At 67.6% G+C, this 457,462-nt stretch carries 424 protein-coding genes, 2 tRNA genes and 3 rRNA genes (2 of these 429 running past the window's edge); 152 read left to right on the top strand and 277 right to left on the bottom strand.

Annotated features, from left to right (window positions below; genetic code table 11):
* The 7 genes in view from ACYVDN_RS02905 to ACYVDN_RS02875 are tightly spaced (at most 13 nt apart) and all read right to left on the bottom strand, a layout consistent with a single transcriptional unit that may run on beyond the window.
* Positions 1-1,503, bottom strand: the 5' portion of a protein-coding gene (locus tag ACYVDN_RS02905; protein ID WP_460568266.1) for an alkaline phosphatase family protein. Its footprint begins 135 nt before the window's first position; only the first 1,503 of its 1,638 coding nucleotides appear in the window; the start codon lies at positions 1,501-1,503; the stop codon falls past the left edge of the window.
* A complete protein-coding gene (locus ACYVDN_RS02900) occupies positions 1,500-2,252 on the bottom strand; it encodes a RibD family protein (RefSeq protein WP_460568264.1) in 753 nt (250 codons plus the stop codon). The genes ACYVDN_RS02905 and ACYVDN_RS02900 overlap by 4 nt, the downstream gene beginning before the upstream one ends.
* Positions 2,249-3,307, bottom strand: coding sequence for a lysylphosphatidylglycerol synthase transmembrane domain-containing protein (locus ACYVDN_RS02895; RefSeq protein WP_460568262.1), 1,059 nt, complete (start codon positions 3,305-3,307; stop codon positions 2,249-2,251). The genes ACYVDN_RS02900 and ACYVDN_RS02895 overlap by 4 nt, the downstream gene beginning before the upstream one ends.
* Positions 3,304-4,122 (bottom strand): SAM-dependent methyltransferase, encoded by an 819-nt coding sequence (locus tag ACYVDN_RS02890; RefSeq protein ID WP_460568260.1) that lies wholly within the window; start codon positions 4,120-4,122, stop codon positions 3,304-3,306. The genes ACYVDN_RS02895 and ACYVDN_RS02890 overlap by 4 nt, the downstream gene beginning before the upstream one ends.
* On the bottom strand, positions 4,119-5,231 hold the full coding sequence (locus ACYVDN_RS02885) for a glycosyltransferase family 4 protein (protein ID WP_460568258.1): 1,113 nt from the start codon (positions 5,229-5,231) through the stop codon (positions 4,119-4,121). Before ACYVDN_RS02885 ends, ACYVDN_RS02890 begins: the two co-directional genes overlap by 4 nt.
* A gap of 13 nt (positions 5,232-5,244) precedes the next feature.
* The gene (locus ACYVDN_RS02880; protein WP_460568256.1) at positions 5,245-5,646 is read right to left on the bottom strand and encodes a 6-pyruvoyl trahydropterin synthase family protein; all 402 of its coding nucleotides are present in this window, start codon (positions 5,644-5,646) and stop codon (positions 5,245-5,247) included.
* The gene (locus ACYVDN_RS02875) at positions 5,643-6,653 is read right to left on the bottom strand and encodes a zinc-dependent alcohol dehydrogenase (RefSeq protein ID WP_460568254.1); all 1,011 of its coding nucleotides are present in this window, start codon (positions 6,651-6,653) and stop codon (positions 5,643-5,645) included. The genes ACYVDN_RS02880 and ACYVDN_RS02875 overlap by 4 nt, the downstream gene beginning before the upstream one ends.
* 102 nt (positions 6,654-6,755) lie before the next feature.
* Between ACYVDN_RS02875 and ACYVDN_RS02870 the strand changes: the two genes are divergently transcribed.
* Entirely contained in the window at positions 6,756-7,583 is an 828-nt protein-coding gene (locus ACYVDN_RS02870) for a CDP-alcohol phosphatidyltransferase family protein (protein ID WP_460568252.1), read from the top strand.
* Here ACYVDN_RS02870 and ACYVDN_RS02865 read toward each other — a convergent pair.
* From ACYVDN_RS02865 to ACYVDN_RS02855, 3 genes are all read right to left on the bottom strand, one after another.
* Complete coding sequence (locus ACYVDN_RS02865; protein ID WP_460568250.1) at positions 7,558-8,025, bottom strand: VOC family protein; 468 nt, start codon at positions 8,023-8,025, stop codon at positions 7,558-7,560. The two genes, ACYVDN_RS02870 and ACYVDN_RS02865, sit on opposite strands and share 26 nt — an antisense overlap.
* Before the next feature lie 70 nt (positions 8,026-8,095).
* Complete coding sequence (locus ACYVDN_RS02860; RefSeq protein WP_460568248.1) at positions 8,096-8,593, bottom strand: SRPBCC family protein; 498 nt, start codon at positions 8,591-8,593, stop codon at positions 8,096-8,098.
* Positions 8,590-9,009 (bottom strand): ArsR/SmtB family transcription factor, encoded by a 420-nt coding sequence (locus ACYVDN_RS02855; protein ID WP_460568246.1) that lies wholly within the window; start codon positions 9,007-9,009, stop codon positions 8,590-8,592. The genes ACYVDN_RS02860 and ACYVDN_RS02855 overlap by 4 nt, the downstream gene beginning before the upstream one ends.
* A gap of 126 nt (positions 9,010-9,135) precedes the next feature.
* On the opposite strand from ACYVDN_RS02855, the gene ACYVDN_RS02850 reads away from it, so the two are divergent.
* Positions 9,136-10,329 (top strand): Fic family protein, encoded by a 1,194-nt coding sequence (locus tag ACYVDN_RS02850; RefSeq protein ID WP_460568244.1) that lies wholly within the window; start codon positions 9,136-9,138, stop codon positions 10,327-10,329.
* A 16-nt stretch (positions 10,330-10,345) separates the two neighbouring features.
* Here the strand turns inward: ACYVDN_RS02850 and ACYVDN_RS02845 are convergent, their stop codons facing one another.
* The 3 genes from ACYVDN_RS02845 to ACYVDN_RS02835 form a co-directional block, all read right to left on the bottom strand.
* The gene (locus ACYVDN_RS02845) at positions 10,346-10,765 is read right to left on the bottom strand and encodes an HNH endonuclease signature motif containing protein (RefSeq protein ID WP_460572212.1); all 420 of its coding nucleotides are present in this window, start codon (positions 10,763-10,765) and stop codon (positions 10,346-10,348) included.
* A gap of 39 nt (positions 10,766-10,804) precedes the next feature.
* On the bottom strand, positions 10,805-11,686 hold the full coding sequence (locus ACYVDN_RS02840) for a 13E12 repeat family protein (RefSeq protein ID WP_460568242.1): 882 nt from the start codon (positions 11,684-11,686) through the stop codon (positions 10,805-10,807).
* A gap of 118 nt (positions 11,687-11,804) precedes the next feature.
* The gene (locus tag ACYVDN_RS02835; RefSeq protein ID WP_460568240.1) at positions 11,805-12,476 is read right to left on the bottom strand and encodes a FadR/GntR family transcriptional regulator; all 672 of its coding nucleotides are present in this window, start codon (positions 12,474-12,476) and stop codon (positions 11,805-11,807) included.
* Between the two features lie 180 nt (positions 12,477-12,656).
* Here ACYVDN_RS02835 and ACYVDN_RS02830 point away from each other — a divergent pair, with 180 nt between their 5' ends.
* Positions 12,657-14,459 (top strand): 2-isopropylmalate synthase, encoded by a 1,803-nt coding sequence (locus ACYVDN_RS02830; RefSeq protein WP_460568238.1) that lies wholly within the window; start codon positions 12,657-12,659, stop codon positions 14,457-14,459.
* Here ACYVDN_RS02830 and ACYVDN_RS02825 read toward each other — a convergent pair.
* The 10 genes from ACYVDN_RS02825 to ACYVDN_RS02780 form a co-directional block, all read right to left on the bottom strand.
* The gene (locus ACYVDN_RS02825) at positions 14,426-15,112 is read right to left on the bottom strand and encodes a response regulator transcription factor KdpE (RefSeq protein WP_460568236.1); all 687 of its coding nucleotides are present in this window, start codon (positions 15,110-15,112) and stop codon (positions 14,426-14,428) included. The genes ACYVDN_RS02830 and ACYVDN_RS02825 overlap by 34 nt on opposite strands.
* Complete coding sequence (locus ACYVDN_RS02820) at positions 15,109-17,622, bottom strand: ATP-binding protein (RefSeq protein ID WP_460568234.1); 2,514 nt, start codon at positions 17,620-17,622, stop codon at positions 15,109-15,111. Before ACYVDN_RS02820 ends, ACYVDN_RS02825 begins: the two co-directional genes overlap by 4 nt.
* A 99-nt stretch (positions 17,623-17,721) precedes the next feature.
* Positions 17,722-18,342: a potassium-transporting ATPase subunit C gene (gene kdpC, locus ACYVDN_RS02815; protein ID WP_460568232.1), complete on the bottom strand. Its 621-nt coding sequence runs from the start codon at positions 18,340-18,342 to the stop codon at positions 17,722-17,724.
* A gap of 55 nt (positions 18,343-18,397) precedes the next feature.
* The gene (gene kdpB, locus ACYVDN_RS02810; protein ID WP_460568230.1) at positions 18,398-20,554 is read right to left on the bottom strand and encodes a potassium-transporting ATPase subunit KdpB; all 2,157 of its coding nucleotides are present in this window, start codon (positions 20,552-20,554) and stop codon (positions 18,398-18,400) included.
* 2 nt (positions 20,555-20,556) lie between these two features.
* On the bottom strand, positions 20,557-22,230 hold the full coding sequence (gene kdpA, locus ACYVDN_RS02805) for a potassium-transporting ATPase subunit KdpA (RefSeq protein WP_460568228.1): 1,674 nt from the start codon (positions 22,228-22,230) through the stop codon (positions 20,557-20,559).
* Positions 22,231-22,320, bottom strand: a complete 90-nt coding sequence (gene kdpF / locus ACYVDN_RS02800; protein ID WP_460568226.1) for a K(+)-transporting ATPase subunit F — start codon at positions 22,318-22,320, stop codon at positions 22,231-22,233.
* Positions 22,321-22,605: 285 nt separating this feature from the next.
* Positions 22,606-23,346 (bottom strand): siderophore-interacting protein, encoded by a 741-nt coding sequence (locus tag ACYVDN_RS02795; protein WP_460568224.1) that lies wholly within the window; start codon positions 23,344-23,346, stop codon positions 22,606-22,608.
* Positions 23,347-23,541: 195 nt separating this feature from the next.
* Complete coding sequence (locus ACYVDN_RS02790) at positions 23,542-24,588, bottom strand: LLM class flavin-dependent oxidoreductase (protein WP_460568222.1); 1,047 nt, start codon at positions 24,586-24,588, stop codon at positions 23,542-23,544.
* Entirely contained in the window at positions 24,585-25,919 is a 1,335-nt protein-coding gene (locus ACYVDN_RS02785) for an O-acetylhomoserine aminocarboxypropyltransferase/cysteine synthase family protein (RefSeq protein ID WP_460568220.1), read from the bottom strand. Before ACYVDN_RS02785 ends, ACYVDN_RS02790 begins: the two co-directional genes overlap by 4 nt.
* Entirely contained in the window at positions 25,916-26,674 is a 759-nt protein-coding gene (locus ACYVDN_RS02780; protein WP_460568218.1) for an alpha/beta hydrolase, read from the bottom strand. Before ACYVDN_RS02780 ends, ACYVDN_RS02785 begins: the two co-directional genes overlap by 4 nt.
* 228 nt (positions 26,675-26,902) lie before the next feature.
* Here ACYVDN_RS02780 and ACYVDN_RS02775 point away from each other — a divergent pair, with 228 nt between their 5' ends.
* Positions 26,903-28,273 (top strand): aminotransferase-like domain-containing protein, encoded by a 1,371-nt coding sequence (locus ACYVDN_RS02775; RefSeq protein ID WP_460568216.1) that lies wholly within the window; start codon positions 26,903-26,905, stop codon positions 28,271-28,273.
* A 32-nt stretch (positions 28,274-28,305) separates the two neighbouring features.
* Here the strand turns inward: ACYVDN_RS02775 and ACYVDN_RS02770 are convergent, their stop codons facing one another.
* The gene (locus ACYVDN_RS02770) at positions 28,306-29,664 is read right to left on the bottom strand and encodes an LLM class flavin-dependent oxidoreductase (protein WP_460568214.1); all 1,359 of its coding nucleotides are present in this window, start codon (positions 29,662-29,664) and stop codon (positions 28,306-28,308) included.
* A gap of 196 nt (positions 29,665-29,860) precedes the next feature.
* On the opposite strand from ACYVDN_RS02770, the gene ACYVDN_RS02765 reads away from it, so the two are divergent.
* From ACYVDN_RS02765 to ACYVDN_RS02745, 5 genes are read left to right on the top strand one after another with little or no spacing between them, the layout of a single operon-like run.
* The gene (locus ACYVDN_RS02765) at positions 29,861-31,414 is read left to right on the top strand and encodes a periplasmic substrate-binding domain-containing protein (protein ID WP_460568212.1); all 1,554 of its coding nucleotides are present in this window, start codon (positions 29,861-29,863) and stop codon (positions 31,412-31,414) included.
* A complete protein-coding gene (locus ACYVDN_RS02760) occupies positions 31,411-32,448 on the top strand; it encodes an ABC transporter permease (RefSeq protein WP_460568210.1) in 1,038 nt (345 codons plus the stop codon). Before ACYVDN_RS02765 ends, ACYVDN_RS02760 begins: the two co-directional genes overlap by 4 nt.
* A gap of 1 nt (position 32,449) precedes the next feature.
* Positions 32,450-33,334: an ABC transporter permease gene (locus ACYVDN_RS02755; protein WP_460568208.1), complete on the top strand. Its 885-nt coding sequence runs from the start codon at positions 32,450-32,452 to the stop codon at positions 33,332-33,334.
* 3 nt (positions 33,335-33,337) lie between these two features.
* Complete coding sequence (locus ACYVDN_RS02750) at positions 33,338-34,171, top strand: ABC transporter ATP-binding protein (protein WP_460568206.1); 834 nt, start codon at positions 33,338-33,340, stop codon at positions 34,169-34,171.
* Entirely contained in the window at positions 34,164-35,015 is an 852-nt protein-coding gene (locus ACYVDN_RS02745) for an ABC transporter ATP-binding protein (RefSeq protein WP_460568204.1), read from the top strand. The genes ACYVDN_RS02750 and ACYVDN_RS02745 overlap by 8 nt, the downstream gene beginning before the upstream one ends.
* 1 nt (position 35,016) lies before the next feature.
* Here ACYVDN_RS02745 and ACYVDN_RS02740 read toward each other — a convergent pair whose 3' ends face one another.
* From ACYVDN_RS02740 to ACYVDN_RS02730, 3 genes are all read right to left on the bottom strand, one after another.
* A complete protein-coding gene (locus ACYVDN_RS02740) occupies positions 35,017-37,083 on the bottom strand; it encodes a vWA domain-containing protein (RefSeq protein ID WP_460568202.1) in 2,067 nt (688 codons plus the stop codon).
* The gene (locus ACYVDN_RS02735) at positions 37,076-38,521 is read right to left on the bottom strand and encodes a magnesium chelatase (RefSeq protein ID WP_460568200.1); all 1,446 of its coding nucleotides are present in this window, start codon (positions 38,519-38,521) and stop codon (positions 37,076-37,078) included. The genes ACYVDN_RS02740 and ACYVDN_RS02735 overlap by 8 nt, the downstream gene beginning before the upstream one ends.
* Positions 38,522-38,645: 124 nt before the next feature.
* The gene (locus ACYVDN_RS02730; protein WP_460568198.1) at positions 38,646-39,215 is read right to left on the bottom strand and encodes a YbhB/YbcL family Raf kinase inhibitor-like protein; all 570 of its coding nucleotides are present in this window, start codon (positions 39,213-39,215) and stop codon (positions 38,646-38,648) included.
* Positions 39,216-39,268: 53 nt separating this feature from the next.
* On the opposite strand from ACYVDN_RS02730, the gene ACYVDN_RS02725 reads away from it, so the two are divergent.
* A complete protein-coding gene (locus tag ACYVDN_RS02725) occupies positions 39,269-40,069 on the top strand; it encodes a uracil-DNA glycosylase (protein WP_460568196.1) in 801 nt (266 codons plus the stop codon).
* A complete protein-coding gene (locus ACYVDN_RS02720; RefSeq protein WP_460568194.1) occupies positions 40,066-40,434 on the top strand; it encodes a DUF488 domain-containing protein in 369 nt (122 codons plus the stop codon). The genes ACYVDN_RS02725 and ACYVDN_RS02720 overlap by 4 nt, the downstream gene beginning before the upstream one ends.
* A 3-nt stretch (positions 40,435-40,437) precedes the next feature.
* On the opposite strand, the gene ACYVDN_RS02715 is transcribed toward ACYVDN_RS02720, so the two are convergent.
* Positions 40,438-41,280 carry a helix-turn-helix transcriptional regulator gene (locus ACYVDN_RS02715; protein WP_460568192.1) on the bottom strand — a complete coding sequence of 281 codons (843 nt, stop codon included), beginning with the start codon at positions 41,278-41,280 and terminating at the stop codon, positions 40,438-40,440.
* Positions 41,281-41,381: 101 nt separating this feature from the next.
* Here ACYVDN_RS02715 and ACYVDN_RS02710 point away from each other — a divergent pair, with 101 nt between their 5' ends.
* The 7 genes from ACYVDN_RS02710 (at position 41,382) to ACYVDN_RS02680 (ending at position 47,189) form a co-directional block, all read left to right on the top strand.
* Positions 41,382-42,062, top strand: coding sequence for a Rossmann-fold NAD(P)-binding domain-containing protein (locus tag ACYVDN_RS02710; protein ID WP_460568190.1), 681 nt, complete (start codon positions 41,382-41,384; stop codon positions 42,060-42,062).
* Between the two features lie 51 nt (positions 42,063-42,113).
* On the top strand, positions 42,114-42,680 hold the full coding sequence (locus ACYVDN_RS02705) for a dihydrofolate reductase family protein (RefSeq protein WP_460568188.1): 567 nt from the start codon (positions 42,114-42,116) through the stop codon (positions 42,678-42,680).
* Between the two features lie 78 nt (positions 42,681-42,758).
* On the top strand, positions 42,759-44,072 hold the full coding sequence (locus ACYVDN_RS02700) for an aminotransferase class V-fold PLP-dependent enzyme (protein ID WP_460572210.1): 1,314 nt from the start codon (positions 42,759-42,761) through the stop codon (positions 44,070-44,072).
* Complete coding sequence (gene sufU, locus ACYVDN_RS02695; protein ID WP_460568186.1) at positions 44,069-44,545, top strand: iron-sulfur cluster assembly scaffold protein; 477 nt, start codon at positions 44,069-44,071, stop codon at positions 44,543-44,545. Before ACYVDN_RS02700 ends, sufU begins: the two co-directional genes overlap by 4 nt.
* Positions 44,546-44,714: 169 nt before the next feature.
* On the top strand, positions 44,715-46,013 hold the full coding sequence (locus ACYVDN_RS02690; protein WP_460568184.1) for an MFS transporter: 1,299 nt from the start codon (positions 44,715-44,717) through the stop codon (positions 46,011-46,013).
* Positions 46,010-46,624 (top strand): TMEM175 family protein, encoded by a 615-nt coding sequence (locus tag ACYVDN_RS02685; protein ID WP_460568182.1) that lies wholly within the window; start codon positions 46,010-46,012, stop codon positions 46,622-46,624. Before ACYVDN_RS02690 ends, ACYVDN_RS02685 begins: the two co-directional genes overlap by 4 nt.
* 100 nt (positions 46,625-46,724) lie before the next feature.
* Positions 46,725-47,189, top strand: coding sequence for a phage tail protein (locus ACYVDN_RS02680; RefSeq protein ID WP_460568180.1), 465 nt, complete (start codon positions 46,725-46,727; stop codon positions 47,187-47,189).
* On the opposite strand, the gene rarD is transcribed toward ACYVDN_RS02680, so the two are convergent.
* From rarD to ACYVDN_RS02655, 5 genes are all read right to left on the bottom strand, one after another.
* Positions 47,173-48,126: an EamA family transporter gene (gene rarD, locus ACYVDN_RS02675; RefSeq protein ID WP_460568178.1), complete on the bottom strand. Its 954-nt coding sequence runs from the start codon at positions 48,124-48,126 to the stop codon at positions 47,173-47,175. The two genes, ACYVDN_RS02680 and rarD, sit on opposite strands and share 17 nt — an antisense overlap.
* Before the next feature lie 53 nt (positions 48,127-48,179).
* Positions 48,180-48,776 carry a class I SAM-dependent methyltransferase gene (locus tag ACYVDN_RS02670; protein WP_460568176.1) on the bottom strand — a complete coding sequence of 199 codons (597 nt, stop codon included), beginning with the start codon at positions 48,774-48,776 and terminating at the stop codon, positions 48,180-48,182.
* A complete protein-coding gene (locus tag ACYVDN_RS02665) occupies positions 48,773-49,468 on the bottom strand; it encodes a TetR/AcrR family transcriptional regulator (protein WP_460568174.1) in 696 nt (231 codons plus the stop codon). Before ACYVDN_RS02665 ends, ACYVDN_RS02670 begins: the two co-directional genes overlap by 4 nt.
* A 100-nt stretch (positions 49,469-49,568) precedes the next feature.
* Positions 49,569-50,000 carry a hypothetical protein gene (locus ACYVDN_RS02660; RefSeq protein ID WP_460568172.1) on the bottom strand — a complete coding sequence of 144 codons (432 nt, stop codon included), beginning with the start codon at positions 49,998-50,000 and terminating at the stop codon, positions 49,569-49,571.
* A complete protein-coding gene (locus ACYVDN_RS02655; RefSeq protein ID WP_460568170.1) occupies positions 49,997-50,734 on the bottom strand; it encodes an SDR family oxidoreductase in 738 nt (245 codons plus the stop codon). The genes ACYVDN_RS02660 and ACYVDN_RS02655 overlap by 4 nt, the downstream gene beginning before the upstream one ends.
* 179 nt (positions 50,735-50,913) lie before the next feature.
* Here ACYVDN_RS02655 and sigJ point away from each other — a divergent pair, with 179 nt between their 5' ends.
* Positions 50,914-51,819 carry a sigma-70 family RNA polymerase sigma factor family protein gene (gene sigJ, locus ACYVDN_RS02650; protein WP_460568168.1) on the top strand — a complete coding sequence of 302 codons (906 nt, stop codon included), beginning with the start codon at positions 50,914-50,916 and terminating at the stop codon, positions 51,817-51,819.
* A 29-nt stretch (positions 51,820-51,848) separates the two neighbouring features.
* On the opposite strand, the gene ACYVDN_RS02645 is transcribed toward sigJ, so the two are convergent.
* From ACYVDN_RS02645 to ACYVDN_RS02635, 3 genes are all read right to left on the bottom strand, one after another.
* Positions 51,849-52,073, bottom strand: a complete 225-nt coding sequence (locus ACYVDN_RS02645) for a hypothetical protein (protein ID WP_460568166.1) — start codon at positions 52,071-52,073, stop codon at positions 51,849-51,851.
* A 160-nt stretch (positions 52,074-52,233) separates the two neighbouring features.
* Positions 52,234-52,662 carry a DUF6855 family protein gene (locus ACYVDN_RS02640; RefSeq protein ID WP_460568164.1) on the bottom strand — a complete coding sequence of 143 codons (429 nt, stop codon included), beginning with the start codon at positions 52,660-52,662 and terminating at the stop codon, positions 52,234-52,236.
* Positions 52,663-52,772: 110 nt separating this feature from the next.
* Positions 52,773-53,549, bottom strand: coding sequence for an SDR family oxidoreductase (locus ACYVDN_RS02635; RefSeq protein WP_460568162.1), 777 nt, complete (start codon positions 53,547-53,549; stop codon positions 52,773-52,775).
* A gap of 165 nt (positions 53,550-53,714) precedes the next feature.
* Here ACYVDN_RS02635 and ACYVDN_RS02630 point away from each other — a divergent pair, with 165 nt between their 5' ends.
* Positions 53,715-54,683: a sigma-70 family RNA polymerase sigma factor family protein gene (locus ACYVDN_RS02630; protein ID WP_460568160.1), complete on the top strand. Its 969-nt coding sequence runs from the start codon at positions 53,715-53,717 to the stop codon at positions 54,681-54,683.
* Here the strand turns inward: ACYVDN_RS02630 and ACYVDN_RS02625 are convergent.
* The 5 genes from ACYVDN_RS02625 to ACYVDN_RS02605 form a co-directional block, all read right to left on the bottom strand.
* Positions 54,673-54,999 carry a YciI family protein gene (locus ACYVDN_RS02625; RefSeq protein WP_460568158.1) on the bottom strand — a complete coding sequence of 109 codons (327 nt, stop codon included), beginning with the start codon at positions 54,997-54,999 and terminating at the stop codon, positions 54,673-54,675. The genes ACYVDN_RS02630 and ACYVDN_RS02625 overlap by 11 nt on opposite strands.
* A gap of 2 nt (positions 55,000-55,001) precedes the next feature.
* Positions 55,002-55,610 (bottom strand): dihydrofolate reductase family protein, encoded by a 609-nt coding sequence (locus tag ACYVDN_RS02620; protein WP_460568156.1) that lies wholly within the window; start codon positions 55,608-55,610, stop codon positions 55,002-55,004.
* Between the two features lie 91 nt (positions 55,611-55,701).
* Positions 55,702-56,613, bottom strand: coding sequence for an NADP-dependent oxidoreductase (locus ACYVDN_RS02615; protein ID WP_460568155.1), 912 nt, complete (start codon positions 56,611-56,613; stop codon positions 55,702-55,704).
* A gap of 72 nt (positions 56,614-56,685) precedes the next feature.
* Positions 56,686-57,333: a nitroreductase family protein gene (locus ACYVDN_RS02610; RefSeq protein WP_460568153.1), complete on the bottom strand. Its 648-nt coding sequence runs from the start codon at positions 57,331-57,333 to the stop codon at positions 56,686-56,688.
* A gap of 53 nt (positions 57,334-57,386) precedes the next feature.
* Entirely contained in the window at positions 57,387-57,947 is a 561-nt protein-coding gene (locus ACYVDN_RS02605) for a carboxymuconolactone decarboxylase family protein (protein ID WP_460568151.1), read from the bottom strand.
* 126 nt (positions 57,948-58,073) lie between these two features.
* On the opposite strand from ACYVDN_RS02605, the gene ACYVDN_RS02600 reads away from it, so the two are divergent.
* Positions 58,074-58,721, top strand: coding sequence for a TetR/AcrR family transcriptional regulator (locus ACYVDN_RS02600; RefSeq protein ID WP_460568149.1), 648 nt, complete (start codon positions 58,074-58,076; stop codon positions 58,719-58,721).
* An 80-nt stretch (positions 58,722-58,801) separates the two neighbouring features.
* Complete coding sequence (locus ACYVDN_RS02595) at positions 58,802-59,146, top strand: hypothetical protein (RefSeq protein WP_460568147.1); 345 nt, start codon at positions 58,802-58,804, stop codon at positions 59,144-59,146.
* On the opposite strand, the gene ACYVDN_RS02590 is transcribed toward ACYVDN_RS02595, so the two are convergent.
* The gene (locus ACYVDN_RS02590) at positions 59,131-59,430 is read right to left on the bottom strand and encodes a hypothetical protein (RefSeq protein WP_460568145.1); all 300 of its coding nucleotides are present in this window, start codon (positions 59,428-59,430) and stop codon (positions 59,131-59,133) included. The genes ACYVDN_RS02595 and ACYVDN_RS02590 overlap by 16 nt on opposite strands.
* 229 nt (positions 59,431-59,659) lie before the next feature.
* Between ACYVDN_RS02590 and ACYVDN_RS02585 the strand changes: the two genes are divergently transcribed.
* Positions 59,660-60,538, top strand: coding sequence for a GNAT family N-acetyltransferase (locus tag ACYVDN_RS02585; RefSeq protein WP_460568143.1), 879 nt, complete (start codon positions 59,660-59,662; stop codon positions 60,536-60,538).
* Positions 60,539-60,557: 19 nt separating this feature from the next.
* Positions 60,558-61,100, top strand: coding sequence for an AAA family ATPase (locus ACYVDN_RS02580; protein WP_460568141.1), 543 nt, complete (start codon positions 60,558-60,560; stop codon positions 61,098-61,100).
* A 6-nt stretch (positions 61,101-61,106) separates the two neighbouring features.
* Here ACYVDN_RS02580 and ACYVDN_RS02575 read toward each other — a convergent pair whose 3' ends face one another.
* On the bottom strand, positions 61,107-61,466 hold the full coding sequence (locus ACYVDN_RS02575) for a nuclear transport factor 2 family protein (protein ID WP_460568139.1): 360 nt from the start codon (positions 61,464-61,466) through the stop codon (positions 61,107-61,109).
* Between the two features lie 135 nt (positions 61,467-61,601).
* Between ACYVDN_RS02575 and ACYVDN_RS02570 the strand changes: the two genes are divergently transcribed.
* Positions 61,602-62,432 carry a MerR family transcriptional regulator gene (locus ACYVDN_RS02570; RefSeq protein ID WP_460568137.1) on the top strand — a complete coding sequence of 277 codons (831 nt, stop codon included), beginning with the start codon at positions 61,602-61,604 and terminating at the stop codon, positions 62,430-62,432.
* Here ACYVDN_RS02570 and ACYVDN_RS02565 read toward each other — a convergent pair.
* On the bottom strand, positions 62,404-63,138 hold the full coding sequence (locus tag ACYVDN_RS02565) for a TetR/AcrR family transcriptional regulator (protein ID WP_460568135.1): 735 nt from the start codon (positions 63,136-63,138) through the stop codon (positions 62,404-62,406). The two genes, ACYVDN_RS02570 and ACYVDN_RS02565, sit on opposite strands and share 29 nt — an antisense overlap.
* A 59-nt stretch (positions 63,139-63,197) precedes the next feature.
* Between ACYVDN_RS02565 and ACYVDN_RS02560 the strand changes: the two genes are divergently transcribed.
* The 3 genes from ACYVDN_RS02560 (at position 63,198) to ACYVDN_RS02550 (ending at position 66,029) form a co-directional block, all read left to right on the top strand.
* Positions 63,198-64,079 (top strand): SDR family NAD(P)-dependent oxidoreductase, encoded by an 882-nt coding sequence (locus tag ACYVDN_RS02560; protein ID WP_460568133.1) that lies wholly within the window; start codon positions 63,198-63,200, stop codon positions 64,077-64,079.
* A 78-nt stretch (positions 64,080-64,157) separates the two neighbouring features.
* Complete coding sequence (locus ACYVDN_RS02555) at positions 64,158-64,979, top strand: alpha/beta fold hydrolase (protein WP_460568131.1); 822 nt, start codon at positions 64,158-64,160, stop codon at positions 64,977-64,979.
* Positions 64,980-65,108: 129 nt separating this feature from the next.
* Positions 65,109-66,029: a cyclase family protein gene (locus tag ACYVDN_RS02550; protein WP_460568129.1), complete on the top strand. Its 921-nt coding sequence runs from the start codon at positions 65,109-65,111 to the stop codon at positions 66,027-66,029.
* Positions 66,030-66,053: 24 nt separating this feature from the next.
* On the opposite strand, the gene ACYVDN_RS02545 is transcribed toward ACYVDN_RS02550, so the two are convergent.
* Positions 66,054-67,541, bottom strand: coding sequence for a GH1 family beta-glucosidase (locus ACYVDN_RS02545; RefSeq protein ID WP_460568127.1), 1,488 nt, complete (start codon positions 67,539-67,541; stop codon positions 66,054-66,056).
* Positions 67,542-67,791: 250 nt separating this feature from the next.
* On the opposite strand from ACYVDN_RS02545, the gene ACYVDN_RS02540 reads away from it, so the two are divergent.
* Genes ACYVDN_RS02540 through ACYVDN_RS02530 form a run of 3 tightly spaced genes read left to right on the top strand, consistent with a single transcriptional unit; the run spans position 67,792 to position 71,036 of the window.
* The gene (locus ACYVDN_RS02540; RefSeq protein WP_460568125.1) at positions 67,792-69,399 is read left to right on the top strand and encodes an efflux MFS transporter permease; all 1,608 of its coding nucleotides are present in this window, start codon (positions 67,792-67,794) and stop codon (positions 69,397-69,399) included.
* Complete coding sequence (locus tag ACYVDN_RS02535; protein WP_460568123.1) at positions 69,380-70,012, top strand: TetR/AcrR family transcriptional regulator; 633 nt, start codon at positions 69,380-69,382, stop codon at positions 70,010-70,012. The genes ACYVDN_RS02540 and ACYVDN_RS02535 overlap by 20 nt, the downstream gene beginning before the upstream one ends.
* 37 nt (positions 70,013-70,049) lie before the next feature.
* The gene (locus ACYVDN_RS02530; protein WP_460568121.1) at positions 70,050-71,036 is read left to right on the top strand and encodes a hypothetical protein; all 987 of its coding nucleotides are present in this window, start codon (positions 70,050-70,052) and stop codon (positions 71,034-71,036) included.
* 29 nt (positions 71,037-71,065) lie between these two features.
* On the opposite strand, the gene ACYVDN_RS02525 is transcribed toward ACYVDN_RS02530, so the two are convergent.
* On the bottom strand, positions 71,066-72,016 hold the full coding sequence (locus ACYVDN_RS02525; protein WP_460568119.1) for an NAD(P)/FAD-dependent oxidoreductase: 951 nt from the start codon (positions 72,014-72,016) through the stop codon (positions 71,066-71,068).
* 69 nt (positions 72,017-72,085) lie between these two features.
* On the opposite strand from ACYVDN_RS02525, the gene ACYVDN_RS02520 reads away from it, so the two are divergent.
* Entirely contained in the window at positions 72,086-72,640 is a 555-nt protein-coding gene (locus tag ACYVDN_RS02520) for a helix-turn-helix domain-containing protein (protein ID WP_460568117.1), read from the top strand.
* A 48-nt stretch (positions 72,641-72,688) separates the two neighbouring features.
* Here the strand turns inward: ACYVDN_RS02520 and ACYVDN_RS02515 are convergent.
* Positions 72,689-72,762: transfer RNA gene (locus ACYVDN_RS02515), tRNA-Pro, on the bottom strand.
* A gap of 95 nt (positions 72,763-72,857) precedes the next feature.
* On the opposite strand from ACYVDN_RS02515, the gene ACYVDN_RS02510 reads away from it, so the two are divergent.
* From ACYVDN_RS02510 to ACYVDN_RS02500, 3 genes are all read left to right on the top strand, one after another.
* Positions 72,858-73,448, top strand: a complete 591-nt coding sequence (locus tag ACYVDN_RS02510; protein ID WP_460568115.1) for a GNAT family N-acetyltransferase — start codon at positions 72,858-72,860, stop codon at positions 73,446-73,448.
* Positions 73,449-73,512: 64 nt separating this feature from the next.
* Entirely contained in the window at positions 73,513-74,892 is a 1,380-nt protein-coding gene (locus ACYVDN_RS02505; protein ID WP_460568113.1) for a DUF2252 domain-containing protein, read from the top strand.
* A 14-nt stretch (positions 74,893-74,906) separates the two neighbouring features.
* Positions 74,907-75,521 (top strand): dihydrofolate reductase family protein, encoded by a 615-nt coding sequence (locus tag ACYVDN_RS02500; protein WP_460568111.1) that lies wholly within the window; start codon positions 74,907-74,909, stop codon positions 75,519-75,521.
* Here ACYVDN_RS02500 and ACYVDN_RS02495 read toward each other — a convergent pair.
* From ACYVDN_RS02495 to ACYVDN_RS02460, 8 genes are all read right to left on the bottom strand, one after another.
* Positions 75,518-76,615, bottom strand: coding sequence for an AI-2E family transporter (locus ACYVDN_RS02495; protein ID WP_460568109.1), 1,098 nt, complete (start codon positions 76,613-76,615; stop codon positions 75,518-75,520). The genes ACYVDN_RS02500 and ACYVDN_RS02495 overlap by 4 nt on opposite strands.
* Before the next feature lie 145 nt (positions 76,616-76,760).
* On the bottom strand, positions 76,761-78,275 hold the full coding sequence (gene der / locus ACYVDN_RS02490; RefSeq protein ID WP_460568106.1) for a ribosome-associated GTPase EngA: 1,515 nt from the start codon (positions 78,273-78,275) through the stop codon (positions 76,761-76,763).
* Positions 78,268-79,047: a (d)CMP kinase gene (gene cmk, locus ACYVDN_RS02485; protein WP_460568104.1), complete on the bottom strand. Its 780-nt coding sequence runs from the start codon at positions 79,045-79,047 to the stop codon at positions 78,268-78,270. Before cmk ends, der begins: the two co-directional genes overlap by 8 nt.
* Positions 79,044-80,162 carry a prephenate dehydrogenase gene (locus tag ACYVDN_RS02480; protein WP_460568103.1) on the bottom strand — a complete coding sequence of 373 codons (1,119 nt, stop codon included), beginning with the start codon at positions 80,160-80,162 and terminating at the stop codon, positions 79,044-79,046. Before ACYVDN_RS02480 ends, cmk begins: the two co-directional genes overlap by 4 nt.
* The gene (locus ACYVDN_RS02475) at positions 80,159-80,956 is read right to left on the bottom strand and encodes a pseudouridine synthase (protein WP_460568101.1); all 798 of its coding nucleotides are present in this window, start codon (positions 80,954-80,956) and stop codon (positions 80,159-80,161) included. The genes ACYVDN_RS02480 and ACYVDN_RS02475 overlap by 4 nt, the downstream gene beginning before the upstream one ends.
* A complete protein-coding gene (gene scpB, locus ACYVDN_RS02470) occupies positions 80,946-81,623 on the bottom strand; it encodes an SMC-Scp complex subunit ScpB (RefSeq protein ID WP_460568099.1) in 678 nt (225 codons plus the stop codon). The genes ACYVDN_RS02475 and scpB overlap by 11 nt, the downstream gene beginning before the upstream one ends.
* Positions 81,616-82,515, bottom strand: a complete 900-nt coding sequence (locus tag ACYVDN_RS02465) for a segregation and condensation protein A (RefSeq protein WP_460568097.1) — start codon at positions 82,513-82,515, stop codon at positions 81,616-81,618. Before ACYVDN_RS02465 ends, scpB begins: the two co-directional genes overlap by 8 nt.
* On the bottom strand, positions 82,499-83,395 hold the full coding sequence (locus ACYVDN_RS02460) for a ParA family protein (protein ID WP_460572208.1): 897 nt from the start codon (positions 83,393-83,395) through the stop codon (positions 82,499-82,501). Before ACYVDN_RS02460 ends, ACYVDN_RS02465 begins: the two co-directional genes overlap by 17 nt.
* Before the next feature lie 702 nt (positions 83,396-84,097).
* Here ACYVDN_RS02460 and ACYVDN_RS02455 point away from each other — a divergent pair.
* Positions 84,098-85,189, top strand: a complete 1,092-nt coding sequence (locus ACYVDN_RS02455; RefSeq protein WP_460568095.1) for a BPSS1187 family protein — start codon at positions 84,098-84,100, stop codon at positions 85,187-85,189.
* Between the two features lie 165 nt (positions 85,190-85,354).
* Positions 85,355-86,134: an SDR family oxidoreductase gene (locus ACYVDN_RS02450; protein ID WP_460568093.1), complete on the top strand. Its 780-nt coding sequence runs from the start codon at positions 85,355-85,357 to the stop codon at positions 86,132-86,134.
* A gap of 39 nt (positions 86,135-86,173) precedes the next feature.
* Here ACYVDN_RS02450 and xerD read toward each other — a convergent pair whose 3' ends face one another.
* From xerD to tyrS, 13 genes are all read right to left on the bottom strand, one after another.
* Complete coding sequence (gene xerD / locus ACYVDN_RS02445) at positions 86,174-87,091, bottom strand: site-specific tyrosine recombinase XerD (protein WP_460568091.1); 918 nt, start codon at positions 87,089-87,091, stop codon at positions 86,174-86,176.
* A complete protein-coding gene (locus ACYVDN_RS02440; protein ID WP_460568089.1) occupies positions 87,088-87,759 on the bottom strand; it encodes an NUDIX hydrolase in 672 nt (223 codons plus the stop codon). The genes xerD and ACYVDN_RS02440 overlap by 4 nt, the downstream gene beginning before the upstream one ends.
* 1 nt (position 87,760) lies before the next feature.
* Positions 87,761-89,467 (bottom strand): CTP synthase, encoded by a 1,707-nt coding sequence (locus ACYVDN_RS02435; protein ID WP_460568087.1) that lies wholly within the window; start codon positions 89,465-89,467, stop codon positions 87,761-87,763.
* Between the two features lie 6 nt (positions 89,468-89,473).
* Entirely contained in the window at positions 89,474-91,219 is a 1,746-nt protein-coding gene (gene recN, locus ACYVDN_RS02430; RefSeq protein WP_460568085.1) for a DNA repair protein RecN, read from the bottom strand.
* The gene (locus ACYVDN_RS02425; RefSeq protein WP_460568083.1) at positions 91,212-92,174 is read right to left on the bottom strand and encodes an NAD kinase; all 963 of its coding nucleotides are present in this window, start codon (positions 92,172-92,174) and stop codon (positions 91,212-91,214) included. The genes recN and ACYVDN_RS02425 overlap by 8 nt, the downstream gene beginning before the upstream one ends.
* On the bottom strand, positions 92,138-92,935 hold the full coding sequence (locus tag ACYVDN_RS02420) for a TlyA family RNA methyltransferase (protein WP_460568081.1): 798 nt from the start codon (positions 92,933-92,935) through the stop codon (positions 92,138-92,140). The genes ACYVDN_RS02425 and ACYVDN_RS02420 overlap by 37 nt, the downstream gene beginning before the upstream one ends.
* Positions 92,928-93,080: a hypothetical protein gene (locus tag ACYVDN_RS02415; protein WP_460568079.1), complete on the bottom strand. Its 153-nt coding sequence runs from the start codon at positions 93,078-93,080 to the stop codon at positions 92,928-92,930. Before ACYVDN_RS02415 ends, ACYVDN_RS02420 begins: the two co-directional genes overlap by 8 nt.
* Positions 93,081-93,135: 55 nt before the next feature.
* The gene (locus tag ACYVDN_RS02410; protein WP_460568077.1) at positions 93,136-94,173 is read right to left on the bottom strand and encodes an HAD-IIA family hydrolase; all 1,038 of its coding nucleotides are present in this window, start codon (positions 94,171-94,173) and stop codon (positions 93,136-93,138) included.
* Complete coding sequence (locus tag ACYVDN_RS02405) at positions 94,163-95,071, bottom strand: hypothetical protein (RefSeq protein WP_460568075.1); 909 nt, start codon at positions 95,069-95,071, stop codon at positions 94,163-94,165. The genes ACYVDN_RS02410 and ACYVDN_RS02405 overlap by 11 nt, the downstream gene beginning before the upstream one ends.
* A gap of 1,068 nt (positions 95,072-96,139) precedes the next feature.
* Positions 96,140-96,256: ribosomal RNA gene (gene rrf, locus ACYVDN_RS02400) — 5S ribosomal RNA — on the bottom strand.
* A 188-nt stretch (positions 96,257-96,444) separates the two neighbouring features.
* Positions 96,445-99,559 (bottom strand): 23S ribosomal RNA (locus ACYVDN_RS02395).
* A gap of 433 nt (positions 99,560-99,992) precedes the next feature.
* Positions 99,993-101,519: ribosomal RNA gene (locus ACYVDN_RS02390) — 16S ribosomal RNA — on the bottom strand.
* Together the 16S, 23S and 5S rRNA genes form the textbook arrangement of a ribosomal RNA operon.
* 511 nt (positions 101,520-102,030) lie before the next feature.
* Complete coding sequence (tyrS, locus tag ACYVDN_RS02385; protein ID WP_460568073.1) at positions 102,031-103,329, bottom strand: tyrosine--tRNA ligase; 1,299 nt, start codon at positions 103,327-103,329, stop codon at positions 102,031-102,033.
* 117 nt (positions 103,330-103,446) lie between these two features.
* Between tyrS and ACYVDN_RS02380 the strand changes: the two genes are divergently transcribed.
* Both ACYVDN_RS02380 and ACYVDN_RS02375 read left to right on the top strand, forming a co-directional pair.
* Positions 103,447-104,070, top strand: a complete 624-nt coding sequence (locus tag ACYVDN_RS02380; RefSeq protein ID WP_460568071.1) for a DNA-binding protein — start codon at positions 103,447-103,449, stop codon at positions 104,068-104,070.
* Positions 104,067-104,657 (top strand): hypothetical protein, encoded by a 591-nt coding sequence (locus ACYVDN_RS02375; protein WP_460568069.1) that lies wholly within the window; start codon positions 104,067-104,069, stop codon positions 104,655-104,657. Before ACYVDN_RS02380 ends, ACYVDN_RS02375 begins: the two co-directional genes overlap by 4 nt.
* Before the next feature lie 56 nt (positions 104,658-104,713).
* On the opposite strand, the gene ACYVDN_RS02370 is transcribed toward ACYVDN_RS02375, so the two are convergent.
* From ACYVDN_RS02370 to infC, 14 genes are all read right to left on the bottom strand, one after another.
* A complete protein-coding gene (locus ACYVDN_RS02370) occupies positions 104,714-105,331 on the bottom strand; it encodes a DNA-3-methyladenine glycosylase (RefSeq protein ID WP_460572206.1) in 618 nt (205 codons plus the stop codon).
* Between the two features lie 21 nt (positions 105,332-105,352).
* Positions 105,353-105,556 (bottom strand): hypothetical protein, encoded by a 204-nt coding sequence (locus ACYVDN_RS02365; RefSeq protein ID WP_460568067.1) that lies wholly within the window; start codon positions 105,554-105,556, stop codon positions 105,353-105,355.
* Positions 105,553-107,010 (bottom strand): argininosuccinate lyase, encoded by a 1,458-nt coding sequence (gene argH, locus ACYVDN_RS02360; RefSeq protein ID WP_460568065.1) that lies wholly within the window; start codon positions 107,008-107,010, stop codon positions 105,553-105,555. Before argH ends, ACYVDN_RS02365 begins: the two co-directional genes overlap by 4 nt.
* Positions 107,007-107,936, bottom strand: a complete 930-nt coding sequence (gene argF, locus ACYVDN_RS02355) for an ornithine carbamoyltransferase (RefSeq protein ID WP_460568063.1) — start codon at positions 107,934-107,936, stop codon at positions 107,007-107,009. The genes argH and argF overlap by 4 nt, the downstream gene beginning before the upstream one ends.
* A complete protein-coding gene (locus ACYVDN_RS02350; protein ID WP_460568061.1) occupies positions 107,933-109,177 on the bottom strand; it encodes an aspartate aminotransferase family protein in 1,245 nt (414 codons plus the stop codon). The genes argF and ACYVDN_RS02350 overlap by 4 nt, the downstream gene beginning before the upstream one ends.
* The gene (argB, locus tag ACYVDN_RS02345) at positions 109,174-110,088 is read right to left on the bottom strand and encodes an acetylglutamate kinase (RefSeq protein WP_460568059.1); all 915 of its coding nucleotides are present in this window, start codon (positions 110,086-110,088) and stop codon (positions 109,174-109,176) included. Before argB ends, ACYVDN_RS02350 begins: the two co-directional genes overlap by 4 nt.
* 10 nt (positions 110,089-110,098) lie before the next feature.
* Positions 110,099-111,256, bottom strand: coding sequence for a bifunctional glutamate N-acetyltransferase/amino-acid acetyltransferase (gene argJ, locus ACYVDN_RS02340; RefSeq protein WP_460568057.1), 1,158 nt, complete (start codon positions 111,254-111,256; stop codon positions 110,099-110,101).
* Positions 111,253-112,296, bottom strand: a complete 1,044-nt coding sequence (gene argC / locus ACYVDN_RS02335; RefSeq protein ID WP_460568055.1) for an N-acetyl-gamma-glutamyl-phosphate reductase — start codon at positions 112,294-112,296, stop codon at positions 111,253-111,255. The genes argJ and argC overlap by 4 nt, the downstream gene beginning before the upstream one ends.
* A 215-nt stretch (positions 112,297-112,511) precedes the next feature.
* Positions 112,512-115,028: a phenylalanine--tRNA ligase subunit beta gene (pheT, locus tag ACYVDN_RS02330; protein ID WP_460568053.1), complete on the bottom strand. Its 2,517-nt coding sequence runs from the start codon at positions 115,026-115,028 to the stop codon at positions 112,512-112,514.
* Positions 115,029-115,192: 164 nt separating this feature from the next.
* A complete protein-coding gene (pheS, locus tag ACYVDN_RS02325) occupies positions 115,193-116,236 on the bottom strand; it encodes a phenylalanine--tRNA ligase subunit alpha (RefSeq protein WP_460568051.1) in 1,044 nt (347 codons plus the stop codon).
* Positions 116,237-116,398: 162 nt separating this feature from the next.
* On the bottom strand, positions 116,399-117,199 hold the full coding sequence (locus ACYVDN_RS02320) for a TrmH family RNA methyltransferase (protein WP_460568049.1): 801 nt from the start codon (positions 117,197-117,199) through the stop codon (positions 116,399-116,401).
* A 402-nt stretch (positions 117,200-117,601) separates the two neighbouring features.
* Positions 117,602-117,991, bottom strand: a complete 390-nt coding sequence (gene rplT / locus ACYVDN_RS02315; protein WP_460568047.1) for a 50S ribosomal protein L20 — start codon at positions 117,989-117,991, stop codon at positions 117,602-117,604.
* Positions 117,992-118,022: 31 nt separating this feature from the next.
* Positions 118,023-118,217 (bottom strand): large ribosomal subunit protein bL35, encoded by a 195-nt coding sequence (gene rpmI / locus ACYVDN_RS02310; RefSeq protein ID WP_460568045.1) that lies wholly within the window; start codon positions 118,215-118,217, stop codon positions 118,023-118,025.
* Complete coding sequence (gene infC / locus ACYVDN_RS02305) at positions 118,217-118,810, bottom strand: translation initiation factor IF-3 (protein ID WP_460568043.1); 594 nt, start codon at positions 118,808-118,810, stop codon at positions 118,217-118,219. Before infC ends, rpmI begins: the two co-directional genes overlap by 1 nt.
* A gap of 355 nt (positions 118,811-119,165) precedes the next feature.
* Between infC and ACYVDN_RS02300 the strand changes: the two genes are divergently transcribed.
* Positions 119,166-119,540, top strand: a complete 375-nt coding sequence (locus ACYVDN_RS02300; RefSeq protein WP_460568041.1) for a DUF1844 domain-containing protein — start codon at positions 119,166-119,168, stop codon at positions 119,538-119,540.
* Positions 119,541-119,571: 31 nt separating this feature from the next.
* On the opposite strand, the gene ACYVDN_RS02295 is transcribed toward ACYVDN_RS02300, so the two are convergent.
* The 6 genes from ACYVDN_RS02295 to ACYVDN_RS02270 form a co-directional block, all read right to left on the bottom strand.
* The gene (locus ACYVDN_RS02295; RefSeq protein WP_460568039.1) at positions 119,572-120,366 is read right to left on the bottom strand and encodes an SseB family protein; all 795 of its coding nucleotides are present in this window, start codon (positions 120,364-120,366) and stop codon (positions 119,572-119,574) included.
* The gene (gene priA / locus ACYVDN_RS02290; protein ID WP_460568037.1) at positions 120,350-121,096 is read right to left on the bottom strand and encodes a 1-(5-phosphoribosyl)-5-[(5-phosphoribosylamino)methylideneamino] imidazole-4-carboxamide isomerase; all 747 of its coding nucleotides are present in this window, start codon (positions 121,094-121,096) and stop codon (positions 120,350-120,352) included. The genes ACYVDN_RS02295 and priA overlap by 17 nt, the downstream gene beginning before the upstream one ends.
* Positions 121,097-121,141: 45 nt before the next feature.
* Positions 121,142-121,804, bottom strand: a complete 663-nt coding sequence (gene hisH / locus ACYVDN_RS02285; RefSeq protein ID WP_460572204.1) for an imidazole glycerol phosphate synthase subunit HisH — start codon at positions 121,802-121,804, stop codon at positions 121,142-121,144.
* Positions 121,805-121,842: 38 nt separating this feature from the next.
* The gene (hisB, locus tag ACYVDN_RS02280) at positions 121,843-122,445 is read right to left on the bottom strand and encodes an imidazoleglycerol-phosphate dehydratase (RefSeq protein WP_460568035.1); all 603 of its coding nucleotides are present in this window, start codon (positions 122,443-122,445) and stop codon (positions 121,843-121,845) included.
* 226 nt (positions 122,446-122,671) lie between these two features.
* The gene (locus ACYVDN_RS02275; protein WP_460568033.1) at positions 122,672-123,751 is read right to left on the bottom strand and encodes a histidinol-phosphate transaminase; all 1,080 of its coding nucleotides are present in this window, start codon (positions 123,749-123,751) and stop codon (positions 122,672-122,674) included.
* Positions 123,752-123,886: 135 nt separating this feature from the next.
* Entirely contained in the window at positions 123,887-124,249 is a 363-nt protein-coding gene (locus tag ACYVDN_RS02270) for a LysM peptidoglycan-binding domain-containing protein (protein WP_460568031.1), read from the bottom strand.
* Positions 124,250-124,481: 232 nt separating this feature from the next.
* Here ACYVDN_RS02270 and lexA point away from each other — a divergent pair, with 232 nt between their 5' ends.
* Positions 124,482-125,201 carry a transcriptional repressor LexA gene (lexA, locus tag ACYVDN_RS02265; protein ID WP_460568029.1) on the top strand — a complete coding sequence of 240 codons (720 nt, stop codon included), beginning with the start codon at positions 124,482-124,484 and terminating at the stop codon, positions 125,199-125,201.
* A gap of 14 nt (positions 125,202-125,215) precedes the next feature.
* Positions 125,216-125,737, top strand: coding sequence for an AAA family ATPase (locus ACYVDN_RS02260; RefSeq protein ID WP_460568027.1), 522 nt, complete (start codon positions 125,216-125,218; stop codon positions 125,735-125,737).
* Between the two features lie 85 nt (positions 125,738-125,822).
* Here ACYVDN_RS02260 and metE read toward each other — a convergent pair whose 3' ends face one another.
* From metE to hflX, 3 genes are all read right to left on the bottom strand, one after another.
* Positions 125,823-128,153 (bottom strand): 5-methyltetrahydropteroyltriglutamate--homocysteine S-methyltransferase, encoded by a 2,331-nt coding sequence (gene metE / locus ACYVDN_RS02255; protein WP_460568025.1) that lies wholly within the window; start codon positions 128,151-128,153, stop codon positions 125,823-125,825.
* Positions 128,150-129,169: a methylenetetrahydrofolate reductase gene (locus tag ACYVDN_RS02250; protein WP_460568023.1), complete on the bottom strand. Its 1,020-nt coding sequence runs from the start codon at positions 129,167-129,169 to the stop codon at positions 128,150-128,152. The genes metE and ACYVDN_RS02250 overlap by 4 nt, the downstream gene beginning before the upstream one ends.
* Before the next feature lie 325 nt (positions 129,170-129,494).
* A complete protein-coding gene (gene hflX, locus ACYVDN_RS02245) occupies positions 129,495-131,030 on the bottom strand; it encodes an HflX GTPase family protein (RefSeq protein ID WP_460568021.1) in 1,536 nt (511 codons plus the stop codon).
* Positions 131,031-131,091: 61 nt separating this feature from the next.
* On the opposite strand from hflX, the gene ACYVDN_RS02240 reads away from it, so the two are divergent.
* Positions 131,092-131,718 (top strand): class I SAM-dependent methyltransferase, encoded by a 627-nt coding sequence (locus tag ACYVDN_RS02240; RefSeq protein ID WP_460568019.1) that lies wholly within the window; start codon positions 131,092-131,094, stop codon positions 131,716-131,718.
* Between the two features lie 101 nt (positions 131,719-131,819).
* Here ACYVDN_RS02240 and dapF read toward each other — a convergent pair whose 3' ends face one another.
* From dapF to dapA, 12 genes are all read right to left on the bottom strand, one after another.
* The gene (gene dapF, locus ACYVDN_RS02235) at positions 131,820-132,698 is read right to left on the bottom strand and encodes a diaminopimelate epimerase (RefSeq protein WP_460568017.1); all 879 of its coding nucleotides are present in this window, start codon (positions 132,696-132,698) and stop codon (positions 131,820-131,822) included.
* Positions 132,695-133,651 carry a tRNA (adenosine(37)-N6)-dimethylallyltransferase gene (miaA, locus tag ACYVDN_RS02230; RefSeq protein WP_460568015.1) on the bottom strand — a complete coding sequence of 319 codons (957 nt, stop codon included), beginning with the start codon at positions 133,649-133,651 and terminating at the stop codon, positions 132,695-132,697. The genes dapF and miaA overlap by 4 nt, the downstream gene beginning before the upstream one ends.
* Before the next feature lie 6 nt (positions 133,652-133,657).
* Positions 133,658-135,280, bottom strand: coding sequence for a tRNA (N6-isopentenyl adenosine(37)-C2)-methylthiotransferase MiaB (gene miaB, locus ACYVDN_RS02225; protein WP_460568013.1), 1,623 nt, complete (start codon positions 135,278-135,280; stop codon positions 133,658-133,660).
* A 40-nt stretch (positions 135,281-135,320) separates the two neighbouring features.
* Positions 135,321-135,971, bottom strand: a complete 651-nt coding sequence (locus tag ACYVDN_RS02220) for a regulatory protein RecX (RefSeq protein ID WP_460568011.1) — start codon at positions 135,969-135,971, stop codon at positions 135,321-135,323.
* Between the two features lie 115 nt (positions 135,972-136,086).
* Positions 136,087-137,160: a recombinase RecA gene (gene recA / locus ACYVDN_RS02215; RefSeq protein ID WP_460568009.1), complete on the bottom strand. Its 1,074-nt coding sequence runs from the start codon at positions 137,158-137,160 to the stop codon at positions 136,087-136,089.
* A gap of 239 nt (positions 137,161-137,399) precedes the next feature.
* Complete coding sequence (locus tag ACYVDN_RS02210; protein ID WP_460568007.1) at positions 137,400-137,624, bottom strand: DUF3046 domain-containing protein; 225 nt, start codon at positions 137,622-137,624, stop codon at positions 137,400-137,402.
* Between the two features lie 135 nt (positions 137,625-137,759).
* Positions 137,760-138,071 carry a helix-turn-helix domain-containing protein gene (locus ACYVDN_RS02205; protein WP_170026791.1) on the bottom strand — a complete coding sequence of 104 codons (312 nt, stop codon included), beginning with the start codon at positions 138,069-138,071 and terminating at the stop codon, positions 137,760-137,762.
* A gap of 217 nt (positions 138,072-138,288) precedes the next feature.
* A complete protein-coding gene (locus tag ACYVDN_RS02200; protein WP_460568005.1) occupies positions 138,289-138,789 on the bottom strand; it encodes a CinA family protein in 501 nt (166 codons plus the stop codon).
* Positions 138,786-139,394: a CDP-alcohol phosphatidyltransferase family protein gene (pgsA, locus tag ACYVDN_RS02195; protein WP_460568003.1), complete on the bottom strand. Its 609-nt coding sequence runs from the start codon at positions 139,392-139,394 to the stop codon at positions 138,786-138,788. The genes ACYVDN_RS02200 and pgsA overlap by 4 nt, the downstream gene beginning before the upstream one ends.
* Positions 139,395-139,443: 49 nt before the next feature.
* Entirely contained in the window at positions 139,444-142,254 is a 2,811-nt protein-coding gene (locus ACYVDN_RS02190) for an FtsK/SpoIIIE family DNA translocase (RefSeq protein ID WP_460568001.1), read from the bottom strand.
* An 82-nt stretch (positions 142,255-142,336) separates the two neighbouring features.
* Positions 142,337-144,013 (bottom strand): ribonuclease J, encoded by a 1,677-nt coding sequence (locus ACYVDN_RS02185; RefSeq protein ID WP_460567999.1) that lies wholly within the window; start codon positions 144,011-144,013, stop codon positions 142,337-142,339.
* A 56-nt stretch (positions 144,014-144,069) separates the two neighbouring features.
* Positions 144,070-145,047 (bottom strand): dihydrodipicolinate synthase family protein, encoded by a 978-nt coding sequence (dapA, locus tag ACYVDN_RS02180; protein WP_460567997.1) that lies wholly within the window; start codon positions 145,045-145,047, stop codon positions 144,070-144,072.
* 156 nt (positions 145,048-145,203) lie between these two features.
* Between dapA and ACYVDN_RS02175 the strand changes: the two genes are divergently transcribed.
* The 3 genes from ACYVDN_RS02175 (at position 145,204) to ACYVDN_RS02165 (ending at position 146,716) form a co-directional block, all read left to right on the top strand.
* Positions 145,204-145,647, top strand: coding sequence for a thioredoxin family protein (locus ACYVDN_RS02175; protein WP_460567995.1), 444 nt, complete (start codon positions 145,204-145,206; stop codon positions 145,645-145,647).
* On the top strand, positions 145,634-146,140 hold the full coding sequence (locus ACYVDN_RS02170; protein WP_460567993.1) for a DUF4395 domain-containing protein: 507 nt from the start codon (positions 145,634-145,636) through the stop codon (positions 146,138-146,140). Before ACYVDN_RS02175 ends, ACYVDN_RS02170 begins: the two co-directional genes overlap by 14 nt.
* A gap of 150 nt (positions 146,141-146,290) precedes the next feature.
* A complete protein-coding gene (locus tag ACYVDN_RS02165; RefSeq protein WP_460572202.1) occupies positions 146,291-146,716 on the top strand; it encodes an OsmC family protein in 426 nt (141 codons plus the stop codon).
* On the opposite strand, the gene ACYVDN_RS02160 is transcribed toward ACYVDN_RS02165, so the two are convergent.
* Complete coding sequence (locus ACYVDN_RS02160) at positions 146,691-147,152, bottom strand: hypothetical protein (RefSeq protein ID WP_460567991.1); 462 nt, start codon at positions 147,150-147,152, stop codon at positions 146,691-146,693. The genes ACYVDN_RS02165 and ACYVDN_RS02160 overlap by 26 nt on opposite strands.
* A 55-nt stretch (positions 147,153-147,207) precedes the next feature.
* Positions 147,208-147,951: a 4-hydroxy-tetrahydrodipicolinate reductase gene (dapB, locus tag ACYVDN_RS02155; RefSeq protein WP_460567989.1), complete on the bottom strand. Its 744-nt coding sequence runs from the start codon at positions 147,949-147,951 to the stop codon at positions 147,208-147,210.
* Between the two features lie 98 nt (positions 147,952-148,049).
* Here dapB and ACYVDN_RS02150 point away from each other — a divergent pair, with 98 nt between their 5' ends.
* Complete coding sequence (locus ACYVDN_RS02150; protein WP_460567987.1) at positions 148,050-148,538, top strand: GNAT family N-acetyltransferase; 489 nt, start codon at positions 148,050-148,052, stop codon at positions 148,536-148,538.
* Positions 148,539-148,572: 34 nt separating this feature from the next.
* Here the strand turns inward: ACYVDN_RS02150 and ACYVDN_RS02145 are convergent, their stop codons facing one another.
* Together ACYVDN_RS02145 and ACYVDN_RS02140 are read right to left on the bottom strand one after the other, a co-directional pair.
* Positions 148,573-149,175 (bottom strand): histidine phosphatase family protein, encoded by a 603-nt coding sequence (locus ACYVDN_RS02145; RefSeq protein ID WP_460567985.1) that lies wholly within the window; start codon positions 149,173-149,175, stop codon positions 148,573-148,575.
* Between the two features lie 30 nt (positions 149,176-149,205).
* A complete protein-coding gene (locus ACYVDN_RS02140; RefSeq protein ID WP_460567983.1) occupies positions 149,206-150,570 on the bottom strand; it encodes a M16 family metallopeptidase in 1,365 nt (454 codons plus the stop codon).
* Positions 150,571-150,828: 258 nt separating this feature from the next.
* On the opposite strand from ACYVDN_RS02140, the gene ACYVDN_RS02135 reads away from it, so the two are divergent.
* Entirely contained in the window at positions 150,829-151,407 is a 579-nt protein-coding gene (locus tag ACYVDN_RS02135; protein ID WP_460567981.1) for a TetR/AcrR family transcriptional regulator, read from the top strand.
* A 31-nt stretch (positions 151,408-151,438) separates the two neighbouring features.
* Here the strand turns inward: ACYVDN_RS02135 and ACYVDN_RS02130 are convergent, their stop codons facing one another.
* The 5 genes from ACYVDN_RS02130 to ACYVDN_RS02110 all read right to left on the bottom strand — a co-directional run bounded on the left by ACYVDN_RS02130 (position 151,439) and on the right by ACYVDN_RS02110 (position 158,915).
* On the bottom strand, positions 151,439-152,485 hold the full coding sequence (locus tag ACYVDN_RS02130; RefSeq protein ID WP_460567979.1) for an aldo-keto reductase family protein: 1,047 nt from the start codon (positions 152,483-152,485) through the stop codon (positions 151,439-151,441).
* A gap of 282 nt (positions 152,486-152,767) precedes the next feature.
* Entirely contained in the window at positions 152,768-155,083 is a 2,316-nt protein-coding gene (locus ACYVDN_RS02125; protein WP_460567977.1) for a polyribonucleotide nucleotidyltransferase, read from the bottom strand.
* Between the two features lie 276 nt (positions 155,084-155,359).
* Positions 155,360-155,818 carry a VanZ family protein gene (locus ACYVDN_RS02120; protein WP_460567975.1) on the bottom strand — a complete coding sequence of 153 codons (459 nt, stop codon included), beginning with the start codon at positions 155,816-155,818 and terminating at the stop codon, positions 155,360-155,362.
* 55 nt (positions 155,819-155,873) lie between these two features.
* Positions 155,874-156,485 carry a hypothetical protein gene (locus ACYVDN_RS02115; protein ID WP_460567973.1) on the bottom strand — a complete coding sequence of 204 codons (612 nt, stop codon included), beginning with the start codon at positions 156,483-156,485 and terminating at the stop codon, positions 155,874-155,876.
* 72 nt (positions 156,486-156,557) lie between these two features.
* Positions 156,558-158,915 carry an arylsulfatase gene (locus tag ACYVDN_RS02110; RefSeq protein WP_460567971.1) on the bottom strand — a complete coding sequence of 786 codons (2,358 nt, stop codon included), beginning with the start codon at positions 158,913-158,915 and terminating at the stop codon, positions 156,558-156,560.
* Between the two features lie 182 nt (positions 158,916-159,097).
* Between ACYVDN_RS02110 and ACYVDN_RS02105 the strand changes: the two genes are divergently transcribed.
* Positions 159,098-160,015: a helix-turn-helix domain-containing protein gene (locus ACYVDN_RS02105; protein ID WP_460567969.1), complete on the top strand. Its 918-nt coding sequence runs from the start codon at positions 159,098-159,100 to the stop codon at positions 160,013-160,015.
* Here ACYVDN_RS02105 and ACYVDN_RS02100 read toward each other — a convergent pair.
* Genes ACYVDN_RS02100 through ACYVDN_RS02080 form a run of 5 tightly spaced genes read right to left on the bottom strand, consistent with a single transcriptional unit; the run spans position 160,012 to position 166,377 of the window.
* Positions 160,012-160,863 (bottom strand): HpcH/HpaI aldolase/citrate lyase family protein, encoded by an 852-nt coding sequence (locus ACYVDN_RS02100; protein ID WP_460567967.1) that lies wholly within the window; start codon positions 160,861-160,863, stop codon positions 160,012-160,014. The genes ACYVDN_RS02105 and ACYVDN_RS02100 overlap by 4 nt on opposite strands.
* A complete protein-coding gene (locus tag ACYVDN_RS02095; protein WP_460567965.1) occupies positions 160,860-161,405 on the bottom strand; it encodes a MaoC family dehydratase in 546 nt (181 codons plus the stop codon). Before ACYVDN_RS02095 ends, ACYVDN_RS02100 begins: the two co-directional genes overlap by 4 nt.
* A gap of 10 nt (positions 161,406-161,415) precedes the next feature.
* A complete protein-coding gene (locus tag ACYVDN_RS02090) occupies positions 161,416-162,636 on the bottom strand; it encodes an acyl-CoA dehydrogenase family protein (RefSeq protein ID WP_460567963.1) in 1,221 nt (406 codons plus the stop codon).
* A complete protein-coding gene (locus ACYVDN_RS02085) occupies positions 162,633-164,795 on the bottom strand; it encodes an acetyl/propionyl/methylcrotonyl-CoA carboxylase subunit alpha (protein ID WP_460567961.1) in 2,163 nt (720 codons plus the stop codon). The genes ACYVDN_RS02090 and ACYVDN_RS02085 overlap by 4 nt, the downstream gene beginning before the upstream one ends.
* A gap of 4 nt (positions 164,796-164,799) precedes the next feature.
* The gene (locus ACYVDN_RS02080; RefSeq protein WP_460572200.1) at positions 164,800-166,377 is read right to left on the bottom strand and encodes a carboxyl transferase domain-containing protein; all 1,578 of its coding nucleotides are present in this window, start codon (positions 166,375-166,377) and stop codon (positions 164,800-164,802) included.
* Positions 166,378-166,587: 210 nt separating this feature from the next.
* Here ACYVDN_RS02080 and ACYVDN_RS02075 point away from each other — a divergent pair, with 210 nt between their 5' ends.
* On the top strand, positions 166,588-167,226 hold the full coding sequence (locus tag ACYVDN_RS02075) for a TetR/AcrR family transcriptional regulator (RefSeq protein ID WP_460567959.1): 639 nt from the start codon (positions 166,588-166,590) through the stop codon (positions 167,224-167,226).
* A gap of 188 nt (positions 167,227-167,414) precedes the next feature.
* On the opposite strand, the gene ACYVDN_RS02070 is transcribed toward ACYVDN_RS02075, so the two are convergent.
* The 4 genes from ACYVDN_RS02070 to ACYVDN_RS02055 all read right to left on the bottom strand — a co-directional run bounded on the left by ACYVDN_RS02070 (position 167,415) and on the right by ACYVDN_RS02055 (position 171,479).
* A complete protein-coding gene (locus ACYVDN_RS02070) occupies positions 167,415-168,689 on the bottom strand; it encodes a dihydrolipoamide acetyltransferase family protein (protein ID WP_460567957.1) in 1,275 nt (424 codons plus the stop codon).
* Positions 168,686-169,669: an alpha-ketoacid dehydrogenase subunit beta gene (locus ACYVDN_RS02065; protein ID WP_460567955.1), complete on the bottom strand. Its 984-nt coding sequence runs from the start codon at positions 169,667-169,669 to the stop codon at positions 168,686-168,688. The genes ACYVDN_RS02070 and ACYVDN_RS02065 overlap by 4 nt, the downstream gene beginning before the upstream one ends.
* Positions 169,666-170,793 carry a thiamine pyrophosphate-dependent dehydrogenase E1 component subunit alpha gene (gene pdhA / locus ACYVDN_RS02060; RefSeq protein WP_460567953.1) on the bottom strand — a complete coding sequence of 376 codons (1,128 nt, stop codon included), beginning with the start codon at positions 170,791-170,793 and terminating at the stop codon, positions 169,666-169,668. Before pdhA ends, ACYVDN_RS02065 begins: the two co-directional genes overlap by 4 nt.
* Before the next feature lie 89 nt (positions 170,794-170,882).
* Positions 170,883-171,479, bottom strand: coding sequence for a TetR/AcrR family transcriptional regulator (locus ACYVDN_RS02055; RefSeq protein WP_460567951.1), 597 nt, complete (start codon positions 171,477-171,479; stop codon positions 170,883-170,885).
* Between the two features lie 123 nt (positions 171,480-171,602).
* Here ACYVDN_RS02055 and ACYVDN_RS02050 point away from each other — a divergent pair, with 123 nt between their 5' ends.
* On the top strand, positions 171,603-172,316 hold the full coding sequence (locus ACYVDN_RS02050; RefSeq protein ID WP_460567949.1) for an MBL fold metallo-hydrolase: 714 nt from the start codon (positions 171,603-171,605) through the stop codon (positions 172,314-172,316).
* A gap of 140 nt (positions 172,317-172,456) precedes the next feature.
* On the opposite strand, the gene rpsO is transcribed toward ACYVDN_RS02050, so the two are convergent.
* Complete coding sequence (gene rpsO / locus ACYVDN_RS02045; RefSeq protein WP_146317451.1) at positions 172,457-172,726, bottom strand: 30S ribosomal protein S15; 270 nt, start codon at positions 172,724-172,726, stop codon at positions 172,457-172,459.
* 99 nt (positions 172,727-172,825) lie between these two features.
* A complete protein-coding gene (locus tag ACYVDN_RS02040; protein WP_460567947.1) occupies positions 172,826-173,635 on the bottom strand; it encodes a hypothetical protein in 810 nt (269 codons plus the stop codon).
* Between the two features lie 130 nt (positions 173,636-173,765).
* Between ACYVDN_RS02040 and ACYVDN_RS02035 the strand changes: the two genes are divergently transcribed.
* Positions 173,766-174,587, top strand: coding sequence for an esterase/lipase family protein (locus ACYVDN_RS02035; protein ID WP_460567945.1), 822 nt, complete (start codon positions 173,766-173,768; stop codon positions 174,585-174,587).
* On the opposite strand, the gene ACYVDN_RS02030 is transcribed toward ACYVDN_RS02035, so the two are convergent.
* Together ACYVDN_RS02030 and ACYVDN_RS02025 are read right to left on the bottom strand one after the other, a co-directional pair.
* Positions 174,571-176,103: a carboxylesterase/lipase family protein gene (locus ACYVDN_RS02030; protein WP_460567943.1), complete on the bottom strand. Its 1,533-nt coding sequence runs from the start codon at positions 176,101-176,103 to the stop codon at positions 174,571-174,573. The genes ACYVDN_RS02035 and ACYVDN_RS02030 overlap by 17 nt on opposite strands.
* 114 nt (positions 176,104-176,217) lie before the next feature.
* Positions 176,218-176,745, bottom strand: a complete 528-nt coding sequence (locus tag ACYVDN_RS02025) for an adenine phosphoribosyltransferase (RefSeq protein ID WP_460572198.1) — start codon at positions 176,743-176,745, stop codon at positions 176,218-176,220.
* Between the two features lie 57 nt (positions 176,746-176,802).
* On the opposite strand from ACYVDN_RS02025, the gene ACYVDN_RS02020 reads away from it, so the two are divergent.
* On the top strand, positions 176,803-178,131 hold the full coding sequence (locus ACYVDN_RS02020; RefSeq protein WP_460567941.1) for an MFS transporter: 1,329 nt from the start codon (positions 176,803-176,805) through the stop codon (positions 178,129-178,131).
* Positions 178,132-178,170: 39 nt separating this feature from the next.
* Here ACYVDN_RS02020 and ACYVDN_RS02015 read toward each other — a convergent pair whose 3' ends face one another.
* The 3 genes from ACYVDN_RS02015 to ACYVDN_RS02005 form a co-directional block, all read right to left on the bottom strand.
* Positions 178,171-178,545, bottom strand: a complete 375-nt coding sequence (locus ACYVDN_RS02015; protein ID WP_460567939.1) for an FKBP-type peptidyl-prolyl cis-trans isomerase — start codon at positions 178,543-178,545, stop codon at positions 178,171-178,173.
* Between the two features lie 169 nt (positions 178,546-178,714).
* Complete coding sequence (locus ACYVDN_RS02010; RefSeq protein WP_460567937.1) at positions 178,715-179,836, bottom strand: PrsW family intramembrane metalloprotease; 1,122 nt, start codon at positions 179,834-179,836, stop codon at positions 178,715-178,717.
* Positions 179,833-181,215, bottom strand: a complete 1,383-nt coding sequence (locus ACYVDN_RS02005) for an FAD-binding oxidoreductase (protein WP_460567935.1) — start codon at positions 181,213-181,215, stop codon at positions 179,833-179,835. Before ACYVDN_RS02005 ends, ACYVDN_RS02010 begins: the two co-directional genes overlap by 4 nt.
* Before the next feature lie 127 nt (positions 181,216-181,342).
* Here ACYVDN_RS02005 and ACYVDN_RS02000 point away from each other — a divergent pair, with 127 nt between their 5' ends.
* Positions 181,343-182,113, top strand: a complete 771-nt coding sequence (locus tag ACYVDN_RS02000; protein WP_460567933.1) for a glycosyltransferase family 2 protein — start codon at positions 181,343-181,345, stop codon at positions 182,111-182,113.
* A 155-nt stretch (positions 182,114-182,268) separates the two neighbouring features.
* On the opposite strand, the gene ACYVDN_RS01995 is transcribed toward ACYVDN_RS02000, so the two are convergent.
* Positions 182,269-183,198 (bottom strand): alpha/beta fold hydrolase, encoded by a 930-nt coding sequence (locus ACYVDN_RS01995; protein ID WP_460567931.1) that lies wholly within the window; start codon positions 183,196-183,198, stop codon positions 182,269-182,271.
* A gap of 73 nt (positions 183,199-183,271) precedes the next feature.
* On the opposite strand from ACYVDN_RS01995, the gene ACYVDN_RS01990 reads away from it, so the two are divergent.
* On the top strand, positions 183,272-184,147 hold the full coding sequence (locus ACYVDN_RS01990) for a fumarylacetoacetate hydrolase family protein (RefSeq protein ID WP_460567929.1): 876 nt from the start codon (positions 183,272-183,274) through the stop codon (positions 184,145-184,147).
* A 194-nt stretch (positions 184,148-184,341) separates the two neighbouring features.
* On the opposite strand, the gene ACYVDN_RS01985 is transcribed toward ACYVDN_RS01990, so the two are convergent.
* The 5 genes from ACYVDN_RS01985 to ACYVDN_RS01965 form a co-directional block, all read right to left on the bottom strand.
* Positions 184,342-185,826, bottom strand: a complete 1,485-nt coding sequence (locus ACYVDN_RS01985; RefSeq protein ID WP_460572196.1) for an aspartate ammonia-lyase — start codon at positions 185,824-185,826, stop codon at positions 184,342-184,344.
* A 202-nt stretch (positions 185,827-186,028) separates the two neighbouring features.
* A complete protein-coding gene (locus tag ACYVDN_RS01980) occupies positions 186,029-187,420 on the bottom strand; it encodes an aldehyde dehydrogenase family protein (RefSeq protein ID WP_460567927.1) in 1,392 nt (463 codons plus the stop codon).
* A gap of 67 nt (positions 187,421-187,487) precedes the next feature.
* Entirely contained in the window at positions 187,488-188,927 is a 1,440-nt protein-coding gene (locus tag ACYVDN_RS01975; protein ID WP_460567925.1) for an NCS2 family permease, read from the bottom strand.
* 98 nt (positions 188,928-189,025) lie between these two features.
* A complete protein-coding gene (locus ACYVDN_RS01970) occupies positions 189,026-189,358 on the bottom strand; it encodes a peptidase (protein WP_460567923.1) in 333 nt (110 codons plus the stop codon).
* The gene (locus tag ACYVDN_RS01965) at positions 189,355-190,539 is read right to left on the bottom strand and encodes an inorganic phosphate transporter (RefSeq protein WP_460567921.1); all 1,185 of its coding nucleotides are present in this window, start codon (positions 190,537-190,539) and stop codon (positions 189,355-189,357) included. Before ACYVDN_RS01965 ends, ACYVDN_RS01970 begins: the two co-directional genes overlap by 4 nt.
* 196 nt (positions 190,540-190,735) lie before the next feature.
* Here ACYVDN_RS01965 and ACYVDN_RS01960 point away from each other — a divergent pair, with 196 nt between their 5' ends.
* Positions 190,736-192,616: an APC family permease gene (locus tag ACYVDN_RS01960; RefSeq protein WP_460572194.1), complete on the top strand. Its 1,881-nt coding sequence runs from the start codon at positions 190,736-190,738 to the stop codon at positions 192,614-192,616.
* Between the two features lie 25 nt (positions 192,617-192,641).
* On the opposite strand, the gene ACYVDN_RS01955 is transcribed toward ACYVDN_RS01960, so the two are convergent.
* From ACYVDN_RS01955 to ACYVDN_RS01940, 4 genes are all read right to left on the bottom strand, one after another.
* Complete coding sequence (locus ACYVDN_RS01955) at positions 192,642-193,064, bottom strand: hypothetical protein (protein WP_460567920.1); 423 nt, start codon at positions 193,062-193,064, stop codon at positions 192,642-192,644.
* 53 nt (positions 193,065-193,117) lie between these two features.
* Complete coding sequence (locus ACYVDN_RS01950; RefSeq protein WP_460572192.1) at positions 193,118-193,777, bottom strand: class I SAM-dependent methyltransferase; 660 nt, start codon at positions 193,775-193,777, stop codon at positions 193,118-193,120.
* A 19-nt stretch (positions 193,778-193,796) separates the two neighbouring features.
* Positions 193,797-194,636: an aldo/keto reductase gene (locus ACYVDN_RS01945; protein WP_460567918.1), complete on the bottom strand. Its 840-nt coding sequence runs from the start codon at positions 194,634-194,636 to the stop codon at positions 193,797-193,799.
* 72 nt (positions 194,637-194,708) lie between these two features.
* Positions 194,709-195,623, bottom strand: a complete 915-nt coding sequence (locus ACYVDN_RS01940; RefSeq protein WP_460567916.1) for an NADP-dependent oxidoreductase — start codon at positions 195,621-195,623, stop codon at positions 194,709-194,711.
* 145 nt (positions 195,624-195,768) lie between these two features.
* Between ACYVDN_RS01940 and ACYVDN_RS01935 the strand changes: the two genes are divergently transcribed.
* Positions 195,769-197,946, top strand: a complete 2,178-nt coding sequence (locus tag ACYVDN_RS01935) for a S9 family peptidase (RefSeq protein ID WP_460567914.1) — start codon at positions 195,769-195,771, stop codon at positions 197,944-197,946.
* Between the two features lie 15 nt (positions 197,947-197,961).
* On the opposite strand, the gene ACYVDN_RS01930 is transcribed toward ACYVDN_RS01935, so the two are convergent.
* The 4 genes from ACYVDN_RS01930 to ACYVDN_RS01915 all read right to left on the bottom strand — a co-directional run bounded on the left by ACYVDN_RS01930 (position 197,962) and on the right by ACYVDN_RS01915 (position 202,118).
* Positions 197,962-199,731 carry a VWA domain-containing protein gene (locus ACYVDN_RS01930; RefSeq protein WP_460567912.1) on the bottom strand — a complete coding sequence of 590 codons (1,770 nt, stop codon included), beginning with the start codon at positions 199,729-199,731 and terminating at the stop codon, positions 197,962-197,964.
* Between the two features lie 120 nt (positions 199,732-199,851).
* On the bottom strand, positions 199,852-200,370 hold the full coding sequence (locus tag ACYVDN_RS01925) for a DUF2087 domain-containing protein (protein WP_460567910.1): 519 nt from the start codon (positions 200,368-200,370) through the stop codon (positions 199,852-199,854).
* Positions 200,367-201,398, bottom strand: a complete 1,032-nt coding sequence (locus ACYVDN_RS01920) for a 6-phosphofructokinase (RefSeq protein ID WP_460567908.1) — start codon at positions 201,396-201,398, stop codon at positions 200,367-200,369. Before ACYVDN_RS01920 ends, ACYVDN_RS01925 begins: the two co-directional genes overlap by 4 nt.
* 78 nt (positions 201,399-201,476) lie before the next feature.
* Positions 201,477-202,118, bottom strand: coding sequence for a CYTH domain-containing protein (locus ACYVDN_RS01915; protein ID WP_460567906.1), 642 nt, complete (start codon positions 202,116-202,118; stop codon positions 201,477-201,479).
* A 135-nt stretch (positions 202,119-202,253) separates the two neighbouring features.
* On the opposite strand from ACYVDN_RS01915, the gene ACYVDN_RS01910 reads away from it, so the two are divergent.
* Positions 202,254-202,469 carry a hypothetical protein gene (locus ACYVDN_RS01910; protein ID WP_460567904.1) on the top strand — a complete coding sequence of 72 codons (216 nt, stop codon included), beginning with the start codon at positions 202,254-202,256 and terminating at the stop codon, positions 202,467-202,469.
* Positions 202,470-202,559: 90 nt separating this feature from the next.
* Here the strand turns inward: ACYVDN_RS01910 and ACYVDN_RS01905 are convergent, their stop codons facing one another.
* The 3 genes from ACYVDN_RS01905 to ACYVDN_RS01895 form a co-directional block, all read right to left on the bottom strand.
* A complete protein-coding gene (locus ACYVDN_RS01905) occupies positions 202,560-204,713 on the bottom strand; it encodes a DEAD/DEAH box helicase (protein ID WP_460567902.1) in 2,154 nt (717 codons plus the stop codon).
* Positions 204,714-204,985: 272 nt separating this feature from the next.
* On the bottom strand, positions 204,986-205,375 hold the full coding sequence (locus ACYVDN_RS01900; RefSeq protein ID WP_460567900.1) for a DUF6804 family protein: 390 nt from the start codon (positions 205,373-205,375) through the stop codon (positions 204,986-204,988).
* An 89-nt stretch (positions 205,376-205,464) separates the two neighbouring features.
* Entirely contained in the window at positions 205,465-205,857 is a 393-nt protein-coding gene (locus ACYVDN_RS01895) for a hypothetical protein (RefSeq protein WP_460567898.1), read from the bottom strand.
* A 186-nt stretch (positions 205,858-206,043) separates the two neighbouring features.
* On the opposite strand from ACYVDN_RS01895, the gene ACYVDN_RS01890 reads away from it, so the two are divergent.
* Positions 206,044-206,322, top strand: a complete 279-nt coding sequence (locus ACYVDN_RS01890; protein ID WP_460567896.1) for a metal-sensitive transcriptional regulator — start codon at positions 206,044-206,046, stop codon at positions 206,320-206,322.
* A 1-nt stretch (position 206,323) separates the two neighbouring features.
* On the top strand, positions 206,324-206,869 hold the full coding sequence (locus ACYVDN_RS01885) for a macro domain-containing protein (protein WP_460567894.1): 546 nt from the start codon (positions 206,324-206,326) through the stop codon (positions 206,867-206,869).
* A gap of 22 nt (positions 206,870-206,891) precedes the next feature.
* Here ACYVDN_RS01885 and ACYVDN_RS01880 read toward each other — a convergent pair whose 3' ends face one another.
* From ACYVDN_RS01880 to ACYVDN_RS01855, 6 genes are all read right to left on the bottom strand, one after another.
* Positions 206,892-207,476, bottom strand: coding sequence for an SGNH/GDSL hydrolase family protein (locus ACYVDN_RS01880; RefSeq protein WP_460567892.1), 585 nt, complete (start codon positions 207,474-207,476; stop codon positions 206,892-206,894).
* Positions 207,477-207,583: 107 nt separating this feature from the next.
* Positions 207,584-208,444, bottom strand: coding sequence for an aldehyde dehydrogenase family protein (locus ACYVDN_RS01875; RefSeq protein WP_460567890.1), 861 nt, complete (start codon positions 208,442-208,444; stop codon positions 207,584-207,586).
* Positions 208,441-210,006, bottom strand: a complete 1,566-nt coding sequence (locus tag ACYVDN_RS01870; RefSeq protein ID WP_460567888.1) for an aldehyde dehydrogenase family protein — start codon at positions 210,004-210,006, stop codon at positions 208,441-208,443. The genes ACYVDN_RS01875 and ACYVDN_RS01870 overlap by 4 nt, the downstream gene beginning before the upstream one ends.
* 12 nt (positions 210,007-210,018) lie before the next feature.
* Complete coding sequence (deoC, locus tag ACYVDN_RS01865) at positions 210,019-211,002, bottom strand: 2-deoxyribose-5-phosphate aldolase (RefSeq protein ID WP_460567886.1); 984 nt, start codon at positions 211,000-211,002, stop codon at positions 210,019-210,021.
* Complete coding sequence (locus tag ACYVDN_RS01860) at positions 210,999-212,009, bottom strand: sugar-binding transcriptional regulator (protein WP_460567884.1); 1,011 nt, start codon at positions 212,007-212,009, stop codon at positions 210,999-211,001. Before ACYVDN_RS01860 ends, deoC begins: the two co-directional genes overlap by 4 nt.
* Positions 212,010-212,248: 239 nt before the next feature.
* Entirely contained in the window at positions 212,249-213,094 is an 846-nt protein-coding gene (locus tag ACYVDN_RS01855; RefSeq protein WP_460567882.1) for a LysR substrate-binding domain-containing protein, read from the bottom strand.
* A gap of 121 nt (positions 213,095-213,215) precedes the next feature.
* Between ACYVDN_RS01855 and ACYVDN_RS01850 the strand changes: the two genes are divergently transcribed.
* Positions 213,216-214,559: an MFS transporter gene (locus ACYVDN_RS01850; protein WP_460567880.1), complete on the top strand. Its 1,344-nt coding sequence runs from the start codon at positions 213,216-213,218 to the stop codon at positions 214,557-214,559.
* 47 nt (positions 214,560-214,606) lie between these two features.
* Positions 214,607-215,551, top strand: coding sequence for an ROK family protein (locus ACYVDN_RS01845; protein ID WP_460567878.1), 945 nt, complete (start codon positions 214,607-214,609; stop codon positions 215,549-215,551).
* Between the two features lie 69 nt (positions 215,552-215,620).
* On the opposite strand, the gene ACYVDN_RS01840 is transcribed toward ACYVDN_RS01845, so the two are convergent.
* The 3 genes from ACYVDN_RS01840 to ACYVDN_RS01830 all read right to left on the bottom strand — a co-directional run bounded on the left by ACYVDN_RS01840 (position 215,621) and on the right by ACYVDN_RS01830 (position 219,320).
* Positions 215,621-216,727, bottom strand: a complete 1,107-nt coding sequence (locus ACYVDN_RS01840; RefSeq protein ID WP_460567876.1) for a serine hydrolase domain-containing protein — start codon at positions 216,725-216,727, stop codon at positions 215,621-215,623.
* 78 nt (positions 216,728-216,805) lie between these two features.
* Positions 216,806-218,062 carry a CynX/NimT family MFS transporter gene (locus ACYVDN_RS01835; RefSeq protein ID WP_460567874.1) on the bottom strand — a complete coding sequence of 419 codons (1,257 nt, stop codon included), beginning with the start codon at positions 218,060-218,062 and terminating at the stop codon, positions 216,806-216,808.
* A gap of 160 nt (positions 218,063-218,222) precedes the next feature.
* Positions 218,223-219,320 carry a class I mannose-6-phosphate isomerase gene (locus tag ACYVDN_RS01830; protein WP_460567872.1) on the bottom strand — a complete coding sequence of 366 codons (1,098 nt, stop codon included), beginning with the start codon at positions 219,318-219,320 and terminating at the stop codon, positions 218,223-218,225.
* Between the two features lie 139 nt (positions 219,321-219,459).
* Between ACYVDN_RS01830 and ACYVDN_RS01825 the strand changes: the two genes are divergently transcribed.
* Positions 219,460-220,056, top strand: coding sequence for a maleylpyruvate isomerase family mycothiol-dependent enzyme (locus ACYVDN_RS01825; protein WP_460567870.1), 597 nt, complete (start codon positions 219,460-219,462; stop codon positions 220,054-220,056).
* 28 nt (positions 220,057-220,084) lie between these two features.
* On the opposite strand, the gene ACYVDN_RS01820 is transcribed toward ACYVDN_RS01825, so the two are convergent.
* Both ACYVDN_RS01820 and ACYVDN_RS01815 read right to left on the bottom strand, forming a co-directional pair.
* The gene (locus ACYVDN_RS01820; RefSeq protein ID WP_460567868.1) at positions 220,085-220,591 is read right to left on the bottom strand and encodes a GNAT family N-acetyltransferase; all 507 of its coding nucleotides are present in this window, start codon (positions 220,589-220,591) and stop codon (positions 220,085-220,087) included.
* A 34-nt stretch (positions 220,592-220,625) separates the two neighbouring features.
* Positions 220,626-221,486 carry a hypothetical protein gene (locus ACYVDN_RS01815; protein ID WP_460567866.1) on the bottom strand — a complete coding sequence of 287 codons (861 nt, stop codon included), beginning with the start codon at positions 221,484-221,486 and terminating at the stop codon, positions 220,626-220,628.
* 152 nt (positions 221,487-221,638) lie between these two features.
* Between ACYVDN_RS01815 and ACYVDN_RS01810 the strand changes: the two genes are divergently transcribed.
* A complete protein-coding gene (locus ACYVDN_RS01810; protein WP_460567864.1) occupies positions 221,639-222,055 on the top strand; it encodes a hypothetical protein in 417 nt (138 codons plus the stop codon).
* A gap of 21 nt (positions 222,056-222,076) precedes the next feature.
* Here ACYVDN_RS01810 and ACYVDN_RS01805 read toward each other — a convergent pair whose 3' ends face one another.
* The 5 genes from ACYVDN_RS01805 to ACYVDN_RS01785 all read right to left on the bottom strand — a co-directional run bounded on the left by ACYVDN_RS01805 (position 222,077) and on the right by ACYVDN_RS01785 (position 225,595).
* Complete coding sequence (locus ACYVDN_RS01805) at positions 222,077-223,009, bottom strand: bifunctional riboflavin kinase/FMN adenylyltransferase (RefSeq protein WP_460567862.1); 933 nt, start codon at positions 223,007-223,009, stop codon at positions 222,077-222,079.
* Positions 223,006-223,443, bottom strand: coding sequence for a hypothetical protein (locus ACYVDN_RS01800; RefSeq protein ID WP_460572190.1), 438 nt, complete (start codon positions 223,441-223,443; stop codon positions 223,006-223,008). The genes ACYVDN_RS01805 and ACYVDN_RS01800 overlap by 4 nt, the downstream gene beginning before the upstream one ends.
* A gap of 165 nt (positions 223,444-223,608) precedes the next feature.
* Positions 223,609-223,980 (bottom strand): hypothetical protein, encoded by a 372-nt coding sequence (locus ACYVDN_RS01795; RefSeq protein ID WP_460567860.1) that lies wholly within the window; start codon positions 223,978-223,980, stop codon positions 223,609-223,611.
* Positions 223,977-224,912 carry a tRNA pseudouridine synthase B gene (gene truB / locus ACYVDN_RS01790; protein ID WP_460567858.1) on the bottom strand — a complete coding sequence of 312 codons (936 nt, stop codon included), beginning with the start codon at positions 224,910-224,912 and terminating at the stop codon, positions 223,977-223,979. Before truB ends, ACYVDN_RS01795 begins: the two co-directional genes overlap by 4 nt.
* Positions 224,909-225,595, bottom strand: coding sequence for a TetR/AcrR family transcriptional regulator (locus ACYVDN_RS01785; RefSeq protein WP_460567857.1), 687 nt, complete (start codon positions 225,593-225,595; stop codon positions 224,909-224,911). The genes truB and ACYVDN_RS01785 overlap by 4 nt, the downstream gene beginning before the upstream one ends.
* Positions 225,596-225,678: 83 nt before the next feature.
* Between ACYVDN_RS01785 and ACYVDN_RS01780 the strand changes: the two genes are divergently transcribed.
* Positions 225,679-227,145: an efflux MFS transporter permease gene (locus ACYVDN_RS01780; RefSeq protein WP_460567855.1), complete on the top strand. Its 1,467-nt coding sequence runs from the start codon at positions 225,679-225,681 to the stop codon at positions 227,143-227,145.
* A 50-nt stretch (positions 227,146-227,195) separates the two neighbouring features.
* Positions 227,196-228,191 (top strand): ketopantoate reductase family protein, encoded by a 996-nt coding sequence (locus ACYVDN_RS01775; protein WP_460567853.1) that lies wholly within the window; start codon positions 227,196-227,198, stop codon positions 228,189-228,191.
* A gap of 13 nt (positions 228,192-228,204) precedes the next feature.
* Here the strand turns inward: ACYVDN_RS01775 and ACYVDN_RS01770 are convergent, their stop codons facing one another.
* The gene (locus tag ACYVDN_RS01770; RefSeq protein WP_460567851.1) at positions 228,205-228,891 is read right to left on the bottom strand and encodes a nucleoside/nucleotide kinase family protein; all 687 of its coding nucleotides are present in this window, start codon (positions 228,889-228,891) and stop codon (positions 228,205-228,207) included.
* A 56-nt stretch (positions 228,892-228,947) separates the two neighbouring features.
* Between ACYVDN_RS01770 and ACYVDN_RS01765 the strand changes: the two genes are divergently transcribed.
* Positions 228,948-229,862: an HhH-GPD family protein gene (locus ACYVDN_RS01765; protein ID WP_460567849.1), complete on the top strand. Its 915-nt coding sequence runs from the start codon at positions 228,948-228,950 to the stop codon at positions 229,860-229,862.
* Between the two features lie 27 nt (positions 229,863-229,889).
* On the opposite strand, the gene ACYVDN_RS01760 is transcribed toward ACYVDN_RS01765, so the two are convergent.
* Positions 229,890-230,102: a hypothetical protein gene (locus ACYVDN_RS01760; RefSeq protein ID WP_460567847.1), complete on the bottom strand. Its 213-nt coding sequence runs from the start codon at positions 230,100-230,102 to the stop codon at positions 229,890-229,892.
* Positions 230,103-230,188: 86 nt separating this feature from the next.
* On the opposite strand from ACYVDN_RS01760, the gene ACYVDN_RS01755 reads away from it, so the two are divergent.
* Positions 230,189-231,214 carry a helix-turn-helix domain-containing protein gene (locus ACYVDN_RS01755; protein ID WP_460567845.1) on the top strand — a complete coding sequence of 342 codons (1,026 nt, stop codon included), beginning with the start codon at positions 230,189-230,191 and terminating at the stop codon, positions 231,212-231,214.
* Between the two features lie 12 nt (positions 231,215-231,226).
* Positions 231,227-232,171, top strand: coding sequence for a J domain-containing protein (locus tag ACYVDN_RS01750; protein WP_460567843.1), 945 nt, complete (start codon positions 231,227-231,229; stop codon positions 232,169-232,171).
* 139 nt (positions 232,172-232,310) lie between these two features.
* On the opposite strand, the gene rbfA is transcribed toward ACYVDN_RS01750, so the two are convergent.
* The 5 genes from rbfA to ACYVDN_RS01725 all read right to left on the bottom strand — a co-directional run bounded on the left by rbfA (position 232,311) and on the right by ACYVDN_RS01725 (position 238,680).
* Positions 232,311-232,748 carry a ribosome-binding factor A gene (rbfA, locus tag ACYVDN_RS01745; RefSeq protein ID WP_460567841.1) on the bottom strand — a complete coding sequence of 146 codons (438 nt, stop codon included), beginning with the start codon at positions 232,746-232,748 and terminating at the stop codon, positions 232,311-232,313.
* A 395-nt stretch (positions 232,749-233,143) separates the two neighbouring features.
* Complete coding sequence (gene infB / locus ACYVDN_RS01740; protein WP_460567839.1) at positions 233,144-235,849, bottom strand: translation initiation factor IF-2; 2,706 nt, start codon at positions 235,847-235,849, stop codon at positions 233,144-233,146.
* An 84-nt stretch (positions 235,850-235,933) separates the two neighbouring features.
* Complete coding sequence (locus tag ACYVDN_RS01735; protein WP_460572188.1) at positions 235,934-236,170, bottom strand: YlxR family protein; 237 nt, start codon at positions 236,168-236,170, stop codon at positions 235,934-235,936.
* 280 nt (positions 236,171-236,450) lie between these two features.
* Positions 236,451-237,455: a transcription termination/antitermination protein NusA gene (gene nusA / locus ACYVDN_RS01730; protein ID WP_460567837.1), complete on the bottom strand. Its 1,005-nt coding sequence runs from the start codon at positions 237,453-237,455 to the stop codon at positions 236,451-236,453.
* A gap of 181 nt (positions 237,456-237,636) precedes the next feature.
* Positions 237,637-238,680, bottom strand: coding sequence for an LOG family protein (locus ACYVDN_RS01725; RefSeq protein ID WP_460567835.1), 1,044 nt, complete (start codon positions 238,678-238,680; stop codon positions 237,637-237,639).
* Between the two features lie 132 nt (positions 238,681-238,812).
* Between ACYVDN_RS01725 and ACYVDN_RS01720 the strand changes: the two genes are divergently transcribed.
* A complete protein-coding gene (locus ACYVDN_RS01720; protein WP_460567833.1) occupies positions 238,813-240,144 on the top strand; it encodes a flavin monoamine oxidase family protein in 1,332 nt (443 codons plus the stop codon).
* 50 nt (positions 240,145-240,194) lie between these two features.
* Here the strand turns inward: ACYVDN_RS01720 and ACYVDN_RS01715 are convergent, their stop codons facing one another.
* On the bottom strand, positions 240,195-241,964 hold the full coding sequence (locus ACYVDN_RS01715) for a proline--tRNA ligase (RefSeq protein ID WP_460567831.1): 1,770 nt from the start codon (positions 241,962-241,964) through the stop codon (positions 240,195-240,197).
* 57 nt (positions 241,965-242,021) lie between these two features.
* On the opposite strand from ACYVDN_RS01715, the gene ACYVDN_RS01710 reads away from it, so the two are divergent.
* Positions 242,022-242,675 carry a pyroglutamyl-peptidase I gene (locus ACYVDN_RS01710; protein ID WP_460567829.1) on the top strand — a complete coding sequence of 218 codons (654 nt, stop codon included), beginning with the start codon at positions 242,022-242,024 and terminating at the stop codon, positions 242,673-242,675.
* Between the two features lie 197 nt (positions 242,676-242,872).
* On the opposite strand, the gene ispG is transcribed toward ACYVDN_RS01710, so the two are convergent.
* The 7 genes from ispG to ACYVDN_RS01675 all read right to left on the bottom strand — a co-directional run bounded on the left by ispG (position 242,873) and on the right by ACYVDN_RS01675 (position 250,095).
* Positions 242,873-244,003, bottom strand: a complete 1,131-nt coding sequence (gene ispG / locus ACYVDN_RS01705) for a flavodoxin-dependent (E)-4-hydroxy-3-methylbut-2-enyl-diphosphate synthase (RefSeq protein ID WP_460572186.1) — start codon at positions 244,001-244,003, stop codon at positions 242,873-242,875.
* Positions 244,004-244,196: 193 nt separating this feature from the next.
* Positions 244,197-245,258 (bottom strand): alpha/beta hydrolase, encoded by a 1,062-nt coding sequence (locus ACYVDN_RS01700; RefSeq protein WP_460567827.1) that lies wholly within the window; start codon positions 245,256-245,258, stop codon positions 244,197-244,199.
* Complete coding sequence (locus tag ACYVDN_RS01695) at positions 245,255-245,908, bottom strand: CoA transferase subunit B (RefSeq protein ID WP_460567825.1); 654 nt, start codon at positions 245,906-245,908, stop codon at positions 245,255-245,257. The genes ACYVDN_RS01700 and ACYVDN_RS01695 overlap by 4 nt, the downstream gene beginning before the upstream one ends.
* A 3-nt stretch (positions 245,909-245,911) precedes the next feature.
* Entirely contained in the window at positions 245,912-246,691 is a 780-nt protein-coding gene (locus ACYVDN_RS01690; protein ID WP_460567823.1) for a CoA transferase subunit A, read from the bottom strand.
* Positions 246,688-247,647: an alpha/beta hydrolase gene (locus ACYVDN_RS01685; RefSeq protein ID WP_460567821.1), complete on the bottom strand. Its 960-nt coding sequence runs from the start codon at positions 247,645-247,647 to the stop codon at positions 246,688-246,690. Before ACYVDN_RS01685 ends, ACYVDN_RS01690 begins: the two co-directional genes overlap by 4 nt.
* Positions 247,644-248,411: a 3-hydroxybutyrate dehydrogenase gene (locus ACYVDN_RS01680; RefSeq protein WP_460567819.1), complete on the bottom strand. Its 768-nt coding sequence runs from the start codon at positions 248,409-248,411 to the stop codon at positions 247,644-247,646. Before ACYVDN_RS01680 ends, ACYVDN_RS01685 begins: the two co-directional genes overlap by 4 nt.
* Before the next feature lie 298 nt (positions 248,412-248,709).
* Positions 248,710-250,095, bottom strand: coding sequence for a M50 family metallopeptidase (locus ACYVDN_RS01675; RefSeq protein ID WP_460567817.1), 1,386 nt, complete (start codon positions 250,093-250,095; stop codon positions 248,710-248,712).
* A 130-nt stretch (positions 250,096-250,225) separates the two neighbouring features.
* Between ACYVDN_RS01675 and ACYVDN_RS01670 the strand changes: the two genes are divergently transcribed.
* Both ACYVDN_RS01670 and ACYVDN_RS01665 read left to right on the top strand, forming a co-directional pair.
* On the top strand, positions 250,226-251,134 hold the full coding sequence (locus ACYVDN_RS01670) for a DsbA family protein (RefSeq protein WP_460567815.1): 909 nt from the start codon (positions 250,226-250,228) through the stop codon (positions 251,132-251,134).
* Positions 251,135-251,174: 40 nt separating this feature from the next.
* Entirely contained in the window at positions 251,175-252,098 is a 924-nt protein-coding gene (locus ACYVDN_RS01665; RefSeq protein WP_460567813.1) for a Rossmann-fold NAD(P)-binding domain-containing protein, read from the top strand.
* 167 nt (positions 252,099-252,265) lie between these two features.
* Here ACYVDN_RS01665 and dxr read toward each other — a convergent pair whose 3' ends face one another.
* From dxr to ACYVDN_RS01650, 3 genes are all read right to left on the bottom strand, one after another.
* A complete protein-coding gene (gene dxr, locus ACYVDN_RS01660) occupies positions 252,266-253,348 on the bottom strand; it encodes a 1-deoxy-D-xylulose-5-phosphate reductoisomerase (protein ID WP_460567811.1) in 1,083 nt (360 codons plus the stop codon).
* Between the two features lie 73 nt (positions 253,349-253,421).
* Positions 253,422-254,411: an FKBP-type peptidyl-prolyl cis-trans isomerase gene (locus ACYVDN_RS01655; RefSeq protein ID WP_460567809.1), complete on the bottom strand. Its 990-nt coding sequence runs from the start codon at positions 254,409-254,411 to the stop codon at positions 253,422-253,424.
* 159 nt (positions 254,412-254,570) lie between these two features.
* The gene (locus ACYVDN_RS01650; protein ID WP_460567807.1) at positions 254,571-254,936 is read right to left on the bottom strand and encodes a helix-turn-helix domain-containing protein; all 366 of its coding nucleotides are present in this window, start codon (positions 254,934-254,936) and stop codon (positions 254,571-254,573) included.
* Positions 254,937-255,094: 158 nt separating this feature from the next.
* Between ACYVDN_RS01650 and ACYVDN_RS01645 the strand changes: the two genes are divergently transcribed.
* The 3 genes from ACYVDN_RS01645 to ACYVDN_RS01635 all read left to right on the top strand — a co-directional run bounded on the left by ACYVDN_RS01645 (position 255,095) and on the right by ACYVDN_RS01635 (position 257,558).
* The gene (locus ACYVDN_RS01645; RefSeq protein WP_460567805.1) at positions 255,095-255,709 is read left to right on the top strand and encodes a ClpP family protease; all 615 of its coding nucleotides are present in this window, start codon (positions 255,095-255,097) and stop codon (positions 255,707-255,709) included.
* Positions 255,710-255,754: 45 nt separating this feature from the next.
* Positions 255,755-256,735, top strand: a complete 981-nt coding sequence (locus ACYVDN_RS01640) for a hypothetical protein (RefSeq protein ID WP_460567803.1) — start codon at positions 255,755-255,757, stop codon at positions 256,733-256,735.
* A 97-nt stretch (positions 256,736-256,832) separates the two neighbouring features.
* Entirely contained in the window at positions 256,833-257,558 is a 726-nt protein-coding gene (locus ACYVDN_RS01635) for a lysophospholipid acyltransferase family protein (RefSeq protein WP_460572184.1), read from the top strand.
* 13 nt (positions 257,559-257,571) lie between these two features.
* Here the strand turns inward: ACYVDN_RS01635 and ACYVDN_RS01630 are convergent, their stop codons facing one another.
* Positions 257,572-258,042: an OsmC family protein gene (locus ACYVDN_RS01630; RefSeq protein WP_460567801.1), complete on the bottom strand. Its 471-nt coding sequence runs from the start codon at positions 258,040-258,042 to the stop codon at positions 257,572-257,574.
* Between the two features lie 103 nt (positions 258,043-258,145).
* Here ACYVDN_RS01630 and ACYVDN_RS01625 point away from each other — a divergent pair, with 103 nt between their 5' ends.
* Together ACYVDN_RS01625 and ald are read left to right on the top strand one after the other, a co-directional pair.
* Positions 258,146-259,168 (top strand): asparaginase, encoded by a 1,023-nt coding sequence (locus ACYVDN_RS01625; protein WP_460567799.1) that lies wholly within the window; start codon positions 258,146-258,148, stop codon positions 259,166-259,168.
* A gap of 100 nt (positions 259,169-259,268) precedes the next feature.
* Positions 259,269-260,384: an alanine dehydrogenase gene (gene ald / locus ACYVDN_RS01620; protein WP_460567797.1), complete on the top strand. Its 1,116-nt coding sequence runs from the start codon at positions 259,269-259,271 to the stop codon at positions 260,382-260,384.
* Positions 260,385-260,389: 5 nt separating this feature from the next.
* Here ald and ACYVDN_RS01615 read toward each other — a convergent pair whose 3' ends face one another.
* The 14 genes from ACYVDN_RS01615 to ACYVDN_RS01550 form a co-directional block, all read right to left on the bottom strand.
* Positions 260,390-263,476, bottom strand: a complete 3,087-nt coding sequence (locus ACYVDN_RS01615) for a type VII secretion protein EccC (protein WP_460567795.1) — start codon at positions 263,474-263,476, stop codon at positions 260,390-260,392.
* Positions 263,477-263,589: 113 nt separating this feature from the next.
* The gene (locus ACYVDN_RS01610) at positions 263,590-264,174 is read right to left on the bottom strand and encodes a hypothetical protein (protein ID WP_460567793.1); all 585 of its coding nucleotides are present in this window, start codon (positions 264,172-264,174) and stop codon (positions 263,590-263,592) included.
* Complete coding sequence (locus ACYVDN_RS01605; RefSeq protein ID WP_460567791.1) at positions 264,171-266,483, bottom strand: transglutaminase TgpA family protein; 2,313 nt, start codon at positions 266,481-266,483, stop codon at positions 264,171-264,173. Before ACYVDN_RS01605 ends, ACYVDN_RS01610 begins: the two co-directional genes overlap by 4 nt.
* The gene (locus ACYVDN_RS01600; protein ID WP_460567789.1) at positions 266,480-267,823 is read right to left on the bottom strand and encodes a DUF58 domain-containing protein; all 1,344 of its coding nucleotides are present in this window, start codon (positions 267,821-267,823) and stop codon (positions 266,480-266,482) included. Before ACYVDN_RS01600 ends, ACYVDN_RS01605 begins: the two co-directional genes overlap by 4 nt.
* Entirely contained in the window at positions 267,820-268,830 is a 1,011-nt protein-coding gene (locus ACYVDN_RS01595) for an AAA family ATPase (RefSeq protein WP_460567787.1), read from the bottom strand. Before ACYVDN_RS01595 ends, ACYVDN_RS01600 begins: the two co-directional genes overlap by 4 nt.
* Positions 268,831-268,867: 37 nt before the next feature.
* On the bottom strand, positions 268,868-274,612 hold the full coding sequence (locus ACYVDN_RS01590) for an Ig-like domain-containing protein (protein WP_460567785.1): 5,745 nt from the start codon (positions 274,610-274,612) through the stop codon (positions 268,868-268,870).
* Positions 274,613-274,641: 29 nt separating this feature from the next.
* Positions 274,642-276,060 carry a serine/threonine-protein kinase gene (locus tag ACYVDN_RS01585; protein ID WP_460567783.1) on the bottom strand — a complete coding sequence of 473 codons (1,419 nt, stop codon included), beginning with the start codon at positions 276,058-276,060 and terminating at the stop codon, positions 274,642-274,644.
* A gap of 98 nt (positions 276,061-276,158) precedes the next feature.
* Entirely contained in the window at positions 276,159-276,950 is a 792-nt protein-coding gene (locus ACYVDN_RS01580) for a PP2C family protein-serine/threonine phosphatase (protein ID WP_460567781.1), read from the bottom strand.
* A 104-nt stretch (positions 276,951-277,054) separates the two neighbouring features.
* Positions 277,055-278,428 (bottom strand): FHA domain-containing protein, encoded by a 1,374-nt coding sequence (locus ACYVDN_RS01575; protein WP_460572182.1) that lies wholly within the window; start codon positions 278,426-278,428, stop codon positions 277,055-277,057.
* 82 nt (positions 278,429-278,510) lie between these two features.
* Positions 278,511-279,704 (bottom strand): DUF4192 family protein, encoded by a 1,194-nt coding sequence (locus ACYVDN_RS01570; protein WP_460567779.1) that lies wholly within the window; start codon positions 279,702-279,704, stop codon positions 278,511-278,513.
* Between the two features lie 46 nt (positions 279,705-279,750).
* Positions 279,751-281,721 (bottom strand): ABC transporter ATP-binding protein, encoded by a 1,971-nt coding sequence (locus ACYVDN_RS01565; RefSeq protein ID WP_460567777.1) that lies wholly within the window; start codon positions 281,719-281,721, stop codon positions 279,751-279,753.
* Entirely contained in the window at positions 281,718-283,451 is a 1,734-nt protein-coding gene (locus ACYVDN_RS01560) for an ABC transporter ATP-binding protein (RefSeq protein ID WP_460567776.1), read from the bottom strand. Before ACYVDN_RS01560 ends, ACYVDN_RS01565 begins: the two co-directional genes overlap by 4 nt.
* Positions 283,452-283,466: 15 nt before the next feature.
* Positions 283,467-284,195 (bottom strand): TetR/AcrR family transcriptional regulator, encoded by a 729-nt coding sequence (locus ACYVDN_RS01555; RefSeq protein WP_460567775.1) that lies wholly within the window; start codon positions 284,193-284,195, stop codon positions 283,467-283,469.
* A 39-nt stretch (positions 284,196-284,234) separates the two neighbouring features.
* Positions 284,235-285,014: a hypothetical protein gene (locus ACYVDN_RS01550; protein ID WP_460567773.1), complete on the bottom strand. Its 780-nt coding sequence runs from the start codon at positions 285,012-285,014 to the stop codon at positions 284,235-284,237.
* Between the two features lie 120 nt (positions 285,015-285,134).
* Between ACYVDN_RS01550 and ACYVDN_RS01545 the strand changes: the two genes are divergently transcribed.
* Positions 285,135-285,623: a methylated-DNA--[protein]-cysteine S-methyltransferase gene (locus tag ACYVDN_RS01545; protein ID WP_460567771.1), complete on the top strand. Its 489-nt coding sequence runs from the start codon at positions 285,135-285,137 to the stop codon at positions 285,621-285,623.
* Complete coding sequence (locus ACYVDN_RS01540; protein ID WP_460567769.1) at positions 285,620-286,249, top strand: DNA-3-methyladenine glycosylase I; 630 nt, start codon at positions 285,620-285,622, stop codon at positions 286,247-286,249. The genes ACYVDN_RS01545 and ACYVDN_RS01540 overlap by 4 nt, the downstream gene beginning before the upstream one ends.
* A gap of 335 nt (positions 286,250-286,584) precedes the next feature.
* Here ACYVDN_RS01540 and ACYVDN_RS01535 read toward each other — a convergent pair whose 3' ends face one another.
* The 13 genes from ACYVDN_RS01535 to ACYVDN_RS01475 form a co-directional block, all read right to left on the bottom strand.
* Complete coding sequence (locus ACYVDN_RS01535; protein WP_460567767.1) at positions 286,585-287,340, bottom strand: YaaA family protein; 756 nt, start codon at positions 287,338-287,340, stop codon at positions 286,585-286,587.
* A 25-nt stretch (positions 287,341-287,365) separates the two neighbouring features.
* Positions 287,366-287,941 (bottom strand): P-loop nucleotide/nucleoside kinase family protein, encoded by a 576-nt coding sequence (locus ACYVDN_RS01530; protein WP_460567765.1) that lies wholly within the window; start codon positions 287,939-287,941, stop codon positions 287,366-287,368.
* A 30-nt stretch (positions 287,942-287,971) separates the two neighbouring features.
* Positions 287,972-288,232 carry a F0F1 ATP synthase subunit epsilon gene (locus tag ACYVDN_RS01525; protein WP_460567763.1) on the bottom strand — a complete coding sequence of 87 codons (261 nt, stop codon included), beginning with the start codon at positions 288,230-288,232 and terminating at the stop codon, positions 287,972-287,974.
* 2 nt (positions 288,233-288,234) lie between these two features.
* Positions 288,235-289,713, bottom strand: coding sequence for a F0F1 ATP synthase subunit beta (atpD, locus tag ACYVDN_RS01520; protein ID WP_460567761.1), 1,479 nt, complete (start codon positions 289,711-289,713; stop codon positions 288,235-288,237).
* A gap of 30 nt (positions 289,714-289,743) precedes the next feature.
* A complete protein-coding gene (locus ACYVDN_RS01515) occupies positions 289,744-290,640 on the bottom strand; it encodes a F0F1 ATP synthase subunit gamma (protein ID WP_460567759.1) in 897 nt (298 codons plus the stop codon).
* Positions 290,641-290,679: 39 nt separating this feature from the next.
* Positions 290,680-292,317, bottom strand: a complete 1,638-nt coding sequence (gene atpA, locus ACYVDN_RS01510) for a F0F1 ATP synthase subunit alpha (protein ID WP_460567757.1) — start codon at positions 292,315-292,317, stop codon at positions 290,680-290,682.
* A 35-nt stretch (positions 292,318-292,352) separates the two neighbouring features.
* Entirely contained in the window at positions 292,353-293,144 is a 792-nt protein-coding gene (locus ACYVDN_RS01505; protein ID WP_460567755.1) for a F0F1 ATP synthase subunit delta, read from the bottom strand.
* Entirely contained in the window at positions 293,145-293,696 is a 552-nt protein-coding gene (locus tag ACYVDN_RS01500; RefSeq protein WP_460567753.1) for a F0F1 ATP synthase subunit B, read from the bottom strand.
* Positions 293,697-293,741: 45 nt separating this feature from the next.
* A complete protein-coding gene (atpE, locus tag ACYVDN_RS01495; RefSeq protein WP_460567751.1) occupies positions 293,742-293,963 on the bottom strand; it encodes an ATP synthase subunit c family protein in 222 nt (73 codons plus the stop codon).
* A gap of 64 nt (positions 293,964-294,027) precedes the next feature.
* Positions 294,028-294,825, bottom strand: coding sequence for a F0F1 ATP synthase subunit A (gene atpB, locus ACYVDN_RS01490; protein ID WP_460567749.1), 798 nt, complete (start codon positions 294,823-294,825; stop codon positions 294,028-294,030).
* A 121-nt stretch (positions 294,826-294,946) separates the two neighbouring features.
* Positions 294,947-295,474 (bottom strand): hypothetical protein, encoded by a 528-nt coding sequence (locus tag ACYVDN_RS01485; RefSeq protein WP_460567747.1) that lies wholly within the window; start codon positions 295,472-295,474, stop codon positions 294,947-294,949.
* Positions 295,471-296,757, bottom strand: coding sequence for an MraY family glycosyltransferase (locus ACYVDN_RS01480; protein WP_460567745.1), 1,287 nt, complete (start codon positions 296,755-296,757; stop codon positions 295,471-295,473). Before ACYVDN_RS01480 ends, ACYVDN_RS01485 begins: the two co-directional genes overlap by 4 nt.
* Positions 296,754-297,467, bottom strand: coding sequence for an L-threonylcarbamoyladenylate synthase (locus ACYVDN_RS01475; protein WP_460567743.1), 714 nt, complete (start codon positions 297,465-297,467; stop codon positions 296,754-296,756). The genes ACYVDN_RS01480 and ACYVDN_RS01475 overlap by 4 nt, the downstream gene beginning before the upstream one ends.
* 250 nt (positions 297,468-297,717) lie before the next feature.
* Between ACYVDN_RS01475 and ACYVDN_RS01470 the strand changes: the two genes are divergently transcribed.
* The 3 genes from ACYVDN_RS01470 (at position 297,718) to ACYVDN_RS01460 (ending at position 300,555) form a co-directional block, all read left to right on the top strand.
* Entirely contained in the window at positions 297,718-298,695 is a 978-nt protein-coding gene (locus ACYVDN_RS01470; protein ID WP_460567741.1) for an ABC transporter ATP-binding protein, read from the top strand.
* A complete protein-coding gene (locus ACYVDN_RS01465) occupies positions 298,692-299,498 on the top strand; it encodes an ABC transporter permease (protein ID WP_460567739.1) in 807 nt (268 codons plus the stop codon). Before ACYVDN_RS01470 ends, ACYVDN_RS01465 begins: the two co-directional genes overlap by 4 nt.
* 100 nt (positions 299,499-299,598) lie before the next feature.
* Positions 299,599-300,555, top strand: coding sequence for a TetR/AcrR family transcriptional regulator (locus tag ACYVDN_RS01460; protein WP_460567737.1), 957 nt, complete (start codon positions 299,599-299,601; stop codon positions 300,553-300,555).
* 4 nt (positions 300,556-300,559) lie between these two features.
* On the opposite strand, the gene prmC is transcribed toward ACYVDN_RS01460, so the two are convergent.
* The gene (gene prmC / locus ACYVDN_RS01455) at positions 300,560-301,429 is read right to left on the bottom strand and encodes a N5-glutamine methyltransferase family protein (protein ID WP_460567735.1); all 870 of its coding nucleotides are present in this window, start codon (positions 301,427-301,429) and stop codon (positions 300,560-300,562) included.
* A gap of 146 nt (positions 301,430-301,575) precedes the next feature.
* On the opposite strand from prmC, the gene cysK reads away from it, so the two are divergent.
* The 3 genes from cysK (at position 301,576) to ACYVDN_RS01440 (ending at position 303,573) form a co-directional block, all read left to right on the top strand.
* A complete protein-coding gene (gene cysK / locus ACYVDN_RS01450; protein WP_460567733.1) occupies positions 301,576-302,514 on the top strand; it encodes a PLP-dependent cysteine synthase family protein in 939 nt (312 codons plus the stop codon).
* Positions 302,515-302,669: 155 nt separating this feature from the next.
* Entirely contained in the window at positions 302,670-303,254 is a 585-nt protein-coding gene (gene epsC / locus ACYVDN_RS01445; RefSeq protein ID WP_460567731.1) for a serine O-acetyltransferase, read from the top strand.
* Positions 303,190-303,573 carry a type II toxin-antitoxin system VapC family toxin gene (locus tag ACYVDN_RS01440; protein WP_460567729.1) on the top strand — a complete coding sequence of 128 codons (384 nt, stop codon included), beginning with the start codon at positions 303,190-303,192 and terminating at the stop codon, positions 303,571-303,573. Before epsC ends, ACYVDN_RS01440 begins: the two co-directional genes overlap by 65 nt.
* 30 nt (positions 303,574-303,603) lie before the next feature.
* Here ACYVDN_RS01440 and ACYVDN_RS01435 read toward each other — a convergent pair whose 3' ends face one another.
* The 9 genes from ACYVDN_RS01435 to argS form a co-directional block, all read right to left on the bottom strand.
* Complete coding sequence (locus ACYVDN_RS01435; RefSeq protein WP_460567727.1) at positions 303,604-304,416, bottom strand: Cof-type HAD-IIB family hydrolase; 813 nt, start codon at positions 304,414-304,416, stop codon at positions 303,604-303,606.
* Between the two features lie 8 nt (positions 304,417-304,424).
* Positions 304,425-305,501: a peptide chain release factor 1 gene (gene prfA, locus ACYVDN_RS01430; RefSeq protein ID WP_460567725.1), complete on the bottom strand. Its 1,077-nt coding sequence runs from the start codon at positions 305,499-305,501 to the stop codon at positions 304,425-304,427.
* A 108-nt stretch (positions 305,502-305,609) separates the two neighbouring features.
* The gene (rho, locus tag ACYVDN_RS01425; protein ID WP_460567723.1) at positions 305,610-307,874 is read right to left on the bottom strand and encodes a transcription termination factor Rho; all 2,265 of its coding nucleotides are present in this window, start codon (positions 307,872-307,874) and stop codon (positions 305,610-305,612) included.
* 239 nt (positions 307,875-308,113) lie between these two features.
* Positions 308,114-309,061, bottom strand: a complete 948-nt coding sequence (thrB, locus tag ACYVDN_RS01420; protein WP_460567721.1) for a homoserine kinase — start codon at positions 309,059-309,061, stop codon at positions 308,114-308,116.
* Positions 309,058-310,143, bottom strand: coding sequence for a threonine synthase (gene thrC / locus ACYVDN_RS01415; RefSeq protein WP_460567719.1), 1,086 nt, complete (start codon positions 310,141-310,143; stop codon positions 309,058-309,060). The genes thrB and thrC overlap by 4 nt, the downstream gene beginning before the upstream one ends.
* A gap of 1 nt (position 310,144) precedes the next feature.
* On the bottom strand, positions 310,145-311,515 hold the full coding sequence (locus ACYVDN_RS01410) for a homoserine dehydrogenase (protein ID WP_460567717.1): 1,371 nt from the start codon (positions 311,513-311,515) through the stop codon (positions 310,145-310,147).
* Positions 311,512-313,044, bottom strand: a complete 1,533-nt coding sequence (gene lysA, locus ACYVDN_RS01405) for a diaminopimelate decarboxylase family protein (RefSeq protein ID WP_460567715.1) — start codon at positions 313,042-313,044, stop codon at positions 311,512-311,514. Before lysA ends, ACYVDN_RS01410 begins: the two co-directional genes overlap by 4 nt.
* 156 nt (positions 313,045-313,200) lie before the next feature.
* Positions 313,201-314,142: an LmeA family phospholipid-binding protein gene (locus tag ACYVDN_RS01400; RefSeq protein ID WP_460567713.1), complete on the bottom strand. Its 942-nt coding sequence runs from the start codon at positions 314,140-314,142 to the stop codon at positions 313,201-313,203.
* Between the two features lie 45 nt (positions 314,143-314,187).
* Complete coding sequence (gene argS, locus ACYVDN_RS01395) at positions 314,188-315,867, bottom strand: arginine--tRNA ligase (protein WP_460567711.1); 1,680 nt, start codon at positions 315,865-315,867, stop codon at positions 314,188-314,190.
* A 348-nt stretch (positions 315,868-316,215) separates the two neighbouring features.
* On the opposite strand from argS, the gene ACYVDN_RS01390 reads away from it, so the two are divergent.
* From ACYVDN_RS01390 to ACYVDN_RS01380, 3 genes are all read left to right on the top strand, one after another.
* Positions 316,216-316,638, top strand: a complete 423-nt coding sequence (locus ACYVDN_RS01390) for a hypothetical protein (protein ID WP_460567709.1) — start codon at positions 316,216-316,218, stop codon at positions 316,636-316,638.
* Positions 316,639-316,677: 39 nt separating this feature from the next.
* A tRNA-Arg gene (locus ACYVDN_RS01385) sits at positions 316,678-316,750 on the top strand.
* Positions 316,751-317,001: 251 nt separating this feature from the next.
* The gene (locus ACYVDN_RS01380) at positions 317,002-318,636 is read left to right on the top strand and encodes an FAD-dependent oxidoreductase (RefSeq protein ID WP_460567707.1); all 1,635 of its coding nucleotides are present in this window, start codon (positions 317,002-317,004) and stop codon (positions 318,634-318,636) included.
* A 37-nt stretch (positions 318,637-318,673) separates the two neighbouring features.
* Here ACYVDN_RS01380 and ACYVDN_RS01375 read toward each other — a convergent pair whose 3' ends face one another.
* Positions 318,674-319,585, bottom strand: coding sequence for an NAD(P)-dependent oxidoreductase (locus ACYVDN_RS01375; RefSeq protein WP_460567705.1), 912 nt, complete (start codon positions 319,583-319,585; stop codon positions 318,674-318,676).
* 216 nt (positions 319,586-319,801) lie between these two features.
* Here ACYVDN_RS01375 and ACYVDN_RS01370 point away from each other — a divergent pair, with 216 nt between their 5' ends.
* The gene (locus ACYVDN_RS01370; protein ID WP_460567703.1) at positions 319,802-320,581 is read left to right on the top strand and encodes a hypothetical protein; all 780 of its coding nucleotides are present in this window, start codon (positions 319,802-319,804) and stop codon (positions 320,579-320,581) included.
* A 74-nt stretch (positions 320,582-320,655) separates the two neighbouring features.
* Positions 320,656-322,248: an HD domain-containing phosphohydrolase gene (locus tag ACYVDN_RS01365; RefSeq protein ID WP_460567701.1), complete on the top strand. Its 1,593-nt coding sequence runs from the start codon at positions 320,656-320,658 to the stop codon at positions 322,246-322,248.
* Between the two features lie 7 nt (positions 322,249-322,255).
* Here ACYVDN_RS01365 and ACYVDN_RS01360 read toward each other — a convergent pair whose 3' ends face one another.
* Positions 322,256-323,101 carry a DUF3097 domain-containing protein gene (locus tag ACYVDN_RS01360; protein WP_460567699.1) on the bottom strand — a complete coding sequence of 282 codons (846 nt, stop codon included), beginning with the start codon at positions 323,099-323,101 and terminating at the stop codon, positions 322,256-322,258.
* A gap of 138 nt (positions 323,102-323,239) precedes the next feature.
* On the opposite strand from ACYVDN_RS01360, the gene ACYVDN_RS01355 reads away from it, so the two are divergent.
* The 6 genes from ACYVDN_RS01355 to ACYVDN_RS01330 all read left to right on the top strand — a co-directional run bounded on the left by ACYVDN_RS01355 (position 323,240) and on the right by ACYVDN_RS01330 (position 329,011).
* Positions 323,240-324,229, top strand: coding sequence for an SDR family oxidoreductase (locus ACYVDN_RS01355; protein WP_460567697.1), 990 nt, complete (start codon positions 323,240-323,242; stop codon positions 324,227-324,229).
* A 230-nt stretch (positions 324,230-324,459) separates the two neighbouring features.
* On the top strand, positions 324,460-325,095 hold the full coding sequence (locus ACYVDN_RS01350; RefSeq protein ID WP_460567695.1) for an NADPH-dependent F420 reductase: 636 nt from the start codon (positions 324,460-324,462) through the stop codon (positions 325,093-325,095).
* A 134-nt stretch (positions 325,096-325,229) separates the two neighbouring features.
* Complete coding sequence (locus ACYVDN_RS01345; protein ID WP_460567693.1) at positions 325,230-326,090, top strand: arginase family protein; 861 nt, start codon at positions 325,230-325,232, stop codon at positions 326,088-326,090.
* Between the two features lie 71 nt (positions 326,091-326,161).
* Positions 326,162-327,619 (top strand): dihydrolipoyl dehydrogenase family protein, encoded by a 1,458-nt coding sequence (locus ACYVDN_RS01340; RefSeq protein WP_460567691.1) that lies wholly within the window; start codon positions 326,162-326,164, stop codon positions 327,617-327,619.
* Positions 327,620-327,758: 139 nt separating this feature from the next.
* On the top strand, positions 327,759-328,127 hold the full coding sequence (locus ACYVDN_RS01335) for a Fe-S oxidoreductase (RefSeq protein WP_460572180.1): 369 nt from the start codon (positions 327,759-327,761) through the stop codon (positions 328,125-328,127).
* Positions 328,124-329,011, top strand: a complete 888-nt coding sequence (locus ACYVDN_RS01330) for a Rossmann-fold NAD(P)-binding domain-containing protein (RefSeq protein WP_460567689.1) — start codon at positions 328,124-328,126, stop codon at positions 329,009-329,011. The genes ACYVDN_RS01335 and ACYVDN_RS01330 overlap by 4 nt, the downstream gene beginning before the upstream one ends.
* A 67-nt stretch (positions 329,012-329,078) precedes the next feature.
* On the opposite strand, the gene ACYVDN_RS01325 is transcribed toward ACYVDN_RS01330, so the two are convergent.
* A complete protein-coding gene (locus ACYVDN_RS01325) occupies positions 329,079-329,552 on the bottom strand; it encodes an SIP domain-containing protein (RefSeq protein ID WP_460567687.1) in 474 nt (157 codons plus the stop codon).
* 178 nt (positions 329,553-329,730) lie between these two features.
* Complete coding sequence (locus tag ACYVDN_RS01320; RefSeq protein WP_460567685.1) at positions 329,731-331,158, bottom strand: amidase; 1,428 nt, start codon at positions 331,156-331,158, stop codon at positions 329,731-329,733.
* A 254-nt stretch (positions 331,159-331,412) separates the two neighbouring features.
* On the opposite strand from ACYVDN_RS01320, the gene ACYVDN_RS01315 reads away from it, so the two are divergent.
* The 3 genes from ACYVDN_RS01315 to ACYVDN_RS01305 are packed head-to-tail and all read left to right on the top strand — an operon-like array spanning position 331,413 to position 333,453.
* Positions 331,413-331,775 carry a GntR family transcriptional regulator gene (locus tag ACYVDN_RS01315; RefSeq protein WP_460567683.1) on the top strand — a complete coding sequence of 121 codons (363 nt, stop codon included), beginning with the start codon at positions 331,413-331,415 and terminating at the stop codon, positions 331,773-331,775.
* Positions 331,772-332,689 (top strand): ABC transporter ATP-binding protein, encoded by a 918-nt coding sequence (locus ACYVDN_RS01310; RefSeq protein WP_460567681.1) that lies wholly within the window; start codon positions 331,772-331,774, stop codon positions 332,687-332,689. Before ACYVDN_RS01315 ends, ACYVDN_RS01310 begins: the two co-directional genes overlap by 4 nt.
* A complete protein-coding gene (locus ACYVDN_RS01305; protein WP_460567679.1) occupies positions 332,686-333,453 on the top strand; it encodes a hypothetical protein in 768 nt (255 codons plus the stop codon). The genes ACYVDN_RS01310 and ACYVDN_RS01305 overlap by 4 nt, the downstream gene beginning before the upstream one ends.
* Before the next feature lie 245 nt (positions 333,454-333,698).
* Here the strand turns inward: ACYVDN_RS01305 and ACYVDN_RS01300 are convergent, their stop codons facing one another.
* The 5 genes from ACYVDN_RS01300 to ACYVDN_RS01280 are packed head-to-tail and all read right to left on the bottom strand — an operon-like array spanning position 333,699 to position 337,300.
* Positions 333,699-334,277: a GNAT family N-acetyltransferase gene (locus ACYVDN_RS01300; protein WP_460567677.1), complete on the bottom strand. Its 579-nt coding sequence runs from the start codon at positions 334,275-334,277 to the stop codon at positions 333,699-333,701.
* Positions 334,278-334,311: 34 nt separating this feature from the next.
* On the bottom strand, positions 334,312-335,001 hold the full coding sequence (locus tag ACYVDN_RS01295) for a uracil-DNA glycosylase (protein WP_460567674.1): 690 nt from the start codon (positions 334,999-335,001) through the stop codon (positions 334,312-334,314).
* Between the two features lie 2 nt (positions 335,002-335,003).
* Positions 335,004-335,723, bottom strand: a complete 720-nt coding sequence (locus ACYVDN_RS01290) for a type 1 glutamine amidotransferase family protein (RefSeq protein WP_460567672.1) — start codon at positions 335,721-335,723, stop codon at positions 335,004-335,006.
* A gap of 50 nt (positions 335,724-335,773) precedes the next feature.
* Positions 335,774-336,517, bottom strand: a complete 744-nt coding sequence (locus tag ACYVDN_RS01285) for a potassium channel family protein (protein WP_460567670.1) — start codon at positions 336,515-336,517, stop codon at positions 335,774-335,776.
* 3 nt (positions 336,518-336,520) lie between these two features.
* Positions 336,521-337,300, bottom strand: coding sequence for an SDR family oxidoreductase (locus tag ACYVDN_RS01280; RefSeq protein WP_460567668.1), 780 nt, complete (start codon positions 337,298-337,300; stop codon positions 336,521-336,523).
* 210 nt (positions 337,301-337,510) lie between these two features.
* On the opposite strand from ACYVDN_RS01280, the gene ACYVDN_RS01275 reads away from it, so the two are divergent.
* The 5 genes from ACYVDN_RS01275 (at position 337,511) to ACYVDN_RS01255 (ending at position 343,337) form a co-directional block, all read left to right on the top strand.
* Entirely contained in the window at positions 337,511-338,839 is a 1,329-nt protein-coding gene (locus ACYVDN_RS01275; RefSeq protein WP_460567666.1) for an O-acetylhomoserine aminocarboxypropyltransferase/cysteine synthase family protein, read from the top strand.
* A 123-nt stretch (positions 338,840-338,962) separates the two neighbouring features.
* On the top strand, positions 338,963-340,168 hold the full coding sequence (gene metX / locus ACYVDN_RS01270; RefSeq protein WP_460567664.1) for a homoserine O-acetyltransferase family protein: 1,206 nt from the start codon (positions 338,963-338,965) through the stop codon (positions 340,166-340,168).
* Positions 340,169-340,311: 143 nt separating this feature from the next.
* Entirely contained in the window at positions 340,312-341,478 is a 1,167-nt protein-coding gene (locus ACYVDN_RS01265) for a sensor histidine kinase (protein WP_460567663.1), read from the top strand.
* Complete coding sequence (locus tag ACYVDN_RS01260; protein ID WP_460567661.1) at positions 341,475-342,620, top strand: hypothetical protein; 1,146 nt, start codon at positions 341,475-341,477, stop codon at positions 342,618-342,620. The genes ACYVDN_RS01265 and ACYVDN_RS01260 overlap by 4 nt, the downstream gene beginning before the upstream one ends.
* A 60-nt stretch (positions 342,621-342,680) precedes the next feature.
* Positions 342,681-343,337, top strand: coding sequence for a helix-turn-helix transcriptional regulator (locus tag ACYVDN_RS01255; protein WP_460567659.1), 657 nt, complete (start codon positions 342,681-342,683; stop codon positions 343,335-343,337).
* Between the two features lie 81 nt (positions 343,338-343,418).
* On the opposite strand, the gene ACYVDN_RS01250 is transcribed toward ACYVDN_RS01255, so the two are convergent.
* The 4 genes from ACYVDN_RS01250 to ACYVDN_RS01235 all read right to left on the bottom strand — a co-directional run bounded on the left by ACYVDN_RS01250 (position 343,419) and on the right by ACYVDN_RS01235 (position 347,493).
* On the bottom strand, positions 343,419-344,747 hold the full coding sequence (locus ACYVDN_RS01250) for an MFS transporter (RefSeq protein ID WP_460567657.1): 1,329 nt from the start codon (positions 344,745-344,747) through the stop codon (positions 343,419-343,421).
* 121 nt (positions 344,748-344,868) lie between these two features.
* Positions 344,869-345,180, bottom strand: coding sequence for a thiamine-binding protein (locus ACYVDN_RS01245; RefSeq protein ID WP_460567655.1), 312 nt, complete (start codon positions 345,178-345,180; stop codon positions 344,869-344,871).
* 37 nt (positions 345,181-345,217) lie between these two features.
* A complete protein-coding gene (locus ACYVDN_RS01240; protein WP_460567653.1) occupies positions 345,218-346,570 on the bottom strand; it encodes a glycosyltransferase 87 family protein in 1,353 nt (450 codons plus the stop codon).
* A gap of 62 nt (positions 346,571-346,632) precedes the next feature.
* A complete protein-coding gene (locus ACYVDN_RS01235) occupies positions 346,633-347,493 on the bottom strand; it encodes an ADP-dependent NAD(P)H-hydrate dehydratase (protein WP_460567651.1) in 861 nt (286 codons plus the stop codon).
* 88 nt (positions 347,494-347,581) lie between these two features.
* On the opposite strand from ACYVDN_RS01235, the gene ACYVDN_RS01230 reads away from it, so the two are divergent.
* The 3 genes from ACYVDN_RS01230 to ACYVDN_RS01220 are packed head-to-tail and all read left to right on the top strand — an operon-like array spanning position 347,582 to position 350,666.
* Positions 347,582-348,223, top strand: a complete 642-nt coding sequence (locus tag ACYVDN_RS01230) for an HAD family hydrolase (RefSeq protein WP_460567649.1) — start codon at positions 347,582-347,584, stop codon at positions 348,221-348,223.
* Between the two features lie 32 nt (positions 348,224-348,255).
* The gene (locus tag ACYVDN_RS01225) at positions 348,256-349,332 is read left to right on the top strand and encodes an NADH:flavin oxidoreductase/NADH oxidase (protein WP_460567647.1); all 1,077 of its coding nucleotides are present in this window, start codon (positions 348,256-348,258) and stop codon (positions 349,330-349,332) included.
* A 2-nt stretch (positions 349,333-349,334) separates the two neighbouring features.
* A complete protein-coding gene (locus ACYVDN_RS01220; RefSeq protein WP_460567645.1) occupies positions 349,335-350,666 on the top strand; it encodes a hypothetical protein in 1,332 nt (443 codons plus the stop codon).
* 62 nt (positions 350,667-350,728) lie between these two features.
* On the opposite strand, the gene ACYVDN_RS01215 is transcribed toward ACYVDN_RS01220, so the two are convergent.
* From ACYVDN_RS01215 to guaB1, 3 genes are all read right to left on the bottom strand, one after another.
* The gene (locus ACYVDN_RS01215; RefSeq protein ID WP_460567643.1) at positions 350,729-351,793 is read right to left on the bottom strand and encodes a hemolysin family protein; all 1,065 of its coding nucleotides are present in this window, start codon (positions 351,791-351,793) and stop codon (positions 350,729-350,731) included.
* A complete protein-coding gene (locus ACYVDN_RS01210; protein WP_460572178.1) occupies positions 351,786-353,147 on the bottom strand; it encodes a hemolysin family protein in 1,362 nt (453 codons plus the stop codon). Before ACYVDN_RS01210 ends, ACYVDN_RS01215 begins: the two co-directional genes overlap by 8 nt.
* A 399-nt stretch (positions 353,148-353,546) precedes the next feature.
* The gene (gene guaB1, locus ACYVDN_RS01205) at positions 353,547-354,986 is read right to left on the bottom strand and encodes a GuaB1 family IMP dehydrogenase-related protein (protein ID WP_460567641.1); all 1,440 of its coding nucleotides are present in this window, start codon (positions 354,984-354,986) and stop codon (positions 353,547-353,549) included.
* Between the two features lie 183 nt (positions 354,987-355,169).
* On the opposite strand from guaB1, the gene ACYVDN_RS01200 reads away from it, so the two are divergent.
* A complete protein-coding gene (locus tag ACYVDN_RS01200; protein WP_460567639.1) occupies positions 355,170-359,030 on the top strand; it encodes a multifunctional oxoglutarate decarboxylase/oxoglutarate dehydrogenase thiamine pyrophosphate-binding subunit/dihydrolipoyllysine-residue succinyltransferase subunit in 3,861 nt (1,286 codons plus the stop codon).
* A gap of 220 nt (positions 359,031-359,250) precedes the next feature.
* Here the strand turns inward: ACYVDN_RS01200 and ACYVDN_RS01195 are convergent, their stop codons facing one another.
* Positions 359,251-359,835: a helix-turn-helix domain-containing protein gene (locus tag ACYVDN_RS01195; RefSeq protein WP_460567637.1), complete on the bottom strand. Its 585-nt coding sequence runs from the start codon at positions 359,833-359,835 to the stop codon at positions 359,251-359,253.
* Between the two features lie 129 nt (positions 359,836-359,964).
* Here ACYVDN_RS01195 and speB point away from each other — a divergent pair, with 129 nt between their 5' ends.
* The 4 genes from speB to ACYVDN_RS01175 are packed head-to-tail and all read left to right on the top strand — an operon-like array spanning position 359,965 to position 364,194.
* The gene (gene speB, locus ACYVDN_RS01190) at positions 359,965-360,921 is read left to right on the top strand and encodes an agmatinase (protein WP_460572176.1); all 957 of its coding nucleotides are present in this window, start codon (positions 359,965-359,967) and stop codon (positions 360,919-360,921) included.
* Between the two features lie 23 nt (positions 360,922-360,944).
* Positions 360,945-362,390 carry a purine-cytosine permease family protein gene (locus ACYVDN_RS01185; RefSeq protein ID WP_460567635.1) on the top strand — a complete coding sequence of 482 codons (1,446 nt, stop codon included), beginning with the start codon at positions 360,945-360,947 and terminating at the stop codon, positions 362,388-362,390.
* Positions 362,387-363,232, top strand: coding sequence for a carbon-nitrogen hydrolase family protein (locus tag ACYVDN_RS01180; protein ID WP_460567633.1), 846 nt, complete (start codon positions 362,387-362,389; stop codon positions 363,230-363,232). Before ACYVDN_RS01185 ends, ACYVDN_RS01180 begins: the two co-directional genes overlap by 4 nt.
* The gene (locus tag ACYVDN_RS01175) at positions 363,229-364,194 is read left to right on the top strand and encodes a carbon-nitrogen hydrolase family protein (RefSeq protein WP_460567631.1); all 966 of its coding nucleotides are present in this window, start codon (positions 363,229-363,231) and stop codon (positions 364,192-364,194) included. Before ACYVDN_RS01180 ends, ACYVDN_RS01175 begins: the two co-directional genes overlap by 4 nt.
* A gap of 184 nt (positions 364,195-364,378) precedes the next feature.
* Here the strand turns inward: ACYVDN_RS01175 and rsrA are convergent, their stop codons facing one another.
* Positions 364,379-364,627 carry a mycothiol system anti-sigma-R factor gene (rsrA, locus tag ACYVDN_RS01170; RefSeq protein WP_460567629.1) on the bottom strand — a complete coding sequence of 83 codons (249 nt, stop codon included), beginning with the start codon at positions 364,625-364,627 and terminating at the stop codon, positions 364,379-364,381.
* Complete coding sequence (locus tag ACYVDN_RS01165) at positions 364,624-365,298, bottom strand: sigma-70 family RNA polymerase sigma factor (protein ID WP_460567627.1); 675 nt, start codon at positions 365,296-365,298, stop codon at positions 364,624-364,626. Before ACYVDN_RS01165 ends, rsrA begins: the two co-directional genes overlap by 4 nt.
* A gap of 176 nt (positions 365,299-365,474) precedes the next feature.
* Between ACYVDN_RS01165 and aroA the strand changes: the two genes are divergently transcribed.
* The 3 genes from aroA to bcp are packed head-to-tail and all read left to right on the top strand — an operon-like array spanning position 365,475 to position 368,480.
* A complete protein-coding gene (aroA, locus tag ACYVDN_RS01160) occupies positions 365,475-366,860 on the top strand; it encodes a 3-phosphoshikimate 1-carboxyvinyltransferase (protein ID WP_460567625.1) in 1,386 nt (461 codons plus the stop codon).
* Positions 366,861-366,873: 13 nt separating this feature from the next.
* Entirely contained in the window at positions 366,874-367,944 is a 1,071-nt protein-coding gene (gene rsgA / locus ACYVDN_RS01155; RefSeq protein WP_460567623.1) for a ribosome small subunit-dependent GTPase A, read from the top strand.
* Positions 367,945-367,976: 32 nt separating this feature from the next.
* Positions 367,977-368,480: a peroxiredoxin gene (gene bcp / locus ACYVDN_RS01150; protein WP_460567621.1), complete on the top strand. Its 504-nt coding sequence runs from the start codon at positions 367,977-367,979 to the stop codon at positions 368,478-368,480.
* Positions 368,481-368,489: 9 nt separating this feature from the next.
* On the opposite strand, the gene ACYVDN_RS01145 is transcribed toward bcp, so the two are convergent.
* Entirely contained in the window at positions 368,490-368,942 is a 453-nt protein-coding gene (locus tag ACYVDN_RS01145; protein ID WP_460567619.1) for a hypothetical protein, read from the bottom strand.
* A gap of 230 nt (positions 368,943-369,172) precedes the next feature.
* On the opposite strand from ACYVDN_RS01145, the gene ACYVDN_RS01140 reads away from it, so the two are divergent.
* A complete protein-coding gene (locus ACYVDN_RS01140) occupies positions 369,173-369,421 on the top strand; it encodes a WhiB family transcriptional regulator (protein ID WP_460567617.1) in 249 nt (82 codons plus the stop codon).
* A gap of 28 nt (positions 369,422-369,449) precedes the next feature.
* Here ACYVDN_RS01140 and ACYVDN_RS01135 read toward each other — a convergent pair whose 3' ends face one another.
* From ACYVDN_RS01135 to ACYVDN_RS01125, 3 genes are all read right to left on the bottom strand, one after another.
* The gene (locus ACYVDN_RS01135) at positions 369,450-370,943 is read right to left on the bottom strand and encodes a sensor histidine kinase (RefSeq protein WP_460567615.1); all 1,494 of its coding nucleotides are present in this window, start codon (positions 370,941-370,943) and stop codon (positions 369,450-369,452) included.
* A gap of 110 nt (positions 370,944-371,053) precedes the next feature.
* Positions 371,054-372,298: an AAA family ATPase gene (locus tag ACYVDN_RS01130; RefSeq protein ID WP_460567612.1), complete on the bottom strand. Its 1,245-nt coding sequence runs from the start codon at positions 372,296-372,298 to the stop codon at positions 371,054-371,056.
* The gene (locus ACYVDN_RS01125) at positions 372,295-372,948 is read right to left on the bottom strand and encodes a hypothetical protein (protein ID WP_460567610.1); all 654 of its coding nucleotides are present in this window, start codon (positions 372,946-372,948) and stop codon (positions 372,295-372,297) included. The genes ACYVDN_RS01130 and ACYVDN_RS01125 overlap by 4 nt, the downstream gene beginning before the upstream one ends.
* A 148-nt stretch (positions 372,949-373,096) precedes the next feature.
* Here ACYVDN_RS01125 and ACYVDN_RS01120 point away from each other — a divergent pair, with 148 nt between their 5' ends.
* On the top strand, positions 373,097-373,384 hold the full coding sequence (locus ACYVDN_RS01120; protein WP_460567608.1) for a helix-turn-helix domain-containing protein: 288 nt from the start codon (positions 373,097-373,099) through the stop codon (positions 373,382-373,384).
* Between the two features lie 32 nt (positions 373,385-373,416).
* On the opposite strand, the gene ACYVDN_RS01115 is transcribed toward ACYVDN_RS01120, so the two are convergent.
* The gene (locus ACYVDN_RS01115; RefSeq protein WP_460567606.1) at positions 373,417-374,046 is read right to left on the bottom strand and encodes a hypothetical protein; all 630 of its coding nucleotides are present in this window, start codon (positions 374,044-374,046) and stop codon (positions 373,417-373,419) included.
* Positions 374,047-374,211: 165 nt separating this feature from the next.
* Between ACYVDN_RS01115 and ACYVDN_RS01110 the strand changes: the two genes are divergently transcribed.
* Complete coding sequence (locus ACYVDN_RS01110; RefSeq protein ID WP_460567604.1) at positions 374,212-374,697, top strand: Rv3235 family protein; 486 nt, start codon at positions 374,212-374,214, stop codon at positions 374,695-374,697.
* 282 nt (positions 374,698-374,979) lie between these two features.
* Here ACYVDN_RS01110 and secA read toward each other — a convergent pair whose 3' ends face one another.
* From secA to mtrA, 6 genes are all read right to left on the bottom strand, one after another.
* Positions 374,980-377,796 carry a preprotein translocase subunit SecA gene (gene secA, locus ACYVDN_RS01105; RefSeq protein ID WP_460567602.1) on the bottom strand — a complete coding sequence of 939 codons (2,817 nt, stop codon included), beginning with the start codon at positions 377,794-377,796 and terminating at the stop codon, positions 374,980-374,982.
* Between the two features lie 372 nt (positions 377,797-378,168).
* Positions 378,169-378,873, bottom strand: a complete 705-nt coding sequence (hpf, locus tag ACYVDN_RS01100; protein ID WP_460567600.1) for a ribosome hibernation promotion factor — start codon at positions 378,871-378,873, stop codon at positions 378,169-378,171.
* 113 nt (positions 378,874-378,986) lie between these two features.
* A complete protein-coding gene (locus tag ACYVDN_RS01095) occupies positions 378,987-379,772 on the bottom strand; it encodes a ComF family protein (RefSeq protein ID WP_460567598.1) in 786 nt (261 codons plus the stop codon).
* A gap of 103 nt (positions 379,773-379,875) precedes the next feature.
* On the bottom strand, positions 379,876-381,624 hold the full coding sequence (locus ACYVDN_RS01090; RefSeq protein WP_460567596.1) for a GerMN domain-containing protein: 1,749 nt from the start codon (positions 381,622-381,624) through the stop codon (positions 379,876-379,878).
* A complete protein-coding gene (mtrB, locus tag ACYVDN_RS01085; protein ID WP_460567594.1) occupies positions 381,621-383,462 on the bottom strand; it encodes an MtrAB system histidine kinase MtrB in 1,842 nt (613 codons plus the stop codon). The genes ACYVDN_RS01090 and mtrB overlap by 4 nt, the downstream gene beginning before the upstream one ends.
* Before the next feature lie 17 nt (positions 383,463-383,479).
* Complete coding sequence (mtrA, locus tag ACYVDN_RS01080) at positions 383,480-384,163, bottom strand: MtrAB system response regulator MtrA (RefSeq protein ID WP_460567592.1); 684 nt, start codon at positions 384,161-384,163, stop codon at positions 383,480-383,482.
* A gap of 231 nt (positions 384,164-384,394) precedes the next feature.
* Between mtrA and ACYVDN_RS01075 the strand changes: the two genes are divergently transcribed.
* The 6 genes from ACYVDN_RS01075 to ACYVDN_RS01050 all read left to right on the top strand — a co-directional run bounded on the left by ACYVDN_RS01075 (position 384,395) and on the right by ACYVDN_RS01050 (position 391,278).
* Positions 384,395-385,714: a hypothetical protein gene (locus ACYVDN_RS01075; protein WP_460567590.1), complete on the top strand. Its 1,320-nt coding sequence runs from the start codon at positions 384,395-384,397 to the stop codon at positions 385,712-385,714.
* Between the two features lie 2 nt (positions 385,715-385,716).
* On the top strand, positions 385,717-386,451 hold the full coding sequence (locus ACYVDN_RS01070) for a DUF4129 domain-containing protein (protein WP_460567588.1): 735 nt from the start codon (positions 385,717-385,719) through the stop codon (positions 386,449-386,451).
* On the top strand, positions 386,448-387,746 hold the full coding sequence (locus ACYVDN_RS01065; protein WP_460567586.1) for a DUF4350 domain-containing protein: 1,299 nt from the start codon (positions 386,448-386,450) through the stop codon (positions 387,744-387,746). The genes ACYVDN_RS01070 and ACYVDN_RS01065 overlap by 4 nt, the downstream gene beginning before the upstream one ends.
* Before the next feature lie 56 nt (positions 387,747-387,802).
* Positions 387,803-388,780, top strand: coding sequence for an AAA family ATPase (locus ACYVDN_RS01060; protein ID WP_460572174.1), 978 nt, complete (start codon positions 387,803-387,805; stop codon positions 388,778-388,780).
* A gap of 10 nt (positions 388,781-388,790) precedes the next feature.
* Positions 388,791-390,134 (top strand): DUF58 domain-containing protein, encoded by a 1,344-nt coding sequence (locus ACYVDN_RS01055; RefSeq protein WP_460567584.1) that lies wholly within the window; start codon positions 388,791-388,793, stop codon positions 390,132-390,134.
* A 358-nt stretch (positions 390,135-390,492) separates the two neighbouring features.
* On the top strand, positions 390,493-391,278 hold the full coding sequence (locus ACYVDN_RS01050; protein WP_460567582.1) for an MIP/aquaporin family protein: 786 nt from the start codon (positions 390,493-390,495) through the stop codon (positions 391,276-391,278).
* 111 nt (positions 391,279-391,389) lie between these two features.
* On the opposite strand, the gene ACYVDN_RS01045 is transcribed toward ACYVDN_RS01050, so the two are convergent.
* Positions 391,390-392,385 carry a stage II sporulation protein M gene (locus tag ACYVDN_RS01045; RefSeq protein ID WP_460567580.1) on the bottom strand — a complete coding sequence of 332 codons (996 nt, stop codon included), beginning with the start codon at positions 392,383-392,385 and terminating at the stop codon, positions 391,390-391,392.
* Between the two features lie 18 nt (positions 392,386-392,403).
* Between ACYVDN_RS01045 and ACYVDN_RS01040 the strand changes: the two genes are divergently transcribed.
* Complete coding sequence (locus tag ACYVDN_RS01040) at positions 392,404-393,276, top strand: RDD family protein (protein ID WP_460567578.1); 873 nt, start codon at positions 392,404-392,406, stop codon at positions 393,274-393,276.
* Between the two features lie 142 nt (positions 393,277-393,418).
* Here the strand turns inward: ACYVDN_RS01040 and ahcY are convergent, their stop codons facing one another.
* Both ahcY and ACYVDN_RS01030 read right to left on the bottom strand, forming a co-directional pair.
* Entirely contained in the window at positions 393,419-394,945 is a 1,527-nt protein-coding gene (ahcY, locus tag ACYVDN_RS01035; RefSeq protein ID WP_460567576.1) for an adenosylhomocysteinase, read from the bottom strand.
* A 90-nt stretch (positions 394,946-395,035) separates the two neighbouring features.
* A complete protein-coding gene (locus ACYVDN_RS01030; RefSeq protein ID WP_460567574.1) occupies positions 395,036-395,251 on the bottom strand; it encodes a DUF3499 family protein in 216 nt (71 codons plus the stop codon).
* A gap of 182 nt (positions 395,252-395,433) precedes the next feature.
* On the opposite strand from ACYVDN_RS01030, the gene ACYVDN_RS01025 reads away from it, so the two are divergent.
* Positions 395,434-395,871 carry a metallopeptidase family protein gene (locus tag ACYVDN_RS01025; RefSeq protein ID WP_460567572.1) on the top strand — a complete coding sequence of 146 codons (438 nt, stop codon included), beginning with the start codon at positions 395,434-395,436 and terminating at the stop codon, positions 395,869-395,871.
* A gap of 48 nt (positions 395,872-395,919) precedes the next feature.
* On the opposite strand, the gene ACYVDN_RS01020 is transcribed toward ACYVDN_RS01025, so the two are convergent.
* From ACYVDN_RS01020 to manA, 5 genes are all read right to left on the bottom strand, one after another.
* Positions 395,920-397,380: a DUF5719 family protein gene (locus ACYVDN_RS01020; RefSeq protein ID WP_460567570.1), complete on the bottom strand. Its 1,461-nt coding sequence runs from the start codon at positions 397,378-397,380 to the stop codon at positions 395,920-395,922.
* The gene (locus ACYVDN_RS01015) at positions 397,370-400,567 is read right to left on the bottom strand and encodes a glycosyltransferase family 2 protein (protein ID WP_460567568.1); all 3,198 of its coding nucleotides are present in this window, start codon (positions 400,565-400,567) and stop codon (positions 397,370-397,372) included. Before ACYVDN_RS01015 ends, ACYVDN_RS01020 begins: the two co-directional genes overlap by 11 nt.
* Before the next feature lie 194 nt (positions 400,568-400,761).
* A complete protein-coding gene (locus ACYVDN_RS01010) occupies positions 400,762-401,088 on the bottom strand; it encodes a WhiB family transcriptional regulator (protein WP_460567566.1) in 327 nt (108 codons plus the stop codon).
* Positions 401,089-401,259: 171 nt separating this feature from the next.
* Positions 401,260-402,228 (bottom strand): NAD-dependent epimerase/dehydratase family protein, encoded by a 969-nt coding sequence (gene galE, locus ACYVDN_RS01005; RefSeq protein WP_460567564.1) that lies wholly within the window; start codon positions 402,226-402,228, stop codon positions 401,260-401,262.
* Positions 402,229-402,270: 42 nt separating this feature from the next.
* Complete coding sequence (gene manA / locus ACYVDN_RS01000; protein WP_460567562.1) at positions 402,271-403,557, bottom strand: class I mannose-6-phosphate isomerase; 1,287 nt, start codon at positions 403,555-403,557, stop codon at positions 402,271-402,273.
* A 115-nt stretch (positions 403,558-403,672) separates the two neighbouring features.
* On the opposite strand from manA, the gene ACYVDN_RS00995 reads away from it, so the two are divergent.
* Positions 403,673-404,851 carry an acyl-CoA dehydrogenase family protein gene (locus ACYVDN_RS00995; protein ID WP_460567560.1) on the top strand — a complete coding sequence of 393 codons (1,179 nt, stop codon included), beginning with the start codon at positions 403,673-403,675 and terminating at the stop codon, positions 404,849-404,851.
* 133 nt (positions 404,852-404,984) lie between these two features.
* Here ACYVDN_RS00995 and ACYVDN_RS00990 read toward each other — a convergent pair whose 3' ends face one another.
* Positions 404,985-405,404 carry an OsmC family protein gene (locus tag ACYVDN_RS00990; protein WP_460567558.1) on the bottom strand — a complete coding sequence of 140 codons (420 nt, stop codon included), beginning with the start codon at positions 405,402-405,404 and terminating at the stop codon, positions 404,985-404,987.
* Between the two features lie 86 nt (positions 405,405-405,490).
* On the opposite strand from ACYVDN_RS00990, the gene ACYVDN_RS00985 reads away from it, so the two are divergent.
* The gene (locus ACYVDN_RS00985; RefSeq protein ID WP_460567556.1) at positions 405,491-406,822 is read left to right on the top strand and encodes an O-antigen ligase family protein; all 1,332 of its coding nucleotides are present in this window, start codon (positions 405,491-405,493) and stop codon (positions 406,820-406,822) included.
* Positions 406,823-406,830: 8 nt separating this feature from the next.
* Entirely contained in the window at positions 406,831-408,165 is a 1,335-nt protein-coding gene (locus tag ACYVDN_RS00980; protein ID WP_460567554.1) for an O-antigen ligase family protein, read from the top strand.
* On the opposite strand, the gene ACYVDN_RS00975 is transcribed toward ACYVDN_RS00980, so the two are convergent.
* Together ACYVDN_RS00975 and pseB are read right to left on the bottom strand one after the other, a co-directional pair.
* Positions 408,162-409,286: a DegT/DnrJ/EryC1/StrS family aminotransferase gene (locus ACYVDN_RS00975; protein ID WP_460567552.1), complete on the bottom strand. Its 1,125-nt coding sequence runs from the start codon at positions 409,284-409,286 to the stop codon at positions 408,162-408,164. The genes ACYVDN_RS00980 and ACYVDN_RS00975 overlap by 4 nt on opposite strands.
* Positions 409,286-410,275, bottom strand: a complete 990-nt coding sequence (pseB, locus tag ACYVDN_RS00970) for a UDP-N-acetylglucosamine 4,6-dehydratase (inverting) (protein WP_460567550.1) — start codon at positions 410,273-410,275, stop codon at positions 409,286-409,288. Before pseB ends, ACYVDN_RS00975 begins: the two co-directional genes overlap by 1 nt.
* 177 nt (positions 410,276-410,452) lie before the next feature.
* Between pseB and ACYVDN_RS00965 the strand changes: the two genes are divergently transcribed.
* Together ACYVDN_RS00965 and ACYVDN_RS00960 are read left to right on the top strand one after the other, a co-directional pair.
* Positions 410,453-411,190 (top strand): cytidylyltransferase domain-containing protein, encoded by a 738-nt coding sequence (locus ACYVDN_RS00965; protein ID WP_460567548.1) that lies wholly within the window; start codon positions 410,453-410,455, stop codon positions 411,188-411,190.
* Complete coding sequence (locus ACYVDN_RS00960; protein WP_460567546.1) at positions 411,187-412,206, top strand: hypothetical protein; 1,020 nt, start codon at positions 411,187-411,189, stop codon at positions 412,204-412,206. Before ACYVDN_RS00965 ends, ACYVDN_RS00960 begins: the two co-directional genes overlap by 4 nt.
* A gap of 10 nt (positions 412,207-412,216) precedes the next feature.
* On the opposite strand, the gene ACYVDN_RS00955 is transcribed toward ACYVDN_RS00960, so the two are convergent.
* From ACYVDN_RS00955 to ACYVDN_RS00925, 7 genes are all read right to left on the bottom strand, one after another.
* A complete protein-coding gene (locus ACYVDN_RS00955) occupies positions 412,217-414,754 on the bottom strand; it encodes a hypothetical protein (RefSeq protein ID WP_460567544.1) in 2,538 nt (845 codons plus the stop codon).
* A 214-nt stretch (positions 414,755-414,968) separates the two neighbouring features.
* Positions 414,969-417,158: a glycosyltransferase family 52 gene (locus tag ACYVDN_RS00950; RefSeq protein WP_460567542.1), complete on the bottom strand. Its 2,190-nt coding sequence runs from the start codon at positions 417,156-417,158 to the stop codon at positions 414,969-414,971.
* Between the two features lie 152 nt (positions 417,159-417,310).
* Positions 417,311-418,552 carry a class-III pyridoxal-phosphate-dependent aminotransferase gene (locus ACYVDN_RS00945; protein ID WP_460567540.1) on the bottom strand — a complete coding sequence of 414 codons (1,242 nt, stop codon included), beginning with the start codon at positions 418,550-418,552 and terminating at the stop codon, positions 417,311-417,313.
* Between the two features lie 2 nt (positions 418,553-418,554).
* Positions 418,555-419,724 carry an ATP-grasp domain-containing protein gene (locus ACYVDN_RS00940; RefSeq protein ID WP_460567538.1) on the bottom strand — a complete coding sequence of 390 codons (1,170 nt, stop codon included), beginning with the start codon at positions 419,722-419,724 and terminating at the stop codon, positions 418,555-418,557.
* Positions 419,721-420,782: an MDR/zinc-dependent alcohol dehydrogenase-like family protein gene (locus ACYVDN_RS00935; protein ID WP_460567536.1), complete on the bottom strand. Its 1,062-nt coding sequence runs from the start codon at positions 420,780-420,782 to the stop codon at positions 419,721-419,723. The genes ACYVDN_RS00940 and ACYVDN_RS00935 overlap by 4 nt, the downstream gene beginning before the upstream one ends.
* Positions 420,783-420,786: 4 nt before the next feature.
* Positions 420,787-421,851: an N-acetylneuraminate synthase family protein gene (gene pseI / locus ACYVDN_RS00930; protein WP_460567534.1), complete on the bottom strand. Its 1,065-nt coding sequence runs from the start codon at positions 421,849-421,851 to the stop codon at positions 420,787-420,789.
* A 77-nt stretch (positions 421,852-421,928) separates the two neighbouring features.
* Positions 421,929-422,945, bottom strand: a complete 1,017-nt coding sequence (locus ACYVDN_RS00925; RefSeq protein ID WP_460567532.1) for a hypothetical protein — start codon at positions 422,943-422,945, stop codon at positions 421,929-421,931.
* Between the two features lie 351 nt (positions 422,946-423,296).
* Between ACYVDN_RS00925 and ACYVDN_RS00920 the strand changes: the two genes are divergently transcribed.
* Positions 423,297-425,465: a hypothetical protein gene (locus ACYVDN_RS00920; protein WP_460567530.1), complete on the top strand. Its 2,169-nt coding sequence runs from the start codon at positions 423,297-423,299 to the stop codon at positions 425,463-425,465.
* Here ACYVDN_RS00920 and ACYVDN_RS00915 read toward each other — a convergent pair.
* Positions 425,450-426,397 carry an NAD-dependent epimerase/dehydratase family protein gene (locus ACYVDN_RS00915; RefSeq protein WP_460572172.1) on the bottom strand — a complete coding sequence of 316 codons (948 nt, stop codon included), beginning with the start codon at positions 426,395-426,397 and terminating at the stop codon, positions 425,450-425,452. The two genes, ACYVDN_RS00920 and ACYVDN_RS00915, sit on opposite strands and share 16 nt — an antisense overlap.
* Before the next feature lie 2 nt (positions 426,398-426,399).
* A complete protein-coding gene (locus tag ACYVDN_RS00910; protein ID WP_460567528.1) occupies positions 426,400-427,464 on the bottom strand; it encodes a glycosyltransferase family protein in 1,065 nt (354 codons plus the stop codon).
* A 25-nt stretch (positions 427,465-427,489) separates the two neighbouring features.
* Between ACYVDN_RS00910 and ACYVDN_RS00905 the strand changes: the two genes are divergently transcribed.
* Positions 427,490-427,999, top strand: coding sequence for a GtrA family protein (locus tag ACYVDN_RS00905; protein WP_460567526.1), 510 nt, complete (start codon positions 427,490-427,492; stop codon positions 427,997-427,999).
* A gap of 47 nt (positions 428,000-428,046) precedes the next feature.
* Positions 428,047-428,280 carry a hypothetical protein gene (locus tag ACYVDN_RS00900; protein ID WP_460567524.1) on the top strand — a complete coding sequence of 78 codons (234 nt, stop codon included), beginning with the start codon at positions 428,047-428,049 and terminating at the stop codon, positions 428,278-428,280.
* A gap of 50 nt (positions 428,281-428,330) precedes the next feature.
* On the opposite strand, the gene ACYVDN_RS00895 is transcribed toward ACYVDN_RS00900, so the two are convergent.
* Entirely contained in the window at positions 428,331-429,125 is a 795-nt protein-coding gene (locus ACYVDN_RS00895) for a glycosyltransferase family 2 protein (protein WP_460567522.1), read from the bottom strand.
* 93 nt (positions 429,126-429,218) lie between these two features.
* On the opposite strand from ACYVDN_RS00895, the gene ACYVDN_RS00890 reads away from it, so the two are divergent.
* The 4 genes from ACYVDN_RS00890 to ACYVDN_RS00875 all read left to right on the top strand — a co-directional run bounded on the left by ACYVDN_RS00890 (position 429,219) and on the right by ACYVDN_RS00875 (position 432,203).
* The gene (locus ACYVDN_RS00890; RefSeq protein WP_460567520.1) at positions 429,219-430,148 is read left to right on the top strand and encodes an ABC transporter permease; all 930 of its coding nucleotides are present in this window, start codon (positions 429,219-429,221) and stop codon (positions 430,146-430,148) included.
* Positions 430,141-431,001 (top strand): ABC transporter ATP-binding protein, encoded by an 861-nt coding sequence (locus ACYVDN_RS00885; protein WP_460567518.1) that lies wholly within the window; start codon positions 430,141-430,143, stop codon positions 430,999-431,001. The genes ACYVDN_RS00890 and ACYVDN_RS00885 overlap by 8 nt, the downstream gene beginning before the upstream one ends.
* Positions 431,002-431,092: 91 nt before the next feature.
* Positions 431,093-431,797, top strand: a complete 705-nt coding sequence (locus ACYVDN_RS00880; protein WP_460567516.1) for a glycosyltransferase family 2 protein — start codon at positions 431,093-431,095, stop codon at positions 431,795-431,797.
* Between the two features lie 10 nt (positions 431,798-431,807).
* Positions 431,808-432,203, top strand: a complete 396-nt coding sequence (locus tag ACYVDN_RS00875) for a DUF2304 domain-containing protein (protein WP_460567514.1) — start codon at positions 431,808-431,810, stop codon at positions 432,201-432,203.
* Positions 432,204-432,324: 121 nt separating this feature from the next.
* Here the strand turns inward: ACYVDN_RS00875 and ACYVDN_RS00870 are convergent, their stop codons facing one another.
* Together ACYVDN_RS00870 and galE (ACYVDN_RS00865) are read right to left on the bottom strand one after the other, a co-directional pair.
* The gene (locus ACYVDN_RS00870) at positions 432,325-434,343 is read right to left on the bottom strand and encodes a DUF6541 family protein (protein ID WP_460567512.1); all 2,019 of its coding nucleotides are present in this window, start codon (positions 434,341-434,343) and stop codon (positions 432,325-432,327) included.
* Positions 434,340-435,335, bottom strand: coding sequence for an NAD-dependent epimerase/dehydratase family protein (galE, locus tag ACYVDN_RS00865; protein WP_460567510.1), 996 nt, complete (start codon positions 435,333-435,335; stop codon positions 434,340-434,342). The genes ACYVDN_RS00870 and galE (ACYVDN_RS00865) overlap by 4 nt, the downstream gene beginning before the upstream one ends.
* A 216-nt stretch (positions 435,336-435,551) precedes the next feature.
* On the opposite strand from galE (ACYVDN_RS00865), the gene ACYVDN_RS00860 reads away from it, so the two are divergent.
* Both ACYVDN_RS00860 and ACYVDN_RS00855 read left to right on the top strand, forming a co-directional pair.
* Positions 435,552-436,772, top strand: coding sequence for a polysaccharide biosynthesis protein (locus tag ACYVDN_RS00860; protein ID WP_460567508.1), 1,221 nt, complete (start codon positions 435,552-435,554; stop codon positions 436,770-436,772).
* Complete coding sequence (locus ACYVDN_RS00855) at positions 436,769-437,650, top strand: glycosyltransferase family 2 protein (protein ID WP_460567506.1); 882 nt, start codon at positions 436,769-436,771, stop codon at positions 437,648-437,650. Before ACYVDN_RS00860 ends, ACYVDN_RS00855 begins: the two co-directional genes overlap by 4 nt.
* A gap of 6 nt (positions 437,651-437,656) precedes the next feature.
* On the opposite strand, the gene ACYVDN_RS00850 is transcribed toward ACYVDN_RS00855, so the two are convergent.
* Together ACYVDN_RS00850 and ACYVDN_RS00845 are read right to left on the bottom strand one after the other, a co-directional pair.
* Positions 437,657-438,427 carry a glycosyltransferase family protein gene (locus ACYVDN_RS00850; RefSeq protein WP_460567504.1) on the bottom strand — a complete coding sequence of 257 codons (771 nt, stop codon included), beginning with the start codon at positions 438,425-438,427 and terminating at the stop codon, positions 437,657-437,659.
* Positions 438,417-439,625: a lipopolysaccharide biosynthesis protein gene (locus tag ACYVDN_RS00845; RefSeq protein ID WP_460567502.1), complete on the bottom strand. Its 1,209-nt coding sequence runs from the start codon at positions 439,623-439,625 to the stop codon at positions 438,417-438,419. Before ACYVDN_RS00845 ends, ACYVDN_RS00850 begins: the two co-directional genes overlap by 11 nt.
* Before the next feature lie 144 nt (positions 439,626-439,769).
* Between ACYVDN_RS00845 and ACYVDN_RS00840 the strand changes: the two genes are divergently transcribed.
* Positions 439,770-440,783 carry a glycosyltransferase family protein gene (locus tag ACYVDN_RS00840; protein WP_460567500.1) on the top strand — a complete coding sequence of 338 codons (1,014 nt, stop codon included), beginning with the start codon at positions 439,770-439,772 and terminating at the stop codon, positions 440,781-440,783.
* Positions 440,784-440,792: 9 nt separating this feature from the next.
* Here ACYVDN_RS00840 and ACYVDN_RS00835 read toward each other — a convergent pair whose 3' ends face one another.
* On the bottom strand, positions 440,793-441,755 hold the full coding sequence (locus ACYVDN_RS00835; RefSeq protein WP_460567498.1) for a glycosyltransferase family protein: 963 nt from the start codon (positions 441,753-441,755) through the stop codon (positions 440,793-440,795).
* Between the two features lie 88 nt (positions 441,756-441,843).
* On the opposite strand from ACYVDN_RS00835, the gene ACYVDN_RS00830 reads away from it, so the two are divergent.
* From ACYVDN_RS00830 to ACYVDN_RS00815, 4 genes are all read left to right on the top strand, one after another.
* Complete coding sequence (locus tag ACYVDN_RS00830; protein WP_460567496.1) at positions 441,844-442,575, top strand: glycosyltransferase family 2 protein; 732 nt, start codon at positions 441,844-441,846, stop codon at positions 442,573-442,575.
* Positions 442,572-442,964: a DUF2304 domain-containing protein gene (locus ACYVDN_RS00825; protein WP_460567494.1), complete on the top strand. Its 393-nt coding sequence runs from the start codon at positions 442,572-442,574 to the stop codon at positions 442,962-442,964. Before ACYVDN_RS00830 ends, ACYVDN_RS00825 begins: the two co-directional genes overlap by 4 nt.
* Positions 442,965-443,097: 133 nt before the next feature.
* Positions 443,098-444,039 carry a glycosyltransferase family 2 protein gene (locus ACYVDN_RS00820; protein ID WP_460567492.1) on the top strand — a complete coding sequence of 314 codons (942 nt, stop codon included), beginning with the start codon at positions 443,098-443,100 and terminating at the stop codon, positions 444,037-444,039.
* Positions 444,036-444,902 (top strand): glycosyltransferase family protein, encoded by an 867-nt coding sequence (locus ACYVDN_RS00815; protein WP_460567490.1) that lies wholly within the window; start codon positions 444,036-444,038, stop codon positions 444,900-444,902. Before ACYVDN_RS00820 ends, ACYVDN_RS00815 begins: the two co-directional genes overlap by 4 nt.
* A 10-nt stretch (positions 444,903-444,912) precedes the next feature.
* Here the strand turns inward: ACYVDN_RS00815 and ACYVDN_RS00810 are convergent, their stop codons facing one another.
* Positions 444,913-446,874: a DUF6541 family protein gene (locus ACYVDN_RS00810; RefSeq protein ID WP_460567488.1), complete on the bottom strand. Its 1,962-nt coding sequence runs from the start codon at positions 446,872-446,874 to the stop codon at positions 444,913-444,915.
* A gap of 222 nt (positions 446,875-447,096) precedes the next feature.
* Here ACYVDN_RS00810 and glf point away from each other — a divergent pair, with 222 nt between their 5' ends.
* Positions 447,097-448,257 (top strand): UDP-galactopyranose/dTDP-fucopyranose mutase family protein, encoded by a 1,161-nt coding sequence (gene glf, locus ACYVDN_RS00805; protein ID WP_460567486.1) that lies wholly within the window; start codon positions 447,097-447,099, stop codon positions 448,255-448,257.
* Positions 448,258-448,289: 32 nt separating this feature from the next.
* Entirely contained in the window at positions 448,290-450,308 is a 2,019-nt protein-coding gene (locus ACYVDN_RS00800; RefSeq protein WP_460567484.1) for a glycosyltransferase, read from the top strand.
* Here the strand turns inward: ACYVDN_RS00800 and rfbA are convergent.
* Both rfbA and ACYVDN_RS00790 read right to left on the bottom strand, forming a co-directional pair.
* Complete coding sequence (rfbA, locus tag ACYVDN_RS00795; protein ID WP_460567482.1) at positions 450,305-451,171, bottom strand: sugar nucleotidyltransferase; 867 nt, start codon at positions 451,169-451,171, stop codon at positions 450,305-450,307. The two genes, ACYVDN_RS00800 and rfbA, sit on opposite strands and share 4 nt — an antisense overlap.
* A gap of 1 nt (position 451,172) precedes the next feature.
* On the bottom strand, positions 451,173-451,781 hold the full coding sequence (locus ACYVDN_RS00790) for a dTDP-4-dehydrorhamnose 3,5-epimerase family protein (RefSeq protein ID WP_460567480.1): 609 nt from the start codon (positions 451,779-451,781) through the stop codon (positions 451,173-451,175).
* Positions 451,782-451,852: 71 nt separating this feature from the next.
* On the opposite strand from ACYVDN_RS00790, the gene rfbB reads away from it, so the two are divergent.
* Together rfbB and rfbD are read left to right on the top strand one after the other, a co-directional pair.
* Positions 451,853-452,848 (top strand): dTDP-glucose 4,6-dehydratase, encoded by a 996-nt coding sequence (gene rfbB, locus ACYVDN_RS00785; RefSeq protein ID WP_460567478.1) that lies wholly within the window; start codon positions 451,853-451,855, stop codon positions 452,846-452,848.
* Between the two features lie 2 nt (positions 452,849-452,850).
* On the top strand, positions 452,851-453,711 hold the full coding sequence (gene rfbD / locus ACYVDN_RS00780; RefSeq protein WP_460567476.1) for an SDR family oxidoreductase: 861 nt from the start codon (positions 452,851-452,853) through the stop codon (positions 453,709-453,711).
* A 153-nt stretch (positions 453,712-453,864) separates the two neighbouring features.
* On the opposite strand, the gene ACYVDN_RS00775 is transcribed toward rfbD, so the two are convergent.
* Positions 453,865-455,271, bottom strand: a complete 1,407-nt coding sequence (locus ACYVDN_RS00775; RefSeq protein WP_460567474.1) for an HNH endonuclease — start codon at positions 455,269-455,271, stop codon at positions 453,865-453,867.
* A gap of 333 nt (positions 455,272-455,604) precedes the next feature.
* Between ACYVDN_RS00775 and ACYVDN_RS00770 the strand changes: the two genes are divergently transcribed.
* Positions 455,605-456,741, top strand: coding sequence for a glycosyltransferase family 4 protein (locus ACYVDN_RS00770; protein ID WP_460567472.1), 1,137 nt, complete (start codon positions 455,605-455,607; stop codon positions 456,739-456,741).
* 42 nt (positions 456,742-456,783) lie between these two features.
* Positions 456,784-457,462, top strand: partial view of an HAD family hydrolase gene (locus ACYVDN_RS00765; protein ID WP_460567470.1) — the 5' portion only. It continues 98 nt past the right edge of the window; only the first 679 of its 777 coding nucleotides appear in the window; the start codon lies at positions 456,784-456,786; its stop codon lies off the right edge, out of view.

Below are 457,462 nucleotides of genomic sequence, written 5' to 3'. Positions count from 1 at the left end.
GATGATGCTGATCGGGACCTGGTGGTTCGCCCCTGCGCCGCTCACCTCGGTCGCCGGCTGATGGTCGCCGAGCACGACGAGCACCAGGTTCGGGTCGTTGAAGGTCGTCAGGAACGAGAACAGCGAGTTCATCGTGTACTGCACCGACTCGCCGTACAGCTGCTGAACGTGGCTGCGGTTCTGCCAGACGACGCTCGGCGGCAGGCCCTCGGCCGGCTGCGGGTCGTAGATGGAGCCGTCGCCGATGGATGACCACGGCACGGTGTGCGGCAGCGGGGTCCACGGCGTGTGCGACGAGACGAAGTCGATCTCGGCCATCAGCGGCTTGTGCGGCACAGCGAGCTCGTGCTGCTGGAAGAAGTTCCAGGTGTACTGGTCGGGGATGCGTCCGTAGCTGAACCGAGGTCCTGCGTAGCCGACGTTCTGCGAGTTGAGGAGCGTGTCGTAGTGGTAGAAGGACTTGCCGATCGGCCAGGGAGTGGCGTCCGACGGCACGTCGCTCACCGTGCGCCATCCGGCCTTCTTGAAAGCATCGCTGAGAGTGAAGCGGTCGCTCGACGTTGCGAGGTCGTACTTCTGCTGAGAGTCGATCCACAGGCCGGTCTGCAGGGTCGAGTGGGCAAGCCAGCTGATTCCGCCGAAGGTCGATGAGGTGAGGAACGCGCTGCGCTCCGAGTAGCCTGCCTTCGCGAGTTGGGCGTTCCCGTCGCGCAGCACCTTGTCGACACCGGGCGAGAACGAGGTGTTCTGCACGGCGACCTGACCGTAGCTCTCGATGAAGGCGATGATGACGTCTTTGCCCTTGAGCGAGGTCAGGAGATCAGATGACGGTAGCCCGGCGAACCTGTCGTTCGCCTCTGCGCGCGTGAACGCCGCCTGCTCACGTGCCGTCTCATTCGCCTGCGCGGCCTTGCTGGCGAAGGTGCCGATCGTGTCCGCGGCCGCCACCGGCTCCCCCGGCACCAGCTGCGCGCCGACCAGAGCGGCGATCACCCAGACGGCGGTCACCGTCGTGCCGCCGATCAGCGCGAAACGGCGGTGTGCACGTAACACCCGGTCGAGACGCAGAAGCGCCCACGCCACAGCGAGGAGAAGCCCGACCGCCACTACCAGCAGCAGGATCACGATCAGAGTGGCCACCAGCTGACCGGTCGAATCGCTGAGAACCCCGAACGCCGCCCCCAGCTCGGACCAGTCGGTCACGACGTTGAACGGCCGCGCCAGCGTGGTCTCGAACCCCTGGTCGAGCGCCGCCAACGCGACAGCGCCGACCAAGAACACTGAGATGAGGACGGCGACGATGCGCCGCGCGAACGGCCACGGAAGCAGGGCAAGCACGAGCAGTCCGATCACCGCCTCGATGGGCACGCGAAGGAGCGCGAGGCCGGAGTCGGAGGTGATCACCCCCGGCGCGAGCGTCACGGCGAGAAGCAGCAGTGCTGCAACTGTCGTCGCGACGATGGAGAGCACCCGGCGGGTTCTGGAAGGCGCTGTCGTCGTCATGATCGCACCTCTTTCCAGGCGGACGTGTTCACCGTTCGAGCCCACAGGGAATCGGCCGGAAGACGGTCGGGGCATCGCTCGGACAGCCCATAGCGCAGCAGCACGACGTCCCCGAGCGGCTTGGCCTCGAGCAGGCGCGCCGGGTGGTCGGCCGTCCACGCGAACCTGCCGTCCCCGAGCAGGCGAGGAGCCCGCCCGTCGCCGACGAAGAACGGCGCGACGACGAGCTGCAGCTCATCGGCCAGCCGCGAGGAGAGGAACTGCGTGTGCACCGTGCCGCCGCCCTCGACCATCACGCCGCGCACTCCTCGCTCGCCGAGGTCTCTCAGCAGGTCCTGCATGGCGACGTCATCCCCCAGCCCGATCACCGTCGCGAGCGAACCGAGCCGCCTGGTCAACTCGGGGCGTACGGAGCTCGGGCAGTAGACGAGCTTCTCGGCGTCGCCGACAGTGAAGAACCTGGCGGAGGGATCGAGGTCGCCGGTCGCCGTGACGGTCACTTTCATAGGGAGGCGCGGACGGCCGGCGGTGACCCTCGCCCTGCGACGGCTCTCGCTGCGCACGAGGAGCCGTGGGTCATCCTTGCGAACGGTGCGTGCCCCGACGAGGATCGCGTCGTTCCGCGCACGCAGCTCGTCGACGCGGTCGAAGTCCGCCGCGTTCGAGAGCGCGAGCCGTGGCGGCAGGGCACTGTCGACGTAGCCGTCGATGGACATCGCGCTGCTCAGCGTGACGTAGGGCAAGGTCATGACGACCTACCTCCTCGTGAGTGGGAAGGCGAGGCGAGAGCGGGTACCGGAGCGTTCCGGTGCCCATCACGCGACGAAAGGACGGAAGACGGTGTCGCCGCGGCGGGATGTCGACCTGTACGCATCACGGCGACGAGCGCGACCACCGCACCCGGCACCAGGGCGATCATGGCGAGCACCCCGAACGTCGTCGACGCAGCGACCCCGGCATCCGCGCCGAGGCCCGCCATCGCGAAGACCCATCCGGCGACGCCCTCGCGCGGTCCCCACCCTCCGATGTTCACCGGGATCGCACTGCCGAGCAGCACGACGAGCGCGGCGGCGATCAACTTCACGGGTGGAAGATGCTCTCCCACGGCCGCGACGGCGACCGCCAAGAGCGCAACGTGGCACGCCAGCGCGACGACCGAGGTCGCGATCACCTGCAGCAGCACCTTCGCTGAGCCGATGCCGACCCTCAGCTCAGCGAGCTCTCGGGCCACGATGCGCCGCAACGGCCGGCTCGCGACCACGACCACGATCGCGACGACGAGAACGGCGAGCCCGATCGCCAGCGCGAGGAACGCCCAGCCGGCGAACTCCGATCCCACCAACAGAAGCACGATGACGGTGAGGGTCGACTGCACGAGCTGACCGGCGACACGCTCGATCGCGACGGCTCGGGATGCCTGTGGCAGATCGCCTGCATCGCGGCCGTGCGCGACCGCGCGATGCACGTCGCCGAGCACGCCACCGGGGAGCACGGTGTTGAAGAACTGGGACCGGTAGTACATTCCGATCGCGCGCGGAAAGCTGATGCGCGCGCCGAGGCGGTTCGCGATGATCCGCCAGCGCCAGGCCAACACCGCCGTCGAGATGGCGCAGAGCACGAGTGCGGCTGCCACCGCCCTGAGGTCGATGCTCAGCACCCCCTGCACGAACGGAGCCGCTCCGACCCGCCCGACCACCGCGGCCAGCACCAGCACGCCGGCGACGGGTCGCGCCCACGCGTGGAACCGCCGGGAGCCGACGATGGCACGCAGCCGCCGCGTGACGGCACCGCCCGGCGTGCTCATCGCGGCCACGCCAGCAGATCTCGGTGCCGCACGACGGCGGAGAGGGTGCCATCCCTCAGCTGTGCACGACGAAGGTCGAGGTAGCCGCTCGCCTCGCGTCCAAGCTCGGGGTTCTGTTCGAGTGCGGCATCCACCCAGCCCTCGAACCACTCGGCCAGAAGCTGCGGCTCGTGCTGCCCAAGGCGCCACGGCGTCTCGGTCGGACGCACGTGCCAGCCCGCCTCGAGGAACAGCCCACGCGCGACGGCGACGGCGTGCGGTCCGAGAAGGCGCCTGCCGTCGGCACTGCGACGCTGGTGGGCGTTGAACGCCGCCTGGAATGTCTCGTCGAGCGGATGCCGCGGGTCGAGTCGCACCTCGCCCGTCACACTGAGACTCAGCAGCACAGGCACCCCGGTGGCCACGCACGCCGCGGCGATCGCGTGCACTTCCTCGGAGCTGAGCACGTCGAGCAGTGCGGACGCCGTGACGAGCGAAGCTCCGCGCAGATCGTCGGCACGCACCAGCCCGAGCTCACGCACCCACGTGCGCACCGACACTGGCTGCCCGTCGGCATCGGAGGGAATGCCGTCCTCGCCGGCGCGCTGCACCAGGTCGGCGTTCCAGTCGTGGAGCACCCAGGTCTGCGGGCCGGGAAGCCGAGGCGCGAGCCAGCGCATCATCGACCCGGTGCCGCTCCCGAGGTCGTGCACCAGCAGCGGCCCGTCGCTGACGAGAGATGCAGCGGCCGTGGCGAGTTCGACCGACCGGGCACGGGCATCCTCCGGCTCACGGAGCGCGAGCCACTCGGTGCTGGTCTGGATGACGTCGGTCACGATCTGCTCCCAGTCTCCATCTGTGCCGCGAGCCGTGTTCCGAGCTGCGTCCCGTTGCCGGTCATGGCGTCGCGCGGCGCCGCGAGCACCCCGGAGAGCACCGCTGCGACGGTCTCGGCGGTCTCGCGCCATCCGGGTGCCGAGCGTCGGGTGCGCATCGCCTCGGCCTTCAGCGCCTTGCGCCTCGCGGAATCCCCCCACCACTGCTGCAGCACGACCCTCAGCGCCCATGGGTCGTCGGGCGGCACAAGGATGCCCGCTCCGCTGTCGCCCAGCGCCTCAGGCAGTCCGCCGACACGGCTCGCGAGCACCGGGATGCCCCTGGCCAGCGCATCGGCAACGGCCATGCCGAACCCCTCGGCCCTGGATGGCGCCACGACGAGGTCTGCCGCTGAGTAGGCATCCTCGAGGGCTCGCCCGGTGAGAACGCCGGCGAAGCGCACTCGGTCGGCGAGGCCGGTCGACTCGACGACCGCGTTCAGCGCCTCCGCGAAGTCGGGGTCGACGTCGGGGGAGCCCACGATCGTGCACGTCCAGCTGTGGTCCTCGTCGAGGCCGGCGAGGGCGCGCACCAGCACATCCTGGCCCTTGTGCGGTGCGACGGCGCCGACGCAGAGCAGCCTTCCGCCGTCATCCGAGGCTTCGGTCGCGGGAGCCGGATCGACGCCCGGTCGGGCGATCGCGATGCGGCCGGTGTGCGCGAGGCCCTCGGCCACGAGCTCGTCGCGGATCCAACGGCTCGTCGCGACGACCGCGTCGGCTGCATCGAGCGCTCGACGCTCCCGTTCGGCGACCGCCACGCGCTCGGCCTCTGGCACGATCGACGCGGCGACCATGTGCGCGAGGACCACGAGACGAAGCCGGGCGGATTCACCCACAAGCGTGTGCGGCGACCGGGTGGCGAGCAGTCCGTCGATCAGCGCGAGCGAGCCGTCGCGCAGTCGGGCGAGTGTCGTCGACAGGTCGTCGTCGGCCTGAGGCAGCATCCGCACGTCCCAGCCGAGGCTCCTGAGCGCGTCGCGGAGGGAGACGTCGTACACGTTTCCGCCGCTGACCCGAGTCGGGTCATCCACGCCCTCCGGTACGACGAAGTGCACCGTGCCGGTCATGCACCCACCCCCGTCACAGCGTTCGCTCGTAGCTCGCCCACGCGATGTGCGACTCGTGCAGCGTGACCGCGATGGTGTCGAGCGCGCGCCCGGACTCCCCCAGTCCGCCGGCCGTCGCGCGCGCGGCGAGCTTGTCGGCGATGACTCGGCAGAGCTCCTCGGTCGTACTGTTGCGTGCGGTGAACTCCGGTGCGTCATCCAGGTTGCGATACGTGAACGCGCCGACGATCTCGCGCAGGGCAACGGAGGCGAGCCCGATGTCGACGACGATGCCGTCTTCGCTCAGCGTGCCGGCGCCGAACGATGCGTCGACGACGAAGGTGGCGCCGTGAAGCCGCTGGGCGGGTCCGAAGACCTCGCCGGCCAGACTGTGGGCGACCATCATGTGGTCTCGAACCGTCACCGTGAACGTCATGGAGCGTCCTTCCAATCGATCGTGTGGCAGAGCACAGGGCCGCCGTCCGATTCGCGCGATCCCTCGGCGACGGCGGCCATCACCCGGGGAAGATCTCGCCAGGACGAGCCACCGCTGAGCAGGGCGTCGAATGCGGGATCGCGAAGAACCCGGAGCGCGAGTGCGAGCCGGTCGCGGGTGCTGCGAGTCCCGCGGCGACGAGGGGCGACCATGCCCACCTGGCTCGAGCGGATCGAGAGTCGTCGGGAGTGGAAGTCCGCACCGAGCGTCAGGGTGACCGGCCGATCGCCGAACCACCCCGCCTCGATCACCTCGCCCTCGGTCGCGACGGACTCGAGCGCGAGTTGCAGCCCGGATGACGAGCCGCTCGCATCGATCACGACATCGCACTCCCGCGATGCGTCTGCCGGCTCCGCGAAGGCGACACCGAGCCGCTCGGCGACGGCCCGGCGTGACGGGTCGATGTCGACCAGCGTCACCTCGGTCTGCGGGATGCCGCGCAGCAGTCGTGCCACGCAGCATCCGATCATGCCGGCCCCGATCACCATGATGCGGTCGCCGATGAGCGGGGAGGCGTCCCATGCGATGTTCACCGCTGTCTCGACGGCGCCGGCGAGCACCGCACGTCGTCGCGGAACGCCGTCGGGCACCCGCACCACCGCGTCGACGGGAACCGTGAACACCGACTGATGTGGGAAGAGAGTGAACACGTTCGTGCCGACCAGCGCACTGGGACCGCGTTCCACGACCCCGACGTTCAGATAGCCGTACTTCACGGGTCCGGGGAAGTCGCCCTCCTGGAACGGGGCGCGCATGCGCTCGTGCTCGGCCTCCGGCACCTTGCCCAGGAAGACGGTGGACTCCGTGCCCCTGCTGATGCCGGTGAACGTCGTGCGCACGAGAACGTCGGGGCCGCCATCCAGACCTGCCGAGTCGGTATCGAGCGGCTGGGTGCGCAGAGCGCCCACCCCCGGACGGTCGACCCAGAACGCCGTGGCCTCGAGCACGTGTCTCCCTTCGGCCGAACCGTTCCTGTGCGAAACCTGAACCGTTCGACGGGTTGTCCCGTCTTAATCATTGAGGGCTATGAAGATGACACGAGGAAGACCGTGAGAACGGTTCATTGGATCCCGGCGACGGCCGCAGCGGCGGGTGTGGCCGGCGCCGTGCTGGTCAATACGGCCGAGCCGTTGCCGCCCGTCGGGTGGGCGGCGGCGATCGCGTACGCCATTGTCGCGAACACCCTTCTCATCGTCGGCCTGCATCGTCGGGGCGCGACAGGGTTCGGATGGGCGAATGTCGTCACGACCGTGCGCTCAACGCTTGTGGGGCTCATCACGGCGCTCGTCGCGGCGTCCTTCGTGGAGCCGATCTCCGTTCCGCTGCTCGTCGGGTTGAGCATCCCTGCGCTCGCCCTCGATGCCGTCGACGGATGGGTCGCGCGGCGCACGGCATCCGTATCGGAGCTGGGAGCTCGATACGACATGGAAGTGGATGCCTTCCTGCTGCTCGTGCTCAGCGCGTATGTCGCGCAGACGTTCGGCGGATGGGTGCTCGCCATCGGCCTGATGCGCTACGCGTTCGTTGCCCTCGGTTGGGTGCTCCCCTGGTTCCGCGCCACGCTGCCGCCGCGGTACTGGCGCAAGGTGGTGACCGCTGTGCAGGGCATCGCGCTCACGGTCGCAGCATCTGGCCTGTTGCCCGGTATCGACATCGCGCTCGTGCTCATTGCACTTCTCATGCTCGTCGAGTCGTTCGGGCGCGACGTCGTGTGGCTCGTGGTTCACCGCCCGGCACGCCGTCGCGCGCGGAAGGGCGCCGCCCTCGAAGAAGACGACGCCCTGCACGATGGTGTCGACGACGACGTGGTCGACGACGACCGTGTCGACGACGGCGGTGCAGAAGCTGCGATCAGGCGTCGCGCAGCTCGGCAATGATGACCTTCTTCTGACGCATCATCACCTGTACCTGCTCCGGGGTACGCACCAGCTCGCCCATGTTCGCAGGGATGATCTGCCAGCTGACGCCGAAGCGGTCCTTGCACCATCCGCACTGCTCGGACTCCGGCACGTGCGAGAGCTTGGACCAGTACTCGTCGATCTCATCCTGGTCTGCACACGAGACGACGAATGAGATCGACTCGTTGAACGTGAACAGCGGACCGCCGTCGAGGCACACGAAGTCGACGCCGTTGAGCGTGAACCTGCCGTTGAGCACTCGGCCCGACATCCCTTCGAAGTGCTCGTCGAGCGACTCGTCAGGGTACGTCTCGATCGAGACGATGCGGGAGTCGGGGAAGACGCTGGTGTAGTACTCCATCGCCTCACGTGCCTGGTTGTCGAACCACAGGCACGGCTGGATGGCGGAGACCTCGGACATGATGCAATCCCTTCGTTCTGGTCGTTCGTGTTCTGGTCGTTCGTGTTCTTGTCGGTTGCTGATTCGTCGGTCAGGCGTTCGCCGGCTCGGCCAGGATCGCGTCCATCTGGCCCATGGCGAGCCGCATGCCCTCTTGCATGCCCATCTCGATCAGCTGCTCGAGCTGTTCGAGGGAGGAGAAGCGGCTCAGGGTCGTCATGCGGGTACCGGCTTCGGTGGCCTCGAGGGCGACCTCGGTGCGCGTGACGGGCATCGACGTGTTCGGCTCGCCGTCGTCGCCTGAGAACCCGTCGTCGAACGCGAGGCTGCGAGGCGGATCGATGGCCACGACCGCCCACCAGCCACGTGCCTTCTCGCCGTCTGGTCCCGTCATGTAGTAGCGGGAACGTCCTCCGACGCGCAGCTCGTGCTCGTCGAATGTGGCCGGCCAGGTCGGCGGACCCCACCAGCGCTCCAGCTGACGTGGGTCCTCCCAGAGCTGCCAGACGCGCTCCGGTGAGGCGTCGAACTCCGCCACGAACGTGAGGGTCAGGTTCTCGGCGTCCTTCTCGGCGCTGATCACTGTCACGATGATGCCTTTCCTGTCGGTGTGGGGTTGGATGACGTGTTTGCGGACATTCCGCCGTCTTCGGCGAGAATGCGTTCGATGCTCGCGGTGCGCTCACGCCACAGGGACTCGTATCGCCCCAGCAGCGCGTTCGCGCGTCGCACGGTCTCTGGGATGGCCCGCACGAGCTGCTCCCTTCCCCGCCGCTCCTTGCGCACCAGCCACGCGCTCTCGAGCACGGCCACGTGCTTCTGCACAGCGGCGAAGCTCATCTCGTAGCCTCGCGCCAGTGCCGTGACGGACTGGTCGCCTGCCATCGTGCGCGCCAGGATGTCGCGGCGTGTGGCATCCGCAAGCGCACGGAAGATGCGGTCAACCTCGGCATCCGAGAGGGTGTCGACATCGCCAGTCGGTACGGCATTAATACGTACAACCATTTGGTTGTAGGTTACTGCAGGCGGGCGAGAGGGTCAAGGGGTGCGATGGCCGGCATTCCCGACAATCCTGCCGGGAATCGCTCGCTAAGCAAAGGATAATTATTGATCCTTTGGTTAAATGGAGCCATGGCTATGGATGAGGGCGGATGGCCTGTGACCTCCTACGAGCCCCGACCCTGGGTGCGCGCCGAAAACGAGGTCGGCTCGCGCCGCGAGTTGCGCCGGGCCGCGGGTGATTATCGTGCCGCCGTCCCGCCACTGATCGGACGAGCGGAGGTCGTACTCGAGCCCGAAACGCTCGCGGCCGCGGACGAGGCCAGTCATGCACTCGCTCGGTTCGACGCGGAGGCTGGAGCCTTCGTCGCACCGTTCCCGGCCATGCTGCTGCGGACCGAGTCCTCGTCGAGTTCTGAAGTGGAGAATCTGACCGCCGGCGCGAAACAGGTCGCCCTCGCTGAGATCGGCGCGGCGCGTTCCGAGAACGCACGCCTGATCGTCGCGAACACCCGAGCAATGGATGCCGCGATCGCGCTCAGCGCCGATCTCGACGAAGACGCGCTGATCGCGATGCACGCGGCGCTCCTCGATGAGACCGCACCGCAGTTCGTCGGGCAATGGCGTCAGGAGCAGGTCTGGATCGGAGGCGGCGCACTCTCACCTCATGACGCAGACTTCATCCCTCCACACCACGAGCGTGTGCCCGAACTGATGCGGGACCTGCTCGATTTCGTTGACCGCACGGATGTGCCGCTCCTTGCACAGGCCGCTATCGCGCATGCCCAGTTCGAGACCATCCACCCCTTCCCCGACGGAAACGGCCGTACCGGCCGGGCGTTGATCCACGCGATGCTCCATCGCGGCGGACTTACTCGGAATCTGACGGTGCCCGTGTCAGCGGGCCTTCTCCGTGACCCCAACGCATACTTCGAAGCACTCTCGGACTATCGCGAAGGGGACGTGGATGCCGTCGTGCACGCAATCACATACGCGAGCTTCGAGGCGATCCGCAACGGCCGGCGACTCGTTGCCGACATCAACGACATCCGCGGCGGATGGAATGAGATCATCAGAGCGCGATCGGATTCCTCGGTACATCGATTGCTGGACCTGTTGTTGGAACACCCGGTGATCACCGTCGCCATGGCAGCGAAGTCGCTCGGGATCAGCGAGGTAGCCGCCGGCACGGCGATCAACAGACTCGCCGGAACAGGCATCCTGGCTAAGGCGAGGGGCGGGAGCCGCTATCGCATCTGGCAGGCATCCGAGATCCTCGACGCCCTGGATTCGTTCGCGGCACGCGCCCGCCGCGGCCGCGTGTAGCCGTGCGGAATCGCGATCAGAACGGCGGCGGGTCGCTGTCGTAGCCGGTGGGCGTTCGAACGCGGATGCCTCCGTCGGGCTTCGGATCGAGGCGGATGCGTGTGACGGACTTGAGCCGGTGCAATCGCGGCTTCAGCGGGACCAGGTTGGCGACATCCGTCGTGCCACCGTGTTGCCATTCGACGACGTGGTCGATCTCTGCGCCCGGGGCGATGAACGGCGCGGCCGCGTCATCCAGTCCGTATCGCAGCGTCGACCACCGCCGTTGATCGGGGGAAGGCCGGTACCGCGTCGTGTCCAGCGTCAGCTGCGCCGGTCGCACCGGGTCAGCGAACACCCGGCGGAACGCAGGCGCATCGCGTAGCGCCATGCCGGCCGCACGAGGAGGAATCGGCCCGTAGCCGAGAAGCTCGGCGAATCTGCCGGAGTCGTCCATGAGCACGTAGGGCTGCACCGCGGCGGCAGACGGCGTGCTCTACCCCGACAGCCAGCCGACCAACAAGTCGGCCCTCAGCTGGTCGAGGTTGCGATGCTCGCCGGCCTCGTTCCGCAGCCGCTTCGCGGAGACGGTGAGTTGGGCGTCCACTCGCGCCGCGTCCAGAACAGGCACGTACGCGTGGATCCACGCCATGGCATCTTCGGCGGGCTCGATCACGACGCGCCGACGCTCCCGCCCGATCTCGTGGCGCTCCTGCAGCGTGTCGGCGCAGAGTCGTTCGCGCAGCACCCGACACCGGCGCGCGAACTCCCCCGGCCGCAGGCCCTCCGCAATCGCGGACAGCCGCAAGTCGTACTTCTCGATGGCGGCCTCGGCGGTGATTCCGATCGACGCCTCGACCGCAGCCCTCGCGTGCTGAGGACCGATCCTTCCTGAGACGAAGAGGTCGAGAAGACGCGGTAGCGACGTGAGGAGTACATCGCCCTGATGGGCGAGGCTCCGAACGACGTTCTCACTGAGGTGAAGCTGCTGCGCGAGGTCGAAGGCGACCGATCGCTCGGCGAAGTCGACGTCGGTGACTCCGGGTATCCGGTCAGCGGCGCCGACGGGTACGTAGATCAACGGGTTCTCTCGCGCGATCTCGAACGCCTCGCGCACGGCGAAGACCTGGCGTGCAGCTTGCTGGTTCACCATCGTCTGCGATGCCACCGCGTCATCGAAGGCGAAGCCGATCACCGTCTCCGCCGATACCGTGCTGGTCGGCGACCTCGGTGCATCCAGTGGGAACCGCTCGACGTCGTCGCCCTGTGCCCAGGCGGACTCGTCACTCCACTCGAACGCGTCACTCCACTCGAACTCGTCGCTCCATGCGGGCTCAGCGCGCGACAACGGCTCGTCGTTTCGCGTGACTTCGTCCATGACATCGACGATACGCAATACCACCGACATTCAGTCCGGCGACCGGTTCGAGGTGAACCCCCATTGATCGCCGACAGCGCCGGTAGTCGCAGGCCAGCAGGTTGTCTCCGCGTGGGGCTCAGCCGACCAGCTTTGCCAGCAGGGAGGCCAGATGGTCACGTGTGCTCGAAGCGGCGGCCTCGGAGTCCCCCTCCGAGATGGCGTCGTAGATGCCCTGATGCACGGCGTGGTCGGCGTCGTCTCCGTGGTCGCCTCTCGCGCGGAGCATGGCGATCATGGCGTCACGGCTGCGCGGGGTGAAGCTGTCGAACAGCTCGAGCAGGATCGGATTGTGAGCCGTCGCGACGATGGCGCGGTGAAAGGCGGCATCCGTGTCGACGTGTTCCTCGATCCCCTCGCGGTGCAACCCGCGAACGTCGAGCGCCCTCCCCAACCCGCGGAGCTCTGCCGGCGTTCGGCGCTCGGCAGCGAGGGCGGAAGCTTCGACTTCGATGGCGATACGAGCCTCGATGACCGCGCGGATGTCGACGGCTCGGATCTTCTGCGCCCAGTCCTCCGGAGCATCGAGCGCGATGACGAAGACGCCTGCGCCCTGCCGGGTGATGAGCACGCCGCGACCGGCGAGCTGACGAATCGCCTCGCGAACCGTGGAGCGGCCGACGCCGAGCTGCGGCCCCAGGGTGGTCTCGCCCGGCAGCTTGTCACCCAGCGCCCACTCGCCCGCGCGGATGCGCTCCAGCAGAAGCTCGGCGGCCTGGTCGGCGAGCGGCTCACGGCGAACGATGGTCATCGCCCCATCATCCCAGAATCCTCAACTTCTCTACTTGTCTGAGGAGTTGTGCTAGCCTTCTCGGCATGCGCTCCTTCGAGCTCCTTCTTCGCCGCCACGGCGGGGCTTAGCCGGACTGGCTCCCCGACGTGGAGCCGAAACGTGCGCCGGTCCTCTCCATCTGGACTGAAGAAGGACCCCATGAACACGAGCACGTTCTCCCGCCTGGCAACACCGACCGGCCCCATTCCCGCCGACGCCCCGCACTGGAATCGGCAGCGGCACTCGCAGATGCCCTCGCATCGCTACAGGAACGTGCACGAGCGCGTCGCGGTGCCACTCCTCGAGCGGGACTGGCCGAACGCACGCCTGGCCGCGGCCCCGCTGTGGGTGCCCGTCGATCTGCGAGACGGCAATCAGGCGCTCGCGGAGCCGATGGACCCGGAGCGCAAGCAGCGCTTCTTCGAGCTCATGGTCGCAATGGGCTACAAGGAGATCGAGGTCGGTTACCCCTCCGCCTCCCAGACCGACTACGACTTCGTGCGGCTGATCGCCGAGACCGACATCGCGCCGGATGACGTGACGATCGTCGTCTTCACGCCGGCCCGGCGTGACCTGATCGAGCGGACGGTCGAGTCCATCGGGGGCATCAGCAACGAGGTGGTCATCCACATGTACACCGCGACCGCGCCGACCTGGCGCGACGTGGTCCTCGGTCACGACCGTGTGGGGCTCAAGGAGCTGATCCTCCGCGGCGGGCGCGATGTGCTGGAGCTCGCAGGCGACCTGCCTCACGTGCGTTTCGAGTTCTCGCCGGAGGTGTTCAACCTCACGGAGCCGGACTACGCGCTCGACGTTTGCGATGCGATGACGGAACTGTGGGACGCCACCCCGGAGCGACCCGTGATCCTGAACCTGCCCGCGACGGTCGAGATCGCGACACCGAACGTGTACGCCGACCAGATCGAATACATGCACAGGAACCTCGCCCGGCGCGACGCCGTCATCTTGTCCGTGCATCCGCACAACGACCGTGGCACCGGCATCGCCTGTGCCGAACTCGCGGTCCTCGCCGGAGCCCAGCGCATCGAGGGGTGCGTCTTCGGGAACGGCGAGCGCACCGGCAACGTCGACATCGCGACCCTCGCCCTGAACCTGCACGCCCAGGGCGTCGACCCGATGATCGACTTCTCCGACATCGACGGCATCCGCCGCACGGTCGAGTACTGCAACCGCATCGAGGTGCACCCGCGGCATCCCTACGTCGGAGACCTCGTGCACACCGCCTTCAGCGGCACCCACCAGGACGCCATCAAGAAAGGCTTCGCCGAGCACCGAGCCCGTGCGGCAGCCGAAGGCCGCGACGAGCACGATATCGAGTGGCGGGTGCCGTACCTGCCGATCGACCCGGCCGACCTCGGGCGCAGCTACGACGCCGTGATCCGGGTCAACTCGCAGTCTGGCAAGGGCGGAATCGCGTACCTGCTGGAGAGCGAGTATGGCATCGACCTGCCGCGCCGACTCCAGATCGACTTCGCCCGGCACGTTCAGCGGCACACCGATGCCAGCGGCGGCGAAGCGACGGCCGCCCAGCTCTGGGAGATCTTCTGCGCCGCATACCTCGCGCATCCTGACGATGCAGACACCCCCGAATTACGCGCCTTCGACACGACAGACGCTGCGACGACGATCACCCTCGACATTCACGGTGCTGAGCACCGCACCGTTCACGAAGGCGTCGGCCCGGTGGAAGCCCTCACGGATGCCCTCGCGCGGCACGGTATCCGCATCGAGATCCTCAGCCTGCACCAGAGCAGCATCGGTACGGGCAACGGAACCGACGCCCTCACACTCGTGGAGTTCCGCGATGGCGTCAGCGCGCGGTGGGCAGCGGGAACCGATCGTTCCGTGCTCGCCTCAAGCCTTCTGGCCGTCATGAGGGCGGCGGCTTCCGCCGAACGGCAGCCCGCTCACTCGCCGTCACCCTCCGGCACGAAGCGGTAGCCCATCCCCGCCTCCGTGATGAGGTGCCGCGGGTGCGACGGATCCGGCTCGAGTTTCTTGCGCAGCTGCGCGAGGTACAGCCGCAGGTACCCGGAGTCCGAGGTGTGATGCGGTCCCCACACCTCGGTGAGGATCGTCTCCCGCGTCACCAGCCGGTCGGGGTTGCGCACCAGCAACGCGAGGATGCGCCACTCGGTAGGAGTGAGCCGCACCGCATTGCCATCGCGCGTGACGCGCCGGGTGCTGAGGTCGACGAGCACGTCGGCGAACGCGACGCGCGGCTCTTCGCCGCTGACGGGCAACCGTCTCACGAGCGCCCTGATGCGCGCGAGCAGCTCGTCGGTGGCGAACGGCTTCGTCACGTAGTCGTCGGCTCCGCGGTCGAGTGCGTCGACCTTCTCGGCAGAGTCCGTTCGCCCCGAGATCACCAGGATCGGCACGGTGCTCCAGCCTCTGATCGCGTCGATCACCGCGAGGCCGTCGAGGCCGGGCATGCCGAGGTCGAGCACGACGAGGTCGGGATGACCGTCGATGGCGGCATCCAGTGCTTGCTTGCCGTCCGCCGCCACCAGCACCTCGTACCCCCGTGCCGCAAGGATGATCCGCAATGCCCCGAGCATCTGACGGTCGTCGTCAGCGACCACGATCTTCATCGCGTGCTCCCCTCCTCGTGCGCACGCTGCGCGCGCGAGAACAACCGCAACGACACCACCATGGTCAGTCCGCCTCCCGGGGTGTCCTCCGCCGTGAGCGTTCCGCCCATCCCCTCGACGAAGCCCTTGGACAACGCTAGCCCGAGGCCGATGCCCGTCGAGTTGTCGGTGTCGCCCTCACGCTGGAAGGGCTGGAAGATGAGCGACTTGCGCTCGTCGGGAACGCCGGGCCCGACATCCACGATACGCACGTGCAGTTCGTCGCCGAACTCGCTCACGGCGAGCCTGGGCGGCGAGGACGGCGAGGAGTATCGCAGGGCGTTGACGAGCAGGTTCACCAGAACGCGCTGGAGCAGCCCAGGGTCAGCCAGCACCGCCGGCGTGTGCTCAGGTACGTCGAGCAGCACGCTGCCCGGCGCGGTGCCCAGCTCCTCGAGCGCGGCCTGCAGCACGTCGTCGACGTCGACCCTGCGGAGTGAGACGCCGAGCACGCCGGCCTGCACCCTGCTGACGTCGAGCAGGTTGGTGACGAGGGACTCCAGACCGGCGAGGCTGTCCGACGCGGTCGTCAGGAGGGCATCCCGATCCTTCGCGGAGAGCTTCACCTTCTGCGAGCGAAGGCTCGTCACCGCGGCGGTCGCTGCAGCGAGAGGACGGCGAAGGTCGTGCCCGACGGCGGCCAGCAGTGCGGAGCGCACCCTGTCGGTCTCGGCGAGCGGCCGCAGCTCGCTCGCCGTGTCGCTCAGCTCTGCGTGTTCGAGTGCTGCGTCGAGCTGCGCGACGATCACGGAGAGCACGCGGCGATCGGATGCCGTCAGCTCGTTGCCGTACAGCTCCAGGTGCGCGCGCTCCCCCACCTGCTCGACGGTTCGCGGTTTCTCACGTGATTCCCCGTCGTCGCTGACGATGCTGCCGTCGGCGGCGATGAGGCGCACCCTTCGCAGCCCGAAGGCCTCCCTGGTGCGCTGCACGAGCGCGCCGACCGCGTCGTCTCCGCGGATGACGCCGCCCGCGACGGTCGCCAGCACGTCGGACTCCGCAGCGGAGCGCCTCGCCTCGCGAGACCGTCGCGCCGCCTGGTCGACGACGAAGCTCACGAGCGCCGCACCGACCACATAGAGAAGGAGAGCGAGCAGGTGAACGGGCTCCGCGATGGTGATCGTGTACACCGGGGCCACGAAGAGGAAGTCGAGTGTGAGGCCCGAGAGCACCGCCGCGAAGAGCGCCGGCCAGATGCCGCCGACGAGCGCCACCACGATGACGAGGAGCTGGAAGGCGAGCACATCGCTGGTAAGGGCGTCCGGGCTGCGGAACAGCCAGAGGAACCAGCTGAGCAGCGGTCCGGCGATGATGGCCAGCAGGAATCCGTACGCTCTGCGACGGGCACTGAGCGCTCCGCGCGATCGCGGCAGCACGAGCGGTCGGCTGCCTGCTGCGGCGTGAGAGACGATGTGCACGTCGATGTCGCCTGAGGCCCGGATGACCGTCGCCCCGATTCCGGGGCCGGTGAGGAAGGCGAGGAGGCGCGACCGCCTCGACACCCCGATCACCAGCTGGCTGGCGTTCACCGCTCGCGCGAAGTCGACGAGTGCTCCTGGGATGTCCGACCCGACGATCTCGTGGTAGCTGCCACCCAGCTTGGCGACCAGGTTGCGCTGTTCAGCGAGGGCTCGCGGATGACGCTCGCGCAGCCCGTCGTCGCTCACCACGTGCACGGCCAGCAGCTCGCCACCGGTCGAACGGGCGGCGATGCGGGCGCCCCTGCGCAGCAGCGTCTCACCCTCAGCACCGCCGGTCAGTGCGACGACGACCCGCTCCCGCGCCTCCCATTTGCTGTCGATGCCGTGCTCGCGGCGGTAGGTCTGCAGCGCGCTGTCGACCTCGTCCGCCAGCCAGAGCAGAGCGAGCTCGCGCAGAGCGGTGAGGTTGCCGAGTCTGAAGTAGTTCGAGAGGGCCGCGTCCACCCTCGCCGCCGGATACACGAGGCCCTCCGACAGCCGGTCGCGCAGCGACTGCGGAGCGAGGTCGACGACCTCGATCTGGTCGGCCGCGCGCAGCACCGCGTCGGGGATGGTCTCCTGCTGGCTGATGCCCGTGATCTGCTCGACCACGTCGTTCAACGACTCGATGTGCTGGATGTTCACCGTCGAGATCACCGTGATGCCGGCATCCAACAGCTCCTGCACGTCTTCCCACCGCTTCTCATGACGGCCGCCAGGGGCATCCGTGTGGGCGAGCTCGTCGACGAGGGCGACATCGGGCTTGCGCGCGAGAACCGCATCGAGGTCCATCTCGCTGAGCACGATGCCGCGGTGGGTCACCGTCCTGCGAGGCATCACCTCGAGGCCGCCCAGCATCGCGGCGGTCGCGGCACGGTCGTGCGTCTCGACGAGGGCGACGACGACGTTCTTTCCGGCGTCGGCGAGCCGCTTGCCTTCCTCGAGCATGGCGTAGGTCTTTCCGACCCCGGGCGCCGCCCCGAGGAGGACCCGCAGTTTGCCTCTGGCCATCTGGGGTGCGTCTGCCCTTCAGTCGTCAGGTGCCGTCGTCACCTGTCACGGCGGATGACGAGGGCAGGCGGGCTGCGCCGACCCTCGTCATCCTCGGCCTCAGTCGCCGCTCGGATCCAGCTTCGACAGCGCCAGATTCAGCTGCAGCACGTTGACCGTCTTCTCCCCGAGGTATCCGAGGTCCCGCCCCTGAATCATAGACTTCACGAGCGATTCGACCTTGGACTCCGGAATGCCCCTCGCCTTCGCGACCGCAGGTACCTGCAGGAGCGCGTACTCGGGGCTGATGTGCGGATCGAGGCCGGAACCGGATGCCGTCACGGCGTCTGGCGGTATGTCGGAGGCCGAAACACCGTCGGTCTTCACTATCTCCGCCTTGCGCTGCTCGATGGCCTTGGTGAGGTCAGGATTGTTCGGACCGAGGTTGCTCGGGCTCGACGCGTTCGCGTCATAACCGTTGCCGGCGGCCGATGGACGGGACTGGAACCACTGGGGAAGCGGGTTGCCCTTCTTGTCGGTGAAGGACTGGCCGATCAGGCTCGACCCCACCGTCTTGCCGTCTTGCGTGATGAGCGATCCGTTCGCCTTGCCCGGCATGGTGAGCTCACCGATGCCGACCATCACCAACGGGTAGACGATGCCCAGCACAACGGTCAGCACGATCATGGCTCGCACCGCGACCCAGTACTGTCGTGCGGTTCCTCGAAGCAGGGGGCTCATGGTCTTCTTCTCTCCTCTATTGCGCGCGTTCGTCTCGTGCTGTTCGTGACTGCCATCAGAATCCCGGGATGAGCGCGATGAGCATGTCGATCAGCTTGATGCCGATGAACGGGGCGATGATGCCGCCGAGTCCGAAGATCAGCAGGTTGCGTCCGAGCAGCTGTGATGCCGACGACGGGCGGTAGCGCACGCCGCGGAGGGCGAGCGGGATCAGGATCACGATGATGATCGCGTTGAAGATCACCGCGGACAGGATCGCGGAGGACGGCGAGTGCAGGCCCATGATGTTGAGCACGTGCAGCCCGGGGAAGACCCCGACGAACATCGCGGGGATGATCGCGAAGTACTTCGCCACATCATTGGCGATCGAGAACGTCGTCAACGCGCCGCGGGTGATGAGCAGCTGCTTGCCGATCGAGACGATGTCGATCAGCTTCGTCGGGTCGGAGTCGAGGTCGACCATGTTGCCGGCCTCCTTCGCCGCCGACGTGCCCGTGTTCATCGCAACACCGACATCCGCCTGAGCAAGCGCAGGAGCATCGTTCGTGCCGTCACCCGTCATCGCGACGAGCTTGCCGCCCTCCTGTTCCCTGCGGATCAGCGCCAGCTTGTCCTCCGGCGTCGCCTCGGCGAGGAAGTCGTCGACCCCTGCCTCATCGGCGATCGCCTTGGCGGTCAGCGGGTTGTCGCCCGTCACCATGACAGTGCGGATGCCCATGCGTCGCATGTCGGCGAACCGCTCGACGAGGCCGGTCTTGACGACGTCCTTGAGGTGGATGACGCCCAGCACGTTCGTGCTGCCGTCGGTGGCCTTCGTCGCGACCGCGAGCGGAGTTCCACCCGACTGGGAGATGTGCTCGACGAATCGGTCGAGCTGCGCCACGATGCCGGGAGCGATCGGCCGGTCCTGCTGCACCCATGCGGTGACAGCGCTCGATGCGCCCTTGCGGATCTCCATGCCGTCGACGAGGTCGACACCGCTCATCCGGGTCTGTGCCGTGAACGGAACGGTCTCACCCGGCACGGACTCCGGCGGAGTGCGGTCGAGCGATCGAGCCAGGGCGACAACGGAGGAGCCCTCGGGAGTCGGGTCGGCGAGGGATGCCAACGCCGCGGCATCCACGAGCTCGTTCAGCTCGATGCCGTCGAGCGGCAGGAACTCGCTCGCCTGCCGGTTGCCGTACGTGATCGTGCCGGTCTTGTCGAGAAGCAGGGTGTTCACGTCGCCCGCGGCCTCGACGGCGCGTCCGGACATCGCCAGCACGTTGTGCTGCACGAGCCTGTCCATGCCGGCGATGCCGATCGCCGAGAGAAGCGCACCGATCGTCGTCGGGATGAGGCAGACCAGCAGAGCGACGAGCACGGTCACCGATGGGGCGGCGTTCGCGAAGCCGGCAACGGGGCCGAGCGCGAGCACGACGATCACGAAGATGATCGTGAGGCCGGCGAGCAGGATGTTCAGCGCGATCTCGTTCGGCGTCTTCTGGCGTGCTGCACCCTCGACGAGCCGGATCATCCGGTCCACGAACGTCTCACCGGGCTTCGAGGTGATCTTCACGACGATGCGGTCGGAAAGCACTCGCGTACCGCCCGTGACGGCACTGCGGTCGCCACCGGACTCGCGGACGACCGGCGCAGACTCGCCCGTGATCGCCGACTCGTCGACCGAGGCGATGCCCCAGACGATGTCGCCGTCGCCCGGGATCAGCTCGCCGGCCGTGACCACGACCACGTCACCGAGGCTGAGGTCGGCCGATGCGATGCGAGTCGTTGCGGCGTGCAGCGCACCCGGGTCGTCGTCGCGATAGTCGACGACGCGGTCCGCGTTGGTCGTCGTACGGGTCTTGCGCAGGCTGGCGGCCTGCGCCTTGCCTCTTCCCTCCGCGACGGCTTCCGCGAGGGTGGCGAAGAGCACGGTGAGCCAGAGCCACACCGCGATCCACCAGGTGAAGGCCACAGAGGTCGACGTCCCACCAGAGGTCTGTGTGCCGAGGAACGGCTGCGCGATGGCGAGGATCGTGGTCAGCGCGGCACCGACCTCCACGATGAACATCACGGGGTTGTGCCACATGTCACGCGGGTTCAGCTTGCGGAAGGCGTCGGGCAGGCTTCGCCAGAGCTGCCGCGCGTTGAACGCGCCCTTCGGTGTTTTCGCACCCTTCGGGGTCTTGCCGCCCTGCGGCGTCGACCGTGTGGATTCGACGGTGGTCATGGTCAGTGCAGTCCTTCTGCGAGAGGTCCTAGTGCGAGAACAGGGAAGTAGGTCAGGGCGGTGATGATCAGGATCGTTCCGATCAAGAGCCCGACGAACATCGGTTTGTGGGTGGGCAGCGTGCCGGTCGTGACAGGCAGCCGCTCCTGGGCGGCGAACGACCCGGCGAGCGCCAACACGAACACGATCGGTATGAACCGGGCGAGGAACATCACGGCGCCGAGTGCTGCGTTCATCCATGGCGTGTTGGCCGAGATGCCGCCGAAGGCCGAGCCGTTGTTGTTGCCCGCCGAGGTGAAGGCGTAGAGGATCTCCGAGAAGCCGTGCTGGCCAGGGTTGAAGATCGTCGTGTTCTCGACGCTCTGCGAGACGCCCGGCAGCCCGAAGCTCAGCGCGGTGCCCGCGAGGATCAGCGTCGGCGTCGTCAGGAAGTAGAGGCTGGCGAGCTTGATCTCACGTGCTCCGATGTGCTTGCGCAGGTACTCGGGCGTGCGTCCCACCATCAGACCGGCGAGGAAGACCGCGACGATCGCCATCACGAGGATTCCGTAGAGTCCGGCACCGATACCACCGGGCGCGACCTCACCGGTCATCATGTTGATCATCGCCATCATGCCGCCGAGCGGGGTGAGGCTGTCGTGTGCCGCGTCGACGGCGCCCGTCGAGGTGAGCGTGCTGGTCGTTCCGAAGAGCGTCGTGCCCAGGATGCCGAGCCTTTGCTCCTTGCCCTCCATGGCACCGCCCGCCGCCTGCGTCGCCGTGCCACCGCCTGCCGACTCCGCCCACGTCATGAGCGAGACGGAGACGACGAAGATGACGGCCATCGCGGCGAGAACCGCGTAACCCTGCCTGTTGTCGCCGACGATCTTGCCGAACGCGCGCGGGAGGCTGAATGGAACCAGCAGCATGAGGAAGACCTCGATGACGTTGGTCCACGCCGTCGGGTTCTCGAACGGATGAGCGGAGTTGGCGTTGAAGAAGCCACCACCGTTGTTGCCGAGGAGCTTGATGGTCTCCTGCGATGCGGCCGGGCCGCCAGGGATGTTCTGCGTGGCGCCTGCGATCGTGTGCACGGCGTTCACCGCGTTCAGGTTCTCGATGACGCCACCGGCGATGAGCACGATGGTGAAGATCACCGAGATCGGCAGCAGGATGCGCAGCGTTCCGCGGATCAAGTCGACCCAGAAGTTGCCGATGGTGCCGGAGCGGTGCGCCGCGAACCCGCGAACGAGGGCGATCGCGACTGCGAGGCCGACCGCAGCAGAGACGAAGTTCTGCACCGTCAGTGCAGCCATCTGCACTGTGTAGCCGACAGTCGCCTCGGGAGAATACGACTGCCAGTTCGTGTTGGTCACGAACGAGATCGCCGTGTTGAACGACAGCCCCGCCGGCACGTTCGGAAGACCGAGCGAGTACGGCAGCCACTGCTGCAGGCGCTGCAGCAGGTAGACGATGAGCACCCCGACGATCGAGAACGCGATCACGCTGCGCAGGTAGGCGCGCCAGCTCTGCTCGAAGCCGGGGTCGACGCCGATCAGACGATAGATGCCGCGCTCGAACCGCAGGTTGCGCTTCGAGGTGAAGGTGATCGCGATGTAGTCGCCGAGGGGGCGGTAGCAGATGGCGAGCATGAGCGCGACCGTGGCGAGCTGGGCGAGGAAGAGCCAGAACTCCATCTAGAACTTCTCCGGTTTCACGAGTGCGTACACCAGGTACACGAGGGCAGCGACGGCGAGCGCCGCCGACAGTACGACGAAGAAGGTCACAGCTTCTCCACCGCCCGCGCCACGAGGATCACGACAACACCGAGCGCGATGATGCCGAGAATGCAGAGGACGTCCAACACCGGGATGCTCCGTTTCTTCAGGCACGCCCGCAGGACCGCGGGGCGTGGGCCGCATGTCGCAGCCAAGGGACCATCGAACTCGCCTGCCGCGCAGATGGAGGTCGTCCTCACGGAATCTATGCGCCCCGTGGCAGCGTCCTTACGGAATCCGAACGCCCCTGTTCACCGGGCGACGCGCCCGGTCATCGGAGGACCCTCCGCGTGGTCAGCCGGCGTCGTGCCCGAAGATCCAGTAGTACTGCGTGTGCTGCCTGTTGCGGGGCAGCTCGAGGCGCCCGCGCGCGTGCTCTCGCACGGCCTTCACGAGCCTGCGCTCCCCCGCGCACCACAGGTAGAAGCGGTCGTGGTCGATTGGTTCCGCGAGGGATGCAGCCAGCGCGTCGACGACGCCGCCCCCGTTGGTGTCTGCGCGCGTCCAGGTGACCCGAGTTCGGTCATCCGCGGCAAGGGGCAGTCCGTCGTGGTCGGGGTGCTCGTCCTGAATGACGACGTGCTTGTGCGCGCTCTCCGGAGCTGCGGCCAGCAGCGTGTTGATCGCCGGGAGCGCCGTGGTGTCTCCTGCGAGCACCAGCGTGTGCAGCGAATCGTCGATGGTCAGCCGTTGCGGGGTGTGCGCCACCTCGGCTCGCGTGCCCACCTTCGCGTTCTTCGCCCAGTGCGCCGCGGGCCCGACCGGTTCGTGCAGCACGAAGTCGAGGCTGAACTCCCCCGCCGCCGGGTCGGGGTCGATGATCGTGTAGCCGCGCTGCACCACACCGTCGCGCGTCAGAGAAGGCACCCAGAGCCGAAGCCAGATCGTGGGATGCAGCGCGAGCCCGTCGAGGAACCCGGGTGCGGAGAGCCGCAGCCGCCGGTACCAGGGCGTGAAGTCGGTGATGCCGATGACCTCGACAGCGTGGTTCTTCACGCCCATGGCCCTCAGCACGCCTCGCTGCCAGTTCGCCACCGCTGCTCCTCGAGTGCCGTGCGGTCACTCGGAGCCGCGACGTTCGGGTCGTCGCGGGGCATCCGTCTGATCCGCCGACGCCCGCCCCGAGGTCTGACGGATGCGGATGCCCCGCGGGCACGACACTATCGGCAGAAGTTAGGTAAGGCAACCCTTATTAACCGGCACCCGGCGCGCGGGCACTTCGGATGGGGGTCAGCGCGCTGCCTGCAGCACGTCTCCCACCAGCGGGAACAGGCTCGTCGCGATGCGCTCGAGCTCTTCGTCGAGCGGCGACGCCTGCACGAGCAGCAGGGTGACGCCTGCGCGCTCGAACTCACGAATGCGCTCGGCGACCTGCTCTGGCGTGCCGACGAGGTTCGGCCTCAGCCCACGGGTGCCGACCGAGTACTCGCGCTTCGACACCTCGACGTCGAGCTGCGAGTGCGCGACGAACTCCTCGAAGGAGGCATAGCCGGGCGAATCGGGATCGACTCGGGTAATCCGCTCCAGCTCCGCCTGCGCCTCGGCCTCCGTGTCGCGCACGATGACGTAGGCGGCCATGCCGACCTCGGCGAAGTCCTCGCCCTGAAGCCGTCTGCGCCTGGCGTTCACGTCGTCGATCTTCACCGACACCTCGTCGGGCGTTCCGCCATGGATGACGTACGCGTCCGCGAACCCGGCGATCGCCTCGCGACCGTCTTCGCTCTCTCCTCCGGCGAAGATGCGCGGCGCCACCCGCGGTTTCGGGCTGAGCACGGCATCCTCGACGTCGTAGAAGTCGCCCTTGAGCCGGTAGGGCTGCTCGCTCCACATGCCCCGCAGCACGTCCACGAACTCGCGCGACTGCACGTAGCGCTGGTCGTGCGAGGCGAACTGGCCGCCGTACTGCTTGGCCTCCTCGGCCCACCATGCTGACACCACATTGAGTGAGAACCTGTCGCCGCTGATGTCCTGAAGCGTCGCCGAGGTCTTCGCCGCAACGGTCGGAAGGTGGAACCCCGGCCGTACCGCCGTCATGATGCGAAGGCGCTCCGTGACCGCAGCGATTGCCGAGGAGAGCGACCACGCCTCGAGGCTCGGGGCGTCGACGCCCTTGCGGTCGTTGAGGTAGAGCTCCGGGACGAGGGTGATGTCGTAGCCGAGCCGGTCGGCCAGCTGCGATACCTCCTTGATGTACTCCCAGGTGGCCTCCATGCGGCCCTCCTCGCGCACATTGCGCAGGAAGCCGCCGTAGACGGGTGTCCAGTATCCGATCTTCATAGCAGCACGGGCTCCTTCACTGCGACGAGGGCTTGTTCCAGGTCGGCGACGAGGTCGTCGGGGTCTTCGAGACCGATCGACAGCCGGATGGTCGAGCGCGAGAACCCGGCATCCTGAAGCTGCTGCGGGGTGAACCGGCTGTGGGTAGTGGTCGCCGGGTGGATGACCAGGCTTCTGGCATCCCCGATGTTGGCGGCCAGGGAGAACAGCCGAAGCCGGTCGATGAACGCGCCGACCTCCTGCTCCCCTGCCGCGAGGTCGAACGAGAAGACGGATGACGCCGCCGTGAGCTGCCTCGTCGCCCGATCGTGATCCGGGTGAGACGGCAGCCCCGCATAGTGCACCGCAGAGACCCGCGGGCTCGCGGCCAGCGCGGTGGCGACCGCGAGAGCGCTCGCCGTCTGACGGCCGATGCGCAGGTCGAGGGTCTCGATGCCCTGCAGGATCAGGAACGCACTGTGCGCGGAGAGTGCCGGGCCGAGGTCGTGTGCGTACTTCACCCGCGCATAGGTGATGTACGGGCTGGATCCCGCCGGCAGGTCGGTCGCGAACGTGACGCCGCCGAAGCGGGAGCTCGGGGTGGTGAACTGCGGCCAGCGCTCCGGGCGGGCTGTGAAGTCGAAGATTCCGCCATCCACCACGATGCCGGCGAGAGCCGACCCGTGGCCGCCGAGGAACTTCGTCGCTGAGTACACGACGACGTCTGCACCGAAGTCGAACGGCCGCAGCAGCGAGGGCGTCACCGTGTTGTCGACGACGAAGGGCACGTCGCGCTCGTGTGCGGCATCGGCGAGTGCACGCAGCTCCGGCACGCGACCGGTGGGGTTGTCGACCGACTCCACGAACCAGGCGCGCGTGCGATCGGTGGTGGCGGCGACGCAGGCCGAGACGTCGGAGGGGTCGACGAACGTGGTCGTGATGCCGAAGTCGGCGAACGTGTCGCCGAGCAGGTCGACAGTGCCGCCGTACAGGCGATTGGATGCCACGATGTGGCCTCCGGTGCGCGCCAGCGCCAGCAGGGCGACGGTCGTCGCGGCCTGGCCGGACGCCACCGCGAGAGCCGCGACACCGCCGTCGAGCGCTGCGACGCGCTTCTCGAGCACGGTGTTCGTCGGGTTGGCTGTTCGGCTGTACAGGTTGCCGGTCTTGCGCAGCGCGAAGATGTCGCGCGCCGTCTCGTAGTCGTCGAACTCGTAGGCGGCGGTCTGGTAGATCGGCACCACCGAGGTGTTCTGGGCGGCTCCCGGCACGAAGCCGGCGTGAACCTGCCTCGTGGCGGCCGCCCAGCCATGCTGGTCCGAGCGATGCCTCGGCGAGCTCGGGGCGCTCACGCTGCGACATCCGTGGTCGCGGGCGCGACGGCACGGATGATCGACCGGCCGCCCTTTCGTTCGAGGAACTTCACGAGCTCCGCGCTCACCGTTCGGTGGGTCACATCGTTGAGCGCATCGTGCACACCACCGTCGACAACGACGATCTCGGCATCCTCGGCAACGGCCCGGTAGAGATCGATTGCGGCCTCGACCGGGGTGATGGCATCGTCGGCGCCGTGCACGGCGAGCGTGGGGATGTCGAGAGAGACGTCCTGCAGGCGTCGCACCACCTCGAACCCGAACGTCTGCTCACCGACCGCCCCGAGATCGGCTCCCGCTGCCAGCCGGCCGCGGTGTACTGGACATGACGTGCGAGCGGCGATGCGTTCGTCGTCGGTCTGGTGGTCTGACACATGGTCGATGCCGCCGATCCCGCCAAGCACCAGGGCATCGACCCCCCAACGCGATGCCAGCAGCGCGGCGATCACGGCGCCCGAGTCCGACCCGACGAGCGTGATGCGGGCTTCGTCTGCGGCACTCTGCCCGACCACGTCGGGGGCCACCACGTGATCGAGCCACTCGCCGTCGATCTCATCGATCGCCGGCAGTTGCGCGACGACGACGTCGTAGCCGTCGTAGGAGAGCCGGTCACCCAGCCGTTCGTAGAGCTCGGTCGACTCGCCGCGGCCCGGAAAAACGACGACGACCCCACGTGCCTTCGCGGTGTTCCGGAACGTGTGAACGGCCGAGGCCTGTAGTAGCGCCCTCGTCATGCTGTCTCCGATCTGGAACATTCCACTGGTTGGTGAAACATATTTAGTCATGTCCAACGTTCTGTATCAATTCATCCGTAACAAAACGCAGCCGACAGCCCGGGCTGCCCTCTCGGCAAGGGTGCTCGGCGCACCACGTCCCGTGCTGCCGCGTCGGTTGCTCACCCTCCGGCAGAGGTCGGCCGGTACAATCGCCTGAAGACGTATGACATTCACCCGGGAGAGGCGATGCCGGTCAGCGAGGCCAAATCCGTCGCCGTGACGCCCGAGTGGTTGCTCGAGAGGGTCGACGCGACGAACGCCTCGACCCTCGGATCCGGCTTGGAAGCCCTCATCGCATCGGGCGAGCTGTCGGCCGGAACGCAGCTGCCGACCATCCGCGACCTCGCCCACGCAGCATCGGTCAGCGTCGGAACCGTGCTGTCGGCCTGGAACCATCTGCGCGACCTCGCACTGATCGAGACCCGACGCCGCGGTGGCACTATCGTCCGCTCGGCGGCACCGCCCACGCGCTCCATCTCGGACTGGTCGTCGATCGACTTCCAGCAAGGGGCTCCCGACGTCGCTCTGCAGCCCGAACTCGGCGACGCGCTGCTCGACAGCCTGACGGCACGCAACCTCAACGTCTTCGGCCGCGAGTACATGACGGAGCGCCTGCAGACCGCGGTCGCTCCGAGCTGGCCGTTCCCGGCCGAGGCATGGATGACCGCGGGCGGTGGAACCGAGGCGCTCCTCCTCGCCACGGCAGCGGCAGCCGCACCTGGCTCCACCATCGCCGTTGACGAGCCGGCAGCCCCCGGGTTCCTCGACACACTGCGCGACCTCGACCTGACCCCGGTGGCCGTCGAGTGCGACGAGTCCGGCCCGCTGCCGTCATCCCTCGCCGACGCCGTCGCCGCGGGCGCCACGGCGTTCGTGTTCCAGCCGGGCGCACCGTACGCTGCGGACCACGTCGTCACGAAGGAGCGCGCCCACGAGCTGGCCGCCGCCCTCGCGCATCCAGATCTCGCTCACGTCTGGGTCGTCGAAGACGACTCGATCGGGCCTCTCGCCGCCGACGAGCCGCCGACGCTCGGTCGTGACCTGCAGGGTCGCGTGCTCCGCGTGCGCAGCTACTGCAAGGCCTACGGCATCGACGTGCGCACCTCGGTGCTCGCCGGTCCGACGAGCCTCCTCGACCGTGCCCTCGCCCTCCGGAGCCACGGCGTCGGGTCGAACAGCCGCATCCTTCAGAACACGCTCGCCTATCTGATCCGCGACCGCGACGCGAACGACCGCGTCGCCGACGCCAGGGTCCGCTACGCCGCCCGCGCTCGCCTGCTCGGCGACGCCCTTCGGGCGCACGGACTGACGGTTCACGACGGAGTGCAGAACATCGTGTCGTGGGTAGAGGTGGCCGACGAGACCGCCGCACTCGTGCGACTCGCCGCGGGCGGCATCATCGCCGGCGCCGCCTCGAAGTCGTACGTCGGGCAGCCGCCGCACCACATGATCAGGATGTCTGCGATGCAGCTGCCCGAGAACGACCCCGAACTCTTCGACCGCCTCGCGGTCGCGGTCGCCGACGCCGCACGAAGCGGCCGCGAGGCCTTCGGATAACCCGCTGGTCGAGTAGCGCGGGGGCGACGGGGCTACGCAGCCGGGTCGGCTGCGAAGCGCTCCGCCGTGTGGCGGTTCTGCGGGATGGGGAGACCCAGGTTTCCACGCAGCGTGCTCGCCTCGTACTCGGTGCGGAAGACGCCGCGCTCCTGCAGGATCGGCAGCACCTCGCCCGCGAACAGGTCGAACTCGCTCGGAGTGCGAATGTGCCAGTTGAGGCCATCGAGCGCCCGCGACTCGAACCACTCCTGAATGGCGTTCGCCACCGTCACCGGGCTGCCGACGAAGGGCGACCGGCTGGGCTTCGTGAAGTGCAGCACCGTCTGCCGCAGGCTCAGCCCGTTCTCGGCGGCGTAGCCGCGCACCCTGTCGCTGGAGGTCTTGAAGCTGCGCTGACCGACATCGTCGGGCAGCTCGGGGAACGGAGCATCCAGGTCGTACTGGCTGAAGTCGTGCCAGCCGAACGACCGGCCGAACTGGGCCAGCGACTTGCCGAAGTCCTGGTCGGCGGTGTGGATGGCGTCCTCCTTCTCCTGTGCCTGGGCGTCGGTGTCCGCGACGACGATGGATACACCGGGCACGATGAGCACGTGCTCGGGGTTGCGTCCGAAGCGCACGGCCCGCTTCTTGAGGTCTTCGTAGAACCGCTGGCCGGCCTCGAGCGACGGTGCGTGGGTGAAGATGCCCTCGCCGATCGCCGCGCCGAGATCGCGGCCCTGCTCCGAGTCGCCTGCCTGGAAGATCACCGGCTGGCCCTGAGCCGATCGCTCGATATTCAGCGGTCCCTCGACACGGAAGTACTCGCCCTTGTGGTTCAGCTTGTGCTGACGCGTCGCGTCGAAGAACACGCCGCGGTCCCTGTCACGCGGGAATGCGTCGTCCTCGTACGAGTCCCACAGACCCTGCACGACCCGAACGTGCTCGAGCGCACGGCCGTACCTGGTGTCGTAGTCGAAGTGCTCGTCGCGGGAGTAGTTGCGGGCCGTGCCCTCGTCTCCGCTCGTGACGACGTTCCATCCGGCTCGTCCGTTGCTGATCAGGTCGAGCGACGCGAACCGGCGCGCCACGTTGAACGGCTCGTTGTACGAGGTGGTCAGCGTGCCGACCAGGCCGATGTTCTCGGTCGAGACGGCCACCGCGGAGAGGAGCGTGAGCGGCTCGAGCCGGTTGAGATAGTGCGGGGGCGAATCCGGCGTGATGAATTGGCTGTCGACGATGAAGATGTGGTCGAACTTCGCTGCCTCTGCGCGCTGCGCCTGCTCGATGTACCAGCGGATGTCGACGCTCGCGTCACCCGGAAGCTCCGGCTCCTTCCACGCGCCGTGCGCGCCTGGCCCACCGACACCGGTGAGTACGGCCCCGAGTTTGAGCTGCCTCTTCTGATCTGCCATTGCCTCGCCTCTCTCTACGTCTAAGAACCATTGAGCGGTGGACGCGATCGAAACAAAAGCCGATTACGCAATGTGACAAACGAGACATAGTTTGTAACAGCGCTGGGAACGGATGCCAAGCCTTCCTAGCATCGTGGCCAGACCTGCAGTCGTCGACGACTCCTGACGACGCGACACAACGACCACGGAGACCACCATGAATCTTGCGCCCCCGCGCCGACGGAACCTCCGCCGGCTGCCAGCAGTGATCGCAGCAGCACTGCTCGCGACATCGGCGCTCGCGGCCTGCAGCTCCGCGAACGGATCGACCGGTCAGGCGAGCGCCGCAGACGGCGGCACCCTCAAGTGGGCCTCGTCGTACGCGCCGTCGAGCTGGGACCCGGTGGTCGATGGCAGTGGTGCGGCATTCCGCATCACCGGCCTCGCATACGCGTCGCTGACCAACACGAACACGAAGGGCGAGGCCGTGCCCGGCCTGGCCTCGAGCTGGACCTACAACGCCAACGGCACCGAGGTCACCTTCCACCTTCGCAAGGGCCTCACGTTCGACGACGGCTCACCACTCGACGCGGCGGCGGTCAAGGCGTACTTCGAGCGCGCCAAGACGCAGAAGAACTCGGCGCTCGTCGGCGAAGGACTCATCCCCGTCGCATCCATCGACGCCGCGAACGACCTCGACGTCGTGTTCCACCTCAGCCAGCCCGACTATCAGATACCTCTGGTCGTCGCGCAACGCGTCGGGCAGATCACGAACCCGAAGGACACCCCGGACAAACTGAACTCCTTCCCCGACGGCGCAGGCCCGTTCAAGCCCGTGAAGATCGTTCCGGGCTCGTCGGCGACCTTCGTCAAGAATCCCGCGTACTGGGATGCTGCGAACATCCACATCGCGAAGGTCGAGCTGACCTTCGGCGCCGACCCGGCGACGATCGTCTCTGGCCTGCAGACCGGGGTGTACAACTTCGCCGACATCCCGTCGAGCCAGGTCAAGGCCGCGCAGGCCGCCGACCTCGACGTGGTGTTCCAGCCGGGCTTCAACGCGAACAACCTCAGCGTGAACAGGGCGGTGGCGCCGTTCGACAACCCGAAGGTGCTCGAAGCGGTCAAGTACGCGATCGATCGCGACCAGATCGTCAAGCAGGTGGACTTCGGATACGGCGAATCGACGACCCAGCCGTTCCCGAAGGGCTACATCGCCTACGACGACCAGTCCGCGAACTCCTACCCCTACGATCCGGCGAAAGCCAAGAAGCTGCTCGCGGAGGCCGGCTACGCTTCCGGCCTGACGGTGCCGTTCGTGGTCTCGGCCGACACACCGCAGAACGAGCTGCTGCAGTCGCAGCTGAAGGCGGTCGGCATCAACGCAGTCTTGAAGGTCGACCCGAACTGGGGCGCCTCGTTCTTCGCGAAGAAGGATGCACTGTCGTCCTACGGCACGACGGGCAGGGACTCGCCCATCCAGACGCTCCAAGCGCACTTCGGTGCTCAGGGCGCACTGAACTCCAGCGGCGTCGACGGCGGGACCGCGTTCGAAGCGGCCGTCTCGAAGGCCCTGGCCACGCCGCTCGACTCCCCCGACTACGCGGCGAACATCAAGGCGGCGACCCGCGCAGGCCTCGCGACCACGGGACTCGTGTTCACCGACAGCGTGCCCAACATCGTCGCCAAGGCGAAGTCCGTCTCGACGCTGCCGAAGATCCCCGCCTACTACAGCTGGACCGGAGTGACGATCGGCGGCGGCACGCCGTGACGGCCGAGGCGGAGCTTCTCGCAGGCCCTTCGAGCACCAGGGTTCGCGCGCCGGGCAATCGCGTTGCGCTCCTGGGCGCGAAGCGGGTCGGGCTCGCCATCCTGCGTCCGTTGGCGATCTTCGTGCCCGTCTTCCTGGTTGGCACCTTCATCACCTTCCTGCTCGGAGCGTTGACCGGCCTGAGTCCTGCATACGTGCAACTGGGCGAGGCCGCGACTCCTGCGGCGGTCGCCAGGCTTAACCACCAGTGGGGCCTGGACCAACCGGTGATCGAGCGCTACTTCACGTGGTTCGGCGGTGTACTGCACGGCGACCTCGGCACGAGCTGGCTGAGCGGGGTGCCGGTGAGCGAGCTCATCGGGCAGCGCATGGCCATCAGCCTCTCCGTCGCGGGCCTCGCGCTCCTGATCGGCATCACCTTCGGGGTGCTGCTCGGCGTGATCGCTGCGCTCACCGCCACGTCGCTGCTCGACCGCATCATCACGGCGTTCGTGTCGTTCGCCTCGGTGCTGCCGCCGTTCGCCGTCGGCATCGCGTTGATCGCGGTGTTCGCGGTGAGCCTCAACGTGCTTCCCTCGGCCGGCTACGTGCCGCCGAGCGCCGGGTTCGGGCCGTGGTTCACGCACATCATCCTGCCGGCCATCGCGCTCAGCCTCGACACGGTCGCCGCCATCGCCAGGCAGCTTCGGGCAGGCATCGTGAGCGCGTACCAGGAGAACTATGTTCTGGGCGCCACCCTCAGGGGGCTCGCACCGCGGCGGGTGTTCTTCGTGCACGTCTTCCGGAATGCGGCCGGCCCGTCGCTCGCGTTGATCGGCTTGCACTTGCCGAACCTGCTCGGCGGCGCCGTCGTGACCGAGACGATCTTCGCGCTCTCGGGTTACGGGGTGTTCGCCAGCCAGTCGGCGCTGCACGGCGACGTTCCGTCGGTGCAGGGCGTGCTCGTCGTCTCGATCGTCATCGTCGTCGTGTTCAACCTGATCGTGAACGTGCTGCTGAACCGCATCGTCCCGTCCGCGGCGAGAGGGGTCTGAGGTGGTCGCGCGGTTGGTGCGGATGCCGACGGCATGGGTCTCGGTGGTCATCCTGCTCGGCGTTCTCGTGATCGGCATCGTCGGCCCGCTCGTGGCACCGCACGACCCGCTCGCCGGTAGCGGCAGCGTGCTCGCCGCACCCTCCACGGCTCATCCGCTCGGCACCGACTACCTCGGTCGCGATGTGCTCAGCAGGCTGCTGTCCGGAGCGCCCGTGAGCGTGCTCGGCGCCGTCGAGGTCGCCGGGATCGCCCTCGTGGTCGGGTCAGTTCCCGGGCTGCTGTCCGTGTACCTCGGGCGCACGTTCGAGTGGGTGACCCTGCGCCTCGTCGACACGCTGATCGCGCTGCCGTTCCTGGTCTTCGCGGTCGCCATGACGGCGCTCCTCGGAAACGGGATGACGCAGGCGATGGTGAGCGTCGGCATCCTGCTCTCGCCCATGGTCTACCGCGTCGTGCGTGCCGCGGCCCTGCCGGTCTCGACGTCGCAGTACGTGGAGGCGGCCGCACTCACCGGTGCCTCGGCGACGTGGATCCTGCGCAAGCACGTGCTCCCCAAGGTGATCGCTCCGCTCGGCATCGCCGCGGCGAGCGCCGCAGGGACCGGGCTCGTCATCGTCGCCAGCCTCACGTTCCTCGGCATCGGGGTGCAGCCCCCTGCGCCCACGTGGGGTGGCATGCTCGCCTCCGACGTGGGGTACCTCGCCTACCAGCCCTATGCGCCGATCTTCCCCATCGCGCTGATCGTGCTCACGGTGCTGGCGCTCAACCTGCTCGCGGACGTCATCAGGGACTCCTCGGGCGAAGGCGGCCGTGTCTTGCAGAAGAAGCGCGCACTTCGCAGGCGCTCTCGCCGCCCCGTCGTCCGAACCGTGCAGGAGGGATGAGGGATGTCGGACGCGAGTTCCTTCGTGGTCGAGGTCGAGAACCTGACGATCCACAACCACTACGCCGAGACGAACGCGGTCTCGGGCATCTCGTTCACGCTGGTACCGGGCGAGGTGATCGGAATCGTCGGCGAGTCGGGGAGCGGCAAAACCATCACCTGTCGAGCGCTGCTCGGCGCGCTGCCCGAGCTGTTCGAGATCGTCGGAGGCGACGTTCGCCTCTTCGACCGTGACGTGCGCACCCTCTCCAAACGGGATTGGGTGCGACTGCGCGGCACCGGCATCGCCGCCGTGTTCCAGGACCCGGCGTCGTACCTGAACCCGTCGATCACCGTCGGCAAGCAGGTCGAGGAGGTGCTTCGCGTCAAGAAGGGCATGGGCCGACGCGAAGCCAGGACGCGCTCGATCGAGCTGCTGGCGGCCATGCACATCCGCGATCCCGAATACGTGCACCACCAGTTCCCGCACGAGCTGTCGGGAGGGATGCTCCAGCGTGCGCTCATCGCCGCGGCGGTGGCATCCGAGCCGGCCCTTCTCATCGCCGACGAGGCCACCACGGCGTTGGACGTGACGGTGCAGGCGGAGATCATCGACCTTCTCGCGGACCTGCGGGAGCGCCTGGGTCTCGCGCTCATCGTCGTCTCGCACGACCTCGCCGTCGTCGCACAGCTGTGCTCGAAGATCATCGTCATGCGCGCCGGTGAGGTCGTCGAGCAGGGCACCCGCGACGAGGTGCTCTTCTCTCCCCAACACGAGTACACGCGTCTCCTGCTCGACGAGCACCACCGGTACGGGCTCGAGCGGTTCCTGGGCCAGGAGGAGGCATCTCGTGACTGAACTTCTGCAGGCGGAGCTCCTGCGGGTCGAGGGCATCGACGTCGCGTACGGACGCGGCCCATCACGCCGCCAGGTGCTCTTCGAGGCGCACCTCACCGTGCGGAGGGGCGAGATCGTCGGACTGATCGGCGAGACGGGGTCTGGCAAGTCGACGCTCGCCCGCACCGTGCTCGGCCTCGTCTCCCCCAGCAAGGGCTCGGTGCGGATCGAGGGCAAGGACGTGACGCGCCTCAGCGCCAGGCAACGGCGGGAGTTCCGTCGGGCGGGCGTCGCCAACTACGTCTTCCAAGACCCGCTACGCAGCCTCGACCCCGAGGCGACCCTTCGCCAGTCCGTCTCGGAGCCCCTTCTCGTGCGCGGCGGCCTCTCACGGGCCGAGATCGAGCAGCGGGTGCACACGCAGTTCGATCGGGTACTCCTGGATGCCGACCTGCTCGACCGGCTGCCCGGACAAGTCTCCGGAGGTCAGCGGCAGCGGGCGGCCATCGCGCGTGCGCTCATCACGGAGCCCTCGCTGCTCATCCTCGACGAACCGGTGAGCGCTCTGGACTCCGCGAACCGCGTGCAGATCCTCGAGCTGCTGCAGAGACTCGCGGGCCCCGACGTCGGTCTGCTGTTCATCTCGCACGACCTCGGTTCGGTCGCGGGCATCACCGACCGGGTGGTCGTGCTCTACCGCGGGCGCGTCGTCGACTCCGGCAGCACCCGCGACGTCATCTCGTCCCCCGCCCACCCGTACAGCAGGCTGCTCGTCGGCTCCGCCCCCACGGTGGCCGGCGCGTCGTCGACAAGGGAGTGGCGGTCGTCGCTGCGCGACGAGATCGACCAGCTCGAGACTCAGTGAGTCACTCGTCGACCCAGAACCCCCGCCAGCCGAACTGGGAGCCCGGGTCGCCGAACATGCCATCGCGTCCGACCGATCCCCAGGCATCCGTCGTGCTGCCGGGCCTCGGCGCTCGCGAGCCGAGGTAGCTGTCCACGACGGCGACCCCGAGGTCGTCGAGCTCCGGTGCGACGACGCGACCCCCGACTCGCCGCGCGAGTCCGTCCACGAAGCGTGCAAGGCCCGGGTCGGAACCGAGGCGGAAGATCGTGATCTGCGCGCCGAGTCGTTGCGAGACATCCAACTCGTCGACGGTGTGCGCAACGGTCACCGGATGGGGCGGATAGGCGAAGTGCACGCTGCCGTCCGCTTCGAGGTGCGACGTCGGCTCGCCGTCCGTGACGACCAGCAGCACGGGCTGTGCGTCGGGGTTCTTGCGAAAGTATCTGTTGGCCAGCAGCAGCGCGTGGTGCAGGTTCGTGCCCTTGTCCCACATGGCATCGAGGCCGGTGAGCTCCTCGATCTCCATCACCTGCGCGTGCCGTGAGAATCCGATGAGCTGAAGCCGATCGTCGCGGAACCGCGTGCGGATCAGGGTGTGCAGTGCGAGGGCGGTTCGCTTCATCGGCACCCAGCGGCCATCCATCGCCATCGAGAACGAGGTGTCGACAAGCAGTGCGACGGCGGCCTGTGTTCGCGACTCGGTCTCGCTGACCTCGATGTCGTCGAGCCCGATCGCCCTGCCGTCGCCGCCTGCCGCTCGCCGAAGAACGCCGTTGAGGATGGTGCGCGGAATGTCCCACGGCTCGGTGCTGCCGAACTCCCACGGCTTCGTCGCACCGGATGCCTCGCCCGCGGCGCCTGCCAGCCGCACGTCGCGCTCCCCCGCGCGCCGGGACATCCGCGTCGCGATGTCTTTCAGAAGCGTCTGACCGAGCTGCCGCATCGCCTTGGGCGTGAGCTGGAGGTTTCCGTTCGAGTCGCGCCGGAACGTGTTGTTGGCGCGCAACGCCTGCTCCAGCTCGCGCAGGGTGCGGGCATCCACCGCGGCGTCGTCGCCGAGCTGTCCTGCGAGCTTGTCGAGGTCGATGTCGTCGAGCCGAGCACCGTCGTACGCCTGCGACAGCTGCTCAGAGAGCTCGTCGAGGTCGGCGAGATCCGCCATCACCTGGGCGCCCTCCGCGAGCCCGAGCGGGCCGTCTCCGTCGAAACGCTCGGAGCCCGACCAGTCCTCGCCGGGCCGCAGGGCCCTGAGGTTGTCGTCGAGCTGGGAGAGGGACTGCATGAGCTGCGGGGAGCCGAACGCCTGCTGCGACAGTCCCATCAGCTCCTCGCGCTGCTCCGGAGTCATCGAGTTGAGCATGCGCTGCGCCGCCGCCGACCTCGCGGCGAGCGCGTCGATCAGCTCGTCGACGTTCTGCGGCTGCTCGGGAAAGTAGTCGCCGTGCTTCTGCATGAAGTCGTCGAAGTCCTGCTGCGTGTCCTCGCCCCGACGGTGCTTGTCGAGCAGGTCGTTGAGGTCGGAGAGCATCTCGTTCACGGCCTGGCGGTCGTCGTCCGAGACGTTCTGCAGGGTCTGCTTCATGCCCTCGAACCGCTGACCGAGCAGCTCCTGCCCGAGCAGGTCCTTGATCTTCTGGTAGTCGGCACGGGCCTGCGACGAGCGCCAGTCGTAGTCCGCCAGCTCGTTCACGGCCGCCGAGGTGGAGGTGGGAAGGTTCTCGAGCCTCATCTCGGCGAAGTCGCGATCCAGGTCATCCATGTCCACATCGCGTGCGAGCTGTTTGCGCTCCTCCAGCACCGCGTGGTCGAGGAGCTTCTGGATGTCCTGCAGCGTGCCACCGAGGTTGTGTCTGCGGAGCAGGTCGCGGCGGCGGCCCTGCACCTGGCGTGCGAGGTCGTCCAGGCCCAGCTGGTCGCGTCCGCCTCTGCGGAGGTACTCGTTCAGCGCGCGCTCCGGCGAGTATCCCGCCATCACGTCCTCGCCGATGGCGTCGAGCGCTTCGGCGAGATCGACCGGCGGGGCCAGCGGATCGCCGCCCTCGTACCGATGGAACCGGCTGACCGGTCCGCGTTGGGGCTCAGCCATAGATCGTCTCGCTGCCATCGGTGTCCTTGCCGATCTTGCGCGCCAGGTAGAGACCCTCGAGCGCCAGCTCGATTGCGGCGGCCCTCTCGCCGTCGGTCTTCGCGCCGAGCTGCTCGACGACCTCGTCGTAGAGCGGCGACTCACCGAGCACGGGGAGACCCTCGAGGAACTCCCGCGCCGTGACGCGTTCGCCGGTCGCGACCATCGCACCGTCCTCGATGGCGGTGACCAGCGGCCCGAAGTCGACACCCCGCAGGTGGGCACGCACGGTGTCGGCCGTCGCCGTGCGAAGCAGGTGGGTGAGCACCTCGGACTCGCGACCCTGCTCCCCCGTCTCGAACTCGATCTTGCCGCCGAGCACGTCGACGGCGGTCTCCAGGTCGACGGTGCGCGCCACCGGGTCATCCTCGCCCCGTGACGTCGAGCGGTGAAGGGCGGCGGCCGCGATCGTCTCAGCACCGGCGATCGCGAATCGGGCGCTGACACCGCTGCGCTGGTCCACCGAGCTCGACTCACGCAGGTTGCGGGTGAATCGGGCGAGGATCTCGATCAGGTGATCTGGCACGTCGGCGACGAGATCGGCCTCCTGACGGATGACCGCGATCTCCGCCTCCAGCTGCCGCGGGTAGTGGGTACGGATCTCCGCGCCGAACCTGTCCTTCAGCGGCGTGATGATGCGGCCGCGGTTCGTGTAGTCCTCGGGGTTCGCGCTCGCGACGACGAGAACGTCGAGCGGCAGCCGCAGCACGTAGCCGCGGATCTGGATGTCGCGCTCCTCCATCACGTTGAGCATGGACACTTGGATGCGCTCAGCCAGGTCGGGCAGCTCGTTGATCGCGACGATGCCGCGATGGCTGCGCGGGATGAGCCCGAAGTGGATCGTCTCCGGGTCACCGAGCGATCTTCCCTCAGCCACCTTCATCGGGTCGACGTCGCCGATCAGGTCGGCGACCGAGGTGTCGGGCGTCGCCAGCTTCTCCACATAGCGCTCGCTGCGGTGCCTCCATTCGACGGGAAGCGCGTCGCCCAGCTCGGCCGCCCTGCGCTGCGACGCGTGCGTGATCGGCTGATAGGGGTGCTCACCCAGCTCGGAGCCGGCGATCACCGGGGTCCACTCGTCGAGCAGGCCACCGATCGTGCGCAGCACTCGCGTCTTGCCCTGACCGCGTTCGCCGAGCAGCACGATGTCATGGCCGGCGAGCAGTGCGCGCTCGAGCTGCGGGATGACGGTGCTCTCGAAGCCGTGCACGCCGGGCCAAGGATCTTCACCGGCTCGCAGTTTGGCGAGGAGGTTGTCGCGCACCTCGACTCGCAGCGGCTTCAGCACGTGACCGGATGCCTTCAGCTCACCGAGCGTGCCGATCTGGGGCGCCGGGGCGCTCGTCGATGAAGAAGGGCTCGTTGGGAGGGGGCTCTGCCCGCTGTGCAAAGGGGTCATGCTTCACGATATGCACGGTGACCCCGCGCGTGCGCCCTGGAGCCAAAAGTGAAGCCTCGGTGGGTCTTCATCGCGACGCCAGGGCCGAGGCGGCTGTGCTGCCTCGGTCTCGAAGCGCCTTCGCTTACGCCTTCTGCCAGCCGATCAGCACGCCGGATGCCAGTACATGGCCGTCGACGAGCGGAAGCAGCTGCTCGAGGCCTGCGATGCCGTGCGAGTCCAGCTCGGTGTCGAGCGCATAGACGTGGAAGCCGTAGTGATGTGCACCGTGACCGGGGAAGGGACGCGGCCCCTGGTACGCGAGCCATCCGTGGAACGCGGGGACGTAGTGCACGGCGAGGTTGCCCGGAGTGAGCGCGCCCTCGCGAACGCCGTCATCGCCGGGCTCCAGCAGCGCGATCATATGGACGATCGGCCTGGCGAGAGGCACGTCGACGTCTTCGATGATGAGCAGCAGCTGCCGCGTGCCCTCCGGCGCGCCGGTCCACTCGAGGGCCGGCGACACGTTGTCGCCTCTGCCGACACCGCTGTGCCGCTTCGGGATGCTCTGACCGTCCTCGAACGCCGGGGACGACACCTTCAGCGTGCTGCCGCCAGACAGTTCAGATGCGAACTGCACGCTGAACTCGGGCTTCGCGTGCTTGCCGCGCAGCACCCAGCCGAGAGGGGTGACGAGGAGTTCGGCAAGCGACATCGCGGGACCTTTCGGTGGATGCTGTGGATACGGCACGAGCGTAGCGTGAAGCCATGCCGCCAAGCCCGCCCCTCGATTCGGCACGCGCAGCGGAGACCGCACCGTCCGCGGCCGCTGCGACCCAGAGTCTGCAGGAACTGGACCTGCTCGTGACGACATGCCGCGCGTGCCCGAGGCTCGTCGAATGGCGCGAGGAGGTCGCACGCGTCAAGAGGGCCTCCTTCCGCGACGAGGAGTACTGGGGCAAGCCGGTTTCCGGGTTCGGGCCCGCCGACGCGGGCATCCTGATCGTCGGGCTGGCTCCCGCCGCGAACGGCGCCAACCGCACGGGGCGGATGTTCACGGGTGATCGCAGTGGCGACATCCTGTTCACCGCCTTGCACGCCGTGGGGCTTGCGAGCCAGCCGCACTCGACATATGCCGACGACGGCATGCAGCTGTACGACGTGCGGATGACCGCTCCTGTGCGCTGCGCACCGCCCGCGAACAAGCCGACCCCGCTGGAGCGCGACACCTGCTCGCCGTTCCTCGTGCGGGAGCTCGAGCTGCTCGCGCCGACGCTGCGCTCGATCGTCGTGCTCGGCGCGTTCGGTTGGCAGGCTCTGTTCTCCGTTCTGACGGCGGGCGGATGGCTGGTGCCCCGGCCGCGGCCGCGGTTCGCGCACGGAGCCGTCGTGCGGTTGACCCATCCGGACGGCCGTGCCATCACCGTTCTCGGGAGCTTCCACGTGAGTCAGCAGAACACCTTCACCGGCCGTCTCACGCAGGACATGCTGGAGGATGTGCTGCGGGCAGCGCAGAACGTTGATGCACCGGGCGAAGCGGTGGCGGAAGAGGGGGAGGTGGCCGGATGACCACGTCGAGGGTTCAGGTGCGGCGCATCTACGATGCACCGGAGGCGACGGACGGCAAGCGAGTGCTTGTCGATCGACTCTGGCCCCGGGGCATCAGCAAGGAGCGTGCTGCGCTGTTCGAGTGGTGCAAGGACGTCGCCCCGTCGCCCGAGCTTCGGCAGTGGTACGGACACGATCCGGAGAAGTTCGACGAGTTCGCCGGACGCTATCGCGCCGAGTTGGATGCCCCGGAGCGCGCAGAGGCGCTCGGCTCGCTGCGCTCGCTGGCGGCCGACGGCACCCTGACTTTGCTCACCGCCTCGAAGCGCGACGACATCAGCGAGGCGACAGTGCTGCAGCAGGTCCTGAGCGAGCCGGCCTTCTAGACCTCACTCGACCAGCTCCTGTGTTCCGAGCACCACGGCGAGCGCGAGTCGCTCCGAGTCATCCGTGCCGGGCTCCGCGGTGTAGACCATGATGCGCAGATCGTCGCCGGCGACGGTGAGGGTGTCGCAGTCGAGGGCGATGCGACCGACGGCGGGATGCTGCACGATCTTGTGCCTGGCCTGTTCGCGATGCGGCGCGACCGAGGCGGAGTCCCACAGCTCGACGAAGCGCGGGCTGTCGTTGCGCAGTATGTCGATCAGCCTGCCGAGCTCGCGGTCGGCCGGATAGCGGGACGCCGTCAGCCGCAGGTCGGCCACCATGGCGGCCTCGAACTCGGCCTTCTCCTCTGCGGTCTGCTCCGAACGATTACCGGGCCCGACGAGGTTGCGCCAGACCGCGTTGCGCTCGACGCCACGCGTGGCCTGTTCGCCCATCAGCGCGCGGTACGGCCCATTGCACACGACGAGGTTCCACATGGCGTCGAAGACGGCGACCGGGGTGCCCTGCAACCTGTCGAGCAGTCGCTGCACGCTGGGGGCGATCCGCGACGAGATGACTCCACGCCCCGGTGCGGCGAGTCCGGCGAGGTGGAAGATGAGCTCGCGCTCGGTGTCGGAGAGCCGCAGCCCGCGCGCCAGGGACTCCACCACCTGCGGTGACGGTGACGTTGCGCGCCCCTGTTCCAGCCGGGTCAGGTAGTCGACGGAGATGCCGGCGAGCCCTGCGAGCTCCTCGCGCCTCAGGCCAGGCGCACGACGGCGACCGGAGACGGGGATGCCCACCGTCTCGGGGCCGACCCGCTCCCGCCATCGCCGCAACGCCGGCCCGAACTCGCTGTTCTCCACCGTTCCAGTCTGCGCGGATGACGCGGCCCTGTCGTGGTAACGGCAGTCCTACGACAACGGGACGACTGCCTCCGATCGCGGTGCCGGCCGATGCTCGAGACATGACAACAACACTCATCACCGGGGCCAACAAGGGCCTCGGCAAAGAAACCGCCCGTCAGCTCATCGCAGCAGGGCACACCGTCTACCTCGGATCCCGCGACGAAGGACGCGGCCGAGCGGCAGCCGACGAGCTCGGCGCGAGGTTCGTGCAGCTTGACGTCACAGACGACGACTCCGTCACGGCCGCGCTCGCCTCCATCGAGGCGGATGGCGGGCTCGACGTGCTCGTTAACAATGCAGGCATCGGACTGGTCGGACGGACCGGGCCGGAGGCGCTCGAGGTCTTCGACACGAACGCCGTCGGCATCGTGCGTGTCACGGAGGCAGCGCTCCCCCTGCTGCGCAAGTCGGAGAACCCCGTCGTGGTGAACATCTCCAGCGCGCTGGGCTCGTTCTGGGCCGTGACCAACCCCGAGCGTCCCGCGTTCAACTACCCGTCGATCGTCTATGGCGCCAGCAAGGCCGCCGTCTCGATGCTCACGCTGCAGTACGCGAAGGCGATCCCCGAGGTGAAGTTCAACGCCCTCGAGCCGGGAATCACCGCGACGGAACTGGGCGGCACCGCCCACCCCGGCCGCCCCGTGGAGGTCAGCGCGGAGGTCGTCGTGCGTTGGGCGACGATCGGACCTGACGGCCCGACCGGCACCTACCAGGAGGACGCAGGCGAACTCGGCTGGTGATCGGCTGATGAGTCGCGGCAGCGTGTCGGTGGCCGCTGGCATGCTGGCGCCATGGCGATCATCTTCAACACGGCCACGACGGTGAACGGCTACCTTGCCGATCTGCAGAACTCGCTTCAATGGCTGTTCGACGTCGGCGGCGAGGAGCCGCCCATGGACGCCTTCCTCGACTCGATCGGGTCGTTGGTGATGGGGTCCACCACCTACGAGTGGGTGCTCGACCACGAGAACGTGCTCGCCGAACCCGAGAAGTGGCAGGGTTACTTCGGCTCACGCCCGACGTTCGTCTTCTCGACACGTGAGCTGCCGATCCCTCGCGGAGCGAACGTGCGGGTGGTGAGCGGCCCGGTGCAGGCTCAGCTGCAGGTCATCCGTGACGCGGCCGGCGAGAAGCACGTCTGGGTCGAGGGCGGCGGCGACCTCGTCGGTCAGTTCCTAGATGTCGGGGCTTTGGATCGCATCGTGCTCTCGGTCGCCCCCGTCTTCCTCGCTGCGGGTGCACCCCTGCTGCCCCGCACCGTGCTCAGCGACAGGCTGCGGCTGGAGTCCGTCGAGCAGGTGGGACGGTTCGCCGTGCTCACCTACGACGTGGTGCCCGTAACACCTCTGCGCTTCTGAGCGCCGCTGGGTAGGCTCGCGTGCGACATGGAGATGAACGCGGCGATGGGTACAGGCACGGGAAACACGACGACCGGGATGACCACCGGGCGAACGCCGGTGCTCATCTCCGACTCGTATTTCGAGCGCCTGCGGCAGGACTTTCCGCTGCTCGACGAGTCGGTGAACGGTCATCCGCTCGTCTATCTCGACTCCGGCGCCACCGCGCAGCGTCCCATCACCGTTCTCGAGACCGAGACCGACTTCTTGCTCACGAAGAACGCCGCAGTGCACCGCGGCGCCCACACCCTCGCCGCGGAAGCGACCGAGTTGTTCGAGGATGCCAGGGCTGCCGTCGCCGCCTTCATCGGCGCCCAGCCCGACGAGGTGGTCTGGACCTCGGGCGCCACCGAGGCACTGAACCTCGTCGCCTACGCCATCTCGAACGCGAGCCTCGGCCGAGGCGGCTCGGTGTCTGAGCGCTTCCGCCTCGGCCCCGGCGACGAGATCGTCGTGACCGAGATGGAGCACCACGCCAACCTCATCCCGTGGCAGGAGCTCGCCGCACGTACCGGCGCGATGCTTCGTGTGATCGGGATCACGGATGACGGCCACCTGCGACTCGATCAGGCGGAGGAGCTGATCGGCGAGCGCACGAAGTTGGTGTGCTTCACCCACGTCTCGAACGTTCTCGGCACGGTGAATCCCGTCTCGCATCTCGCGCGGCTCGCCCACGAGGTGGGAGCGCTCGTCGTGCTCGACGCCTGCCAGTCCGTGCCGCACATGCCCGTCGACGTCGTCGCCCTCGGGGTGGACTTCGCCGCCTTCTCCGGCCACAAGATGCTCGGTCCGAACGGCATCGGGGTGCTCTACGGGCGCTCCGAGCTGTTGAACGCCCTTCCCCCGTTCCTCACCGGCGGTTCGATGATCACGACCGTCACTCTCGAGGGTGCCGAGTACCTGCCGTCGCCCCAGCGCTTCGAGGCCGGAACGCAGCAGGTCTCCCAGGCGATCGCGCTCGCCGAGGCGGTGCGCTACCTGCGCGACGTGGGCGTTGCACGTATCCACGAGCACGAGCAGCACCTCACCGGCCACCTGCTGCGCGGACTCGATGAGCTGCCGGGCGTGCACGTTCTCGGACCGAAGAACGCCGACGAGCGCTCTGGCCTCGTCAGCTTCACGGTCGACGGTGTTCACGCCCACGACGTCGGCCAGTATCTGGATGACGTGGGCATCGCCGTGCGCGTCGGCCATCACTGCGCGCAGCCGCTGCACCGCAGGTTCGGCGTCACCGCGACGACGCGCATCAGCACATACCTCTACAACACGACGGCCGAGATCGATCTCGCGATCGACAGGCTGGCGACGGTGCGCGAATTCTTCGGAGCCGACCGCGAGGGGGCGGGCGCATGAGCCAGCCGCAGCGCAGCAGCGACATCCAGCCGACCGGACTGCAAGACCTGTACCGGGAGCTGATCCTCGACCACTCGAAGCACCCGCACGGCCGCCATCTGGTCGAGGGCGCCATCGCGCAGTCGCACCAGGTGAACCCGACGTGCGGCGACGAGGTCACCCTCCAGTTGCAGCCCGGAGCCGATGGACGCATCCGCGAGATCACGTGGGAGGGGCATGGATGCTCCATCTCACAGGCATCAGCGTCGATCCTCGCGAGCGTGGTCGACGACGACACTCCCGAGCACCTCTCCGAGCGCATCGAGTCGTTCCGCACCATGATGCACTCACGCGGTCAGCTCGAGGGCGACGAGGATCTGCTCGGCGACGCGGTGGTGTTCCAGGGTGCGTCGCGGTACGTGGCCCGCGTCAAGTGCGCCATGCTCCCCTGGGTCGCGGCAGAGGCCGCCCTCCGCAGTCTCTCCACGCGCTAACAGGCGGGCTCAGATCGCGGACGCTCCCTTTTCCGCGGGTTGAGGAGCGCGCTGCAGGCGCGCGTCTCGAAACCCCGACGATCCCTCAGCACCGATAGGTTGGTTCCTGACCACTCGCGGGGCCAGGTGCGCGTCGCGCAACCTGATCGAGCAAGGAACACCCGACGCCGTGACCCGCGAAGCCGCGCAGCAGCTTGCTGAGGCGCAGCGTGCGCGGCGAGGTCTCGGAGTGGTGCTCGCCGGACCGTTCTCATCGCTACGCGGCAATCCGCGCTTCCGGCTGCTGTGGTTCTCGAATCTCTTCTTCTTCGGCGGCGTGTGGACCCAGACCCTCGTGATGTCGTGGCTGGCGTTCGAGATGACGCACTCCGATCTGCTCGTCGCCGTCTTCGGAGCGGCTCGCCTGTCGCCGATGTTCCTCGGTCCCGTTGCGGGAGCTCTCGCCGACCGGCACAACCGGGTTCGGCTGCTGCTGATCGCGTGTGGATGGGCCACCGTCGCCGTCTCCGTCGTCGGGGCACTTGCGAGCGCGGGCATCCTGTCGTACTGGATGCTCGTGGTCGGCGGATTCGCCATCGGCCTCGCGCAGTCTCCCTCGCAGCCGGCGCGGGCGTCACTGGTGCTCGACCTCGTCGGCTCCGAGAACCTGTCGAACGCGAACGCGCTGAACGCCCTGGCCATGAACTCCACTCAGGTCATCGGTCCGGCGATCGGCGGGGTGCTGATCGCCGCGATCGGTGCGCCGGCCGCACTCTGGGTCTCTGTCGGCTGGTATCTCATCTCGTTCGCGCTGATGATCCCGCTGCGTGGTGTGCCGAACCCGCCATACGAGGGGCAGCCCGTGCTCCGGATGGTCGTCAGCGGCATGCGGATCATCGGCCGCGACCGCTTGACGATGGCCGTGCTCCTCATCACGTTCGCCGCGAACACTCTGCTCTGGCCGATCTATCAGTCCTTCATGCCGGTTTTCGCGCAGGACTCGTTCCATCTGAACGCCGCAGGCCTCGGCGCCCTGCTCACCGTGTGCGGTCTTGGCGGCCTGATCGGCTCGTTGATCATCGCCGCGCTCGGCGACTTCAGGTTCAAGGGCGCCCTCTTCGTGTTCGGCACTGCCGCCTGGGCGCTGTTCTGGATTCTCTTCGCGTCCATCGCGAACGTCCCCGTCGCCTTCGTGATGCTGGGTCTCGTCGGGCTCGCCAGCGCCGCCTTCAACGTGCTGCAGACCACGCTCCTGCTGCTGACGACGGGACCGGAGCTGCACGGCAGGGTCCTCGGTCTGCAAGAGCTCGCGATCGGCATCCAGCCGGTCTCGACGCTCGTGCTGGGTGCAATCGCCTCCCTGATCGGGGTCGCGCTGACCGCGAGCGCAGCAGGTGCGCTGCTGATCGCGTTCGTCGCCATCCTCGCGTGGCGGGTGCCGCAGCTGGTGAGATTCAGCGGAGTGCAAGACCAGGGAGGCAGCACATGACGTCATCACGACTCGAGGCGTTCAGCGACGGCGTTCTGGCCATCATCATCACTGTCATGGTGCTCGGCCTCGCAGTGCCGGAGGGCAAGACGTTCGCCGACCTGGTGCACACCAGCGGCATCGGGCTGCTGACCTACGTGCTGAGCTTCATCTACATCGGCATCTACTGGAACAACCACCACCACATGTTCCAGCTGCGGCCGTATGTCGACGGCGGGCTCCTCTGGGCGAACCTGCACCTGCTCTTCTGGCTCTCGCTCTACCCGTTCACCACCGCGTGGATGACCCAGACGAACGTCGCCACGGTTCCGACCGTGATCTACGGCGTCAACCTGATCGCCGCCGCGATCGCCTACACCGTGCTGCAGCGCACCATCATGCGTCGGCCAGGCGGAGAGCGTCTCAAAGAAGCCCTCGGTAGGGATGTCAAGGGTTGGCTCTCCATCGTCTTGTACCTACTGGGCATCGCGTTGGCGTTCATCGATCCGTGGATCGGCCTGGTTCCCTACGTCGCCGTCGCCGTGATCTGGCTCGTACCCGATCGGCGCATCGAGCGCTACATGCGTGCGCACGCGGACGACGCGAACCGCGACGAGGACAGCACGGAGTGACGGCCACGCCCGGGCATCCCATCGATCCCGGACATCGTTCCCGCTCCACGGCACGGCTGTCGGATACTGTTGCCTCGTCGCATCATCACCTGGAGGACAAGTGCCATACGTCGTCGACTTCGTGAACGTCTCCACCGTCGGACTCGAATCGTCCCCGGTCGCGGATGCCCTTGCAGGGCTGCGCGCGAACGAGGCGCGCTACTTCACGAACAAGTACGACCACGTCTTCACCGTCGTCCCCGCGGAGGAGGACGCGGAGAGCCTCGACTGGGTGACCGGCATCCTGTCGGATGAGCGTGGCATCGCCATCGCCTCCAAACCCCTCGAGGTGACCGGATTCGAGGTCGAGGGCATCCGCATGGCCTTCGTCTTCTACGAGTCCGGACTCGAGATCAACGTCATGTACACCCTCGCGGACCAGGGCAAGCGCGCCGTCGGCTTCAAGCTCTCCGAGGGCATGGAGGTGCCGGAGGAATTGGCCGACACGTTCAAGTTCGCCCGTCAGAAGTCGAAGCTGGCGGGGGTCATCCGCGGATCGTTCTTCGTGATCAAGGGCGAGCACTGACCGACGGCCGGCGGAACGGCTCGATCGCGAGCAGCACGAGTGCGACCGCGATCGGCCCGTAGACGAATGCGTCCGCGACCGTCAGCTGCTCTCCCAGAAGCAGTGCGGAGACGGCGATCAGCAGCACCGGCTCCAGGTAGGTGAGCAGGCCGAAAAGACCGAAGGGCAGCACGCTGCTCGCGTGCAGGTAAAGGCTCAGAGCTGCCCCGCTGACGATCCCGAGCAATGCGACGCCCAGGATGAGCAATGGTGAGGCGACGAGCGGCGCGAACCCGTGTTGGGTGACGAGGAACCAGACTGCGATCGGGAGCAGGATGACCAACTCGAGGCTGAACGCACCCGTGGTGTCCAGCCGCGCGCGCCGACGCACCACGAAGTACAGCGGATAGCCGAGCGCCACCACCATGGTGACGAGTGCGACTCCCCCGGCGACGACGATCGCCGCGACCACCCCGATCACCGCGCACGCCACCGCGAGCACCCTGAGCAGCGAGAGCCGTTCGCTGTGCAGCGCGACCCCGACCACGACCATCACGAGTGGCATCAGCAGGTAGCCGAGTGCTGCTTCGAGGCCGTGTCCGGTCTGCGGTGCCCAGCCGAAGATCCAGAGCTGTACGCCGAGGAGCAGGGCGTCGACGATGAGCACCAGAACGAGTGCGGGGGCGCGTCGTACTCGTGTGAGGATGGCTCCGACATCCCGCCACCCGCCGAACACCGTGAAGAGCACGGCGACCACGGGAAGCGTCGCGATGACGCGCCACGCGAAGAACACGTCGGCGTCGAGCACCCGCAGCTCTCTGGCCAGGAAGAAGAGCACGCCGAAGAGCACCGAGGCGGCGACGGAGGCGGCCACGCCACGCGCGAGAGCGGATGCCCCGGAGTGGGCCTCGGCGCCTCGGTGGCCCTCGGCCCCGGCTGCGGAGTCACCTGTGGTCATGTCGTGTCGATGGTATCGGCGACATCCCGTGTGAAAGTCACAAGATGCTCTTGCTACCGCCTCCTGGCGCGCACGATCACGTCGCGGAGCGTGACCGGATGCCAGTGCCTTTCGCCCACCTCACAGTCACGCACCTCCGCGGTCTGCACGTCCCACCTGGCCGGATCGAGCACCGAGCGGATGCGCTCGGGATCGGTGACCGCGTCTGCGGAATGGGCGTGACCATGCGCCTGTCCGTGCCCGACGATCAACAAGGTGCCGCCGGGCGCGACCCAGGTCGCGATGCGCTCGTAGAACGCGAGTTGCGGAATCGTGGGGTGCACGTAGAACGTTGTGACGAGGTCGAAGGATGTCGCGGGCTGCCAGGATGTGAGGTCCGCCTCGACCCACGAGATGTGGCCTGATCGCGGCGCCACCGTCCCGGCTGCCCGACGCAGCGCCTCAGCGGAGATGTCGACCGCGGTGACCTCCCATCCGTGTGCGGCGAGCCACCCAGCCTCAGCACCCTCGCCGCTACCCGCGTCGAGGGCTGTTCCCGTATCAAGGGCGGCGATCTCGGTGTCGAGCGCGGGGTGAGGAGGCACGACGGACGCATCGTGCCCATCGCTCCAGTGGGCTTCCCAGAACTCCTTGTCGAACTGCCGGCTCATGCCGCGCCTCCCCCGGCTTCCACGACTCCCCTTCCTGCCCCGCCTGTCATGTCCCCAGCGTCCACCACGCCCGGCTCCCCACGCGCCGCACGGGCGAGAGCCGCGCGCGCCTCGGCGTAGACCTCCCGCAACGAAGGCGCCTCCGCGATCTCGTCGCTACGACGCACCCACTCGTCGAAGGAGACCCGCATGCCCAGCGAGAAGCTCCCCGCGACGGCCGACGCGTCCAGGGCGGCAAGCCCCGCGTGATCGGTCAGCGTCGCGGCGATCCGCACGGTCAGACGAGACTCGCGTTCCAGGCCGGCGGCGAGCAGCTGCGGGTTGGCGATCATCAGGCGACGCACGCGCAGAAAGCGGTCGCGGCCATCCCGGTCCGAATCGAACACGCCGGTCATCTGCTCCCACGCGTCTTCGAGATCACGCAGCGGATGTCGCACAGAGACACCCGCCGCTACGGAGACGAGCTCGGGCTCGAGCCCTGCGTCGTCCACGAGCACCGCAGCCTCCTTCGTCGCACAGTGCCGGAAGAACGTCGTGCGCGAGATGCCCACCGCCGCGGCGATGCCTTCGATGGTCGTCGCGGCGTAACCGTCCCGTTCGAACAGCTCGACCGCGGTGACCGCGATCGTCCTCGTCAGCTCGCGCCGCCGACGCTCCCGGAGGTCGGGCACACGTCGGGTCGCAGGATTCATGCCATGTGAACTCGGAGTCCTGGCCTCAGAGTGGTCCTCCATCCCTACATGGTACTGAGTGCCACGTAGGTTGGTGCCCTTTCATCAGGGGTGCGCCTGGTTATGCCGCATCCGCCGAGCCCGCGACGTCGCGCCGCGCGCGGCGGTCGCGCACCACGGTGACGACGATGACAGCGATGCCCAGGAGCGCGACGACCGCGTTCGCGGCGGTCAGGGCGATCGCCTGCCCGGTCGTCGCCCCCTCGAGGTGTAACGCGTGGTAGAAGAAGTGCGGCACGGCGAACACCGAGTAGGCGAGCGCTGCGGGGATCACGAAGTGCGCCTTCGGCACGAAGAACGCGATGCCGAGGAGCAACGCGATCCCGAGGGTCGCACCGCCGAAATCACGGGCATAGTGCTCGCTGAACGGCGGCGTCAGGTCGACGGTCGGAAAGTAGCGGTAGAAGGTCTCGGGGCTGATGGCGTTCCATCCACCGACGACGAGCTCGTCGAGAAAGAGGATGGCGAGCCCGATCCGGATGAAGACGGTCATGCCGCGAGCCATTCGTCGAAAGTCTGACGTCCGAGCCGCGTGCCCGGCTTCGGCAGCACCGTTCCGTCTCGCAGCGAACGCCCCCAGGCACCCGGAAAGGGGAATTCCACCACGGGCCGACGCTGCCCGGTGGCGGCGAGGTAGCGGCGCACCAGGTCTGCCATCCGTTCCTCGCGAGGTCCGGCGAAGTCGGGCTCCAGCCCGCGCGACGGACCGGTTGCGATCCCGACGAGCTCGGCCGCGACCTCGGAGGCGGCGACCGGCTGCGTGCGCATCGTCGGCACACCCTGTACCGGTCCGATCTTGCCGCCGTGGATGACCTGCCTGACGAACTCGTAGAACTGGGTCGTGCGCAGAATCGACCAGCCGCCCTTCTCCGCCATCAGGATCTCCTCCTGCAGGGCTTTGCCTGCGTAGTAGTTCGCCCTCACCTCGGCGGCGCCGATGATGGAGATCGCGACGTGATGCGGCACCTCGGCCTGGCGCTCGGCCTTCAGCAGGTTGCGGGTGACCGTGCCGAAGAAGGCAACGGAGCCCTTCGTGGAGGTGCTGCTCGTCGCGGAGGCGTCGATGACCGCGGACGCGTCCCGCAACGCCTCGACGAGCCCCGCGCCCGTCACCAGGTCCACCCCGGTGCTGCGGCTGATCGGCACCGGCTGGTGCCCCGCGGCACGCACCGCTTCGACCACGTGCCTTCCGAGCTCCCCCGTGCCGCCCGCGACGACGATCCTCATCGCACGGCCCTCTCTACGTCGATGGATGTCCGGACGGACCGCGCGCTCCAGGCGAGAATGTTGTTCATACCCTTCAGGACCGGATAGCCCGTCCAAATGTGACACTCGGCATCGAACCTCGGGCATGACCACGTTGGCTAGGCTGCCGCCCGATCTCTGAAGAAAGAAGGATGACCGCGATGCCCCTCGATGCGAGCGACCACGACGCACGGTACGACGTGGTGCTCGGCGAGCGGCGTCATCTGATGTCCCTGGCGTTCCGCATGCTCGGCACCGTCGCCGAGGCGGAAGACGCCGTGCAGGAGACATACATCAGGTGGTACAGGCTCAGCGACGAGGAACGAGCTGCGGTCGAGGTGCCGCGAGCTTGGTTGACCAGAGTCGCGGGACGTGTCTGCCTGAACATCCTGGATTCCGCCCGTCATCGGCGGGAGCAGTACGTCGGACAGTGGCTTCCTGAACCGATCCCGGCCAACGCCTACCTCTCGGCGACGGTCGCCGAGGACCCCCTCGAGCGTGTCGCGCTCGACGACTCTGTCAGCACCGCCTTGCTGGTGGTACTGGAGTCGATGACGCCGGCCGAGCGGGTCGCCTTCGTGTTGCACGACGTGTTCGCGGTGCCGTTCGACGAGATCGCCGAGGTCGTGGGTCGCACCCCGGCGGCGTGCCGACGACTGGCGACATCCGCTCGCCGTCGCGTCCAGCAGGACCGCGGCCGCCGTGCGACCCGCGCCCAGCACGACGAGGTCGTCAAGGCGTTCGCGGTCGCAGCTCAGACAGGTGATCTCGCCGGCCTCATCAGGGTGCTCGACCCTGAGGTGGTGCTGCGCTCGGACGGCGGCGGCATCGTCAACGCCGCACGCAATCCTGTTCAGGGCGCCGACAGAGTGGCCCGTTTCGTGCTCGGCACGATGCAGAAGAGCCCGACCATGGAAGCGCTCGACCGCGAGACGCCCGATGGCCTCGGGTTCGCGATTCGAGACGAGGGACGCATCATCGGCGTGGTCACCCTCGACGTGGCCGACGGCGTCGTGACCGACGTGCGCCTCATGATGAACCCGGGCAAGCTCACGCTCTGGAGTTGAGCCAGGCGAGGGCGCCGGAGCGCACGGATTCAGTCGCCGGCGAGCTGCTGCACCAGGGTGCCGACCATTCCGCCCCAGATCAGGGTGGCGACGCCCAACATTGCTGCAGCCACCACGCAGGTGACGACGAGCCCTCCGATGAGAATCAGCAGCATCCGCAGCAGAGTGGATGCCGTGCCTCGCGAACCGCCCGCGTTGCCGTCCCGGCCGGCGTCGGTGTCGAACGGATTTCTGGTGAAGGTGATCGCACGCATGACTCCTCCGGATGCCTCGTATCCCACAGCTGCGGGCGAGCTCCATCGGTCCCCGGGCTCAGTGTGCGCGTCGGCCACCGAACACGGGATCGGAATCCGCTGAGGGCGCTCTAAGACCCCCGTTGCGAATCCGTGATCTGCGCGGTCTGACAGGTTCAGGTCATCCGGCGAGCTCGATCGCACGCACGCGGTTGTTGCGCGCATTGTGCTCGAGCTCGACCAGGCCGAGAGCCTCGAGGAGCGGTGGGATGTACATCCCGAACCGTCCTCGCAACCCCTTCTTCTGGCCGTACCAGCCGCCGACCGGGTTGTCCGCTGAGCGTCCCCACGCTTCGACGGTTCCGGCCGCCGGCTCCTTCTGCTCGTCGGCGGATCCGAGCGGCATCCAGTCGCCGTGGCTCACGAGCATGGCGTGCAGGTCGTCGATCGCGCGCGCGAGATAGGTGAGTCGCGTGCCGCCGACCTGGCAGATCAGCAGTGCGGGTTCGACCGTGTCATCGCGGTAGATCGTGTACGACGACGAGAGCGGCGGCGTCTTCAGGTTCCACGGGTCGTCGGGTGTTCCGGCTCCCGACCAGTTCTCAGCCATGGCGGTCCTCCTTCTGACGTGGATGCCTGTCGATCAGTCTCACCGGATGACCGACCTCTCGTCCAGTACGAAGACGTCGACCCGCAGGCCGACGTCTTCGTACTGACTGGCTACCTCGTGAGAGTCGAGTGGGCGGCGAGCCACTTCTGGCCGGTCATCCACTGCTCGAATGTCAGTCGGGACAACTGGGCGTCGGGTCCGGGAACCAGCTCGTCACCGGTGAGCAGCGTGCCGAAGTACGGGGCATCAGGGTCACCGATCACCGTGCGCTGGTCGCCGTTCGCGACGAACGCGCGACGCACGAACTCGTCCTGCGCGAGCTTCTCCGGTCCGCCGATCTCGATCGTGCCGCCGAGCGGTTCACGTGCCGCCGCCCTGGCGACCGCGTGGGAGACCTCGGCAGCCGCGACGGGCTGCATCAGCCCCGTGCTCAGCCGGGCGACGCCGTCGACTGTCGCCTCGTCGCCGATGCGGCCGGCGAACTCGTAGAACTGGGTGGCGCGCACGATCGTGAACGGCTGCCCTGAGTCGCGGATGATCTCCTCCTGCGCGACCTTCGCACGCAGGTATCCGCTGTCGGGGAGCTGCTCGGCGCCGACGATCGAGAGCGCGACGTGGTGGCGCACGCCTGCAGCCTTCTCGGCCTCCAGCTGGTTGCGGGTCGACGTGGTGAAGAAGCTCAGCACATCGTCGTCGGCGAACGACGGTGAGTTCGTCACGTCGATGACGACGTCGGCGCCCGCGAACGCCTGCTGCAGCCCCTCCCCCGTGATGGTGTTCACGCCGGAGCTCGGCGACGCCGCGACAGCGAAGTGGCCGTGTCCGTTCAGCAGTCCGACGACCCTCGAGCCGATCAGGCCTGTGCCTCCGATGACGACGATGTTCATGACTCTCCCTTTCCTTCGGCGCGGTGCATCCGCTGCCGTCACCAGCTCTGACCGGACAGCCCGCGCGTTCGTGACAACGGGAAGAGGCGGCTAGCATGACCGCCGAGACGACGATGCGTCCCGCACTGCCGCCACCGCCATCGTTGCCGCCGATGAAAGGGTGCCGTGACCAGAAAGATCGACCTCGACGTTCTGCCCGATCCCCGGGAGCCGTTGGGCCTCTGGCGGGGCGCCGACGAGGTCGAGGCCGGGGTCGCTGAAGAGTCCGTCGACGACGGCCTCGCGGCCTTCACCGAGGCGCGGCCGCGTCTGTTCGGCATCGCGTATCGGATGCTCGGGAGCGTGGCCGACGCCGAGGACCTCGTGCAGGAGGTCTGGGTGCGGTGGCAGCAGTACGACCGCGCGAGCGTTCGGGAGCCCGCCGCGTTCCTCGCCACCACCACGACGCGCATGGCCATCAACGAGCTGCAGTCCGCGCGGTCACGCCGTGAGACGTACATCGGGCCGTGGCTGCCCGAGCCGATCGCGACGGGGACCGATCCGGAGCTGTCGGCGGAGGGCGACGAGACGCTGCAGCTCGCCGTGCTGTTCCTGCTGGAGCGGGCCACACCGGCCGAGCGGGCGGCGTATGTGCTGCACGAGGCGTTCGCTTACCCCTACAGCGAGATCGCGACGATCATCGACACCACCGAGGCGAACGCACGGCAGCTTGCCCGCCGCGCCAGACGCCGCCTCGACTCTCCCGGTCGCACGCGCGTCGCGCCGGCCGAGCAGCGCCGCTTCCTCGCCGCCTTCATCGAGGCCGCACGGTCCGGCGAGGTCGAGCGCCTCGAGTCTCTGCTGGCCGAGGACATCGTGCTCTACGCCGATGGCGGCGGTGTCGGCAACGCGTCGAGGATCCCGGTCGAGGGCGCCGCAAGGGTGGCACGGTTCGTCGCGGCGTTCTCGGTGTGGCTGTGGGATCTCGTCGAGGTGCGCTGGGTGGAGGCCAACGGCCTCACCGCCGCCGTTCTCGTCTACGACGGAGTTCCATACGCCATGTTCACGGTCACCGCGACCGGTGACGGCATCGACGGCCAGTACTGGATGATGAACCCGGCCAAGCTCGGAGGCGTGTTCTTCCTCATGGACTGAACGGTCGCACCTCGATCTTGCGATCGCAGACCTTGGACGCCTCCGCGGCGAGCTCGAGCGCGACGTCCAGATCCGGAGCCTCCCAGATCCAGACGCCCGCGAGGTACTCCTTCGACTCGACGAAAGGCCCGTCGGTGAACACCGCCTGCTCGCCACGACTGTCGACGACCGTCGCCGCGTCGGTGTCGGCCAGACCGCCCGCGAAGACCCAATAGCCACCGGCCATCAGCCTTTCGTTGAAGGCGCTGATGGCCGGCCGTCTGTCCGTGCTGCCGGGATCGTCCTTGTCGTCGATCACCGAAACCAAGTACTGCATGTTCACACCGTCGCATACTGCGGTCGTCCGGCGGGCCGGAAAACCTGGATCGTGACGCCCTTCGAGTCGACGCGGGACTCGAGAAGGTCGAGCGCGACATCCGGACCGCGCTCTGCAAACAGCCTCGCACCCAGGCCGACGATCACGGGGATGACGATCAGCGTCATCTCGTCGACCAGATCCTTCTCCAGCAGCCACCGGATCAGGGCGCCGCTCCCGTGCACCTGCAACTCGCCTCCCGGCCGAGCCTTGAGCTCGCGGATGGCCGACTCGAGGTCCCCGCCGAGCACGGTGGTCCCTTCCCAGTCCGGCACGGTGATGGTGGTCGAGGCGACATACTTCGGCGTCGTGTTCAGCGCAACACCGATCGGATGGGAGCGCATCTCGTCGATCGAGCCCCAGGATCCCGCGAACAGCTCGTAGGTGCGCCGACCGAACAGGAACGCCTCGGCGTTCTGGTAGGTCTGCGTGATGAGCGCCCTGGTGTCGTCATCCCCTTTTCCGAATGCCCATCCCCCGCGCTCGAAGCCGTTCGGGTAGTCATCGGTGGGCACACCGTTGTTCTGCATCACACCGTCGATGGAGATCTGAGTCATGGTCGTCAGCTTCATGGTCGCTTCCCTCGCGTTGGTGCCGCCCCTCGCGGGCCGCCTCACCACTGCTACGAACGCCACCGACCCGATCCGACATGCGCCGGGCGAATCAGAACACGAGGACGTGCTTGACCCCTCCCGAGCGACCTGCGCCCACCTGGTCCGCCACGGCCACGCCATCCTTGATCGGCGTGGTCTGCACGTCGAGGTGCAGTTCGCCGGACGCGAGGAGCGCGGCCAGCTCAGCGAGCGCGCGCCCGTCCGGCTGCACGTAGAGGTTGTTCGTGCTGATGCCGCGCACCGAGTCGGGGGCGTCGGAGGTGATGGAGGTGAGTCGTCCCCCATCGATCACGAGCGTGATCGCGGCGTCGGACGATCCGGTGACCGCATTGAGAACGGCATCGAATCGCCCGTCGACCTGTTGCGTCCAGCCGTTGACGTGAGTGTCGATGATCTCGTCGGCACCGAGCTCACGCAGGTGGTCGGCGTGCGACGGGCCGGCCCCTGCGACCACGACTGCGCCGCGAAGGTGGGCGAGCTGCACCGCGAGTGAAGCGGTGGGGCCGGATGCCCCGACGATGAGCAATCGTGTGCCTGTCCCTACCTCCAGCTCATCGAGTGCCTGGAGGGCGGTCAGACCGGCGACCGGAAGTCCCGCAGCGATCGCGGGAGCGAGCTCCTCGGGCAGCCTCGCGACACTCGCCGAGCGCACAAGCACCTTCTGCGCCCACGTGCCGCTACCGCCGGGCAGGGGCGCCTCGTGTACGAGCACGAGGTCTCCCACCTGGAACTCTGGCTCGCCGGGACCGACCTGGGCGACTCGGCCTGCGGCCTCCACTCCCAGCGCGGCGGGCGGAACGAGCCCGACATCCCATCCTCCCGTGTGCAGCAGCGGATCCCACGGGCCGATGCCCGCACCGATGACCTCGAGCACGAGCTCGCCGGTGCCGGGCTCGCGCGGGTCAGGAAGGTCGAGGATCTCCAGGGCGTCGCTTGGGGCGCGCACTCCGAGTCCGAACATGATCTCTCCTTGTGGTGCTGTGGTTGGTCTGCGGGTTGGTTCTGCGTTCTGCGGCTGTTCGGGGCGAGAGGATCAGGCGAACGTGAACAGCTGCTCGGGCTCGAACCGCGAGATCGGCGTCTTGTACTGCTTGGACTCGTCGGGGTAGCCCAGCGCGAGCAGCACTGTCGTGGTGTGACCCGTCTTGCGGATGTCGAAGGCCTTGTCGACCGTGACCGGGTCGAATCCCTCGAGGGGCATGGCCTCGACGCCGAGCTCGGCTGCCGCCATCATCGTCAGGCCCAGCAGCATGTAGGTCTGCTTCTCCATCCAGTGGTTGGTGTCTTTGTACGTATAGTTGCGCAGATTCACGAAGTCCCGGGTCATCTCTTCCCAGTGCGCCTGCTTCGCCTCGGCCGGGAAGCGACCGTCGGTGCGCTCCTTGGCGAACACCGCATTCAGGTGCTCGGCGGGCACGTCTGCACGCGTCGTCATGATGATCGTGTGCGACGCGTTGCGGATCTTCTCGCCGTTGTCGGCGAAGCGCTCGCCGAGGTTCGCCGCGAGCTTCTCCTTGCCCTCGCGGGTCGACAGAACGATGAAGTGATTGGGCTGGATGTTCGTCGAGGTGGGAGCCGAGCGCAGGAACCTCAGCAGCTGCTGGATCGTCTCCTCCGGAATGGTCTTGCTGCCGTCGAAGTAACGGCTGAGGTGCTTGTTCATGAGCTTGTCGAGGTCCATGACGTCTTCTGCTTTCTGGGTCGAGTCGAGGTGGTGAAGGGTGAAGGGATGTCTCAGGCCGTCGCGACCGCTGGGGCGTCCGCGTCGGTGAAGGGCGAGGGGATGTCGACATCGGTGAGGTTGACGTTGTTGAGGTAGTTGGTCAGCAGGGCACGAACGGCCAGCGTGACGATCCCGAGAATCTGGGGATCCGTGTAGCCGGCACCGCGGACGCCGGCGAGGTCGGCGTCGCTGACGTGCCCGCGCGTGTCGATGACCCGGTGGGCGAATCGCGCGACGGCCGCTCGCTTCGGGTCGACCGAGCTGCCCGCCTTCGCCAGTTCGATGTCCTCCGCCGACAGACCGCCCTTCAGCGAGCCCGCGATGTGCAGTGCCAGGCAGTACTCGCAGCCGTCCGCCTCGGAGACCGCCAGCGCGATGGTGTGCCTGGTTCTGGCATCCAGAATCCTGTTCGCCTTCGCCTGCACCGTCGTGACGAGGTCGAGCACGGCGGGGTTCGACGCGAGCATCTGGAACATGTTCGGCACGAAGCCGAACTGCGACTCGACCCGGTCGAGGGTGTCCTGCACGTCGCTCGGGAGTTCGTCGGAGAGGGGAACGTTCAGACGTGACATGACATCAACTCCAGAGCTCAGCAGCCGACGGACGGCCGATCATTTTGTGGTCTAAATCGTCCACTTCTGAGATGTAACACCATTCGATAGTGGGCTGTCAAGCCCATTTTTGGTAGAGTGATCGTCATGACCTCCACGACGGCAGTTTCCGAGCCCCGCCAGCTCACGGCGAAGGGCCAGGCCACGCGCGCGCGAATCCTCGAGCACGCCGCCGAACTCATCTATGCGGAGGGTGTGCACGCGACGAACAATGAGAAGCTGCGCCGGGCGGCCGGAGTCAGCGGGTCGCAGATCAACCACTACTTCCCCACCAAGGAAGCCCTCGTGCTGGCGGTGATCGAGTGGCAGGCCGACCGCGTTCTCGGGTTCCACCAGAGTGAGCAGTTCGACGACTTCCAGGACTTCGACGACTTCCGTAGATGGGCCGCCTACTACGCTCACCAGGATCGCGGACTGGGGTGCAGCCTCGGGTCGCTCGCCAGCGAGATCGTCAAGACCGACCTCGACGTGCACGACGAACTCGCTGCCGCATTCACGAAGTGGCACGCGATCTTCCGTGACGCTCTCAGGCGCTTGCAGGAGCGCGGTCGCCTACGCCCCGAGGCAGACGTCGAACGGCTCGCGACCCTCCTGCTCGCCGCATTCCAAGGCGGGATGCTGCTCGCTCAGATCGCTCAGGATGTCACCCCGCTCAGGGAAGCGCTCGAGGCCGCCCTCGACAGCATCGGCCTGTATGCGGCATCGTCAGATACTGGACTAAATCGACCTCTTTGAGGTAGGAAGAGAACACGCCATTGCAGGCTCGATGAGAAACGCGTCGGGCGGATGCCGGCCATCGCACGAACGGAGCCAGGATGCCTGAGCACGAGACGGAACACGACGTGAGCGGGGTGGCGAACGGCGATCGCATCGCCCCCAACGCCATCGGGGACGCATTGACTCGAGCGCCGCTCGCGTACACCGACGGATCCGTGCAGGTCTTCAGCGGCGACGGACGCACCCGATTCATGGAGAACGGCACGACCACGCTCGGAGACTGGGGAGTCGATGAACACGGTCGCTTCTGGTCGTTCTGGCCACCGTCGTATCGCGCGGAGTACAACGTCTACTGGATCGTCGAGAACGGTCATCCGGTTGGCGTGCGCTTCGTCGATCGTGGCCATGGAAGCGTCTCTGAAGGGCGCTACCCGGGGCTCTGACCGTCATCCGGTTGCGTGCTCGCCGCCTTCCGCAGAAAGGTCATCACCGTCTCGGCCGGAATCTCGCAGGGCTTGAGGATCGCGCCACCGCTGGTGAGCCAGACGTTTGCACCCAGGGCTTCGGCGCTGCCGAGGCGCTCGGCATCGAGGGAGACGACCCTTCCACCGGCCCTCGTGGTGCGCGTCACCGCCCACGTCTGGCCGTCGATCCGCGTGCGCGACCAGCCTTCGGGGATCGCCGCGATCAACGCCTCGAGCTCTGCACCGTCGTTCGGATCGGTCACTGCACCATTCTGTCTCGCCGCTGTTCCGCCAGATGGCGTGATGACCTCCACTTCGCGACTCTTTAAGGACTATTTGGTCCATGATGTGGCGGCAGGCACCCTCGCTCAAGGCCGGGCGAGTGAGGGAGCGGCGGATGTCCACCCTCGACCGTTCAGGACCTTCCAGTCCATTAATTGACTATTGTTATGGGCAGGGGGAGCATGAAACCAGACGACACCAGGAGGCATCATGTCGAATCCTGAAGAGACGTCCGCCGGCTACCACCCGACGACGACGCATGCTGCATGGGGCGCAGGGCATCCGCGCCTGCTGGTCGCCAGCGACGACCGCAGATTCGTTCACGAGATCGATTGCGATCTCACCCTCGTCGGTTCGGCCGACGATTCCGACCTCGTGCTCCGTGCCACCGATCCGCTGCACGCCAAGATCACGCACGACTCCATCGACGAGTACGAGCTGCAGATGGTCGGCCGCGGCGACACCAGCCACGGCCCGGAGGCCACGCTTCGCACCGGGGCGTACTTCACCGCCGGTCCTTGGCGACTCGTGTTCGCCCGTGACGAGTACGCGGACCACGGGCGTCCATACGGCGGCCGCAACGGAGGCGAGGGCGCGTATCAGAGACCTCAGCAGCCCCGCCCCGACTACGCCCACGACCACCCGGCCTCGTCGATCAGGCGATGCGAGCTCAAGAGGCCGGAAGAGACCAGCGGTGCCGCACAGCTTCGAGCGATCGCCGAGTCGGTCCTATCAGCCGCTTCCCTCGATCCTTCTGGCGAGCGGACGGCTGAACTGCGCATCGTCAACGACGAGGTCGCGGGCGTCTACGAGGCGACGGTGGGCGACCGCGAGGCCGGAGGGGTGACGTACAACCTCATCGGCGACGACCGGATCGTCCTGCTTGCCGTGTCGGTCTTCCCCGAGTTCCGCGGGCAGGGCATCGCGACCGACCTGGTCCGGACGGTTCTCGACGACGCTCGGGCGAGCGGAAAGACCATCACGAACTACTGCCCGGTCGTGGCGGACTTCATCGAGCGCAACCCGGAATACCTGGACCTGGTCGACCACGATCATCCCGGCGCGTACAGCATGCACCTCCCCGCGTAGCCCGCGGTATCCTCTGCCCGTGCGCATCGTCGTGTCGGGAACCCATGCCAGCGGCAAGAGCACCCTGATCTCCGACTTCAGGCTGCGACATCCGGAGTTCGAGGTGCTGCCCGACCCGTTCGAGCTCGTGGACGAAGCCGACGACGCGCCGGATGCCGCATTGTTCGCCGTGCAGCTGCGCATCTCTGCTGAGCGGCTGACGAGCGAGGACCACGGCAGCGATCTGATCGCGGAGCGCGGGCCCCTCGACTTTCTGGCCTACCTTCTCGGCCTCGCCGAGCTCACCGGAATGCACCTCGACGACGGATTCCTCGGAGGCGCCATCGCGCGAACCGCGGCGGCCCTGCGCACGATCGATGTGCTGGTCGTGCTCCCTCTCACGGCGAGCGACCCGATCTACCCCGCAACCGACGAATATCTCGAACTGCGCGCCGCCATGAACGATGCGCTTCTCGACCTGCTCGACGATCCGGATATCGTCGGATCGCACCTCAGGGTGGCGGAGCTCACCGGAACACCCGACGAGCGACTCGCCGCACTCGAGGCGTTCGTGCTGCCCTGAGCAGGCTCAGTAAGCAGCGGGCTGATTGAAGACGACGATGAGGCTGACGATCTTTCCGTCGCGCACGCCGAAATAGTTCGACAGGATCAGCTCGTCAGGAAGGTTCGTCTTGTCGAAGTCGCCGTCGTAGCGACCCCGCACGATGGTGTCGCCGTAGTGGTCGATGACCTCGGTGACGTCGATGGTGATCCGATCGCCGACGATCTCGCGTTCGATCCAGGCGCGGATGCGGTCGATGCCGGCGAACTCACGCTTGTTGTCGTTCACGTAAGCGTCATGGGCAAAAGTGGCGACGATCGCGTCGATGTCGGAGGCGTTGACGGCGGCGATGTGCTCGGCGATCACGCCGGAGAGCTCGGTGGTCATGGGATGTCCTTGTCATGAGTGCGTGGAAAGGGATCCGTTGACCCCTGGAACCACCATCCCGGCTTCCATCACGGGAGAGTCAAGACGTCTGCCTGGCTCGACTCTCCCCCACGGGGAGAGCACAGACTGGAGGTCATGGACTCCGTTCTGTCGATCGGCGACTTCGCCCGCGCCACGCATCTGAGCGTGAAGACGTTGCGTCATTACCACCGCATCGGGCTCCTCGTGCCGGCGCGGGTCGACACCGACACCGGCTATCGCTATTACGCGATCGAGCAGATCCCGACCGCGCAGGTCATCCGCCGATTCCGGTCGCTCGACATGCCGCTGCCCGACATCGGCGCCGTCGTCGCGGCACCCGATCTCGAGACCCGTGACCGCCTCATCAACGCCCACCTGCAGCGACTGCAGGACCAGCTTGCGACGACGCAGGCCGCGGTCGCTTCGCTGAGAGACCTGCTCGGAACGCCGGCCGCCGCCGAGATGCCGATTCGCCATCGGACTGTTCCGGCGACCGCGGCGGCGGCGATCAGCGAGATCGTCGACGCGCACGATGCTTCGTCGTGGTGGCAAGGCGCACTCGGCGAACTTGGGGCGACGTTGCGCGCCCAGGGACGCGAGCCCGCTACCGCAGGCGGGGTCTTCGACGGCGAGCTCTTCACCCACGAACGCGGCCGCGCGGTCTTGTTCTTCCCGGTCGAACAACCGATCCGCGAGGTAGGTCGCATCACGGAGATCACCATCCCAGGCATCGAGCTCGCGACCGTCATCCATGAGGGCGCTCCGTCGGAGATCGATCGTGCATACGGCGCGCTTGCCGCGTACGTCACGCGGCACGCGCTGGGCGTCGACGGACCGCTGCGCGAGTACTACCTCGTCGGCCCCGCCGAGACCGACGACGAGGCGAGCTGGCGCACCGAGGTCGGATGGCCGATCTTCAGAACCGACGCGAGCCCTGCGGACTGAGACCGGGCGCCTCAGAGCCATCCGGAAGCCAGCTGCCGGCGGACGCCTCCCCCGCGGCGGCCGTCACCCCTGAGAGGTAGGCGGTCAGGATGCGCCGCAGTCGCGGCTCCAGGTCGATGAGCGCATGGGCCATCCTCGGCTCGGATCGGTAGAGCTCCGCGACCTCTGGCGGTGGGTTGGAGATCTGCCAGAACGTCCCGGCGAGCGACGTCGCGGTGCCCACCAGGTCGACGACGTCCTGCTCGGTCAGAGCGGGGAGCGAGGCTCGGGTCGCTTCACTGAGCTGCTGGAGGTAGTGACCGGTCGTGAGCTTGAAGGTGCGCACGGCGTCGATCGAGACGTTGCGCTCCAGGTTGAGCGGGGCTTGTGCGAGCAGGTCGCAGAACGGGCCACGGGCGGCCAACGTGCCGGCATAGGCAGCGGCAACCTCGGCCGGAGTGTGTGCGGAGTGCAGAGCCTGGACGAGAGCCGGCGCCCACTCGCGCCATCCCTCGGCGGTGAGGCGCAGGAAGATCTCCTCCCTGGTCTCGAAGTACCGCAGCATCGCCGACTTGTGCATCCCGACGGCCTCGGCGATGTCGGTGAGCGTGACCGACCGGATGCTCTCACGCTTTCCCAGCGAGCGGGCGGCATTCAGGATCGCCTCTTCGCGCGCTGCCTTCGCCTCTGGCGACCGGGCGCGCTGGAAGTCAGTGCTCGTGCTCATGCTGCGAGTTTACCGCAACAGGGTTGCGTAAGTTAGTACAACCGTGTTTTATTAATGACATGCAACAGACATGGTTCATCACCGGTTCCTCACGCGGCTTCGGCCGCTCCCTCGTCGTCGCCGCGCTGAAGGCGGGTGACAGCGTCGCTGCGACGGCGCGACGCCCCGAACAGCTCGACGACTTGGTCGCCGAATACGGCGACCGCATCCTGCCGCTGCGCCTCGATGTCACCGACGCGAGCGAGGCCCAGCAAGCGTTGTCGACGGCGCACGAGCACTTCGGCCGCGTCGACGTGATCGTCAACAACGCCGGCTACGCCAACGTCTCCCCCATCGAGACGACCGACGACAACGACTTCCGCACGCAGTTCGAGACCAACTTCTGGGGCGTCTACAACGTGTCGAAGGCGGCGATCCCGCTGCTCCGCGCGCGGGGAGGCGGCCTGGTCATCCAGTTCTCGTCCGTCGGCGGCAGGGTCGGAGGGTCGCCGGGCATCGCCTCGTACCAGGCGGCGAAGTTCGCGATCGATGGCTTCAGCCGGGTGCTGCGAGTCGAGACCGCGCCGTTCGGCGTCAAGGTTCTCGTCGTGGAGCCGAGCGGCTTCCGCACCGACTGGGCGGGGTCGTCGATGGAGATCCGCGAGATCCCGGAGCAGTACGAGCAGACCGTAGGAATGGTCAACCGTCGGTTGCGGCAGAGCACCGAAGGTGCGGCCGGTGACCCGGACAGAGCCGCTGAGATCCTGGTCGCGGTTGCCAAACGGTCGGACATCCCTGAGCACCTGCCGCTCGGCGCAACTGCCACGGAGATGTCGGTCGCCCTCGACCGCAGGCTCCTGGATGACGACGAGCGCTGGAGCGCCGTGTCACGTTCGGCCGACTTCGGGCAGCCGTACCCGGCGGAGTTCCCGCCCGACACGGAGGCCTCCGACGCCGCGTAGCCGGGGTCGCGGAATGTTCATCCATGCCTCGCGCGCGCCGCTGTACTGTGAGTCGCGTTCTCATTGGAAGGGGAAACGATGCCTCGCTTCACGACGCCTGACGGTACGGAGATCTACTACGTCGACTACGGTCAAGGCCGTCCGGTCACGTTCAGTCACGGCTGGCCGCTGAGCTCGGATGCGTGGTCGACCGAGCTCAAGCTTCTGGCCGACAACGGCTTCCGCGCGATCGCTCATGACCGTCGCGGGCACGGCCGTTCGACCGACACCTACTCGGGCAACGACCTCGACACGTACGCGCGCGACCTCAGCGAGCTCTACGCTCACCTCGATCTACAGGATGCCGTCGCCGTCGGTCACTCCACGGGCGGCGGCGAGGCGGTGAAGTTCGCGGCGAACTACGCCGACGGCCGTGTGCGCAAGGTGTTCACCGCTGGTGCGATCAACCCGGTCATGGTGAAGAGCGACAGCAACCCCGACGGTCTGCCGATCGAGGCGTTCGACGACATCCGCGCGAGCGTCGCCGGCGACAAGTCGACCTTCTGGTTCGACCTGGCCCAGCCGTTCTATGGATTCAACCGGGATGGCGTCACCGAGTCGAAGGGACTCGTCTACGACTTCTGGCGCCAGAGTCAGATGGCCGGAATCGCGGGCGCATACGACTGCGTCAAGGCATTCTCGGAGACGGACCTCACCGAGGATCTGAAGGCGCTCGACGTGCCGATCTTCATTGCGCACGGTACCGACGACCAGATCGTGCCGATAGCAGATGCCGCCCGCAAGGCGATCAACCTCGTGAAGCACGGCACCCTGAAGGAGTACGAGGGCCGCTCGCACGGCATCTGGGGCGACTACCAGAAGGAGCTCGACCAGGACCTCCTCGCCTTCGTCGCGGAGTAGCAAGTACGTCGGTGTCCCCGGTGCCGTGTGCGCCGGGGACACCGACATATGGGTCCCGTGGGGCGGGAGCCCACCCGGAATCCGTTTACGCCGGTCCGACCGCGGAAGCACGCCTGACAGAATCGCCCTATGCACGAGTACCGCGCGGTCTTCGACGTCCAGATCGTCTTCGTGAACGGCGGAAGCCTCACCGCAGAGGGGTTCCGGCTCGACATCCCTGATCGGCAGGTCTCCGAAGAGGACGTCGCGCGCCTGCTGGTGCAGCACCTCGGGCTCGCGCTCGTCGGCGAAGTCCGCTTCGACCGGTTCGAGATCGTCGCCGAACCGCACAAGGGCAGTCGCGGCATGGCTGAACAGACGCCGCCGCCCGCAGACGCCGGCTACCGCCTCGTCGACCTCAGCCACACCATTCGTGAAGGACTCATCACACTGCCGGGAATACCGGCGCCGATCATCACGCCCCACCTGACCCGCGAGGAGGCCGTTCAGCGGTATGCGCCGGGGACGACCTTCGCCATCGACGTCATTTCCATGGCCGGGAATACGGGCACCTACCTGGATACACCTTTCCACCGCTACGAAGACGGCTCCGATCTGTCCTCAGTCGAGCTCGACAGCGTCGTTGACGTTCCCGCTGAGGTCTTCCACCTCGCCGATGCGACCGGGCGAGGCATCCCTGCGTCGGTCTTCTACGACCGAGACGTGCGCGGCAAAGCCGTGCTGCTGCACACGGGGTGGGACCGCCACTTCGGCACGCCCGCGTACGAAGATCGCGCGCCGTTCCTCCGGGAGGACGGCGTCGCCTACCTCGCCGAGCAGGGAGTCGGGCTGGTCGGAATCGACTCGATAAACATCGACGACACCTCGGCTGAGGCGCAGGGCGAGCGGCCGGCGCACACGGTCTTGCTCGCCGCCGGCATCCATATCGTCGAACATCTCACGGGTCTGGCGGCCCTGCCTGCCACCGGTGCCACCTTCACGGCCGTCCCGCTCAAGATCGAACGCTTCGGCACCTCACCCGTGCGCGCGTTCGCCAAGGTGCCGAGCTGATCGCCCGCGCCGTGGAGCGAGACCTTACCCCTTCGGTGAGACCGCGTTGGCCTTGACCGTCTTCGCGTACCAATCGAAGCTCTTCTTCGGTGTGCGCTCCAGGGTGTGGAAGTCCACGCGCGTCAGACCGAACTGCAGCGTGTATCCCGACTCCCACTCGAAGTCGTCGAGAAGCGCCCACACGAACTGGCCCTCGAGCGGTACTCCGGCCTCGATGGCCCTCGCCGCCTGCTGCATGTGGCTGCGCAGGTAGTCGACGCGCTGCACGTCGTCGAGGCCTTGCTGGTCTGCGGAGTCGGGGATGCCGTTCTCGGTGAGCAGGATCGGCACTTTGGGATAGTCGTTCGCCACTCGCGTGAGGATGTCGTACAGCCCTGGCGCCCAGATCTGCTGCCACGGCGCCTTGGATGTCGGGTGGATCGTCACCCACTGGCCGTTCAGGTCCACGCCCGCCACACCGTAGTAGTTCACACCGAGCACGCCGATCGGCGACGAGATGGTCTTCAGGTCTCCGTCGTGGATGAGCGCATGGAACGTGTCCGGGTCGGCGGGAAGCTGCCCGTTCGCGGTGCCGATCGCGTCGGTGGGATAGCTGCCCTTCAACACCGGGTCGAGAAAGAGCCGGTTCTGCACCGCATCCATGTTCTTCGTCGGGACTTCCGCACCGTCTCCGCTGGGAGTGAGCGGGGTGAGGTTGAGCACGGGTCCGATCCGACCCTTCGCGCCGCTCGCCTTCCATGCCTGCACGGCGAGGCCGTGACCGAGCAGCTGATGGTGCACTGCTGCGGCGGCCTGATTGGGATCCATCACCCCTGGAGCGTTGGTGCCGTTCCAATAACCGTTGAACGCGGTGGTCTTCGGCTCGTTGATGGTGAGCCAATCGGCCTCGACATCCTTGAACGCGTCGAAGAAGATGCCGGCGTAGTCCGCGAATCGGCTCGCGACGTCGCGGGATGGCCAGCCTCCGGCATCCTGCAGCGGCTGCGGCAGATCCCAGTGGTACATCGTGATGGCCGGGCGGATGCCGCGCTCGGCGAGAGCGTCGATGACTCCCTTGTAGAAGTCAAGGCCCTTCTGGTTGACCGCGCCGGAACCGGTCGGCTGGATGCGCGGCCACGCGATCGAGAACCGGTATGCACCGACGCCGAGCCGAGAGACCAACTCGAGGTCGGACCGCCAGCGGTGGTAGTAGTCGGCGGCGACATCGCCCGTCGCAGCACCCGGAATCGGGTTCGAGGCCGCGTGTGTGTACGTGTCCCAGATCGAGGGTCCGCGACCGTCGACATTCCACGCGCCTTCGACCTGATAGGCGGCAGTTGCGACGCCCCACAGATACCCCTTCGGGAACCGCAGCGGCGTGGCAGGAGGCTTCCATGCCGACGACGTCGGACTCGGAGTCTGGTCGCCGGTCGTGCAGCCGGCCAGGGTCATCGCCGTAAGCCCGCCGACCGCGACGGATCCCGCTGCACCCAGAAAGGACCGTCGGGAGAATGATGCTGCTGAGCTTGTCACGAGCCGCCTTCGCCTCGGGCTCCGAGAGGCGCACACTGTCGTCGATCGGCGCGGTCCAGCGGTGCGTCGATTGGGTACGGCAGCAGTGAACATGCCTCAGAGAGCGCTCTCTGATGGGATGCGCCACAGCTTAGCGAACCCACGGCTCGTGGACAGGTTCGTTTGCGGCCGGACGCACTCAAACAATGTTCGATCAGAATGTGACAGTTACCATCATAAAGTGGTTACCATCTAAATGGAGGTGACCACCATGACCATTCAGCAGAACGCCACCGAACTTCGAGACCAGTCCCGATCACGACGCCGCTGGTGGGCGCTCGGCGCCGTGAGCCTGAGCGTGCTCGCCGTCGGCCTCGACGGCACCGTGCTCTCGATCGCATTGCCGACGCTGGCGGGATCGCTGCACGCCACCGAGTCCGAGCTCGAATGGTTCTCCTCCGGATACCTGCTCATGCTCGCGGCATCCGTTCTGCCTGCCGGCCTGCTCGGGGACCGCTTCGGTCGAAAGAGGGTCCTGCTGATCTCGCTCGCCGCGTTCGGCGCCGGCTCAGCGCTGTGCGCGCTCGCGCACACCCCGGCGGTGTTCCTCGCGGCGCGGCTGATCATGGGCGTGGCCGGTGCGGGCGTCGCCGTCATGGCGCTCTCCGCGCTCACCGTCTTCTTCGACGAGGCGGAGCGACCACGAGCGGTCGGCGTGTTCTCTGCCGCGAACTTCCTTTCGCTGCCGCTGGGCCCGATCCTCGGCGGATGGATGCTCGCCAACCTCTGGTGGGGCTGGGTCTTCCTGCTGAACGTGCCCGTGGTGCTGGTCGGCCTGCTGGCCGCGTGGCTGCTGATTCCTGAGTCACGTGCGACCGACCGCCCGAGAATCGATGTGGTGGGCATCCTCGCCTCCGTCGCCGGGCTCGTCGTCTTCACCTACGGCATCATCGAGGCGGGGCAACACGGCTGGGGTGACGTCACGGCGATCGCCTGCCTGGCCGGCGGGGTGGTCGTGCTCGTCGGCTTCGCCCTCTGGGAGACGCGGATGACCCGCCGAGGCGGAACGCCGCTCATCGACGTCAGGCTGTTCCGATCTCGCGCGTTCACCGGTGGCGCCGTGTTGGCCGGCGTCGCGGGGATGGGCATGGTGGGCCTGCTCTTCGTCATGCCGCAGTTCTTCCAGGCAGTTCAGGGGGTGGACGTCTTCGCCTCCGGTCTGCGGCTGCTTCCGTTCGTCGGCGGAATGCTCGTCGGAGCCCTGCCCGCCGGAAAGGTGGTCGCGGCGCTCGGGTTCAGGGCCGCCGTCACGATCGGGTTCATCATCATCGCCGTCGGGTCGTGGGTCGGCTCGCTGACGACGGCCGATTCGGATGTCTGGTTCATCGCGACCTGGATGGCCGTGGTCTGCGCCGGCGCGGGTCTCGGTCTCACCTCCGCCACCTCGGCGGCGTTGTCGCGGCTCACCGCAGAGCGCAGCGGCGTCGGCTCCGGCGTTGTGCAGGCGCTGCAGAAGACGAGCGCGCCGCTGGGCACCGCGATTCTGGGGAGCGTGGTGGCTGCGGTGTATTCCGCACGGCTCGTCTCGCTGTGGCAAGCAGGTGGTGCGGTGCATCAGACGGATACTCCCGCCTCGCTCCTGGCGGTCGCGAAGTCCAGCGTCTATGCGGGCGCCAAGGTCGCCGCCGAGCTGCACTCCCCTGCTCTCGCCGATGCCGTGCGCACCGCGTTCAGCCAGGGCATGAGCGTGTCGCTGCTGGTGTCCGCCGGCATCGCGGTTGTCGGGGCCATCATGGCAGTGGTGATTCTGCCGCGGCCATCACGGGACGGCCGCGCGACCGCGACGCGAAAGGTGCCGGATGCCGTCGTCGAGTCCTGAGAACGTCGCTGTCAGTGCCGGCGGCGCGGATGCCCGGCCTGGGCTGCGCGAGCGGAAGAAAGCGCGCACACGGGCATCCATTCAGAGCCACGCGCTGAGGTTGTTCACCGAGCAGGGCTACGACGCGACCACGATCGATCAGATCATCGACGCCGCAGAGGTGTCGGAGAGCACGTTCTTCCGCTACTTCCCGACCAAGGAGTCGGTGGTGCTCTTCGACGACTACGACCCGCTGATCGTTGCGGCCTATTACGCCCAGCCGGCGGAGCTCGGAGCCGTCACCGCGATGCGGATGGCTCTGAAGGAGTTCTTCGCGAGCCTCTCTGAGCAGCAGCGCGAGGACCAGCGCGAGCGGCTCGCGTTGGTGGCGGGCGTGCCGGCATTGCGTGGCGCGATGCTCGACCAGCTCGCCCAGGCGATGGAAGTGCTGTCCGTGGCGATAGCGGAGCGCGCGGGACGCGCGGCGGACGACTTCGCCGTGCGCACCGTCTCGGGGGCGCTCATCGGGGCGATGCTCGCCGTGCTGGTGGAGGCGGCCGGTGATCCCGATGCCGAGATGCCGCCGTTGATCGACGAGGCGATCGGGCACCTGGAGAACGGGCTCACGCTCTGACGTGCTCCCCCGTCGAGCGTGTTGAATACTGGTTCCGATGACCGCGACCAAGCTCACCTTCGGTATCTATCCGCTTCATGTCGCAGGCACGCCGTTCGGGGTGGCCGATGGACCTGCCGACGACTTCGACAAGATCAGTGCGGCCTTGGCCGAGCTCCGCGGAGATCGGACCCTCATTCCACGCACCTACCTGATCTACACACCCGAGTGGGAAGACAGGATGTCGGCGAACGCCGACCTGTACGCCCGCAACGGCTTGCTCGGTGATGTCGTCATCGGATGCGGCGACTGGACTGCTGCGGCGGATCAGGAACTTCAGATCGAGAGCTGGCTCGAGTTCATCCGGCGGATCATCCGTACGCACGGCCCCGTGCTCTCGTCCGTGCAGATCACCAACGAGCCCAATCTCACCTTCATGGAGGGATCCAAGACCTACATCTACGAAGCCCTCACCCGCGGAGTGATCGCCGCGAAGGCCGAGATCACCGAGCTCGGCCTCGATGTGGAGGTCGGGTTCGGATCGGTGCCGGAGAGCCCCGTGTCGGTCCCGAGATTCTGGGACACGCTCGCGCAGACGGCTGACGAGGACTTCCGCGGAGCCGTCGACTTCGTCGGCCACAACTTCTACGTCGACGTCTTCGACGAAGTACCGGTCCCGGTCGCCGAACTCCCTGGGGCAGTCGAAGCCAATCTCTCCGCGCTGCACGCGCGGCTGGACGACCTGGGTCTGGCATCCACCGTGGCGATCCGCGTCACGGAGAACGGATGGCCCACCGGCGTCAACCCGATGACGGGGCGCGTGCGCTCACCCGAAGACCAGGGCGAGGTGCTCGAGGCGATCATCGGCGCTATTTCGGAGCTTCGAGGAACCTGCAACGTGTCGCACTACGGTCTGTTCGGCCTCCGCGATGCTGACAGCAGCGACAGCGACCTCTTCCACCAGTACGGCATCCTGCGAGACGACTACACCCCGAAGCCCGCGTACGCGACCTTCAAGCGGCTCATCCGCGAGTCCGGACGCTGAGCAACCTCCCCCGGTCGGATGTTCTCGCATCACGAACCCGTCGCGGCGACCTCAACCTGCATGGCGCGGTCGAAGTCCCAACCGACGAGGGCTCCGTTGACGGCGCCTCCGGTGAGCGCACCCGCACCGATCGACATGGGCACGTTCGCGGTGGGGTTGACGACGTTGCCGACTGCCCAGATGCGATCGTCGCTGGCCCTTCCCGCGAAATCCACCGTGAGGAATGAGCCGAAGGGTCCTTCGGTGCGGTCCAGACCGAGTGGTGCCAGGAAGCCGTCGTGGGGTCGAGGTGCGCCGGCGGTGAAGACCGCATCGATGGCGACGTCGCGTCCGTCATCGAGACGCACGGCCTCGATCGCTGTCCCGTTGCCGACGATCGCCGTGACGGGTGCGGCCTCGAGAACGACGCCGCGCGAGCGTAGCCGCTGCTCGACCTCGGGTGCGATCGGCGTCATTCCTGCGGTGAAGACCGTCACGCGGTCGCTCCACTGGCGGATGAGTTCTGCCTGGTGCAGGCCGCCGGGCGGGAAGGCCAGGACACCCAGGTGTTGATCGCGCACCTCCCAGCCATGGCAGTAAGGACAGTGCAACACGGTGCTGCCCCAGCGCTCGGCCAATCCCGGGATTGCGGGAAGGTCATCGCGGATGCCGGTGGCAACGATCATCGCCCGCGCAGTGCGTTCGGTGCCATCGACGTCGGTGACGCGCAGGATGTCCGCTGTCCGTTCGACGCGCTCGATAGTGCCGCTCGCGAACTCGACACCGTACTCTGCGGCTTCGGCGCGACCGCGGGCGACGAGGTCTGCCGGTCGGATGTCCTCGTTGCCGAGGATGCCGTGCACGTGCGCCGCGAAACGGTTGCGAGGGCTGCCCGCGTCGATCACGAGTACACGTCGGCGTGACCGCCCGAGCAGTAGCGCGGCCGACAGGCCGGCGGGCCCGCCGCCGACGATGATGACATCCCAGGAATCCTGATCCATGCCATCCATCCTGTGCGGCACAATGAGAGAAGTGCAAACGGATTTGCAATATTGGCAAAGAGGCGGACCATGGTCGGTGAGTCGGAACAGGTCGGGGCGCGACTGCGTGCCATCCGTCAATCGCGAGGGTGGACTCTGGACGAGCTGGCATCGGATGCGGGCATGTCGGCGAGCACGCTGTCACGGCTGGAGTCCGGCAAGCGGCAGGCGAGTCTGGAACTGCTTCTGCCACTCACGCGCCGGCTGGGCATCCGGCTCGACGATCTCGTGCCCGACGACCAGGCCGATCCCCGCATTCGCCGGCCCGTGATCCGCCGCGACGGGTTGGTGATCGTCCCGCTCGCGCCCGAACACTCTCCGGTGCTCACCTACAAGATCACCTACCCCGCCGGTGCCGCACTCCCCGCGCTGCGAGTGCACGACGGTTACGAGTGGATGTACGTGCTGCGCGGGCGCCTGCGGCTGCGTCTCGGCGCGCAGGACCTGACGCTCGGCCACGGTGAAGCCGCCGAGTTCGACACCCGCACCCCGCACGCCGTGTCAGCCGCGGGCGGGCGGCCCGCGGAGGTGATCAGCATCTTCAATGAGGCCGGCGCGCGGATGCACACGCACACGACCGACTGAGCCGACAACACAAGCTGGCGAGGCTTGCCGACTCGCCGCACTAATCTGTCGGGCTGACAGGATTTGAACCTGCGACCCCTTGACCCCCAGTCAAGTGCGCTACCAAACTGCGCCACAGCCCGTTGCCGTCCGCCGGACGGCCCTGAACAGCTTACAGGGTCCCGGTGGGCGCCCACGCCACGTTCGCCACGTCGGTGGGCAGGGATAACGTGGGCGCATGAGCAGCGAAGGGGCAGACATCCGCATCGTGCCCGTCGACGAGGTGCCGTGGGGCGACGTGCAGACCGTATTCGGCACGCGCGGCGACCCGGCGGGGTGCTGGTGCCAGTGGTTCAAGCTGAACGGCGACGAGTGGCGTACGAAGGATGCCGCAACGTGCGAATCCGCGCTCCGAGAGCAGACACAGCATCGACCCGTCCCCGGGCTGATCGCCTACCTGAACGACGAGCCGGTCGGTTGGGTCGCGATCGAGCCGCGTCCCGCGTATCCGCGGCTGCGCACCACCAAGGTGGTCGCCAAGGGAAGCTCCGAGCCGCAGGATGACCCCTCGGTGTGGTCTGTCACCTGCTTCGTCGTACGAGTCGGATTCCGCAGACGCGGCGTCTCGACGGCGTTGCTTGCCGCGGCCGTCGACCACGCACGAGGGTCGGGCGCGAGGGTGATCGAGGCGTACCCGGTCGACACCGCCGAGAAGAAGGCGTCCTCGGCCGAGCTCTATCACGGGGCACTGTCCGCGTTCCTCGGCGTCGGGTTCGAGATCGCATCACGACCACAACCGGGGCGCGCCGTCGTGCGGCTTGGAATCTGAACCACCACCACAGCAGCACAGCAACACTGATCACCGCGGTTCCGACCGCAGAAATGGAACCCGAATGACCGCCGAAGGCCGCCTTCGCTTCGACCACGACGCCATCCGCAGCGCCGCCGACCTTGCCGAGGCCGGCAAAGCCGCACGGTCGGCCCTTCCTCGAAGCGCACACGCCGAGTACACCCCGGCCAAGGATCGCGACCCCGTCGGCATCCTCAGGCAACAGCACACGCACCGGGTTCCCGAGTTGATACCCCTACGGCTTGAACGGATGACGGCGAACCCCTTCGCCTTCTACCGTGGATCCGCAGCCATCCAGGCCACCGACCTGCGAGCCGAGCGCCGAACCGGGGTTGACGTGACCATCTGCGGCGACGCGCACGTGGCCAACTTCGGCATCTACGCCTCCCCCGAGCGCTCGCTCGTGTTCGACCTCAACGACTTCGACGAGGCCGCGTACGGCCCGTGGGAATGGGATGTCAAACGCTTCATCACCAGCGTCGTGCTCGCCGCACGCCAGCGCGGCTTCAAGGAGTCGAGGGTGCGTGCGAGCGCCGTCGAAGCCGCCACCAGCTACCGCCTCGGACTGCGCCAGTTCACCCAGCTCGGCGTGCTCGATCGCTTCTACCTTCGCTCGGACGTGCGCAACGGACAACGTGCCGCCAGCTCGCAGAAGGTACTCGACCGCGCCATCGCCGCGGCCTCCCGCCGCACCTCGGCCCGCGTCGTGGGCAAGATCACCCGGCGCGCCGACGACGGCACTCTGACCATCGTCGAGAACCCACCGGTGCTCGCCCACGTCCCAGAGACCACCGAGCGCGGAGTGCTCGACGTCGTGCGCCGCTATCTCGCGACGGTCCCTGCAGACATCGCCGTGCTCCTGTCGCAGTACGTCGCGACGGATGCCGTGCGCCGCGTCGTCGGGGTGGGAAGCGTCGGAACCCGCTGCTACATCGTCGTGCTGACGGGACCCGCCGGCGAGCCCCTCGTGCTGCAGATCAAGGAGGCGGCGCGGTCCGTCGCCGTCGAGTTCGGCGGCGCCACAGCCGGCCGCTCCCCCGCGTTCGACGAGCGTGCAGACCCCGACGAACACGGACACCGGGTTGTCGGCAACCAGCGCGTTCTGCAGTCGGCGAGCGACCCCTTCCTCGGCTGGACCTCGTACGACGGCCACGCCTACTACGTTCGCCAGTTCCGCGACCAGAACGTGTCGATCGACACCGAGACCCTCGATTTCCGCCCGTTCACCGACTACGTGGATGCCTGTGGCACCGTTCTCGCTCGCGCCCACGCCCAGTCCCCGAAAGCACCGTTCATCGCCGGGTACCTCGGCGAAGGGACTTCCTTCGACACCGCGGTCGTCGACTGGGCGTTCGCCTACGCGGATCAGGCTGTCGCGGACTACCAGACGCTGAAGGCAGCGGTCGAGGCCGGAGAAATCTAGAGCAAGGAGAACCGATGAGTGCACGATTCGTGTATTGGATGAACGTCTCGCTCGACCTCTTCATCGAGCACCGGCCGGACGACCACGGCGAGCTGAGCGGGCCCGACTGGATCCGCATCGACGGAGAGTTGCACCGCGAGTTCAACGCCCGAGCGGCAGCCATGTCGATGATGGTCGAGGGCCGTGTCGTCTACGAGATGATGGACCCGTTCTGGCCGGATGCCCGTACCGACGAGTCCCTCCCCGCCTACCTGCGTGAGTACGGCGAGATCTGGACGAACACGCCCAAAGTGCTGGTGTCGAACACGCGCACGGCCTCGCCTGAGCTGGCGTCCCACAACACGCGCATCCTCAGCGGGGACGACGCGATCGAGCAGTTAGCAGCGCTGCGACGTGAGGCGGAGGGCGACATCGGCGTGGGCGGCGCCACGCTGGCCACCCAACTGCTGCGCGCAGGACTGCTGGATGAGCTCCTGTTGTTCACACATCCGGTCATCCTCGGCTCCGGCCGCGGTCTGTTCGACGACCCGCGCCCCCGCGTCGACCTCGACCTCCTGGAACAGCAAACCTACAGCCAGGGCGTCACCCTGCATCGGTACGCCGTGCGCGGCGCCGTCCCGACAGGCTAAGTGCCCTGCGGGGTGGGCGTCGGCGGAGACCCGCCGTCGTCATCCGTGATCGCCCGATTGTCGCCAGACAGCCACCGGAGCCACCGCGTCTCGGAATGACCCTCGAGAAGCAGAGCGCGAACGAGCAAGGTGAGCGGAATGGACAGGATGGCGCCGAGGGGTCCGATGACGAACGTCCAGAAGATGACCGAGAAGAAGCTCAGCGTCAGGCTCAGATCGACGGCATCGCTCACGAACTTGGGCTGAACCAGCTCCTGCAGCACGACGTTGGCGACGCAGTAGATCGCGATCACCGCCAACATCAGCGGCCAGCCGCCGACCACCAGCGCGAGGAGAGCCGGCGGGATCAGGCCGATGACGAACCCGATGTTGGGGATGAAATTGGTGACGAACGCCAGGATGGCCCACGTGACCGGCGCCGGGATGTGCAGAGCCCACAGCGCGATCCCATCGATCACCGCCACGATCGCACCGAAGCTGGCGTTCACGATGTAGTAGCGCCGCACGCCGGTGTTGAACCGGCGCACCCGCTGCAGCGTCGGGCGACGCTCATCGCCGAAGACCCGTTCCGCGTCGCCGTACCGTGCGGCATCCGCGCCCATGAAGATGATGTAGGCGAACACGAAGAACAGCGCGATGGCCACCCCGACGACCGTGCCGCCGACCGAGGTGACCGCGCTGAGCACCGTCGACGGGTCGAGTGCGGATGCCGCACCGGCCGTCATCTGGCTGTCGAGTCCCGTCGACGACAACCAGTCCACGAACTGGGTGCCCGCCTGACGCAGCTCCGCGGAGTCCTCGACGACCAGATTCATGAACTGAGCGCCCGCGATCCAGAGCAGCGCGCCCATGGCGGCCAGGATGGCGTACGCGACGACGATCACCACGGTGGTCGCCGCCCACCGCGGCCAACCGTGTCGTGCAAACGGCCGACGCAGCGGCTCGCAGATGATCACGATCACCGCTGCGAGCACAACCGGCCCGACAATGCTCCGAGCGAAGTACAGTCCGGCGAGAACGATGACGGCAGCGGCCAGCGTGAGGAGGGTGCGCAGCGGGGCGCCGAGCGTCGATGTGCGTGCCGGATCCGTCATGCTCCGACCTTAGTGGGGGGGCTAGCGAACCCTTTTCTCCCTCATCGGCCGGGCGCGGCAGCCGCGCCTTCGTGGCCGAGCGCGGCCGAGACGTCCGCGCCGTGTGAGGCGAAGCGGCCAGAAATGGCCCCTTCGGAAGGCCTCCTTAGCGGAGGCGCTTCTCCCTCACACGCATGTTCAGCACGATCGGGGTCCCCTCGAAGCCGTAGATCTCACGGAGCCGGCGCTGGATGTAACGACGGTATCCGGGGTCGAGAAACCCTGTCGTGAACAGCACGAATGTCGGCGGACGGCTCGACGCCTGGGTGCCGAACAGGATGCGGGGTTGCTTGCCCCCGCGCACCGGGTGCGGATGCGCCGCGGTGAGCTCTGCCAAGAAGGCATTGAACTTGCCGGTCGGAATGCGGGTGTCCCACGACTCGAGGGCGGTCTCGAGCGCCGGGACGAGACGCTCGAGGTGACGTCCGGTACGCGCCGAGATGTTCACGCGCGGCGCCCACGACACGTGCGCCAGGTCTTGCTCGATCTCGCGCTCGAGATAGCGACGACGTTCGTCATCCAGCAGGTCCCACTTGTTGTAGGCGATGACGAGGGCGCGGCCGCTCTCGAGAACGAGGTCGATGATGCGCACGTCCTGCTCGCTGATGGGCTCCGTGACATCCAGCACCACGACGGCGACCTCGGCCTTCTCGAGTGCCGTGCTGGTGCGCAGCGACGCGTAGAAGTCGGCGCCCTGCGCCATGTGCACGCGACGACGGATGCCCGCCGTATCGACGAACCGCCACACGCGCCCGCCGAGCTCGATCTGCTCGTCCACCGGGTCGCGGGTCGTTCCGGCGAGGTCGTTCACGACCACGCGCTCCTCGCCCGCCGCCTTGTTCAGCAGGCTCGACTTGCCCACGTTCGGTCGTCCCACGATCGCGACGCGGCGCGGACCGCCGACCTCGCGCTGTGCATACGCGGACTCCTCGGGCAGCACCTTGAGGATCTCGTCGAGCAGGTCGGCGACGCCGCGGCCGTGCAGCGCGCTCACGGGGTGCGGCTCCCCCAGTCCGAGCGACCACAGCTCGGTCGCCTGAGGCTCCTGCCTGGCGTCATCCACCTTGTTCGCCACGAGGAAGACCGGCTTCTTCGTCTTGCGAAGCAGCTTCACGACGTGCTCGTCCGTCGCAGTCGCACCCACGTTGGCGTCGACGACGAACAGCACGACATCCGCGAGATCGATCGCGATCTCCGCCTGGGCCGCGACCGAGGCGTTGATGCCCTTCGCGTCGGGCTCCCACCCGCCGGTGTCGACGACAGTGAAGCGCTTGGCGATCCACTCCGCCTGGTACGAGACGCGGTCGCGTGTGACACCGGGAACGTCCTCGACGACGGCCTCGCGACGCCCGAGAATACGGTTCACGAGAGCGGACTTGCCGACGTTCGGCCGTCCGACGATCGCCACGACAGGAAGGGCCGGCAGGTACTGGATGGCGTCCGGATCCTCGGTCACCGCCTCCAGCACGTCGAGGTCGGAGTCGTCGAGCTGGTAGTCGTCGAGGCCGGCGCGGAGCACGTTCGCGCGCTGATGCGCGAGGTCCTCGTCGACGTTCGCGAGGCGCTCGGCGAGATCGTCGGGCGAAGCCTCGAAGTCGTCGTCGTTTCTGTTGTCAGGCATCCGTTCCTCCTCGGGACGGGGTGGCTCGATGCTGTGCGGGCCGATGCGGGGCGTGCCCCTTGGCAGCACGCGCCGCGTGGATGACCTCGATGACGGCATCGATGGTCTGCTCGAAATCGAGCTCGGTGGAGTCGACCGTGGTGACGCCGGGAGCGGCTGTCATGAAGTCCACGACCTGGGAGTCCGCGCGATCCCGCGCGTGCAGCTGTGAGGCGACATCGGCCGCCGAATGACCGTCGAGTTCCCCGGCGCGGCGAGCGGCCCGCACCTCGGGGGCTGCGGTGAGCAGGATGCGCGCGGGTGCGTCCGGCACCACGACCGTCGTGATGTCGCGGCCCTCGGCAACGATCCCCTCGTGGTCGGTGCCGGTGAGGATGTCACGGAACAGCTCGTTCAGCCGCAGTCGCACCTCGGGCACGCGGGCAACGGCACTCACCCGCGCCGACACCTCCGGGTCGCGGATGGCCGTGGTCACGTCGGTGTCGCCGACCAGCACACGCTGGCTGTTCGGCTCGGTGTCGACGCGGTAGTCGAAGTCGGCGATCGCGTCGACGACGGCCGCGGAGTCGATCACGTCGATGCCGCGCCTGGTCGCGAACCAGGTGAGGGCTCGGTACGCGGCTCCGGTGTCGAGGAACGCGAAGCCCAGCTTGGCGGCCACCGCCTTGCTCACGCTCGACTTGCCGCTCCCAGCGGGGCCGTCGACCGCCACGACGAAGGGAGCCGGTCGCTTGTCTGCCGGTGTCTCGGCTCGGGTGTCGTCGCCGGTCATCCCGCGATCCTCCATCCTCGGGCGGCGAGGTCATCCATCGCGCGCGTCTTCACCTCGGGCAGCACTGCGATCTCGGCCAGGCCGATCTGCGCACCAGGAGAGTGCTCAAGCCTCAGGTCTTCGATGTTCACGCCGATCTCGCCCAGCTCGGTGAAGAGGCGACCGAGCTCGCCAGGCGTGTCATCCACCATCACGATCACGCTCGCGAAGCGGCGGTCCTGCCCGTGCTTGCCCGGCAGTCCTGCGACACCGGCGTTGCCGTCGGCGAGCTCCTGCGCAATGGTGCGACGGGCCCCGGATGCCGACACATCGCCGAGCGCGACCAGCACGTCGTCGAGGTCGTCCCGGAAAGCCCGCAGAATCTCCACCACCGCCGGCGCGTTCGCCGCCAGGATCTGCACCCACAGCTCCGGGTTGCTCGACGCGATCCGCGTCACATCGCGAACACCCTGGCCCGCGAGCGAGAGCGCGGCCGACGGGGCTCCGTCGAGCCTCTTCGCCATGAGCGACGCGACCACCTGGGGCGCGTGGGAGACGAGGGCGACGGCGGCATCGTGCGCGTCGGCCGACAGGGTGATTGGCGTGGCCTCGAGGTCGAGGATCAGGTGCTCGATGAGGCCGACGCGCTCGCGGGAGAGTCCGGGGCGCGGGCACACGACCCAGGGCCGTCCGATGAAGAGGTCGGCGCGCGCAGAGATGGCGCCGCCGCGCTCGCGTCCGGCGAGCGGGTGCGAACCCAGATATCGCTCGAGGTCTGCTTCGCGGAGCGCGGAGCCGGGCTCGGACGCGAGCTGCTCCAGCTCGGACAACGGCGCGACCTTCACGCTCGCGACATCCGTCACGGTCGCGTCAGGATAGGCGGCGAGTTCGGCCGCAACGACCGACGCCGTGGCATCCGGCGGCACAGCGACGACGATCAGCTGCGGGTCGTCACCCTCTCGCGCGAGGCGCCCGGCACCGTAGTCGACGGCGAGGTGCAGGCCCGCACGCGAGGCATCCGCCAGGATCACGTCGACGCCGCGTGCACGCAGGCCGAGGCCGATGGATGCACCGAGCAGGCCGGCTCCGACGACGCGCACGCTGCCGCCGACGCGCGCGACAGGGTTCTGATTCACGTTCGCTCCGATTGGGGCCTGGCAAGAGTGAGCACCTGGCCGAGCTCGATTTTAGTCAACTCGCGGGTCGCCCCCGACTTGAGCGTTCCCAGGTGCAGAGGGCCGAATTGTCTGCGCACGAGCGCGGTCACCGGATGACCGACCTCGTCGAGCATCCGCCTCACGATGCGGTTGCGCCCGGAGTGCAGGGTGACCTCCACGATGCTCTGCGCCGAGCCCTGCGATCCGGATGCCTGAACGAGCCTCGCCTTGTCTGCCTGAATGGGTCCGTCATCCAGTTCGATGCCGCGCGTGAGTCGTTGCAGCGTCGCCGGCGTGACGGTGCCGCGCACTGTCGCGATGTACGTCTTCGTCACGCCGAATGACGGATGCGCGAGCACGTTCGCGGTGGCCCCGTCGTTCGTGAGCAGCAGCAGCCCGCTGGTGTCGGCGTCGAGGCGACCGACGTTGAAGAGGCGCTCCTCGTACTGCTCGGTAAAGCGGCGCAGGTCGGGCCGTCCTCGGTCGTCGCGCATCGAGCTGACCACACCTGTCGGCTTGTTGAGCATGACGTAGCGCTTGGAGGGGTCCAGTTGGATGACCGTGTCATCGACTTCGAGCAAGTCGCTTTCCGGGTCGATGCGGCGACCCAGCTCGGTGACCACATTGCCGTTGACCTTCACTCGTCCCGCGACGATCAGGTCCTCGCTCACGCGTCGGGATGCCACTCCTGCGGCCGCCATCACCTTCTGCAGCCGCTCGCCATCGGGAAGCGCGTCCTTCGGCCTGGTGCCGGTCGGTCGGTCAGCGCACATCGTCGTCGAACCCGTCTGCTCCGTCCGCCAGGAGCGGAGAGATGAGCGGCAGCTCCTCGATCGAGTTGATGCCCAGCTGCTGCAGCAGCAGGTCGGTGGTGCCGTAGTTGATCGCGCCGGTCTCGGCGTCGGTGAACTGCTCGGTGATCAGGCCGCGGGAGAGCAGCGTGCGCACCACCGAGTCGACGTTGACCGCCCTGATCGATGCGATCGCGCCACGGGTGATGGGCTGCCGGTACGCGATCACCGCGAGGGTCTCGAGCGCCGCCTGCGAGAGCTTGGTCGGCGTCTGCTGGTTCACGAATTCGGTCACCAGGTCGTCGTACTCGTTGCGCACGTAGAGCCGCCAACCGCCGCCGACCTCGCGCAGTTCGAAGCCGCGGCGAGGGCCGCCATCCTCACCGTCGTAGTCCGCCACCAGCGCGTCGATCGCCTGCCGCACGGCGGCCATCGGCGCGCCGACCGCGGTCGCCAGGGTCACGAGTGCGAGGGGCTCGTCCGCGATCATGAGCACGGCCTCGATGGCGCGAGGAACGTCGAGCGGATGACGCGCCGCACGCTCCTGCGCCTGTGCGCGATCCGTCCCCGGCCCCTCCGGCGGCGTCTGCAGCTCGAACGTCTCGACTCCTTGCGGTGCCTCGGCGTCCTGGGTGTTGCGATCATCCATAGTCGGCTCCCAGATTGGCGAGATTCTCGTCGGACCAGGCATCCGCGACCCACCTGATGGTCAGTTCGCCGAGCGGCTCGATCTGCTCGAACGCCACGGCGGCGAACCGGTACAGCTCGAGTACGGCGACGAACCGTGCGACGACGACGCCCTTGCGGTCGGCGCCGGCGATCAGCTCCCGGAACGTGAACGGCGTGCCTCTTCGCAGCTGCGACACCACGAGAGCCGCCTGCTCGCGCACGCTCACCAGCGGCGCGTGCAGGTGGTCGAGCTCGACGACAGGGATCGCCTTAGGCGCGAAGGCCAGCTCGGCGATCGCTGCGAAGTCGTCGGCGCTCAGGGTCCAGGCGAGCTCCGGCACGTGCGAGCGGTACTTCTCGTCGAGGCGCACGATGCGCGGATGCCTGCCCGCCTCGGCATCCAGCTTGCCGGCGAACCACGCCGACGCCTCCTTGAACGCCCGGTACTGCAGCAGACGGGCGAACAGCAGGTCGCGGGCTTCGAGGAGAGCGACGTCTTCGGCATCCACCAGCTCGCCCTGAGGTAGAAGACCTGCGACCTTCAGGTCGAGCAACGTTGCCGCCACCACGAGGAACTCGCTGGCCTGGTCGAGCTCGTCGGCCGTGTCGATGCCCTTGAGGTAGGCGATGAACTCGTCGGTGACGCGACTCAGCGACACCTCGGTGATGTCGAGCTCGTGCCTGCCGATCAGCGAGAGGAGCAGGTCGAACGGACCCTCGAACACCTCGAGCGCCACGCGGAACGACGGCGCGATGCTCTCGCTGTCGGGCGCGCCGGCCGGAGGCGCTTCGCCTTCGATCTCCACGGTGCTCGCAGAAGGCGCCGTGCTGCCGGCGACGTCCTGCGTGTCGTCGTCAGGCGGCGGCGCCACGGAAAACCAGTTCCCGCGCCAGCTGACGGTAGGCCTCGGCGGCCTGGTGCTCGGGCGCGAACTGGGTGATCGGAGTGGCGGCCACCGAGGCATCCGGGAACTTCACCGTGCGCGAGATGACGGTCTCGAGCACCTTGTCGCCGAACGCGTCGACGACCCGCTCGAGCACCTCGCGCGAGTGCAGCGTGCGTGCGTCGTACATGGTCGCGAGGATGCCGTCGAGCTCGAGCGCAGGGTTGAGGCGTTCGCGCACCTTGTCGATGGTCTCGATGAGCAGGGCGACGCCGCGAAGCGCGAAGTACTCGCACTCCAGCGGGATGAGAACGCCGTGGCTGGCGGTCAGGGCGTTGACCGTCAGGATGCCGAGGGACGGCTGGCAGTCGATGAGCACGACGTCGTAGCCGGCGCTCACCTTGCGCAGAACCCTCGCCAGGGCCTGCTCCCGTGCCACCTCGTTGACCAGATGAACCTCCGCAGCAGAGAGGTCGATGTTCGCGGGGATGATGTCGAGTCCGGGCGTCGCGGTGTGCTGGATGGCCTCGCTCGGGTCGTGGGCGCTCGACAGCAGGAGGTCGTAGATCGTCAGCACGTCGTGCGTCTGCACGCCGAGCCCCGCGGAAAGTGCACCCTGGGGGTCGAAGTCGATGGCGAGCACGCGCCTGCCGTATTCGGCCATGGCGGCACCGAGGTTGATGCTCGACGTGGTCTTGCCCACGCCGCCCTTCTGGTTGCACAGTGCGATGACGCGGGCGGGACCGTGGGATGTGAGCTCCGGCGGAAGCGGGAACTCGCGCAACGGTCGTCCTGTCGGTCCCAGTTCCCCGAGCGCGCCGTCGCCGAAGCCCGGCAGCTCTTGCTCGTCGGCCGGGATACGCGTCACGACTCCTCCGCTCTCTTCGGTGCGCACAAGTCTATCGAGCATCGCGTCGCGCCCCCGCAGGATCGCCGCCGCGGGGCATCCCCACCGTTCCCTCACCCCGCCCCACCCGCCTTCGCCCGCCCGCACTAGCAAATCGTCGCCACTTCTTGCCGGATGGGCGGTGACAAACCCACACCAACTGGCGACGACTTCAAGGGTGGGATGACCAACCCAACTCCTCGCCACTTCTTGCGGGTTGGGCGGTGACAAACCCACACCAACTGGCCACCACTTCGCGGGCGGGATAACCAACTGAACTCATCGCCACTTCGTGCGGGTTGGGCGGTGGAGAACCCGCACCAACTGGCGACCACTTCGCGGGTGGGATGACGAACCAAACTCACCACCATGTTCTGCGGGATCCGCAGCAGGGAACCCGCCCCCTCGGGCGACGACTTCGCGGGTGGGGCGACCAGCTCAACTCGTCGCCACTTATTGCGGATTCCGCGGCGGCAAACCCACACCAACTGGCGACGACTTCGTGTGTGGGATCACCAGCTCAACTCGTCGCCACTTCTTGCGGGTTGGGCCGTGGGGAACCCGCACCAAGTGGCGACGACTTGGTGAGGTGGGACGGGTGGAGAGTACGGATGGCGACGACTTCGCGCGCGCGGCGGCGGGTGCGCCCGCTCGCCGACGCACCCCCTTGCTAGCGTGGGCATCATGCTCGCGCGCAGGATCTCGCGGATCACCACCGTCACCGCGGTGGCCCTCGGACTCGCGACGCTGATCGCGGGGGTCGCCCCGCTTCCCGCTGAGGCCGCTGCGGCTACGGCATCCGGCTCGGCCGCAACCACGGCGACATCCGACGCCGCAACGTCCACAGCACCCGAGTCGGCGGCCACCGCGACGACACCGGACTCGACATACGTCGCGTCGACGTCACTCCCCACCACCAACGGCCCCGTGCTGAGCTTCAAGCTGCCGTACCTCGAGCACAAGATCGACGACCCCAACGCGCAGGAGGTTGCGCAGCATGCCGCCGGCGACGCTCCACTGCTGATCTTCCTGCCCGCCACGGGCGAGGTGCCAGAGGACTACCGCGCCTTCCTGGCGACGGCCGTCTCGGTCGGCTACAGCGTGCTCGGCCTCGACTACTGGAACACCGGCAAGTCGGTCACCCGCACCTGCAAGGCGGACCCGCGGTGCTACACGCTGCTGCAGCAGAACCGACTCAACGGCACAGACCCGTCCCGCTTCAGCCGGGTCGGCACGGCGAACTCGATCCTTCGCAGGTTCACCGCGGCGATCGAGTACCTGCAGATCCTCGACCCGCAGGGCGACTGGGGCCGGTATCTCGTGGACGGGCATCCAGTCTGGAAGAACGTCGTGTTCGCCGGTCACTCCCAGGGCGGCGGCGAGTCCGCGTACATCTCGCACCTGCACAAGCTGCGTGGCGTGCTGATGTTCTCCTCCCCCGTCGAGACCTTCAACGACGTCGCCGCTGCATGGATGTCGAAGCCCGGCGCAACCCCGCCGGAGCGCATGTACGGGTTCGACGACATCCACGACATCTACTTCACGCGCATCATCGGCTCGTGGCGCAAGCTGCGGATGGGCGACCCGGATCCCGAGACGGCCACCGCGGTTCCGACCGGCAGCCATGTGATGCTGAGCGACCTCGACATCGGCGACCCACTCGAAACACACGGACGATCGGTCGACGACGACGGCCCACGCACCCCCGGCGGCGGCATGAGATTCCAACCGACCTGGACCTGGATGCTGGAGCAGGTGCTCGACCAGCCCAGCTGACCCAGCTGACCCGGCTGGCCCGGTGACCCACCTAGCCCGGCTCGCGGGGCGTGCACCGCTGGTACCATCGCGCCCAGGCAGACCTGACTGTGACCGATCACAATTCTGCCCCGACGACAAGCCTTGCCCGGCTACAGGCTCGGCCCGACGACAGGATGGACACCGATGACATCGAACAGCTCAGCACCCGACTTCAGGCTCGAGGGCAAGACAGCACTCGTCACCGGGGCCGGCAGCGGCATCGGACGCGCTGTCGCGCTCGCCGTCGCGGCGTCTGGGGCGGCGGTCGCGTGCGTCGACCTGTCGGAAGCCTCGGCGAGCGAGACCGCGCAGACCATCGTGGATGCCGGAGGCCGGGCGATCTCGATCGTGGCAGAGGTGACCATCCCCGGCGACCTGGTGCGAGCTGTGGAGCGCACAGAGGCCGAGCTCGGCCCGCTGAACGTGGCGGTCAACGCGGCAGGAATCGCGAACGGCGGCAATGCCGAGACGATGCCGCCCGAACAGTGGCAGCGCGTGCTCGACGTCGACCTCTCCGGAGTCTTCTACTCCTGCCAGGCCGAGGCGGTCGCCATGCTGCGCAACGGCGGCGGGGCCATCGTGAACATCGCATCGATGTCGGCGACGATCGCGAACCGCGGGCTCTACCAGGCGCACTACAACGCCGCCAAGGCGGGCGTCGTGCAGATGGGCCGCAGCCTCGCATGGGAATGGGCAGAGGGTGGCATCCGCGTCAACAGCATCAGCCCCGGATACACCTACACGGGCATGACGAAGCGCCCAGAGCAGATCAACGCGATGGAGGGCTACGCCACCGATACCCCCATGGGCCGCAACGCCCAGCCCGAGGACATCGCGGGTCCGGTCGTCTTCCTGCTCAGCGAGGCGGCGGGATACGTCACCGGCGTCGACCTTCTCGTCGACGGCGGCTTCGTGATCTGGTGATCACCGGCATCTCGCGGTGAGGCTGGGCCGCTCCGCCGACTACCTCGCCCGCGGGTGCGCCGTCGTGTACATGTCGCGCAACGTGTCAGCGGTGACGAGCGTGTAGATCTGCGTGGTCGCCACCGAGGAGTGGCCGAGCAGCTCCTGCACGACGCGCACATCGGCTCCGCCCTCCAGCAGGTGCGTCGCGAACGAGTGCCGCAGCGTGTGCGGCGAGACCGATGCCTCGAGATGCGCGCGTTCCGCCGCCGCCCTGATCACCAGCCACGCGCTCTGCCTGCTCAGTCTCGCGCCACGCGAGCCGAGGAACAGCGCGGGCGTGGCGCCCCCGCGCTGCGAGTACATCGGACGCACCCGCACGAGGTAGTCGTCGAGCGCCCGCCGCGCGAAGCTGCCGAGCGGCACGATGCGCTGCTTGCTGCCCTTGCCGGTCAGTCGCACGATCTCGCGATCGATCACGTCGTCGACGTTCAGGTCGATCGCCTCCGAGACGCGTGCGCCCGTCGCGTACAGCAGCTCCAGCAGTGCCTTGTCGCGGACGAGGGCGGGTTCATCCCCGTCCGTCGCAGCCAGCAGTGACTCGACCTGAGCGAGGGTGAGCGCCTTCGGCAGCCTCGACGGCAGCTTCGGCGGGCGAACGTCTCGCGCGGCATCCGACTCGACCTCCTGCTCGTCGAGCAGAAAGCGGTGCAGGCCGCGCACCGTCGAGAGCATGCGGGCGATGGATGACGCACCGAGCGCCAACGCCGCGTCGTGCTCCCCCCGCGTGGCCAGGTACCGCGCGTAGTCGTCCGTGTCGTGCGACGTGATCGCGCCCACGTCGGTCACCCCACGCGCTGTCAGCCAGTCGGCGTATGCCGAGAGGTCGCGCCGGTAGGCGGCGACGGTGTTCTTCGACAGACCGCGTTCGATGCCGACGTGCCTCAGGTACGCCTCGACCGCGGCGTGCGGCGTCATCGCGCTGCTTCGGGGGCGCCACCGCCGTGCGGTTCGAGCGGACGGGTCAGCCACGATCCGCGCTCCAGCGGCAGATCGGGGTCGCCGAGGGATGCGTAACCGGATGCCCGCGACACGTAGGCGGTCATGGCGGCCAGCGCGAGCGGGGCGTTGCGCAGCCTGCGTTCCTGCACGGCGCGCACCACCTCGTCGAGCGGCACCCAGCGCACCTCGATGTCGGCCTCTTCGTCCTCGCGGGCGAACACCTCGTCGGCGGCGTGCACGCCCCTCGCGAGATAGATCCTGATCACCTCGTTGTTGCCGCCGGGACTCGTGGCCACGTCGAGGAGCACGTTCCACTCGTCGGCGACGGTGTCGGCCTCCTCGGCCAGCTCCCGCTTCGCGGCCTCCAGCGTCGGCTCGTCCACCATGTCGAGCAGACCGGCCGGCAGCTCCCAGTCGCGGGAGCGCACCGGATGCCGGTACTGCTTGATGAGGAGCACACGGTCATGCTCGTCGAGCGCGAGCACCGCGACGGCGCCGGTGTGGTCGACGTACTCGCGCACGATCGTCGCGTCGGGCAGCTGAACGACGTCACGGCGCACATCCCAGACGCGGCCACGGTACGCGACCTCCGACTCGAGCACCGGCGCGAGGTAGCGGTCGTCTGCGAGGTCGTCGTACGGCATGTCAGGCATCCTCTTTCACCTCGAAGAGCCGGCTGGACTCCTGGCGGTCGAGCGCGGCGGCGATCAGCCCGTGGAACAGCGGGTGCGCGCGGTTCGGCCGCGACCGCAGCTCGGGGTGCGCCTGCGTGCCGACGTAGAACGGATGCACGTCCCGTGGCAGCTCCACGTACTCCACGAGGTGCCCGTCCGGGGATGTCCCCGAGAACACCAGACCTGCGTCGGCGATCTGCTCGCGGAAGTTGTTGTTGACCTCGTAGCGGTGACGGTGTCGCTCGGACGCCTCGGGTGCCTCGTACAGCTCCGAGACGATCGAGCCCTCCGCCAGGTGCGCCGGGTAGAGGCCGAGCCGCATGGTCCCGCCGAGGTCGCCGCCCGCGATGATCTCGACCTGCTCGGCCATCGTGGCGATGACGGGGTACCGCGTGTCGGGATCGAACTCGCTGGATGACGCGCCCTCGAGGCCCGCCTCGTGCCTGGCGTACTCGATCACCATGCACTGGAGACCCAGGCACAGTCCGAGCGACGGGATGCCGTTCTCCCTCGCGAACCGCAGCGCACCGAGCTTGCCCTCGATGCCGCGGACGCCGAACCCGCCGGGAACGCAGATGCCGTCAACCTCGGAGAGCTCGCGCGCCGCACCCTCGGGCGTCTGGCATCCATCGCTCGCGATCCAGCGCAGGTTGACCTTGGCCCGGTTGTGGAATCCGCCAGCGCGAAGCGCTTCGGTGACCGAGAGGTAGGCATCCGGAAGGTCGACGTACTTGCCGACCAGCCCGATCGTGACCTCGTGCTTGGGCTCGTGCACAACGGCCAGCAGCGCATCCCAGCTCTGCCTGTCCGGCTCCGCGGCCTGCAGCCCGAGCTGGGCGATGATGTAGTCGTCGAGGCCCTGCTCGTGCAGCATGTTCGGGATGTCGTAGATGCTCGGCACATCCACCGCGTTCACAACTGCCTGTTCGTCGACGTCGCACATCAGCGCGATCTTCTTCTTGTTGCTCTCCGAGACCGGACGGTCGCTGCGGAGCACGAGCGCGTCAGGCTGGATCCCGATCGAGCGCAGCGCCGCGACGGAGTGCTGGGTCGGCTTCGTCTTCTGCTCGCCGGACGCGTTCATGTACGGCACGAGCGAGACGTGCACGAAGAAGCAGTTCTGACGACCGAGCTCGTGACGCACCTGGCGGGCCGACTCGATGAACGGCTGCGACTCGATGTCGCCGACCGTGCCGCCGATCTCGGTGATGATCACGTCGGGCTGCGGATCGTCGGATGCCTGCAACCGCATCCTGCGCTTGATCTCGTCGGTGATGTGCGGGATGACCTGCACGGTGTCGCCCAGGTACTCGCCACGGCGCTCCATCGCGATGACCTGCGAGTAGATCTGGCCCGTGGTGACGTTGGCGGCCTGACTCAGGTTGATGTCGAGGAAGCGCTCGTAGTGGCCGATGTCGAGGTCGGTCTCCGCGCCGTCGTCGGTGACGAACACCTCGCCGTGCTGGAACGGGTTCATAGTTCCCGGATCCACGTTGAGATACGGGTCGAGCTTCTGCATCACCACCCGCAGGCCACGTGACGTGAGCAGATTGCCGAGGCTCGCTGCCGTCAGCCCCTTGCCCAACGAAGAAACGACACCACCTGTCACGAAGATGTGCTTGGTAGTGCCGTTCGACTGTGTTGCGCTTTTCTGGCCCGCGTTAGTTTTTTCCACCACGGGCTTTCATCCTACCGCTCTCCGCCTCTCGCGCGCGGACCCCGGCGCGCTGTGCCGTGCGGATTCGATCAGCTCGCGCGCGTGGGCGAGTCCACTGTCCGAGTCAGGCAGGCCGGAGAGCAGCCTGGCCATCTCCGCGGTGCGGTCGTCGCCGTCGAGCCGCCGCACGCTGGAGGCTGTGACCGACCCGTCTCCCGCCTTCACCACGGTGAGGTGGTTGGTCGCGAACGCGGCGACCTGGGCGAGGTGCGTCACGACGATCACCTGGGCGTTCTGCGCGAGTCTTGCGAGCCTGCGGCCGATCTCGATCGCCGCAGCGCCGCCCACGCCGGCGTCGATCTCGTCGAACACGAACGTGGGCACCGGATCGCTGCCGGCGAGCACCACCTCGATGGCGAGCATCACGCGCGAGAGCTCGCCGCCTGACGCACCCTTGCCCAGCGTCCGCGGCTCTGCGCCGACGTGGGGACGCAGCAGCATGGACACGCTGTCGCGCCCGGAAAGCGTGAACTCCTCGCGGGTCGTCACCTCGATCACGACCTCGGCGTCCGCCATGGCCAATGCATCGAGCTCGCGCGTCACCTCCGCGGCCAGGGTGGCCGCCGCCGCCGTACGCAGAGCCGAGACGGATGCCGCGAGAGACTCGACCTCCCCGGCATCCTGCGCGACGAGATCGTTCAGTTGGTCGATGCGCTCCTCGTCGCCTTCGAGCTCCGCGAGCCGCTCTCCCCCGTTCGCCGCACGCTCGATGACCTCGTCGAGTGTCGGACCGTACTTGCGCACCAGCACGGCCAACTCGCTGCGCCGCTCCTGCAGCACCTCGAGGTCGTGGGCGCCGTCCGCGTCGAGGACTGCGAGATAGGTGGAGAGCTGCGCGGCCGCGTCATCGATCTGGAACCCGAGTCCGGCGAGGGACTCGGCGAGTGCGCCGAGCGCAGCATCGTGCACGCCCGCGCGCTCCAGCTCGCGTCGCGCCGTCTCGAGCAAGCCGCGAACATCCGGTCCCTCGGAGTCCTCGGCCGACAGCGCCTCCCTCGCGACCGACGCACCGACGCGGAGTGCCTCGAGGTTCGTCAGCCGCTCCGCCTGTTCGGCGAGTGTCTCGTCTTCGCCGGGCTCCGGAGCCACGGCCTCGATCTCGCTCAGGGCGACACGCAGGTCATCCGCTTCACGCGCCCGGCGATCGCGCTCGTCGATCAACCGATCGAGCTCCTCACGATTCGCGTTCCATCGACGGAACGCGTGGGAGTACGCCTCGAGCGCCTCAGCCAGCTCTGCGCCGGCGAACCTGTCGAGTGCCTCGCGCTGGGCGGTCGCCGACCGCAGCCTGATCTGGTCGGACTGGCCGTGCACCACCACGAGCCGCTCGGCGAGCTCCGCCAGCACGCTGACCGGCGCACCGCGCCCTCCGACGATCGCACGACTGCGACCCTCCGCGGCAACTGAGCGGCTCAGAACGAGCTCGCCTGCTCCGGCCTCACCCGCGTCGTCCACGTCACCGCCGGCATCCCGCACCCGCTCGGCGACGTCGCCCTCGAGCGGAACGCGCCAGCGTCCCTCGACCCACAGTTGGCCGCTTCCCGAGCGCACGACCGCGCTGTCGGCACGCTGCCCGAGCAGCAGCCCGAGCGCCGTGACCACCATGGTCTTTCCCGCGCCGGTCTCACCGGTCAGGGCGGTGAACCCGGGGCCGAGCGGCAGCGTCGCATGCTCGATGACGCCGAGATCACGAATCGAGATCTCCTCAATCACGGGCGTTCGGTCCTCGCCATCCCGTGACCGGAAGGTCGAACTTGCGCACGAGCCGATCCGTAAACGGCGCGGAGTGCAGCCGTGCGAGTCTCACGGGCGTTCCCGAGCGTCGCACGGTGACCCTGGCGCCCGGCGGTAGGTCGAACGACCTGCGTCCGTCGCTCCAGATCACGGCCGGCGTCTCGCTCCGTCGCAGCAGCTCGACAGCGAGAACGGAGTCGGCGGCGACCACGAGCGGGCGGGCGAACAGCGCGTGCGCGCTGAGCGGCACCATGAGGAGCGCGTCGAGCGTCGGCCACACCACCGGACCTCCGGCGGAGAACGAGTACGCGGTCGAGCCCGTCGGCGTCGACATCACGACGCCGTCGCATCCGAAGCTCGACAGGGGACGGCCATCCACCTCGACGACCACCTCGATCATGCGCTCGCGGCTGGCCTTCTCGATGCTGGCCTCGTTGAGCGCCCAGCTCTCGTAGACGACCTCTGATCCGGAGGTCACCTGCACGGCGAGGGTCATGCGCTGCTCGACCGTGTAGTCACGATCGAGGGCGCGCGACACCGCGAGCTCCAGGTCGTCACGTTCGCTCTCCGCGAGGAAGCCGACATGGCCAAGGTTGACCCCGAGAAGCGGAACATCGCAGCCCCGCACGGTCTCCGCCGCCCGCAGGATGGTGCCGTCGCCGCCGAGCACGATCACCAGCTCGAGCATCTGCGACGTCACGCCGCCTTCGCCGAGCACAGCGGCGGTCGCCAGATCGGGGGCGGCCGCGACGATGTCTGCCCGCTCGTCCTCCCCGAGCACCGGGATGACCCCTGCTTCGAGCAGCTTGCGGCACACCTTGATGCCCGCTGTGATCGAGTCGCCCCGTCCGGTGTGCGAAACCACAAGGAAGTACCGCCGGGGTGCGTCCACGGGCCTCACTCTCCCACCATCGCGCCGATCTCGTCCAACCATTCTGTCGGATGCCGACCCGCTCGTGTGCTCAGCCAGATCAGGTACTCGTGATTCCCGTGACTTCCGGCGATGGGGGACGGAAGGATGCCAGCAGTCGGCAACCCGAGGTCCCACGCCGCCCACGCAACGCCCGAGACGGCATCCTCACGCAGCCCCGGGTCCCGAACGATGCCCTCTCGCACGCCCGTACGCCCCACCTCGAACTGCGGTTTGACGAGCAGCACGAACTCGGGGTCGCGGCCGACGGCCTCCACGAGCGCCGGAAGCACCAACGTCAGCGAGATGAAGGAGAGGTCGCCGACGACGATTCCGATCTCGCGCCCTGCGGTGTGCTCGGCGAGGGCGGCCGCGTCGAGGTAGCGCACGTTGACGCCCTCCGCCTCGGTCACCCGCGGATCGCGCGCGAGCAATGGCGACAGCTGTCCGTGTCCGACGTCGAGGGCGATCACGTGCTCTGCGCCGCGCTCCAGCAGCACCTGGGTGAACCCGCCCGTCGAGGCGCCGACGTCGAGCGCCGTCGTGCCGTTCGGATCGACGCCGAAACCGTCGAGCCCGGCGATCAGCTTGTGCGCGGCCCTGCTCACGTAGTGGTCGACGGCGGCGACGGTGATCTCGCTCTCCGGAGAGACCCGCACGGATGCCTTCACCACCGGCTTGCCGTCGACGGTCACGCGCCCGTCGACGATGAGTCTCGCCGCCTGCGTGCGGGAGCGCGCCAGCCCGCGCGAGGTGACAGCGGCATCCAGGCGTTGGTCAGGCATCCTGCTGGGGCACGTCCTCACCCTCGAGCACGTCGGCCAGCTCGCGATGCAGGCGCGTGTACGCGTCAGCGCGCTCGTCGAGCGGACGCTCCTCGATCAACCGCAGGCGGGAGACGAGCGCGTCGCCGTCGCTGTCGTCAGTCATCCCTCAACGCTACCGCCGCCGGCTGCGGTGCCACGGCATGACGGCGCCGGATCGCTCAGACGTAGAGTTCCTCCGGAACGTCCAGTGCGTAGATCGGATGTCCGCAATTCCAGATCAGCGTGCTTGCCGCGCGCAGCAGGTCGACCTCGCTCTCACCGCGCTTCGCGATGCGAACACGGTTGCCCTCGAGCCTCACCTGCGCGTCCCGCACGTCGACCCTGTCGCGGTTCCGTGAGATCTTCGCTTCCGGATACGGCTCGCTCAGCTCGCGCAGGTCGGAGAGAACGTAGGTGGGTCGCTCATCCTTTCCGGCGGCCAGCACCTGCTTCGCCCTGTCGATTCCCGTCAGCACCAGAGCCGAGGGGATGCCCGCCCGATTCGCCCCGAGAATGTCGGTGTCCAGGCGGTCACCGATCACGAGCGGTGACTTCGCATCGAACCTCTCGATCGCCACATCGAAGATGCGGCGCTCCGGCTTGCCCGCGACGACGGGGAGCCTCCCGACCGCAGTGTGCACGGCGGAGACCAGGGTGCCATTGCCCGGCGCGACACCGCGCGCCTGAGGAATGGTCCAGTCGGTGTTCGTCGCGACCCAGTGCACGTTCTCGTCGGCCAGCGCGAAGGATGCCTCAGCCAGCTGCAACCATCCGACCTCGGGTGCGAAGCCTTGCACGACCGCGACCGGGTGATCGTCCGTGGTCCGCGTCACACGGAATCCGGCCTTCTCCAGCTCGACGACGAGCCCGTCGCCGCCGACCACCAATACCGTCGACCCCGGCTCGACCAGCTCGGCGAGCACCGCCATCGCGGCCTGCGGAGAGGTCACGACGTCCGTCGGCTCGACCTGGAGCCCGAGCTTCACGAGATGCTCGGCCACCGACGTATCGGTGCGCGAGGCATTGTTCGTGATGCACCCGACCCGGATGCCGTTACCCTGAGCCGCCGTCATCGCGTCGATCGAATACGGGATCGCGTTCGCACCCGCGTAGAGAACCCCGTCGAGGTCGGCCAGGATGACATCCACATCGTCCAGCGGGGTGCGCTCTCGGTTCTTGCCGAAGAGCCCGGGCCGTCGCGTCGTCTCACTCGTCATCGGCGCGCTCCGCTGCGGGCGCGTCGGCCCCGGCCTCAGTGCTCGCTTCGGACTCCTCGACCTCGGCGACCTCGTCCTCCACCGCTTCGACCTCGGCCGCCTCGGCGTCGACGGACTCGGCGTCGGCCGCCAGGTTGTCGGCCTCCAGGTCTTCCAGTTCCAGGTCTTCCACCTCGTCGTCAAGCTCGAGGTCTTCCACCTCCACCTCGATCAGCTCGTCTTCGGTGTCATCCTCGCCCAGGGCGGCCCTTGCGCGCTCGGCCAGCGCATACCACTCGTCCGCCTCTGCCTGCCGTCCGAGATCTTCGAGAACCGTGGCGTACGCGTCGAACAGGTCGGGGCTGTACGAGAAGGCACGAGTGCGATCGAGCTGCGGAATCTGCAGCTCTGCCAGTGCCGCGTCGGGCTGTCCCTGGTCGAGACGTGCGCCCGACATCGCGATCGCGAGCGAGACCTGCACGTCGACCGGCAGCTCCGCGCGGTCGACCGAGCGGCCGAGCTCGAGCGCTCGGTCTGGTCGCCCGACGCCCCGCTCGCTGTCCACCATGAGCGGAAGCTGGTCGTTCTTGCCCGAAATGCGCCGATACGTGCGCAGCTCGCGGAGCGCCAGCGCGTAGTCCTCGTTGGCATACGCAGTTATCGCCAGCGTCTCGCGAACGATCGCGATGCGGCCGGCCCTACGCGCGGCCGAAATCGCGTGCCGGTGCGCCAGAGCCGGGTCCTCGTCGATCAGCCGCGAGGCCATCGCGAGGTGCTGGGCGACCCACTCGGCGTTCTCTTTGCTGAGGGTCTTCAGCTCGATGCGAGCCGCACGGTTCAGGTCCTTCGCCTCGACACCGTTGGGGATGTCCGGGTCATCGTGCCTCGGACGTACCGAGCGCAGCTCCCGTGCCCTCAACTCCTCTTCGGTGAGCTGACGCTCGTGGTCGCGAGCATCGCGATCGCCACGGGCCGGACGCCCGTCGCGCGTCCACAGCCTCTGGTCTCTGTCGCTACCATGACGTCCGGTGTGAGGCTGGCGTCCAGCGTGCGGCGCACCGGCGACACGCTCGCGACCACCCCTTGGCGACGCTCCATCGTCGTGCTTGCGATAACCGCCACGATCCGCCGGCCTCCGTTCACCCGGGCGACCTGAATCCCGCTTCTGGTACCCGCCACGCTCGCCGGGGCGGCCGTCGTCGTTCCTCCGGTACCCGCCTGCGCCGCCACCGGTGCCACGACCCGCACCATCTCGCCGCTCGTACCCGCCGCGCTCTGACGGCTTGCGGTCATCGCGGCGCTGGTAGCTGCTTCGCTCGGACGACTTCCCGCCGTCACGGCGCTGGTAACCGCCGCCCTCGGACGGCTTCCTGTCATCGCGGCGCTGGTAGCTGCCGCGCTCGGACGGCTTCCTGTCATCGCGGCGCTGGTGACCACCGCGCTCGCCACCCGACGTCCCGTCATCACGCTTGCGGTATCCGCCCCCACCACTAGCACCGTCGCGGCGCTGATAAGCACCACCGGCGCCATCACGCTTCTGGTAGCGACCGTGATCACTCGCGGGCCCGCCCTCGCGACGCTGGTATCCGCCTGAGCCGCCCGATGAGCCATCGCGCTTACGGTAGCCGCCCTCGCTGCCAGACCGACCGGAGTCGTCTCGCTTGCGGTAGCCGCCTGCGCCGGCCCCCGATGAGTCGCGTCTCGGGCGGCCGCCGCCCGAAGCTCCATCGCGCGCGGCGGACGATGAGTAGCCGGCACGCCCAGAGCCGGAAGGCCGATCGCCTCGTGCACGAGAGCCACCGCTGCGTGGCGCCCCGGAGTCACGCTTGCCCCTGGCGTCGGACGAATCGCCCCGCCCTGCGGAATCGCGGTCGTCCTCTGCCATGGCTCGTCCTTCCTCGGCGGTCGTCGACCGCTCCCTGCTGAATTGTCTCGCTAACGCACAAAGTGGCCACCCGCATTGGGTGGCCACTTCGTCCTAAAAGGAGTCCGGCGGTGTCCTACTCTCCCACAGGGTCACCCCTGCAGTACCATCGGCGCTGGGAGTCTTAGCTTCCGGGTTCGGAATGTTTCCGGGCGTTTCCCTCTCGCTATGGCCGCCGTAACACTATTGATTTACAGTCTCAAAACCATGCCCCGTGTCACTGGCCGGTGCGCACTGCGGGGTGCGGTCACACGGTTCGTGTGGGGTGGTGTTGGGTTCTCGTCCGTAGATCGAGAACCACAAAGTGGACGCGAGCGAAATCTTTGGGCCCCTCATACGAGCCTTTTCAAACGTGTATGAGAGTGGTGATTATCAAGTTATCGGCTTATTAGTACCGGTCAGCTGCACAGGTCTTTAGTCCCTGCTTCCACATCCGGCCTATCAACCCAGTCGTCTGGCTGGGAGCCTCTCCCCCGAAGGGATGGAAATCTCATCTCGAGGCCGGCTTCCCGCTTAGATGCTTTCAGCGGTTATCCATCCCGAACGTAGCTAACCAGCGGTGCTCCTGGCGGAACAACTGGCACACCAGAGGTTCGTCCAACCCGGTCCTCTCGTACTAGGGTCAGATCCTCTCAAATTTCCTACGCGCGCAGCGGATAGGGACCGAACTGTCTCACGACGTTCTAAACCCAGCTCGCGTACCGCTTTAATGGGCGAACAGCCCAACCCTTGGGACCTACTCCAGCCCCAGGATGCGACGAGCCGACATCGAGGTGCCAAACCATGCCGTCGATATGGACTCTTGGGCAAGATCAGCCTGTTATCCCCGAGGTACCTTTTATCCGTTGAGCGACAGCGCTTCCACAAGCCACTGCCGGATCACTAGTCCCGACTTTCGTCCCTGCTCGACCTGTCAGTCTCACAGTCAAGCTCCCTTGTGCACTTACACTCGCCACCTGATTGCCAACCAGGTTGAGGGAACCTTTGGGCGCCTCCGTTACTCTTTAGGAGGCAACCGCCCCAGTTAAACTACCCACCAGGCACTGTCCCTGAACCGGATTACGGTTCGAAGTTAGACATCCAGAGTGACCAGAGTGGTATTTCAACAACGACTCCACGAACACTAGCGTGCCCGTCTCATAGTCTCCCACCTATCCTACACAAGCCACACCGAACACCAATACCAAGCTGTAGTAAAGGTCACGGGGTCTTTCCGTCCTGCTGCGCGTAACGAGCATCTTTACTCGTACTGCAATTTCGCCGAGTTCGCGGTTGAGACAGCTGGGAAGTCGTTACGCCATTCGTGCAGGTCGGAACTTACCCGACAAGGAATTTCGCTACCTTAGGATGGTTATAGTTACCACCGCCGTTTACTGGGGCTTAAATTCTCAGCTTCGCCTTACGGCTAACCGTTCCTCTTAACCTTCCAGCACCGGGCAGGCGTCAGTCCGTATACATCGTCTTGCGACTTGGCACGGACCTGTGTTTTTAGTAAACAGTCGCTTCCCACTGGTCTCTGCGGCCACTCCACGCTTCCCACCGCAAGGGTGTTCACGCTTCGGGCCCCCCTTCTCCCGAAGTTACGGGGGCATTTTGCCGAGTTCCTTAACCACGATTCTCTCGATCTCCTTGGTATTCTCTACCTGACCACCTGAGTCGGTTTAGGGTACGGGCGGCTGGAACCTCGCGTCGATGCTTTTCTCGGCAGCATAGGATCACTGACTTCCCCAAACGGGTCCGCATCGTGTCTCAGCCGAACGAGAGACGGATTTGCCTATCTCTCAGCCTACGCACTTGCACCGGGACAACCATCGCCCGGCATCAGCTACCTTCCTGCGTCACACCTGTTAATACGCTAGCCGCACCAGCATAGGGTCGAGTGCTAGCCCCGAACCTTCCCCCCGAAGGGATCCGGTCACGGGATTCGGACTCTTAGCATCACTGGATTGACTGGGGCGGTTCTTCGCCGGTACGGGAATATCAACCCGTTGTCCATCGACTACGCCTGTCGGCCTCGCCTTAGGTCCCGACTTACCCAGGGCGGATTAGCCTGGCCCTGGAACCCTTGGTCTTTCGGAGGACGGGTTTCTCACCCGTCTTTCGCTACTCATGCCTGCATTCTCACTCGTGTAGGCTCCACGACTGGTTCACACCGCCGCTTCACTGCCCACACGACGCTCTCCTACCCATCACCACGACTGAACCACGAAGGCTTGTCACTAATGGTAATGCCACAACTTCGGTGGCGTGCTTGAGCCCCGTTACATTGTCGGCGCGGAATCACTTGACCAGTGAGCTATTACGCACTCTTTCAAGGGTGGCTGCTTCTAAGCCAACCTCCTGGTTGTCTGTGCAACTCCACATCCTTTCCCACTTAGCACGCGCTTAGGGACCTTAGTTGGTGGTCTGGGTTGTTTCCCTCTCGACGATGAAGCTTATCCCCCACCGTCTCACTGCTGCGCTCTCACTTACCGGCATTCGGAGTTTGGCTGACGTCAGTAACCTTGTAGGGCCCATCGGCCATCCAGTAGCTCTACCTCCGGCAAGAAACACGCAACGCTGCACCTAAATGCATTTCGGAGAGAACCAGCTATCACGAAGTTTGATTGGCCTTTCACCCCTACCCACAGCTCATCCCCTCCATTTTCAACTGAAGTGGGTTCGGTCCTCCACGACGTCTTACCGTCGCTTCAACCTGGCCATGGGTAGATCACTTCGCTTCGGGTCTAGGACATGCGACTGAACGCCCTGTTCAGACTCGCTTTCGCTACGGCTACCCCACACGGGTTAACCTCGCCACATATCGCTAACTCGCAGGCTCATTCTTCAAAAGGCACGCCGTCACCCCACAAAGAGGCTCCGACGGTTTGTAAGCAAACGGTTTCAGGTACTATTTCACTCCCCTCCCGGGGTACTTTTCACCTTTCCCTCACGGTACTTGTCCGCTATCGGTCATCTGGGAGTATTTAGGCTTATCAGGTGGTCCTGACAGATTCACACGGGATTTCTCGGGCCCCGTGCTACTTGGGATACTCTCCACGCTGCGTCACACATTTCGGCTACGGGGCTACCACCCACTACGGCCGGCCATTCAAGACCGTTCGCCTATACACACGCATCACGTTCACTGTCCGGCAGAACAGCACGGAAAGTCCCACAACCCCGAACCTGCAACCCCTGCCGGGTATCACACAGGCACGGTTTAGCCTCTTCCGCGTTCGCTCGCCACTACTAACGGAATCACTGTTGTTTTCTCTTCCTGTGGGTACTGAGATGTTTCACTTCCCCACGTTCCCTCTACCCGCCCTATACATTCAGGCGGGAGTAACCAGGTCACCACAAAGGGCCTGGCCGGGTTTCCCCATTCGGACACCCTCGGATCAAAGTTCGCTTATCAACTCCCCGAGGCTTATCGCAGATTGCTACGTCCTTCTTCGGCTCCAGATGCCAAGGCATCCACCGTTTGCTCTTAAAAACTTGAAATCACATGAGTTCTAAGAATCGATCAACGTCACACCAACCCCAAAAAGGCCGGCACAACGCGGATTGACCAATGATCTAATAAATCAGATCTTTACGACCCGAACCCGAAGGTCCGGATCAAAGATGCTCGCGTCCACTGTGTAGTTCTCAAAATACGGGCGATCCCTCCCCCCACCCACCCAACCGGGCGGACAAGAAAAGGGTCCGAGAGTCGAAACGGCCCTTCAGCCGGTCCGGTCCCTCAGGACCCAACAGCGTGCATGTGCGAAACACCCCAACCCCTGCCGTTCCTTGCCCTCCGAAAAGGACCGTACTGAACAGAAGCCGCTCGGCTCCGCACCAATGTCAATGTTCCACCCATGAGCTACCAGCAGGACACATTCGGTCCTGATCTGGCGCCTGGACACCCCTGCGGGTGCCAGATGCTCCTTAGAAAGGAGGTGATCCAGCCGCACCTTCCGGTACGGCTACCTTGTTACGACTTAGTCCTAATCACCGATCCCACCTTCGACGGCTCCCTCCACAAGGGTTGGGCCACCGGCTTCGGGTGTTACCGACTTTCATGACTTGACGGGCGGTGTGTACAAGGCCCGGGAACGTATTCACCGCAGCGTTGCTGATCTGCGATTACTAGCGACTCCGACTTCATGAGGTCGAGTTGCAGACCTCAATCCGAACTGAGACCGGCTTTTTGGGATTCGCTCCACCTTACGGTATCGCAGCCCTTTGTACCGGCCATTGTAGCATGCGTGAAGCCCAAGACATAAGGGGCATGATGATTTGACGTCATCCCCACCTTCCTCCGAGTTGACCCCGGCAGTCTCCTATGAGTTCCCACCATCACGTGCTGGCAACATAGAACGAGGGTTGCGCTCGTTGCGGGACTTAACCCAACATCTCACGACACGAGCTGACGACAACCATGCACCACCTGTATACGAGTGTCCAAAGAGCTCTACATTTCTGCAGCATTCTCGTATATGTCAAGCCTTGGTAAGGTTCTTCGCGTTGCATCGAATTAATCCGCATGCTCCGCCGCTTGTGCGGGCCCCCGTCAATTCCTTTGAGTTTTAGCCTTGCGGCCGTACTCCCCAGGCGGGGCGCTTAATGCGTTAGCTGCGACACGGAAACCGTGGAATGGTCCCCACATCTAGCGCCCAACGTTTACGGCGTGGACTACCAGGGTATCTAATCCTGTTCGCTCCCCACGCTTTCGCTCCTCAGCGTCAGTTACGGCCCAGAGAACTGCCTTCGCCATCGGTGTTCTTCCTGATATCTGCGCATTCCACCGCTACACCAGGAGTTCCATTCTCCCCTACCGCACTCTAGCCTGCCCGTACCCACTGCAGACCCGAGGTTGAGCCTCGGGATTTCACAGCAGACGCGACAAACCGCCTACGAGCTCTTTACGCCCAATAATTCCGGACAACGCTCGCACCCTACGTATTACCGCGGCTGCTGGCACGTAGTTAGCCGGTGCTTCTTCTGCAGGTACCGTCACCTTACGGCTTCTTCCCTGCCAAAAGAGGTTTACAACCCGAAGGCCGTCATCCCTCACGCGGCGTTGCTGCATCAGGCTTTCGCCCATTGTGCAATATTCCCCACTGCTGCCTCCCGTAGGAGTCTGGGCCGTGTCTCAGTCCCAGTGTGGCCGGTCACCCTCTCAGGCCGGCTACCCGTCGTCGCCTTGGTAAGCCATTACCTCACCAACAAGCTGATAGGCCGCGAGTCCATCCTGAACCAAAAATTCTTTCCACCCACACACCATGCGGTGATAGGTCCTATCCAGTATTAGACGCCGTTTCCAGCGCTTATCCCAGAGTCCAGGGCAGGTTACTCACGTGTTACTCACCCGTTCGCCACTAATCCAAAGAAGCAAGCTTCTCCTTCATCGTTCGACTTGCATGTGTTAAGCACGCCGCCAGCGTTCGTCCTGAGCCAGGATCAAACTCTCCATAAAAAAATGTTTGACCTGACAAAAAGAACAAATATCAACTGACATTCATCCTCAATATCCAACCAAAAGGAATCCCAAACACTGCAAAAAACAGTGCCCGGAGTAAATTGGCATATGACATTGTGCACGCTGTTGAGTTCTCAAGGATCGGACACACCCGGTTTTCAGTCTCTCGACTTGCTCCCCGGGGCAACTTCTCTACCTTACCACCGAAGCTGACTTTGTCAAGTCGGCGATCCGCTGGACGCGCTTCATCCGATGGACGAGCTGATCCCATGCGGCTCGAGCCGACCTTGCGAGTCAGAACTCCGAGTGGGTTTTCCATCCTACAAGCCAGTGGTTCTCTCCTACAAGAGGAGGAGCTCTTCGACTGAGGATCGGTCCCGCTTGAGGCCGGAAGCTCTTCGAGCGTTCCGCACCTTTGGGGTGACGAGTGGATACATTACGGGCCCTGCCGCGCCGGTGCAAATCGCTCCTGCATCCCGGGCGTGGCGCGCGGCCCGCGGCGCGTCGACTACTCCACGAACACGCCGGCGAGGGTCTTCTTGCCTCGTCGCAGAACGGCGAGACCACTGGGCAGCACCGACCCGGCGATGGTCGCGGCGGCATCCTCGACCTTCACGTTGTTGATGTACACGCCACCCTGGCCGATCGCCCTCCTGGCCTCGGACAGGCTTGAGGTGAGACCCGTGTCGGCGAGAAGCTGCGCGATCGGTGCATCCGGTGCGGTCGTGGTGTTCGGGAGCTCGCGGAGAGCGGCCTCCAGGGTGCCGGCATCCGTCGCCGCGAGATCGCCGTTGCCGAACAGCGCCTCGGTTGCTGTGATCACGGCGTTGGTCGCTTCTGCACCGTGCACGAGTGTCGTCACCTCGCGTGCGAGCGTGCGCTGCGCTTCACGCTTGTACGGCTCGTCGGCCACCGCCTGCTCGAGGCGTTCGATCTCAGCGCGCGGCAGGAAGGTGAAGATCTTGAGGCGCTCGACGACGTCGTCGTCCAGGGCGTTGAGCCAGAACTGGTAGAAGGCGTACGGGCTCGTCAGCGTGGGATCGAGCCAGACGGCGTTGCCCTCGCTCTTACCGAACTTGGTCCCGTCGCTGTTGACGACGAGCGGCGTTCCGATGGCGTGCACCGACGCTCCCTCGACGCGATGGATGAGGTCGGTCCCGCTGGTCAGGTTGCCCCACTGGTCGCTTCCACCCGTCTGGAGCACGCACCCGTACTGCCGGTACAGCTCGAGGAAGTCGTAGCCCTGGAGGATCTGGTAGCTGAACTCGGTGTAGCTGATGCCGGCATCCGAGTTCAACCGCGCCGCGACGGCATCCTTTTTGAGCATGGTGCCCACGCGGTAGTGCTTGCCGACATCCCGGAGGAAGTCGATGGCCGACAGCGGCGCCGTCCAGTCGAGGTTGTTGACCAGGCGAACCGGGTTCTCACCTTCGTCGCTGAGGAAGCGTGAGACTTGAGCCTGCAGGCGGCCTACCCACTCCGAGACGGTCTCCTTGGTGTTCAGTGTGCGCTCGGCCGATGGTCGCGGGTCTCCGATGAGACCCGTCGAGCCGCCGACGAGGCCGAGCGGACGGTGGCCGGCCAGCTGCAGACGCCTCATGACGTTCAGCTGCACGAGGTTGCCGAGGTGCAGGCTCGGAGCCGTCGGGTCGAATCCGCAGTAGAACGTGAGCGGTCCGGAGGTCAGGGCGGCGTGAAGTGCCTCTTCGTCGGTCGACACGTGCACGTGACCACGCCAGACGAGCTCCTGCCAGACGTCGTCGAAGCTGGCATCGTTGGTCTGGGTGGCGAGGACGTCGGCTGGCACGCGATAACAGTAGCAAGGGCTCTCTGCTTATTCTCTTCTGAATTATGCCTTGAGGCTTAAGTCGTACGAGATTAAGTATGTATGCTTATATCAACGTGAATGTCAGTGGGAGGGTTCATGTTCGTCATCACCGCCGACCAGGTGGACAGCCGCAGCCGCCCCGACATCGTCGAGCCGACGCGACGTCGTCTCGACGAGACCTTCGCCGACCGACTGGCGCTCGCTGTCGATCGCAATGCGGGCGACGAGCTGCAGGCCATGACGGATGACGCCGACGCGGCACTCGCCATGGTTCTCGACCTCAGCCGCACCGGGGAGTGGAGTGTCGGCGTCGGATGCGGTGAGGTGCGACATCCCTTGCCCGATACCGTGCGCGCAGCCACCGGCCCGGCGTTCTACGCCGCCCGCGAGGCGGTGGATGCCGCCAAGAAACGACAGACGCGATTCGCTCTGCGTTCCGGGGCGGATGCCCGGGCGGTGCAGGCGTCGGACCTCGAGGCCATCGTCGACCTGCTCCTCGCACTGAGGGAGAAGCGCAGCGCCGCAGGGTGGGAGCTCTACGACCTGATGGCCGGGGGGATGACGCAGCGCGACGCCGCCGCACGTCTCGGTGTGAGCGAGCCGGCCGTGAGCTCTCGGGCGCGTGCGGCAGGCATCCATCCGGAGGCCGCCGCCGTGCCGGCCATCACTAGGCTGTTGCACGATCTTGACCGAGCGTCGAGCGAGGGAGCTGCCGAATGACCGTGTATCCGATCGCGCTTTCGGTGGTGCTTCCTGTGCTCTACTGGGCGCTCGTGATCGTCGTGGTCGGATTGGGAGTGGCCGCCTCCGCCGTCACGATCAAGACGCCGAAGCGGTGGCTGGTCGTCGCTGCGGCGACCTCCGTGGTCGTCGGACTGCTTCTGGTCGTGCTCCCGCACGGTCATCCGTTCCCCGCGGTCAGCGCGCTCCTCGGACTCGCCGTGCTCGCGCTCAGTGTTCTCGGCGGCGGCCCCGCCGTGCTCTTCGTGCTCGCGGTCGCGTCGAGGGACACCGTGCGCGAGGGCCTCCACGGCGGCATCGTCATCGAGAGAGCGGACGCGTCGACCTCCGGTGAGGTGCTGCGAGGCGGAACGGTCATCGGCATCTTCGAGCGCATCGCGACCACCGGAAGCATCATGGCGGGATTCCCCGAGGCGATCGCCGTCGTGGTCGCGATCAAGAGCGTCGGCAGATTCACCGAGCTCGATGTCGCGGAGGCGCGAGAAAGATTCATCATCGGAACCCTCGTCAGCCTGGTGTGGGCGGCGGCGTGCGGCGGTCTCTTCAGGTTCGCGATCGGGCTCTGAACCTCGGGTCTTCGGGCTCAGAACCTAGGGCGCCGAGAACCTAGGGCACCGAGGCCCTAGGGCACCGAGATCGCTTTCGGATGACGCTTGTACGGCGACACCGTCGAGTCACCCTGAATCCAGTAGCGCCACGGAAACGCGGTGGCGTCTCCCCCGTGACCACTGACCCCGGTGCGCGGTCCCGTCGCGATGACGCCTACCGGGTCATCCGCGAGCTCCACGGCGAACGGCGGCGCGAAGGCATCCGCTCCGTTCTCGTCGAGATGGATGCCCAACGCGACGGTGAGCCGAGCGGGGCCTCGTGCCAGGTCGCGGTCCGAGACACGTTCGCCCCTTCGAACCCTGGCGAGCTCGATGCCGTCGACGACCTCGCCCGCCCTGAGCAGCACAGCGGACGCCTCGCCGTCCGGCGAGCACACGAGGTTCGCGCAGGTGTGCATGCCGTACGTGAAGTAGGTGTACACGTATCCGGGCGGGCCGAACATCACACCGTTGCGCTTCGTGCGTCCGCGGAAGGCGTGCGACCCGGGGTCGGTGCCGTCACCCAGGTAGGCCTCGACCTCCGTGATGCGCAGGGTGACGGATCCGGCGTCGGTGACGTGGGTCAGCCGTGCGCCGAGGATCTCGGGCGCCACCTCGAGTGACGTCCGTTCGAAGAAGGACCTGTCGAGCATCGTCATCGTGGAGGGCTCGCCCTAGAAGAGTCGACCGCCGAGCGCGATCGTCGCGATGATGCCGCCGATGATGATGACAGCAGCCACGATGGCGATCGTGTTGATCAGCCAGCGCGGGCTGCCCACCTTACGGGGACGCGAACCGGAGTTCTCGTCAGCGTTGTTCTCGTCGGCGCCCTTCTTGTCGGAGTCGTTCTCGTCCGCTGGGCCGCGCGAAGGCGTCATCCTGCCGCCCCCTCCCCGAAGAGCGCATCGGAGAGCACCCTGATGCGCTCGGTCAGGTGCGAGCGCTGCTCTGCGACGCGCGCCGGCGCCGTTCCACCGAGCCCGTTGCGGGACTCGACGGATCCCTGCAGCGTGAGCACGCTGCGGACGTCCGGGGTGAGCGCGGGCGACACAGCTGCGAGCGCGGCGTCATCCACCTCGTCGAGTTCCAGGCCGTTCGCCTCCGCATAGGCGACGAGCGAGCCGGTGATCTCGTGGGCATCACGGAAGGGAACGTGCTGCGTGACGAGCCACTCGGCCACGTCGGTGGCGAGCGAATATCCCTGGGGAGCGAGCTCACGCATCCTGTCCGTGTGGAAGTGCAGCGTCGTGATCATGCCTGCGAACGCGGGCATCAGCACCTCGAGGGTGTCCACGGAGTCGAAGACCGGCTCCTTGTCCTCCTGCAGGTCGCGGTTGTAGGCGAGCGGAAGCCCCTTCAGTGTCGCGAGCAGCCCGGTGAGGTTGCCGATCAGACGGCCCGACTTGCCCCTCGCGAGCTCGGCGATGTCGGGGTTCTTCTTCTGCGGCATGATCGACGAACCCGTCGAGTACGAGTCGCTGAGCGTGACGAAGCCGAATTCCCGCGTGTTCCAGAGGATGACCTCCTCGGCCAGACGCGAGAGGTCGATTCCGAGCTGCGCAGTGATGAAGGCGAACTCGGCGACCAGATCCCGACTGGCCGTGCCGTCGATCGAGTTCTCGACGACGCGGGAGAACCCGAGCTCCGCTGCCACCAGCCCGGCGTCGAGACCGAGCGTGTTGCCGGCGAGGGCGCCGGACCCGTACGGTGAGGCATCCGTTCGCCTGCGCCAGTCGGCGATGCGCTCGAGATCGCGCACGAGAGGCCAGCAATGCGCGAGCAGATGGTGGGCGAGCAGAACGGGCTGCGCGTGCTGCAGGTGCGTGCGGCCGGGCATGATGGCGTCGGCGTTGGCCTCCGCCTGCGCGGCGAGCGCGTCGATCACGTCGAGGATGAGACGTGCGATGCGCTCCGAGTGGTCGAGCAGGAAGAGCCGCACGAGAGTGGCGATCTGGTCGTTGCGGCTGCGGCCGGCGCGGAGCTTGCCGCCGAGCTCGCCGCCTGCACGTTCGACCAGGCCACGCTCGAGCGCGGAATGGACGTCTTCATCGGAGGGCGCTGCGGCGAATGCGCCAGAGCGCACATCGGCGAGCAGCTCGTCGAGTGCGTCCGTCATGGCCGTCAACTCGTCGGGAGACAGATAGCCGGCCGCAGCGAGCGCTTTCGCGTGCGCCTTCGAACCCGCGATGTCGTAGTCGGCGAGCCGCCAGTCGAACTGCGTCGACCTGCTCAGCTCGGTGAGCTCTGGCGACGGGCCGCCTGAGAAGCGGCCGCCCCAGAGGGCTCCCGCTTCGCCTGCCCGGTTGCCGTCGGTGTCGTTGTGGTCGGTCATCCCTCGTTCTTCCTCAACAGCCAGGCGAGCAGAGCCTTCTGAGCGTGCAGGCGGTTCTCGGCCTCATCCCACACCACGGATGCCGGGCCGTCGATCACCGACGCCTCGACCTCGTACCCGCGATACGCCGGCAGGCAGTGCAGGAAGATCGCCTCGTCGGATGCCTCGGCCATCAGGGCGTCGTCGACACGGTAGTCACCGAACACGGCGACCCGCTCGGCCTTCTCCGACTCCTGCCCCATGGAGACCCAGGTGTCCGTCACCACGACGTCCGCGCCGCGTGCAGCCTCGTGCGCATCGGTCGTGACCAGCACCGAGCCACCCGTCTCCGTAGCGATACGACGAGCGTCGTCGAGGATGTCGGCCCGGGGCGCATAGTCGGCGGGCGCCCCGATACGCACGTGCATCCCCGCCGTGGCACACGCGAGCAGGTACGAGTGCGACATGTTGTTCGCGCCGTCGCCGACGTACGCGAGCGTGCGGCCGGCGAGCAAGCCGAACCTCTCACGCACGGTGAGGAGGTCGGCGAGCAGCTGGCACGGGTGGAAGTCATCGCTCAGTGCGTTGACGACCGGAACGGTTGTGCCGGACGCCATCTCCTCGAGGCCGGACTGCGAATAGGTGCGCCAGACGATGGCGGCCACCATGCGCTCGAGCACGCGCGCCGTGTCGGCGATCGACTCCTTCGCGCCGAGCTGGCTCTCGCCGCTGGTGATCACGAGGGGCGAGCCGCCGAGGTCGGCGATGCCGACCGAGAACGACACCCTGGTGCGGGTCGAGGTCTTGTCGAAGAACACGGCGACGGTCTGCGGTCCGGCCAGCGGACGCTCGGCGAAGCGATCGGCCTTGATGCGCAGCGCGAGGTCGAGCACCTCGGACTGCTCGGCCGGGGTCAGGTCGTCATCGCGGAGGAAGTGGCGGGTCACTGGTGGTCTCCTTCGGTGTGCTGAGCCGTGGCGTTCTGGGTCGCGGCGTGCTGAGCGGCGACGTCGTCGAGTGCCGCGCCGAAGCGGCGGCCGAACTCGGCGATCTCGGCGTCGCCGATGATGAGGGGCGGGGCAAGTCGCACCGTCGAGTCGTTGGGAGCGTTCACGATGAGCCCGTGACGCAGGGAAGCCGCGACCACGGCCGGCGCCACAGGCTCGCTGAGGCCGATGCCGATCAGCAGCCCGGCGCCCCTGATCGTCCCGATGAGCGGTGATTCGAACGCCAACACCACCTCGCGAAGGCGGGCACCGGATTCAGCGGCGTTCCCCACGAGGTCGGCGCGCTCGATCTCGCCCAACACCGCGTTCGCCGCGGCGGTCGCGAGCGGGTTTCCGCCGAACGTCGTGCCGTGCTGTCCGGGTTCGAGCAGGTCGGATGCCCGACCGAAGGTGACCAAGGCGCCGATCGGCACGCCCCCGGCCATCCCCTTCGCGAGCGTGATCGCGTCGGGCAGGATGCCGGCGTGCTGGTACCCGAACCACGCGCCGGTGCGGCCGATGCCGGTCTGGATCTCGTCGACGATGAGCAGCGCACCGTGTTCCTCCGTGAGCCGTCGCGCCTCGGCGAGATAGCCGTCCGGCAGCTCGACGACGCCCGCCTCGCCCTGGATCGGCTCGACGATGAGTGCTGCGACGGTGTCGTCCATCGCGCTCCTCAGCGCGTCGATCGTGACGTCGAGGTGCTCGACACCGGGGACCATCGGCAGGAACGGCTCTTGCATCTGCGGCTTGCCGGTGAGTGCGAGGGCGCCCATCGTGCGGCCGTGGAAGCCGCTCTTCAGGGCGAGGATGCGATGCCGGCCGCCGGCCGAATTGCGCCGCGCCAGCTTGAATGCCGCCTCGTTCGCCTCGGTCCCCGAGTTGCAGAAGAAGACCCGACCGTCCGCACCGGCGCCGGTGAGCCGCTGCAGGCGCTCGGCGAGCTCGAGGGGCGGCGCGCTGGTGAAGAGGTTGGAGACGTGCGCTAGGCGGGAGACCTGAGCCGTGACGGCATCCACCAGCACCGGGTGCGCGTGTCCGAGCGAGTTGACGGCGATGCCGCCGAGGAAGTCGAGGTACTCGTTGCCCTCGACATCCCACACGTAGGCGCCGCTGCCGTGGTCGAGCAGCAGAGGAGGCGTGGCGAACACCCCGACGAGGTCGTTGGTGTACCGCTGCTGCCAGGTGATGTCGTCGTTCACTTCGTGACCTCCGTGCCGCTGCCGCCGTTCGTGAACAGCTCGAGCAGCAGTGAATGCTCGTCGCGTCCGTCGATCACGGCCGCCTTGGGAATGCCGCCCTCGACCGCGTCGAGGCAGGCCGTCATCTTGGGGATCATGCCCGTGTCGAGCGACGGCAGCAGCTCGCGCAGCTCGACGGCGGTCATCGACGAGATGAGCGAGTCGCGGTCCGGCCAGTCGCGGTAGACGCCCGGCACGTTGGTGAGGATGACGAGCTTGGCGGCGTCCAGCGCGACGGCGAGCGCGGCGGCGGCCGCATCGGCGTTGACGTTGAGGCTGCGACCCGGCACATCGACGTCGAGCGCGATCGACGACACAACGGGGATGCGGCCGGCCTTCACCTCGGCGAGCACCGGGTCGGGGTTGACGCCGATGACGTCGCCGACCTGGCCGAGGTCTACGACCTGACCGTCGACGACAGCGCGGCGCACGCGGCCCTCGAAGAGCCGGGCGTCCTCGCCGGAGATGCCCGAGGCGAGCGCACCGTGCCGGTTGATGTGGCTCACGATATCGCGGCTGATCTGGCCTGTGAGCACCATGCGCACCACATCCATGGTCTCCGGCGTCGTGACCCGGTAGCCGCCGCGGAACTCGCTGACGATGCCGAGCCGGTCGAGCATGGCGGAGATCTGCGGGCCGCCGCCGTGCACGACGACCGGGCGGATGCCTGCGAACCGCAGGAACGCGATGTCGTCGGCGAACGACCGGATGAGCTCGTCGCTCTCCATGGCGTTGCCGCCGAACTTGATGACGATGGTCTTGTGGTGGAACGCCTTGAGCCAGGGCATCGCCTCGATGAGAACTGCCGCCTTGGCGCCGGCGTCGGCGAGAATCGGAAGGGCTGGGGGTTCGATGTCGACGGGATCGGTCATGGTCTCCGCCTCAGCTCGAGTAGGCACTGTTCTCATGCACGTAGTCGTGCGTGAGGTCGTTGGTGAGGATGGTCGCCGTCGCGTCGCCGGAGTGCAGGTCGATCACGATGCGCGTCTCGCGCGGCGTGAGGTCGACGAGGTCGCGCGACTGGTCCGGCTCCCCGGCCGTGCAGACCTGCACCCCGTTGAAGCTCACGTCGATGCCGTACGGGTCGAACTGCGCGTCGGTCGTGCCGACGGCGGCGAGCACCCTGCCCCAGTTGGGGTCGTTGCCGAAGATCGCGGCCTTGAAGAGGTTGCTGCGCGACACGGCCCGTGCGACCGTGACCGCCTCGTCGTCGGTGGCGGCGTGCACCACCTCGATGGCGATGTCGTGGGATGCCCCCTCTGCGTCGCTCTGCAGCTGAAGCGCAAGGCTCTGGCAGAGATCGGTGAGCGCGAGCGTGAACTCGTCGAAGCCGGGCGCGACCCCGGACGCACCCGAGGAGAGCAGCACGACGGTGTCGTTGGTCGACATGCAGCCGTCGGAGTCGAGGCGGTCGAACGTGACACGCGTTGCGGCTCGAAGTGCGGCATCGAGGTCGGCGGAGTCGAGGGCGGCGTCGGTGGTGAGCACCACCAGCATCGTGGCGAGCCCTGGCGCGAGCATCCCTGCACCCTTGGCCATGCCGCCGATCGACCAGCCATCGCCGGACACGATGGCCTGCTTCGGGTGGGTGTCGGTCGTCATGATGCCCTCTGCGGCGGCGAGACCGGATGCCTCGTCTGAACCGAGGTCGGCAGCGGCGGCCGCGACTCCCGCGAGCACCTTCTCTCGCGGCAGCTGGTCTCCGATCAGGCCGGTCGAGCAGACCACCACGTCGCCGGCGGAGACACCGAGGTGCTCAGCGGCGGCCTCTGCAGTCGCATGCGTGGTCTGGAAGCCCTCCGCGCCGGTGTAGCAGTTCGCTCCGCCCGAGTTGAGGACGACGGCGGAGACGATGCCGTCGCTGACGACCTGCTTGCTCCAGATGACAGGGTTGGCCAGACAGCGGTTCGACGTGAAGACGGCGGCAGCGGCCTGGGAAGGGCCGAAGTTGCGCACCACCACGAGGTCGCGGGCGCCCGTCGACTTGAGCCCGGCGGGCACTCCGGCTGCTGCGAATCCGGCGGGAGCTGTGATGGTCACGGGGCGACTCCGTTCACGCTGAGGCCGGTGGTCTCCGGCAGACCGAGTGCGATGTTGGCGCTCTGGATGGCTGCGCCTGCCGTGCCTTTGACGAGGTTGTCGACCGCGACGATCGCGACCACCCGGTTCGCGGCCGCATCGACGGTGACTCCGATGAGCGCGGTGTTCGCGCCGAGCACATCGGAGGTGCGAGGGAACTTGCCGGCCGGCAGCACCTGAACGAAGGGCTCGCCGCTGTACGCCTCGGTCCAGGCCGCGCGAACCTGCTCGACGGTGGCGCCCGGCTGGAGCGGCGCCGTCACCGTGGCCAGGATGCCGCGCGACATCGGCACGAGCACCGGCGTGAACGAGATGGCCGGGTCCTGCGCTCCAGCCGCCCGCAGGTTCTGCAGGATCTCCGGGACGTGCCTGTGCATGCCGCCGACCCCGTACGGCACGGCGTTGCCGAGCAGTTCCGATGCGAGGTAGGTGGTCTTGAGGTTCTTGCCCGCACCGCTCGGACCGACCGCGAGCACCGCGACGATGTCGGAGGCGTCGACGAGTCCGGCGGAGATACCCGGCGCGATGGCAAGGGAGACGGAGCTGGCGTTGCAGCCGGGTGCTGCGATGCGGTTGACCCCGACGAGGGCATCCCGCTGCTTTCCGTCTTCGACGGGCAGCTCGGGCACTCCGTACGGCCAGGCGCCGGCGTGCTCGCCGCCGTAGTAGGCGTCCCAGTCGCTCGCCGAGACGAGGCGGTGGTCAGCACCGCAGTCGACGACGAGCACGTCATCCCCGAGCTGTGCGCTGATCGCCCCCGATGCCCCGTGCGGCAGCGCGAGGAAGACGACGTCGTGACCGGCGAGGGTCGCGGCATCCGTCTCCTGCAGCGTGAGGTGCGCGAGCGAGCGAAGGTGCGGCTGGTGGTCGATGAGCGGTGAGCCCGCGTTGGAGCCCGCTGTGACGGTACGGATTTCGAAGTCGGGATGATCGGCGAGAATGCGGAGGATCTCTCCCCCCGCGTAGCCGGATGCGCCTGCTACGGCGACCGAATAAGACATGTCTTTACCCTAAAAGAACGTGGACGAACGGTGGTCGGCACGGCGACGTCCACGGCAGACCACCCGATCGCGGTCGCGGAGACGTCGCCTAGCTTCGGCGTGCGCCCAGGCGTCGGCGCGCGGCACGGGTCGAGACGACCTGTGCGAGAACAACGCGCCGAGCGGAAGACATGTCGGTCAGCATAGCGGCACGAGGCCCGGCACAGCGAATCGCGCTATTCGCGCACCGTCGCGCCGAAGCGCTCGGCTGCGACGGCCGCTCCAGCCAGCTTGGCCTCGCTGGCCTCCGCCGCCGTCAGGGTGCGATCGGAGGCGCGGAACCGGAGCGCGAACGTCAGGCTCTTGCTGCCGTCGGGCACGCCAGGCCCGCGATAGTCGTCGACGACGCGTGCGTTCTCCAGCAGCTCCCCTGCGCCGTCGACGACGCTTGCCAGTACGTCGGCCGCAGGCACGGTCTCGTCGACGACGAGCGACAGGTCTTGGGTCGCCGCCGGGTAGGACGAGATCGCCGTGACCTCGAGGTCGGCCCCTGCCGCCGCCATGATGGCGTCGAGGTCCAGTTCGAGCACGGCGACGACGCGCGGCAGATCGGCGTCGAGCGCCACCTGCGGAAGCAGCTCGGCGGCGTAGCCGACCCGCTCCCCGGCGAGGAGCACCTCGGCCGTGCGACCGGGATGGAACGCCTTATGGGTGCCCTGTCGCACCTCGAGTGTGACGCCGAGGGCATCCTGCAGTGTGCGCACGGTCGCGAGCGCATCAGCGACACCGGCCGGAACCGCGGCGAGCCCCGGCTGCTTCGGCGTTGACTCGCCCGTGAACAGCGCGCCGACCATGCGCGGCTGAGCCGGGATGCCCCGCTCCAGCTCTGCGAGCGTCGCCGGCGTCGGCAGCGCGGCACCCGCCGGCAGCTCGGGCGTGCCGTGCACGGCGCCGTCCGGACGGAACACCAACCCGACCTCGAACAGCGCCAGGTCTGTCAGTCCGCGCGAGAGGTTGCGCTTGGCCGTCTCGATCAGACCGGGAAGCAGCGAGGTGCGCATGAACGGCACCGAGGCATCCAGAGCGTTGGCGAGCCGCACACCGGGCACGTGCTCCTCGACCGCTGAGCCGAAGAGATCGTTCTGCTCCGCGGTCACGAACGGGTACACCAGCACCTCGGTGAGGCCGCTCGCTGCGAGCGCCGTCGCGGCCTGTCTGCGGAGCTGCTGCGAACGTGTGAGTCCGCGCCCTGGAGGGGCGACGGGAAGCACGGAGGGAATGCGGTCGTAGCCCACGATGCGGGCGACCTCCTCGGCCAGATCGGCCTTGTCACCGAGGTCGGGGCGCCAGCTCGGCGGGGTGACGAGAAGTCCGTCATCCGTGACCTCGAGGTTGCCGCCGATCTCGGCGAGCGAGGTGCGCACCTCGTCGTCGGTGAACTCCACACCGATGAGGGACGACACGTAGCCGTTCGGGAGCAGGATCGGCTCGGCGGTCGCCGCGGTGTGCAGGGTCGAGCCGAGACCGTCTGCTTTTCCTCCCCCGAGCTGCTCGAGCAGCTGCACAACGCGCGCAGCAGCTGCTCGGGCCACATCGGGGTCGACGCTCCGCTCGAAGCGGCGGGATGCTTCGCTCGGCAGCTTGTGCCTGCGGGCCGACCGTGCGATCGAGACCGGGTCGAAGTTGGCCGCCTCGATGAGCACGTCGGTCGTGGTGTCGCCGACCTCCGTCGTCGCACCCCCCATGACGCCGGCGAGGCCGATCGGGCCTGACTCGTCGGTGATGAGCAGGTCCTCGGTATCGAGCACGCGCACCTGGGCGTCGAGGGTGGTCAGCTTCTCCCCCGACGTTGCCCGGCGAACCGTGATGCCACCGCTGAGCTTGTTCAGGTCGTATGCATGGGTCGGCTGGCCGAGCTCGACCATGACGTAGTTCGTCACGTCGACGATCAGCGAGATGGACCGGATGCCGGCGAGAACGAGTCGCGCGATCATCCATGCCGGCGTCGGTGCCTTCGGGTCGATGCCGCGAACGGTGCGGGTGACGAACACGTCCGCTCCTACTCGCCCGCGGATCGGCGCCGTGTCGTCGATCACGACGACGAAGCCCTCGCCGTCCATCGGCTCGACGGCGGCCGCTGGATCGCGGAACGCCGCACCCGTCGAGTGCGCGTACTCCCGTGCGATGCCGCGGATCGAGAGCGCGTAGCCGCGGTCGGGCGTGACGTTCACCTCGACCGACGCGTCGTCGAGACCGAGCAGGGCGATGGCATCCGTTCCGACGGGTGCATCGATGCCGAGCTGGGCCAGTCGCAGGATGCCGTCGTGCTCGTCACCGAGACCCAGCTCGCGTGCTGAGGCGATCATGCCGTCGGAGACGTGGCCGTACGTCTTGCGTGCTGCGATCGGGAAGGGACCGGGCAGCACCGAGCCGGGAAGGGTCACGACGACCTTGTCACCGACGAAGAAGTTGCGGGCGCCGCAGACGATGCCGTGCACCGCCTCTCCCCCGTCGGCTGCCGTCTCGCCGTCCGGCGCGACACGTACCTGGCACCAGCGGATGGTCTTGCCGTTGGTCTGCGGTTCCTCGACGAAGTCGAGAACCTCGCCGACGACGACCGGGCCGGAGATCTCGAAGCGGTGGATGTCCTCCTCTTCGAGACCGACCTTCACCAGAGCCGCGTGCACGTCCTCCGGCGTCGAGCCGGGGATGACGTCGACGTACTCTGCAAGCCACGAAAGCGGGATGCGCATGGTGACGACTCCTTACTCCGCGCCGTAGCGAGCGGAGAGATCGGTGGTGGCCAGCAAGGCCGAGGAGGAGGTCGCACTGGACTGTGCGGCCGACGACGAGAACGCGGCTGGGCACCGCCGAGCTCTTCGCGCAGTAGGCGCGGAGTAAGGAGTCGTCGCCACGGTTAGACCACCATTCCGAACTGCTGGGAGAACCTGATGTCGCCCTCGATCATGTCGCGCATGTCATTCAGGCCGTTGTGACGGAACTGCAGGGTGCGCTCGATGCCCATGCCGAAGGCGAAACCCGAGTAGACGTCCGGGTCGATGCCTGCCGACCGCAGCACGTTGCGGTTCACCATGCCGCAGCCGCCCCACTCGATCCAGCGAGGGCCGCCCTTGGCGCCCGGATGCCAGACATCCATCTCGGCGCTCGGCTCGGTGAAGGGGAAGTAGTTGGGGCGCAGGCGGATCTTCGCCTCGTCGCCGAACATCGCACGCGCGAAGTGCTCGAGCGTGCCGCGCAGGTGCGCCATGGTGAGGCCCTTGTCGACGGCGATGCCCTCGACCTGGCTGAACACCGGGGTGTGCGTCGCGTCGAGTTCGTCGGTGCGATAGACGCGTCCGGGCGCGACGACGTACACCGGCAGCTCACGCTCGAGGAGAGCGCGGATCTGCACCGGCGACGTGTGCGTGCGCAGCACGAGGTGCGCCTCGGGAGGCTCGACGAAGAACGTGTCCTGAAGAGCACGCGCAGGATGATCGGGCGCGAAGTTGAGCGCGTCGAAGTTGAACCATTCGCTCTCCAGCTCAGGCCCCTCCGCGACCTCCCAGCCCATGCCGACGAAGATGTCGGCGATGCGTTCCTGCAGAAGGGACAGCGGATGCCTCGCACCGGTGCGCCCGGGAAGCGCCACCTCGGTGACATCCACGGCCTCGTCGGCCAGTCGCTTCGCGTTCTCCTGCTCGGCGAGCACGGCTTCCTTCGCCGCGAACGCCTGGTTCACACGACCACGGGCCTGTCCGACCAGCTTGCCCAACGCGGCCTTCTGGTCGGCCGGCACGTCGCGCAACGCGGCGTTCAGCCGGGCGAGCTGCGAGTGCTCCGCCGCGTGAGCCGTTCGCGCCGCCTTGAGCTCTGCGGTGTCGGCCGCCGCGTCGGCTGCCGCGAGGGCGGCATCCACCGCCTGCTGCACCGCGGATTCGGTGATCTCGATGGGTTCTGGCACGGTCACCAAGTTTAGGGGAGCCGCGTCGCCCGCTCGCGAAACCGCACGCCCACGCCATCGCTGCGGGCTTTACCCACGGGTAAGGCGTGGGGATGCAGGCTCGGGAGAGGGTGGACCGGGAGGGCATGCCGCGGTGCCGGGACGCGGCATGCGGTCATCCGGCTAGCTGCGCTGCGCGAACGCCGACTCGTAGAGGCACACCGACGCGGCCGTCGCCAGGTTCATCGACTCCGCGTGGCCGTACACCGGAACGGTGATCACGCGGTCGACGAGCTCGACCACCTCGTCGGAGATGCCGTGCGCCTCGTTGCCGAACACCCACACTGTGGCCTGCGCGAGCTCGCCGCTGATTCGGGCGACGAGCAGGTCATCCCCCGCCATGTCCGCTGCGATCACCCGCATGCCCGCAGCACGCGAACGGGAGAGCACATCGTCGATCGCAGCGCCGGTCACGACGGGCACATGGAAGAGGGAGCCCGTCGTCGAACGCACCACCTTCGGGTTGTAGAGATCGACGGTGTGACCGGCGAACACGACGGCGTCCGCTCCCGCCGAATCGGCGGCACGGATGATCGTGCCCGCGTTACCCGGATCGCGCACCTCTTCGAGCACGGCGATCAGCCGTGGCGACGCATCGAACACTTCGTCGAGCGTCGCAGGGAACTGCCTGCAGACCGCGACGAATCCCTGCGGAGTGACGGTGTCGGCCATCGCGTCGAGCACCTGCTCCGTGACGAAATCGCTCCGCACCCCCGTCGACCTCACCAGCGCGGCGACGTCGTCGTGCTTCGCGAACGCCTTCTGCGTCGCATAGAGATCCACAACGGACTCCGGCCGCCAGGTGAGCGCCTCACGGGCGGCCTGCGGACCCTCGAGAAGAAACGTTCCGGTCTCGGCACGCGCCTGCTTCTTCGCCAGCTTGGCGACGGCACGAACCCGGGGCGAGCGGGGGTTGTCGAGCACCTTGCCAGCCTAGCTGGCAAGGTGCTCGCTGCTGTGCCGTTTTGCGCGCCCGCGCCTGTTTGCCGTACGCGCCCGCCCCTGTCGGGCGCGCCGCAGTCGGGTGGGCGCATGGTCGCGATCGGCGCCGTCCACGCCGCCGCCTCGTGGAGCGGGTTGCGAACGCAGATCTGCAGCTCGCCCTCATGTGCGGCGCGACTGCCGCCTTCGAAGTCGGCCGGGCCGGTCGGTCGTACGGTTCGGCCAGCTGGTCGCCGTTCACGCCAGTGGCCGTCCGGCCCAACCCTCACCTATGGTCTCCGTGGCGGCCCAACGCATCGACGCCCTCCACTCACCGTCCGATAAGGCTGGAAATGCGGATCGGCCCGCCTCCCCGAGGGGTGCGGGCCGATCTGTGCTGTGGTACTACGCGGCGTCGGCGCGCGGGGCCGACGTGTCGGCAGGCAGCGCCTTCTTCGCGGTCTCGACGAGCGAGGCGAACGTGGCGGGCTCGTTCACGGCGAGCTCGGCCAGGATGCGACGGTCCACCTCGACGCCCGCCAGGTTCAGGCCCTGGATGAAGCGGTTGTAGGTGAGGCCGTTCTGGCGGCTCGCGGCGTTGATGCGCTGAATCCACAGGCGACGGAAGTCACCCTTGCGGGCACGACGGTCGCGGTAGCTGTAGACCAGCGAGTGGGTGACCTGCTCCTTGGCCTTGCGGTAGAGGCGCGACCGCTGACCGCGGTAGCCCTCAGCGCGCTCGAGGACGACCCGACGCTTCTTGTGGGCGTTGACGGCCCTCTTCACTCTTGCCATTGCTCAATATCCTTTACGCGTCGTTGTCGGCTTACTTGCCGAGAAGCTTCTTGGCGACCTTGGCGTCTACCGCGGGGAGCACCTGGTCCTGGTTCAGCCGACGCGTACGACGGCTCGACTTGAGCTCCAGGTTGTGGCGCATGCCGGCCTGCTGCTTCATCACCTTGCCGCTGCCGGTGACCTTGAATCGCTTCTTGGCCCCGGAGTGGGTCTTCTGCTTGGGCATTATTTCTCCTCATCGGTGGCGGAAACCGTGTCCGCCTCGGTGGCCGAATCCGTGCGCTGCTGAGAGCGCGCGCGGTTCGCGGCACGTTGTGCGTTGGCCTCGGCCTTGGCCTCCGACTTGTTCTTCAGAGGGCCGATGACCATGACCATGTTGCGTCCGTCGATGGTCGGATTCGATTCCACAGAACCGAACTCGGCCACGTCTTCTGCGAAGCGCTGCAGCAGCCGCACACCCTGCTCGGGGCGAGACTGCTCACGGCCGCGGAACAGGATCATGGCCTTGACCTTGTCTCCGGCCTTGAGGAATCCCTCGGCGCGCTTGCGCTTGGTCTCGTAGTCGTGTTTGTCGATCTTGAGACGGAACCGCACCTCTTTCAGCACGGTGTTCGCCTGGTTGCGCCTGGCCTCTTTGGCCTTCTGCGCAGCCTCGTACTTGTACTTGCCGTAGTCCATGATCTTCGCGACGGGCGGCTTCGAGTTCGGAGCAACCTCGACGAGGTCCATGTCTGCTTCCTGCGCGAGACGGATGGCGACCTCGATCTTGACGACGCCGATCTGCTCTCCGCTGGGGCCGACGAGACGAACCTCGGGCACACGGATACGGTCATTGGTACGGGGATCGCTGATGCGTGTCTCCTCTGATCAACAATTGCTGTGCTGGCATCCGTGCGGCGGCGCCGTCGGATGGTAGGCAGAGGGTTCTCACACACCACGTTCGCGCTCGCGCGACCGTGCATCTCGCACCCTCTACGTCAACCACGGCGACTTGCGTCTCCGCGGCGGAGTGCCTAACGACCCGGTAACCTGGTGAAGCGGTCAAGCGCGGGTGGGAGAATCTCCACTTTCCCTTCCGAGACGTCACGACGCCCCGAAAGCCTGAGATAGCTTACCAGACGCGGAGCACATCGCTGAACTCCGCCCATTCACCACGATTCACGACAGAGGCAGCATGTCCGATCAGCACGTCCACCGCTTCGACGACGAGGAAGACGGCGCGACGGTCGCCGACGCAGCCCGTGACATCGCGGACGTGCCCGCCGTCGAAGTGATCACCACGACGGCCGTTCACCTGATGAGCGCGGCCGCGATCAAGTGCGGACTGGCGGATGACCCGGCAACCCAAACCGACCTCGACGAGGCGCGCAAGCTGATCGACGCCCTCGCAGGACTCGTCACCGCGAGCGCGCAGCACATCGGGGACCAGCACGCACGCAGCCTGCGGGATGGCCTGCGCAGCCTTCAGCTGGCGTTCCGTGAGGCATCCGTCATCCCCGACGCGCCGGGCTCGGGACCCGGGGAGAAGTACACCGGTTCGGTGATCTGACGAAGACGCGGTGATCTGGCGCCGGTCGACCTCAGGGGGTGAGCAGGCGCAGCGTCATCGAGTCGACGCGCTCCGCGATGAGCGCCGAGCCTGCCCACTTGCCGCTGAGACGTTGTACGAGGTCGCGAACCGCATCCGCATCGAGGCCCGGCAGGAGCACGAGTCCCACCTCGAGTTCGGGACCGGCGAGCCTTGCCGACGGGTCGCCGGGCGCGAGGGTCACCTCCACGACCGATGTTTCGTCGGCGATGGACTCACGGAATGCCGTCTGCAACTCGGCGTCCGACCACGGAGGCCGCCACGCCGATCCCGTTGCCAGTGCCGTGACCGCGGGCCTCCGCAGCACGAACTCGCTGGGACTCGTCGGATCGATCACGACCAGCTCGGTCTGCTCGCTCGCCGCAGCGAGGGCGATGCGAGGTCCGGGGGCCGGTACCGGTCGAGCCTTCGGGTTCCACGCTGCGAGGGTCTGCACCGACGTGAAAGCGGGAAGCACAGCCCGGCCATCCGGTGCGCTGACCGTGGTGATCGAAAGCTCCTGGGTCTTGTCCACCAGGTGGCCATCCGCGGTCTCGCCGACGTCACCCGCGTGAGCCAGCAGCGGAACGAGCAGCCTCGCACCGCGGAACGCCTCGACGACGGCCACCGCGTCGCCGGCATCCGTCACGAAGGCCGTCAAGGCGGCGATCAGAGCCGGGTCGGCCGAACCATCGTCCGACGACGCGGCGCTCTGCTCGAACCGTCTACCCTGCCACGGCTGTCCGGCCGAGTCGGCGCTGTCGCTCGACCCGAAGAGGTGGCCGTGGTCGTCAGAACCCTGCGACATCCAGTGCCTCGGCGAGGGTGAAAGCGCTCGAGTAGAGCGCCTTGCCGACGATCGCGCCTTCGACCCCGAGCGGCACGAGCTCACGCAGTGCGGCGATGTCGTCGAGGCTCGAGATTCCCCCGGACGCCACTACCGGCCGGTCCGTGCGCTCGGTGACCTGCCTCAGGAGGTCGAGGTTCGGACCGCGCAGGGTGCCGTCCTTGGTGACGTCTGTCACGACGTATCTGGCGCAGCCGGCGTCTTCGAGCCTGGCGAGCACCTCCCACAGGTCGCCGCCGTCGCGCGTCCATCCCCTGGCCGCCAGGGTCGTGCCGCGCACGTCGAGCCCGACGGCGATCGCCTCGCCGAATCGGGCGATGGCGTCCGCGGCCCACTCCGGGTTCTCCAGTGCGGCCGTTCCGAGGTTGACCCGCTTCGCACCGAGGTCGAGGGCACGCTCGAGCGACTCGTCGTCGCGGATTCCCCCGGAGAGCTCGACGTTGACACCGTGAGTGCCGTGCAGCACGGCCTTCAGCACCTCGCGGTTGTGTCCGCGACCGAACGCGGCGTCGAGGTCGACCAGGTGGATCCAGCGTGCACCCTGCTCGATCCACTCGTGCGCCGCGTCGACCGGATCACCGTAGCTCGTCTCGCTGCCCGCCTCGCCCTGCGTCAGGCGAACAGCCTTGCCGTCGGCGATGTCGACCGCGGGGAGCAGCTCGAGCTTCGGGGTGTCGCTGATAGTGGTCATCGCAGCATGGATCCTTCGTGGTGGACGGAACGAGGTCGGGTCGGCTCAGGACGCGCGTGACGGCAGGCTCTGCACCCAGTTGCGCAGTAGTCGCATGCCGGCCTGACCGGACTTCTCGGGGTGGAACTGGGTTGCAGACAGGGGACCGTTCTCGACGGCGGCGAGGAAGCGCCCGCCGTGATCGGCCCACGTCAGCTTCGCGGGGGCGAACGTGTCGGATGCCGGAAGCTCCCAGTTCTGCGCCGCGTACGAGTGCACGAAGTAGAAGCGCTCGTCGCGAACGCCGTCGAACAGAACAGAGCCGGCAGGGGCGTCCACGGTGTTCCAGCCCATGTGCGGCAGCACGTCGGCCTTCAGCCGCTCGACGGTGCCCGGCCATTCGCCGAGGCCCTCGGTGTCTCGACCATGTTCGACGCCGTGCTCGAAGAGCACCTGCATTCCCACGCAGATGCCGAGCACCGGCATGCCGCCCGCGAGACGACGGTCGATGATCTCGTGTCCGCGTACGGCCTTCAGCTGGTCGACGACCGCCTCGAAGGCTCCCACGCCGGGGACGACGAGTCCGTCGGCGTCCTGCGCAGCGCCGCGGTCCGCGGTGAGCGTCACCCTTGCGCCGACCGCCTCGAGGGCCTTCGCGGCTGAGTGCACGTTGCCCGACCCGTAGTCGAGCACGACGACGGACGGTGCGTTCGGCTTCCGGCCGGTCATCCCACTGCTCTCGAGAGCGCCGTCGGTCACGCCGTCGGTCACAGGGCGCCCTTCGTCGACGGGATGCCCTCGACCTGCGGGTCGAGCGCCTTCGCCTGACGGAACGCGCGCGCGAAGGCCTTGAACTCTGCCTCAGCGATGTGATGCGGGTCGCGTCCGCCGAGCACGCGCACGTGCACGGTCAGCGCGGCGTTGAATGCGATCGCCTCGAAGACGTGGCGAACCATCGAACCGGTGAAGTGACCACCGATGAGGTGGTGCTCGAAGCCGGCCGGCTCCCCCGTGTGCACGAGGTACGGGCGACCAGAGATGTCGACGACGGCGTGAACGAGCGCCTCGTCGAGCGGAACCGTCGCATCGCCGAAGCGCGCGATGCCGCTCTTGTCACCGAGCGCCTGCTTGATCGCCTGGCCGAGCACGATGCCGACATCCTCGACCGTGTGGTGCACGTCGATCTCGATGTCGCCCTTGGCCCGAACGGTGAGGTCGGTAAGCGAGTGCTTGGCGAAAGCCGTCAGCAGGTGGTCGTAGAACGGCACAGTGGTGTGGATGCTGCTGCGTCCCGTTCCGTCGAGGTCGAGCGACAGCTCGATGCTCGATTCGCTGGTTTCCCGGCGGATGCTGGCGGTGCGGTTGCTCATGCGACCGAGTTTATCGGCGATTGAGGGGAGCGCTGCGGGAGCTCGCTCCGGTAGCCGACCCGATTGAGCCGGTGAGCCGCGCAGCGACGATATCGGCGATGCCGGCCGCGACCATTCCTCGAGACTGCACGCCCACGCCACCGCGGCCGGCGCTACCCGCATTCTCGGCGCAGACGCGCAGTCTCGCGAAGGAGAGGAGGGACGGGTCACGCTCGGGCGAGACGGGTCACGGTCGGGCGAGCTCCGCCATCGCGTCCAGGAAGATGCCGGTCTCCTCCACTGTGCCTGCACTCACGCGGAGGTGGTTCGGAATGCCGACGTCACGGATGAGGATGCCGCGCTCCTTGAGCGCGAGGAACAACGCGTGCGGGTCATCCACCCCGCCGAACAGCACGAAGTTGCTGCCGGAGTCGTGCACCGTGTACCCGAGCGCGGCGAGCACCGCCGAGATGCGATCGCGCTGCTCCACGATGTCGTGCACGGTCGCGAGCATCTCGCCGGCGTGACGGAGTGCGGCGATCGCGGCCGCTTGGGTGAGAGCGGAGAGGTGGTACGGAAGGCGCACGAGGCGCAAGGCGTCGGCGACGGCCGGGTCGGCGGCGAGGTAGCCGAGGCGCACCCCGGCGAATGCAAACGCCTTGCTCATGGTGCGCGACACGATCAGTCGCTCGCGACCGGGCAGCAGAGTCAGCGCGCTCGGGGCATCCTGAGGCATGAACTCCGCGTAGGCCTCGTCGACGACCACGATGCCCGGGGTAGCGTCGTACACGGCCTCGACGACATCGAGACCCAGCGGTGTGCCCGTCGGGTTGTTGGGAGCGCACAGGATGACCACATCTGGCCGCCTCTCGGAGACGACGCGTGCCGCGTGCTCCTGGGTGACGACGAAGTCTGCGTCACGATCCGCGGCGATCCAGCCCGTTCCCGTTCCGGATGCGAGGAGCGGATACATCGAATAGGTGGGGGCGAAGCCGAGCGCGGTGCGCCCAGGTCCCCCGAAGGCCTGCAGGATCTGCTGCAGCACCTCGTTCGATCCGTTCGCCGCCCAGATGTTCGATGCGTCGAGCCCGTGGCCCAGGTACCCGGCAAGTGACTCGCGGAGTTCCGTGAACTCGCGATCGGGGTACCGGTTCGCCTCCTTCAAAGCCTCGGCGACCGATGCCAGTACGTCGGCTACAACGTCGTCGGGGATCGGATGCGTGTTCTCGTTCACGTTCAGCGCCACCGGCACAGGAGCCTGCGGCGCGCCGTAAGGAGTCTTTCCGCGCAGATCGTCGCGGATCGGAAGGTCGGAGAACGAAGTCACCCGTCAATGCTAGGGGCGACGCGGCCATGGGCCGACGCGGCTAAAGGGTGACGCGAAAGCCGACGGGCTACGCCATGCCCACCCACGCGCTACCATGCTTGCCCGTGCGACACCATGGTCGACCGGGCGTCACCGTCAGTGCGAGGTGCTGTCGTACTGGTGCGGAATGGCCAGCCTCTGACCAGCCTGCACGACGCTGGAGGACAACCCGTTGAGGTCGATGATGGCGCCGATCACATCGCGCGGATCGCTCGCCGGCGAGATGCGACGGGCTATCGACCAGAGCGAGTCTCCTGGCTGCACCGTGATGTGACGGAACGACGCCGAGTAGGAGGAGTTCGTGCCCGCCTCTGCCGCATTGTTCGCGGCGACGACACCTCCGACGACCAGGGCGGGCAGCACGACGAGTGCTGCGAGAACGACGCGACCACGGCGGGTCAGGCGGGTGCGCACTCGCGTCATGCCGGTGCGATGCATAGCAACCCCGATGGTTGTCATGGCTTCTCCTCCTGAGAATCGAACTCGTGTTCCGAATCTATCTTCGATTTCGACGTATTTCAAGGCTATGTTCGTATTTGGGTGCGACTGATCGTCAACACGCTCGAACAAAGCGGCCGATTCGGGCCGTTTGCCAGATAGAGTTTCGATCGTCACGTAGGAACTGAATCACCCACCACCGACATTCGGGCGAGCAGGTGCTCGAACCGCAGTGAAACGAGAGGACGAGCACGTGAGCGAGACCGAGGGCACCGGAAGCCCGCGCACGACGCGCACCGCCGCGGAGAAGCCGCGCACGCGCCGCCGCAAGAACCTCAGCGAGAAGCAGCGCGCCATTCTCGAGGTGATCCAGAGCTCCGTCAGCAAGCGCGGATATCCGCCGAGCATGCGCGAGATCGGCGATGCCGTGAACCTCGCCTCGCTCTCCAGCGTGGCTCACCAGCTGAACCAGCTCGAGCTCAGCGGCTACCTTCGCCGCGACCCCAACCGTCCCCGTGCCCTCGAAGTGCTCATCGACCTGCCGGCGGCAACGGGCAGATCGGATGCTGCCGACTTCGAGACCTCCGTTCCGGTGGGCGACGCCACGATGGTGCCGCTCGTCGGCCGTATCGCCGCCGGGGTGCCGATCACCGCCGAGCAACAGATCGAAGAGGTCTTCCCTCTCCCCCGTCAGCTCGTCGGCAACGGCGAGCTCTTCATGCTGAAGGTGCAGGGCGAGTCGATGATCGACGCGGCCATCTGCGACGGCGACTGGGTGGTCGTTCGGCAACAGAAGACGGCGGAGAACGGCGACATCGTCGCCGCCATGCTCGACGGCGAGGCGACGGTGAAGGTCTTCAGGCAGCGCGACGGCCACACCTGGCTTCTCCCCCGCAACTCCGCCTACGAGCCGATCCTCGGCGACTTCGCCGAGGTCGTCGGCAAGGTGGTCGCGGTGCTGCGCACGGTCTGATCCCGGCGCGACGGATGTACGACGCCATCTTTCTGAACGGCTCGGTCGGCGTCGGAAAGACCACGGTCGCCGAGGCAGTGGCAGACGCACTGGCCGAGCGCGGATTCGTCTCAGCGTTCATCGATGTCGATGCGCTCCGCCGGCGACGACCGTCACTGCCCGAGGATCCGTGGCAGAACGAGCTGGCGTTGAGCAATCTCCGCTCCGTGGCGGCGAACTATCGGGCCGACGGAGTACGGGTGATCGTCACTGCTGGCGTCATCGAATCCGCCGTCGAGATACCTCGCTACGCCGACGCCCTTGGGGCATCCCGCGCCCTCTTCGTGCGCCTGATCGCCGACCCCGCGCTGGTCGCTGAACGTTTGCATCGACGTCATGAGGATGACCCGGATGGGCTCCGCTGGCACCTCGCACGTCATCCCGAGCTCGACGCCGCACTGGACGACGCCGCGATCCCGCACGACCTGGTGCTCGACACCGGCCTGCTTTCGCCAGCCGAGGTCACCGAGCGCATCACGGAGCGCGCGACATCCTGACCGCTCCGTCTCAACGGTCCTGTTCCGGGCCTCGCTCCGCACCTGTTGCAGCACGAGACCCGGAAAGGCCTCAGGTGGTGCGGCACTAGGCGGTCTGCCTCGCACGCACCGTGCGCGTCGCCTCGATGATGTTCTTCAGCGATGCCACGGTCTCGTCGTAGCCACGGGTCTTCAGGCCGCAGTCCGGATTGATCCACACCTGACGCTCCGGGATGCCCGAGAGTGCCTTGTCGATCAGGTCGGTCACCTCGGCGACCGACGGCACGCGGGGCGAGTGGATGTCGTACACACCCGGCCCGATGCCGTGGTCGAATCCGCTGGCCTTGATGTCGTCGACGACCTCCATGCGGCTGCGCGCCGCCTCGATGCTCGTCACGTCGGCGTCGAGGTTGCGGATGGCGTCGATCACGACACCGAACTCCGAGTAGCAGAGGTGCGTGTGGATCTGTGTCGCATCGCCGACGCCGCTGGTCGCGAGCCGGAACGATCCGACGGACCAGTCGAGGTAGTCGGCCTGGTCCTTCTTCTTCAGCGGAAGCAGCTCGCGCAGCGCCGGCTCGTCGACCTGCACGATGCGGATGCCCGCCGTCTCGAGGTCCGCGATCTCGTCGCGGAGAGCGAGGGCGACCTGCCGCGCCGTGTCGCCGAGCGGCTGGTCGTCGCGCACGAACGACCAGGCAAGGATGGTGACGGGACCGGTGAGCATGCCCTTCACGGGCTTCTGGGTGAGCGACTGCGTATACGTGGACCAGTCGACCGTGATCGGCTTCGGTCGCGAGACGTCGCCCCACAGGATGGAAGGACGCGTGCACCGGCTGCCGTAGGACTGCACCCAGCCGTTCTGCGTCACCGCGAACCCGTCGAGATTCTCGGCGAAGTACTGCACCATGTCGTTGCGCTCCGGCTCGCCGTGCACGATGACATCGATACCGATCTCTTCCTGCAGGTCGACGACCCTCTTGATCTCCGCCTGCATGAGCCCGAGGTACTCGGCCTCGGTGATGACACCCTTCGCGAACTGCGCGCGCGACCTGCGGATGTCGCCGGTCTGCGGGAACGAGCCGATGGTGGTCGTCGGCAGCGTCGGCAGCCCGAGTGCGGCATCCTGCGCGTTCAGCCTGGCCTCGTATGCACCCCTCGCGAAGTCCGCATCGGTGAGAGCAGCCGCGCGCTGACGCACGGCGCCGTCACGCACACCGGGCGCACCCAGGCGGTCCGCGAGGGCTTCGGATGCCTGTGCCAGCTCGTCCTGGATCGCCTCGTGCCCGTCTTCGAGTCCTCGTGCCAGCACCTCGATCTGACCGACCTTCTGGTCCGCGAACGCGAGCCAGGACGCCAGGCGTGCGTCGAGCTCCGGCTCGTCATCCACGTCGTGCGGCACGTGCAGCAGCGACGTCGAGGTCGACGCCGACAGGTTCGGGGACAGGGCGAGCAGCGACTCGAGCTTTCCGAACGCGGACTCGAGGTCGCCGCGCCAGATGTTGTGCCCGTCGATCACGCCGCCGACCACGGTCTTGCCACGCAGCGCCGCCTTTGTGTCCGCGTCCAGTGCCGTCGGCACGTCTCCCCGCACGAGATCGAGGGAGATGGCCTCCACCCTGGTAGCCGCCAGCACGGGCAGTGCGTCGTCGAGGGCGCCGTACGGAGCCGCGACGAAGAGCTGCGGGCGGGCATCCGCCGATCCGAGCACGTCGTATGCCTGCTTCGCCGCGGTGAGGATGTCCGCGCGAGCGTCATCGAGGCTCTCGCTGACGAGCGCGGGCTCGTCGAGCTGCACCCACTCGGCGCCTGCGGCCTTCAGCGACGCCAGCAGCTCCCGGTACACGGGAAGCAGGTCTGCGAGGCGCGAAAGCGGTCGGAACCCCTCAGCTGCGCCGTCCGCCGCCTTGCTCAGCGCAAGGAACGTCACCGGTCCGACGATGACGGGCCGGGTGAGGTAGCCGTCGCGCTTCGCTTCCTCGAACTCAGAGACGAGCCGGTCGGAGGCCAGGCGGAACTCGGTGTCCGGCCCGATCTCCGGCACCAGGTAGTGGTAGTTCGAGTCGAACCACTTGGTCATCTCCAGCGGGGCGTCGTCGCCTGCGCCACGCGCCACCGTGAAGTACCCCGCCAGGTCGACCTTGCCGTTCGCGTCGACGAGCTCGGCGAAGCGCGCCGGGATCGCACCGAACGTGACCGCTGCGTCGAGCACCTGGTCGTAGTAGCTGAAGGACTCGGGAATCGACGAGTCGGCCTTGCCGAGACCGAGCTCAGCGAGGCGAGCCCTCGTCGCTGCGCGCAGGCCGGCTGCGGTCGACTCCAGCTCGTCGGCCGAGATGCTGCCGGCCCAGAAGGCCTCGACAGCCTTCTTGAGCTCGCGGCGTCGCCCGATGCGCGGGTAGCCGATGATCGTTCCGGTGGGAAAGGCGGAGGTCATGCTTGTTCCTTCTGGTGTGTGCTGGCGGAGTCCGTGCCGGCGTGGTCGTAGGCGAGCGCCGACTGGTCGATGAGGCCGCACCGCTCGAGCACGTCGAGGGAGGTGTGCGGCTGGTTGAACGTGTAGAGATGGATGCCCGGTGCGCCGCCCTGCACGAGTCGCTCCGCGAACGCGGCGGCGTGCTCGATGCCGATCTCGCGCCTGCCCTCGTCGGTCGGTTCGACCTCGAGACGGATGGCGAGGTCACTCGGCAGGTCTTCGCCGCTGAGCTCGAGCATTCGCCTGAGGCGTGCAGGGCTCGTGATCGGCATGATGCCGGGCAGGATGGGGAACTCGACGCCCGCAGACCTCGCGCGATCGACGAACGCGAAGTAGTCCGATGCGTGGAAGAACAGCTGGGTGATCGCCAGGTTCGCGCCTGCGGCCTGCTTGGCGAGAAGGGTGTCGATGTCCTGCGAGACCGAGTGCGAACGCGGGTGCCCGTTCGGGAAGGCCGCCACGGCGATCGTCACCTTCTCGCGCTTGCCGACCTCGCTGGCGTGCGGAAGCCCCGGCACGGGGATCTCACGGTACGGCGCCCGTTCCGCCTGGATGCGGTGCACCAGCTGCACCAGCTCGGCGGAGCTGTGCAGGTCGCCCACCGGTGCGTCGGTCGCCGTGCCGCCGGCGGGCGGGTCTCCTCGCACGGCGAGGAAGCTCGTCACGCCCGCGTCGAGGAACTCTCGGATCATCCGCGCCGCCTCGGCATGGGATGACCCGATGCACGTCAGATGCGCCATGGGCGTCACCGACGTGTGCTGCACGATGTGCTTCACCACGTCGAGCGAAGTGGCGTGGGATGAACCGCCGGCGCCGTACGTCACGGAGATGAACTCGGGGCCGACCGCGGCGAGGCGGCGAATCGTGTCGGGCAGCGCCTCGGCGGCGGCGGCGTTCCTCGGTGGGTACAGCTCGAACGAGAACGGCGTGCTCGCAGGACATCGCGCGGCGCCGTCGACGGCGAACGATTCGCTCATGGCGGCTCCCTCAACTCGGCGGCGGGGAGACGAGCGCGCACCTCGCACTCACAGCATCCGCACCGCATCGGTGGCAGACCGCAGGGAGAACCTACGATCTGTGGGCGGGTGCCGGGCTCGGCTGTCGCTCCTGTCGAGCGGCCATCGGCCGGGCTCGACGTTGTGTCGGCAACAGAGTAGCAAGGGCGCGCGAGAGCGGATGTCTCGTGTTACGCCGCGCTACTCATCCCCGCTGGTCGAGTAGCACGGCGGCGAAGCCGTCGCGCGTATCGAGACCTCATGTGCCGCCGGACGGGTCTCCATACGCGTCGACCTGCGGTCGGCGCTACTCGACCAGCGCGGCGACGGGGATGGCCAGGAACGGCTCGAAGACGGGCACGAACTCCTCCGCCACACGCGCCGTGATCCTCGTTCCCTCCGGCTCGTACGCGGTGTCGAGCACGCGACCACGCTCGTGCAGCGCCGAGACGAGATCGCCCCGGTCGTATGGGATGAGCACATCGATCTTCACAGACCGATCCGGCAGCAGACGAGCGATCTCGGCGAGCACCTCGTCGATACCCTCACCGGTGCGCGCCGACGCGAAGATCGCCGTCGGTTCCAGTCCTCGCAGCTCGAGCCTGCGGTCCTCGTCGACCAGGTCGGCCTTGTTGAAGACCACGATCTCCGGAATGTCGCGCGCCTCGACCTCGCCGATGACATCTCGAACGGTGGCGAGCTGTGCGGCAGGGTCGGGATGCGAGGCGTCGACGACGTGCACGATCACGTCGGAGTCCGCGACCTCCTCGAGGGTCGACCGGAACGCCTCGACGAGCTGGTGCGGAAGGTTGCGCACGAAGCCCACCGTGTCGGCGAGCGTGTACAGCCGGCCGTCGGCCGTGATGGATCGCCGAACCGTGGCATCCAGAGTCGCGAACAGCGCGTTCTCGACGAGCACGCCTGCCTTGGTGATGCGGTTGAGCAGGCTCGACTTGCCGGCGTTGGTATACCCGGCGATCGCCACGGACGGCACACTGTTGCGCCTGCGGTTGGCGCGCTTGGCCTCGCGGGCCGGCTTCATCTCCTTGATCTGCCTGCGCAGCTTGGCCATGCGCGAGTGGATACGGCGACGATCGAGCTCGATCTTCGTCTCGCCGGGGCCACGGCTTCCCATGCCCGCGCCAGCACCACCGACCTGACCACCGGCCTGTCGGCTCATCGATTCACCCCAGCCGCGGAGGCGGGGAAGAAGGTATTCGAGCTGGGCCAGCTCGACCTGGGCCTTGCCCTCTCGACTCTTGGCGTGCTGGCTGAAGATGTCGAGGATGACCGCCGTGCGGTCGATCACCTTCACCTTGACGATGTCTTCGAGGGCACGCCGCTGGCTCGGCGCGAGCTCGGTGTCGGCGATCACGGTGTCTGCGCCGAGCGCCGCGACGACGTCGTGCAGCTCCTGAGCCTTGCCGCTTCCCAGATAGGTGCTGGGATCGGGGTGAGGCCTGCGCTGCAACAGACCGTCGAGCACGACCGCACCGGCCGTCTCGGCAAGCGCCGCGAGCTCGCGCAACGAGTTCTCGGCATCCGCGAGTGTTCCCGCCGAGTACACGCCGATCAGCACGACGTTCTCGAGACGCAGCTGCCGATACTCGACTTCTGTGACGTCTTCGAGCTCGGTCGACAGTCCGGAGACGCGGCGCAGCGCCGCACGCTCCTCACGGTCGAATTGCTCGCCATCCGCATCGTGGCCGTCAGCGCCGACGCCCTGAAGCGCCTGCGCCGAGCCACCGAAGATGGTGCTGCGTGCCGGCGTCTGATCGGCGCGCGCGAGTACACGCGCGACGACGTCGTCGCGCGTCTGTTCTTCGGTATCCAGTTCACTCATCGTTCGTTCCACCATAGTTCTCCCTGCCGACAGCGGCATCGCCGCACGGTACGTTCCTTGTATGGCCAGCGGCGAGCACTACTTCACGTCCCAACCCGGCAGCGACGCCAAGCTGCATGCTCTTTCGGTGCGACTGGCGGGCCGAGACGTCGAGCTCACCACCGCCGCTGGAATCTTCAGCCCGGATCGCATCGACACCGGCACCCAGGTGCTCCTGTCCGACGCCCCGGACGCCCCGCCGAGCGGCGATCTGATGGACCTCGGTTGCGGCTGGGGCCCGATAGCGCTCACACTCGCTCTCGAGTCTCCTCAAGCGACCGTGTGGGCCGTCGACGTGAACGAGCGAGCCCTGGATGTCGTTCGCCGCAACGTCTCCGCTCTGGGTCTGACCAATGTCAACGCTGTGCTGCCCGACGATGTTCCCGATGGACTCGCCTTTCGCGCCATCTGGTCGAATCCGCCGATCCGGGTCGGCAAGGCCGAATTGCACGCCTTGCTGTCGCGATGGCTCCCCCGTCTCGACATCGACGCGGATGCCTGGCTCGTCGTGCAGCGCAACCTCGGCGCCGATTCCCTGCAGCGGTGGCTCGAGTCGACCTTGAACGCCGAGTTCAGTGTGCGACGCGCGTCATCCAGCAAGGGATATCGAGTGCTGCACGTTCAGCGCTCGGCCTCGCTGGTCGAGTAGTGCGCTGCAAAGCGGCACGCGTATCGAGACCTCAGCAACCAGGCGGGTCTCGATACGCGTGCCTCCGGCGCGCTACTCGACCAGCGGAGGTAACTCGACCGTCAACCGATGGTGACCTCACCGTCGAAGACGAGCTCCGCGGGGCCGGAGAGCGCGACGTGCTCGCCGTCTTCAGCCGGGAACATCCGCACCCCGAGTGTGCCACCGGGGGTGCGCACCTTCCACTCGTCCGGAGCGCCCTCGCCCGCCCAGAAACGGGTGGCGAGGGCCGCGGCGGCCGTGCCGGTGCCGCACGCCAGCGTCTCCCCGCTGCCACGCTCGTGCACGCGCATGCGGATGCGGCCGACGCCGTCGCTCACCAGCGGCTCGAACGGCACGACGAATTCGACATTGGCGCCGCCGATCGGTGATGGGTCCATGATCGGGCTGGGTCCGAGGTCGACGCGTTCGAGCTCATCGTCGTCGGCGAGGGCGACCACCACGTGCGGGTTGCCCACCTCGATGCCGAGACCGGGTCGAGCAACACCGAGCTCCTTCGCACGCACGAGCGGGTCGTCTCCCGTGAGGTGCCAGCCGCCGAGGTCGACCTGGAATCCCGTGCCGCTCAGCTGCACGTCGCGGACGCCTGCCCGCGTGCCGATGGGCAGCGTCTGGCCCGGGCGAAGGTCGGTGTAGCCACCCTCGATGAGGTAGCGGGTGAAGACGCGGATGCCGTTGCCGCACATCTCAGCGGGCGTTCCGTCGGCGTTGTGATAGTCCATGAACCACTCGGCGGTCGGGTCCTCCGACAGCGAGAACGCGCCCTCGGGGATCGCGGTCGAGCGCACGGCGCGGATCACGCCGTCGGCGCCCACTCCGAAGTGCCGGTCGCAGATCAGAGCGATCTGCGCGGCGGTGAGGTCGATGGTGCCGTCCGGGTCGGCGAACAGCACGAAGTCGTTTCCGGCGCCGTGGCCCTTGCTGAACGAGAGAGTGGTCACCGCGACAGCCTATCCAGTGCGATGCCGGCAAGCCGATCGAGCGCTGTGCTCGCGTCGCCGTCATCCGCGTCGAGCCACTCGAGGTCCGGGTATCGCTTGAACCATGAGACCTGCCGACGGGCGTATCGCCGGGTGAGCCTCTGCGTTTCGGCGATCGCATCCTGCTCGCTCGACTCTCCCTTCAGCTGCGCTATCGCCTGTGCGTATCCGATGGCCCTCGAGGCCGTCACTCCCCGTTCGAGGCCCGCGGGAAGGAGGCCACGCACCTCGTCGACGAGCCCGGCGCGCCACATGACGTCGACCCGGGCATCCAGCCGCTCGACGAGCTTCTCGCGCGCGACGTGAAGGCCGAGCACCACCGAGGGCGACCAGAGCACCGGTCGCTCGGGGAGCGCGGCGCCGTACCCTTTTTCGGCGAGCTGCGCGATCTCGAGAGCACGGATGACGCGCCTGGCGTTGGCGGCATCGACGCGTTCCGCTGTCGCAGGGTCGAGCTCCCGCAGGCGCTCGAGCAGCGGCGCGATGCCCGACTCCCGTTCCTCGACTTCGAGTTCGGCTCGCAGCGCTGCGTCGCGCCCTGGGAACGCGAAGTCGTACAACACGCTCGAGACGTAGAGCCCTGAGCCGCCCGCCAGGATCGGCACCCCGCCCCGCGAACGGATGTCGGCGATCGCCTCGCGCGCATGCGGCTGGTACCACGCGACCGTCGCCTCGTCTGTCACGTCGAGCACGTCGATCAGGTGATGCGGAATGCCCCTGCGCTCGGCGACCGGAAGCTTCGCTGTGCCGATGTCCATGCCGCGATACAGCTGCATGGCGTCGGCTCCGACGATCTCGGCACGTGCGCCCTGCTCATCGAGTCGAGTCGCGACCTCGAGCGCGAGGTCGCTCTTGCCCGTGCCCGTCGCGCCGACGATCGCGAGCAGCGGTGCGACCGTGCCCTCAGTCAGCACCCACCCTCACCGCTCGTCGTCGGTGAGGTCGTAGATCGGGGTGGTGGGCCCGGCCGGCGTGCCGACCTCGAGCCGCGAACGCAAGGTAGGCAGTCCTAGAGAGACGGGGCCCGTGGCACCACCGGCAGAACCGTGCGACGGGATGGCGCAGGATTCCTCCTCCGCACGGTCCCAGGCGTCGCCTGCACGCGTGCGCCGCACCCGCAGCGGAACACCGGGCTCTGCATCGGCGAGCAGGTGGAATGGCGCGGCGTGGGTGATCCGCACGGTCACCACGTCACCGGGGCGCGGTGTCTCCGAGCCCGCCGCGACCTCGAAGTGCACCAGCCTGCTGTCTTCGGCGCGACCGCTCATGCGGTGCGTCTCGGCGTCCTTCTTGCCTTCCCCGGTCGAGACGAGCACGTGCACTTCGCGGCCGACGAGCTTCTCGTTCTCCTCGAGACCGATGCGCTCCTGCAAAGCGGTGAGGCGCTCGTAGCGCTCCTGCACGACCTCCTTCGGAACCTGGTCGGCCATGGTCGCCGCCGGGGTGCCGGGGCGCTGGGAATACTGGAAAGTGAATGCGGAGGCGAAGCGTGCTTTCTCGACGACGCGCAGGGTCTCTTGGAAGTCCTCTTCCGTCTCGCCGGGGAACCCGACGATGATGTCCGTGCTGATCGCGGCATCCGGGATGCGCGCCCGCACCCGGTCGAGGATGCCCAGGAACTTCTCCGAGCGGTAGCTGCGACGCATCGCCCGCAGGATGCGGTCCGAGCCGGACTGGAGCGGCATGTGCAGCTGGGGCATCACCGCTGGCGTCTCCGCCATCGCGTCGATCACATCGTCGGTGAACGCGGCGGGGTGCGGGCTGGTGAACCGGATGCGCTCCAGTCCGTCGATCTCGCCTGCGGCACGCAGAAGCTTGCCGAATGCGAGACGATCGCCGAAGTCGACCCCGTAGGAGTTCACGTTCTGCCCCAGCAGGGTGATCTCGACGGCGCCGTCATCCACCAGCGACTGCATCTCCGCCAGAACGTCACCCGGTCGGCGGTCGTTCTCTTTGCCACGCAGCGACGGCACGATGCAGAACGTGCAGGTGTTGTTGCACCCGACAGAGATCGACACCCACCCGCTGTACGTCGAGTCGCGCTTGGTCGGCAGCGTCGACGGGAAGGTCTCGAGCGCGTCGAGGATCTCGATCTGCGCCTCGTGGTTGTGGCGCGCCCGCTCGAGGAGGCTCGGCAACGACCCCATGTTGTGGGTGCCGAAGACCACGTCGACCCACGGCGCCTTCTCGAGGATGACGTTCTTATCCTTCTGTGCAAGGCATCCGCCGACGGCGATCTGCATGCCGGCATGGCGACGCTTCACCGACGCGAGGTGGCCGAGATTGCCATACAGCTTGTTGTCCGCGTTCTCACGCACAGCGCAGGTGTTGATCACGACCACGTCTGCCTCGGGACCGGACGCCGGAACGTACCCGGCCGCCTCGAGCGAGCCGCTCAGCCGCTCCGAGTCGTGCACGTTCATCTGGCAGCCGTAGGTACGCACCTCATACGTGCGAACGTGACCGTCGGCGTCGATGGCCGCGTCGGACAGGGCAATCGACGTGGGCGCCGAACCAGGTCGGACTCGATCGGCAATGCTCATAATGCCGACTAGTCTACGTTCGCGGTCACGGCGCTCGGTGTCAGCGGAAACGCACCCGCCCACCGCTGTTGGATGGCCCGCGCGGATGCGACTCGAGGGCGGTACGCACTGCGGCCCGCACGGTCTCGCCGTCGTATCCCTTGCGGGCGAGGAATCCGCTGAGCCGGCGGGATGCCACCTCATAGTCGTACCCGGTGAGCTGCCGTGCTCGTGCCACGGCCAGCTCGGTCGCGCGCTCCTTCTCGTCGTCACCGTCGAGCTCGGCCATCGCGTCGGCGATCACATCGTCGTCGAGATGTCGTCTGCGGAGCTCCTGCTCGATCGCCGCACGCCCTGCACCTTTTCTGGCATGCATCGCGTACACGACGGACACGGCCAAGGCCGCGTCATCCACCAGACCGAGGCTCTCGAGTCGATCGAGCTCGGCCGCCGCCGTCTCGTCGTCGACCTCGCGCTTGGCGAGCACCTGCTCGAGCTCCCAGCGCGACATGCCTCGCCGCGCCAGCTGGTGGATCGCCACGTTGCTCGCACGCGTCGCCTTGCGGTCGCGGCCGCTCTGTTCGGCCTCGCCGGTCCGTTCAGCTCCACCGAGACTTTCTTCGGTTCGACCGGCCTGTCTCGGCACCGCGTTGACGCGGGCGAGCGCCTGCTGGGCGGCCACGGACGGCTGTGCGCCCGGAAGGTAGGTCACCGGGGCTAGCTCACCGGAATGACCCCCGGAGGTCGCGGCATCCGTCGACCGACGGCGCCGCGACCGCTCCGAATCCGCTGGCGGAAACTGGACGACCATGATGGCTCCCTGCGCGCTAGGCGCCCTTGCGCTGCGCGATCTTGGGCTCGATCGACTCGACGTTCGAGGCGGGCTCCGCCGGAGCGTTCGGGTCGGCGATCACGCCGAGCTTGATCAGGATCTTGCGCTCGATCTCCAACGCAATGTCGGGGTTCGCGATCAGGAAGTTACGCGAGTTCTCCTTGCCCTGGCCGAGCTGGTCGCCCTCGTAGGTGTACCAGGCGCCGGACTTCTTCACGATGCCCTGATCAACGCCGTAGTCGAGCAGGCTGCCCTCACGGGAGATGCCGATGCCGTAGAGGATGTCGAACTCGGCCTGCTTGAACGGCGGCGCCATCTTATTCTTGACGACCTTGACCCTCGTGCGGTTGCCGACCGCGTCGGTGCCGTCCTTCAGAGTCTCGATGCGACGGATGTCGAGGCGGACCGACGCGTAGAACTTCAGTGCCTTACCGCCGGACGTGGTCTCCGGGCTGCCGAAGAACACCCCGACCTTCTCACGAAGCTGGTTGATGAAGATCATCGTGGTGTTGGTCGAGTTGAGCGCGCCGGTCAGCTTGCGGAGTGCCTGTGACATCAGGCGCGCCTGCAGGCCGACGTGCGAGTCGCCCATCTCACCCTCGATCTCGGCGCGAGGTACCAGCGCCGCGACCGAGTCGATCACGATGAGGTCGATCGATCCAGAGCGCACGAGCATGTCGGCGATCTCGAGCGCCTGCTCCCCCGTGTCGGGCTGCGACACGAGGAGCGAGTCGATGTCGACGCCGAGCTTCTTGGCGTACTCGGGGTCGAGCGCGTGCTCGGCGTCGATGAACGCCGCGATGCCGCCGCCCTTCTGCGCGTTGGCGATGGCGTGCAGCGTCAGAGTCGTCTTTCCCGAGGACTCAGGGCCGTAGATCTCGACGATGCGGCCGCGCGGAAGCCCGCCGATGCCGAGAGCGACGTCGAGCGCGATCGAGCCGGTCGGAACGACCTCGACGGGCGCACGCTCGTCGCTGCCCAGGCGCATGACCGAGCCCTTTCCGAACTGCCGGTCGATCTGGGCCAGCGCAGTCTCGAGTGCTTTTTCGCGATCCGCTGGTGTGGGCATGGCTGGCTTCCTTTCGCCGGGACGGTCGTTGATTACTCGCTGCTTCGTACCGTAGGTCGCACCGGTGACATTCGAGGTCACGAGGCGCGATGCCGTGGATAACTCGCTTCGATCAGGTCTGTGACCTCAGAGTACCAAGTACCGAACATCCGTTCGCATCTCCACGGGTGTGTCGCACGAGCTGATTCGAGAATCGTTCCCCCGGCGAACCTGCCCGGTCACCGCTCAGCGGGTCGGCTTCAGCGCTTCGGGTCGGGGAGACCGACCCCGTGCCGCCTGGCGATGGGGACGTCCATCGCCTCGCACAGCGCCCACCACACGTCGCGCTCCTTCACGCCGTCGGCGAGGGCCTGGTCGCCTGTTCGATTGCCGAGCCTGTCGAGCACGAGATCGCGCAACAAGGCCCTGCCGTACTGCTCCCCGAACTCGGCTGCGACGGCCTGTCTGAATTCGCTCGTACGCATCCCCGTCAGCTTAGGTCGTGTCGCCCGTTCGCATGGGCTCGCAGGTGACGGTGAGACGCGCATGCCGGCGGTGTCTGTTAACGCCGAAACGCCCCGCCGAAGCGGGGCGTTCCACAGCCTGAAGCGGCGAACGTGTCACCGAGCGACGAGGTCCGCGTCCAGCGCAGCGACGAACTCGTCGGGCACCGTGTCGGGGATGACCTGGTCGATGCCCTCGAGCACTGCCAACCGGTCTCCGACCTCGCGCATGATCACCGAGATGGGCGTGTCGAGAGCGTCGGCGACCGAAGCGAGAATCTCACTCGACGCCTCCTTCTGTCCCCGTTCCACCTCGCTGAGGTAGCCAAGAGCGACACTCGCGCGGCTTGCGACCTGTCGGAGTGTGCGCCCCTTCTGCAGGCGGAAGTCCCGTAGCACGTCGCCGATTTCCTGACGTACAAGAATCATTGGAGCCTCCTTTTCTCTTCCTGCCACAGCCTTCGGATGGTCGAGGATGCACTAACGCTACGCGCATCTCGTCCAAGAACTCTAACCATCGACGGCTTGGGTTTGGATGTGAGTACACAGCATGTAACGAAGTCGAGACCCGGGCTATTCCGCCCCGCCATCCGACTGTGGCCGCTCACGGATGCCCGCGCCCGACACGCGAGGATCGGAGAGCGTCTCAGTCCGAAGCGAACCGCGCCACGAGGCGTGCGACCGCCTCCGCCACGGTCTGCGCCCTGATCTGTGCTCTGTCGCCGCTCAGCGATAGCTCCACCGCTTCGGTCATCTCGTCGTACGACAGCCCGACGAAGACCGTCCCAGGGTCACGTCCGCCCTGCGCATCGGGACCAGCGACTCCGGTCGTCGCCACGCCGATGTCGGCGGGTCGCCCGCCCACCGCGAGGCGGTCGCGCACACCTCGCGCGAGCTGCCTGGCGACCTCGGGATGCACGGGACCGTGTTCGGCGAGAAGTGCGGCATCCACCCCGACCAGCACGTGCTTGAGCTCGGTGGCGTAGACGACCACGCCGCCCATGACCACAGCGGATGCCCCAGCCGGCCTCGTCAGCTCCGCCGTGAGCGCACCACCGGTGAGCGACTCGGCGACGGCGAGCGTGAGTCCCTGCGACGTCAGACGGGCGATGAGGCGAGCGGTGGCATCCGTTCCGTCGGTCGTCACTGCTGCGCCCGTTTGGACTGAGCGAGGCGGTACGCCTCCCAGAGGTAGCTGAGTCCCGACCACACGGTCAGCACCAGTGCGATGCCCATCAGCGCCCAGTTCAGCCAGAAGATCCAGTCGCCGAAGATCGTCCAGAGTGGCGCTAGAGCGAAGGAGATCGCTACGGCCTGCGCGACCGTTTTGAGCTTGCCTCCGCTGCCCGCGGGCACGACGTTTCCGCGGGAGAGCTCCACCATGCGCCACACGGTGATGCCCACCTCGCGCACCACGATCACGATGGTTACCCACCACCACAGCTCGCCCAGGATCGAGAGGCAGACAAGGGCCCCCGACGTGAGCAGCTTGTCGGCGATCGGATCGAGGATCTTGCCGAGGTCGGTGACCAGGCCTCGCCTGCGGGCGATCGCGCCGTCGACGCCGTCCGTCGCGATCGCGATGATGAAGATGGCCGTGGCGATCCAGCGCATCACGCCGTCGTCTCCGCCGTCGGCCAGGAGGAGCCAGAAGAACACGGGCGCGAGGATGATGCGCACGACCGTGATGATGTTCGGCAGGTTGAAGTTGCCTGGCGCGGTCGATGCGGATGCCTGGCCGGAGTCGGTCATGCGATCAGCCTACGGTCCGCGACTGCTCGCGGTGGCGCGCCGCCGAAGGTCAGTCGCGGCCGGTGAGGCCCCAGGCGTCTTCGTCGGAGTCGCCGTCGACCTCCTCGAGGTCGTCGAAGCGCGAGCCGACCGGGTCGCCGTCATAGCGTTCGTCGCCCTGCGATTGCGAGGGAGACTGGGGTCCGGGAGGCTGCGGCTGGCTCGGAGCGGACGCCTGGCCGCCGGTGTCGCCGCCCCGCAGCCGGGCGAGCACCTGCGGGAGTTGCTCCGGTGTCGCGAGCACGTCGCGCGCCTTCGAGCCCTCCGACGGTCCGACGATGTCGCGGGACTCGAGCAGGTCCATCAGGCGGCCGGCCTTGGCGAAGCCGACTCGCAGCTTGCGCTGCAGCATCGACGTCGAGCCGAACTGGCTGGAGATCACGAGCTCTGCTGCGGCCAGGAGCAGGTCGAGGTCGTCACCGATGTCGGAGTCGATCTGCTTCTTCTCCGGCCCGGCGGCGACATCCTGCCGGTACTCGGGGCGAGCCTGGGCCGTCACGTGCTCGACCACGCGCTGGATCTCGCTCTCGGCCACCCACGCACCTTGCACACGGATCGGCTTCGAGGCACCCATCGGCAGGAACAGGCCGTCGCCCTGTCCGATCAGCTTGTCGGCGCCCGGCTGGTCGAGGATGACGCGCGAGTCCGTGACGCTCGTGACGGCGAACGCCAGCCTGGACGGCACGTTCGCCTTGATGAGCCCGGTCACGACATCCACCGACGGTCGCTGCGTCGCGAGCACGAGATGGATGCCCGACGCACGCGCCAGCTGCGTGATGCGCACGATCGAGTCCTCGACGTCGCGTGGCGCCACCATCATGAGGTCGGCGAGCTCGTCGACCACGACGAGCAAGTACGGGTACGGCTTGAGCTTGCGCTCGCTTCCCTCCGGCAGCACGATCTCGTCGTTGCGCACCGCCTTGTTGAAGTCGTCGATGTGGCGGAAGCCGAAGCTGGCCAGATCGTCGTAGCGCATGTCCATCTCTTTGACGACCCACTGCAGGGCCTCAGCGGCCTTCTTCGGACTCGTGATGATGGGCGTGATGAGGTGCGGAACACCTGCGTACGCCGCGAGCTCAACGCGCTTCGGGTCGACGAGCACCATGCGCACGTCGCTCGGCTTCGCACGCATGAGAAGGCTCGTGATCATGGAGTTCACGAAGCTCGACTTACCCGAGCCGGTGGAACCGGCGACCAGCAGGTGAGGCATCTTCGCCAGGTTGGCGACGACGAACCCGCCGCCGACATCCTTGCCGACACCGATGGTCATCGGGTGGTGGCTGCTCGTCGCCGTCGACGAGCGCAGCACGTCTCCGAGGGAGACGATCTCGCGGTCGGCGTTCGGGATCTCGACACCGATCGCACTCTTGCCCGGGATGGGCGAGAGGATGCGCACCTCGTTCGAAGCGACGGCATAGGAGAGGTTCTTGCTGAGCGCCGTGACGCGCTCGACCTTCACCCCGGGGCCGAGCTCGATCTCGTACTGCGTCACCGTCGGGCCGCGCGAGAATCCGGTCACCCGAGCGTCGACCTGGAACTGGTCGAGCACAGAGGTGATCGCAGCGACCACTTCGTCGTTCGCCGCCGAGCGCGTCTTCGCCGGGGTTCCCGCCGCGAGCGTCGACGCAGCGGGAAGCACGTAGGGCGCGTCGGGAACACCGTCGAGCGGCGTCGCAGCCTCGATGGCGGCCTCGTCGAAGTCGTCGTCGGAGAGGGCACCGAATCCGGGCAGAACGGTGGTCACCGTGTCGGGGCGCAGTCCGGTCGAGCCCTTGCCCGCTCCCTCACCTGTGAAGCGGTTCACGGCGTTCTCGGCATCGCGCAGGTCGGCGAGCACCTCGGTCTTGTAGTCCTGCGGCTCCGGCTCGAGCGCGGTGTCGAAGCTCCCCGTCGAGGAGGTGTCGATGCCCAACACCTCGGTGAACGACGGGCCGCTCTCCTCGAACTCCGGATCGACCTCGCGACCGCTCTTGTTGCGGCGCCACCACGGGAGGTTCTGCGGGGCAACCTCCTCGTCGGAGTCATCCGCTTCCGGCTCCGCGGCCTTGCCGCGACGCGACTTCGGCTGCTGCTCGGCGGCGTCCTTCTCTGCTTCGTCGTGCTCCTCGCCGTCGGGACGCTGGGCGCCGAACAGGTAGGAGTAGAGCTCGCCGAGTCGTCGTCCGATGCGGTTCGGCGGAGTCTTCGTGATGATCAGCACGCTGAGCAGCAGGACGAGGATGACGATGGCGGCCGCGCCGTACGGCGTGGCGAGGGCGACGAGCGGCGCACCGGCCATCCAGCCGATCACACCGCCTGCCTTGGCCAGCTGCTCCATGCCGTCCGCCGGCTGCGGTCGCGACGAGAAGATCTCGCACAGCGCGGAGACCGTGACGAGGAGCAGGGCGAGACCGATGCCGATGCGCGTGTTGTCGTGCACGGACGATGGATGGCGGAACAGCCAGATCGCCAGAAGCAGCATCACAACCGGAAGCGCGAACGCCACCCGACCGAACAGGCCGCCGAAGGTCCAGACGTCGAGCTGCTGAGCGACGGGGTTGTCGATCAGGAACCATTCGACGATGGCGCCTGCGACGGCGAGCAGCACGATGAAGAACGGGAGACCGTCGCGCCGCTCATCCTTCTCGAGCTTCTCCGGGCCGAACGCCCTTGCCGCGCCGCCGACCAGGTGGGCGAGGCCAAGCCACGCACGGGAGAAGACGCCGCGCTCCGGCGCGGCGGCCGGCAGCACCTTCGTCTTCTGCGTCGCTGTGCGTTTCGACGGCGCGCGCGACGCCGACGTGCTGCGCGCGCGCGGCGTCGACTTGGTGCTCGTGGCCATGCTCTCAACGGTAATGGCGACGACCGTCAACGCCGCGGAGCGCCTGCGGGTGTCTCCCAGATGTGGTGGGGGCGGTCGTGGGCTACGCCTCGATGACCAGCGGGACGATCATCGGGCGGCGACGATAGCTCGTGTTCACCCAGCGGCCGACGGTGCGACGCACGATCTGGCTCAAGGCATGGGCGTCTCGCACCCCGTTGTGAGACGCCTCAGCGAGCGCGGAGGCGATCTTCGGCTTCACGTCGTCGAACACAGCGTCGTCTTCCGCGAATCCCTTGGCGTGGATCTCCGGGCCGGAGATGATGCGGCCCGTTGCAGCCTCCACCACGACGATGATCGAGATGAACCCTTCTTCGCCGAGGATCCTGCGGTCCTTGAGGTCGGCGTCCGTGATCTCGCCGACGCTCGAGCCGTCCACGTAGACGAAGCCGAGGTCGAGCTGTCCGACGACCTTCGCCACGCCTTCGCGCAGGTCGATCACCGTGCCGTCCTCTGCCAGGATGGTGCGCTCCTCCGGCACTCCGGTGTCCTGCGCGAGCTTCGCGTTGGCCACCAGGTGGCGGTATTCGCCGTGCACAGGCATGACGTTGCGGGGCTTCAGGATGTTGTAGCAGTAGAGCAGCTCGCCTGCCGCGGCGTGGCCCGAGACGTGCACCTTCGCGTTGCCCTTGTGCACCACCGTCGCGCCGAGCTTCGTGAGCCCGTCGATCACCCGGTACACCGCGTTCTCGTTGCCGGGAATGAGGCTCGAGGCCAGGATGACCGTGTCTCCCTGACCGATCTCGATCTGGTGATCGAGGTTGGCCATACGCGCGAGCACCGCCATCGGCTCGCCCTGCGAACCGGTCGACATGTACACGATCTGGTCGTCGGGAAGGTCGGCGGCCTTCTTGTAGTCGATGAGCACCCCGTCCGGCACCTTGAGGTAGCCGAGCTCGGCCGCGATGGTCATGTTGCGCACCATCGACCGTCCGAGAAGTGCGACGCGACGGCCGTTCGCTGCCGCCGCGTGAAGCACCTGTTGCACGCGGTGCACGTGGCTGGAGAAGCTCGCGACGATCACGCGACGCGGAGCCCTCGCGATCACGCTGTCGAGCACCGGGCCGATCGAGCGCTCCAACGGAGTGAAGCCCGGCACGTCGGCGTTCGTGGAGTCGACCATGAACAGGTCGACGCCGGCCTCGCCGAGCCTCGCGAACGCTCGCAGGTCGGTGATGCGGTCGTCGAGCGGCAGTTGGTCCATCTTGAAGTCACCGGTGTGGAGCACCACCCCAGCGGTGGTGCCGATGGCGACGGCGAGGGCGTCCGGGATCGAGTGGTTCACCGCGACGAACTCGAGCGCGAAGGGGCCGAGCTGCTCGTGCCTGCCCTCCTTCACCGTCAGCGTGTACGGCTGGATGCGGTGCTCCTTGAGCTTCGCCTCGACCAGCGCCAGAGTCAGGCTCGACCCGATCAGCGGGATGTCGGCGCGCAGTTTGAGAAGGTAGGGCACGGCGCCGATGTGGTCCTCGTGCCCGTGCGTGAGCACGACGCCGACGACGTCGTCGAGACGATCGCGCACCGGCGCGAAGTCGGGCAGGATCAAGTCGACGCCCGGCTGGTCCTGCTCGGGGAAGAGCACACCGCAGTCGACGATGAGGATCTTGCCGTCGATCTCGAAGACCGTCATGTTGCGGCCGACCTCACCGAGGCCGCCGGTGGGGATGATGCGCAGGGTGCCAGCTTCGAGTGCGGGCGGATCGTATACCGACGCGGGCATATGCCGTGCCTCCAGTGTTTCTGTGCTGTTGCTTCGTGGCCGTTCTGGTGACGCAGTCAGCGCGTCGTGCCTGCGACCTTGGGGAGCGCTCCCCCGGCGGCGGCGTTGCGGTCGGGTCGGAAGTTCGTGAGGTCGAGACCCTCGATGTCACGCACGAGGTCGAGGTCACCCTCGATCTGCGCCGCCTCGAAGTCCTCGGGACCGACGAGCGGGAGCCGCACGCGCGGGCTCCCGATGCGGCCGAGCCCGTGCAGGATGTACTTGGTCGCGACGGTGCCGGGAACGTGTGTCATCACGGCACGCGCCAAAGGCTCGAGCTTCTTGTGCACGGCGGTGGCCGTAGCGAGGTCTCCGCTGTTGACCGCGTCGATGATCTGACGGTACGGCTTCGGGGCGATGTTCGCCGTCACGCCGATGAGCCCGCTCGCGCCGATCGCCAGCTCCGGCAGCACGTATTCGTCGGCGCCGGAGAAGTAGAGCAGATCGGTGTTGTTCAGCACCCGCGAGACCTCGGCAAGATCGCACTTGGCGTCCTTGACGGCAAGGATGTTCGGGTGCTTCGCCGCGCGAAGGATGGTGTCGTACTTGATCGGCACCCCGGTGCGGCCAGGGATGTCGTACAGGATGACCGGCAGATCCGTCGCGTCGGCGATCAGCCGGAAATGGGTGAGGATGCCCGCCTGCGTCGGCTTGTTGTAGTACGGCGTGACGATCATCACGCCGTCAGCGCCGGCCTTCTCGCTCGCGCGGTAGAGCTGGATGGCGTGAGCCGTCTCGTTGGAGCCGCCGCCCTGGATCACCTTGGCGCGACCGCCCGCGACCTCCAACGCGACCTCGACCAGCCGGAGCTTCTCCGGGTCGGTGAGGGTCGAGGTCTCTCCCGTGGTGCCGGAGACCACGATTCCGTCCGCGCCGCCCGTGATGACGTCGTCGATGTGCTTCTCGACACCGGGCCAATCCACTTCGCCGTCTGCGGTGAACGGGGTCACCAACGCGACGAGTACCTGGCCGAAGGGGTTGTCTGAGTTGGGCATTTCATCAGGCTATCGTGGCTCCACCCGTCGGTGCCTGAATCCCGTTCCGGAACCCGAGGCGAAGCATCCGCTTCACCGCGCGCGCTCGGCCTCGGCACGTCACGCTACGTCATACATCGTCGCGGGCGTCTCGCGCGGCTTACCGTGTCACCAGCCATGAACCCGCTGATCGCCGCCGCCGTCGTCGCCTCGCTCGTGCTCGTCACGACGATCGTCGGCATCGTCTGGCGCGCTCGCACCGGCCGGGTACGGAACGCTTCCGGGCCGGTGGTCAGCGCGGCGAGTCTGCACACGGATGTCCCGCTCGGCAGAAACGCGACGATCGTACAGTTCTCCACCGAATTCTGCGGCCCGTGCCGCATCGCCGAGCGGGTGCTGACCGGGGTCGCAGCTGAGCGCGACGGCGTCGCCTACCTCGAGGTCGACCTCACCGCGCATCCCGAAGCCGCCACGCAGTTCGGGGTGATGCAGACGCCCACGATCCTGTTGCTGAACGCCGCCGGTGGCATCCGGTCGCGCATCGGCGGCGTCCCGAGAGCAGACGACGTCAGCGCCATGCTGGACGACATCGCGCGTGAGGAGACCCATGTCGGAATCTGAACCGGCCACGACCAACCGTTCGACTGCGAAGATCGATCCGCGCGGACCGCGCTTCGGGGCGGCCATCACCGCGGTGCTGCTGCTCGTGGTCGTCTTCCTCGGGCTGATCGGCGCGACCACGGCGGCCACTGTGCTGCTCAGCGCGCTCTCGCTGCTGTTCCTCTGGGGTGCGACCGCGGGCATCACCAGGCATCCGTGGGGTCTGATCTACACAAGGCTGGTGCGCCCGAGGCTCGGTCCGCCCGAGGAACTCGAGGATGCCGCGCCTCCCACGTTCGCTCAGGCGGTCGGCTTCGTGATCACGGCGGTCGCCGTCGTGCTGCAGCTGGTCGGCGTGCCGTACGCGGCGGTGGTCGGCGCGGCGCTCGCATTCGCCGCAGCCTTCCTCAACGCCGTGTTCGGCTACTGCCTCGGATGCCAGATCTACCTCCTTCTCCTGCGCGTCGGAGTCATCCGGCGCGGGCAACCCCGCAGCTCGCAGTCTTCGGCGTAGCTGGACGTTTCCACCCTTTCGGAGTTCGCCCTTTCAGCGTGCCCGGCGCCCTCCTAGGCTGGAAAGGTCGTGGCCTCGAGGCGACGGCATCCGGATGGCATCCGTTCGGACGACACGATCCCAGGCAGGCACGACACGAAGGAGCACGACATGGCGATCACGAGTGAAGCGACGACCCAGTGGCGGGGAGACCTGACGAGCGGATCGGGAGAGCTCAACCTCGACTCGTCGGGTGCGGCGCACTTCAACGTCAACTGGCGAGCGCGCTCCGAGGGCGAAACCGGGGTGACCAACCCCGAAGAGCTGCTGGGCGCAGCGCACTCGGCGTGCTTCGCGATGGCATTCTCGAACATCCTGAAGGGATTCGGCACGCCGCCGGAGACCATTCAGGTCACCGCGGCCGTCACCTTCGACCCCGCGCAGGGCATCACCGGCAGCCACCTGCTCGTCAACGCGACCGTGCCGGGACTCGAGGAAGCGGACTTCCAGCGGCTGGCCGATGAGGCGAAGCGCACCTGCCCGGTCTCCAGGGCGCTGGTGGGCATCCCGATCACGATCGAGGCGGAACTCGCTTAGCCACGCCGTGCAGGCGGATCGCCTCGCGCATCGCATGCCGGGCGCGACGGCGGTCGCCTGAGGCGTCGTAGGCAAGGCCGAGCCGGAACCACGCGCGCCAGCTCTGCGGCTCGGCTTCCACCTCGGCTTTGTACTGCGGGAACTCCGCGTCGGCGGCGTCCCGCAACGGACGACCGCTCGCTCGGTGAGGCAGGTCGTCGACGGGGAGTCCGCCTTCCGCCTCGAGGATGCGGACCAGTCGCTCGGTCTGCACGCCGAACCACAGCTCTCGCAGTAGCGCCCATGCTGCGATGGCGGAGAGTACGAAGAGCGCAACGGCCATCACGACTCCGACCGCGTTCCCGCTGGCGATCAGAAGCACGCCGTAGCGCACCACGAGCACCAGGTACACCACGAGGAGCACGGCCATCACGATGGCCGCGACGCGTCCCCGCATCAGCGTGGGGCCTTGGCGAAGACAGGCGAATCAGGCCCAGTGGGCCGCACAGACATCACAGTCCCAGCAGACGGTCGAGCCCGACCGTGAGCCCACGTGCGTCCGGGGCCGATCGAAGGGCGTGAAGGATGCCGGCAGCATACGATCGCGAATCGGTGGTGTCATGCATGATGGTCAGGGTCTCCCCCGGTCCCCCGAGCGTCACAGACTGCCGGGCGACGACGCCTGCGAGCCGCAGGCTGTGCACCGGGATGCCTGCAACTTGCTGGCCCCGAGCGCGCTGGTCCGTGTGGGGAGCCGAGACGGGTCCGAGTTCGTCGCGCGCCTCGGCGATCAGTTCGGCCGTGCGCACCGCCGTGCCGGACGGCGAGTCGACCTTGGTCGCTGAGTGCGCCTCGACGATCTCGATCGAGTCGAAGTACTTCGATGCGGCAACCGCGAACGCCGTGCCAAGGGCAGAGCCGAGCGAGAAGTTCGGCACCACGATCACGCCGCGGTCCGGCTCGTCGCGCAACCGTGCGGCGAGGGGCGCGAGGCGCGCCGCCGACCAGCCGGAGGTTCCCACGACGACGTTGCGACCGGCATCCAGCGCGTACTCGACGATGGAGGGGCTCACCGCGGGAAGCGTGACATCGAGCACGACCTCGGTCGGCGCATCCTCCGTTCCGAGCATGTCGGCGAGATCGCTCTTCGAGCCGAGCGCAGCGACGAGCTCGAGATCGTCGGCCCGTTCGATGAGGTCGACGGCGACGCTCCCCAGCTTGCCGGTCGCACCGACGACGGCCACACGAATGGTCATCCCATCACGATATCAACGCGGCGTGAGGCGTGTTCGTCGCCTGAGTCGCGCCGCCGGCGCACGTTCCGCGTTGCTCGATCGCCCTACACTTGCGGGTGATGCTCACGTTCTCCAGCTCGCGAACCGACGATCCGATCGCGGCGGGCCTGCTCACCAGGTATTTCACCGAGCGCGAGCAGACCTTCCCCTCAGCGCAGGGCAGCTACCACGTGAAGCTGCCGGATGCGACGCAGTTCGTCGACGGTCGCGGAGACTTCGTGATCGCCTCGCTCGACGGCGACGCGATCGGATGCGGAGGGGTCCGCAGGATAGAGGACGACGTCGACGCTGCCGGCGGCGCCATCGTGCGCTTCGAAGTGAAGCATCTCTGGGTCGACCCCGTTGCACGGGGGCACGGCGCGGGCCGGGGCCTTCTTGTCGAGCTCGAAAGACGGGCCGTCGCGATGGGTGCACGACGACTCGTGCTCGACACCAACGAGAGCCTCGCGGCGGCCGGAGGCCTGTACCGCACCTCCGGCTACCGCGCTGTCGAGCCGTACAACGACAATCCGAACGCGACCCACTGGTACGCGAAGGACGTCGACTAGCACTCGTCCCGCCCGATACGGGGCGGGGGACCGCCTACACGGGCTGAACTTCGGGCATTCCGGTGCGGAGCTCCACCGGCAGGTGTCCGAGGTCGTTGTGCACGACCAACACAGGGGGCTTCGCCGAGCGCACCCGGATGATCGTGAGGCCGCAGTTCGCCTGGTTCAGGCCCATCCATCGCCAGTCGGGTGCATCGAAGACGTGGCGAACGAACCAGCCGATCACGAAGTTGTGCGTGATGAGCAGGTCGTGGCGGTCGCCACGGGCAGGGGTGAGGAACTCGCTGACGGCATCCGCCATCTGAGCGCTTCCCGCCTCGATCTCGGCATCGGTGATGCCGCCGTAGAACGAGTCGAAGGCTTTGGGCATATCGGGCGTCGGACCCGAGGGGATGCAGTCGAAGAGAAGGCTGGAGGGCTGCGGGTTCAGCGCAGGCAGTCGCTCAGCCATGATCTTCGCCGTCTCCTCCGCACGCCGCAGCGGCGAGTGATAGGCAGACGTGAACGGCACGCCGCCGAGTCGCTCAGCGATCAGCGTGGCCTGGCGCTTGCCGCGCGGTGAGAGGGGGCCGTCGGGCATGCCGTGCTCGGCATCCTGCTGCTCCCCGTGGCGAACGAGGTAGAGGTAGTGGGGCAAGAGGTGCGATTTCCTTCGGATCGTGTGTGGTCACAGCAGGCCGGAGAACACGTCGTCGTCGACGGCTCCGACTGCGGCGATGGTCATGGGGCGTGAGGCGAGGTCGTTCGCCAGCTCGCGGACGTCGTCCGCGGTCACGAGCGCGAGACGGCGCAACGTCTCGTCGAGGTCGGCGAACTCGCCGGTGCCCAGCTCGGAGCGGCCGAGGCGGGTCATCCGGGTGTCCGAGTCCTCGAGGGCAAGCGCGGATCCTCCCGAGAGCTGGCCGACGGCGCGCGCGAGCTCGTCGTGCGTGATGCCGTCCGATGCCAGCCGGCGAAGCTCGTCGATCATGATGCCGGCGACGGAACGTGCCTTCTGCGGGGAGCAGGCGCCGTACATGCCGAACACGCCCGTGTCGGAGTAGCCGGCGGCGAACGAGTACACCGAATAGGCGAGGCCGCGCTTCTCGCGCACCTCCTGGAAAAGTCGACTCGACATCCCACCGCCGAGCACGGCGTTCAGCACGCCCATGGTGGTGCGCGCCTCGTCGGTGCCGCGCAGCCCGCGGGTGCCTATCAGCAGGTGCGCCTGCTCGATCGGCCGACGCACGGTGACGAGCGGGGTGGTGTCGTGCAGGTCGGCCTCGACGGAGCTGCGTCGGGCGACCGGTGCACCGCTTTCGGTCATCGGCCATCCGCCCGCTGCGAGGGAGCGCTCGACATCCGCGACCAGCCTCGCGTGATCGACGGCTCCCGCCGCCGCGACGACCAGGTCTTGCGGACGGTAGTTGGCCCGGTAGTGCTGCCAGACGGCGTCGCGCTCCGCTGCGTTGATGGTCGTAGGGCTGCCGCCGATCGGGCGGGCGATCGGATGCCCACCGAGCACGGCAGCGAAGAACCGCTCGTTCGCCGCATCGGCAGGGTCATCCTCGGCCATCGCGAGCTCCTCGAGGATGACGCCGCGTTCATTCTCGAAGTCGGTCGAGTCGAGCAGCGACGAGGTCACCATGTCGGACAGCACCTCGGTGGCCATGGTCAGGTCACGGTCCTGCACCTTGGCGTAGTAGCAGGTCTGCTCCTTGGCCGTCAGGGCGTTGTGCTCTCCCCCGACGGCATCGAACGAGATGGCGATGTCGAACGCAGTGCGCTTCGGCGTGCCTTTGAACAGCAGGTGCTCGAGGAAGTGGGTCGAGCCGAAGCTCGCGGCGTGCCCCGTGATTCCCGGAGCCGAACCCGTCTCGTCGCGTGATCCGACGCCGAACCAGAACCCGATGGTCGCGCTCCGCACACCGGGAACACGTTCCGTCAGCACCCGCACGCCACTCGGCAGCACGGACCGCGAGACCAGCGCGTCGCCGGAAGCCGCGAACGTCAAATCGGCACGGTCGAGTGGGAGGTCAACGGCGCCGTTCATCCCGAATAGCCTATCCGCGATTGAGCCGTGGGGAGGAACACTCGCGTTTCTCCCCGCGGCGATCGAGTGGACGAGCGACGCAGTCGCGATATCGTGCCTCCGGAAAGAGGGACGGCGAATGCGTCGCGGAATGACACGCCACAATCACCGTCCGCATTCTTGAGGACAAACTGTACTGTCTACCCCTCTATACTGACAAGCGATCTCCGACGGAACTCGTCGTGGAGCACTCAACCCCACCGAGTCGAGGAGTACTGCATGACGGACCAGAGCGCGCCAGCCACTCGCCCGCCTGCGCCGGCGAAGGTGAAGATCCTCGAGACCGCGAATCGGCTCTTCTACGACGAGGGCGTCCACAGCGTCGGCGTCGACCGAATCATCGCGCAGTCGCACGTCACGAAGGCGACGTTCTACAAGCACTACCGCTCGAAGGACCTGTTGATCGCCGCGTTCGTCACCGGGCGCGACACGGTCGCCCGCGAGGCCATCGCTGCCGACAGGGAGCGTCTGAACGACCCGGTCGCCGTGCTGCGAGCGATCGTCGACGGGTTCGCGTCGGAGTCGCAGCGTGATGGTTATCGCGGATGCCCGTTCATCGACGCGAAGACCTCTCAGCTCGATGAGAGCGGCCCGGTCGGTCCCGCCGTCACGGCATGGCGCACGTGGTTGAGATCGACCCTCGTCGAGCTGTTCCGCGAGGCGGGATCCCCGGCACCCGACGACGCGGCTGACGATCTGCTGCTCGCCAGGGACGGCGCATTCGGCGGTGCTCCGGTGACGGAGCCCGCCGTGGCGGGCGCGGCCCTGCACCGCACCCTCGAGCGTCTTCTGCCCTGACTCGAAAGCCGATGAGCCGAGTCGTTCGGCGTTACTCGGAGACGCGATCGAGCTCGAGCATGTCGCTGCGGCCGAGGCTCACGCTGCAGGCGGCCATCAGGTCATCCACCTGCACCGCGGAGGCGACGTTGACGACCGGTGCGACCACACCGCGCTTTGCGAGGAGCCATGCGATGGCGATCGTCGCCATTCCGCACTCGTGCTCGGCGGCGATGCGATCGAGCACCTGAAGCACCCGATGCCCGCGCCTGCCCATGTACGAAGCGACTCCAGCGCCCCGCGCGTTCGCATCGAGGTCTGACCTCGAGCGGTAGGCGCCTGCGAGATAGCCGTGCGCGAGCGGGCGAACGGGAAGCACACCGAGTGCCTGCGCCGCGGACACGATACGAAGGTCGCCTTCGAAGGTGCCACGGTTCATCAGGCTGTACGGAACCTCGATCGCCGCGACCTTCGGAAGTCCGGAGGACGAGAGCACACGAGCCTCCATGAGGCTCTCGGCAGAGAACCCCGAGAATGCCACATAGCGCACCTTGCCGGTGTCGATCAGCCACTCCACCGTGGCGAGGGTGTCGGAGAGCGCGACCGATGCGTCAGGACCCTCGAGGGTCAGGATGTCGACGTGGTCGGTTGCCAGCCGCCGCAGGCCGGATTCGACGGCACGCACCACGTTCACCTGGCCGAGCCCCGGGCTCTCTTCGCCGTGACCGACCCGCAGATCGATGACGGCACTGCCACGGATGCTGCGTCGGTGCATCCACCCGCCGACGATGGCGTTTCCGAGACCGCGGACGTGTGCGTCCGAGGTGACGATGAGATTGCCGCCGAGGTGCACGTAGCGGTCGAGCACGGCTTGGGCTGCATCGACGTCGGCCGCCTGTGCAAGGGAGGCTGTGCCGAGAGCGAGCGGATAGACGGCGAGGTCGGTCTCACCGAGCCGCCGAGGCGCCACGATCGACAGCGGTGCCGTCGCAGTGCCGTCGTAATCCGCTGTCACGACCGGTGCGTCGAACACCGGTCCGATTCCCGTCACGCCACCGTTCACGTGTTCCTGTGCCCGCACAGGATACGGCTGCGCCATGTCCCCTCCAGCTCCTCAGCCCCCCGAGCCGATGTGCCACGGGATGCCGCGTCACACCTGTTGCCTGCGAGCGTAATCGACACCCCCGACACGACCCGGTCGAAACGATTGAACCGTTACCAAATCTTTGAATACCCCTCGAATCTCACCCCACGAACGGGGTGCAGTTGCGCCGCATACGGGGGGTTCAGGGCTGCGTGACGCACGCGGACACGCCAAGAGACGACGACGCCCGCCGCGACCGAAGTCGTGGCGGGCGTCGTCTCTATCGACTGGATCGGGTCAGGCGTCGACCGCTTCGGTCGCACCCTCTGCCGGCTCGGCGGGTCCCTCGGAAGCCGCGTCGCGGCCTTCCGTGTCGGCCGCCTCGGCGATCACCGGCTGCAGCGACAGCTTGCCGCGGTCGTCGACCTTGGTGATCTCGACCAGGATCTTCTGGCCGACGGAGAGCACGTCTTCGACGTTCTCCACCCGCTTGCCGCCTGCGAGCTTGCGCACCTCGGAGATGTGCAGCAGACCGTCGCGACCCGGGAGCAGCGAGACGAACGCACCGAACGTCGCGATCTTCACGACGGTTCCGAGGAACTGGTCGCCCACCTCCGGGTTGGTCGGGTTGGCGATCGCGTTGACCTGCGCGCGCGCGGCCTCTGCGCTCGGGCCGTCGACGGCGCCGATGTACACGGTGCCGTCCTCTTCGATGGAGATGTCGGCGCCGGTCTCGTCCTGGATCGCGTTGATCGTCTTGCCCTTCGGGCCGATCAGCTCGCCGATCTTGTCGACGGGGATCTGCACGCTGATCACGCGAGGAGCCGTCGGCGCCATCTCGTCAGGGCTGTCGATCGCGGCGTTCAGCACCGAGAGGATCGTGGTGCGAGCATCCTTCGCCTGCTGCAGCGCGCCGGCCAGCACCGACGACGGAATGCCGTCGAGCTTGGTGTCGAGCTGAATGGCAGTCACGAACTCGCTCGTGCCCGCGACCTTGAAGTCCATGTCGCCGAGTGCGTCTTCGGCGCCGAGGATGTCGGTCAGAGCTGCGTAACGCGTCTCACCGTCCACGTTGTCGGAGATCAGGCCCATCGCGATGCCGGCGACGGGTGCGCGCAGCGGCACACCCGCGTTCAGCAGCGACAGAGTCGACGCGCACACGGAGCCCATCGAGGTCGAGCCGTTCGAGCCGAGCGCCTCGGAGACCTGACGGATCGCGTACGGGAACTCCTCACGGCTCGGCAGCACCGGCACGAGCGCACGCTCGGCCAGGAAGCCGTGGCCGATCTCGCGACGCTTCGGGCTGCCGACACGACCGGTCTCACCGGTCGAGTAGGGCGGGAAGTTGTAGTGGTGCATGTACCGCTTGCGCGTCACAGGCGACAGCGAGTCGATCTGCTGCTCCATCTTGAGCATGTTCAGCGTGGTGACGCCCAGGATCTGGGTCTCGCCGCGCTGGAAGATGGCCGAGCCGTGCACGCGCGGGATGACCTGCACCTCTGCGTCGAGCGGGCGGATGTCGGCAAGACCACGACCGTCGATGCGGATGCCTTCGCGCAGCACGCGACCGCGCATGACGACCTTCGACACCGACTTGTAAGCGGCGGAGAACTGCTCGAGGGTCTCGGCCGGCAGGTGTCCCGCCTCGACCTTCTCAGCGATAGCGATCTTGACGCGATCCTTGAGCGCGTCATCCGCGTTCTGGCGCTCGATCTTGTCGGCGATCTGGTACACGTTGACCAGCTCGTCGTACGCGAGGCCCGCGACGTTGTCGTAGGTCTGCTGCGAATACGGCAGGAAGACCGGGTAGTCGGCGATCGCCTTGGCGGCCTGCTCGGCGATCACGTTCTGTGCGCCGACCAGCTGACGGATAAACGGCTTCGCCGCCTCGAGACCCTGGGCCACGATGTCTTCGCTCGGCTTGGTGGCGCCGGCCTGGATGAGATTCCAGCTGCCCTCGGTTGCCTCTGCCTCGACCATCATGATCGCGACGTCACCCTCGGAGCCGTCATCGTTCGTCAGCACGCGGCCGGCGACCATGAGGTCGAACACGGCGTGCTCGAGCTGCGACGCCTTCGGGAAGGCGACCCACTGGTCGGGGTGCTCGCCGAGGCCGGGGATGAACGCGAGACGCACACCGGCGATCGGGCCGGAGAACGGCAGACCCGAGATCTGGGTCGACGCCGATGCCGCGTTGATGGCGAGAGCGTCGTAGAACTCGTCGGGTGCGATGCTCAGCACCGTCACCACGATCTGAACCTCGTTGCGCAGGCCCTCGACGAACGACGGGCGCAGCGGACGGTCGATGAGACGGCAGACCAGGATGGCCTCCGTCGACGGACGACCTTCGCGACGGAAGAACGAGCCGGGGATCTTGCCGGCCGCGTACGACCGCTCCTCGACGTCGACGGTCAGCGGGAAGAAGTCGAAGTTGTCTTTCGGGTGCTTGCTCGCGCTCGTCGCCGAGAGCAGCATGGTCTCTTCGTCGAGGTAGGCGGCGACGGCACCCTGTGCCTGCTGCGCCAGACGGCCGGTCTCGAACCGGACAGTGCGAGTGCCGAAGCGGCCGTTGTCGAGTACGGCCTCGGCGAATTTGATTTCAGGACCTTCCATTGAGGTCTCTTCTCCTTTTGCTCGTGCGCCGTCCCGTGTGGACGTGGCGCGCTCGCCTTCACGCGCAGGAGAACAGGCATAACCGAGCCGAGGGGCTCTTCGCTGGCCACCAGTAGAAAAACACCACCCGCGTTCAGAGCTCGCGCCATGCGAGACAAGCGACTGGGATTTCACCACCGAGGACCAGCAGCCTGCAGCCTGCATGGCGAGTTTCGTGTGGTTATCGAACCGTGATGATCCTAGCAGAGCGGGTAGTTTTCGCCGCGGAGCAGCGCTCTAGGAGCGCGGTGCGGCGGTAGCAGCAGCGGCTGCAGCACGATCGCGTCTGGCACGTGGAGCGGTGATCATCAGGCCGATGAGCACGCCGATGATCGCGCCGGTCGTGTTGGAGATGACGTCTCGAATGTCGGAGACACGTCCCGGAATCCAGATCTGCGCCGTCTCGATGCCCAGCGTCATGAGGAACGGGATGCCGATGGCGAGCCACCAGCGCTTGCGGCCGAAGAGCAGTAGGAAGAAGAGGCCGATCGGCAGGAACATCATGATGTTCGCCGTGAACTCGACACCGTCGTAGGTGACCCAGTCGGTCGCGGGGTGCTCCCAGAGGATGTCGAGAACGCGCATCACGACGGAGTTCTTGCCGCCGAAGTCGGGCTGCGGCCCGAGAGTCATCCACCCGACGACGCCCAGGTAGGCGAGCGTGACAACGCTCAGAAAGGGATGCCGCCGGAACATTGGTCCATCCTCGTGGAGACGTCTGGATGGATGCTGTCGACTCGCTGGACCGACACTATGCGGACTGCTCGGCCATCCATGCGGCGAGTCCGCCGAGAGAGAGGTCGACTTTGCGGCGCCCTGGCTCCCCCATGACTCTGGCGGTCACGAGCGCGTACCTGCCAGAACCCGACTCCACCTTCAACGCCTCGTTGTATCTCTCCGTGGAGAGATCGGGAAGGAAGCCGACGTGGTACGGACGATCCTCCGCGACCAGGTGCACGGCGATGCGGATGCGACGTCCGAGCCAGCGTGTGGCATCCGGTATGAGCACGGCGTGCGTCACGGTTCCCTTCCACGACAGTGCGGCGTCGATCGCCTGCTGGTGGCGCTTCATGATCAGAACCGGCGTTGGGGGGTCGTCCGTCTTCGGAACGGAGACGAGTTCGATGCCTTCCAGGGAGCGCAGGATGCCAGCCGAGTCGGGATTGCGCGACCGTCGCGCGAACGAGACGACGATGACGACGACCAGTCCCGCGATGGCGACGACCGTGATCGAGAAGAAGATCCAGTACGCGACGGGGAACAGCTCGGGCCGGATCGCGCTCGTGATCACGATCAGGATGAGCACGAGCAGATAGGGTCCCGGTTCCCAGCGCCACAGAGGTCGACGAAGGGTGCGGTTCATGCTGCAACGCTAGCCTGCGGCGGTGGGTGCATTGGACCTCAACGCGGGCGGGTAAGCCCCTTGCGGCGCCGATCAGTCCATCGCCAGGTGCTGCCGCACCTTCTCCGCAGGAGAGATGTCGTTGGCATCCGAGACGAAGTCGAGATCCACGCGGTGGATGACGCCGGTGAACGGGAAGCCGCGCCGTTCGCGATAGGTGTCGACAACCGGTGATCCTGTGTTGATGCCGACGCTCATGCTCTCGAGCCCGAAGCGCGCCCGCACCTGCTCCGGCAAGTCGAGGTGTCCGACCACGACGCCGTCGATCAGCAGGTCGACCTCCGCGGGGCCGCCGGGGCGCGGCTCCAGGGTGCGCAGAGCGAATCCGAGCGTTGAGTCGCCGACCGGGACATCGACGTCCGATTCGACTTCCCAGCGGTGGAGGTTGAAGAAGTTGTAGTGATAGACGAGCTTTCCGCCGCGCACGAACAGCGCCCATCCCGCCGGATCGCCGCCGACGTGGAAGAGCACGCCCTCAGCACCTCCCTCGGGGATCGTCACCGGCACGCTGACCACGTGATCAACGTTGTTCGTCTTGGGACCGCTGCCCTCCGGCAGACGCCGCATGCCCGGAGGGAAGGAGACATGTGTGCGGCCCGAGAAATAGCTCGGGCGCAGACGCACGTCGAGGCGCTCCGCAAACCGGTCGTCGAGCGGATACACGTTGTGCTTGGCCGCTTCCATCGTGAACAGCTGCTGCATCTCCGCCAGCTTCTCCGGGTGCGTCTCGGCGAGATCGTGCGCCTGGGAGAAGTCTTCGGCGATGTCGTACAACTCCCACGTGTCGTCGTCCCACGAATACGTCCCGCCGCTCATCCACGGCAGCCGTCCGTGGCGGCACGAGGCCATCCACCCCTCGTGGTAGATGCCCCGGTTTCCGTAGACCTCGAAGTATTGGGTGCTGTGCGCGCTTCGCTCGGGGTCGGCCACGAACGTGTACGCGAAGGATGTACCGTCGATCGGTTTCTGCGGCACACCGTTGACCACCGACGGCTCGCTGATCCCGACGGCCTCGAGGATGGTCGGGGCGATGTCGATGACGTGATGGAACTGGAACCGCAACTCACCGGCGCCGTGGATGCGCGCCGGCCAGTGCGCCACCATGCCGTTTCGCGTCCCGCCGAAGTGAGAGGCGATCTGCTTGGTCCATTGAAACGGCGTGTCCGCGGCATGCGCCCACCCGACCGCCATGTGCGGATAACTGATCGGCAGTCCCCACTCGTGGAGGTGGGGCAGCAGATCCTCGATGGTCTGCTGGTACCCGTTGAGCGCGTGGATCTCGTTGAACGTGCCGATCAGCGTGCCCTCCGCTGACGTCCCGTTGTCGCCCATGATGTAGAGGAAGAGTGTGTTGTCGAGCTCGCCCATGTCTTCGAGAGCGTCGACCAGCCGACCGACTTGCTGGTCGGTGGCCCCGAGGAAGTCCGCGAACGTCTCGAACTGCCGGCGGAACAGGCGCTTCTCGTCTTCGTCGTGGTCATCCCAGGCCGGGATCTGCTCGTGCCGGGCGGTGAGGTCGGTGCCCTCGGGGATGACGCCGAGCGCCAGCTGGCGCTCGTAGACCCGCTGTCGGTACTCGTCCCACCCGAAGTCGAATCGTCCCTCGTGGCGCCCTCGCCAGTCGAGCGGAGGCTGATGCGGTGCATGCATCGCGCCAGGGGCGAAATAGGCGAAGAGCGGCCGATCGGGTGCGATGCCCTTCTGTGTGCGCATCCAGGCGATGCAGTCGTCGGTCAGGTCCTCCGTGAGGTGGTAGCCCTCCCCCGGCGTGCGCGGCGGCTCGACCGGTGTGGTGTTGCGGATCAGCTGCGGGTAGAACTGGTTCGTCTCACCGCCCAGGAATCCGTAGAAGTAGTCGAAACCCTGCCGCGTCGGCCAGTTGTCGAACGGGCCGGCCGGGCTCGTCATGTTGTCAGGAACGTTGTGGTTCTTGCCCCACCAACCGGTTGCATAGCCGTTCTGCGAGAGCACCTCGGCGATCGTGGCGCAACTCTTCGGGATGATGCCGGTGTAGCCGGGAAACCCGGTTGCCTGTTCAGCGACGACACCGGTTGCCGCGGTGTGGTGGTTGCGCCCGGTCAGAAGCGCAGCACGGGTCGGGGCACAGAGAGCCGCGGTGTGGAATTGGCAGTACCGCAGGCCGGCCTCCCCCAGGCGATCGAGCGTCGGTGTCTCGATCAGGCCGCCGAACGTGCTCGCCGATCCGTAGCCGATGTCGTCGATGAGCACGATCACGACGTTCGGCGCCTGCGGCGGCGCGGCCTGGGGCAGAGGAAAGTCGGCGACGGAGTCGACGGCGTACGTCTCGAGCTTCATGTTCGGGAAGCGATACTCCGGTCGCGGGTAGGTGTCACGATCGACGTGCACGTCGAATTCGGCGTCTTCCGTCACTGGTCTCTCCTTCGCGTCGCATCCCGAGCCGTGAAGGCGCAGGACCGCCAGATCCACAGCGAAGACTAGGTCGCCCGTCGCCGGGCATGGTCGGATGCGTCCCCTTGTGCGGCGAAACGTGCGGAATGTGGATAGTCCGAACACTTCGGCTGCAGGCGTCCAACGGCGAGTAGCGTGATGCTGTGCTGGCCAGGTCCTCCCTGATAGGTCGCACGGTGACCACCGACGGCGACCAGTTGATGCTCGCCGTCCCCGGTGCGTCCGGGCATCTCGTGCGCACGGGTTACGGGTCGGGTCATGCCTCCGTGACTGCGTGGAGTCTCGGCTCGGCCCGACTCGCGCTCCTCGATGTCGCGTTCCCGGCCGTCGCCGACGCGGAGGCCGAGGATGGCTGCATCGTCTTCACCGCAATGCTGAGGGCACGACCAGGAGGCGTTTGGAACGGCGTCGCCGTCGACCCGGGCCTGACGTTCGTCTACCCGTCCGGCAGCAGTCACCACGCACGCGACATGGACGGGCTGTCCTTCGCGCTCGCAGCGGTTCCGATGGCGGCGTTCGCCACCGCCGCGCAGACGCTCGGGATCGACCCCGCCACCGCTGCGAAGAAGTCGACTTACGATTCGTCATTGTGGGCGATGCTCTCGCTGTTGATGCCGAGCATGAGAGGCGAGGTGCCCGATCCCTTCTCGTGGGAGCGCCTTCTCGAGGCGTCGGTACGCACGGCATGTGCTCCAGACGCGCCGATCTCCCTTCGCGAGCGCACTCGCCGGTCCGTCGACGCCGATCTCGTCCACACGGCGATCGACTACCTCGAGCAGAGCCCCACGTGGCGCGTTCCGCTGCTCGTGCTGTGCCGTCACCTGAGCGTGTCTGAGCGGCGTCTCGAGCTCGCGTTCATCCGCCTGCTCGGCGTCGGCCCGCACACCTACATGCAGCGCCGAGCCCTGCAGGCTGCACACCGCGCGCTCCGCACTGCACGGCCTGACCGGGATCGCGTCGCGACGATCGCAACCAGACTCGGATTCCCGCATCTCGGCCGGTTCGCCGATGCCTACCGCACCGTGTACGGCGAAAACCCGTCGGCCACGTTGCGGCGCTAGTCTCGAGCGCTCGCTCGTGCACGGCGGAGCACAGCCTCTGCCTGCGCGATGAGGGGCTCGTCGATCATCCGGCCCTCCAGGCGGAAGGCGCCGGAGGACTGTGCAGCGGCCTCCACCACGCGGGTCGCCCATACGACCGCGCCATCGCTCGGCCGGTAGGCGTCTCGCACGACCTCGACCTGCCTCGGGTGCAGGCAGGCGGTGGCCGCGAAGCCGGTGGCGACGGCGTCCACGGCCTCCGCAGCCTGGCCCTCGAGGTCGTCGAGGTCGATGTGAACGGCATCGATGGCGTCAACACCGCTCGCTCCGGCCGCGAGCAGCACCGCCGAGCGCGCGTGACGTGCAACGTCGCGATACTCCCCGGTGGGTGTCCTGCTCGATGCCCCGCCAAGCGAGACGATGAGGTCCTCCGCTCCCCACATCAGGGCGACGGTCGATGGATGTCCGGCAATCTCGGCGGCTGCGAGGACCCCCCTCGCCGTCTCGCACAGCGCGACCACCCGCATGCCCCCCACGGCAGCAGCAACAGCATCGACGTCGCCCGCCGACTCGGTCTTCGCCAGCATCACCGTGCGGAACGGCGTCGCGCGGACGGCATCGAGGTCGGCGGCGTGGTCAGCCGTGCCCGCAGGGTTCACGCGCACGATGACGCGTGCACGGTCATCCCCCACCCCACGTCCGAATGCGGTGAGCGCCAGGCGAGCCGAGGCACGATCCGGAGGAGCGACGCCGTCTTCGAGGTCGAGGATGACGGCATCCGACCGATCGAGCGCCTTGGCGAACCTGTCGGGACGATCGGCCGGGCAGAACAGCAGGGCCGGTCCGAGGCCGAGTCGGCGAACACTCACGATGCGTCGCCGGGCCCTGCGTCGGACGGGGATTCGGGCCGGACGTCAGGATGAGCGTCGGAGAACCACATCAGCACGCTGCGCTCTGCCGTCGCCACCACCTCGCCGTGCTGGTTGCGACCGGTGTGCTCGAAGGTCACGATGCCTTGACCCTGTCGCGATGCCGAGGGGCGCTTCGCGGTGACGAGCGTCTCGCTGTAGAGCGTGTCGCCGTGGAAGAGCGGATGCGGGAACTCGACGCGGCTCATCCCGAGGTTCGCGACGATCGTGCCCTGCGTCAGCTGCCCGACGGAGGCGCCGACGAGGGTCGCGAGGGTGAACATCGAGTTCACGAGGCGCTGTCCGAACGGCTGGGTCGCGGCCCAGGCAGCGTCGAGGTGCAGACCCTGGTTGTTCATCGTGAGCGTCGTGAAGAACACGTTGTCGGCCTCGGTGATCGTGCGACCCGGCCGATGGACGTATCGCGTGCCCACCTCGAGCTCGTCGTAGTACAGGCCGCGCTGCACGACCTCTCGCACAGGCATCCGTTCGTCATCGGTCATGGGGTCTCCCCTACTGCTCCAGACCGAGGGAACGAGCGATGATCATCAGCTGCACCTCGGTCGTGCCCTCCCCGATCTCGAGGATCTTGGCGTCGCGGTAGTGCCGCGCCACCGCGTTCTCGTTGAGGAAGCCGTAGCCGCCCATGATCTGGGACGCGTCGTGGGCGTTGGCCATCGCGGCCTCGGATCCGACGAGCTTGGCGATGGACGCCTCGGTCTTGAACGGTATGCCTGCTGCCATCTTGAACGCGGCGTCGTAGTAGGCGAGCCGCGCGGTCTGCGCCCGTGCCTGCATGCGGGCGAGCGTGAAAGCGATGTGCTGGTTGTCGCCGATCGGGCGGCCGAACACGACGCGGTTCTTGGCGTGCTCGACGGCCTGCTCCAGGCATCCCTGGGCGGCGCCCGTGCACAGGGCGGCGAACGCCACCCTGCCCTCGTCGAGGATGGACAGGAAGTTGGCGTAGCCGCGGCCACGCTCGCCCAGCAGGTTCTCCTTCGGCACCCGAACGCCGCGCAGCACGAGCGGATGCGTGTCTGAGGTGTGCCAGCCGACCTTGTCGTAGCCGGGAAGCACGGTGAAACCCGGTGTTCCGGTCGGCACGATGAAGCTCGTGAGCTCCTTGCCGACGCTGCCGTCAGCACGACGCTTCTCGCCTGTGACGGCGGTGATCGTCACGACGGAGGTGATCGGGGTGCCGGAGTTCGTGATGAACTGCTTCGTGCCGTCGATCACCCAGTCGTCGCCATCTTGCCTCGCCGTGGTCTGGGTGCCACCTGCGTCCGAGCCGGCGTCCGCCTCGGTGAGGCCGAATCCGGCGAGCGCGCGTCCGGCGACCAGGTCGGGCATCCAGCGGCTCTTCTGCTCCTGCGTGCCGTAGCGGAAGATCGGCATCACGCCGAGTCCGATGCCCGCCTCGAGCGTGACAGCGATCGACTGGTCGACTCGGGCGAGCTCCTCGACGGCGATGCACAGTGAGAGGTAGTCACGGCCTCCCCCGCCGTACTCGACGGGGAACGGCAGAGCGAACAAGCCCAGCTGGCCCATCTGCGCGATGATCGACATCGGCAGCGTGCGCTGGGTGTCGTAGTGGTAAGCCTGCGGCGCGACGACGTGGTCGGCGAACTCGCGCACCTTTCGTCGTAGCGCGCGGTGCTCGTCGGTGAGTCGCGGGTCGTCGCCGAGGGCGTTGCGCACCGCCTGGGCGGCGGGCGCCGAATCGGTCTCGATCATGATGGTCCTTCCGTCGTGAGGATGGTTCCTGGTGGAATGGTCCGGCCGTCGTCGGCCGTCGTGTTCCCGCCCCTTGTGGGGGCGGAGAGCTGGGTGAGATCGGGACCGTCGTCGAGCGGCTCGACGACCGCGACGATCTGGTCGGTTCCGACCTTGTCTCCCGGTGCGAGGCTCAGGTGCAGGATGCCCCTGCTGCGTGCCGTGAGACGGTGCTCCATCTTCATGGCTTCGATCACGAGGATGCCTGCACCCTGCTCGACCACCTCGCCGTCCGATGCCTCGACCGCGACGACGGTCCCCGGCATCGGAGCGACGATGCGGGGGTCTGTCGCGCTCTCGGATGTCTGAGCTCCTACGCCGCGCTCACCGGCCGCTCGCGCGAGTTGCAGCGACCGCAGCGCCCACGTCTCCCCGTCGGAGAAGAGCCACACCCGGTCTGCGGAGCCAGCCGTGCGCATGCTGCGAGCGGTTCCGTCGAGCTCCACGAGCATCCGGTCGGCCGTGCGATCGAGCAGTCGGGCGGAGACGGGGGCGGCCTCGGCCACACGCACTGTTGCGAGTCTCGGGTCGCCGAGCACGGACACCTCGACCGCATCGGAACCCGTGTCGGTCGCGAAGCGGTATCGGGCAGGCTCGTTGCCGGAGAGTCGCCACCCGGTGGGGCGCGACCACGGGGCATCCGTGCCCGCCGCCCATGCCTCGTCGTGGACGAGGAGGGCGGCCGCGACGAGGGCGGCCTGCGGCGTCTCGCGCCGCGGGGTGTCGTCGATGAAGCGGGCGATGAGGCCGGTGTCGAGGCGACCTGCACGAACTTCGACGTCATCGACGAGGCCGGACAGGAACTCCACGTTGGTCGCAACTCCCAGCACCGCCGTGTCGCGAAGAGCGTGGGAGAGCCGCTCGAGCGCGATGTCGCGGTCGGGGGCCCAGGCGATCACCTTGGCGAGCATCGGGTCGTAGGCGTCGGTCACCTGCGCGCCTGTCGTCAGGGCGGAATCGACGCGGATGCCGTCACCGCTCGGCTCGTGCAGGGTGAGCACTCTCCCCGTGGCCGGAAGGAATCCGCGCGGCACGTCTTCCGCGTAGACACGGGCTTCGATGGCGTGTCCGGCCAGCGAGACGTCGTCCTGCGCGAAGGCCAGCGGCTCGCCTGCCGCGATGCGCACCTGCTGCTCGACGAGGTCGATCCCCCGTGTGCCGTGCACCGTCGCGACAAGCTCCGTCACGGGGTGCTCCACCTGAAGTCGGGTGTTCATCTCCATGAAGAAGAACGTGCCGGGGTCATCCGCCGAGACGAGGAATTCGACGGTCCCTGCGCCGACGTAGCCGACACTGCGAGCCGCCTCGCACGCCGCTGCGCCCAACCGGCCGCGTAGCGCGGCATCGACGAGGGGAGACGGCGCCTCCTCGATGACCTTCTGGTGCCTGCGTTGCAGCGAGCACTCGCGCTCACCGAGATGGATGACCGTGCCGTGAGTATCGGCGAGCACCTGCACCTCGATGTGCCGCGGCGTCGCGACCAGCCGCTCGACGAACAGCGCGTCGTCGCCGAACGCGGCGAGCGCCACCCGCCTCGCTGTGCGCAGCGCCGCCGGGAGCTCCGCTGCCTCGTACACCTCGACCATGCCCATGCCGCCCCCGCCCGCCGACGGTTTGACGAGCACGGGCAGGCCGAGCCGCTCGGCAGCTGCGGCAAGGCTCTCGTCGTCGAGCGACCGGTCGTCGACCCCCGGTGTCACGGGCACGCCGTTGCCCGAGACGAGCTGTTTGGCGCGCACCTTGTCGCCCATCGCTTCGATCGCGTCGGCAGGCGGGCCGATGAAGACGATGCCTGCCAGCTCGCAGGCCCGCGCGAAGTCGGCGTTCTCGGAGAGGAACCCGTAGCCGGGATGCACGGCCTGCGCGCCCGTACGACGAGCGGCGTCGATCACGGCCTCGACGTCGAGGTAGCTGAGCGCAGCCGCCGCCGGCCCGATGCGACAGGCGACGTCGGCCTCGCGCACGTGGGCTGCGTCGGCGTCCGCGTCGCTGTAGACGGCGACGGAACGGATGCCCATGGCGCGCAGGGTGCGGATGACGCGCCTGGCGATCTCGCCGCGGTTGGCCACGAGCACGGTGTCGAAAGGGGTGGTGTCGAAAGGGGATCGGGTCGTCGTCATCGCGTCACATCCTGAAGACGCCGAAGCGCGGCTCGCCGGCGGGGGGAAGCGGGGCTCGTGAGACGACGTCGAGGGCGAGCCCGAGAACTGTGCGGGTCTGCGCTGGGTCGATGACGCCGTCATCCCACAGTCGCGCCGTCGAGTAGTAGGGACTCCCCTGCTCCTCGTAGCGCTGCACGATCGGCTCGGCGAATGCCCGCTCATCCTCTGCGCTCCAGCTTTCGCCGCGCTTCTCCATCGAGTCGCGGCGCACTGTCGAGAGCACGGACGCCGCCTGACGTCCGCCCATCACGGAGACCCGCGCGCCCGGCCACATCCAGAGGAAGCGGGGCGAGTACGCGCGCCCGCACATGGAGTAGTTGCCGGCGCCGAACGAGCCGCCGATCACGACCGTGAGCTTCGGCACCCTGGTGGTCGAGACGGCGGTCACCATCTTCGCGCCGTGCTTGGCGATGCCGCCCGCCTCGGCATCCCTTCCGACCATGAAGCCGGAGATGTTCTGCAGGAACAGCAGCGGGATGCCTCGCGCGTCGCACAGCTCGATGAAGTGCGCACCCTTGAGCGCCGACTCGCTGAACAGCACGCCGTTGTTCGCGACGATGCCGACCGGATGCCCGTGCAGCCGCGCGAACCCGGTGACGAGGGTCGTGCCGTACTCGCGCTTGAACTCCGTGAATGTGTCAGCGTCGACGAGCCGATCGATCACCTCGTGCACGTCGTATGCGGTCTGCAGGTCGACGGGAACGACGTCGAGCAGGGATGACGGATCTTTCGCCGGCGGACGACTGGGTTCAACCCGCCAGGCGGGCCCGCTCGGCCCCGGCAGCGTCGCCACGATCTCGCGCACCATGCGAAGCGCGTCCTCGTCGTCGTCGGCGAGATGGTCCGTCACGCCGGACACTCTGGAGTGCACGTCGCCGCCGCCGAGCTCCTCCGCCGTCACCTCTTCGCCGATCGCCGCCTTCACGAGCGGCGGCCCGCCGAGGAAGATCGTGCCCTGGCCGCGAACGATCACGTTCTCGTCGCTCATCGCCGGCACGTAGGCGCCACCCGCCGTGCACGACCCGAGAACGGCGGCCAGCTGGGGCACGCCGGCGGCCGAGAGCTGCGCCTGGTTGAAGAAGATGCGGCCGAAGTGGTCGCGGTCGGGGAACACCTCGTCCTGCATGGGAAGGTACGCGCCGCCGGAGTCGACCAGGTAGACGCACGGCAGTCGATTCTCGAGGGCGACCTCCTGGGCACGCAGGTGCTTCTTGACCGTCATCGGAAAGTAGGTGCCGCCCTTGACCGTCGCGTCGTTGCAGACGACCATCACGTGCCTGCCGTGCACGAGGCCGATGCCTGCGATGACGCCGGCCGCCGGGCACTCGTCGTCGTAGAGGCCCGATGCCGCCAACGGGGCCAGTTCGAGGAAGGGGCTCCCCACGTCGAGAAGCCGCTCCACCCGCTCGCGCGGAAGCAGCTTGCCTCGGGCGACGTGTCGTGCCCTCGATTCCGCGGGGCCACCCTGCGCCGCGGCGGCGAGCTTGCTGTGCAGTTCGGCGACCAGATCGTGCTGGGTCGCGAGGGACGACGGCGCGATGCCTGCATCGCCCGATGCCTGGCTGTCGCTCAGTACCTGGCTCGTGGCCGCCTCCTCGCGTGCATCGTCGGCAGCCGCCCATGGTGTTCGGCGCGCCGCCTGTCCGCGCGAAGCTCCGGCCGTTTCGACCGGAGCCCCTGCGCTTCGGTTAGCACTTCCTAACCGAAATCAATGTTAGCGATCATTAACCGAAGTGTCTAGAGTCGAGGGATGACGCAGGCTACGGAGACGCAGTCCGAGACTCGGCGGAGCAAGGCGAAGGCGACGCGGCGCGAGGCGCTGCTGAGCGCTGCAGCCCGGCTGTTCGCCGAGCGCGGCTTCGCCGGTGTCTCCATCGAAGACCTCGGCGCGGCGGCCGGAGTCAGCGGGCCCGCCGTCTATCGTCACTTCAGCGGCAAGCAGGCGGTGCTCGCCGCACTGCTCATCGGCGTCAGCGAGGGTCTGCTCAGCGGCGGACGCGCGTGCGTGGCCGATGCGGCCACCCCGCAGGAAGCGCTCGAGGCGCTCGTCGCCTTCCACGTCGACTTCGCGCTCGGCGAGCCCGACGTCATTCGCGCACAGGACCGCGACCTCGACAGCCTCTCTGCTGCGGACGCCGCGCGGGTACGCGAACTGCAGCGAACCTACGTCGAGCTCTGGGTCGACGTGCTCTCGAAGCTGCGCGACGAGGACCGCCGGTCGCTGCGTGTTCGCGCGCACGCCGTGTTCGGCTTGATCAACTCCACACCGCACTCCAGCCGCACCCACACGTCGAGCCGGCCGCCGCTGGCGACGGTCGGGCGTCTGCTGCACGAGATGGCGATGGCCTGCCTGTTGCCCGGCACCCCGACCTCCGCCACCGCCGGCTGAGAAGCACGGCACCGCCGTGCGTCTCCCGGGGGTTGAGGAGCACGCGGCGCAGCCGCGCGCGTCACTCCGTGGGTTGAGGAGCACGCGGCGCAGCCGCGCGCGTCTCGAAACCTGTCGCATGAGGAGGGCGGGTTTCGAGACGCGCCGCTCCGCGGTGCTCCTCAACCAGCGGAGTAGAAGGGCGCTGCTCAACCGGCGAAGGCGAGTGCGGTGGCCGGGTCGGCGAGGATGCGACCCACGTCGCGGAGGAGGCGGGAGCCCTGCTCGCCATCGATCACCCGGTGGTCGAACGTGAGGCTCAGCGTCATCACCTGGCGCAGTCGCACCTGGTTCTTGTGCTCCCACGGCCGTCGGCTCACCGCTCCGAGCGCGAGGATCGCCGTCTCCCCCGGGTTCAACAGCGGTGTACCGGCATCCACCCCGAACACGCCGACGTTGGTGATCGTGACGGTGCCGCCCGTGAGCTCGGCCGGGGTCGCGCGACCCGTGCGGGCACGCTCGACGAGCGAGCCGATGGAGTCAGCGAGGTCGGGCATCCTCAGCTTTTCGGCGCCCCGGACGTTCGGCACGACCAGGCCGCGATCGGTCGCGACCGCGATCCCGAGGTTCACTCCAGGCGGAGTGACGATCTCGTCGGTCGCGTCGTCCCAGTGCGCGTTGGCCTCTGGCGTCGCTGCGAGCGCCACGCACAGCGCCTTGGCGGCGAGCGTGAGCACCGTGACTCGCCGTCCGCGGAACTCCGGCGACGCGCCGAGGCGTTCGAGCAGGCGGATGCCCCTCGTGACGTCCACGGTGAGAAACTCCGTCACCTGCGGAACAGCGGCGCTGCGCACCATCGCCTGAGCAGTGCGGCGACGCACACCCGTCGCGGCCACCCGCGACTCGCTCTCCTCGTTGGGCGCCGCAGCGACTCGCGACGACCGTTCACTCTGGAGCGGCATCGGCAGCCGTCCCGATCGCGGCCTGCGGTGCGGTCGCTGCGTGCCCTGCTCCTTCGGGCCGCGGCCGACGAGCACCTCGTGGCGCTCCTCCGTCGCCGCGGCGCCTGATGCCTGCGCGGGCGCGGGCTCGGCAGCCATACCACCGGCGAGGGCCGGCTCGAGCACTCGTGCACTCTCATCGACGCTGGGCGCGATATCCACTCCTGCGTCCCGAGTGGGCTCGTTCAACGCTGTCTCGACCGGCGCCGACTCGACGGGCGCCATCTCGGCCGGAGCCGAGTCGTCGACGTCGAAAGAGATGAGCGGCGCCCCGACATCCAGCGTCTCGCCCGTCTCGGCGTGCAACTCACGCACCGTGCCCTCGAACGGCGACGGCACCTCGACGAGCGCCTTCGCCGTCTCCACCTCCGCGATGATCTGGTTCAGCTCGACCCGGTCGCCGACCGCGACCTTCCACGCGACGATCTCCGACTCCGTGAGCCCCTCGCCGAGGTCGGGCAGCGCGAACTCCTTGACACTCATACCCGCACCCCCATGACGCGGTCGACCGCGTCGAGCACGCGGTCGAGATCGGGCAGATAGTGGTCCTCGAGCTCGGAGGGCGGGTACGGGATGTCGTGCCCTGTCACCCTCAGCGGCGGGGCCTCGAGCCTGCCGAAACACCGCTCGGTGACCATCGCCGCGATCTCGGCACCGAGTCCGCCGAAGCGCTGCGCCTCATGGGCGATCACGATGCGTCCCGTCTTCTCTACCGAGGCGACGATGGCGTCCTCGTCGAGCGGAGCGAGCGAGCGCAGGTCGAGCACCTCGATCGACACGCCGTCGTCCTCGGAGGCGAAGGCCGCGTCCACCGCGGTCTGCACCAGCGGGCCGTAGGTGACGAGGGTGACATCCGTGCCTGGAACGACGACCCGTGCGCTGTCGAGCGGCGGAACGGCCCCGACGTCGGTGATGACCTCGCCCTTCGACCAGTAGCGCCGCTTGGGCTCGAAGAAGACGACGGGGTCGTCGCACTCGATCGCCTGCCTGATCATCGAGTACCCGTCCTGAGGGCTGGAGCACGCAACCACCCGCAGCCCGGGGGTGTGAGCGAAGTACGCCTCGGGCGACTCGGAGTGGTGCTCCACTGATCCGATTCCGCCGCCGAACGGAACCCGGATCGTGATCGGCATGCTCACGACGCCCTGCGTCCGATAGCGCATCTTCGCCACCTGCGCGACGACCTGATCGAACCCGGGGAACACGAAGCCGTCGAACTGCAGCTCGCACACCGGTCGGAAGCCCCGGTAGGCGAGACCGACGGCTGTGCCGATGATGCCGGCCTCCGCCAAGGGCGTATCGACGACACGATCGGTGCCGAACCGCTGTTGCAGCCCGTCGGTGACGCGGAACACGCCGCCCAGCTTGCCGATGTCTTCACCGAGCATCACGATGCGGTCGTCGGCCTCCATCGCATCGGCCAAGCCGGTGGTGATCGCCTTGGCGAGAGTCAGCTCCGTCATCGCTGCTCCTCCTCGTGCGACTCGTCGAACGAGGCCAGGTACGCCGCATACGCGTCGCGCTCCCTCTGCAGGGACGGGGGCGTCTCGGCATAGACCTGGTCGAAGATCGTGAGCGGGTCGCGGGGACGCAAGGACAGGCATCCTTCCCGCAGTTCCTTGGCGATGGCGTCGGCCTTCGCCGACACGGCGACCTGACGTTCATCGGTCAGCACACCCTCCGCAAGCAGCAGGTTGCGCGTGCGCTCGATGGGGTCGAGCTGACGCCAGGTCTGCTCCTCGTCCTTGTTCCGGTAGCGCGTCGGGTCGTCGGAGGTCGTGTGCGGGCCCATGCGGTACGTGACGGCCTCGATGAACATCGGGCCCTCTCCCGTGCGGGCGTGGTCGAGCGCCATGCGGCTGGCCGCCAGCACCGCGAGCACGTCGTTGCCGTCGACCCTCAGGCTCGGGATGCCGAAGCCGGGCGCCCGATCGGCGATGGGCTTCTGCGCCTGCAGGCCGACCGGCTCCGAGATGGCGTACTGGTTGTTCTGGCAGAAGAACACGACCGGCGCACCGTACGCGGCGGCGAACACCATTGCCTCATTCGTGTCACCCTCGCTCGTCGCGCCGTCGCCGAAGTAGGCGATGGCTGCCGCGTCGTCGCCGTCGCGCATGATGCCCATCGCGTAGCCGACCGCGTGCAGCGTCTGGGCGCCGATGATCACGGTCGGGGTGGCCATCCCGACCTCGTAGGGGTTCCAGCCGGAGAACTGGGATGCGCGCCACACCCGAACCATGTCGGTCATCGAGACGCCGCGCACGTAGGCGACCGCGTTCTCGCGATAGCTGGAGAAGACGAAGTCGTCACGCCGCAGCGCACGTGCGGAACCGATCTGGGCGGCCTCCTGGCCGATCAGCGGCGGCCAGAGCACGAGCTGGCCCTGTCGCTGCAGGGCGGTCGCCTCGGTATCGATGCGGCGGGCGACCACCATGTCCTGATACAGAGCGAGGAGCTGCTCCTCGAACACATCGGCGACCCACGGGTCGAGATCGGGATCGTGCAGCCGTTCGCCGTCTGAAGCGATCAGCCTCGAAAGCCGATCGTGGCGGGTGGACGTGTCTGTACCTGGACGGATGGTGAGCATCGTTGTACGCAGCCTTCAAACGTTCGTGACCGGCGGATGCTTGTGGCTGGCCGGCCCGCACGGCACCGTCGCCGCGCGTCTCATCAAGACTACGTCTGCTGGCCCGGTCGGAGAAGCAGGGCTCGCGCGTCGATGGCCCTGGCGATCGCTCTCGCGCCGTACTCGTACGCGGTCGCCGGGTCGCCGCCAAGCTGAAACGAGCCCGAGAGTTCCATGGTGAGGAACCCGAGCGCCCATGCGGTGACCGTGCGCGCGGCCTCCAGAGCGTCCTCTGCCCCGGCGAGCCGCTCGGAGACGCGCAGCACAGCGGCGCTCGATCGAGCGAGCGCGTCGGCGGAGGGACGCATCGCGGATGACGGCGGCGCGAACACCAGCCGGAATCGGTTCGGGTGATGATGCGCGAACTCGCGAAGGGTCCCCGCGAGCGCGATGAGAGCGTCGATGGGATCGGCCTCTCTCTCGTCGACCGCCGCGTCGAGCCGTTCGGCGAGCTCGATCACCGCGGACTCGACGACGAGGCCGACGAGTTGCTCGCGGCTCCGCACCCGCTTGTACAGCGAGGGGGCGCGAACTCCTACCTTCGTCGCCACCGCCTGCATGGTGAGGGCGTCGAGGCCTCCTGCGTCGAGCAATTCGCGGGCTGCGGCCATGATCTCGTCGTTCGTCGTTCGATTCGGTGCAGGCACGGCGCCCTCCCCAGGATCTCAGGCGGCGGTTTCGTCCATCTCGCCACCATAGCTATTGACATTAGCCTTCATGGCTAATTATCGTAGCCATCAACACCATACGCCATCGAAAGGACTCCGGCCATGAAGCTCGCACCCGGACTGCACCGCGTCGGCAACGACATCGTCGCCGCCTATCTCGTGGAGGACGACAGCGGGGTCACGCTGATCGACGCCGGCATCGCAGGTCAGTTCACCGACCTTCAGCGCGAACTGTCGACGATGGGACGCACCGTCTCGGACATCCGAGGCGTCGTGCTCACTCACGGCGACAGCGACCACATCGGCTACGCAGAGCGACTGCGGCGGGACAACGGCATCCCCGTCTACATCGGTGAGGCCGATGCCGCCCGTGCCCGCGGCGAGGAGTCGACGCATCCGGAGTGGGGCAAGGTGCGCGTAGGAGCCATCACGGGCTTTCTCTGGTACACGCTCCGCAAGGGCGGAATGCGCACCACCTACCTGAAGGAGGTCGTTCCGGTGCACGACGGCGATGTGCTCGATCTGCCAGGACATCCGCGGATCGTCGCGCTGCCGGGACACTCGGCCGGCAGTATCGCGATCGCCGTCCCGTCGGTCGACGCCGTCTTCGTCGGGGACGCCCTCACGACGCGAAACGTGCTGACGGGCGCACGTGGCGCGTTGCCCGCGCCGTTCACCGACGATCCGGATGTCGCGCGCGCCTCCCACGCGAAGCTCGCCTCGGTCGACGCGACGTGGGTGCTGCCGGGTCACGGAACTCCGTGGAATCGCGGCACGAAGGAGATCGCCGCCGAACTGGCGCGCGCCGACGCCTGAGCGCTGGCGCGGCCTCAACGCGAGAACGCCCCGTCACCGAGGTGACGGGGCGTTCTGCGCAAGAAGTTCGCGTTGTCGAACGAAGAGCCCTTGTTCGCCGTGAGACGAGGACTCGCCACCCGATGGGCGAGCAGAAGATGCTAGCGACGAAGACCGAGGCGCTCGATCAGCGAGCGGTAACGGTTGATGTCGATCTCCTGCAGGTAGCCCAGCAGACGACGACGCTGCCCGACGAGGAGCAGCAGACCACGACGTGAGTGGTGGTCGTGCTTGTGCTCCTTGAGGTGCTCGGTGAGGTCCTTGATCCGCTTGGTCAGGATCGCGACCTGAACCTCCGGGGATCCGGTGTCACCGGGGTGGGTTGCGTACTCTTCGATGATCGCCTTCTTGACATCTGCATCGAGTGCCATAGATTCGATCCCCTTCCTCTCGTTGCGCGGTGCCGCAGGCCTGATGCCTGGGCTCTCTTTATCCGCGGCCGTTCTGACGGCAACCGAAGAAGCTTATCATCAGGCGACGGCGTCGCGCGCCTTCTCGATGACGCGGTAGTGCATGAGCCCGAAACCGAAGAGGTAGAGCAGCACGACGGGGATGCCGCCGAAGAACCAGGCCCAGCCGCTCGCACCTGCCGCGATCGTGAGCACAGCGGTCGTGGTCCCACTCACCAGCACGAGAACGCCGAGCGCCGCGCCGATCCAGGCGCCGACCACTCCGTAGAGCCCCACAACCCCTCCGCGGTTCAGACGGGCGACGGACTGCGGCGTCTTGGCCTTGCGGTAGGCGGCCACCGAGGCGAAGCGCGACGAGACGTCGGCGAAATACCACACGGCTCCGGCGAAGATGAGGATGGTCGCGGCGAGTGCCCATCCGAACGCGCCGGCATCCTTCGTCGCGATCGCGACCTGAGCGGCGATGATCCACGATGCGATGACACCGAGCAGCGCGTAGCCGACCGCCGCCCAGCGCAGCTTCACCCCGAGGTCGACGATGATGTCGTCGTGCGTTCCCAGCAGCGGATCGTTGAGGAGCTGGGTCTCCGTGAGCGGCTGCTGAGGCTGCGGCTGCGGCCGAGGGGCCGGAGCGGGGGCCGAAGCAGCCCTCGGCTCTGACGAGGGGTCGGGAGCGAGAACGTCGGAGGCGGAGGGAGAAGCGGCCTGCGCGTCGGTGTCGCCTGCTGCGACATCCACATCGTCCTGACCATCCGAGAACAGCTGAGAGAGCGGCTCCTTCGCTTCGGGTGCACCGGCCTCGGCCGGGACCTCGGGCGACTGGGCGTTGGGCGAACCCGCTCGTGCACCGGTCCTTCTCGTGGTGGCCAAGATCTCATCTCCTCTCGGCCGCGCGACACCCGCCCGACCAGGTCGTTCAACGTACCCGAACGACACTACCCGCACGTTATAGCGCTGAGAGGGTGACGTTCCGTGATCGGTGGAACGTTAGCGTTGGCTCATGTCAGAGGCGGAATCGGACGAGCGATCCGACAGCGAACGCCCTCTCGGCGAGCAGCCGGCAGGCGCCTCGGAAGATGCCGGCGCTCACGGACAGTCGGTGCTCCGTGCGGCCGCGTCGGCACTGCCCGACTTCGCTTTTCTGCTCGAGTGGTTCGGCCTCGGCGCACGGGCGAGGCGATGGATCCATCGCCAGAAGGGTCGGGCCATCGACGGGCCTCCCGTGCTGCTCCTGCCGGGCGTGTACGAGAACCCGCACTTCCTCGACCCGTTCGCCGCGCTCGGACTCGCCTGCGGCAGGCCGGTGCACGTCGTCGGCAGGCTGGGGCTCAACCGGTCACCCGTGCTCACCGCCGCTGAGGTCGCAGCGGCCTACCTCGAACAGAACGACCTCGACGACGTGACGATCATCGCCCACAGCAAGGGCGGCCTCGTCGGCAAGCAGCTGATGACCTGGGAGCACACGGGTTCCCGCATCACGAGGATGATCGCCATTGCCACCCCCTTCTCCGGCTCCGCCTTCGCCCAGGGCATGCTGGACAGCGCACTCAGGATCTTCGCGCCATCAGACGCGACGCTGCTCGACCTGGGCGCCGACCGGCGGGCGAACGATCGCATCGTGTCGATCTTTCCGAGCTTCGACCCGCTCATCCTCGAGGGCAGCGTGCTGCCAGGGGCCGAGGCCAACGTGCGGCTGCCGGTCTCCGGGCATTTCCACGTGCTGGGTCATCCCGAGCTCTGGCGACTGCTGCGAGGTGCGCTTCGCGGGGAGGATGTCTGGTCATCCGTTCCCGCGGGCGACCGGGTCAGCGGAACGCGATGATGTCGTCGCCCCACACCTGTCGCAGCTCACTGTGGGGGTCGTGCACGATGCGGTCGCGGCCGTCGAAGACATAGGTGGAGCGCTGGTCGGTGTCGTACCGCGGCCAGAACGGGGTAACGCCGACCGGGTTGGGATCGCCGATCGAGGCGAACGAGTGCCAACGGGCCTGCATCCGCTCCGTCAGGCGTCGGCCCGCGCTCACGGCTCCCGCCGCGACGATCCTCGGCACGTGCGTGCCGAACACGTGAGGCAGCTCTGCGCCGTGCATGGCCCCGAATCCTGCGATCCGGATCAGCGGCGGCGCGAAGTCGAACTCGTACGCCCAGGTCGGCGCGTACCTGCTGTGGGCGGAGGCCGCCCACACCGTCGGCATGCGGAACGCGGCATCCGTCGACAGTCTGAGAGCGGGACGCAGGCGCGGATAGCCGCGGTAGCCGGACGGCACGGCGAGCGCCTCCGGCGTTCCGAGCCGCTCGACCATGAGCTGCACGGCCTTGGACGTGTTGGGCACGATCGGCGAGCGGAGCAGGCGGAACAGCATCGCCTCGTCGCGGTTCGAGCCGATCATCAACGGGATGCGCAGCGCCTGGCCGCGCACCATCGCGGTCAGCGGATACTCCGGCACGAGCTCGCCGTCGACCACCGGCGCCACCGGGATCGTGCCGGGCTCCGTCGCACTGGTGTCGACGATCAGCCGGTTGCACGCCTCGATGAGTGCTGCGGCCGGCAGGCGCCGCAGCCGATGAACCTGGTCGGCCGTGATGTCGAGCCGCTGCAGGAACCGCTCGGCCGAGCGGCGCGCGGTCTCCCGGGTGTACACGCTGCCGACCGGCGAGCTCTGCGCGATGGCACCGTGCATGAGGCCTTCGGCGCTCGGCGTCGCCATCATCGTGGTGACCGCCCCCGCACCAGACGACTCGCCGAACAGGGTGACACGGTCCGGATCGCCGCCGAAACTCCGGATGTTGTCGCGCACCCACGCGAGCACCGCGAGCTGGTCCCGCTGTCCGACGTTGCTCTCGAACACCTCGTCATCCGTCGAGTACGACGAGAGGTCGAGGTAGCCGAGCGGGCCGATGCGGTAATTGAAGGTGACGACGACGGCACCGCCCGACGCGAGCTGGGAGCCCTCGTAGAGCGGGTCCGCTGAGGATCCGAGGTGGTAGGCGCCACCGTGGATCCACACCATGACGGGCAGCCCCGCGTCACCGAGCTCCGGCGTGTAGATATTCAGCGTGAGGCAGTCCTCGCTCATCTCGCGGGGCTTGCCTCCGCCGACAGCGATGACCGGCTGCGGCGCGATGCGGCTGAACGTCGTGGCGTCGCGCACACCCTCCCAGGGCTCGTGCGGCAGGGGCGCCCGGAAGCGCAGCGGACCGACGGGCGGAGCGGCGTACGGGATGCCCTTGAACGTGTACACGTCGCCGCCGTGCACCCCACGCACGAGGCCGCACGTCGTGGCGACGACCGGCTCGGTCTGCTTCGCGGCGATGACCGTCGCGTCGTTCGCACTCACGGTCTCAGGTTAGAGCCGCGCGCAGCGCTTGCGGGTTTCGAGACGCGCCACTTCGTGGTGCTCCTCAACCCACGAGAGGGCGCGCCACTTCGTGGTGCTCCTCAACCCACGGGGCTAGAGCGCGGCGATGCTGTACGTCGGGGTATCGCCCAGCCTGTTCCTGCCGGCGAGGTCTTCGAGTTCGAGCACCACGCCGAATCCCGCGACCGAGTACCCGGCGCGCACGAGAAGGCGAGAGGATGCCGCAAGCGTGCCACCCGTCGCGAGCACATCGTCGAGCACCAGCACCCGCGATCCCTCCGGCAGCCTGTTCGGCTCGATCTCGAGGCTCGACGTGCCGTACTCGAGGTCGTACGACTCGGCCAGCACTTCACCCGGGAGCTTCCCCGCCTTGCGGATCACCAGGACACCGACCTTCGCCGCATAGGCGACGGCGGCCGCGAGAACGAAGCCGCGGGCCTCGACACCTGCAACGGCGTCGAATTCGCCGGAGAAATGGCCGGCCAGGTCATCCACGATCGAAGCGAACGCCGTGCCGTCCGCGAACACGGGAGCGAGGTCGCGGAAAAGGATGCCCGGCTCGGGGAAGTCCGGAACGCTGACCAGAAGACGATCGAGTTCCTCACGCGCGCTGGTCACCAGGCCACCCTACGGCACGTGGCGGAGGCATCCTGGGCCGGCGTGTTACGGTCGAATCCCGTGCCGAACGACGATACCGAGCGCGACATCGCGCCTCAGAGACGATCGGTCTTCGTCGACCTCACTCCCTTGAAGCGGAGCCCTGCATTCGCCCGCCTCTGGATCGGAGGCGCGGTCTCGGGCATCGGTGGCCAGATGACCATCGTGGCCATCGGCCTTCAGGTCTACGACCTTACGAACTCGACCCTCGCGGTCTCGGGCGTCGCGCTCTTCGCGCTGCTGCCCATGGTGTTCTTCGGAATCTACGGCGGCATGCTCGCTGATGTCTTCGATCGCAGGCTCATCGCGCTGCTCTCCGCGATCGTCGCTTGGGGCTCGACCGTGGCCATCGCGCTGCTCGCCTGGTTCCAGGTGGACAACGTGTGGCTGCTCTACCTGCTGGCGACGCTCAACTCCGTTGCCGCAACGGTGATCAGCAGCACGCGCATGGCGATCCAGCCGAGGCTGCTCGACAAGGAGCTGCTGCCGGCGGCGTCGGCTCTCGGCGGCATCGCAACGGGCGTGATGGTCACCCTCGGTCCCGCACTGGCCGGCGTGCTGGTCGCCGCCGTCGGGTTCGGGTGGACCTACTCGGTCGACGTCGTGCTCTTCGTCTTCGCGTTCGTGGGCATCGCGACGCTGCCGCCTATCGTGCCGGAGGGCGACGCGGCGAAGCCCGGGTGGGCATCCCTCGTCGAAGGCCTGTCGTTCCTCAAGCGGGCGCCGAACGTGCGCATGTCGTTCATCATCGACATCATCGCCATGACGTTCGGACAGCCGCGCGTGCTCTTCCCCGCGGCGGGAGCGCTTCTGCTCGGCGGCGGTGCGGTCACCGTCGGTGCGCTGACGGCGGCCTACGCCATCGGGGCGCTGATCTCGAGCGTGTTCTCCGGCCCACTGGGCCACGTCCGCAGGCAGGGCGTCGCGGTGGGACGATCCGTGGTCGTCTACGGTGCCTTCATCTTCGCGCTGGGAGTCGAGCTCGGGCTGCTGGCGACCGGCTGGTTCGGGTCGGCGAACGCGGCGAATCCGAACATTCCGGCGATCGTGGTCGCGTGCGTCATCCTCGTCGGGGCGGGCGCTGCGGACAATGTCTCGTCGATCTTCCGTCAGACGATCCTGCAGTCTGCGACGCCCGACACCATGCGTGGCCGAATCCAGGGCGTGTTCACCGTTGTGGTGACCGGCGGCCCCCGCGTCGGCGACCTCTACGCCGGCGTCGCCGCCGCGCTCGTCGCGCTGTGGTTCCCGCCGGCGCTCGGCGGGTTCGTGATCATGGCGGCGGTCAGTCTGATGATGCGACTGCAGCGCACTTTCCGCCACTACGACGCGATGCACCCCGAGCCCTAAGGCCCCGGGTCCATCGGAAAGTCGTCGGAGTGGCCCGGACTACTTGACGTCGATCAGGTCGATCACGAAGATCAGGGTCTTGCCGCCGAGCGGGTGCCCGGTGCCTGCCGGACCGTATGCAAGGTGCGGCGGGATGGTCAGCTGACGACGTCCTCCGACCTTCATGCCAGGGATGCCGTCCTGCCAGCCCTGGATGAGCCCCTGGAGCGGGAACTGGATCGACTGGCCCCGGCTCCAGGAGGAGTCGAACTCTTCGCCCGATTCGTAGTCGACTCCGAGGTAGTGCACGTCGACCGTCGCGCCCGGCGTGGCCTCTGCGCCGTCGCCCTCAACGATCTCCACGATCTCGAGCTCCTCGGGCGCCGGTCCCTGAGGGGCTTCGATCTCCGGCTTGGACTTCTGCGTTTCGCTCATTCCTCCATCCAAGGGCACGCGTGCCTGAACGTCAAAGCCGAGTGCGAGGCGCACGAAACGCTTGCAATCGAGCGGCGGCCGTTGCACCCTTGGTAGGTACCAACTCGCCGCTCGGATTCGGCTGCCGGCAGTGCCGCACCACCGAGCGGTGAGTTTTGTCCGGGAACGGTCATCCGAGGCGATAGAGCCTGGCGCGTGAATCCGTGATCTCCGTCAGCAGGGCGGCCTCCTCGCTCCAGGTGCCGATGTCCGCTGACCCGTCGATCACACGCTGCCTCGCCATCGCCAGTCGCGTGCTGTCGCGCACCATCGAGCGCACGATCAACGGCGCGTCGCCCCCTCGCTGACGCGCCCACGCTCGCACCCTGTGTCGCCCTGGCCGGGTTCCGTAGAGGGCGACTTCGTCGGGTGTGAACCATCCAGCTCTGCCGTAGTCCTCGAGCCTGTCCCTCGTTCGGTGCTGCTCGCGCACCCGCAGCAGCACCACGGCGATCACCGCTCCGACGAAGATCGGCAGCTCGAACACCAGGTACACGCCCCAGAATCCGATGTAGCTCGAGAAGTTCCACACCGAGTGCAGAACGATCGCGACCGCGAGGCCTGCGACGAACGCGCCGAGGATGCGCCCGACTCCTCCCCTGCGAACAGCAAGTCCGAGGGCGACCCCGGTACACGACGTGAAAAGCACGTGGGCGAACGGCGAGAACAGGGATCGCAGCACGAACACGATCGCGGCCTGACCGGCTCCGCCCATGATCGCCGTGCCGAAGTACTGGATGTTCTCGACGAAGGCGAACCCACCGGCGATGATCGCGGCGTACACGATGCCGTCGATCGGGCCGTCGAAGGTTCGCCGTGCGGCGAAGACCAGGATCAGCAGCCCGACGCCCTTCGCGGTCTCCTCGACCGTCGGCGCTCGCACGATCGCCGAGAGGATCGAGCTCTCCGGAATGGGCGTGAAGACCCGCTGGCCGACGTCGAACAGCAGCGCGATCGTGATCGCCGCGGAAGCGCCCCAGAGGAACGCGAACGCCTTCGCGGCGAGCGGCTCGGGCTCCCACGCGTCGATCCAGAGCGCCGTGAGCAGCACGATGGTCAGCGGCACGAGCGCCAGCGCAGCGCTGATCACCACGAGACCGGGCCCGAAGGCCAGCACCAGGTAGGCGAACACGACGACCAGCAGTTGGGTGAGCAGGATGAGCCCGATGATCGTCCAGACGACAGTGCTGGTCTTCGTGCGCATCACCTGAGGCGCGGCCGGATACTGCGGCACCGGCAACCTCGGCGTCATCCGAAGACCTTTCCCGGGTTGAGGATGCCAAGTGGGTCGAAAACGGCCTTGATGCCGCGCTGCAGCTCGTACGAGTCGTCACCCAGCTCGTCGCGCAGCCAGCGTCGTTTCAGGATGCCGACACCGTGCTCGCCCGTGAGCGTTCCGCCCAAGCGAAGAGCCGTCGTGAACAGGTCGTCTGCGGCGCGCCAGACGTCGTCGGGCACCTCTCCCCCCGCGTAGACGAAGTTCGGGTGCAGGTTGCCGTCTGCGGCGTGCGCGACCGTCGGGATGCTCACGTCGTACTCGTGCCCGATGCGCACGATCTCGTCGAACATGTCCGCAAGGCGCGAACGCGGCACGGCGACGTCTTCGATGAGCACCTCGCCGAGGGCGATCAACGAAGGGTGGAACGCGCGGCGCAGGGCGAGCAGGCGCTCGGATTCCTGCCGGTCGGATGACACCGTGGCACGACCGCCGGCATCGCGCACGAGTGCTGCCGCAGCCTCGGCGCGAGTCGCGGCATCCGCGTCGTCGAACTGCACGATGAGCGATGCGCCCGCGTCGAGATCGAGTGCGTCATCTACACCGCCGTCCGAGATCGACCGCTCGTGCTCGGCTATGGCTTGGAGGGCTGCAGCGTCGATCAGTTCGCAGAGCGCTGGACGGAGGCGTGCGGCCGTGATGGCGGAGGATGCCGAGGCGGCCTCGTGCACTCCGGGAAACAGTCCGACCACCGTCGCCGGCGGGTTCGAGGGTCGAGGAAGTGCCCGCACTGTCGCCTCGACGATCACGCCGAGCGTGCCCTCCGAGCCGACGAACAACGCCGTGAGGTCGTAGCCGGTGACGCCTTTCACCGTTTGGTGGCCGGTGCGCATCACGCGACCGTCTGCCAGGACCACCTCGAGTCCGAGCACCGCCTCCCGTGTGACGCCGTACTTCGCGCAGAGCAGCCCGCCGGCGTTCGTCGCGATGTTGCCGCCGACGGTCGCGATCGCCTTGCTGGCGGGATCCGGCGCGAACCAGAGCCCGAACGGCTCGAGTGCGCGATCGAGGTCGTCGTTGATGACGCCGGGCTGCACGACCGCTAGCTCGTCCTCAGGGGAGATCTCGAGAATGCGGTTCATGCCCGACACGTCGATGACGAGCTCGCCCGCCGAGCCGGCCGACCCGCCTGCGAGACCGGTGCCCGCGCCCTTGGGCACAACGGGGATGCGGTGCTCCGTGGCGAGCCGCAGCGCTGCGCGCACGTCGTCGACGTCTCTGGCGCGCACGATTCCGAGCGGAGCCGACGGCGAGACCCACCCGGACCGGTCCGCTCTCGCGGCCTCCAGCGCGTCGGGCGCCGCGACGAAAGCGTCACCCAGCTCGGCGGCGAGTCGATCGATCGGCCCAGGCATCCGACTCCCTCATCGTGTCGTCCGGTGTCGGCCGGGTGGCCGGTCGCACGGGAATCATACGCGTAGGATCGAGCATCGGTGGATGAGCCTCTCGGGCCCGTCGCGCCGGTGAGGAGTGCCCGTTCTCGTGCCGACCGTCTCTGTGGTCATCCCTGCCTACAACGATGCGGTGATGCTGAGGGAGTGCCTGCATGCTCTCCGTGGTCAGATCAGGCCGGCCGACGAGATCATCGTCGTCGACAACGCGAGCACGGATGACACGGCCGAGGTCGCACGCGAGTTCGACGCCACCGTCGTGCACGAGTCCGTGCAGGGCATCTTCCCGGCTGCATCCGCGGGATACGACGCCGCCGCAGGCGACATCATCGCCCGCCTGGATGCCGACTCCCGCCCTCCGGCCGACTGGATCGCCCACATCGAGGCCGAGTTCACGCTGTCTCCCGAGATCGGCGCCCTGACCGGGCCCGGCGAGTTCTACGACGGCAACCCGTTCATCACCTGGCTCGGCGAGAACCTCTACATCGGCGGCTACTTCTGGTTCGGCGGGCTGTGGCTCGACAACGGACCGATCTTCGGCTCCAACTTCGCGATGCGGCGGGATGTCTGGCTTCGGGTTCGCGACGTCGTGCATCGCTCGCTCCGCAGGGTGCACGACGACCTCGACCTCAGCCTGCACATGCCGCCGGATGTGGTCGTGCGCGTCGACGAGACCCTGAGGGTCGGCATCTCGGCACGTCCGTTCTCGTCGTGGCGCGGATTCGGACGCCGCCTCGGCTGGGCCTATCTCACGTTCCACATGAACTGGCCGGAGTCGTCTCCGTGGCGCATCCGTGCGGCGCGTGAGGAGTACCTCGAGTCGCATCCGGCCGACGAGGGCGACGCGCCGAGCACCGTCTGACAGTCCCCTGCCGGCTCCCCCACTGTTCGAATAGCGCGCCGCAGGCTCGCGTATCGAGACCCACCACGGATGGCGGAGGTCTCGATACGCGTGCCGCTTCGCGACTCGCTACTCGACCAGCGAAGGCGGGCTCTACTTGACCGGCGAGAGAGCCTTCAGCCCTCGGCCCTGGCGAAGAGGGCGAGCATGTCGACGGCCAGCTGGAACGGCGCCGTCTCGCACGGGCTGTGTCCGGTGCGGTACACCGCGAGCTGGGCACCGATCCGCTCGGCGAACCGGGCGTGCAGCTCGACGGGCCAGAGGTCGTGCTCCCCTGTCGCGACGAGCGAGGGGATGCCGGTTGCCTTGAGCTCTGCTGACACGTCCGGTGTGTGCCGCATCAGCCCGATGATGTCATCCACCGACTTGCGACTCGTCAGCTCGAAGCGGGAGCGCACGAAGTCGAGTCGTGTCGGCCCGACCTTGTTCTTGTTGGTGACGACGCCCCAGATCATCAGCCCGGCGCCCTGATGGGATGTCGTGAGGTGACTGATCCAGCCGATCATGCGCACGCCGCGGAACGTCTGGCCGGCGAGCGGTGGGGCGGTGAGCAGCGTGAGGCTTCGCACCAGATCGGGACGCCGAACGGCGACCAGCTGCGCTACGGACCCCGCGAAGGAGTAGCCCAGCACGTGGGCGGGAGGCCCGCTCTCGAGCACCGCGATCAGGTCGTCGACGAAGAGGTCGTAGTCGTAGTGACCGCTCGGGCCGGGGCCGGCACCGGCGGACTCGTACTGCCCTGCAAGGTCGTAGCTCAGCACGCTGTAGCCGTTCTCGACGAGGATCGGGCCGAGCAGCGCGAAGTCCTCCTTCGACCCGGTGACGCCGGGAACCAGCACGACGCGGGGGTCCGCCGGGTCGCCCATCGCCCAGGTCGCGAGCGAGCCGCTCGGGGCGGCGAAGCGTCCCACGACAGTGCCGGCCGGCGGCTGCGACCAGTCCACCTCTCCGATCGCGGCGTCCTTCGCTGCGGCCGCGCGCCGTGCGTCGTCGGCGCTGGAGTCGCGCGCCTCGGATGCGTCGGCACGCTCTTCGTCGATGGACACCCGTCTACCCTATTGCGCGGTACACGTCGGTCCAGCGTGCAGTTCACGAGGGTCTAGACGATAGCCTTTCAGCGTGAAACTGGCGCACCTCGGCACCAACGGCGGGTCGGACGCGCGTCTGGCCGTCGTCGTCGACGAGCGGGCGGCATTCGTCGATGAGCTGATCGACGACGCTCCCGCCGATCTTCAGGAGCTCATCGAGCGGGGCGAAGAGATCAGGGCGTCGATCGAGGCCGCTTCTGTCGCGGCCGCGCATCGGGAAAAGCTGTGGCATGAGGTCTCCGAGCTGCGCCACGCGTCGGCGGTGATGCGGCCCCCGGTCATCCTCGCGATCGGTGCGAATTATGCGGCGCACTCCGCCGAGCTCGCTCTCAAGGTGGAGAAGGCCGCGACCGTGTTCGCGCTCTGGCCGAACTCGCTCACGGCGCACGAGGCGACGACCACCTGGCCAGAGGAGCTCTCGAACGAGGTCGACTACGAGGCCGAGCTCGGGGTCATCATCGGCAAGCCCGCGCGTAACGTGAAGGTCGCCGACGCGCTCGACCACGTGTTCGGCTACACCGTCGTGAACGACATCACCGCCAGGAACCTGCAGTTCTCCGAAGCGCAGTGGTCGCGGTGCAAGTCGTTCGACGGGTTCACGCCGACCGGGCCCGTCGTGGTGACGGCCGACCAGATCGCCGACCCGCAAGACCTCTGGCTGTCGACGACGGTCGACGGCCGTCTGCTCCAGGATGCCTCCACCTCAGGCATGGTGCGCTCCGTCGCGGAGCTGATCGCGTTCCTGTCCACGTCGACGACGCTCCAGCCGGGAACGCTCATCTCCACGGGCAGCCCGGGAGGCGCCGGCTACTCGCGCACTCCCCCGGTGTTCCTGCACGACGGCTCACGCGTGACGGTGTCGTGCTCGGGCATCGGCTCCCTCACGACCCACTGCCGCGTGATTTAGCGCCTGCCTCTGCTCCCCTCCCCTTCGCACACCAAGTCATCGCCACTTTGCGCTGAATCGGGCGCCGCGAACCCACAACAAGTGGCGACGACTTCCGCTGCTCTGTCGACGCCGCGCACCACGCGCGGCGTCGAGCCACCACCACGCTCCGAGCCACCACTCGCGCGCCGAGCCACCACCCTCGCGCCCAGTGCTCAGAGGCGGGCGTCGGGGTTTCCGTGGTGGTCCGGTACGACGGGGATCGACGTCGTGATGGTCTCCAGCCCGCTGAGCCGTGCTGGCGAGAGCAGCCTGCTGACCTGGTCCCTGGGCATGAGGTTGGCCTCGACGACCAGGTCGGCGACGTTGCGTCCCGTGAGCAGGGCGGTCTTCGCGAGGGCTGCCGCGGCGGCGTATCCGATGTGCGGGGTCAGCGCCGTGATGACGCCGACGGATGACCCGACCATCGTCTCCAGCCGCTGCTCGTTCGCGGTGATGCCGTCGATGCAGTTCACCCTCAGCGTCAGGCACGCCTGCCTCAGCCAGGTGATCGACTGCAGCAGGAAGTTCGCGATCACGGGTTCGAACGCGTTCAGCTGCAGCTGACCTGCCTCGGCGGCCGCGGTGACTGTTGCGTCAGCCCCGATGATGCTGAACGCGACCTGGTTCACGACCTCGGGGATGACCGGGTTCACCTTTCCAGGCATGATGCTCGAACCCGCCTGCCTCGGGGGGAGCGTGATCTCGCCGAATCCCGCCTGGGGTCCGCTGGAGAGCAGCCTGAGGTCGTTGCAGATCTTCGACAGCTTGACGGCGCTGCGCTTGAGCGCACCGCTGAACGACATGAACACGCCGGCGTCGCTCGTGGACTCGATCAGGTCGGGCGCCGTCTCGAGCTCGAGGCCGGAGATGATGTTGAGGTGGCGCACGACCGCCGCGGCATACCTCGAGTCGGCGGTGATGCCGGTTCCGATCGCCGTCGCGCCGAGGTTGACCTCGGCCAACAGCCAGATGGTCTCCTTGAGCCGTTCGTAGTCCTCGGCGAGCGTGGTGGCGAAGCCGTGGAACTCCTGTCCGAGCGTCATCGGAACGGCATCCTGCAGCTGGGTGCGGCCCACCTTGAGCACGTTCTTGAACTCGACGCCCTTGCGGGAGAACGCCTCGCGCAGCTCCCAGAGCTCGTCGAGCAGCGAGCGCAGCAGAAGCGACAGGGCGATCTTCACCGCCGTCGGATACGTGTCGTTCGTGCTCTGGCTTCGGTTGACGTCGTCGATCGGGTGCAGGTGCGCGTAGTCGCCCTTCTCGAATCCGCCGAGCTCGAGGGCGCGGTTCGCGATCACCTCGTTGGCGTTCATGTTGGTCGACGTCCCAGCGCCGCCCTGAATGATGCCGACCACGAACTGGTCGTGCAGCTTGCCGTCGAGCACCTCCTGGCACGCGCGGTCGATGAGTTCCGCCTTTCGGGGTTCGAGCACGCCGATCTCGGCGTTCGCCCTCGCCGCAGCCTGCTTCACCATGGCCAGCGCCTCGACGAAGGTCGAGTAGACCGAGATGGGCCGGTGAGCGATCGGGAAATTCTCCAAGGCCCGGAAGGTGTGGATGCCCCAGTAAGCGTCTGCGGGAATTCTATGTTCCCCCAGCGAGTCGGTCTCGATGCGGAAGGCGCCCTCGCGGTCATCCCATCCAGGGGGCGGTGACATCTCGGAATCGGGTTGCTGAACGGGGATCTCACGTGTCGTGGTCACGACCTGGGGCCTTCCTGGGGCGCTTCGTCACGCCTCACCCCATCGACACTACGGGGGCGAGATCACGCTTCGCTGGATACCGATCGGACCGACGTGCAAGACCTCTGGTTCCGGACGATCGCACGGGCACAGGCCCAGCCGAGCGCGCTCCGGCCGCCTAGGACAGCCTGCGGATCAGCCCGCGCGCCATCGAGTCCGTGCGCTCCGTGTACGGCGGGAAGATCATCGAGAGCGACTCGGGCTTCAGCGGCTTGCTGAGCACCGCCTTCTCGTTGCTGAACGTGACGAACCCCGCCTCGCCGCGGTAGCGGCCCATGCCGCTCTCCCCCACGCCACCGAAGGGCAGCCCGATGAGGGTCTGGTGCACCGCCGGCACGTTGAACCCGACGGCACCGGAGGAGGTTCCCCGCAGGAAGGCCTTCCGCACCTCGTCTCGCTCGGAGAAGACGTAGAGCGCCAGCGGCTTGTCGCCGGCAGCGATGCGACGGATGGCCTCGACGGCACCGCTGACCTCGATCACGGGCAGGATCGGCCCGAAGATCTCCTCCTGCATGATGCGTGCGTCGTCGCCGACCCCGGTGAGCACCGTCGGTGCGATGTATCGGTCTGCAGCATCCGTCTGACCGCCTGAGGCGATCTCACCGTCGGCCAGAAGCGAGTTCAGCGCTTCGAATCGGCCGGGGCTCACGATGCGGGCATAGTCCGCGGATGCCTGCGGGTCATCCCCGTACAGCTCACGCACCGACTCGGCGATGAGCGGCACCAGCTCACGGGCGACCTCGGGAGTGGTGAGCAGGTAGTCCGGTGCAACGCACGTCTGCCCGGCGTTGAGGTACTTGCCCCAGGCGATGCGCTTCGCCGTGGCCTTGAGGTCGACCGAGTCGTCGACGTAGACCGGCGACTTGCCACCGAGCTCGAGCGTGATCGGCGTGAGGTGCTTCGCGGCGGCCTCCGCGACGATGCGTCCGACGCGGGATCCACCGGTGTAGAAGATGTGGTCGAACCGCTGCTCGAGCAGTGCCGTGGTCTCCGGAACGGCGCCCTCGACGACGGCGACGGCGCGGGCATCCAGGTAATCGGGCACGAGTCTCACGAACAGCGCCGAGGTCGCGGCCGCGAGCTCACTCGGCTTCATCACGACCGCGTTGCCGGCGGCGAGCGCGGCCACCACGGGGCCGAGCAGCAGCTGCACCGGGTAGTTCCACGGCGAGATCACCAGCACGACGCCGAGCGGCTCTCGGATGATGGATGCCCGTGCCGGTTGAGCCACCAGCGGAACGGCGACCCTCTTCGGTGCCGCCCAGCGCTTCAGGTGGCCCAGGGCGTGCGCCACCTCGGTGAGCACGACGTTGATGTCGGCGAGCTGCGTCTCGGTCGGATTGCGGTGAAGGTCGGTCGCGAGCGCTGCCTCGAAGTCGGCGGAGTGCTGGGTGAGCATGCGCCGGATGGCTGTCAGCTGCGCCCTGCGCCAGGCAAGCGGCTTGGTGATGCCGGCGTCGAACGCCTTTCGTCGCTCGGCGACGATGCCTGCGATCTCCTCAGAAGTCATGCGGCCATAGTAGGGCTGGTCACCTGACCAAGTCGTACCGGGTGGAGGTCGAACCGCGCACGACGGCTCAATGGCCGAACAAGGCCTCGATGGGTCCCCGCGCGAAGTAGATGGCGAAGCCGATGGCGACGACCCAGAGCAGCGGGCTGATCGACCGGATCTTGCCCGAGAACGCCTGGATCACGACCCAGGCGATGAAGCCCGCGCCGATTCCGTTCGCGATCGAGTAGGTCAGCGGCATGATCACGACGGTCAGGAACACCGGCAGCAGCACGGAGAAGTCCGTGAGGTCGATGCTCTTGATCTGCGACATCATGAGCGCACCGACGATCACCAGGGCGGCCGCCGCCACCTCAGACGGCACGATCTGCGCGATCGGCGTGAAGAACATGGCGAGCAGGAACAGCACGCCGGTGACGACGTTGGAGAAGCCGGTTCGCGCACCCTCGCCGATGCCCGCGCCCGACTCGATGAAGACGGTGTTGGAGGAGCTCGACGTGAGTCCACCGGCGACGGCGCCGACGCCCTCGACGATCAGCGCGCTGCGCAGGCGCGGGAAGGTTCCGTCGTCCTTGGCCAAGCCGGCCTCCTTGGAGAGGCCGGTCATGGTTCCCATGGCGTCGAAGAAGTTGCTGAACACAAGAGTGAAGACCAGCATGACGGCCGTCAGCACACCGAGCTTGCTGAAGTCGAAGCTGACCTGCCCTACGAGGCTCAGGTTCGGCAGGGAGACCCAGTTGGTGATCTGCGGAACGGTGAGGCTCCACCCTCCGGGGTTCTTCGCGCTTGCTGCACCGAGGTGCCAGATCGCCTCGATGACGACCGAGAGCACGGTTCCCGAGGCCAGACCGATCAGGATGGCCCCCTTGACCTTGCGAGCGACCAGGATGCCCGTGAGCAGCAACGTGATCACGAACACCACCGTCGGGATTGTCGCGATCGACCCGTCGTCACCGAGCCCGACCGGCGGGGACGCCAGACCCGTGGTCTTGACGAATCCGGCATCCACGAGCCCGATGAAGGCGATGAAGAGTCCGATACCGACGGTGATGGCGATCTTCAACGAGTACGGGACGGCGTCGAAGATGAGCCGCCGCAGCCCGGTCGCCGAGAGGATGACGATGATGATGCCGTCGATCACGACGAGGCCCATCGCCTCCGGCCAGGTCACCTGGCCGACGACGCTCACCGCGAGGAAGGAGTTGATGCCGAGCCCTGCGGCGAACGCGAACGGCAGACGCGCGATCAGGCCGAACAGGATCGTCATGAAGCCGGCGGTGAGCGCGGTCACGGCCGCCACAGCCGAGAACGCGAGACGATGCCCGTCGACGTCGGGGCTGCCAGACAGGATGATCGGGTTCAGCACGATGATGTACGCCATCGTCACGAAGGTGACGAGGCCGCCGCGCACCTCCTGCCACCACGTCGAGCCGCGCTTCGAGATCTCGAAGAACGTGTTGAGGCGGCCGCCGGTGTGCGCCTCGGTCGTCGTGTCGGTCTGCGACATGGGGACTCCCATCGTGACGAGAAGGATCGAGTAGATATTGTCAGGCGACCGCACACCGGCGCCAGGGCCGGGACCGCTCTGCCTGCGGGTGCTCCACCTCAGGTGTGGAACGCGGGGATGATCAGGTAGATGCCGAACAGCACGACGAGGCCGCACAGACCGAAGCACGCGTAGGCGACGACCAGGGCGAGCCGCTTTCTGGCGGGGCTCAGCGGGTTCCTCTCCGCCGCGCGGCGCATGCGCTTGGCCTCCGCAGCCGCCTCGGCGGGCGACACGACGGTGATGGCGTCGGCGAACTCGGCCGGCGTGACGTTCGGCGCCTTGCCCGCCGTGGAGAGCATCCGCAGAGCGAAGGCGCAGAGCGCGACGACGACGCATGCCGACAGCAACGACACGGCCGCGACGACGAAGAACGAGACCCAGTCGATCACGCTGCACTCCTTCTCTTCGGCTTGACCTTGCGGATCTTCACGACGCGCCCCGACTCGGCGACCTCGTTGACGCCCTCGATGGCGTTACGGGCGCTGACGTGGTTGCGCTTCGAGATCACGAAGATGAACACGATGACCCCGATGGCGATCATCAGGTCGATGAGCACCCCGGCAGGGCCGATGAGCGCGATGAACGACGTGAGCGCGCCGACCACCGCCGAGGCGGGAAGTGTCATCAGCCAGCCGAGTCCGATACGTCCGGCCGTCCCCCAGCGCACGCTCGAGCCGCGACGCCCGAGCCCAGAACCGATCACCGATCCGGATGCCACCTGGGTGGTCGACAGCGCGAATCCGAGGTGGGTCGAGGCCAGGATGGTGGCCGCGGTGCTCGTCTCGGCGGCGAAGCCCTGCGCGGGCTTGACCTCGGTGAGGCCCTTGCCGAGGGTGCGGATGATGCGCCATCCACCGGTGTACGTTCCGATCGCGATGGCCAGCGCGCAGGCCGTGATCACCAGGGCAGGCGGGTTCGATCCAGGGGCGAGCACGCCGGCCGAGATGAGCACGAGGGTGATCACGCCCATCGTCTTCTGCGCGTCATTGGTGCCGTGCGCGAGCGCGACGAGCGACGACGAGAAGATCTGCGCGAACCGGAACCCGGCACGTCCGTCGGGCAGGCCGTCGTACCTGCGCGTGATGACATAGGCGATCTTGGTCGCGCAGTACGCGACGAAGCCCGCGGTGATCGGCGCGAGCACGGCGGGGAGGATGACCTTGTCGAGCAGCACGACGTAGTCGACCGACCCGAAGCCCGCGCCGACGATCGCCGCACCGATCAACCCGCCGAACAGCGCGTGACTCGAACTCGACGGCAGGCCGTAAAGCCAGGTGACGAGGTTCCAGATGATCGCGCCCACCAGCCCAGCGAAGATCATGGTCGGAGTGATCTGAACACCGCCCGGACCCTCTTTGATGAGGCCGCTCGAGATCGTCTGGGCGACGGCGGTCGAGAGAAAGGCGCCGACCAGATTGAGCACGGCGGCGAGCGCGACTGCCACCTTGGGACGCATGGCCCCCGTCGCGATCGGCGTCGCCATGGCGTTGGCCGTGTCGTGGAAACCGTTGGTGAAGTCGAAGAACAGCGCCAGCAGTATCACCAGCGCGACGATCAGGGTGAACTCCACCGAGTGTTCTCTCCCGGTACACGTTGCGTTAAGGTCACGACGATCGTCACATGCCGCGTCTGCACGGGTCAAACTCGACGCGAGTTCACTCAGGTGCTCGCGCTGGCGCCCGCGAGGGTCCGCGGGCGTTTAGTCTGACCGAGTGACGCACGAAGTGCAGGCTCCGACCGGATTCAGGACCTGGTTCCTGAAGGGGATGACTGCACCCCGTACCGGACCGCATGCCGAATCGGCCGAGAAGACCCACGCCTGGTGGCGGGTCATGTGTCTCACCGGCCTCGACTACTTCTCGACTCTCGGGTATCAGCCGGCGATCGCGGCACTGGCGGCCGGACTGGTCGCCCCGTTCGCGACGATCGTGCTCGTGCTGCTCACGGTGGCCGGCGCACTTCCGGTGTATCGCAGGGTCGCGAAGGAGAGCTTCCGCGGCTCGGGCTCGCTCGCCATGCTCGAGCGGCTGCTGCCGTGGTGGGGCGGCAAGCTGCTGGTGCTCGTGCTGCTCGGGTTCGCGGCCACCGACTTCATGATCACGATCACCCTCTCGGCAGCGGATGCCACGGCGCACGCCATCGAGAACCCGTTCTTCCCCTCATGGCTCCACGGCTCCAACGTTCCGCTCACCCTGCTGCTGATCACGCTGCTCGGCGCGGTCTTCCTGATGGGGTTTTCGGAGGCGATCGGCATTGCAACGGTGATCGTCGGCGTCTATCTCGCGCTCAACGTCATCGTGGTCGTCGCCTCGTTCGCGCACGTGTTCGAGAACCCGATCGTGGTGACGAACTGGTGGACAGCACTCACCACGGTGCATGCCGATCCGCTCGCGATCGTGGGGATCTCGCTGCTCGTCTTCCCGAAACTCGCCCTCGGCCTCTCCGGATTCGAGACGGGTGTCGCGGTGATGCCGCAGATCAAGGGCGCCAAGGGCGACACGCCCGACCAGCCGACCGGACGCATCCGCGGTGCCGGCCGACTGCTCACGACGGCGGCGCTCATCATGAGCTGCTTCCTTCTCACCTCGAGCTTCACGACAACGGTGCTCATTCCGCAGAAGGACTTCCAGCCGGGCGGTCCGGCGAACGGACGCGCTCTCGCCTTCCTCGCCCACGAGTACCTCGGTGAAGGTTTCGGAACCGTCTACGACATCTCGACCATCGCGATCCTGTGGTTCGCAGGCGCTTCGGCGATGGCGGGTCTCTTGAACCTCGTGCCCCGCTACCTGCCGCGTTATGGCATGGCCCCGCAGTGGGCGAAGGCGATCCGGCCCCTGGTCGTGGTGTTCACGCTGATCGCCTTCCTGATCACTCTGGTGTTCGACGCGAACGTCGACGCACAGGGCGGCGCGTATGCGACGGGTGTGCTGGTGCTCATCACGTCGGCATCCGTCGCCGTGACGCTGTCCGCGCTGCGAAAACGTCAGCATCGCAGGCTCATCGCCTTCACGGTGATCTCCGTGGTCTTCCTCTACACGACCATCGCGAACATCTTCGAGCGGCCGGAAGGTGTGCGGATCGCCGCGCTGTTCATCCTGGGCATCCTCGCCGTGTCGATCCTGTCCAGGGTGCGTCGTTCGTTCCAGCTGCGTGCGACGTCCGTGCGTCTCGGTCTGACGGCGGCGGGCTTCGTCTCGGAGGATGCCGAGGAGTTCGGCGCCGTGCGCATCGTGTCTCACCAGCCGGGCGAGGACACGGCGTTCGAGTACGCCCAGAAGAGCAAGGACGAGAGGCGCATCGCGCACATTCCGCGTGGGTCCCCGATCATCTTCCTCGAAGTGCTGCCGAGCGACTCGTCGGACTTCGAGGAAGACCTCGAGATCACCGGTGTCGCGAAGCACGGGTATCGCGTTCTGCAGGTGAGGAGCGGCAACGTGCCGAACACCATCGCCGCCGTTCTGCTGCAGATCCGCGACGAGACGGGTGTCGTGCCCGAGATCTACTTCGGCTGGAACGAGGGAAACCCCATCTCGAACATGTTCCGGTTCCTCATCACCGGAACCGGCGAGATCGCCCCTGTGACCAGGGAGGTGCTGCGCGAGGCGGAGCGCGACCCGAAGCGACGCCCTCACGTGCACGTGAGCTGAAGAATGGCCGCCGAGGGATGACCGGTCAGGCGCCCGCGTCGGCGGTGGCCTGACCGATGAGCGTCAGCACCGCGCGCGCGTATGCCGTCTCGGCATCGGAGGCCTCGAAGCGGGCGCTCAGGCCGTCACGCGCCGTCTCGACGACGAACCCGCCGCCATCCGTCCTGGTCAGCGAGACGAAGGTGCCGCCGAGCAGGCCCCGAAGCTGATCCTCCCTGGGCAGCCACAGGGCGTTCTCGACCGCCACCGAGTCGAGCGCCCACTCGGTCGTGCCGTTGAACCCCAAGATCGTGCCGGTGTCGAACTCGTGCGGCTCGATGGTCATGTCGCTCACGGTGAACGTCTCGCCGTCGAACTCGCCCGAGTCGATGACGAACACGTCGCCGGACGCCGGATGCCAAGCCAGGCCGTGATCGCGCAACTCGCGCGCCAGCTCCGTCGTGATCATCTCGCCATTATGGTCCGCGCGCCCGACAACGTCAGCGATCGCGAGGACGAGTGCTACTCGGCCGTCCGAGCGGGGGCGAGTTCGGCGAGCAGACAGACGTCGAACGGTTCGGCGTAGGTCCAGAGCTCGGAGCGAACGACGGTGAGACCGGCCTGCGTTGCCATGGCCGCCATCGCCTCCGGCGTGCCGATCAGGGAAAGGCGCCGCGGGTTGTGACCGTGGCCCGGATTCTGGTCGGTCGTGCTGAAGGTGGCGATGACGATGCGGCCGTTCGGGGCCAGCAGCCTGCGCCAGTCGCGCAGCGCCGCCGACGGACTCGGCATCAGGTGCAGCCCCGTCGCGCACGTGATCAGGTCGAACGAGCCGTCCGCGAACGGGAGCGGCGGCTCAGCGTCGACCAGCACGAACTCCGCACCCGGCGTCTCCCGACGCGCAACCGCGAGCATCCCGGCGGAGATGTCCGCTCCGAGGAGAGAACGCTCATCCGACGGCGGAAGCGCGCGCAGCACCAGCCCGGTGCCCGTCGCGACGTCGAGCACGCGGCCGACCCCGTCGAGTTGCACGAACGATGCCACCCGAGCGGCGAGCTCCCTGTGCATCCGCGAGTCGTCGTACTGGGTCGCACGCTCGTCGAACTGTGCGGCGACACCGGTGACATCCTCGAGGGCGTCGTGCCCGTCGGCGAGTTCTTCGTTCGGCTGCTCGGCGTCCATGGTCACGATTGCGCGATTCTCACTGCTCTTCGTGGTGGTTCGGGTCGCCGCCGAACAGGCGACCGTCGTCACGGCCGAGCGCGGTGATGGCCGCCACCTCGTCGTCGCTCAGCTCGAAGCCGAAGATGTCGAGGTTCTCCCGCTGACGCCCCGCGGTGCTCGACTTCGGCAGTGGAACGGAGCCGAGCTGCACGTGCCATCTCAGCACGACCTGCACGGGTGTGACGCCGTGAGCGACAGCGGCATCCCTGATCGCCGGCTCCGACCGCACAGGAGAATGCTTGCCGAGCGGACTCCAGGCCTCGGTGACGATACCGTGCTCCCTGTGGAACGCTCGCAGCGCCACCTGCGGGAAGTACGGGTGCAGCTCGACCTGGTTCACGGCGGGGAGCTCACCCGTCTCGCGCTGCAGCCTGGTCAGGAACTCCTCGGTGAAGTTCGAGACGCCGATCGTGCGCACCAGTCCACGATCGCGGAGGTCGATCATCGCCCGGTAGGCGTCGACGTACTTGTCGACGCCAGGGTTCGGCCAGTGGATGAGATACACGTCGATGACATCCACACCGAGAGCGCGACGCGACTCCTCGAACGATGCCAGCGTTTCGTCGTAACCGTGGTGACGCCCTGGCACCTTCGTCTGCACGATCAGCTCGCTGCGATCGACTCCCGACGCCCGCAGTGCTCGCCCGACGGCGTCCTCGTTGCGGTAGTTCACGGCGGTGTCGATCAGACGGTAGCCGGCGTGGATCGCGTCGATGATCGCGCGTTCGCCCTCGTCACCGCGAAGCGGATAGGTGCCGAAGCCGATCGCCGGAATGCTGGTGTCGTCCTTTAGGGTGAGCTGGGGGATGTCGGTCATCCCTCAAGGCTACAAAGCCGGGGCCCCGGGCCGATTCAGCGGTGCCGATTCAGCAGGCGCCGAGTGCGCGGGTCACCGCGTGACGACGATCACCTTCCCTCGCAGGTGGCCAGCCATCAGGAACTCGTACGCCTCGGCGACGCGCTCGATCGGATACACGCAGTCGATGGGGATCACCACTTCGCCCGCCGCGATGAGCTCGCCGAGGCGAGCGAGATCCTCACGAGACGCGTCGACGCTGCCTGCACCCTGCGCCTCCCTGTGTCCGCGTGCCGCGATCGTGTTGACCCGTTCGATGTCCACCCCGAACTCGAGGGCGGCGTCGATCGTCTCTGTGCCACCGTGAGTGTCGAAAGCCGCGGTGACGCCGTCCGGTGAGGCATCCCTGATCCTGTCGACGAGACCGTCACCGTAGGTGATCGGGATGACGCCCAGTTCGCGCAGGAAGTCGTGGTTCTTCTCGCTCGCCGTGCCGATCACCACGGCTCCGCGCAGCAGCGCCAGCTGTGCGGCGATGACACCGACTCCCCCTGCAGCACCGCCGACGAGCACGGTATCCTCAGCGGTCACATCGAGCCGATCGACACCTGCGCAAGCGGTGCGCCCAGCGATCGCCAGCGCGCCGGCCACTTCGATCGCCAACCCATCGGGGCGGCGGATGAGCAGATCGTCCTCGTGGATGATCACATAGTCGGCCATCGCCTCAGCCCGCTTGCCGCCGTACACCTGATCGCCGACCGCGAACCGTGTGACGTTCTCACCCACTTCGTCGATCACCCCGGCGAAGTCGTGCCCGACGCCTGCCGGCGGCCAGACGCCGTGACGGTCGGCACCGGAGCCGTCGAAGATCTTGTAGTCCGCGGGGTTCAACCCTGCGACGACCACGTCGACCCGCACCTCCCCCGGTCCGGGACGCGGCGGCTCGACCTCCACGACGTCGAGCACCTCCGGGCCTCCGAAGCGCTCGTATCGCACCGCTCTGATCATGCACGTCTCCTCATGGTGTGGGTGCGGCCGGATGACGCAGGGGTCGCACGACATCCAGCCTGGCACTGCACCCACCGTCGTGGGATGGCTCGTCCGCTCATCGGTCCGGTCGGTACGCCAGAGACACGGCCGATAGCGTTGTCGCATGCCAGACCCAGCAGCTCCCGCTCCATCGGTCGCCACGAACGGAATCGCCACCGGCGCGACGCCACCCGTCGCGAAGAAGGTGCCGTTCACGCGCACGCATCACGGCGACTCGGTCGAGGATCCCTACGAGTGGCTGCGCGACAAGGATGACGCCGAGGTGATCGCGCACCTCGAGGCCGAGAACGCCTTCACCGACGCCAGCACAGCCGCGCTCAAGCCACTGCGCGACCGCATCTTCGAAGAGATCCGGTCGCGCACCAAGGAGACGGATCTCTCCGTTCCGGTGCGCGAAGGCCACTGGTGGTACTACTCGCGCTCGTTCGAGGGTCTGCAGTACGGCGTGCAGTGTCGCGCCCCGATCGCGGCCGACGACGACTGGACTCCCCCTACCGTCGCGGAGGTGGAGCCCGGAACGCCTGCGCTGCACGGCGAGCAGGTGCTGTTCGACTCCAATGTCGAAGCGGAGGGCCACGAGTTCTACCGCCTCGGCACGTTCGACGTGAGCACGGACGGCGCGCGCCTCCTGTACGCGATCGACACGGTCGGCGACGAGCGGTACACACTACGGGTTCGAGACCTCGCAACGGGCGACGACCTGGCCGACGAGGTTCCCGACACGTCGGCGGGCGCCGTGCTCTCCCCCGACGGAAGGCATGCGTTCTACGCCACCGTCGACGACTCGTGGCGACCGGACACGATCTGGCGTCACGAGCTCGGCACGGCGCACTCGGACGACGTCGTCGTGCACCACGAGGACGACGAGCGGTACTGGGTCGGCGTCGGCGTCACGCGCAGTCGCGCGTACATCGAGATCGGCATCGGGTCGTCGATCACGAGCGAGTCGCGGCTCATCCCCTCCTCCGACCCCACTGCCGTTCCGTCGACCGTGTGGCCGCGGCGCGAGGGTGTCGAGTACGAGGTTGAGCACGCCGTCGTCGCCGGTGAGGACCGCCTGCTGATCGTGCACAACGACGGGGCAGAGGACTTCGAGCTGGTGGATGTCGCGGCGGGCGATCCGCAGGGCGAAAGGCGCGTCATCCTCCCCCACCGCCAGGGGGTTCGGCTCGAGTCCGTCGACGCGTTCGCCGCCCGAGCCGTCGTCGCATACAGACGAGACGCCCTTTCCCGCGTGGCCGTGCTGCCACTCACGGGTGCCGGGTTCGGCGAGCTCGCGGAGCTCGAGTTCGACGAGCCGCTTTTCACCGTCGGCACCGCGGGCAACCCCGAGTGGGACCAGCCGACGGTTCGCCTCGGGTACGGCTCGCTGGTGACGCCGTCGACCGTGTACGACTGGGTGCCCCCGCACGAGGACCGCGCGGGCGAACTGCGTCTGCTGAAGCGTCAGCCTGTGCTCGGCGGATACGATCCCGATCTCTACGAGCAGCGCCGTGAGTGGGCGGTCGCGGATGACGGCACTCGGGTCCCTATCTCGCTGGTCTTCCGCCGCGACCTCGTCACGCCGGGAACACCCGCGCCGCTGGAACTGTACGGATACGGCTCCTACGAACACAGCATCGACCCTGCGATGTCGGTCGCTCGACTGTCGTTGCTCGACCGGGGCGTCGTCTTCGCCATCGCACACGTGCGGGGCGGCGGGGAACTCGGCAGGCACTGGTACGAAGACGGCAAACGCACGAGCAAGCGCAACACGTTCACCGACTTCGTCGCCTGCGCCCATCACCTCGTCGACACCGGATGGACCGCCCCCGACCGGCTGGTCGCCGAGGGCGGAAGCGCCGGCGGGCTGCTGATGGGCGCAGTGGCCAACCTGGCGCCGGAGCTCTTCGCCGGCATCCTGGCCGACGTTCCATTCGTCGACGCGCTCACGAGCATCCTCGACCCCGACCTGCCGCTGACGGTCATCGAGTGGGACGAGTGGGGCGACCCGTTGCACGACCCGGAGGTGTACGCGTACATGAAGTCGTACACCCCGTATGAGAACGTGCGGGCGGATGTCGTCTACCCGCGCATTCTCGCGGTCACGAGCCTGAACGACACGCGGGTGCTCTACGTCGAGCCGGCGAAGTGGGTCGCGCGGCTGCGCGAGGTCGGGGCTCCCGTGCTGCTGAAGACCGAGATGTCCGCCGGCCATGGCGGCGTCAGCGGCCGATACAACGCCTGGCGGGAGCGCGCCTTCGAGCTGGCGTGGCTGCTCGACGTGCTCACCCTCGCGTGAGCAGGAACTGAGCGGTCAGGAGCAGTAGGGCCGGCAGGTGCGGTCGGCGAGCGCGCTGACCAGCACGTTGCTGAGGTCTTGCGGCTGCTCGGCGGTGTAAACGGCGCCGACCGTGGCGCCTGCGATCTGAGACATCGCGGAGACGTCGGTGTCCGGCCCCATGCCGACCATGATCACCGGAACAGGCTTTGCAGAGTTGTTCTGAGCCTTCAGCTTGGCGAGCAGATCGGGCAGCTGGAGGCCGCCGGCCGGGTTGTCGTTCTTGCCGTCGGTGATGACGATCACGTAGTTGATCATGTGCGGGTCGTAGCCGGAACGCACAGTCTGCTCGGCGGCGAGCACCGTGTCGTAGAGACCGGTGTCCCCGTCGACCAGGCTCGCCATCGAGCCGAACACGCCGGAGACCTGAGCGGCATGCGCCGGATCGTCGAGGGGCGCGATCGGTGAGCGCTGCGCCCAGGGCTGACTGCCGTCCTGATCGGTCGAGAATGTCCACACCCCGAGCTCGGTCTGAGGCGGAAGCAACTGAAGCATGCCCTTCGCGGCGTTCTGGAACACCGCGATGCGACTTTCGCCTCCCGCGTCATCCGACATGGAGCCCGACGTGTCCACCACGACGAGCACGCGGGAGCGCACCGTGATCGACGACCAGCTCTGCAGAAGCCCCACCTGCGCGCCGCCGTCGAGGGCCGCGCGGGTCTTCGGCGGGTTGGCGACCACGCCTTTCGCCGCGAACCCGACGTCGCTCGCGGTACGGAACCCGGATGCCGCGAGCGTGCGCGAATCGGTCGAGAACTGCTTCTGCAGCGCCGCGATCAGGGCGTCCTTCTTCTGATCTCCCGTCGTCGGCCCCGCTACACGCACGAAGGGATACGAGACACTCACGGTTCCGTCGCGCGGGTACAGCGCGAAGAACTGGCGATCGGGCGACTGCTCGTTCTGCGCAACGACGGACTGTTCGGTCGTGATCACGACGGTCGGCGACTTCGCCTTCTCGGCTTCGGTGAACGCGTCGCCGACGGTCGTGGGAATGGACTTGCCGAGCTCGATCATGTCCCGAGAGAACGCGAGCGGATCCTTCGGATCGGCCGTCGCCTTGATCTCCGCCAGCGCTGCGAGGCTCGATCCGTTCTGCGCCGGCTCGGGGAGCAGGGCGGGGGTGTCCCCCGTCGCGATCGTGCTCCACTGCAGGTCTGAGCTGTCGAGGGCGTCGGCGTTCTGAGAGGGCGTCGCGAAGACGAGCGGGCTGGAGGCGACGGACGGGCCGAAGTCCACGGTGGGCGCCTTGCGGATGAGCGACCAGGAGAGCACCTGCATGCGCGGCTCCCACGCCGGGGAGTCGGGGATCCAGACATCCGCCTTCGGATCGCCGCCGGTCGCCAGCGTCGATGCCGTGTCTGCGGACTTCTCGCTTCGCACGGTGGTGTTCACGCACGGAGTGGTGGCGTCGAACCCCATCGCCGACTTGCGCAGAGCGGCGGCGATCGACGGATCGGCGACGACGCGCAGCTCGGTCGGTCGGCAGCTCTGCGCCCACGCTGCCGCGGGCAGCAGCGGGCTGAACACGTTCTGGGTCCACGCGACGCATCCCGTGACGATCAGCACGAGCACGAGGCCGCCCGCGATGATCCATGGAAGCCGCGATCGTCTCCTACGGGGTGCCTGCTGTTGCTGGGCAGCGAACGACGGGTCGGAGGGGGTCGGCTGGTGCGTCGCCTGCGGCTGGGACGGCGTTGATGCGGTGTCCCAATCGCGTGGTGGTTCGTTCGAGCTATGACGGCCCACAGGCGCTCCACTGGTCGGATTCCAGCCAGCCCCGCATCCGTCCCCCATGTGTGGGGGGCTGTGTCGTAGGGAACAGCATAGCCAACTCCCGGCGATCTCGGTATTTCACCGAGGGGTGCGTCAGCGCGTCGCGGAGCGCTCAGGGCTCAGCGCGTACGACGTTCCCGAACTGGTGCGTTCGAGGATTCCGAAGTCCACCAGGTAGCGCCTCGCGGTGACGTGATCGTCGGTGAAGACGCGCAGCCGTTCGTTCACCTGGGCCTCGGTGAGCTGTTCGTCAGGGCGGAAGGCACGCTCAGCGACGTACAGCAGGAGCGCACGACGTTCCACCGCCGTCATCGGGTAGCTGTCGATGCGACCGTCTGTGAGGAAGCGGTCTACGCCGACGCGCGCAGGCACCCGGTCGGCGGCGAGGATGTCCGCGAAGGGTGCCGCGGCCGTGATCTCTCCGGTGGCGTCGTCGACGTCTACCAGGCCGGCGTTCCGCAGGGTGTCGAGAACCCTGTCTCGCTTCGCACTCGGGATGGCCGCCGTCGCGTCATCCAGCCTCATTCCTGCATGCAGGCGGCAGTACACCTCGCGCGCCGCGTTGTTCGCCAGCGCGGCGACCACCGGGCGCCAGGAGATGTCGTCGGTCATCCGAAGAGCAGTGCAGCCTCGTCGTAGCGGTAGTCGGGCACCGTGTTGAGCCCGCCCGTCGCGTCGGCGATCGAGACGATCTCGACATCGGTTCCCCTGAGCGAGACCATCGAGCCCCACTGCTCGGTCTGTGCGGCGTCGACCGCCGCCATACCGAGGCGCGTCGCGAGCACGCGGTCGTATGCGCTCGGCACCCCTCCACGCTGGATATGCCCGATCACCGTCGCGCGCGACTCGATGCCGGTGCGCTCTTCCACCATCGGGGCGAGCAGCTCGCCGATGCCGCCGAGCCGAGGCCGGTTGAAGGCGTCCAGTCCCTTGTGGGAGTGTGCGCCCTCCATCGTGTCGAGGTGGAAGCCCTCCGACACGACGATGACCGGTGCACGGCCGCGGTCGCGCACGCTCTCGACCCACTCGCAGATCTGCTCGATGGACTGCGGACGCTCCGGGGTGAGGATGGCGTGCGCTCCCCCGGCCATGCCGGAGTGCAGCGCGATCCAGCCGACGTGGCGCCCCATGACCTCGACGATCATGCAGCGCTGATGGGATTCAGCCGTCGTCCGCAGGCGGTCGATCGCCTCGGTGGCGATCTCCACTGCTGTGTCGAAGCCGAACGAGTAGTCGGTGGCTGCGAGGTCGTTGTCGATGGTCTTCGGCACACCGATCACGTTGATGCCGCCCTCGTCGACCAGACGACGGGCCGCGGTCAGGGTTCCCTCGCCGCCGATCGCGATGATGGCGTCGATGCCGTTCTCATCGAGCATCCGCTGGATGTTCTCCGGGCCCCCGCCGTCGCCCTCGAAGGGGTTGGTGCGGCTGGAACCGAGGATGGTGCCGCCCTGCCGGGAGAGGCCGCGCACGCTGTGGCGGTCGAGCGGAACGATGTCGGCGTTCACGACGCCGCGCCAGCCGTATCGGAATCCCACGAACTCGTCGCCGAACACGCGATCGCCCTTGAGCACCGCGCCTCTGATGACTGCGTTCAGTCCGGGGCAGTCGCCGCCGGAGGTGAGGATTCCGATCTTCATATTCGCGCCTCTTTCGTGTATACGCACTCGATCATGCCGGAGCCTGCCAGCGCGTTCCAAAACGATGCGTGAACGCTCTCAGACGGCTCGCAGCACGCGCTCCAGTTTCGACGACATCTCGGCGGGATGACCGCCGGCGGCGATCACGACGCTCTCCAGCGCGCTGAGGAGTTCGGCGCGACCCCGCTGCGAATCCGGCGCGGCGGCGGAGAGCTCGACCTCCCATTCGCGCCACGTCTCCGAGCCACCGTTGACGAGGTTCGAACCCGTGACGTGGTCGTCGCAGTATTCGGCGATCGGATAGCCTGCCGCGTCCAGCAAGCGCGAGACGACTCTGGTGTTCCGCACGCGCGCCACCGCGATCAGCTCGGCGTCGTCGATGATCTCGCGCACCTCTTCACGAACCCCGGCGGGAACGGATGCCCCTCCCGCGCCGTCAGCCCCCGTGCCGAGCGCCCAGTGCTGCTCCAGCCTGCCCTCCTCGACATCGCGCTTGATGTGCCAACCCTCGTCGGGGCCCCCCTCTCGCCTGCGAAGCGCCACGTGCGCCCCGGCGAGAGCGAAGTCCGCCGTGTCGTAATAGACCGCGTCGAGCTCGCGCACCTCGGGCATCTCGATGACCGCGATCGGGCCGACTCCGACGAACGCCGGAGTGACCGCATCATCGTTCACGTCGTATTTGCGCTCGATCTCGATCATGGACGTGGCGTGGTCACTCATTCCCCCAGTCTTGCGCAGCCTGCGCAGCGGTGCGCACGGAGGCCGTCAGAGGACGGTCAGATCGTTACCGGTCGGTCGACGGCATGACACCGGCCGACCCTCGCCACGGGTGATGACCGCGAGTAATCTGGCGACATGACCGAGAACAGCCAGCCCCGGTCCGACGACACCGACCCCGACTTCGACGAGTTCGAAGCCGCCCAGGAGGGCGACTACGAGCCGGAGCTCGACGATGACGACGTCCTCGCCGACGAGGACGAGCGCCCCATCGACGAGGATCTCGACGACGGGTTCCCCGATGACGAGCGCATCGTCGTATTCGACGACGAGCCGGACGAAGACGACGCCTGAGTCAGGCCCTCACCGTCGGTTGAGGAGCACGCCGAAGGCGAACTCGAGACACGCGCGGCTGCGCCGCTTGCTCCGGGGCCAGCGGTCAGGTTAGAGGGCGTCGCGGAGCAGCGAGATCAGGGCGTCGAGCTGCACCGAGTCAGCGGACCCCGGCTCGACATCCATGCCGTCGAGTGCGCGCAGCGCCAGCGACTGCTTCGAGTCGATGAGCTCGGCGATCTTGGCGTCGATGGTCTGCGCGGCGATGATGCGCCACGCGGTGACCGGCTCCTCCTGACCGATGCGGTGCACACGGTCGATCGCCTGTGTCTGCTCCGCCGCGGTCCAGCTGAGCTCGGCGAGCACGACGTTGGATGCCACCTGCAGGTTCAGCCCGACGCCGGCCGCGGTCAGCGAACACACCGCGACCGAGACGCCCGGGTCGTTGTTGAACGCATCGATCTCGCGCTGACGGGCGAGAGCGGTCTGGTCGCCGCGGATCGAGACGGTGCGCAGTTCCCGTGAGGCGAAGGCTTCCTCCGCCTGGTCCATGACATCGATGTGCTTGGCGAAGAACACCACCTTGCCGACGGAGCGGGCGAGCTGAGCTGCATAGTCCGCGGCGAGCGCGGCCTTCGCCTGACCGATCTTGCGCACCATGGTGAAGACGTTCTCGCCGGTCTTCTGGCCCTTGGACTCCTCCAGCTCCGCGTGAGCGACCATGCGAATGAGGTGTTCCCTGCGCTCGTCGTCGTCTCCGTCGAACGACGCTCCGACGCCGGCGGACACCGCCCGGCGGTAGCGCTGCACGAGGCGGGCGGCGAGCTCGCGCTCGGCGGCCTTGACCGAGCGGCCGAGTTCGTCGTCGAGCTCGACGGGAAGGTCGACCACTCGGCGGGACGGGAGGTCGGCCGCGACGTCGATCTTCTTGCGGCGAACGATGCCCATGTCGATCACGGCCTCCCTGGCCGCGGTGTAGAAACCGAGGTCGGCGGGCGTCAATCCCGACTCGTCGAGCTTCTCCATGAGGTCGGCCGTCGGCTTCGTGCCGTCGATCCAGCCGAGGAACTGCCAGATGGCACGGAAGTCGTCGATGTCGTTGATCAGCGGCGTTCCGGTCAGGGCGATCATCAGCGGGTCGGCGACGGAGCGGCGGATGGCGTCGGCGAGACCGAGCACGTAACGCGATCGCTGGGAGTGCAGGTTCTTGATGAAGTGCGCCTCGTCGACGACCATGCCGCGGAAGCCGAGCTCCGAAAGCCAGGACAGGTGCCGGTCGAGCACCTCGTAGTTGACGATGACCACGTCGGCGAAGGCGTCGAGGCCCTCACCGTCTCCGTGGATGACCGTCGCTCTGCGATGCGGCGTCCACAGCGCCACCTCGCGAGCCCAGTTCATCTTCACCACGTTCGGCACGACGGCGAGCAGTGGGTAGGCGCCTGCGACCGACGCCGCGAGAACCGACTGCGCTGTCTTTCCGAGTCCCGGCTCATCCGCGAGCAGGAATTCGCGATGCCCCTGTCGCACGGCCTCGACGAACCGTGCCTGGTGCTTCATGAGCTCCATGCCCGACGGGGAATATCTGTCGATCTTCGGGGCCGACGGCAGCTCCATGCTGGCTGCGCGGCCGCCTGAGCCGTACTCGAACGACTTGAAGAGCGGACCGAGCAGCTCCCACGAGTCGAGCCTGCGGCGTGGCGCGACCGCAGTCTGGGCTGCGAGCGCGAAGTCGGGGGCGAGGAAGGGGTTGGACAGCTGCCGTGCGCGCACCGACTGCGGCACGACCTGCTTCTGCGCGAGCTCCGGCGAGAGCAGGGCGTCCTGCTTGGGCTTGGGCGCCTCGGTCGTGATGATCAGGTCGTCGGGCTCGAGCTCGGCGCCCGACTCCAGCAGCCAGTCCCTGCGCATCTTCTGCGCCGCGGGGCTCGGAGGAGCGGTGGATTCCAGCACGGCGATGAGAGACGTGTCGCGTGCTGCCGTCTTGGCCAGGATCGTGGCGATGCCGTCGAGCCGCTTCAACTGCTCTGCGCGCGCGGCGTCGCTCAGCGACGGGTCGGACTTCGCCCTCGCGCGCTCCTCGCGCATCAGCAGCGCTATCACCTGGAACTTGGTGCGGTTGGTCGGGCCGAGCTTCTTACCGGCCTGGGCCTTCGCCTCGACCTCGCGCACCCGACGCGCGAGCACGGGGATGAGGCCGTCGTTGTTCGAGTGACGGGGCCCGGAGCGGCGAGCTGTCTGGGCGGTGCGATCGCCGGTGTGCGGCATGATCCTCCTGTGCGTGAAGCCCGAATTCGGCAGGCCTCTCCTGTGTCTGCCGGGGCCGTGAACGCGTCCGTCCGCACCACGAGGTGCTTCTCAGCACGAGACCGGTGCGGGCCTTCGGGTGAAACCCGATTGTCTTCTGCGATGCAGTCGACGAGACGTGTCCGGCAGAAGCCCGGACCCCGACGAACAGTTATTTTACGGCACGCGGATGCTTTGCGTCACCCCGACTCGCGACGAACCCCTTTACGCGGTCACCCGCGTGCTAGGACCCCTTACGGTCGCTTGCGCGCCTTGCCGTCGTAGCGCCCGGCCGGTCCTTTGTCGCGGTCGCCGGTCGGAACCTTGATCGAGACGCCGGCGGCGATGAAGATCACGGCGCCGGCGATGTGCGCGACGCTCAGCCAGATGTCGGGGATCGGCAAGGGCCACACCGGATTGAACACGACGGCGATCGGAACCAGGCCGATCAGCCACCACAGCGACTTGCCCTGCACCGCGAAGACGCAGATGATCAGCGCGAGGATCGCCACCGCGTAGCGCACCCAGATGTACCAGTCGTCGTTCCCGATCAGCGGAAGCGTGGCGATCAGCACGATCGCCCCGAGCAGGCCGGGTGCGAGCGCGAGGCGCGCGAAGGCGGGTTCTGATCTCTGTTCGGGCATGGCGGTGTCGAGTCTACGTGCCGTCGACCGCCGTGCTCACACCCGGCGGCAGCTCGATCCGAGGATTCGGACCGCGTGCGTGCTCGAGGTCAGCAACAACCCTTGCAGAGCAGGAAGCCGGCAGGCATCGGGTCGTCGACGACGATCACGACGTGGCTCTCCTTCAGCAAAGCGCTGAACGCGAGTTCCGACACGGCGAGCAGCTTGAAGCGTCGGCCTTCGGCATCCGCCGCCAATCCGGCGACGGCGAAGACCGTGTCACTCTGCTCACCCTCCCCTTCGGTGACAATGGGTGCGTCGGTCTCGAGCGGAGTGACCGCGAGCAGCGCAGCGACGACGTCTTCAACGGTCGACTCGGGTGCGTCGATCCCTTCCACGTCGTGATGGGCTCGGCTCGCGATGGCGATCCAGGCCCCGCTCGGAGTCTCATCGAGTGCACGGAGCAGTGCTCCAGACAAAATGGGCGAGAGGTTTTTAAGCATCTGGCACCCCCTTCGGGTTACGGTCGGGCACCGCAACGGGTCAGATAGCTGGAGCGATTTTAAAGAAATCATCGCGCGTCGGGCAGTCCCCCTTTCGGGAGCGCCCCCGACAAGGCACAGCCTTTTCGGGGGGCCAAGCGGACTCCGTCATGCCGCCGCCCGGTGCTTCTGGCCTACCCTGAGAGCGTGATCGCCGACATCAAGAAGCGCGCCATGCATCGAGCGCGCATCCTCGAAGGCCAGCTGCGCGGGCTGGAGAAGATGATCGAGAACGAGGACTACTGCGTCGACATCCTCACGCAGTCCCTCGCGATTCAGAAGTCGCTCGGCTCGCTGAACAAGCTGCTGGTCGAGAATCACCTCCGCACCCACGTCGCCGATCAGTTCGAGGCGGGCGGCGACGAGCGGGAGCGTGCCGTCGACGAGCTTCTCAGGGTGTTCGAGCTCTCCAACAACAGAAGCTGACGTGACGACGAGGGATGTCGGGGGCGTACGCGTCGAGACCGTGCTCGGCGACATCACCCGTGAGCACGTCGACGCCGTCGTCAATGCCGCGAACTCGTCCCTGCTCGGCGGCGGAGGTGTGGACGGCGCGATCCACCGCGCAGGCGGACCGGCGATCCTCGCCGCGTGCAGGCGGCTCCGCGAGACGGTACTGCCCGACGGCCTGCCGACCGGTGGCGCCGTCGCGACGACGGCGGGCGAGCTTCCGGCGCACTACGTCATCCACACGGTGGGACCGGTGTGGACCGCATCCGAAGATCGAGGACGGCTGCTGGTGAGCTGCTACACGCGATCGCTGCAGGTCGCGGACGAGTTGGGTGCGGCATCCGTCGCCTTTCCCGCCGTGTCGGCGGGCGTGTACGGCTGGCCGATGGATGACGCAGCTCGGGTCGCCGTCTCGACCGTGGTGAACGAGGTCGGAGGCATCCAGGGGCTCGAACTCGTGCGGTTCGTGCTGTTCTCAGAGAGCGCCCTCGAAGAGTTCGACGCGGCGCTCGGCGCATCCTGACCTCTGCGGCTCGAGACAGGCGTCAGTGGCGGTGACGCAGATGTTCACGCGGGAGCAGGATCGGCCTGCTCGTCGGCGGCAGATCGTGCAGCGTCTCGAGGGCGCCGCGCAGTTCGGAGACCCAGACTTCGTAGCCCTTCTCGTTCAGGTGCAACGAGTCGTCCGAGTACTGCGGATCGATGCAGTCGTCGCTCGTCGCGAGCGCCGGCCACAGGTCGAGGTACTGCGCCCGCACTGTCGAGGCGAACTGCCAGAGGTGCCGGTTGACGTCTTTGATCGTGTCGGCGTGGGCGGTCTCGCGCGGCATGACGGACTGCACGAGCAGCTGGCTGTCGGGAAGCTCCCTGCGCAGGGTGACGAGGATCGTTTCGATGTTGCGCACGATGTGCTCGGCTGACCGACGCCACGCGAGGTCGTTCGTTCCGATCAGCAGCACGACGGTGTCTGGCCGCAGGGCGACGATGTCGTCGAGGCGTGCGATCACGGCGTCGGTCGTGTCGCCTCCGACGCCGAGGTTGTGCACGCCTTCACCGGGGAACCACTCATCCCAACGCCCGCCGGCGGTGATGCTGTCGCCCACGAAGACGGTCGACACCTCGTCTGACATGTCGCTCCTTCCGCCCCTCAACCATCTTCGCCCTCGATGGCAGGAACACGCCACACCTTGACACGATCCATACGGTCGTGCGTGGGTCCGCGCGCAGCACGCAGGGCTTAGAGCACGCTCTTGGTGTGCCAGACGGTCTTGGTCTCGGTGAACGCGGTGATGCGCTCGAGGGAACGCACGCTGATCTCCCCGCCCTCCGGCGGCAGCACCCGCTTGAGCGTGTCTGCAGCGGCGATCTGCAGGTCGACCCAGTCGAGCTCGGCAGCACCGGTCAGATCGAGCGCGTTGACGTCGGCGTGGGATGCCAGCCATGGGGCGATCTCCCCGGCAGACCCGGTGAGCACGTTGACCACGCCGGCAGGCAGGTCGCTCGTCGCGAGGACTTCGGCAAGCGAGATCGCCGACAGCGGATGCCCTTCGTCGGCGATCGCCACGACCGTGTTCCCCGTGACGAGCGCGGGCGCGATCGCGGCAACGAACCCGAGGAGCGACAGACCGCCCTGCGGGGCGATCACCGCGACGACACCGGTGGGCTCGGGGACGGAGAGGTTGAAGAACGGGCCGGCGACCGGGTTGGCGTTGCCTGCGGTCTGCGCGTACTTGTCCGCCCACCCTGCGTACCAGACCCAGGTGTCGATGGCCTCGTCGACCTGAGCCTCGGCATCCCTTCTGCTCAGTCCCTCCGATGCCTGCACCTCGTCGACGAACTGCGCGCGCCTGCCCTCGAGGATCTCGGCGACCCGGTAGAGCACCTGTCCGCGGTTGTACGCGGTCGCGCCGGACCATCCGGAGACGGCCTTGCGGGCGGCGACCACCGCGTCCCGTGCGTCTTTGCGGGATGCCTTCGCCGCGTTGGCGAGAAACGTGCCGTCCGAGGCGAGCACCTCGTAGGTGCGGCCGGACTCACTGCGCGGGAAGGCGCCGCCGATGAACAGCTTGTACGTCTTGGGCACGACGAGCCTTGTCACTTGGCTGCTCCCTTCTTCGCGCGGGTCGTCTTCGGGTCGGACTTGGCCGCCGTCCCGGCCGGCTTCGCAGTCTCGGCAGAGGTGACGGCATCCTGCGTGTCCGCCGACCTCAGAATCGGCTTCGCCGACGGCGAGGCCAGGTATGCCGCAAGGCCGTGCCTGCCGCCCTCACGGCCGTAGCCGGATTCCTTGTAACCGCCGAACGGGGAGGCCGGGTCGAACCTGTTGAATGTGTTCGCCCAGATCACACCTGCGCGCAGCTTGTCGGCGACGGCCAGCATGCGGCTCCCCTTGTCGGTCCAGATGCCTGCAGAGAGGCCGTACGGGGTGTTGTTCGCCTTGGCGATCGCCTCTGAAGGGGTGCGGAAGGTCAGCACCGAGAGGACAGGTCCGAAGATCTCCTCCCTGGCGATGCGGCTCGACGTCGACACGTTGTCGAACACCGTGGGGGCGAACCAGAATCCCTGGTCGGGGATGGCGCAGTCGGCGGTCCACCGGTCCGCACCCTCCGCCTCGCCGATGTCGCTGAGCTCACGGATGCGCTGCAGCTGCTCGGCGGAGTTGATGGCGCCGAGGTCGGTGTTCTTGTCCAGCGGGTCGCCCATGCGCAGCGTGGAGAGCCTCGACTTGAGCCGGTCGACGACCTCGTCGTGCACGTTCTCCTGCACGAGCAGCCTGCTGCCCGCGCAGCAGACGTGGCCCTGGTTGAAGAAGATGCCGTTCACGATCCCCTCGACCGCCTGGTCGATCGGGGCGTCGTCGAAGACGATGTTCGCCGCCTTGCCGCCCAGCTCGAGGGTGACCTTCTTGCCCGTCCCCGCGATGGAGCGGGCGATCTCGCGACCTACCGCCGTCGACCCTGTGAAGGCGACCTTGTCGATGCCGGGGTGATTCACGAGCATCCTGCCGGTCTCTCCTGCACCCGTGACGATGTTCACGACGCCTGCGGGTAGCCCGGCCTGCTGAACGATCTCCGCGAAGAGCAGCGCGGTCAGCGGCGTCGTCTCCGCCGGCTTCAGCACGACGGTGTTGCCTGCGGCGAGCGCCGGCGCGATCTTCCACGCGAGCATGAGCAGCGGGAAGTTCCACGGGATGACCTGCCCGGCCACTCCGAGCGCTCGCGGAGACGGACCCAGGCCCGCGTAGTCGAGCTTGTCGGCCCACCCGGCGTAGTAGAAGAACCAGGCGGCGACGAGTGGCACGTCGACGTCGCGGCTCTCCTTGATCGGCTTGCCGTTATCGAGGCTCTCGGCGACGGCCAGCTCGCGAGCACGCTCCTGCACGATCCTGGCGATGCGGAAGAGGTACTTGCCGCGGTCGGACCCGCTCATGCGGGACCAGACCTTGTCATAGGCCCGACGCGCTGCCTGGACTGCGATGTCGACATCCCGCTCGTCAGCTGTCGAGATCTCTGCGAGCGTCTCCTCGCTCGCCGGGGAGATGGTGTGGAAGCCGTCGCCGTGACCGTCGACGAACTCTCCGTCGATGAAGAGACCGTACGATGGCTTGAGGCTCAGGATCGAGCGCGACTCTGGCGCGGCCGCGTAGTCGAGGAAGGTCATCGGGTCTCCTGGTCAGTCGATGGTCACGTAGTCGGCGCCCGAGTAGTGCCCGGTAGCGACCTTCTGCCGCTGCAGCAGAACGTCGTTCAGCAGGCTGGAGGCGCCGAACCGAAACAGCTTCGGGTCGAGCCAGCGCTCCCCCGCCGTCTCCGCGACGGTCACGAGGTACCTCACGGCGTCCTTGGACGAGCGGATGCCGCCGGCGGGCTTCACGCCGACGAACTCTCCGGTCAGCCGGTGCCAATCGCGCACCGCCTCGAGCATGAGCAGCGTGACGGGCAGCGTCGCAGCCGGCGACACCTTTCCCGTCGACGTCTTGATGAAGTCGGCTCCTGCGAGCATCGCCAGCCAGGATGCACGGCGCACGTTGTCATAGGTGGCGAGCTCACCAGTCTCGAGGATCACCTTGAGGTGTGCGCTGGTTCCGTCATCCCTGCGACACGCCTCTTTCACCGCGACGATCTCGTCGAACACCTCGCCGTATCGGCCTGCGAGGAAGGCACCACGGTCGATGACCATGTCGATCTCGTCGGCCCCCGCCTCGACGGCATCGGCCGTGTCGGCGAGCTTGACGCGCAGGGAGGCGCGACCACTGGGGAAGGCTGTGGCGACGGCGGCCACGTGGATCGCGCCTCCGGCGCCAGCGTGGTTGGCTCCGAGCGCCTCGACGGCGACGTGGGCGAGATCGCCGTACACGCACACCGCTGCCACCTGCGGGCAGGTCGGGTCGGACGGATCGGGCAGCACGGCCTTGGCGACCAGCGAGCGCACCTTGCCGGGGGTGTCTGCTCCTTCGAGCGTCGTGAGGTCGATGAGCGAGATGATCGTGTCGAGCGCCCAGCGCTTCGACGATGTCTTGATGGACCTCGTGGCCAGCGACGCGGCACGCTGTTGGAGACCCACCGCGTCGACGCCCGGCAGGCCGAGCGCGAAGGAGCGCAGACTGCGCTCGCTGACCTCCGAACCGACGACGGTGCGGGCGAGATCGAGCGTCATGATGCCTCCTCGGCTGATGCGCCTGTTGCGGCGTTCCGTGCGAGCTCTGTGTCGGCCGCGCCCGGCGCGTCGAGCAGTGCGGCGGCGGTGCGGTCATCGGTGATGAGCACGGTGCACAACGAGTTGGTGACGAGCGCACGCGCGACCTCGTGCTTGCCCTCCCCGGCGACGACGGCGATGGCGGTCTCCGACTCCTTCAGCTTCTGGAGAGAGAGTCCGACGGTCCTGGAGTCGAGCTCCGCATCGACGGGGGCTCCGTCTGCACCGACGAACCGGCCGACGACGTCGCCGACGGCGCCCTTGCAGACCAGGGTCTCGACATCCGACGGCGTGAGGTAGCCGCTGTTCACGAGAGCAGAGTCAGCCCCTGCGACGCCAGCGCTGAACAGGTACGCCTCGGCGTGCGCCGCTCGATCGAGCACGCCGGCGATGGCGCGGTCGCGTTCGATGCTGCGCTTGGTCGCGGTGTGCTCGAGGATGGCGGGGATCGGCAGAACATGGGCGGAGCCTGCGGCCTTCTGTGCGATCACCAGGGCGGTGGCCGACGCGGTGTCGCCGTACTTCGTCAGGCTGAGGCCGCCGTTGATCTGAACGACTCCGACGCCGTGCGCCCACCCGCGGGGAAGGCATGCCGCGACGTCGTGCATGGTCCTGCCCCAGCTCACACCGAGGGTGCGCGGAGCAGGGCGCATGGCCGCGAGGTAGTCGGCTGCTGCCTGGGCGACGCGACGCTGGAGTTCTTCCGACGACGAGACGCCTGCGGAGGATGCCACGACGATGTCCTTCAGCCCGTACCGCTTCTTCACGGCCTGTTCCGCGAGCACGCGACGGGCGCGAGGATGCACGATCTCGATGCGGACGATGCCGGCAGCGCGCGCCTGAGCGAGCAGCCTGCCGACCTTCCACCGCGTGATGTGCAGCGCTGCACCGATCTCGTCCTGGGTGCGTCCCTCGTCGTAGTAGAGCTCGGCGGCGCGCACGGCGAGCAGTTCGTCTGAGGAGTTCATGGCGCCTTCCAGAATAGAAAGACGCCCACTTTTGAGCAACGCGACCCCAGTCATCCGCTCATCTGCGCAGTGGCAGGTCTGTCCCTCCGCTGGTTGAGGAGCTCGCCGAAGGCGCGCGTCTCGAAACCGTCCGACTGGGTTTGGGTTTCGAGACGCGCGCGGCTGCGCCGCGAGCTCCTCAACCCGCGGAAGAGACGCCGCCTACACCACACCAAGGCACGCTGAGAGAAAACAGGCGCTCAGTGCAGCGTGCGGCCCATGATCGCTCGGGTGAGCGCGGCGACGGGCTCGGCCGCGGCACGGGGGTTGGCGAGCAGGCTGAACTCCACCTCGCCGAGCTCGGGGAGACCGAGCCGGTTGGTGACCTTGACGAGGTCCGCTGGGATGAGCGTGCGAGGGAACGGCGCAACCCCGAGCCCCGCTCGCACTGCGGCGAGCACCCCGTTGACCTCGCGAGTGTTGCACGTGATGCGCCAGACACGTCCGGCCGACTCCAGCGCATCGATCGCCATCTGGCGGCTCAGACTCGGGTCCTGGTAGGCGATCAGAGGCACCGGATCGGTCGGCGCGAGCTCGGTCTTGTCGAGTCCCATCCAGACCATGGAGTCGACGGCCACCCTGTCGCCGTCGGTCGCCCCCGAGTTCTGCTTGATGAAGATGAGGTCGAGCTGCCCGGCCTTGAGCCTGCGCGCGAGAGGCGCTGACTGACCGACCGTCAGCTCGAGGTTGATCTGCGGATACGCCTGACGGAAGTCGCGAAGGATGCTGGGCAGCTGGGTCAGCGCGAGATCATCCGCCGCTCCGAATCGCAGCCTTCCCCGCATCGCCGTTCCGCTGAAGTAGCTGTCTGCGGCGGCGTGCGCGGCGAGGATCGTGCGCGCGAAGCCGGCCATCGCGTCGCCGTTGTCGGTCAGGCGAACCTGCCGGGTGTCGCGGTCGATGAGTACGCGACCAGCCGCCTTCTCGAGTCGCTGGACGTGCTGACTGACCGTCGGTTGGCTCAGGCCGAGACGCTCGGCCGCGCGGGTGAAGCTGCCCGTCTCGACGACGGCGAGGAAGGTGGCGAGCAGGTCGGGGTCGAACACGGCATCCACCTTACATTCACGAACGCAATGGTAGTTATAGGTGGGATTAGTTCGAGGAATGAATAGCCCGAGGATAGCGTTGTCTTACACGCTCTTAACTTGACCGCACTCGGAACGCTTCGTGACTACCTCTTCTATAACTACGCCCATAACTTCGCCTGATCCTCTGCTCACCGCCCCCGTTCCCGTGCTCACTCAGCGCCCATCGTGGCGCGACTCGTTCGCGTCGCTCAGGGTGCCGAACTACCGCATCTACGCAGGTGCTCAGGTCGTCGCGACGACAGCTCTCGGCATGCAGCGCGTCGCACAGGACTGGCTGGTCCTGGAGCTCTCCGGCAGCGTCGCCGCCGTCGGCGTCACGGTCGCCATGCAGTTCGCCCCGACGCTCATCTTCGGTCTGCTCGGCGGAGTGATCGCCGACCGCTACTCCAAGCGGATGCTGCTCATGATGACCCAGACCACGGCGGCCCTGCTCGCAGCAGTGCTCGCAGTGCTCATCCTCACCGGCACCGTACAGGTGTGGGAGATCTGGCTGATCGCCTTTCTGGTCGGCCTCGTCACGGTCGTCGACAACCCCGCCAGGCAGGTCTTCGTCAACGAGGTCGTCGGACCGAAACTGCTGCGCAACGCGATCAGCCTCAACTCCTCCACCTTTCAGCTCGGCGCTCTGCTCGGCCCGGCCATCGGCGGCCTCGCGATCAGCGCAGTGGGTGCCGGCTGGGCATTCGCGATCAATGCGGCGGCCTGTGTCGTCGTGGTCTGCGCCCTCGGCTCGATGAACCCGAAGGCGCTTCTGCCGACCCCCGTGACGCCGCGCGGCAAGGGCCAGCTCTCCGAGGGCCTGAAGTACGCGGTGCACAAGCCGGCCATCCTGCTCACCATCGTCATGCTCGGCGCCGTCGCGATGTTCGCGTACACGATGCCCGTTCTGCTGGCGGCGTACGCGAACGACATCTACAAGGTCGGCTCGGCCGGATACGGATTCTTCAACGCGCTCGTCGCCGTCGGCGCACTCACCGGCGCGGTTCTCTCCACCCGCAGGCTCAGCGTGAGCTTGCGGATCGTCATCGGCGGAGCTGCGCTGCTCGGCGTGATCCAAGCCTGCACGGCATTCGCCCCCGGCATCGTCGTGTTCGGCGTGCTGATCGCCGGCAGTGGCGTCGCCAGCCTGCTGTTCCTGACGAGTGCGAACTCGCTGGTGCAGATGTCGACCAACCTCAGCATCCGTGGACGGGTGATGGCCCTGTACATCATGGTGCAGCTGGGCGGCCAGGCGATCGGAGGCCCCGTGATGGGCTGGATCGTCGAGCAGTTCGGGCCGGCATGGGGCTTCGCGATCTCCGGCCTCGTTCCGCTCCTCACCGCGCTGGTGATCGCGGCGATCGTGATGCGGCGCTCCCATCTGCGTGTTGCGGTGAGCAGACGGGGCAGAATTCCGTCCCTCGCGATCATCCCCCGCGACTGAGGATCGGAGCGCATCGGGCGGCGCCTCGGCTCCCCTAACCTGGAACCATGACCCCGCCCCTCGCTCTCGCCGTCGACTTCGGCGGCACCAAGGTCGAATCCGCGCTCGTCACCGATGACGGTGAGGTCGTTCCGGGTTCGCGCCACCGCGCGCCGACCGGACGCGAGGCGACGAGCGAGGGATTGCAGTCATCCGTTCGCGCCGTGATCGAGGCCGCGCTGGATGACGCAGGAGAGGCCGAATTAGCCGGTATCGGCATCGGATGCGCCGGCCCGATCGACCGCAAGGGCGGACTCGTGTCACCGCTGAACGTACCGGCGTGGCGTGATTTCGACCTGCGCGGGTTCGTGTTGGGCGTGCTGGAGGCCAGAGGCGTCGACGTGCCCGTCGCGCTGGAGATGGATGGCGTTGCCATCACGATGGCCGAGCACTGGGTCGGCGCAGCGCAGGGTGTCGACAACGTGATGGGCATGGTCGTCTCGACGGGCATCGGAGGCGGTCTCATCGTCGGTGGACACGTCGTGACCGGCCCGACGGGGAACGCCGGCCACGTCGGTCACGTCGAGGTCGCCGGTTACCAGGGCGAGGACACGTTCGGAAAGGCCACCTCGCTGGAGGCGATCGCCAGCGGGCCGCACACGGTCGCGTGGGCGCGGAGGCAGGGCTTCACGGGATCGACCGGGGAGGACCTCGCGGCCGCCTATTCCGCGGGCGACCCGATCGCGCGGGAGGCCATCCAGCGCACCGGCCACGCCGTCGGGGCGGCGATCGCCAGCGCGACCGCGCTGCTCGACCTCGAGCTCGTCGCGATCGGCGGAGGATTCTCGCAGGCGACGCCCGACCTCTTCGACTTCATCCGCGAGGTGCTCGAGGGTCACTACTTCGGTTTCGTGCGCAAGGTGCGCATCGTCCCGTCAGGACTGTCGGGCGAAGGCCCCCTCATCGGCGCGGCCGCGCTGGTGCACCGCGCGGAGATGCTGCCGGCGCTCTAGAGCCGTATTTCTGCTGAGCGCGGTTTCGCCGGACGCCGTTCGGTCGGGCGCCGTTCGGTCGGGCGCGGCTCAGCCGTCCGCGCCGATGTCGGACGCCACGTCGGCGGCGTCGCAGGCCGCGATCACCGCGTCGGCGACGGCGGAGTGGTGACCGATCGCATCCAAGCCCTCACCCAGTCTGTTGGTGAGGTGCACGAAGACGAGCCCGCGCGTCGGATCGGCCCATGCCACGCAGCAGTTGCTGCCGTTGTGGCCGAAGGCCTGCTTGCTGCTGAGCTCCCCCAGCGGGCTGATGAACCCGGCCGCATGGCGGGCACCACCGAGCTGGAATCCCTCCGACCACCGAACGGGAGCCTTCGCATAGCGATCGAGCTCTCCATTGCTGGAGGGGCGCAGCATGCGCGTCACGGTGTCCGGAGAGAGGATCTGCACGCCGTCGATCTCGCCGCCGTTCAGCAGCATGCTGTAGAACCTGGCGACATCCTCCGCTGTCGTCGAGATGCCCGCCGCCGGGATGACGGCCCTTCGAAGGCTGCGGCGGTTCAGGTCGAGCGCGGCGATGCGTCCGACGGGCGTCGTTCCGCGAATGGGCACGCAGCGGTACAGCTGCGACTCCGGCACCCCGAGGAAGGTGTCGTGGAGGCCGAGCGGTTCGAGCAGTTCGACGCGAAGAGCGTCGGCGACGGGCATCCCCGTCACACGCTCGACGAGCTCACCGAGGATGAACCCGAACGCCAGGTACTGATAGGCGGGCACAGCGCCGACCGGCCAGCGCAGCTTGGCGCGCTCGATGCGGTGCACGCTGCGGCTCCAGCGCGTCATGGCGAGCGCGTCGCCCACCGACGTGGTGGCGACGGCCATGCCCGACCGGTGCTGCAGCACCCGGCGGACCGTGACCTCGCCCTTGCCGAAGCGGCCGAACTCCGGCCAGTACTGGGCGACGGGCGCGTCGAGCGAGAGCCGTCGCTGCTCGGCGAGCTTGTGAACGAGAACGGCGAGGAACGGCTTGCCGGCCGAGAACATCCAGAACAGCGAGTCCGGGCCGCAGCCGACCCGTTCGTCGACGTAACGCCTGCCATCCCGGATGACGAGCAGTCTTGTGGCACCCCGACGACCGCGAACGAGACGGAGCGCATCCGCCATGACCGGCTCGTCCTTCACCGGCTCGTCGCTCACCCCCTCGACCTCACCGGCTCAGTCAAGCATGCCGCTCACGGCATGGGATGACCTCACACGACATTCGCATCGGGTCTGTCACCGAACGTTCACCCCGTTCCGTGCCGCGCGAGCAGACATGTGGTCCTCCAGCATGCCGGGCCGTGCGATCACCGCGCCCGCGAATGCCGCTGCCACTGCCGTGATCAGCAGGAAGATGATCGGCCACGTCCAGCCGCCTGTCACGTCGTGCAAGGAGCCGACCACAATGGGGCCGATGGCACCGAGCACGTAACCGAGTCCCTGCGTGAAACCGCTGAGCGCGACGGCGCCCTCGTGCGTTCGGGTGCGGAGGTTGATCAGCACGAGGCACAGCGGGAAGATCAGCGGGCCGAGGCCGGCCATGGTGACCCACACCCAGGTGGCCTGCGACGGCCAGAACAGCAGGCCGATGTATCCGACGACGAAGAACGCGACGCCGAGGTAGGCCAACAGGCCGACGTTGCGCATGCGGGCGGCGAGCACGGGAATGAGGAGCCCCGCCGGGATGCCCATGCCGGCGTAGAGCGACAACAGGTCGCCGGCCTGGGCCGGGGTGCTTCCCGCGGTGTCGTGCAGCAGCTGGGGCATCCACGCGAACATGGCGTAGGCGTTCAGAGATGAGGTGCCGAACATGACCGCCATCGCCCACGCAAGCGGCGAGTGCCACACACGACCCATCGCCGCTTTGCCGGGTTCTTCGACCTCGGCGTCGACGTGCCGGGAATCCGGACGACGGATCAGGATGCCCAACCACGGCAACAGCGCGATCGCGGCCAGCACCGCCCACATCCCCACGGAGTAACGCCAGCCGGCGGAGTCAGCGACGGGTACGGCGATCAGCGGCGGAATCAGCGTGCTCACCGACAGCACCGTCGCGTAGAGGGCGGTCATGAGGCCGATTCGGTCGGGGAAGTACCGCTTCACGAGCGGCGGCAGCAGCACGTTCCCGACGGCCATTCCAGCGAACGTGACGATGCTGCCGACCACGAGCATCCAGTACGACGTCGAAAGGCCTCGAACGAGGTCGCCGACGATAAGGGCGACCAGCGCGAAGACCACGACGACCTCGAGGCTCGCGCGACGCGTGAACAGCGGGGCGATGAGCCCGAACACCGCGAAGCTGATCGGAGGCAGAGCTCCGAGCAGACCGATGCCTGCCGCACCGAACGGCACGTCGTGCGTGATCTCGTCGAAGATCGGCGAGAGCGCCGTGACCGCGGCACGCAAGTTGGCCGCGACGAGCAGGATGCCCAGCAACGCCAGCGTTCTGCCTGCCCAGAGCGGATGACGTGCTGCGGTGTTCTGTTCGGTCACACCCAAGTCTTTCACCCCGGCCGCATGCCCATCGCCGGGGGCGCCGCTCACCGCCGGTTGAGGAGCACGGTGCCCCGCTGGTCGAGTAGCGCACCGAAGGCGCACGTATCGAGACCCAGGAGTTCCCCATCGGCCTCGATACAGGTCCGCTTCGCGGGCGCTACTCGACCAGCGAAGCGGAGGGCGCGGCGGGCGGGCGGCAGCGCACGAGGGTGATGTTTCCGGTCAGAGCGGTCTCGCCGACGCCGAAGGGCACGAGCACGGTCTCACCGGCGGTCAGGGAAATGCCGCCGTCCGCCCAGCGCAACTCGCCATGGCCGTCGAGGATGACGAGCACGCCGTACCCCGCGTCCAGCGTCGTCGAGCCGTGCGACTCGATGCGGTCCGCCCGGAAGACGACGTCTGCTTCAGTCGGGAAGAACGGCGTCACCCAGGCGTCGCCGCTCTTCTGCGCGGCACGTGAGGATGACAGCCTGAGTATCCGTTCGCGCGGCACCGCGCTCCTGTCGAGGTCGGAGAACGCGGTGCGGGCATCCAGTCCGAGAAGCGCTGCCGACTCCTCGATGGGAAAGCCCTCCCGCTCGAGGATGATCGAGAGATCCGTCGGCTGCTGCAACTCGACGAGCGTGATGCCCGGGCCGATGGAGTGCGGCATGCCCGCAGGCACGAACAGCGTGTCGCCCTCGGAGAGCGACACGTGATTCATCGCGGAGAGCATGCCGTCGACATCCTGCGTCTCGAACCAGCGCAGCGCCTCGTCTTCGCCGACTTCGCGCGAGAAGCCGAGGTAGGCGTACGCGGGACCCTCCGTCGCCACGATGATCCACGCCTCGGTCTTGCCGCTCGCGTGTGCGAGGACCTCGCGGGCGAACGCGGTCGACGGGTGGTAGTGCACGAAGAGCCGCTCGCGGGTGTCGAGCAGCTTGACGAGCAGCATCGAGTCGGCACCGTACGCGCCGGCGTGCGCTTCGCCGAGGTAGTCGAGTGGTGCTGCCGCGACAGCGTCGCGCAGGGTGGTGCCGTCCGCCAGCGTAGTGAGTCCGACGCCTCCCCCTGCGAAGACCTCGGTCGTTGAGGCGACGAAGTCTTCGGGCATCCACGCGGCCTCCGGCTCCGGGTTCGGCTCGACGCGCCGGAAGCGCTCGATGCCGACGCCGCCCCGATAGGGCCGGGCCTGAGGGCGGTTCGCCGCCAGTACGACTGGCGCAGGCCGCTCGGATGCCCTGCGGTCGGATGCCTCGTCGTGGCCGGTCGTCACGCTGCTCTCCCTCGAGTCGTGCCGCCACACGGCGGCCGTCCCAGGGTACCTGCAGGTATGACGACCCCATACCGAGTCACATTCCGACCCCAAGCCAGGACCAGCGTGTCAGGATGTTCCGCGACGGCGGGAGGATCAGATGCGACACGACTTCAGGGAGCAGATCGCCGACACTCTCCAGCAGCTGGCTGATGTGCTCGAGGACCTCGACGCAGATCAGTGGGGTGCGCAGAGCCTGTGCGCCAGGTGGACGGTGCGAGACGTCGCCGGCCACATCGTGTGGCGGGTCGGCAACTCGTTTCCGGAGATGATGCGCACGGCGCTGCCGATGCTGACGCTGACCCGTCCGAGCCCCAACGCGCTCACCGACGCCGTCAGTAGACAAGAGGGAGAGGCATCATCTCCCGAAGACCTCGTGGGCAAGATCCGGCGCATCGCCGCGTTGCGTCGCGCGGGAATCGGCCGCACGGGCACGAATGACCTCGTCGAGACCGTCGTGCACAGCTACGACATCGTGCAGCCGCTCGGCATCCCGATCCGCGTGGAGCCCGACGCGACTCGCCGCGTCGCTCTTCGCGGCTTGCTGATGACATCGGCCGACCGTCGCGTCGTCGTCTCTCACAACACCCTGTCGGCGACGGACGCCGGCTGGGCCATCGGCCGAGGGCCGGTCATGGAGGGCAGCGCGCAGGGCATCGTGCTCTACCTCTTCGGTCGCAAGCCCGTACGGGCCTAGCAGGGTCCAACCCTTACGGCTGCCGACGTCAGGATGACCGGGCCGGAGGCAGCTCCGCGGAGAACAGGATGCCCACCCCGCCGTCGAAGGGAACTCCCCGGAATCCCCTGCCACGCGCGATCTCGCGAAAGCCCCAGCGACGGTGCAACGCGATCGATGCCGCGTTGCCGACGTTGGTGAAGAAGAATGCGCGGTCGGTGCGTTGTGCGATCCACTCCAGCCGCTCACGCACCAGCTCGGTTCCCACGCCGGCCCTGCGGCATTCGGGATCCACGAGGATGCCCATCAGATAGTGACCGGCGGGCGCGAGGCCATCCGGTTCCGCGAAATGCTTCGTCTTCGCCCAGCCGATCATCCTGGCGTCGGTCTCAGCCACGATGAAGAGCCTCGTGGGGTCATCCATCGCCGCTGCAGTGTCATGCTGTGCGCGGGCCGAGACGGGCCGCCCGGATGAGCGACGCCGCACGTCGAGGGCGGCGTCGAGATCGGCCGGCACGCCTCGCCGCACGGTGAACCGCGTGGAGTCGGCGCTCATGCTCCCATGATCGCGCACGGTCTGCGATCGCCGATCAGCCGGCGGCGGGGATCTCGGTCCAGGTGAGGGTTCCGTCGGTCTGCCAGATCACGGTGACCGTGACGTGCTGTCCGTCGGTGTCCAGCACGGCGTCCTGCGTGAGGGTGAGTCCACTGCGGGCGATGTCGTCGACGGTTCCGCAGGTCTCCGCCGCCCGGCCCGCGTTCGTCACGGCGACGAGGCAGTACGTGCCGTCGAGACGACTCGCGGCGTAGATGTCGCTGGTCTTCTGCATCGCCGCGGTGCCTGCGACGTGATGGAACGAGGTCGCATCGAATCCTTGGGTCACGTCGGGAGACAGATCGCCGACGCCGCGTGAGCTGCCGAAGTAGTTGTTGACGGCAGCGAGGGTCGCTCCGACATCGCCTTCCCCCGAGCCGACCGATGCGCCGGCTGCCGGATCCGCCGTCGAGCTTGCGCCGCTGCCGCGAGGGGCAGTCGTGCCGAGGGTGCTCTGGATACCGATCGTGAGAGCGACACCGAGCACCAGTCCACCGACGGCGGCGAGATACGGGAGTGCCTTCCGCAGACGACGGGATCGGGGTGCCGTACGCGGACTCGGACCGCCGGCCCGCGGCATCTCGTTCTCGGCGGCGATGGCGCTGAGCGCCGCATACGATTCCGCATCGGATGATTCCGCGTCGGATGAGACATCGGATGACCCGCCGTGCGCTTCCCCGGCGGCGGATTCGTCCGCGCCGAGCCTGCCGTGGCGGCGGTCGTACTGCGCCAGTTCCCACTCGCTCTGGGTCATCCGCACCGTCTGACCGGTTGCCGGATCGAGGTGATCCTCGACGGCCTCGGACGCGCCCTCTTGGGAGAACACGCGCTCGAGCAGCCGACGCCGCTCATCCATGCTCCGCACCTCCGCCCCGAGGAAAGACACGACCAGGCTAGCTGCGCGACCCCAAGGCCTTGCCGGGTTGCGGGAGACGTACACCGCGAGTCGTACCGGGATTACTCTCCTCGTCAGATTCGGCTCGGCTCGACATCCGCGAGCCTCGAAGCATGACTCAGAGTGAAGTACGAACGACGTCCCGTCTCGGTGTCGCACCGTGGCTGCACGCCGGCGGCCTCCTGCTCGCTGCCGTCGGTGTTCTCGTGCAGTTCCTGACCGGTGTTCCCGGGTTCCCCCCGGTTCCGCCGGGGCCGATCATCCTGGCGGTCGCCGCCTTGGTGGTCGTTGTGGTGCGCTGGCGGTGGATCGTCATTCTCGGACTGGCCGTCGCAGTGTTCCTGACCGTCGGCGCCTTGGCCTCGGGGACCACGGTCAGCCTGCTCTCGTCGGGTGCAACCGCCGGACAGCTGGCTGGCATCTACCTGCAGCTGATCGGGATCGTCATCGCGCTCGTGGCCGGTGTTGTCGCACTCTTCGCGCGTCCGCGCCGAATCGACACGAAGCAGAATTCGGCGAGCGGCGTGTGAGTGCGATGTATGGCAGAACCGTCAGCGACCGAGGATCGCCGAGGCCTCCGCGACGTCGGCGTGCATCTGGGCGATGAGGGGATCGATGCCCGAGTACGCCACCATGCCGCGGATGCGCCGCGTGAACTCCACGTCGACCACGTGGTCGTAGAGATCGAGGTCTTCCCCGATCACGTACGCCTCGACCTGCCGTTGCGGAACGCCCTCGAAGGTCGGGTTGTCACCGACCGAGATGGCGGCGGGATGACGCACTCCTCCGTCGATCAGCCAGCCTGCGTACACCCCGTCGGCCGGGATCAGGCCGTCGCTCTGCGGCGACAGGTTCGCGGTCGGGAATCCCAGCTCGCGACCACGCATCGCGCCGTGCACCACGAGTCCGCGCACGGTCGGAGCCCGGCCGAGCAGCACACCGGCGTACGCGACGTCGCCATCGGCGAGCAGGCTGCGGATCCAGGTGGATGACACGCGATCGTGCCCGTCGGGGCGCACGTCGTCGATGAGCTGCACGTCGAAGCCGTCGCGTTCACCGAGGGTTCGTAGAAGTGCGACATCCCCAGCACCCTTCGCCCCGTACCTGAAGTCGCTGCCGACCAGCAGTTTCTTCGCATGCAGACGCGACACGAGATAGCGCTCGACGAAGTCCTCTGCCGGCACGCGCGACAGCGCGAGATCGAACGCCAGAACGAGCACGGCGTCGATTCCGGTCTGCTCGAGAAGGTCGAGCTTCTGCTCGAGGCTGACGAGGTCTTCGGGGCAGCGGTCGGGTGCGACGACCGACATCGGGTTGCGATCGAACGTCACGACAACGGATGCCAGACCGGCGTCGCGCGCGACCTGCAGCAGGCGCCCGATGACGGCGCGGTGCCCGAGGTGAACGCCGTCGAACTTTCCGACCGTGACCGCGCTCGGCCCGAAGTCAGACGGAATCTCGTCGATGGAGCGGAAGATCCTCATGCCCCGGCCGCAGGGTCGGTTGACGTGGCAGGGGCCGGCTTGTGGCGCGCGAGCCAGAGCATTCCGAGCACGGGAAGCACGAGCGGGATGAACAGATAACCGGCCCCGTAAGTGGACCACACCGTCGAGTTGTCACCGAACGGGTCGCCGACGCCCGCGCCGAACAGCTCTGGTGCGAACGTGGTGATGGTGCCGACGACGATCACGCCGACCAGCTCGATCGAGATGGTGATCCATGCCACCCGGTACCAGACGCGTCCTGGCGCGATCAGCGCGATCGTGGCGACGATGTAGATCACGGCCGAGAAGGCGGACAGGATGAAGGCCACCGGCGCGAGCGAGAAGTGATCGATGATCTGGAACACACTGCGACCCGTGGCGGCCAGCGCCAGGATGCCGTACACAGCCACGAGCACGCGGCCGACCCCGGTCATCCTGCGGCCGGAACGTTCAGGGGTCGTCGCAGAAGAAGAAGAGGAGTCGTCGGGCGCTGCAGGTGCGGACGACGCCGCGCGCGCGGAATGATTCTCGGACATGTCACTCCATTATCGCTGCGCGCCGCGGATGACGGCGACGAGGCCCACGAGCGGCGATGGTGCTTAGGGGGTGCCCTGCACGAACCAGATCTGGCCCATGCGGTAGACCATGACAGCGATGGCCAGCCCGACGACGCCGAGCACCACGGTGCTCCACCTGGTGCGCTCGATGAGACTCCAGAACGCGCCGGCGACGGGCAGGATCAGCGCCGAGATCAGATAGATGTAGAACTCGCCGAGTGAGCCCGTCGGGTCGTTTCCGACCAGCGGCGCCACGATCGTGATGACCAGCTGGATGACGAGCAGCAGCTCGACGAGCGCGATGGCGCCGAGCGTCAGGTCGTTCGGGGGCCGGCCGATGAAGCCGACGACGAGACACAGGATGCCCGCCGCCAGCGCCACGAAAACCTGCACCGTGGTGAACCACTCGATCACCGGGCCTCCTCGTCTCGGTCGGCGACCGCGGTCTGCTCATCGGGGAAGTTCACGATCGTGCGTGCGACACCCTTGCGTACGGTGGCGAGGCCTACCAGGCGCCCGTCTGGCGCGACGGCAGCGGTCGTCTCTGCGTCGCCTGACTCGACCGGCACCTTCTTGCCGTGGCCCAGGTCGACCGCCTGTTCGCTGCTGAGTTCGAGCACGGGGAAGAGGGATGCCGCGGCGTGCGCGGGCGGGACGAGCGCGGCCGCCACGTCGAGGTCGTCGAGGGCGCGGGCATCCTCCACCTCGAACGGTCCGACCCTGGTGCGGCGGAGCGCCGTCAGGTGGCCGCCGCACCAGAGTGCGACCCCGAGGTCTCTCGCGAGGGCTCGCACGTAGGTTCCCGACGAGCACACCACGCGAACGTCCACGTCGAGCGCGACGTGCTCGTCGACCGTCACCTCGCGGGTGTCGAGCACCTCGAACACCGAGACGGTCACGGGCCGGGACTTCAGCTCGACCTGCTCACCCGCCCGAACCTTGGCGTAAGCGCGCTTGCCGTCGACCTTGATGGCCGACACGCTGCTCGGCACCTGCTCGATGTCTCCGGTGAGGTGCTCGATCGCCGCCGCCAGACGCTCCGGAGTGACGGCACCGATGCGGTCGACGGGTGCCCAGCCGAGGTTCTCGCCCTCTGCGTCGTCCGTCGTGGTCGAGGCGCCGAGTCGGATCGTCGCCAGGTACTCCTTGTCGGATCCGACGACATACGTGAGCAGTCTGGTCGAGGGGCCGAGACCCAGCACCAGCACTCCGGTTGCCATGGGGTCGAGCGTGCCCGCGTGCCCGACTTTGCGGGTGTTCGCCAGTCTGCGGGTGCGCGCGACGACGTCATGACTCGTCCACCCGGCCGGCTTGTCGACGACCAGGATGCCGTTCGGCGCGCTCACGCAGTGGTCCGCGCGCGGATCGCTTCTGCCGTCGACGCCGCGTCGGGCTGGCCGACAACCACATTCATCACGACATCGAGCTTGGTGCGGAACGTGTGCGCGAGCAACTCGGGAATGCACGCGTCGTCGGAGTCGTACTGCTCGAGCATCCGCATGGCGATGAGCGTGTTGAAGAGCATGCCGTGGGCGAGGAAGTCCACGATCAGGTCCGGTTCGAAGCCCGCTTCGTTGCGCAGCAGGGTGTAGAGCTCCATGAACCCGGCCCTGGACTTGGCGCCGATCGCCGGCTCATGGCCCGCCACGAACCCCTGCATGAGCGACATCAGGATGCCCCGGTCGACGATGAGATCCGCGTACGCAGCACCGAGGCGGGTCATCCGCGCCTCCAGGTCGTCGCCCGCCTCCTTCGACTCGGCCAGCGCAGCGCGGAACGCGTCGAGCAGCTTCTGGAGCGCGCGGCCCAGAACCTCGACGAAGAGATTCTCCTTGCTGCCGAACATGCGCACCACGTACGGCTGGCTGATGCCTGCTGCTTGCGCTACCTGGTCCGTGGTCGCACCGATGTAGCCGCGCTCGCCGAACACCTGGCTGGCCGCAGCGAGGATCTGCTCGCGGCGAACCGTCGCCGAGACGCGCTCCTGCGGCACCTTCGCCGGGTCGGTCGTCGTCTGTTCCGAAGTCACGCTTGACATGTTATCAGTCGATTACTAATGTCTCGTCTTGTAATCATTCGATTACATCAACTTCCTTCGATCTGGAGACGCTCATGACGATCGCAACCGCGCAGCGCAGGCGCGTGCCGACCTGGCTCGCCATCGTGGCGGCATCCCTCCCGATGTTCATGGCGACGCTCGACAACCTCGTTGTCACGAATGCCCTGCCGAAGATCGCTCAAGACCTCTCGGCCTCGATCGAGGAGCTGCAGTGGGTGGTCAACGCCTACAGCCTCTCGTTCGCCACGTTCATCCTGCTCTCGGTCGCGCTGGGCGATCGCTTCGGCAGACGCACGGTCTTCGTGATCGGCATCGCCTTGTTCACGCTGGCGAGCGCGGCGTCGGCACTGGCGACCTCGCCGGCCGAGCTCATCACGTTCCGAGCCATTCAGGGCGCGGGTGCCGCGGCGATCATGCCGCTCTCGCTGACGTTGCTGGCCGGATCGGTGAGCGAGCGGATGCGCCCGGCAGCCATCGGCATCTGGGGAGGCGTCTCCGGCCTCGGCGTCGCACTCGGCCCGCTCGTCGGCGGCGCCGTCGTGCAGGGCTGGAACTGGCAGGCCATCTTCTGGCTCAACGTTCCGTTCGGCATCATCGCGATCCCGCTCGTGCTCCTCACGCTGCCGAACTCGTTCGGCGCACGGCTTCGGGCCGACCTGCTCGGTGTGGTGCTCGTCGGTGTCGGGGTGTTCGCGGTCGTGTTCGGCATCGTTCGCGGCAACGACCTCGGCTGGGACAGCGGCGAGGTGCTGACCGCGCTGATCGGCGGCGGGGTGCTGCTGCTCGCATTCGTGTGGTGGGAGACCAGGGCGACAGCTCCCCTGCTGCCGCTGCGCCTCTTCCGCAACAGGAGCTTCTCGGTGGCGAACCTCGTCGGAGTGGCGTTCAGCTTCGGCATCTTCGGCGCGGTGTTCATCCTGATCCAGTTCCTGCAGGTCGTGCAGGGCCACACTCCCCTCGAGGCCGGCCTGATGACCATGCCGTGGACGCTCGCCCCGATGGTGATCGCGCCCCTCACCGGGGCCGTGCTGGTTCCGCTGTTCGGCACGCGGCTGCCGATCGTCGTCGGACTGGTGTTCCAGTCGGTCGCGATGTTCTGGGTCGCCGCGATCCTCGCCCCAGACACGTCGTTCGCCGCCATGGTTCCGCCCTTCCTGCTCGCCGGGATCGGCATGGGTCTGGTGTTCGCGCCCAGCTCGACCGCTGTGCTGGCCGGGTTCGGCGAACAGGATCACGCGAAGGCGTCCGGCACCAACGCGACCCTGCGCGAGATCGGCGTCGCGCTCGGCGTCGCCGTTCTCACCGCGGTGTTCACCGGTGCAGGCGGCACGCTGACCCCGACCGGATACGTGCACGCAGCCATCCCGGCCGTCGCCGTCGGAGCGTGGGTGCTGGCGGGCGCGGCGATCATCGCGCTGTTCCTTCCCATCGGTCGCACACCGCGCACCTCGACGCGCGAGGCGGTAGAAGCGGAGTCGACGACCGAGGCGGAGGTGATCGCCGGCGCACCCGTCGCCTGAGCGCGGACAGCGTGACATCCCGGGTCAGACCGTGACCATAGGCTGACCTGGTGCGCATCGGAATCATCGGAACCGGCGCGATCGGCGGCACCATTGCGGCGCTGCTCGATCGCGCCGGTCACGACGTGGAGGTCACGGCTCGTGGTGACGGCCTCGCCGCCATCCGGGAGAACGGCCTTCGGTTCGACGGCGCGTGGGGCGAGCACACCGCACGCGTCGCGGCGGCGGAGCGGCTCAGCCGCACGCCAGAGCTGGCGTTCGTGTGCACGAAGGCGCAGGATGCGGAATCCGCCCTGCGAGACAACGCAGAGCACCTGCACGGGATCACGGTGGTGATCGTGCAGAACGGCCTGGACGCGCTCGAGGTGGCGGGCGGCATCCTGACCGACTCGGACCTCGTCGGCGGACTCGCGCTCTACGCGGCTCAGTACGTCGAACCCGGCCACGTGACGGTCACCGCCACGGGCGGCACCTACCTCGGCGACGGAGCGGGCGAGCCGACGGACGCCGCCACTCGCGCGGCTGCCGTGCTCGGCGCAGTGATGCCGGCGGCCGCGGTCGGCAACTTCCTCGGCGCCCAGTGGTCGAAGCTCATCATCAACATGGTCAACGCCATGCCTGCCATCACGGGGCTGAGCGTGCAGGAGACGATCCGCGACCGGGCGCTCGGCCGCGTGGTCACCGCATCGATGCGCGAGGCGGTGCTCATCGGGATCGGCAGCGGCGTGCGGTACGAGAGCGTCCAGGGCCTCGGCAACGCGCTGCTGCGTGCCTTCGCCAAGCTTCCCCTCTGGGCGGCGCGTGCGCTGCCGCTGCTGATGGCCAGGCGCATGGGGTCCGTGCCCAACCTGGGATCGACGCTGCAGAGTCGACGTCGCGGACGGATGACCGAGATCGACTACCTCAACGGCGCCGTCGTTCGCGCCGCCACGGCGATCGACCGGCCAGCGCCCGTGAACGAGGCGATCGTCGCCACGGTGCACGAGCTCGAGCGCTCCGGCACGTTCCTGCCCCGCGAGGACGCCGCAGCCCTCCCCGTGCGCTGAGGCGGAGCCGCACTCAGAAGCAGGCGCAGCCGGTGTCTGGGTACTCCCGACGCGGATTCCACTGGTCCGACAGATCGACCACGACCGACGCCAGGAACTGAGGCTCCTCTTCGGCGCCGTACCGACGCCATCCGCCGACGTAGCGGGCGTTCGACGGTGCATCCGGGTCCGGGTCGCGTCCCTGGCCCGCCGCCAGCCGCGCGTACACCTCGGTCAACGGCACGTCGAGCAGCACCGAGTAGTTCCAGGCGCCCCGGATCGCGGGCCTGAGCAGGAACGGGCCGTCGACTACCAGCACCAGGTCAGCGGGACCGGTCGACCATGCCGAGACCACTGGCGCATTGCGGCGCACGTCGAACGCCGTCGTCTGAAAACCGGTCGAGCCCGCCATCTGGAACGGGCCGATGAGCACGCGTCTGAGGGTCTCGTAGTCGAACGAGCGCAGGTAGTAGTCGCCCGGATCGGCGGGGCCGCTGGCATGCCGTGTCTCACGGGGCAGGTGGAAATCACGCATGGATGCCCGCGCCGTCGCCGTGCCCGCTTCACGGAAGACAGCGGCGAGGTCATCCGCGAACTCGTCCGTTCCCGACCCCTCTGCACCATCGACGGCCACGATGACCCGACCGGCCGGGTAGTTGTGCACGATCTCGGCCCTCAGATCGCGGAGGAACGCGGTTCTCGGGGTGGTCGCCAGCTCCATGCCGCCAGTTTAAGGTGAGGGGCGCACGGCCACGCCGTGCCGACTACGCTGTGCGCATGCCCGCGGCGTCCATCAAGCACGACTCCCGCGCCTCGACGCCGGGCGACCTCGCCGTCACGCTGAACGCCTGGTTCCGGCGGGAGGCGCGAGACCTGCCGTGGCGACGCCCGGGATTCGGCGCCTGGGGCATCCTGGTCAGCGAGGTGATGCTGCAGCAGACACCCGTGGTTCGCGTCATCCCACGACTGCAGGAGTGGCTGGAGCGATGGCCGACGCCGAGTGCGCTGGCCTCAGAGCCGCCCGCCGAGGCGATCCGGGCGTGGTCCGGGCTGGGCTACCCGCGAAGGGCGCTGCGGCTGCACGCCTGCGCCGTCGCCATCACGGAGCGTCACGGCGGCATCGTGCCGAGTGACGTCGACGAGCTGCTCGCACTGCCGGGGATCGGCGACTACACGGCGCGAGCTGTCGCCGCCTTCGCGTACGGCAAACGGCACCCGGTCGTCGACACCAACGTGCGACGTGTGCTCGCACGGTGCGTCGACGGTCACGGTGAGCCTGCGCCGCCGAACACGCGACGAGACCTCGCCGCCATGAACGACGTGCTGCCCGCCGACGAGGCCGAGGCGAGGGTGTTCAACGCCGCAGCGATGGAGCTCGGCGCCGTCATCTGCACCGCGAGATCGCCTCGATGCGGCGAGTGCCCGGTGGCGGATGCCTGTGCCTGGCGCGCCTCCGGCCATCCGCCCTACCTGGGCGCGAGGCGTCAGACGCAGAAACGGTTCGAGGGCAGCGACAGGCAGGTGCGCGGCATCCTGCTGCGGGAGATCGGATCGACGCACCGACCGGTGGCCGCCGAGGAGCTCGTCGGACTGTGGTCGGACGAGGAGCAACGAGAGCGGGCCCTCGCCGGACTGCTGACCGACGGGCTGGCGGTCGCGGTGCCCGGCGGGTTCACGCTGCCGCACGCCTGATCGACGGCCTGCCGCTTCTGGCTACGGCTACTCCCACTCGGTGTGGTCCCGAACCGCCTGAAGGTCTCGATAGGCGCGCTCGTGGTCGCGGGTGACCGATCCGCCGCGATGCAGGATCTCGCGAGGAAACCACTTCCACAGGGCGAACGGACGGCGGCGGCGTTCCGGCTTCTGCACCCAGCCGTGCTCGATCCCTTGCAGAACCGGCAGGCCCGACGTGGATGCACTGTGCTGAGTCATGGCTTAGACGTTACGATCATGCAAATGCTGCCACCAGATGGCAGAGAGACTGTCTCCATAAAGATTCGGCCAGTAGACTTTCCGGCATGTTGCGCAGCGTGGCGGTGCCCGTGATCGACGGACTCGCCGTCTTCGAATTCGGCGTGCTCGGCGAGGTGTTCGGGCTCGATCGCTCCTATGCGAACCTGCCCAGGATCGACTTCAGGGTGTGCGGCATCGAGCCTGGCGTGCCGGTGACCACACCGGTCGGCGTCCAGGTGACACCGGAACTCGGGTTCGACGCGATGGACGACGCCGACGTCATCGCGTTGGCCGCAGAGCAGATCCGATCGGACGACGAGTATCCGCCAGAGCTGCTCGACGCTCTCCGCCGGGCATCCGATCGTGGCGCCATCCTGCTCAGCGCATGCTCCGGAGCGTTCATGCTCGGGGCGGCCGGACTGCTCGACGGGCGCCCGTGCACGACGCACTGGAGGTATGCGGAGGAGCTGCAGCGCAGGCATCCGACCGCGATCGTCGACCCCGATGTGCTCTTCGTCGACGACGGCGACCTCATCACGAGCGCGGGAACGGCCGCCGGCATCGACGCGTGCCTGCACCTCGTTCGCCGCGAGCTGGGCAGCGGCGTGGCGAACGTGATCGCCCGCAACATGGTGGTCCCGCCGCAGCGCGACGGCGGCCAGCGGCAGTACATCAACCGGCCGGTACCCGAGACCGACTGCGACGAGCTCGTCGACGTGCTCGCCTACCTCGATGCTCACCTCGACGAACAGCACTCGGTGACAGCACTCGCGAAGCTCGCCCACATGTCCACTCGCACGTTCGCCAGACGCTTCGTGGCGGAGACCGGCGTGACCCCGATGCAGTGGCTCACTGCCCAGCGTGTGCTGCACGCGCGACTGCTGTTGGAGACCACGGATGCCCCCATCGACGAGATCGCGGCGAGCTGCGGTTTCGGCAGCGCAACCCTGTTCCGCCACCACTTCACGCGCGACGTCGGCGTCGCTCCCACCGCGTACCGACGCTCCTTCGCGCTGAGTGACGGCCGCACGAATGCTGTGACTCCCACCACGGGCGCGGGCGGCGCACACGTGGATGCGCTCGCGGGTTAAGCTGTGCTTTCGATGCCAGACAGTCCGCTCTCCGCCTCGCCGTACGAGGTGCTCGGCGTGCAGGCGTCCGCCAGCCAGGACGAACTGCGTAAGGCCTATCGGCGGATGCTGCGCCAAGCCCACCCCGACACCGGCGGCTCGGCCGCACAGTTCGACGCGGTGCAGCGGGCATGGGCGGTGGTCGGAAGCCCGGACGCACGTGCCGCATACGACCGCGGGCACGGCGCCCAGGAGACCCCGCACACCTGGGCGCCCCAGCCCCCGAGGGCATCCCGCCAGGAGTCGAGGCCGCAGACACGCACGTACGGTCATCCTGGCGGATTCTCGCGCGAGCGATACCTCACGCTGATCAGGGAGTGGTCTGGCCGCGGTCGCGAGCTGGAGAACCCGTACGATCCTGCCCTCGTGCGCTCAGCACCGCGCGAGATCAAGCATGCCCTCGCCGACGCCATCGCCGAGGAGAACACGGCTCGGGCACTGTCGACGCTCGGCATCGGCTACACCGTGTGGCACGACGTGGATGCCACGGGCCGCGTCGCCGCCGCATCAGGACGCGTCGAGAAGATCGACCACGTGGTGCTGGGGCCGACCGGGCTCTTCGCCATCCAGTCCGAGGACTGGGCCGCACCCGTCATCGTCAGGCGCGGCGATCTCGTGCCGGAGGGTGAGGCGTCAGGGTTCGAGCGTCAGCCGTTGCACGAGCTCGCCGGGCGGGCGCGCACGCTCGGACGCGCCGCGGCGGTCAAGTTCGCCGTCGCAGCCGTCGTGCTGCCCGACGCCGATCTGGAGCAGCCGATCTACGTGGTCGGCAAGTCACGCGGAATCGCGCTCGTCGTCGTTCAAGCCTCGGTGCTCCCCCATGTTCTGCGCACCGGCATCGCCGACACACCCCGCCCGGACGGCACGGCGCTCTTCGAGCTGCGCACCCGCCTGCAGCAGGCTGTGCGCTTCGTCTGACCCACTCGCCGCGACGTCCCCACATCGATCCCTTCCGTCGAGCCACCACCGAAACGTCGAGCCACCACCGAATTCACGTGGATTCGGTGGTGGCTCGGCGGGTTAGTGGTGGCTCAGCGTGGGCCGAGCTGGTGGCGGGTTACTCGTACTCGTCGTCCTCGCGGGGCTTCACGTACGGGTCCTCCTCGCCGGCGTACTGAGCGGATGCCGCCAGCCCGGCGACCTGCTCGTCGCGCTCGTGCGCCTCGCGCAGTAGGCCCTCGATATGCTGCGCGTTCTCGGGAATCGCATCGGGGATGAACTCCAGCGACGGCGTCAGCCTCGTCGTGATGTTGCGGCCCACCTCGGTGCGGAGCATGCCCGTCGCCGCCTTCAACGCTGCGGCCGAGTCCTCGCGCTCCTTCTCCGTGCCGTACACCGTGTAGAACACGCTGGCGTGCTGCAGGTCGCCCGTCACCCGGACATCCGTGATGGTCACAAAGCCCATGCGCGGGTCGCGAAGACCCTTGTCGAGCCGCCTTGCGACGACCTCTTTGATGCGATCGGCGAGCTTGCGCGCTCGTGCCTCGTCAGCCATGGTTCTACCTCTTCCGGCTCTTCTACCGACTACTTCTCTTACCGCGCCCACGTATGCGCTCCGTCGGCGCTGGGTTCTCGTTCCGTCCGTCCTCTGTCCGGCCTCGTTCCGTCCGTCATTGCGCCATGTGCGCTCTATCGCGCCAACCAGGGTGGCGCAGCAGAGCGCACGTGGCGCTGGTGGTGTTCTGAGGCTAGACGGTCGGCAACCTTCGCGGGTTACGCGCGTGAATTGACGCGCTTCGCGCGCTGTGTTGCTTTACCGAGCCCCAGTCGGGGCGGCGGCGTGTACGGCGGCCCGCCGTGCGTGCCCGGCAGGGACGGGCACGCGAACAAACACGGACGGGCTCGGCGAGAGAACCGCGGGGGCCAGAAATGGCCCCCGCTCTCTGCGCGCTACGCGCGCGGTTTCTCTCGCATTTCGATGGTCTCGATCTCGTCGCCGATCTGGATGTCGTTGAACTTGCCGAGGCCGATACCGGCTTCGAAGTCCGTGCGAACCTCGGTGACGTCATCCTTGAAGCGACGCAGCGACTCGATCGCGAGGTTGTCGCCGACGACGACACCATCGCGGATGACGCGAGCCTTCGCGTTGCGCGTGATGGTACCGCTGCGAACGTAGACACCGGCGATGTTGCCGAACTTCGAGGAGCGGAAGATCTCGCGGATCTCTGCGACACCCGACTGCACCTCTTCGAACTCGGGCTTGAGCATGCCCTTGAGCGAGTTCTCGATGTCGTCGATGGCGTTGTAGATGACCGAGTAGAACCGCACGTCGATCCCCTCACGGGCCGCACGCTCGCGAGCCTTCACGTCGGGGCGCACGTTGAACCCGATGACGATCGCGTTGTCGATCGTCGCGAGGTCGATGTCGCTCTCGGTGATCGCACCCACACCACGGTGCAGGATGCGCAGCTGAACGCTGTCGTCCACCTCGATCTTCATCAGCGACTCCTCCAGCGCCTCGACGGCACCGGAGACATCGCCCTTGATGATGAGGTTGAGCGACTCGACCTTGCCCTCTTCAAGCGCACGCGTGAAGTCCTCGAGGCTGATGCGCTTGCGCGCCTTCGCCAGCTGGGCGTTCCGCTCCGCGGCCTCGCGCTTCTCGGCGATCTGACGCGCCGTGCGGTCTTCCTCGGTGACGAGGAAGGTATCGCCGGCACGCGGAACACTCGAGAGACCCTGCACCTGAACAGGACGAGACGGAAGCGCCTCATCCACGGCGTCGCCGTTCTCGTCCTGCATGGCGCGAACGCGACCATATGCCGTGCCCGCGACGATGGAGTCGCCGACGCGCAGGGTTCCGGACTGGATGAGCACGGTCGCGACAGCACCGCGGCCCTTGTCGAGCTTGGCCTCGATGGCCACACCGCGGGCATCCTTGTTCGGGTTCGCCCGCAGGTCGAGTCCGGCGTCCGCCGTGAGCAGCACGGCGTCGAGCAGGTCGGTGATGCCGATGTTCTCGCGAGCCGACACGTCGACGAAGATCGTCTCGCCGCCGTACTCCTCGGCGACCAGCCCGAACTCGGTGAGCTGCTGGCGCACCTTGGCGGGGTTGGCATCCGGCTTGTCGATCTTGTTCACCGCCACCACGATCGGCACGTCGGCCGCCTGGGCGTGGTTTAGCGCCTCGATCGTCTGCGGCATGATGCCGTCGTCGGCCGCCACAACGAGGATCGCGATGTCGGTCACCTGAGCACCACGGGCACGCATGGCGGTGAACGCCTCGTGACCAGGGGTGTCGATGAAGGTGATCGGACGCTCGTTGCCCTCGTGCACCGTCGTGATCTGGTACGCACCGATGTGCTGAGTGATGCCACCGGCCTCGCCCGCGACAACGTTCGTGTTGCGGATGGCGTCGAGCAGCCTCGTCTTACCGTGATCGACGTGACCCATGACGGTGACCACGGGCGGACGCGCCATGAGGTCTTCGTCGGTCTCGTCTTCGAGCTCGGCCTCGAGGTCGATGTCGAAGCCCTCCAGGAGCTCCTTGTCCTCGTCCTCCGGGGACACGATCTGGATCTTGTAACCCAGCTCGGCACCGAGCACCTCGAACGTCGCCTCGTCGAGCGACTCCGTGGCCGTCGCCATCTCACCGAGGTGGAACAGCACGGTCACGAGGTTGCCGGGGCTGGCGTCGATCTTGTCTGCGAAGTCGCTGATCGAGGCACCGCGACGCAGACGGATGACCGTGCTGCCGTCACCACGAGGAACGCTCACGCCGCCGATCGACGGCGCCTCGCGCATCTCGAATTCTTGCCGCTTCGTACGCTTCGACTTGCGGGCCTTGCTCTTGCCGCCACCGCGGCCGAACGCACCTGCCGTGCCACCGCCTGGGCCACGGCCACGGCCGCCACCACCTGCGGGACGCGGACCGCTGAAGCCACCGCCCGGGCGGTTGAAACCGCCGGCACCGGTACCTGCTCCTGCTCCTGCACCGCCTGGGCGCTGGAAACCGCCCGGACGGCCCCCTGCGCCACCCGGACGCGGACCACGCTGACCGGCACCTGCCGGACGGGGCCCGCCGGGTCGCGGCGAACCGGGACGCGGCGCCTGCGGACGCGGGATGTTGCCAGGGGTGGGGCGCTGGCCCATGCCCTGGGAGCTTGCGAACGGGTTGTTACCAGGACGCGGCGTACCCGCCGGACGCTGGCCCATGCCCTGCGAGCTCGAGAACGGGTTGTTACCAGGACGCGGCGTACCGGTCGGGCGCGGCCCTCCCGGACGCGGAGCGGCATCCGCCGGCTTCTCTTTCGGAGCCTCGGCACGCTCGGCAGGCTTCGCCTCGACCTTGGGTGCAGGAGCGGGCGCCGGCGCAGGCGGCTTCGGCGCTGCGGGTCTCGGCGCACCAGCCGGAACGGTCGCCGGAGTGCCGGCCTGCTTGGAGGCCGGTGTCGCCGCGGGCTTCGCCGGTGCGGCATCCGTCGGCTTCGCTCCGTCAGCAGCGAGGGCAGCCCTCAGCTTGCGGGCGACCGGCGGTTCGATGCTCGACGACGGTCCTTTGACGAACTCGCCGAGCTCTTTGAGCTTCGCGAGCGCGACCTTGCTGTCGACGCCCAGTTCGCTCGCGATCTCGTGTACGCGTGGTTTTGCAGCCACAATTCTCCTGTTCGGGGCTCGCCCGAGCAGGGGCAAGCCTTAGTGGTGGACGGGTCTCATTTCGAGCCGCTCATCAGTTGTCCATTAGCCATTCAGCCTGTTCTCTAGTGGCCGTGTGTCCAGCGGGCCGTCGACCCTCAGCGCACGCCCGAAGGCTCTGCGTTGGATCGCTTTCGTCAGACACTCGGAAGTCGGATGCAGCCACGCGCCACGCCCGGGCATCCGTGCAGACTCGTCCGCGACGAGTTGTGAATTTCGGGCTACAACCCTCAGAAGAGAGGATCGGGGAGCGCGAGAACGGCATCCGACGCACGTTCTCACAGCCACCAGCTTACCCCACTGGCCGCGCGCGCTTGCTCGGACGGCGGAACCATCGGTCGCGAAAACAGCAGGTGTCGCGCTCTCACCGCGAATACAGCAGCATGTCTGCTGTTGCGGGCGACGGTTGCTGTTCTCGCAGCACAAGAACCGACCGCGCAGCGCGCTATTCAGCCGTGTCGGGTTGGATGTCTGTGTTTTCCGGCTGCCGCGTCGGCTTCCTGAGGCTGCCGCATAGGCGATGCCACCGGAATCGCCCGGCTGCCGCCTTTCGCGAAGACCGCTATTCAGCCGTATCCGGCTGGATATCGATCTTCGCGCCCGTCAGCTTGGCGGCGAGGCGGGCGTTCTGACCCTCCTTGCCGATCGCGAGGGAGAGCTGGTAGTCGGGCACCAGGGCGCGAACGGCCTTCAGCGAGTCATCCACGACGAACGCCTTCGTCACCTTCGCAGGCGACAGGGCACTCGCGACGAACGTCGCAAGATCGGGCGAGTAGTCGACGATGTCGATCTTCTCGTTGTTCAGCTCTGCAGTGACGGAACGCACGCGCTGACCCAGCTCGCCGATGCAGGCGCCCTTCGCGTTCACTCCCGGTTGGTTCGCGCGCACGGCGATCTTGGTGCGGTGTCCGGCTTCACGTGCCAGCGACACGATCTCCACGACACCGCTCGCGATCTCGGGGACCTCGAGCGCGAACAGCTTGCGCACCAGCGCAGGGTGCGTGCGCGACACCGTGATCGACGGACCTTTCGGCCCCTTCGACACGCTCGTCACGTAGACCCTGATGCGCGATCCGTGCGTGTACTCCTCGCCGGGAACCTGTTCCTCCGGGGGAAGGATCGCCTCGACGCTGCCGAGATCGACGTGGATCATCCGCGGGTTCGGCCCCTGCTGGATCACGCCGGCGACGATGTCGCCCTCGCGGCCCTTGAACTCGCCGAGCACCGCGTCGTCCTGGATATCGCGCAGTCGCTGGTTGATCACCTGCTTCGCAGCGAACGCCGCGATGCGACCGAAGTCGCTCGGGCTGTCCTCGGACTCACCGAGCACGTTGCCCTCGTCGTCGAACTCGGGCACGTAGACCGTCACGTGGCCCGTCTTGCGGTCGAGGTGCACGCGGGCGGCGGGAGCCTCTTCGCTGTGACCGCGGTCGTGCCGATGCGACGCCTGGTCGGTGTGCTTGAGGTAGGCCGTCAGTATCGCCTGCTCGATGATCTCCACGAGTTCGTCGAACGGGATCTCCCGTTCACGCTCCATCAGGCGCAAGACGCTGAGGTCGATATCCACCTTCGGCCTCCCTATTCAGTTCGAGGATGTTTTCAGTTTCGTCACGCGAACGACGTTGCGCAGAGCGCAGAACGGCACCGCGATCACCATGAGATCAACAACCCAGCATACGTGAACAGGGCTGATGCGGTCACGACCCTGGCACCATTTCCTTGCGGATTCGGCTCCCGATCGACGCGAGTCACGCCGCCGACGGCAGCTCGTTGATCGCGCGGATGAGCCGGAACAGCTCGCCGACGCGGCGCTGGTCGAGCCGCAGCACGAGGCGGGGCAGCTCGAGCTTGTCGCCATCCTGACGTTCGGCCCGCAGCGGATCGGTGCGATGGATGCCCCCATCGGGCGACAACGCACCGAAGTCCTCGTTCAGCCGCATGACCTCCGCATCGGTCGGCTCGTACCGCAGCCGCAGCACGAGCCTGTCCCCCACCCAGCGCAGAGAGTCGTAGTTGCGCCAGAATCCGGTGATCTCGGTGACGGCCTCGGCGACGGAGTCCGTGATCAGCACACGATCGAAGTCGTCGGGCGAGATGACCCCGCTCGGAATGAGCTCCTCGTCGACGAACCGCCGCAGCCCTGCCCAGAACGTGCCCCCCGGACGATCGAGCAGCACGATAGGCGACGGCTCCGCCTTACCCGTCTGCTGCAGTGTGAGCAGCTCGAACATCTCGTCGAGGGTGCCGAAACCACCCGGCAGGCAGATGAAGCCGCTCGACTCCTTGACGAGCATGAGCTTGCGGGTGAAGAAGTACTTCATCGTGACCACATTCGGGTCATCCTGCACCGCCATGCTCGGCTTCTCTTCGAACGGCAGCCGGATCGACACTCCGAGCGAGCGCCCCGATCCCGCGCCCTCCATCGCTGCCTGCATGATGCCGGGGCCCGCGCCGGTCACGACCATCCAGCCCCGCTCGGCGAGCTCCGCCGTCGCAGCGCTCGCCTGTCGGTACAGGGCGTCCTGCTGTCGGGTGCGGGCTGACCCGAACACCGTGGCCTTGGGCACGCCGACGTAGGGCGCGAACAGCCGGAACGCGGCGCGCATCTCCTCGAGCGCGGCCGACGCGATCTTGAGGTCCAGACGGCCCGGCGCATCGGCACCGAGCCCGAGCGAGGTCTGCAGCATCAGTGCGACCAGATCGCGATCGGCATGGATGCCCGCCTCGGCGATCATCCGCCGGACCTCGGTGTCGAGGTCGAAGGCTCCTGGATCGATCGGGCTGTCGGACATGCTGTCAGGATGTCACGCCCGCCAGACGATGAGGCGACGGAGGGATGAACCGCAGGGCGGTATCGTTCCGGTACGTCGCCGCGCTCGAAGCGCGATCTACGCGGATCCGAGAGACACACGCTGGGGGAACTGGTGCAGAGGTTCGACACGATCATCGTCGGCGCAGGCATGTCCGGGGTGACGGCGGCGCGGATGCTCGCCGACTCCGGACAGCACGTCGTGGTGCTCGAGGCGCGCGACCGCGTCGGCGGACGCATGTGGACCGACCGCAGCGCAGGCTTCCCCGTCGATCTCGGGGCATCGTGGATCCACGGCATCGACGGCTCGGCCGTGTGGGACCTCGCTCGCGCGCTGGAGGTTCCGACCATCGAGTTCACGGTCGGCAGCTTCCAGGCTGGTGGGCGTCCGATCGCGAACTTCGACGACGACGGAGCACGAATGGATGCCGCCGCCACCGACCAGTGGATCGCCGACATGGCCACCGCCGACGAGGCCCTTCAGCGACTGGTCGCCACCATGCCTCACGGTGAGACCTATCTCGCCGCAACCGAGCAGGTGCTCGCCGGGATGCCGTGGGATGACGTGCGCATCGAGAACGTGCGCGAGTTCTTCCGCCACCGCGTCGAGGAGCAGTGCGGCGCCTGGATCGGCGACCTCGACGCGCACGGCCTCGACGAAGACCTCATCGACGGAGACGAGGTGATCTTCGGCAATGGATATGACGAACTCCCCCGCGCGATCGGCCGCAACCTCGACATCCGACTGCGCCAGGTGGTTCGCGCGGTGTCGTGGTCGCCTTCGGGGGTCACGATCACGACGGACGAGGAGTCCTTCGAGGCCGACCGCGCCGTCGTGACCGTTCCGCTCGGCGTGCTCAAGTCAGGGGCGATCTCGTTCGACCCGGACCTGCCGGACGACGTCGCCGAGCCGATCGAGAGGCTGGGCATGGGCGTCTTCAACAAGGTCTTCCTCGAGTTTCCCGAACGCTTCTGGGATGACGGCCTCTACGCGATCCGCCAGCTCGGCACGCCCGGCGAGCACTGGCACTCCTGGTACGACGTCTCAGCCGTGAGCGGCAGGCCGATGCTGCTGACCTTCGCCGCCGGCCCGTGGGGACGTGAGGTTCAGGAGTGGGAAGACGAGGCCGTCGTCGCCGACGTGGTCGACACTCTGCGCGGCATGTTCGGCGGGTCGGTTCCCGACCCGATCGCGCGCCGAGTCACGCGATGGGGTCAGGATCCGTACTCGGTCGGCTCGTACTCGTACGTCGCGACCGGTGCTTCGCACCACGACCACGACGCACTCGCCGGTCCTGTCGGAGGGGTGCTGCATCTCGCGGGGGAGGCGACGTGGGGCGACGAGCCTGCCACCGTCGAGGGTGCGTTCCGCTCCGGCCACAGGGCGGCGCAACGAATCCTGGGCCGGGATGTCGACCTGCAGGAGTTCTACTCGCGGCTCCGCTGAGGCCGAGCCGCCGCGACCTCTACCGGCGGCGTGATCGTGCCGCGCTCGGCTCAGCGCGCCGTCAGGCTCTCGACCGCCTCAGCGATCGGCGCCTTGGTTCGCTCCCCCGTTCGACGGTCCCACAGCTCGACGACGCCGTCTGCGGCATCCCTGCCCACGATCACGATGTTCGGCACGCCGATCAGCTCTGCGTCGCCGAACTTCACGCCGGGCGACACCTTCGGACGGTCGTCGTAGAGCACGTCGAGACCAGAGGCCTCCAGTGCCCCCACGAGACCGTCCGCGATCTCGTACACCGCGGCATCCTTGCCGGTCGCCACGACGTGCACGTCGAACGGAGCGACGGTGGCAGGCCAGATCAGGCCCTTGTCGTCGTTGTTCTCCTCGGCGATGATCGCGAGGATGCGCGTCACGCCGATGCCGTACGAACCCATCGTGACGGTGACCAGCTTGCCGTTCTCGTCGAGCACTTTGAGGCCCAGCGCCTCCGCGTACTTGCGGCCGAGCTGGAAGACGTGACCGATCTCCATGCCTCTGGCGAGTTCGACAGGGCCTGAGCCGTCCGGCGCGGGGTCGCCAGGCAGCACCTCGGCGACTTCCACCGTGCCGTCGGCAGTGAAGTCTCGCCCGGCGACGAGCCCGAGCACGTGCTTGCCGTCGATGTTCGCACCCGTGAGCCAGCCCGAGCCGTCGACCACCCGCGGGTCGACGACGTAGCGGATGCCCGTGCGCGACTCCTCGCCGAGAACCGGCCCCTCAGGCGACCACGGTCCGATGTAGCCCTTGACGAGCCCTGGATGCTTCGCGAAGTCGGCATCCGTCGCGGGCTCGACCTCGGCCGGCGCGAAGGCGACCTCGGCGCGCTTCATCTCGACCTCGCGGTTGCCGGGCAGCCCGACGACCACGACCTCGCGCGTTCCGTCGAGATGGGTGAGGGCGAGCACCACGTTCTTGAGTGTGTCCGCGGCGGTCCACGCACGGCCGTCCGGACGAGGGTGCTTCTCGTTGGCGATGGCGACGAGAGTCTCGATCGTCGGAGTGTTCGGGGTGTCGACCACCTCCTGCGGCGTCAGCTTCTCGTAGCCGCGCGTCGGGGGTGCGACGGTCGTGAACGCCTCGACGTTGGCCGCGTAGCCGCCCGCCGACTGCACGAACGTGTCTTCGCCGACGGGGGTGGGGTGCAGGAACTCCTCGCTGCGGGATCCACCCATGGCACCGGCATCCGCTTGCACGATGACGTAGTCGAGACCCAACCGCGTGAAGATGCGCTCGTAGGCGTCACGCTGGGCCTGGTAGCTGGCGTCGAGGCCCTCGTCGCTGGAGTCGAAGGAGTAGGCATCCTTCATCGTGAACTCGCGGCCGCGCAGCAGTCCGGCGCGGGGGCGCGCCTCATCGCGGTACTTGTCCTGAATCTGGAAGATGGTCAGCGGCAGGTCTTTGTACGATGAGTAGAGGTCTTTCACGAGCAGTGTGAACGCCTCTTCGTGCGTCGGCGCGAGCAGGTAGTCGCCGCCCTTGCGGTCCTGCAGACGGAAGAGCAGGTCGCCGTACTCCTCCCACCGTCCGGTCGCCTCGTACGCTTCACGCGGCATCAGCGCGGGAAAATGCACCTCCTGCGCGCCTGCGGCGGCCATCTCCTCGCGCACGATCTGCTCGATCTTGGCCCTGACCCGCAGCCCGAGCGGCAGCCACGCGAAGATTCCGGCTGCCTGACGACGGATGTAACCGGCGCGTACGAGCAACTTGTGGCTCGCGACCTCGGCGTCAGCGGGGTCTTCACGAAGCGTGCGGAGAAAGAGGTTGGAGAGACGGGTGACCACGAGGATCAAGCTTATTCGGTCCATCGGCGCCCTCGACGTGCCGCATACGCTGGTGGGATGACCACCGCGTTGCTGACCGGATTCGAACCGTTTGCGGGCGATCGCCGCAACCCATCGGGCGAAGCCGTTCACCTCGTCGCGGATGCCTGGAACGGGCCGGAGCAGCTCGTCACCGCTGTGCTGCCGACGGCGTTCGGCCGTGGCGCCGACCGCCTCACGGAGCTGATCGCCGCGCATTCGCCTGACGTGGTGATCGCGACCGGCCTGGCGGGAGGTCGCGCATGGGTCACCCCCGAGCGCGTCGCGGTGAACCTCATCGACGCGCGCGTTCCGGACAACGACGACGAGCAGCCCGTTGACGAGCCTTCGCTGCCCGGTGCCCCGGCCGCCTACTTCAGCACACTGCCCGTCAAGCGCATCGTGAACTCGATCGCAGCGGCCGGCATTCCCGCGCGACCGTCGCTGAGCGCAGGCGCCTTCGTGTGCAACCACGTCTTCTTCAGGCTGATGGATGCCGTCACCCTTCGTGCCGAGAACGCGGCCTCCCAGCCTGCGGAGTCCGGCGCGTCGGCTGGAAGCGGCATCCGGGCCGGGTTCATCCACGTTCCGTGGGCCGACGGCTTCGGAGGACCATCGGATGACCCGACGCTGCCCCTGGAAGACATCGTGCGTGCGCTGGAAATTGCGCTGCGCGTGGCGCTCGACGCCTGAGGGTCTCCCTGACCCGGCCTCGTCACTCCACCGCCGCAGCTCTGATGCACTCCAGCGGTCATCAGCTGACGATGACCAACGATGAAGTGTTCGCCTTCACGAAGCGAATTGCCGCCGGGGACCTCGACGACGTCAGCGAGATCGCTGACGAGATTTCGACCCACTCGTCATTGCATTACTAGCCCGAGAGCCGTCGCTCAGGCGGTGACGACCTGCACGGTTCCGGTGCCGGCGTCGGCACCCATCTCGTCCGCGATGCGGTTCGCCTCGGCGATCAGCGTCGCGACGATCTCCGACTCGGGCACGGTCTTGATGACCTCGCCCTTCACGAAGATCTGCCCCTTGCCGTTGCCGGATGCCACACCGAGGTCCGCCTCGCGTGCCTCGCCCGGACCGTTGACGACACACCCCATCACGGCGACACGCAGCGGAACGCTCATCCCCTGCAGTCCCTCCGTGACGCTGTCGGCCAGCGTGTAGACATCCACCTGAGCACGCCCGCACGACGGGCACGACACGATCTCGAGCTTGCGCTCACGCAGGTTGAGCGACTGCAAGATCTGCAGACCGACCTTCACCTCTTCGACCGGCGGGGCGGAGAGCGAGACGCGGATCGTGTCACCGATACCCTCGGCGAGCAGGATGCCGAACGCCGTCGCCGACTTGATGGTGCCCTGGAACGCCGGGCCGGCCTCGGTCACGCCGAGGTGCAGCGGCCAGTCGCCTCGCTCGGCGAGCTGGCGATAGGCCTTGACCATCACGATCGGGTCGTTGTGCTTCACCGAGATCTTGAAGTCGTGGAAGTCGTGCTCCTCGAACAGGCTCGCCTCCCAGACGGCGGACTCCACGAGCGCCTCCGCCGTCGGCTTGCCGTACTTCTGCAGGATGCTCGGCTCGAGCGATCCGGCGTTCACACCGATGCGCAGGGAGACACCCGCTTCCTTAGCGCGCCGGGCGATCTCGCCGACCTGGTCGTCGAACTTGCGGATGTTGCCGGGGTTCACACGCACCGCCGCGCATCCCGCGTCGATGGCCGCGTACACGTAGTTCGGCTGGAAGTGGATGTCGGCGATCACCGGGATCTGCGACTTCTTCGCGATGATCGGCAACGCCTCGGCGTCGTCGCGACTCGGCACCGCGACACGCACGATGTCGCAGCCCGACGCGGTCAACTCCGCGATCTGCTGCAGCGTGGCGTTGATGTTCGTCGTCGGCGTCGTGGTCATCGATTGAACGCTGACCGGGGCGTCACCGCCGACGAGCACCTTTCCCACCTTGATCTGCCGCGACTTGCGGCGGGGGTGGAGCACTTCGGGAACAGACGGCATACCGAGATTGACTGCAGGCACGATGGCCAGTGTACTTTTGCGCGCCCAGAACTGTCGTGCGCGTGTCGTGGGTTGAGGAGCATGCCATCAGCGCGCGTCTCGAAACCCGCCAACCCCCGCATGTCATGTCCAGGAGTTTCGAGACGCGCCGCTTCGCGGTGCTCCTCAACCCACGAGGGGACACGTCACATAGTTACTCGGACGCGACCTCGTTCAGGAGGGTTTGCAGGGCCTCGGCGACGACGTCGGTGTGCTCGATGTGTGCCGAATGGCCGCAGTCCGGCTGGATGATCTCGCGGTACCGGCCCCCGGCATCCGCATACCGGTCGAGCACGGCGCGGGTCTGCGACACCATCGGCTGCGGCGGGGCGACATCCTCACCCGGCCATCCAGGGAGCACCCCCACCTTGCCGAGAGTGTTGAGGTCGAAGAACGACTCGTCCCCGACGATCGCGTCGCTTTCACCGTGAATCCACAGGACCGGCGGCTTGCGATCGAGGTCGACGATTCCCGACACGTTGAAGTACTTCGGCGCCATCGTGTTGAGAACGCCTCGCTCACCGGCCGCCATGCCAGGCCAGTTCGGCGAGGTCACCGTGTCTCCCGGGTAGTTGTCCAGACCCGTCTTGGTGGTCAGCATCGACTCGACCCACAGGTCCTCGTGCTCGCTCGTGTATCCAGCGGCGACGTACGACGACCGGAACACAGCGCGCGGCGACGTGTCCGCGTCGGCCGTGCGGTCCCCCGAGGCCAGCCGCGCGACGAAGTCCGGGTTCGCTCCGCCCGCGCCGACACCCGCGTCGTCATCGGTCAGCCTGCTGCCATCGGCCGCGGTGCCACCGAAGCCGAACGGCGAGACGGGAGAGATGAGCGTGACCGAGTCCACGGCGTGCGGCCGGTCGAGCAGCTGCTGCAGCACGACGCCACCGCCCATGCTCCAGCCGACCAGGTGCACCCTGTCGACTGCGAGCGCGTCGATGGCCGACCACACGTCATCCGCGTAGTCGCGCAGGCCGCGCGTGGCGTCCACCGGAAGCGTCTCGCTGTCGCCGAAGCCTCGCAGGTCGACGGCGAGCGCTCGTACGGTCTTCGGCAGCGCGAGCATGAGCGGCTGCCAGAACAGACTGGACGACACGTTGCCGTGCACGAACACGACGGTGGTCCCCGGTTCGTCGGCCGGCCGTTCCAGCACTCCGGCACGCAGCCGTCCGGTGGGAACCGTCACAGCGCGGATGCCGTCGAAGGTCGAGCTCATCGCAATTCCTCTCCATCGAGTTCGACGCGCAGCGGAGGCTGCGTCGCCGCGATCACATCGTCGATCGTCACGCCGGGCGCGACCTCACGCAGCACGAGGCCGTCCGGCTCAACGTCGATGACCGCCAGGTCGGTGATGACCCTGTCGACGACGCCCCGTCCGGTCAGCGGCAGGGAGCACTCGTCGACGAGCTTGGGGCTGCCGTCCTTCGCGACGTGCTCCATGAGCACGATGACGCGGCCCGCGCCGTGCACGAGATCCATGGCGCCGCCGGGTCCCTTGACCATCTTTCCGGGGATCATCCAGTTCGCGAGGTCTCCCCTCGCCGACACCTGCATGGCGCCGAGAATGGCGGCGTCGATCTTGCCGCCCCTGATCATCCCGAAGCTCAGCGCCGAGTCGAAGAACGCGGCGCCCGGCAGCACGGTGACCGTCTCCTTGCCCGCGTTGATGAGGTCGGGGTCGACGGCGTCCTCGGTCGGATAGGGGCCGACGCCGAGGATGCCGTTCTCGGACTGCAGCACAAGCGTGCGTCCGGCCGGCACGTAGTTCGGAACGAGCGTCGGAAGCCCGATGCCGAGGTTCACGTAGGCGCCGTCCGGCAGCTCCAAGGCTGCGCGCGCGGCCATCTCGGTTCTCGTGAGCGGCATGCGTCAGCCCTCCGATCCCGGGCGAACGGTGCGCCGCTCGATGCGTTTCTCGATGTCGCTGCCGACCTCGACCACCCGATGCACGTAGACGCCGGGAAGGTGGACGGAGTCGGGGTCGATGGCGCCTGGTTCGACGAGGGTCTCGACCTCCGCGATGCAGACCCTGCCCGCCATCGCAGCCAACGGCGAGAAGTTGCGCGCCGACTGGTTGAATACGAGGTTGCCGTGGATGTCGCCGACTTGCGCATGCACGAGTGAGAAGTCGGTCGTGATCGCCTCTTCGAGCACGAAGTCCTTCGAGACCCCTCGCACGTCGAACGGGCGAACGTGCTTGGCGGGCGAGGCGAGAGCGACCGATCCGTCTGGGCCGTACCGCAAGGGCAGACCGCCCTCCGCGATCTGCGTGCCCACGCCGGTCTGCGTGTAGAACGCCGCAATGCCCGATCCGCCGGCGCGAAGCTTCTCGGCGAGTGTGCCCTGCGGGGTGAGCTCGACCTCGAGCTCACCGCTCAGGAACTGCCGCTCGAACTCCTTGTTCTCACCGACGTACGACGAGGTCATCTTGCGAATGCGTCTGGCGCCGAGCAGCAACCCCAGTCCCCAGTCGTCGACGCCGCAGTTGTTGCTCACGATCGAAAGGTCGCCTGCGCCCTGTTCGAGCAGCGCTGTGATCAGCTCTATCGGGTTGCCGCACAGCCCGAAGCCGCCGACCGCTATGGAGTCGCCGTCACGGATGTCCGCGACCGCGTCGGCTGCGCTGCCGACGCGTTTGTCGATGCTCATTCCCGTTCCACCTCATCCTCCGTTCCGGCAGGTACGTTCGTGGCGCCCGTGCCGGTCCCTTCCACCGCGTCGCGCACGATCGGTGCCACCTGACGCATGCCGTGCTCGGTGAGCACGATCGAATAGTGGTTGACGTCGTCGATGTCGTGTCGATGAAAGCGCTTGATCATGCCCGGTGCCGCGTCCACGACCGCCTCCTGGTAGAGGGACACGGCGTCGAGCAGACCACGAGGCGCGTGCAGGAAGTCGACGGGTACGCGCAGCCGACCGAGTGCATCCACGTAGCCGTCGCCGCCATCCTGTTGCACGATGTTCGTCGCGACCGCGTCGAACAGGCTCGACGGCCGGAATCCGCCATCCACCGCGTCGAGGTCGTAGTCGATGTACGCGGCGATCTCGTCGTTCCAGTGATCGCGGAAGGCCGGATGCGCCCGCCAGAAGTCGGCGTACTCCTCACGGCTCGCGAACACCCGGGAGAGCCGCTCCCCCGCGGGCCCGAGCAGGTACGACGGCACCTGGGACTCCGGCACGTCAGCAGGCACCGAGAACGGGATCGGGAGGCCGCCGTCGATCAGCACGAGCGCGGCGACGCGATCGGGGTGTTGATCCGCGGTTCGCACCGAGACGAAGCCGCCCATGGAGTGTCCGACGACGACGGCGCGCTCAACGCCGAACGCGTCGAGGAGTGCCGCCATGTCGTCGGCATGATCGCGGATGTCCCACGGCGGCGGCAGCGCGTTGCTGCGTCCGCGCCCCCGCAGGTCCGGTGCGATGACCCGCACCGCGGGAAGCGCCTCAGCGAGGAGCGGCCACGTGCGGTGCGACGCGCTGATGCCGTGGATGGCGAGCACGGGCATCCCTTCGGCGTCGGCGTTCCAGACACCGCCTGCCAGGTCACCGCCGCGCACGGGCACGCGGAACGTCTCGTATCCGAGGTCGCCGCGTGTCTCGGTCATCGCGCGCTCCACCCGCCGTCCATGGTGTAGCTGGCGCCGGTGACCATGCCAGCGTGCTCGCCCGCGAGCCAGAGCGCGAGCGACGCCACTTCGTCGGGTTCGACGAGCCGTTTGATCGCGCTCTCCGTCAGCATGATCGTCGGCACGACATCCTCCTCGGGGATCCCGTGCGCCTTCGCCTGGTCGGCGATCTGCCGCTGCACGAGCGGAGTGTTCACATATGCCGGGTTGATGCAGTTGCTGGTCACGCCGTGCGGTCCGCCCTCGAGCGCCGTCACCTTCGACAGGCCCTCGAGCCCGTGCTTCGCAGCGACGTAGGCGGACTTGTAGGCGGATGCCCGGAGTCCGTGAACGCTGGAGAGGTTGATGATGCGTCCCCAGCCGCGCCGGTACATGCCGGGAAGTGCGGCGCGGATCAGCAGGAAAGGGGCCTCGAGCATGAGCTTGATGATGAGCTCGAAGCGCTCCGGCTCGAAGTCCTCGATGGGTCGCACGTGCTGGATGCCGGCGTTGTTGACCAGGATGTCCGTGTCGAGCTCCAACTCGGCCAGCGCTCCTGCCTCGGAGAGGTCCACCTGCCAAGCGGTCCCGCCGATCTCGCGGGCGACCTCCTCGGCGGCGTCCCCGTTGAGATCCGCGATCGTGACCGCCGCCCCCGCGCCCGCGAAGGCTTTCGCGCACGCCGCGCCGATACCGCTGGCTCCCCCGGTGATCAGCGCACGACGGCCTGCCAACGAGCCGTCGCCTGCTGGATGATCGGCCATGCCACGCTCCATCCGGATCGTCGTCGACCTGTCGACCGCTCCCGCGCAAGACGACTGTCCGGCACGAGTCACCGGACAGTCACAACAATACGGAGCCCGCCGCCGATTGTGATGCCCTCGCGTGCATCCTGCTCCGATGCGGACAGGATGCAGCCGCCGTCGAGGTGGGCAACCAGCACACACCCAGCGCGACCCGCTCGCCGAGGCGGCGGCGTGTACGGCGCCGTACGCGACTACGCGCACAGCCGACGGCGGCGCGCCGGGCGGGGACCGGCGCGCAATCAGCCCGGCGCGCGAATCAACCAGGCAGGCTGATCGGCTTGACGATGTCGGCGTAGGCCAGCAGGAGGCTCATCGCGCCGAGCACGATGATCACCGCGTAGGTCAGCGGCATGAGCTTGGCCATGTCGACCGGCTTCGGGGAGGTGCCTCGCCTGGTCGCTTTGAACCATCCGCGCTTCATCCACTCCCAGAGCGCGCCGGCGATGTGGCCGCCGTCGAGTGGGAGCAGCGGGATCATGTTGAACACGAACAGCGCGAGGTTGAGCGACGCGAGCAGGCTCAGCATGAGCTGGATCTTCGACATGAACGCGTAGGAGCTGCTGTCGGCGATCTCACCGGCCATCCGTCCGACGCCGATGATGCCGACGGGGCTGGATGCCGAGCGCTCGCCCGATCCGAACGCGGCGTTCCAGACGCCGACCATGCGCTGCGGGAGGTTGATGACGACGCCTGCGACCTGGCCGAGCTGCTGGCCTGTTGCGGTGAACGCCGTGCTGATGGGCTGCGGCTGGAACACCGTGGTCGGCGAGATGCCGATCATCCCGACGTTCCTGACGGCCGTCTTGCCGGTCGCCGAGTCGGTGACCTGGGCCTCGGTCTGCTTCGGAGTCACCTGAAGCGTGACATCCTTGCCGTCCCGCTCCACGACGACCGGCACGGTCTCACCGGCCGTGTTCTGGATCTTCGTGGAGAGCTGGTTCCAGCTGGTGATGGCCGTTCCGTTGTACGACACGATGCGGTCGCCCGCCTTGAGGCCTGCGGCTGCCGCCGGAGCTGCCGGGTCGGATGTCGCACACGTCGCGCTGGTCGATGTGGCCGGCTTCAGACAGGCAGACACCTGCTGCACCGTGGTGCTGGCGGCCTGAACGCCGATGCCGCTGAGCATGATCGCGATCAGCACGAACGCGATCACCAGGTTCATGAACGGGCCGGCGAACATCACGATGATGCGCTTGAACGGGTGCAGCCGATAGAAGGCGCGGTGCTCCTCGCCCTCAGGGATCGTGTCGGCGCTGGCGTCGCGAGCCTCCTGCGCCAGGGCCTTGAACCCGCGCGGCTGCTCTGCTCGCTGCTCCGCGGAGGCGCCGATGCCGCCGTCGGTCATCACGATCGAGTTGTAGAAGCCGGTCGAAGCGTTCCTGGGCGCCTCGCCGGGGTGCTTCGGCGGGAACATGCCGATCATCGCGATATAGCCGCCGAGCGGCAGGGCTTTGATGCCGTACTCGGTCTCGCCCTTGCGGAACGAGAACAGGGTCTTGCCGAAGCCGACCATGTACTGAGTGACCTTGACGCCGAACGCCTTGGCCGCCGTGAGGTGCCCGAGTTCGTGCAGCGCGATCGAGACGGCGAGGCCGATCACGAAGATCAGCACGCCGACGATGAAGGGCAGCACGGATGACATGAGAAAAATGCTAACCGGATGTCACCTGGACGCTTGCCGGATGGAGCCTTTCGACGGCATCCGCTCACGAAACGCATAGCCGCGTCACGTTAGGCTGCATCGACACCCCACTACCGAATGAGGACGGCAGATGGCTACTGGCCGCGGTGCGAACGGGCCCAGCAAGAAAGACAAGCGAGAGGCTGCCCGCGAGCACGCCAGGATCATGCGCGAGGAGGCCGCGAAGAAGGCCAGACGGCGCAAGTGGTGGATCCAAGGATCCGTCGCGGTGGTGATCGTGGCAGTGCTCGCCGTTGTGGCGCTCGTGATCGTCAACTCGATCCCCCAGGGGCAGACCGCAGCCGGGCCGAAGAACATGGCCAGCAACGGCATCGTGATGACATCCACCACGAAGGCCGTCGCAACACCGGCGCTCCAGCCGGGTGAGACCCCGGTGGCGACCGCGCAGCCCGACAAGGCGAGCAAGGCCTACATCACGGTGTACCTCGACTATCAGTGCCCCTACTGCCAGGAATTCGAGACCACGAACTCGGCGCAGATCGGACAATGGCTCGACGCTGGACTCGCGCAACTCGAGATCCACCCGTTGGCCATGCTCGACGCGTCGAGCAACGGCACCAGGTACTCGTCGCGCGCCATGAACGCTGCAGCCTGCGTCGCCAACTACAAGCCAGACGACTACTTTGCGGTCAACACTGCCCTGTTCAAGAACCAACCGGCCGAGAACACCGGCGGGTTGACGAACGCGAAGATACTGTCGATCCTCAAGGGCGCAGGGGTGAGCTCTTCAGAGATCACCAAGTGCGTGAACAACGAGAAGTTCAAATCGTGGGTCACGGCATCGACCACTCGATCGTTGACCAAGCCGCTGGCGAACTCCTCGGTGTCCAAGGTGCAGGGCACCCCGACCGTCATCGTCAACGGCGTTCAGTACCAGGGCTCGCTCACCGACACCAACGCGTTCGCCTCGTTCGTGCAGTCGCAGGTGGGTGCATCGTCGACCTCGACTCCGACGCCCACCCCGACATCCACGAAGTAACGGATGGCCCGGGAATCGCGCTCACCGTAGGGAGACCTCCATGGCGGTTTCACTCGTTCTCGGTGCCGGACTGATCGGCTCACCGCTAGCGCGACGCCTCGCCGAGCGGGGCGACACCGTGCGGATCGGCACGCGCAGCGGCACCGCCGTGGAAGGAGCGCAGCCGCTGTCGCTCGACGCGAGCGACCCCGATGCCCTCAGCCGCGCGGGGGAGCACGCGGACACGATCTTCGTCGTGACCAATCCTCCGTACACGACGTGGCCGAAGGACTGGCCGCCGATCTTCTCCGCGACGGTGAAAGCGGCGGAAGCGACAGGGGCTGCCCTCGTCGTGATGGGCAACCTCTATCCGTACGGAACGCCGACGGGGCCCATGACTGAGCACAGCCGGGAGGCGACCACCGAGACGAAGGGGCTCGTGCGCAAGGCCGGCTGGCGGCTCGTGCGGGAAGCGACCGAACAGGGTCGCATCCGCGGTGCTGAGGTGCGTGCGAGCGACTACTTCGGACCGGGCGCGACGGGAACGGCGCACCTCGGAGAAGGGTTCTTCGGGAGCATCCTGAAGTCGAAGACCGCTCGAGGGGTCGGCAGCCCCGAGCTCGACCACAGCTGGAGCTACCTGCCCGACATCGTGACCACGCTGATCGCCGCGTCGGATTGGCAGGGCGAGTGGGGTCGCGTGTGGCACGTGCCGAGCGGTGCCCCGCACCCCCGCACCGAGATCGCGGCCGAGCTCAACACCACGTATGGCACCTCGGGCAAGGCGGCCGCCATTCCGCAGTGGATGCTGCGGTCGCTTGGCGCCTTCATCCCGATGATGCGCGAGGTGTACGCATCGAGCTATCAGTTCACGACGCCGTTCGTGATCGACGCGACGGAAACGTCCCGTCTGCTCGGCATCCGGGAGACGCCGTGGCACGAGGCGCTGACCACGACCGCGGACTGGTACCGCGCGCGACTCTGAGCCCGCATCCCCGCGCCACTCCCCGTTCCCGTTCCTCTGCCACGCCGGTGCCGAATATCGGAGATTCGGCTCGACACGCCGTCAGCCGGCGGCGACACGCCGAGTTGTCGGGCGGATCTCCGATTTTCAGCAGGGTCGGGTGCGCCGGGCCGCAACACGGGATGTGCTCACGCGGCGGCGATGACGGCGTCTGCGGTCATCCTGGCCCAGCGCTCCGCCTCGGCGAGCTCCGCGAGGTCGAGCTCGCGCGCCGGCTCGTGCCGATCAACCACCTGCTCGATGGTGTCGAGGATGCCCAGAAAGCCGATGCGCCCAGCGTGGAACGCCGCGACGGCCTGCTCGTTCGCCGCGTTGAACACCGCAGGATAGGTGCCGCCCGCGAGGCCGACCCGCTTGGCGAGGCGCACGGCGGGGAAGGCGTCGTCGTCGAGGGGCTCGAAGGTCCACGACTGCGCCGTGGTGAAGTCGAGAGGCACTCCGACTCCGGCGACCCGGTGCGGCCAGTCGAGGCCGAGCGAGATCGGCAGACGCATGTCGGGGGGCGAGGCCTGGGCGATGGTCGAGCCGTCGACGAACTCCACCATCGAGTGCACGATGGACTGCGGATGCACGGCGACGTCGATCCTGTCGTACGGCACATCGAACAGCAGGTGCGCCTCGATCACCTCGAGACCCTTGTTCACGAGTGTCGCCGAGTTGGTCGTGACCACCAGGCCCATGTTCCACGTCGGGTGGGCGAGTGCCTGCTGAGGCGTGACATCCACCAGCTCGTGTCTGCTCCTGCCCCGGAACGGACCGCCGGACGCCGTCACCACCAGCCTGCGCACCTCTCCGGTGTCGCCGGCGCGAAGGGCCTGCGCGATCGCGGAGTGCTCCGAGTCGACCGGCACGATCTGTCCCGGCTTCGCCCGGGAGGTGACCAGGTCGCCTCCGACGATCAGCGACTCCTTGTTCGCCAGCGCGAGAATTCGGCCGGACTCCAGTGCCGCGAGGGTGGGGCCGAGGCCGACCGACCCCGTGATGCCGTTCAACACCACATCGGCGTCGACGTCGCGTACCAGCTGCTCGGACTCCTCGGCGCCGAGCGCGGTGTGCTCTACGCCGAACTCGGTCGCCTGCGCGGTCATTCCGTCGCGGTCGCGGCCGGCTGACAGGCCGACCACTCGGAAGCGATCGGGATTCGCTCTGATGACGTCGAGCGCCTGGGTGCCGATCGAACCTGTGGAGCCGAGAATCAGTACCCTGCGCATCCGCTCATCGTATCCGCGAGGGTTGTCGCATGGCGCTGCCGGCCGAGCAGTCAGCGCAGCGGCCAGGACCGGCTCAGTGGGCGGTCTTGAGGATGTCGATCACGAAGACGAGCGTGTCCGTGCCCTTGATACCGGCCTGAGACTGCCCCTTGCTGCCGTACCCGTCAGCGGGCGGGATGACCACGAGCACCTGCGACCCGACGGTCTGCCCGACGAGGGCCTTCGAGAACCCGGGGACGACCTGCGACGTCTGCAATGTGGCGAGGCCGCGGCCCCAGCTCTGGTCGAAGACCTTGCCGGTGCGCCAGTTGACGCCCTGGTACTGGAGCGTGACGCTGTCGCCCGACGCGACGGTCGGGCCGGTGCCCTTCTTGAGCACCTCGACCTTGGTCGTCGTCGGCGGCGTCGACTTCGGGATGGTGATCGTTGGCTTGCCGTCAGAGGCCAGCTTCACCGTCGGGAAGCCGGCCTGAGCCGGCTGGGGCGCTCCGTCGGCCTTCGTCGGCACGGCGTCGAGGATGTCGACGACGAAGATCACACTGTCGGTGCTCTTGAGGCTGCCGACCGACGACGGGTCCGCGCCACCCCAGGCATCCTTCGCGCTGGCCGTCGTGACGAGACGCGAGCCGACCGGCGCGCACTCGATGGCGTCGGTGAGCCCCGGGATCATCGTGTTGTCGCCGACGGTGATCGGGATCGTCGCGGTGCCCGCGTATCCGTTGCTGGTGAGCTTCGCGCCGCTCGTCGCGTTGTAGGCGACCAGCGCGACGTCGACCGTCGTGCCCTTGTCTGCCTCTTCGCCGCTGCCCTTGGTGATGTAACTGCGCTCGGTGGAGGTCGCCTTCAGCGGCTTCGAGAACGTCACCGTCGGCTCGGCACCCTTTGCTCCGCCCACCTTGACAGCGTCGGAGACGGAGCCGGACTTGGGCGCCGCGCACGCTGCCGAGGCGGGCTTCGACGAGGACGACGGCGTCGAGCTGCTGCCGGAACCCGAACTGGCGCATCCCGCGAGCAGCAGGGTGGCGGCGGAGACGGCGAGGATGGCGGTGATCTTCGTGCGCACGACAAAGCTTTCTGAAGGTGAAAGGGGGATCACCTCAGTGTGCACCACACGGCTCTGCCGACGCTGGGAGCCGTGCCCTCTCAGGATCCTGACAGCGGATTCATGAGGCGCGCAAGGGAACCCGTCGCCAGCGGCCGGGTCAGGTCGCGAGGAATGACGTCAGGCGGCGAGGAGCAGCGCGGAGCCCGTGCCGGGCGGACGATGGGATGACGGCGCCTCGGTCATCCGCGACGCCTCACGACGTCTCGCGGTGAGATCGAGCACCGGTGCGACGCGCTGCGTGGCGGGTGAGCCCTCGACGGCGACCAGCTCTGCATCGGTCTCCCGCATCAGCTCACGGAGGGTGACTCCCAGAACGACGCACACCGTCTGGATGATCTCGCTCGACGGCTCCTTGCGTCCGCGCTCGATCTCGGAGAGGTAGGGAAGCGAGATGGCCGACGCCTGCGACACCTGCCGCAGGGTCAGGCCCTGGGCGAGGCGGAGACGTCGGATCGCGGAGCCGACCGCGTGTCGCAGGAGCATGAAGCCAGGCTACGCGCGGGTCTGCTCCAGCGCCCGTCATCCCGTTCTGCTGTGAGCAAAGTCGCCGTCGGCAGAAGTCGACGACCGCACGTCGCTCGGCGTCACACCATGGTCGCATCAGCATCCCAGCGCACTGCGCGACCGACGAGAGGGTTCCCGTGTCAGACACCGCAAGCATCCCCGCCCACGTCTTCGATCGGCTGCTCGACGACCGCATCGTGTTCCTCGGCGTCGAGGTCGACGACGCCGTCGCCAATGAGATCTGCGCCAAGCTGCTCCTCCTGGCCGCCGCGGACCGCGAGCGCGACATCCAGCTCTACATCAACTCGCCGGGCGGGTCGGTGACCGCGGGCTTCGCCATCTACGACGTGATGCGCTACGTCAGCCCAGACATCGTCACGGTCGGAATCGGCTTCGCCGCCTCGATGGCGCAATTCCTGCTCAGCTCGGGAACGCCGGGCAAGCGCTTCGTGCTGCCGAACACCCGGATCGTGATGCACCAGCCCCACGGCGGCTTCGGCGGAACCGCAGCCGACATCAGCAGGCAGGCGGAGCAGATCGTCAAGTTCAAGAACGAGATGGCCAGGATCACCGCCGAACAGACCGGTCACACGGTTGAGGAGATTCTGCGCGACGGAGACCGCGACGCCTGGTACGACGCCGAACAGTCAGTGCGATACGGGTTCGCCGACGGCGTCATCTCGTCGCAAGACGCCCTCGCCGGATTCTCCTCGCGGAACGATCACGAGCACGGGACCGGCGCCGGTCGTTGATGCGCTCAGCGTGCGTCGCTGCTCCACACCCCATAGTGTCGAAGCATGCCCGAACGCGATCGCGAGTCCGCGCGCTCGGGCACCTGGGCACAGGACGGCAGCGCTCGGAGCCAGGGCACCCTCGGCAGATGGGCGCTCGGGCGATGGGTCGTCGGAGCCTCACCGGGAGACATCGCGATCGTCGCGACGGCGGCTCTCTCCGTGCTCGCGTTCATCGTGATCGCCGCTCTCGTTCCACGGCCACCGGCGGAGAAGACGCCGTCTGACGCGACCTTCTATGCCGGGCTGATCATCAGCGATGCCGCTTTCTACAACCCCGACACCATGACGGGCGACCAGGTGCAGCGTTTCCTCGAGTCGAAGCCCTGCGAGCCGGTCGACGGTGCACCCTGTCTCGCCGACTACCGGCAGGACACGCCCGACGAGCCGATGCAGTACGCGCACTGCGCCGCGTACCACGGTGAGAAGGGGCAGCGCGCGAGCTCGATCATCGTCTCCGTCGCGCGAGCGTGCCGCATCAGCCCGAAGGTGCTGGTGGTGCTGCTGCAGAAGGAGCAGTCGCTGATCACGCATCCGAGCCCCTATGGCTATGAGCGAGCGACGGGTTATGGATGCCCGGACACGGCCGCCTGCGACGCCGACTACTTCGGCTTCTTCAACCAGCTCTACAACGCTGCCTGGCAGTTCCGGGAGTACACCGTCGGCGGCTCCTCGTGGCGATATCACGTCGGCAAGGTGCCCATCCTGTACAACCCGAAGCCGTCCTGTGGGTCGAGCGTGGTCGACATCCGCAACCAGGCGACCGCGAACCTCTACAACTACACGCCGTACCAGCCGTCGCCGGAGACGGTTCAGCACCCCGATGTCGTAACCGACTGCTCGACGTTCGGCAACCTCAACTTCTGGCGGCTCTACACGTCATGGTTCGGGTCGCCGCTGGTCGTCCCTTTCCCTGCGCAGTACGAGGGATGCCTGAACCTCGCGGATGGCGCCCGCTGCTTTCCCGACCCGCTCACCGGTCTCTGAGCAGCCGGGCACGCGGCTCGGCCGCGTCGGAGGCATGCGTCGGCGGGCATATGCCCCGACGTATGGTCATCCCATGACCTCGACGTCGCGTGTCCTCATGCCGCAGAGCCCCGCGATCCAGCAGCGACGCCCAACCGAGCAGGTCACACCTCGACTCGGCTTCCTCTACGGCTTCGGTCGCGTTGTCGTCGCACCGTTCGCCCGCGCTCTCTACCGGCCGCGCGTGATCGGCAGGGAGAACGTGCCGAAGTCCGGCGCGGTCATCCTTGCCAGCAATCACCTGTCGTTCATCGACAGCGTGGTCATCCCCGTCGTGGCGCCTCGACCCGTGCAGTTCCTCGCGAAGTCGCACTACTTCGAGGGCCCAGGGTTGAGCGGCTGGATCAAGCGGACGTTCTTCAAGGCGATCGGCGCGGTCGGCGTGAAGCGCGGAGCCGGAAAGGACTCGCAAGAAGCGCTCGAGCTGAGCCGGGAGATCCTCAGCGACGGCAATGCCTTCGCCCTCTATCCGGAAGGCACGCGCTCGCGCGACGGCCGTCTGTACCGCGGCCGGACCGGTGTGGCATGGCTGGCGCTGACAACGGGCGCCCCCGTAGTGCCGGTCGGCCTGATCGGAACCGAACGCCTGCAGCCCGTCGGCGCCAAGATGCCTACCTTCACCAGGGTGACCGTGACCTTCGGTTCGCCCATCGACGTGTCGTCGTTCGGACCGGCCAGCAGCGGTCGTGCTCGGCGCGAGGCGACGGACGCGATCATGGCTGAGATCCAGCGACTCAGCGGTCAGGTCGAGGCCGGCGTCTACAACGAGGCACCCGCAGAGTAAGGTCGCGGCAAGGTCAGGCCGCGCGAGTGACCGGCTCGTGACCGACCGGGAAGTTCACGGATGCCGCGATGAAGCACAGCCGCTCCGCCTCGTCGTGCAGGCTTTGCGCCAGCTCGATCTGGGCTGAGTCGGTGATCGTCACCTCGGGCCGAAGCGTCACCGAGATGAAGTGGCCGCTGCCGTCCGACGCTGACGCCATGGTGCCGGTCGCCGAGTCGCGGTAGTCGGTCACGACGATGCCGTTGCGCTGCGCGACGTGCAGGTAGCTGAGCATGTGGCACTGCGAGAGCGCCGCGAGGAGAAGCTCCTCCGGGTTCCAGCGCTCTGGGTCTCCGAAGAACGCACGGTCACTGGATCCCTCGATCGGCGGGTTGCCCTCAGCACGAACGATGTGATCGCGCCCGTAGTCGCGATAGCCGCTCGTACCGGTGCCCCGGTTGCCCGTCCACTCGACGGTGAGTGCGTAGTGGTGGTCGACGTTCATGTGCCGATCCTCTCGCACAGTCCGCCGCTTTGCCGCCTCGCGTCGCACGGATCGTCCCGGCACTGCCGCACTTTCCACCACGCTGGCTAGACTCGAAATCACCATGAGCGAGTCGATCCGCGCAGCGCGGGAATCTGCAGCGGGCACGTTCGGCATCGATTCCGCCGTGGAACTCGCGGTCGTCGACCGCAGCGGATTCGTCGAGACACGGCACGCCGGTTCGGCAGTTGTTCTCGATCCGGACGGAGAGCGGCAGCTCTCGCTCGGTGACGTCGACGCAGCCATCCTTCCCCGCTCCACGCTCAAGCCGTTCCAGGCCGTCGCATCCATCTCCGCCGGCGCTCGGCTCGAGCCCGAGCAGATCGCGCTGGCGACCGCCAGCCACGCGGGGACCGCTCGGCACGTCGCGGTGGTGCGGGGCATCCTCGCCTCGGTCGGGCTCGACGAGTCCGCGCTCCGATGCCCTCCCGCGATGCCTGCGGACCGTGCATCACGCGATGAGGTGATCCGGTCGGGCGGTGGCCCTTCTGCGGTGTACATGGAGTGCTCGGGCAAGCATGCGGGGATGCTCGCGGCCTGTGTCGCGAACGGATGGTCGCTCGGTGAGTACACCGACCCCCGTCATCCGCTGCAGCAACACGTCAAAGACGTCGTCGAGCGCCTCACGGGCGAGAAGGTCTCGCACGTCGCCGTCGACGGCTGCGGTGCTCCCGTGTTCGCGATCACGCTGGCCGGGCTGGCCCGTGGCGTGCAGCGCATGGCGACAGCTTCGGAGCAGTCACCGTTCGCGCTGTACCGCACCGCGGCTCTGGTCGCGAGGAGCGCCAGGGAGCACCCCTGGGCGATCTCGGGCAACGGACGCCCCGACACCGTGCTCATCGAACGATTCGGCGTGTATGCCAAAGCGGGGGCCGACGGCGTGATGACCATTGCGACCGCCGACGGCACGACGACCGCTGTGAAGGTGATCGACGGAAGCATTCCGGCGGCGCGCGTCGCCGCGGTTGGCCTGCTGGCGCGGGCGGGCGCACTCGAGCCCAGCGCCGTCGAGTCGGTGCTCGACGAGCTGGGCACCGCGGTGCTCGGCGGAGGTGTTCGGGTGGGCCGCCTCCGCCCGGTGGTGTGAGCACGGCCGGAGCGAAGGCGGCCTTCGCCAAAGACTTCGCGGTCAAGGGCGACCGTGATCGGGACCCGTTGGGCCCGAAACCAAGAGAGAACGGAACGACATGAGAATCTCCATTCCGCGCGAGATCAAGAACAATGAGTATCGCGTGGCCATCACCCCGGCTGGCGTGCATGATCTGGTCGCCAACGGGCACGAGGTGCATGTGGAGCGAGGGGCGGGCGACGGCTCGTCCATTCCCGATTCGGCATACGTTGACGCTGGCGCGGTGATCGAGCCGGATGCCGCGGCGACCTGGGCTGCGGCGGAGCTGCTTCTCAAGGTCAAGGAGCCCATCGAGCAGGAGTTCGGGTTCTTCCGTGACGACCTGACGTTGTTCGCCTACCTGCATCTCGCGGCCGAACCCGAGCTGACCAAGGCGCTGATCTCCTCGGGGATGACGGCGATCGCCTACGAGACGGTGCAACGACCCGACAGAGCACTCCCGCTGCTCGCGCCCATGAGCGAGGTCGCGGGACGGCTGTCCGCGATCGTCGGGGCCAACACGCTTCTCAAGCCGAATGGCGGGTCCGGACTGCTCGTTCCTGGCGTGCCCGGAACCTACCCGGCGAAGGTGACGGTGCTCGGCGGCGGTGTGGCCGGCACCAACGCGGCGTCCGTCGCCGTCGGACTCGGAGCGGACGTCACGGTGCTTGACACCAACGTCGGAAGGCTGCGCGAACTCGACGCGCTGTACGCCGGCCGTATCAAGACCATCGCATCGACCGCGTTCGAAGTCGAACGCGCCGTGCTCGACGCCGACCTGGTGATCGGCTCCGTGCTGGTTCCTGGGGCGAAGGCGCCGAAGCTGGTGCGCAACGACATGGTCGCGAGGATGAGACCGGGAAGCGTTCTCGTCGACATCGCGGTCGACCAGGGCGGCTGCTTCGAGGACTCGCACCCGACGACGCACGACAACCCGACCTTCCGCGTGCACGACAGCGTCTTCTACTGCGTGGCGAACATGCCCGGTGCCGTGCCGCACACGTCGACCCACGCCCTGACGAACGCGACCCTCCCTTACCTTCGCGCGATCGCGAACAACGGATGGCGGGCGGCGGTGGCGAACGATCACGCCCTCGCGCTCGGCTTGAACGTCGTCGGCGGAAAGGTGACGAACGCCGGAGTCGCCGAGGCCAACGGCCTGGAGCAGACCCCGCTGGAACTCGTCGTAGCCTGAACGGATCACGCCGGCATCCTGACGCGTCGGAAGGAACCGTCCGGATCGTAGGCAAGGGCGTGCCCCTGTGCCGTCGCAGGCGGCAGCACGCGGGAGTGCAGAATCGCACGCACCTGAGCAAGCGTGCAGCCGTCGAACACGATCGGGCCGTCGTTCCGCAGCCGAGTGAGGAGCTGCCACCGCGATTGCCAGGCATCCACATCGCCGACGACCGCGATGGGGTCGCTGTTCCGTGAAATGGCGATGTCGGATGACATCGTGAGCGGCGACGCGCCGAACTGCGCATCGACGGCACCGGCGAGCTCCACGACCTGGAGTGCCTGGGCGGAGGATCGCAATCGCTTGGCGACAGCACCCGGGGCGCGCGACACGATGAGCGTCGCCGCGCCGGGAGCGAAAGTAAGAGCCTTCGCGTGATCGTCGGCGGCGCGAATGCCGGTCGTGCCGGGGCGGGCAGCAGCCGCGTCGGCTGGGCCGCCGCCCACGTGGCGGGCGTTCGGCTGCACGCAGGCGAGTGCCACCTGCGCCAGCAGCCCGTGCCAGACGCCTCGACCGGGCGGTGCGGCCTCGTCATAGAGGTCGGGCGGCGCGCCCGCCAACACGTGCTCCTGACGGTCCGCCTGCCGCAGGACGAGTCGCTCTCCGAAGTGACCGGACACTGAGCGGAGCCCGGACGGGAGGGCTGCAGCCGCGCACACGACTCCGATGCCGGCTCGCGGACCGTCGACCAGGAGCGACCTCATCCGTGCGAGCACCTCTTCTCTGTGCTCGTCGTCGAATCGCGTCAACAGAGCGTCGAGATCATCCACGATCACGAGGCATCGCCCCGATGCCTGTTCGGTCCGTGAGGCGGCGTCGAGGGGCAAGGGCGGATCCCCATGAAGGAGCGTGTCGGCGTACTCGAAGGCATCCCATGCCCCCTCGACGTCTGCGGGAACCCGGAGCACAGCTGACCGGCACTGCGCCGCGATCGTGCCGAGCGCGGTCGACTTGCCCGAGCCACGGACGCCGAGCACGAGAAGATGGGCGGCACTGGGCCGATAGACGATGCCCTCCTGGGCCTGATGCTCGGGATCGTCCATTGCCCCGAGCACGACCGCGCCAGGCGGCACGGCTCCGAACGCCGTCAACGGGATGCGATCAGGCAACGCAGGCATCCAGGGAGCACCTGCGCGTGTCGATGCCCCGTGCGCCGCAGCCACAGACGCGACGTCGGCCGGATCGGCGGTCGCCGCCTGGGCGGTCACGATGACTCCATCCTTGGCGACGATGAGCCGTCCGGGGACGGCGTGCGGAAGCCGAGCCGCCGCGTCGGTTCCGAGGAGTGCCGCGCTGTCGCTCTCGGAGGCCAGCCGGAGCGACACGCGTAGCCCGCAGTTGGCCAGAAGGCCGTCGGCGACTACACCGGCGGCACGCTGCGTTCCGAGGATGAGGTGTACGCCGAGCGCTCGTCCGCGCGCGGCGACGTCGGCGAATAACGCGGCGAGCTCGGGAAAGGCGGAGAGCATGGCTGCCGCCTCGTCGACGACGATGACGAGGCGTGCGGGAGCGAGTTCCGAGTCGCGCACGTCGGCTACTCCAAGGGTCGCGAGTTCTGCCTCACGGCGGCGCAGTTCGGCTCGCAGGCTCTTCAGCGCGCGTCCGGCCTCGCCGTGACCGAGGTCGGTGACGACGCCGACGGTGTGCGGCAGCCCCGTGAGACGCCCGAAGGCAGTTCCGCCCTTGAAGTCGACGAGCAGAAAGTTCACCAGCTCGGGAGACAAGCGCGAGGCCATGCCGAGCACCCATGAGATCAATAGCTCGCTCTTGCCGCTTCCGGTGGTTCCCGTGACGATCGCGTGCGGACCGGATGCCACGAGGTCGAGGACGAGAGGGCCGTCCGCCGTGACGCCGACGATCGCGGGCAGACCGCGCGACGTCTCGTGCCGGCTAGCTGTCGGCAGCTCACTGAACGCGACCGCCTCGGGAAGGGTGTCGACGCCCATCACGCCTCTGGTGCGCGCAGTGGAGGCGAGCTCGTCACCGAAGCGTGCCGCCGACCGAGCGGAAATGAGCTCGCCACGCAGGGTGTCCGAGGTTGCCGGAGACGTCAGCATAGTGACCGAACCGGACGCATCCACCCGCACCACCTCGGAGCAACCGGCAGGGAGACGGTCGACCTCGTCGGCCAGGGCCACGATGGCTGTCTCGGTGCGTCGCCCGAAGGGCGACTCGCGCCCGCGCAGATCGCCGTCGGCTGGATGGATGGGGTGCGGGTCCGTCGGGCGAGACGAAGCCGAGCCACCGGGCCGCATCGGTCCGCCGACATCGGGTCCCGCCGCGGGATGACCGGCCTCGGCTCTCTCTGAGGCGTCCGGATGATCGTCGACGATGCGCAGCCGAAGCGGCTCGTCGTCGACCCGAGCGGAATGCGGGTAGTCGTCGAGCCAGTCGTAGGCACTCCCCGGTGGCGCGGTGACCGCGAGGACGCCCGGCGGATGTGCGTCGGTGAGCTGCACGACGAGTCCGCGAGCGAACGCACGTCCCACGACCGGTGGCGCGACGATGCCGATGCCGGCACTCGGGTCGACGGCGACGGGGGCGCCGTCGAGAACGCGGCATGCCCTCAGGAGCTCGCGGTCGTCATCGGTCTCCGAGGTGCCGGAGACGACAAGAACACTGGGTGCCGCTCCCGTGCCGATGCGCACTGGAGTGAACCGCTCTCTCGGCGCTGTCCATCGCCTGGCGACGTGGGCAGGATCGCTCATCAGCGCGTGGGCGGTGGGACGAGCATCGTCCACGAGGGCTCGCTCCCTGGTGTGGGCGAGCGCGACCTCGCCGAGGAATCGCTCACGAGCGAGGTCGTATGCACGACGTTCCGAACGTCGCCGGCGTCGAGCCGCGACTCGGCCATCGACGGTGCTGGCGATCGCGATGACGGGGCTGAGTGCTGCGAAGGCGATCATCATCGGCGATCGCGTGATGGCGAAGAGAACCGCCGCGCCGACGAGGGGCGCCAGTACCGCGAGCATCGGGAAGGGCGCCCGCTGCTGCGACCCCGGTCGCCGAGGGAGCGCCACGGAATCGATCGGGGACGCGTTGGGAAGAGCCATGCATCAACTTCACGCGATGGCGGCAGTCGGGACGCCGTGCGAACGTCGATCCGTGAGATGTCCGGAGTGGGCCGGGCGTGTGGACGCAGTGTGGTGCGGCGTCGACGAGCGGGTCAGCGCACGTCGAACCAGCGGTCGCCGATCTCCACCTTGCCACCCCGCGGAACACGGTAGCGACGACCCGGTTCGCACCGGTGTGGCGCCCCGGCAGGAGGGATGATCACCGTTCCGTTCGCCGAGTAGCGGTCGCAGACCCACAACTCGCCCGATTCCACGCCGAACTCGAGGTGGGTCTTCGAGACCGAACGCTCGTGGTCGGCGATGGACACGAGCTGGTCGAACCGCTCCCCCGGCTGCGCGAACGGACGGCGGCCGAGTAGACCGGCGCCGACCACCACGACGCGCTCCCCGGTCGAGAACGACAGCACGTACGGCACCGGGGCCAGTGAGCCGTCCGTCGGCGGCACAGGCGCCGGCAGTACCGAGAGCTCTGCGGTCACGATCAGGTGCTCGTCCGGTCGGAACGTGGCGGCGTCGGACAATGCCTGCCTCATCGACGGCGACAGCACGGTGGTGTCGGCCGGACGCGGGTCTTCCACCCGAGCGCGCGGCACAGCGAGGGCGTTCACCGCCCGCCCGCAGGTGCCGCAGAACATGGCGCCTTCAGGCAGCACCGCCCCGCATGCCGCGCAGTTCACGACCGTCTCCCCTCGCGCTTGTCGCCTTTACCCCCTCCACGGTAGCCGCCGAGCGACCGCAACGAGATCCGGGCGCGCAACCTCCCCCAGCGCGTCGTGCGCGCATCGAGGTCGCGACGCAGCTCCTCGACCGCACGCCAGACCTGATCCGCGTCTTTGTCGTCTGGCTCCGCCCTGCCGAACGCCGCCCGATCGGCGACCGAGGCGAGCAGAACAGGACGGGGTCCGCCGACGCTCTGGGCCACCTCGCTGCGCGTCGCGGACCGGGGAGGCGAGTAGCCGTGGTCGAGAGCGGAATCCGCGAACTCACTCCATGCACCGGCGATGCGCCCGCGCGGAACCACCTTCGTCGACCTGCGTGCCCTCCGCCTGCGCCACTTCGCCGCGATGACGGCGAGGAACGGGGAGGCCAGCAGCGCGAGTACGAGCACCGTCCACCCGAGCACGGTGAGAACGGCGAGCAAGACATCTATCCATGCCGGCGTGTGATCGTCGCGTTGCTTCGCCACGTGCGACTGCGGCGGCGGGTTGTCCGTGCTGTCCGTGGTGTCCTTCGGAGGCTGCACCACCGACTGGGGTCTGGAGATCTGCTTGGGCTGATCGGGACTCTTCTCAGGGATCGGCCTCACCTGCGGATTCGGGTCGACGTCGACCCAGCCATCCTTCGCGGTCTGCACCTGGATCCACGCGGAGACGTCGCTCCCGGTGAACGTGACCTCGTCGCCCGACGCGCTCTGCGGAACCACGAAGCCTAGAACGACCCGTGCAGGGAACCCGAGCTGGCGCGCCATCAATGCAGCAGCGACGGCGTACTGCTCCTGGTCGCCCACCATCGGGTTCGCGCTGAGGAGGGCGTCGATGCGATCGGCCCCGTGCCCCGACAGGCTCTGCACCTCGTTGCCGATCCCGTGGCTGATGTAGCCCATCGCGACGAGCCGCTGCAGCACGGCGGAGAGCTTCCCACCGGGCGACGACGCGTCACCCTGATAGCGCTGCACGGTCGACGCCAGGTCGGCAGGCAGGTTCGTCAGGGGCGGGAGGGGTGCCGCGCCAGGCTTCTCCTTCGCCAGCTGGTCGATCGTCTTCGACGGCGTCGTCGCGCCCGTCACCTGATACGAGTCGCCAGTCTTCACCGGCGCGGTGTCGGCCATGGTAGCGGTAACCGGGTTGTAGTAGAACCCCTCGCCGAGGGCGCCAGCGTCGCTTCCATCGAACCCGATGTGCTCGAGGTCGCCGAAGGTCGGCAGCCACGGCCCGCTCAGTTCATCCATCGTGATCGAGAGCGTCTGCGTTCCTCCGGCGGACTTCGGCCGAGGAAGCATGTCGGGTACCCGAGCGAATGCACCGGAGTCACCGGGTTGCGTACCGACGGAGTAGACGATGCCGTCATAGGTGTCGAGGGTGGCGATGCGCAGCCTGCGAACGTCACCGATACCGTGCACCGTGAACATGGGCTCGTTCGAGCGGTCGGGCCGCAGGTAGGAGCGGAACGCCGACAACGGGCTGGGGTAGTCGCGCGGGTTGAAGGGCGGCATGGCGGCGGTGCGGGCGACGTTGCGCGCGGCCGCAGGCGGCACCACGTAGGCGATGCCTGCGGCGGCGGCGAGGGCTACTACCAGTACGCCGGCGGCGATCACACTCGACCTGGTGGACGCCCACGAGCGCTCCCCGCGACGCACGCCGTCCGCGTGCTCGCTCGAGAGGGCGACCAGCCGGGAGACGCGTCGTCTGCGGCGCATCCAGACCAGCCATCCGACCGAGAGCGCGGCCGTCACGACCGTGAGGACGACGGGAGTGGCGGACGCGTCGGAGCCCAGCAGGATGGCGAGCACGAAGACGACCAGGGGCGGAAGGAGCGCCAGCTCGGGCAGCCGCGATCGAAGAGCGACGGTGATGGCGACGACCGGAGAGCCGAACGCGAGCACGTACGCGGGAGTGAGCAGGGCCTGGTACGACCCGACCGGCACCGCGATCGTCACCAGCTGCTTCCAGCCGAGCGCGACTGAGTTCAGCAGGTCGGTGAACCCCTGCAGGGTCGGCAGGATGCCCTGGATCGTCTCGCCGGGCACGGCGAGCGGAACGCCGATCAGCAGGAATCCGCCGATCGCGACGAGGGTCGTAACCAGCGAGTTCCACCGCCAGATGGTCGCGCACACGGCAATGGCCGTGCCTGCGATCACGGCGCCGACCGCCATCACCACGAACGCGGAAGACTGATAGACGGGCCAGAACGCGGCGACGCACACGCTGATCAGCACGACGAGGTACAGCGTCGCGATGACCCGGTATGCGACATCCGGCCGTCTCATGCCGCCCTCGATCTCGCGAGGCTAGCGCGCAGGTCGTCGAGGTAGCCGACGGTGAGGATGCTCACATCGCCCAGCCTGCGAAGGCTGGGGCTGTCACCGGCGATGCACCGCACCGCGACCACCTCGACGCCCTGGCGGAACATCGTCGATGCGTGCCGCAGGTGCGCCGTCGTCACCGTCGATCCGCAGACCAGGAAGGCGATCGAGAGATCCGGCGTTCCGTCGGCCGCAACCTTCGCGACGTCGACGATGCGCAGCGCCGAAGGCGCCTTCTCGATGCGGCACAGGGAGTCCAGCAGTCGCGTCGGCGACACAGAGTCGAGCTGGCGCACGTCGTAGACCGCGTTCTTGGCGAACTCCGGGGTCTTCTCGCTGACCACCACGGAGACGACGCGGGTGTCGCGGATCGCCTGCACGCCGAGGGAGCCCGCCGCGCTCACCGCCAGTTCGAACTCGTCGTCCGAGGCGAAGTCGGCCTCGGCGAGGCTCAGCGCGACGAGCAGGTTGCTGCGTCTGGTCTGCTCGAACTGGCGCACCATGAAGGCGCCCGTCTTCGCGCTGCTGCGCCAGTGGATGTGCCGCCGTTCGTCTCCCCTGACGTACTCGCGCAACGCGTGGAACGACATGTCGCTCGTGGTGAGCTCTCGTGTCGGGTTGCCTTCGAGATCGCGCACCAGCCCTGTGCTCATGCTCGGAATGGCGATGGTCGCGGGATGCACGAACAGCTCGACGGTCTGCTGCCGATCGGTCTCGCGTCGCAGGAGACCGACGGGGTCGGCGCGCACCGAGCGGATCGGTCCGATCGTGACGACGCCCCTGTGCGTAGTCGGCACGAGGAAGACATCGCGGAACTCCGCTGACGGCCGAAGTCCGGGCACGGCGAACTCCGCGACACCGTCTCCGACCGGCACCTCGATGCGAGCGGCGAGCAGGCCGTGCCTTGTCGGGTTCGACACCACGACGTCGACCGCGGCCGACGCACCGACGACCACCCTGGGGCTCTGGAGGATGATGTTCGATCGGTATTCGACTGATCCGACCAGGAACAGCACCGCGATCGCGAAGAGCCCGACTCCGAGCCAGGCGAACAGCACGGCCTCTGACCATCCGGCGACGTAGCCGACGACGAACGCGGCGATCGTGAGGATGGCGACGCACACACCGGTGACCGTCATCACTTCGCTCATGGCGCTCCACGCGCGAACAGACCACGCGCTGAATGCTCGCCACGCGCGCACGACCGCCACCACGGCATCCGCAAGCCGTCCCTGACGCGCGCCGACCAGCCGGGTTCGAGCGTTGTCGATCCCGGAGGTTCCTGTCGGCGTCTCGAGCGTCACACCGCGACCCCCTCCGAGGGAGGAGGCGTCTGCAAGATCACGTTCGACACCACGCCGTGCGCGGTGACGCCGTCGAACTCGGCCTCGGTGTCGAGCACGAGCCGATGCGCGAGAACCGGTTCCGCGAGCGCCTTCACGTCGTCCGGGATGACGTAGGAGCGCCCGAGTCCGGCCGCATACGTCTTGGCGGTGCGGATGAGCGCCAGCCCACCTCGCACGCTCACGCCGAGGCGCACCTCCTCGGCGTCGCGCGTTGCATCGACGAGGCGGGAGACGTAGTCGTTGATCGTCGGGTCGACGTGCACGGATCGCGCGAGACGCGACATCGTGGTGACCATGTCGCCCATCACCACGGTCGGCAGAACGGTGTCGTGCGCCGGGTGGTCCGCGCCCTCGAGGATGCGCACCATCGAGGCGTGGTCCGGGTATCCGATGGACGCCTTCATGATGAACCTGTCGAGCTGCGCCTCCGGGAGCCGATAGGTTCCGGCCTGCTCGATCGGGTTCTGCGTCGCGATGACCATGAAGGGCGGGGGCAGGCGATGGGTGACGCCGTCGACACTCACCTGGCGCTCCTCCATCACCTCGAGCAGCGCCGACTGCGTCTTCGGGCTCGCCCTGTTGATCTCGTCGGCAAGCACCACGTTGGCGAACACCGGCCCCTGGAAGAACTCGAAATCGCCGACACGCTGGTCGTAGACGCCGACGCCCGTGATGTCGCCGGGCAGCAGGTCGGGCGTGAACTGGATGCGACTGCTCGTGCCCGAGATGCTCTCGGCGAGGGCCCTCGCAAGCGACGTCTTGCCGGTGCCCGGCACGTCTTCGAGCAGCAGATGCCCCTCGCTGAGGAGTGCGGTGACAGCCAGCCGGATGACGTGCGCCTTGCCAAGCAGCACGCGGTCGACGTTCGCGACGATGGCGTCGACCATGCTCGCGAACCAGGATGCCTGGTCGTCGGTGATCGGCGCGATGGGCTTCTGCGCGGCGGCGGTCGGGGCGTCCGTCATGGCTGTCTCCTGGTCATGGGCGTCTTCATCATGCGAGTCATTGCGAAGGATACGTATTGGTGTAGGTGAAGCCGTTCGCGGTCACGCTCGCGGTCAGCACGGACAGGTCTTGGGTCGTGACGCACTGCTTCGCGGCCAGGGTCACCGTGCCACCCGTGCACGTGACGGTCGCACCGGCGGCGGGGAGAGGCCCGTTGCTCCATGAGAAGGTTCCGCCGGGTCCGGGCGACGCGGCCTGGTATGTCACATTCGTCAAGGTAACGGCGATGGTCGGCGTCGACAGCGCCGGGGACCATGTCGTGTAGGTGGTGCCGTCCGAGTACCGCACGGTGGCGCCGACGTAGACGGTCATCGTCGAGCCATACGAACTCGTGTCAGGCGGAACGATATGGGCGTTCTTGGAGACCGGCATCGCTCCCGACCCCTTGGCGTCGAAAGCGTACGAGTAGGTCACGATCCCGCCTTGATCCACCGATGACGATGCCGATGCGAGTGTCGGGAGATACACGCCAGTGCTCCTGCCGTCGGAATCGAACGGGCTCGCCGCAGCGAATGTGGCGGTGACTGCCGACGGCGCGCTGTGCGACATGGCAGGTGTTGTCGCCGATGTTGCCCCCATCGCGTTCCTGGCGGTCACGGTGAAGTCGATCGACGTGCCCGTCGGCACCTGACACGCGACGCTGGATGACCCAGGTCCGACATCCGCACAGGTACCAGCGCTCGGCACGACGGCGAGCGAGGCGAGTGCGGCACCGTTCGGGTTCACCGACCAGCTGACGGTCGCCTGTCCTGGCGCCCCGAACGAGACCGACGGGCCTGCCGTGAACACCGGAGCGCCGGCCGGCACCCCTGAGCCCGACGCGGAGTTCCACACGGGCTGGGCGCCGTAGAAGTCGTTCACCGCGGCAACGGTGACCTTGTACGTCTGACCGTTGTTGAGTCCGGTCGCCGTGTACGACGTGGTGTCGCCTCCGACGGAGTAGGTCGCCGAGCCGACGGTGATGATGTACTGGGTGACCGCGCTGGCCCCGTTGCCCGATCCGGGCGCCTTCCAGCTGAGGCCGAGACTACCGTCGCCCGGCGTCACCGTGAGGCCCGTAGGAGCACCGGGGATGACGTTCGACCACACGGTGTCGGGGTAGGTTGCGGGGTCCGAAGTGCCGATGGCGTTCGTCGCGGTCACCGCGACGGTGACCCCGTTCCCCGGCCCGTTGCCAGGCGTCTGAACGGTGCAGGTGGTTGCCTGGCACGCCGTCGAGGCGACGGTCACGCCGTTCGACCCGATGAGCGAGACGGTGTAGCCGGTGATCGGCGAGTTGTTGAAGGCGCCGGCATCCCACGCGACGGTGAGCTGTCGGTCACCGACCCCGGTGATGCGCACGTTGGACACCGGCGCGGGCCGGTCCTGCACCGAGATCGTCACCGTTCCCCAGGTGTATCTGCTCGAGTCCCCCGTCGCGTCGGCGACCTCGTATTGCAGCGTCGTATCGATGGGCTGCGCGCTGGCGTCCGCCGTGACGGTCAGACGGGACTTGTCCGCGCTGGGGGTCACGTGCAACCCACGAGGCAATGAGGCGTTCGAGGTGCCGCGCACCGCGACCACCGTGAGCGGCGTCGCGGGGAACGGGTTCGTGGCCGCGTCGTTCGCCAGCACATCGACGCTCGTGGTCGTTCCCCTTCGTGCGACCACGCTGTCGGGCTGCGGCACCGCCAGAGGACGCGTCGACGGCACGACCGTCACATCGACTCGCCCGGCCGTGCCCTCGTTCAGCGCGTCGCGCACACCGACGAGCACGCTGAACTGGGTGCCCTTCGGCGTCTTGTCCGACACTCCGACGGTCAGCGACTGCCCTTGGATCGAGACGGATGCCCCTGCGGGCTTCGGATCGAGGATGCGGTAGCTCAGCTCTGCCTGATCCCGCTCGTACGGATATCTCGTGAGCTTCACCAGGTCGAGGGTCTTCTGCTGCCCTGGCTCGAACTCGACCTGGGCGCCGGTGAACGTCGGCGGCTGGTTATCGCGTGCGGTCACCGTGATCGGCAGCACAAGCGTCACGATGTGACCGGAGGGATCCGTCGCGCTCGAGCCGTCGGTGACCTCGAACGAGATGGATGCCGGCCCGAAGTACCGCGCGGCGCTCGTGTAGACCAGCGTGTGGTCATCCCGAACCAGGCTTGCACCCGAGGCGTGCGTCGCATGAACGTGCGAGGCATCCGTCAGCACCGCTCGCTTGCCGCCGGCGACGACGACGTAGTTGTCGAGGTCGATGACGAGGGTCTTCTCGCTGGGAACGGTGAGCTTGGGCGCGCCGGGCTTGAGCTGCGGGAGCGCGTCGTCGAAGCCGGGAACGCGGATGAAGCCGTACGACACGACGTTCGGATCGTCGGGATGCGCCACTTTGAACGGGATGATCTGAGACTTCTGCTCGATCTGCACCCGCACCTTGCCCGTGCCGGTGATGGCCGCGGTGTCCCCGTATCCGGGCACCAGCGACAGCGTGAGGCTCGACACCGGCCCGTCGGCGAAGAACACGTTCCGCAGCGGGTCGACGGTCACCTGTTTGCGCCCCAGGATGTCTGCGAGCCTCAGCACGGTGTCCTGCACGACGGGTCTGGAGAGCGGGGCGTCCTTGCGCACGACCACGGTCAGGAAGTTGGAGCTTGTGCCGCCTGCATCGTTCTGGACCGTGTAGATGAAGCCGTATCGCCCCTCCTTCTTCGGGGCCACCACCTTCACGACCTGGCCGGAGATCTTCGCGGGCCGGATGTCCGTCGACGTGCGCTGCACCGAGGTGATGTGCAGGTCGCCTCCGTCCGGATCCGAGTCGTTCGCGAGCACCTGCACAGACACCGTTCGGCCGGGGCGCACCGTGACCTGGTCCTCGACGGCGACCGGGTTGCGTGCACCTCCGGTCGGCGGGGCGATGCCCACCCGAACGGTTCCGTCAGCGTGGGCTCCTAGGGCGTCGACCACGGTGTAGTCGAAGGTGTCGGTCCCTGCCGCGTACGCTCCCGCCTGGTACTCGATCCAATCGGATCCGACCGCTGTGACCGCGCCCTTCTGCGGGTTGGTCGACTGCCCGACGAGCGACACGGAGTCGCCGTCCGGGTCGATGCCGTTCAGCGGGATCGGTATGCGCACAGTGCTTCCCGCGAAAACCCGCGCCGTCACGGTGTCTGGGACCGGAGGCTTGTTCGACTCGACATCGAGCTCGCGCACCGCGATCGTCACCTGGGCCGTCGCCCATTGGCCGTCCGCGTCGTCGACCCGGTAGACGGCGGTGTAGTTGCCCGGTCTGTCCGGCGCGAGGTAGCGCAGCTCGTTGCCCGAGGCGAACAAGAGTCCGGCGCCCTTCGGCAGAGGCGTCGGCAGAACGGTGTCGAGCGTCAGCTGGTCGCCGTCGGCCTGCGAGTCGTTCGCGAGCACCGGGATGTCCACCGCATCGCCGACTCGAACGGTCGCGGTGTCCGGGTTGGCCACCGGCGGCTGGCGAACGGCCGGCCTCGGAATCTCGACGACGTGCACGGTCCCCTGCGCCTGTGCCGTCCCGTTGCTGACCGTGTAGGTGAAGTCGACTGGTGCACTGAGCGGCTCGGTCAACGTGACCCTGAGCATCCGCTCGTCCAGCACCTCGACGCGGACGCCGGATGCCTGAGGAGCCGTCGCGCCCATGATCAACAGCACCCCGCCCGCCGGATCGAAGTCGGTGGCGAGCACATCGACCTGCTGCGAGGTCTGCTGCTCGACGAAGGCCGTGTGGGGAACGGTGACAGGGGCATCCCCCGCGTCCAGCGGCACGCTGACCACGACGCGCACCTCGCCGGTGGCCGTGGTCGCCCCATCGGTCACCGTGTACTCCACGTAATAGGTGCCGGGGGTGTCGGACTCGAACGAGAACGTGCCGTCGTCGAAGTTCGGATTGAGCGTCAGATCGGGCTTCTCCGGAACGGCGGTGAGCCGCACTGGGCCGATCCCTCCTCGCACATGGTCGAGGGGCGAGACGGTGATCGCGCTTCCCGCGACCGCCGTGGCGACGAACGGCTCGGTGATGATCGGCACGTCGGTCGGCGGTCTCACGGTGACGGCGAGCGTGCCTGTGCCTGTTGCCTTGCCGTCCGACACCGTGAGCGTCACGTTCTGCTGGCTGGCGCTCTTGCCCGCATCGGTGTAGACGACGCTCCCCTGCGGTGTTGAGACGGCGGAGGCAGGCGCCGGAACGCTCGCGCCGGTGAGGTAGAAGGGATCGCCGTCCGGGTCGTACCAGTCGCCCAGCACCTGGGTGGTGACGCGCCCGCCCGCCGCCACCGTGGCCCTCGTCGTTCTCACCTGCACGGGAGGCGAGTTCTCGTCGGGCGTTCGCACGGTCACCGTGACATGCGCGTCGGCCTGACCTCCACGACCGTCGCTGATCGTGTAGTCGAACTCGATCTGGCCGTGGGCGTCTGCCGGCAGCGTGATCTGCAGCTGCTGATCGTCTGCGGTGCGCTGAATGCGCGCCGTGGCCTGTGGAACAGGCGTGAACGAGTCGATCACCAGAACGTCGCCGTTCGGGTCGTAATCGTTGAGAAGAACGGGCAGCGGGCTCGTCACGCCGGGACGAGCGCCGAATTTGTCATCGACCGCGACAGGGGGTTCCTGGGTCTTGTCGTAGGTCGGCGGCTTGTCCTCGGTGTTCTCCTCGGTCTGCTTCGTGTTGTCGTCGGGCTTCGCGAAGTCCGCCCAGTTGTCGATGAGACCGTTGCCGTGCTGCACCGACCACGACGTGCCGTGGGCGGTGTCGTTGAGCACGACGGTGCCGCCGTTGACACGGAACTCGAGTGCGGCGCCCGCACGCACACCGGTCAGCGATCCGGTGCGTCCGACGGATCCGCCGTGGCAGGAGTGCCAGGTGCGCCCCGTCGTCCACGCGCCGTACAGGCATCCGTTCACGACGACGGGTGCCGCGGCCTGACCGTAATCGCCCGCGAGGTCCGTGTTCACTGCGCCCGCGCCGAACGGCACGGTGTACATGCCGCGGTCGGTGGCGATCGACAGGTCTGAGCCGGTGTCGGATGCCTGTTGCAGGGTTCCGAGGCCGCCCATCGACGCCGGCAGCGTGCGCTTGCCCTCCGGAGTCCGCAGGCTGCGGGAGCTGGGATCGTACAGCGCCCAACGGCCCCCGACGGATGTCAGCTGAAGATCTGTCGCACCGGTGCCCGTAGTCTTCTCGGTCGTCGTCTTCCACGTCTGCGAGACCGAGTCCGCCGAGGCGGCGTCGACGCGGTAGACCGTGCCGGTCTGAGGAGAGTAGGCGAAGAAATCCCCGTCGGGGCTGAGCGAGGTCACGATCCGGCCGCCGAGGTCGATCGTCGGATTCGACGACGACGAGAACGAGCCCAAGTCGCCGAGCGCCACGAGCCAGACCTGCCCGGTCGCGCGGGAGACGATCACCGCGCGTGAGCCGGCGATGCCGACCTGAGCGTCGCGGGGCGGAAGCGCCACCGATCTGCCCGCGGTGACGTCAGCGGCGTTCACGGCTGCCACCGTGTTGTCGCCGCGGTTGACGAGCAGTACGTCATTCCCGCGCTGCTCGACGTCGACGGAGGCGTTACCGGTGGCCACCGCAGAGTTGAGGGCATCGATCTGCGTGTTGGCGCGACCGAGCATCTCGGTGGACGCGTTCGTCACCCACACGGCGGAGTCGCCGAGCACCATGCGCTGTTGCACGAACCCGCCGGAGACGATCGCCACTGTCGAGACAAGGGCAACGACGACCACCCCGATCAGCACGGAGATGGCCATCGGGCGGTGCCGGGCGACGAACGCGCGAATCACTGCGCTGCCGCCGGATCGACGCACTTCGGTGCGCTGGGCGCTCCCGTGCGGCCCGCCCTGTTCACGGTCACCGTCAGGCACACTCGCCGGGCATCGCTGTCGACGGTGAAGGTCGTGCTCCGTTGCATGCTCGGCGCGCCGCCGTCGACGCTCACCTGGTACTCGTCGCTAGCCGCGATTCCGGGGTCCTGCCAGCTGAACTCGATCGCGCCGCCCGCCGTCTTTCCCTGGATGTCATGCACGGCGGGGATGTCGGCCGGTGAGCTCGCACGCAGCAGCACGACGGTCAGGGTGACCACGAACGCCACACCGAGAACGACGCACGCAGCGATGAGCCAGGCGCCTCGTGCACCGATCCCGGACGCGCGACGGTCGGATGACGCCGCGCCCGTCTCTCGCGCCGCCGTGCGGTCGGAGCCGAATGCCTGCTCGCTGCGCCGACGTCGACGTCGATCCGATGGCGACGACGCCACCACGCTCTTCACTCTCGTGCGATCGTCGTCCGGCGCGGCGACAGCCGCTACCCACTCGTCGATCGAGAGATCGGCCGGCGTCGGCACGAATCCGAGCTCGGCTTCGACGGACTGCAGATCCCGGATGAGCTCGAGCACGCTCTGCTGTCGCGCCTCCGGCTTTCGCGACATCGAACGCCGAAGCACCTCATCGAGCCTCTCCGGCACGTCGGGACGCCCGATCGGCGGCGGCTTGGCGCGTTGGATTCGCGAGATGAGCTGGGCCGACGTGTTGTCCGTTCCCTCGACCTCGAAGGGAGACCGACCGGCGATGAGCGAGTAGATGGTCGCTCCGAGCGCCCATACCTCGCTGGCCACGGTGCCGGTCGTCTCGTCGGTGAGCACCTCCGGCGCCGACCACGGCACGGAGAGACCGACTGCCTCCGAGAGCTCCGCGTCGCCGAGCGTTGCCGCGATGCCGAAGTCCGAGAGCACCGGATGCCCGTACGCGGTGGTCAAGATGTTCGAGGGCTTCACATCGCGATGCAGCACACCGGCGCGGTGCGCCGTCTCGACGGCCCCCGCGATCTTGATTCCGATCGATAGTGCTTCTGGCACGGCGAGCGGCGCGACCCGATAGCGCTGGCCCAGTGCCGGCGAGCACAGCTCCATCACGAGGTAGGGCCTGCCGTCGGACGCGACGCTGGCCTGGTAGACCGTGAGCACTGCGGGATGTGTGCTCAGCTGGGCCATGAGGTTGGCCTCCGCCTGGAACATCTGCCGCACGCTGGGGGTCACGACCTCCGCAAGCAGCACCTTCACGGCGACCTGTCGCCTCGGCATGTTCTGCTCGTAGAGGAAGACATCGGCGAAGCCGCCGGAGCCGAGTACGCGCACGTAGGCGAAACCGGGAAGATTGGGCGGCGTGGAGGGCAGCCTCTTGGCCATCACGCCTCCCGTCACGCGCTGATGTTTTCCGAACCCGACCGGAAACGTCCACCCATTGTAGGCAAGCTCGGTTCCGCAATCCTCGGCGGCAGCCGTGAGTGTGGACAGCCGGGTCAATGCCTTTGCATGCCTCGTCTTCCGGCCGGTCGCGGTGAGTCGGGCGTCTCGAGAACGTCGACCACGACGACGGTGACGTTATCGCGTCCGCCGTTGCCGAGTGCGGCATCCAACAGCTGTCCCGCGGCGTCGAGTGGACTGGTACCGACAGTGAGGTAGTGGCGGATGCCGTGCTCGGTGAGCTCCTTCGTCAGACCGTCGGAGCAGGCGAGGAGCCGGGTGCCGGCCGTCACCGGCACCAGGCTGAAGTCGGGAACGGGTTCTTCGTTGAAGCCGACGGCCCTGGTGATCACATTCGAGTGCGGATGCACCTCGGCCTCCGAGGGCGTGATCGCGCCGGCATCGAGCAGCTCCTGCACGATGGAGTGGTCGACGGTGAGCTGCCTCAGCTCGCCGTCCTCGAGTTCGTAGACACGGGAGTCCCCGATGTTGAAGACGAGCCAGTTGGGCTCGCCCTCCGCCATCGTGAGCGCGATGCCCGTCACGGTGGTGCCCGTGCCGAGGTCGGTGTGCCCGACTCCCCTGCCCATGTCGTCGACCGCGTCTCGCAGAGCGGTGTCGACGCCCTCTTCCTTGATGAAGGGAACCGACACGTGTTCCGCGAGCCGCGTCACGACGGCCGAACTGGCGAAGTCGCCGGCGGCGTGCCCGCCCATGCCGTCGGCGACGGCGAAGATCGGCGACTTGGCGATCAGGCTGTCTTCGTTGACTGCGCGACGATATCCCTTGTCGGTCAGCGCCGCCCAGGCGAGCGTGATGCGAGCCCCGTCCTTGCCGGGGACGACCACGTGATGGCGCCTACTGCTACGCCCGATCTGAGTCACTCACGCGTCCTCTCGGGTGTCTTGCGCAAACGCAGGCGACCGGCAATCGCCTCTCCCCGATGGGCGGCTCACGGCGTCACCGGGGTGATGTCGATGATAGTACCGTCGCCGATGTCGACCTCCGCCGCGCCGGGAACGGCGATGGACTCGCCCGGCCGCAGGCGACGCGGTCGTACGCCGGGAAGTGTGACCTCTGTTCCGTTGCGGGACCGCAGATCGGTCACGACGACCACATCGCCCACGCGCTCGACGCGCAGGTGCGATGCGGAGACGAGCGACCGGGGTGAGGCAACGGTCACGAGGAGAGGCTGAACACCGCGGCGCGCTCTCGCCGCCGGTCTCCGCCCGAAGACGATCGGGGCGTCGAGCAGCACGCCCTCCGAGCCGCGAACGCCGACCAGGACTGGCGATGGATGACCGCCGGGCGCGTCTCCGAACGCGTCCGCCACCGCCGCGTCCCACACGTCGCCGATCGACGTGTCGGCCACTGTGGTGTCGCCCACCAGGGTGTACGAGACGGTGGCTTCGCCGCCCGTGATGTCGGCGAAGGGCGCGACAGCGTCCGGCTCGGCAACGCCCGGCTCGGCAACGCTCGGCTCGGCGGTCTCCGACGCCGGCTCCCGCCACGCCGGGACACGGAGCACCGTCTCTTCATCAGGCGCATTGTCCACTGCACCGTCGACGCGGCGAGAGGGTGAGGACGAGGGCGACCGCGAGGGCGTGGGGTCCGCCGAGGGCGCGGGCGTGGAGGCCGCCGAGGGACCGGCATCCCACGCGCCACCGGGTGAGCGCCGCACGGTGTCGTCGAGGCCGGTCCCGCCAATGCTCAACACGGTGTCCTCATCGAGGGCGGCGGCCGGACGAGCGTATCCGGACCGCCCGCCGTTGACCTCTGGCGATCGCAGCTCGGCGAGCGACCAGAGCACCGCCCCGACCCGTGTTGGGCCGAGACCGATGGCCCGTGCTTCCGGCACCAGCCGGGCGACGGCCTCGGAACGCCGGGCGGGTCCGCCGAGCTCGACGGCGATCACATCGCGAAAGGTGGCGATGAGCCAGGGCTGTACCCCTGACGACGAGAACCGCCGCGACCCACCGTCGGAGTAGACGTCGGCGACGGCACGCCCTCGTGCGATCGCCGTGACCCGGCCTCCGGCGCCTTGTGCCTCATCGGTCCCGTCGTCGCCTCGATCGAAGTGCACGACGGCGAATGAGTCCGAGCCGGCGCCTCCGACGGGAATCACCGAGACGATCGACTCGAGTTCCACGTTCCGGAGCCCGACGAGTCGGCCGAGCGCGCCGATGCCACGATCGGCTCCCGTACCGTCGCCCGCCTCGATGACGGCGATGAACGACTCGGCGACGATCGCGATCCAGTCGTCCTCCGGAGGTCGCGGCGGCGGCGCATAGGCATGGCCGACTCGAGGCGCGGGCGGCCTCTGCACATCACCCAACCGTCATCCCCTTCCGGTCGGTCCGGTCGAACGGCGCAAGGCTCGCCGTCGTTTCCCGAGTGTAGTGAGGAGCTCATCGTGCCTCGCTCGTGGCGTGACGCGCGGCGTCACCTGAACCGTCGACATCATCGTCCGCCCGCGGCTCGAGGAAGACCCATTCGGGAAGCATGCCCGCGTCGAGCATCGTCTCGATCAGCTCCGCGAACGGATAGTCCGGGTCGGCGGTCCGCGCCTGGTCGACGTACTCGGCGGCAACGGAGCCGCGGCCGAGCGCCCAGTTCAACCAAGCGAGCGACGACAGAACGGGCGCCCCGTCGGCTCCGGTCACCTTGGCGGCCACCTCGCGCAGGAGGCGGATCGCGCGTTGCACGCCACGCTCCGATGGACGCGTCAACCCGCCCTTCCCCGCCAGCGCGAGCGCTATCTGGTCATCGTCGTGCGGCTTGCCCTGCAGGTGACGCTCCTCGAACCGGAGGGCGCGTCGACCGACGGGTGACCCCCATCCCCACGTGAACAGCGCGGCGTCGCGAGCGAACGGTTGCGACAGCACGTGTGCCGTGAGCGCCGCGGCGACCGGCCCCGTCTCCCCGGCAGACCAGCTCGCGCTGTACTCCGCGAACCACACCGGATCGGGTCGATCGTCCCTGTCGCGCAGCACGGCGAGCGCTTGCGCGGTGCGCCTCTTCGCGGTGGCGGCAGCGACCGGCAACGCCGCCTCCTCATGAGGCGACGGTCTGAGCTCGGTCGCATCAGGGTCGGCCCTGCGCAGGCTGAGCGCAGCGTCGAGTTCAGCCCGATCTCCGTGCCGACGTCCTTCGTAGTCTCCCCACCCGTCCGACGACACGTACAGAGCGTCGAGGAGCGTGAAGCCCGCATCGGATGCCGCGCGCCGAAGTTCTGCAACGACCTCCGTCGCGGGTGCACCGCCCGGTCTCGGGCCTTCGCCATAGGTCACGGCGAGCAGCCCGTCGACACCATGCACCTTGCACACGATGCCGATCAGCGTCGTGGCGAAGCGACGCAGCTCGTCGCTCGCCCCGCTTCCCCGCCGGCCTCCGCCGTCGTCGTCGGGTGGAAGGTCGACCCGAACCGCGGCGCCGGAGGAGCCCGAGCGGAAGGTGACGAGCACGATGCTCGATGTCGGCTCGAATCCGATCAGCTCTGGTATGAGCGCAAGCAGGGAAAGTGCATCAGGTGCGACGACGGAACGGGTCATGGCCACAAGCGTGGTCGGAACCCCGTGTCCGATCTCGTCACCGACGGGCATCCCGTGGCATTCGCCTCCACCCTCCTGGCTGGGGAGGAGAAGACGATCACACGTCGTCTGTGACGGCCCCCGCGAACTGCGCGTTGTACAGCGAGTAATAGGCGCCGCCCGCCGCGAGAAGCTGAGCGTGCGTGCCCTGCTCCACGATCGACCCCGACTCCATCACGAGGATGAGGTCGGCATCGCGGATGGTCGAGAGCCGATGCGCGATCACGAAGCTGGTGCGACCTTCGCGCAATGCGCTCATCGCTTTCTGCACGAGCAGCTCGGTGCGCGTGTCGACGGAGCTCGTCGCCTCGTCGAGGATGAGCACGCTCGGCCGCGCCAGGAACGCCCTCGCGATCGTCAGGAGCTGCTTCTCCCCCGCACTGACATTGGACGCGTCGTCATCGAGCTTCGTGTCGTAGCCGTCAGGCAGCGACCGCACGAACCGGTCGACGTAGCTGGCCTGAGCGGCCGCGACGATCTCCTCCTCCGTGGCATCCGGCCTGCCGTATGCGATGTTCTCCCGGATCGTCCCCGCGAACAGCCAGGTGTCCTGCAAAACCATGCCGATCCTGCTGCGTAGATCGCGCCGCGTCAGCTCGGTGACATCCGTGCCGTCGAGCGTGATCTTCCCCGAGTCGACCTCGTAGAAACGCATGATGAGGTTCACCAGCGTCGTCTTGCCCGCACCGGTCGGGCCGACGATCGCAACCGTCTGGCCGGGTTCGGCGACGAGCGACAGGTCGTCGATCAGCGGCTTGTCCTCGACGTAGCGGAACGAGACGTCCTCGAACTCGAGCCTTCCGCGGGTCGCACCGAGACCGGCCGGCTCCTCAGGATCCTCGGACTGCTCGTCGGCATCCAGAAGCTCGAACACGCGCTCCGACGATGCCACGCCCGACTGCAGCAGGTTGGCCATCGATCCGAGCTGGGCTAGCGGCTGGGTGAACTGCCTCGAGTACTGGATGAACGCCTGAACGTCACCGATCTGGATGACGCCGGCAGCGACCTGCAGACCACCGACGACGGCGATCGCGACGTAGACGAGATTTCCCACGAACTGCATCGACGGCATGATGACTCCGGACACGAACTGCGCTCCGAAGCTGGCCCGATAGAGCTCCTCGTTCTTCGCGGCGAACGCCTCGTCAACCTCACGCTGCCTGCCGAAGACCTTCACGATCGCGTGGCCAGTGTAGGTTTCCTCGACCTGCGCGTTGAGCATGCCGGTGTTCTTCCACTGCGCAACGAACAGCTTCTGCGAGCGCCTGGCGATCAGCATGGTGACGATGAGCGTGAGCGGAACGGACACCAGCGCGATCGCCGCGAGCACCGGCGAGATCACGAGCATGACGACGAGCACGCCGATCACCGTGAGCAGCGAGGTCACCACCTGGCTCATCGTCTGCTGAAGGCTCTGCTGGATGTTGTCGATGTCGTTCGTCACGCGGCTCAGGAGCTCGCCGCGGGGCATCGAGTCGAAGTACTTCAGCGGCAGCCGGTGGATCTTCTCCTCGACCTCTTTGCGCAGCCGGTACACGGTGCGCATCGTGATGCCGTTCAGGATGTACGCCTGCACGTAACTGAAGACCGACGCGGCGACGTAGAGCACCAGAACCAGCAGAAGGATCTGCGCGAGGGCGGTGAAGTCGATGCCGTGCCCTGGGTTGAGGTTGACGCCGCTGAGCATGTCTGCGAGCTGGCCCTGACCGCTCTTGCGCATGCCCTCCAGCACCTGAGCCTTCGTCGTGCCGGCCGGCAAGCTCTTGGAGATCGACCCGGCAACGATGATGTTCGTGCCCTCACCGAGCAGTTTCGGTCCGAGAACGGTGCACGTCACGCTGATCACCGTGAGGAGGAGCACGATGGCGAGCCTGAGCCCGTCCGGCTTCAGCCGTCCGACGAGCCGCCTTGCGCTCGGGCCGAAGTTCTGCGCCTTCTCGGCGGGCATGCCCGCTCCCCCGAACGGGCCGCCGCCGCCAGGACCGCGGCGACGCATCGGCTGGCGCTGCGCTGTCGACGTCTCGCTCATGCCGCCTCCTCCGCCGCCAGCTGCGATGACACGATCTCCGCGTAGGTCTCCGAGGTCTCGAGCAGCTCCTCGTGGGTGCCGGAGCCCACGATCCGCCCGTTCTCGAGCACGAGGATCTGGTCGGCATCCGTGATGGTCGACACACGCTGGGCCACGATCACGAAGGTCGCACCTCGCTCCTTCTCCCTGAGGGCTCGTCTGAGTCGGGCATCCGTGGCCAGGTCGAGCGCCGAGAAGGAGTCGTCGAAGACATAGATCTCGGCGCGCTTGACCAGAGCACGCGCGATCGCAAGTCGCTGGCGCTGGCCGCCGGAGACGTTGGTGCCGCCCTGCGCGATGGGTGCCTCGAGTCCGCCATCCATCGCCTCGACGAAGTCGCGGGCCTGCGCGATCTCCAGTGCACGCCAGAGGTCGGCGTCATCCGCATGCGGATCCCCGTATCTGAGGTTGGAGGCGACCGTTCCCGAGAACAGGTAGGGCTTCTGGGGCACGAGGCCGATTCGCGACCACAGCAGGTCGGCGTCGAGCTCGGCGACGTCGACACCATCGATGAGCACTGAACCGCTGGTCGCGTCGAAGAGACGTGGCAGCAGGTTGATCAGCGTGGTCTTGCCCGCGCCCGTCGAGCCGATGATCGCGACGGTCTGTCCCGGCTCGATGCGCACGTTGATGTCGCTCAGCACGGGGTCCTCTGCTCCCGGGTAGGCGAAGCCCACCTCGAACAGCTCGACCGTGCCGTGCTCGCGAAGCTGGGTCACCGGGCGCTCGGCCATCTTCACCGTCGATTCGGTCTTCAGCACCTCGCTGATGCGGTCGGCGCAGACCGCCGCGCGCGGAACCATGACGAACATGAACGTGGCCATCATCACGCCCATCAAGATCTGCATCAGGTAGCTGAGGAAGGCGGTCAGCGTGCCGACCTGGAGCGACCCGTCGTTGATGCGGAAGGCGCCGAACCAGATCACCGCGACGCTGGAGAGGTTGAGCACCAGCATCACGGTGGGGAACATCAGTGCCATCAGGCGCCCGGCCTTCAACGCCGTCTCGGTGACATCCAGGTTGGCCCGATCGAACCGCTCGCGCTCGATGTCTTCGCGCACGAAGGCGCGCACGACACGGATGCCCGACAACTGCTCGCGCAGCACGCGGTTGACCTGGTCGATGCGGGTCTGCATCTTGCGGAACTGCGGCACCATCCTGCTGATGATGAGCACGACGCAGATCACGAGCACGGGAACACTCACGGCGATCAGCCACGACATGCCGAAATCCTGCTGCGTCGCCAGGATGATGCCGCCGATGCACAGGATCGGGGCGGAGACGAGCAGCGTGCATGACATCAGCACGAGCATCTGCACCTGCTGCACGTCGTTGGTGTTACGCGTGATCAGCGACGGAGCGCCGAACTTCGTGACTTCGCGCTCCGAGAACGCGCCGACGTGCGTGAAGAGAGCGCCGCGCAGGTCGCGCCCGAGACGCATGGCCGCCTTCGCGCCGAAGTACACCGCGACGATGTTGCAGATCACCTGTCCGAGCGTGACGAGCAGCATGAAGGCGCCGTTCGTCAGGATGTACCCGGTGTCGCCCTTGATCACGCCCTGGTCGATCAACTCGGCGTTGAGCGTGGGCAGGTAGAGCGATGCGAACGACTGCAGGAGCTGGAAGACGATCACTCCGAAGAGCAGCAGCCAGTGCGGTCGCAGGTAGTGGATCAGCAGTTTCAACAACATGGTGCGTTCCGGGTCTCAGACATGGGTGGGCAAAGTCTCTTCGACGTTCGAGTCGACCGTTGCGGCCTCGACGGGCTCGTCGTTCTGGTCAACGCCTCCGCGGCGCCGACCGACGCGCAGAGCGGCGCGCTTGACCGCGGCGTCCTCTTCGCCGACACGCGAGTCGCCGGCGATCCCGTAGACGATGAGCCGCACGAGCTCCGCGTCGTCGAACGGAGCGGACCGGTTGAAGGTCGGGACGGCTGTGGCGAACGCGACGAGTCGAAGGTAGGGCGCGACATCCTCGGGCGGAACGTTGAGCCGATCGAGCTCTGGCTCGACCAGCTTCGAGACGATCGTCACGTACTCCCACTTCTGCTGCGGCGGTCTGCCCTGCAGATGCGGCGGCTCACTGCCCGTGTAGCCGAGCGCGGACATGATGCTGATCACGCCGTGGAAGCGCTCGCGGAGCGTGCGCAGGATCGCCGCGATCTTGTCCTCGAGGGGAAGCGCGGCATCGATCGCACCGAGGGCCTCGCGCACGGGCGCCGGATCGAGGTAGACGTCTGCCGCTTCGCGGATCAGCGTCTCCTTGTCGCCGAAGACGCGGAAGATGGTGCCCTCCGCCACGCCCGCCGCCTCGGCGATCTGACGCGAGGTGAGGGATGCCCCGTGTTCGATGATCGCCGGAATGACCGCAGCGATGATGGCGGCCTTGCGCTCCTCAGGGGGCAGGGGGCTCGCTCGATTGGGGATCTTGGCCACGCACAGATCGTAACTGAGTGTGCGCTCACTCCGCAACGATCAGGATGCCGCCAGCACGGTGAACTCGCGTGAGTACGCCGGCGATCCGGCCGCCTCTCGCCAGGTGACCCTGATGCGCGGCGGCGGTGCTCCCCTGGCCGCCATCACACGGAACTGCAACGCGTCGTCGCGCTCCACGTCGCGTGGAATGACCTCGTCGGGACGCACGTACTTCGGCGGAACCGTGGCGTCTGAGAGCAAGGCATCGCGCGCAGCGGAGAGGCCGGTGTTGCGCAGTGCCCAGATGCCGCCCCGCACCCTTTCCAGCCGCCATGCGACCTGCACGACTCGCTCGGTCGCGCCGGTGTCGGCTCCAGCGACGTCATGATCCTCTGCACGTCGCACCGACGCGCGACCGGTTTGCGTCGCGCCTTGCTCTGAGGTCGTCTCCGGCGTCTCGGCAGGGAGAACCGTCGCTACCGGATGCGTCGCGCTCTCGATTGCTGCCCTCGCCTCCGCGTCGGCATGTGCCGCCTTGTCCGAGGCCGCCTCGGCCTCGCGTCGACTCGCGGCTGCGGCCGCGGAAGCCTGTGCCGCCGCCTGCGCTGCTCGTCCGGCCTGCTGCGTCGCGGAAGCAGCCTCGTGCCTGGCCTGCACTACCTGAGACTCCAAGTGATCGACACCGGCTGTCGCAGCGTGACCGGCGGTCTCCGCGCGAGCCGCGCTCTCCGCCGCCACGGCCGCGCGCTCGTCGGCGGCTCTCGCGCGAAGGAGCGCGACGACGGCGAACGCGATCGCGACGAGCGCGAAGACCAGGCAGAGTACATCCAGCAAGACCACAGCGAGATTCTAGGCATTTGCCCTGATGACTCGACGTCCCCAATCCCACGGATCCACCATGCATCCACCATGCGGACACCCAGTGGTCGTGACGTCGGACGCCATGCGTAGCCTCATGGCATGAACGAGTATCTGGTCCGAATCCCGAGCCCGATCGGCAGGCTTGAGCTCACCGCCGACGACGCGAGTGTCACCTCCCTCACCATCGAGCGAGACGGCGCACTCCCCCGCGATCATCTGCCCGATCGTCCGAACGACGTGCTGGCGCTTGCGTGCGACGAACTCGACGAATACTTCGCCGGCACGAGGCGCACCTTCGACGTGCGGCTGAGCACGGGCGGCACCGAGTTCCAGCGGGCGATCTGGGTCGAGCTCGTCGAGGTGCCGTGGGGCGAGCACACCACATACGGCGCCCTCGCCGAAGCGATCGGCAAGCCGACGGCCGTTCGAGCCGCGGGCGGCGCGATCGGAGCGAACCGCATTCCGTTGCTGATCGGCTGCCATCGGGTGCTCGGGAGCGACGGACGCGTCACCGGCTACAGTGCAGGGCAGGGCATCCCCACCAAACTCTGGCTCCTCGAGCACGAAGGGATCACGCTGGCGGCATGAGCGAGCAGACCATCACTCCAGAAGAGAACGTCCCAACGGCGGAGCCGCAGGCGCGGGCGAATGTGCTCGTCGCGGACGACGGAGTCGCGCGCTGCGCGTGGGTCGGTGCCGACGCCGAGTATCAGCGGTATCACGACGAGGAATGGGGAACGCCGCTGACAGAAGATCGCCCCCTCTTCGAGAAGATCTGCCTGGAGGGCTTCCAAGCGGGACTCTCGTGGCGAACCATCCTGTTGCGACGAGACGCGTTCCGCGAGGCCTTCCACGACTTCGACATCGATCGTGTCGCAGCCATGGATGACGAGGATGTCGAGCGTCTGCTCACCAACGCTGCGATCATCCGGCACCGCGGAAAGATCACCGCAACGATCCAGAACGCCAGGGCGACCAAGGCACTGGACCGTCCGCTCACAGAGCTCGTGTGGTCGTTCGCCCCCGAAGGAAAGCGTCCTCGGCCGGACTCGCTCTCCGAGATCCCCGCGGTGACTCCCGAGTCGACAGCGCTGAGCCGCGCGTTACGCAGCAACGGCTTCCGATTCGTCGGACCGACGACGATGTACGCGCTGATGCAATCGGCCGGGCTCGTCGACGACCACGTCACCGGATGCTGGCGCGCCACATCGTGACGAACAGACCCACGTGCCGACGAACAGACCCACGTCCTGACACTGACACGGGTGGGTCGGGCCGGCGACAACGGACATCCGGCGATCCTTACGGTGTGCCTCGTGGTGATCGGCATCGCACTACCCGACCGCAGGCGATCAGAATTCCGATCATCGCACCGTGAACGATCGCTCTGGCGCGCGGAGGGGTCGCACGCCGATCCCGGTTCACCGACCCGACGGTATTGCGTTCGCCCGGGAGGAACAGCCTGGCGGCGTCCAGCACGAGCGCCCTGATTGACGGCCAAGGGTGCGGCGACATTGTGCCGACCCCCGTGGCACACGCCCATGGTAGCTCAGTCCACGACCAGCAGCACCTCGCGGTCGCCTGCGTATTCGGTGCGAAAGCCGGCGGACCGCGCCCAGTCGACGAATCCCGCGACCGATCGCACCCTTGGTCGCTCGAGTGCGTAGGCACGGACGAGCAGGCCCTTCGCATGCTTGTTGAAGTGGTTCAGGGCCTTGCGTCTGCCGTCATCGCCCTCGGTCACGACACGGATGAACACCGCGTCGCCGCGATCGCCGAGCGGGCCGAGTGCCGCGTAGGACTCCGAGCGCAGATCGATCAGCGGTCCAGGCTCGTCGCGCAACGCCGAGGTGATCTCCTTGGCCCAGAGCTCGCGAAGCCGTATGCCTGGAAGCCTGGAAGCCGCCGACATCCGGTAGTCGGGAATGCGGTCGAGCGCCCCGACCGGTCCGAAGACCGCCGAATGGATGACCACGCTGCGCCCGAGATGGCGACGAGCCTCAGCAGGCAGGGTGGCGGCATCCAGCGCGTCGTACAGCACGCCGGTGTAGCGATCGATGGCAGGCATCACCGGAGACTCGCACAGGGCGACGTTGGTCTGAAGCTCGCCGACCAGGGTCGGCGGGATGGCGAGCGCCTTCGCTGCGTGCGTGGCGTCGTCCGAACGGGAGAGCGCGACGAGCGCCCCGGCCGTCGCGCGTCGCGCGTCGGAGAGCGACGGAAACCGCAGTCGGTCGAGATCGAGTGTGCTCCGCCCGCGGCCGCCAGGGCGCTTCGACTCCGACGGCGGAAGCAGGATCAGCACTGCTGCACGCCGAGCGCGTCACCGGTCACGGAACGATGAATCGAACCGCAGCGTCGACGTTCTGCCCGAGCGGATTCACCGTGTCGAGCGTGATGCGGGGCAGCTCCGCGCATTCGCCCTTCCATTCCTGGTAGTCCTCGAGGCTCTGCTCGACGGCGCGCCACGAGGTCTCCTCGACGTGCGGCAGGTTGCGCACGCGCTTCTCGAGCCGCTCTCTGTGGAGGTCGGCGTCTGAGCAGGCCACCTCGATGACGCGAAGCTGAACGTCCGCGCGCGCTGCGAGGTCCCTCCACTGAAGGCGGGCGGGTTCGACGGCGTTGACGGCGTCGACGATCACGCTGTGGCCCGACATCAGCACCTGCTCGGCCAGCGTCTCAGCCACGAGGTAGGCGGCGAGCCCTGTCGGCTGGTCCGAGTCGATGCCGGCGAGCAGGATCGCCGACTCGATCGGATCCACGGACACGATCGTTGCCGCGAGCCGCGCCGCAAGCACCTCGGCGATGGTGGACTTGCCGGCTCCCGGAAGCCCCGCCATCGCTATCAGCATCGGAACACGCATGTCTCCGAACTGTCGTTCGATGCGATCGTCTCGTTCGGCCATCTTGCTCCCCCTCGCCGGATGACGTCTGGTCTAGACCAGCTGCGCCTTGCCCGCGAGCACCGTGAGCTCGTTGTTCTCGAACGAGACGAACCCGTCTGCCGCGTTGGCGATCAGGCGCTCACCACCCGGCAGGGTGATGCGCACCTCGCCCTCGGCCAGCACGCCGAGCAACGGCGTGTGACCGGGCAAGATGCCGATCTCGCCGATGACCGTGCGGGCGACCACCATGGATGCCTCGCCCGACCACACCTCGGCGTCGGCGGAGACGACGCTGACCTTCAGGGTGGCCATGCTCAGCCGTTCTCCTTCTGGATCTGCGCCCACTTCGCCTCGACGTCGGAGATCGGTCCGACGTTGAAGAATGCCTGCTCGGCCACGTGGTCGAAGTCACCACGGCAGATCGCATCGAACGACTCGATCGTGTCCTTCAGCGGAACCGTCGAACCCTCGACACCGGTGAACTTCTTCGCCATGTAGGTGTTCTGCGAGAGGAACTGCTGGATGCGACGAGCACGCGAGACCGTGATCTTGTCTTCTTCGGAGAGCTCGTCGACACCGAGGATGGCGATGATCTCCTGCAGCTCCTTGTTCTTCTGAAGGATCTGCTTGACCGTGGTCGCGACGCGGTAGTGGTCCTCACCCAGGTACCTGGGGTCGAGGATGCGGCTGGTCGACGTCAGCGGGTCCACTGCGGGGTAGAGGCCCTGCGACGCGATCTCACGGGAGAGCTCGGTCGTAGCGTCGAGGTGAGCGAACGTGGTCGCCGGAGCCGGGTCGGTGTAGTCATCCGCCGGCACGTAGATGGCCTGCAGCGAGGTGATCGAGTGGCCGCGGGTGGAGGTGATGCGCTCCTGCAGAACGCCCATCTCGTCGGCGAGGTTCGGCTGGTAGCCCACAGCGGAAGGCATGCGGCCCAGAAGCGTCGACACCTCGGAACCGGCCTGCGTGAACCGGAAGATGTTGTCGATGAAGAGCAGAACGTCCTGCTTCTGCACGTCACGGAAGTACTCGGCCATGGTCAGGGCCGAAAGGGCGACGCGGAGACGCGTCCCCGGCGGCTCGTCCATCTGGCCGAACACGAGGGCGGTCTTGTCGAAGACGCCTGCCTCTTCCATCTCGTGGATCAGGTCATTGCCCTCACGGGTGCGCTCACCGACACCGGCGAACACCGACACACCACCGTGGTCCTGCGCGACGCGCTGGATCATCTCCTGGATGAGAACGGTCTTGCCGACTCCGGCGCCGCCGAAGAGGCCGATCTTTCCACCGAGCACATACGGAGTGAGGAGGTCGATGACCTTGATGCCGGTCTCGAACATCTGGGTCTTCGACTCGAGCTGGTCGAATGCGGGCGCCTTGCGGTGGATCGGCCAACGCTCGGTGATCTCGATCTTCTCGCCGGGCTCGGCGTTGAGCACCTCGCCGATGACGTTGAACACCTTGCCCTTGGTGACGTCGCCGACCGGCACGCTGATCGGCGCACCGGTGTCGCGCACCTCCTGGCCGCGGACGAGACCGTCGGTCGGCTTGAGGGCGATCGCGCGAACCAGGTCGTCACCGAGGTGCTGAGCGACCTCGAGCGTGATCTCGTGCGCCTCTTCTTCGTCACCGGTGAACGAGATCGTGGTCTTCAGAGCGTTGTAGATCTCGGGAAGCGAGTCGTGCGGGAACTCGATGTCGACGACGGGGCCGGTGACGCGAGCGATGCGGCCGACGCCCGGCGTCGTCTCCGCTGCCGCGGCCTGGGTCTCGGCGGTGGCTGTCGGTGTCATTTCTTCTCTCTCTGTTTCGTCTCGAGACGCTTATTGGGAGGCCAGCGCGTCAGCGCCGCCGACGATCTCGGAGATCTGCTGAGTGATCTCGGACTGGCGGGCGTTGTTGGCCAGGCGCGTGTAGTTCGTGATGAGCTTGTCGGCATTGTCGCTCGCCGACTTCATGGCCTTCTGAGTGGCGGCGTGCTTCGCGGCCGCGGACTCGAGCAGCGCGTTGTAGAGCCTGCTGTGGATGTAGGCGGGAAGCAGCGCGTCGAGGACCGTGTCGGGGTCGGGCTCGAACTCGTAGAGAGGGAGCATCGACTTGTCTTCGACCGCCTCGACGCCCTCGACCAGCTCGAGGGGCAGCAACCTGACGACCCGCGGGGTCTGAACGAGCATGCTCACGAAGCGGTTGTAGACGATGTGGATCTCGTCGACGCCGCCCTCCGCGGCATCCTTCGAGAAGGCCGCAACCAGCTCTTCGCCGATCTCGAGCGCGTTGTCGAACTCGGGCGAGTCGGAGATGCCTGTCCAGTCCTTGATGCTCTCTCGCTTGCGGAAGGCGAAGAAGCCGACCGCCTTGCGACCGATCAAGTAGAACACGACCTCTTTGCCCTGCGACTTCAGCAGGGACTCGAGCTCGAGGGCTTCACGGATGACCTGCGAGTTGAACGCGCCGGCGAGGCCGCGGTCGGACGAGAAGATCACGATCGCGGCGCGCTGCACGTTCTCCGGCTCTGTCGTGAGCAGGTGTGTGACGTTGGAGTGCGTCGCCACCGCGGACACCGCGCGGGTGATCGCCTGCGTGTACGGTGCCGACGCCTGCACGCGAGCCTGCGCCTTGTAGATGCGGCTCGCCGAGATCAGCTCCATCGCGCGGGTGATCTTCTTCGTCGTCTGGGCAGTACGGATGCGCTGCCGGTAGACCCGAAGTTGCGCTGCCATGGGACTCCTGTCTAGCTCTGGTCAATCGTTACCGGTCGCTCAGCGACGACCGGTGACGATCTTCTCCTGGTCGACTTCCTCTTCTTCGATCGCCTCGTAGCGCTCGCTGCCCGGCGCCACGAGAGGCTTGCCCTCGCCGGTCTCGAACTCGAGCTTGAAGGCATCCACCTGGCGCTCGAGCGTGGCGACGGTGTCGTCGTCGAGCACGTTGGTGTCGCGGAGGGTGTCGAGCACCGACGTGTTGCGGCGCAGGTAGTCGAGGAACTCCGACTCGAAGCGCAGGATGTCTTCGACGGGAACCTCGTCGAGCTTGCCGTTGGTGCCTGCCCAGATCGAAACGACCTGCTCCTCGACCGGGAACGGTGAGTACTGCGGCTGCTTCAGCAGCTCCGTGAGGCGGGCACCGCGGTCGAGCTGACGACGGGATGCCGCGTCGAGGTCCGACGCGAACATCGAGAACGCCTCGAGAGCGCGGTACTGGGCCAGCTCGAGCTTCAGCGTTCCCGAGACCTTCTTGATCGACTTGACCTGGGCGTCACCGCCGACTCGCGAGACCGAGATTCCGACGTCGACCGCTGGGCGCTGGTTGGCGTTGAACAGGTCGGACTGCAGGAAGATCTGGCCGTCCGTGATCGAGATCACGTTGGTCGGGATGTACGCCGAGACGTCGTTCGCCTTGGTCTCGATGATCGGGAGGCCCGTCATCGAACCGGCGCCCAGCTCGTCGGAGAGCTTCGCGCAACGCTCCAGCAGACGGGAGTGCAGGTAGAAGACGTCGCCGGGGTATGCCTCGCGGCCCGGCGGACGGCGCAGCAGAAGCGACACAGCGCGGTAGGCCTCCGCCTGCTTGGAAAGGTCGTCGAAGACGATCAGAACGTGCTTGCCCTCGTACATCCAGTGCTGACCGATGGCCGAGCCGGTGTAGGGAGCGAGGTACTTGAAGCCCGCCGGGTCAGAAGCCGGAGCCGCGACGATGGTCGTGTACTCCATGGCGCCCGCGTCTTCGAGCGCACCCTTGACGGACGCGATGGTCGAGCCCTTCTGGCCGATCGCGACGTAGATGCAACGCACCTGCTTCGACGGGTCGCCGGACTCCCAGTTGGCCTTCTGGTTGATGATCGTGTCGATCGCGATGGCCGTCTTGCCGGTCTGACGGTCGCCGATGATCAGCTGGCGCTGGCCGCGGCCGATCGGGATCATGGCGTCGATGGCCTTGATGCCGGTCTGGAGCGGCTCGTGCACGCTCTTGCGCTGCATCACGCCGGGCGCCTGAAGCTCGAGTGCACGACGGCCGACCGTGTCGATCGTGCCGAGGCCGTCGATCGGGTTGCCGAGCGGGTCGACGACGCGGCCGAGGTAGCCGTCGCCCACCGCGACGGAGAGCACCTCTCCGGTGCGGGTGACCTGCTGGCCCTCTTCGATGCCGCCGAACTCGCCGAGCACGACGACACCGATCTCGCTCTCGTCGAGGTTCAGCGCCAGGCCGAGCGTTCCGTCCGCGAAGCGGAGGAGCTCGTTCGCCATGGCGCCGGGAAGGCCCTCGACGTGGGCGATGCCGTCTGCTGCGTCGACGACGCTGCCGACCTCGGTCGCCACGACCGACTCCGGCTGGTAGCCGGCGACGAAGTCCTTGAGCGCCGCGCGAATCTCATCGGGGCTGATGCTGATGTCTGCCATTTCGTCTTCCTTGGTGTGTGCGTCTTGTGCCGGGATCAGCCGGCGAGTCGAAGTCGCAGATCCGCGAGGCGGTTAGCGATGCTGCCGTCGATCACCTCGTCGCCGACCTGCACCCGCAGGCCACCGACGAGCTCCTGGTCGACGCTGAGATTGAAACGGGGAGTGCGCCCGTAGCGCGTGGCGAGCAGCGAGCGAAGACGCTCGAGCTGCGCTGCCGACGGCTCGGATGCCGCGGTGACGTTGACCACCATCGCACCAGCGTCTTCAGCGACGATTCCCGCGACGTGCGAGATGAGCTCGCCGAGACGACGCCCGCGCTGGTTCTGAACGATGTAGCGGACGAGCACGAGCGTTGCGTCGCTGAAGCGGCCCTTGATCAGTCGGTCGACGAGCGCGACCCGCGGGGCCGGGTCGCCGAGCTTGCTGCCGAGCGCGAGCTCGAGCTCCGGATCGCTTTCGACGGCCCTGGCGAAGGCGAACAGCTCGGACTCGATCGTTCCGTCATCTCCCGATGCGCGAGCGATGGCGCGGATGCCGATCTCCTCGATGCTGTCCAGCATCTGAGACGGGCTCGACCACCTCGACTCGGCCATGCCGCGAAGCAGCTCGGAGGCCGTCGGCTCGAGCGCGCGGAAGATGGTTCCGATCAGAGCGGACTTCTCGGCCGGCTCCACCGCGGGGTCGGCGAGGATCGACCGCAGCTGCGACGAGCCGCTGATGGCCCGCCCTGCGATCAGCAGCTGCTCGCCGGTCGTCAGGGTCACCCCGGACGCTGCGGCCAGCCTGGCCTCAGCGCGCTCGAAGGACTCTCTGGTCGCGGATCCCACTTACTTGCCCGCCTTCGACTTCTCGTCGGCGTCGAGGTCGGCGAGGAAGCGGTCGACGATGGCGGTCGAACGCTTGTCGTCGGAGAGAACGTCGCCGACGATGGTCGATGCCAGGTCGAGCGCGAGCGTTCCGACCTCGGCACGAAGCGACGTGAGTGCCGCCGCACGCTCCGAGTCGATCTGCACCTGCGCGTTGGCCGTGATGCGAGCGGCCTCCGTCGACGCCTGCTCCTTCAGCTCAGCGATGATCGCCGCGCCTTCGGCCCTGGCCTGTTCGCGGATGCGGCTGGCCTCCGACCGTGCTTCGGCGAGCTGCGCCGTGTACTTCTCGAGAGCGGCATGCGCCTCGTTCTGCGCCTGGTCAGCCCGCTTGATGCCGCCGTCGATGGCGTCGCGACGCTCGTCGAGCAGCTTGTTGAGCGGCGGCAGCACCTTCCAGATGAAGAACACCAGCAGGATGACGAACGCGAGGGTTCCCCAGATGAGGTCCGGTAGCGCCGGGATGACCGGGCTCGGTGAGTCACTCGAGGCAGTGACGAATGCGGACAGCATTCAGGCTCCTTGACTGTGCGGGTTTGACGGTGCGAGCTGTGCCTGTTACGGCGCGGGGAACGGGATGAACGCCACGGCAATGGCGATGAAGCAGAGAGCCTCGGTGAGCGCGACGCCGAGGAACATCAGGCTGGTCAGACGACCCTGAAGCTCGGGCTGACGTGCGACGGACTCGATCGTCTTGCCGATGACGTAGCCCACGCCGATACCGGAGCCGATAACGGCGAGACCGAAGGCGAGCGGGGCGAGGTTTCCGACGACATTCACTTGGTGTGTTCCTTTCGAAGGGGATTGCAGAGATGGCTTTCGACCGGGGAAGGCACTGAACGGATCAGTGCTCCTCGGCGGTGGCCAGCTGGATGTAGATGGCGGACAAGATCGCGAAGACGTATGCCTGCAGGGCGGCCACGAAGAGCTCGAGGACGGTGAAGGCGATGCCGAAGGCGAAGGTTCCGACGCCGAGCAGACCGAGGAGGTTGCCGTCGGCCAGCACGGTGAAGAAGAAGAACTGCGTCGCCGTGAAGCAGAGGACGAGCAGCATGTGTCCCGCGATCATGTTCATCGTGAGTCGGAGCGTCAGGGTGACGGGACGGACGATGAAGGTCGAGAGGAACTCGAGCGGGGTCAGCAGGAAGTAGAGGAACCACGGAACGCCGGGGAGGAACAGCGAGTCCTTCCAGAACCGCCAGCCCTTCTCGCGCATGCCCGCGATGATGAACATGAACCACGAGATGACTGCCAGCACGAACGGCAGACCGATCGCGGCTGTCGAGGCGATCTGCAGTCCTGGGATGGTACCCGTCAGGTTCATGCCGAGGATGAGGAAGAACATCGTGAACAGGATCGGCTCGTACTTGCGGCCGAGGCGCTCACCGAGCGTGTCGTAGATGACGCTGTTGCGAACGAAGCCGACGACGTACTCGAACCCGGCCTGGGTGCGAGACGGACGCAGCTTCATGTTGCGCGTTCCGAGCCAGAAGACCAGGATCAGCAACACCACGACGAGGATGCGCACCGCCATGACGCGGTTGATCTCGAAGGGGGTTCCCGCGAACAGCAGAGCCGGCGGGAAGAAATCATCGATCGAAGGGCCCGTAAATCCCGAACCGTCGGCATTGACAGACAACACTGTAGAAATGAGCATGGGCGTGATCAGGGCATTCTCCGGCGTCTGTCGTTCAAGTTCGGAACGGGTCGGGGTGGCCCAGCCAGCTTAGCAAAGTCCGGGACCTTGTTATGACAGCGCATGATCACGGGTGCGGGTTCTCCTCGGAGGATGTACCCTCACCCGATTCGCCTGTGGGGGCGGCACCGGGAAGCGTCACGTCGACGTAGGGCACTCGCGCGCGCAGGAACGCGAGGCAGTCGATCACGAGCGATCCGATGACGGCGATGACCACCGTGATGAAGAACACACGCCCGTCCAGCCACGTCTGCCTGCCGAGCAGGAGGAGCAGCACGATGAACAGGATGAGCTTGACGACCCAGGTCACGAAGATGATCGCGAAGAACTTGGGCGAGGTCTGATCACCCTTCGCGATCTTCCCGGCGACGAGCATGCTGCCGGCGGTCAATCCGAGGAACACCGCAGCCGTCGCTGCGCCGAGGAGACCCCCGTAGAGTCCGGCGGTTCCATCTACGAGATAACCGATCAGACCGGCGATGACGGCCACCACCCCGGCGAAGATCCCGCCGTCGCGCAGTGCGAGGGTCAATACCGGTTTGGAGCTCATCGGGGCGGGCTTGGCTGGCTCCTGGCGTGCGCCGGAGTCTGTCATGGGGTCTTTTCCTTCCTGGGTGGTGCCGACCTGCGTTGCGCAGGCCTGTGCGGCACCGAGGTCGTCGATGCCTTGTCGAGCGGATCGAGGCTTGGGGAGGCATCCGCGTCATTGAGCTGCTCGCTCGCCGGCGTCGACTCGGCGACGGCCTCGATGCTCTTGCGCCTGCTGAGGGGCGCGAGCGTGAGGGCCGTGCAGACGACGAGCCCGACGCAGAGGAACAGGACCGCCGGCCAGACCGGCTGGAACCAGAAGAGCAGGCATCCGATCGACACGACGGCGGTCCACGCGTAGAAGATCAGCACGGCCTGCAGGTGCGAATGCCCCATGTCGAGGAGGCGGTGGTGCAGGTGCTTGCGGTCGGCGCTGAACGGCGACTTCCCAGCACGTACACGGCGGAACACAGCGAGGCCGAAGTCGAGCAAGGGAACGACGAGCACGGCGAACGGCAGGATGATCGGAATGAACGCCGGGAACAGCGATCTGGCACCGCCCTCCTGGAGCGCGACGGGGTCGATCTGGCCCGTGACCGCGATCGCGGACGACGCCATGAGCATCCCGACCAGCAGTGCACCCGTGTCGCCCATGAACATTCGTGCCGGGTGCCAGTTGAGCGGCAGGAATCCGGCGCACGCGCCCACCAGGATGATCGCGAGCACCGAGGCCAGGCTGAAGTAGTTGGACGGGCTCGTCTTCACCGTGATCAGGTAGCTGTAGATGAAGAACGCGCCGTTGGCGATCAGGGCGACGCCCGCGACGAGGCCGTCGAGACCATCGATGAAGTTGATGGCGTTCATCACGAGCACGATGGCGATCACGGTCATCGCCACGCTCATCCACGGCGATCCGACGGTCACTCCCCCGCCGAGCGGCAGCGAGTAGATCTGCACCCCGAGCCATGCGACGAGCCCGGCGGCCACGAATTGGCCGGCGAGTTTGGTCATCCAGTCGAGGTCCCACAGGTCGTCTGCGACTCCGATGACGACGACGAGCAGTGCGGCGCCCAGGATGGCGAGCACGGGTGTCGGATCGGAGAAGACGACGCCGAGCAGTCGGCCGCCCGGCAGCGTGAAGATCGAGGTGATGAGGAAGGCGACGCCGAACGCCACGACGATGCCGAGGAACATCGCGACACCGCCGAGCCGTGGCGTCGGCCGCGTGTGCACATCACGGTCGCGGATGCGCGGGTACAGCTTGAACTTCAGCGCCACCCGATAGACCACGATCGACAGCACGAACGTGACGATCGCCGTGATCAGGCCGATGACGAGCAGAAGGGTCATGTCTGCTGCTGGTCTTCCGCAGACTCCGACTCGAGTGCGTCCCCGACGACCTCGCGGATCTGGTCGTCGCTGATGACTCCGTGCCTGAGGATGCGCAGCTTTCCGGAGCCGGACGCCAGCGCTGTGGCGTCGACGATGGTCGACGACGTCTCGGTCACGCCCGACTCGGAGTAGTCGCCGCCCACCGCACCTCCGTCGAGGTAGGCGGTCACGGCGTCGCCGAGCATCGCCTGCGCACCCTGAGCGGTCGTCGCCGCGGGCTTGCCCGTCTTGTTAGCGGATGACACTGCGAGCGGTCCCGTCGAGCGCAGGAGTGCGAGCGCGATGGGATTGTTGGGCATGCGCAGCGCGACGGTGCCCTCGGTCTCACCGAGATCCCATGAGAGGGACGGCTGAGCGGGGAGCACGATCGTGAGGCCGCCTGGCCAGAAGGCGCCCGCCAGGTCGCGGGCTTCCTGCGGCACCGTCTCAGCGAGGGCGTCGAGCGTGGCGAGCGCCGGGATCAGCACGGGCGGCGGCGACTGCCTGCCGCGCCCCTTCGCCTCGAGCAGCCGTGCTACGGCGCCCGCGTTGAACGCATCCGCACCGATGCCGTAGACGGTGTCGGTGGGAAGCACGATGAGGTCGCCGTTCTCGATGGCGGCGCGCGCTTGCGCGATGCCCTCGGCGAGGCCGTCGTCGTCTGAGCAGTCGTAGAAGGAGGAGGTCATGACCGATCGATTCTATGGGTGATTGAGGGGAGAGGGATGTGAGCTCGCTCACATCCCCGACCCGATTGAGCCCATGAGCGGCGAAGCCGCGATAGAGGCGATTGAGGAGAGCGCGATGTGAGCCCGCCGCACACACTGCACCGAGCATCCGACTCGTCGCGTCATAACTGTTTACGTCACACACTGTTTATGTTATACATTTCTGAGTACGCCATACACAGTGAACGAGTCGAACAGAAGGGCGACGACGATGACGGCGAAGAACCAGACGCACGGCCCCACCATCGAGGTGACCGGGCTGCGCAAGTCATACGGAAAGCAGCAGGTGCTGACCGGCGTTGACTTCAGCGTGGGACGAGGCGAGATCTACGCCCTGCTCGGCCCGAACGGTGCGGGCAAGACAACGACCATCAACATCCTCTCCACGCTGATCGAGCCGGATGCCGGAACGGCATCGATCGCCGGCGTCGACGTGCTCTCGAGGGCGAAGGATGCCCGCAGCATGTTCGCGCTCACCGGGCAGTACGCCTCGGTCGACGAGTTCCAGACCGGCGCGGAGAACCTCGGGATGATGGCGAAGCTGAACCACCTGGGAAGGGCCGGGCGTCGCGCCAGGGTACGCGACCTGCTCGTGGCCTTCGATCTCGAGGCGGCCGCGGACAAGCGGGTCGGCGACTACTCGGGAGGCATGCGTCGCAGGCTGGACCTCGCGATCAGCCTGATCGCTGCGCCGCCTGTGTTGTTCCTCGACGAGCCGACGACGGGGCTCGACCCGAGGAGCAGGGCGGGGCTGTGGTCTCTGGTGGCCGAGCTCGCGGAGAACGGCACGACGATCCTGCTCACGACGCAGTACCTCGACGAGGCGGAGCGCCTCGCCGATCGGGTCGGCGTGATCGACGGCGGCTCGATCGTCGCCAGCGGAACGCCAGACGAGCTCAAGGCCCAGGTGAGCGGCGACCACCTGGTCTTCTCGTTCGCGACCGTCGACGACGTGCGCCGAGCCGCGCTTCTGCGGCCCCAGTCCGCGCAGCCCGACCTGGAGGAGCTGACGGTGCGCATGCCGACGGTCGACGCCGTCGCCGACATCCGCTCCTTCCTCGCCGACAGCGAAGAGTGCGGCCTCGCCGTGACCGACATCGGAATCGTCGGGCCGACCCTCGACGACGTGTTCCTCACGCTCACCGGACACCAGGCATCAGACGACACCGACAAGGAGAAGGCAGCATGACCACCATCCGACTCGCCCAGCGCCCGGCGGCCCCCCGCCGCCCCGGCTTCGGCTCGGCACTCACCGACATCGCGACGATGACCGGAAGGGAGGTACGGCGCACGCTCCGCAGCGTCGACTCCCTGGTCACCGCGTTCCTCATTCCGGTCTGCATCATGCTCGTGTTCGTCGTGATCTTCGGCGGCGCCATCGAGTCCGACGGCAACTACGTGAACTACGTCGTGCCCGGCACGCTGGTGCTCTGCCTCGGCTTCGGGTCGGCCGCGACGGCCGTCGCCGTCGCACAGGATGTCGCCAGCGGCACGGTCAACCGTGTCAAGACGCTCCCGGTGTTCGGCCCTTCCGTGCTGCACGGTCACGTCGTCGCGAGCGTCGCCCGCAACCTCGCGGCATGCGTACCCGTCGTCGTCGTGGCCCTGCTGCTCGGATACCGGCCGTCGGCCGGCGTCGGCGGGTGGGTCGCCGCGATCGTGTTCTCGGTGCTGATCATCCTGGCGTTCACGTGGCTCAGCGCACTCTTCGGGCTGCTGCTGAGCGTCGACGCCGCCGCGTCGGTGAACTTCGTGTTCCTCTTCCTCCCCTACCTCTCCAGCGGTTTCGTGCCGGTCGACACCATGCCCTCCTGGTTGCGCGGGTTCGCCGAGCACCAGCCGTACACGCCCATCATCGAGACGCTGCGCGACCTGCTCAATGGCACTCCACCCGGTTCGACGCTCTGGGTGGCGCTCGCCTGGCTGGTCGGCATTCTGGTGGTGAGCTACGTCGTAACGTCGATCGTGTTCGCGAGGCGCGTGAAGGAGTGAGCGGGCGACCGTGCGGCCCGGATGCCTACGCGGCGGCTCCTAGACTGGCCGCGTCGCATCCGGGCCGAGGCGTCTGGACACATCACGACGAGGGAGAACGATGACCGACTCAGACGCAGCCGGCGGGCCGGAGCCGGTTCTGCCGCACGCGGTCGCCCTCTCCTGGGGCGTCGCCGAACGACCTCAGCGCGGGCCGAAGCGCGAGCTCAGCATCGAGCGCATCGTCGAGACTGCGATCGAGATCGCCGATGCTGAGGGCCTCGGCGCGGTGTCGATGGCGAGGGTGGCATCCGCTCTGGGGTTCACGACGATGTCGCTCTATCGCTACATCACGAGCAAGGATGACCTGCTTCTGCTCATGCAGGACGCGGTCGCCGACATCGAGCTCGCCGAACCGCCTGAGGATGACTGGCGCGCCGGCCTCAGGCAGTGGACGCTCGCCAACCTGGGCGCCTTCCGGAACCATCCCTGGTATGTCGATATCCCGATCACGGGAACGCCCATCACACCGAACGTGATGCGCCTCATCGACGCGGCGCTGCGTGCGCTCCGGCCCGCGCCGCTGAGCGAGCAGGAGAAGATGGCATGCGTTCTGCTCCTCGCCTCGTATGTGCGGGCTGTCGGGGGCATCCAGGCCGACATCGACACGTCGGGGTCGTCGGACGGCGAGGTGACGGGTGCGTCGTTCGCACCTGCGCTCGCATCGCTCGTGACGCCCGACCGCTTTCCCGATCTCGCGCCGGTCATCGCCTCCGGCGCCTACACCTCCGACGAATTCGACGACTTCGCGTTCGGGCTGGAACGGGTGCTCGACGGCATCCAGCGCTACATCGACCAGGGTGGCGCTCAGGGGACGGAAGCACCCGTTGAGGATCTCGACGCTTCGCTGTACGCCTCGGACAAGAGAGTGAAAGAGGCTGCGAAGGCGCGGCGCGAGGCCGAGAAGTCGCTGCGCGAGGCTCGCAAGCGCGAACGAGAAGCGCTCAGGACCGCCAGGGAACGCGCCGACCGCGAGCGGGAGCGGATCGAACGGGAGCGCGAGCGCACCGAGCGCTGAGTTGTCAGCGGGTGGCCGTGGTGACCCGGTCGCGCATCGTGAGGTCGACGTGCGTGGCGGCGGCACGCCAGCCGTCGGCGGTGAGGATGTCGCGCACCTGCTCCCCCTGCAGCTCGCCGTGCTCGATGGCGACGAGCCCGCCCGGCCTCACCAGGTCCAGCGCGCGGCGGGAGAGCACGCGAACGACGTCGAGACCGTCAGGACCGCCGTACAGCGCGGCGGGTGGATCGAACAGCCGCACCTCCGGGTCGCGAGGAATCGCATCGTCCGGCACGTAAGGCGGGTTCGAGACCACGACCGCCGCGCGCCCGGTCAGCTCGGAGAGCGCGTCGGCCAGATCGCCGTGCACGAGCTCGAGGTTGTCCGCGCCGGACTCCTCGACGTTGCGTGCCGCCCAGGCGTGCGCCTCCGACGAGCGCTCGACGGCGTAGACGGCGGCGTGCCGCACCTCGGTGGCCATCGAGATGGCCACGGCGCCACTCCCCGTGCCGAGGTCGATGCCGATCGGCTGCGGCTCGGCTGCCGCACGGAGCGCATCGACCGCGAGCTGCGCGAGCAGTTCCGTCTCGGGACGCGGCACGAAGACCCCGGGCCCGACGAGCAGGTTCAGGGAGCGGAACGGCGCCCTGCCGGTGATGTGCTGCAGTGGTTCCCTCGTGGCGCGACGAGCTGCGAGTGCGCGGACCTCAGTGGCCTGTTCGGCCGACAGCCGGGCATCCGTCACGACGAGCGCTTGAACCCGGCCGCGGCTCACCTGAAGCACGTGCCCGAGCAGCAGCTCCGCGTCGACGGTCGGGTCGGGGATGCCCGCCGCGGCGAGCCCCTCGGTGGTCTCGACCAACAGGTTGCGCACCGTAGGGGCGTCGGTATCCATGGGCTCTCGCTCTCGGTCGTCACATTCGCCATCGGGTCCGACCGTCAAGAATAGGCTTCAGACAACGGCGTTCCCGCTCTCGTGGGCGTCTGACCCGGCTCCACCGTCTTCTTCTCCTGTGTCTCCACCACGTCGAAAGGCATGTCATGTCCGGCAACATCTACTCCGACATCACCGAGGTCGTCGGCAACACCCCGCTCGTGAAGCTCAACCGCGTGACCGATGGCGCGCAGGCCACGGTGCTCGCGAAGCTCGAGTTCTACAGCCCGGCGGCGAGCGTGAAGGACCGCATCGGCGTCGCGATCATCGACGCCGCAGAGGCCGCAGGTGCGCTGAAGCCGGGCGGCACCATCGTCGAGGGAACGAGCGGAAACACGGGCATCGCGCTGGCGTTCGCTGCCGCGGCACGCGGTTACAAGCTGATCATCACGATGCCGGAGACGATGAGCAAGGAGCGTCGTGTTCTGCTGCGCGCCTACGGTGCCCAGATCGTGCTGACGCCCGGCGCCGACGGCATGCGCGGCGCTGTCGAGAAGGCCAAAGAGATCGTCTCGAACACGGAGAACGCGATCTGGGCTCAGCAGTTCGCGAACCCGGCGAACCCCGCCATCCACCGCGCGACCACCGGACCCGAGATCTGGAGCGACACCGACGGCGCCGTCGACATCCTGGTCTCCGGCATCGGCACGGGCGGGACCATCACGGGCGCCGGGGGCTACCTGAAAGAGCAGAAGCCCGAGATCACGATCATCGCGGTCGAGCCGGCGGAATCCCCCATCCTCAACGGCGGCAACCCTGGACCGCACAAGATCCAGGGACTCGGGGCCAACTTCGTGCCAGAAGTGCTCGACACCTCCATCTACGACGAGGTCATCGACGTGAATGCGGAGGCCGCAGTCGAGACCGCGCGCCGGCTGGCGGCCGAGGAGGGCATCCTCGGCGGCATCTCCTCAGGCGCGGCCGTCAACGCTGCTGTTCAGGTCGCCAAGCGCCCCGAGAACGCGGGCAAGACCATCGTCGTCGTCATTCCCGACTTCGGCGAGCGCTACGTCTCGACGGTTCTGTACGCCGACCTTCTCGACTGAGCTGTCGTGCGCCCGTCCCTGTCGGGCGCCGCAGCCGACAGGGGCGGGTTGGCACGTCTGTTTCGCCGGCCCAGCCGCCGAGACGTGGAGCGTGTCACGTTGCAGAGACAATCGGTCGCGCCCATCCATTCGCCAGCTGACAGAGGAGTTGTCCGATGAGTCTTCTTTCGCGGCTGCGTGAGGACATCGCCAACGCACGAAGCCACGACCCGGCGGCTCGCAGCGATGTCGAGATCGCACTGTCCTACTCGGGTCTGCACGCGATCTGGCTCTACAGGGTCGCGCACCGCTGGTGGGTCTCCCCCGGTCTGAAGCTGCCTGCGCGACTGCTGTCGCAGTTCGCACGGTTCCTCACCGGTGTGGAGATCCACCCTGGCGCGAGGATCGGCCGTCGCTTTTTCATCGACCACGGCATGGGCGTGGTGATCGGAGAGACGGCCATCATCGGGGACGGCGTCATGCTGTACCACGGTGTCACGCTCGGAGGAAAGTCCCGGGGGCGGGGCAAACGGCATCCGACGCTCTGCGACGACGTCGTCGTCGGAGCGGGGGCCCAGGTGCTCGGCGACATCGTGCTCGGGCCACGCTGCGTGGTCGGGGCGAACGCCGTCGTCGTGAAGTCGGCGCCTGCGGACTCCGTGCTGGTGGGCATCCCGGCGCACGCCAGGGGACAGGATGCCGCAACGCGGGCGCAGGAGCACGCCGACGAGGCCTGGCTCGATCCCGGCATCTACATCTGACGCAGTTATCCACAGATTCGCCTCGCCGTGCATGTGCAGCACATGTACCGGGAAGCATGCCGGTCATGCTGCAGGTGCGGAACCTCCCCGACGACGTGCACGCCAAGCTCAAGCAGCAGGCGACTTTCTCGGCTTGACGAGCGAGCGCCATGCGGTCCACAGGCTCATTCACGCGATGTGGCGCCTACGAGACAACATCACCGCGTATGACGCCAGCTATGTCGCCCTCGCCGAGGCGCTCGGCGCGCCGCTCGTTACCTTTGACCTCCGCCTGGCACGCGCTGCCGAACGCTGGTGCGACGTCGTCGTCCCGAGCTGATCGGTCGCCGTGCTCTCCCGTGGCGCGCCGTCAGGCGAGGCCGAGCAGCCTCTCCAGCACCGTGATGACGCCCTCGTCGACGTACGACGGCGCGGCGTGGCGCGCGACCGCCTTCACCGCGGGGTGGGCGTTCTCCATCGCGTAGGAGAACTCGGCGGCCTGCAGCATCTCGACGTCGTTGAGGTAGTCGCCGAACGCCGCGGTCTGTGCCGGCGAGACATCCAGAGCCTTCTGCAGCGCTCGAAGGGCCGTGCCCTTGTTGACGCCGTCTGCCATGATGTCGAGCCAGTGGCCGCCGGAGACCACCACCTGATGCGTTGCGCGGTGATGGGCCATCGCCGGTTCGACGTCGCGTTCGATGTCGCCGAACTCGAAGACGGCGATCTTGATGACGCCCTCCGTGCGATCGGCGAGATCGTCCACCGTCTCGTGCGCGAGGTAGTACTTGGCGACCTCGTCGAGGAACGACCGGTCGTCGCGCTCGACGTACGCACGCTCTTTGCCGCAGAGCACGATCCCTAGGTCGACGCCCTCGGCTGCGAGCCGGTGCACGTCGTCGAGCACCGTGCGAACGAACGACGGCACCATCGTCGACGAGCTCACCTCGACGCCGTTGTGCACGACGTAGGTGCCGTTCTCGGCGATGAACGACATGTCGTCGGCCACGTTCGCGAATGTGTGCCGCAGGGTGGCGTACTGACGCCCGCTCGCCGGCACGAAGGAGATGCCGCGGTCGCGCATCACGTTCAGCAGCGGCCAGAGCCGATCGGGCACGCACCCCTGCTCGTCGAGCAGGGTGCCGTCCATGTCGGCGGCGACGAGGCGAAGATCGGGAAGGGTCACCCTCGCAATCATTCCTCACCGAGGGCGGCGAGCTGCGCCTCCTCGTCGGCCTGGATCGCGGAGTCGATCACCGGGTCGAGCGCGCCGTTCATCACCTGGTCGAGGTTGTACGCCTTGTATCCGGTGCGATGGTCGGCGATGCGGTTCTCCGGGAAGTTGTAGGTGCGGATGCGCTCGGAGCGGTCCATGCCGCGGATCTGCGACTTGCGGGCATCCGACGCCGCGGCGTCCAGCTCCTCCTGCTGCTTCGCCAGCAGCCGCGCGCGCAGCACCCGCATGCCGGCCTCACGGTTCTGAATCTGCGACTTCTCGTTCTGCATCGACACCACGATGCCGGTCGGCACGTGGGTGATGCGCACGGCGGAGTCGGTCGTGTTCACCGACTGGCCGCCTGGACCGGAGGACCGGAACACGTCGATGCGCAGGTCGTTCGGGTTGATCTCGATCTCCTCGGGCTCGTCCACCTCGGGGAAGACGAGCACGCCGGCGGTCGAGGTCTGGATGCGTCCCTGCGACTCGGTCACGGGAACGCGCTGCACGCGGTGCACGCCGCCCTCGTACTTCAGGTGCGCCCACACGCCCTGCGCCGGGTCTGGCGAGTTGCCCTTGATGGCGACCTGCACGTTCGTGTAGCCGCCGAGGTCGGTCTGGTCCTGCTCGAGGAGCTCGGTCTTCCAGCCCTTCGAGTCCGCGTAGTGAAGGTACATGCGCAGCAGGTCGGCGGCGAACAGCGCGGACTCCGCTCCCCCGGCGCCACCCTTGATCTCCATGATGACGTCGCGGCCATCGTCCGGATCACGAGGGATGAGCAGCCGGCGCAGCTTCTCCTGCGCTGCCGCCAGCGACTCTTCGAGCGCGGGCAGCTCCTCGGCGAACGCCTCGTCTTCCTTGGCGAGTTCTCGTGCGGCATCCACGTCTTCGCCCAGCGACTTCCACGACTCGTACGCCGCCCGGATCTGGCTCAACTCCGCGTATCGGCGGTTGACCTTCTTCGCGCGAGCGGCGTCGGCGTGCAGCGCGGGGTCGGCGAGCTGCTCCTGCAGCTGCTCGTGCTCGTCGAGCAGCGTCTGAATCGAGTCGAACACGGGTGCTCCTGAATCGCTGTTGGGTGACGAAATGACGGGAAATGACGGATGCCCACCGCGGCATGCCCACGCGTGTGTTGGGCATGCCGCGATGGGCATCCGAGGAAGCTAGCGGTGGTCGTTCTCGTGCGCGTGCGAGTGCGCGACGCCATGTCCGACCGTGGGAGCCGGGATCGACTTCTGCATCTGCACCAGGAACTCCACGTTGGAGCTGGTCTCCTTGAGCTTGCCGAGCACGACCTCGAGCGCCTGCTGCGGGTCGAGTCCGGCGAGGGCGCGACGCAGCTTCCAGGTGATCTTGACCTCGTCGCCGCTCATCAGCATCTCTTCGCGGCGCGTGCCCGACGCGTTCACGTCCACCGCCGGGAAGATGCGCTTGTCGGCGAGCTGGCGCGAGAGGCGCAGCTCCGAGTTGCCGGTGCCCTTGAACTCCTCGAAGATGACCTCGTCCATCTTGGAGCCGGTCTCGATGAGCGCAGTGGCCAGGATGGTGAGCGATCCGCCGTGCTCGATGTTGCGAGCAGCACCGAAGAAGCGCTTCGGCGGGTACAGCGCCGAAGCGTCGACACCACCGGAGAGGATGCGACCGGATGCCGGCGCCGCCAGGTTGTATGCACGGCTGAGGCGCGTGATCGAGTCGAGCAGCACGACCACGTCGTGGCCGAGCTCCACGAGGCGCTTGGCGCGCTCGATCGCCAGCTCGGCGACCGTGGTGTGGTCCTCAGCGGGGCGGTCGAAGGTGGAGGCGATGACCTCGCCCTTCACCGTGCGCTGCATGTCGGTGACCTCTTCGGGCCGCTCGTCCACGAGCACGACCATGAGGTGGACCTCGGGGTTGTTCGTGGTGATCGCGTTGGCGATCTGCTGCATCACGATCGTCTTGCCCGCCTTCGGCGGTGCCACGATCAGGCCGCGCTGGCCCTTTCCGATCGGGGCGACGAGGTCGATGATGCGCTGCGTGAGCTTGGTCGGCTCCGTCTCGAGGCGCAGGCGCTCCTGCGGGTACAGCGGGGTGAGCTTGTTGAACTCGACCCTGGCCTGTGCCTCGTCGACGCTCTGGCCGTTGACCGAGTCCACCTTCACCAGCGCGTTGTACTTCTGGCGGCCGGTGTTCTCGCCCTCGCGCGGCTGGCGGATCGCTCCGACGACCGCGTCGCCCTTGCGCAGGTTGTACTTCTTGACCTGGCCGAGCGAGACGTAGACGTCGCTCGGGCCCGGCAGGTAGCCGCTGGTGCGCACGAACGCGTAGTTGTCGAGAACATCGAGGATGCCCGCGACGGGGATCAGCACGTCGTCGTCGAGGATCTCGGGCTCGACATCGTCGCCCGCTGCACCACGGCGCTTGCGGTCGCGGTAGCGGTTGCGACCGCCACGCTCGTCATCCTGCGCCTGCTGGCCGCCCTGGTTCTGGTTCTGGCGCTGGTTCTGCTGACCACCCTGCTGCTGACCGTTCTGGCCGCGCTGGTTCTGGTTCTGGTTCTGGTTCTGCTGACCCTGCTTCTGCTGCTGGTTCTGGCCCTGCTGGTTCTGGCCCTGCTGGTTCTGGTTCTGCTGGTTCTGGCCCTGCTGGTTCTGGCCCTGCTGGCCACCCTGCTGGTTCTGAGCCTGCTGGCCACCCTGCTGCTCGCCGTTGTCGCCGCCCTCGCCGTTCTCGGCGCGACGGTTCTTGTTGCGTCCGCGGTTGCGGCCACGACTCTGGCGGGGCTGCTGCCCGCCCTCGGCGTCGGATGCCTGGGCATCCGACGACCTGTCGCCCTGGGCACCCTCGGCGAACTCGGCGCCCTGTGCGTCGGCCGGAGCCTCGGAGGATCCCTGGGAGCCGTTCGACTCGGCCGCGTCGTTGCCGCCCTCGGTCGGCAGATCGGGAAGCCCGGCCTGGCCCGCGTTGACGTGCGTTGCGGCAGAGACGGTGCGTCCGCCGTCGACGCTCGTGACGCGGCGCGAACCACGGCGGGTGCGCGCGGGCGGGGTCTGGAGGTCGAGGGCGGCCTGCAGAGCAGCCTCCGCCTCCTGCGGGCTCAGCTGCGGCTCGGCCGGCACGGACGCGTCGGACGTTGCGGTCTCAGGCTCTGCAGCCTCAGCCTCGGGGATGTCGAGCGTCGCAGCCTCTGGCGCGGGGTCAGCGACAGCTGACGCCTCAGCGGGGACGACGGCGTCGGCGCCGACCGTCTCAGCAGCAGGAGCCGCGTCGGTGCCTGCCTCGTTGCCCGAGGCACGCGCGGCCTCGATCGCAGCGATCAGCTCGCCCTTGCGGAGCTTGCCGGCGCCGGAGACGCCGAGGTTCGCAGCGAGCGTCTGCAGCTGCGGAACGCGCAGGCCGGACAGATCGACAGTGGAGTCCACACCATCGGCGTGGAGGTTGACATCAGTCACGTGAAGAGGATTCCTTTCCTCTGGCGGGCATAGATCCGCCTCGCTCAGAGTGCGTGCCGTGTGAAAGCCGCCCGTTCATGATTCCGCGCCCCGTCGGGGATCGATGCGCGGATTTCGGGCAAGCACGACAGCAAGTGAGATTCTAGAGATTCACCCGAACACCAGATTCGCGTACGTTTCGCGCCGTCTGGCAGGTGGGTACAGTTTACCACCCTCCGACGTTCCGTTTGGCCAACGGCTCAGGCCGTGGCGACATCCGCCGACTGCACCGTTGCGCCGAGAAAGTCGACGGCGAGCAGGAGCGGTTGCCAGGTCGTGTCCGAACGCTCGGCGACCAGCTCCGCAGCGGCGAGACGCTGAGCGGGGTCGCTGCACAGCACGAGGATCGAGGGTCCGGCACCCGAGACGACGGCGGGGAAGCCAGCGTCGCGCAGCGCTGAGATCAGCCGATCGGTCTCCGGCATCGCCTTCGCCCGATAGTTCTGGTGCAGCTTGTCCTCCGTCGCCGCCAGGAGCAGCTCGGGGCTTTGCACGAGCGCAGCGACCAGCAGCGCCGAACGCGACACGTTGAACACGGCGTCCTCGTGCGGAACCGATGTCGGCTGAAGGCTGCGCGCCAGCGCCGTCGACATGACGTGCTCAGGCACGAAGACCAGCGGCGAGACGCCGCGGTGCACCATGAGTTTCTTGTGCTGGGGGCCCGCGCCGGACATCCACGCGATGGTGAGACCGCCGAACAGAGCGGGCGCCACATTGTCGGGATGTCCCTCGAGCTCGGTCGCGAGGGTCAGAAGTCGCTGGGGCGTGAGCTCCACGATTCCCTCGAGCAGGCCCTTGGCAGCGAGGATGCCCGAGACGATCGCCGCGCCGGATGACCCGAGGCCACGCCCGTGCGGAATCGAGTTGTGCGCGACGAGGTCGAGGCCGGGAAGCGGAACGTCGACGGCGTTGAAGGTGTGCGCGATCGATCGCACGACGAGGTTGGTCTCGTCGGTCGGCACCTCGCCCTCGCCGACACCGTGCACCTCGACGGTGGCTCCGGGCCGGTCGCGCACGGTGACCGTGAGCTGGTCGTAGAGTGCCAGCGCGAGTCCGAGCGTGTCGAACCCGGGGCCGAGGTTCGCTGAGGTGGCCGGCACCTTCACCAGCACGCTGGTGCCGGTCGCCGGCGCGACGACCGCGCTCACGCGGCGCCCGTCGGGCTGAGCCCGAGCACCTCGGCGATCTCGGCCGCGTCGACCGGAACGCTCGTCGGCGTGACCTCTCCGCCGCCGGGAACGCGAAGCGCCCACTGCGGGTCCTTCAGGCCATGACCCGTGACCGTCAGCACGACCTTCGAGCCTGCGGGGATGACTCCCGCCTCGGCGCGCTCGAGCAGACCGGCGACGCTGATCGCACTGGCCGGTTCGACGAAGATGCCGACCTCGGCGGACAGGATGCGGTGAGCAGCGAGGATGACCTCGTCGTCGATCGCCCCGAAGTAGCCGTTCGTGGCGTCGCGAGCGGTGAGAGCGAGCTCCCACGACGCTGGGTTGCCGATGCGGATGGCGCTGGCGACCGTGTCTGGGTCCTTCACCGGGTGTCCGAGCACGATGGGGGCGCTGCCTGCCGCCTGGAACCCGAACATGCGCGGCAGCTTCGTCGTGACGCCGCGCTCGGCCTCTTCGGTGTAACCGCGGGTGTACGCGGTGTAGTTGCCGGCGTTGCCGACGGGGATGAAGTGGAAGTCGGGGGCATCCCCGAGCACCTCGACGACCTCGAAGGCGGCCGTCTTCTGTCCCTCGATGCGGTCGTTGTTGACCGAGTTGACCAGGTGCACCGGGTAGTTCGCGGCGAGGTCACGTGCGATGTCGAGGCAGTCGTCGAAGGTGCCCTGCACCTGCAGGAGCTGCGCGTCGTGCGCGATCGCCTGGCTGAGCTTGCCCATGGCGATCTTGCCCTCCGGCACCAGCACGACGGCCTGGATGCCCGCGTGAGCCGCGTATGCGGCGGCCGACGCCGAGGTGTTGCCCGTCGACGCGCAGATGACCGCCTCGGCGCCGTGCTCGATGGCCTTGGAGATGGCCATCGTCATGCCGCGGTCCTTGAAGGAACCGGTGGGGTTCATGCCTTCGAACTTGACGTACACGTCCGCTCCGGTGCGACGCGAGAGCGCGGGCGCCGGGATGAGCGGGGTGCCGCCCTCACCAAGGGTGACGATCGGCGTCGCGTCCGTCACGTCGAGGCGATCGGCGTATTCGCGCAGAACGCCCTTCCATTGGTGCGCCACGTCAGACTCCTTCAACTCGTAAGACAGAGGTCACGGCGACGACCTCTTCGCTGGCGCGAAGGACGTCGACCGTTGCCGCGAGAGCGGACTCGAACGCCTCGTGCGTTCCGATGACCAGCGTAGCCGTGGCAGGGCCCGCTTCCTGACCGGCGGCTTCGGCCACCGACGCGGGAGCGGATGCCTGCACCACCTGCAGAGACGAGGCGACGGTCTGCGTCACTGTCTCCACCGAGACCTCGTTCACGGCGAAGATCGCGGCGATGCGCGAGAGCACGCCGGGGGCATCCGTCACGCGCAGAGTGATCTGATATCTCGTGCGCACCGCCCCGATGTCGAGCACGGGAACGTCGGCGTGCGTGGACTCGGCGACGCCCGGCCCGCCGACGACGTGCCTGCGGGCAGCGGAGACGACGTCGCCGAGCACGGCCGACGCGGTCTGCAGGCCGCCGGCCCCTGCGCCGTAGAACATCAGGTCGCCTGCGGCAGCCGCCTGCACGAAGACGGCGTTGTGCACGCCGCGCACCGCGCCCAGCGGGTGCTGCCTCGGCACGAGCGCCGGGTACACCCTCGCAGAGACGCCTTCGCGGTCATCCTCGCCCGTTACCCGCTCGCAGATGGCCAGAAGCTTGATCACGTATCCGCCCTCGCGCGCGGCATCCACCTGCTGCTTCGTGATCCCGGTGATGCCCTCGCGGTGCACCGACTCGAGCGGAACGGTCGTGTGGAAGGCGAGGCCGGCGAGGATGGCCGCCTTCGCTGCCGCGTCGTAGCCCTCGACATCCGCGGCGGGGTCGCTGCGTTCTGCGTAGCCGAGCTCGGTTGCGACCTCGAGCGCGTCTTCGAGGGTGTCGCCCGCGGTGTCCATGCGGTCGAGGATGAAGTTCGTCGTGCCGTTCACGATGCCCAGGATGCGCTCGACCCTGTCGCCCGCCAGGCTGTCGCGCAGCGGACGGATGATCGGGATGGCGCCACCCACTGCCGCCTCGTAGTACAGCTGGGCGCCGACCTGCTCGGCAACGGCGAACAGTTGAGGGCCGTGCTCGGCGAGCAGCGCCTTGTTGCCGGTGATGACGTCGGCGCCCGAGTTCAGCGCGAGCAGCACGTACTCCCGAGCAGGGTCGACGCCGCCCATCAGCTCGATCACGATGTCGGCGCTGAGAATGAGCGAGCGGGCGTCGGTGGTGAAGAGCTCACGGGGCAGGTCGACTCGGCGCTGGGCATCCGGGTCGCGCACCGCGATGCCGACCAGCTCGAGTCCGGCGCCGACGCGGGCGGCGAGCTCGTCGCTGTGGTCGAGCAGCAGTTTGGCGACCTGGGAGCCGACTGACCCTGCGCCGAGCAGTGCGATCTTGAGGCTTCGGTATTCGATCACTTCTCTTCCCCCTGAGCCGCACGGTCGGCCCGTTCAGCGTGGTCCGCCCGTTGCCCGCGATCGGCACGCGCAAGCGGGCCGGGCGCATCCGCGCTGCGCGCGCCGGAGGCTGCGACGGACGACGATGCGACACTGTGCCTCGCGCCGGCATCCCTGGCCAGCAGGTCGTCCTCGGTCTCTCCGCGTACGATCACGCGGTCGTGCCCTTCGCGCACCGCGACGACGGCGGGTCGCGGCAGATAGTTGTAGTTGCTCGACAGCGACCAGCAGTACGCGCCGGTCGCCGCGACGGCCAGGATGTCCCCTGGCACGACATCGCCTGGCAGGTACTCGGCGTCGACCACGATGTCGCCGGACTCGCAGTGCTTGCCGGCGACCCGCACGAGAACGGGCTCCGCATCCGAGCTCCTTCCGACGACCCGGGCGGAGTAGTCGGCGCCGTAGAGGGCGGTGCGGGCGTTGTCGCTCATTCCGCCGTCCACGCTGACGTAGAGGCGCCTGGCGGGCGTGTCGTCGACATCCAGGTCGACGGACTTGGTCGTGCCCACCGTGTAGAGCGTGATGCCTGCGGGGCCGACGATGTACCTGCCAGGCTCGAACGACAGGACGGGAACGGGGATGTCGGCGCTCTCGCACTCCGCAGCCACCACCTGCGCGATGTGCTGCGCCAGCTGCTCGATGTCGTCCGGCCGGTCAGCTGCGGTGTAGGCGATGCCGAACCCGCCGCCGAGGTTGAGCTCCGGCACGGGGCCACCCGCCAGCAGCCGGGCGTGCACCCCGATCAGGCGCGCCGCCGACTCGCCGAAACCGTCCGCCCCGAAGATCTGCGAGCCGATGTGACAGTGCAGGCCGACGAACTCGAGGGCGTCGTGCGAGCGGATGACCGAAACGAGGCGCTCGGCATCGGAGATCGCGACCCCGAACTTCTGGTCGTCGTGCGCCGTCGCGAGAAAGTCGTGCGTGTGCGCGTGCACGCCAGTGCGCACTCGAAGCCGCACGCGCTGCACCCGACCGTGAGCCGACGCAGCCGCGACGACTCGCTCGATCTCCTGCTCGGAGTCGATCACGATCGTGCCGACCCCGACGGAGACTGCGCGGTCGATCTCGGACGCTGACTTGTTGTTGCCGTGGAACCCGAGGCGTGCGGGGTCGACGCCGGCCGCCAGCGCGACGGCCAGCTCGCCGCCGCTCGCCACGTCGACACGGAGACCCTCCTCGGTGACCCAGCGCGCGATCTCGGTGCTCAGGAACGCCTTTCCTGCGTAGTAGACCTCCGCTGTCGATCCGACACGGTCGAAGGCCCGGGTGAAGGCGTCGCGCACGCGGGCCGCGCGGTCACGCACCTCCGTCTCGTCGAGCACGTAGAGCGGAGTGCCGTGCCGGGCGACCAGCCCTGCGACGTCTACTCCGGAGAGCGCGACGGAACCGTCATCCGCTCGCCTCAGGCTCGTCGGCCACACCCCTTGGGCGAAGGCGTTGGCGTCGTCGGGTGCAGTCAGCCATGCGGGTGCCAGCGGGTTGTCGGCCATGGGTCACCTCGTACTGTCGATGAGGAGGCGAGCGGGCCCGGATTGGCCCCTGAAGCCGGGAAACTGGTGCGCGAAAGCGCGCCACCGAGTCTAACGAGACCCCTGCTGCCGCGAGAAAACGCGTACGTAACACGGAGCGCACCCGCGGTGGAACGATCAGCCGCAGGTGCCCTTGCTCTGCAGCGACGCATCGTCGACCACGAAGTCCGTCGCTCCGACCGAGATGGATGCCGAGCCCTGCTGGACCGTGAGGTCGGTCACCTCGACACCCTTCGGCAGATATTGGGCGACGCAGATCGGGATGCTGTCTGGCAGCAGATCCTTCGCGAACCGCGTCACGTCGAGGGTGCCGCCTCCGGCCTTCACGCTGACGTCGTGCGGAGTGAGAACCACGGTGTCGCCGTTCTTGAGCGTCGGGGTCACCGAGGCCGTGTACTGCACCGAGATGCCGAGGATCTGCCCCGTCCCCTTGAGCCCGACGGTGTTGTCTCCGAGCGTCACGCTTGTCGCGTCGGGCAGCTGCACCAGCTGGTTGACCGAATCCTGGCTGATGACGATGCTGCCATCGATGCGGCCGACCGGTTTGCTGAAGTCGGTCGGCACGTCGTAGGCGACGATGCGCGCGCTGAGCGGCGCGACCTGCACGGTCGCGTGCGCGGCATCCAGATCGACCTGATCGAAGCGGCCGGCGATGAACTGACCGATCACCGAGAACCCGTGGATGGTCACCGTGAGGTCCTTCGCCGTCACATCGGAGGGCAGCTCCTTCTGGATCTGGCTGCTGACCTGGTTCTGCGCCACCTGCCGCACGATCGCATCGGCGATGAAGAACAGGCCGATGACGACCACGACGGCACTGACCGTCCAGATCAGGGCGCGCAGGCCGCGACGGCGAGGCCGCTTCGGGTGCTGCGGCGCCACGGTCGGCACTCCCCCGTTGGGCGGCAAGACCTCGGTCTGCTCGGTGTCGGACTGCGCCGTGCCGGTCGGCGCCGTGTCCATCCGCGCGGAGTCCGTCTGCGCGGCATCCTGCGGCCCCGCCCCAGAGGACGTCTCAGCTCCATCAGGCGAGTGGTTCCACTGATCGTGCGTCGACATGCTTCCCCATTCCTCTGCCGCGACGTGTCGCCGCGGCGGCCTGCGCTACATGCGATCGGGTGACGATACTCCGAGGAGCGTGAGCCCGTTGCGGATCACCTGGCCGGTTGCGTCGTTGAGCCACAGCCGGGTGCGGTGCAGGTCGGTGATCGGTTCGTCGCCGAGCGGGATGACCCGGCAGCTGTCGTACCACTTGTGGTACAGACCGGCGACCTCCTCGATGTACCGCGCGATGCGGTGCGGCTCGCGCAGTTCGGCGGCGAGGGCGACGATGCGCGGGAACTCCTGCAGCGCACCCAGCAGCGCGGACTCGGTCTCGTGCGTGAGCAGCTCGGGTGCGAACGCGGTGCGGGCCACCCCCGCGGCCTCCGCATTGCGCGCGACAGAGCGGGTGCGCGCGTGCGCGTACTGCACGTAGTACACCGGGTTGTCGTTCGAGTGCTTCGCGAGAAGGTCGAGGTCGATGTCGAGCGGCGAGTCGCTCGACGAGCGGACGAGTGCATACCGTCCGGCATCCACCCCGACGGCGTCGACCAGGTCGTCGAGCGTGACGATCGTTCCCGCGCGCTTGCTCATGCGCACCGGCTCGCCGTCCTTGAGCAGGTTCACCATCTGTCCGATGAGGAGCTGCAGATTGACGCCGGGGATGTCGCCGAATGCTGCGGTCATCGCCATCAGCCGGCCCACGTAACCGTGGTGGTCGGCCCCCAGCATGATGATGTTCTGCTCGAAGCCGCGCTCGCGCTTGTTCAGGTAATAGCCGATGTCGCCCGACATGTAGGCGGGCTCGCCGTTGCTGCGTACAATGACGCGGTCCTTGTCGTCACCGAACTCGGTGGTGCGCAGCCAGGTCGCACCGTCGAGCTCGTAGACGTGGCCGAGTTCGCGCAGCCGATCGATCGAGTGCTCCACCGCACCCGAGGTGTGCAGGTCGTTTTCGTGGAAGTACACGTCGAAGTCCACGCCGAAGCCGTGCAGCTTCTGCTTGATCTCGTGGAACATGAAGTTCGTTCCGAGGTCGCGGAACACCTCCTGCTGGGCGTCGCGGTCGAGCGTGGCGAGGTCGCCGTCGTAGGTGTCGACGACGCGGCCTGCGATGTCGCCGATGTAGGCGCCGCCGTAGCCGTCCTCTGGCGTCGGCTCGCCGAGGTAGCTGGCGAGCAGACTGCGGGCGAACCGGTCGATCTGCGAACCGTGGTCGTTGAAGTAGTACTCGCGCGTGACCTCAGCGCCTTCTGCGGCGAGAACGCGCGCCAGGCTGTCTCCGACGGCCGCCCAGCGCACCCCGCCCATGTGGATGGGGCCCGTCGGGTTCGCAGAGACGAACTCGAGATTCACCCGCACACCCTCGTAGAGGGAGCCGTTGCCGTACCCCTCCCCTGCGTCGACGATGGTCTTCGCGAGAGCACCCGCGGCAGCGGCATCCAGCCGGAAGTTGATGAAGCCGGGTCCGGCCACCTCCGCGGCCGCGACGCCGTCGAGCCGCGCCGCCTCACCGGCGATCTCCTCGGCGAGCTCTCTCGGGTTGGTGCCGAGCGGCTTGGCGAGCCGCATGGCGACGTTCGACGCCCAGTCGCCGTGCTCGCGGTTGCGCGGACGCTCAAGCCGGATGTCGTCGCGTGCGATCAGAGGCTGCGTCTCGGTCATCCCGTTCGCGGCTCGCCGGCGGTCCACCACGTCGGTGACGATGGCGTACAACTGGTCGGCGAGCTGATCGGGATTCACGACGACCGATTCTATCGGGCCCACGCGGAGCGTCCGACGAGGGTGCCCGCGCGATGGCCCACCGCCGCCGGAGGAGAGCCTCACCATCACTTGCTATCCTCGTGCGCACGCGCCCCCACCCCCGTTCGGAAGCCATCCTTCATGCGCCCTGACCGTTCCCGCCGCCTTCCACGTGCTCCACGCCTCGCCGGCACCGCCGCCGGACTGGCTCTCGTCGCGGCTTCTGCACTTCTCCTGACCGGATGTCAGGCCTCGCCGAAACCAGCCGCGAGCGCATCGCAGACAGCAGGCTCGAAGGCGTCGACTGGGGCGACGACGGCACCGACCCCCTCCGCCAAGCCGACGCCCGTGACCCTCACTTGCAATCAAGTCCTCACCACCGAACAGCTCTCGAAGATGACGCCGGCCATCGCGGCGGCCTCCGGCTTCACTCCGGAAAAGGGGTCGAATGCGGCGAAGGCCGTCGACGACGCGGGCGTCGCCTGCGGATACACCAACGGGCAGACAGGCAACACCGTCTCGGTATCGATCGCGCGCCCGACGCCCGACGATCTGACCGCACTCAAGAATGCTGCGATCACGGACAGCAACGTGGTGCCCACCTACGGTGTGCCACCGAAGGTGATGGGCTACTTCGCCGTGAGCCAGTCCGTCGGCGTCGCCCAGGCGTTCACGGGCGACTACTGGGTCGTCGTCGAGTCGAAGGACTACATCGAGCCGGGCGACGCGAGCCAGGTGGTCGGAGCGGTGCTCGCCAACCTTCCGGCGTAAACACGACCCAGCCGGGGTGCTAGCCTTGTCGGGCACTGAGCCCCCATAGCTCAGGGGATAGAGCGTCTGCCTCCGGAGCAGAAGGCCGAAGGTTCGAATCCTTCTGGGGGCACCTCACCCCTTCCCCACCCCAGGTCGTCGCTCGTCCCCACCCCCAGGTCGTCGCTCGTCCCCACCCCCAGGTCGTCGCCACTTCGTGCGGCATCCGGCGCGGGCATCCCGCAACAAGTGGCGAGCACGTGGTCGCGGCCCCCGAGCGGGTGGCTGTCGCAGGGCATGCCGCCGCTGCTAGCGTCGCCGGATGACACGAGCGAGCGGCACGGCTGCACGGCGCACGGGCACCCCGACCCCGAGCCTCATCGCATGATCACCGTCGACGAGTTGCGCGCCATCGACGTCTTCGCACCGTTGCCGAGCGAAGCTCTCACCTATCTCGTCGGCGCGGTCGAGGACATCCGTCTCGTGCCGGGCGAGTACTTCGCCCATGAGGGCGACGATCGCGCCTTCTTCGTCGTCGTCGAGGGCGGAGCCGAGATCACGAAGGTGGTCAACGGCGACGAGCTCGTGATCGGCACCCGCAATCCCGGCCAGTTCTTCGGCGAGGTGCCGATGACGCTGAGCGTGCCCTTCCCCGCCAGCGGTCGTGCCATGCACGCCGCCCGCATCATCAAGCTGGATGCCGCCACCTTCTACACGCTCGGCGCGATGGCGCCCGCGATCCCCGAACAGGTGGCCGGTCTCGCGCGCAGCTACCTCGGCGATCTGCAGATGTGGGCATCCACCCAGCCCGACATCGATGTGCACCTGATCGCACCGCGACACGACGCCCGAGCGCACGAAATCGCTGGATTCCTGACCCGCAACCAGGTCGCGTTCGACCAGGTCGTCGTCGAGTCGGCCGAGGGCGGCGATGACTATCCGGTGCTGGAGCTCGCCGATGGGCGGCGAGTCATTGCACCGACGCTTCGTGAGACGGCGATGGCGGTCGGGTTGGATGTCGAACCCGCGACGAGCGAGTACGACGTGATCGTGCTCGGAGCCGGGCCGTCCGGCCTCACGGCGGCGGTGAACGGTGCGGCGGAGGGCCTGCGCACGGTAGTGGTCGAGGCTCACGCCCCGGGAGGTCAGGCCGGAACCTCGACCCGCATCGAGAACTACACGGGCTTTCCGTTCGGTGTCTCGGGCGACGATCTCGCGAGCCGCGCACTGAAGCAGGCGAAGCGGCTCGGTGCCGAGATCGTGGTGACGCGAGTCGTCGAGGCGCTCCACCCGAGCACGTCGTCTGGCCGTCACGAGGTCGTGCTCGACGGCGGCGAGACGCTCGCGGCACCGGTGATCATCCTCGCCACCGGCGTGCGCTGGCGGCGGCTGCCGCTGGAGTCGGTCGCCAGCTACCTCGGCAGCGGCGTGTACTACGGGGCGGCACGCAGCGACGCAGGGCTGGCACACGGCGCCGACATCTGCATCGTCGGTGCCGGTAACTCGGCGGGACAGGCTGCGCTGTTCTTCTCCAGGCACGCACGCTCGGTCACCATGCTGGTTCGGGGCGAGTCGCTCGAGGCCAGCATGTCGCGCTACCTCATCGACCAGCTCGCGGCGAACGACAGCATCAAGGTGCGCACCCGCAGCGAGATCGTCGGGCTGCACGGAGACGACGGGCTCGACGCCCTCGATGTCGCCGACCGTCGCACGGGAGAGACCACGACCGAGCCGTGCACCGTCGTGTTCGTGATGATCGGAGCGGATGCCGTCACCGACTGGCTGCCGCCCCAGGTCGCCCGCGACGCGCACGGCTTCGTGCTCACGGGCTCGGAGGCCGCGAGGAGCGGACGGTGGTTCGGGGATCGCGACCCCTTCGCCCTCGAGACCAGCGTGCCTGGCGTCTTCGCCGTCGGCGACGTGCGGTCCGGCTCGGTCAAGCGAGTTGCCGCGGGTGTCGGCGAGGGCGGCATGGCCGTCGCGTTCGTGCACCAGTACCTGGCGCTGCAGGGCGGATGACCGGCAGGGCCGACCCCGACCGCGAACGTCGCTGCGCCTAGCCGACGGCGTCTGGGCGTACGGCAGCCATGTCGAGGGTGCCGTCCCCGCGAGACACGGCACGTGCGAAGAGGTCGCGACAGACATCCATCAGCGGCACATCCACGGTGGAGTCGCGGGCGGCATTCAGCACGAGGTCGCAGTTCTTCAGCACGTCCGAGATCGCCGCCTGCGGGCTGAGGTCGCCGGCGACGAGCTTGGCCGTCTTCACGCGTGAGATCGGCGAGGACATCTGCCCGCCGTCGAGGATTCCCCGCAGCTGCTCGACGTCGAGCCCGGCCGACCGAGCGAACGCGAACGTCTCCGCCAGGCCTGTGACCGTCGTGATGAGGAACACGTTCACCGCGATCTTCATCGTGAGTGCAGCGGGCACCGCTCCGCAGACCGTGGTGGATGCACAGAGCAGGTCGACGATGGGACGAACGTCGTCCACGGCATCCCGAGTCCCCGCAAGCATTCCGATCAGCTCGCGACGCGTCGCCGGCTCCCTTGATCCGGAGACGGGCGCCTCGACGTAGCGCCCGCCCGCTGCGACCACGCTGTGCTCCAACCCACGCGAGTACTCGGGTGACGTGGTGCCGAGATGCACCAGGGTCGTGCCGGCGACGAGTGCGTCGAAGTCGTCGGTTCCGCGCAGCAAGGTCTCATCGATCACCTGCTCGGTCGAGAGCATCATCAGCACGACGTCGGATGTGGCGAACAGCTCGCGCACCGACGAGGCCGCCTTCGCCCCCTCGGCGACGAGTCGCTCGACCGCCGGCGCCGACCGATTCCACACCGCGAGCCCGACCCCTGAGGCAAGAAGGTTGCGCGCCATCGGCTCGCCCATGATCCCCACGCCGAGGAACCCCACGCCAGGGAACCCCGCCCCGGTCGAACCCTTGCCGTCGTCGATGCTCGTCGCTGTCATCCATCACTCCTCATCGGTTCGAGCCGGCCCGGTCCCGAGACGGCTCCCACCATCGTTCGGCGGCCGCGTGTCGTGGGCAATGCCGGGAAGCGACAGAATCCGAGCAGATCCGGCAAGTTGCCTCCGCACCGAGGTCGGGCAGACGCTGCCGGTCCCGTGCCGGAATTGAGGCGGATGCCTCATGCGGCTCGTCCGCCCCCGGCGCACCCTGAGCACATGACTCACAACACACCGAAATCAGTCGCAGAGGCGCTGGTGCGGGAGGCTGCCACAGGGGCGGTCTCCTACATCGACGCGGAAGACGCGGACGAACGTTTCATCGGATACGGCGCCATGGGCGTACCTTTCGAGTCCGGCCACTATCTCGCCTTGCGTCACATGGTGGCGAGCTCGGTAGGACCGGCATATCGAGCGATCTGGCACCGGGATCCGAACGGCCGCTGGACCATCTACACCACAGTCGCGCCGGAGTTGAGCTGTCCGCGCTACTTCGGGGCGGCAGCGACGTCAGCCGAGCAAGTGCCCGCGATCGACCTTCGGTGGTCATCCGACCACGGAGTCGAGGTGACCCTCCCCGGCGTGCTTCGGTGGCGCCTCGAGCTGAGCGCTTCCCCGGCCACCCGCATGATGTCGGGTATGGCCGGCTCGATGCCCGACAGCGCTTGGGCCCGCGACGCGGTCCTGGCCCCCATGGGTCCCATGGCGGGCGTCATGCTGGGTTCGGGCCGAATCCGCCTGCGCGGCACGACGCCGAACGAGCAGCATTTCAAAGCCGCCCCTCTGAACGTGTGGCGGGTGACGGGTGGGCGTGCCCGGCTGGGCGACGACGACCTCGGACGGCTCGCGCCGCTTCCGGAGCAGACCAGGATGGCCGACCTCTGGCTCCCCCAGCGCGGCATCTTCTTCGCCGGCCGGTTCAGGTTCACGGCCACGCCCGGCACCGCGAGCGCCGACACGACGGCCGAGCTCCATCGCCGCCCCGTCACCAGAGGATGACCGGGCCGGACCGACCGATGATCCGCGGCACGCGATCCGGTCCCTCCGGACCGGCCGCGCTGCAGAATGGTGCCATGGGCGCCGCGGCCGAACGTGCGGGAGCCGGAGAGCAGCCGGCGCGACCGCCGCGGCGCGTCGAGGTGCTGGCCTCGCTGTCGGTGGCCATCGATCTGGGACTCGGGCAGCCCGCCGAGCACATGCTGCGCTCCTGCGTCATCGCCTGCAGGCTGGCCGACCGGCTCTGCTTGACGGAGGAGCAGCGAGCGTGCGTGTACTACTCGACGCTGGTGATGTGGATCGGCTGCCATGCCGATTCTCCGGAATACGCGCGCTGGTTCGGCGACGACATCGCCGTGCGTCGCGACGCCTACCTGGTCGACTGGACGGGTCTCCCCTACCTGCGCTTCCTGCTGGGCAACATCGCTCGCGGGGAATCGCCGGGGACGCGCATGCGTACCGTTGCCGAACTGCTGAGGGATGCCAAAGGACAGCTCGGCATCCTGATCCACTCGCACTGCACATCGGCCGCTGCACTCGCCAGGCACATCGGGCTGGGCGACGACGTGGCGCATGCCGTCGAGTTCACCTTCGAGCGGTGGGACGGTGCTGGGCTCCCGAGCGGGGCGTCGGGCGAGGCGATCCCGATCGAGATGCGGGTTGCGCAACTGGCCGACGTCGCCGAGGTGCATCAGCGAACGTATGGCCTAGACGGCGCTGTCGCGATGGCGCGCAGCCGCAGAGGTGGGCAGTTCGACCCGGCAGTCGTCGACGTTCTACTGGCGGATCCCCAAGAGATCCTGGAGCCATCCCCCGGCGACGACACGTGGGCCGACGCGCTCGCGCTAGCCCCCGACGACGAGCTCCCTCTGACAGGGCCCGCGCTCGACGAGCTCATCTCCGCCGTCGGCGACTTCGTGGACCTCAAGTGCCCGTTCATGCTGGGGCACTCGCGCGCCGTCGCCGCCTTGGCGTCCGCTGCTGCGGTGCGTGCCGGCCTCGGAGACGACGGGGCAGCTGTACTCAGGAGGGCCGGGCATCTCCACGACATCGGCAGGCTCGGGGTCTCCAACCAGATCTGGTCGAAGCAGGGCGACCTCTCCGCCGCCGAATGGGAGCGGGTCAGGATGCATCCGTACCTGACCGATCGCGTGCTCATCCGCGTTCCGGCACTCGACCCGGTGCGATTGGTCGCGCGGGCCCATCACGAGCGACTCGACGGCTCCGGCTATCCGCTCGGGGCGACCGGAGCGACGCTGAGCAGGGGATCACGGCTGCTGGCGGCCTCCGTCGCGTACCAGGACGGGTTGGAGCCGAGGCCCTACCGACAGGAGCTCTCCTCCGACCAGGCTGCGAACCGGTTGCGAGACGGAGTCGCGCGCGGGCATCTCGACGGCGAGTGCGTCGAGGCCGTGCTCGCGGCGGCGCTGGCGGCGGAGGGAACGGCATCCCCGCGCATCCACCGCGACGACGACCTCACACCTCGAGAAGCCGAAGTGCTCGGCCTCGTCGCTCGCGGACTAAACACCAGGGAGATCGCTCTTCGCCTCGTGCTGAGCGAGAAGACGGTGCGCAACCATCTCGAGCGCAGCTACGCGAAGATCGGTGCCTCCAACCGGGTCGGCGCGAGCCTCTATGCACTCGACCACGGTCTCGTCGAGCCCGAGTGAGAGCGGCTCAGTCGCTGGTCACGAAATCGATGAGTTCCTCCACGCGGCCGAGGAACGCGGGTTCGAGGTCGCGATACGTCGACACGGTCGAGAGAATGCGCTTCCACGCCCGTGCGATGTCGGCCTGATCTTTGTGCGGCCAGCCGAGGGACGCGCAGATGCCCTTCTTCCACTCGACGTTCCGCGGGATCGTCGGCCACTGCCGCATGCCGAGCCGTTCGGGTCGCACCGCCTGCCAGACGTCGACGTACGGATGCCCGACCACGAGCACGTGAGCCCCGTGTGGTCCGCGGGCGACGGCATCCGCGATCCGCGTCTCCTTCGATCCAGGCACGAGGTGGTCGACCAGCACCCCGATGCGCTTGCGCGGACCAGGAGCCGTGTCGCGGATGATCGCGTCGAGGTCGTCGATGCCGCCGAGGTACTCGACGACGACGCCCTCGACCCGCAGGTCGTCTCCCCAGACCTTCTCGACGAGTTCGGCGTCGTGCCGACCCTCGACGAAGATGCGGCTGGCGCGGGCGACGCGGGCGGGGGCATCCGCGACGCTGAACGAGCCGGATGCCGTGCGGGTGGGCCCCTGCCGCGTCGCCTTCGACGGGGGCGCCACGAGCACAACGGGCTTGCCGTCCACGAGGTAGCCGCCGCCGAGCGGAAAGGCGCGCACCCCGCCGTGACGGTCCTCGAGCTGTACAAGGCGGTTCTCGATGCCGACGACGGCGCCGGTGTACCCGGAGTCTGCCAGCTCGACGACGAGGTCGTTCTCCGCTGCGATGGTCTGCGGCTTCACGCGGCCGCGGGAGCGCCAGTCGCCGGCGAGCACGTCGCCGCCGTATGGGTCGTCGAAAGTCACCCGTCAACGGTAGGACGCGAACGCAGCGGCGTCTGCCAGGATGCGCCAGCGAGTCGGGGCGAACGGCGTCTCGCGGAAACTGGGTGATCCTCGATTCCCACCCCACACCCGGACGACCACGATGCCAGTATCGGAAGCATGACATCGAAATCGATCCTGTTCATCGGCGGTACCGGCACGATCAGCTCGGCGTGCGTCGCACGCGCGGTCTCACGCGGGGCATCCGTCACCGTGCTCAACCGGGGCAGTTCGCACACGCGGCCGCTGCCCGACGGCGTCGAGGAGCTGCAGGGCGACATCCGTGACGCCGCCTCGGTGGATGCCGCCATCGGGTCGCGCGAGTTCGACGTCGTCGCCGAGTTCATGGCCTTCACCCCCGAGCACGTCGCAGCCGACGTGGAGAGGTTCGCCGGGCGCACCGGCCAGTACGTGTTCATCAGTTCGGCGAGCGCGTACCAGACACCCCCTTCGCGCATTCCGGTGACCGAGTCGACGCCGCTGCGCAACCCGTTCTGGAAGTACTCGCAGGACAAGATCGCGTGCGAGGACCTGCTGGTGCACGAGTACCGCGAGAACGCCTTCCCCGCGACGATCGTGCGTCCGTCGCACACCTACGACCACACGTCCATCCCGACCTCCGGGCACTGGACCGACATCGCCCGCATGCGCGCGGGCAAGCCGGTCGTCGTGCACGGAGACGGCACGAGCCTGTGGACCATCACCCACAACACCGACTTCGCAGTGGCCTTCGACGGCCTGCTCGGCCGGCCCGAGGCGGTGGGCGACACCTTCCACATCACGGGCGACCACGCGCCGACCTGGAACCAGATCTACACCTGGCTCGGCGAGGCTGCTGGTGTCGAGGCGAAGCTTGCGCACGTGCCGTCGGACACGATCGCCCGCATCGTGCCGGAGCTCGGCCCTACCCTGATCGGCGACAAGGCGCACTCGATGGTGTTCGACAACAGCAAGGTGAAGGCGCTCGTGCCGGAGTTCGCGACCACCGTGACGTTCTCCCGCGGCGCCGAGGAGATCGTCGAGTGGTATGACGCGCACCCCGAGCAGCAGCGCTTCGACGCCGACCTCGACGCCGCCTTCGAGCGGATGATCGCGACGATCCCCGCCTGACGCCGAACCGCACTCCTCGGTTCATTAGAACCGCTCCTCTGCGGTTCATAACTCCTGCGGATTCTGTCCCTCGCGGATGGGATCGGCGTCGTTGCGGCGCCTCGACGATGCCCGACCGGCAGATTGCAGGAGTTATGAACCGCGGGGGCGGCGGGAGTTATGAACCGCGCGGGCGGAAGCTATGAACCGGGCGGGGAATGCCCGCCCCGGTCGGACAGTTGCCCTGAAGCATGACGACAATCGGGCTCATCGGAGCAGGAAACATCGGATCGCAGATCGCACGCCGGGCGGTCGCCAATGGCTACGACGTTGTGGTGAGCAACTCGCGCGGGCCGGAGACGCTCGCAGAGCTGATCGCGGAGCTCGGAGATCACGCCCGTGCCGCCACGGCCCTCGAGGCGGCAGAGGCTGCGGACATCGCGGTCGTGACGATTCCGTTCGGAGCCATCGACACCGTTCCGGTCGAGGCGCTCGCGGGCAAGACGGTGATCGACACGAACAACTACTACTGGGAGCGCGACGGACACCGCGCGGAGCTCGACGACCTCTCCGACACGAGCTCGGAGCAGCTGCAGCGCCACCTGACCGGCGCGCACGTTGTGAAGGCGTTCAACCACATCTACGCCTCGGCGATCACCGAGGAAGCGCAGGCAGCGGACACCTCCGATCGCCGCGCGCTCGCGATCTTCGGCGACGACGCAGCAGCCAACCAGACAGTTGCTGCCTTCATCGACTCGATCGGCTTCGACACGGTCGACGGCGGTCCGCTGAGCGAGAGTTGGCGCATCCAGCGCGACACCCCGGGTTACGGCCCGAGGATGACCGCCGATGAGCTGCGCGAGGCACTGGCAGCCACCACCAAGTAGTTCCCGTCCCGTCGTCCCCTGCGTGAAGCGCGCAGGGGACGACGTGTATGCACAGGCGAGCGCGGCACGGCGCCCGCCCACAGTCACCCGCCCACTGTCGCCCACCGGCCGCGACCGCGCGCCAGAATGGGCAGATGCGCTTCCTGATCGTGCCGCAGTGGCAGGGCTCCAGCTCTTCGAGAGCGATGCAGTTGATCGATGGGGCGACGGCGATCGCCGGCGACCTGCCCGCTTCGGCAACGACATTCGTCGACGTTCCTATGGAGGCGGGCGAGTCGCTCGGCACCGGCGTTCACCGGTTGTCGTCGATCGCCTCGGTGCGCGACCGTGCCGGTCTCGCGCTGGAGGTGCTCTCCGCGGCGGGCGACGACCCCGTCGTGACGATCGGCGGAGACTGCAGCGCAGATCTCGCCGCCGTGCAGCACGCCGTCGCCTCTCGCGAGCCGGGCAGCGTTGCGCTGGTCTGGCTCGACGCGCACGGCGACCTCAACACGCCGGAGTCGTCTCCGACCGGCGCCTTCCACGGCATGGTGCTGCGTGCCCTGCTCGGCGAAGGACCCGCGCCGCTCGCCTCGACCGGCGCGTCTCTTGTCCGCCCAGAACAGGTCGTGCTCGCGGGCTGCCGGGAGCTCGACGAGGGTGAGGCTGCCTATGTCGATGAAACGGGCATCCGCGCGCTACCGCCCGAGAGACTGCACGACCCGGATGAGCTAGTCAAGGCGGTCGAAGCGACGGGCGCCGAGGCTGTCTACCTGCACATCGACCTCGACGTACTCGACCCTGGTGCGATCGGCGGCGTGCAGTTCCCTGAGCCGTTCGGGCTCTCCCCCGACGAACTGGTCGGCGCGATCAGGGCCCTTCGAGGGCGATTCGCGCTGGCGGGGGCCGCGATCACGGAGTTCGCGCCGAGGAGCCCGGACGCGGCCGGCGACGACCTGGCGGTCATCCTGCGCGTTCTCGGGGCGCTGAGGAAGGCGCCGACGGCCAAGCCGTAGCAGTTGGTGCACCCGCGGTCAAGCGCGCCGCAGAGCAGCACACAGCGGGCATTACGCCCTAGTCTGCGATGGTGAACGAGATCGAGTACGACGTCGTGGTGATCGGTGGCGGAGCCGTCGGGGAGAACGTTGCGGACCTGACGGTGCAAGGCGGGATGACGACAGTGCTCGTCGAGGCAGAGCTGGTCGGCGGTGAATGCTCGTACTGGGCGTGCATGCCCTCGAAGGCGCTACTGCGCAGCGGAGCGCTACTGCGCACCGTGCGCGACGTGGAGGGCGTGAGCGAGGCCGTGACAGGCGACCTCGACGTCGCCGGCGTGCTGCGCCGCCGCGACCGGGTCACCCACAACTGGAACGACGAGAGCCAGGTCGAGTGGATGACCGGCGCGAACATCGACCTGGTGCGCGGTCACGCCCGCTTCACCGGTCAGAAGCAGGTCGAGGTGACGGGATCTGACGGCGAGGTCACCCGCATCACGGCACGCCACGCCGTCGCGGTCTGCACCGGATCGGCATCGCTGCTGCCGGACATCCCCGGACTCATCGACGCCGACCCGTGGACGAGCCGAGACGTGACCAGCGCCCAGGAGATACCGTCATCGCTCGCCGTGATCGGCGGAGGCGTCGTCGCCGTCGAGATGGCCACCGCCTACGCCGGATTCGGCGTCGATGTCACGGTCATCGCCCGTAGCGGCCTGCTCGGCAAGAACGAGCCGTTCGCAGGCGAGCTCGTGCAGACATCCCTTCAGAACCTCGGCGCCGACGTGCGCATCGGTGTCTCGCCCACCAGCGTCATCCGCGACGGCGACAGTGTCACCATCGAGTTGGATGACGGCACAACGGTCATAGCCGACGAGGTGCTCGTCGCCACCGGCCGAGTGCCGCACACCCAGGACCTCGGACTCGAGGTCATCGGCCTCACCCCGGGTGAATGGTTCACGGTCGACGACTCGATGCGCGTGCTCGACGACGGCGGTCGCGTGTTCGACGGAGCGGATGACGACGCCTGGCTGTACGCCGTCGGCGACGTCACTCACCGTGCCCTCCTCACCCACCAGGGCAAGTACGACGCACGCATCGCCGGAGACGCGATCGCCGCCCGGGCCAAGGGCAAGAAGCTGACGCTGTCGCCGTGGTCGAAGTACGCCGCGACCGCCGATCATGCCGCCGTTCCGCAGGTGACGTTCACCGACCCCGAGGTGGCCTCCGTCGGCCTCACAGCCGCTGAGGCGGAGAAGGCCGGCATCAGGACCCGCGTCGTCGACTACGACATCTCGTGGCTCGCCGGCGCGACCATCGCCAGCGACAAATACGTCGGACGTGCCCGCATGGTCGTCGACGAAGACCGAAAGGTGCTCGTCGGCGCGACCTTCGTCGGGCTCGAGGTCGGCGAGCTGCTGCACTCGGCGACCATCGCGATCGTCGGCGAGGTGACGATCGACAGGCTCTGGCACGCCGTTCCGTCGTATCCGACCCTCAGCGAGATCTGGCTGCGCCTCCTCGAGGGCTACGGGCGACCGACCGAGTGAACGCGGGAACGTGATGACCGAAGAGGCGGGTTCTGGCCGCGGCGGGGCATCCGCCCGCGGCGCGTTCGACGGAGTGCTCGACAGCCTCGTGGACGGCGTGGCGGGCATCGTGCGCGCGTTCGGCGGCCTCGCGTCCGCACTGTGGTCGCTGCCGAGGCTGTTCCTCGTCGATTCCCCGATCTCGAACCTCGGCTATCGCTACGCGACGGCCGTCGGCTTCGCCTGGGGCTTCCTCTGGAGCGTCGGCCGAGTCGAGCGTCATGCAGGGTTGTGGGTGTTCAGCGGGATGCCCCGGAGCACGTTCCGCAGAGGCGGATCATGCATCGGCGGTTGCTACCTCACCGACCGCAACGTCACCGACGACGTGCTGGAGCACGAAGCGGTGCACAAACGTCAATGGCAGCGGTATGGAATGGTGTTCCCGGTGCTGTACTTATTGGCGGGCCGGGATCCTCTGAACAACCGGTTCGAAATCGAGGCCGGCCTCGAGAAGGGCGGATACCTGTGAGCGAGACAGAGAGCAACGGCGAGCCCGAGCCCAGGGCACGAACCATCGTGCTGACCGGGGCGAGCTCCGGCATCGGCGAGATCGCTGCAGAACGTCTCACCGAACAGGGCGCAAGGGTGGTCGTCGTCGGCCGCAACGCAGAGCGCACCCGCGCGGTCGCCGAGAAGGTCGGCGGCGAATGGTTCCTGGCCGACTTCGAGAAGCTCGACGACGTTCGCAGCTTGGCGTCCGACCTGCTGGCGCGGCTCGACCGCATCGACGTGCTCGCCAACAACGCGGGCGGTCTGTACGCGACCCGCGAGGTCACCGTCGACGGGCACGAGCGCACGTTCCAGACCAACCACCTCGCGCCCTTCCTGCTCACCGCCCTGCTGCGCGACCGTCTGATCGAGAGCGCGAAGGATGTCCCCGTGCGGGTCGTGAACACGGCGAGCATGGCCAACCTGTTCGGCTCCCTGAGGCTCGACGACCTCGACTGGCAGAAGCGGCCATGGCGCGGCGGATGGCAGGCGTACGGCACCTCGAAGCTCGAGAGCATCCTCTTCACGCGCGAGCTCGCGGAGCGGATGACCGGCACGGGCGTGACCGCTTACTCGTTCCACCCCGGCACGATCGTGACGCGGTTCGGAGGCCAGTCGCGGTTCATCCGCTTCGGGCACGCGGTGACGGGCGGCCACTACGGCCGGTCGCCGGAGGCCGGCGCAGGGCCTCTCATCGCGCTCGTAGGCGAAGCGCCGGTCAAGGCGCCGTCGGGAACCTACTTCGACCGCTTCACCGCGGCCGGGCGGGTGAACGCGCAGGCGCGCGACCCGCAGCTTCAGCGCGACCTGTGGGCTGCGACGGAGGGACTGCTCGGGCTCGCGTCGACGCAGAACGCGGCCTGATCGAACGGCGTCGTTCTACCGGCGTCGTCAGCTTTCGCCGTGACGCCGACAGTTCGCCGCAGAGCCGTCAGTTCGCGGCGGAGCGGGAGTTCAGCCCGAAGACCGACGGGCTTGTGATGTGCTCGGCGGGCATCCCGGCTTGAGCGGTGAGCACGTCGTAGACGTCGCTCACGCCCTGGAAGCCACCGGTGAGGATCGCCTGGGTCTCGCCGGGCCCATCGCAGAGCATCTCGGCGCTCCACGCACGCACCGCACGACGCAGGGCCTGACCGGGCGCGCACGGCTCTCCCGTACCAGGGCGTCCGGCTCGCACCGAACGCGGCAACCAGGTCACCGTCATGCGCATGGGCACCTGCAGGGCGAAGACATCCTTCGGCTCCGGCACCTCGACGAACACACGGCCCTTCGCGCACAGCGGCAGCAGCGACAGCTCGCTCTGCACCTCGGCGAGCGACGTCTCGTCTGCGGTGACGACGAACTGCACCCGGTCGTCGCGATGGGGGGTCGCTCCCGTGTGCCTGGCGTGGTCGTGCTGCGTCATGATGACTCCAGTATAAGGCGAGCCTTACCTAAGCATCGACCAGGGCCTTCGCCAGAGGCGATCCCTACTAGCCCGCTACAGCGCCACTTGCGCTCTATTGCGCCAACCGAACTGGCGCAATAGAGCGCACATGGCGCGGACCGGGATCGGGCGGACTCGGTCTGGTGCTGACCGGCTGCTACCAGATCTCCGGGTGACGGTCCTGCCAGCGCAGGCGACGCTGCAGCTGCGCCCCGAGGGCCAGGAGCACGGCCTCGCCGCCGGGCCGACCGATGAGCTGCACTCCCCTAGGGAGCCCGTCGGATGCCTGCGCAACGGGCAGCACGATGGCGGGAAGCCCGCTCACGTTCACCATCGATGTGAAGGGGGTGTACTGCACCTGCTGCGCGAAGTTGTGTTCGGCATCCGACTGGTCCCACCACCCGATCGGACGCGGACCGAGCGCCAACGCGGGAGTGAGCACCGCGTCGAACGACGACAGCTGGCGGATGAGCGAGCGCTCGAACGTCGTCAGCGCAGAGAGCGCCTCGCTCAGCTGGCCGGCGGAGGTGGCACGCCCTTGCTCGACGAGCCACCGGGTGAGCGGTTCGAGCAGCTCGAGCGCCTTGCCCTCGGCAGGCAGGCGCGAGGCCCCCGCCTTCCAGAGTGTCGTGAACGCTGCGGCGTATGTGCGGTCGGACTCCAGCGCGGTCTGCTCGATTCCGTGGCCGAGCGCGGCGAACTCCGCGATCGCGAGGTCGAGCGCCGCCAGGGCGTCGGCGTCGACGGTGATCTCGTAGTCGTCATCCCACGCACTCGTCGTCATCGCGCCGAGCTGGTACCTGCCCTCGCCGCGCACTGCGTGGCCGAGGAACGCGGTGTCGTCCTCTGGCGCTCGAACCGCGAACCGGTGGTCGACCCGTCCGTCTCGCCGTGCGATCATGCCGTCGAGCAGCAGGGCTGCGTCTTCGACCGTGCGCGCGATGGGTCCGGCGACACCGAGGCCGCCGAGCGACTCGAGACCGCTGCCTGACGGCACCCTCCCGCGTGACGGCTTGAGCCCGACCAGGCCGCACGCCGCCGCGGGGATGCGGATGGACCCACCGCCGTCCGACCCTGGCGCGAACGGAATCATGCCCGAAGCGACGGCCGCAGCCGCTCCGCCGCTCGAGCCCCCTGCGCCCAGGGTCAGATCCCACGGGTTGCGAACGGGCGGTGCAACGAGGGTCTCGGTGTACGACGGAAACCCGAACTCCGGCGCACCGGTCTTGCCGAGGCTGACCGCCCCTGCAGCGTCGAGGTCGGCCACGATCTCATCGGACTCCTCTGGCACGTATCCGCTCATGAGCCTCGAGCCGTACCCGGTCGGCACGCCTGCGCGATTCCAGAGATCCTTGTCGCCGATGGGGAGCCCCCACAGCTGTGCGGAGTGCGGAACGGATGACTCGACCTGCGCCGCCCGATCGCGTGCGGCATCCGGTGTCACTGTCACGAACGCGCCGACCTGAGGGTTCAGCATCTCGATGCGCCCGAGGTAGTGGTCAGCGAGCTGCAGCGGCGTCAGCTCGGCACGCTGCAGCAAGGTCCACTGGTCGAGTGCGGTCAGATCGTGGATGTCATCGGCCATGCCCTGAGCCTAGGGAACCCGCCCACCTCCCGTCGCCCCTCCGTCCTCCTCCGCCCCCCTGCGCATAACTCCTGCACATCGGCCGCCGCGCCGAGCCGGAACCCCGTATTCTCGCGGGCTGTCCGGGTGGGAGTTCTCGAATTGCAGGAGTTATGAACCGGCCGGACTCAGGCGGACCGAGGCTTACTCGGGAGGAGGGGTTGACGAGGCTTCGTTGGTTAGTTACTCTACTAATGAACCAACCAAGGAGAGTGGTGATCGACGAAGGCAAGCCGATCTTCCAGCAGATCGCTGAGCAGATCGAGAACGACATCATCGCCGGTGCACTGGCAGAAGAGAGCCAGGTGCCGTCGACGAACGAGTTCGCGACCTTCCACCGCATCAACCCTGCGACGGCAGGTAAGGGCGTCGCCCTCCTGGTGGACGAAGGCATCCTCTACAAGAAGCGAGGCATCGGCATGTTCGTCGCCACCGGTGCACGCGAACAGGTGCTGGCGAAACGGCGCGAGAGCTTCCGCGCCGACTTCGTCGTTCCGCTCATCACGGAGGCGAAGAAGCTCGGCATCACTCCGACAGAGCTCAACCATCTCATCACCAACGAAGGAGAAGCATCGTGACCACGACGACCGCTCCCGTGGTCGAGATCAGCGGCCTCACCAAGCGATTCGGTGACGTCACCGCACTCGACGACGTGAACCTCGCCATCAAGACCGACGCCATCACCGGACTGCTCGGACGCAACGGCGCGGGCAAGACGACCCTGATGCAGACCATCACCGGGCAGGATTTCGCGAGCTCGGGCGACATCCGTGTCTTCGGGGAGAGCCCCGTCGAGAACGCGAAGGTGCTGTCGCGGCTCTCGTTCATCAAGGAGAGCCAGAAGTACCCCGACGAGTTCAAACCGAAGCACGTCTTCACCTGCGCACCCTGGTTCTATGAGAACTGGGATGCCGACTTCGCGAAGCAGCTCGTTGACGACTTCCAGCTGCCGGTGAACCGCAAGATCAAGAAGCTGTCGCGCGGCCAGCTCTCCGCAGTCGGGGTGATCGTCGGCCTTGCTGCCCGCGCTCCCCTGACGTTCTTCGACGAGCCCTACCTCGGGCTGGATGCGGTGGCCAGGCAGATCTTCTACGACCGCCTGCTCGCCGACTACGCGGAGCATCCACGCACGATCGTGCTCTCGACGCACCTGATCGACGAGGTCGCGAACATGCTCGAGCACGTCGTCGTGATCGACAAGGGCCGCATCATCATGGACGAGTCGGCCGAGTCGGCACGAGACTCCGCCACGACGGTCGTCGGTCCGCGCGGAGCGGTCGACGCCTTCGTCGCCCACCGCAGGGTGCTGCACCGCGAGGGGATCGGCGGGCTGGCGTCCGTCACCGTCGACCGGCTCGACGCCGACGAACGCAGGGATGCCACGGCGGCCGGCCTCGAGCTGGCTCCCGTCTCGCTGCAGCAGCTCATCGTGCGCTCGACCAATTCCGCCACCGCCGACTTCGGCGCCACCGAGCAGGGAGCCTCAGCATGACCGCCATCAGCACCCCAGCGACCCTCGCGGAGACGAACACCGTTCCCGGGGCAGGCCACCGCATCTGGAACGTGACGCGGTTGCACTTCACCAATCGGTTCAGCATGATCGCGCTGCCGTGGATCATCATCGGCTTCGTGTTCCTGGTGAACATGGTGATCTGGATCTCGATCTTCGCGTCGACCCACGAGAAGCTCGGCGGCACCGAGTGGTCGGGGGCGACGGCGTACATCTTCATCTACTTCGCGATCGCCGCCGTGCAGGCGATGAACCTCACCTTCCGATTCGCGATGGGCATGTCGGCCACCAGGCGCGACTACTACCTCGGCACTGTCACGGCTTTCGCACTGCAGGGCCTGCTGTTCACCGCCGTCTGCACGCTGCTCTCGTACATCGAGGACTGGACGAACGGCTATGGGATGAACGCGCACATGTTCAGCAATGTCTACGTCGGCTCCGGGCCGCTGTGGGAGCGCCTGTTCGCGACCTTCTTCCTGTTCCTGTTCTGCTTCTCGCTCGGGGCTCTCGCGGGCAGTGTGTACGTGCGGTGGCGCGCCAACGGTCTCTACACCCTCGGCGCCATCGTGGTTCTCCTCATCGCGGGGTTCGTGGCGGTCACAACGCTGACCGGCTCGTGGCCGGCGGTCGGAGAGTGGTTCCTCACGATGCGCGCCGTCGGCGTGATCGCCTGGCTGCTCATCCCCACCGTCGTGAGCGGGGTCGTCGGGTACTTCGTGCTCCGCAAGGCGCCATCACGGGCCTGAACGGGTAGCCCCGCCGAAATGGACGAGGCCTGCTGCATCCGCTCCGGATGCTGCAGGCCTCGATTCGTAGACCGTCAACTCGATCGCCTAGTGAGACGCCCGAGCAGTGACTGGTGCCATCACTGTATGCGCGGCCACCGGCATCCGCCAGAGGTTGATCACGAACTGATAACGGCCGCGGGCGAATTCACAGCAACGGCCATCGAACGACCGATCGCGATGGATGTCGCACCAGGAGAAACCCGCTACTTCAGGCTCTTCTGCATGAGCAGGGTGCCCAGCCAGCGGTCGAATTTGTAGCCGACGTGGCCCATGCTGCCGATCTCTTTGAAGCCGAAGCTCTTGTGCATCGCGATCGAGGCCTCGGCGCCCTGGTCGGCGATGACGGCGATCATCTCCTTGAGACCGGCCTGCTTCGACGCGTCGATCAGAGCCTGCATCAGCGCCGTGCCGAGCCCCTTGCCCGTCGAGGCTTGCCCGAGGTAGATCGAGTTCTCCACGGTGAACCGGTAGGCCTTCTTCTGCTTCCACGGCGACACCAGCGCGTAGCCGAGGATCTGCCCGTTCGGCGACTCCGCGACGATGAACGGCATGCCGAGCCGCTGCAGGTACGCGTACTTCGACTTCCACTCGCGCAGGCTCATGGTGTCTTCGTCGAACGTGACGGTGCTGTTCGTCACGTAATGGTTGTAGATCTCGCGCACATGCGGCAGATCGCCCGGTTTCGCGTCGCGGATCAGATACGAGAAGGGCGTCTCTGCGGGGGCGGGCTTGCGCAGGTGCGGCGGCAGCGTTCGCCGCGTCTCGTATTCCTCTTCCAGCACCGCAACAGCGTAACCAGTGCGTGTTGCGCGCGTGTTACCGCAGGCTCCAGTCCACCGGCTGAGCGCCCTGACGCACGAGCAGCTCGTTCGCGCGACTGAACGGCTTCGACCCGAAGAACCCGCGGTCGGCCGAGAGCGGGCTCGGGTGCGGCGAGGTGATCACGGGAGTGGAGCCGAGCAGAGGGCGCAGGTTCGCGGCATCCCTTCCCCACAGGATGGCGACGAGAGCCGTCCCACGAGCGACCAAGGCCCTGATCGCGTACTCGGTCACGCGCTCCCAGCCGACGCCGCGATGCGACCCCGCGGCTCCTGGCCGTACCGTCAGCACCCTGTTGAGCAGCATGATGCCGTGCTCGCTCCATGCGGTGAGGTCGCCGTGCGGCGGCGGCTCGATGCCGAGGTCGGTGCGCAGCTCCCGGTAGATGTTCTGCAGGCTGCGCGGAACCGGCCGCACGTCGCGCTCGACAGCGAACGACAAGCCGATCGGATGCCCTGGCGTTGGGTACGGGTCCTGCCCGACGATCAGCACGCGCACGTCGGCAAGCGGATAGTGGAACGCGCGCAGCACGTTCGCGCCGGCAGGCAGGTAGTGCCGCCCAGAGGCGACCTCGGAGCGCAGCCAGTCCCCCATCGCCGCGATGTCGCCCGCGACGGGTGCGAGCGCTTCGGCCCATCCCGCATCCATCGAGCCGTCGGCGGCCAGCTCCGTCAGCGTCTTCGCCACGGCTAGCGCATGCTCCGAACGAGCACGCCGCGCTCGTCGCGCGTCAGAACCCACACGGTGCCGGCGCCGGCCACCCGAAGGGGTCCCGTTCCGACGACGAGAACCGTCGACTCATCGATCGCCACGGCCTCCCCTACCGCACCGGAATCGACGGCTGCGATCGCCCGAGTGAGCGTGCCCCACTGGGCGGCGTGAACATCGACCGTGACGTCGATCAGCCCGAGGCCGTCGACGATCGTGAGCTCGTCGAGGTCTTCGGATGCCTCCCGGTCGCAGACCTCAACGCCGTCGATGCGCCATCCGCCGAGAAGGGCACGGTCGGGCGCGATCGCGGCGCCGGCGGAGAATCCGAGGTAGGGCGTTCCAGCCTCCACTGCGGTACGGATGCCCGCCTTGAGCGGCTCGATCGCGTCGAGGTACGCCGGGGTGAGGCCACCGCCCACCAGAATGCCGTCCGCGCCGTCGATCGCGGCTGCGGGCATCCGCTCGCCCTCGGCGACGACGGTGTGCAGCACCTCGACGGATCCCGCTCTGGCGAGTGCCCTGGTGAGGTTCTCGCCGTGACCGGGATGGCCGCCCTCGCGCACGGTGAGGAGCGCCACGCGGGGCTGCCGTTCCTCGCCTGCAGCTTCGACGCGAGCGACGCACTCGGCGACGAACGGGCCGTAAACGGCCTCGTCTTCCCCGGGGCGATCCCCTCCTCCGACCAGATGGATGCTCACCGATCCTCCTTGCCTACCGCTTCGCCCTGCACCGTATTCGTCCTACTCCGTCACTTCGAGTCCGACGACGGGTCATCCACCGACGGCGCTTCGAGCAGCCCGGGATCGTCGTTGGGCGACTCGTGCGCTCCGCCCTGTCGCGCGCGAGAGACGGCCTCGTTGACATACGACACGACCGTCGCCGTCGTGACGCCGATGATCGCGATTCCGCTGATCATGAGCAGCACAGCGAGAACACGGCCGAGCGTCGTCACCGGAACCATGTCGCCGTAGCCGACGGTCGCGATCGTCACGACCGCCCAATAGAGAGAGTCACCGAAGCTGAGGATCGTCGCGCCGGGAGCACCGCGCTCGGCCTGCAACTCGCTGATCGAGATGATGTAGATCCAGAGCACGACGAACGACGCGACATAGGCGATCACCCGTGCGCGCACCGCCGCACCGCTGCGCTTGCTGAAGAACGGGATGCGCCGCAACTCCCGCAGCAGACGGAACGGACGGAAGATCGGCAGCAGGGCCGCGAGCAGATCAGGCACGTTGTGCCGCACGAAGGCCCACTTGCCACGAGCGAGCAGCAGCCGAACGACGTAGTCGATGATGAACGCCGCCCAGATGACCAGCAGCACCGTCCAGATCACCCTGACGTCCTGCTGCTCGAGGCTCGTGTTGAGGCACCGGATGCTGTACGCGACGATGAAGACGAGCGAGAGCACCAGGAAGGGCCACCTGCTGATTCGCTCCCAGCGCTCTTCGGCGCGTACGCGCGCCGTGCGTGTCGATGCGGGCTCGGGCATGCCTCAGTCCTCGTCCGCCACCCGCAGCGGCCCGTGGTGGAACCGGTACGACGCGGCCTGGGCGACGGGCTTCATGACGATGAGGTCGAGGTCGACGTGCCGAGGACGCCCGAGAGCGTTCACGATGGTGTCGGCGACATCCTCCGCTGTCAGGGGCTCTGGAACGTCCGCGTACACGGCGTCGGCGCGCTCCTTGTCGCCGGCGAACCTGTTGAGCGAGAAGTCGGTGCGCACCATGCCGGGCGCAACCTCGATGACCCTGATCGGCTCGCCGTTCAGCTCCAGCCTGAGCACCTCCGTCAGCGCGTGCTCTGCGAACTTGGCCGCGTTGTATCCCGCCCCGCCCACGTACACGTTGTGGCCGGCGATCGAGGTGACGTTGAGGATGTCGGCGTGCCCGGTCTGCTTCGCACCTTGGCGAAGAAGGGGAAGCAACGCGGAGACGACTCGCTTGGTGCCGAGGACGTTCACCTCGTACATCCAGATCCAGTCGTCGATGTCCGAGTGCTCGACGGACTCGAGCCCACGAGCGCCGCCCGCGTTGTTGACGAGCGCGTGCACCCCTCCCGTCGCCGCGAGGTGGTCGCGCAGCGCGTCGACATCCTCCTGCTTCGAGACGTCCGCGGTGAACGCCTCTGCTCCGGTCTCGTCGGCGATGGCGCGCAGCTTGTCGGTGCTGCGGGCGACTGCGACGACATCCCACCCGTTCGACCGCAACAGCCGGACCGTCGCCTCACCGATTCCCGAGCTCGCTCCCGTCACCACTGCACGCCTGGATGCCATGCCCACCATTCTGTCCGTCGGCATGCCCTTCCGTCGACACGAGCCGCGGCAGCACCCACGGCGCGACCCGCGCAAGACGTGAGACCGCCTCAGTGACGGTTACGTCGTGTTGCACATATTTTGAGCACCGGATGCCCGGTGCCTAGCCTGGTCTCAACATCGACGCGGACGCAGCGCCGAGCCCTCTGCCGACACCACCTGGAGAGAATCATGACCGACGCCGCTCAGTGGCAGTTCGAAACCAAGCAGATCCACTCCGGCGCCGCCCCCGATCCGGCGACCAACGCCAGGGCGACGCCGATCTACCAGACCACGTCGTACGTGTTCAACAACTCGGACCACGCGAAGAACCTGTTCGCGCTCGCCGAGTTCGGAAACATCTACACGCGCATCCAGAATCCGACGCAGGCCGTGGTCGAGGAGCGTCTCGCCGCCCTCGAAGGCGGCACCGGCGCCCTGCTCGTCGCGAGCGGACAGGCCGCTGAGACGTTCGCCGTGCTCAACATCGCGCAGGCCGGCGACCACATCGTCTCCTCCAGCTCGATCTACGGCGGCACCTACAACCTCTTCAAGTACACGCTGGGCAAGCTCGGCATCGAGACGACGTTCGTCGAGAACCAGGATGACCCGGAGGAGTGGCGCCGCGCCGTGCGCCCGAACACGAAGCTGTTCTTCGCCGAGACGGTGGGCAACCCCAAGGTCAACATCCTCGACATCGAGACCGTCGCCGGCATCGCGCACGAGAACAACGTGCCGCTCATCGTCGACAACACGATCGCGACCCCGTACCTGATCCGCCCGTTCGAGCACGGCGCCGACATCGTCGTGCACTCCGCCACGAAGTTCCTCGGCGGCCACGGCACCACCATCGGCGGCGTGCTGGTCGACGGCGGCACCTTCGAGTGGTCGAAGCACGTCGACAAGTTCCCCGGCCTCACCGAGCCCGACGAGTCCTACCACGGCGTCAGCTACACGGCTGCGGTCGGCGACGGCCTCGCCTACATCATCAAGGCCCGCGTTCAGCTGCTGCGCGACCTCGGTGCCGCCATCGCGCCGAACAGCGCCTGGCTGCTCATCCAGGGCATCGAGACGCTGTCGCTCCGCATCGAGCGTCACGTGCAGAACACGCAGGAGATCGCGGAGTTCCTCGAGAGCCACCCCGACGTCGCGTCCGTGAACTACTCGGGCCTGCCGACCAGCCCGTGGTACGCGGCGGCGAACAAGTACGCGCCGAAGGGCGTCGGAGCCGTAGTCTCCTTCGAGCTCAAGGGCGGTGTGGATGCCGGCCGCGCCCTGGTCGACAACCTCACGCTGTTCAGCCACCTGGCGAACATCGGAGACGTGCGCTCGCTCGTCATCCACCCTGCCTCGACGACGCACTCGCAGCTCTCCCCGGAGGAGCAGCTCACCGCCGGTGTGACGCCGGGCCTCGTGCGCCTCTCGGTGGGACTCGAGAACGTGGATGACCTGAAGGCCGACCTGGAGGCCGGACTCGCCGCGGCCCGCGCCGCCGCGCAGTCGGACAGCGTCTCCGCGTAGTCCCGCTCAGCAACACCAAGCACCCCAGAAGAGGCCCGGCACGTGCCGGGCCTCTTCTGCACCCACCTCTCCGCGTAACACGGCACACAGGGGTGCACCCGTCCGGGCAGAATTGACCTCACCATGGACTGGCAGACCTCAGAAGACACCGTGCCCTCGAGCTTCATCACCGAGGCGCAGGCGCGCTCCCTGCTGGGCAAGCCGCGCGCGAGCGGCGCGTGGCGCGAGGGGGATCCGGTCGGCGAGCGCAGGTTCACCCGCATCGGCCCCGTCGCGTTCGAGAGCGGACGTTCGCTGTCGAGCGCGACAGTGGCGTACGAGACCTGGGGCACGTTGAACGAGGCACGCGACAACGCCGTGCTCGTCCTGCACGCACTCACAGGGGACAGTCACCTGCTCGGGAAGGCCGGCCCTGGGCATCCCACCTCCGGCTGGTGGGGCGGCGTCGTCGGGCCGGGCCTTCCTGTCGACACCGATCGCTGGTTCGTGGTCGCACCGAACATGATCGGCGGATGTCAGGGCTCGACGGGCCCGGCATCCCTTGCCCCTGACGGCGTCGAATGGGGTCCGCGCTTTCCGTACACCACCATCCGCGACCAGGTGAACGCCCAGGCGGCCTTCTCCGATGCGATCGGCATCGACCGCTGGGCCGCCGTGATCGGCGGTTCGATGGGCGGCATGCAATCGCTCGAATGGGCGATCAGCTTCCCCGACAGACTCGACCGCGTCGCCGTCATCGCCGCTCCCCCGTTATCGACTGCTGACCAGATCGCGTTGAACTCGGTGCAGATCGAGGCGATCCGCACCGACCCGCAGTTCCGGGCGGGCCGCTACTACGACGCGGACGATGGAGATGGGCCGCACGCCGGGCTGGCACTCGCCCGGCGCATGGCCCTGCTCAACTACCGCAGCGCGAACGAGCTCAACGAGAGGTTCCAGCGCAGCTGGCAGAGCGGCATCAGCCCGCTCGGCGCAGGCGGACGGTTCGCTGTCGAGTCGTACCTCGACTTCCACGGCAACAAGTTCACGCGCCGCTTCGACGCCAACAGCTACATCACTGTCGTCAACGCCATGACCTCGCACGACGTCGGCCGCGGACGAGGAGGAGTGGATGCCGCACTCGGCCGCGTCACAGCCCGCTCGCTCGTGCTCGGCATCGACAGCGACCGCCTGTACACCGTCGACGGCCAGCGCATCATCGCCGCTGGGCTGGGCGCCAGTATCCACGGAGCGCATCCCATCGTCATCCACTCCCCGTTCGGACACGACGCATTCCTCATCGAGGACGACCTGATCGGACCCCCGATCAGGTCGCTGCTGGAGTCCTGATGCGAGTGCGCCCCGTGCGCAGGATGAACCCGAGCATGTTCGGGCATGAGAAAGTGTCACTCGGGTGACCTAAAGTTTTCCCTAGGGGTACAACTCTCTTTGGCGCTCTGGTCGCGCCGCCACAGAGACCAGCCGGAGGACCGATGACGCGCACCGCCGAGCAGCGTGATCGCATGCTGGCGTCTGCTGCGAGCCTGGTGATCATGCTCGACGCGATCAGCGCTGCCGTCTGCGCCGCGATTCCCGGTGTGCTCCCCGAGCCCGAGTCGACGATCAGCGTCATCGCGCTGTGCCTGCTGCTCGTGGCGGCGGCGGTGTACATGCAGCGCAAGCCGTCGCCCATCCCGGTCGTCGTGGTGCTCGCCGCCTCCGCGATCGGAATCGGCGTCGTCGGCCTCAGCTCGGGCGCGCACGGCACCCCGGCCACATCCGTCGTCGCTCTGCTCGCCGCGGCGAGCGCCGGCTCGGCGTTCCTGCTCGCGGTCGACACCAGGCGTCGCATCATCATGGTGATCGCCTTCCTCATCATCGTCGCGATCGTCGTGCCGACGGCCAGGGGGCTCGGCAGCAACCTCGTCACCGTGCTGTTCGTCGCCATCGGCAGCTGGGTGTTCTGCTCCGGCATCGGCATCTGGGTCGCGCACCTGGTGCCACGCGCCGTCGAGCGCATCGAAGGCATGAGCGACGCGTACCGCACCGAACGCCAGGCCAGCGAGTTCGAGGCCCGTCGCAGGCAGAGCGCACGCCTGCTGCACGACACCGTGCTCGCCACCCTCACACTGCTCGCGCATTCCGGGCGCGGTGTCGGCGAGAACGCGCTGCGCGCCCAGGCTGCGGAGGATGCCGCGCTTCTGCGACAGCTGCGCCTCGGCTACACCCCCGAGCCCGCGTCATCCGGCGACTACCGACTCCGTCAGGTGCAGGAGTCCACACTCGGCAACACGCTCGAGACCGTGAAGCAGCGATTCAAGCGCATGGGACTCGACGTCGCGTGGCATGGAACGGGCCACGTTGTGCTCCCCGCCGAGACGCTCGACGCGTTCCTGCTCGCCCTTGCCGAATGCCTCGAGAACGTCCGCAGGCACTCCGGCGAGACCCAGGCGCACGTGACGATCACGGATGACGACGTGACCGTTCGCGCCATGGTGACCGACTCAGGAGTCGGCTTCGACGTCGGAGCGGTCTCTCCCGGACGACTCGGGTTCACCGAGTCGATCGTCGCCCGCGTGCGAGACGTCGGCGGCAACGCTCGCCTGTTCAGCGCACCAGGCTCTGGCACGACCGTCGTGCTGGAGGTGCCGAAGCAATGAGCAGGCTCGACGCTCGGGCGACTCACGTGTACACCGGTGTCGCCCAGTTGCGCAGGGGAACGATGATCATCGCCGACGCGCTGATCGCCGCTTCGCTTCTGCGGCTCTGCTACTTCGGGCAGTTCTACCCGCGCCCGCTGCTCGGCGTGCTTGCGACGGTGCTGCTGGTCGTCGTCGCTGTGCTGATGTGGTTCATGCCGGCTCCGCGAGAGGTTCCGACCGAGCGGCTCCGCTTCGCCGGCCTGATGGCCGCGTGCGCGATCATCACGGGCCTCGACCTCGCGGGCGCCTGGGCGCCGGGGCCGGTACCGGTCTTCCCCGTCACGTGCATCGGCGTCGGTGGTCTGCTTCTCGCGGCGGTCACCACGCGGCCCGCGCGGGACATCCTGGTGGCGACCGCCGTGTTCGCCGGTGTGCTGATCGTCGTGCTCGGCCTCGAGGTGACCGACCCGATGTCCGCCGCGCCGCGTCTCGCCTTCATCGCCATCGCCTGCGCGCCGCCGCTGGTCGGGATGGCGCTCGTGCGCTCCTTCCGCACGATCGTGCAGTTCCACTCCGAGATCGCGCAGACCCAGAGCACCACGACGACCGACACGTCCGTCGGCATGCTCGCGTCCGAGGAGCTCGAGCGACTCGACTTCGCGGCGGAGCAGCTGCTGGAGTACGTCGCCGCGGGGCGCGCAGAGCTGCCACTCGACGAGGAGACCGCTGCACGGGCATCCGCTCTCGCAACGCAGCTGAGGCTGCATCTCGTCGATGACCGCAGGCAGACCTGGCTGCATCACGCCGTCACCGAGTCCGCCGTGCTCGACTCCGTGACCGAGATCGACGATCCAGAGGGCCTTGCGGCGTCGTTCTCCTCCCGGCAGCGCGACGGGCTGTTCTCGGCCATCTGGATGCTCGTCGGCAGCACCTCGAAGTCCGCAACATCGCTGGTCATCACGATCTCGAGAGGAGCGGATGCCGGTCCTCACGTTCGAAGCCTCAACGTGGTGATCGAGGTGACAGGCGTTCCACGACGGCAGATCGACCCCTCGGCGTGGCAAGCTATTCGCAGGGTCGGGCGCTACACCGAGACCGGTTCGTCCGCTATGGTTCGCATTGAGGTGGACTGCCTTGTCGATGCAACGCAGGATCGATGACGCACAACCACCGCAGCCCGCGATGTTCGACCCGACGCGGGGGAAAGTAGAGACAGCAGCGTGAAGGAATCAGCTCCGACAACGATCAAGATCGCCATCGTCGACGATCACCGCATGCTGCTCGGAGCGCTCACCGAGTGGATCAGGAGCGCTGCGGACGACATAGAGATGGTCGCGGCCGTCGCGACCTGGCCAGAGCTGCTCACGCACGAGGCCTTCCCCGTCGACGTCGTGCTGCTCGACCTCGACCTCAAGGACAACATCCCGGTTTCGATCAAGCTGCAGGCGCTCAAGGCCGCTGGCGTGCCCACCATGCTGATGAGCGCGTACTCCGACCCGAACGTCGTGCGCGAAGCCCTGGCGGCCGGCGCCGCCGGCTATCTCGTGAAGAGCGAGAACGCCGACATGATCGTCGAGGCCATCCGCGCAGCTGTACGCGGCGACTCGTTCATCTCCGAGGAGCTCGACGTCGCTCTCAGCCAGAGCACCACAGGCGCACCGAAGCTCAGCGCTCAGGAGCGGCGCGTGATGGCGTTGTACGGCGCCGGCGAGCCGGTGAAGGCTGTGGCGTTCAAGCTCGGCATCTCCGACGAGACGGCGAAGAGCTACCTCAAGCGCATTCGCGAGAAATACCGCGTCGCCGGCTACGACGTCGGCACGAAGGTGGCGCTGCGCAAGCGCGCCATCCAGGACGGCATCCTGCTGCAGAACGAGTGACCAACGGCGGTGGCTCCGCTGGTCGAGTAGCGCGCTGCGAAGCGGCACGCGTATCGAGACCCTGGCCAGCCGGCCGCGGCTTCATGCCAGCGTGTCGATGCCGCCGGTGTGGCCCGCGACGGGTAGCCCCCGTGCCGCACGCACCCTGTCGAGCGTGAACGAGCCGATCGCGAGGAGCAGTCCGAAGGCCGACAGCACGAGGCCGACCCAGACGGGCGCGCGATATCCGAGGCCCGCAGCGATCGCGACACCACCGAGGTAGGCGCCGAGCGAGTTGCCGATGTTGAGCGCCGAGTGGTTGAGGGCCGCCGCGATGGATTGACTGTCGCGTGCGACATCCATCAGCCTTGTCTGGATGGCCGGCGAGATGGCCGACGACGACGCACCGACCAGGAACACGCCGATCGCGAGCACCACCCAGTTCTGCGCGAGCAGCCCGACGCCGACCAGCGCGGCCATCAGCACGACGAAGAACGTCAGCATGGTGCGCTTCACGCTGCGGTCGGCCATCGCGCCGCCGACAAGGTTGCCGACCGTCATGCCGAGGCCGCAGCACACCAGCATGAGCGGAACGGCCCACTCCGGCAGTCCTGCGACGTCGGTGACGATGGGTGCGATGTAGGTGTAGAGCGCGAACAGGCCGCCGAAGCCGATCGCGCCGATGCCGAGCGCGAACCACACCTGGGTTCGGCTGAAGGCCTTCAACTCGCGCTTCATCGTCGCCTCCGGGTTGCCGGCCTGCCAGGGCACGGCCAGCAGCACGGCGACGAAGGTGAGCGCGAAAATGCCGGCGACGACGAGGTAGGCGACGCGCCATCCGGTCTGCAGTCCGATCCAGGTGATCGCCGGCACGCCGACCACGTTGGCGATCGTGAGCCCTGAGAGCACGAAGGCGACGCCGCGTCCGCGCTTGCCAGGACCCATCAGCGACGCGGCCACGAGGCTCGCGATGCCGAAGTACGCGCCGTGCGGAAGAGCGGCGACGAAGCGCGCGACCAGCACGAGCTGGAACGTCGGTGCGAGAGCGGACGCGACGGTTCCGAGCGTGAAGGTGACGAGCAGCCAGAGCAGGAGCTTCTTGCGCGGCCAGCGAGCACCGGCTGCGGCGATCGTCGGGGCCCCGACCACGACGCCGAGCGCGTAGGCGGAGATCATCCAGCCGGCGTGAGCGTTCGCGTCCGCGGAGTTCACGGCGTAGAGCTTCGGCAGCAGGTTGGCCGCGATGTCGGGCAGCAGGCCCATGGCCACGAACTCGGTCGAGCCGATCGCGAAGCCGCCGAGGGCGAGCGCGATCAGCGCGAGACGGATGCGGGTCGGCGACAGCACTCCACCGTGCGATTCTTCACGCACGTCGGCGCGAGGAGGAACGGGGGTGGGGAGAGTCGCGGACCCGTCGGAGCGGGTGGCCATGTGCCCATCGTAGGCTGCGGATGTTACGACTTCGAATCGATTCGATGACGGCCGTCTACGTCTGCGTCATCGCCCTGACCGCGGTGTGGACGCCGGGCCGGGGAGGGAGGTGGGACCGCGCTCAGTCCTGCTGGGCGTCGATGGCGGCCTCCAGGCGCTCCACCTTGCCGGTGAGCTCCCCTGTGTGGCCGGGCCGGATGTCGGCCTTCAGCACGAGCGACACACGGGAGCCGTACGCTCCGACGGCATCCGTTGCGCGTTTGATCACGTCGAACACCTCGTCCCACTCCCCCTCGACGGTCGTGAACATGGAGTCCGTGCGGTTGGGCAGACCGGACTCGCGCACGATGCGCACCGCCGCCGCGACCGCGTCGTGAACGGAGTCGCCGTCGCGACCTGTGCCGCTGGGGGCTACCGAGAAGGCAACGAGCATGATGGGTTCCTCTCCCTCGTGGTTCTCTGGTCTCGTCTCAGTGTGCGGCCTCGTTCGCGCCTTCGGCCTTGGCCGCGACCCGTCCGGCGAGCGGCCAGACATGGGCTCCATCGACCGCGAGCGCGCCCGCGCCGATGCGCTTCCTGCTGCCGGTGCGCCAGAGAGCGACGACCGACCAGCCCAGCACGACGAACAGCATGATGTTGCGCACGGTGAGCACCCCGATCATCCACGCGTCGAGGTTGAGGATCTCGAGGTAGAGGTACGGGTAGAAGAGCTGCGTCAGCGCAGCGGTCACCGCGACCAGAACGGCGGGCACGAGGAATCGCCGACCGCTCATGACGATGCCGAGGATGACCGGCGCCGCCAGCCAGTCGACGTACTGCGGCGAACCCACCTTGTTGAATGCGATCAGCGCGGTCACGATGGCGAGGGTCAACTGCGGAAGAACCAGCGCCGTCGGCGCCTTGCGGATGACGGCCCGCAGGCCGATCAGCGCGACGACGAGCACCGCGATCGCCAGCGCAGGGGTCATCACCGCTGACGCCACATCGATGTTGGCACCCGTCACCTGGAAGGTCAGCAGCTGCGTGTCGTAGTAGATGGTGCTGCCCGGTGCGTGCAGAGCGGCCGCCCACAGCCATGGCGCGCTGATCGGCGCCTCGATCTGCAGGCCTCTGCCGGTCTGCTGCGAGACGAAGCCGAACAGCTCGGACGCCCCGCCGAACACGACCACCAGCAGCGCAACCACCGCGCTCGTCGCGACCACCCACCCGAGCACGCGCCACCTGCGCCGCAGCGCGATGACCACGGCGAGGATGACGCCGGCCGGCCACACCTTGATCCACGTCGCAACGGCGAGCAGCACGGCGGCGACGCTCGGCCGAGCGGCGATCCAGACCACCGCGACGATCACGATCGCCACGGAGACCGCGTCCAGTCGTCCGATCGCGATCGGGCCGAGCAGCAGCAGGAATGCGAGCCACCACCACGCGGCGATCGTCGGGCGCCTCCTGCCGCGCGAGGTGAGGACTGCGAAGGCGATGACGTCGAACACCGTCACCATGGCGAGCCACGCGACGACGTAGTTGTCGGGTCCGGCGATCAACGGGATGAGCACGGGGATCATCGCCAGAACGGGATACACCCACGGCGCCGTCACCCCCATGAACGCATAGCCGTACTGGGCCTCCTGCGCCCACGGACGGTACACGAGCGTCACGTCGCCGAGCGGCATCCCTGCGCCGAACCACGCCGTCAACCACAGCACGACGTGCACGAACAGGAAGGCGCCCCACTGCGCGTAGACATTGCGGGAGAGCACGACGACCCGCTCGCGAAGGTGTGGTCTGGGCGCGACCGCGACCTCAGTCGCGGTATCGATCGCCATAGTCGTTCATGCTACCGATCGATTCGATGACCCGGCTGCGACCGTCTCGGGGAAGAGTCCGCTCAGCCACCGGCAAGCAGGGCACCGACGACCCTGGGCAGCGCTTCGGCAATGTCGAGCGCCGCGATGGGTCCGCCTCGGAAGGCGTCGCTGGCCGCCCGCCCGGCCAACCCGTGCACCACCGCGGCTGTCGCGGCCAGCCTCGCGAGCACGTCGTGACCCTCCGCGGCGATCTTCTCGGCGTGCGTCGCGACCAGCGCACCGAGCACGCCGCCCAGCACGTCGCCGCTGCCCGCTGTCGCCAGCCAGTTCGTGCCCTCCGAGGCCACGAGCACCTCGCCCGCCGGGTTCGCGACGTGGGTCGCGTGGCCCTTCAGCAGAACCGTGACCCCAGTGAGCCGGGCGGACTCTCGGGCCCAACGCGGGGCATCCGCCGCGATCTGCTCAGGCGACGCCGTCACTCCGTGGGCGGCGAGCACCCTGGAGAGCTCACGGAAGTGCGGCGTGATGACGACCGGGCCGGTCGCGTCCCCGATGAGGTCGAGGGCGCCCGCGTCGATCACCGCTGGGACGTCCTGCGCGAGGGCGACGCGGAGTCGCTCCTCGTTCGCGGTGTCGCGATGTGCGGCATCCATTCCCGATCCGAGCAGCCAGGCCTGCACCCTGCCGTTCGCCGTGACGGTCTCCGGCCTGCGCTGCATCACGAGGCGAGCCGGAACATCGTCTCCGAGGTAGCGCAGCATGCCGACGCCGGTCCGCACGGCGGCCTCGACGCCCAGCACCGCGGCGCCCGGGTACTCGTCGGAGCCGGTCACCACGCCGAGAACGCCCCTGGTGTACTTGTCGTCGCCGTCCTGCGGAGCCGCCAGCCACTCGGACGCCTCGTCGCTGCGCCACCGCGGCAGGCTCGTCTCGTTCGTCATGCCTTCACGATAGGTTGATGGCTGTCGTCGCCCCAGCCCTTCGGGCCGTTCGGGTCGCGGCGACCCAGCGACACCAGGAGGATCGCGCATGCCCATCTCCCTTCCCGGCCGGGTCGTCATCTTCGACTACGGCGAGGTGATCTCGCTCAGCCCGTCGGAGACCGACCAGCAGGCGTTGCTGCGCGTCGCCGGCATCGAGGATGCGCGTGCCGAGACGTTCTGGGCGGCGTATTGGCAGCACCGCTCGGAGCTCGACCAGGGCACGCTGAGCATCCACGACTACTGGCGCAGGATCGAGGCCGAATCCGGCGCCCAGTGGTCTGAGGCCACGCTTCATCTGCTGTGGGTCACGGACTTCCGTGGATGGCTGAGCGTGGAGCCCGGCACGATCGACGTTCTCGTCGACCTGCGCGACGGCGGAACTCGGCTCGCCCTTCTCTCCAACGCCGGAGCAGACTTCGCCAGCTACTTCAGGCACGGCCTGCTCGGATCGCTTTTCGAGCAGGTCTTCGTCTCCGGCGAGCTGCTGCTGGTGAAGCCGGACGCCGCGATCTTCCGCCACGCGCTCGACGAGCTCGGAATCGATGCTGCGCACGCGGTGTTCATCGACAACAAGCCCGAGAACGTCGAGGGAGCAGAAGCGATCGGCATCACGGGCCACGTCTTCACCAGCCCGGCGGCGCTTCGAGCCTTCTTGGTCTCCCTCGCTGACCAGGCGCCGACCGCCTGAGCGGAAACCGCACACGAGAGAACGAGCCTGACATGTCCGACATCTTCGATCCGGTAGAGGTGCGCGGCACGCGCCTGCGCAATCGCATCTTCGCGGCGCCGATGTGCCAGTACTCGGTGATGGGCAGGAACGGGGTGCCGACCCCCTGGCACCTCGTGCACCTCGGGTCCATCGCGGCGGGCGGCACCTCGCTCGTCATCGCCGAGGCGACGGCGGTCGTGGCCGAGGGCCGCATCTCCGATCGCGACACGGGCATCTGGAACGATGAACAGGTGGATGCCTGGCGCCCGATCACGGAGTTCATCGCGTCGCAGGGCGCCGTGCCGGGCATCCAGCTCGCTCACGCCGGCCGCAAGGCGTCGACCTGGTCGCCATGGGGCGAAGAGGGACGCAGCGGTTCGATACCGCACGATCAGGGCGGCTGGACGGCGGTCGCTCCTTCGGCGGTGCCCTACGACGGCCTGGCTGTGCCGGTCGAGCTCGACGCGGCGGGAATCGACGGCGTCGTCGTGGCGTTCGCCGACGCTGCGCGACGCGCCGTCGACGCGGGGTTCGGCATGGTCGAGATCCACGCCGCGCACGGCTACCTGCTGCACGAGTTCCTCTCCCCCGTGAGCAATCTGCGCACGGACGAGTACGGCGGAAGCCTGGAGAACCGAGCGCGGCTGCTGCTGCGCGTGGTGTCCTCGGTGCGTGAAGCGGTCGGCGAGCTGCCCGTGTTCGTGCGCTTCTCGGCGAGCGACTGGGCGCCGACCGGCTGGGACGTGGATGCCTGCGCCACCGTCGCCCGATGGTGCCACGACGCCGGGGCCGACTTCTTCGACGTCTCCTCTGGCGGGAACGTGCCTGCCGACATCCCGATCGGCCCCGGCTACCAGGTGCCGTTCGCCGAGCGGATCAAGCACGAGACCGGTCTGCCCGTCTCCGCCGTCGGCATCATCACAGAGCCGGAGCAGGCGTCGGCGATCGTCACCTCCGGCCAGGCCGACGCCGTCTCGCTCGCCCGCGAGCTGCTGCGCGACCCGCACTTCCCGCTACGTGCCGCACACGAGCTCGGCGTCGAGATCGACTACTGGCCCGGCCAGTACCTGCGAGCGAAGTGGCGCTGAACATGTCCGGATACGACAGGGTTCGGTTCATCGGCTACGCCGTTCCCACGACGCCTGCCGACATGATCCCCGTCGGCGATCCTGACGGCACCGGCGCCGTAGCGGGAACGTACCGTGCGTCGGCCGACTTCCGGGAGGACGTGCGCGGCAGGGCGGCGGCGCTCAAGCGGGCGGTCGACGCCGCCAGGGCGGAGCTCGAGGGAGCCCCCTCCGACGGAGTGCTCAACGTGTTCGTCGCACCCGAGTTCTTCTGGCACGGACCCATCGGCCCGTACGTGCACAAACCGGGCGACGTGGATCCCGCCGACGAGATCCTCGCGTATCTGAAAGAGCAGTTCCCCGCCTCCGACTACCCAGGCTTCCTCCTCGTCCTGGGAACCGTGATCTCCGCGGAGGTCGGTGACATCGACGCCGTTCTCGGCAGCGAGTCGGCGACCGTGCGCAACAGCGTCGTCCGCGCCCTCGGCGAGGGATGGGCGGCCACATCCGGCCCGCTCGGCGACGTCATCTTCGACCAGTTCGTCAACTTCGTCAAGAACTGCCACGCCTACCCGCTCATCGAGGTGCGCAATCGAGCCATGGTCATCAGCTCGGACGGCATCGACGGCGTACTCGACGACATCGGCACGACCGCCATCACGACCGAGAAGTATTACTGCTCGAACGAGGACTTCCTGCTCTGGGATGTCGAAGGCGGGCGCGTCGTCACCGAACAGTTGACGGGGTATCGGGTGCTCGACATCAGCGGCGGCGACTTCAAACGCCACCCGACCGATCCCTACGCGATCTTCAGCCTCTCCGCCGGCGATACGCCCGTGACGGTCGGGGTGGAAGTCTGCCTCGACCACTCCGACACTCGCCTGCGTCGCGGGGCGGCACACAGTGCATGGCAGGCCGACGGCGACGGCATCGACCTGCACCTCGTGCCGTCCTGCGGCATGCAGCTGCATCCGGCGTCCGTCGCCTCGCGCGCGGGAGGCTGGGCGTTCAACTGCGACGGGCAGTACGCGTTGGGCGGCCAGGCGACGGCGGGCTCGCCGCAGCGATCGATGGTCGGCGGGGTCGACTGCGCGTACACCGATTACACGAACCCCGATGCGACCCTGTACGGCGCGCACACGCAACTCGCGCGCATCGGCGAGGCTGCCCTCGGAGGGGAACGCGGAGCGCGGGACTCGCGTGACGCTCGCTTCGAGGGCGCACCGGACGTCGACGTGACAGTGGTGACGCTCGATGCGGGTGCCGGCTTCGACGAGGTCTTCGCCGGTGGCCCCGGCGCCGTCCACATCTACGGAAAGGCGTCACCGCTCCCCCTGCGCACGGCCGCACCGTGAACAGCGCGTCACGGTGATACGTCGTGACGTGTGGACTCGGACTGGACGGTTGACGCGACAGCTCAGTCGCGCCGGGTGGCGTCCTGCACCTCGCCGACGAGCTCCTCGATGATGTCCTCGAGGAAGATCACACCCAGAGTCTTCCCGGCCCCGTCGACACCGAGGCCGTCGGCCGTGCCCTCGACGCTGCGACCGACATGGCTGGCGGAGCGGCGCATCAAGGCGAGCGCGTCCTCGACATCGGTGTCGGGCGCGAGCGACACGAGTCGTCGAATGCGACCGGGCGGGATCGGCCGCGTGTACTCGTCGCCCTCGAGGTCGAGCACGTCCTTCAGGTGCAGATAGCCGACGGGCTCATCCGAGTCGTCGACGATGACGTACCGCGAGAAGCCGTGCTTGGCGACGGCCCGCTCGACGGCAGCCGGGGTGGTCGTCTCGGGGAGGCATACGAGAGAGTCGAGCGGAAGTGCGACATCCCTCACCTTCTTGGCCGAGAACTCGAATGCGTTGCTGAGCGTTCCGGTGCGGTCGGTGAGCACGCCCTCGCGGGTCGACTGGTCGACGATCGTCGCCACCTCGTCGAGCGTGAAGGTGCTCACCGCTTCGTTCTTCGGCGTCACGCCGAACAGCCGCACGATGCCGTTGGAGGTCGAGTTCAGCGCCACCACGATCGGGCGGAACACCCTGGCGACGCCGACGAGCGGCGAGGCGAGCAGCAGCACGGCGCGGTCGGGCACGGAGAACGAGATGTTCTTCGGCACCATCTCGCCGAACACCACGTGCAGGAACGTCACGAGCACCAGCGCGATGACGAAGGCGATGCCGCCGATCCACGCGTCGGACAGCCCGGTCAGCGACAGCGGCGCCTCGAGCAGGTGGTGGATGGCCGGTTCCGAGACGTTCAGGATCAGCAGCGAGCACACCGTGATGCCGAGCTGGGTGGTCGCCAGCATGAGCGTCGCGTGCTCCATGGCCCACAGCGCGGTGCGGGCTCGACGGCTTCCGCGCTCCGCGGCCGGCTCGATCTGCGACCGGCGGGCGGACATCACGGCGAACTCGGCGCCGACGAAGAACGCGTTGCCGAGCAGCAGCACGACGAGCAGCACGATTCCGACCCAGTCAGGCACGGTCGCTCCTCCCTCGCGTGTTGCGCCGCTCGTGGTCTGGGTCGCTGCGGTCGCTATCGCCCTCGTCGTCCGACTCGTCAGGGTCGGGGGTGAAGCGCAGCGTGTCGACGCGCCGGCCGTCCAGGCGCTCGACGCGGAGCATCCCGCCGCCGACCCTCACCTCATCACCGACCACCGGGAGCCGGTCGAGCTCGTTCATCACGTACCCGGCGACGGTCTCGTACGGTCCGTCATCCGGAATCTCGATGCCCGTTCTGTCCTTCACCTCGTCGGGCCGCAGCATGCCGGAGATGGTGGTCGACCCGACACCGCGCACCACGTCGGCACTCGTGTGGTCGTGCTCGTCTGCCACCTCGCCGACGAGCTCCTCCACGAGATCCTCCAGCGTGGCCACGCCCGCCGTTCCGCCGTATTCGTCGACGACCACGGCGAGCTGGTAGCCCTTGACGCGCAGCTCGCCGAGCAGGGTGTCGAGGGTCATGGTCTCCGGCACGCGAACGGCCTCGGTCTGCAGGGCGGATGCCGGCACAAGCTCCCTGCGCTTGATCGGCACAGCGACGGCCTGCTTCACGTGCACGACTCCGACGATGTCGTCGATGTCGTCATCCACCACCGGGAACCGCGAATATCCCGTGGTGCGTGCCAGCGCGAGGATGTCGCTGGCGCTGTCCGACCGCCGAACGCTCGCGACCCTCGGCCTCGGCGTCATGACGTCGGATGCGGTGTGCTCGGAGAACCGCAGCGTGCGGTCGAGCAGTGTCGCGGTGTCCGACTCCAGCAGCCCGGCGCTAGCAGAGCGACGCACGAGGGATGCCAGTTCCTCGGCACTTCGTGCGCCGGACAGCTCCTCCTTCGGCTCGATGCCGAATCCCCGGAGCACCCCGTTGGCGCTCGCGTTCAGCACGAACACCGCCGGCCGGAACACTGTCGTGAACACGGTCTGGAACGGGATGACGATCTTCGCCGTCGCACGCGGAAGGGCCAGCGCGAACCCCTTCGGCACGAGCTCGCCCAGGATCATCGAGATCAACGTGGCGAGCACGATGCCGATGACCGTCCCGATCGGCGAGATGGCGCCCTCGGGTATCCCGATCGCCGTGAGCCCCGGCGCGAGAAGCGACGAGATCGCAGGCTCGAGCAGATAACCGGTGAGCAGGGTCGTCAGCGTGATGCCGAGCTGCGCGCTCGAGAGATGAGTCGAGGTGATCTTCAGCGCGGCAATCGTCATGCCGAGCCGGGTCTCGCCACGCTCTCGCCTGGCTTCGAGGTCGGCTCTGTCGAGGTTGACCAGCGCGAACTCGCTGGCCACGAAGAACCCCGTGCCGATCGTGAGCACGATGCCCGCCGCCAGCATGATCCACTCGATCACGCTCGTCACCTGCCGTTCGGGCGACGACGCTCACGCGGCGAAGAGATGCCACGCAGAGGGCTGGGCGAATGGGCTGAAGGAGGGTCGTCCATTGTCCTCCCGACTATATCGCGACTACGTCGCTCACCGGCTCAATCGGTTCGGAGGACCGAGCAAGCTCAGTCCTCTCTCACCGCAATCGCCCGTACGTATGCCCGGTGCCGCCGACCCGCCGCCGCCCGTCCTCCCTGGCGGTGTGCATAACTCCTGCAGATCGGAGCACGGCCCGACACAGTCGCCCGGAATTCCGCGGACGAGTACTCGACCCTCGCAGAAATTGCAGGAGTTATGAACGGGGAGGGCGGGTGACTCTGTCGTGGGCTGACTGGGGAGGGCCGGTGCCGCTCACCAGCTGACAGGGAGCGCCTTGCCCTCCTCGTAACCGGCCGCGGACTGGATGCCCACCAGCGCACGGTCGTGGAACTCCTTCAGCGAGCGCGCGCCCGCATAGGTAAACGAGCTGCGCAGCCCCGTCGTGATCATGTCGAGCAGGTCCTCGACCGAGGGACGCAGCGGGTCGAGGTAGATGCTCGAACTCGAGATGCCCTCTGCGAAGAGCTTCTTGCGCGCCTGCTCGTACGGCGAGAGCCGCTCGAAGCGCTGCTGCACGGCCTTGGTCGACGCCATGCCCCAGCTCTCCTTGTAGAGGGCGCCCTTGGCGTCCGTCTGGAGTCTTCCCGGCGCCTCGACGGTTCCGGCGAACCACGAGCCGATCATCACGGATGCCCCACCGGCCGCCAGCGCGAGCGCGACATCGCGCGGGTACCGCACCCCGCCGTCCGCCCACACGTGGGCTCCGAGCTCGCGAGCCGTCTCGGCGGTCTCGAGCACGGCGGAGAACTGCGGCCTCCCGACAGCCGTCATCATGCGCGTCGTACACATCGCGCCGGGGCCGACGCCGACCTTGAGGATGTTCGCGCCCGCCGAGACGAGATCGCGCACGGCCTGCTCGGTCACCACGTTTCCCGCAACGATCGGGAGTCCGAGCCTCAGTCCTGCGACGGTGTGGATGGCGCGGCGCATGCTGTCCTGGTCGCCGTGCGCGGTGTCGAGCACGAGCACGTCGACGCCGGAGGCGGCGAGCGCCCTCGCCCTGCCTGCGACGTCGCCGTTGATGCCGATCGCGGCGGCGACGCGGAGCCTGCCGTGACCGTCAAGGGCCGGTTCGTAGATGGTGGAGCGCAACGCGCTCGTACGGCTGATGGTGCCGATCACGCGGCCATGGTCGAGCACAGGGGCGAAGTCGAGGGACGCGGCGTCCAACACGTCGAACGCCGCGCGTCCGTCCGCCACGTCTTCCGCGTCGATCGACGGAAGCGCGCCGTGCAGCAGCTCGCCGAGCCGGGCATCGGGAAGAGCCGCGGCGAGGTCGAGCGCCGACAGGCATCCGACGAAGCGGTCATCCGAGTCGTGCAGCACGATGCCGTGGCCGGCCAGTGGCGGCACGACGGTGAGCGCCTCCTGCACGGTGTCGTCCGGGCTCATCACGAAGGGCGAGTCGAACGCGACCGGCTGAGACTTCACCCAGACGATCGCGGCCTCGAGCTCCTGCGGATGCATGTCCTGCGGCAGCACGCCCAATCCGCCGCGACGGGCGAGGGTGGCCGCGAGGCGCGGACCCGTCACCGAGTTCATGTTCGCCGAGACGATCGGGATGCTGGCGCCCGTTCCGTCGCCTGGCGCGAGCGACACGTCGAGGCGGCTCGTCACGTTCGATCTGCTGGGCACCAGAAAGACGTCGGAGTAGGTCAGATCGTGTGTCGGCGCCGTTCCATAGAACTGCATGTGGCCAACGGTAGGCCATGCCGCCTTCGGCTTGCGAGCTCCTGCAAAGGAGCCGCCCCGACGTCCTACACCCTTCAGTCGATTCGATTAGGCTTGACTTCCGGTCGGACGGCCGGTCGACTGGGCCCTCAGCGATCGGTTTTCCGTGGAATTCCAATCAACGAAGAGAGTGGGCGAACGGCTGTGTCGAGCCAGTTGACCGGTGTAGGAACAGACGAGGGAGCAGCAGGGGAGTTCGGAGCCAACGAATGGCTCGTGGACGAGTTGTACGAGCAGTACATCGTCGACAAGAACTCAGTCGACAAGTCGTGGTGGCCCATTCTCGAGGCCTACACGCCCAACAAGGCCAAGGCACCGGCGACGCCCGCCGCGGATGCCCAGCCGGCCCCCTCCGCACAGCCCGAGGCCGCGCAGGCCGCTCCGCAACAGGCCGCCACCGATGCCGCGACACCGGCAGAGGTTCCAACGGCGCCCGCGACGCAGCCGGCGCAGGCCGCTCAGGAGCAGACCGCCGCGACACCGCAGGTGCCTGCACCCGCCGCACAGACCCCCAGCACCCAGCCCGTCGCACGCACCACCTCGGTCGCTCCGCGCCCGGCCCCCGTGCCGGCCGACGCTCCCGTCACCGCGCCGCAGGCAGTCGTGCGTCCGGCAGCTGAGGAGAAGGAAGAGCCGCAGCCGGTCGTCACCCCGCTGCGCGGCATGGCGAAGTCCCTCGCCACCAACATGGATGTCAGCCTCACGGTCCCGACCGCGACAAGCGTTCGCACCCTTCCGGCGAAGCTGATGATCGACAACCGCATCGTCATCAACAACCACCTGAAGCGCACGCGCGGCGGCAAGGTGAGCTTCACCCACATGATCGGCTGGGCGCTCATCCAGGCGCTCAAGCAGTTCCCGAGCCAGAACGTCTACTACGACGTCATCGACGGGAAGCCCTCCGTCGTCGCTCCCGCACACGTCGGACTCGGCATCGCCATCGACCTGCCCAAGCCCGACGGGTCGCGCGCCCTGCTCGTTCCCGTGATCAAGCGCGCAGAGTCGCTCACCTTCGGCGAGTACCTGTCCGCATACGAAGACCTCGTCAAGCGTGCGCGCACGAACAAGCTTTCGGCGGACGACTTCAGCGGGGCATCCGTCTCGCTCACCAACCCGGGCGGCATCGGCACCGTGCACTCCGTGCCCCGCCTGATGAAGGGCCAGGGCTGCATCATCGGTGCCGGCGCTCTCGAGTACCCGGCGGAGTTCCAGGGCGCGAGCCTGAAGACGCTGACCACGCTCGGCATCGGCAAGACGATCACGCTCACGAGCACCTACGACCACCGAGTCATCCAGGGCGCCGGCTCCGGCGAGTTCCTCAAGGTCGTGCACGAGCTGCTGATCGGCCAGCGGCATTTCTACGAGGACATCTTCGCCGAGCTGCGCATCCCGTACGACCCGATCCACTGGGCGGAGGACATCAGCGTCGACCTGGCGAGCGCCGTCGACAAGACCGCCCGCGTGCAGGAGCTCATCAACTCGTTCCGCGTTCGCGGCCACCTGATGGCCGACATCGACCCGCTGGAGTACGTGCAGCGCACGCACCCCGACCTCGACATCGCCAGCCACGGCCTCACCTTCTGGGACCTCGACCGGGAGTTCGTCACCGGCCGGTTCGGCGACAAGCGCACCATGCTGCTGCGCGACATTCTCGGTGTGCTGCGCGACTCGTACTGCCGCACCGTAGGCATCGAGTACATGCACATCCAGGATCCCGCCCAGCGCGAGTGGTTCCAGCGCCACCTCGAGGTGCCGTACGAGAAGCCGACCCACGACGAGCAGCTGCGCATCCTCGGCAAGCTCAACGAGGCGGAGGCGTTCGAGACCTTCCTGCAGACCAAGTACGTCGGCCAGAAGCGGTTCAGCCTCGAGGGCGGCGAGTCGACCATCGCTCTGCTCGACGCGATACTTCAGCAGGCGGCACAGGATGACCTCGACGAGGTCGCCATCGGCATGGCGCACCGCGGGCGTCTCAACGTGCTCACCAACATCGCGGGCAAGACCTACGGACAGATCTTCCGCGAGTTCGAGGGCGCGCAGGACCCGCGCACCGTCGGCGGCTCCGGCGACGTGAAGTACCACCTCGGCACCGAGGGCACCTTCACCGGCGCCAACGGCGAGGAGATCGCTGTGTACCTCGCGGCGAACCCTTCTCACCTCGAGGTCGTCGACGGCGTGCTCGAGGGCATCGCGCGCGCCAAGCAGGACCGTCGCCCAGCAGGCACCTTCCTCACGCTTCCCGTGCTCATCCACGGCGACGCGGCGATGGCCGGCCAGGGCATCGTCGTCGAGACGCTGCAGATGTCGCAGCTGCGCGCGTACCGCACCGGCGGCACCATCCACATCAACATCAACAACCAGGTCGGCTTCACCACTCCGCCGAGCGAGGGCCGTTCGTCGGTCTACGCCACCGATGTTGCGAAGACCATCCAGGCGCCGATCTTCCACGTGAACGGCGACGACCCGGAGGCCGTCGTGCGCGTCGGCGAGCTGGCGTACAAGTACCGCCAGGAGTTCCAGCGCGACGTCGTGATCGACCTCATCGTGTACCGCCGCCGCGGTCACAACGAGGGCGACGACCCGTCGATGACCCAGCCGCTGATGTACAACCTCATCGAGGCGAAGCGCTCGGTGCGCCGCCTCTACACCGAGGCTCTCGTCGGTCGCGGCGACATCTCCGAAGAGGAGTACGAGCAGGCTCACAAGGACTTCCAGGACCGCCTGGAGCGCGCCTTCGCCGAGACGCACGCCGCGCAGACGGGCTCGATCCCGGTCATCACCGGCGATCCTGCCGCGATCAACGACCTCGAGCTGCCGGATGCACAGCAGGATGCCGCACGCGGCGACCTCGCCACGACGGGGGTGTCCGACTCGGTCATCCAGACCATCGGCCAGGCCTTCGACAACAAGCCGGCCGGCTTCACTGTGCACCCGAAGCTGCAGCAGCTGCTCACCAAGCGCGTGGAGATGACGCAGAAGGGCGGCATCGACTGGGCGATGGGCGAGCTGCTCGCGCTCGGATCGGTTCTGCTCGAGGGCACCCCCGTGCGCCTGGTCGGCCAGGACTCGCGCCGCGGCACGTTCGTGCAGCGCCAGGCAGTTCTGCACGACCGCGTGAACGGTCAGGAGTGGCTGCCGCTGGCGAACCTGAGCGAGAACCAGGCGAAGTTCTGGATCTACGATTCGCTGCTCAGCGAGTACGCCGCGATGGGATTCGAATACGGCTACTCGGTCGAGCGGCCCGATGCCCTCGTGCTGTGGGAGGCGCAGTTCGGCGACTTCGCCAACGGCGCGCAGACGGTGATCGACGAGTTCATCACCTCGGCCGAGCAGAAGTGGGGCCAGCGTTCGTCGCTGGTGCTGCTGCTGCCGCACGGCTACGAGGGTCAGGGACCCGACCACTCCTCCGCGCGCATCGAGCGGTACCTGCAGCTCAGCGCCGAGAACAACATGACGGTGGCGCGTCCTTCGACTCCCGCGTCGTACTTCCACCTGCTCCGCAGGCAGGCGTACTCGCGGCCCCGCACCCCGCTGATCGTCTTCACCCCGAAGGCGATGCTGCGGCTGCGTGGTGCGACGAGCGATGTGGCGGAGTTCACGTCAGGGTCGTTCCAGCCGGTGATCGACGACCAGAACGTCGCCGACAAGGCCGCCGTGAAGCGGGTGCTGATCATGGCGGGCAAGGTCTACTACGACGCGCGGAACGAACTCGACAAGAACCCCAACGACCAGGTCGCGCTTGTTCGGGTCGAGCAGTACTACCCGTTCCCCACCGAGGAGCTGAGGTCGGTGCTGAACGGCTACCCGAACGCTGAGTTCGCCTGGCTGCAGGACGAGCCGGAGAACCAGGGCGCCTGGATCTACATGGCGCTGGAGTCCGCCAAGGCGGGGCTGCCTCCGCTGCGGGTGTACGCGCGCGCGGCATCCGCCTCCCCCGCGACCGGTTCAGCGAAGCGTCACGCGCAGGAGCAGACCGACCTGATCAGGCGGGCGCTCGCGCTCTAGCGGATTCGCCTGCGGCGCACCCTTCTCCCGCCGGTTGCGGAGCGCGCCGCAGGCACGCGTCATCCGCCGGTTGAGGAGCGCGCCGCAGGCACGCGTCTCGAAACCCCTCGCCTGATCGGGGCGAGGTTTCGAGACGCGCCGCTTCGCGGTGCTCCTCAACCCGCGGCACGCGCGTGGCTACGCGGTGCTCCTCAAACCGCGGCATGCGGGCTCGCGCGCCCTAGCTCGAGCCACTCCACGCCGCGGGCACGATGGTCCACATCACGTCGGCGTCGCCCCGGCCGTCGTTGCGCCAATTGTGGGGCTCACGACCGGGGAAGGTCAGGGTGTCGCCCGCCCCGAGGTGTTCCTCGCGGTTGGTGAAGAACACTGTCAGCGATCCCGTGATGACGTGCAAGACCTCGACGTCGCAGTTGATGGTGTAGAGCTCGTTGCCGCCGTCGGCTCCGGACTCCAGACGCGACCGCAAGACTTGCACGCGTGACTGGCTCCGAGGCGACAGCAGCCGCTCGACGAGCCCTCGGCCGCCGAAGTTGATGCGCGGCGCGTCGTCGAGATGCACGACCTCAGTGTCCGCCTCTTCGAACAGCGACCCGACGGGCAATGAGAGCACCTGACACAGGGTGACGAGGGTCGCGACGCTGGGAGACGTCTCGTCGCGCTCGACCCTGCTGACGAACCCCTTCGTCAGATTCGTGGCGGCCGCCACCTGCTCGATGGTCAGGCTCTGAGCCTGCCTGCTGGCGCGCAACCGCGCGCCCACCCTGATCGGAAGCGGCGACGGTGCCGGATGCGGTGCGCGCATCGGGGTCCTCCTGTGTCCGTGTATCGATTCCCATCTTGACAGGGCCCGGATGCCCGCGCAGACTGTCCCACGCAGGAAAGTTGCCTAATAGACATATCTTGTTGTCTCACAGACAAAGTGCAAGGGAGCATCGTGGACGAGCATCGACCGGTCGGACCGCCAGACGCCAGCATCACACCCCGCTATGCGGGGTTCGCCACGTTCGCCCGTCTGCCGAGGCTCGACGACGTCGGCCGCGCCGATATCGCCGTCGTGGGCGTGCCGTTCGACAGCGGCGTGAGCTACCGCCCCGGCGCACGGTTCGGGCCGTCCCAGATCCGCGAGGCATCCCGCCTGCTGCGCCCGTACAACCCTGCGCAGGATGTCTCACCATTCCTGCACCAGCAGGTCGCCGACGCGGGTGACATCTCCGCCAATCCGTTCAACCTCTCGGAGGCCGTTCAGCAGGTCCAGGACGGCGCGGCAGCCTTGAGCTCGGACGGGACCAGACTCGTGACTCTCGGCGGCGATCACACGATCGCGCTCCCCCTGCTCAGGGTCGTCGCGCAGAAGCACGGCCCGGTCGCCGTGCTCCACTTCGACGCCCACCTCGACACATGGGACACCTACTTCGGCGCGCCGATCACCCACGGCACTCCGTTCAGGCGGGCATCGGAAGAAGGGCTCATCGACCTCACGGCGAGCACGCACGTCGGCACCCGCGGGCCCCTCTACTCGCGCGAGGACCTCCGCGACGACGAGCGCCTCGGCTTCGCCATCATCTCGAGCGTCGAGATCGAGTCGGAGGGCCTCCCGCGGGCGATCGAGCGGATGCTCGCACGTCTGGGCGATCATCCGGTCTATCTCTCGGTCGACATCGATGTGCTCGATCCCGCTCATGCTCCTGGGACGGGCACGCCGGAGGCCGGCGGGATGACCAGCCGCGAACTGCTCGCCATGATCCGGGCGCTGCGCCCCCTCAACCTCGTCGGAGCAGACGTCGTGGAGGTCGCGCCCGCGTACGACCACGCACAGATCACCTCCATCGCGGCATCCCACGTGGCCTACGAGATCATCTCCGCTATGACCGCACCATCCGATCACTGACACGAAGAACCCGAAGGACGACGATGTCTTACACCGAAGAGTCGACAGATCGCGAGACTCTGATCGAGCACCACTCGATCGATTACATTCCCCATTCCGAACGACACGGAAAGGTCTGGCACCAGGGCCCGTTCTGGTTCACGGGCAACTTCGTGCTGCCGACCATGGTCGTCGGCTTCGTCGGTCCCAGCATGGGTCTGAGCGTGTGGTTCAGCGTGCTCGCCGTGTTGCTCGGCGCCTGCTTCGGCACCTTCTTCATGGCGTTCCATGCCAACCAGGGTCCACGGATGGGCCTGCCGCAGATGATCCAGTCCCGCGCGCAGTTCGGAAGCCGCGGCGCCATCGTGCCTTTCGCGGCAACCGTGTTCGTCTACGTCGGCTTTCTGGTCTTCGACACCATCCTCGCCACCGACGGCATCAACCTCGTGCCCAGCGCCAAGCTGTTCTGGTACCCGGTTCTGATCGCGATCTCCATCGTCATCGCGGTCGTCGGGCACGATCTGCTCCACTTCGTGCAGCGCTGGCTCACGTACATCCTGGTCGTGGTCTTCGCGATCGTGACGGTCGTCGCCATCGTGCACTTCTCCTCGGCGCCGCTCGTGCACGGCGCGGCGGCGGCGACAGCAGGATGGAACACCCCGGCATTCCTGGTGCAGTTCTCGCTCGCCGCTGGCTACAACATCAGCTACGCGGTCTACGTCTCGGACTACACGCGGTACCTGCCCGCGAACGTCTCGGCACCCAAGCTGATCACCTCGGTGTACGCGGGAGCTGCGCTGTCCGCGTTCTGGCTCATGTCGCTCGGCGCCATCCTGGCCAGCTACATCCCGAACGCCGACCCCATCGCGTCGCTGCGAGAGGTGGGCGACCTGCTCTTCCCGGGATTCGGCACGATCGCCGTGCTCGTCTCGGTGCTCGCGCTCATCTCGATCATGGGAGTCAACGCCTATGGCGCGATGCTCACGGGCACGAGCGCGATCGACGGTTTCAAACAGGTCAAGCCGACGGTGCGCCTTCGCGTGATCGGCCTGATCGTCGTCGGCATCGCCTCGCTGATCGTCGCGCTGCTCATCCCCGACAACTACGTGAACAGCTTCAACAGCTTCGTCATCCTGATGCTCTACTTCCTCGTGCCGTGGACCGCGGTCAACCTTGTCGACTTCTACTTCGTGCGCCACGGAAAGTATGCGATCACCGAGATCTTGAAGCCGAACGGCATCTACGGCAGGTGGGCGTGGCGCGGTATGACCGCGTACGCGATCGGATTCGTCGCGATGATCCCGTTCTTCTCCGTGAGCTTCTTCGTCGGGCCCATCGCTGCGCTCCTCGGGGGCGCCGACTTCTCCTTCGCAGTCGGGCTCATCGTCTCGGGCGGGCTGTATCTGCTGTTCGCCCGTAACATCGATCACGAGGCCGAAGCGAAGGCCCGTGCAGCCAGCCAGCGAGAGCTCGAAGGGGCGTCTCAGTGAGTGGATCGACCGTCACGGTCGCCTGTTGCCAGTTCGCCCCGGCGATCGGAGACCTCGACGAGTCGCTTCGTCGCATGAGCCTCGCGGTCGACGAAGCGGTCGAGCGGCACGCCAACGTCATCGTGCTGCCCGAACTCGCCAACACGGGGTACATGTTCGACGACAGAGCCGAACTGGTCGGGGCGTGCGAGCCCGTGGACGGTCTGACGATTCGGTTGCTCCAGCAGCTCGCCTCGGCCCACGACGTCGTCATCGTCAGCGGCTTCGCCGAGGCAGGCGACGACGGCGAGCCCTACAACAGCGCGGTCATGGTGGATGCGACCGGAGTGCGCGCCGTCTATCGAAAGGCGCATCTCTGGGATCACGAGAAGCCGACGGGGTTCGCCGTCGGGAACGACCGTCCGCCCGTCGTTCGCACCAGATTCGGGACCATCGGCATCATGATCTGCTACGACCTCGAGCTCCCGGAGTACGTGCGGTTCCCCGCTCTCGACGGCGCCGAGCTGCTCTGTGCCCCGGTGAACTGGCCGCTCTTCCCCCGTCCCGCAGGAGAGCGGCCGGGCGAGGTGGTGCGTGTGCAGGCCGACGCCGCAGTGAACAGGATGTTCATCGCCGCCGCAGACCGCGTGGGAACGGAACGCGGGCAGGAATGGCTCGGCGGAAGCGTCATCGTTGATCCGGACGGATATCCCGTGACGGAGCTGCGACTCGGCGAGCTCACGATGGTCGTCGCCGCTGTCGACCTGTCGCTGGCCCACACCAAGCGGATCAGTGCGAACAACGACGTCCACGCCGATCGTCGCCCTGACCTCTATGCCCGTCTCGGCGAGGAGACGGCATGACCGTCGTCACCGTCGCGATAGTGCAGGAGCCGCCTGCACTCCTCGATCTCGACGAATCGCTGCGACGCGCGGTCGAGCATGTGAGGAGCGCTGCGGCATCCGGGGCATCCCTCGTCGTATTCCCAGAAACCTGGCTGACGGGGTACCCGGCATGGGTGTTCGGCATGGCGGGCTGGCGCGACCCTGTCGCTCAGCAATGGCACAGCCGACTTCTCGGGCAGAGTGTCGTCGTCGAGCAGGGCGAAGGAATCGAGGATGACCTCGCCGCGGTTCGCCGGGTGGCGCGCGAGTGCGCCGTGACGGTGGTCATCGGGATCAACGAACGCCCTCGCCGCGGCAGCGGATCGCTCTTCAACTCCATCGTCACCATCGCCCCCGACGGCACGACCCTGAACCTTCACCGCAAGCTCGTTCCGACGCACACGGAGCGGATCGTCTGGGCGATGGGAGACGGCGCGGGCCTGCGCGTCGTCGACACTCCGGCCGGACGCCTAGGGGGCCTGGTCTGCTGGGAACACTTCAACCCCTTAGCGCGTCAGGCGCTGCACGCGCAGAACGAAGAGCTCCACGTCGCACTGTGGCCGGACATGCCGGAGAGCCACCACCTCGCCGCGCGATCGTATGCGCTCGAAGGGCGATGCCACGTGATCTCGGCCGCCCAGATCCTGTCGACGGACGACCTCCCGAACGAGCTCCTCGACGCCTACCGCGCCGGAGTCGGACCGGATGCCCCGGAGTCGGGCCTTCTCTTCGACGGCGGGTCAAGCGTCGTGGGCCCCGACGGGGCGTGGCTGCTGGAGCCGGTCTATGACCGCGCAGGTGTCTTCACGGCGGAGCTCGACCTCGATCACCGCTATCGCGAGACGCTCGATCTGGATGTCGGAGGACATTCGGCCCGCCCCGATGTCTTCCACCTCACGGTCGACACGGAGCGCCGCGACACCGGCGTCAGCTTCGGCTGACGCCTGCGCAGCCCACCGGGTTTCGAGACGCGTCGCTGCTCAACCCACGTCAAACGCAAGCGGCAACGTCGCGAACGCAACCCGCTCTACGAGGCGGCGGCGTGCACGGCGCCGAACGCAACTATCCGTCTACCCGACCGCCGCGCGACGGGCGGGGACCGGCGCGCAAATAGGCACCGCCCAATCAGCGCATGTGCGCTGATTGGATGCTGCGGAGCTGCGCAAGCACCTGAACGCGCAGCTCAGCGGGTGCGGTCTCCTTGCACGCCCGCTGCACGACCTCGGTGAGCACGACGCCGACGTGCACTTCGCTCTGGCAGTCGGAGCACGTCTCGAGGTGCTCGCGGATGTCTGCCGCGTCGTCGGCCTGCAGCTCGTTGTGCAGGTACTCTTCGAGGTCTTGTTTGGCTTTGGCGCAGCCGCAGTCGGTCATGACGTACTCCCAGTGTTCTGCACGGTCGCTGCGCTCCGCCGTCCCCGGGTGCTGGGCACAGCATCCGGTTTCTGCGCGCCGCTGTTCTGCACAGCGCTGAGGCCTCTCTCGTGCGCGTAATCCGTCAACAGCTCCCGGAGCATCCGCCTGCCACGATGCAGACGGCTCATCACGGTGCCGATCGGGGTCTTCATGATGTCGGCGATCTCCTGATAGGAGAACCCCTCCACGTCTGCCAGGTACACGGCGAGACGGAAGTCTTCCGGGATGGCCTGCAGGGCGTTCTTCACGTCGGAATCCGGCAGGTGGTCGATGGCCTCGGCCTCGGCCGAACGCGAGGTCGACGAGGTCGTCGAGGTCGCCCCGCCGAGCTGCCAGTCTTCGAGTTCGTCGATGGCGTTCTGGTACGGCTCACGCTGCTTCTTGCGGTACGTGTTGATGAACGTGTTGGTCAGAATGCGGTACAGCCAGGCCTTCAGGTTCGTGCCTTGTTTGAACTGGCCGAACGCTGCATACGCTTTGACGAAGGTCTCCTGCACCAGATCTTGGGCGTCGGCCGGGTTGCGCGTCATGCGCAGGGCTGCAGCGTAGAGCTGGTCCATGAACGGCAGCGCCTGCTCTTCGAACAGCGCACCCAGGTCCTGACCTGATTCCTCGATTGGGGTCGACATCAGGGCCCAGTCTAGGCTGAGCCCTTGCGCGTCTTCCGTCGAGGCGTTTTCGTACCCGAGGTGCATCGGGGAGAACGTGAGCGGCGCATCCAGCAACGCTTGTGCCATTCGCTCTGTACTCTCCTGTCTTCCGACGACGTCTGTTCGGTGGTAACGCCGATTACCCTAGACAAGCGATGCTGATCTCGAAATATTCCGCCCCGGACTTCGATCCGTACGGCGACAACGCCCCGGTGGAACCGGACGCCCTCTGGCCAGCTCCGATGGCGGGCGGACCGGTGAGCGCTCGCGTCTCGCTTCCCGGATCGAAGTCGATCACCAACCGCGAGCTCGTGCTCGCCGCCCTCGCTGACGCCCCATCGCTGCTTCGAGCGCCGCTGCACTCCAAGGACAGCGCGAACATGGTCGAGGCGCTCAGGGCACTCGGCGTGCGCATCGAGGAGCGTGACGGCGGCGGCTCGTTCGGGAGCGACTGGCTGGTGACGCCGCCGGATGAGCTGACGGGCAGCACGACCATCGACTGCGGGCAGGCCGGAACCGTGATGCGTTTCGTGCCGCCTGTTGCGGCCCTTGCGCTCGGTCCCACAACGTTCGATGCCGATGACTCTGCGCGGGGACGTCCGATGGGCGCCATCGTCGCCGCCCTGCGCGCCCTCGGCGTCGACCTCGACGACGCCGGTCGCGGCGGGCTCCCCTTCACCGTTCACGGAACGGGCAGGGTGGCAGGCGGCGCCATCGAGATCGATGCGTCGGCGTCCAGCCAGTTCGTCTCGGCCCTTCTGCTGTCGGCCCCATGCTTCGAGGACGGCCTGCGCCTCACCCACGTCGGCGAGCGGCTGCCGAGCCTCCCCCACATCGAGATGACCATCGACGCGCTCTCGCACCGAGGCGTGCGCGTCGACACCCCCGCGATCGGCCAGTGGGTCGTCACACCGGGTGCGATCGCCGGACGCGATGTCGACATCGAGCCCGACCTCTCCAACGCGGCACCGTTCCTCGCCGCGGCGGTCGCCACGGGCGGCACCGTCACGGTGACCGGCTGGCCGGATGCCACGACTCAGGTGGGAGCGGAGCTGGCGGTCATCCTGCCTGCATTCGGCGCCACCGTCGAATGCGCCGACGACGCGCTGACCGTGCGCGGGGGCGACGGCATCCGTGGCGTCGAACTCGATCTCTCGGCGGGCGGCGAGCTGGCGCCGACGATCGTCGCGCTGGCGGCCCTCGCCGACTCGCCGAGCACGATCACAGGCATCGGGCACATCCGCAACCACGAGACCGATCGGCTCGCTGCCCTTGCGACAGAGATCCGTGCGCTGGGCGGCGAGGTCGACGAGCTCGACGACGGCCTGCGGGTCGTGCCGCGCCCGCTGCACGGCGGGGTGTGGCACAGCTACGACGACCACCGCATGTCGACGAGCGGGGCGCTGATCGGCCTCGTCGTTCCCGACGTGCGGATCGAGAATGTCGAGGCGACGCACAAGACGCTTCCCCAGTTCACGTCGCTCTGGCGAGACCTGGTCACGGGCGACGGCCACCAGCGCGACCTCGTCGCCGGCGGATGACGGAGCCGACAGCGTGAGCTGGTGGGAGACCGACGAAGACGACGAGCCGTACGAGGAGTATGACGAGTCATCCGTGCGCGTCCGCCCCAATCCCAAGGGCAATCGCCCGCGCAGCAAGATGCGCCCAGAGCACGAGGATGCCGTCGTCGGGCGTGTGCTGGGCGTCGATCGGGGCAGGTACACGGTACTGGTCGACGAGGACACCCCCGAGGAGCACGAGGCGATCGCGGCGCGCGCGAGTGAGTTGCGCAAACAGGCCGTCGTCACGGGCGACAGGGTCGACCTCGTCGGCGACACCACCGGCGAGGAGGGCACGCTCTCGCGCATCGTGCGCATCCGTGAGCGCGGCACGCTGCTGCGCCGCAGCGCGGACGACACGGATGCCGTCGAGCGCGTCATCGTCGCCAACGCCGACCAGATGCTCATCGTCGTGGCCGCGGCGAACCCCGAGCCGCGCACCAGGCTGGTCGACCGCTACCTGGTGGCCGCGTACGACGCGGGAATCGCTCCTCTACTCGTCATCACGAAGACCGACCTTGCCGATCCTGCCCCCTTCCTGCGCAACTTCGCCGGGCTCGACCTGCCGGTCTTCCTGAGCAGCTCACCCGAGGCGGACGGGTTGGATGACCCGGCGTCGGGCATCCCTCTCGACGAACTCGGCGCGGCGTTGGCCGGACACGACACCGTCGCGGTCGGGCACTCGGGTGTCGGCAAGTCGACCCTGGTGAACGCGCTCGTCCCCGGGGCCGACCGGGCGACGGGGCACGTGAACGTGGTCACCGGACGCGGACGCCACACCTCGTCGTCGACCGTGTCGCTGCGGCTGAGAACCCCCTACGGCGACGGCTGGATCATCGACACCCCGGGCGTTCGCTCCTTCGGGCTGGGGCACGTCGACCCCGCGAACATCCTCCGGGCCTTCACCGACCTTGCGGCGATCGCCGAGAACTGCCCCCGCGGCTGCACCCACCTGCCCGATGCACCGGACTGCGCCATCATCGAGGCGGTGGATGCCGGCGAGCTCGGTGAGCTCGGGCAGGCACGACTCGATTCCCTTCAGCGGCTCCTCGCCACCTTCCGCTGACGTCGGCGCGACGCCTCGATTACCGTTGAGGCATGACCGCTGCGAGCCCGACCTCTGCCGACCAGAATGCCTCCGCCCGTCTGAGCGCCGGCGACACCGCCCCCGACTTCACGCTGCTCGACCAGGACGGCGCAGAGGTCTCGCTGCACGACTTCGCCGGCCAGAACGTCATCGTGTACTTCTACCCGGCAGCGATGACCCCAGGATGCACGAAGGAGGCGTGCGACTTTCGCGACAACCTCAACTCGCTGAAGTCCGCCGGCTACCAGGTGCTCGGCGTCTCGAAGGATGCCCCGGCCAAGCTCGCCGAGTTCCGCGAGCACGACGGGCTGAACTTCCCGCTGCTGTCAGACACCGATCTGACAGTGCACAAGGTCTATGGCGCGTACGGCGAGAAGTCGCTGTACGGCAAGGTGGTCACCGGCGTGCTCAGGTCGACCTTCGTCGTCGACGCCGACGGGAGCATCCGCCTCGCCCTCTACAACGTGAAGGCCACCGGTCACGTAGCGTCCCTCCGCAAGAAGCTGGCTGCGTAGGTTCCGCAGTCACTCCTTTTCATCGCGCACGACCTCGCGGGCGGTGGCCCTGGTCACCGATGGAGCAAGCACCAGGCCGATGCCGACGAGGGCGATGACGAGCAGCCACCAGCCCGCCGCAGGGACGGCTGTCACTCCGGTGAAGCATCCGATCGCGACCGCGAGAACGATCACGTGCCAGGTGATGCTCGAGCCCCTCATCCACGATCGACGGCGGGTTGCGGCGATGGTCGTCAGCACCAGCCAGACGGCGCACAGCACCCCGATGACGATCAACGCAAGACCGCTGACCGAGTCGGATGCCGCGACCTGGGTCTCCTGCACAGCGAGCCAGACCACGAGCACGATCAGCCCGAGCGACTCGAGCGCCAGCAGGGCGACGAGGCATCCGAGAAGAGGCGGGAACGTCCGTTCCGGCCGGTCAGCGCTCGTATCGGGCGATTGTTTCCGGTCCGTGTTCACAGCGTTATCCCAATCGAAACTCTTGATTTGGCACTACCAGTATGCGAGCATTTCCTAGTCGAGTTTGACGCTCACAGGGTCGTGGGCAGGTCTCCGTTCATAGGAACTCAGTCCAACAGGAACCTAGTCCCACCAAAGATCATGACCCTGAAACTCGGCGCTCACCCGATCATTGACCGTTCGGTCATGCACGCCGTCGTACGACGCAAGCAACAAAGGAGCACCCTCATATGGATTGGCGCGACAAAGCCGCCTGCCTGACAGCCGACCCGGAACTCTTCTTCCCGGTGGGCAACACGGGACCGGCCGTCGACCAGATCGAGAAGGCCAAGGCCGTCTGCGCCCGCTGCACCGTGACTGAGACCTGCCTGCAGTACGCCCTCGAGACCGGGCAGGACTCGGGCGTCTGGGGTGGCCTTTCCGAGGACGAGCGTCGCGCGCTCAAGCGTCGCGCCGCGCGAGCGCGTCGCGCCTCTTAGTCCCCCACCGGAGACAGAACGACCGGACTCACGCCTTGCGCAGGTAGCGCAGCGGCACCTCGATAGTCACCTCGGTGCCCGTGCCGACCAGCGTGTGCCAGTCGATCGTGCCGCTCAGCTCACCCTGGATGAGCGTGCGGACGATCTGCGTTCCGAGGCCGTCGCCGACCTTGCCCTCCGGGAGCCCCGAGCCGTTGTCCTTCACCTTGACGGTGAGCATCTCCGGCGAACGGTTCGCGATGATCTCCACCTCGCCCGACCGTCCGGCGAGGCCGTGCTCGACCGCGTTCGTCACGAGCTCGGTGAGCGCGAGCGCCAGTGGGGTCGCGTACTCGCTCGGCAGTTCGCCGAAGCTGCCCGTCGACTTCGGATGCGCCGTCGTGTTGTGCGCGCTGGCCACCTCGGCCACCAGCAGCAGCACGCGGTCGAACACGTCGTCGAAGTCGACGATCTGCGCGAGCCCCTCCGACAGAGTGTCGTGGACGACGGCGATAGCCGACACCCGCCGCATCGCTTGACCGAGAGCCTCCCTGGCCTCTTCGGAGTGCGTACGCCTTGCCTGGATGCGCAGCAGTGACGCCACCGTCTGCAGGTTGTTCTTCACCCTGTGGTGGATCTCGCGGATCGTCGCGTCCTTGGTAATGAGCTCCTGCTCCTGGTGCCGCATCTCGGTGACGTCTCGGCAGAGCACGATCGCACCGGTGCGCTCACCGTGCGTGCGGATCGGGATCGTGCGCAGCGAGACGGTCACTCCGCGCGCCTCGATGTCCGTGCGCCAGGGCGCCCTGCCGGTGACCACGAGCGGCAGCGACTCGTCCACGACCGAGTTGTCGGTGAGCACCCTGGTCGTCACTTCGGCGAGGGACTCCCCCTCCAGCTCCTCCGTGAATCCCATGCGGTTGAACGCCGAGAGCGCGTTGGGGCTCGCGAACGTGGTGACGCCGTCGACGTCGAGTCGGATCAGACCATCGGATGCCCGAGGAGCACCCCTGCGCGGGCCCGACGGCGCGCCAAGATCGGGGAAGTCCCCCGTCGCGATCATGCCGAAGAGATCGTTCGCGCACGCGTTGAAGGTGAGCTCCTGACGGCTCGGAGTGCGCGCTTCACTCAGGTTGCTGTGCCGCGTCATCACAGCGATCGGATGCGACACCACCTGCGCGGTCGATGCCGACACCCGGCGAAAGACAGGCACAGCCCGCACCCGCGTCGGCATCTCCTCGTACCAGTCCGGCGCATGCGAGTCGACGATCGTTCCGGTCTGGAACGCCTCTGTCGCGAGTCCTCGCCACTCCGCGCGGATCTGCTGACCGACGAAGTCGCGGTAGAACAGTGTCGCCGCGCTGGATGGCCGCGAGTGAGCGACAGCGATGAACCCGTCCTCGGTGGTCGGCACCCACAGAACGATGTCCGCGAAGGCGAGATCGGCCAACAGCTGGCAATCGCCGACGAGCAGGTGCAACCACTCGATGTCTTCGGGGGTCGAACGGCCGTGCGCGACGACGAGATCACTCAGCGTGGACATCCACACAGTCTAGGAGTGCGCGCTGGAGCTAAAAGCGATGGTCCGGGGACCATCGCCGCGACGCCAGCGCCGAGCGACCTACGCTCGCGCGGTTACACACCTCGGTCCCTTCACACAGCGTCAGCGACGACCCTCGCTCGCGCGTGCCGCCGACGCGCAGTCCTCGGCTCCGGCACCGGCGCCAGCTCCCGCTCGATGAACCGCCGCAACGCGGCGCGGGCCGGCGACTTGGGTGCGGCATCCCTCAGCGTGCTTCCGGCGAGCACCGCGCGGTCGAACGCCGCCGGGTCATCCGGCACCAGCGCAGCGGCCTCGACTCCGCCGAAGCGCATCAGCGTCGACGACACCTGAGCGAAGGGGCTCGCGCCCACCGCGGATGCCCGCACCCGGTTAACGATGACGTGCGCCCGTGTCTCAGGTGCAGCATCCGCAAGGTCGCCAAGCGCCCTGAGCAACCGGGACAGCCCGACGGGGTCGGCCGCCCCGACGGCGACGACGTCGTCTGCGGCGCGGAGCGCGGCCAGAGTCGCCGCGTTGCGCCTGGGTGCGAACAGGTCGCTGGTGATCTCCTCGTCGGTCTCCAGGCTGAAGCCCACGTCGACGACCACATACTCCGCCCAGGTGCGGCAGACGGCGAGCACACGCTCGACGCGGTCATCCGTCAGCTCCGGCCAGCGGGACGCCCGTCCGATGCCGGTGAGAGCCCAGAACGCGCCCCGTGGGCTCGAATACCGCTGAGCGATCCGCGCCAGCTCGTCGTGCGTGAGGGAATCGGATGCCGCCAACCTGCAGGCCGCAGCGAACCCCGGTGCTTCGTCGAGCAGGCCGAGGGCCGGAGCCACCGCGCCGCCGTACGGATCGCTGTCGGCGAGCACCACGCTGTGCCCGAGCGCGGCCAGCTCGGCCGCGATGGTGATCGCGAACGACGTGCGCCCAGGGGCGCCTGCAGGTCCCCATACCGCGATGACCCTGGTGGCGTCCGCGGAGCCGAGGGGGCCGCCGGCGCGCGAGGGCACGACGGGCACCCCGCGCAGCGAGGGTTCGATCGTGCTCCAGTCTCCTGCGGCATCCAACGCGTCATGCACGCCGAGTGAGAGTGCGTACCGCCGCTCCGACTCCGAGGCGACGAGCACCACGAGACGCACACCCGACCGGTCGCACATCGCCACGACCTCCGCCGTGAGCCTCCCCTTGCCCGCGCCGACAACGGCGACGTCCGTCGTGCGCGCCTCCAGCGATGCGATGAGGTCTCTCGCCGTCTCCGTGCGCAGCGCGACGAGGTGGCCGGACGCCGCAGCCTCGGCGGCGACGCGATCCCGCGTGCGTCTGTCGAGGCACAGCGCGAGGATGCTCATCGGCCTGCTCCCGAGTCAGTGCTCGCCGGCACGACCGAGAGCGCCCGGCCATCCGCGATCGCCTGCAGCACGGAGGCCACGCGGTTCGACGGCACCCGCATCTCGATCGACACGGTCGAGCGGTCGGCGACGAGTGAATCGTCGCGCGCCACGGACGCGACAACGGCTCCGGGAACCAGCACGGTCGGCGGGCGGTAGTCCTTGTCGTCTGTGCTGTGCGCCGCCCACACGTCGACGACGGCTCCCTTGTCGACGGCAGCGGCCGCCGGGCCGGAGGCCTTCACGACGACGCTGGTCAGGGCGGCATCCGCCGTCTCCCCCACCGCCGACGCCGGCACCAACTCTCCTCGGGGAACGGAACGCACCACAACGGCATCACGTGGAAGCGCGGCACGCGTGAGGTATACGTCCGACGCCGACGGCACCCGAACGCTGGTCAGCTCAAGGTCGCCAGGGCGAACGCGATCGCCCGCGACCAGCGTGTTGCGGGCCGTGTACACCTCGACGCTCCGGTTCTGAGTGGCGAGCAGCACGCACACGCCGACGACGGATGCGGCGATCAACAGGATGCCGACGACGAATCTCGGATCCACCCAGAATCGCCTCTTGCCCGTTTGGGCCGCCTGACGTGGGCCGGTCGACGTGCTCATGGTCCTCCTCGTCTCGCCCGATTCGTCACGGCGTGGCTGTTCCGTCGTGCCATCCGGCGAGGTCACCATGGTGCCGTTTCTGGACAAGTCGTAGGAAAGTTGTCCACAGGCGCGAGGCATCCGAGGCATCCGGCGATACGCTCAACCCATGACCCCCGAGCGTCGAGACGATGTGACGCGCTTTCTCACCGTCGGCGACGCCGCGGAGGTCTTGAACGTGGCCCCGAGCGATGTGATCGGTCTGATCGACACGGGCGAGCTTCCGGCCATCCGGGTGGGACGACCCGGCGCATGGCGCATCGAGCGGGTAGAACTCGAGGCCTACATCGAGGCGATGTACGAGGAGACGCGCAGGCGATCGCTGTGGGAGCAATCCGACCTCGCGGCGATGCCCGAGGTGTCCGGCGGCCGGGTGGTGTGGCCAGACGGCCGCTGACGTCACAGCCACCCAGCTCAGAGCCGCCGACGTCACAGCCGCACCATCACCACCGCCACCATCGGCACGATGCGGATGCCACGCACGTTCATCGCTCTTCGTGGGACATCCGGCTCGTGCAGCGCCAGGTCGAGGTGGTCCTTCGCGACGCGGTCGATCGTTCCGTGCATCGTGCCCACGAGGGTGACGACGGTCGCGGCGCTGCGCCTTCGTGCGAGATCACGCAGGGCGAACGCCAGCCCTAAGCGGTCGATCAGGCGAGGCGCCGCGTCCTGAGGCCGCTCCTGCTCCCCGTTCGATTCCAGGCTCGGGGCGACCTGGGCCTCCGTCAGACCGACCGAGACGACGGCATCGAGAGGCACGAGCGCACGAGTGGATGTCCGCGCTCGCTCCACTCCGTGCCGCCCCTCCGGAACCAGCTCACCCGACACCCAGTCCCTGCCGAACGTGGCAGGGCGCAGCCTCACCGTGCTGCCGTCCGCCAGCCAGAGCAACAGTGGTGCGCCCGACTCGCCAGAACCGGAGAGCGCCCGCATCCTGTCCCGCAATGCGAGTCGACCGACGCGCAGCCGTTCCTCCTCGACGCGGAGCTCCAGGTCTTCGGCGCCGAGTTCGTGTTCGAGCTGGCTCTCGAGGTCAGCGAACAGATTGTCCCAGCGCATGAGAGGGAACGATAGCGGCTGTCTGGGGAGACCGCTCGCTGTTGTCCACAGGGCACGGAAGCAGTGGACCCCGCTGTCTGGCCACTGGTTGAGTGACTTGCCTAACCCCCGAAGGCGCGGGAATCGGCCCGCCTTTCCCCGCATCCGACCGCAGGGAGTCATCCGATGAGCCAGGTGTCGCCGTCACCGGTACCGCAAGACCAGAGCGTCGAGGTCGCGCCGTCGCGCGGGCGGGATGCCCCGCGACGCTCGGGCGCCAGAAGACGCATCGACGAGGACTTCTTCCTCGCCCAGCCGACCGGTCGCGCCGAGCTGCCCGACCCCGAACCACTTCTGACCAACCTCGCCAGATGCATCCTCGAGGTGCTCGCCGGCGCCCGCGACCTCGAACAGCTCAGCAGGTGGGTGACGGACGAGGTCTACACGACCCTGTTGCACCGCACGGTTCTCGCCGAGCGGGCGCGCCGAGTGAAGGGCATCACCGCGGCCCGGCCCGCGCTCACCGTGCTGAGCACGCACGTCAGCGAGCCACGCGACGGCGTCGTCGAAGCGACGATAATCGTGCGCAACCCGATACGGGTGCGCGCCGTCGCCATCCGCCTGGAGGGCCTGGACCGCCGCTGGCGCGCCTCGGCGATCAGCGTGCTGTAGGCGACACCGCCAAAGCCCGCTGGTCGAGCAGCACCGACCGTAGGTCGATGCGTATCGAGACCGAGCATCCTTCGGCGCGGGTCTCGATACGCGTGCCGCTTCGCGACGCGCTACTCGACCAGCGGGAACGTGCCGCTTCGCGACGCGCTACTCGACCAGCGGGAACGTGCCGCCTCACAACGGGCTACTCGATCAGGGGGACGTGCCGCTTCGCGACGCGCTACTCGAACCGGCGGAGGGTGCGGCAATGAGGTACCCCCGACGTCTTGCCTCGTCGTGGTGTCAGTGGCGACGGTTCTGGGCTCGACGCTCTGCGCGGTTCTGGGGCTCGGGAGCCCCGTCTGACCGCTGGCCGAAGGCACCGCGCTGGGCGGGCTGCTGCTGAGCCTGCTGCTGAGCGACCGCATCGTTCTGCGCCGCCAGCTGACGCTGGCGGGCGCGCTCGGCACGCTCCGTTGCGGCGCGTTCGACCTGACCCCGCTGGTTGCGCACCTCGACGCTGCCGTCGTCGCTGGGGGCGGAGTAGCTGAGCCGCTGCTGCTCGTTCGCGGCGGGCGCGAGGCCCTTCGCGTCGACCTCGGTGATCTCACCGGCCGCCTGGGTGACCTCGACCTCGAGATTGAACAGGAAGCCGACCGACTCTTCGCGGATGGCGCCCATCATCTGCTGGTACATCGAGAAGCCCTCGCGCTGGTACTCCACCAGCGGATCGCGCTGCGCCATCGCACGCAGCCCGATGCCGTCCTTCAGGTAGTCCATCTCGTAGAGGTGGTCGCGCCAGCGCCGGTCGATCACGGAGAGCACGACGCGACGCTCGAGCTCGCGCATCGCAGGGGAGCCCAACTGATCCTCACGACGCTCGTAGGCGAGGTGGGCATCCGACAAGATCTCCCGCTTCATGTACTCGCTGTTGACCCGGCCCTTGTTGCCCACCTCGGCGATGACCTCGTCGATGGTGACGCCGACGGGGTAGAGCAGCTTGAGGTCGGCCCAGAGCGCGTCGAAGTCCCAGTCATCCGCGTTCGACTCGGCGGTGTGCTGGTCGATGACCTCGGCGATGACGTCGTCGAGGAACTTCTGCACACGCTCGTGCAGGTCGTCGCCCTCGAGGATGTGCCTGCGGTCGCTGTAGATCGCCTCGCGCTGGCGGTTCAGCACGTCGTCGTACTTCAGCACGTTCTTGCGGATCTCGGCGTTGCGCGCCTCCACCTGCGACTGGGCGGAGCGGATGGCACGGCTCACTACCTTCGACTCGATCGCGAGATCGTCTGGCACGTTGCTGCGACCCATCAGGCTTTCCGCAGCACCCGCGTTGAAGAGGCGCATCAGGTCGTCGGTGAGTGAGAGGTAGAAGCGGCTCTCGCCAGGGTCGCCCTGGCGGCCGGAACGACCACGCAGCTGGTTGTCGATGCGGCGCGACTCGTGGCGCTCGGTTCCGAGCACGTAGAGGCCGCCGACATCGACGACCTTCTTGGCCTCTTTGTCGACGGTCTCCTTGACCTGCTCGAAGACGGCGTCCCACTCGGCCTCGTACTCCTCGGGGGTGTCGACGGGGCTGAGACCGCGCGCGTTCATCTCGGCGACGGCGATGAACTCGGCGTTTCCGCCGAGCATGATGTCGGTTCCACGACCGGCCATGTTGGTCGCGACGGTGACGGCGCCGAGGCGACCTGCCTGTGCGACGATCGCGGCCTCACGCGCGTGGTTCTTCGCGTTGAGAACCTCGTGGCGAACGCCCTTCTTGGCCAGCAGCCGAGAGAGGTACTCGCTCTTCTCGACGCTCGTCGTTCCGACCAGAACCGGCTGGCCCTTCTTGTTGCGCTCGACGATGTCTTCCGCAACCTGGTTGAACTTGGCCTCCTCGTTCTTGTAGACGAGGTCGGACTGGTCCTTGCGGATCATCGGCTTGTTCGTGGGGATCGGCACGACGCCGATCTTGTAGGTGGACATGAACTCGGCCGCTTCGGTCTCGGCGGTACCGGTCATGCCGGACAGCTTCTTGTAGAGACGGAAGTAGTTCTGCAGCGTGACGGTGGCGAGCGTCTGGTTCTCCGCCTTGACGGGGACGCCTTCCTTGGCCTCGATGGCCTGGTGGATGCCCTCGTTGTAGCGCCGACCGACCAGGATGCGCCCGGTGTGCTCATCCACGATCAGCACCTCGTCGTTCATCACGACGTAGTCCTTGTCGCGCTTGAACAGCGCGTTGGCCTTGATGGCGTTGTTCAGGAACGAGATGAGCGGGGTGTTGGCCGACTCGTAGAGGTTGTCGATGCCGAGGTAGTCCTCCACCTTGCCGATGCCGGACTCGAGCACGCCGACGGTGCGCTTCTTCTCGTCGACCTCGTAGTCCTCTTCGGGAACGAGGCGGGTGGCGAGGCGGGCGAACTCGTTGAACCAGCGATTCGCCTCACCGCTCGATGGACCCGAGATGATCAGCGGGGTTCGGGCCTCGTCGATGAGGATCGAGTCGACCTCGTCGACGATGGCGAAGAAGTGTCCGCGCTGCACCATGTCGGATGCCTGCCACGCCATGTTGTCGCGCAGGTAGTCGAAGCCGAACTCGTTGTTGGTGCCGTACGTGATGTCGGCCAGGTACTGCTCGCGGCGCTCGTCAGGGGTCTGGCCGGAGAGGATGACGCCCGTGGTCATGCCCAGCGCACGGAACACGCGCCCCATCAGCTCGCCCTGGTAGCTGGCGAGGTAGTCGTTCGTGGTGATGATATGCACACCACGGCTCGCGATGGCATTCAGGTAGGCGGCGGTCGTCGCGACGAGCGTCTTGCCTTCACCGGTCTTCATCTCGGCGATGTTGCCGAGGTGAAGGGCCGCGCCGCCCATGATCTGCACGTCGAAGTGCCGCATGCCCAGCGTGCGGACGGATGCCTCGCGCACCGCAGCGAACGCCTCCGGCAGCAGGTCGTCGAGCGACTCGCCGTTGCCGTAGCGCTCGCGCAACTCGGCGGTCTCGTTGCGCAGCTCCTCGTCACTGAGGCCCTGGAAGTCTTCCTCGAGCGCGTTCACAGCACGCGCATACGCTTCGAGCCGCTTGAGCGTGCGGCCCTCGCCGACACGCAGGACCCTTTCGAGAACTGAGGCCACTGATGCACTCCATCAAGGTTTGTGGGGATGCCCTTCAGGGCATCCGTCGTCCGGGCGGACGAGTGCCGGCCACGGGCCGACAACGTGACACATGTTACCGGGCCGTGACCTGTGTATGCCGGACGGCGCCTGAAGATGCGCTGGCCGTACTCCCGCGCCCACCGCGGGTTGAGGAGCACACGATGTCAGCCGCGCGCGTCTCGAAACCGGATGCCGAGGGGGCGGGTTTCGAGACGCGCGCCTTCGGCGAGCTCCTCAACCGGCGGTGAAGACGCTCCGCCTAGGCGGGGGCTGTGCCGCCGCCGGTCGCCACCGCGTGCCCGGCCGACTGCGGCGCGCCGGGCGGGGACCGGCGCGCCAAACAGCACAGCCTCAGCCGCGGCCGAGCTTGCGTGAGGCGGTCGCCACCTCCTGCAGTTCCTCCGCATCCTCGTCGAGCGAGATCACACCGTAGTCCCAGCCTTTGCGGCGGTAGACCACGGACGGACGGTTGGACTCCTCGTCGATGAACAGGTAGAAGTCGTGACCCACGAGCTCCATGTAGTACAGCGCGTCATCCACGGTCATCGGAACAGACGCGAAGACCTTCTTGCGGATGACGACCGGGCAGTACTCTTCTGCCTCCTCGTCCGTCGTCGCCGCTTCGCCGACGACGGGCACACCCCCCGTGCGCACTTGCTCGAGCACCGTGACGGGCGCCGGTGTGACATCCACCCTGCCGAGCCCGACCGTGGATGCCTCACGCACCGACGGCGGCCTGTGTTGTCCTCGATGGATCTTCCGACGATCTTTCGCGCGTCGCACGCGTTCGAGCATTCGCCCGATCGCCAAATCGAATGCCGCGTATTTGTCTGCGGCCGTGGCTTCGGCACGAACCACGGGACCGGGACCCACCAGGGTCAACTCCACCCGGTCATCGCCGTTCTGACCTCCGGACTTCTCGTTGTGCCGCGAGACCTTGATCTCCAGCGAGAGGGCCCGCTCAGCGAGCGAACCGATCTTGGCAGCCTTCTCCGTCGCATACTCCCGGAAGCGATCGGTGATGCCCACGCCGAGTCCGAAGATGTTGATGTCCATGGCGACCTCCAACTTCCGGTGCGGTCGTCGGCCTCACGGTAAGGGCGGCAGGACCGACACCGTTTCCCCTACCGTAGACCGGCTGAACATGGATGTCACCAGCCGTGCGCCGACTATTCGCCGGACGGTTGGCCGGAGGGGGTTGTGAACCCGATGTCCGTTCCGATTCTGCGCGGTGTACGCGCCGCAACGGCGGCCGAAAGCACCAGAGCACCCGCCTCCTCGAGCGCCCGTCGTGCTTCGGAAAGGGTGCTTCCCGTCGTGAGGATGTCGTCGACGATGATCACCCGCTCCCCCGCCACCCACCCGCGTGCCGTGAGCCACCCGACACGGTTCAGCCTGCGGTATTCGGCCGTGAGCCCCACCTGATCGGCAGCCTGTCGTCTGGAGCGCAGGGCGGGCTCGGCGTGCAGACCGCAGTGACGCAGAAGCAGGCCGACCGGCGAGTATCCCCGCTCACGGAGGGCCGCGCGCGACGACGGAATCGTGACGAGGTGCGCGGGGCCGCCCGCGGCGTCCCGCAGCGCGACATCGATTGCCGCGGATAACGAGGGCGCGAGTCGGGAGGCGGCATCGGTTCGTCCTCCGTCCTTGTAGGCGGCGAGCGCAGAACGTACGACGCCGTCGTACTCGTGCGCGTAGGCGACGCTGAGTCCGTTCAGATCGACGGTCTTCACCACGGGCTCGAGCGCCGTGACGCAGGACTCGCAGAGACCTCTGTCCGGTGCCCCGCAGCCGCTGCAGGTCGTCGGGGCGAGCACCGCGATGGCGTCGAGCAGGGCGGAGCGGAGCGCTGGTGGTATCGCGGCGTGTATGGGTCGGGTGGAAGCCGATGCGGCAGGCACAGAGGGGGCGGACGCGGAGTTTGCAGGCGTCTGACGGGCGAGGGTGAGCGGCATGCAGACATCCTGACCTCGACGCCACTTCGAGTTCGCCCGGTTCGGCCCTTCGGTGGAGTGATCCGTGTCGGGTCGCCCTGGGGACGACGAGACACAGACAGCTCTACTGCGGCTTGCCGAGCTGCTGGCCGACGAACTGCACGCCGTCGACACGTTGCTGCCATCCGGTGCCGCGAGGCCACTGCAGCGATCCGGCCGAGGTGAGCACCCAGTAATAGGGGCTCGCGCCCACCGGACCGAGGGATGCACCGCTGTTGGGTCCCGGCTCGAGGTCGTTCTCGCCCCCTACCGTCTGCACGTTGATCGTGCTGTCGGAGGCCGAGCCCATCGTGAGCGCGCCGAGCGAGAGGTCGTTCAGCCAGGAGAGCGAAGTCGCCTTGCCTCCGCTGACCGGTCCGAGGTTGACCGGCGTCGCCACGCTGTCCGGACGGCCGGTCGACGATCGCACCACCCCGGCGACCATGATGTCGGTCGAGCTGTCAGTGCGCACGAGCGCCGCGAGTCGGGTTCCGTCACGCGACATCGCCACGGCGATCAACGACCGCGCATCAGGCCACGCCACCGAGAGGTCGAATGCTGGTCCGCTGGGCCCGAGCACGACGAACTCCGACGGCTTCGACGAGGTGACGCTCCACGCGTATCCCTGGGGATCGAGCGTTGGTGCGATGAGGCCCGCTCGCGAGTCGAACGACACCGGTGAGTCGGCCGTCGACTTCACTACGAAGTTGGCGCGGCCGCCGAGCACCACCGCCGTGCGGTGATCGGCGGAGAGGGTCGCGGCACGCGGCCCGATGGATTCGACCTTGGGCGAGACATCCGGAATCTCGGTGACGCTCGTGCCGGAAAGCAAACCGAACTTGCCCGCCCGCTGCACTAGCGCGTTGGAGTCGACGGAGGGATTCTGGATGGGCGGGTTGGGCAACGGGCTCGGAGAGGGCAGCTGTGCGCCCTCGATCGAGATGCGCACGTCGGTGATCCCCGCCACCGAGGCCAGTGACTGGGAGAGCTGCAGCTCCATGCGCGCGAGCGTGGTGTCGCTCACGGAGCCCGCCGTGCTGTTCAGGTCAACGTTCGCCGCGCCATCGGTCACGGTGACGGAGTCCGAGGTGAGCTGGGCGCCCTGAGGGAACGCTGTGACGTAGGCGCCGCCGAGCCACGACGCAGGACCCAGCACGAGCTCTTTCACGACTCGCGTCTGCAGGGAGGCCGGCGAATCGGGGAACCACCGCTCATCAGGAACCAAGTAGGAGAAATCGGGGCTGAAGAAGTAGAGCGAATGCGGCGAGAACACGCTCGCGAAGCGAGAGCTGTCGATGATGACGCCGTTGGGCGCCTTCGAGATGCGCCACTCGCCCTTCTCCTTGACGAACGAGTACTGCTGCTGGATGCCCGTCGATGACTCGGCACGCCGGTAGGTGCCGTCGGCATCGACGAAAGCCGTCGGCACAACGGTCACGAGCTTCTGCGTCGCGCCGACGGTCTCGAAGTCGCGAGATCCCGTGTCGACCGTGACCGAGGCATCCGGGTTCCACTTGCTGCCGAAGCCAGGAGTGAGGAACTCGCGTGCGACCGCATAGTCGCCTTGCGGAGAGACTGCGGCCTGGATGAACCCGGTAAGGATCTGGTCCTGCGTCGCGCCGTCTTGCGGACTGCTCGGCAGAAAGTCGACCTGACCGAGGCCGGCGTTCTGCGAGCCGAGGGTGCCGACCTCTTTCACGGAACTGGTCTGCGGAATCTGAGCACATCCCGCGAGGATCGCGAGCACGGCAATCGCAGCGATGGATGTCAGGCCTCGCCCGCCCATCCGCCCGGCGCGCGACCCGGCGACCTTCGCTCCTCTTCCGAACCTCATCGCGACGACACCGTCCCCTCGCGTCCCTCTGTCTTGCGGCTCTCTGTCGTGCGGCTCCCCGTGCTCCGTCCCTCTGCGCCGCGTCCGTCGCCCGTGTCGCGGCGATCCTGCGGACGGCGCCCGCGGCCGCCCTCTCTGCGCTCACGTCCCTTCTCCCCACGATCCTTCGATCCGCGCGAACGCACGTCCGACGGGAGCGGCACTCGCCGCCGGCCGCTGTGCTCGTGGCCGATGGGGTGGCCGTCGTCGTCGACCGGGGCATCCTGCGGGGGCAGCGGGACCGGCGAGGTGAGAATCGGCTCCCCCGGCGTTCTCGGCAGCGTGAGACGGAAGCTCGAGCCCTTCCCAGGACTCGACCAGACGTCGAGCCAGCCGTCGTGCTGCGTCGCATCCTCGAGCGAGATCGCGAGCCCGAGCCCGGTGCCGCCGATGGTGCGCTTGCGCGACGGATCGGCACGCCAGAAGCGGTCGAACACGTGGTCGACCTCGTTCTCGTTCATCCCGAGTCCGTAGTCGCGCACCGCAAGCGCGACGGCCGTCTCATTGCTGTCGACCATGACCACGACGGGATGTCCCTCGCCGTGTTCGATCGCGTTGCCCAGCAGGTTGCGCAGCACCCTCCGCACCCGGCGCGCATCCATGTCGACCTCGAAGTAACCGCCCGGCGCCTCAAGGCGCAGCTCCGATCCCTTCGTCGCGGCGAGAGGACCCATGTCTTCGACGGCGTCCTCAGCCAGCCGCGTCAGGTTGGTCGGTTCGAGCTCGAGCACGACGGACCCGGCGTCGTACCTGCTGATTTCGAGCAGGTCGGAGAGCAGGGTGTCGAAGCGGTCGATCTGCGCGTGCAGCAGCTCGGCCGTGCGGGCCGTCGCGGGCGGGAAATCCTCGCGTTGGTCGTAGATGACATCGCCTGCAAGGCGGATGGTGGTGAGCGGCGTGCGCAACTCGTGCGAGACGTCGCTCACGAATCGCTGCTGCAGCTGCGAGAGCGTGGCGAGCTGGGTGATCTGCCGCTGAAGACCGTCCGCCATGCCGTTGAAGGAGCGGGCCAAGGTCGCGAACGCGTCTTCATTGGCGATCGGCATGCGCACCTCCAGATCGCCCTCGGCCAGGCGTCGGCTCGTCTGGGCCGCGATGCGGATCGGGTTCACAACGAGGCGCACCACCAGCACGGTGATCGCGGCGATCAGGAGCAGCAGTGCCAACCCCGTGACCAGCAGTGTGCGCTGAACGAACAGCAGGGTCTGTTCGGAGTCCGAAAGGTCGTAACCGATGTAGAGCTCGTAGCGCCCGGCTGTCGCCAGCTGCAGCTGTGACCCGACGACGATGCCGGGGGTCGTCCCGCCGTCGCCCGCCGGGAGTCCGACGGATTGAGCGAAGAGAGCGTGCGGCGACGACTGCACCGCCTTGCGCAGGGACGACGAGATGACGTTGTTGCCGGAGCCGAAGGTGGAGACGCCGACTGGAGCCGCGGGGTCGATGCCCTGCCCGGGGACGCGGAACGACGCGACAAGGCCGGTGGTCGTCGAGTTCTTCACGTCGCCGAAGACCTGGAGGAAGAGGTTGTCGATCGCCTCGGGGTCGGTGGCGTCGGACGCGTCGAGCTTCTTCTGGGCATCCGTCGTCGCACGTGCCGCGTCGTGGTAGGCCTGGTCGAGACGCGACTGGTACAGGTCGCCTGCAATGACGAACGTCACGACGAGGCCGGCGATGAGCACGGCCGCCCCGGTGAGCGCCACCGTGAAGAGCACCGTGCGGAACTGCAACGACGTTCGCCACAGGTGCACGAGGCGGCCGGGCCATTGCCGCCACCGCCGCCAGTCGACACCCAGGAACATCGGGGGGACGGCTTCCGTCAAGGCGTGGTGCCCGCGCGGTAGCCGACGCCGCGCACGGTCATCACGATCTTCGGGTTGTCGGGGTCGTCTTCAACCTTCGCCCGCAACCGCTGCACGTGAACGTTGACGAGCCTGGTGTCTGCCTTGTAGTGGTAGCCCCACACCTGCTCGAGCAGCATCTCCCTGGTGAAGACCTGCTGCGGCTTGGCCGCCAGGGCGATCAGCAGATCGAACTCCAGCGGCGTCAGGTTGATGCGCTCGTCCGCCCTCCGAACCTCGTGTGCCGCCACGTCGATCTCGAGGTCGCCGACCCGCAGAGTGTCGGCGGCCGGTGACGACGCCGCTGGCCGCAGCCGGGTGCGGATGCGGGCGACGAGCTCTTTGGGGTTGAACGGCTTCACCATGTAGTCGTCGGCGCCCGATTCGAGCCCCTTGACGACATCCGCCGTGTCGGACTTGGCGGTGAGCATGATGATCGGGATGCCCGACTCGGTACGGATGCGCGCGCACACCTCGATGCCGTCCATGCCCGGAAGCATCAGGTCGAGCAGGATCAGGTCCGGCTTGCTCGCGTGGAACGCGTCGATGGCGATCGCTCCGTCGGCGCAGAAGCTCGGTTCGAATCCCTCTGTGCGCAACACGATGCCGATCATCTCGGCGAGCGCGGTGTCATCGTCGACGACCAGGATGCGTGCACTCATGACTGTTCGGGTCCTGATTCTTCTTCAACGCCCACGGCAGACGACCGCGCGGGCGAGATCATGGCACAAGAGTAGCCGACCGTCTTGTGAGGGCCCCGCGGAGGCGCACCGGCGTGTGGGCAGCAGGTGAGCGGGTTGTGTCAGGATGGAGCGGACCCGGACGTCTGCGCCGAAGGAGCCCTTGCCGGCGTCGATGATCTGCGTCGAAGATCCCATCAGCGGAAGGCAGCGGTGAGCGACAACCTCGGCCAGGACGGCGACTCTCAGCCGGGCGCCAAGGCGGGCGGCTCGACGCAGTGGACGGCACCGGAGTCGTGGGCGCCGCCGACCCCGCAGCCTCCCGCATGGCCGCAGCAGACGTGGCAGCAGCCAGCGTGGCAGCAGCCCGCCTGGCAGGTCCCCGGCTGGCAGCAGCCCGCCTGGCAGGTCCCCGGCCAGGCTCCCGGCGGGTGGCAACAGCCCGGCGGCTGGACCCCTCCTCCGAAGCCCGGGCTCTTCCCGCTCCGCCCTCTGCCCTTCGGCACCCTGCTCGGCACCCCGTTCAGGGTGCTGCGGCACAACCCGCGGGCGACGGTCGGCGGGTCGCTGATCGTGCAGCTCATCACGACGGTGCTGAGCGTCGTGCTGGTGGGTGCGACGACGGTGTTCGCCGCCACCCGCATCTCGGCTTCCGAGGGTTCGGCGACGAGCGCATCGCAGGCCATCCTGGCCGGCAGCATCGCGCTCCTGATCGCGGCGTTCCTGCTCACGATCGTCGTCTCGCTGGTCGGCACGGCACTGGTGCAGGGACTCGTCGCCTCAGAGGTGTCACACGGCGCGCTCGGCGAGAAGCTCACCCTGCGCGGGCTGTGGCGTGCGACGAGAGGCAGCCGATGGCGGCTGATCGGCTGGACGGTGCTGCTCGCGGCCGCGGTGACGGCATCCATCGCGCTCGTCGTCGTGGCAGCCATCGCGTCGTCGCTGGCCGGCTCGGTGCTCGTCACCGTTCTGTTCTCGGTGCTCGCCGGGTTCGCCCTGATCGCGCTCTGGGTGTGGCTCGGCACGAAGACGGCGCTCACTCCGAGCGTGATCGTCGTGGAGCGGGTCGGCGTCTGGACGGGCGTTGCGCGCTCGTGGCGGCTGACCGATCGATCGTTCTGGCGCACGTTCGGCACGCTCGTGCTCGTCGCGCTGATCTGCTCGGCCGCGAGCTTCGTCATCAGCATTCCGCTGGAAGTGATCTTCATGATCGTGATCGCGGTGATCGACCCGACAGGCTCGTTCCAGTCCCAGGCGTCGATCATCGTCACGATCGTCTACTACGGGGTCACTCTGCTGGTGAGCATCCTCGTCGGCTCGATCACGTCCGTGATCGAATCGGCCGCCGCCACCACCGTCTACCTCGATCTGCGGATGCGCCACGAGGGCCTCGACTCCGATCTGCAGCGCGCCGTCGAGGACCGCGCGGCTGGCAGGCAGGACAGCGCGGACCCGTTCGCCACGCCCCGGCAGGACTTCGGCCGGCCGACGGGGCAGTCGGCATGGACCGGCCAGTACCGGGGAGCCCCGTGACGGTGACCACGGCACTGACCCGCGTGCTGGCCGACACGCCGCCGCTGGACCCCGATGGGCCGACGGCGCAACGCTGGCTGCGACACGAACTCGCAAAGCCCGAGTACCAGGCCGCGAAGCCCACCTGGTTCGACCGGCTGGCGCAGCAGGTCGCCGAGTGGTTCGGATCCCTCGGGTTTCAGCCTGGAAGCGGCGCCGGTTGGGTGATCGCCGCCGTCGGCATTTCCATCGCCGCAGCGCTGATCATCGGCGCATTCGTGATCTTCGGCCTGCCGCGTCTGCGCAGAAGGCAGCCGGCACCCGTCGTCTTCGAGGCAGACGATCCGCGTGGCGCCGAGCAGTTGCGAAGGGACGCAACGGCTGCCGCACACGATGGACGATACGACCCAGCGGTGCTCGACCTCTTCCGTGCTATCGCGCGATCGCTGGCCGATCGCACCATCGTGCTCGTGCTCCCAGGCACGACGGCGCAGGAGGTGTCGGCGCTCGCGTCCGCCGCGCTCCCCGAGTTCGCGGCGAGGCTGCATTCCGCGGCGCTGCTCTTCGACGGGGTTCGCTATCTAGGCCGACACGGCGACGCAGACGCGTACGCCGGCCTGAAGACGTTGGATGACGACCTGCGATCCGCCCGCCCCCGATTCGGTGCTTCGGACGGCTCGCCCTACGACGCGTCCGAGGTTGCGAGCGGCATGGATGCCGGCTCGTACGCTCCGCTCGGATCGGGCCCGACCCGGTGACCACCACAGCGCCTCCGGTGCCGCTGACGAGCACCCCGCGGCAGAGCCTGCGCAGGGCACGCGGCTGGCTGGTACTCGTCGCGGTGCTCGTCGTCGGCGCTGCCATCACTCTTGCGGTGCAACTGTCGCTCGCGACCTCATCCTCCGATCCGATGGGCGCGAACAACCCGGCGCCGCAGGGCGGTCAGGCGCTCGCGCGCGTGCTCGCCCAGCACGGCGTCGAGGTGAAGACGGCCAGCACCCTGAAGGAGGCGGAACGAACGACATCCGCTCGCGATGACACAGCGGTGCTGCTCTCGGACCCCAACGGGCTGCTGGACACCGACCAGCTGCAGGAGGTGCTCGCCCAGGGTTCGGATGTCGTCGTCATCGGCCCGAACTTCACGGCGCTCTCAGCGATGGCACCCGACATCCACGAGGCAGGCAAGGCGACCGTGTCGTCCTCGCAACGCCCGTCGTGCACCCTGGTCGTCGCCCAGAACGCCGGCCGCATTTCCGGGGTGCGCGACGCATACCGCGCGACCGGGAACGCCACACCGTGCTTCCGGGTGGGTTCGGCGTACGCGATGGCGCAGACCATCAACGACGACGATTCGGTCACCGTCGTCGGTTCGCAGCTGTTCGACAACGAGCACATCGGGCAGGCGGGCAACGCGGCGCTGGCGATCGGGCTGCTGGGCGGCGACCGTACGCTCGTCTGGTATCTGCCGACGGAGGCGGATGTGCAGGCATCCGGTCCGCCGACGCTCGCCCAGATCACCCCGCAGTGGCTCACGCCCGCGATTCTGCTGCTGATCGCCGTCGTCGTCGCTGCCGCGGTGTGGAGCGGACGCCGATTCGGCCCGCTCGTGATCGAGGACCTCCCCGTCGTGGTGCATGCCGGGGAGACGATGCAGGGCAGGGCCAGGCTCTATCGCCGGGCCAAGGCGAGGACGCACGCGCTCGACGCTCTGCGCATCGGCACGCTGCAACGGGTCGGGGCGCTGTGCGGGCTGCCGGCGGCGGCGCACGTCGACCAGATCGTCACCGCCGCGGCCGCGCTCACGGGACGGCCTGTGCAGGAGGTGCGCGACCTGCTGCTCGACGCGATGCCGGGAACGGATGCCGAACTGGTTGCGGCATCGCGCGGACTGCACGACCTGGAAAACGATGTGCGGAGGGCCGTGGCGGGAGCGAGACCAAGCGGCAGCGCCGCAGCGTCGCCGGCACGCGGCCCGGCAGCCCAGGACTCGATGACGCAGGACTCAGCGACCCAGGACTCAGCGACACGAAGAAGAAGGAGTCGACAGCGATGACCGATCCGAGCAGTTCTGCGCAGCCGGGTGGCCGGCCGGCGGACGCGCCGACGACCATGGTGCCCCAGGCGGGAGGCGCGCCCGGCGCCGGCGACCGCGAGGCGTTCCGGCAGGTGCGTGCGGAGGTGGCGAAGGCCGTCGTCGGCCAGGACGACGCGGTGGCCGGGCTGCTCGTCGCGCTGCTCACGGGCGGCCACGCGCTGCTCGAGGGTGTGCCCGGCGTGGCGAAGACGCTCCTCGTGCGGTCGCTGAGCGCGGCGCTGTCGCTGGACACCAAGCGCGTGCAGTTCACGCCGGACCTGATGCCGGGCGACGTCACCGGATCCGTGGTGTACGACGCCCGAACTGCTGCTTTCGTCTTCCGGAACGGGCCGGTGTTCACGAACATCCTTCTCGCCGACGAGATCAACCGCACCCCGCCGAAGACGCAGGCCGCTCTTCTGGAGGCGATGGAGGAACGGCAGGTGAGCGCCGACGGCGAGACCATGCGTCTGCCTGACCCGTTCCTGGTCGCGGCGACGCAGAATCCGATCGAGTACGAGGGCACCTACACCCTGCCCGAGGCGCAGCTCGACCGCTTCCTGCTCAAGATCGTGCTCGACATACCGGGCCGCGACGCGGAGTTCGAGGTGCTGCGAAGGCACTCGGCGGGGTTCGACCCACGGGCGCTGGAGGCTGCAGGCATCCGCCCGGTGCTGGATGCCGCCGGCATCCTTCGCGCCCGCGAGCAGGTTCGTGCGGTGGGTGCCGGACCGGACATCCTCGCCTACATCGTCGACCTGGCGCGCGCCACCAGACAGAGTCCCTCCGTGCGGCTCGGCGTCAGCCCGCGCGGTGCGACGGCGCTGCTCGCCGCGGCGAAGGCGCACGCCTGGCTCGGCGGATACGACGCGATCACACCCGATCACGTGCAGGCCATGGTGCACCCGGCATGGCGGCACCGACTGCAGCTGCAGCCCGAGGCGGAGCTGGAGGGAGTGTCGGCCGACGGCATTCTTCGCTCCGTGCTGCAGCAGGTGCAGGTTCCGCTCTAGGGCGCACGGGTTGGCCATCAGCGGGCGCTTCGTCGCCCTCCTCGCAGTCGGTCTCGTGCCGGTCGTCGTGTTCGGCGACACGGGCGCCGGGGCGTACCTCGCCATGGTGTGCTGGCTGGTCTTCGTGTGCGCGCTCGGTGTCATCGACCTGGTTGCGGCATCCTCTCCGCGTGCCGTGCTCGTGCAGCGGATGCTCCCGTCCCGCGTTCGGCTCGGCGAGACCGTTCCGGCGTCGGTCGTGCTCACCAACGCGGGTCGTCGAAGGCTGCGCGGCACATTGCGCGATGCGTGGCAACCTTCCGCCGGTGCGAGCCGATCCCGGTTGCCCGTCGACGTGCCGCCCGGCGAACGCAGGATGCTCACTCTCGCCCTCACCCCGAGTCGTCGCGGCACCCGCCGCACTGGATTCGTGGTGATCCGTTCGACGGGCCCACTCGGGCTCTGGTCACGTCAGGCCGCGCTCGACGCACCGGGAGAGCTCAAGGTGCTCCCGCCGTTCACGGCGAGACGGCACCTGCCGTCCCGCCTGGCGCGCCTGCGTGAGCTGGATGGCTCCACGTCCGTGATGGTGCGCGGTCAGGGCACGGAGTTCGACTCACTGCGCGAGTACGTGGCGGGCGACGACGTGCGGTCGATCGACTGGCGGGCGACGGCGAGGCACTCCGCGTCGGCGCACGACGGCGCAGGTCGCATGGGCGCAGGCATCATGGTGCGCACCTGGCGCCCGGAGCGCGACCGACGTGTCGTGATCGTCATCGACACCGGTCGCACGTCGGCCGCCCGCATCGCCGACGAGCCCCGCATCGACACCGGATTCGAGAGTGCGCTCCTTCTTGCGGCTCTCGCTGATCGCGCAGGGGATCGCATCGACGCGATCGCGTTCGACCGCCGCGTGCGTGCCAGGGTCGTCGGCGCGAAGGGCGCAGACCTGCTCTCGCGCCTCGTGACCTCGCTCGCCGATGTGCAGCCACAGTTGATCGAGACGGACTGGTCAGCGGTGCCTGCTCAGGTGCGCGCGATCACCCATCGCCGAGCGCTCGTCGTACTGCTCACAGATGCCTCGACACCCGGCTCGTCGGCCGGCCTGCTCGCGGCGCTCCCTCAGCTCACGCGGTCGCACACCGTGGTCGTCGCCACCGTGACCGACCCAGAGGTGGTGGAGGCGACGCGCCGACGCGCGGATGCCGGCTCGGTGTACACAGCCGCGGCCGCCGAGCGCACACTGCTGGACTCAGCCAGGGTGGCCGGGGCGATCCGTCAGCTCGGCGCAGACGTCGTCACCGCGCCACCGGCCGAGCTGCCGCCTGCGCTGGCCGACAGGTACATCGCGCTGAAGGCATCCGGCCGCCTCTGACCTGCCCTCTTCCCGAGCGGCCGTCCCTGACCCGCCCTCTTCCCCAGCGGCCGTCCCTGACCCGCCCTCTTCCCCAGCGGCCGCCCCTCCGGCCGACGCCTGCGCCCGACGCCTGCGCATAACTCCTGCAATTCCGGGCCGGACGCCCCCCGACACGGCGTGTCGTGGCCTCCCGACAGAATCTGCAGGAGTTATGCACCGCGGGCGGGGACAACCGGCCGTCGGGATGGGGGCATCCGCGACATGCTGGGAAATCGCCTGGACCGAACCTGGGAAATACCTTAGCGTCGCAGGTAGGCGCGGGCCGTGCATCAGGGTGCGGAATTCGTCCCGCGGATCATCCGAAAAGGAAGTGAAGATGTCTGAGTCAACTCCCGCGGCGGCCTCGCCTGTGGCCACCGTCTCGCCGTCTCTCGGCGCCCGTCTCGCGGCGGAGGCCTTCGGGACATTCCTGCTGGTCTTCGCAGTCGTCGGCACGGCGATCTACGCAGCAGGATTCCACGCGGGCAAGGGCGGACTGAACGTCGGTTTCCTCGGCGTGGCCCTCGCTCTCGGCCTCTCGGTCGTCATCGGCGCATATGCGTTCGGTCCGGTCTCCGGCGGCCACTTCAACCCGGCGGTCACGCTGGGCCTCGCCACAGCAGGACGCTTCGCCTGGCGCGACGTGATCGGCTACATCATCGCGCAGCTGGTCGGTGGGATCGTGGCGTCGAGCATCCTGCTCTGGATCCTGTCTGGCGCGCCGGGCGCGAAGGGCAACTTCCTGACCGTGCAGTTCCAGGGAGCATCGACCGGATACGGCACGCTCTCGCCGGGCGGATACGGCATCTGGTCGGTCATCGTCGTCGAGATCGTGACGACCGCGCTCTTCCTGTACATCATCCTCGGCGTCACGCACATCCGCGCAGCCGCCGGGTTCGCCCCGCTCGCCATCGGCCTCACGCTGACCGTCGTCGCCCTGATCGCCATCCCGGTCTCGAACGGCTCGTTCAACCCGGCCCGTGCTCTGGCCACGGCGATCTACGGTGGACCGGTAGCGATCGGTCAGGTGTGGGTGACGATCCTCGCCCCCATCGTCGGTGCGCTGATCGCCGGTCTCACCAGCCGCTTCCTGTTCGACGGCACCACCAAGGCCGTTCAGTAATTCCCGCTGGTCGAGTAGCGCCCGCGTAGTGCACGCGTATCGAGTCCTCGGACTAGCCGGGTCTCGATACGGGTGCACCCGTGGTACGCGCTACTCGACCAGCGAGTAAGTTCAGCCGGCGACCAGTCGTCGGGCGCCGGCATCCGACTCCGCCAGGTCGCCCGTCGCCCCGGCCTGTACCGCACGACGCCCCACCACAAGCATGTAGACCAGGAACGCCGCGAGGGCCACCGCACCGATCGCGACCTTCACCCACACCGGCAGCCCGGACGGCGTGACGAATCCCTCGATCAGGCCGGACACGAAGAGGCTGATCGCCACGCCCACCGCGATGGCGAACAAGGCCCTGCCCTCCTCCGCGAGCGCCTGCCCACGAGTGCGGGCTCCCGGCGCGATCCACGCCCAGAAGATGCGCAGCCCGGCAGCAGCAGCGACGAACAGCGACGTGAGCTCGAGCAGACCGTGCGGAAGGATGTACGAGAACATCACGTCAGCACGCCCGTAGTGCACGAAGATGCCGGCAGCCACGCCGAGGTTCGCCGCGTTCTGGATCAGGATGTACGGCACGTACACGCCGAGGATGCCCGTCGCGATGCTCTGCGCCGCCAACCAGGCGTTGTTCGTCCAGACCTGCCCCGCGAACGATGCTGCCGGATTGTTCGAGTAATAGTCGATGAACTGATGGTTGAGGTACTGCTTGAGCTCGGCGTCGCTGCCGACCGCGGCCAACGCTCGCGGATCGGCGACCAGCCACCACGCCGCAAGGGATGCCACGACGATGGTTGCTACCGCCACCCCGAGGGCGACCCAGCGCACACGGTACAGCGCCGCGGGCAGCGACACGGCGAAGAACCGCGCAACCATGCCGGCCGCCCCTGCCGAGGATCCGGTGAAGCGCAGTCGAGCGGATGACAGCGCTGTCGCGAGCCGATCCGTGTAGGCGCTGTCACCGTCGGCCGCGCTCAGCACGGAGAGCTGCGTCGACGCCGACTGGTACCCGGAGATGAGCTCATCCGAGGCATCGCCGTCGAGCCGCCTGCTCTTCGCGAGCGCGGCCAGCCGGTCCCACTCGGCGCTGTGGGCGGCTGCGTAGGCGTCGGCATCCATTCTGATTAGATGGTAGCCATGGCGGGCGAGGTCGCGGGCGGCACCCGGTTCGTCGATACGACGCTGGCGCAGTACGGCGATGCCGATCGGCAGTTCACGGGCGAGGCCGTGTCGCTGGATGCTCGACCGGCGACCTTCGTGCTGCGCGCCGCGGGCCTCGTCATCGACGTGGCTGTGATCTACTCTGTGCTCGCCCTGGTGATCTGGGGCATCTCGGCGGCCGCTCACAGCCTCGACCCCGCTGCGATCGCCTCGCTGCAGGTCGCCGCCGTCGTGCTCATGTTCGTCGTCGTGCCGATGCTCATCGAGGCGCTCAGTCACGGCCGCAGCCTCGGCAAGCTCGCCATCGGAGCGCGCATCGTTCGCGACGACGGCGGCAGCACGCAGTTGCGCCACACGTTCGTGCGCTCGCTGGTCGGCGCTGTCGAGATCTACCTCACGTTCGGCGGCATCGCGGCGATCGCCGGGCTGCTCAGCCCGCGCTCGAAGCGCCTCGGCGACCTTCTCGCCGGAACGTACTCGCAACTCCAGCGGATGCCGGCGGCACCACGACCCGGCCTGGAATCGCCGCCGCACCTGGCCGGCTGGGCGCAGATCGCCGATGTCGCAACCCTGCCGCCGTCGCTCTCCCGCCGCATCGCCGAGTTCCTCAGGCACTCCGAAACGCTGACCCCGGATGCCCGCGCTCGCGTCTCGACAGACCTCGCACGCGAGGCATCGGCCTACGTCTCTCCCCTGCCGAACACAGACGCGTTCTCATTCCTGGTGGCGGTCGCCGCCGAGCGCAGAGACCGCGAGTACGCAGCACTGATGGGCGAGCGAGCGCGCTTGGACTCTGTTCAGGGCGCCCTCACCGCGCTCCCGCCGGGATTCCCGCGGCGGACCCCGTAGTCGCCTGCCGCTGGTCGAGTAGTCGCCTATCGCAGGTCGAGTAGTCGCCTATCGCAGGTCGACGCGTATCGAGACCGCTGAAATGGGTCTCGATACGCGTGCCGCTGGCGCCGCGCTACTCGACCAGCGGAGTGCCTAAGGCCTAATAACGGTACTGGTCCGACTTGTAGGGGCCGTCAGGGTCGACGCCGATGTAGGCGGCCTGCTCGGACGTGAGGCGAGTGAGCTCGACGCCGAGGGCATCCAGGTGCAGCCTCGCGACCTTCTCATCGAGCACCTTGGGCAGCGTGTAGACACCGATCGGGTACGCCTCGGTGTTCGTGTGCAGCTCCATCTGACCGAGCACCTGGTTCGTGAACGAGTTGCTCATCACGAACGACGGGTGTCCCGTGGCGTTGCCCAGGTTCATCAGGCGTCCCTCGCTGAGCACGAGCACGCTGCGTCCGTTCGGCAGCCGCCACTCGTGCACCTGCGGCTTGATCTCCACCTTCTCTGCGCCGTCGAGCGCTTCGAGCGCCGCCATGTCGATCTCGTTGTCGAAGTGACCGACGTTGGCCACGATCGCCAGGTGCTTGAGACCGAGAAGGTGCTCCAGCCGCACGACGTTCTTGTTGCCCGTGCCCGTGATGAGGATGTCCACCTCGCCGATCACCGACTCCAGACGCGCGACCTGGAAGCCGTCCATCGCGGCCTGCAACGCGTTGATCGGGTCGACCTCGCTCACGATGACGCGGGCGCCCTGGCCGCGAAGCGCCTCCGCCGCACCCTTGCCCACGTCGCCGTAGCCGGCCACGAACGCCACCTTGCCGCCGATCAGAACGTCGGTGGCCCGGTTGAGCCCGTCGACGAGCGAGTGACGGATGCCGTACTTGTTGTCGAACTTCGACTTGGTGACCGAGTCGTTCACGTTGATCGCGGGGAACCGCAGCAGGCCGTCGCGCTCCAGCTCGTACAGCCGGTGTGCGCCGGTGGTGGTCTCCTCGGTGACGCCGGTGATGCCGTCGGCGACCAGTGTCCAGCGGTCGGACGACTCGGCGAGCGAGGAGCGGAGCAGGTCGAGGATGACCCGATACTCGTGCGAATCGCCCGGGCCGTCATCCGCCACGGCACCCTCGCCCTCGAACCGGGCGCCCAGGTGCACGAGCAGTGTCGCATCGCCACCGTCGTCCAGGATGAGGTTCGGCCCCGTGAAGTCGGCGTCGGATGCCCCTGCCTGACGATCGGCTCCGGCCTCTGCGCTCCAGTCGAAGATGCGGGAGGTGCACCACCAGTACTCCTCCAGCGTCTCGCCCTTCCAGGCGAACACCGGGACGCCCTGCGGCCGCTCCGGCGTGCCGTTCGGACCCACGACGACCGCGGCAGCCGCTTCGTCTTGTGTCGAGAAGATGTTGCAGCTCGCCCACCGCACGCGTGCACCGAGCGCCACCAACGTCTCGATCAGTACGGCGGTCTGCACGGTCATGTGCAGCGAGCCGGCGATGCGCGCACCCGCAAGCGGCTGCGACTCGCCGAACTCGGCACGCAACGCCATCAGGCCGGGCATCTCGTGCTCGGCAAGCCGCAGCTGGTGCCGCCCCGACTCGGCGAGCGCGAGGTCGCGCACCCGGTACTCGAACTCGCGCGTGCCTGCCTGGCTCGCGCCGGCGGGCGCGGTGGAGAGAGAGGTCATGCGTCCATTCTCGCAGGCGACTCCATCGGTGTTACGACCGTCATGGCCACGGCCCGGCCGGCGTTCGGACGGCTCGCCGGGAGCCGCGAGTCAGTCGAGGGTGCCCCCGACCACGTGGTGACGCACCACCTGCCATCCCTGCGGTGCCGAGAGACGGTCAGCGTGGATCGCACAGAGGTCGTAGGTGTGCGGCTCGTGCGCGATCGACAAGGGACCGAGCACCACCATCGAGTCCGCGTAGTCGTACGTGAGAGTGGCCACGGCTTCACGGGAGCACGCGACCTTGGAGCACGATCTGGCCGTCATCAGTGCACCAGATTACTCGGCGCCACCGACGTCGGCGCGCTGGCCACGCGTCCGCACGCGAGACTGCACGCCCACGCCGTAGCAGCGGGCGCCGCCCGCGGTCTCGGGGCAGCGGTGCAGTCTCGCGAGAACAGTCTGCGCCGACGCTCCACCCCCGCGACGTCGCCCCTAGGATGACTGACATGCCTCGATCCCGGCCCGTTCGCTACGCCAGTCCCGTGCGGCGCTCGAACCGGCACGGCCGGGGTGCACGAGGCCCCGTCACCGGCCCCCATCTGCCACTCCTGCAGGACCGCATCGACGTGTTCGAGATGACCGTCGCGTCGACGGCGGACTTCCTCAAGGGCATCTGGCCCGAACAGCTGTCGAGCATGCGCGTGCAGATCGCAGCAGCCCCGTCATCCGCGCTCGGTCCCGACGAGGTGGAGCGGTGGGGGGTGGATCCCGTGAACAACGCGATCATCCTGTACCGGGTGCCGATCGAGCGTCTCGCCAAGCTGCACCGTGACGACGACCTGCACCGCAAGATGCTCGTGGAGAGCTGCGTGTTCCGCGCGGTCGCCGAGCTGCTCGGCAAGGACCCGTGGGATCTGGCGCCCGGCCGCTTCGGACACTACTGACCGGTCATCCGGCCTGCTGGCGCCGACCGACTACCTCGGGTCCGCCGATCACCTCGGGTAGACGGTGATCGGTTGCGCGAGCGGCCCCGGAGGGTTCAGGGCGTAGGACGATGACGCGCCGTCCGCAGTCAGGCTGATTGATGCCCGCAGACCACTCGTCCCCTGCAGCGTGTACGTCGACTCGCCGGCCACCGACGCCGAGACGGATGACCCGGCCGACACCTTCACCGACTTCGATGCCGAACCGTCCCTTGCGAGCGTCACCGTTGCCGCTGCTCCGGTCTCGTTGTCGAGGTGCAACGTCGGGGATCCACCGGACGCCACCGCCAGCAGCGTCGTCTTCTGCAGCGGCGACGAGGCGACGAACCAGGCGAAGTCCTGCGTGGCGGCCTCGGCCTGCGCCGTCGCCGACTCCCCCTTCGACGGCGCACCGAGGGCGTCGACTGTACGTGCGGCCGCGACGAGCGGGGCATCCGCCTTGACCTGGACTGTGTACGAGCCGTCGATGATGTGGTCGAACGTGACCTCGCGCACCGTGCCGCCCTGCAGGGTTGCCTGGGTGGTCGCGACGATCTTGCCTCCCGACTCGGAGGTGGCCGTCACTGTCGCGTGCACGGTGGACGTGCCGGGTGCCAGCAGCCGCACCGACGGCAGAAGGCTCGACCCGCCGTCAGAGCCGCTGTTCAGACGCGACGTGTTCGCGACGACCATGCCAGGGATGACCAGGTTCTGCGACGGCGACGCGGTCGGTCCCACGAGCTCGACCCCCTGGGGGGCCAGCCCCTGCACCGCGCTCTGCTGCAGCGACGGGTACACGCTGCCGCCCGTCGCCTGCACGTGCACGACGGAGGCCTGCGCGTTCGGCACGATGCCCGCGAGCGGTACGACGAGCTGCGACCCGGCTCGGACGACGATGCCGCGCGCCGCGGGCGCCTGTGCAACGCCCGCTTCGGTATACACGGTGAGGTCGACGGTCGCCTGCACCGCAGAGGGGTTGCTCAGCATCACGAGGCTCGAGGCGCCGAGGGTCGTCGCACCGGCGACCAGCCAGCTGTCCGAGTCGGCCTCACCGCACGCGGCGGCGGCGAGTCCCGCGATGTCGGACTGGGATGCCTCCTGGGACTGCGCGCCCGCGATGAGCGGCCGAACCTTGGTGCCTGACGTCTGCGTGCTGATCAACTGAGGGGCACTGGAGCCCCCGCCCTGCACACTGGGGGTCGCAAGATCCTTGCTCTGGATGGCCGTGGACGCCACAGTCGTCGTGGTCGGCGACCCGAACGAGGAGAGAGACGACGCGCTGGTCAGGTCCGCCTGATCGAGGAGGCCCCCTGGGCAGACGCGCTGCTGGTCGGCGGGAACCGGCGTGACCGTGCGCCCGGGCGGGATGACGTGCACCTGCGGCAGTGGAAGCAGGGCGGCCGCGGCGAGGGCGATGACGGCGACTCCTGTGCCGATGACGCCGGCGAGGATGCGCGCCCCGCCGCGGGCGATCGAACGCTTACTCGGCATGCTGATCGCCCTCCTCGGTCTTCGAGCCGGACTGCAGTGCCTCTGCTCGCGGCTGGGTCGGCCAGTGGGCATCGTCGGTGCGCACGACGGGACCCGTGTCCTCGGTCGGCGCTTCCTCGGTTGTCGCTCCCTCGGTAGGCGCATCCTCGCTCTGGATGTCGGCGCCAGCGGCTTCCTCGGTGCTCGGCTTCCCCGTGCTCGACTCCTCTGCGCTCGAGTCGTCCGGGCTCGGCTCCTCGGCGTCCGAGCCCTCGGTGCTCGAGTCCTCGGTGCTCGAGTCCTCGGCGCTCGAGTCCTCCGACTTTTCGTCAGGAGGTGCGCCATCCTTCTCGGCCTCGGCGCGCTTCCTCCTGCGTCGTGACGCGGCGCCGGGTGGCGAGGTGAGCTCCTCGGCGGTCGGACGGCCCAGCGTTCCGAGCTCGGTGCGCCCGGTCGGCAGCGCGAGCAGAAGTGTCACCCCGAACACCACGCCGAGCAGGATCAGGTCGACCACGCGCTGCCATCCGCCGGCATCCGCCGGAATGGGCACGCTGGTCGTCTGCTTCGGCACGCTCCACAGCATCGAGTCGTCCGTCGAGGCGACCTGCGTCAGAAGGGCGTTGGCGTCGAGCGCCGTCTCGGCCCGCGACTGGGTCGCCGAGGCGCGCGAGGTTCCCTCCCCCGCCGTGGTCTGCAACAGCACGAACGAGACGCCGAAGTGCTTCAGCAGCACGGAGTCGTCCATGCCGCTGATCGACGCGAGGTTGCCGGCGAGCGTCGCGAGCTGCTTCTCCTGGCCGCTGAGAACCCTCGTCGTCGAACTCAGCGTGCTCTGGTCATCGAGCGTCACCCCCGTGCCGTGCACCAGTTGAGCCGCGAGCGTTCCATTGGACTGCGGCGTGAGCTGGAGCGTGCCGGTGCGCGGGTCGGTCTGCGCCTTCGCGGTGACGTAGGCGGGGAGCGTCGTACCCGGTCCGGCGGTGATGGCCGAAGTCTGAAGCGGCACCGCGATCGCCAACGGTGCAACGGCGACCGCGATGAGCACGATCGTGACGGTCGCCGGGATGATGGCGAACCGTCCGAGGGCGACCAGCGCCATGGTCGCCGCAGCGATGAGTCCGAGCCAGAAGAGGCTCAGCGCGCTTCCCGTCCAGAGCGGGACGGGGGACGCGCCGGAAGTCGCGAACGACACCTGGGCGGCGAGCACCGCCGTCGCGAATCCGAGCAGGGCGCCGACGAGGCACAGGGTGGCTCGGATCGTGCCACGCAGGAAGAGTGCGAGGAGCGCGAGGATGGCGAGGGGCGCCACCAGAATCGGCACGATGATCGACGGCACCGTGCCGGGCATCCCGAACTGCGCTGCGATGGTCTGCCATCCGCCGAGGGCCGAATCGGGGAAACCGAGCGCGATGTGCAGCGGATGAGCCATCGGGCCGGGCAGCGGAACGCCGGGGTCGGCGAAGACCGCGAGCGGGGTGCCGCGCATGGTCTGCTGCCACACCAGGGGGCCGAACAGCACGAGGGTCGGAATGGGGATGCACAGCACGCGCCCTACGCCGCGACCGCTGAGAGCCGCAGCGACGATCCATGCCACGGCGAGTGCGGGAGCAAGTAGCGGCGAGCACGCGACGATGACAGCAGCGAGCAGGGCCGTGGTCGCCGCCGCAGCCCAGGAGCGCTTCGCTGCCGTGCCCGCGAAGAACAGCCAGGGCAGCAGCAGGTGCACGATCACTGCGGCAGGCCGGCCCTCCTGCAGGGCCGCGAACAGCATGGGCGCGAGTGCCCAGACGATGGCGAACGTCGCGCGGAGCACCGCCCGGTGGGTGAGCCGCGTTGCGAGGAACCAGCCGCCGAGAGCCGCCAGCGGCAGCGCAGCGAACCAGAGCAGCTCGAGCGAGAACGACGGCTGCCAGAATGTGAGCGAGCCGAGCACGGCGAGCACCGCGCCGAACGGATCGGCAGCTCCGACGAATCCGATGCCGATGTTGCGCCAGCCGTAGCCGACATTCGACCAGAGCGTTCCGATGTCGCTCAGCGGGAGAAGACCCCCGCCGCTGATCTGCGACGACCCGAGCAGCGGCGCGAACAGCGCGATGCTCATCAGCGCCATCGCCAGCACGACCCAAGCGCCGCCACCGCTGAAGAAGTTGACCTCCCGGCGTTCGCCGTGCATGCGAACGAGGCTCGCCTCGCGCTTCTGCGCGCGGGCACGCCGCACCTCGACGTGAGGGATGCGCAGTGGCGCGATCGCGCTCCACTTGACGGTGCGAACCCGTTTGATGGCCGATCGCGCCTGGCCGACGCGGCTCCCGCCGAACGCCGTGGAGAAGGCCGCGGCGAGCTCGCCCCCGATGGCACCCGGCTGCTTGCCGATCAAGAAGCCGATCGATCGGATGACCGCGAGGGGCACAAGAGAGAGCCAGTGGAACACCAGCGAAATGGCCGCTGCATATGCCATACGCCGGTGCAACTGCGCGGCGCGCTTGTGACGGTGCTGGCGTCGCCTCTGGCGTCCCTTCGGCGACCGCTTCGGGCCGCTGACGCCGTCGCCCGCCGAGGCGACCCGCGAGGCGGGAACGATGACGACCCTGTGTCCCGCCAGACGCGCCCGAACGCACAGGTCGAGCCCGTCGTCGAACACCGGGAGCCCCGGATCGAAGCCGCCGAGCGACTCCCAGACGTTCTGCCGGATCAGCATGCCTGCCGCTGGCACGGCGAGCATGTCGCTCGTGCGGTCGTGCTGTGCCTGGTCGAGCTCGTCCTCGACGACGGCGACAGTGGTGCCGTACGGGGTCATCGAAAGCCCGAGCTCACGGATCACCGAGCCGTCGTCCCAGTCGACGTGTTTGGGCCCTGCAACGGCGACGGACGGCGAGACCGCGACGGTGTCCATGAGGCGCGCGAGGGCCTCCGGCTCGGGCGCGGTGTCCTGGCCGAGGAACCACAACCAGTCGTCGTCGGATGTCGCGGGCGGAACGACGCGGGCCGCGACGCCCAGCGCGGTTCCGTACGGAAGCTTCTCGGTGGACGCCAGCAGGTGGTCCGGCGAGGCCTCGGCGGCGACCGCGGTGGTCTTCTCGTCCGATGCGACGCCGATCACGATGAGCGAGTCGACAGGACGGGACTGCGCTGCGACGGCATCCAGGCTGCGTCTGAGGTGCTCGGGGTCGCGGTGTGCGACGAGGATCGCGGTGACTGTCGGAGGCATCGCGGCAAGCCTAGGCAGGAGCGCGCCCAATACCGGGTACCAGGGTCGCGTGCTCCCCGAATTGGTGCAGGAGCAACTCAGTGAACGACGCGCGACCGTAGGCTCAACGACGGCGAAACTCGCGAGCTGCAGCCCGAAACCCTGCAGCTCGCGACCGTTCGACCCGAAACGGCGTCTCTAGGACGGCGCCGAAATCAGCCGGCGCGTCGACGCAGCTTGCGACGTTCTCGTTCCGAGAGGCCACCCCAGATGCCGAAGCGCTCGTCGTTCTGGAGTGCGTACTCCAGGCACTGAGCCCGCACCTCGCATGAAGTGCAGATCTTCTTGGCATCCCTGGTCGATCCGCCCTTCTCGGGAAAGAACGCCTCAGGGTCGGTCTGCGCGCACAGCGCATCCGATTGCCACGACAGAGGATTCTCTTCATCATCCTCTGCGCGCGACGAAACCCCCGGCACCCCCAGCCGAACAGGATCGACGAACCAGTTTTCAGGTACCCCCGGTCGATATTCGCTATTCGCCATATCGATCTCCCCACGTGTGTTGCCACGCGCACCGTGTGTGTTTCCACACGGGGCGTTTCACTAATTACACCGGTGTAGTTCGATCGCGTCAAGTCGCGAATCGTAAAGCCTCAACTCGGGCTGGAGGGTTCGCGACTCGCCGAGAAACCCGCAACGATTTGTCGGAGGGGGTCAGGCGACGGTCGCTCGCTGCCGCGCGTGCCACGCGCTGGCAACCATGTCGGCGAGGCTGTGGCGCATCTTCCAGTCGAGGTCTCGGGCGGCGAGGACCCCCGATGCCACGATGCGCGCAGGGTCCCCCTGGCGTCGCGGCGCGATCTCAGGAGTGAAGTCGATGCCGGTCACCTCGGCGACCGTCGACATGATCTCGCCGACCGAGACGCCGTCACCGCTGCCCAGGTTGTACGCGGCCTCGATCGGGTCGCCCGCCTCGAGCCGCTGGGCGGCTGCGACGTGCGAACGAGCCAGGTCTGAGACGTGCACGTAGTCGCGCACGCACGTGCCGTCGGGCGTTGGATAGTCGTTGCCGTTGATGCGCGGAGTGCGGCCGTCGAGGAGCGCATCGAAAACCAGCGGAAAGAGGTTGTGGGGACTCGTGTCGAAGAGGTCCCCGTATCCGGACCCGACGACGTTGAAGTACCGCAGGCTGGAATGCTTGACGCCGCGTGCGATCCCCTGATCGCGCAGCAGCCACTCCCCGATCAGCTTCGACTCGCCGTACGGCGACTCCGGCGCCTTCGGGGTGTCTTCCGTCACGAGATCGACGTCGGGGGTGCCGTAGACCGCCGCACTCGAGGAGAACACGATCGTGTCGATGCCCGCGCCCTCCATCGCGGCGAGCAGAGTGGCCGTCCCCGTGACGTTCTGTTCATAGGTGTGCAGAGGCCGCTGCACGGAGACACCCGCGTACTTGAACCCGGCGATGTGCATCACGCCCGTGATCGGATGCTCGGCAAAGGTGCGCGCGAGCAGCTCACCGTCGAGGATGGTGCCCCGCACGAACTGCTCGCCCCCTGCGACGAACGACTCGTGCCCGCTGGAGAGATCGTCGATCACGACGGTGTCGATGCCCGCCTCACCGAACGCGCGTACAACATGGGACCCGATGTAGCCGGCACCGCCGGTCACCAACCAAGACATGACATCAAACCTATCGTCGCCACGGGCGACGCTCTGGCGCGCTTACAGGTTCGGCATCGCGACGAAGAGCTCGCCGCCCGGCTGCACGGCGAAGCGCAGATCTCCCTCGTCCGGAGTGATGTAGCAGGCCTGGCCACGCTCGATCTCGATCTCGCCCATGGCGCCCAGCACGGTCGCCGAGCCTGCGGTGCAGAGCACGATCGCCGGCCCGGACGGCTCGAGTGAGGCATCCGCCGTCACGTGCGCGAGCGCGAAGTCGGGCACGTCGGGCGCGAACAGCTCGACGGCTCCGTCGCTCGACGGCGACAGCAGCGGCACCGCGACGGGCGTGAAGTCGAGCACGCGCAGCAACTCCGGCACATCGATGTGCTTCGGGGTCAGGCCGCCACGCAGCACGTTGTCCGAGGCCGCCATGAGCTCGATGCCCGTTCCGGAGAGGTAGGCATGGATGTTCCCCGCCGGCAGGTAGAGCGCCTCACCCGGTTGCAACGAGACCCTGTTCAGCAGCAGCGCGAGCACCACGCCGGGGTCGCCGGGCGCGAAATCCGCGAGCAGTCGAACGATGTCGAGCTCCTCTGCGGACTCGCCCCTCGGCGCGTGTGCGATCTCGGTCGCCTGCTGCACGATCTCCTCGGCGGCGTCCCCTCCCCCGAGCAGCAACCCGACGGCGGCGCGCAACGCGGACTCGTCGTCGTCACCGGCGGCGAGGATGCCCCGCAGCACCTCGATCTCGTCCCGTGGCAGGGCCTCCGCCCTGCCGATCGCGATCAGCTCGTCGATCGCGGCGAGCGAGTCTTCGACCGCGCGGAACCCGCACAGTGCGTCGAACGGGGTGACCGGGTAGATCATCTCCGGCTTGTGGAACGGGTCCTTGTAGTTGCGCTCAGGAGAGTCCAGCGGCACCCCGAGCGCGTTCTCGCGCTCGAACCCGGCGAGCGCCTGCTCGGGCGACGGGTGTGCCTGGATGGACAGCGGTGCGGACGCCGACAGCACCTTGAGCAGATAGCCGAGGTGAGGAGCAAGCTCAGCCCCCCCGAGAACGGGCTCGCGATGATCGGCGCGCTCGATCGCCTCGACCCGCTCCTCGGCTCCCCGCTCGTAGTCGAGCCACTCCCGCCCGAGTGTCGCGCCGGGGTCGGCCGAGATCAGACCCGCCAGGGTCGTCGCGTCTCCGATCGGCGGCACGAGCACGCTCGGGCATCCGGGATGCGCCCCGAGCCAGAGCTCGGCCTCAGGGCGTCCGGAGGCCGTCCTTCCCAGCAGGTCGGCGATGCCGTGCAAGGAACCCCACGCGTAGTCGCGAGGGGTGTTGTCGATGCGCACAAACATCCGCACCCGCCCTTTCGTCTCGTTAGTCGCAGAGTACCAATCGCCTTGGGCGGTCAGGATGCCGCTGCCTAGGCTGTGATGCGCACCTCGGCCACCATCTAGCACTGGAGCAGTCATGGCATTCGAGCCTCTCGCGGCGGACTTCTACGGGTTCGAGAACGAACTCACCGATCAGGAGAAGGACGCGATCGCGGCGCTCCGCGCTTACCTCGAGACGGAGGTGCGGCCGATCGCCAACGAGTACTGGGAGCGTGCGGAGTTCCCGAAGCAGGTCATCCCCGAGCTCCACCGCCTCGGTGTCGCGGCGTTCGCCTGGGACGAGACCAAGCCGTTCCCGAACTCGGCCGTGTTCCGCGGGTTCGTCGCACTGGAGCTCGGACGCATCGACGGTTCCGTCGCGACGTACGTCGGTGTGCAGAACGGACTCGCGGCCGGGGCGGTGAGCGCATGCGGCTCGCAGGAGCAGCGCGACGAGTGGCTGCCGAAGCTGGCCTCCGGCGAGGTCATCGGAGCATTCGGTCTCACCGAGCCGCTCTCCGGCTCGGACTCGGCGCAGGGCCTGCGCACCACGGCGGAGCGCCAGGGCGACGAGTGGGTTATCAACGGCTCCAAGCGCTGGATCGGCAATGCGACCTTCAGCGACGTCACGATCATCTGGGCGAAGGATGTCGCCGACGGCCAGGTCAAGGGTTTCATCGTTCCCACCGAGACGCCCGGCTACACGGCGACGAAGATCGAGGGCAAGCAGTCGCTGCGTGCCGTTCAGAACGCCGACATCACCCTGACCGACGTGCGGGTTCCCGAGTCGCTGCGACTGCAGAACGCGAACTCGTTCCGCGACACCGCCAAGGTGCTGCGCGCCACCCGCGCCGAAGTTGCGTGGGCCGCTGTCGGCCTCGCGGTCGGTGCATACGAGGCCGCCGTGCGTTACGCGTCGGAGCGCATCCAGTTCGGCAAGCCGATCGCCTCGCACCAGCTCGTGCAAGACCTGCTCGCCAAGTCGCTGGCGAACATCACAGCGTCGCTCGGCGTCGTCGTTCAGGTGTCTCGGATGCTCGACGCAGGCACCCAGCGCGACGAGCACTCGGCTCTCGCGAAGGCGTTCGCAACCTCCCGCATGCGCGAGACCGTTGCATGGGCTCGCGAGATCTTCGGCGGCAACGGCATCGTGCTCGACTACGACGTCATCCGGTTCTTCAACGACGCCGAGGCGGTGTACTCCTACGAGGGCACCCGTGAGATGAACACCCTCATCGTCGGCCGAGCGATCACGGGAACCGCGGCATTCGTCTAGGGCGTGCTGCCCACGTCGCTGGTCGAGTAGTGCGTCGCGATACCCGTCGACCTGCAGTCGGCGCTACTCGACCAGCGGGGTTGGGCGTACGAGCGAACGTGGCAACGCACCATGAGCCGCGCATGGAATCGACTCACGTGGCCGACTGGGCGACCGTGACGTCTCGCAGGGTCACCTCCGTGCCGCCTCGCAAGGAGTTGGGGACCTCGGCGATCGCGTCGACGCCCTCGACCAGGGCACGGAGAGCAGGCTCGTCCGCGTCGCCCGACGCGCGCACGTCGTAGTGCACGTGCGTAGACACCGCCGGGGACCCCGAGAAGTCGCCGTCGACGGTGACCTCCACCGACTTGAGCGCGATGCCTGCGGCATCCGCTTCACGGAAGAGGTCGTTGGAGACGCACGCCGCGATGGCGAGGTAGAGCAGCTGACCGCCGTTGAACCCGATGCCGTCACCGCCGGCCTCGGAGGAGCGATCCGCGACGAGGGTGAACGACCCTGCGGATCCGACCGCGGCGCTGCGGCCGGAGATGTTCCTGGTTCGCACGCTGAACATGGGGAAAGGCTAGGCCGATGACAGCCTCGACGCACCCCCGATCGGGAATGCCGTTCGGCACCCCGCCCGCGGTTACAGTGAGACCCATGACCCCTGAGACCAGGCCGGCGACTACGCCGCGCACCGTCCCCTCTGGCCAGGGCTGGAAGCTCGCGTTCGCCGGCTTCACGTTCTTCACTCTGTTCGCCGGCGACTTCTGGCGCGACAGCGTCAGCTGGTACGGCTGGGGCGCCGCCGTGCTGTTCTGCCTCGTCGTCAGCATCGTGTTCCTCGTTCGTACGAGGCCGCGCGTGCCGATCCGCAAGTGGCCGAAGACGCTGCTGCTCTTTCTGCTGCTCTGCGTGGTGTCGATCGCGTGGTCGGCGTACCGGCTCGAGTCCGTCTACGGAACGGTCGCACAGCTAGCCACGGCGACGGCAGGGGCGTTCTTCTCGCTCTGCCTGACCTGGCAGCAGGTCCTTCGGGCGCTCGGCGCGGCCTTCCGGTGGATCATCGCGCTCTCGCTCCTCTTCGAGCTGATCGTCTCGGTGTTCGTGCGCCACCACGTTCTGCCGTTCTTCACCGACTACGGGTCGGGCAAGCTGCCTGACGCCTACTATTGGAGCCGGGATCTGCTGTTCCACGGCGGCAAGATCCAGGGCATCGTCGGCAACAGCGACATCCTCGGCATGATCACGCTCTTCGCGATCATCGTGTTCGGCATCCAGCTCGCCGACCGCACGGTGAACCGCACGGCCGGCATCGTATGGCTCGTGCTTGCCGGAGTGACCTTCCTGCTCACGAGATCGTCGACCGTGATCGCTGCGCTCGTCGTGGTCGTCGCGGTGCTGCTCTTCGCCCTGTGGGGACGCGGGGTCCCGCAGAGCAAGCGGGTGCCCATCTACGCGACGGCCGCCGGCCTGCTCGTGATCGGGGTGGCATCCATCGTTCTGTTCTGGAACGACGTCACCGGCCTGCTGGGCAAGAGCTCGGATCTCACCGGACGCACCGACATCTGGGGCAAGGTCATCGACCTCGCACAGCAGAGGCCGTTCTTCGGCTGGGGGTGGATCAGCTACTGGGCGCCGTGGGTCGAGCCGTTCAAAGGGCTGGCCATCCGCAACAAGGTCGAGTACCTCCAGGCGCACAACGCCTATCTGGATGTCTGGCTTCAGCTGGGCATCCTCGGTCTCGTGATCTTCGCCCTGCTCGTGCTCTCCACGTTCGGCCGCGCCTGGTTCATGGCCGTCGACAGGGCGCCGTTCGACGCGGCGGGCGTCGTGCGATCGGATGTGCGCTATACGGCGATCACGCTGCTCCCGCTGCTGATGATGGCTGCGGCCATCGCGCAATCGCTCGCCGAGAGCCGCATGCTGATCGAGGGCGGCTTCGCGCTGCTCGTGACGTTCAGCATCAAGACGAAGCTCGATCGGCCGTAGGGCCGTCAGTGAGCACCGACGAGGGATACGACCGCATGGCTCAGCCGCGACACGTGCCACAGTGGTTCGCACTGACCCGCGCCCTGTTCGAGTCGGCGAAGTTCTCGCGTGCACTGTCGCTGACGATCGTCGGCGTCGCGTTCCTCACCACGGCCATCCGCGACGTGATCGGCTGGCCGGGTCTGCTCGGTGTGCTCGGTGCGCTCGTCGTGATCACTGCCGGGTCCTTCGTCGCCCACTGGGAGGCGATCGAGTGGCACGGCCTGTTGCCGGTGTCGCTGCTGGTGTTCGTCGGATGGTGCGCGGCGTCGATCGTGTGGAGCGTCTACCAGTGGGCGACGCTTGCGGCCATCCTCTACCAGGTGCTCTTCGCGTTCCTGGCGATCTACCTCGCACTGGTGCGGGACGCCATCCAGATCGTCCGCGTCATCGGCGACGTGCTGAGGGTGCTGCTGACGGCGTCCCTCGCGCTCGAGGTGCTGAGCGGGCTGCTCATCGACACGCCCATCAAGTTCCTCGGCATCGCAGGCAACCTCGCCCAGGGCGGACCGATCTCCGGCCTGTTCGGCAGCCGCAATCAGCTGGGGCTCATCGCCCTCATCGCCGCGGTGACCTTCATCATCGAGTGGCGCACGAAGTCCGTGACGCTCAGCGTCGCCGTGTTCTCCGTCGTGGTCGCACTGCTGTGTCTCGTGTTCTCCAGCTCCCCGGTGATCGCGATCATGCTTGTCGTCGTGGTGTTGGCGAGCGCCGCGCTGTTCGGGCTGCGGCACATCCGCAACGAACGCGTGCGGTTCTACGTGCAGATCGTTCTCGGTGTGGTGACCACCGTGTGCGCAGTGCTCGCCTTCATCTTCAGGGCGCCGATCATCAACCTGCTGCACGGACAGTCCGTGATCACCGTGCGCTACGAGGTGTGGCTGCAGATCTGGCACCTCATCCCCACCAATCCGCTACTGGGCTGGGGATGGATCGGGTTCTGGCGCGGCTCCCTGCCGCCGTATTCGCTGATCAACGCGGCCACCGGATCCCCGCACGCGAACGGGCTGAACGCGTTTCTGGATGTCTGGCTGCAGGTCGGCCTCGTCGGGTTCCTGCTCTTCCTGCTGATGCTCGGCCTCGCGATGTTCCGCTCCTGGCTGCTCGGCTCGAACAAGCGCAGCGTCATCTATGCCTGGCCGCCGCTCGTGCTGATCGCCCTGATCGGCACGGCGATGGCCGAGAGCACCATCCTCATCGAGAGCGGATGGATGCTCCTCGTGATCTGCACGGTGAAAGCGTCGCAGGGGATGTCGTGGCGACAGGCACTGCCTGCGGCGCCGCTGCGCGCCGAAGAGTCTTAGCGCAACGCGTCGACGAGAGCGCCGATCACCTGGTCGACCTGCGAGTCGGTGAGGTCGGGGAAGATCGGCAGGGAGAGCTCCTCGGCGTAGTACGCCTCGGCATTGGGGCACATGCCCCGCTGATAGCCGGCGTTCGCGTACACAGGATGCCAGTAGACCGGAATGTAGTTCACCTGCACGCCGATGCCCGCCGCACGCATCTTCTCGAACACTTCACGCCTGCGCCCGTCGCGCACACGGAGCGGATAGAGATGCCACATCGGATCGGTGTCGGCCCGCTGAGTCGGGGTGCGCACACCGTCCACAGAGGCGAACGCCTCGTTGTAGCGGGCGACGATCTCCGTGCGACGTCGCTTGAACTGTTCGAGGCGCTTCAGCTGCGCGAGTCCGAGCGCGCTGGCGATGTCGGTCAGCCGGTAGTTGAGACCGAACTCGTGCACCTCCTGATGCCACGGGCCCTCGTCGGCCATGGCGAAACGAGCAGGGTCGCGCACCAATCCGATGAAGTGGAACTCGTGCACCTTCTGCGCCAGCGCAGGGTCTTTGCACACGACCGCGCCGCCCTCGCCGGTCGTCATGTTCTTCGTCGGGAAGAACGAGAACGTCGTGATGTCGGCGAGGTCGCCGACGGGACGGCCGAGGTAGGTTCCACCGATCGAATGGGCGGCATCGTCCAGAGTCACTGCGCCGACGCGGTCCGCGAGCGGCTGAAGGCGGTCGTACTCGGCGGCCTGTCCCGCGTAGTCGACGGCCGCGATCACGCGGGTGCGCTCGGTCAGCGCGGCATCCACGGCGTCGGGATCGAGCAGCCCCATCTCGTCGTCGATGTCGGCGAAGACGACCCTCGCACCGAGCATCGAGGCGGTCGACGCCGTGGCGACGAATGTCATCGGCGTGGTGACGACCTCGTCGCCCTCACCGAGGCCGAGCCCGGAGTAGGCGGTGTGAAGGGCCGACGTGCCCGAGGTGACGGAGACGGCTCGGTGGCCTCCGGCGAGTTCGCCGACGGCGCGCTCGAACTCTCCGACGGTCGGCCCGGTCGTCAACCAGTCGCCGCGCAGAATCTTGACGACCGCGTCGATGTCTTCCTCTGCGATCGATTGACGACCGTAGGGAAGCATCAGATGCCCGCCTCGAGCACGGCGCGCAGTTCGTCGACGCCGTACCAGATGTCGTTCTTGTCCGAGGAGCAGTGGAAGCCCTCCGGAACCGGCACGGAGTCCGCGATGGGCACGTAACCCCACTGCGGCGTCTCCGGCTCGATCACGTAGTACTTGCCGCCCTCGATGATCACAGCCCTTCGACCTTCATCCGGGCTGATCATCTCCTCGTGCAGCTTCTCGCCCGGCCGCAACCCGACGTCGACGAACTCGGCGCCTGGGGCCACTGCACTCGCCAGGTCGACCACCTTGTGCGAGGGGATGTGCGGGACGAGCAGCTCGCCGCCCTGCATCAGGTCGAAGGTGTCGACCACCATCTGCACCGCTTCGGGCAGCGTGATCAAGAAGCGTGTGCAGCGCAGGTCGGTGATCGGCAGCTTCTCTCCGCGCTCGCTCATCGCCCGCCACTTCGGGATGATCGAGCCACGCGAACCGGTCACGTTTCCATACCGCACGACCGAGAATCGGGTCGGGTAGTTCGCGGCGTAGTTGTTCCCTAGGGTGAAGATCTTGTCGGCGGTCAGCTTCGTCGCACCATAGAGGTTGATCGGGCTGGACGCCTTATCCGTCGAGAGCGCGACGACCTTCTTGACGCCCGCATCGATCGACGCCTCCACCACGTTCTGACTGCCAAGCACGTTGGTCTTGATGAACTCGAAGGGGTTGTACTCCCCCGTGTCTACCTGCTTCAGCGCAGCAGCGTGCACCACGTAGTCGACGCCGTGCAGGGCGCGGGAGAGCCGGCGCTCGTCGCGGATGTCGCCGATGAACCAGCGAAGGCGATCGTCGTTGTTGAACTGGTTGCGCACCTCGTACTGCTTCAGCTCGTCGCGCGAGTAGATCGCCAGGCGGCTGGGGTTCAGGTTCTGCAGCGCGTAGGAGATGAACGCCTTGCCGAACGAGCCGGTGCCTCCGGTGATCAAGATGCTTGCGCCTTCGAGAACTGACACGCTTGTTCCTCGGTATTCGTAGATGGGAAGGCCAGGGTTTCTCAGAGCTCAACGGCACCTTTCACTGGCGACAACGGCAATCATCCTATCTGAGGGTATGGAGATACCCGCTCGGCTGGCTCCCATGTGCGGTAGTGGGGCGGGCGGGGCTCCCCCGTCACGTGACATCCTTTTACGGTGACCGAAGCACACGTGGTGGCCGTTATCCAAGCGCGAACCGGATCGTCGCGCCTTCCGGGCAAAGTACTGCGCCCACTCGCCGGCAGGCCGGTGCTCGCCTGGATGGTGCGAGCCGCCCGCGCCGCAGAGGGTGTCGACGAGGTCGTGATCGCCACCTCCACCCACGAGGGCGACGACGCGGTGGCGAAGCTCGGCGAGGAACTCGGTGTGCGCGTGATCCGCGGAAGCGAAGACGACGTGCTCTCGCGTTTCATGCTGGCGCGCGAAGCAACGAAGGCGGACGCCGTCGTGCGCCTCACGGCCGACTGCCCTCTCATCGACCCTTCGCTGATCTCCAAGATCGTGGCGCTCTGGCGTTCCGACCCGAGCCTGGACTGGGTATCGTCGACGTTGGTGCGCACACTCCCGCGCGGCCTCGATGTCGAGATCGCGTCAGCGACGGCGCTCGCCGTCGCCGACGAAGAGGCCCGCGACTATCACCGGACGCACGTGACCTCGTACCTGTACGCAAGCGACCGTGAGTTCCGCAAGATGGGGATCGTGGTGTCGCCGCCCGCGAACGACCTGCGGGTCACTCTCGATACGCCGGAGGATGCCGCCGTGATCGAGAACATCGTCGCGGAACTCGGTGATGCTCCTCCCGCCTGGGCCGACGTCGTCGGGCTGCTTCGGACTCGTCCGGATATCACGTCGCTGAACTCGGAGATTCGCCAGAAAGAACTGGCCGAGGGATGAACACCGTCGTCGTTCGTTGCGACGGCACGCCAGAGGGAGGACTCGGGCATCTGGTGCGGGGCGTCTCTGTGGCGAACGCTGCTCGGCGGGCCGGCTGGTCGGCGCTGATCGCAGGGGACGTGACGTCGGCATTCGGTCGCAGTCTTGTCGCCGCCGCGTCCGTGGAGGTCGTCCCCATGCCGCGAAGTCCTGACGAGCTCGTCACCCGGTACGGGGCGGATGTCGTCCATATCGACGACTACGACGAAGACGGAGACGCGCTCGGGGCCATCCGAGCCGCCGGCGCCCTCCTCTCCTCGATGGAGGACGGACCGTTCGGGCGGCGCACAGCAGACGTCGCGATCGATTCGACGCTCGACGCCGAGGCCACGATCCGACCGGCGGACGGCAGCAGCGTCCTTCTGCGAGGGATTGCGTTTGCGCCGATGCGCGAGGAGATCCGTCGTGCACGACAGCAGCGCGACGAGGCGCCCGTGACGGCAACGGAAGACGGTGTCGACATCGTCGTCGTGCTCGGCGGTTCGGATGCCACGGGTTCGTCAGCGCTCGTCGCCACGGTGAGTGTGCGGGCCCCAGGCGCACGAAGCGTGACGGTCGTCGCCCCTGCCGAGAACTGGGACGGGATCCGTACCGCAGCAGGAGAGTCGGTCCGGCTGGTGGAACCGTCAGCAGAGTTTCCGAGCCTCGCGGCACGCGCCCACCTTGTCGTCAGCTCCGCAAGTACAACGGCGTGGGAGCTCGCGTGCATCGGCGTCCCCTCGGTGGTCATCCCGGTCGTCGACAATCAGCGCATCGGCTACGAAGCACTGCTTCGCCGTGGGATCGCCCGAGGAATCGGAACGATCCACGAGGTACGCAGTGAACCGGGTCGCGCCTCAGCGGCGCTCGGAGCCCACGTGTCCGACCTGATGGCCGGCAACGGTTGGGCGGCCACCGGCCGTGGGGCTGTCGACGGCCTCGGGGCACAGCGAATCGTGAAGTCCTGGGAGTTGCTCGGCGCGGAGACCCGCGGCTGAAACCGCGGGGTTAGTGGATCCGGTCGAAAAGGGCCTCCAACTCGGGGTCACCGTGTTCCACGAAGTCCCGGATTTTGTCGAGCTGTATGGCACTCGCACTGAATTGGTTGTAGTTCAGCGTTGTGGTTCGCGTATACGGGTTGCGGATTCTAACTGCATCGCTGCCCATGTAGTTGAGGAAGCAAATCGCCCTGTCACGAAGTTCTTGATCACAGTTGACGACTTCGGGTTTCGACATCATGCGGTGGTAGGCCCTGCGGGAACGCGGGCGAGTGAACCCAATGGGGTAGTCGTAATGTCCCCACACATCACACAACAGAACAGGAATGCCCCATGCCGTCAGTTCCAGCGCGCTGGTCCCATTCCACAGGATGCCGAGGTCGATATGCGCTTGCAGATCGGCGATGGTGAACATGTCGTGCGGCAGGTAGATGACGTTGTTGCCCACGGGTGTTGCGATCAGGTCCCGCAAAGTCGGCACCTCGTCAGACGTCATGGTGAGAGCCTTCAGCGATTCATGCGGGTGGGGCTTGATGAGCAACAAGACGTCGCTGCGGGTGTTCGCATAGCGGACCGTGTCGGTGATCCATTCGCTCATGTCGGCGTGGCACACGCCCTTGGTGTACTTGACGCCTAGGTCGTAGATCACTTTCCCGACCACCAGAAGCACTTTCTTGCCGGCGGCTTTGGCCTCTCGGATGCGCTCCAGCACTTCGTCGCGTTCGGCCGAATCGCCCGAATCGGCGGCATGCTGTGCACGCTTCGCCGTCAGCCACTGTGTGGCCTGCTGCCTCAGCTCTGGCAGACGCGGGAGACTCTCCTTCCAGTACCGCTCGAAGCCCGCCTCGGTGCCGAGAAAAGAGTTCCTGGAGTGCGGGTTTCGCGTCAGGTTCAAAGCAGTGAGCGTCTCGGTGCGGGCGTCGCCGATGTTCTTGAAATAATTGTCATAGCCGGCAGAAACGGCGATGAACTCGACGTTGTCTCGATATCCCTTGGCCTCGCAGAAGATACGGTACGCGCCATTCTGTGGGTAGTGGGAGGCGTTCGCGATGAATCGGACCTTCTTGCCCTCCCGCCGTGCCCAAGCAGCGACTGATTCACAGTATTTCAGTACATGGTCCATATAGGTGATGTAATGGAGCACCGCCTGACGACTGCAGGCGTCAGTCGCGAAGTCGAGGAAATAGGTGAATTGATAGCGGGTGACGTGTTCGAAGACGGGTTGGTAGATGTTGTACGGACCAGCGGTGATCCGTTTGTGGGCGAGATCGATTTTCCAGTCGAAGAACCGCTGCGTAGTCTGCTCGTACCGCAGGTCGTTCGGCGCATCGAAGAGGCCGATCAACTCGTTGAGACCGTCGTCGGCGGTGGGTTCGAAATCGGCAACTCGGGGGTTGACTGCGGCGGCAATGTTGCCACGCCTGCGGGCTTCCAAGAGCAAAGGCAGCGCCAGCGTGCCGTCCACCAACGACCAGGACTCGGGGAAGAGATAGACCGTGTCACCGATCGATCCCTGAGGCTCCATGGCCAGAACGTCGGAGAAGTCGGCCCAGAAGTCCTGGTAGCGCCGGTTCACTCGGAGTGCGTAAATAATTCCGAGTCGCTCAAGACGCTGCGCGGTGGTCTCGGCGGCCTCATACAACGCCAGCGCCTCCTCCATGAGGCTGGCTGCTTGTTGGCTCACCTGGCGGCGCGATACCAGTCGATCTGTGAAGGCGACGTTGAGGTTGTGCCACCGTCGCGGGAAACTGTCGGGAGGCAGGTAACGCGTCGTGGCAGGATGGCCCGGCCGCCCAGCGCTCAGACGTCCGATGAGGTGCGAAAGCGCCCCGTCCTGGTGTGCCTCTGGAGGCAACGAAGCGGCCCAGGCACGGATATCGTCGTCGTAGACCCCGGTTTCAGCCATGGTCCTCATAAACTCCCAGGCCCCCTCACGGGTCTGGCCATGGCAGTTCTTCATCTCCTCGCGACACAGCCCCGGCAGGCCTGGTAGGCCGAGCTCAAGCATCCGAACGATGCCAGAGAGATTGGACAGGTACTCACGCTTACGCTGCCGTCGCCACGCGACGGCAGCATCGTTACCTCCGCTCTCCCGCAAACCGGCCATTTGGGCATCAAGAGCGCTAGCCCAACTCTTGGCTCGAGTCATCAGCGGCCTGACATCAACGTCGAGGCTCAACCTGCCGGAGGACGACGCAAGCATCCGCTTACACAGAGCGGCACGATGGCAGTCATCAAAGACGGGGTCGTAGTGCCGGATCAGTTTCTCGGCTGCGCTGTGACGATAGATCCTCACGTTGAGGAAGATGACTTCTAGCGCGTAGTTCGCCAGTACGTTCTTGTTGAACACCTCGGGGTCCGCGGCCAGGGCGTGTCCGGTGAACAAGGCAACTGATGGCGTGTCCTCACCAGAATCATTGTGGTAGTTGGTTGCTCGATCCAAGGCCTTGAGGTAGGTCGTCACCGAGGTCAGCAGCGCGTCCGCGACAGAGTCGGCACTGCGCTCGACAGTCCTGAGAAGTGCGACCAACTCGGTATCCGTGACCATCGCAGCTGCGAAGTCTTCCCGCACCAAACTGTCCGCCGAAGCATCTAACAGCTGGCTTGCCCGTTCGAGCGAGGAAGCGGGGTCTGGTGTCGAGGTCTCTGACAGCGCGGAACTCCTTCTTCTGGATCATGGCTCGGTCTTTCGTACCATGGCTCGATGGGGGTGGGCGGTACATTCGGCCCGCCGCGTTCATCATCTCAGCGGAGAGTTGAGGTTAGACCGGAAGCCGCCGCCGAGCAACGTCGAGCACGCGTCGAAACTTCCACATCGGCCACCCGAGGATGGCACGAGGGTCGCGGAGGGCGGCACGGACCTTCCTTACCGGCGCCGCCTTCTGGATCGAATTCCCGAAGCTCCACGATGCGTCGGTGAGACGGAATCGAAGGCTGTGGCGGTGCGGGATCAGGCTGAGGATAGCCGAGCGGATCTCGCTCGGATCCGTCAGGTCGTCGCCGAAGAGGCGCATCCGACGCCGCGCGAAGCGCGTGGTGTTCACCGCGGAGGAGGAGAAGCTGACTGCCAGATCGATGTCCGCGGTCTCGGCGATCAGATTCAGCACCTCTGATGGCATGCTTCTGTCCATGACAGGGACCCCGAGCGGCCTGTAATCGACCGTGTCGGCAGGGTGGGGCTTGATGACGCAAACCCCGGCACCGTACTTCGCAACCATGCCCCGGTACATCTCCCGCTGCTCGAACCGTGAGCAGTGGCCGATATGCGCCAAAGGCTGGGTGTACACGAGCACGGTGGATGACGTGAACGGGACCGACGATCCCTCGTAGGCGCTCGCGAAGAACTCCAGCAGCCACTCACGGTGCTCCTGCATCGCTGCGAGCGGATCGAATATTCGGAGCATCGCCATCAGATTCTCGGGTGCGTGTGCAGGATTCGTACCTGCGATGACCTCTGTGACCTTGGGCGACCGGAAGAGCGTGGGGGGAAATCGATCGCCGAGTTGTGCGAGCACTCGGTCCCACTTGCCATACGTGTGATGGATCTCCAGTTCACGACTCAATGAGGCGTAGGCGTCCTCGACGCGTGTAAGCGCCTGGAACGAGCCCTCGATCACATACCACGAAGGAAGAGTGTCGTTGAAAGCAAAGCACTGGTCGTCCTCGCCGATCGCACGGATGATCGAAGAGAACTGCCTTCGCATGATGTGAGGAAGCCAAATATCGGCCGTCGCGGGATCCGCTCCGATACGGTTTTCGATCTCGGAGACGATGTTGCCCATCGTGTAGGTGATGACATTGCCCACCCACGGCAATGCTCGAAGAGCAGTGAGGAAGTCAGGCGAGAACTGCTGATATCCGGTGTAGATGAAGATCTGCGCCGGCCGCTTTCGTTGAGCGGCGAGCAGCAGCGAAAACAACACGTGGTAGTGCGTGTGACAGAAGTAGTCATCCATCGCCGTGCGCAGCGGGACGCTCTGCCCGGGCCGCAACTTGTGGTCCTCGGTGAGCTCGAAGGGGCCTGGGTACAAGCGCCACATGGCGTCCCAGTCACTCTTTTCAAGTGCTCGTGCCTTCTCGTGAAGGTTTCCGTTGCCCAGAGCAACCAGATATGGGCTGCGCTCACGCAGGAACGTGCCCACCTCCTCGAACAGGGCGAGCTGATAATCCCGATCACTGACGGGCCAGGCTCTAAGGAACCTGGTGAGGTCGAGCGCGAGCACTTCGCGCATGAACCGAGGCCTTTGATGAGGCGGCATGTGCCCCCAGCACGCTTCGAGCGATCGAACCTTGTCGTGCAGCCGCTCCACAGACATCGTCGACGACGATGTCGATCGCGTCGTGTACTGGGTCCATTCGTAGGTGGGAACGTTCACGAAATGACTGGGACCGGCTAAGTAAAGGAGAGTCGAGAACAGGCGATCCTCGTAGTGTCCGGTCGTGAACCGGATGCCCGAATCGAGCAGGAACTGCCTGCGGATGATGCGCCCATGAATCATCTGGTCCGTGAACGGATAGTCGATGTGACCGTGGTAGACCCGATAGGTGTTCCCCGGCAGGTACTCAAGACTCATGGAGAGCACCTGGCCGCGTTCGTCGACGAGGTAGCGGCCGCCGACGACCACGTTCGCGTCGAACAGCTCTGCGTGCGCGACCAGCAGGGCGATAGCCTCGTGACGGACGCGGTCGTCGTCGTCGATGAAGAAGACGAACTCGCCGGTTGCCGCGGCCATCCCGGCGTTCCGCGCCATGCCCTGCCCTGCATTGGCCTGCCTAAGGATGGTCACACGTGGATCGGGCTCGGCCTCGGGGAGCCAGTCGGCGACGGGCACCTCGGAGCCATCGTCGACGACGATGACCTCGATCGCCCTGTGGGTGGAGGTGAGGACGGATCTCAGGGCAGGCAGGAGGCGATCCCGATGCGGATTGTGCGTCGGCATGATGACCGACACCGTCAGCTCATGTATTCGTGCATCGGACGCATACCCAGACGAGAGGAACTCTCGATAAGAACCTGCATCGGCAAAGGCATGGCTCAATTCAGCCGTCGCTGACGTCACGCCGCGATTGCGGCGTGCAGCGGCACGGTCACGGCGTTTCATCCTCAGTCGACTCTGGCGAGCATCTTTTCCGCTGTCTCGGTGACGACCTCCGCGATCTTGCGAAGCGACTCATCGACGTCGCTCTCACTGATCAGATAGTCCGGCAGGAATCGCAGGACGGATCCGCCGCTGGTGCCCTGGAGAATGACGCCGTGCTCGAGGAGGCTGTGCACGATGGTCGCATAGATCGGCCGATAGTCCGTGATGCCCGGGATGGAGAGGTCGACGCCGAGCATGAGACCGCCGCCTCGAGGGTTGGCCAGGTAAGGGGTGGTCGCGGCGGTGACAGTGAGCGCGTCCAAGAAGTACGCACTCATTTTCTTGACCTGCTCGAGCACGTCGTGTCGCTCGATGTACTCGATGGCTGTGTTGACGACTGCCGCGCCGAAGGGGTCGTTCTGGTGGGAGCTGTAGTGCGCGGGGAGGCGGCCGGCACGCTCGACCAAAGTGTCGCGGAACATCGCGACGGCCACCGGGTAACCGAGACCGGCGCCCTTGGCGACGGCGACCATGTCGGGTACGACGTCGAAGGTCTGGTATGCGAACCAGTCACCCGTGCGGCCGAAGCCGGTCTGGCACTCGTCGAAGATGAGGAGGATTCCGTACTTGTCGCAGAGAGCCCGCGCCGCGGCGAGCCAACGCGCCGGCGGATAGATCATGCCACCCACCGACACGATCGGCTCGATGAGCATCGCCGCCACATCGTCGGTCGACTGCATGAGCTGTTCGAGACTCGCGAGCGAGGCGCCGAGCTGTTCGTCCGTCCACTCCGCTCCCGGCACGGGAATGGGGTAGATCGACGGGACGCGAGGGACGGTGTAGTTGCCGCCCATCGTCACGCTCTGAGCCCCCAGCGTGAGTCCGTGATATCCGTAGTCGAAGCAGATGATGCCGGGCTTCCCCTGGATGTGCTTCGCGTTCCGAAGGCAGAACTCGATGACCTCGGCACCCGTGCTGAGGATGATGCTCGACGCTTGCATCTCTCCGCTGATGCGGTGCAGTGCCTCGGCCGCCGCGAGGACCTCGTCGCTGACGATGGCAGTGCTCGTGTTGACGAGCGTCTCGGTCCGACGCGAGATTTCGTCGTGGACCTCACTGTTCCCGTTGCCGAGAACTGTGCAGAACTGCCCAGACGTCAGGTCGACCAATCGGACTCCGTCTTGTCCGAAGACAGCGCTGCCCTCGCCACGCGTGATCACGACATCCTCGAAAGGGATGACGGGAATGAGGTACTTCGCATGCATGGTCAGGCTCCTTCGAAGGTGAAAGCTGTCAGCACGGCATCCGCCTGCCGCTCCAGGTCGGCACGGTCGGTGCCACGGACGATGAAGAACCCGCGCTTCATGAGCTCGGGGCCATTGGTCACGGGCCTCATTGTGCGGCCGACGATCCATTGCTCGTATGCGACCAGATCGGCGACCGGCTCGAGCGATGACACATCCGGCGCCGCGGCGACGGTGCCACGGTCGAAATCGAAGAAGCGCATCAGGAGGGCGTCGTTCGTGCCGGGTACGAAGCGTGCGGCTCTGGCACCGTCGCGGACGGCGACCAGGAACTCGCGAATGGGATCGACCCCCGATGCGAGGGGAGTGAACAGATCGTGCAGGTGATGCCCCGATGGGCGGGCTGACATTTCGACGACGAATGCGCGGTCATCCTGCTCGATGAGATCCGCGTGAAGCAAACCGTTGGTGATGCCCAGAGCTTCGACGGCCGTGGTGAGCGCCGTCGTCGCCTTGGCCTGCATGGGATGGTCCTCAGGCATCGAGTAATACCCGATCGCCTGCCGGTACGGCAGCGGCGTGTTGATCTTCTCTCGCAACAGGATCACCTGGAGCACGCCGTCCACGACAACGGCGTCGATGCCATATTCGATACCCTCAGCGAATTCCTCGATGACGAGGTCGTCGCCAGAAGGCAGGACCGCCGCCAGGGTGTTCTGAAGCTCGTCCGGAGTCAGGCAGACGGCGACACCGCGACTGCCCGAACCGAATCGGGGTTTCACGACGACGGGGAACGCTGCAGGAATCGCGTAGTCTTCGCTGCCGGCGGGAATGAGGATGGCGCACGTCGAACGCAGCGAGTGCTCTTCCATCACCCGGTGGAACTCGTACTTGTCGGTGCTGAGCCGAGCACTCGTCTCGCTCACTCCCGGCAGCCCGAACCGATCGTTCACCACGCCCGTCGTCGTGAGGTACCGGCCGATGGGCACAGGGATGACGACATCCGGCGCGCTCCCGAGCGTCGCGATGACCGCGTTCGGGTCCGTGATGTCGACCACATGGCTTTCATCGGCTGCGCGCAGACCGGGCGCCGCGGGATCGCCGTCGAGGGCGACCACATCGTAGCCGAGCTCCTTGGCGATCCCGATCCCGTGCAGTGACTCAGAGCTCGCGCCGATGACGGCAGCCTTCACGGCCGCACCAGCACCTTGATCGCCTGACGGGAGTCCATGAGCTCGTACGCCGAGGCGACATCTTCGAGCGCCACTGTTCGGTCGAAGACCTTGCCTGGCTGGATCTTTCCGTCGAGCACCTCGGGAAGCAGCACATCGAGGTAATGACGCGCCGATGCCATGCCGCCCTTGACGCCGATGTTGCGCGTGAAGAGGTCGCGAACGCTGAGCTCAGGGCCGCCGACGGGTACGCCGACGAATCCCACGTTGCCGCCACCTCGAACGATCGCGAGGGCCTGCTCCATGGACTCGTTGGTACCGACGCATTCCAATGCGGCATCCACGAGGTCTCCGTCGAGGAGAGATCGGATGGCGGCGGTTGCCTCCGGGCCGCGATCGGCGATGACGTCCGTCGCACCGAACTCGCGCGCGAGGGCAGCGCGATCCTCGTGGCGGCTCATGACGATGATGCGGCGAGCCCCGAGCATGCCGGCGGCCAGAACGGCGCACAGCCCTACTGCTCCGTCGCCGACGACGGCGACGACGTCCCCCTCCCCGACATGCGCGGAGGTCGCGGCGTGGTAGCCCGTGGCCATCACGTCCGACAGCGCAAGCAGATGAGGGATCAGGCCACGCGCCTCTGCCTCTTGCTCGGAAACGCCGAGGGGGCGAAGCGATGCCTGCGCTAGAGGAATGCGAACGCGCTCACCCTGCGCTCCGTCGACCTGCTGCCCCGCGCGATCGAGCCCGCCCACCAGGGTCATGGATTCGCATACTGACGGATATCCCGCGCGACAGGCCTGACACGTGCCGCAATTGAGCGAGAACGGAACAACCACGAGGTCGCCGACCCGAACGGAGGTGACGTCGCTGCCGAGGGCTTCGACCACGCCGACCATCTCGTGTCCGATCGGGCGCGGTGAGCGCACAGGGCTCACACCGCGGTAGTTCCACAGATCGGAGCCGCACACGCAGGCCGCGACGACGCGAAGCACTGCATCGCCGGGGCTCAGCACCGTGGGAGTGGGCCGATCTTCGACGCGCACGTCGAGGTCCCCGTGGATCACTGCCGCGCGCATGCTGTCAGACCACATCCCAGGTCAGCGGTGTACCCCGCGTGACGTCTTCGGTGAAGGTGCGACCGAGAACGACATCGAACATCTTGGGCTCGAGGCCGCCGGCCGGGCGGATGGAACGCACGTTCTGCTCCGTGACGAGGTCGCCCGCCTTGGCATCCTCGACCACATAGAGCGAGCGGCGAAGACGCAGGCTCTCCGCCTCGTGCTCGGTCGGACCGATCCGCGGGACGCCGAGCGCCTTCCACGCGGCGTAGGTCTCGTCGACCAACGACTTCAGCTCGTGCGGCTCGAGCGAGAACTCGGAGTCGACGCCGCCATCCTCGCGCTTCAGCGTCACGTGCTTCTCGATGATTGCTGCACCGAATGCGACCGACGCCACCGAGACGCCCACCCCCATCGTGTGGTCGGACAGGCCGGCGACGACGTTCCACGTGTTCTGGATGATCGGAAGCTTGCGCAGGTTCGTCTCCTCCGGCGGCGCCGGGTACGAGGAGGTGGTTCCAAGGACCGCGATCTGGTCATTGCCCTCGGCGCGCAGCGTCTCGACGGCGAGATCGATGTCCGACACGGTTGCTGCTCCCGAGCTCAGGATCACCGGCTTGCCTGTGCGAGCGATCGCGCGGAGCAGCGGAATGTCGCCGATTTCGATGGAGGCGACCTTGTAGACCTCCGCCCCCAGATCCTGGAGTAGCTCAACGGCGGACGCGTCGAACGGGCTGGAGAACGGGATCAGTCCGTGGCTGCGCGCGCGGTCGAAGATCGCCTCGTGCCACTCCCACGGCGTGCTCGCCTCGGCATAGAGGGAGTAGAGATTGCGACCGCCCCACAACTCGTGACCGCTGGTGATGCGGAATTCCGGTCCGTCGTGGTCGATAGTGATGGTGTCAGCGGTGTACGTCTGAAGCTTGACCGCCGGAGCACCGGACTCCGCGATCGCGTCGACGATGGCGAGCGCCCGACCGAGGTCACCGTTGTGGTTGCCGCTCATCTCGGCGACGACGAATGGCCGATATCCCGGCCCGACAGAATATGGCCCTACACGGAACTCGGGCTGAGGCTGGGATGTCATTCCTCGCAGTCTACCGATCGCAGATTGGGGTTGCTCACAGGTAGGTAAGACCGTATTCGGTCAGACAGTCCCCGGCTTCATGGGAGCTCTTCTGGAACGATCGGCTTCGGTAGCCGGTCTGTGGTGGGCGGGCACTCGGGAAGCCTTCCCGGCAGGTGGCTCAATGGGTGCTTGAGAAACGCCGACGGAGCGACCTTCGAGACGGCCTCCTGTACCCCTGCCTCCCGTTTCACGAGACCGAGCACTGCACCGGCCTTCCGCACGGGTGCGCCGACCCAGTAGTAGATCAACGGAGCCGCGTGACGCCGGTCCCAGCCGAGTGCGATGCGCAGGTCGCTCGGGTCGAGGAGATGCTGCCGCCCCAACTCGTCGAGCGCGATCGCCTGTCGTGCGCCGGCGGCCTCGTCCTGGAAGAACTCCGGCCACAGCTCGCGCCGTCGAAGCAATGGTTCCTCTCCGAGTGATCCGAAACGTACCTCTGGCCCGTAGACAGCGGTTTCCGTACCCTCGGCTGCGGCGTACATGATCGCCGTGGAGAGCTCGTTGGAGACGACTCGGGAAGCAGATCTCACGAGGCGAAGAATGCGCCCGAGGAACAGAGGATCACGTCGGGCGCCTGCGGAGACCACTGTGTGCCCGAACGACGCCCAAGCACGGAGCTTGTCGGGCTGCCCCAGGTCCTCGGGGTGCAGGCAGATGATCGCCGGACCCTCGCGCTCCGCAATCTCGCGTGCCAGAGCGACGTCGTCTCCCCCGATGCTGACCAGGCGTGTGTCGTGTACGGGAAAAGCGACGGTCTGCTTCGTGCGTTCAACGGGCTCATCGACTGTTCGGGCACTGAGATAAAGGAAGGGTGCGCCGACGGCGGTCGTTTCGAAGGGATCGGTGGACGGATCCCAGCCGCGCGCGGAATGGCTCCACACGAGACGGCGCGCACCCCTCGGGAGACGCGCGAAATCTCCGAAGTGTACGAGGTTCGGCGACTCCACCGTCCACCCGTGCTGCAGGAGCCCGTTGATGTGCCGGACCGACGTGAACCCTGCGTGCGCCGCGAGAGCCGCACTATGCCCGTAATAGTGATTCTGGATATCCATGCTGCTCAGATGTTGTCACGCGCTGCGGCCACAGCGGGTAGCTCGGCGGACAGCTTGCGATGGACTGGCACGGATGCCAATCGTACCGAACCCGTGCCCCGTGCGCCGGGGCGCTGTGGCACAGCCTCTGACGGTTAGAGTGACCGGGTGAATCCACGGCAATCCGCGACGCTCGCAGAGGCGCCCGTCGCGTCGGCCTTCCATGGGGGCTCTCCAACGCCCCGTCGCGGAACTGCCGATTCCTTGCTCAAGCTCGGCGTTCGCTGGCTACCGCTGATCCTTGCGTCGATCGCCATTGTGCTGATAACTGCTCACTTCGATACGCCTTGGTCTGCCATCGGGTTGTACGTCGTGTATGTGCTTCTCACGGCGGTCGTACCGGGAACGCTGCTGTGGCGCATGCTGGGCATCCGTCCTACTTCCGCTCTCGAAGAAATCGCAGCCGGCAGCGCGCTCGGCCTCTCGGTGCAGGTGCTGCTCACCTTCACGCTCGGCCGCATCGGCGTATCGCCGCGCCTGGCCGTGCTGTGGTGCGTCATCGTCATCGTCGCGAGCATCGCCGTTCCCCGCCTTCGTCGGAACTGGCGGACGCAGGCTCGCCGTCCGGTCTCCCCCTGGATGTCGTGGATCGTGGCGGGCGCGAGCGTGACGGCTGCCTGGTGGGTCGCCAACACGGGATTCCGATTTGACCCGATCGCCCAGGTACCAGGGTTCCCAGGCCAGTACTTCACGCCGAACCCCTATGTCGACTTCCCGTTTCACCAGGCGCTCTCGGGAGCAGTCTTGAACGGGAGCCACGTATTCCCGTACGTGACCAGTGTTCCGCTCCAGTACCAGATGATGGTGTACGAGCACATCGCGGATCTGACCCGCTGGACCGGCGTGGATCTGACGCTCGGGGTGGTGCGGCTCAACACGTTGCCGCTTGTCGTGCTCGCTGTCGTGCTGTGCGGTGTGCTCGCCTATCGCATAACGCGATCTCCCGCGGCGGGTGCACTCGGTGCCGTACTCGGGTACCTCGCCCAGTCTGCGGCGCTGTTCGGCGGAGTGGCAGGCAGCCCGTTCTCGGGGGTCGCGTCACTCGGCTATTACCGGAGCCCTACCCAGACCTTCGGCCAGCCGATCTTTCTTCTGCTCTTGCTGCTCACCGTCGTCCTTCTGCGCCAACGACGGGTGAGCGCATGGGTATACGTTGCTACAGCAGCCGTCGCCTTCGTGGCGGGCGGCGCGAAAGCGACCTTTCTGCCGTTGATTCTGAGCGGACTGGCACTGGTGCTCGTGGTCGGATGGCTTGTGCGCGCTCGGAAGAGCTGGACGACCGTGACGCTGCTCGTCATCTGCGGCGCGGCGTTTGGGGCAAGTCTCCTCATCGTTGAGGGGACCAACTCCCGTGGCCTCACGATCGGTGACGGTACCGACCTGCTCGGTCGACTCAGCGTGGCGCCGGCGCTGGGTCCAATCGTTGATCACCCCGTTGTGCGCGACGCGGCGATCACGTTCGCCATCTCGGTCTGGGTGCTGGGCGTGATCCCGATACTTGCGGCCCTCATACTTCGACGACGCGATCTTGCGGTTTGGCTCTTCGCCGGAATCGGTATCGCTGGAATTGGCGCGGCGATCTTCGGGTCGCACCCCAACCTCAGCCAGGCGTACTTCCTTCGTGGCGCATCGTCGGTTCTCGGTGTCCTTGCCGCGGTCGGTCTCACTGAGCTGGTGCGTCGCACTCGTGGGCGTTCCCTAGCGTGGGTCACGCTCACGGTCTCGCTCGTTCTGGGGCTCGCGGTCGCACTCGTGATCAGAAACTACGCGACGCTGCCGACCACCTTCAGCGGCATCCTGGCCACATATTGGAAGATGTTCTGGCCATATGCCGCGGTCATCGCGGTAGGCCTTGTCGCAGGTGCCGCGGCTTACGCGGCGGTCCGTCTTGGCCGTCGGCGAATGCCTATCATTGCCAAGGTCGCCGCTCTGCCACTCGCAGTTCTTGTCACGTTCGGTGTGGTGCAGGGGTCGGCGTTCTCTGCCGTTTACCTCTACGGCCTGAAGCCCCTGACGACTCCGGCGTACGGCGAGGGCTTTGCCTCGGGAATCACGATCCCTGCGGACGGGGCAGAGGCAGCACGCTGGCTGCGAGAGCACTCCGCGCCGACAGACACCGTCGCAACGAACATGCACTGCCTTCCGCTGACCGCGACCCGGCACGGCTGCGACCCGCGCAACTTCTGGCTGTCGGCACTCGCCGAACGCAACGTGCTCCTTGAAGGATGGGCATATTCGACGCCTTCGCCGAAGGTCGCTCCCGGATTCGAAGACTCCGGCCCGTTCTGGGACCCTGCTTTCCTCAAACAGAACGATGCGGCGATCACCAACCCGTCGGCTGAAACTGTCAAGTGGCTGAAGGACCACGGGGTGAAGTGGGTGTTCGTCGATGCGGATTCTTCATCGCCCTCGCCCGAACTCGGGAACTATCTCCAACTCGAGTTCCAGCGCGGCCCGTTCTCGGTCTACCGAGTGCCCTGAATCCCGATGCGCCAGCGTCGGGCGATGTCCTGCAAGCAGGCGTCGATGCCGACGACGAGGGGGGTGAAGTCTCTGCGGTCGATGTCGGGCCAGACGATCGACCGCATGCGAAGATCCCGCGCCTGGATCTTGCGGTACGGCGATGCAGCGAGCACGACTGGCGGCCTCCTGTTGGTAAGCAGGCGGAACTCGCCGAGGAGGCCGGCAATCGACACCGCGCGACCCGACGCCAAGATCTTGATCGTCGCTGCCGGAGACTGTGCGGCAGCTCGCCCTGTCATCTCGACGACCATGGCTGCGGCGTCGTCGGCGAACAGATAATCGCGAAGCGTGTCGAGCGGAACGTAGATACCGAGTGGCCGACGAGTCTGAATCGACAAGCAAAGCTGCGAGATCAGGCCCTGGGCTTTCGAGAGGTTCTGGCCGGGCCCGTAGAGGTTCGCGATCCGCCCGATCGCGACGCGCACCCCCGCGACCGTCAACTCTGCGACCTCCCGCTCGGCATCGAGCTTGGCATGCCCGTAGGGTGCGAGCGGAAGCACAGATGAGCTCTCTGTGAACGGGGGCTGATGGGCGCCAGAGTAGAGCGCGCCAGCAGAGGAGGCGAAGAAAACGGTGCCGTCAACGCCACGACCAGACTTCGCAATCGTCTCGCAGAACCGTCGGAACGTCAGGAGTTCGGACTCGAGTGCGACCTGCGGCGTGGACGGGACGCCGGCTCCCGCGCACCAGTAGATCCGCCACCGTCCTTCCCGTTCGATGACGCCTTCGACCGCCTTGGCTACGTCGTCACCTTCGGAAGCGCTGCCCCAGCGCACTTTCGCCAGCTGCGGGACAGCAGCCTGTCGGCTCAGTTCCCTGCAAACAGCGGAGCCCAGCAGGCCGCCGTGACCGAAGACGAGCGTTGAAGCTTCTGCGGCCGGTGCGGGCACACTCAATCGCCGCGCACCTCAGGCCTTGGCGCCTGCGAGGCCGCGATGTGGCGGCGGCCGAGTGGGCCGTCGGCCGGGTCGGAGACGATCAGATACGGAGGCTTTCCCATTGCCTGGTTCACCGCGACGCCGAGGTATTCGGCCACGATGCCCAGGAACACGAGGACGATTCCACCCAACACCAGGACCACCACCATGAGCGACGCCCAACCCTGAGGCCAGGAGCCCCCGCTGAGCTTGATCACGACAAGGACCACCGCGAACACCACACCGAGGATGGCGATCACCGCGCCGGTCATGCTCACGACCCGCAGGCCACGGGTACCGGAGGTCAGCACGAGGCGCCAGAAATGCGACAACAGACTGCGGAATCGATACCCCGACGGCCGATCCTCGGTGCGAAGCTCGACCGGCGCCGTCACGATCTCCCCTGCGACCCATCCGAGCGCGACGTCGAGGTAGACACCCGACCCCGCATAGGCCGCGAGCGAGCGTCCGACCTCCCCGAGGATCAGGCGGAATGAGTGATACTGCCTGGCGGCTCTGCTGCCCGTCATCGCATCGACGACTCGTTTGGATGCGACGGAGGTCAGATTTCGGAACGCGGAGTGCGGCGCGAGATTGGTGGGCGCCGCGTACGCGACCGTCGCGCCGGCATCCAGCGCAGCATCGAGCAGAAGGCCGATCTGACCTGGATCGTACTGGCCGTCCTCGTCGATGGTGGCAATCCAGTCGCCGCCCGACGACGCAATGCCTGCGAGTGTTGCTGCGTGTTGGCCGAAGTTTCGACTCAACCAGACCGGCTTCACGAACGAATATGTGTCGCGGAGCCCACGCATGACGACATCGGAGTGATCCGGCCCATGATCGTGAACGAGAAGCACCTCAGAGACGATCGCGGGATATCCACCGGGCGTCGTGAAACCATCGGTCAAGGGCACGATCTCCGCGATGAGCGCCGGAAGTGTTGACGCACCACGATAGACGGGAACCACAATCGAGATGGTTTGTGGCGACACCGGGATGGAGGCGATGCCTCCATCGGTCGGCACTGAGTCAGGGGTCACCACGGTTCGACTATAGTCACAAGTCGTGTTGGCAGAATCCGGGCGCGATGACGATGAATCCGACGCGCCCGAACGTGGCGACGACCCGGTTCCGGACCCCGCGCAGACGGAGCGAAGCCGCGGATTGTTGTCGCGGATCATCCGTGACCAGCGCGTCGCATTCCTGCTGGTCGGCGGTTTCAACACTGCATTCGGCTACGCCATGTTCGTGCTGTTCCAGTGGCTGTTCGGTGACTCTCTCGGCCGTTTCGGCTATCTGGTGTCGTTGGTCTGCTCGTACGCTGTCGCCATCTTCGTGGCCTTCCTGCTGCACAGGTACCTGGTGTTCCGCGTGCGTGGCCACTTCTGGCTCGACCTCACCCGATTCACGCTCGTCAACCTGCTGACGCTCGGCATCAACGCCGTCGTGCTGCCGCTCGTCATCGAGGTCACGGGAGCCCCACCGGTGATCGCTCAGGCCGGCGTCGCTCTGTTCTCAGCGGTCGCGAGCTACGTCGCACACAAATATTTCTCATTCCGACGCGCGGCTCATTAGACCCGGCTCTCATCGAGTGCGTCGCCGAGTCCGTCACGAGCTGGGCCATGGGGGGAAGCCTGTTGATCGGCGTTCCGGTGATCGCCGACTTCTTCAGGACCGGCGAGGTCGCGCGCTTCCCCTCCGCGATCCTTGCGACGGCACTCGTGCTCATTGCGGGGCTGACGTTGCTGCTCGGCTTCGTCCTCGACGGAATCACGCGATCTCGCCGAGAGAACGCCCGTCTCAGCTATCTGCGCTATTCGGCTCCCTCCCGGCGGGGTGAGCGTCGGACCGATTGAGTGCAAGACCATGTCGGGCCACCGTCACCACCGGCGACGTTCCGCCCGTCTCAGAGGCGGCTCTTGCGCAGCGCCGCCGCCGCGTCCGTGACGAGGTGGAGTGCTGCACGCGGCGCCGACAGGCCCTCTTCGCGTCGCAGCACGTGCCACACCGCGCGTGCCGCGCTCCAACGTTGAGCCGAGTGCGAGCCCGGCTGTGCCGCACGGTAGAGCGCGAGCGGCTCGTCGATCCCTGCCGCGGCTCCGCCGGTCCGCAGAACATGCAGCCACAGCGCCCAATCCTCAGCGCCGGGCACATCGGGCATGGCCACCGGACCGGTCTGCTGAATGTCGACGAGCGCCGTCAGACATCCGATTTCGTTGCTACGCAGCAACTGCCGGTAGGTGAGTTCCGTCGGCACGTGCACCACACGCTCTCCTGGCACCGCGGCGGAGGCCGGACCCGCGAAGTCGGCCGCGACCCGTTGGTACGCGCTGTAGACAAGGGCAGCGCCCGTTCTGCGTGCGACGTCGAACTGTCGCTCGAGCTTGGGCGCGAACCACAGGTCGTCCGCGTCGCAGAACGCGAGGTAACGGCCGCGCGCCTGCGCGATGCCCGTGTTGCGCGCGACGGCCGGGCCGCCGCTCGCGGCACGACGAATGACCCGAACTCGGGCGTCGCCCGCCGCAAGTTCCTGTGCAACCGTCGCCGTGTCATCCGTGGACCCGTCGTCGATGATGATCAGTTCGAGGGAGTCCACGGTCTGATCAAGTACGCTTTGAGCCGAATCACGCAGGGTCCGCGCACTGTTGAACGCAGGCATGATCACCGTCACCTCGGGATGCGGGCCCTTGTCGATCGTCACGAAGAACGATCGTAACGATGGCGTGAGACCAGAGCATCCGCTGGGCTGAGCAAGCGACCGGCGTGACGGAACGTAGTGAAAGAGGAACTGAGCTTGGCTGATCCGAAGTCGGGGGCGACCATGGCACCGCGCCTGAGCTCTGAGGAGGCAGGAGCGCTCGCCCTGAAGTCCGGGCTGCGGGAGATGGGCGTCCGCCCTCCGATCGGCCACTACATCAAGGCGGTATGGGGACGTCGTTCCTTCATCTGGAACCTCTCGTCATCGCGCGCCTACGCGCGCAACCAGGGCTCGTATCTCGGCCAGTTGTGGACGCTGCTGAGGCCGATCCTCGACGCGACCGTGATGATCATCATCTTCGGGTTCGTGCTCCATGGCAGTGCCCCAGGCATCCAGAACACAGCCGCATTCATCCTCATCGGCTCGTTCGCGTACTCCTTCTTTCAGCAGATCGTTATGGCGGGGCTGGGCTCCGTTCCCGCCGACCTCGCGCTCATCCGCTCGCACCAGTTCCCTCGTGCCGTCGTGCCGCTGTCTGCTGTCACGACCGAGGCCGTGTTGTTCGGTCCGACCATGGTGTCGATGGTTGTCCTGGTCTTCCTGACCGGCTTCCTGCCGGACATGGGCGGTCTCGTGGTGCCCCACTGGTCGTGGCTGCTCCTCCCCGTGGCGGCCGTGCTGCTCACGATGTTCTCCGCCGGAGCGGGCATGTTCTTCTCCCGATTGGGCGCGCGGGCGCCCGACATCGCGAACGTCGTGCCGTTCTTCCTCTCGCTCGGACGATTCGCCTCGGGCGCGACCTTCTGGATCGCCGGACTCACCGGAGAGCACAGCTGGTTCCGCCCGTTGCTGCTGTTGCAACCCGTGCAGATCTATTTGGAGCTGTTCCGTGGGGTGTTCGGCATCGAACCGCTCATCCCCATGACCCTCGGCGTCTGGGTGCTGGCCATCGTCTACGCGATCGGCGGCCTCGCCATCGGATTCCTGTTCTTCTGGGGTGCAGAGGAGACCTACGGTCGTGACTGACGACATCGACTACGAGATCGACGCCTCCGACCTGCCGAAGCGGGCGGAGAGGCACGCCCTGGGCTCCCCCTCGGTCGTCGTCGACGACGTGCACATCACCTACAAGGTCTTCGGCGCTCGCAAGGCCGGCACCACCCAGACCAAGACGTCCCTGTTCAACAAGGCCGTCAGCTTGGGCCGGCCGGACAGCGGACCCATCACCGAGGTGCCCGCCGTGCGAGGTGTGTCGTTCGTGGCGCACCACGGAGAATCCATCGGCATCGTCGGTACCAACGGCTCAGGCAAGTCCACGCTCCTGCGCGCGATCGCCGGTCTTCTTCCGCCCACCAAGGGACGTGTCTTCGTTTCAGCAGAGCCCGCACTGCTCGGGGTGAACGCCGCGCTCCTGCCCAGGCTCACGGGCGAGCGGAACATCACGATCGGCGGGCTCGCTCTCGGTCTCAGCGCGCGGGAGGTGCGGGATGGCACGCCGGCCGTCGCCGAGTTCGCCGAGCTCGGCGACTTCCTCTACCTGCCGATGAGCGCGTACTCCTCGGGAATGGGCTCCCGGCTGCGGTTTGCGATCTCCACGATGCAGACTCCCGACATCCTCATGATCGACGAGGCCCTCGCCACCGGCGACGCCTCGTTCCGCAAGAAGAGCACCGAGCGCATCGAGCAGATCCGTGACCAGGCGGGAACCGTGTTCTTCGTCTCGCACTCCCTCGGATCGGTACGAGCGATGTGCACCCGAGTGCTGTGGATCAACAAGGGTCTGCTCGTCGCCGACGGAGACGTGGACGAGGTCTGCGATGCGTACAACGATTTCGTCCAGGGTCGAACGGATGCCTCAGCAGGCGCCAACCTCGGCTGAGTTGTCAGCCCCGCCGCAACAGGCGAAGGCACGCGGCGCCTCGCCCGAAGCCTCGCCGTCGCCGATTCCGCCCTCTGCCAGAATGGATGCCATGAGCACGGCCGCCCCTTCCGACCAGGACGGGTCGACCATCGATGACGTCTGCATCGTCGTTCCGCTGTACAACGAGGCCCCGGTCATCGGAGGCGTCATCACCCAGTTGCGCGAGCGGTTCACGCACGTAGTGTGCGTCGACGACGGCAGCACCGACGGCTCTGCGGCGATCGCCGAATCCGCGGGAGCGCGCCTGCTCCGGCATCCGGTGAACCTCGGGCAGGGCGCGGCGTTGCAGACCGGCATGTCGTACGCACTCGGTCAGCCGGGCATCGCTTATCTCGTCACGTTCGACGCCGACGGGCAGCATCGCATCGAAGATGTGATCGGCATGCTCGAGATGGCTCGGGAGAAGGACCTGGCCATCGTGTTCGGCTCTCGGTTCCTCGACAACCGCACGAAGGCGGGTTGGGCGAAGCGGATCGTGCTCAAGACGGCGGTGTGGGTCACCAACAAGACGACGGGGCTGAGGCTCAGCGACGCGCACAACGGCCTGCGGGTCATCCGCACGGATGCCGCCAGGCACGTCAACCTCGTGCAGGACCGCATGGCGCACGCGACGGAGATCGTGCTGCAGCTGTCGCGCACGAAGCTGCCCTGGGCGGAGTACCCCGTCGAAGTTCTCTACACCGACTATTCGCGCGGCAAGGGCCAGTCGCTGCTGAACTCGGTGAACATTCTCGTCGACCTGCTCATCCGTTAGGACCTCAGCCATGTGGATCAAGATCATCCTGGTGGTGGTGATCATCATCATCGGCCTGCTGCTCGTTCGTCCCCCGAGCGGCGACAGGCACCTCGCCCTGCGGCGCCTCTTCATGGTGTTCCTGGTCGCCGTCGCGATCATCTCCGTGCTGATTCCGCAGTGGCTCACCTGGCTCGCCCACCTGGTCGGAGTCGGTCGCGGAACCGACTTCCTGCTCTATGCGCTGGTGATCGCCTTCCTGGTGTTCGTCTCGACCGCCTATCGACGCAACGTGCTGCTCGACCGCAAGATCACGCAACTCGCTCGAGCAGCGACACTCGCAGAGGGCCGGGCTCAGGATGCCGAACGACGCGCCGCCTCCGCCGACTCGGCGGCCGATGACGCCAGGGTGTCCAAGGACTCGTAGCCGATATCGCTGGTCGAGTGGCGCCGACCGCAGGTCGACGCGTATCGAGACCGAGCACCGATTCGGATACGGGTCTCGATACGCGAGCCGCTTCGCGGCGCGCTACTCGACCAGCGACAGCTCAGCAGGCGGTGATCTTCAGCAGGCGAGCGTGCCCCTGGTGATCGACCTCTGTCGCCACGCCAGCTTGCACCAGGCCGATGAGTCCCGAGTAGCCTGCGACGAAGTTGAAGCCGTAGCCGGTATTCCCCGCGTCCTTGGCGTAAACGCCGAAGTCGAGCACGTACCCGACGTGCAACGCTTGCACCGCCTTGCACACAGCTGGGTCGGAGTTCGCCTTGTTCAGGCCTCCGTTGATGACGTCGGAGAGCGGTGAGATGCGCGCGCTGAAGTGCGGGTTCAGCACAGGCCGGTTCGCGAGCGCGTAGGCGTACGCGGTTCCCGTCCACGGGTCGCCCGCGATGAGCGTTGTCGTCGGCACCTCTGACGGAAGCCGATCGATGAGGGTGCGCTCGTCGTCCGACAGGATCGGCGCCTTCGGTCCGGCCGTGTACGTCACCCGCGTGGCGGCCACCTGATGCCACACCGCCGTTCCCTGGGTCGCCACGATGAGCACGACGATCGCCACAGCTCCGAGCACCGCAGACGCAGTGGCGCCGAGGCCACGCGCAGCGCTCGTCGTGGCACCGGCATCCACTCGGCTCGTGTTCCGCGAACCCAGGAGCGTGACAACGAGCTCCCAGAGCCAGACGGCACCGATGACGGCGACCGGCACGCTGACCACGGTGAAGAGCGCGTAGAGCCGCGGCGGGTCCCTGTAGAAGAGGCCGGTGATCATCCACCGGAGCGACCACGATGGAAGTGAGGCCGCGACGCCGAAGAGGAAGAGACCGATCAGCCAGGAGCCGAGATACCAACGCGTGCCCGGTCTGATCACGAGGCGCGCGACGCCGAGGACGGTGAGGATGCCCGCAGCGATCGCCAGCGGAGCACCCGACTTCGAGTACGTGATCGCCTGCCACAGCGCGACCGGCGGGTTGGTGTAGTTCGCCCACGGCGTCGTGGAGCCGAGTCGTCCCTCGTAAAGCCACGCGGCTGCCAGCACGAGAAGCACGATCGCGAAGATCACCCACACGAGCAGCTTCCAGCCGACTCCGCTCAGACTGCGCGCGAGGCCGGCGGTCAGCGCAGCGAGGAGGGGCGCCAGCAGCGCGGCCCATGCGAACACGACGGCGGGCTGGGCCAGTCCGATCGCGACCAGAGCCATGATCAGGAGCCACCCGTTGGCGATGGTGGGTCGCCACTCGAGGCGGAAGCCGTGCCGCAGAACCTTGGCTCCGAGGGCGATGGCGAGAGGCAGGAAGGCCAGCGCGAGGAAGTAGGGGTAGAGCACCCCGAAGGTGACCATCAGGAGCGGGAACCCCGGGAGTGCAGCCGCCAGCACACCGGCAGCGACCAGGGTGGCGCGGCTCCCCGGCAGCAGCGTGCGAGCGAGCAGGATGACGCTCGCCGGCCACGCGAAGGCGGCGATCGCCATGTTCGTGATGTTGGCTCCGACCGGGATCGACACCCCTGTCGTCTCGATGACAAGCGAGGTCAGCGAATGCCATGCCGCCGGGTAAAAAGCGTGCGTTCCCGGCAGGGTGACGAGCTGATCGATGTGGAACGAGGACGCGTTGCCGGTGTTCTCGATGTAGCGCAGCGCGTTGAGATGGAAGATCGCGTCGAACGTCTGCGAGATCGACTCGGGCGAGACGAACGCGATGGCCGTCTGCACGAGTACGACGATCGCGGGGATTCCGATCGCGGCCGCCAGCACCCAGTCGAACCTGCGGCGACCGTCACGCGACCGGTCCACGTCCGCCCTCGGACGGGGATGCCTCCGCACGATCAAGGCGCGCACGCCGGCCACCGCGAGAACGACGACGAGCACGGCGAGCATCACCCAGATCGGCGACCAGTCCACGTGAACCACCGGGAGCACGATCGCCAGAACGGCCAGGAGCGCGACGGTTACGGCGGGTGCCGAGGCGTAGAGCACGATCCCCCGCACGCCCGCGACGGCGCCCAGCAGAACTCCGGGAATGTAAAGGATGGCCAGCGCGGCGATGAACGCGGGAACCACTTCGATCCAGGTCACGGGCGCTCGGTCTCCTGCCCGCTCGGCTCGATGCGGCTGGCACGCGCGTTCCACGCCGACTGCACCATGTCGGACAACGAGAGGCGGGACCGCCATCCGAGCTCGCGCTCCGACCGCGAGACATCCGCCACCACGCTAGCCGGGTCCCCCGGCCTCGGGTCTGACACCACAGCAGACAGCGGCCTGCCGGAGACCGATGCCAGCGCGTCGATCACCTCGCGAACGCTCACACCTGTGCCCGTGCCGATGTTGTACACGTCGTGCTGCAGCGCGCCGGCCAGCGCACCGAGCGCCGCGACGTGGGCCTCTGCGACGTCGAGCACATGCACGTAGTCACGCACCCCGGTTCCGTCCGGGGTCGCGTGCTCGTCACCGTAGACGATCGGCGGTTCGCCGTGGAGAATCCGTTCGATGGTCACGGTGAAGAGGTTGCCCACCTGGTCATCCGAGAGGTCAGGCCATCCGGCGCCGGCGACATTGAAGTACCGCAGGCTCAGCGACGGGATGCCCGCCACTGCCGTAGCCGCACGTGTCAGCCATTCGCCCGCGAGCTTCGTCTGACCGTAGGGATTGATGGGCGCGGCGGGGGTCTCCTCCCCCACTGCATCGCCGGAGACCTCGCCGTAGACGGCCGCCGACGACGAGAACACGAACGCGCGCACCGCAGTACCGCGGATGCCGCCCAGCACGTTCCCGAGCGCGCCGAGGTTCTCTCGGTAGTAACGCTCAGGCTCCCGGACCGACTCCGGAGCGCTCTTCAGCGCGGCGAAGTGCAGCACGCCATCCACTTCGTGCCGCTCGACGACTTCACGGACCAGGTCTTCGCTTCCGGGCGACGCGAGGTCCGCCTCCACAAGGGTCGCGCCCTCGATCCGGTGCCGACGCCCCGTCGAGAGTCTGTCGATGACGACCACCTCGTCGCCGCGGGCCAGGAGGAGGCGGACGACGTGGCTGCCGATGTAGCCCGCTCCGCCCGTCACGAGAACAGACACCCGGAGATCGTACTAGGTCGTGTTGTGCCCCGCCGGTCGGGGTCTCGATACGCGTGCCGCCGACGCGGCGCGCTACTCGAACGGCGAAGGGGCGCGGAGGTCCTACTATGTTGCGATGGCCTCATGAGGCGCCCGAGCCGTCCGGCGGGGCCGCCAGCGGCGCGTCTCATCCCCGAAAGCAGAGGTACTCATCGTGAATCCGGCGAGACGCCGATGGTGAGCGCGCGAAGCATCACACGCACGTTCAGCGGATACGGCCTTTCGGTCGTCACCGGCGGCATCATCAGCATCGCGGTCATCCCGGTGGTCATCATCGTGGCGGGGCCCAACACCTGGGCGACCATCGCCGTCGCCCAGGGCGTCGCAGGGTTCGGAGTGGTTCTCGTGGGAGCCGGGTGGGGCGTCACCGGCCCCACAGAGGTGGCGCGGATGGATGTCGCCAAGCGCGGCCTGTCGTACATGGAATCGCTCATCAGCCGAACGTGGCTCCTGATCGGGATCGGCGTCGTCTGCGCCGTGATCACTGTGGTGCTGCTGCCCCAGCAACCCGTCATCGCCATCGTCACCCTGATCGCGGCACTGCTTCCCGGACTCTCCGGAGGCTGGTTCTTCGTCGGCGAGGCGAGCCCGTACCGCTTCCTCTTCCTCGAGACCCTGCCGCGCCAGGTCGGATCGGTGCTCGGCGCGCTGATGCTGTTCTGGACGGGCAACGCCCTGTGGTTCGTCGGGTTCCAGCTCGTCGGCGGCATCATCGCCACGGTGATCTCGAGCGTGAGCATCCTTCGCCGGTATCCGGGGTGGACCGTAGACCTCTCCCTCGTCAGGTCGATCACCCGGCTGCGCACGCATCTTCCGGCCGTCTCGATGTCGGCCGTCTCGACCCTCTACGTGAACCTGCCGATCATCGTCGTGCAGATCTTCCTGCCGAGCCTCACCGCCGTCTACGCATTGGCCGAGCGCATCATGAGACTCGCGCTCTACGCCACCCGGCCTTACGTGCAGGTGTCACAGGGATTCGTGCCGCGCAAGGATGCCGCCGAGCAGCTGCGGCGGGCCCGTCGCGTGACCACGCTCACGATCTACCTCGGTCTCGCGGGAGGTGTGCTCTACGCAGCGCTCGCGCCGTGGGCAGGACTGCTGCTCTCCGGCGGCCAGCTCAACATCCCGTATCCCGTCGCGATCTCCATGGGCGTCGCGCTCGGGGCGATGCTCATCTCGCAGGTGACCGGGTTCGCGGTGCTCACCACGTACCGCCTGACCGCTGCCCTCGCCTGGAGCACCGTCGCCGGCGCCATCGTCGGCGCGGCCGGTCTGATCCCCGCCGCCCTGGTGTTCGGACTCATCGGCGTCACGACCGTGCTGGCGCTCTCCGAGGTCGTGGTGCTGATCTATCAGCTGATCGTGATGAACAGAAAGATCTTCAGGGTGGCAGTGTGACGATCGACATCATGATGCCGTTCTACGGCGACCCCGCCCTGTTCAGGCAGGCCGTAGACAGCGTGCTCGCCCAGACGTCGCCCGACTGGCGTCTGACCGTGATCGATGACTGCTATCCCGACCCGGCACCCGGCGAATGGATGCGCAGCATCGACGACCCCCGCGTCACCTACGTGCGCAACAGCGAGAACCTCGGCGTCACCGGCAACTTCCAGCGGTCGATCGACCTCTCGAGCGCAGATCACGTCGTGATCATGGGATGCGACGACCTGATGCTCCCGAACTACGTCGACGAGCTCGACAAGGCGATCAGCCGATTCCCGAACGGCTCCTACTACCAACCGGGCGTCGATGTCATCGATGCGAACGGCAAATCGGTCCTGCCGCTCGCCGACCGGCTCAAGGCTGTGCTGCGGCCGAAGATCGCCGACATCGCGGAGCTGCGAGGCGAGTCCCTTGCCGTCGGGCTCTTGCACGGCGACTGGGCGTATTTCCCCTCCATCTGCTGGCGTCGAACCGAGCTGGTCAGCCGAGGATTCCGGCCAGAGTTCGAGGTGTCGCTCGACCTTGCGCTGCAGATGGAGATCCTCATGGACGGCGGGTCGCTCGTGCTTTACTCGGCAACCACGTTCCAATACCGGCGGCACTCGGCGAGCGTGTCGTCGTGGACCGCCTCGAATGGCGACCGGTTCGAGGAGGAGGCGGCCGTGTTCGCGGAGACAGCGGCGAATGCCGATCGGATCGGATGGAAGCGGGCTGCCCGTGCGGCGCGGGTGCACGTGACATCGCGGCTGCACGCGCTCACCAACCTGCCGGGAGCCCTCGTTCAGCGCGACCGGCCAGGCATCCGCACTCTGCTTGCGCACACCTTCCGCTGAGTTCGATCAGGTCGCGGAGCGCCGACGCCGCGCACGGTGACCGGCGACCAGGATGGCGCGCACGAGCATCCAACGTGCCTTCAGCACCGCACCAGGGCCACGAGGCCGAGACGGCGACGTGTTCGCGTCGTGAAGCCGTCTGAGCACGGTGACCTGTTCGAGGTGACGCATCGTGCCGCCGGCGTTGCCGCACAACGCGATCCAGAGGTCGTGCGACTCGGTGAGGAAGGCGGGGAAGGGAACGATCCAGTCGCGGGCCCGTGCGGATATGGCCATGGCGCACCCGAAGTAGGGCATCGCGCCGGCCAGCACCCCCAGGGAGTTGCGCACGCCGTGCGTCGACGTCGAGGCGCTCAGGCGCCAGTCCGGGCTGCCGAACGGCGTCGGAAGCGGCCGGTGGTCGGGGTACAGGGCGAGGTTGGATGCCACGACGTCGTCGTGCTGCAGGGCATCCACCAGCATCTCCAGGCGCCCCGGCGTCCAGACGTCGTCCTGGTCGCTGAGCAGGAGTGCCGATCCGCGGGCTCGTTGCAGCGCTTCGCCGAAGGTGGCGACGTATCCCTGATTGGTCTCGTGCACGGAGACGCGGATCCGCGCATCGCCGAAAGCTGTGACGACCGCCACGGTGTCGTCGGTCGACGCGTCGTCCACCACGACGACCTCGCCGTCGGCGGGAAGCTGCTCGAGGATGGAGCTGAGCTGCTCCTGGACGAAGCGCGCTCCGTTGTAGGTGGCCATGCAGACGCTGACCGAGACCGGCGTTCCTTCAGCCGCCATTGACATCTCCCGCCGGCTCGTGGAGACGCGTCCTGCGCGCCAGCTCCCTGTGGAGCACGGAGTACTGGTACACGGCCACCACAGCTTCGGAGGCTGCGACCGACCACGCGACGAGCGGCGGAAGGTGCAGAGCCGCGAAGAGGATGATCAGGGGTGCTCCCACCGCTGCCCCGATGACGGTGGAGGCTGCGAGCGAGCGAGCACGGCCGACGGGGACCAGGCAGGCGTAGCCGATCACCGCTGAGGACGCCACGAAGACGAACGCCGTGCCGAGCGGGATGCTCAGCGCGAGCGGCACCACGATCTCGCCACCCGACAGCAGCAGGGCGAGCGGCTGGGTGAGGAACGCGACGAGGGCACCCCCAACGACGCCGAAACCGAGTCCCGCCCAGGTCGCATGCCTCATGCGGACGTAGGAGTGCTGTTCGCCAGCTTCGGGGACCCATCCCTGCAAGAACTGCTGAACGGGTGAGAACGCCACGTTCGCATACCGGAAGAACCGATCCGCGAGGGCGTACACCGGCACGAACCCGGGCAGGAAGATCTGGATCGAGAGCAGCGGAAGGTTCACGTAGAGACCCGACGTGAGAGCGCTGGTCACTGCGTGACGCTGGCCCGCAAGGCTCGCCACCACCGCCCGCGGGGATGCCTTGCCCCGGATGTCGGCGCCCGAGCCGCGCAGCACGACGAAGGCGTCGATGAGAACGGCGACGAGACTGCCGGCCGCCTGCACGATGAGGAAGGCGATCAGGCTGTGGGTCGTCACGGCGGCGACGAGCCCGAGGAGCGTGCCTGCGAGCGTAGGAAGCGAGTCGCAGACGAAGAGACGCCACGGACGGGCTTCGCCGACGAAGTACCAGCTCGCGCCGAGGAACGGCAGCAGATAGGTCACCGAGCCGACGAGGGCGACAGTGACGTCGCCCCTGGTCAAGAAGGTGAGCACGACGCCGCTGACCACGACGCCGATCACGAAGAGGAACGAGCGCGCGACCAGCGATCGGGCATAGAGCTCCGGACGGTCGGTCTTTGCTGCCGCCGCTACGGACGAAGGCCCGGTCGCGCCCCAGCCGAACGCGACCATGATGCCCACCAGCTGAGCCGTCGCCTGTACGACAGCGAGTGAGCCCCATTCGGCGGCGCCCAGCGAACGCACGAGCAGCGGAATGGTGACGAGGCCGAGCACCGTGCTCGCCGCCACCGGCACAGCGAAACCGGCGATCCGCTTTGAGATACTGATGAGTGCGCGCCGGGCCACTGGTCTTCCCTCGAGTTTCGGACCACCAGAGTCTACGGGCTCTCCAGGCGCGATCCGCCGCGAGACTCAGCCCGACACAGGAGCACGATGGATGACCATGCCGGCTTCGGCACGGTGGCCATGGCCGCCTACAACCCCGACCCCGAGCTCTTCGCTCGTCAGCTGAGATCGATCCAGGATCAGACCCACCGAGACTTCGAGTGCCTGATCTCCGCCGACGGGAACCCGGACAAGGTGCGAGCCCTCGTCGAGGAGTCCGTGCCGGGCGACGAACGGTTCCGCGTGATCGGGTTCGAGGAGCGCGTCGGCTTCTACGCCAATTTCGAGCGGGTGGTGGCTGCGGCGGCCCCTGAGTCCACCTGGATCGCCCTCAGCGATCAGGACGACTACTGGTTGCCGCAGAAGCTCGCGACGCTCCTCCCCCATCTCGGCACGCACTCGCTGGTCTCCGGCCAGGCACGGATCGTCGAGTATCCCTCCGGACGAGTCATCTCACCGGACACCGGGCGTCTCGACCTGGCTGCTCCGTACTTCACGCTCACCAACCAGTTCACCGGTGGCATCTGCGTGCTGCGGCGCGACGTGCTGTCGGTCGCCCTTCCGTTCCCCCGCATGTCGACGCCGTCGGAGGTGCACGACCACTGGCTCGCTCTCTGTGCCTCGACCCAGTCGGGAGCGCTCGTTACCGCCGATGTCGTGCAGGACTATGTGCAGCACGGCGGCAACGTGATCGGCGAGATGCTGTCCGATGAGGGCAGCCGCATCCGTCCTTCGTCGAGCTGGGCGACCGTGCGTTCGATAGCCGACCGCTACGAAGGAGGGCACGGCCCGATGGCCGTGGCGAGATCGGTGTTCAAGGTCTCGGTCGGATGGCGCCAGCTCATGGTCGAGACGCTTGCACTGCGCGCCGCGGACACCCAGGAAATGCGGCAGCTCGTCGCGCTCTACGGCAGACGTCGCAGGCTCGCGCGCACGTTCCGTTTCATCCGCGAGGCCCGCCGTCGCGACCTCGTCGCCTCGCGGAGCGTGCTCGAGTACCTGGGCGGATGGATCGCCGGCTGGTTCGTCGGTGGCAGGTCGTTGGGGACGCCCAAGCCCTGAGGGCTACCGTCATCCCTCGGATCTTGGTGGTGCAGGCTGTGGTCTGTCGACCCGTCGGCCGCGCCACGAGATGGTCGACGCCTTCTCGTTCAGAGCATTCGGAATGCGACCGGTCCCGCCCTTCCGGCCGTCTCTCCACCCGCACCTCAGCACGGAGACGAGAGCCGATCTGGGACGAGCGAAAGCCACGGCGACCACGAAGTGCGCGACATCCCTGTTGCGTTCGCGTCGCAGAAGCGCCTTCGCGGCGTGCCGGTAGCGCCGGGTCACGATGACGCGATTCCGCGCCCGGTAGTAGTACCTGAAGGGGGTGCTCAACGTGGTGCTCACCCTTCGCCCGAGCACAGACATCGACTGGAAATGCCCGAGCTCGTGGGGAAGGTCGAGGCCGGGGGCCGCGACCGAGACGAGTCCAGCGGCGATGGCTCTGAGGTAGAACTCCACGTCGACGAGGTCGATGAAGAGACCCTCGTCGAACGCACCGATGCGCTGAAGAGCGGAGCCGGTCACGAGCATGCCCGATTGGATGGGACGCAGCGCCTCTCGCAGGCCGGGCGCGAGCTCCGGTCCGGTCTGGTCGACGCCCGCGAAGGTCTCAGGCGCGACGATCGCGACGGGCAAGCCGGCGGACTCCGATTCGCGGAGCACCTCCAGCAGTCTCGCAATGAACCCTCTAGGCAGGACGCTGTCCTGATCGAAGGTGACGACGACGTCGGACGGGCTCGGGTCGGCGGCCGCGATGCCGGCGTTGAGTGCCGCGGCGATCCCCCTGTTCTCCGGAAGCACGACGAGTTGTGCGCCCGCGCGAGACAGGTCGGAGTGCACCGGATCGAAGCCATCGCCGCTGCCGTCGTCGACCACCACCACGTCGTCGGCCTGCTCGATGATCTTCGCGACGTTGTCGACCACATCGCCGCCCGGCCGGAAGACGGACACCACGGCGACGACACGACGGTCGGGGGAAGCGCTCACCCGACGATTCTTCCGCACCGGCCGACCCGCCGGCCTCACACGGTTCGGTCGCCACGCCGCCACCCGCTCACCCGGTAGAATCCCGGGCATGTCCACCGCCCTCGAGCGCACGCTGATCGTCATGCCAGCGCTCAATGAAGAGTCGAGCGTCGGGGCGGTCGTCGACGAGGTCTTCCGCACGCTGCCCGGCGTCTCGTGCATCGTGATCGACGACGGCTCGAGAGACGGCACAGCGCGCATCGCCAACCACGCCGGCGCCACCGTCGCGCAGCTGCCGTTCAACCTCGGCGTCGGCGGAGCCATGCGACTCGGCTTCCGCTTCGCGCTCGAGAACGGCTACGACAATGTCGTGCAGGTCGACTCCGACGGTCAACACGACCCGGCTGAAGTGATGACGCTGCTCGCGGGCCTCGACAAGGCCGACATCGTCATCGGCGCCCGCTTCGCCGGAAAAGGGGCGTACGTGGTCAAGGGTCCGCGACGCTGGGCGATGTCCCTTCTCTCGGTCGTCATGAGCCGCGTTGCACGCACCAAGCTCGACGACACCACGTCGGGTTTCAAAGCGATGGGACCACGCGCTGTTGCACTGTTCGCCTCGAACTATCCGGCCGAGTACCTGGGCGACACGATCGAGGCCCTCGTCATCGCAGCGAAAGCGGGTCTCACCATCACCCAGGTGCCGACGGAGATGCGAGAACGCACCACGGGCGCTCCGTCGCATAACCCGATCAAGGCCGCCGTCTATCTCGCCCGCGCCGCGCTCGCCCTGCTCGTCGGCCTGATCCGCCCATCCACCCCGCGGCCCGGAGATGCTTCATGACCGTCGCCAGCTACGTTCTCGGCGTCGTCGCGTCGCTGCTCGTCCTCATCATCGTGATCGAAATGCTCCGTCGCAGGCGGCTGCGCGAGCGTCATGCGCTGTGGTGGCTGATCGCGGGCATCCTCGCCCTCATTGCGGGGCTCTTCCCCAACACCCTCGCGTGGGCGGCACAACTCGTCGGCGTGCAGATACCGACGAACCTCGTGTTCTTCGTCGGCATCGCCATCCTGTTCCTGGTGTGCCTTCAGCACAGCTCCGAGCTCACCACCGTGGAGGCGAAGACCCGAACCTTGGCTGAGCAGTCCGCGATGCAGGAGCTGCGCATCCGCGAGCTCGAACGACAGCTGATCGGAAAGGACAGGCTGTCGTCCGATCCCGACGAGAGCTGACGGCAGCACGGCAAGCGACACGTTCTCGTCGCACCGAATCGCACAGAGTTACCGGATAAACTCCATCGGTCCCTGCACGCATCCGGCATTCGCCGACACGTCTGCGTGCCCAGCAGAGTTCGAAGGGTCTCGCGTGCGCATAGTCGCGGTGGTCGTCGCCTACAACAGGCGCGAGCTCCTGCTCGAATGCGTTGATGCTCTCGCCGCTCAGACCCGCGCGCTCGACGCGATCGTCGTGGTCGACAACGCCTCCACCGACGGCTCGGGAGACGCCGTCGCGACCGCGCACCCGGAGGTCGACCTTCTACCGCTCACGGTGAACACCGGAGGGGCCGGCGGCTTCGCGGTCGGCATCGAGCATGCCATCTCCGCACAGCACGCCGACCTGATCTGGGTGATGGACGACGACACCATCCCCACCCCGACCGCGCTGCAGGCGCTGTTGGATGCCCGTGCCGCGGCCCGTGAGACCCCCGCCATCCTCGGCTCGCGAGTGGTGTGGACCGACGGGCTCGATCATCCGATGAACACACCCCGCCGCAAGCCTCTGGCCTCGGCGGCCGAACGTCGGGATGCCGCCGCCGCTGGGGGCGTGCCGGTGCGATCGTCGTCGTTCGTCTCGATGCTCGTCGACGCCGCCGCCATCCGCGAGGACGGCCTGCCGATCGCCGAGTACTTCATCTGGAACGACGACTTCGAGTTCAGCGCCCGCACCCTGCGCGAGCGGCGTGGCCTCTTCGTGCCGTCGAGCGTCGTACTGCACAAGACCAAGGCGCGAGCCGACACCGACGCCGACCCTGGCGAGCGCTTCTACTACGAGGTGCGCAACAAGATCTGGCTGTTCCGCGCCTCCCCCGCGCTGGCGTGGTACGAGCGCCCGCTCTACCTCGCTGCGACCGGCAGGCGGTGGCTGCGCACGTACCGCCGGTCATCCGATCGCGCGACGATCGCCCGCACCTTCCGTTCGGGCTGGCGGGACGGCTTCCGCGACCGTCCGCGCAGCAACAGCGCCTACCTCGCCTCGCTCGGGCTCGACGCCACTTCGATGGCGGAGTTCGAGGTGACGAAGCGATGACGTCGCTCCCCCGGTTCTCCCTTCTGCTCCCGGTCTATGGCGGCGACTCTGCGCCCTTTCTGCTCCGCGCGTTCCGCAGCTCGGTGGTCGACCAGACGCTGAGGCCGTCCGAGGTGGTGCTGGTGCAGGACGGCCCGGTCTCCGCACCTTTGGTCTCCGCGATCGCCGAGCTCGACAGGACAACGCCAGTACCGCTGCGCATCGTGATCCTGCCCGAGAATCGCGGCCTGTCAGAGGCACTCACCGCAGGCCTCGCGGAGTGCACCTTCGAGACCGTCGCGCGCATGGACGCCGACGACGTCTCCGAGCCGAACCGCTTCGCCGTTCAGCTCGAGCTGATCGCGCAGGGCTACGAGCTCGTGGGCAGCGGGCTCAACGAGTTCACCGAGACCGATGACGGCGAACGCCTCGGCGTGAGGCGCGTTCCCCCCGTCGAGCCCGACGAGATCCGGCGATACGCGCGCTTCCACGACCCGTTCAACCATCCGACGGTCGTCTACACGAAGGCGGCTGTCGAGCGCGCGGGCGGATACCAGCCGCTCGGCATGATGGAGGACTACTGGCTCTTCGCGCGCATGCTCGCAGCCGACGTGCCTGCCATCAACACGTCTGAGGCACTCGTTCGCTACCGCGTGTCGTCCGGCGCATACAAGCGTCGCGGCGGGCTGAAGCTGCTTCGAAGCGAGTGGATGCTCCAGCGCGCGTTCGTGAAGAGCGGTTTCACCTCCCGCGGGCAGTTCCTCCGCAACATCGTGGTGCGCGGCGGCTATCGGCTCGTGCCGGAGCCGGTGCGTCGCCGGGCGTATCGCTCGATGATCGCGGGCGAGCGCAGCGTGGCAGACGGAGCCTCCACGAAACCCTGAGAGTGTCGCGTCAGTCGCAGCCGGTCACCTTGTAGAGCTTCGCCGGTCCCTCCTGGTCGACGAGCGTGAGCACCGGGCTGTTCGACAGCCCGTTCATGCCCGCGTTGATCTGCGCCTTGCCGAAGACCCCGACGTCACCGAAGTCGAGCGCGTACTTCACGTTCTCCTTCTGCAGCGCAGCGCACACGTCGGATCCGGGCGTCGCGTAGCGCAGGCTGGAGAGGATCAGCGCCTGGGCGTCGTTGCGAGGGCCGTAGATGTGCGGCACGAGCGGTAGGCGATCGGCGAGCGCCCACACGAGCGAGGCGCCGGTCCACGGGTCTCCTGCCACGACGGCATCCTGCGGCACTTCCTTGGGAACACGATCGAGCAGCGCGCGTTCGTCCGACGACAGCAGCCAGGCGTTCGGTCCCTGGGCGAACGATGCGGTCGCCCAGCCCGACATCGAGGCGAGCGCCGGTCCCGTCTGCGCGATCACGGTCGCCACCAGCGCAACGACCAGCCCGACGGCGGTGCCGACGGCGACCCAGCCGCGATGCCTGGTCGTTAGTCGCATGCCGAACACCGTCGCCAGATCCGCCACCCACTGGATGCCGATGACGGCGAGTGGCACGAGAACGACGGGGCCGAGCGCGACGAGGCGGTGGATGTCGCCGTACCAGGTTCCCGTCACGGCGAAGCGCCAGCGGCCTTGGGCCATGATCGCGGTGGCGACGTAGAAGAACCACACCAGCGCAAGCGAGCCGACGAGCCAACGGTTGCGCCGTGTGACGAAGGTGGCGACGACGCCGAGCAGCACCAGCACCGTCATCGCAGTGGCCGCCGGGGTGTCCTGCCCGTTCGTGACAGCGGCGACCAGTGCGTCCCCGAGCGACTTCGTCGGTCCCCACGTGGCGGAGGCCCGCGGCGGACGAACGACGATGAAGAGGATGAGCCCGACGACCACGACCGCAACGGTGATGATCACGCCCCGACGCATGCGCTGACGGGACGCCCCCTGCTTCCTGGCGTCCTTGAACCAGCGCCAGCCGAATGCGAACATCAGCGGGAATCCGACGACAAGCAGCGACGCGAACGCGTTCGGGTGGGCCAGCGCGATCCCGGGAAGCACCGCGATGAACGCTACCCAGGCGAGCACGCGAGACAGGGTCGGCTTTTTCGCGAAGCCGACGGCGAGTACGAGCAGGCCGAGCGCGGCGGGCAGCCCGGCCAGCCCGAGGAGGTTCGGATACAGAACCCCGTAGGTGACCAGCAGCAGCGGGAAGGCGGCGAAGCTCGCCGAGACGATGCCCGTGACGAGCAGCGCCACGGGCCGAGGACCGAGGATGACCCTAACGAGGAGCACGCAGCCCAGCGGCCAGATCAGGCCGCCGATCACGATGTTCAGAGCGTTCACGGCGACCGGGATGCTCGCCCCTGAGTAGATGGTGGTGAGGCTGGCGAGAACGTGCCAGAGGTTCGGGTAGAAGCCCCCGGGACCGCCGAACGCCGCGTTGAGGTTGATGAAGCTCAACGGGTTCGCGTCGTGGGTCGCGATGATGTAGCGAACGCCGTTCAGATGGAAGACGTCGTCGAACGTCTGCGAGACGGCGTCGGGGCGCACCAGCGCGGAGCCGAAGCGGATGCCGAACGCGACAAGCGCGACAGCGACGGACACCAGCGCGGCCATGCTCGGCCACACACGGTCACGGTATGGCGCAGGCGCCGGTCGTCTCCGCAGCACCAGGATCATGACGCCCGCCGCCACGACGACGACGACGAGGGCACCCACTGCCGCGCTCACTCCGGTGAAGGGAATGTGCGCGAGACCGAACGCCAGCGCGACGACCCCGAACACGGTCATCGAGAGCAAGGGGGCGAGTGCCCATGCTGTGATGCCACGAGCTGTGGCCGCATAGGCGACGACGAGCCCCGGCAGCAGAACGACGACCGCGGCCGCAAGGACCGCGGGCACGATGACCCACCAGCTCATGCTCGCGGATCACCGATGATCGGTCGCGGGCACCCGCTGCGAACGAGGGGCGTCAGGCGAATCACTGCGTCACGATATCACCCGGTGAGACCGCCAAAGCTGTGATGGTCGCCTTACGCATGAGACGTGTCGCAGAGAACCGGCGAAGGCGTCCCGTAGACTCGATGGCTGGTCGTGGCAGCGATCCGCGCGCCGAATCCACAAGCGAAGGGACACGCGTCAGTGAACCCAGATCTCGTCGTCGTCGGCTCCGGCTTCTTCGGACTCACCATCGCCGAGCGCGTGGCCGACGATCTCGGGCTGAAGGTTCTCGTGATCGACAGGCGCCCGCACATCGGCGGCAACGCGTACAGCGAGGCCGAGCCGGAGACGGGCATCGAGGTGCACAGGTACGGTGCCCACCTCTTCCACACGTCGAACGTTCCCGTCTGGGAGTACGCCAACCGATTCACGAGCTTCACGCCTTACGTGCACCGCGTCTACACGAACTATCGCGGTGAGGTGTTCCCGCTCCCGATCAACCTCGGAACCATCAACCAGTTCTTCCGCTCGGCGTACAGCCCGGGCGACGCCCGCGCGCTCGTGGCGGAGCAGGCCTCGGAGTTCGACACCCAGGGCGCTGCGAACCTCGAGGAGAAGGGCATCTCGCTGATCGGACGCCCGCTCTACGAGGCGTTCATCCGCGACTACACCGCCAAACAGTGGCAGACCCCCGCCGACGAGCTTCCCGCCGAGGTGATCAGCCGACTCCCGGTGCGCTACACGTACGACAACCGCTACTTCAACGACACGTTCGAGGGTCTGCCCGTCGACGGCTACACCGCCTGGCATGAGCGGATGGCCGATCATCCGAACATCGAGGTGCGGTTGAACACCGACTTCTTCGACGAGTCGCAGCCGGTGAACAAGAAGTCGGTCGTCGGGCGCATTCCCGTCGTCTACACGGGACCCGTCGACCGCTACTTCGATTACTCCGGTGGAACCCTCTCCTGGCGCACGCTCGACTTCGAGCGGGAGGTGCTGCCGATCGGCGACTTCCAGGGCACCCCCGTGATGAACTACGCGGATGCCTCGGTGCCGTACACGCGCATCCACGAATTCAGGCACTTCCATCCCGAGCGCGACTACCCCACCGACAAGACGGTGATCATGCGGGAGTTCTCCCGCTTCGCCGGCCACGACGACGAGCCGTACTACCCGGTCAACACCGCGTCGGATCGCGAGAGCCTGCTCGGCTACCGTGAGTTGCAGGCCGGCGAGCCGAACGTGTTCTTCGGCGGCCGGCTCGGCAGCTACCAGTACCTCGACATGCACATGGCGATCGGGTCCGCGCTGTCGATGTACTCGAACAAGATCAAGCCGCTGCTCTCCCCGGAGGTCTGAGAATGCCACGGACGCCTACCGTCGACGCTTCGATGGATGTCGCACCAGAGCCGGCTGCCGCGACCGAGCCTGGCACCCGGTCGGGCACGGTCCTGCAGAGGGTGATCTTCCCCGAGCACGCCGATCCGCAGGCGCTGCCGTTGTTCCTCGACCCCGAAGTGTGGTCGTGGTCGGCGCGCGAGGAGTCCGACAAGGAGCGCCTGGCGAGGATGCGGGGCGTCGTCTCCATCCGGCAGCCGAAGACGGCGTCACGACTCACCGACCGCAACGGCCTCGGCTGGCTGCGCGGCAGGCGCGGCCTGCGCATCCCTTCGTTCAAGTCGACGTCGCTCGCCACCTACTTCAACGCGTTCCCCGCCAGCTACTGGAAGGCGTGGACGTCACTCGAGGCCGTCGAGCTGCGCATCCAGACCGCCGGCACCGGACGCATCGTCGTGTACCGCTCCAACGCGCGGGCGGTCATCCAGCGCGTCGACTCCGCAGAGGTCGACGGGCCGACGACGACGACCTTCACCATTCCCCTGACCTCGTTCCTCGACGGTGGCTGGCTGTGGTTCGACCTCGTCGCCGACGAGCACGCCTTCGAGCTCGTGCAGGCCGACTGGATCGCCCCAGAGGGCACGGCACGACGCGCAAACGACCGCGCGACCGTCTCGATCACCACGCTCAACCGCGGTGACTACTGCTCGAGGCTTCTGGCGGCGATCGGCGGCGACAAGGATGCCCTCGCCGTGCTCGACCGGGTGCTGGTCGTCGACCAGGGAAGCGAGAGGATCGCCGACGATCCCGGTTATCCGGAAGCAGTCGATGCGCTCGAAGGCAAGCTCACTCTGATCGAGCAGGCGAACATCGGCGGCTCCGGCGGGTTCTCGCGCGGCATGCTCGAGACAGTGGACGCCGGCGAATCGGGCTACGTGCTGCTGCTCGACGACGACATCGAGATCGAGCCGGAGAGCATCCGTCGCGCCGTCACGTTCGGGAACTTCTGCACCAAGCCCACCATCGTCGGTGGCCACATGTTCGACATGTACGACAAGCCGCAGCTGCACGCCTTCGCCGAGGGCATCAAGTGGTCCCCCTTCATGTGGGGGCCGTTCACGCCGGAGCGGCACGACTTCAGCGCATCGAACCTGCGACAGACGCCGTGGATGCACCGCCGCTACGACGTCGACTACAACGGCTGGTTCATGTGCCTCATCCCGGTCGAGACGCTCAAGAAGGCCGGCCTCTCGCTTCCCGTCTTCATCAAGTGGGATGACGCGGAGTACTCGCTGCGCGCCAGGGAGCACGGCTACCCGACGGTCAGCCTGCCGGGCGCAGCCGTCTGGCACGTCTCGTGGGTCGACAAGGACGACACCCACGACTGGCAGGCCTTCTTCCACGAGCGCAACCGGCTCGTCACCGCTCTCCTCCACTCACCGCACAAGCGAGGCGGCCGCCTGTGGCGCTCGATGCTCGCCAGCGACGTGAAGAACCTGCTGACGATGGACTACTACACGATCGCGATGCGCATGTCGGCCATCCGCAACGTCTTCGAGGGGCCGAAACAGCTCCATGCCGACATGCTCGACCGGCTTCCGAAGGTGCGGAAGTTGGGGGCGGGCTTCACGGAGGCGAAGCTCGTCAAGGACTCGGCGCACATCCCGCACTTCCCGGCGCGTGAGATCACCGAGCTGACCCAGCGCACCGTCGATCCCGGCCCCCACGGCGTCTCGTTCGTGCTCTGGCTGGCTCGGCAGGTGGCTCGTCACAGCCGCAAGGTGACGAGCGACGTGAGCAAGCCGCACGGCCACCTGACGTATCAGGATGCCCGCTGGTTCGAAGTCCCCAACTGGGACAGTGTGCTGATCTCGAACGCCGAGGGATCAGGCGTCACCTGGCACATCAGGAACCCCAAGAAGTTCCGCATGCTCCTCCGCGACTCGATCCGGCTGAACCTGCGCTACCGACGCGAGTGGGATCGTCTGCGCGCGCAGTACCGCGAGGCGCTCCCCGAGATCACGTCGATCGACGCCTGGCGCGCCACGATCGAGGGCACGAAGAAACCTTAGGCCTCGTCGACGAGCTTCATCAGGTACGCGCCGTACCCGCTCTTCACGAGCGGCGCCGCCAACTCCCTGAGCTGGTCGTCGTCGACCCATCCCGCCCGCCAGGCGATCTCCTCGATGCAGCCGATCTTGGTGCCCTGACGGTCCTCGATCACGCGAACGTACTCGGATGCCTGCATCATCGACTCGAAGGTTCCGGTGTCAAGCCACGCGGTGCCGCGGTCGAGCACCTGCACGTTCAGCGTCCCCGCCTGGAGGTAGCGTTCGTTGACCGTGGAGATCTCCAGCTCACCGCGAGCACTCGGCTCGATGCTCTTCGCGATCCCGACGACGTCGTTGTCGTAGAAGTAGAGCCCGGGAACCGCGTAGTTGCTCTTCGGCTGCGCCGGCTTCTCCTCGATCGAGAGCGCCTTGAAGTCTTCGTCGAACTCCACGACACCATAGGAACGCGGGTTGCTCACGTGGTACGCGAAGATGGTCGCGCCCTCGTCCAGGGTGACGTGGCGCAGCGCCGTGCCGAGGCCGGTGCCGTGGAAGATGTTGTCGCCGAGGACGAGCGCAACCGACTCATCGCCGATGAACTCCTCGCCGATGATGAACGCCTGGGCCAGTCCGTCGGGCGACGGCTGCACCGCGTACTCGATCTGCAGGCCGAGCGCCGAGCCGTCGCCGAGCAGTGCGCGGAACTGCTCGTTGTATTCGGGTGTCGTGATGATCAAGATCTCGCGGATGCCCGCCATCATCAACGTCGACAGCGGGTAGTAGATCATCGGCTTGTCGTAGATGGGCATCAGCTGCTTCGAGATGCCCTTGGTGATCGGCCAGAGCCGGGTGCCCGATCCGCCGGCGAGGATGATGCCGCGCATGTCAGTTCTCTCCGTTCAGCGAGGCATAGAAGGCCCTGGCCTCATCCCATGTGGGTAGCAGCCCTGACGCCGCCGCCTCGGCCAGCGACGGAGCGTCGGTGTCCTTGGGCGACAGCAGCAGCTCCCCCGCCTCCCCGGGGAACTCGAGCGCGAGCTCCGGATCGAGCGGGTTGATGCCGTGCTCCCTCGTCGGGTTGTAGACGTCGGTGACGAGGTAGCTCACCGTTGCGTCATCCGTCAGCGCGACGAAGCAGTGGCCCAGCCCTTCTGCGAGGTAGATGGCCTTGCGGTCGACGTCGTCGAGCCGCACCGTGTCCCAACGGCCGAAGGTGGGCGAGCCGACGCGGATGTCGATCGCGTAGTCGAGCACGGCACCACTGGTGCAGGTGACGTACTTGGCCTGGCTCGGCGGAATGTCGGCGAAGTGGATGCCCCTCACCGACCCCTTGCGCGACACCGAGGTGTTGCCCTGCTTGAGGTTCAGCGGGTGTCCGACCGCCTCTTCGAGCCGGTCGAATCGGTACCACTCGAGAAAGACGCCGCGATCGTCCCGGTGCTGCACCGGGGTTATCTCGTAGGCGTCGGGCACGGCGAGCTCGCGGATTTGCACCGGCCGAGTCTATCAATGAGCCTTCGATAGACTGCTCGCCAGTCTCCCGAACAGGAAAGCACCTGCCTTCTATGAAGATCCTCGTCACCGGCGGCGCCGGGTTCATCGGCTCGAACTTCGTCCACTTCGTGATCGACAACACCGAGCACTCGGTCACGGTCCTGGACAAGCTCACCTACGCAGGCAACCTCGCCTCGCTCGAGGGCCTGCCCGCCGAGCGGTTCACCTTCGTTCAGGGCGACATCGCCGACGCGCCTCTGGTCGACCGGCTCTTCGCCGAGCACGACGCGGTGGTGCACTACGCGGCGGAGAGCCACAACGACAACTCGCTGAACGACCCGTCGCCGTTCGTGCACACGAACGTGGTCGGCACGTTCACGCTGCTCGAGGCTGCGCGGAAGCACGGTATCCGGTTCCACCACATCTCGACCGACGAGGTCTACGGCGACCTCGAGCTGGATGACCCGAGCCGGTTCTCCGAGTCGACTCCGTACAACCCCTCGAGCCCGTACTCGTCGACCAAGGCGGGCAGCGACCTGCTGGTGCGCGCGTGGGTGCGCTCGTTCGGCGTCAAGGCCACGATCTCGAACTGCTCCAACAACTACGGCCCCTACCAGCACGTGGAGAAGTTCATTCCGCGCCAGATCACCAACGTGATCCGCGGCGGGCGCCCCAAGCTGTACGGTACGGGCGAGAACGTGCGCGACTGGATCCACGCGGACGATCACTCCTCCGCCGTGCTGACCATTCTCGAGAAGGGTCGCATCGGCGAGACCTATCTGATCGGCGCCGACGGGGAGAAGAACAACAAGCAGGTCGTCGAGCTCATCCTCACCGAGCTCGGGCAGCCCTCCGACGCCTACGACCTCGTCACCGACCGTCCCGGCCACGACCTGCGCTACGCGATCGACTCCACCAAGCTGCGCACGGAGCTCGGCTGGACCCCCCGCTACGAGGACTTCGCGGCCGGTCTCGCGGCGACCATCCAGTGGTACAAGGATCACGAGGGCTGGTGGGCGCCGCAGAAGCAGGCGACGGAAGACCGCTACAAGGCCCAGGGTCAGTAGCCATGCGCTATCTGGTCACCGGGGCATCCGGAATGCTCGGTCACGATCTTCAGCGCGCTCTTGCGGGCCGTGACGTGACGGCACTCTCGCGCTCCGAGCTCGACGTGACGGACCGCACCGCGGTGCTGACTGCGGTCGCCGGCCACGACGTCGTGGTGAACGCCGCCGCTTACACCAAGGTGGATGACGCGGAGACGCACGAAGACCTGGCATACGCGGTCAACGCCGTCGGCACCGAGAACCTCGCCGTCGCTGCACGAGAGGCCGGCGCGAAGCTCGTCACGATCTCGACGGACTACGTCTTCCGCGGGGACGCGACGACGCCGTATGAGGAGCGCGCTCCCCGCGACCCGCTGAACGCCTACGGCAGAACCAAGGCCGCGGGCGAGGAGCTCGCCATCGCGGCGCATCCCGACGGCGCCTTCATCGTGCGGACCGCCTGGCTGTACGGAGCCGACGGCCCCAACTTCGCGAAGACCATGCTGCGGCTCGCCACGACCCACGAGACCGTCACCGTCGTCGACGACCAGCTGGGCCAGCCGACCTGGACGGCAGACCTGGCGGAGCAACTCGTCGCGCTTGTCGATTCCGATGCGGCCGCCGGGGTCTACCACGGCACCGCGAGCGGCGAGGTCACCTGGTTCGGATTCGCGAGGGCCGTCTTCGAGCTCGCAGGGCTCGATCCTGAGCGGGTGCAGCCGACGACAAGCGAGAGTTTCGTGCGCCCGGCGGCCCGTCCGGCATATTCTGTGCTCGGTCACGAAGCCTGGCAAGCCGCCGGACTCCCCGAGATGCGAGACTGGCGTGACGCTCTGACCGACGCGTTCGCCGACGGGGTCTTCGAGGCAGAGGCCACGGGCTGAAGCGCCACAAGCCGCGCCGCGCCTCACCCCGCCACCGCACCGCGAACCGCCGCGCGGCGCGCGCCACCGGACCCGCCGCATCGCTTCGCCAAGCACCGCGCGCTACCGCGACGCTGGCTGCGCAGGTCCGGCACGTTGTGCAGATCCGGTAAGTCATGCGGTCAAACCGTATCGAGCGCGGCCTCCAAGGCGGGGCGTGCGCGAGGCGTCGAGCCACGCCGGAGGAACGAACCAAACCTTCGCCGCCGTGCGGAACGCGCCAGCACCCTCAACTCTGCTCCGCGCACCGGTGCCGCCGATATCGGTGACGCTGTCACCGTCGGCGCCTTCGATGCGGATTTCCCACCCGTCGTCGTGTATTCGGTGATGGCAGCTGGTACAGAGCAGGACGCCGTTGCTCAGGTCGGTGGGCCCGGCATCCCTCCTCCACCATGCGATGTGGTGAGCCGCCGTGATCGAGGGTGGCGATCCGCAGAACGAGCATCCGCCGTCCCGTTCCGAGAGCGCGAGCTTCTGCGCCCTCGTGAACGCCCGCTTAGCGCGGCCCCAGTCCAGGATCTCGCTGTCACCACCGAGCACGCACGGGATGAGCTGCGCGTCCGCCGCCATTCGTCGCGCCGTGCCGATCGATATGGGCTGTACGAGTCCGTCGATCTCGGCAGAACCGGTGCCTGACCGCAGATCGTCCAGGCTCATCCGCACCACGACGGTCGTGCTGGGCGCAGTCGGCACGCTCTCACATCCGATGACGTGCCTGCACAGTTCGCTCAACACATCGGCGCGCATCTGCGAGATGCTGCGTCCATCCGTCTCGGACACGCTTGTCCCGTCGTCACGGCGGCGCAGCATCCCGGAGACGATGCCCTGCACAGCAGCGACGATCGGCGCCCCACCTTCCGGGTCGAACGTGCCGTTGACCCGGATCGCACCGTTGCGATCCTGATGGATCGTCAGCCCACGATCGGCTCGCAGCTGCTCCTCCCGTGGCTGCACACCGTCGGGGTCCAGTATCGCCTCGGCACGATTCACCAGGGCATGCAGGTGGTCCATGTTCAGTCCGGGCGCCGCGTCGACCAGACGCACTTCCATTTCCTCCAAGGACACCGGGTCGGTGCGCGGCCCGACCCGATCGAGCATGCCGATGATCGCCGATGCCTGCAGAGTGCTGAGCAGGCCCGCTTTCACCGCCTCACCGACGTGCGGATGCCGGGCCGGCAGCGCCTCGCCGCTCATCGCCATCCTCGGTGCGGTCGCCTCCCCCACCGCCACCATGCGAATCGCCTCACCCGTGCTGGTGCCCGTCGTCGTCGAGATCATCACGCCCGGCGTACGGAAGCCCTGCTTCTTCGCCAGAGAGTCCCGGCCCAGTTCCTGCCTCGACTGCCGCGCGATCTCCGCAGCGACCGGCAGGAGGGCCGCGTCTACCGTGCGGCGCAGCAGCCCAAGCGCATCCATGGTCGAGACCAGTTCCCCGGGCGCCATGCCCGCGGCATCCCATGTGCTCGACGCCGCGCGTGCGGCATCCAACGCCGACTGCACCGCATCGAGAAGCTCTTTCATGCAGCAATTCTATCTGTGAACTTAGTCTGTTACTAGTACCTATGTTCGATCTGTGGAGAGCCATTTTTGCGGCAAATTCCGTGGACAGTAGGCCCATTCGGGCTATCTTCGAGCGTTCACCAGAAATCCATCCACATTCGTATCTCTGTCCAACAGCGGCGTATGCTGTGTGTCTGTCCACGTACGGCATCGCCGCCACCGCCTTGACGCTCCCGGCTCCACAACCGAGTGAACGTGGATGCGACGCTCCACCCATCCCGCATGACGACACCGGATCGCGAAGATGCGAGACTTGCATGACGCGCGGGCGCGCGGGCGAACGAAAGGCCTTCGATGACGACCTTGCGGGTGATCGTTGAGGATGTGCTCACCGACGTGCCGGACGGCGTGTCGCGTTACAGCCTCGAACTGACCAGACAGCTCATCGCCACCGCTCCGGCGGGATGCGTCGTCGAGGGCGTCGTCGCCGCACACAACGACAACGATCGACGGCTGCTGCAGCAGCTGCTTCCCGGCCTCGCCGGCGTTCATGCCTTGCCCGTCGGGCCGCGCGAGCTGGCGCTTGCATGGCAGATGGGCGTGAAGCTCTCGATGGGAGGCGGGCTCATCCACGCGCCGAGCCTTCTCGCCCCGCTGTTCAAGCACGACTCCTCAGAGGGCCTCGACCAGACGACCGTGACCATCCACGATGCGTCGGCATGGACGGCTCCCGACTCCGTCGGTGTCGTCGAGGCTGCGTGGCAGAAGGCCATGGTGAAGCGGGCGCGCAAGTTCGCTGACGCCATCGTGGTGCCCACCCACGCGGTCGCCCAACAGCTCGCGGAGGTGGCGAAGTTGGATGACCGCATCCGAGTCATCGGCGGCGCGCCGTCCGACACCCTGCGACTGCCGGCGGACACGGATGCCCGAGCCGCCGCCCTCGGGCTGCCGGAGCGCTACGTCGCGACGGTCTCGAGCCTCGACCCGCGCAAGGGCCTGCGTCAGCTCGTGCAGGCCATGGCAATCCCAGCCCTCTCGGGCATCCCTCTCGTCGTGGTCGGTCCAGAGGAGTTCCGCGGCGAGCGCGTGAGCACCGTCGCGATGGAGGCCGGGCTGCCAGAGGGCCGCGTGCGAACACTCGGCACGCTCGGTGACGCCGACCTGGCCGTCGTGCTCGCCAAGGCGGACGTGTTCGTGTATCCGAACCTCGCTTCGGGGTTCGGCCTGCCCATCGTCGAGGCGATGCGCTTCGGCACACCGGTCGTGCACTCGGACGATCCGGCGGTCGTCGAGGTCGCCTTCGGCGCGGGCGTCACGGTTGCCCGCGAGGACGCCGCAGGCTATCCGGGCCGTCTCGGTGAGGCGATCGCCGAGCTGCTGAACGACACGGCCCAGCGCGAGCGGCTGCGTTTCGCAGGCATGGACCGCGCCGCCGCGTTCAGCTGGCGCAGCTCCGCCGAACTGGTCTGGAAGCTCCACGCGGAGTTGTGACGGGGATTTGATATCGTCCATCGACCCCGAAAAAGGATCGTGATGACCACTTCCCCGCGCCTCGTCGCGTTCGATCTCGACGACACGCTCGCCGCCTCCAAGTCGCCGCTCGACCCGGCGATGGCACGTCGGCTGATCGCCCTGCTCGACGTGGTGCCGGTGTGCATCATCTCCGGGGGGCAGTTCGGGCAGTTCTCCGCCCAGGTGGTCGAGCACCTCGCGGATGCCCCGCACGGGTCCCTCGAGCGCCTTCACCTCATGCCCACCTGCGGCACCCAGTACTTCCGCTTCGCCGATGGCGCGTGGGCTCGCGTCTACGCGCAGGACCTCGCGGACGACGAGAAGGCAAGGGCACTAGCCGCACTGGAGTCTGAGGCCCGTCGCCTCGGATACTGGGAGACCGAGACGTGGGGTCCGATCCTCGAAGACCGCGGCTCGCAGATCACCTTCTCGGCTCTCGGCCAGTCGGCGCCCGTCTCCGAGAAGGCCGCGTGGGATCCGACCGGCGAGAAGAAGAACACGCTGCGCGCCACCGTGCAGGAGCTGCTGCCCGATCTCGAGGTGCGTTCAGGCGGGTCCACATCTGTCGACATCACCCGCCGCGGCATCGACAAGGCGTACGGCATCGGCAAGCTCTCCGAGCTCACGGGCATCCGGCTCACCGAGATGCTCTTCATCGGGGACCGCCTCGATCCCGACGGCAACGACTACCCCGTGCTGG

It is taken from the genome of Humibacter soli (assembly GCF_054779035.1).
The sequence above is the reverse complement of the archived record's forward strand: the minus strand, read 5'-3'. Positions and strand labels throughout refer to the sequence as shown.

Bases quoted from the DNA above. Each gene is read 5' to 3' on its own strand.
- ACYVDN_RS02900 (WP_460568264.1), bottom strand. From the start codon at position 2,252: ATGACCTTGCCCTACGTCACGCTGAGCAGCGCGATGTCCATCGACGGC.
- ACYVDN_RS02895 (WP_460568262.1), bottom strand. From the start codon at position 3,307: ATGAGCACGCCGGGCGGTGCCGTCACGCGGCGGCTGCGTGCCATCGTC.
- ACYVDN_RS02885 (WP_460568258.1), bottom strand. From the start codon at position 5,231: ATGACCGGCACGGTGCACTTCGTCGTACCGGAGGGCGTGGATGACCCG.
- ACYVDN_RS02880 (WP_460568256.1), bottom strand. From the start codon at position 5,646: ATGACGTTCACGGTGACGGTTCGAGACCACATGATGGTCGCCCACAGT.
- ACYVDN_RS02865 (WP_460568250.1), bottom strand. From the start codon at position 8,025: ATGTCCGAGGTCTCCGCCATCCAGCCGTGCCTGTGGTTCGACAACCAG.
- ACYVDN_RS02855 (WP_460568246.1), bottom strand. From the start codon at position 9,009: ATGGTTGTACGTATTAATGCCGTACCGACTGGCGATGTCGACACCCTC.
- ACYVDN_RS02850 (WP_460568244.1), top strand. From the start codon at position 9,136: ATGGCTATGGATGAGGGCGGATGGCCTGTGACCTCCTACGAGCCCCGA.
- ACYVDN_RS02845 (WP_460572212.1), bottom strand. From the start codon at position 10,765: ATGGACGACTCCGGCAGATTCGCCGAGCTTCTCGGCTACGGGCCGATT.
- ACYVDN_RS02840 (WP_460568242.1), bottom strand. From the start codon at position 11,686: ATGGACGAAGTCACGCGAAACGACGAGCCGTTGTCGCGCGCTGAGCCC.
- ACYVDN_RS02835 (WP_460568240.1), bottom strand. From the start codon at position 12,476: ATGACCATCGTTCGCCGTGAGCCGCTCGCCGACCAGGCCGCCGAGCTT.
- ACYVDN_RS02830 (WP_460568238.1), top strand. From the start codon at position 12,657: ATGAACACGAGCACGTTCTCCCGCCTGGCAACACCGACCGGCCCCATT.
- ACYVDN_RS02825 (WP_460568236.1), bottom strand. From the start codon at position 15,112: ATGAAGATCGTGGTCGCTGACGACGACCGTCAGATGCTCGGGGCATTG.
- ACYVDN_RS02820 (WP_460568234.1), bottom strand. From the start codon at position 17,622: ATGGCCAGAGGCAAACTGCGGGTCCTCCTCGGGGCGGCGCCCGGGGTC.
- kdpC (WP_460568232.1), bottom strand. From the start codon at position 18,342: ATGAGCCCCCTGCTTCGAGGAACCGCACGACAGTACTGGGTCGCGGTG.
- kdpB (WP_460568230.1), bottom strand. From the start codon at position 20,554: ATGACCACCGTCGAATCCACACGGTCGACGCCGCAGGGCGGCAAGACC.
- kdpA (WP_460568228.1), bottom strand. From the start codon at position 22,230: ATGGAGTTCTGGCTCTTCCTCGCCCAGCTCGCCACGGTCGCGCTCATG.
- ACYVDN_RS02790 (WP_460568222.1), bottom strand. From the start codon at position 24,588: ATGAAGATCGGATACTGGACACCCGTCTACGGCGGCTTCCTGCGCAAT.
- ACYVDN_RS02780 (WP_460568218.1), bottom strand. From the start codon at position 26,674: ATGACGAGGGCGCTACTACAGGCCTCGGCCGTTCACACGTTCCGGAAC.
- ACYVDN_RS02775 (WP_460568216.1), top strand. From the start codon at position 26,903: ATGCCGGTCAGCGAGGCCAAATCCGTCGCCGTGACGCCCGAGTGGTTG.
- ACYVDN_RS02770 (WP_460568214.1), bottom strand. From the start codon at position 29,664: ATGGCAGATCAGAAGAGGCAGCTCAAACTCGGGGCCGTACTCACCGGT.
- ACYVDN_RS02765 (WP_460568212.1), top strand. From the start codon at position 29,861: ATGAATCTTGCGCCCCCGCGCCGACGGAACCTCCGCCGGCTGCCAGCA.
- ACYVDN_RS02750 (WP_460568206.1), top strand. From the start codon at position 33,338: ATGTCGGACGCGAGTTCCTTCGTGGTCGAGGTCGAGAACCTGACGATC.
- ACYVDN_RS02740 (WP_460568202.1), bottom strand. From the start codon at position 37,083: ATGGCTGAGCCCCAACGCGGACCGGTCAGCCGGTTCCATCGGTACGAG.
- ACYVDN_RS02735 (WP_460568200.1), bottom strand. From the start codon at position 38,521: ATGACCCCTTTGCACAGCGGGCAGAGCCCCCTCCCAACGAGCCCTTCT.
- ACYVDN_RS02730 (WP_460568198.1), bottom strand. From the start codon at position 39,215: ATGTCGCTTGCCGAACTCCTCGTCACCCCTCTCGGCTGGGTGCTGCGC.
- ACYVDN_RS02725 (WP_460568196.1), top strand. From the start codon at position 39,269: ATGCCGCCAAGCCCGCCCCTCGATTCGGCACGCGCAGCGGAGACCGCA.
- ACYVDN_RS02720 (WP_460568194.1), top strand. From the start codon at position 40,066: ATGACCACGTCGAGGGTTCAGGTGCGGCGCATCTACGATGCACCGGAG.
- ACYVDN_RS02710 (WP_460568190.1), top strand. From the start codon at position 41,382: ATGACAACAACACTCATCACCGGGGCCAACAAGGGCCTCGGCAAAGAA.
- ACYVDN_RS02705 (WP_460568188.1), top strand. From the start codon at position 42,114: ATGGCGATCATCTTCAACACGGCCACGACGGTGAACGGCTACCTTGCC.
- ACYVDN_RS02700 (WP_460572210.1), top strand. From the start codon at position 42,759: ATGACCACCGGGCGAACGCCGGTGCTCATCTCCGACTCGTATTTCGAG.
- sufU (WP_460568186.1), top strand. From the start codon at position 44,069: ATGAGCCAGCCGCAGCGCAGCAGCGACATCCAGCCGACCGGACTGCAA.
- ACYVDN_RS02685 (WP_460568182.1), top strand. From the start codon at position 46,010: ATGACGTCATCACGACTCGAGGCGTTCAGCGACGGCGTTCTGGCCATC.
- rarD (WP_460568178.1), bottom strand. From the start codon at position 48,126: ATGACCACAGGTGACTCCGCAGCCGGGGCCGAGGGCCACCGAGGCGCC.
- ACYVDN_RS02670 (WP_460568176.1), bottom strand. From the start codon at position 48,776: ATGAGCCGGCAGTTCGACAAGGAGTTCTGGGAAGCCCACTGGAGCGAT.
- ACYVDN_RS02665 (WP_460568174.1), bottom strand. From the start codon at position 49,468: ATGAATCCTGCGACCCGACGTGTGCCCGACCTCCGGGAGCGTCGGCGG.
- ACYVDN_RS02660 (WP_460568172.1), bottom strand. From the start codon at position 50,000: ATGACCGTCTTCATCCGGATCGGGCTCGCCATCCTCTTTCTCGACGAG.
- ACYVDN_RS02655 (WP_460568170.1), bottom strand. From the start codon at position 50,734: ATGAGGATCGTCGTCGCGGGCGGCACGGGGGAGCTCGGAAGGCACGTG.
- sigJ (WP_460568168.1), top strand. From the start codon at position 50,914: ATGCCCCTCGATGCGAGCGACCACGACGCACGGTACGACGTGGTGCTC.
- ACYVDN_RS02645 (WP_460568166.1), bottom strand. From the start codon at position 52,073: ATGCGTGCGATCACCTTCACCAGAAATCCGTTCGACACCGACGCCGGC.
- ACYVDN_RS02640 (WP_460568164.1), bottom strand. From the start codon at position 52,662: ATGGCTGAGAACTGGTCGGGAGCCGGAACACCCGACGACCCGTGGAAC.
- ACYVDN_RS02635 (WP_460568162.1), bottom strand. From the start codon at position 53,549: ATGAACATCGTCGTCATCGGAGGCACAGGCCTGATCGGCTCGAGGGTC.
- ACYVDN_RS02625 (WP_460568158.1), bottom strand. From the start codon at position 54,999: ATGCAGTACTTGGTTTCGGTGATCGACGACAAGGACGATCCCGGCAGC.
- ACYVDN_RS02620 (WP_460568156.1), bottom strand. From the start codon at position 55,610: ATGAAGCTGACGACCATGACTCAGATCTCCATCGACGGTGTGATGCAG.
- ACYVDN_RS02615 (WP_460568155.1), bottom strand. From the start codon at position 56,613: ATGTTCGGACTCGGAGTGCGCGCCCCAAGCGACGCCCTGGAGATCCTC.
- ACYVDN_RS02610 (WP_460568153.1), bottom strand. From the start codon at position 57,333: ATGGACCTCGACAAGCTCATGAACAAGCACCTCAGCCGTTACTTCGAC.
- ACYVDN_RS02605 (WP_460568151.1), bottom strand. From the start codon at position 57,947: ATGTCACGTCTGAACGTTCCCCTCTCCGACGAACTCCCGAGCGACGTG.
- ACYVDN_RS02600 (WP_460568149.1), top strand. From the start codon at position 58,074: ATGACCTCCACGACGGCAGTTTCCGAGCCCCGCCAGCTCACGGCGAAG.
- ACYVDN_RS02595 (WP_460568147.1), top strand. From the start codon at position 58,802: ATGCCTGAGCACGAGACGGAACACGACGTGAGCGGGGTGGCGAACGGC.
- ACYVDN_RS02585 (WP_460568143.1), top strand. From the start codon at position 59,660: ATGTCGAATCCTGAAGAGACGTCCGCCGGCTACCACCCGACGACGACG.
- ACYVDN_RS02575 (WP_460568139.1), bottom strand. From the start codon at position 61,466: ATGACCACCGAGCTCTCCGGCGTGATCGCCGAGCACATCGCCGCCGTC.
- ACYVDN_RS02570 (WP_460568137.1), top strand. From the start codon at position 61,602: ATGGACTCCGTTCTGTCGATCGGCGACTTCGCCCGCGCCACGCATCTG.
- ACYVDN_RS02565 (WP_460568135.1), bottom strand. From the start codon at position 63,138: ATGAGCACGAGCACTGACTTCCAGCGCGCCCGGTCGCCAGAGGCGAAG.
- ACYVDN_RS02560 (WP_460568133.1), top strand. From the start codon at position 63,198: ATGCAACAGACATGGTTCATCACCGGTTCCTCACGCGGCTTCGGCCGC.
- ACYVDN_RS02555 (WP_460568131.1), top strand. From the start codon at position 64,158: ATGCCTCGCTTCACGACGCCTGACGGTACGGAGATCTACTACGTCGAC.
- ACYVDN_RS02550 (WP_460568129.1), top strand. From the start codon at position 65,109: ATGCACGAGTACCGCGCGGTCTTCGACGTCCAGATCGTCTTCGTGAAC.
- ACYVDN_RS02540 (WP_460568125.1), top strand. From the start codon at position 67,792: ATGACCATTCAGCAGAACGCCACCGAACTTCGAGACCAGTCCCGATCA.
- ACYVDN_RS02535 (WP_460568123.1), top strand. From the start codon at position 69,380: ATGCCGTCGTCGAGTCCTGAGAACGTCGCTGTCAGTGCCGGCGGCGCG.
- ACYVDN_RS02530 (WP_460568121.1), top strand. From the start codon at position 70,050: ATGACCGCGACCAAGCTCACCTTCGGTATCTATCCGCTTCATGTCGCA.
- ACYVDN_RS02525 (WP_460568119.1), bottom strand. From the start codon at position 72,016: ATGGATCAGGATTCCTGGGATGTCATCATCGTCGGCGGCGGGCCCGCC.
- ACYVDN_RS02520 (WP_460568117.1), top strand. From the start codon at position 72,086: ATGGTCGGTGAGTCGGAACAGGTCGGGGCGCGACTGCGTGCCATCCGT.
- ACYVDN_RS02510 (WP_460568115.1), top strand. From the start codon at position 72,858: ATGAGCAGCGAAGGGGCAGACATCCGCATCGTGCCCGTCGACGAGGTG.
- ACYVDN_RS02505 (WP_460568113.1), top strand. From the start codon at position 73,513: ATGACCGCCGAAGGCCGCCTTCGCTTCGACCACGACGCCATCCGCAGC.
- ACYVDN_RS02500 (WP_460568111.1), top strand. From the start codon at position 74,907: ATGAGTGCACGATTCGTGTATTGGATGAACGTCTCGCTCGACCTCTTC.
- ACYVDN_RS02495 (WP_460568109.1), bottom strand. From the start codon at position 76,615: ATGACGGATCCGGCACGCACATCGACGCTCGGCGCCCCGCTGCGCACC.
- der (WP_460568106.1), bottom strand. From the start codon at position 78,275: ATGCCTGACAACAGAAACGACGACGACTTCGAGGCTTCGCCCGACGAT.
- cmk (WP_460568104.1), bottom strand. From the start codon at position 79,047: ATGACCGGCGACGACACCCGAGCCGAGACACCGGCAGACAAGCGACCG.
- ACYVDN_RS02475 (WP_460568101.1), bottom strand. From the start codon at position 80,956: ATGTGCGCTGACCGACCGACCGGCACCAGGCCGAAGGACGCGCTTCCC.
- scpB (WP_460568099.1), bottom strand. From the start codon at position 81,623: ATGGATGATCGCAACACCCAGGACGCCGAGGCACCGCAAGGAGTCGAG.
- ACYVDN_RS02455 (WP_460568095.1), top strand. From the start codon at position 84,098: ATGCTCGCGCGCAGGATCTCGCGGATCACCACCGTCACCGCGGTGGCC.
- ACYVDN_RS02450 (WP_460568093.1), top strand. From the start codon at position 85,355: ATGACATCGAACAGCTCAGCACCCGACTTCAGGCTCGAGGGCAAGACA.
- xerD (WP_460568091.1), bottom strand. From the start codon at position 87,091: ATGACGCCGCACGCCGCGGTCGAGGCGTACCTGAGGCACGTCGGCATC.
- ACYVDN_RS02440 (WP_460568089.1), bottom strand. From the start codon at position 87,759: ATGCCGTACGACGACCTCGCAGACGACCGCTACCTCGCGCCGGTGCTC.
- ACYVDN_RS02425 (WP_460568083.1), bottom strand. From the start codon at position 92,174: ATGGTTGGACGAGATCGGCGCGATGGTGGGAGAGTGAGGCCCGTGGAC.
- ACYVDN_RS02420 (WP_460568081.1), bottom strand. From the start codon at position 92,935: ATGCCTGACCAACGCCTGGATGCCGCTGTCACCTCGCGCGGGCTGGCG.
- ACYVDN_RS02415 (WP_460568079.1), bottom strand. From the start codon at position 93,080: ATGACTGACGACAGCGACGGCGACGCGCTCGTCTCCCGCCTGCGGTTG.
- ACYVDN_RS02410 (WP_460568077.1), bottom strand. From the start codon at position 94,173: ATGACGAGTGAGACGACGCGACGGCCCGGGCTCTTCGGCAAGAACCGA.
- ACYVDN_RS02380 (WP_460568071.1), top strand. From the start codon at position 103,447: ATGTTCGTCATCACCGCCGACCAGGTGGACAGCCGCAGCCGCCCCGAC.
- ACYVDN_RS02375 (WP_460568069.1), top strand. From the start codon at position 104,067: ATGACCGTGTATCCGATCGCGCTTTCGGTGGTGCTTCCTGTGCTCTAC.
- ACYVDN_RS02370 (WP_460572206.1), bottom strand. From the start codon at position 105,331: ATGCTCGACAGGTCCTTCTTCGAACGGACGTCACTCGAGGTGGCGCCC.
- ACYVDN_RS02365 (WP_460568067.1), bottom strand. From the start codon at position 105,556: ATGACGCCTTCGCGCGGCCCAGCGGACGAGAACGACTCCGACAAGAAG.
- argH (WP_460568065.1), bottom strand. From the start codon at position 107,010: ATGACCGACCACAACGACACCGACGGCAACCGGGCAGGCGAAGCGGGA.
- argB (WP_460568059.1), bottom strand. From the start codon at position 110,088: ATGACCGATCCCGTCGACATCGAACCCCCAGCCCTTCCGATTCTCGCC.
- argC (WP_460568055.1), bottom strand. From the start codon at position 112,296: ATGTCTTATTCGGTCGCCGTAGCAGGCGCATCCGGCTACGCGGGGGGA.
- pheT (WP_460568053.1), bottom strand. From the start codon at position 115,028: ATGCGCATCCCGCTTTCGTGGCTTGCAGAGTACGTCGACGTCATCCCC.
- rplT (WP_460568047.1), bottom strand. From the start codon at position 117,991: ATGGCAAGAGTGAAGAGGGCCGTCAACGCCCACAAGAAGCGTCGGGTC.
- rpmI (WP_460568045.1), bottom strand. From the start codon at position 118,217: ATGCCCAAGCAGAAGACCCACTCCGGGGCCAAGAAGCGATTCAAGGTC.
- ACYVDN_RS02300 (WP_460568041.1), top strand. From the start codon at position 119,166: ATGTCCGATCAGCACGTCCACCGCTTCGACGACGAGGAAGACGGCGCG.
- ACYVDN_RS02295 (WP_460568039.1), bottom strand. From the start codon at position 120,366: ATGTCGCAGGGTTCTGACGACCACGGCCACCTCTTCGGGTCGAGCGAC.
- priA (WP_460568037.1), bottom strand. From the start codon at position 121,096: ATGACCACTATCAGCGACACCCCGAAGCTCGAGCTGCTCCCCGCGGTC.
- hisH (WP_460572204.1), bottom strand. From the start codon at position 121,804: ATGACCGGCCGGAAGCCGAACGCACCGTCCGTCGTCGTGCTCGACTAC.
- hisB (WP_460568035.1), bottom strand. From the start codon at position 122,445: ATGAGCAACCGCACCGCCAGCATCCGCCGGGAAACCAGCGAATCGAGC.
- ACYVDN_RS02270 (WP_460568031.1), bottom strand. From the start codon at position 124,249: ATGACAACCATCGGGGTTGCTATGCATCGCACCGGCATGACGCGAGTG.
- ACYVDN_RS02260 (WP_460568027.1), top strand. From the start codon at position 125,216: ATGTACGACGCCATCTTTCTGAACGGCTCGGTCGGCGTCGGAAAGACC.
- metE (WP_460568025.1), bottom strand. From the start codon at position 128,153: ATGACCTCCGCCTTTCCCACCGGAACGATCATCGGCTACCCGCGCATC.
- ACYVDN_RS02250 (WP_460568023.1), bottom strand. From the start codon at position 129,169: ATGAGCGAATCGTTCGCCGTCGACGGCGCCGCGCGATGTCCTGCGAGC.
- hflX (WP_460568021.1), bottom strand. From the start codon at position 131,030: ATGAGTGAACTGGATACCGAAGAACAGACGCGCGACGACGTCGTCGCG.
- ACYVDN_RS02240 (WP_460568019.1), top strand. From the start codon at position 131,092: ATGGCCAGCGGCGAGCACTACTTCACGTCCCAACCCGGCAGCGACGCC.
- miaB (WP_460568013.1), bottom strand. From the start codon at position 135,280: ATGAGCATTGCCGATCGAGTCCGACCTGGTTCGGCGCCCACGTCGATT.
- recA (WP_460568009.1), bottom strand. From the start codon at position 137,160: ATGCCCACACCAGCGGATCGCGAAAAAGCACTCGAGACTGCGCTGGCC.
- ACYVDN_RS02210 (WP_460568007.1), bottom strand. From the start codon at position 137,624: ATGCGTACGAGCGAATTCAGACAGGCCGTCGCAGCCGAGTTCGGGGAG.
- ACYVDN_RS02205 (WP_170026791.1), bottom strand. From the start codon at position 138,071: ATGATTCTTGTACGTCAGGAAATCGGCGACGTGCTACGGGACTTCCGC.
- pgsA (WP_460568003.1), bottom strand. From the start codon at position 139,394: ATGACCGACTCCGGCCAGGCATCCGCATCGACCGCGCCAGGCAACTTC.
- ACYVDN_RS02190 (WP_460568001.1), bottom strand. From the start codon at position 142,254: ATGGCCACGAGCACCAAGTCGACGCCGCGCGCGCGCAGCACGTCGGCG.
- ACYVDN_RS02185 (WP_460567999.1), bottom strand. From the start codon at position 144,013: ATGCCCGCGTCGGTATACGATCCGCCCGCACTCGAAGCTGGCACCCTG.
- dapA (WP_460567997.1), bottom strand. From the start codon at position 145,047: ATGCCCAACTCAGACAACCCCTTCGGCCAGGTACTCGTCGCGTTGGTG.
- ACYVDN_RS02175 (WP_460567995.1), top strand. From the start codon at position 145,204: ATGAACCCGCTGATCGCCGCCGCCGTCGTCGCCTCGCTCGTGCTCGTC.
- ACYVDN_RS02170 (WP_460567993.1), top strand. From the start codon at position 145,634: ATGTCGGAATCTGAACCGGCCACGACCAACCGTTCGACTGCGAAGATC.
- ACYVDN_RS02165 (WP_460572202.1), top strand. From the start codon at position 146,291: ATGGCGATCACGAGTGAAGCGACGACCCAGTGGCGGGGAGACCTGACG.
- ACYVDN_RS02160 (WP_460567991.1), bottom strand. From the start codon at position 147,152: ATGCGGGGACGCGTCGCGGCCATCGTGATGGCCGTGCTCCTCGTGGTG.
- dapB (WP_460567989.1), bottom strand. From the start codon at position 147,951: ATGACCATTCGTGTGGCCGTCGTCGGTGCGACCGGCAAGCTGGGGAGC.
- ACYVDN_RS02150 (WP_460567987.1), top strand. From the start codon at position 148,050: ATGCTCACGTTCTCCAGCTCGCGAACCGACGATCCGATCGCGGCGGGC.
- ACYVDN_RS02140 (WP_460567983.1), bottom strand. From the start codon at position 150,570: ATGAACGGCGCCGTTGACCTCCCACTCGACCGTGCCGATTTGACGTTC.
- ACYVDN_RS02135 (WP_460567981.1), top strand. From the start codon at position 150,829: ATGACGGACCAGAGCGCGCCAGCCACTCGCCCGCCTGCGCCGGCGAAG.
- ACYVDN_RS02130 (WP_460567979.1), bottom strand. From the start codon at position 152,485: ATGGCGCAGCCGTATCCTGTGCGGGCACAGGAACACGTGAACGGTGGC.
- ACYVDN_RS02125 (WP_460567977.1), bottom strand. From the start codon at position 155,083: ATGGAAGGTCCTGAAATCAAATTCGCCGAGGCCGTACTCGACAACGGC.
- ACYVDN_RS02120 (WP_460567975.1), bottom strand. From the start codon at position 155,818: ATGTTCCGGCGGCATCCCTTTCTGAGCGTTGTCACGCTCGCCTACCTG.
- ACYVDN_RS02115 (WP_460567973.1), bottom strand. From the start codon at position 156,485: ATGAACCGCACCCTTCGTCGACCTCTGTGGCGCTGGGAACCGGGACCC.
- ACYVDN_RS02095 (WP_460567965.1), bottom strand. From the start codon at position 161,405: ATGACCGATGACGAACGGATGCCTGTGCGAGAGGTCGTGCAGCGCGGC.
- ACYVDN_RS02090 (WP_460567963.1), bottom strand. From the start codon at position 162,636: ATGATCGAGACCGATTCGGCGCCCGCCGCCCAGGCGGTGCGCAACGCC.
- ACYVDN_RS02085 (WP_460567961.1), bottom strand. From the start codon at position 164,795: ATGACGACGACCCGATCCCCTTTCGACACCACCCCTTTCGACACCGTG.
- ACYVDN_RS02075 (WP_460567959.1), top strand. From the start codon at position 166,588: ATGACGCAGGCTACGGAGACGCAGTCCGAGACTCGGCGGAGCAAGGCG.
- ACYVDN_RS02070 (WP_460567957.1), bottom strand. From the start codon at position 168,689: ATGAGTGTCAAGGAGTTCGCGCTGCCCGACCTCGGCGAGGGGCTCACG.
- ACYVDN_RS02065 (WP_460567955.1), bottom strand. From the start codon at position 169,669: ATGACGGAGCTGACTCTCGCCAAGGCGATCACCACCGGCTTGGCCGAT.
- pdhA (WP_460567953.1), bottom strand. From the start codon at position 170,793: ATGCTCACCATCCGTCCAGGTACAGACACGTCCACCCGCCACGATCGG.
- ACYVDN_RS02050 (WP_460567949.1), top strand. From the start codon at position 171,603: ATGAAGCTCGCACCCGGACTGCACCGCGTCGGCAACGACATCGTCGCC.
- rpsO (WP_146317451.1), bottom strand. From the start codon at position 172,726: ATGGCACTCGATGCAGATGTCAAGAAGGCGATCATCGAAGAGTACGCA.
- ACYVDN_RS02035 (WP_460567945.1), top strand. From the start codon at position 173,766: ATGTCAGAGGCGGAATCGGACGAGCGATCCGACAGCGAACGCCCTCTC.
- ACYVDN_RS02015 (WP_460567939.1), bottom strand. From the start codon at position 178,545: ATGAGCGAAACGCAGAAGTCCAAGCCGGAGATCGAAGCCCCTCAGGGA.
- ACYVDN_RS02010 (WP_460567937.1), bottom strand. From the start codon at position 179,836: ATGACGCCGAGGTTGCCGGTGCCGCAGTATCCGGCCGCGCCTCAGGTG.
- ACYVDN_RS02005 (WP_460567935.1), bottom strand. From the start codon at position 181,215: ATGCCTGGGCCGATCGATCGACTCGCCGCCGAGCTGGGTGACGCTTTC.
- ACYVDN_RS01985 (WP_460572196.1), bottom strand. From the start codon at position 185,826: ATGTCACCGCCCCCTGGATGGGATGACCGCGAGGGCGCCTTCCGCATC.
- ACYVDN_RS01980 (WP_460567927.1), bottom strand. From the start codon at position 187,420: ATGACTTCTGAGGAGATCGCAGGCATCGTCGCCGAGCGACGAAAGGCG.
- ACYVDN_RS01975 (WP_460567925.1), bottom strand. From the start codon at position 188,927: ATGTCGCAGACCGACACGACGACCGAGGCGCACACCGGCGGCCGCCTC.
- ACYVDN_RS01960 (WP_460572194.1), top strand. From the start codon at position 190,736: ATGACTGCACCCCGTACCGGACCGCATGCCGAATCGGCCGAGAAGACC.
- ACYVDN_RS01955 (WP_460567920.1), bottom strand. From the start codon at position 193,064: ATGATCACGACGGAGCTGGCGCGCGAGTTGCGCGATCACGGCCTGGCT.
- ACYVDN_RS01950 (WP_460572192.1), bottom strand. From the start codon at position 193,777: ATGGACGCCGAGCAGCCGAACGAAGAACTCGCCGACGGGCACGACGCC.
- ACYVDN_RS01945 (WP_460567918.1), bottom strand. From the start codon at position 194,636: ATGACCGACATCCCCCAGCTCACCCTAAAGGACGACACCAGCATTCCG.
- ACYVDN_RS01940 (WP_460567916.1), bottom strand. From the start codon at position 195,623: ATGATCAGAGCGGTGCGATACGAGCGCTTCGGAGGCCCGGAGGTGCTC.
- ACYVDN_RS01935 (WP_460567914.1), top strand. From the start codon at position 195,769: ATGCCAGACCCAGCAGCTCCCGCTCCATCGGTCGCCACGAACGGAATC.
- ACYVDN_RS01925 (WP_460567910.1), bottom strand. From the start codon at position 200,370: ATGACCGACGACATCTCCTGGCGCCCGGTGGTCGCCGCGCTGGCGAAC.
- ACYVDN_RS01920 (WP_460567908.1), bottom strand. From the start codon at position 201,398: ATGAAGATCGGAATCCTCACCTCCGGCGGCGACTGCCCCGGACTGAAC.
- ACYVDN_RS01915 (WP_460567906.1), bottom strand. From the start codon at position 202,118: ATGAGTGACCACGCCACGTCCATGATCGAGATCGAGCGCAAATACGAC.
- ACYVDN_RS01910 (WP_460567904.1), top strand. From the start codon at position 202,254: ATGACCGAGAACAGCCAGCCCCGGTCCGACGACACCGACCCCGACTTC.
- ACYVDN_RS01905 (WP_460567902.1), bottom strand. From the start codon at position 204,713: ATGCCGCACACCGGCGATCGCACCGCCCAGACAGCTCGCCGCTCCGGG.
- ACYVDN_RS01900 (WP_460567900.1), bottom strand. From the start codon at position 205,375: ATGCCCGAACAGAGATCAGAACCCGCCTTCGCGCGCCTCGCGCTCGCA.
- ACYVDN_RS01895 (WP_460567898.1), bottom strand. From the start codon at position 205,857: ATGCTTAAAAACCTCTCGCCCATTTTGTCTGGAGCACTGCTCCGTGCA.
- ACYVDN_RS01880 (WP_460567892.1), bottom strand. From the start codon at position 207,476: ATGTCAGACGAGGTGTCGACCGTCTTCGTGGGCGACAGCATCACCGCC.
- ACYVDN_RS01870 (WP_460567888.1), bottom strand. From the start codon at position 210,006: ATGACCTTCCTCGACTACGCGGCCGCGCCAGAGTCGCGCTCGATCCTG.
- deoC (WP_460567886.1), bottom strand. From the start codon at position 211,002: ATGACGCTCGATCTCGCCCGCACCGTCGTCGGTTCGGAGGTCAGCGAG.
- ACYVDN_RS01860 (WP_460567884.1), bottom strand. From the start codon at position 212,009: ATGAACTCCTCAGACGAACTGCTCGCCGTGCGCGCCGCCGAGCTCTAC.
- ACYVDN_RS01845 (WP_460567878.1), top strand. From the start codon at position 214,607: ATGACCCCGCCCCTCGCTCTCGCCGTCGACTTCGGCGGCACCAAGGTC.
- ACYVDN_RS01825 (WP_460567870.1), top strand. From the start codon at position 219,460: ATGCGACACGACTTCAGGGAGCAGATCGCCGACACTCTCCAGCAGCTG.
- ACYVDN_RS01820 (WP_460567868.1), bottom strand. From the start codon at position 220,591: ATGAGCGCCGACTCCACGCGGTTCACCGTGCGGCGAGGCGTGCCGGCC.
- ACYVDN_RS01815 (WP_460567866.1), bottom strand. From the start codon at position 221,486: ATGGATGAGCGGCGTCGGCTGCTCGAGCGCGTGTTCTCCCAAGAGGGC.
- ACYVDN_RS01810 (WP_460567864.1), top strand. From the start codon at position 221,639: ATGACTCAGAGTGAAGTACGAACGACGTCCCGTCTCGGTGTCGCACCG.
- ACYVDN_RS01805 (WP_460567862.1), bottom strand. From the start codon at position 223,009: ATGAGGATCTTCCGCTCCATCGACGAGATTCCGTCTGACTTCGGGCCG.
- ACYVDN_RS01800 (WP_460572190.1), bottom strand. From the start codon at position 223,443: ATGACCGGGGTCGGCCGCGTGCTCGTGGCTGTGTACGGCATCCTGGCG.
- ACYVDN_RS01780 (WP_460567855.1), top strand. From the start codon at position 225,679: ATGACGATCGCAACCGCGCAGCGCAGGCGCGTGCCGACCTGGCTCGCC.
- ACYVDN_RS01770 (WP_460567851.1), bottom strand. From the start codon at position 228,891: ATGGAGCTGGCGACCACCCCGAGAACCGCGTTCCTCCGCGATCTGAGG.
- ACYVDN_RS01765 (WP_460567849.1), top strand. From the start codon at position 228,948: ATGCCCGCGGCGTCCATCAAGCACGACTCCCGCGCCTCGACGCCGGGC.
- ACYVDN_RS01760 (WP_460567847.1), bottom strand. From the start codon at position 230,102: ATGACTCAGCACAGTGCATCCACGTCGGGCCTGCCGGTTCTGCAAGGG.
- ACYVDN_RS01755 (WP_460567845.1), top strand. From the start codon at position 230,189: ATGTTGCGCAGCGTGGCGGTGCCCGTGATCGACGGACTCGCCGTCTTC.
- ACYVDN_RS01750 (WP_460567843.1), top strand. From the start codon at position 231,227: ATGCCAGACAGTCCGCTCTCCGCCTCGCCGTACGAGGTGCTCGGCGTG.
- rbfA (WP_460567841.1), bottom strand. From the start codon at position 232,748: ATGGCTGACGAGGCACGAGCGCGCAAGCTCGCCGATCGCATCAAAGAG.
- ACYVDN_RS01725 (WP_460567835.1), bottom strand. From the start codon at position 238,680: ATGTCCGACAGCCCGATCGATCCAGGAGCCTTCGACCTCGACACCGAG.
- ACYVDN_RS01710 (WP_460567829.1), top strand. From the start codon at position 242,022: ATGACCACCGCGTTGCTGACCGGATTCGAACCGTTTGCGGGCGATCGC.
- ispG (WP_460572186.1), bottom strand. From the start codon at position 244,003: ATGCCGTCTGTTCCCGAAGTGCTCCACCCCCGCCGCAAGTCGCGGCAG.
- ACYVDN_RS01700 (WP_460567827.1), bottom strand. From the start codon at position 245,258: ATGAGCTCGACCTTCGACGGCATCCGCGCTGTGACGGTTCCCACCGGA.
- ACYVDN_RS01695 (WP_460567825.1), bottom strand. From the start codon at position 245,908: ATGCCGCTCACGAGAACCGAGATGGCCGCGCGCGCAGCCTTGGAGCTG.
- ACYVDN_RS01690 (WP_460567823.1), bottom strand. From the start codon at position 246,691: ATGAGCATCGACAAACGCGTCGGCAGCGCAGCCGACGCGGTCGCGGAC.
- ACYVDN_RS01685 (WP_460567821.1), bottom strand. From the start codon at position 247,647: ATGACCGAGACACGCGGCGACCTCGGATACGAGACGTTCCGCGTGCCC.
- ACYVDN_RS01680 (WP_460567819.1), bottom strand. From the start codon at position 248,411: ATGGCCGATCATCCAGCAGGCGACGGCTCGTTGGCAGGCCGTCGTGCG.
- ACYVDN_RS01675 (WP_460567817.1), bottom strand. From the start codon at position 250,095: ATGTCATCCGTGCTGCCCTTCATCGTCGGCGTGCTGATCTTCGTGATC.
- ACYVDN_RS01670 (WP_460567815.1), top strand. From the start codon at position 250,226: ATGGCTACTGGCCGCGGTGCGAACGGGCCCAGCAAGAAAGACAAGCGA.
- ACYVDN_RS01665 (WP_460567813.1), top strand. From the start codon at position 251,175: ATGGCGGTTTCACTCGTTCTCGGTGCCGGACTGATCGGCTCACCGCTA.
- dxr (WP_460567811.1), bottom strand. From the start codon at position 253,348: ATGCGCAGGGTACTGATTCTCGGCTCCACAGGTTCGATCGGCACCCAG.
- ACYVDN_RS01650 (WP_460567807.1), bottom strand. From the start codon at position 254,936: ATGCTCCTGCGACACGCGGTCGGCTCCGCGATCCGACGTCTCCGCCTC.
- ACYVDN_RS01640 (WP_460567803.1), top strand. From the start codon at position 255,755: ATGCCCGAACGCGATCGCGAGTCCGCGCGCTCGGGCACCTGGGCACAG.
- ACYVDN_RS01635 (WP_460572184.1), top strand. From the start codon at position 256,833: ATGCCGCAGAGCCCCGCGATCCAGCAGCGACGCCCAACCGAGCAGGTC.
- ACYVDN_RS01630 (WP_460567801.1), bottom strand. From the start codon at position 258,042: ATGAACGTCGACCACCACTACGCACTCACCGTCGAGTGGACGGGCAAC.
- ACYVDN_RS01625 (WP_460567799.1), top strand. From the start codon at position 258,146: ATGAGCGAGTCGATCCGCGCAGCGCGGGAATCTGCAGCGGGCACGTTC.
- ald (WP_460567797.1), top strand. From the start codon at position 259,269: ATGAGAATCTCCATTCCGCGCGAGATCAAGAACAATGAGTATCGCGTG.
- ACYVDN_RS01615 (WP_460567795.1), bottom strand. From the start codon at position 263,476: ATGGCTCTTCCCAACGCGTCCCCGATCGATTCCGTGGCGCTCCCTCGG.
- ACYVDN_RS01605 (WP_460567791.1), bottom strand. From the start codon at position 266,483: ATGAGACGGCCGGATGTCGCATACCGGGTCATCGCGACGCTGTACCTC.
- ACYVDN_RS01595 (WP_460567787.1), bottom strand. From the start codon at position 268,830: ATGACGGACGCCCCGACCGCCGCCGCGCAGAAGCCCATCGCGCCGATC.
- ACYVDN_RS01590 (WP_460567785.1), bottom strand. From the start codon at position 274,612: ATGGCCATCTCCGTGCTGATCGGGGTGGTCGTCGTTGCCCTTGTCTCG.
- ACYVDN_RS01570 (WP_460567779.1), bottom strand. From the start codon at position 279,704: ATGCCCGTCGGTGACGAGATCGGACACGGGGTTCCGACCACGCTTGTG.
- ACYVDN_RS01565 (WP_460567777.1), bottom strand. From the start codon at position 281,721: ATGAGCGAGACGTCGACAGCGCAGCGCCAGCCGATGCGTCGCCGCGGT.
- ACYVDN_RS01560 (WP_460567776.1), bottom strand. From the start codon at position 283,451: ATGTTGTTGAAACTGCTGATCCACTACCTGCGACCGCACTGGCTGCTG.
- ACYVDN_RS01545 (WP_460567771.1), top strand. From the start codon at position 285,135: ATGAACGAGTATCTGGTCCGAATCCCGAGCCCGATCGGCAGGCTTGAG.
- ACYVDN_RS01540 (WP_460567769.1), top strand. From the start codon at position 285,620: ATGAGCGAGCAGACCATCACTCCAGAAGAGAACGTCCCAACGGCGGAG.
- ACYVDN_RS01530 (WP_460567765.1), bottom strand. From the start codon at position 287,941: ATGGCCGAACGAGACGATCGCATCGAACGACAGTTCGGAGACATGCGT.
- ACYVDN_RS01525 (WP_460567763.1), bottom strand. From the start codon at position 288,232: ATGGCCACCCTGAAGGTCAGCGTCGTCTCCGCCGACGCCGAGGTGTGG.
- atpD (WP_460567761.1), bottom strand. From the start codon at position 289,713: ATGACACCGACAGCCACCGCCGAGACCCAGGCCGCGGCAGCGGAGACG.
- ACYVDN_RS01515 (WP_460567759.1), bottom strand. From the start codon at position 290,640: ATGGCAGCGCAACTTCGGGTCTACCGGCAGCGCATCCGTACTGCCCAG.
- atpA (WP_460567757.1), bottom strand. From the start codon at position 292,317: ATGGCAGACATCAGCATCAGCCCCGATGAGATTCGCGCGGCGCTCAAG.
- ACYVDN_RS01500 (WP_460567753.1), bottom strand. From the start codon at position 293,696: ATGCTGTCCGCATTCGTCACTGCCTCGAGTGACTCACCGAGCCCGGTC.
- ACYVDN_RS01485 (WP_460567747.1), bottom strand. From the start codon at position 295,474: ATGACAGACTCCGGCGCACGCCAGGAGCCAGCCAAGCCCGCCCCGATG.
- ACYVDN_RS01480 (WP_460567745.1), bottom strand. From the start codon at position 296,757: ATGACCCTTCTGCTCGTCATCGGCCTGATCACGGCGATCGTCACGTTC.
- ACYVDN_RS01475 (WP_460567743.1), bottom strand. From the start codon at position 297,467: ATGACCTCCTCCTTCTACGACTGCTCAGACGACGACGGCCTCGCCGAG.
- ACYVDN_RS01470 (WP_460567741.1), top strand. From the start codon at position 297,718: ATGACGGCGAAGAACCAGACGCACGGCCCCACCATCGAGGTGACCGGG.
- ACYVDN_RS01465 (WP_460567739.1), top strand. From the start codon at position 298,692: ATGACCACCATCCGACTCGCCCAGCGCCCGGCGGCCCCCCGCCGCCCC.
- ACYVDN_RS01460 (WP_460567737.1), top strand. From the start codon at position 299,599: ATGACCGACTCAGACGCAGCCGGCGGGCCGGAGCCGGTTCTGCCGCAC.
- prmC (WP_460567735.1), bottom strand. From the start codon at position 301,429: ATGGATACCGACGCCCCTACGGTGCGCAACCTGTTGGTCGAGACCACC.
- cysK (WP_460567733.1), top strand. From the start codon at position 301,576: ATGTCCGGCAACATCTACTCCGACATCACCGAGGTCGTCGGCAACACC.
- epsC (WP_460567731.1), top strand. From the start codon at position 302,670: ATGAGTCTTCTTTCGCGGCTGCGTGAGGACATCGCCAACGCACGAAGC.
- ACYVDN_RS01440 (WP_460567729.1), top strand. From the start codon at position 303,190: ATGCCGCAACGCGGGCGCAGGAGCACGCCGACGAGGCCTGGCTCGATC.
- lysA (WP_460567715.1), bottom strand. From the start codon at position 313,044: ATGGCCGACAACCCGCTGGCACCCGCATGGCTGACTGCACCCGACGAC.
- ACYVDN_RS01400 (WP_460567713.1), bottom strand. From the start codon at position 314,142: ATGTCGACGCACGATCAGTGGAACCACTCGCCTGATGGAGCTGAGACG.
- ACYVDN_RS01380 (WP_460567707.1), top strand. From the start codon at position 317,002: ATGATCACCGTCGACGAGTTGCGCGCCATCGACGTCTTCGCACCGTTG.
- ACYVDN_RS01375 (WP_460567705.1), bottom strand. From the start codon at position 319,585: ATGACAGCGACGAGCATCGACGACGGCAAGGGTTCGACCGGGGCGGGG.
- ACYVDN_RS01370 (WP_460567703.1), top strand. From the start codon at position 319,802: ATGACTCACAACACACCGAAATCAGTCGCAGAGGCGCTGGTGCGGGAG.
- ACYVDN_RS01365 (WP_460567701.1), top strand. From the start codon at position 320,656: ATGGGCGCCGCGGCCGAACGTGCGGGAGCCGGAGAGCAGCCGGCGCGA.
- ACYVDN_RS01355 (WP_460567697.1), top strand. From the start codon at position 323,240: ATGACATCGAAATCGATCCTGTTCATCGGCGGTACCGGCACGATCAGC.
- ACYVDN_RS01350 (WP_460567695.1), top strand. From the start codon at position 324,460: ATGACGACAATCGGGCTCATCGGAGCAGGAAACATCGGATCGCAGATC.
- ACYVDN_RS01345 (WP_460567693.1), top strand. From the start codon at position 325,230: ATGCGCTTCCTGATCGTGCCGCAGTGGCAGGGCTCCAGCTCTTCGAGA.
- ACYVDN_RS01325 (WP_460567687.1), bottom strand. From the start codon at position 329,552: ATGACGCAGCACGACCACGCCAGGCACACGGGAGCGACCCCCCATCGC.
- ACYVDN_RS01320 (WP_460567685.1), bottom strand. From the start codon at position 331,158: ATGGCCGATGACATCCACGATCTGACCGCACTCGACCAGTGGACCTTG.
- ACYVDN_RS01305 (WP_460567679.1), top strand. From the start codon at position 332,686: ATGACCGCCATCAGCACCCCAGCGACCCTCGCGGAGACGAACACCGTT.
- ACYVDN_RS01285 (WP_460567670.1), bottom strand. From the start codon at position 336,517: ATGCCCGAGCCCGCATCGACACGCACGGCGCGCGTACGCGCCGAAGAG.
- ACYVDN_RS01280 (WP_460567668.1), bottom strand. From the start codon at position 337,300: ATGGCATCCAGGCGTGCAGTGGTGACGGGAGCGAGCTCGGGAATCGGT.
- ACYVDN_RS01275 (WP_460567666.1), top strand. From the start codon at position 337,511: ATGACCGACGCCGCTCAGTGGCAGTTCGAAACCAAGCAGATCCACTCC.
- metX (WP_460567664.1), top strand. From the start codon at position 338,963: ATGGACTGGCAGACCTCAGAAGACACCGTGCCCTCGAGCTTCATCACC.
- ACYVDN_RS01265 (WP_460567663.1), top strand. From the start codon at position 340,312: ATGACGCGCACCGCCGAGCAGCGTGATCGCATGCTGGCGTCTGCTGCG.
- ACYVDN_RS01260 (WP_460567661.1), top strand. From the start codon at position 341,475: ATGAGCAGGCTCGACGCTCGGGCGACTCACGTGTACACCGGTGTCGCC.
- ACYVDN_RS01250 (WP_460567657.1), bottom strand. From the start codon at position 344,747: ATGGCCACCCGCTCCGACGGGTCCGCGACTCTCCCCACCCCCGTTCCT.
- ACYVDN_RS01245 (WP_460567655.1), bottom strand. From the start codon at position 345,180: ATGCTCGTTGCCTTCTCGGTAGCCCCCAGCGGCACAGGTCGCGACGGC.
- ACYVDN_RS01240 (WP_460567653.1), bottom strand. From the start codon at position 346,570: ATGGCGATCGATACCGCGACTGAGGTCGCGGTCGCGCCCAGACCACAC.
- ACYVDN_RS01235 (WP_460567651.1), bottom strand. From the start codon at position 347,493: ATGACGAACGAGACGAGCCTGCCGCGGTGGCGCAGCGACGAGGCGTCC.
- ACYVDN_RS01230 (WP_460567649.1), top strand. From the start codon at position 347,582: ATGCCCATCTCCCTTCCCGGCCGGGTCGTCATCTTCGACTACGGCGAG.
- ACYVDN_RS01225 (WP_460567647.1), top strand. From the start codon at position 348,256: ATGTCCGACATCTTCGATCCGGTAGAGGTGCGCGGCACGCGCCTGCGC.
- ACYVDN_RS01220 (WP_460567645.1), top strand. From the start codon at position 349,335: ATGTCCGGATACGACAGGGTTCGGTTCATCGGCTACGCCGTTCCCACG.
- ACYVDN_RS01210 (WP_460572178.1), bottom strand. From the start codon at position 353,147: ATGCTGGCGGCGGGCATCGTGCTCACGATCGGCACGGGGTTCTTCGTG.
- guaB1 (WP_460567641.1), bottom strand. From the start codon at position 354,986: ATGCAGTTCTATGGAACGGCGCCGACACACGATCTGACCTACTCCGAC.
- ACYVDN_RS01195 (WP_460567637.1), bottom strand. From the start codon at position 359,835: ATGCGCGCACCGCATCCGGCACCGTCGCCGCTTCCGATCAGGGTGGGC.
- ACYVDN_RS01185 (WP_460567635.1), top strand. From the start codon at position 360,945: ATGTCTTACACCGAAGAGTCGACAGATCGCGAGACTCTGATCGAGCAC.
- ACYVDN_RS01175 (WP_460567631.1), top strand. From the start codon at position 363,229: ATGACCGTCGTCACCGTCGCGATAGTGCAGGAGCCGCCTGCACTCCTC.
- rsrA (WP_460567629.1), bottom strand. From the start codon at position 364,627: ATGACCGACTGCGGCTGCGCCAAAGCCAAACAAGACCTCGAAGAGTAC.
- ACYVDN_RS01165 (WP_460567627.1), bottom strand. From the start codon at position 365,298: ATGTCGACCCCAATCGAGGAATCAGGTCAGGACCTGGGTGCGCTGTTC.
- aroA (WP_460567625.1), top strand. From the start codon at position 365,475: ATGCTGATCTCGAAATATTCCGCCCCGGACTTCGATCCGTACGGCGAC.
- bcp (WP_460567621.1), top strand. From the start codon at position 367,977: ATGACCGCTGCGAGCCCGACCTCTGCCGACCAGAATGCCTCCGCCCGT.
- ACYVDN_RS01140 (WP_460567617.1), top strand. From the start codon at position 369,173: ATGGATTGGCGCGACAAAGCCGCCTGCCTGACAGCCGACCCGGAACTC.
- ACYVDN_RS01135 (WP_460567615.1), bottom strand. From the start codon at position 370,943: ATGTCCACGCTGAGTGATCTCGTCGTCGCGCACGGCCGTTCGACCCCC.
- ACYVDN_RS01130 (WP_460567612.1), bottom strand. From the start codon at position 372,298: ATGAGCATCCTCGCGCTGTGCCTCGACAGACGCACGCGGGATCGCGTC.
- ACYVDN_RS01125 (WP_460567610.1), bottom strand. From the start codon at position 372,948: ATGAGCACGTCGACCGGCCCACGTCAGGCGGCCCAAACGGGCAAGAGG.
- ACYVDN_RS01120 (WP_460567608.1), top strand. From the start codon at position 373,097: ATGACCCCCGAGCGTCGAGACGATGTGACGCGCTTTCTCACCGTCGGC.
- ACYVDN_RS01115 (WP_460567606.1), bottom strand. From the start codon at position 374,046: ATGCGCTGGGACAATCTGTTCGCTGACCTCGAGAGCCAGCTCGAACAC.
- ACYVDN_RS01110 (WP_460567604.1), top strand. From the start codon at position 374,212: ATGAGCCAGGTGTCGCCGTCACCGGTACCGCAAGACCAGAGCGTCGAG.
- hpf (WP_460567600.1), bottom strand. From the start codon at position 378,873: ATGGACATCAACATCTTCGGACTCGGCGTGGGCATCACCGATCGCTTC.
- ACYVDN_RS01095 (WP_460567598.1), bottom strand. From the start codon at position 379,772: ATGCCGCTCACCCTCGCCCGTCAGACGCCTGCAAACTCCGCGTCCGCC.
- ACYVDN_RS01090 (WP_460567596.1), bottom strand. From the start codon at position 381,624: ATGAGGTTCGGAAGAGGAGCGAAGGTCGCCGGGTCGCGCGCCGGGCGG.
- mtrB (WP_460567594.1), bottom strand. From the start codon at position 383,462: ATGTTCCTGGGTGTCGACTGGCGGCGGTGGCGGCAATGGCCCGGCCGC.
- mtrA (WP_460567592.1), bottom strand. From the start codon at position 384,163: ATGAGTGCACGCATCCTGGTCGTCGACGATGACACCGCGCTCGCCGAG.
- ACYVDN_RS01060 (WP_460572174.1), top strand. From the start codon at position 387,803: ATGGTGCCCCAGGCGGGAGGCGCGCCCGGCGCCGGCGACCGCGAGGCG.
- ACYVDN_RS01050 (WP_460567582.1), top strand. From the start codon at position 390,493: ATGTCTGAGTCAACTCCCGCGGCGGCCTCGCCTGTGGCCACCGTCTCG.
- ACYVDN_RS01045 (WP_460567580.1), bottom strand. From the start codon at position 392,385: ATGGATGCCGACGCCTACGCAGCCGCCCACAGCGCCGAGTGGGACCGG.
- ACYVDN_RS01040 (WP_460567578.1), top strand. From the start codon at position 392,404: ATGGCGGGCGAGGTCGCGGGCGGCACCCGGTTCGTCGATACGACGCTG.
- ahcY (WP_460567576.1), bottom strand. From the start codon at position 394,945: ATGACCTCTCTCTCCACCGCGCCCGCCGGCGCGAGCCAGGCAGGCACG.
- ACYVDN_RS01030 (WP_460567574.1), bottom strand. From the start codon at position 395,251: ATGACGGCCAGATCGTGCTCCAAGGTCGCGTGCTCCCGTGAAGCCGTG.
- ACYVDN_RS01025 (WP_460567572.1), top strand. From the start codon at position 395,434: ATGCCTCGATCCCGGCCCGTTCGCTACGCCAGTCCCGTGCGGCGCTCG.
- ACYVDN_RS01020 (WP_460567570.1), bottom strand. From the start codon at position 397,380: ATGCCGAGTAAGCGTTCGATCGCCCGCGGCGGGGCGCGCATCCTCGCC.
- ACYVDN_RS01015 (WP_460567568.1), bottom strand. From the start codon at position 400,567: ATGCCTCCGACAGTCACCGCGATCCTCGTCGCACACCGCGACCCCGAG.
- ACYVDN_RS01010 (WP_460567566.1), bottom strand. From the start codon at position 401,088: ATGGCGAATAGCGAATATCGACCGGGGGTACCTGAAAACTGGTTCGTC.
- galE (WP_460567564.1), bottom strand. From the start codon at position 402,228: ATGTCTTGGTTGGTGACCGGCGGTGCCGGCTACATCGGGTCCCATGTT.
- manA (WP_460567562.1), bottom strand. From the start codon at position 403,557: ATGTTTGTGCGCATCGACAACACCCCTCGCGACTACGCGTGGGGTTCC.
- ACYVDN_RS00995 (WP_460567560.1), top strand. From the start codon at position 403,673: ATGGCATTCGAGCCTCTCGCGGCGGACTTCTACGGGTTCGAGAACGAA.
- ACYVDN_RS00990 (WP_460567558.1), bottom strand. From the start codon at position 405,404: ATGTTCAGCGTGCGAACCAGGAACATCTCCGGCCGCAGCGCCGCGGTC.
- ACYVDN_RS00985 (WP_460567556.1), top strand. From the start codon at position 405,491: ATGACCCCTGAGACCAGGCCGGCGACTACGCCGCGCACCGTCCCCTCT.
- ACYVDN_RS00975 (WP_460567552.1), bottom strand. From the start codon at position 409,286: ATGCTTCCCTACGGTCGTCAATCGATCGCAGAGGAAGACATCGACGCG.
- ACYVDN_RS00960 (WP_460567546.1), top strand. From the start codon at position 411,187: ATGAACACCGTCGTCGTTCGTTGCGACGGCACGCCAGAGGGAGGACTC.
- ACYVDN_RS00955 (WP_460567544.1), bottom strand. From the start codon at position 414,754: ATGGTCACGGATACCGAGTTGGTCGCACTTCTCAGGACTGTCGAGCGC.
- ACYVDN_RS00945 (WP_460567540.1), bottom strand. From the start codon at position 418,552: ATGCATGCGAAGTACCTCATTCCCGTCATCCCTTTCGAGGATGTCGTG.
- ACYVDN_RS00935 (WP_460567536.1), bottom strand. From the start codon at position 420,782: ATGCGCGCGGCAGTGATCCACGGGGACCTCGACGTGCGCGTCGAAGAT.
- pseI (WP_460567534.1), bottom strand. From the start codon at position 421,851: ATGACATCCCAGCCTCAGCCCGAGTTCCGTGTAGGGCCATATTCTGTC.
- ACYVDN_RS00925 (WP_460567532.1), bottom strand. From the start codon at position 422,945: ATGGATATCCAGAATCACTATTACGGGCATAGTGCGGCTCTCGCGGCG.
- ACYVDN_RS00900 (WP_460567524.1), top strand. From the start codon at position 428,047: ATGGGGGGAAGCCTGTTGATCGGCGTTCCGGTGATCGCCGACTTCTTC.
- ACYVDN_RS00880 (WP_460567516.1), top strand. From the start codon at position 431,093: ATGAGCACGGCCGCCCCTTCCGACCAGGACGGGTCGACCATCGATGAC.
- ACYVDN_RS00875 (WP_460567514.1), top strand. From the start codon at position 431,808: ATGTGGATCAAGATCATCCTGGTGGTGGTGATCATCATCATCGGCCTG.
- ACYVDN_RS00850 (WP_460567504.1), bottom strand. From the start codon at position 438,427: ATGGCGGCTGAAGGAACGCCGGTCTCGGTCAGCGTCTGCATGGCCACC.
- ACYVDN_RS00840 (WP_460567500.1), top strand. From the start codon at position 439,770: ATGGATGACCATGCCGGCTTCGGCACGGTGGCCATGGCCGCCTACAAC.
- ACYVDN_RS00830 (WP_460567496.1), top strand. From the start codon at position 441,844: ATGTCCACCGCCCTCGAGCGCACGCTGATCGTCATGCCAGCGCTCAAT.
- ACYVDN_RS00825 (WP_460567494.1), top strand. From the start codon at position 442,572: ATGACCGTCGCCAGCTACGTTCTCGGCGTCGTCGCGTCGCTGCTCGTC.
- ACYVDN_RS00815 (WP_460567490.1), top strand. From the start codon at position 444,036: ATGACGTCGCTCCCCCGGTTCTCCCTTCTGCTCCCGGTCTATGGCGGC.
- ACYVDN_RS00810 (WP_460567488.1), bottom strand. From the start codon at position 446,874: ATGAGCTGGTGGGTCATCGTGCCCGCGGTCCTTGCGGCCGCGGTCGTC.
- ACYVDN_RS00800 (WP_460567484.1), top strand. From the start codon at position 448,290: ATGGATGTCGCACCAGAGCCGGCTGCCGCGACCGAGCCTGGCACCCGG.
- rfbA (WP_460567482.1), bottom strand. From the start codon at position 451,171: ATGCGCGGCATCATCCTCGCCGGCGGATCGGGCACCCGGCTCTGGCCG.
- rfbB (WP_460567478.1), top strand. From the start codon at position 451,853: ATGAAGATCCTCGTCACCGGCGGCGCCGGGTTCATCGGCTCGAACTTC.
- rfbD (WP_460567476.1), top strand. From the start codon at position 452,851: ATGCGCTATCTGGTCACCGGGGCATCCGGAATGCTCGGTCACGATCTT.
- ACYVDN_RS00775 (WP_460567474.1), bottom strand. From the start codon at position 455,271: ATGAAAGAGCTTCTCGATGCGGTGCAGTCGGCGTTGGATGCCGCACGC.
- ACYVDN_RS00770 (WP_460567472.1), top strand. From the start codon at position 455,605: ATGACGACCTTGCGGGTGATCGTTGAGGATGTGCTCACCGACGTGCCG.